This window comes from Bremerella sp. P1 (genome assembly GCF_028748185.1).
GTDB lineage: Bacteria > Planctomycetota > Planctomycetia > Pirellulales > Pirellulaceae > Bremerella.
This window is the reverse complement of record NZ_CP118164.1, coordinates 57672-519044: the sequence shown is the minus strand read 5'-3', so window position 1 is coordinate 519044 and position 461373 is coordinate 57672. Positions and strand designations below refer to the sequence as shown.

The 461373-nt window shown below is 55.5% G+C and carries 379 protein-coding genes and 5 tRNA genes (2 of these 384 running past the window's edge); 203 read left to right on the top strand and 181 right to left on the bottom strand.

The annotated features are described in order from the left end of the window. A protein-coding gene (locus tag PSR63_RS02120; protein ID WP_274330329.1) for a DUF1559 family PulG-like putative transporter crosses the window boundary here: on the top strand, nt 1–761 show its 3' portion. 256 nt of this gene lie to the left of the window's left edge; only the last 761 of its 1017 coding nucleotides appear in the window; the start codon falls outside the window, past its left edge; its stop codon occupies nt 759–761. 87 nt (nt 762–848) lie between these two features. Further along, nucleotides 849–1304: a hypothetical protein gene (locus tag PSR63_RS02115; RefSeq protein WP_274330328.1), complete on the top strand. Its 456-nt coding sequence runs from the start codon at nt 849–851 to the stop codon at nt 1302–1304. Between the two features lie 11 nt (nt 1305–1315). On the opposite strand, the gene PSR63_RS02110 is transcribed toward PSR63_RS02115, so the two are convergent. Next, complete coding sequence (locus tag PSR63_RS02110) at nt 1316–2440, bottom strand: sialidase family protein (RefSeq protein WP_274330326.1); 1125 nt, start codon at nt 2438–2440, stop codon at nt 1316–1318. Nucleotides 2441–2640: 200 nt separating this feature from the next. Here PSR63_RS02110 and PSR63_RS02105 point away from each other — a divergent pair, with 200 nt between their 5' ends. Continuing rightward, a complete protein-coding gene (locus PSR63_RS02105) occupies nt 2641–3153 on the top strand; it encodes a hypothetical protein (protein ID WP_274330324.1) in 513 nt (170 codons plus the stop codon). 57 nt (nt 3154–3210) lie between these two features. Continuing rightward, on the top strand, nt 3211–4080 hold the full coding sequence (sigJ, locus tag PSR63_RS02100) for an RNA polymerase sigma factor SigJ (protein ID WP_274330322.1): 870 nt from the start codon (nt 3211–3213) through the stop codon (nt 4078–4080). Here sigJ and PSR63_RS02095 read toward each other — a convergent pair. The 4 genes from PSR63_RS02095 to PSR63_RS02080 form a co-directional block, all read right to left on the bottom strand. Continuing rightward, nucleotides 4077–4490 carry a hypothetical protein gene (locus tag PSR63_RS02095; RefSeq protein WP_274330321.1) on the bottom strand — a complete coding sequence of 138 codons (414 nt, stop codon included), beginning with the start codon at nt 4488–4490 and terminating at the stop codon, nt 4077–4079. The genes sigJ and PSR63_RS02095 overlap by 4 nt on opposite strands. A 78-nt stretch (nt 4491–4568) precedes the next feature. Beyond that, on the bottom strand, nt 4569–5639 hold the full coding sequence (locus tag PSR63_RS02090; RefSeq protein ID WP_274330320.1) for a DUF1559 domain-containing protein: 1071 nt from the start codon (nt 5637–5639) through the stop codon (nt 4569–4571). Nucleotides 5640–5915: 276 nt separating this feature from the next. Continuing rightward, on the bottom strand, nt 5916–6443 hold the full coding sequence (locus PSR63_RS02085; protein ID WP_274330319.1) for a c-type heme family protein: 528 nt from the start codon (nt 6441–6443) through the stop codon (nt 5916–5918). Nucleotides 6444–6648: 205 nt separating this feature from the next. After that, nucleotides 6649–7944: a 6-phosphofructokinase gene (locus PSR63_RS02080; RefSeq protein ID WP_274330318.1), complete on the bottom strand. Its 1296-nt coding sequence runs from the start codon at nt 7942–7944 to the stop codon at nt 6649–6651. A 666-nt stretch (nt 7945–8610) separates the two neighbouring features. On the opposite strand from PSR63_RS02080, the gene PSR63_RS02075 reads away from it, so the two are divergent. Continuing rightward, complete coding sequence (locus PSR63_RS02075; RefSeq protein ID WP_274330317.1) at nt 8611–9588, top strand: DUF1559 domain-containing protein; 978 nt, start codon at nt 8611–8613, stop codon at nt 9586–9588. Between the two features lie 68 nt (nt 9589–9656). Beyond that, nucleotides 9657–9857, top strand: coding sequence for a hypothetical protein (locus tag PSR63_RS02070; protein WP_274330315.1), 201 nt, complete (start codon nt 9657–9659; stop codon nt 9855–9857). Nucleotides 9858–9887: 30 nt separating this feature from the next. Here PSR63_RS02070 and PSR63_RS02065 read toward each other — a convergent pair whose 3' ends face one another. From PSR63_RS02065 to accB, 4 genes are all read right to left on the bottom strand, one after another. Beyond that, the gene (locus PSR63_RS02065) at nt 9888–10754 is read right to left on the bottom strand and encodes a LamG-like jellyroll fold domain-containing protein (protein WP_274330313.1); all 867 of its coding nucleotides are present in this window, start codon (nt 10752–10754) and stop codon (nt 9888–9890) included. Between the two features lie 86 nt (nt 10755–10840). Then, entirely contained in the window at nt 10841–12415 is a 1575-nt protein-coding gene (locus PSR63_RS02060; RefSeq protein WP_274330311.1) for an arylsulfatase B, read from the bottom strand. A gap of 238 nt (nt 12416–12653) precedes the next feature. Beyond that, nucleotides 12654–13997: an acetyl-CoA carboxylase biotin carboxylase subunit gene (accC, locus tag PSR63_RS02055; RefSeq protein WP_274330309.1), complete on the bottom strand. Its 1344-nt coding sequence runs from the start codon at nt 13995–13997 to the stop codon at nt 12654–12656. 48 nt (nt 13998–14045) lie between these two features. Continuing rightward, the gene (gene accB, locus PSR63_RS02050; protein WP_274330307.1) at nt 14046–14552 is read right to left on the bottom strand and encodes an acetyl-CoA carboxylase biotin carboxyl carrier protein; all 507 of its coding nucleotides are present in this window, start codon (nt 14550–14552) and stop codon (nt 14046–14048) included. A 288-nt stretch (nt 14553–14840) separates the two neighbouring features. Between accB and PSR63_RS02045 the strand changes: the two genes are divergently transcribed. Continuing rightward, nucleotides 14841–15278, top strand: coding sequence for a hypothetical protein (locus PSR63_RS02045; RefSeq protein WP_274330305.1), 438 nt, complete (start codon nt 14841–14843; stop codon nt 15276–15278). A gap of 12 nt (nt 15279–15290) precedes the next feature. Here PSR63_RS02045 and PSR63_RS02040 read toward each other — a convergent pair whose 3' ends face one another. The 4 genes from PSR63_RS02040 to PSR63_RS02025 all read right to left on the bottom strand — a co-directional run bounded on the left by PSR63_RS02040 (nt 15291) and on the right by PSR63_RS02025 (nt 18595). Then, nucleotides 15291–16397: a M24 family metallopeptidase gene (locus PSR63_RS02040; RefSeq protein WP_274330303.1), complete on the bottom strand. Its 1107-nt coding sequence runs from the start codon at nt 16395–16397 to the stop codon at nt 15291–15293. Nucleotides 16398–16522: 125 nt separating this feature from the next. After that, nucleotides 16523–17200 (bottom strand): HAD hydrolase-like protein, encoded by a 678-nt coding sequence (locus tag PSR63_RS02035; RefSeq protein WP_274330302.1) that lies wholly within the window; start codon nt 17198–17200, stop codon nt 16523–16525. A gap of 28 nt (nt 17201–17228) precedes the next feature. Then, nucleotides 17229–18434 (bottom strand): S1C family serine protease, encoded by a 1206-nt coding sequence (locus PSR63_RS02030; protein ID WP_274330300.1) that lies wholly within the window; start codon nt 18432–18434, stop codon nt 17229–17231. A gap of 90 nt (nt 18435–18524) precedes the next feature. Then, nucleotides 18525–18595 (bottom strand) — tRNA-Gln (locus tag PSR63_RS02025). 221 nt (nt 18596–18816) lie between these two features. Between PSR63_RS02025 and PSR63_RS02020 the strand changes: the two genes are divergently transcribed. Then, the gene (locus PSR63_RS02020) at nt 18817–20505 is read left to right on the top strand and encodes a SpoIIE family protein phosphatase (RefSeq protein ID WP_274330299.1); all 1689 of its coding nucleotides are present in this window, start codon (nt 18817–18819) and stop codon (nt 20503–20505) included. A gap of 78 nt (nt 20506–20583) precedes the next feature. On the opposite strand, the gene PSR63_RS02015 is transcribed toward PSR63_RS02020, so the two are convergent. The 3 genes from PSR63_RS02015 to PSR63_RS02005 form a co-directional block, all read right to left on the bottom strand. Further along, nucleotides 20584–22239, bottom strand: a complete 1656-nt coding sequence (locus tag PSR63_RS02015) for a 3-keto-disaccharide hydrolase (protein WP_274330297.1) — start codon at nt 22237–22239, stop codon at nt 20584–20586. Nucleotides 22240–22474: 235 nt separating this feature from the next. Then, on the bottom strand, nt 22475–22726 hold the full coding sequence (locus PSR63_RS02010; protein ID WP_274330295.1) for a hypothetical protein: 252 nt from the start codon (nt 22724–22726) through the stop codon (nt 22475–22477). A 106-nt stretch (nt 22727–22832) separates the two neighbouring features. Beyond that, on the bottom strand, nt 22833–24326 hold the full coding sequence (locus PSR63_RS02005; RefSeq protein WP_274330294.1) for a hypothetical protein: 1494 nt from the start codon (nt 24324–24326) through the stop codon (nt 22833–22835). Nucleotides 24327–24621: 295 nt separating this feature from the next. Between PSR63_RS02005 and PSR63_RS02000 the strand changes: the two genes are divergently transcribed. Further along, entirely contained in the window at nt 24622–25482 is an 861-nt protein-coding gene (locus PSR63_RS02000) for a phosphoribosylaminoimidazolesuccinocarboxamide synthase (RefSeq protein ID WP_274330293.1), read from the top strand. A gap of 13 nt (nt 25483–25495) precedes the next feature. Here the strand turns inward: PSR63_RS02000 and PSR63_RS01995 are convergent, their stop codons facing one another. The 3 genes from PSR63_RS01995 to PSR63_RS01985 all read right to left on the bottom strand — a co-directional run bounded on the left by PSR63_RS01995 (nt 25496) and on the right by PSR63_RS01985 (nt 29294). Continuing rightward, on the bottom strand, nt 25496–27352 hold the full coding sequence (locus tag PSR63_RS01995) for a tetratricopeptide repeat protein (RefSeq protein ID WP_274330291.1): 1857 nt from the start codon (nt 27350–27352) through the stop codon (nt 25496–25498). Nucleotides 27353–27361: 9 nt separating this feature from the next. Continuing rightward, nucleotides 27362–28186, bottom strand: a complete 825-nt coding sequence (gene kdsA, locus PSR63_RS01990; RefSeq protein ID WP_274330289.1) for a 3-deoxy-8-phosphooctulonate synthase — start codon at nt 28184–28186, stop codon at nt 27362–27364. Between the two features lie 178 nt (nt 28187–28364). Beyond that, nucleotides 28365–29294, bottom strand: a complete 930-nt coding sequence (locus PSR63_RS01985) for a diacylglycerol/lipid kinase family protein (RefSeq protein ID WP_274330287.1) — start codon at nt 29292–29294, stop codon at nt 28365–28367. 760 nt (nt 29295–30054) lie between these two features. Between PSR63_RS01985 and PSR63_RS01980 the strand changes: the two genes are divergently transcribed. From PSR63_RS01980 to PSR63_RS01950, 7 genes are all read left to right on the top strand, one after another. Then, nucleotides 30055–30128 (top strand) — tRNA-Thr (locus PSR63_RS01980). Between the two features lie 153 nt (nt 30129–30281). Next, the gene (locus PSR63_RS01975; RefSeq protein ID WP_274330285.1) at nt 30282–31613 is read left to right on the top strand and encodes a DNA-directed RNA polymerase subunit alpha C-terminal domain-containing protein; all 1332 of its coding nucleotides are present in this window, start codon (nt 30282–30284) and stop codon (nt 31611–31613) included. 64 nt (nt 31614–31677) lie between these two features. Then, nucleotides 31678–32844, top strand: a complete 1167-nt coding sequence (gene tgt / locus PSR63_RS01970) for a tRNA guanosine(34) transglycosylase Tgt (protein WP_274330283.1) — start codon at nt 31678–31680, stop codon at nt 32842–32844. Between the two features lie 109 nt (nt 32845–32953). Beyond that, complete coding sequence (locus PSR63_RS01965) at nt 32954–34309, top strand: PQQ-binding-like beta-propeller repeat protein (protein WP_274330282.1); 1356 nt, start codon at nt 32954–32956, stop codon at nt 34307–34309. Between the two features lie 307 nt (nt 34310–34616). Continuing rightward, complete coding sequence (gene yajC / locus PSR63_RS01960) at nt 34617–34991, top strand: preprotein translocase subunit YajC (RefSeq protein WP_274330280.1); 375 nt, start codon at nt 34617–34619, stop codon at nt 34989–34991. Between the two features lie 90 nt (nt 34992–35081). Continuing rightward, on the top strand, nt 35082–38948 hold the full coding sequence (gene secD, locus PSR63_RS01955; protein WP_274330278.1) for a protein translocase subunit SecD: 3867 nt from the start codon (nt 35082–35084) through the stop codon (nt 38946–38948). Nucleotides 38949–39491: 543 nt separating this feature from the next. Beyond that, nucleotides 39492–40379 (top strand): LysM peptidoglycan-binding domain-containing protein, encoded by an 888-nt coding sequence (locus tag PSR63_RS01950; protein WP_274330276.1) that lies wholly within the window; start codon nt 39492–39494, stop codon nt 40377–40379. A gap of 42 nt (nt 40380–40421) precedes the next feature. On the opposite strand, the gene PSR63_RS01945 is transcribed toward PSR63_RS01950, so the two are convergent. From PSR63_RS01945 to PSR63_RS01925, 5 genes are all read right to left on the bottom strand, one after another. Then, nucleotides 40422–41324 (bottom strand): alpha/beta hydrolase, encoded by a 903-nt coding sequence (locus tag PSR63_RS01945; RefSeq protein ID WP_274330274.1) that lies wholly within the window; start codon nt 41322–41324, stop codon nt 40422–40424. 177 nt (nt 41325–41501) lie between these two features. Then, nucleotides 41502–42173 (bottom strand): hypothetical protein, encoded by a 672-nt coding sequence (locus tag PSR63_RS01940; protein ID WP_274330273.1) that lies wholly within the window; start codon nt 42171–42173, stop codon nt 41502–41504. Nucleotides 42174–42232: 59 nt separating this feature from the next. Further along, nucleotides 42233–42667 carry a DUF2752 domain-containing protein gene (locus tag PSR63_RS01935; protein ID WP_274330271.1) on the bottom strand — a complete coding sequence of 145 codons (435 nt, stop codon included), beginning with the start codon at nt 42665–42667 and terminating at the stop codon, nt 42233–42235. A gap of 141 nt (nt 42668–42808) precedes the next feature. Then, the gene (locus tag PSR63_RS01930; RefSeq protein WP_274330269.1) at nt 42809–45871 is read right to left on the bottom strand and encodes a PVC-type heme-binding CxxCH protein; all 3063 of its coding nucleotides are present in this window, start codon (nt 45869–45871) and stop codon (nt 42809–42811) included. A 99-nt stretch (nt 45872–45970) separates the two neighbouring features. Further along, nucleotides 45971–46342, bottom strand: a complete 372-nt coding sequence (locus tag PSR63_RS01925) for a hypothetical protein (RefSeq protein ID WP_274330267.1) — start codon at nt 46340–46342, stop codon at nt 45971–45973. 185 nt (nt 46343–46527) lie between these two features. Here PSR63_RS01925 and PSR63_RS01920 point away from each other — a divergent pair, with 185 nt between their 5' ends. Further along, nucleotides 46528–47409: a hypothetical protein gene (locus PSR63_RS01920; protein ID WP_274330265.1), complete on the top strand. Its 882-nt coding sequence runs from the start codon at nt 46528–46530 to the stop codon at nt 47407–47409. A 13-nt stretch (nt 47410–47422) separates the two neighbouring features. Here the strand turns inward: PSR63_RS01920 and PSR63_RS01915 are convergent, their stop codons facing one another. Both PSR63_RS01915 and rny read right to left on the bottom strand, forming a co-directional pair. Beyond that, nucleotides 47423–48235 (bottom strand): TIGR00282 family metallophosphoesterase, encoded by an 813-nt coding sequence (locus tag PSR63_RS01915; protein ID WP_274330264.1) that lies wholly within the window; start codon nt 48233–48235, stop codon nt 47423–47425. A gap of 27 nt (nt 48236–48262) precedes the next feature. Beyond that, nucleotides 48263–49813: a ribonuclease Y gene (rny, locus tag PSR63_RS01910; protein WP_274330262.1), complete on the bottom strand. Its 1551-nt coding sequence runs from the start codon at nt 49811–49813 to the stop codon at nt 48263–48265. A 709-nt stretch (nt 49814–50522) separates the two neighbouring features. On the opposite strand from rny, the gene tilS reads away from it, so the two are divergent. Next, nucleotides 50523–51548 (top strand): tRNA lysidine(34) synthetase TilS, encoded by a 1026-nt coding sequence (tilS, locus tag PSR63_RS01905; protein WP_274330260.1) that lies wholly within the window; start codon nt 50523–50525, stop codon nt 51546–51548. 89 nt (nt 51549–51637) lie between these two features. Here the strand turns inward: tilS and PSR63_RS01900 are convergent, their stop codons facing one another. Continuing rightward, nucleotides 51638–53236 carry an MFS transporter gene (locus PSR63_RS01900; RefSeq protein WP_274330258.1) on the bottom strand — a complete coding sequence of 533 codons (1599 nt, stop codon included), beginning with the start codon at nt 53234–53236 and terminating at the stop codon, nt 51638–51640. Nucleotides 53237–53568: 332 nt separating this feature from the next. Here PSR63_RS01900 and PSR63_RS01895 point away from each other — a divergent pair, with 332 nt between their 5' ends. The 5 genes from PSR63_RS01895 (at nt 53569) to PSR63_RS01875 (ending at nt 60818) form a co-directional block, all read left to right on the top strand. Further along, entirely contained in the window at nt 53569–54870 is a 1302-nt protein-coding gene (locus tag PSR63_RS01895) for a glycosyltransferase family 39 protein (protein WP_274330256.1), read from the top strand. A 109-nt stretch (nt 54871–54979) separates the two neighbouring features. Then, entirely contained in the window at nt 54980–58213 is a 3234-nt protein-coding gene (locus PSR63_RS01890) for a hypothetical protein (RefSeq protein WP_274330255.1), read from the top strand. A 235-nt stretch (nt 58214–58448) separates the two neighbouring features. Further along, nucleotides 58449–58790, top strand: a complete 342-nt coding sequence (locus tag PSR63_RS01885; RefSeq protein ID WP_274330253.1) for a hypothetical protein — start codon at nt 58449–58451, stop codon at nt 58788–58790. Nucleotides 58791–59053: 263 nt separating this feature from the next. Then, entirely contained in the window at nt 59054–59932 is an 879-nt protein-coding gene (gene dapF / locus PSR63_RS01880) for a diaminopimelate epimerase (protein WP_274330251.1), read from the top strand. Nucleotides 59933–59963: 31 nt separating this feature from the next. Continuing rightward, nucleotides 59964–60818: a lysophospholipid acyltransferase family protein gene (locus tag PSR63_RS01875; RefSeq protein ID WP_274330249.1), complete on the top strand. Its 855-nt coding sequence runs from the start codon at nt 59964–59966 to the stop codon at nt 60816–60818. 10 nt (nt 60819–60828) lie between these two features. Here the strand turns inward: PSR63_RS01875 and PSR63_RS01870 are convergent, their stop codons facing one another. Further along, the gene (locus PSR63_RS01870; RefSeq protein ID WP_274330247.1) at nt 60829–62634 is read right to left on the bottom strand and encodes an NPCBM/NEW2 domain-containing protein; all 1806 of its coding nucleotides are present in this window, start codon (nt 62632–62634) and stop codon (nt 60829–60831) included. A gap of 184 nt (nt 62635–62818) precedes the next feature. Here PSR63_RS01870 and xseA point away from each other — a divergent pair, with 184 nt between their 5' ends. The 6 genes from xseA (at nt 62819) to PSR63_RS01840 (ending at nt 69625) form a co-directional block, all read left to right on the top strand. Further along, on the top strand, nt 62819–64042 hold the full coding sequence (gene xseA, locus PSR63_RS01865; RefSeq protein WP_274330245.1) for an exodeoxyribonuclease VII large subunit: 1224 nt from the start codon (nt 62819–62821) through the stop codon (nt 64040–64042). 20 nt (nt 64043–64062) lie between these two features. Beyond that, complete coding sequence (gene xseB, locus PSR63_RS01860) at nt 64063–64428, top strand: exodeoxyribonuclease VII small subunit (RefSeq protein WP_274330243.1); 366 nt, start codon at nt 64063–64065, stop codon at nt 64426–64428. Nucleotides 64429–64518: 90 nt separating this feature from the next. Continuing rightward, nucleotides 64519–65415, top strand: a complete 897-nt coding sequence (locus PSR63_RS01855) for a polyprenyl synthetase family protein (RefSeq protein ID WP_274330241.1) — start codon at nt 64519–64521, stop codon at nt 65413–65415. 5 nt (nt 65416–65420) lie between these two features. Beyond that, nucleotides 65421–67325, top strand: a complete 1905-nt coding sequence (gene dxs / locus PSR63_RS01850; protein ID WP_274330239.1) for a 1-deoxy-D-xylulose-5-phosphate synthase — start codon at nt 65421–65423, stop codon at nt 67323–67325. Between the two features lie 146 nt (nt 67326–67471). Beyond that, nucleotides 67472–68365 carry an NAD(+)/NADH kinase gene (locus tag PSR63_RS01845; RefSeq protein WP_274330238.1) on the top strand — a complete coding sequence of 298 codons (894 nt, stop codon included), beginning with the start codon at nt 67472–67474 and terminating at the stop codon, nt 68363–68365. Nucleotides 68366–68509: 144 nt separating this feature from the next. After that, nucleotides 68510–69625 carry a hypothetical protein gene (locus PSR63_RS01840; protein ID WP_274330237.1) on the top strand — a complete coding sequence of 372 codons (1116 nt, stop codon included), beginning with the start codon at nt 68510–68512 and terminating at the stop codon, nt 69623–69625. A 3-nt stretch (nt 69626–69628) separates the two neighbouring features. Here PSR63_RS01840 and PSR63_RS01835 read toward each other — a convergent pair whose 3' ends face one another. Continuing rightward, nucleotides 69629–70822 (bottom strand): class I SAM-dependent methyltransferase, encoded by a 1194-nt coding sequence (locus tag PSR63_RS01835; protein ID WP_274330235.1) that lies wholly within the window; start codon nt 70820–70822, stop codon nt 69629–69631. A gap of 125 nt (nt 70823–70947) precedes the next feature. On the opposite strand from PSR63_RS01835, the gene PSR63_RS01830 reads away from it, so the two are divergent. Further along, complete coding sequence (locus tag PSR63_RS01830; protein ID WP_274330234.1) at nt 70948–71697, top strand: DUF6690 family protein; 750 nt, start codon at nt 70948–70950, stop codon at nt 71695–71697. 57 nt (nt 71698–71754) lie between these two features. Here PSR63_RS01830 and PSR63_RS01825 read toward each other — a convergent pair whose 3' ends face one another. Continuing rightward, nucleotides 71755–73164: a DnaA/Hda family protein gene (locus PSR63_RS01825; RefSeq protein WP_274330232.1), complete on the bottom strand. Its 1410-nt coding sequence runs from the start codon at nt 73162–73164 to the stop codon at nt 71755–71757. Nucleotides 73165–73612: 448 nt separating this feature from the next. After that, on the bottom strand, nt 73613–74560 hold the full coding sequence (locus PSR63_RS01820) for a GNAT family N-acetyltransferase (RefSeq protein ID WP_274330230.1): 948 nt from the start codon (nt 74558–74560) through the stop codon (nt 73613–73615). Between the two features lie 165 nt (nt 74561–74725). Here PSR63_RS01820 and PSR63_RS01815 point away from each other — a divergent pair, with 165 nt between their 5' ends. Together PSR63_RS01815 and PSR63_RS01810 are read left to right on the top strand one after the other, a co-directional pair. Continuing rightward, nucleotides 74726–75832, top strand: a complete 1107-nt coding sequence (locus PSR63_RS01815) for a PDZ domain-containing protein (protein WP_274330228.1) — start codon at nt 74726–74728, stop codon at nt 75830–75832. A gap of 186 nt (nt 75833–76018) precedes the next feature. Continuing rightward, a complete protein-coding gene (locus tag PSR63_RS01810) occupies nt 76019–76510 on the top strand; it encodes an MgtC/SapB family protein (protein ID WP_274330226.1) in 492 nt (163 codons plus the stop codon). Here PSR63_RS01810 and PSR63_RS01805 read toward each other — a convergent pair. Together PSR63_RS01805 and PSR63_RS01800 are read right to left on the bottom strand one after the other, a co-directional pair. After that, nucleotides 76507–77403, bottom strand: coding sequence for a LysR family transcriptional regulator (locus PSR63_RS01805; RefSeq protein ID WP_274334276.1), 897 nt, complete (start codon nt 77401–77403; stop codon nt 76507–76509). The two genes, PSR63_RS01810 and PSR63_RS01805, sit on opposite strands and share 4 nt — an antisense overlap. Nucleotides 77404–77513: 110 nt before the next feature. Continuing rightward, nucleotides 77514–77909, bottom strand: a complete 396-nt coding sequence (locus tag PSR63_RS01800; protein ID WP_274330225.1) for a methionine-R-sulfoxide reductase — start codon at nt 77907–77909, stop codon at nt 77514–77516. A 199-nt stretch (nt 77910–78108) separates the two neighbouring features. On the opposite strand from PSR63_RS01800, the gene PSR63_RS01795 reads away from it, so the two are divergent. The 3 genes from PSR63_RS01795 to PSR63_RS01785 all read left to right on the top strand — a co-directional run bounded on the left by PSR63_RS01795 (nt 78109) and on the right by PSR63_RS01785 (nt 82520). Then, nucleotides 78109–79560: a di-heme oxidoredictase family protein gene (locus PSR63_RS01795; RefSeq protein ID WP_274330223.1), complete on the top strand. Its 1452-nt coding sequence runs from the start codon at nt 78109–78111 to the stop codon at nt 79558–79560. 166 nt (nt 79561–79726) lie between these two features. After that, nucleotides 79727–81217: a di-heme oxidoredictase family protein gene (locus PSR63_RS01790; protein WP_274330221.1), complete on the top strand. Its 1491-nt coding sequence runs from the start codon at nt 79727–79729 to the stop codon at nt 81215–81217. Nucleotides 81218–81260: 43 nt separating this feature from the next. After that, nucleotides 81261–82520, top strand: coding sequence for a glycoside hydrolase family 71/99-like protein (locus PSR63_RS01785; RefSeq protein WP_274330219.1), 1260 nt, complete (start codon nt 81261–81263; stop codon nt 82518–82520). A gap of 5 nt (nt 82521–82525) precedes the next feature. Here the strand turns inward: PSR63_RS01785 and PSR63_RS01780 are convergent, their stop codons facing one another. Further along, a complete protein-coding gene (locus tag PSR63_RS01780; RefSeq protein WP_274330217.1) occupies nt 82526–83359 on the bottom strand; it encodes an alpha/beta hydrolase in 834 nt (277 codons plus the stop codon). Nucleotides 83360–83512: 153 nt separating this feature from the next. Between PSR63_RS01780 and PSR63_RS01775 the strand changes: the two genes are divergently transcribed. From PSR63_RS01775 to glsA, 5 genes are all read left to right on the top strand, one after another. After that, nucleotides 83513–83848: a flotillin-like FloA family protein gene (locus PSR63_RS01775; RefSeq protein WP_274330215.1), complete on the top strand. Its 336-nt coding sequence runs from the start codon at nt 83513–83515 to the stop codon at nt 83846–83848. 95 nt (nt 83849–83943) lie between these two features. Next, complete coding sequence (locus tag PSR63_RS01770) at nt 83944–84132, top strand: hypothetical protein (protein WP_274330213.1); 189 nt, start codon at nt 83944–83946, stop codon at nt 84130–84132. A 264-nt stretch (nt 84133–84396) separates the two neighbouring features. Beyond that, nucleotides 84397–84888, top strand: a complete 492-nt coding sequence (locus PSR63_RS01765; RefSeq protein ID WP_274330211.1) for an FHA domain-containing protein — start codon at nt 84397–84399, stop codon at nt 84886–84888. A gap of 73 nt (nt 84889–84961) precedes the next feature. Then, a complete protein-coding gene (locus tag PSR63_RS01760; protein WP_274330209.1) occupies nt 84962–85732 on the top strand; it encodes a MinD/ParA family ATP-binding protein in 771 nt (256 codons plus the stop codon). Between the two features lie 19 nt (nt 85733–85751). Further along, complete coding sequence (gene glsA, locus PSR63_RS01755; RefSeq protein WP_274330207.1) at nt 85752–86792, top strand: glutaminase A; 1041 nt, start codon at nt 85752–85754, stop codon at nt 86790–86792. 12 nt (nt 86793–86804) lie between these two features. Here glsA and PSR63_RS01750 read toward each other — a convergent pair whose 3' ends face one another. The 6 genes from PSR63_RS01750 to PSR63_RS01725 all read right to left on the bottom strand — a co-directional run bounded on the left by PSR63_RS01750 (nt 86805) and on the right by PSR63_RS01725 (nt 93160). Further along, nucleotides 86805–87995, bottom strand: coding sequence for a M14-type cytosolic carboxypeptidase (locus PSR63_RS01750; protein WP_274330205.1), 1191 nt, complete (start codon nt 87993–87995; stop codon nt 86805–86807). A gap of 89 nt (nt 87996–88084) precedes the next feature. Next, nucleotides 88085–89155 carry a dienelactone hydrolase family protein gene (locus PSR63_RS01745; protein WP_274330204.1) on the bottom strand — a complete coding sequence of 357 codons (1071 nt, stop codon included), beginning with the start codon at nt 89153–89155 and terminating at the stop codon, nt 88085–88087. A gap of 33 nt (nt 89156–89188) precedes the next feature. Continuing rightward, nucleotides 89189–90544 (bottom strand): arylsulfatase, encoded by a 1356-nt coding sequence (locus PSR63_RS01740; RefSeq protein WP_274330203.1) that lies wholly within the window; start codon nt 90542–90544, stop codon nt 89189–89191. A 147-nt stretch (nt 90545–90691) separates the two neighbouring features. Then, a complete protein-coding gene (locus tag PSR63_RS01735) occupies nt 90692–91672 on the bottom strand; it encodes an MOSC domain-containing protein (protein ID WP_274330201.1) in 981 nt (326 codons plus the stop codon). 92 nt (nt 91673–91764) lie between these two features. Continuing rightward, nucleotides 91765–92025, bottom strand: coding sequence for a hypothetical protein (locus PSR63_RS01730; RefSeq protein WP_274330199.1), 261 nt, complete (start codon nt 92023–92025; stop codon nt 91765–91767). Between the two features lie 121 nt (nt 92026–92146). Beyond that, nucleotides 92147–93160: a hypothetical protein gene (locus tag PSR63_RS01725; protein WP_274330197.1), complete on the bottom strand. Its 1014-nt coding sequence runs from the start codon at nt 93158–93160 to the stop codon at nt 92147–92149. A 641-nt stretch (nt 93161–93801) separates the two neighbouring features. On the opposite strand from PSR63_RS01725, the gene PSR63_RS01720 reads away from it, so the two are divergent. From PSR63_RS01720 to PSR63_RS01710, 3 genes are all read left to right on the top strand, one after another. Next, nucleotides 93802–94152: a hypothetical protein gene (locus PSR63_RS01720; RefSeq protein WP_274330195.1), complete on the top strand. Its 351-nt coding sequence runs from the start codon at nt 93802–93804 to the stop codon at nt 94150–94152. Nucleotides 94153–94339: 187 nt separating this feature from the next. After that, nucleotides 94340–95113: a toxin-antitoxin system YwqK family antitoxin gene (locus PSR63_RS01715; protein WP_274330193.1), complete on the top strand. Its 774-nt coding sequence runs from the start codon at nt 94340–94342 to the stop codon at nt 95111–95113. Between the two features lie 681 nt (nt 95114–95794). Continuing rightward, nucleotides 95795–96649, top strand: a complete 855-nt coding sequence (locus PSR63_RS01710) for a hypothetical protein (RefSeq protein ID WP_274330192.1) — start codon at nt 95795–95797, stop codon at nt 96647–96649. Nucleotides 96650–96722: 73 nt separating this feature from the next. Here the strand turns inward: PSR63_RS01710 and PSR63_RS01705 are convergent, their stop codons facing one another. Then, nucleotides 96723–98147, bottom strand: coding sequence for an SPFH domain-containing protein (locus tag PSR63_RS01705; protein ID WP_274330190.1), 1425 nt, complete (start codon nt 98145–98147; stop codon nt 96723–96725). 119 nt (nt 98148–98266) lie between these two features. Beyond that, a complete protein-coding gene (locus PSR63_RS01700) occupies nt 98267–98794 on the bottom strand; it encodes a hypothetical protein (RefSeq protein WP_274330189.1) in 528 nt (175 codons plus the stop codon). 381 nt (nt 98795–99175) lie between these two features. Here PSR63_RS01700 and PSR63_RS01695 point away from each other — a divergent pair, with 381 nt between their 5' ends. The 4 genes from PSR63_RS01695 to PSR63_RS01680 all read left to right on the top strand — a co-directional run bounded on the left by PSR63_RS01695 (nt 99176) and on the right by PSR63_RS01680 (nt 103460). Then, nucleotides 99176–99877 carry a HEAT repeat domain-containing protein gene (locus PSR63_RS01695; protein WP_274330188.1) on the top strand — a complete coding sequence of 234 codons (702 nt, stop codon included), beginning with the start codon at nt 99176–99178 and terminating at the stop codon, nt 99875–99877. 373 nt (nt 99878–100250) lie between these two features. Then, complete coding sequence (locus tag PSR63_RS01690; RefSeq protein WP_274330186.1) at nt 100251–101846, top strand: hypothetical protein; 1596 nt, start codon at nt 100251–100253, stop codon at nt 101844–101846. Between the two features lie 147 nt (nt 101847–101993). Continuing rightward, entirely contained in the window at nt 101994–102929 is a 936-nt protein-coding gene (locus PSR63_RS01685) for a DNA integrity scanning protein DisA nucleotide-binding domain protein (protein ID WP_274330185.1), read from the top strand. Nucleotides 102930–102965: 36 nt separating this feature from the next. Continuing rightward, on the top strand, nt 102966–103460 hold the full coding sequence (locus PSR63_RS01680) for a GNAT family N-acetyltransferase (RefSeq protein ID WP_274330184.1): 495 nt from the start codon (nt 102966–102968) through the stop codon (nt 103458–103460). Here the strand turns inward: PSR63_RS01680 and PSR63_RS01675 are convergent. Then, a complete protein-coding gene (locus PSR63_RS01675; RefSeq protein WP_274330183.1) occupies nt 103457–104131 on the bottom strand; it encodes an NAD(P)H-hydrate epimerase in 675 nt (224 codons plus the stop codon). The two genes, PSR63_RS01680 and PSR63_RS01675, sit on opposite strands and share 4 nt — an antisense overlap. Before the next feature lie 80 nt (nt 104132–104211). Between PSR63_RS01675 and PSR63_RS01670 the strand changes: the two genes are divergently transcribed. Then, complete coding sequence (locus PSR63_RS01670) at nt 104212–104451, top strand: FmdB family zinc ribbon protein (protein ID WP_274330182.1); 240 nt, start codon at nt 104212–104214, stop codon at nt 104449–104451. 58 nt (nt 104452–104509) lie between these two features. Beyond that, a complete protein-coding gene (locus PSR63_RS01665; RefSeq protein WP_274330181.1) occupies nt 104510–105838 on the top strand; it encodes a PQQ-like beta-propeller repeat protein in 1329 nt (442 codons plus the stop codon). Nucleotides 105839–106035: 197 nt separating this feature from the next. Here the strand turns inward: PSR63_RS01665 and PSR63_RS01660 are convergent, their stop codons facing one another. The 5 genes from PSR63_RS01660 to arfB form a co-directional block, all read right to left on the bottom strand. Further along, nucleotides 106036–107169: a DUF1570 domain-containing protein gene (locus tag PSR63_RS01660; protein WP_274330180.1), complete on the bottom strand. Its 1134-nt coding sequence runs from the start codon at nt 107167–107169 to the stop codon at nt 106036–106038. 54 nt (nt 107170–107223) lie between these two features. Beyond that, on the bottom strand, nt 107224–108834 hold the full coding sequence (locus tag PSR63_RS01655; protein WP_274330178.1) for an ABC transporter permease: 1611 nt from the start codon (nt 108832–108834) through the stop codon (nt 107224–107226). Between the two features lie 83 nt (nt 108835–108917). Further along, nucleotides 108918–110219 (bottom strand): Gfo/Idh/MocA family oxidoreductase, encoded by a 1302-nt coding sequence (locus PSR63_RS01650; protein WP_274330176.1) that lies wholly within the window; start codon nt 110217–110219, stop codon nt 108918–108920. Between the two features lie 207 nt (nt 110220–110426). Then, on the bottom strand, nt 110427–111179 hold the full coding sequence (locus tag PSR63_RS01645) for a UvrB/UvrC motif-containing protein (RefSeq protein ID WP_274330174.1): 753 nt from the start codon (nt 111177–111179) through the stop codon (nt 110427–110429). Nucleotides 111180–111407: 228 nt separating this feature from the next. Then, nucleotides 111408–111848: an alternative ribosome rescue aminoacyl-tRNA hydrolase ArfB gene (gene arfB / locus PSR63_RS01640; protein WP_274330172.1), complete on the bottom strand. Its 441-nt coding sequence runs from the start codon at nt 111846–111848 to the stop codon at nt 111408–111410. Between the two features lie 139 nt (nt 111849–111987). On the opposite strand from arfB, the gene PSR63_RS01635 reads away from it, so the two are divergent. After that, a complete protein-coding gene (locus PSR63_RS01635) occupies nt 111988–113331 on the top strand; it encodes an outer membrane protein assembly factor BamB family protein (protein ID WP_274330170.1) in 1344 nt (447 codons plus the stop codon). A gap of 9 nt (nt 113332–113340) precedes the next feature. On the opposite strand, the gene PSR63_RS01630 is transcribed toward PSR63_RS01635, so the two are convergent. After that, nucleotides 113341–114150 (bottom strand): sugar phosphate isomerase/epimerase family protein, encoded by an 810-nt coding sequence (locus PSR63_RS01630; protein ID WP_274330168.1) that lies wholly within the window; start codon nt 114148–114150, stop codon nt 113341–113343. A gap of 330 nt (nt 114151–114480) precedes the next feature. After that, entirely contained in the window at nt 114481–115368 is an 888-nt protein-coding gene (locus PSR63_RS01625) for a hypothetical protein (RefSeq protein WP_274330166.1), read from the bottom strand. 291 nt (nt 115369–115659) lie between these two features. Here PSR63_RS01625 and PSR63_RS01620 point away from each other — a divergent pair, with 291 nt between their 5' ends. Next, nucleotides 115660–116505, top strand: coding sequence for a hypothetical protein (locus tag PSR63_RS01620; RefSeq protein ID WP_274330164.1), 846 nt, complete (start codon nt 115660–115662; stop codon nt 116503–116505). Nucleotides 116506–116577: 72 nt separating this feature from the next. On the opposite strand, the gene PSR63_RS01615 is transcribed toward PSR63_RS01620, so the two are convergent. The 3 genes from PSR63_RS01615 to PSR63_RS01605 form a co-directional block, all read right to left on the bottom strand. Then, entirely contained in the window at nt 116578–117600 is a 1023-nt protein-coding gene (locus PSR63_RS01615) for an aldo/keto reductase (protein ID WP_274330162.1), read from the bottom strand. A gap of 101 nt (nt 117601–117701) precedes the next feature. After that, nucleotides 117702–121055, bottom strand: a complete 3354-nt coding sequence (locus tag PSR63_RS01610) for an aminotransferase class I/II-fold pyridoxal phosphate-dependent enzyme (protein WP_274330161.1) — start codon at nt 121053–121055, stop codon at nt 117702–117704. Nucleotides 121056–121247: 192 nt separating this feature from the next. Then, entirely contained in the window at nt 121248–121475 is a 228-nt protein-coding gene (locus PSR63_RS01605; protein ID WP_274330159.1) for a hypothetical protein, read from the bottom strand. 325 nt (nt 121476–121800) lie between these two features. Between PSR63_RS01605 and PSR63_RS01600 the strand changes: the two genes are divergently transcribed. Next, nucleotides 121801–123381, top strand: a complete 1581-nt coding sequence (locus tag PSR63_RS01600; protein WP_274330157.1) for an alkaline phosphatase D family protein — start codon at nt 121801–121803, stop codon at nt 123379–123381. Nucleotides 123382–123607: 226 nt separating this feature from the next. Next, nucleotides 123608–124474, top strand: a complete 867-nt coding sequence (locus PSR63_RS01595) for an endonuclease/exonuclease/phosphatase family protein (protein WP_274330155.1) — start codon at nt 123608–123610, stop codon at nt 124472–124474. On the opposite strand, the gene PSR63_RS01590 is transcribed toward PSR63_RS01595, so the two are convergent. Next, the gene (locus tag PSR63_RS01590; RefSeq protein WP_274330153.1) at nt 124464–125219 is read right to left on the bottom strand and encodes a helix-turn-helix transcriptional regulator; all 756 of its coding nucleotides are present in this window, start codon (nt 125217–125219) and stop codon (nt 124464–124466) included. The two genes, PSR63_RS01595 and PSR63_RS01590, sit on opposite strands and share 11 nt — an antisense overlap. Nucleotides 125220–125364: 145 nt before the next feature. Between PSR63_RS01590 and PSR63_RS01585 the strand changes: the two genes are divergently transcribed. Beyond that, nucleotides 125365–126861, top strand: a complete 1497-nt coding sequence (locus PSR63_RS01585; protein WP_274330151.1) for a sulfatase family protein — start codon at nt 125365–125367, stop codon at nt 126859–126861. A gap of 11 nt (nt 126862–126872) precedes the next feature. On the opposite strand, the gene PSR63_RS01580 is transcribed toward PSR63_RS01585, so the two are convergent. From PSR63_RS01580 to PSR63_RS01570, 3 genes are all read right to left on the bottom strand, one after another. Then, a complete protein-coding gene (locus PSR63_RS01580; RefSeq protein WP_274330150.1) occupies nt 126873–127403 on the bottom strand; it encodes a hypothetical protein in 531 nt (176 codons plus the stop codon). 196 nt (nt 127404–127599) lie between these two features. Next, complete coding sequence (gene rsmA / locus PSR63_RS01575; protein ID WP_274330149.1) at nt 127600–128514, bottom strand: 16S rRNA (adenine(1518)-N(6)/adenine(1519)-N(6))-dimethyltransferase RsmA; 915 nt, start codon at nt 128512–128514, stop codon at nt 127600–127602. A gap of 60 nt (nt 128515–128574) precedes the next feature. Next, nucleotides 128575–129165: a riboflavin synthase gene (locus PSR63_RS01570; RefSeq protein ID WP_274330147.1), complete on the bottom strand. Its 591-nt coding sequence runs from the start codon at nt 129163–129165 to the stop codon at nt 128575–128577. Nucleotides 129166–129426: 261 nt separating this feature from the next. Here PSR63_RS01570 and eno point away from each other — a divergent pair, with 261 nt between their 5' ends. The 4 genes from eno to PSR63_RS01550 all read left to right on the top strand — a co-directional run bounded on the left by eno (nt 129427) and on the right by PSR63_RS01550 (nt 132763). Next, the gene (gene eno, locus PSR63_RS01565; protein ID WP_274330145.1) at nt 129427–130710 is read left to right on the top strand and encodes a phosphopyruvate hydratase; all 1284 of its coding nucleotides are present in this window, start codon (nt 129427–129429) and stop codon (nt 130708–130710) included. Between the two features lie 142 nt (nt 130711–130852). Beyond that, nucleotides 130853–131203 carry a hypothetical protein gene (locus tag PSR63_RS01560; protein WP_274330143.1) on the top strand — a complete coding sequence of 117 codons (351 nt, stop codon included), beginning with the start codon at nt 130853–130855 and terminating at the stop codon, nt 131201–131203. 7 nt (nt 131204–131210) lie between these two features. Beyond that, nucleotides 131211–131795, top strand: coding sequence for a hypothetical protein (locus tag PSR63_RS01555; protein WP_274330141.1), 585 nt, complete (start codon nt 131211–131213; stop codon nt 131793–131795). 599 nt (nt 131796–132394) lie between these two features. Beyond that, complete coding sequence (locus tag PSR63_RS01550) at nt 132395–132763, top strand: carbon storage regulator (RefSeq protein ID WP_274330140.1); 369 nt, start codon at nt 132395–132397, stop codon at nt 132761–132763. A 29-nt stretch (nt 132764–132792) separates the two neighbouring features. Here PSR63_RS01550 and PSR63_RS01545 read toward each other — a convergent pair whose 3' ends face one another. Then, complete coding sequence (locus PSR63_RS01545) at nt 132793–134898, bottom strand: esterase/lipase family protein (RefSeq protein ID WP_274330138.1); 2106 nt, start codon at nt 134896–134898, stop codon at nt 132793–132795. Nucleotides 134899–135066: 168 nt separating this feature from the next. Here PSR63_RS01545 and PSR63_RS01540 point away from each other — a divergent pair, with 168 nt between their 5' ends. Continuing rightward, complete coding sequence (locus tag PSR63_RS01540) at nt 135067–136200, top strand: DegT/DnrJ/EryC1/StrS family aminotransferase (protein WP_338000681.1); 1134 nt, start codon at nt 135067–135069, stop codon at nt 136198–136200. 69 nt (nt 136201–136269) lie between these two features. Here the strand turns inward: PSR63_RS01540 and PSR63_RS01535 are convergent, their stop codons facing one another. Then, entirely contained in the window at nt 136270–136497 is a 228-nt protein-coding gene (locus PSR63_RS01535; protein WP_274330136.1) for a carbon storage regulator, read from the bottom strand. 815 nt (nt 136498–137312) lie between these two features. Here PSR63_RS01535 and PSR63_RS01530 point away from each other — a divergent pair. The 3 genes from PSR63_RS01530 (at nt 137313) to PSR63_RS01520 (ending at nt 139981) form a co-directional block, all read left to right on the top strand. After that, on the top strand, nt 137313–137714 hold the full coding sequence (locus PSR63_RS01530) for a hypothetical protein (RefSeq protein ID WP_274330134.1): 402 nt from the start codon (nt 137313–137315) through the stop codon (nt 137712–137714). Beyond that, nucleotides 137683–138477: a tetratricopeptide repeat protein gene (locus PSR63_RS01525; protein WP_274330132.1), complete on the top strand. Its 795-nt coding sequence runs from the start codon at nt 137683–137685 to the stop codon at nt 138475–138477. The genes PSR63_RS01530 and PSR63_RS01525 overlap by 32 nt, the downstream gene beginning before the upstream one ends. A gap of 85 nt (nt 138478–138562) precedes the next feature. After that, a complete protein-coding gene (locus PSR63_RS01520) occupies nt 138563–139981 on the top strand; it encodes a sulfatase-like hydrolase/transferase (RefSeq protein ID WP_274330130.1) in 1419 nt (472 codons plus the stop codon). A 27-nt stretch (nt 139982–140008) separates the two neighbouring features. Here the strand turns inward: PSR63_RS01520 and PSR63_RS01515 are convergent, their stop codons facing one another. Beyond that, nucleotides 140009–140542, bottom strand: coding sequence for a hypothetical protein (locus PSR63_RS01515; RefSeq protein WP_274330127.1), 534 nt, complete (start codon nt 140540–140542; stop codon nt 140009–140011). A 118-nt stretch (nt 140543–140660) separates the two neighbouring features. Next, the gene (surE, locus tag PSR63_RS01510) at nt 140661–141434 is read right to left on the bottom strand and encodes a 5'/3'-nucleotidase SurE (RefSeq protein WP_274330125.1); all 774 of its coding nucleotides are present in this window, start codon (nt 141432–141434) and stop codon (nt 140661–140663) included. Nucleotides 141435–141866: 432 nt separating this feature from the next. Here surE and PSR63_RS01505 point away from each other — a divergent pair, with 432 nt between their 5' ends. The 6 genes from PSR63_RS01505 to PSR63_RS01480 all read left to right on the top strand — a co-directional run bounded on the left by PSR63_RS01505 (nt 141867) and on the right by PSR63_RS01480 (nt 146931). Further along, the gene (locus tag PSR63_RS01505) at nt 141867–142868 is read left to right on the top strand and encodes a DUF1559 domain-containing protein (RefSeq protein ID WP_274330123.1); all 1002 of its coding nucleotides are present in this window, start codon (nt 141867–141869) and stop codon (nt 142866–142868) included. Between the two features lie 136 nt (nt 142869–143004). Next, nucleotides 143005–143463, top strand: coding sequence for a carboxypeptidase-like regulatory domain-containing protein (locus PSR63_RS01500; protein WP_274330121.1), 459 nt, complete (start codon nt 143005–143007; stop codon nt 143461–143463). Nucleotides 143464–143941: 478 nt separating this feature from the next. Then, on the top strand, nt 143942–144952 hold the full coding sequence (locus PSR63_RS01495) for a DUF1559 domain-containing protein (RefSeq protein WP_274330119.1): 1011 nt from the start codon (nt 143942–143944) through the stop codon (nt 144950–144952). Nucleotides 144953–145006: 54 nt separating this feature from the next. Continuing rightward, nucleotides 145007–145435 (top strand): carboxypeptidase-like regulatory domain-containing protein, encoded by a 429-nt coding sequence (locus PSR63_RS01490; protein ID WP_274330117.1) that lies wholly within the window; start codon nt 145007–145009, stop codon nt 145433–145435. A 278-nt stretch (nt 145436–145713) separates the two neighbouring features. Next, nucleotides 145714–146028 carry a hypothetical protein gene (locus PSR63_RS01485; RefSeq protein ID WP_274330115.1) on the top strand — a complete coding sequence of 105 codons (315 nt, stop codon included), beginning with the start codon at nt 145714–145716 and terminating at the stop codon, nt 146026–146028. Nucleotides 146029–146235: 207 nt separating this feature from the next. Then, complete coding sequence (locus tag PSR63_RS01480) at nt 146236–146931, top strand: SGNH/GDSL hydrolase family protein (RefSeq protein ID WP_274330113.1); 696 nt, start codon at nt 146236–146238, stop codon at nt 146929–146931. Nucleotides 146932–146938: 7 nt separating this feature from the next. Here the strand turns inward: PSR63_RS01480 and PSR63_RS01475 are convergent, their stop codons facing one another. From PSR63_RS01475 to PSR63_RS01465, 3 genes are all read right to left on the bottom strand, one after another. Beyond that, on the bottom strand, nt 146939–148924 hold the full coding sequence (locus PSR63_RS01475) for a hypothetical protein (protein WP_274330111.1): 1986 nt from the start codon (nt 148922–148924) through the stop codon (nt 146939–146941). Nucleotides 148925–149079: 155 nt separating this feature from the next. Next, nucleotides 149080–150042, bottom strand: coding sequence for a DUF1559 domain-containing protein (locus PSR63_RS01470; protein ID WP_274330109.1), 963 nt, complete (start codon nt 150040–150042; stop codon nt 149080–149082). Nucleotides 150043–150131: 89 nt separating this feature from the next. Then, nucleotides 150132–150554, bottom strand: coding sequence for a hypothetical protein (locus PSR63_RS01465; RefSeq protein ID WP_274330107.1), 423 nt, complete (start codon nt 150552–150554; stop codon nt 150132–150134). 441 nt (nt 150555–150995) lie between these two features. On the opposite strand from PSR63_RS01465, the gene PSR63_RS01460 reads away from it, so the two are divergent. Next, nucleotides 150996–151973: a hypothetical protein gene (locus tag PSR63_RS01460; RefSeq protein WP_274330105.1), complete on the top strand. Its 978-nt coding sequence runs from the start codon at nt 150996–150998 to the stop codon at nt 151971–151973. Between the two features lie 41 nt (nt 151974–152014). After that, complete coding sequence (locus tag PSR63_RS01455; RefSeq protein ID WP_274330103.1) at nt 152015–152464, top strand: hypothetical protein; 450 nt, start codon at nt 152015–152017, stop codon at nt 152462–152464. Here the strand turns inward: PSR63_RS01455 and PSR63_RS01450 are convergent. Together PSR63_RS01450 and PSR63_RS01445 are read right to left on the bottom strand one after the other, a co-directional pair. Next, on the bottom strand, nt 152461–153441 hold the full coding sequence (locus tag PSR63_RS01450) for a hypothetical protein (RefSeq protein ID WP_274330101.1): 981 nt from the start codon (nt 153439–153441) through the stop codon (nt 152461–152463). The genes PSR63_RS01455 and PSR63_RS01450 overlap by 4 nt on opposite strands. A 122-nt stretch (nt 153442–153563) precedes the next feature. After that, nucleotides 153564–154088: a hypothetical protein gene (locus PSR63_RS01445; protein WP_274330099.1), complete on the bottom strand. Its 525-nt coding sequence runs from the start codon at nt 154086–154088 to the stop codon at nt 153564–153566. Nucleotides 154089–154291: 203 nt separating this feature from the next. Between PSR63_RS01445 and PSR63_RS01440 the strand changes: the two genes are divergently transcribed. Then, nucleotides 154292–154849 (top strand): GNAT family N-acetyltransferase, encoded by a 558-nt coding sequence (locus tag PSR63_RS01440; protein ID WP_274330098.1) that lies wholly within the window; start codon nt 154292–154294, stop codon nt 154847–154849. A gap of 66 nt (nt 154850–154915) precedes the next feature. Beyond that, nucleotides 154916–155152: a hypothetical protein gene (locus PSR63_RS01435; RefSeq protein WP_274330097.1), complete on the top strand. Its 237-nt coding sequence runs from the start codon at nt 154916–154918 to the stop codon at nt 155150–155152. A gap of 37 nt (nt 155153–155189) precedes the next feature. Here the strand turns inward: PSR63_RS01435 and PSR63_RS01430 are convergent, their stop codons facing one another. Next, nucleotides 155190–155567, bottom strand: coding sequence for a hypothetical protein (locus PSR63_RS01430; protein WP_274330095.1), 378 nt, complete (start codon nt 155565–155567; stop codon nt 155190–155192). A gap of 81 nt (nt 155568–155648) precedes the next feature. After that, nucleotides 155649–156080 (bottom strand): hypothetical protein, encoded by a 432-nt coding sequence (locus PSR63_RS01425; RefSeq protein WP_274330094.1) that lies wholly within the window; start codon nt 156078–156080, stop codon nt 155649–155651. A gap of 377 nt (nt 156081–156457) precedes the next feature. Here PSR63_RS01425 and PSR63_RS01420 point away from each other — a divergent pair, with 377 nt between their 5' ends. The 3 genes from PSR63_RS01420 (at nt 156458) to PSR63_RS01410 (ending at nt 159901) form a co-directional block, all read left to right on the top strand. Next, nucleotides 156458–156988 carry an RNA polymerase sigma factor gene (locus PSR63_RS01420; protein ID WP_274330093.1) on the top strand — a complete coding sequence of 177 codons (531 nt, stop codon included), beginning with the start codon at nt 156458–156460 and terminating at the stop codon, nt 156986–156988. Next, a complete protein-coding gene (locus PSR63_RS01415; protein WP_274330092.1) occupies nt 156985–158292 on the top strand; it encodes a LolA family protein in 1308 nt (435 codons plus the stop codon). The genes PSR63_RS01420 and PSR63_RS01415 overlap by 4 nt, the downstream gene beginning before the upstream one ends. Before the next feature lie 124 nt (nt 158293–158416). Next, complete coding sequence (locus tag PSR63_RS01410) at nt 158417–159901, top strand: caspase family protein (RefSeq protein WP_274330091.1); 1485 nt, start codon at nt 158417–158419, stop codon at nt 159899–159901. Nucleotides 159902–160013: 112 nt separating this feature from the next. Here the strand turns inward: PSR63_RS01410 and PSR63_RS01405 are convergent, their stop codons facing one another. The 3 genes from PSR63_RS01405 to PSR63_RS01395 all read right to left on the bottom strand — a co-directional run bounded on the left by PSR63_RS01405 (nt 160014) and on the right by PSR63_RS01395 (nt 162239). Continuing rightward, nucleotides 160014–160541 (bottom strand): hypothetical protein, encoded by a 528-nt coding sequence (locus PSR63_RS01405; protein ID WP_274330090.1) that lies wholly within the window; start codon nt 160539–160541, stop codon nt 160014–160016. A gap of 489 nt (nt 160542–161030) precedes the next feature. Next, on the bottom strand, nt 161031–161519 hold the full coding sequence (locus tag PSR63_RS01400; protein WP_274330089.1) for a bacteriocin immunity protein: 489 nt from the start codon (nt 161517–161519) through the stop codon (nt 161031–161033). Nucleotides 161520–161657: 138 nt separating this feature from the next. Beyond that, on the bottom strand, nt 161658–162239 hold the full coding sequence (locus PSR63_RS01395) for a HEAT repeat domain-containing protein (RefSeq protein ID WP_274330088.1): 582 nt from the start codon (nt 162237–162239) through the stop codon (nt 161658–161660). Between the two features lie 414 nt (nt 162240–162653). Here PSR63_RS01395 and guaA point away from each other — a divergent pair, with 414 nt between their 5' ends. The 3 genes from guaA to PSR63_RS01380 all read left to right on the top strand — a co-directional run bounded on the left by guaA (nt 162654) and on the right by PSR63_RS01380 (nt 166592). After that, on the top strand, nt 162654–164237 hold the full coding sequence (gene guaA / locus PSR63_RS01390; protein WP_274330087.1) for a glutamine-hydrolyzing GMP synthase: 1584 nt from the start codon (nt 162654–162656) through the stop codon (nt 164235–164237). Between the two features lie 383 nt (nt 164238–164620). Then, on the top strand, nt 164621–166294 hold the full coding sequence (ettA, locus tag PSR63_RS01385) for an energy-dependent translational throttle protein EttA (RefSeq protein WP_274330085.1): 1674 nt from the start codon (nt 164621–164623) through the stop codon (nt 166292–166294). A gap of 103 nt (nt 166295–166397) precedes the next feature. Then, nucleotides 166398–166592, top strand: a complete 195-nt coding sequence (locus tag PSR63_RS01380) for a hypothetical protein (RefSeq protein WP_274330083.1) — start codon at nt 166398–166400, stop codon at nt 166590–166592. Nucleotides 166593–166707: 115 nt separating this feature from the next. Here the strand turns inward: PSR63_RS01380 and PSR63_RS01375 are convergent, their stop codons facing one another. Both PSR63_RS01375 and proC read right to left on the bottom strand, forming a co-directional pair. After that, complete coding sequence (locus tag PSR63_RS01375) at nt 166708–166959, bottom strand: hypothetical protein (protein ID WP_274330082.1); 252 nt, start codon at nt 166957–166959, stop codon at nt 166708–166710. A gap of 72 nt (nt 166960–167031) precedes the next feature. Further along, on the bottom strand, nt 167032–167847 hold the full coding sequence (gene proC / locus PSR63_RS01370; RefSeq protein WP_274330081.1) for a pyrroline-5-carboxylate reductase: 816 nt from the start codon (nt 167845–167847) through the stop codon (nt 167032–167034). A 173-nt stretch (nt 167848–168020) separates the two neighbouring features. Between proC and PSR63_RS01365 the strand changes: the two genes are divergently transcribed. After that, on the top strand, nt 168021–168398 hold the full coding sequence (locus PSR63_RS01365; RefSeq protein WP_274330079.1) for a hypothetical protein: 378 nt from the start codon (nt 168021–168023) through the stop codon (nt 168396–168398). Between the two features lie 252 nt (nt 168399–168650). Here PSR63_RS01365 and PSR63_RS01360 read toward each other — a convergent pair whose 3' ends face one another. Then, on the bottom strand, nt 168651–169322 hold the full coding sequence (locus tag PSR63_RS01360; protein WP_274330078.1) for a hypothetical protein: 672 nt from the start codon (nt 169320–169322) through the stop codon (nt 168651–168653). A 215-nt stretch (nt 169323–169537) separates the two neighbouring features. Further along, entirely contained in the window at nt 169538–170575 is a 1038-nt protein-coding gene (locus tag PSR63_RS01355; RefSeq protein ID WP_274330077.1) for an MBL fold metallo-hydrolase, read from the bottom strand. A gap of 346 nt (nt 170576–170921) precedes the next feature. Here PSR63_RS01355 and PSR63_RS01350 point away from each other — a divergent pair, with 346 nt between their 5' ends. After that, entirely contained in the window at nt 170922–171272 is a 351-nt protein-coding gene (locus PSR63_RS01350; RefSeq protein WP_274330075.1) for a hypothetical protein, read from the top strand. 83 nt (nt 171273–171355) lie between these two features. Here the strand turns inward: PSR63_RS01350 and PSR63_RS01345 are convergent, their stop codons facing one another. The 4 genes from PSR63_RS01345 to PSR63_RS01330 all read right to left on the bottom strand — a co-directional run bounded on the left by PSR63_RS01345 (nt 171356) and on the right by PSR63_RS01330 (nt 174455). Next, nucleotides 171356–171673, bottom strand: a complete 318-nt coding sequence (locus tag PSR63_RS01345) for a hypothetical protein (RefSeq protein WP_274330073.1) — start codon at nt 171671–171673, stop codon at nt 171356–171358. Between the two features lie 49 nt (nt 171674–171722). Beyond that, the gene (locus PSR63_RS01340; RefSeq protein WP_274330071.1) at nt 171723–172142 is read right to left on the bottom strand and encodes a hypothetical protein; all 420 of its coding nucleotides are present in this window, start codon (nt 172140–172142) and stop codon (nt 171723–171725) included. Nucleotides 172143–172264: 122 nt separating this feature from the next. Further along, nucleotides 172265–173302 carry a DUF1559 domain-containing protein gene (locus PSR63_RS01335; protein WP_274330070.1) on the bottom strand — a complete coding sequence of 346 codons (1038 nt, stop codon included), beginning with the start codon at nt 173300–173302 and terminating at the stop codon, nt 172265–172267. 457 nt (nt 173303–173759) lie between these two features. Then, entirely contained in the window at nt 173760–174455 is a 696-nt protein-coding gene (locus PSR63_RS01330) for a trimeric intracellular cation channel family protein (RefSeq protein ID WP_274330069.1), read from the bottom strand. 148 nt (nt 174456–174603) lie between these two features. Here PSR63_RS01330 and PSR63_RS01325 point away from each other — a divergent pair, with 148 nt between their 5' ends. Next, nucleotides 174604–175995: a hypothetical protein gene (locus PSR63_RS01325; protein WP_274330068.1), complete on the top strand. Its 1392-nt coding sequence runs from the start codon at nt 174604–174606 to the stop codon at nt 175993–175995. 152 nt (nt 175996–176147) lie between these two features. Then, complete coding sequence (locus PSR63_RS01320) at nt 176148–176990, top strand: hypothetical protein (protein WP_274330066.1); 843 nt, start codon at nt 176148–176150, stop codon at nt 176988–176990. A 6-nt stretch (nt 176991–176996) separates the two neighbouring features. On the opposite strand, the gene PSR63_RS01315 is transcribed toward PSR63_RS01320, so the two are convergent. Next, nucleotides 176997–179615 carry an EF-hand domain-containing protein gene (locus PSR63_RS01315; protein WP_274330065.1) on the bottom strand — a complete coding sequence of 873 codons (2619 nt, stop codon included), beginning with the start codon at nt 179613–179615 and terminating at the stop codon, nt 176997–176999. Between the two features lie 271 nt (nt 179616–179886). Between PSR63_RS01315 and PSR63_RS01310 the strand changes: the two genes are divergently transcribed. Together PSR63_RS01310 and PSR63_RS01305 are read left to right on the top strand one after the other, a co-directional pair. After that, nucleotides 179887–180858 carry a DUF1559 domain-containing protein gene (locus PSR63_RS01310; RefSeq protein ID WP_274330064.1) on the top strand — a complete coding sequence of 324 codons (972 nt, stop codon included), beginning with the start codon at nt 179887–179889 and terminating at the stop codon, nt 180856–180858. Nucleotides 180859–180922: 64 nt separating this feature from the next. Next, complete coding sequence (locus PSR63_RS01305) at nt 180923–181348, top strand: carboxypeptidase regulatory-like domain-containing protein (RefSeq protein WP_274330062.1); 426 nt, start codon at nt 180923–180925, stop codon at nt 181346–181348. Between the two features lie 3 nt (nt 181349–181351). Here the strand turns inward: PSR63_RS01305 and PSR63_RS01300 are convergent, their stop codons facing one another. After that, the gene (locus tag PSR63_RS01300) at nt 181352–182866 is read right to left on the bottom strand and encodes a sialate O-acetylesterase (protein ID WP_274330061.1); all 1515 of its coding nucleotides are present in this window, start codon (nt 182864–182866) and stop codon (nt 181352–181354) included. A gap of 62 nt (nt 182867–182928) precedes the next feature. After that, the gene (locus PSR63_RS01295) at nt 182929–184347 is read right to left on the bottom strand and encodes a sulfatase-like hydrolase/transferase (RefSeq protein WP_274330059.1); all 1419 of its coding nucleotides are present in this window, start codon (nt 184345–184347) and stop codon (nt 182929–182931) included. Nucleotides 184348–184509: 162 nt separating this feature from the next. Between PSR63_RS01295 and PSR63_RS01290 the strand changes: the two genes are divergently transcribed. Beyond that, nucleotides 184510–185274: a hypothetical protein gene (locus tag PSR63_RS01290; RefSeq protein WP_274330057.1), complete on the top strand. Its 765-nt coding sequence runs from the start codon at nt 184510–184512 to the stop codon at nt 185272–185274. 206 nt (nt 185275–185480) lie between these two features. Here PSR63_RS01290 and PSR63_RS01285 read toward each other — a convergent pair whose 3' ends face one another. Beyond that, nucleotides 185481–186056 carry a hypothetical protein gene (locus tag PSR63_RS01285; protein WP_274330055.1) on the bottom strand — a complete coding sequence of 192 codons (576 nt, stop codon included), beginning with the start codon at nt 186054–186056 and terminating at the stop codon, nt 185481–185483. 13 nt (nt 186057–186069) lie between these two features. Continuing rightward, nucleotides 186070–186591, bottom strand: a complete 522-nt coding sequence (locus PSR63_RS01280; protein ID WP_274330053.1) for a hypothetical protein — start codon at nt 186589–186591, stop codon at nt 186070–186072. A 434-nt stretch (nt 186592–187025) separates the two neighbouring features. Here PSR63_RS01280 and PSR63_RS01275 point away from each other — a divergent pair, with 434 nt between their 5' ends. The 3 genes from PSR63_RS01275 (at nt 187026) to PSR63_RS01265 (ending at nt 190935) form a co-directional block, all read left to right on the top strand. After that, nucleotides 187026–187838, top strand: coding sequence for a DODA-type extradiol aromatic ring-opening family dioxygenase (locus PSR63_RS01275; RefSeq protein ID WP_274330052.1), 813 nt, complete (start codon nt 187026–187028; stop codon nt 187836–187838). A 261-nt stretch (nt 187839–188099) separates the two neighbouring features. Then, the gene (gene guaB / locus PSR63_RS01270) at nt 188100–189572 is read left to right on the top strand and encodes an IMP dehydrogenase (protein WP_338000680.1); all 1473 of its coding nucleotides are present in this window, start codon (nt 188100–188102) and stop codon (nt 189570–189572) included. Nucleotides 189573–189579: 7 nt separating this feature from the next. Continuing rightward, nucleotides 189580–190935: a hypothetical protein gene (locus tag PSR63_RS01265; RefSeq protein WP_274330048.1), complete on the top strand. Its 1356-nt coding sequence runs from the start codon at nt 189580–189582 to the stop codon at nt 190933–190935. An 86-nt stretch (nt 190936–191021) separates the two neighbouring features. On the opposite strand, the gene PSR63_RS01260 is transcribed toward PSR63_RS01265, so the two are convergent. Further along, nucleotides 191022–191420, bottom strand: coding sequence for a carboxypeptidase-like regulatory domain-containing protein (locus PSR63_RS01260; RefSeq protein WP_274330047.1), 399 nt, complete (start codon nt 191418–191420; stop codon nt 191022–191024). 129 nt (nt 191421–191549) lie between these two features. Further along, nucleotides 191550–192521 (bottom strand): DUF1559 domain-containing protein, encoded by a 972-nt coding sequence (locus PSR63_RS01255; RefSeq protein ID WP_274330046.1) that lies wholly within the window; start codon nt 192519–192521, stop codon nt 191550–191552. 442 nt (nt 192522–192963) lie between these two features. On the opposite strand from PSR63_RS01255, the gene PSR63_RS01250 reads away from it, so the two are divergent. The 4 genes from PSR63_RS01250 to PSR63_RS01235 all read left to right on the top strand — a co-directional run bounded on the left by PSR63_RS01250 (nt 192964) and on the right by PSR63_RS01235 (nt 214816). Beyond that, complete coding sequence (locus PSR63_RS01250) at nt 192964–193359, top strand: DUF2784 domain-containing protein (protein ID WP_274330045.1); 396 nt, start codon at nt 192964–192966, stop codon at nt 193357–193359. Nucleotides 193360–193623: 264 nt separating this feature from the next. Continuing rightward, nucleotides 193624–195171 carry a hypothetical protein gene (locus tag PSR63_RS01245; protein ID WP_274330043.1) on the top strand — a complete coding sequence of 516 codons (1548 nt, stop codon included), beginning with the start codon at nt 193624–193626 and terminating at the stop codon, nt 195169–195171. Nucleotides 195172–195652: 481 nt separating this feature from the next. Beyond that, entirely contained in the window at nt 195653–200071 is a 4419-nt protein-coding gene (locus PSR63_RS01240) for a reprolysin-like metallopeptidase (RefSeq protein WP_274330042.1), read from the top strand. A gap of 576 nt (nt 200072–200647) precedes the next feature. After that, the gene (locus tag PSR63_RS01235; protein WP_274330041.1) at nt 200648–214816 is read left to right on the top strand and encodes a GEVED domain-containing protein; all 14169 of its coding nucleotides are present in this window, start codon (nt 200648–200650) and stop codon (nt 214814–214816) included. 345 nt (nt 214817–215161) lie between these two features. Here the strand turns inward: PSR63_RS01235 and PSR63_RS01230 are convergent, their stop codons facing one another. Then, a complete protein-coding gene (locus PSR63_RS01230) occupies nt 215162–217864 on the bottom strand; it encodes a dockerin type I domain-containing protein (RefSeq protein ID WP_274330039.1) in 2703 nt (900 codons plus the stop codon). An 88-nt stretch (nt 217865–217952) separates the two neighbouring features. After that, nucleotides 217953–219896 carry a hypothetical protein gene (locus PSR63_RS01225; RefSeq protein ID WP_274330037.1) on the bottom strand — a complete coding sequence of 648 codons (1944 nt, stop codon included), beginning with the start codon at nt 219894–219896 and terminating at the stop codon, nt 217953–217955. Nucleotides 219897–220409: 513 nt separating this feature from the next. Here PSR63_RS01225 and PSR63_RS01220 point away from each other — a divergent pair. Further along, the gene (locus PSR63_RS01220) at nt 220410–222869 is read left to right on the top strand and encodes an SdrD B-like domain-containing protein (RefSeq protein ID WP_274330035.1); all 2460 of its coding nucleotides are present in this window, start codon (nt 220410–220412) and stop codon (nt 222867–222869) included. 81 nt (nt 222870–222950) lie between these two features. On the opposite strand, the gene PSR63_RS01215 is transcribed toward PSR63_RS01220, so the two are convergent. Further along, nucleotides 222951–224402, bottom strand: a complete 1452-nt coding sequence (locus PSR63_RS01215) for a BBP7 family outer membrane beta-barrel protein (protein WP_274330033.1) — start codon at nt 224400–224402, stop codon at nt 222951–222953. Between the two features lie 540 nt (nt 224403–224942). Here PSR63_RS01215 and PSR63_RS01210 point away from each other — a divergent pair. The 6 genes from PSR63_RS01210 to PSR63_RS01185 all read left to right on the top strand — a co-directional run bounded on the left by PSR63_RS01210 (nt 224943) and on the right by PSR63_RS01185 (nt 236932). Continuing rightward, on the top strand, nt 224943–226964 hold the full coding sequence (locus PSR63_RS01210; RefSeq protein ID WP_274330031.1) for a preprotein translocase subunit SecA: 2022 nt from the start codon (nt 224943–224945) through the stop codon (nt 226962–226964). A gap of 333 nt (nt 226965–227297) precedes the next feature. Next, entirely contained in the window at nt 227298–229346 is a 2049-nt protein-coding gene (locus PSR63_RS01205) for an HlyD family efflux transporter periplasmic adaptor subunit (RefSeq protein WP_274330030.1), read from the top strand. Between the two features lie 87 nt (nt 229347–229433). Next, a complete protein-coding gene (locus tag PSR63_RS01200; RefSeq protein ID WP_274330028.1) occupies nt 229434–230369 on the top strand; it encodes an efflux RND transporter periplasmic adaptor subunit in 936 nt (311 codons plus the stop codon). A gap of 51 nt (nt 230370–230420) precedes the next feature. Next, nucleotides 230421–232667 carry an efflux RND transporter periplasmic adaptor subunit gene (locus tag PSR63_RS01195; protein ID WP_274330027.1) on the top strand — a complete coding sequence of 749 codons (2247 nt, stop codon included), beginning with the start codon at nt 230421–230423 and terminating at the stop codon, nt 232665–232667. 182 nt (nt 232668–232849) lie between these two features. Further along, nucleotides 232850–233185: a DUF3467 domain-containing protein gene (locus PSR63_RS01190; protein WP_274330026.1), complete on the top strand. Its 336-nt coding sequence runs from the start codon at nt 232850–232852 to the stop codon at nt 233183–233185. A 279-nt stretch (nt 233186–233464) separates the two neighbouring features. Continuing rightward, complete coding sequence (locus PSR63_RS01185) at nt 233465–236932, top strand: peptidylprolyl isomerase (protein WP_274330024.1); 3468 nt, start codon at nt 233465–233467, stop codon at nt 236930–236932. Between the two features lie 65 nt (nt 236933–236997). Here PSR63_RS01185 and PSR63_RS01180 read toward each other — a convergent pair whose 3' ends face one another. Together PSR63_RS01180 and PSR63_RS01175 are read right to left on the bottom strand one after the other, a co-directional pair. Further along, nucleotides 236998–238398 carry a porin gene (locus tag PSR63_RS01180; RefSeq protein ID WP_274330023.1) on the bottom strand — a complete coding sequence of 467 codons (1401 nt, stop codon included), beginning with the start codon at nt 238396–238398 and terminating at the stop codon, nt 236998–237000. A gap of 196 nt (nt 238399–238594) precedes the next feature. Further along, nucleotides 238595–239956: an outer membrane beta-barrel protein gene (locus tag PSR63_RS01175; RefSeq protein ID WP_274330021.1), complete on the bottom strand. Its 1362-nt coding sequence runs from the start codon at nt 239954–239956 to the stop codon at nt 238595–238597. An 826-nt stretch (nt 239957–240782) separates the two neighbouring features. Between PSR63_RS01175 and PSR63_RS01170 the strand changes: the two genes are divergently transcribed. The 3 genes from PSR63_RS01170 (at nt 240783) to PSR63_RS01160 (ending at nt 251936) form a co-directional block, all read left to right on the top strand. Continuing rightward, on the top strand, nt 240783–249458 hold the full coding sequence (locus tag PSR63_RS01170) for a cadherin domain-containing protein (RefSeq protein WP_274330019.1): 8676 nt from the start codon (nt 240783–240785) through the stop codon (nt 249456–249458). Nucleotides 249459–249668: 210 nt separating this feature from the next. Next, nucleotides 249669–250772 (top strand): M24 family metallopeptidase, encoded by a 1104-nt coding sequence (locus tag PSR63_RS01165; RefSeq protein ID WP_274330017.1) that lies wholly within the window; start codon nt 249669–249671, stop codon nt 250770–250772. Nucleotides 250773–251258: 486 nt separating this feature from the next. Next, nucleotides 251259–251936: a hypothetical protein gene (locus PSR63_RS01160; RefSeq protein WP_274330015.1), complete on the top strand. Its 678-nt coding sequence runs from the start codon at nt 251259–251261 to the stop codon at nt 251934–251936. Between the two features lie 101 nt (nt 251937–252037). On the opposite strand, the gene PSR63_RS01155 is transcribed toward PSR63_RS01160, so the two are convergent. Then, nucleotides 252038–252592: a YqgE/AlgH family protein gene (locus PSR63_RS01155; protein WP_274330014.1), complete on the bottom strand. Its 555-nt coding sequence runs from the start codon at nt 252590–252592 to the stop codon at nt 252038–252040. Nucleotides 252593–252627: 35 nt separating this feature from the next. Further along, nucleotides 252628–253638, bottom strand: coding sequence for a ketoacyl-ACP synthase III (locus tag PSR63_RS01150; protein ID WP_274330013.1), 1011 nt, complete (start codon nt 253636–253638; stop codon nt 252628–252630). 374 nt (nt 253639–254012) lie between these two features. Here PSR63_RS01150 and PSR63_RS01145 point away from each other — a divergent pair, with 374 nt between their 5' ends. Continuing rightward, nucleotides 254013–254561, top strand: coding sequence for a hypothetical protein (locus PSR63_RS01145; protein ID WP_274330011.1), 549 nt, complete (start codon nt 254013–254015; stop codon nt 254559–254561). A gap of 8 nt (nt 254562–254569) precedes the next feature. On the opposite strand, the gene PSR63_RS01140 is transcribed toward PSR63_RS01145, so the two are convergent. From PSR63_RS01140 to PSR63_RS01125, 4 genes are all read right to left on the bottom strand, one after another. Then, nucleotides 254570–255634, bottom strand: coding sequence for a hypothetical protein (locus PSR63_RS01140; RefSeq protein WP_274330009.1), 1065 nt, complete (start codon nt 255632–255634; stop codon nt 254570–254572). Between the two features lie 71 nt (nt 255635–255705). Continuing rightward, nucleotides 255706–256248, bottom strand: coding sequence for a hypothetical protein (locus tag PSR63_RS01135; protein ID WP_274330007.1), 543 nt, complete (start codon nt 256246–256248; stop codon nt 255706–255708). A gap of 183 nt (nt 256249–256431) precedes the next feature. Beyond that, on the bottom strand, nt 256432–256956 hold the full coding sequence (locus PSR63_RS01130; protein ID WP_274330005.1) for a hypothetical protein: 525 nt from the start codon (nt 256954–256956) through the stop codon (nt 256432–256434). Nucleotides 256957–256971: 15 nt separating this feature from the next. After that, a complete protein-coding gene (locus PSR63_RS01125; protein ID WP_274330003.1) occupies nt 256972–258309 on the bottom strand; it encodes a nucleotide sugar dehydrogenase in 1338 nt (445 codons plus the stop codon). Nucleotides 258310–258584: 275 nt separating this feature from the next. Between PSR63_RS01125 and PSR63_RS01120 the strand changes: the two genes are divergently transcribed. The 4 genes from PSR63_RS01120 to PSR63_RS01105 all read left to right on the top strand — a co-directional run bounded on the left by PSR63_RS01120 (nt 258585) and on the right by PSR63_RS01105 (nt 263701). Beyond that, nucleotides 258585–260288, top strand: a complete 1704-nt coding sequence (locus PSR63_RS01120; protein ID WP_274330002.1) for a serine/threonine protein kinase — start codon at nt 258585–258587, stop codon at nt 260286–260288. A gap of 204 nt (nt 260289–260492) precedes the next feature. Beyond that, nucleotides 260493–261908 (top strand): 3-isopropylmalate dehydratase large subunit, encoded by a 1416-nt coding sequence (gene leuC / locus PSR63_RS01115; protein ID WP_274330001.1) that lies wholly within the window; start codon nt 260493–260495, stop codon nt 261906–261908. Nucleotides 261909–261957: 49 nt separating this feature from the next. Continuing rightward, nucleotides 261958–262554 carry a 3-isopropylmalate dehydratase small subunit gene (gene leuD / locus PSR63_RS01110; protein WP_274330000.1) on the top strand — a complete coding sequence of 199 codons (597 nt, stop codon included), beginning with the start codon at nt 261958–261960 and terminating at the stop codon, nt 262552–262554. Nucleotides 262555–262681: 127 nt separating this feature from the next. Continuing rightward, nucleotides 262682–263701, top strand: a complete 1020-nt coding sequence (locus PSR63_RS01105) for a hypothetical protein (protein WP_274329998.1) — start codon at nt 262682–262684, stop codon at nt 263699–263701. A 229-nt stretch (nt 263702–263930) separates the two neighbouring features. Here PSR63_RS01105 and bioB read toward each other — a convergent pair whose 3' ends face one another. After that, the gene (gene bioB / locus PSR63_RS01100; RefSeq protein WP_274329996.1) at nt 263931–264956 is read right to left on the bottom strand and encodes a biotin synthase BioB; all 1026 of its coding nucleotides are present in this window, start codon (nt 264954–264956) and stop codon (nt 263931–263933) included. 151 nt (nt 264957–265107) lie between these two features. Between bioB and PSR63_RS01095 the strand changes: the two genes are divergently transcribed. Continuing rightward, complete coding sequence (locus PSR63_RS01095) at nt 265108–265668, top strand: PSP1 C-terminal domain-containing protein (protein ID WP_274329995.1); 561 nt, start codon at nt 265108–265110, stop codon at nt 265666–265668. A 251-nt stretch (nt 265669–265919) separates the two neighbouring features. Then, nucleotides 265920–266708, top strand: a complete 789-nt coding sequence (locus tag PSR63_RS01090; protein WP_274329993.1) for a TIGR02594 family protein — start codon at nt 265920–265922, stop codon at nt 266706–266708. A 35-nt stretch (nt 266709–266743) separates the two neighbouring features. On the opposite strand, the gene PSR63_RS01085 is transcribed toward PSR63_RS01090, so the two are convergent. After that, complete coding sequence (locus tag PSR63_RS01085) at nt 266744–267469, bottom strand: MBL fold metallo-hydrolase (protein ID WP_274329991.1); 726 nt, start codon at nt 267467–267469, stop codon at nt 266744–266746. 195 nt (nt 267470–267664) lie between these two features. Here PSR63_RS01085 and PSR63_RS01080 point away from each other — a divergent pair, with 195 nt between their 5' ends. Beyond that, nucleotides 267665–268660: a DUF4261 domain-containing protein gene (locus PSR63_RS01080; RefSeq protein WP_274329989.1), complete on the top strand. Its 996-nt coding sequence runs from the start codon at nt 267665–267667 to the stop codon at nt 268658–268660. Here the strand turns inward: PSR63_RS01080 and PSR63_RS01075 are convergent. Then, nucleotides 268630–269664, bottom strand: a complete 1035-nt coding sequence (locus tag PSR63_RS01075) for a zinc-binding metallopeptidase family protein (RefSeq protein WP_274329988.1) — start codon at nt 269662–269664, stop codon at nt 268630–268632. The two genes, PSR63_RS01080 and PSR63_RS01075, sit on opposite strands and share 31 nt — an antisense overlap. 311 nt (nt 269665–269975) lie before the next feature. Here PSR63_RS01075 and typA point away from each other — a divergent pair, with 311 nt between their 5' ends. Next, nucleotides 269976–271784 carry a translational GTPase TypA gene (gene typA / locus PSR63_RS01070; RefSeq protein WP_274329986.1) on the top strand — a complete coding sequence of 603 codons (1809 nt, stop codon included), beginning with the start codon at nt 269976–269978 and terminating at the stop codon, nt 271782–271784. Nucleotides 271785–271793: 9 nt separating this feature from the next. On the opposite strand, the gene PSR63_RS01065 is transcribed toward typA, so the two are convergent. Then, on the bottom strand, nt 271794–273134 hold the full coding sequence (locus PSR63_RS01065; RefSeq protein WP_443111077.1) for a sulfatase family protein: 1341 nt from the start codon (nt 273132–273134) through the stop codon (nt 271794–271796). Nucleotides 273135–273424: 290 nt separating this feature from the next. On the opposite strand from PSR63_RS01065, the gene PSR63_RS01060 reads away from it, so the two are divergent. The 13 genes from PSR63_RS01060 (at nt 273425) to PSR63_RS01000 (ending at nt 285691) form a co-directional block, all read left to right on the top strand. Continuing rightward, nucleotides 273425–274681, top strand: a complete 1257-nt coding sequence (locus PSR63_RS01060; protein ID WP_274329984.1) for a tyrosine-type recombinase/integrase — start codon at nt 273425–273427, stop codon at nt 274679–274681. Then, a complete protein-coding gene (locus PSR63_RS01055; protein WP_274329982.1) occupies nt 274674–275807 on the top strand; it encodes a tyrosine-type recombinase/integrase in 1134 nt (377 codons plus the stop codon). Before PSR63_RS01060 ends, PSR63_RS01055 begins: the two co-directional genes overlap by 8 nt. A gap of 601 nt (nt 275808–276408) precedes the next feature. Beyond that, nucleotides 276409–277764 (top strand): hypothetical protein, encoded by a 1356-nt coding sequence (locus tag PSR63_RS01050; protein ID WP_274329981.1) that lies wholly within the window; start codon nt 276409–276411, stop codon nt 277762–277764. A 938-nt stretch (nt 277765–278702) separates the two neighbouring features. After that, nucleotides 278703–280679: a recombinase family protein gene (locus PSR63_RS01045; protein ID WP_274329980.1), complete on the top strand. Its 1977-nt coding sequence runs from the start codon at nt 278703–278705 to the stop codon at nt 280677–280679. A gap of 101 nt (nt 280680–280780) precedes the next feature. Then, complete coding sequence (locus PSR63_RS01040; protein ID WP_274329979.1) at nt 280781–280942, top strand: hypothetical protein; 162 nt, start codon at nt 280781–280783, stop codon at nt 280940–280942. A gap of 115 nt (nt 280943–281057) precedes the next feature. Continuing rightward, nucleotides 281058–281420: a DUF1257 domain-containing protein gene (locus PSR63_RS01035; RefSeq protein WP_274329977.1), complete on the top strand. Its 363-nt coding sequence runs from the start codon at nt 281058–281060 to the stop codon at nt 281418–281420. A 4-nt stretch (nt 281421–281424) separates the two neighbouring features. Further along, nucleotides 281425–281619, top strand: a complete 195-nt coding sequence (locus PSR63_RS01030; RefSeq protein WP_274329975.1) for a DUF2997 domain-containing protein — start codon at nt 281425–281427, stop codon at nt 281617–281619. Nucleotides 281620–281625: 6 nt separating this feature from the next. After that, nucleotides 281626–282279 (top strand): ATP-dependent endonuclease, encoded by a 654-nt coding sequence (locus tag PSR63_RS01025; RefSeq protein WP_274329974.1) that lies wholly within the window; start codon nt 281626–281628, stop codon nt 282277–282279. A 53-nt stretch (nt 282280–282332) separates the two neighbouring features. Continuing rightward, nucleotides 282333–283829, top strand: a complete 1497-nt coding sequence (locus PSR63_RS01020) for an AAA family ATPase (RefSeq protein ID WP_274329972.1) — start codon at nt 282333–282335, stop codon at nt 283827–283829. 99 nt (nt 283830–283928) lie between these two features. Continuing rightward, nucleotides 283929–284804 carry a hypothetical protein gene (locus PSR63_RS01015; protein ID WP_274329970.1) on the top strand — a complete coding sequence of 292 codons (876 nt, stop codon included), beginning with the start codon at nt 283929–283931 and terminating at the stop codon, nt 284802–284804. A gap of 8 nt (nt 284805–284812) precedes the next feature. Further along, the gene (locus tag PSR63_RS01010) at nt 284813–285061 is read left to right on the top strand and encodes a hypothetical protein (RefSeq protein ID WP_274329968.1); all 249 of its coding nucleotides are present in this window, start codon (nt 284813–284815) and stop codon (nt 285059–285061) included. A 95-nt stretch (nt 285062–285156) separates the two neighbouring features. Further along, entirely contained in the window at nt 285157–285372 is a 216-nt protein-coding gene (locus tag PSR63_RS01005; RefSeq protein ID WP_274329966.1) for a hypothetical protein, read from the top strand. Nucleotides 285373–285562: 190 nt separating this feature from the next. Further along, complete coding sequence (locus PSR63_RS01000) at nt 285563–285691, top strand: hypothetical protein (RefSeq protein WP_274329964.1); 129 nt, start codon at nt 285563–285565, stop codon at nt 285689–285691. Between the two features lie 222 nt (nt 285692–285913). Here the strand turns inward: PSR63_RS01000 and PSR63_RS00995 are convergent, their stop codons facing one another. From PSR63_RS00995 to PSR63_RS00925, 16 genes are all read right to left on the bottom strand, one after another. Continuing rightward, nucleotides 285914–286654 (bottom strand): tetratricopeptide repeat protein, encoded by a 741-nt coding sequence (locus tag PSR63_RS00995; protein WP_274329962.1) that lies wholly within the window; start codon nt 286652–286654, stop codon nt 285914–285916. Nucleotides 286655–286664: 10 nt separating this feature from the next. Next, nucleotides 286665–287231 carry a hypothetical protein gene (locus PSR63_RS00990; RefSeq protein WP_274329960.1) on the bottom strand — a complete coding sequence of 189 codons (567 nt, stop codon included), beginning with the start codon at nt 287229–287231 and terminating at the stop codon, nt 286665–286667. Nucleotides 287232–287266: 35 nt separating this feature from the next. Continuing rightward, the gene (locus PSR63_RS00985) at nt 287267–289126 is read right to left on the bottom strand and encodes a type II and III secretion system protein family protein (RefSeq protein ID WP_274329959.1); all 1860 of its coding nucleotides are present in this window, start codon (nt 289124–289126) and stop codon (nt 287267–287269) included. 178 nt (nt 289127–289304) lie between these two features. Beyond that, complete coding sequence (locus PSR63_RS28175; RefSeq protein WP_443111076.1) at nt 289305–289709, bottom strand: DUF192 domain-containing protein; 405 nt, start codon at nt 289707–289709, stop codon at nt 289305–289307. Continuing rightward, nucleotides 289709–290629: a type II secretion system F family protein gene (locus tag PSR63_RS00980; RefSeq protein WP_274329957.1), complete on the bottom strand. Its 921-nt coding sequence runs from the start codon at nt 290627–290629 to the stop codon at nt 289709–289711. Before PSR63_RS00980 ends, PSR63_RS28175 begins: the two co-directional genes overlap by 1 nt. A gap of 1 nt (nt 290630) precedes the next feature. Then, nucleotides 290631–291491 carry a type II secretion system F family protein gene (locus PSR63_RS00975; protein ID WP_274329955.1) on the bottom strand — a complete coding sequence of 287 codons (861 nt, stop codon included), beginning with the start codon at nt 291489–291491 and terminating at the stop codon, nt 290631–290633. Further along, on the bottom strand, nt 291491–292888 hold the full coding sequence (locus PSR63_RS00970; protein ID WP_274329953.1) for a CpaF family protein: 1398 nt from the start codon (nt 292886–292888) through the stop codon (nt 291491–291493). Before PSR63_RS00970 ends, PSR63_RS00975 begins: the two co-directional genes overlap by 1 nt. Further along, nucleotides 292885–294141, bottom strand: a complete 1257-nt coding sequence (locus PSR63_RS00965; RefSeq protein WP_274329951.1) for an AAA family ATPase — start codon at nt 294139–294141, stop codon at nt 292885–292887. The genes PSR63_RS00970 and PSR63_RS00965 overlap by 4 nt, the downstream gene beginning before the upstream one ends. A 5-nt stretch (nt 294142–294146) precedes the next feature. Next, the gene (locus tag PSR63_RS00960) at nt 294147–295196 is read right to left on the bottom strand and encodes a TadE/TadG family type IV pilus assembly protein (protein ID WP_274329950.1); all 1050 of its coding nucleotides are present in this window, start codon (nt 295194–295196) and stop codon (nt 294147–294149) included. Continuing rightward, nucleotides 295193–297052 carry a hypothetical protein gene (locus PSR63_RS00955; RefSeq protein WP_274329949.1) on the bottom strand — a complete coding sequence of 620 codons (1860 nt, stop codon included), beginning with the start codon at nt 297050–297052 and terminating at the stop codon, nt 295193–295195. The genes PSR63_RS00960 and PSR63_RS00955 overlap by 4 nt, the downstream gene beginning before the upstream one ends. Nucleotides 297053–297067: 15 nt before the next feature. Continuing rightward, nucleotides 297068–297874 (bottom strand): TadE/TadG family type IV pilus assembly protein, encoded by an 807-nt coding sequence (locus tag PSR63_RS00950; protein ID WP_274329947.1) that lies wholly within the window; start codon nt 297872–297874, stop codon nt 297068–297070. Nucleotides 297875–297925: 51 nt separating this feature from the next. Beyond that, a complete protein-coding gene (locus PSR63_RS00945; RefSeq protein WP_274329946.1) occupies nt 297926–298366 on the bottom strand; it encodes a prepilin peptidase in 441 nt (146 codons plus the stop codon). 101 nt (nt 298367–298467) lie between these two features. Further along, complete coding sequence (locus tag PSR63_RS00940) at nt 298468–298806, bottom strand: Flp family type IVb pilin (RefSeq protein ID WP_274329945.1); 339 nt, start codon at nt 298804–298806, stop codon at nt 298468–298470. Nucleotides 298807–299208: 402 nt separating this feature from the next. Further along, entirely contained in the window at nt 299209–299718 is a 510-nt protein-coding gene (locus tag PSR63_RS00935; RefSeq protein ID WP_274329944.1) for a hypothetical protein, read from the bottom strand. Nucleotides 299719–299843: 125 nt separating this feature from the next. Then, nucleotides 299844–300269, bottom strand: coding sequence for a hypothetical protein (locus PSR63_RS00930; protein WP_274329942.1), 426 nt, complete (start codon nt 300267–300269; stop codon nt 299844–299846). Further along, nucleotides 300266–301318: a DUF1559 domain-containing protein gene (locus tag PSR63_RS00925; RefSeq protein ID WP_274329940.1), complete on the bottom strand. Its 1053-nt coding sequence runs from the start codon at nt 301316–301318 to the stop codon at nt 300266–300268. Before PSR63_RS00925 ends, PSR63_RS00930 begins: the two co-directional genes overlap by 4 nt. A gap of 276 nt (nt 301319–301594) precedes the next feature. Between PSR63_RS00925 and PSR63_RS00920 the strand changes: the two genes are divergently transcribed. The 15 genes from PSR63_RS00920 (at nt 301595) to PSR63_RS00850 (ending at nt 321654) form a co-directional block, all read left to right on the top strand. Next, nucleotides 301595–302083, top strand: a complete 489-nt coding sequence (locus tag PSR63_RS00920) for a hypothetical protein (RefSeq protein WP_274329939.1) — start codon at nt 301595–301597, stop codon at nt 302081–302083. 366 nt (nt 302084–302449) lie between these two features. Beyond that, nucleotides 302450–303019, top strand: a complete 570-nt coding sequence (locus PSR63_RS00915) for a hypothetical protein (protein WP_274329937.1) — start codon at nt 302450–302452, stop codon at nt 303017–303019. Nucleotides 303020–303063: 44 nt separating this feature from the next. Then, a complete protein-coding gene (gene zigA, locus PSR63_RS00910; RefSeq protein ID WP_274329935.1) occupies nt 303064–304320 on the top strand; it encodes a zinc metallochaperone GTPase ZigA in 1257 nt (418 codons plus the stop codon). Beyond that, on the top strand, nt 304310–304963 hold the full coding sequence (locus tag PSR63_RS00905; protein ID WP_274329933.1) for a hypothetical protein: 654 nt from the start codon (nt 304310–304312) through the stop codon (nt 304961–304963). The genes zigA and PSR63_RS00905 overlap by 11 nt, the downstream gene beginning before the upstream one ends. Nucleotides 304964–305362: 399 nt before the next feature. Further along, nucleotides 305363–305527, top strand: a complete 165-nt coding sequence (locus PSR63_RS00900) for a hypothetical protein (RefSeq protein WP_274329932.1) — start codon at nt 305363–305365, stop codon at nt 305525–305527. 494 nt (nt 305528–306021) lie between these two features. Then, nucleotides 306022–307278, top strand: coding sequence for a DUF58 domain-containing protein (locus PSR63_RS00895; RefSeq protein ID WP_274329930.1), 1257 nt, complete (start codon nt 306022–306024; stop codon nt 307276–307278). After that, complete coding sequence (locus tag PSR63_RS00890) at nt 307268–309565, top strand: transglutaminase-like domain-containing protein (RefSeq protein ID WP_274329928.1); 2298 nt, start codon at nt 307268–307270, stop codon at nt 309563–309565. Before PSR63_RS00895 ends, PSR63_RS00890 begins: the two co-directional genes overlap by 11 nt. Nucleotides 309566–309627: 62 nt before the next feature. Continuing rightward, nucleotides 309628–310542: an AAA family ATPase gene (locus PSR63_RS00885; RefSeq protein ID WP_443111110.1), complete on the top strand. Its 915-nt coding sequence runs from the start codon at nt 309628–309630 to the stop codon at nt 310540–310542. A gap of 3 nt (nt 310543–310545) precedes the next feature. Continuing rightward, nucleotides 310546–312120, top strand: a complete 1575-nt coding sequence (locus PSR63_RS00880; RefSeq protein ID WP_274329924.1) for a permease — start codon at nt 310546–310548, stop codon at nt 312118–312120. Further along, complete coding sequence (hflK, locus tag PSR63_RS00875) at nt 312117–313916, top strand: protease modulator HflK (protein WP_274329922.1); 1800 nt, start codon at nt 312117–312119, stop codon at nt 313914–313916. Before PSR63_RS00880 ends, hflK (PSR63_RS00875) begins: the two co-directional genes overlap by 4 nt. Nucleotides 313917–313937: 21 nt before the next feature. Continuing rightward, nucleotides 313938–314966, top strand: coding sequence for a protease modulator HflC (gene hflC, locus PSR63_RS00870; RefSeq protein ID WP_274329920.1), 1029 nt, complete (start codon nt 313938–313940; stop codon nt 314964–314966). Further along, nucleotides 314963–316048, top strand: coding sequence for a protease modulator HflK (gene hflK / locus PSR63_RS00865; RefSeq protein ID WP_274329918.1), 1086 nt, complete (start codon nt 314963–314965; stop codon nt 316046–316048). The genes hflC and hflK (PSR63_RS00865) overlap by 4 nt, the downstream gene beginning before the upstream one ends. Further along, nucleotides 316045–317985: a heavy metal translocating P-type ATPase gene (locus tag PSR63_RS00860; protein ID WP_274329916.1), complete on the top strand. Its 1941-nt coding sequence runs from the start codon at nt 316045–316047 to the stop codon at nt 317983–317985. Before hflK (PSR63_RS00865) ends, PSR63_RS00860 begins: the two co-directional genes overlap by 4 nt. 48 nt (nt 317986–318033) lie before the next feature. Further along, nucleotides 318034–318825, top strand: a complete 792-nt coding sequence (locus PSR63_RS00855; RefSeq protein ID WP_274329914.1) for a HoxN/HupN/NixA family nickel/cobalt transporter — start codon at nt 318034–318036, stop codon at nt 318823–318825. Between the two features lie 324 nt (nt 318826–319149). Further along, the gene (locus PSR63_RS00850) at nt 319150–321654 is read left to right on the top strand and encodes a recombinase family protein (protein ID WP_274329912.1); all 2505 of its coding nucleotides are present in this window, start codon (nt 319150–319152) and stop codon (nt 321652–321654) included. A gap of 719 nt (nt 321655–322373) precedes the next feature. On the opposite strand, the gene PSR63_RS00845 is transcribed toward PSR63_RS00850, so the two are convergent. Beyond that, nucleotides 322374–324965 (bottom strand): AAA family ATPase, encoded by a 2592-nt coding sequence (locus tag PSR63_RS00845; RefSeq protein ID WP_274329910.1) that lies wholly within the window; start codon nt 324963–324965, stop codon nt 322374–322376. Between the two features lie 631 nt (nt 324966–325596). Here PSR63_RS00845 and PSR63_RS00840 point away from each other — a divergent pair. Next, nucleotides 325597–326943, top strand: coding sequence for a hypothetical protein (locus PSR63_RS00840; protein ID WP_274329908.1), 1347 nt, complete (start codon nt 325597–325599; stop codon nt 326941–326943). Between the two features lie 594 nt (nt 326944–327537). On the opposite strand, the gene PSR63_RS00835 is transcribed toward PSR63_RS00840, so the two are convergent. The 14 genes from PSR63_RS00835 to nadC form a co-directional block, all read right to left on the bottom strand. Further along, the gene (locus tag PSR63_RS00835; protein ID WP_274329906.1) at nt 327538–329481 is read right to left on the bottom strand and encodes an acyl-CoA dehydrogenase family protein; all 1944 of its coding nucleotides are present in this window, start codon (nt 329479–329481) and stop codon (nt 327538–327540) included. Nucleotides 329482–330332: 851 nt separating this feature from the next. Further along, nucleotides 330333–331439, bottom strand: coding sequence for a tRNA-queuosine alpha-mannosyltransferase domain-containing protein (locus PSR63_RS00830; RefSeq protein ID WP_274329904.1), 1107 nt, complete (start codon nt 331437–331439; stop codon nt 330333–330335). A gap of 55 nt (nt 331440–331494) precedes the next feature. Beyond that, entirely contained in the window at nt 331495–332016 is a 522-nt protein-coding gene (locus tag PSR63_RS00825) for a tetratricopeptide repeat protein (RefSeq protein WP_274329902.1), read from the bottom strand. A gap of 12 nt (nt 332017–332028) precedes the next feature. Further along, on the bottom strand, nt 332029–334188 hold the full coding sequence (locus tag PSR63_RS00820; RefSeq protein ID WP_274329900.1) for a hypothetical protein: 2160 nt from the start codon (nt 334186–334188) through the stop codon (nt 332029–332031). Nucleotides 334189–334213: 25 nt separating this feature from the next. Further along, nucleotides 334214–334918, bottom strand: a complete 705-nt coding sequence (locus PSR63_RS00815) for a hypothetical protein (RefSeq protein ID WP_274329897.1) — start codon at nt 334916–334918, stop codon at nt 334214–334216. A 37-nt stretch (nt 334919–334955) separates the two neighbouring features. Then, nucleotides 334956–335504, bottom strand: coding sequence for a type 4a pilus biogenesis protein PilO (gene pilO / locus PSR63_RS00810; protein ID WP_274329895.1), 549 nt, complete (start codon nt 335502–335504; stop codon nt 334956–334958). After that, on the bottom strand, nt 335501–336232 hold the full coding sequence (locus tag PSR63_RS00805; RefSeq protein WP_274329893.1) for a hypothetical protein: 732 nt from the start codon (nt 336230–336232) through the stop codon (nt 335501–335503). The genes pilO and PSR63_RS00805 overlap by 4 nt, the downstream gene beginning before the upstream one ends. Further along, nucleotides 336229–337296: a pilus assembly protein PilM gene (gene pilM, locus PSR63_RS00800; protein ID WP_274329891.1), complete on the bottom strand. Its 1068-nt coding sequence runs from the start codon at nt 337294–337296 to the stop codon at nt 336229–336231. The genes PSR63_RS00805 and pilM overlap by 4 nt, the downstream gene beginning before the upstream one ends. A 65-nt stretch (nt 337297–337361) precedes the next feature. Then, a complete protein-coding gene (locus tag PSR63_RS00795; RefSeq protein ID WP_274329889.1) occupies nt 337362–337991 on the bottom strand; it encodes a pilus assembly FimT family protein in 630 nt (209 codons plus the stop codon). 4 nt (nt 337992–337995) lie between these two features. After that, a complete protein-coding gene (locus PSR63_RS00790) occupies nt 337996–338238 on the bottom strand; it encodes a hypothetical protein (RefSeq protein ID WP_274329887.1) in 243 nt (80 codons plus the stop codon). Nucleotides 338239–338258: 20 nt separating this feature from the next. Next, nucleotides 338259–340460 (bottom strand): LamG-like jellyroll fold domain-containing protein, encoded by a 2202-nt coding sequence (locus PSR63_RS00785; RefSeq protein WP_274329885.1) that lies wholly within the window; start codon nt 340458–340460, stop codon nt 338259–338261. Between the two features lie 2 nt (nt 340461–340462). Then, nucleotides 340463–341254 carry a PilW family protein gene (locus tag PSR63_RS00780; RefSeq protein ID WP_274329883.1) on the bottom strand — a complete coding sequence of 264 codons (792 nt, stop codon included), beginning with the start codon at nt 341252–341254 and terminating at the stop codon, nt 340463–340465. Then, nucleotides 341247–341858, bottom strand: a complete 612-nt coding sequence (locus tag PSR63_RS00775) for a type IV pilus modification PilV family protein (RefSeq protein WP_274329882.1) — start codon at nt 341856–341858, stop codon at nt 341247–341249. Before PSR63_RS00775 ends, PSR63_RS00780 begins: the two co-directional genes overlap by 8 nt. Before the next feature lie 185 nt (nt 341859–342043). Continuing rightward, nucleotides 342044–342967: a carboxylating nicotinate-nucleotide diphosphorylase gene (nadC, locus tag PSR63_RS00770; protein ID WP_274329880.1), complete on the bottom strand. Its 924-nt coding sequence runs from the start codon at nt 342965–342967 to the stop codon at nt 342044–342046. 102 nt (nt 342968–343069) lie between these two features. Between nadC and PSR63_RS00765 the strand changes: the two genes are divergently transcribed. Further along, entirely contained in the window at nt 343070–343501 is a 432-nt protein-coding gene (locus tag PSR63_RS00765; RefSeq protein WP_274329879.1) for a ComEA family DNA-binding protein, read from the top strand. Between the two features lie 9 nt (nt 343502–343510). Here the strand turns inward: PSR63_RS00765 and PSR63_RS00760 are convergent, their stop codons facing one another. Continuing rightward, nucleotides 343511–344440, bottom strand: a complete 930-nt coding sequence (locus tag PSR63_RS00760) for a hypothetical protein (RefSeq protein ID WP_274329877.1) — start codon at nt 344438–344440, stop codon at nt 343511–343513. A gap of 131 nt (nt 344441–344571) precedes the next feature. Then, nucleotides 344572–345831, bottom strand: coding sequence for an outer membrane protein assembly factor BamB family protein (locus PSR63_RS00755; RefSeq protein WP_274329876.1), 1260 nt, complete (start codon nt 345829–345831; stop codon nt 344572–344574). A 247-nt stretch (nt 345832–346078) separates the two neighbouring features. On the opposite strand from PSR63_RS00755, the gene PSR63_RS00750 reads away from it, so the two are divergent. Beyond that, entirely contained in the window at nt 346079–347764 is a 1686-nt protein-coding gene (locus PSR63_RS00750; protein WP_274329875.1) for an ABC1 kinase family protein, read from the top strand. A gap of 3 nt (nt 347765–347767) precedes the next feature. On the opposite strand, the gene PSR63_RS00745 is transcribed toward PSR63_RS00750, so the two are convergent. The 7 genes from PSR63_RS00745 to PSR63_RS00715 form a co-directional block, all read right to left on the bottom strand. Further along, nucleotides 347768–347947: a hypothetical protein gene (locus PSR63_RS00745; RefSeq protein ID WP_274329873.1), complete on the bottom strand. Its 180-nt coding sequence runs from the start codon at nt 347945–347947 to the stop codon at nt 347768–347770. A gap of 194 nt (nt 347948–348141) precedes the next feature. Then, a complete protein-coding gene (locus PSR63_RS00740) occupies nt 348142–349338 on the bottom strand; it encodes a type II secretion system F family protein (protein ID WP_274329872.1) in 1197 nt (398 codons plus the stop codon). Nucleotides 349339–349352: 14 nt separating this feature from the next. Further along, nucleotides 349353–351083 carry a GspE/PulE family protein gene (locus PSR63_RS00735; RefSeq protein ID WP_274329870.1) on the bottom strand — a complete coding sequence of 577 codons (1731 nt, stop codon included), beginning with the start codon at nt 351081–351083 and terminating at the stop codon, nt 349353–349355. A gap of 18 nt (nt 351084–351101) precedes the next feature. Then, on the bottom strand, nt 351102–351428 hold the full coding sequence (locus tag PSR63_RS00730) for an STAS domain-containing protein (protein WP_274329869.1): 327 nt from the start codon (nt 351426–351428) through the stop codon (nt 351102–351104). A gap of 16 nt (nt 351429–351444) precedes the next feature. After that, nucleotides 351445–351846 carry a response regulator gene (locus tag PSR63_RS00725; protein WP_274329868.1) on the bottom strand — a complete coding sequence of 134 codons (402 nt, stop codon included), beginning with the start codon at nt 351844–351846 and terminating at the stop codon, nt 351445–351447. A 36-nt stretch (nt 351847–351882) separates the two neighbouring features. Next, complete coding sequence (locus PSR63_RS00720; RefSeq protein ID WP_274329866.1) at nt 351883–353280, bottom strand: PAS domain-containing sensor histidine kinase; 1398 nt, start codon at nt 353278–353280, stop codon at nt 351883–351885. 293 nt (nt 353281–353573) lie between these two features. After that, on the bottom strand, nt 353574–354467 hold the full coding sequence (locus PSR63_RS00715; protein ID WP_274329865.1) for a methyltransferase domain-containing protein: 894 nt from the start codon (nt 354465–354467) through the stop codon (nt 353574–353576). A gap of 351 nt (nt 354468–354818) precedes the next feature. On the opposite strand from PSR63_RS00715, the gene PSR63_RS00710 reads away from it, so the two are divergent. Beyond that, on the top strand, nt 354819–354998 hold the full coding sequence (locus PSR63_RS00710; RefSeq protein ID WP_274329863.1) for a hypothetical protein: 180 nt from the start codon (nt 354819–354821) through the stop codon (nt 354996–354998). Between the two features lie 61 nt (nt 354999–355059). Here the strand turns inward: PSR63_RS00710 and PSR63_RS00705 are convergent, their stop codons facing one another. Then, nucleotides 355060–355254 (bottom strand): hypothetical protein, encoded by a 195-nt coding sequence (locus PSR63_RS00705; RefSeq protein WP_274329862.1) that lies wholly within the window; start codon nt 355252–355254, stop codon nt 355060–355062. Nucleotides 355255–355606: 352 nt separating this feature from the next. Here PSR63_RS00705 and PSR63_RS00700 point away from each other — a divergent pair, with 352 nt between their 5' ends. Further along, nucleotides 355607–356926 (top strand): AAA family ATPase, encoded by a 1320-nt coding sequence (locus PSR63_RS00700; protein WP_274329860.1) that lies wholly within the window; start codon nt 355607–355609, stop codon nt 356924–356926. A 168-nt stretch (nt 356927–357094) separates the two neighbouring features. Here PSR63_RS00700 and PSR63_RS00695 read toward each other — a convergent pair whose 3' ends face one another. Further along, a complete protein-coding gene (locus PSR63_RS00695) occupies nt 357095–358342 on the bottom strand; it encodes a CBS domain-containing protein (protein WP_274329858.1) in 1248 nt (415 codons plus the stop codon). A gap of 363 nt (nt 358343–358705) precedes the next feature. Between PSR63_RS00695 and PSR63_RS00690 the strand changes: the two genes are divergently transcribed. Then, nucleotides 358706–359803 carry an FHA domain-containing protein gene (locus tag PSR63_RS00690; RefSeq protein ID WP_274329856.1) on the top strand — a complete coding sequence of 366 codons (1098 nt, stop codon included), beginning with the start codon at nt 358706–358708 and terminating at the stop codon, nt 359801–359803. 164 nt (nt 359804–359967) lie between these two features. Then, the gene (locus PSR63_RS00685; RefSeq protein WP_274329855.1) at nt 359968–363399 is read left to right on the top strand and encodes a protein kinase domain-containing protein; all 3432 of its coding nucleotides are present in this window, start codon (nt 359968–359970) and stop codon (nt 363397–363399) included. On the opposite strand, the gene PSR63_RS00680 is transcribed toward PSR63_RS00685, so the two are convergent. Both PSR63_RS00680 and cls read right to left on the bottom strand, forming a co-directional pair. Then, nucleotides 363396–365153 carry a hypothetical protein gene (locus tag PSR63_RS00680; protein ID WP_274329853.1) on the bottom strand — a complete coding sequence of 586 codons (1758 nt, stop codon included), beginning with the start codon at nt 365151–365153 and terminating at the stop codon, nt 363396–363398. The genes PSR63_RS00685 and PSR63_RS00680 overlap by 4 nt on opposite strands. Nucleotides 365154–365314: 161 nt before the next feature. Further along, complete coding sequence (cls, locus tag PSR63_RS00675; protein WP_274329851.1) at nt 365315–366748, bottom strand: cardiolipin synthase; 1434 nt, start codon at nt 366746–366748, stop codon at nt 365315–365317. A 100-nt stretch (nt 366749–366848) separates the two neighbouring features. Here cls and PSR63_RS00670 point away from each other — a divergent pair, with 100 nt between their 5' ends. From PSR63_RS00670 to PSR63_RS00660, 3 genes are all read left to right on the top strand, one after another. Continuing rightward, nucleotides 366849–367463 carry a cob(I)yrinic acid a,c-diamide adenosyltransferase gene (locus PSR63_RS00670; protein WP_274329849.1) on the top strand — a complete coding sequence of 205 codons (615 nt, stop codon included), beginning with the start codon at nt 366849–366851 and terminating at the stop codon, nt 367461–367463. Between the two features lie 129 nt (nt 367464–367592). Beyond that, complete coding sequence (locus PSR63_RS00665) at nt 367593–369110, top strand: mechanosensitive ion channel domain-containing protein (protein WP_274329848.1); 1518 nt, start codon at nt 367593–367595, stop codon at nt 369108–369110. Nucleotides 369111–369153: 43 nt separating this feature from the next. After that, the gene (locus PSR63_RS00660; protein WP_274329846.1) at nt 369154–370980 is read left to right on the top strand and encodes an SLC13 family permease; all 1827 of its coding nucleotides are present in this window, start codon (nt 369154–369156) and stop codon (nt 370978–370980) included. 49 nt (nt 370981–371029) lie between these two features. Here the strand turns inward: PSR63_RS00660 and PSR63_RS00655 are convergent, their stop codons facing one another. Then, nucleotides 371030–371416 (bottom strand): VOC family protein, encoded by a 387-nt coding sequence (locus PSR63_RS00655; protein WP_274329844.1) that lies wholly within the window; start codon nt 371414–371416, stop codon nt 371030–371032. Nucleotides 371417–371556: 140 nt separating this feature from the next. Between PSR63_RS00655 and PSR63_RS00650 the strand changes: the two genes are divergently transcribed. Beyond that, nucleotides 371557–371988 (top strand): YciI family protein, encoded by a 432-nt coding sequence (locus tag PSR63_RS00650; protein WP_274329842.1) that lies wholly within the window; start codon nt 371557–371559, stop codon nt 371986–371988. A gap of 22 nt (nt 371989–372010) precedes the next feature. Here the strand turns inward: PSR63_RS00650 and PSR63_RS00645 are convergent, their stop codons facing one another. From PSR63_RS00645 to PSR63_RS00625, 5 genes are all read right to left on the bottom strand, one after another. Further along, nucleotides 372011–372655, bottom strand: a complete 645-nt coding sequence (locus PSR63_RS00645) for a helix-turn-helix transcriptional regulator (RefSeq protein WP_274329840.1) — start codon at nt 372653–372655, stop codon at nt 372011–372013. A gap of 787 nt (nt 372656–373442) precedes the next feature. Then, nucleotides 373443–373515: transfer RNA gene (locus PSR63_RS00640), tRNA-Arg, on the bottom strand. A 211-nt stretch (nt 373516–373726) separates the two neighbouring features. After that, nucleotides 373727–374149, bottom strand: a complete 423-nt coding sequence (locus PSR63_RS00635; RefSeq protein WP_274329838.1) for a hypothetical protein — start codon at nt 374147–374149, stop codon at nt 373727–373729. Nucleotides 374150–374205: 56 nt separating this feature from the next. Next, nucleotides 374206–375201, bottom strand: a complete 996-nt coding sequence (locus PSR63_RS00630; RefSeq protein WP_274329837.1) for a DUF1559 domain-containing protein — start codon at nt 375199–375201, stop codon at nt 374206–374208. A 338-nt stretch (nt 375202–375539) separates the two neighbouring features. Next, a tRNA-Ser gene (locus PSR63_RS00625) sits at nt 375540–375622 on the bottom strand. A gap of 196 nt (nt 375623–375818) precedes the next feature. Between PSR63_RS00625 and PSR63_RS00620 the strand changes: the two genes are divergently transcribed. From PSR63_RS00620 to PSR63_RS00600, 5 genes are all read left to right on the top strand, one after another. Next, a complete protein-coding gene (locus PSR63_RS00620) occupies nt 375819–376364 on the top strand; it encodes a hypothetical protein (RefSeq protein WP_274329836.1) in 546 nt (181 codons plus the stop codon). A gap of 76 nt (nt 376365–376440) precedes the next feature. Beyond that, on the top strand, nt 376441–377094 hold the full coding sequence (locus tag PSR63_RS00615; RefSeq protein WP_274329835.1) for a hypothetical protein: 654 nt from the start codon (nt 376441–376443) through the stop codon (nt 377092–377094). Next, complete coding sequence (locus PSR63_RS00610) at nt 377091–377564, top strand: hypothetical protein (protein WP_274329833.1); 474 nt, start codon at nt 377091–377093, stop codon at nt 377562–377564. The genes PSR63_RS00615 and PSR63_RS00610 overlap by 4 nt, the downstream gene beginning before the upstream one ends. A gap of 70 nt (nt 377565–377634) precedes the next feature. Next, nucleotides 377635–379134: a radical SAM protein gene (locus tag PSR63_RS00605; protein ID WP_274329831.1), complete on the top strand. Its 1500-nt coding sequence runs from the start codon at nt 377635–377637 to the stop codon at nt 379132–379134. Continuing rightward, entirely contained in the window at nt 379134–379874 is a 741-nt protein-coding gene (locus PSR63_RS00600; protein WP_274329830.1) for a prolipoprotein diacylglyceryl transferase, read from the top strand. The genes PSR63_RS00605 and PSR63_RS00600 overlap by 1 nt, the downstream gene beginning before the upstream one ends. Nucleotides 379875–379897: 23 nt before the next feature. On the opposite strand, the gene rho is transcribed toward PSR63_RS00600, so the two are convergent. Next, nucleotides 379898–381223, bottom strand: a complete 1326-nt coding sequence (gene rho / locus PSR63_RS00595) for a transcription termination factor Rho (protein ID WP_443111075.1) — start codon at nt 381221–381223, stop codon at nt 379898–379900. 992 nt (nt 381224–382215) lie between these two features. Here rho and PSR63_RS00590 point away from each other — a divergent pair. Then, on the top strand, nt 382216–383397 hold the full coding sequence (locus PSR63_RS00590) for a thioredoxin family protein (protein ID WP_274329826.1): 1182 nt from the start codon (nt 382216–382218) through the stop codon (nt 383395–383397). 72 nt (nt 383398–383469) lie between these two features. Here PSR63_RS00590 and PSR63_RS00585 read toward each other — a convergent pair whose 3' ends face one another. The 6 genes from PSR63_RS00585 to PSR63_RS00560 all read right to left on the bottom strand — a co-directional run bounded on the left by PSR63_RS00585 (nt 383470) and on the right by PSR63_RS00560 (nt 389390). After that, nucleotides 383470–383850, bottom strand: coding sequence for a hypothetical protein (locus tag PSR63_RS00585; protein ID WP_274329825.1), 381 nt, complete (start codon nt 383848–383850; stop codon nt 383470–383472). Nucleotides 383851–383991: 141 nt separating this feature from the next. After that, the gene (locus PSR63_RS00580) at nt 383992–385320 is read right to left on the bottom strand and encodes a rhomboid family intramembrane serine protease (protein ID WP_274329824.1); all 1329 of its coding nucleotides are present in this window, start codon (nt 385318–385320) and stop codon (nt 383992–383994) included. 46 nt (nt 385321–385366) lie between these two features. Then, on the bottom strand, nt 385367–385564 hold the full coding sequence (locus PSR63_RS00575; protein WP_274329823.1) for a hypothetical protein: 198 nt from the start codon (nt 385562–385564) through the stop codon (nt 385367–385369). 20 nt (nt 385565–385584) lie between these two features. Continuing rightward, complete coding sequence (gene glpK / locus PSR63_RS00570; protein ID WP_274329822.1) at nt 385585–387078, bottom strand: glycerol kinase GlpK; 1494 nt, start codon at nt 387076–387078, stop codon at nt 385585–385587. A 24-nt stretch (nt 387079–387102) separates the two neighbouring features. Beyond that, nucleotides 387103–388680 carry a glycerol-3-phosphate dehydrogenase/oxidase gene (locus PSR63_RS00565; RefSeq protein WP_274329820.1) on the bottom strand — a complete coding sequence of 526 codons (1578 nt, stop codon included), beginning with the start codon at nt 388678–388680 and terminating at the stop codon, nt 387103–387105. A gap of 47 nt (nt 388681–388727) precedes the next feature. Next, the gene (locus PSR63_RS00560; protein WP_274329819.1) at nt 388728–389390 is read right to left on the bottom strand and encodes a tetratricopeptide repeat protein; all 663 of its coding nucleotides are present in this window, start codon (nt 389388–389390) and stop codon (nt 388728–388730) included. Nucleotides 389391–389510: 120 nt separating this feature from the next. Between PSR63_RS00560 and PSR63_RS00555 the strand changes: the two genes are divergently transcribed. Next, a complete protein-coding gene (locus PSR63_RS00555; RefSeq protein WP_274329817.1) occupies nt 389511–390650 on the top strand; it encodes a hypothetical protein in 1140 nt (379 codons plus the stop codon). Nucleotides 390651–390748: 98 nt separating this feature from the next. Here PSR63_RS00555 and PSR63_RS00550 read toward each other — a convergent pair whose 3' ends face one another. Further along, nucleotides 390749–391111, bottom strand: coding sequence for a response regulator (locus tag PSR63_RS00550; protein ID WP_274329815.1), 363 nt, complete (start codon nt 391109–391111; stop codon nt 390749–390751). A 522-nt stretch (nt 391112–391633) separates the two neighbouring features. On the opposite strand from PSR63_RS00550, the gene PSR63_RS00545 reads away from it, so the two are divergent. From PSR63_RS00545 to PSR63_RS00520, 6 genes are all read left to right on the top strand, one after another. Beyond that, the gene (locus PSR63_RS00545; RefSeq protein ID WP_274329813.1) at nt 391634–392158 is read left to right on the top strand and encodes a chemotaxis protein CheW; all 525 of its coding nucleotides are present in this window, start codon (nt 391634–391636) and stop codon (nt 392156–392158) included. A gap of 148 nt (nt 392159–392306) precedes the next feature. After that, on the top strand, nt 392307–394028 hold the full coding sequence (locus PSR63_RS00540; protein ID WP_274329811.1) for a methyl-accepting chemotaxis protein: 1722 nt from the start codon (nt 392307–392309) through the stop codon (nt 394026–394028). Between the two features lie 97 nt (nt 394029–394125). Next, the gene (locus PSR63_RS00535) at nt 394126–394953 is read left to right on the top strand and encodes a CheR family methyltransferase (protein WP_274329809.1); all 828 of its coding nucleotides are present in this window, start codon (nt 394126–394128) and stop codon (nt 394951–394953) included. A 57-nt stretch (nt 394954–395010) separates the two neighbouring features. Continuing rightward, entirely contained in the window at nt 395011–397998 is a 2988-nt protein-coding gene (locus tag PSR63_RS00530; RefSeq protein WP_274329807.1) for a chemotaxis protein CheA, read from the top strand. Nucleotides 397999–398009: 11 nt separating this feature from the next. Continuing rightward, a complete protein-coding gene (locus tag PSR63_RS00525) occupies nt 398010–398618 on the top strand; it encodes a chemotaxis protein CheC (protein WP_274329805.1) in 609 nt (202 codons plus the stop codon). A gap of 129 nt (nt 398619–398747) precedes the next feature. Further along, nucleotides 398748–400280 (top strand): AarF/UbiB family protein, encoded by a 1533-nt coding sequence (locus tag PSR63_RS00520; protein WP_274329804.1) that lies wholly within the window; start codon nt 398748–398750, stop codon nt 400278–400280. On the opposite strand, the gene PSR63_RS00515 is transcribed toward PSR63_RS00520, so the two are convergent. The 3 genes from PSR63_RS00515 to PSR63_RS00505 form a co-directional block, all read right to left on the bottom strand. Next, nucleotides 400281–400595, bottom strand: a complete 315-nt coding sequence (locus PSR63_RS00515) for a polyhydroxyalkanoic acid system family protein (protein WP_274329803.1) — start codon at nt 400593–400595, stop codon at nt 400281–400283. A gap of 106 nt (nt 400596–400701) precedes the next feature. Then, on the bottom strand, nt 400702–400911 hold the full coding sequence (locus PSR63_RS00510; protein ID WP_274329801.1) for a hypothetical protein: 210 nt from the start codon (nt 400909–400911) through the stop codon (nt 400702–400704). A gap of 172 nt (nt 400912–401083) precedes the next feature. Then, nucleotides 401084–401800 carry a (5-formylfuran-3-yl)methyl phosphate synthase gene (locus PSR63_RS00505; protein ID WP_274329800.1) on the bottom strand — a complete coding sequence of 239 codons (717 nt, stop codon included), beginning with the start codon at nt 401798–401800 and terminating at the stop codon, nt 401084–401086. Nucleotides 401801–402088: 288 nt separating this feature from the next. Between PSR63_RS00505 and PSR63_RS00500 the strand changes: the two genes are divergently transcribed. From PSR63_RS00500 to PSR63_RS00490, 3 genes are all read left to right on the top strand, one after another. Beyond that, nucleotides 402089–403738, top strand: a complete 1650-nt coding sequence (locus tag PSR63_RS00500) for a sodium:proton antiporter (RefSeq protein ID WP_274329799.1) — start codon at nt 402089–402091, stop codon at nt 403736–403738. A 145-nt stretch (nt 403739–403883) separates the two neighbouring features. Next, complete coding sequence (locus PSR63_RS00495) at nt 403884–405065, top strand: ribonuclease D (RefSeq protein WP_274329797.1); 1182 nt, start codon at nt 403884–403886, stop codon at nt 405063–405065. Between the two features lie 77 nt (nt 405066–405142). Continuing rightward, entirely contained in the window at nt 405143–406120 is a 978-nt protein-coding gene (locus tag PSR63_RS00490; RefSeq protein ID WP_274329795.1) for an SMP-30/gluconolactonase/LRE family protein, read from the top strand. Nucleotides 406121–406126: 6 nt separating this feature from the next. Here PSR63_RS00490 and PSR63_RS00485 read toward each other — a convergent pair whose 3' ends face one another. Continuing rightward, entirely contained in the window at nt 406127–408388 is a 2262-nt protein-coding gene (locus PSR63_RS00485) for a hypothetical protein (RefSeq protein ID WP_274329793.1), read from the bottom strand. Nucleotides 408389–408554: 166 nt separating this feature from the next. Between PSR63_RS00485 and PSR63_RS00480 the strand changes: the two genes are divergently transcribed. Together PSR63_RS00480 and uvrB are read left to right on the top strand one after the other, a co-directional pair. Next, nucleotides 408555–408881: a tetratricopeptide repeat protein gene (locus PSR63_RS00480; RefSeq protein ID WP_274329792.1), complete on the top strand. Its 327-nt coding sequence runs from the start codon at nt 408555–408557 to the stop codon at nt 408879–408881. A gap of 126 nt (nt 408882–409007) precedes the next feature. Continuing rightward, complete coding sequence (gene uvrB / locus PSR63_RS00475) at nt 409008–411083, top strand: excinuclease ABC subunit UvrB (protein WP_274329790.1); 2076 nt, start codon at nt 409008–409010, stop codon at nt 411081–411083. A gap of 183 nt (nt 411084–411266) precedes the next feature. On the opposite strand, the gene PSR63_RS00470 is transcribed toward uvrB, so the two are convergent. Beyond that, nucleotides 411267–411881: a nitroreductase family protein gene (locus PSR63_RS00470; RefSeq protein WP_274329788.1), complete on the bottom strand. Its 615-nt coding sequence runs from the start codon at nt 411879–411881 to the stop codon at nt 411267–411269. A 138-nt stretch (nt 411882–412019) separates the two neighbouring features. Between PSR63_RS00470 and PSR63_RS00465 the strand changes: the two genes are divergently transcribed. From PSR63_RS00465 to PSR63_RS00455, 3 genes are all read left to right on the top strand, one after another. Beyond that, the gene (locus PSR63_RS00465) at nt 412020–412400 is read left to right on the top strand and encodes a hypothetical protein (RefSeq protein ID WP_274329786.1); all 381 of its coding nucleotides are present in this window, start codon (nt 412020–412022) and stop codon (nt 412398–412400) included. A gap of 33 nt (nt 412401–412433) precedes the next feature. After that, a complete protein-coding gene (locus tag PSR63_RS00460; protein WP_274329784.1) occupies nt 412434–412820 on the top strand; it encodes a hypothetical protein in 387 nt (128 codons plus the stop codon). A 204-nt stretch (nt 412821–413024) separates the two neighbouring features. After that, the gene (locus tag PSR63_RS00455) at nt 413025–413198 is read left to right on the top strand and encodes a hypothetical protein (protein WP_274329783.1); all 174 of its coding nucleotides are present in this window, start codon (nt 413025–413027) and stop codon (nt 413196–413198) included. A 13-nt stretch (nt 413199–413211) separates the two neighbouring features. Here PSR63_RS00455 and PSR63_RS00450 read toward each other — a convergent pair whose 3' ends face one another. Next, nucleotides 413212–413625, bottom strand: coding sequence for a nucleotide pyrophosphohydrolase (locus tag PSR63_RS00450; RefSeq protein WP_274329782.1), 414 nt, complete (start codon nt 413623–413625; stop codon nt 413212–413214). Nucleotides 413626–413727: 102 nt separating this feature from the next. Beyond that, complete coding sequence (locus tag PSR63_RS00445) at nt 413728–414471, bottom strand: hypothetical protein (protein WP_274329781.1); 744 nt, start codon at nt 414469–414471, stop codon at nt 413728–413730. A gap of 205 nt (nt 414472–414676) precedes the next feature. Between PSR63_RS00445 and PSR63_RS00440 the strand changes: the two genes are divergently transcribed. The 4 genes from PSR63_RS00440 (at nt 414677) to PSR63_RS00425 (ending at nt 420431) form a co-directional block, all read left to right on the top strand. Next, nucleotides 414677–415150, top strand: a complete 474-nt coding sequence (locus PSR63_RS00440; RefSeq protein WP_274329779.1) for a MarR family winged helix-turn-helix transcriptional regulator — start codon at nt 414677–414679, stop codon at nt 415148–415150. Next, nucleotides 415147–416427 (top strand): efflux RND transporter periplasmic adaptor subunit, encoded by a 1281-nt coding sequence (locus PSR63_RS00435; RefSeq protein ID WP_274329777.1) that lies wholly within the window; start codon nt 415147–415149, stop codon nt 416425–416427. The genes PSR63_RS00440 and PSR63_RS00435 overlap by 4 nt, the downstream gene beginning before the upstream one ends. Nucleotides 416428–416478: 51 nt before the next feature. After that, nucleotides 416479–420042, top strand: coding sequence for an efflux RND transporter permease subunit (locus tag PSR63_RS00430; RefSeq protein ID WP_274329776.1), 3564 nt, complete (start codon nt 416479–416481; stop codon nt 420040–420042). Nucleotides 420043–420170: 128 nt separating this feature from the next. Beyond that, nucleotides 420171–420431, top strand: coding sequence for a hypothetical protein (locus PSR63_RS00425; protein ID WP_274329774.1), 261 nt, complete (start codon nt 420171–420173; stop codon nt 420429–420431). A gap of 37 nt (nt 420432–420468) precedes the next feature. Here PSR63_RS00425 and PSR63_RS00420 read toward each other — a convergent pair whose 3' ends face one another. Further along, entirely contained in the window at nt 420469–420813 is a 345-nt protein-coding gene (locus PSR63_RS00420) for a hypothetical protein (protein WP_274329773.1), read from the bottom strand. Between the two features lie 137 nt (nt 420814–420950). Beyond that, a complete protein-coding gene (locus PSR63_RS00415) occupies nt 420951–421280 on the bottom strand; it encodes a hypothetical protein (RefSeq protein ID WP_274329771.1) in 330 nt (109 codons plus the stop codon). A gap of 253 nt (nt 421281–421533) precedes the next feature. Here PSR63_RS00415 and PSR63_RS00410 point away from each other — a divergent pair. The 3 genes from PSR63_RS00410 (at nt 421534) to PSR63_RS00400 (ending at nt 424375) form a co-directional block, all read left to right on the top strand. Continuing rightward, nucleotides 421534–421605 (top strand) — tRNA-Cys (locus PSR63_RS00410). Between the two features lie 644 nt (nt 421606–422249). Then, a complete protein-coding gene (locus tag PSR63_RS00405) occupies nt 422250–422882 on the top strand; it encodes a response regulator (RefSeq protein WP_274329769.1) in 633 nt (210 codons plus the stop codon). A 140-nt stretch (nt 422883–423022) separates the two neighbouring features. Next, nucleotides 423023–424375 carry a mandelate racemase/muconate lactonizing enzyme family protein gene (locus PSR63_RS00400; protein ID WP_274329767.1) on the top strand — a complete coding sequence of 451 codons (1353 nt, stop codon included), beginning with the start codon at nt 423023–423025 and terminating at the stop codon, nt 424373–424375. A 231-nt stretch (nt 424376–424606) separates the two neighbouring features. On the opposite strand, the gene PSR63_RS00395 is transcribed toward PSR63_RS00400, so the two are convergent. Together PSR63_RS00395 and mnmA are read right to left on the bottom strand one after the other, a co-directional pair. Further along, on the bottom strand, nt 424607–425026 hold the full coding sequence (locus tag PSR63_RS00395; RefSeq protein ID WP_274329765.1) for a hypothetical protein: 420 nt from the start codon (nt 425024–425026) through the stop codon (nt 424607–424609). A gap of 232 nt (nt 425027–425258) precedes the next feature. Beyond that, nucleotides 425259–426383 (bottom strand): tRNA 2-thiouridine(34) synthase MnmA, encoded by a 1125-nt coding sequence (gene mnmA / locus PSR63_RS00390; RefSeq protein ID WP_274329763.1) that lies wholly within the window; start codon nt 426381–426383, stop codon nt 425259–425261. A 204-nt stretch (nt 426384–426587) separates the two neighbouring features. Between mnmA and PSR63_RS00385 the strand changes: the two genes are divergently transcribed. After that, complete coding sequence (locus tag PSR63_RS00385) at nt 426588–428708, top strand: prolyl oligopeptidase family serine peptidase (protein WP_274329761.1); 2121 nt, start codon at nt 426588–426590, stop codon at nt 428706–428708. 58 nt (nt 428709–428766) lie between these two features. Here the strand turns inward: PSR63_RS00385 and PSR63_RS00380 are convergent, their stop codons facing one another. Then, a complete protein-coding gene (locus PSR63_RS00380) occupies nt 428767–429354 on the bottom strand; it encodes a hypothetical protein (protein ID WP_274329759.1) in 588 nt (195 codons plus the stop codon). Between the two features lie 150 nt (nt 429355–429504). On the opposite strand from PSR63_RS00380, the gene PSR63_RS00375 reads away from it, so the two are divergent. Continuing rightward, entirely contained in the window at nt 429505–430140 is a 636-nt protein-coding gene (locus PSR63_RS00375; RefSeq protein WP_274329757.1) for a hypothetical protein, read from the top strand. Between the two features lie 58 nt (nt 430141–430198). On the opposite strand, the gene PSR63_RS00370 is transcribed toward PSR63_RS00375, so the two are convergent. From PSR63_RS00370 to glyA, 3 genes are all read right to left on the bottom strand, one after another. After that, a complete protein-coding gene (locus PSR63_RS00370; protein WP_274329755.1) occupies nt 430199–430717 on the bottom strand; it encodes a hypothetical protein in 519 nt (172 codons plus the stop codon). A gap of 9 nt (nt 430718–430726) precedes the next feature. Continuing rightward, nucleotides 430727–431260, bottom strand: coding sequence for a hypothetical protein (locus PSR63_RS00365; RefSeq protein ID WP_274329753.1), 534 nt, complete (start codon nt 431258–431260; stop codon nt 430727–430729). Nucleotides 431261–431422: 162 nt separating this feature from the next. Continuing rightward, nucleotides 431423–432676 carry a serine hydroxymethyltransferase gene (gene glyA, locus PSR63_RS00360; RefSeq protein WP_274329751.1) on the bottom strand — a complete coding sequence of 418 codons (1254 nt, stop codon included), beginning with the start codon at nt 432674–432676 and terminating at the stop codon, nt 431423–431425. Between the two features lie 222 nt (nt 432677–432898). Between glyA and PSR63_RS00355 the strand changes: the two genes are divergently transcribed. Then, nucleotides 432899–433255, top strand: coding sequence for a DUF4190 domain-containing protein (locus tag PSR63_RS00355; RefSeq protein WP_274329749.1), 357 nt, complete (start codon nt 432899–432901; stop codon nt 433253–433255). A gap of 8 nt (nt 433256–433263) precedes the next feature. On the opposite strand, the gene PSR63_RS00350 is transcribed toward PSR63_RS00355, so the two are convergent. The 3 genes from PSR63_RS00350 to PSR63_RS00340 form a co-directional block, all read right to left on the bottom strand. Next, nucleotides 433264–434394 carry a hypothetical protein gene (locus PSR63_RS00350; protein ID WP_274329747.1) on the bottom strand — a complete coding sequence of 377 codons (1131 nt, stop codon included), beginning with the start codon at nt 434392–434394 and terminating at the stop codon, nt 433264–433266. 50 nt (nt 434395–434444) lie between these two features. After that, the gene (locus PSR63_RS00345; RefSeq protein ID WP_274329746.1) at nt 434445–434771 is read right to left on the bottom strand and encodes a thioredoxin family protein; all 327 of its coding nucleotides are present in this window, start codon (nt 434769–434771) and stop codon (nt 434445–434447) included. Between the two features lie 90 nt (nt 434772–434861). Next, on the bottom strand, nt 434862–435587 hold the full coding sequence (locus PSR63_RS00340; RefSeq protein ID WP_274329744.1) for an SDR family oxidoreductase: 726 nt from the start codon (nt 435585–435587) through the stop codon (nt 434862–434864). A gap of 205 nt (nt 435588–435792) precedes the next feature. Here PSR63_RS00340 and PSR63_RS00335 point away from each other — a divergent pair, with 205 nt between their 5' ends. Then, nucleotides 435793–436635 carry an enoyl-ACP reductase FabI gene (locus PSR63_RS00335; RefSeq protein WP_274329742.1) on the top strand — a complete coding sequence of 281 codons (843 nt, stop codon included), beginning with the start codon at nt 435793–435795 and terminating at the stop codon, nt 436633–436635. A gap of 74 nt (nt 436636–436709) precedes the next feature. Here PSR63_RS00335 and PSR63_RS00330 read toward each other — a convergent pair whose 3' ends face one another. Next, the gene (locus PSR63_RS00330) at nt 436710–436985 is read right to left on the bottom strand and encodes a hypothetical protein (RefSeq protein ID WP_274329741.1); all 276 of its coding nucleotides are present in this window, start codon (nt 436983–436985) and stop codon (nt 436710–436712) included. A gap of 276 nt (nt 436986–437261) precedes the next feature. On the opposite strand from PSR63_RS00330, the gene PSR63_RS00325 reads away from it, so the two are divergent. The 8 genes from PSR63_RS00325 (at nt 437262) to PSR63_RS00290 (ending at nt 446165) form a co-directional block, all read left to right on the top strand. Continuing rightward, on the top strand, nt 437262–437768 hold the full coding sequence (locus PSR63_RS00325; RefSeq protein WP_274329740.1) for a CBS domain-containing protein: 507 nt from the start codon (nt 437262–437264) through the stop codon (nt 437766–437768). A 392-nt stretch (nt 437769–438160) separates the two neighbouring features. Next, the gene (locus tag PSR63_RS00320) at nt 438161–439465 is read left to right on the top strand and encodes a diphosphate--fructose-6-phosphate 1-phosphotransferase (protein ID WP_274329738.1); all 1305 of its coding nucleotides are present in this window, start codon (nt 438161–438163) and stop codon (nt 439463–439465) included. Nucleotides 439466–439525: 60 nt separating this feature from the next. Beyond that, nucleotides 439526–440395, top strand: a complete 870-nt coding sequence (locus tag PSR63_RS00315) for an HAD family hydrolase (protein ID WP_274329736.1) — start codon at nt 439526–439528, stop codon at nt 440393–440395. A gap of 75 nt (nt 440396–440470) precedes the next feature. After that, nucleotides 440471–441916, top strand: coding sequence for a decarboxylating NADP(+)-dependent phosphogluconate dehydrogenase (gene gnd, locus PSR63_RS00310; protein ID WP_274329734.1), 1446 nt, complete (start codon nt 440471–440473; stop codon nt 441914–441916). A 99-nt stretch (nt 441917–442015) separates the two neighbouring features. Next, the gene (locus tag PSR63_RS00305) at nt 442016–442801 is read left to right on the top strand and encodes an SDR family oxidoreductase (protein ID WP_274329733.1); all 786 of its coding nucleotides are present in this window, start codon (nt 442016–442018) and stop codon (nt 442799–442801) included. Nucleotides 442802–442896: 95 nt separating this feature from the next. Beyond that, on the top strand, nt 442897–443286 hold the full coding sequence (locus tag PSR63_RS00300; protein ID WP_274329732.1) for a hypothetical protein: 390 nt from the start codon (nt 442897–442899) through the stop codon (nt 443284–443286). A 48-nt stretch (nt 443287–443334) separates the two neighbouring features. Next, nucleotides 443335–444780, top strand: coding sequence for a glucose-6-phosphate dehydrogenase (gene zwf, locus PSR63_RS00295; RefSeq protein ID WP_274329730.1), 1446 nt, complete (start codon nt 443335–443337; stop codon nt 444778–444780). 332 nt (nt 444781–445112) lie between these two features. Beyond that, complete coding sequence (locus PSR63_RS00290; protein ID WP_274329729.1) at nt 445113–446165, top strand: tRNA dihydrouridine synthase; 1053 nt, start codon at nt 445113–445115, stop codon at nt 446163–446165. Here the strand turns inward: PSR63_RS00290 and queG are convergent. Continuing rightward, nucleotides 446146–447255 (bottom strand): tRNA epoxyqueuosine(34) reductase QueG, encoded by a 1110-nt coding sequence (queG, locus tag PSR63_RS00285; protein ID WP_274329727.1) that lies wholly within the window; start codon nt 447253–447255, stop codon nt 446146–446148. The genes PSR63_RS00290 and queG overlap by 20 nt on opposite strands. Nucleotides 447256–447401: 146 nt before the next feature. On the opposite strand from queG, the gene PSR63_RS00280 reads away from it, so the two are divergent. From PSR63_RS00280 to dusB, 4 genes are all read left to right on the top strand, one after another. After that, complete coding sequence (locus tag PSR63_RS00280; protein ID WP_274329725.1) at nt 447402–447875, top strand: hypothetical protein; 474 nt, start codon at nt 447402–447404, stop codon at nt 447873–447875. A 42-nt stretch (nt 447876–447917) separates the two neighbouring features. Next, nucleotides 447918–448889 carry a YwqG family protein gene (locus tag PSR63_RS00275; protein WP_274329723.1) on the top strand — a complete coding sequence of 324 codons (972 nt, stop codon included), beginning with the start codon at nt 447918–447920 and terminating at the stop codon, nt 448887–448889. Between the two features lie 205 nt (nt 448890–449094). Continuing rightward, the gene (locus tag PSR63_RS00270; protein WP_274329721.1) at nt 449095–449727 is read left to right on the top strand and encodes a hypothetical protein; all 633 of its coding nucleotides are present in this window, start codon (nt 449095–449097) and stop codon (nt 449725–449727) included. 76 nt (nt 449728–449803) lie between these two features. Then, on the top strand, nt 449804–450877 hold the full coding sequence (dusB, locus tag PSR63_RS00265) for a tRNA dihydrouridine synthase DusB (RefSeq protein ID WP_443111074.1): 1074 nt from the start codon (nt 449804–449806) through the stop codon (nt 450875–450877). 6 nt (nt 450878–450883) lie between these two features. Here dusB and PSR63_RS00260 read toward each other — a convergent pair whose 3' ends face one another. Next, a complete protein-coding gene (locus PSR63_RS00260; RefSeq protein ID WP_274329719.1) occupies nt 450884–451510 on the bottom strand; it encodes a hypothetical protein in 627 nt (208 codons plus the stop codon). A gap of 74 nt (nt 451511–451584) precedes the next feature. Further along, the gene (locus PSR63_RS00255) at nt 451585–453843 is read right to left on the bottom strand and encodes an alanine/glycine:cation symporter family protein (protein WP_274329717.1); all 2259 of its coding nucleotides are present in this window, start codon (nt 453841–453843) and stop codon (nt 451585–451587) included. 291 nt (nt 453844–454134) lie between these two features. Here PSR63_RS00255 and PSR63_RS00250 point away from each other — a divergent pair, with 291 nt between their 5' ends. The 9 genes from PSR63_RS00250 to PSR63_RS00210 all read left to right on the top strand — a co-directional run. Then, on the top strand, nt 454135–454815 hold the full coding sequence (locus tag PSR63_RS00250; protein ID WP_274329715.1) for a helix-turn-helix transcriptional regulator: 681 nt from the start codon (nt 454135–454137) through the stop codon (nt 454813–454815). A gap of 1 nt (nt 454816) precedes the next feature. Then, on the top strand, nt 454817–455416 hold the full coding sequence (locus tag PSR63_RS00245; protein ID WP_274329714.1) for an NADH-quinone oxidoreductase subunit B: 600 nt from the start codon (nt 454817–454819) through the stop codon (nt 455414–455416). A 62-nt stretch (nt 455417–455478) separates the two neighbouring features. After that, nucleotides 455479–456297, top strand: coding sequence for a Fe-S cluster assembly ATPase SufC (gene sufC / locus PSR63_RS00240; RefSeq protein WP_274329713.1), 819 nt, complete (start codon nt 455479–455481; stop codon nt 456295–456297). A gap of 120 nt (nt 456298–456417) precedes the next feature. Further along, on the top strand, nt 456418–457833 hold the full coding sequence (sufB, locus tag PSR63_RS00235) for a Fe-S cluster assembly protein SufB (protein ID WP_274329711.1): 1416 nt from the start codon (nt 456418–456420) through the stop codon (nt 457831–457833). Between the two features lie 104 nt (nt 457834–457937). Then, complete coding sequence (gene sufD, locus PSR63_RS00230) at nt 457938–459263, top strand: Fe-S cluster assembly protein SufD (RefSeq protein WP_443111073.1); 1326 nt, start codon at nt 457938–457940, stop codon at nt 459261–459263. Between the two features lie 70 nt (nt 459264–459333). Then, complete coding sequence (locus PSR63_RS00225) at nt 459334–459648, top strand: non-heme iron oxygenase ferredoxin subunit (protein WP_274329709.1); 315 nt, start codon at nt 459334–459336, stop codon at nt 459646–459648. Between the two features lie 14 nt (nt 459649–459662). Next, on the top strand, nt 459663–459983 hold the full coding sequence (locus PSR63_RS00220; RefSeq protein WP_274329707.1) for a metal-sulfur cluster assembly factor: 321 nt from the start codon (nt 459663–459665) through the stop codon (nt 459981–459983). Between the two features lie 59 nt (nt 459984–460042). Further along, nucleotides 460043–461068 carry an ATP-grasp domain-containing protein gene (locus PSR63_RS00215; RefSeq protein ID WP_274329705.1) on the top strand — a complete coding sequence of 342 codons (1026 nt, stop codon included), beginning with the start codon at nt 460043–460045 and terminating at the stop codon, nt 461066–461068. A 19-nt stretch (nt 461069–461087) separates the two neighbouring features. Then, nucleotides 461088–461373: the 5' portion of a hydantoinase/oxoprolinase family protein gene (locus tag PSR63_RS00210; RefSeq protein WP_274329703.1), read on the top strand. 725 nt of this gene lie beyond the right edge of the window; only the first 286 of its 1011 coding nucleotides appear in the window; the start codon lies at nt 461088–461090; its stop codon lies off the right edge, out of view.

The following is a 461373-nucleotide window of genomic DNA, read 5'->3' as shown; positions in this document are numbered from 1 at the left end:
CGCTCTTGCCGTTTTTGGAACAAAATGCGCTGGCCGAGCAGATCAAGAATCATGGCCTGGCGACGGCACCTTATCCGTGGGATGCGTTCGATCCATGGGATGTCCGCTTGGAAGCTTTGGCCTGCCCTACCGATCCCGGCAGCAGCGATTCGATCATCAGCAACGGCAACGCCCCTTGCAATTACAAGTTTTCGATCGGTGATTCTTACGCCGACGTTTACACGCCGGACAATCCTCATCGTGGGATCTTCGACGACAAGGTGAAAAAGAAGTTTCGCGACATCACCGATGGTACGAGCAACACGTTGATGATGGCCGAACGTTCAACAGGCACCAATGCGAGACTGGTTCTTCAAGGGCAAGCTACGGGGGTGGCTTTCACCTCCGATCCCACCGTGTGTCGCGATCAGGTTTCGACCACGAACCGCAGGGAATACGCAGGCGGTTCGAGCAATCGAGCATCTCAGCGTTGGAACGATCGTCTTCCGCCGTTCTCTTCCATTTCGACCATTCTTCCACCCAATAGTCCGTCTTGCTGGTCAGGCACGAGCGAAAACACAGACGACGCCTTGGTTACCCCGACCAGCTATCATCCTGGCGGCGTGAATGGGTTGTTGGCAGACGCCTCGGTGCGCTTCATTCCGGAAACGATCGACACTGGCGACTTGACCCAGCCGCAAGTCGCATCAGGTCAAAGTCCTTATGGCGTTTGGGGAGCGCTAGGAAGTATCAACGGTGGCGAATCGCGACCACTTGAATAACGCAGGACTGGCTCATTCGTTCCGAAACATTCCACAGCCAGGGTAGACGGGTTTGCCCTGGCTCTTCTTTCCTACAAGGTGTTTGCAATGCGTACCGTGTCGTTTTTGGCATTGGCGTGTCTTTTGTTTGCCTCGGCCATCGGATGTGGCCCGAACGAGGTTAGCCACAACCCTGGTATCGACGTTTGTCCTGCAACCGCGAAGGTGACCCAGGATGGACAGCCGGTTGAAGGGGCACGGGTTTCATTCAGTTCGGTCGACCAGCAGCGAAGTGCCTCAGGTACAACCAATGCCGAAGGTGTCGCTGTGCTAACAACGTTTGACCGTGGAGACGGCGCAGTGCTGGGCGAGCATCGCGTCAAGATCAGCAAGGACGAGATCGAAGTGATCAAAGAAGCCGACCTCAACGATCCCATGTCCCAGGCCGAGATCAAGACGATCCATCATCTGCCACAGAAGTACGGCAACTACAAGTCGTCCGGGCTTTCGGCCTCCGTAACCGCCACTGACAAAGGCAACGCGTTCGAGTTTGAGTTGAACTAACGTCGCCAGCGTTACTCGTAAAACCAAGCGATCGGTAAACGCTGGGTATTGGTGACCGCCAGCCCGTTGTTCTCTCGGCGGTCGCCGGCACAGTAGGCCATTACGGCGTGGCCATCGATGAAATCCAACGCGATGTAGCAGTACCAACCGGTTGGCTTGTCTTCCAGCGTTTTGACATGCGTCCAGGTCTTGCCATCGTCTTTCGAGATCGCGGACTTCAGCGGCGTTCTCTTGCCACGAAGGGATGCATCGATGTCAGAGTGATCATTCCAGATCAGCAGCAGGTCACCGGTTGAAGGAATACGTTCGATCGTCGCCGGCGATAAGGGAGACTGCATGTTCGAGGGCTCGAGTTGCGACCAGGTTGCTCCATTGTCCTCGCTGACGGAAATGAACTGGCTACCGGCATCGGTTCGGCACCACATCATGAGACGCCCATCCTTAAGCTCGACCACTCCCGGTTCCTGAGTCATCACGTCTCGGTCATTGCGTTTGGGGGGACGCGGCGCCGCGGCACTGCGCTTCCAGGACTTTCCGAAGTCATCGGAGTAGTAGACGAGCATTGCCCCAGCATTGTTCCGTTTCGGCATTCCAGGGCCAACATGTTGCGAGACCGGCGCGATGAGTCGGCCGCTGTTGAGCTGAACGACACGATCGTTGTTCAAAATGTAATAGCCGAAATCTTCATCAGAAATCACGCCGACCGCTTCGCCCCAGGTCTTTCCTTCGTCGGCGCTGATTCTCATTTGCGGGCGGCAATCGTCGTGGGCATTCTTGCGTAAGTAAAACAGTGCCAACCGGCCATCGGCGAGTCGCAACAAAGATACCGACATGACGTTGAGACCGCCTTCGTTGGGGACGACGATCTTATCCTCCTTCGACCAGGTCGCTCCGCCATCGTGCGAAATCCGGCTGGCCAAGTGGGCCTTGGCATGATCGCCTGAACCGCCGAAGAAGTGCGTGTAGATCAAAAGCACATCCCCATTTTTAAGCTGAACCACGTCCCCTTCGCTGTTGCGAGGATTTCCAGGAGTGGGTGGCAAGGCGATTTGCGACTTGGGGGGCTCTGCGTTAGTCGTCGACGCGACAAATCCAAGGGTAAGCAGCGCGATGATGGCGATGGTGATTGGTTTCATGAGGCATTCTCTGGCAGGCAGTTGGGGTGGGAGTGAGAACCTATCTTAACGCCTGAGATTTTCCGAGCAAACGATCTAATGGCGATTGAATTCAAGCGTTTTTGTTGATCGCTTGTCACACATTGGGCAGCCAATTCGTCTGGTTAAGTGAATTGAGGAGTCTTGTGCCAACGGGAACTACCAGAAAACCGAGGACGATCATGGATACTTTGGAAGCGCGAACAGCGCTGGAGCAGTTCGCTCAACACTTTGATTACGACAACGGTTACATTATTCAATTGCTCGAGGACTCGCCGGAAGCGTTCCAAACATTCGCGGCGGCGCAGGCCATGCCGAACTTTCATAAGGTGTTGCCGCTCGATGCGTTTTTCGTGGCGAAAATTGCTGTGATGAAAACGGAAGACTGCGGCCCGTGTTTGAACTTGAGTCTTAAAATGGGTGCCGAGCAAGGAATCGATCGAGACGTGCTCAAGGCAGCCGTGAAAGATCCCCATTTGCTAACGCAAGGCCTTCGAGATATCCACGATCATACCGTGGCCGTGATTCGCAATGAAAACGACGACGCCGATCGCATGGAACGCATCCGCAATCACTACGGCATTGAAGCATTTGCGGAACTCGCCGTGGTCATCGTCGGCTGCCGTATTTATCCGACGCTTAAGCGAGCGATGGGGATGGCCGACCAATGTGAACTTGCGAAACTAGACTTCTAGGATTTGTTGTTTGTTGAAGATTGGGCAACGACCTGGGAATCAATAGGAGCCGACGCGATGGTAACCGGCGATCAATTTGAACTCTTGCGGCAGGAACTGATTGGTTTCTGCTATCGGATGCTGGGAAGTCTGCCCGATGCGGAAGACATCGCCCAGGAAGCCTATCTGCGTTGGGAGCAGGCCGGGCGACCAGAACTCGATTCGCCGAGAAGTTGGTACCTACGTGTTTGCGCTAGGCTGTGTCTCGATCGCATGAAGTCTGTCCGATATCAGCGCGAGAAATACGTTGGCCCCTGGCTGCCGGAGCCGATCTTGGATGACCATGCGGATCGCGCAGAGCTGGATGAAACGCTTTCGATCGCTCTCATGTTGACGATCGAACGCTTGAAGCCAGCCGAACGAGCCGCGTTCATTCTGCATGATTTGTTCGGTTACGAGTTCCAGGAGGTCGCCGAGATCTTGGGATTGGAAGCCGCCAATTGTCGTCAGTTGGCCAAGCGTGCCAGGGTTCATCTGCGTGGCGAGAAGCCGCGTGGTGGAGCCGATCCCGCAGGCATCAAGCGAATCTCCGATGCATTCTTTCAGGCCGTCAACGCCGGAGACTTAGATCGCCTGCGTGATGTCTTGTCGGAAGATGTTGTCCTGCATGCCGACGGTGGCGGCAAGGTAAGTGCCGCGCGAGATCTGATTGCTGGGTTCCACTCGGTAACCACCTTTATGGTTCGAGTCTTCCGCAACGCCCAGCACGAGCAAAAGCTTACCTTTCACCCGGCCTGGTTCAATGGAGCACCGAGTGTGGTCAGTTACCTGGGAGAAAAGATCGTTGCCGCCTATCACTTTGAAGTGGTCGACGGCAAGATTGCATCGCTGTTTATCTACCGCAATCCCGACAAGCTGGCGATCTTCGAGCAGGTCACATCGAGTTAGTTGGAAGTGACATCGAAGGAAAACGAGTTGTCATCCGATTCCTTTACGGTTGCGGTGATCTCACTCTCTTCGTTGTACTTCTTAGGGATGACGTTCACATACGACGGCTCTGCGTCGGCTCCATACATCTTGGTATTCCCCTCCTGGGCAACATACGAACGGATTTCAATTTTCCGATCGCCGGCAAGGACTTCTGCCGCGAACTTTCCGTCGGCAACTTTGACCGTGTCGCGAATACCTTCGGCAACCGATACGAAGACGACTTCGCCCGATGGCATGGGCTTGCCGTCGAGCGTGACCTCTCCTTGAACGGGATAGGACTTAGGGACGGGGCGCTGGCCGTTGCAGCCAAGGGAAACGATTCCCATTAGCAAAAGCGCCACGCTGAAAACGATGGACGATTTATTCATGGTCTTTCTGGTGGGTGTTGGATGAGCCGAGGGCAACACGTCGATGCGTGTTGCCCTGTTGGGAGTTGGTTGAGACGACTACGGAAGTTCAACGACCTGGCCGTCGTCGCGTGTGACGAGACGACCTTGAACGTCCATCGACATAGTCTCAGGCAGGAAACGCACCGAGCCATCGGCAAGCAGTGTCATTACGCCGCCTGGGTGGGCCGAGACCAATGGCATGTTGGTGCTGGCATTGTCGCAGATGCCGTCCGCGCCACAGTTGCCTGGCCAGTCTGGCCATCCGGTACCCGGACGCTGCTTTTGATTGATGGGATATCGAATCGTGACCATGTTGAAGGTTCGCAGGTCACCCCCATTGCCGGCGTTGGGTGGGGAAGCGGTCGAACGCCAGCCGATGATCCAGCCGTGCCGAGCACTGTTGCGGTAGTCACGCTTCGAGCCGTCGGCGGTGATCAGGAAGTCGCTGATTTCACCGATGACTGCCGTATTCGATGTTCCGTCCGTGATCGATTCCAGGCCGAGCTTGCCACTGGGAATCATCACACCGCCACCGCTGGCAATACCACCAGAACAACAACCGGTGGATGAACCCGGCGTGTTGATTCGGCTTTCGGTGTAACTGGGAATCAACCCATTCACGGCACCTGAGATGGCTGCGTAGCTGGCTGCCATGATCGGGCCATTCGAGTTGGGGCCGGCGCAATGCTCATCGAGCGGCGACGAAGGACAGAGATAGGCGTCGATCAACACACCCTTGGATGCAGCGGTATTGTTCGCAGCATTCGTTCCCCAGCCAGAACCTCCACCAAGATTGAACTTGTCGTACAGGACATTCTGTTCGATGAACGGAAGCAGGTAGACCATCCAAGAGCTTCCCCAAGCACTTCCCGTGGCATGCGTGCCGAAAGGAATCTGGTCAACAGCTCCGCCCGGAGGAACGAAGCCATAGGTGTCATGGAAATTGTGAATTCCAAGACCCAGCTGCTTCATGTTGTTGCTGCACTGCATTCGCCGGGCAGCCTCGCGGGCTTGCTGAACGGCTGGCAGAAGCAAAGCAATTAATACCCCGATGATTGCGATGACGACCAAAAGTTCTACCAAGGTAAAACCACGTCTTGTGCCTGAATTGCGACCGTGACTCGCCATTTGATGACCTCATTTGAAAGTAGAGATAATGATGAGATAGCTAATCGATTACTGGCTTAAATCGTTTTATCGCCCCAGTAGAGTGGGGTCAATGAATAATTCCTGGATTCCCGGGAATTGTTTGCTGACTGGATTGGGTTGGGGACTTGCGTCTTACCCAAATCGCCATTTGGCTATGTGAGAAGGCATGCCCGATCTGCATGTAAAGCGCAGATATAAAATAAAAGAGGTCGCATAATGCGACCTCTATAAGCGGATCTGATTTCGGGAGCGGATTTAGTCTTCAATCGGCACGGTGTAGCTGATGGCGCCGATGGGTGAGCCGGCTTTGACATCGGCGTAGTGTTCGTGGCACATGGTGCACTTCTGCATGACGACGGGAACCGGTGTGGCAGAGCGAAGGTAACGCTTGCCGTCTTGTTCGATTACTTTCTCGTAGCCTGAGTTGCCGGCCAGCAGGGCTTGAATCGCGTCCTTCTCGAACTGGTCGGCAGGGGCGTTCTCTGGGTTGTACGGCTCATCGGTTGCATCGAGCAAACGTACCTTGTGCCACCCCTTCTCTTCCGCCGAGGCAAAGAGCTTTTTGAAGGCGATACCGGCGGGCAAATCGTCTTCGTCATGGACGTAATTCTCAGTGATGAGAACGATGCCCCCTTTGTAGATATCGTCGATCATTTGCACCATCTTCCGGGCCCTCTCTACCGAGGCGTCCTCTTTCGGTGATTCGCCATGGCTGATCGAACTCGATGACAACAAGAACATTACCGTGAACAGCGTCCATACAACGGCCTGGGACGTACGCATGAGGATCTCCTGGTAAGAGAACAATTTGGGGTTAGTGACTGGTCAGAGTGTGGCGGTGGTTGAAATTGGATAATCTTGTCCTGTTTGTGAGGGTCAGTCTATCCCGGGTGAAATTGGATGTCAATGTCCAATATTCGGTAGGCATAAAAAGAGGCCGCACTTTGGCGGCCTCTTTTCGGTGAAAGATGTTGGCTTGTCGACGAGCTTAGTCGTTGACGTAGGTTTCCAGGAAACGGGCCAGCTTCTGGTAGTCGCAGCCTGGTTCGATGTGACGAACGACCGTCACAAGGTTGGCTTGATCGACCAGCTCGGTGAAGTCGACGTACTGCAACTCGAACTGACCCTTGGCCGAAACCATGACGCCATTAAGCTTCTTCTCGACCAATGCCCGGTAAGCACCAACACCAAGTTGGCTACCAAGGATTACGTCGTAAGCCAGTGGCTTGGTGCAGCGAGATTCGTAACCCAGCTGAATGCCGGTAACCTTGCGGCTGCGGCCGGTCTTTTCTTCGTAGGCTTGGGCAACCCACTTGCTGAACGTACGGCCCAACTGAATGTCGGTAATGGCAATGTGGCCATGATCGTCGCGGGCAACGCCTTCCAGGTAAGAGTCTGGCAGCATTTCGGCCAAGCCTTCGGCGAGCACGATCACGCCAAACTCTTTGCCTTCAGCTTCGCGGGCAAGCATGGTCTTGACGATGCGATCGACCACCTTCGGCACGTTCATCGTCTTCTTGATCTTGCCCCCCTCTTCCCATTCTTTCTCGACGTAATCGCCGGTGATGTCTTCGACACTGATCACCAGCGAAGCTTCGCCGGCGATCGCGGCACCGTATGCCAGCCAGCCAGCACTACGGCCCATGGCTTCGCACAGGAAGTAAGCCTTCGAGGCTTCGCCGTCGTACAGCAGCGTGCGGATTTCAGTCGCCAGGAAGTCGACCGCGGTAAAGAAGCCGAACGTGAAGTCGATGCCGTTGTAGTCGTTGTCAATCGTCTTAGGCAGGTGGACGACCGGCATCTTCTTGCTGCCTTCGGGCAGCGTGTCTTGGAACAACTTGAACTTGTTGGCAGTCTTCAGCGTGTCGTCACCACCGATCGAGATCAGGGCGTCGACACCCAGCGAGCAAAGTGCGTCGTACGTGGTTTGGAAGGCCTTGCAGCGTTCCTTGTCCTTCAGGTGATCGGGGTGCGAGATCGCCTTGCCAGGGTTGGCCCGGGCGGTGCCGATCATGATGCCCTGCTTGGCACGGCTGCGGCTGAGGGCCTTGTGGTTGAGGAGCATGTAGTCGCGGTCCTCTTCCATCGGGCGATCAGGACCGAACTGCATCAAGTTCGAGTAGCCGTTCAAGACCCCTACGACCTCGATGCCAGCTCGCAGAAACGAAACGGCCGCAGTCGAAATCACCGCATTCGCAGCGGGTGCTGGACCGCCGGAAAAGAGGATCGCAACACGCTTAAAGTTATGTGCAGGCTGTTCAGGACGGGAAAGGCTGTTGGCCATGGTCAAAATCCATAGGGGAATCGATTGCAGTAAGTTGTCTGAACCGCTGATTTTATGCGTTATGGGGTGGTTTTCAACCTAACCACAATCCAGATGGGGTGCGGTTTCGAGAGTTCGATTACTTTGTGGATTTCGTGGGCGCTACTGCCATGTTAACGGTGTGATCCTTGGCTTTGGCCGCGTCATGACATGGGATGCGATGGGTGGTCCAAGCGAAAAATTTTTTTCCGTGAACTTCAGCCCGGCAGATCACGACGCGTTTCTAACAGGCGATCGAGTGCTGCAAGAAATTGGATTTGTTCCGCATGGTGATGAGCTGGCATTGTCAGCCTCCTGAGTGCGTTACAGCACATAAATAGGGGGTTTGATAGATCATGATATCCGCTTGATATACCGGCAAGCTTGCATGCAAGTTAAGCAAGTTTTCTTACGCAATTGCCACCTCTAGGGAGTAGCTGCTTGGTGCGACTTCCGCACGGGTGAAACCCTCAATTTTTTCAATTGTCTATAGATTTACTTGGTTTAACGTCGGTTGCTGTGGCTCAGCGGAAAAACCTCGCCTGGAAATGGCACACTCGCTGCTTTCTTCATTTGCGTTTTGATCTGTGTTATTCCCGTGGGCAGGAATTGCTCACACCGCAAGTTGTCATTTCAGGAGATGGACGAATGGGTTTGTTATGGATCAGAAGACGGGCATTCACCCTCGTCGAGCTCTTGGTGGTTATTGCCATTATTGGTGTATTGATTGCTTTGCTTTTGCCGGCGGTCCAACAGGCACGCGAGGCCGCGCGTCGATCGGAGTGCTCGAATAACCTCAAGCAGTTTGGGCTGGCCCTGCACAACTTTGAAAGCGCTCATCAGGAAATCCCGGGCGGCGAATACTCTGCGGTGGCGTACTTCTCGCCCCATGCGATGTTGTTGGGGTTCATGGAGCAAACGGCCATCGCCGATCAGGCTGACCTGACCCTGGGAGTGTTCACCGAACCGAACTTCACGTTGAGTATGAATCAGCCGCCTGGGTTTGCGTGTCCGAGCGATCCATTTCCGGCCGAAGGAGTTGGCCAGGGAGCCACCAGTTATCACTGCAATTGGGGAAGCTGGGTCCACTTCAATGGTTGGGATGGTGTCTTTGGTCCTCAAGCGGACGGCGAAGGTGGGTCCTCGGTAAAGCGGCTTCCACCGTTAACGTTTGGAAAGATCGTCGATGGCTTAAGTAATACGGCAGCCTTTGCAGAGGTAGTGATTGGGGCAAATACGTCAGGTGGGCCGAAGAACCGCTTCGATGCCTTCGAGATCAGCATGCCATCGGCAATGGACTTTGCTGGTGCTCGTGATGAAATGATGCAACTCGATTGGGAACCGCTCAACATTCCATGGTCCGGAGACTGGCGCTATCGTGGAATTCCTTGGATGGAAGGTTCCGTCTGGCGAACTGGCTACAACCATATTTTGCCACCAAATCAGCCAGCGTTCGTACCAGGCGACTTTAACAAGATCGTGTCACCGGCGAGTAGCTATCATCCCGGCGGCGCACTGGCCGTGCTGTGTGACGGAAGTGTGCAGTTCTTTCCGGAAACCATCGACGGAGATGCGTGGAAAGCGTATGGCACTCGTGATGGTAAGGACATCAACACGCAAAACTGATCGGCCAACGAGAACTCGCTGATCGAACCCTCCTGCCTATAATCTTCACTCCAGAAAGTTGTCTCCACATGTTCACCAATCCGCGCTTCGTTGCAGACCGTTTGAAAAAGTCGCTCGTCCCCCTGGGGTTGATTGCCATCATTTCCTGCACGGCTTTGGCCGGCTGCGGTAAGCCGGTGGCGCAGCAGAAGGATATGACGCCCGAGTCGAAAGAGGAACTTCGCGCCCAACTCCAACAGCGCGCTGCCCGCGAGCAAGAAGGTTTGTAACCAACTCTCAACTTGGAAGTCGCCTACAACTTACCGGTTGCCTAGCGTTGCTTCGTGGATCGCTTCCAACTCATCGGCGGACAAGGCTCTCTTGTAGACGGCTAGTCCGCCGAGCTTTCCGCCAAAGCCTTGCTTGCGAATTGGTTTCTCGGCCTCTGGGTAGTGAGGCCAATTCGGTAGGCATTGGCGAGCGACCGTGAAATCGGCTCCGTCTTCACCGCCATCAAAGATGGGCTTGTTCCACGGAAATGGATTGTAGCCTGGGTGTTCGTCCAGCTTGCCGTTGACGTAGACGCGAAGGAACTCGTGATCGTAGGTGTAGGCGATCATAGTCCACTCGCTTTTGGGAAGTTTCAATTTTCCGGAAGCATAGGAAAAGCAAAAGGGCTTGCCGGGCGTCGCACCACCGACATCTGAGGCATAGCCATGCGTTTGGTGCTTGGCGGGAATGCGGTCCATCGTTTCGAAATTGGTTTGGCTGGCAGCGCAAGTGAACAAAGCGTATTGCCGCTTCGCGTCGCGTTCATTCCACATCCCAGCAATGTACTGCCAGTTGGCTTCACTTTCGCGCTGAATCCAAGCGACGATCGTAACTTCGTCTTTGCCGCGAAAGTTTAACGCGGGACAATCTTCCCGCGGCAGTAATAGCCATTGCCCCTGGCGAATCTTCAAGCTCGAGCCAAAGATCCCTTCCTCGGCTTGTTGGATGGGGCCGTTCTGGGGTTTCAATGCATAAGCATTTGGCCCACTGCTGACGTAACCCTTGTCGGTCGGTTTCTGGAAGTCCCAAAAGCAGATCAGTCCTGGCCGCTGCACGACAGAGGAAGAGACCTCCTGGGCATAGGAGACAGAAGCGAAACCAAGTAATGCGACAAGCGCAAAGAGACGATGCAGCATGGAGGAACTCGGGACGAAGTTAGTTTGGGTGAGCAGGCTATCTTGCAATTTGCAGATTGTAACCTGCACGCCGATGGGACTTCCACCTACTTCACAACTTCATCGCGCAGACCATCCATCTTGCTCGCTTCGGCTCCTTGCGGCGCTTTGGGCCAAGGAGTTTCGCCTGGAGCCCACTCTTTCGGCTGTGTCGCGCGGACGGCATCGACCTTCTCGATCAGCCATTGCGGTACATCGTCTTGCTCATTGGCGCCATAAACATAAGGGAGCGGCGGGTCCATCAGCAGCGGTTTGTCGCCAAGCGGTGGGCGTTCCTTGCCGACGACATCCAGTCGTTCGCTAAGCTCTGCCACGAGTCGCGGATGCTTGATGGCAACATTGGTTTGCTCGGAAGGATCGTCGTGAATGTTGAACAGCATTTCTCCCATCAGCTTGAAGTCACCACGTCGAATCGTCGGCAATCGTACGCTGCCAGCGACGTCGTAAATGATCTCGTTACGCGGGCTCTTCTCGCCAGAGAAGAACGCCCCGGTCATGTCCAGTCCGTCGATCGGGCGTTCTTGTTTGTGGTTGCCGCCGGCCAGGGTAATGAAGGTTGGGAAGAAGTCCGCAATAAAAACCAGGCCATCTTTGGCAGTGCCAGGAGCGATATGACCAGGCCACCGAATCACACATGGCTGGCGAACGCCTCCTTCGAAGGTCGTGTTCTTGGTGCCGCGAAACGGCTTGCTCATTTCTTCCAGCACGGGGCCATTGTCGTTGGCGAAAACAAAGAGCGTGTTTTCCTTGAAGCCGTTCTTCTCAATGGCCTGTTCGATGCGTCCCACGGCTTTATCAAGACTTTCGAGCATCGCATCGCGAATCGCCAGGGGATAATTCGGATCGCCTTCAAATCCAGGGGGCGGATTCAGTGGGCCATGCACGGCGTTGAACGCGACGTACATGAAGAATGGTTCGTCGTTACCCTTGCGAGATTCGATCAGTCGAACGGTTTCGTCCGCGATCAAATCTGTGGCGTAGCCCTCTTCGTCGACCGGTTGCTGATTGCGATGCCAGTCGTACACGGCATAGCGGGCCGGTGCGTTATGCACGATCGTCTTGGTGTAGTAGTCGATGCCCCAGGCATAGTGCCCGTACTGATAGTCGAAGCCCTGCCCCATCGGAAGATGCTCCGGTAGCCATTCTCCCAGGTGCCACTTGCCCAGCAGGGCCGTGAAGTAGCCAGCTTCCTGCAAAGCTTCAGCAATGGTGCGTTCGTTGGTGTCGAGGGCATGAATCCGCCGGGTTGGTTCACCACTCTTGGTATGGGCCAGTTCGAGCCCCAGCTTGGCCAGATAGCTTGGCTTGCCGAAGTCTTCGGTGCGCCAGTCGCTCCAGGTCCGAAATGCGTATCGGCCGGTAAGAAACGCCGATCGCGTCGGAGCACACACACTGTGCGTGTAGAACTCGTTGAGTCGCATCCCTTCGGCGGCCAGCTTGTCCATATTGGGCGTTAGCGAGGCCTCTTCAGGATGATTGAAACCAGGCTGATTCCAGCCCATATCGTCGGCCAGCACGAAAATGATATTGGGCCGGCTACCTGGGGCATCGGCCAGTGCGGTGCTCGCAAACGGGAACAGGGAACAAGCGGCGATCAGCACGAAAAGTGGACGAGAGATCATCAGCAGCACCAAATCTTGGCTAGACGGGGTGGGTGGTGGGCGAGCCTACTATTTTCGCAGGTTAGGTACGAAATTGAAGGCAAAACTCGCGGTGTCGTAGAGAATTACCGCTGCCGGAAGCGTTTGTTACAACCAAACGCCATTTTGGTAGAAATGCGACAGCCGTTGTTGCGAAAGCTTTGTCAACGCTGGCCGTCAAATAGCGCGACTTGTCGTTTCAAGCCGCGCTTTGAGGTGATTAAGAGAACCAGGTTCGTTCGACAAACGTGGTGTCGATCTTTCCTTCTGCAAACGCAGAGTGGTTCAGCACCTTCTTGTGGAAGTTTGCCGTAGTGGTGATGCCGTCAGTGCGGATCTCGTCGAGTGCACGCAGCATGCAGCGAATGGCTTCTTCACGCGTGTTGCGATGGACGAGCAGCTTGCCGATCATCGAATCGTAATGCGGTGGAACGGTGTAGCCACTGTAAACATGCGAGTCGAATCGCACGCCAGGACCACCGGGGACGATCAACTGGTTGATCTTACCAGGGCATGGCATGAAGTTCTTATCAGCGTCTTCGGCGTTGATACGACATTCGATCGCCGCGCCTTGCAGCTTGATGTCCTCTTGCTTCCAGGGAAGCGGTTCGCCGGAGGCAACGCGGATTTGAGCTTGGATCAGGTCCACGCCGGTGACCATTTCGGTCACGCAGTGTTCGACCTGAATACGAGCATTCACTTCGATGAAGTAGAAGTTTTCGTCCTTGTCGACGATGAACTCGACGGTACCGGCATTCTGGTAGTCGGCCGCCTTGATCATCCGTACGGCAGCCGCACAGATCTCGTCGCGTGTCTTCTGCGAAAGGTTCGGAGCGGGGCTCTCTTCGATCAGCTTCTGGTGGCGACGCTGCGTACTGCATTCACGCTCGAACAGATGGACCGCATTGCCATGATGGTCGGCGATCACCTGAACTTCGACGTGACGCGGATGTTCGACGTACTTTTCGATGTACACGCCGGCGTTACCGAAAGCCGCGCCCGCTTCGGTTTGAGCCTGATTCAGAGCGTTCTTCAGCACCAGGTCGTTGGCTGCCACACGCATACCGCGGCCACCACCACCGGCGGTTGCTTTGATCAGCACGGGAAAGCCAATCTCGTGAGCAATCTTCAGTGCTTCGTCTTCGTCTTCGATCAAGCCGGCCGAACCGGGAACGACAGGCACATTCGCTTCGCGTGCCATGCTACGGGCCGTGTTCTTATCACCCAGCTTGGCCATCGCTTCCGGCGTGGGGCCGATGAAGTCGATGTTGCAGCTACGGCAGATGTCATTGAACTCGGCATTCTCGGCCAGGAAGCCATAACCGGGATGGATCGCTTCGACGTTGCCCACTTCGGCAGCGCTAATGACGCGATCGATCTTCAGGTAGCTTTGGGCACTCTTGGCGGGACCCACGCAATAGGCTTCGTCGGCCAGTTTTAAATAGGCGGCGTCCCGGTCGGCTTCACTGAAGATAGCGACCGTTTCGATGCCCAGTTCTTTACAGGCACGAATGATACGTAGAGCGATCTCGCCACGGTTGGCGATCAGGATGCGGTTGTACATGACGTCTGCTTCCTCGCTATTTGGGCGCGAGGTTAGATGAGGATGGAATTAGCCCTGCGGATCGACCATGAACAGCGGCTGCCCGAATTCAACTGGTTCTTCGTCCTTGACCAGAACCTTGACGACCTTGCCGGAGACTTCGGCTTTGATTTCGTTAAAGACCTTCATCGCTTCGATGATGCAAACAACGGAGTCTTCCGAAATGTGATCGCCAATTCGGGCAAACGATTCGGCATCCGGTTTGGGCTTGGAGTAATAGGTGCCAACCATGGGGCTCTTGATGGCAATCAAGTTGGCATCGGCAGCTTCGCCACCACCTGAGGCTGCAGGAGCCGCAGCAGGGGCAGCTGGTGCCGCAGCAACGGGCATTGGAGCAGCCTGCATGGGTGCCGGAGCAGCATAGATCGGAGCCTGACCACCTCGCTTGAGCGAGATTTTCTGGTCTCCTTCGCGAAGATCAAGTTCGCTCAGGTCGTGCTGCTTCATCAGTTCGACTAGCGAGCGAACCGTCTCGACGTTGAAAACATTGCTAGAAGTCGATTTGGAATCGGACATTCGTTCTCTCCCACGGGATCATCCGCTAGGGGAATATGGTCAAGTTGTATTTTGGCAAAGCTTTACAGCGTAAGGGATAAGGGTAGGTTTCGTCCAGATGGGTAAACGGGGATAAGATTTGACAGACATCTTCAGCATAAGGGAGAATTACCAGCCCTTTAACGGGGATATTGGGCCGGTTACCCAAACCGAACCGGCGGCTTGGTTGGGTTGTGAGCCGACTTTTTTACGCGAACATTGCCACTGTGAACGCTCGAATCGCCGATTTCGCTGAATTGGTTGCCCGTCATGAATGACTTTCATGGGCCAACAGTTGAGGATCTTCAAGGGGCATGGAATTGCGTTAGCTTCGGAGATGACGGGCACAAGGTTCCTTTTTACGTCCCTTGGTTCCGAAAAATACGCATCGAATTTGAAGGCTACTGCTACCAAGCTTTCGACGGGGAAACCTGCCTGGAGCGAGGGCGTTTCGATATCCGGCGTGGCGTCGAGTACTCACTTCTGGATCAATTAATCGAGTTTGGCGAGCACTACGGTCGAGAGCATCACGGCATCATTCGCTGGGTAGGCGACAAGCTGGAACACTTGCAAGGGCACGTCGGCTACCCCCGCCCGGCCGGATTTCCTTACGGAAAAGGCTATAAGTGCCACTATGCGCTGATGAAACGAGCCCCGGCCGTTCAAACCGATCACACTTCAGCCGCTCCGAAGACGTGGCAGGGTTAATGCACGCTTGGTTTAGATCGAAATCGTCGCTTCCTCAAACGACTTCGGGACGCTCGTCAGGACTTCGTGCCCATCTTTGGTGACCAGGATGTCATCTTCAATCCGAACACCGCCAAAGCCTGGGAAGTAAATGCCGGGCTCGACGGTGACGATCATGCCGGGTTCCAGAGGTCGATCGCTCAGCGAGTTCAGACGTGGTGCTTCATGGATGTCCAGGCCGATACCATGCCCTAGCCCATGTCCGAATTGTTTTCCCCAGCCTGCTTTCGCGATGATGCTGCGAGCCGCTTTATCAACGTCGGACATGATGACGCCAGGTTTAATCTTGTCGATCGCGGCCAGCTGGGCTTTCAGGCAAGTCTCGTACATCTTCTTCATCTTGGCCGGGACCTTGCCATAGAAGAGGACACGGGTGAGGTCGCTCTTGTAGAACCGATAGTCGGCTCCCCAGTCGATCAAAACGAAGCTCTCTTCTTCCATTTTGACCATGCCTGGCGTGCCATGGGGACGAGCAGCCCGCGGGCCGACGCCCACGATCGGCGGGAAGCTGGTGCCGCGGCCGCCGTTTCGCTGGATATCGTAGGTTAGCAGTGCTTCCAGTTCTTTCTCGGTCTGATCACCGCGGAGACCTGCTTTCAGGACGGCAAACGCTTTCTCGGCCAGCGAGACAGCATCGCGGGTAAGAGCGATTTCCCCTTTGTCTTTGATAACGCGCAGCTCTTCCACAAGCCCATCGAGCGGTTTGATCTCGACTCGGGGAAGCTTGGCGACCACTTTCTTAAAGAACTGAACGGTCATCGACGAGCTCTCGATACCCAGCTTGCCGATCTTGGCCTTACTGACTGTCTTGGCGACCGAGTCAAGAATCGAGACGCCTTGCTCGCGAACTTCGAGCTTCACATGCGGACATTCTTCTTCGAGTTGCTCGCTATAACGAGGATCACTGAACAGAATCTCTTCCTTGGCGGTCACCAGCAGATAGCTGTCGTCGCCGGTGAAACCTGTCAGGTAGGTCACGTTTTTGAAGTTAGTGACCAACAGGGCTTCGGCCCCGCTTTGCTTGAGTTGGCGACGGAGCTTGCTAACACGGGGATTCGACTTACTACGCGGGGCGGCCATGGATTCTGCTTCAAACTTGTGGGGCAACGTTGTCAGGCTAAGCCCTAATTCTCGGAAAATGAGACGCCTTCGCAAGCATTGTGGATGTAATCTCGAGCGCAGGCAATTAAGTTTCCGACGATTTCTCAGCCGAAGATAAACTGAGTCACCGCATCGGTATCTGCCAGATTCGTGAGCAGAAGATCAGGCTTGGCGGCCTTAAGCTGCTCTTCTGAAAAGACGCCTGTGGCTACGGCAACGGCCTTTGCGCCGATAGCCCGGGCACACTTCACATCATTCGGCGTGTCACCGATGACGTAGATATCGTCCGGTGAAATGGTTTCACCGTGAAATGCCTCGGCGGCCTCAAGTGCGGCTCGTGCGACGTCGTCGCGGTTGGGGTGATGATCGCCGAATCCGCCGAATGCAAAGTACTCGTGAATTCCGTAGTGACCAAGCTTAAGGGCAGCACCTTTTTCGACGTTCCCCGTCAGGAGCCCCAGCAGAACATCATCCCGCTGAGAGAGCTTCGCCAACAGCACGGCGACCCCTTCCAGCACGAGCCCTTGCCGCTGGGGAAGGTTGGTTGCCAGTCCGCTTAAGTATTCATCGAGGAACGTATGCCAGGCTTCTTCGCTGAGTGTCTTGCCGTGCAGTTCGTAGAGTTCGGCGAAAATGCCTCGGTCTGTCTTGCCGCTAACCTGGAAGATATGTTCCAACTGAGTTAGCTCGGCAACTTTCAGAAACGCCTCGATCATGGCATCTTTGCCGGCCATGCCCGTGGTGATGAGGGTTCCATCGATATCGAAGAGACAGACTTTCATGGTGTTCCTTGGCTAAGCGGATTCGGTTCTAGGTCGATTCGGCCAGATCGACATCCAATTCTATTTCACGCTGCTTGTCGGTCATCAGCCCACGGATAACCTTGACGCGCAAAGTATCGCCGACTTTGTGGTCGAACAACTTCTGGACGATATCGCCGAAATTCTTGATCGGCTTATCATCCATTTGAATGATCAAGTCACCCAGCACCACTTGCTGGTCGGCGGAAATAATCGTGGGCTGGAAGCCCGCTTTTTCGGCGGGACTGCCGGGGACGATCTCGGCAACGAGCGCCCCTTCAATGCCCAGACGAGCATTGATTGTCGGTGGTGCTACGCGAACACCCAGGTAAGGACGTTTGATCTGTCCATGTCGAATCAACTCGGTCACTACCGAGTTAACCGTATCGACTGGAATGGCAAAACCGATTCCGGCGTAGGCTCCGCTGGGGCTGTAGATTGCCGAATTCACCCCAATCAGACGCCCACTGCTGTCCAGCAAAGGCCCCCCGCTGTTACCTGGATTAATGGCCGCATCGGTTTGAATCAGGTCGTCGATCTGTCTGCCATCCTCTGCTTCGATCGATCGTCCCAAGCCGCTGATGACCCCGGTGGTGAGTGTATGGTCGAAACCGAATGGGTTGCCGATCGCAAAAACTTTTTGGCCAACCTGAAGATTGGCAGACTCACCAACCTGGATCGGCTGGAAGGCCTCTCCCTGGAAATTGGTTACCTGGAGGACCGCCAGGTCATGTTCCGGGGACGAGCCAACGATGGTGGCCACATAGGTGGAAGCATCGGCGAAGGTCACACGAGCGGTGCCTGAGCCATTGGCGATCGACTTGACGACGTGGTAATTGGTGACGATATGACCCTGTTCGTCCCAGACGAATCCACTCCCCTGCCCTGTGGCCATTTCGGAAACTTTGGCACTTCCGTACATCCGAACCTGCTGCGAGGTCGTGATGAAAACCACCGAGTTGGCAGAATTCTCAAATAATTCGATCGTCGACTTTTCGTCGGCGGCCAGATCCCCCCGGGGGGTGATCGTCCGAGGTTCGGCGTTGGGATTGAGTGAAGGCTTATCGCTGGGCGTGGTCCAGTAGCTAAGGACCCAGGCACCACAAAATGCGGCAACCAGGCAATAAAGAAACAGACGCAAGAAAGCGACCGGGTTCGGCTGCGATGGGGGAGAATTCGCGGCCTCTGGAGGGCCGTTGTGAGGGGTAGGCTCCATGGAAGCACGCGGGGGCTTAGAGGGATCTCAGATCTGCGGAAATCAATTCCGCGCGAAAAATTAGCTCGCAATTCGTGCGAGCCAACAAAGCTGGGGAACTAGGATTTGAACCTAGACTAACAGAGTCAGAATCTGTCGTGCTACCGTTACACTATTCCCCAGTAATTTTGCAGCGATTAAGGTTATGGCCTAAGTCGTCTGGCGTCAAGGGATTCAGGCAGCGAACTATAGTAGTGGCCTCCCTTAATTGGTAGACTATCGCTGCACCCCTTAGAAATGATTCTTACGTTTTCGGACGATAAGACCGTTTCCCTCAAACTTTTCCGAGATGGTGTCCCAGCAATTGGGACCCGGCAACATTGGCGGGAGATCATCGCAAGGCATGTCCAGCTACCTCGTCGCTCTGAATGGCCCAGATTCCGGCAAAAAAATATTCCTCGCTGGTGAGGAATTTACCCTCGGTCGACATCCCGAGTGCGATATCGTTGTGGAAGTTGGTGCCGTCAGTCGGTACCACGCGAAAATAACGCACAACGATCGTGGATTTATCATCGAGGACCTGAAGAGCCGAAACGGGACCTTCGTTAACGATGAGCAAATCGCCCAGCCTCATAAGCTGGAGCATGGCGACACGATCCGCGTTTGCGATATCTCGTTCGAATTCAAGCAAGAAGGGGTCAAGCCAACTCCGAATGAGACCGTTGGCCTGAAGGCCGACGGACCAGGGGCATTCGGTGCCGTCATGGTGGACGATGACGGGGCAACGTCCACGATCATGTCCAAGTTTGAGGTCTCGTCGCAGACGGGCTCCATTCACCTGACGGCCAGTCCGGAAGTCAAGCTGAACGCGTTGCTCGAGATCACGCGTGGTCTGACCGGGACACTCTCGCTCGATGAGGTTCTGCCGAAAGTTCTCGAAGGCCTGTTTCATATCTTCCTGCAAGCCGATCGCGGCTTCATTATCCTGCAGGACGGCTCTGGAAATATGGTCCCCCGCTGGACCAAGGCCCGCAAAGAGAGTGACGAAGAAGAAATTCGCATCAGCCGAACGATCGTCAAGCATGTTATGCAGACGCGCGAAGCCATCCTTTCGGCTGACGCAGCCGCGGACTCTCGCTTCGAGATGAGCCAGAGTATCACGGACTTCAAAATTCGTTCGATCATGTGTGCTCCCCTGGTCAATGCCGACGACGAAGTGATCGGTGTGATCCAGATCGATACGCTCGATCAACGCAAGCGATTCCAGAAGGAAGACCTGGAAGTCGCTGTCAGTGTCGGGATGCAGGCCGCCGCAGCCATCGAACGAGCTCAACTGCACGACCAGGCTATTCGGCAGATCGCCTTCGAACGCGACCTGCACACGGCCAAGCAGGTGCAGATTGGATTTTTGCCGTCCGAACAACCGTCGGTGCCAGGTTACGACTTTTATCACTATTATCTCGCCGCGAATTCAGTCGGCGGCGACTATTACGACTACATTTCCCTTCCCGATGGAGGTACGGCGATTCTCGTAGGGGATGTTGTGGGGCATGGAATCGCAGCCTCGCTGATGATGGCTAAGTTGTCGGCCGAAGCTCGGTATTGCCTGGCTTCGATGTCCGATCTTCAGCAAGCGGCATTTCACCTCAACAACAACTTCGCCGAATACACCCCGGCCGATAAGTTTGTGACGCTGGCGATTGCGATCCTGCATCCGGAAACGAACCAGGTGACCCTCATCAACGCCGGGCACAATCCGCCGATCCTGCGGAAGTCAGACGGCACGTGCTCGATGATCGCCGAAGAAGAAATCGGCCTGCCGCTGGGCATCATGGAAGATATGGACTACGACATTGCCCGCTTCACACTTGAACCGGGTGAAATGCTCTTCATTTATACCGACGGTATCAACGAAGCCATGAACGCCGACGGTGATCAATACGGCATGGAACGCATGTTACAGTGCGTTTCGCAGAAGACCGACGACGTTGAAGTCTGTAGCAAGGCCATCATCGACGACTGCCACAAGTTCATGGCCGAAAGCCCTCAGTTCGATGACATGTGCATGGTCGCACTGCAGCGCAAAGCGTAGCCAAAGAAAATCCCCCTTAAAAGCGATAACGCTTGAAAGGGGGATGTTGACTTGCAGTGAGGTGAACCGCTCTGGTGGCTAGTTCTTTTCCGGCGTAGCGATCGCTTCTGGCTTGCTGGTTACCGTGGGGCCACCAAGGTACTCGATCCAGACATTGCGGAAGACGACCGGATTACCGTGGTCTTGCAGCTTGATGGGACGTGCCTCGGCACCTTCCGGCTTACCAGCTCCGGTCTTGTTTGGGATTACGTAGTTGTCCTGAACGAGAATGCCGTTGTGCTGGACGGTGATTCGAGCAGGCGAAATCTTCTTCCCTTCGTCATCGAAACGTGCGGCTTTGAAGTAGACATCGTAGGTCTGCCAGGCCAACGGAGGAAAGCACATGTTGATGTCGGGGCTTTTCGTTCGGTAGAGGGCCCCGCATTCGTTGAACTCTCCAGGTAGGCCAAACGAGTCGAGGATCTGGACTTCGTATCTTTCCTGGATGTAAAGTCCGCTATTGGAACGAGCCTGGCCGACGGCATAGGGCATGTACGGCAGGCGGAACTCGAGGTGCAGGCGGAAGTCCTGGACAGGATCTTTCGTGATCGTGCCGATTTGCAATTCCCCTTTTTCGTTGATCTTGGCATCAACAAAACCGTCGGCCGACTTTCCGTCGAACAAAACCGTGGCATTGGAACTTGGCTTGAGCCCCAGCAATTCGCTGCGGCGTTGGACCTTCGTGAGAATACCGAGGGTGCTGCCGGTCGAGTTGATTACCGTGGCCTTGTTGCCGGTAATAACCACCTGGTAATTGCCCTGGCTGAGGACAAGCTTGTCGCCATCTCGCTTACCGCTCAGGTCGATCATGGGATCGTTGCGCCAACCATTTCCAGGCAATCCACCTCGCAGTTGGCGACCGACGAAGTTGCCGTCACCGCGAGCAATGACTTGGATACCGGTCGTTTCGAGGATCCCGCCCGGCAATCGCAGCTTTCCGTAGTATTCGCCCTGGAAGGCAAAGTCTTCATCGACCTTGGCCAGATCCGTCACCGCAAACTTCTGCGGATTGGGCTTCGGTTGAGGTTGGGGAGCCGGCTTGGGCTGCGGCTTGGGGGCTTCTTTCGGAGGAGGAATCTCTTCAGGCTTCTTTTCTGGTTTTGGCTCCAACTTCGATTCCAGTTTTTTGGGTGCTTCCTTTTCCATTTTGGGTTCGGGAGCAGGCTTCTTGGCGGGAGTCGGCTCGTTCTTCTTCGGCTCTTTCTTTTTCGGTTCGGGCTTCAACTCCTTCTTAGGAGCTTCCTTGACCGGTTTATCGCCTGAGTCTTTCTTTTCGACTTTCGCCTTGGCGTCATCCTTCGATGGCTTCGGCTTCTCTTCTTTCTTCGGTTCTTCTTTTTTGGGTGCCGGCTTCATCTCCTTCTTGGGAGCATCTTGCTTGGGCTTGTCCCCCTTCTTTTCCGGTTTCTCTTTCACTTTGTCCTTGGATGAATTCTTCTTGTCGGACGCTTGTGGCTTGGCCTTCTTTTTATCGTGGTGCTCGTGGCCCTTGTGGTCTTTACCACCCTTTTTGTCTGCTTCGTGCTTCTTCTTGTGGTGTTCTTTCGAGTCGTGCTTTGGGGAATCTTTTTTCGCTTCGTCTTTCTTTTCTGCGCGGTCGTCGTCCTTCTTGGCAGACGAATCGAGTCCGACCGCCGGACCGGCGAGCAGCGAGGTGATGATCAGCAGGGAAAACAATGCACGGTAGAACGACATGATGGAAACTCCGACCGACGATACTTGACCTTGGCGTCTGGCGGCGAATCGACGCGGCCAAGGAAGATGATTCAGTAGTTGGTTTGTGGGGGATGGGTAAGAAAGTCTAGTTTGAATACTGGGGCAAAAGGAATCAAGTTTTCAGAGAGTTATTCTCGATTTCCTCGTTCCGCGCATGAAAAAGCACCCAGTACATGCCGGGTGCTTTTGTGTTTTGCGAGTTATGCCGATTGGTTTACTCTTCGGTCTTTTCTTCTTCGGCAGGCTTCTCTTCTTCCGCAGGTGCTGCTTCTTCAGCGGCAGGAGCGGCCTCTTCGGCGGCTGGAGCAGCTTCTTCAGCCGGTGCTTCACCTTCGGCTGGCATGGTGATTTCTGGTTCGGGCGTTTCTTCGACCGGTGGTTCAGCGGTCTTCGTATCACAACCAATCGAGAATACCATCAAGCCCATGACCAAGCTGGCCGAGCACATCCACTTTAAAACTGACATGGCGAAAAACTCCTAAGCGTCAAAAGCAAAATATCGTGGCGGGAACGCCAAGACCCTAATTGTAGGGGCTGCGGGCTTCCGAAAAAACGTACCCCCTTAACCTTTTCTAAATATTTTCAGGGAAGTAGGTGCGGATCAATTCGGTCATCTTGGTCACAGCGGATTTAGGACGTCCGCGTGGATCGAGTAGTCCCGCATGAGGAAATCGGTGAGGTTGCGTGTCGGAGACCTGGCTCCAGAAGACGCCCTGCACCTGTGGATGGGTCAACAGCGCCGGCAGGACATGCTCGACTAATTCTCGTTGGGTGCGTCGACTGATTCGTTCCTGCGGTTCTTCTTCACGATGGGCATCGTAGATGGCTGACTCATCTGGACGCCAGGAACTCGGGGCCGATAGGGTAACGAACAGCGGCACGCCTAACAGGCTCCAGTAGTCGAGCAGGTCGACCACATCGAAGAAACCTCGGAAGTAGGTTGCCGGCGACAACTCACCAAAGTTCAGTTCGAGTCCAATCCCGGTAATGCCAACTCGTGCTCGGACGAGCTCTTCCGCAAAATGAATAGGAGCCAACTCGCGATCGCGGCTAGTCATGTATTCGCCCCATGGCTTGGCGAAGCTGACCAAAAGCGGAGCTCGCAGGCCGGTGGTGCGAATCGTTTGAATGATATGCAGCAGTACTTGAAGCTTCTGCTCTTCTTTCAGATCGAGCGAAGTATGAGCGTTTAGGCCGGCCGCACAGTACCAGAGATCAACGCGATTGCGGTAGTGCTGGATGAGTGCGTTGGTGTACTTCGAGACAGCGCTGAGCACTTCCTCGAAGTCGTTTTCCCAAAGGTAGAGCCAGTCAGGCGTCGCGAATCGATCGAGGCAGAACATCGGCCCGAGAACCGTGGCATGCCCTTGCTCGCGGACCGCATCTAAAGTGGCGTCGACTTCTGCCCAGTCATGATGGCCAACTTCCGGTTCGCACTGTTTCCAATTGGGTTCGACGAGAATCGTATTCAGCGAATCGGTCAGTAGCGGCTTGATCTCGGCCGACAGGGGCTCGGTCAAAGCGATTCCGCGAAGGAACGCTCGCTCGCCAGCTTGGTTCGAGATGGCATGAAACGATGCCGTCGCGTAAACGTGTTCCAGGTGCGTCAGACCCTGTAGCGAGAACGTCAGGCTCTTAATCGCCAAGGCGTCCGACTCGGCGGGATTGTCTTTCGTTACGGCAGCTCTGGCAAAGTAATTGATGGCATCCTGCAGATGTTTCTTAGTCACATCTAGCAGGTCGAGTTCTGCGTCCAGACAGGCGTTGGTAAGCGTGCGAAAGCGGAACAGTGACCCGCGAGCCAGTTCGAGCATCAGGCTGTAGGGTGTTTTGTTGTCGACTCGAAGGGCGCAAGTCGACAGGATCTGAGCGGATCGGCGATCGTTTCGATAAGGAATCTTGACCTTGACCCCGTCTGTTTCCAAGACTTCGAGAACGAGACGGTCGTCCGATCGTTTGACGGACGTAGCGCGAACCAATCGATCGCAACCAACCGCGTGGATCACACGGCAGTCCTCGTCCGAGATGGTTAATTCGTTAGGAAGTCGAAACGTTATCTTGGGCAAAACCCGGCTCGCTCTCATTCATGGGGGTTATCGAGAATGCCAATCATGCTACTTTCCCCGCGTGATAGCACGCTCCTTCAATTCTAATCGTCGGCCATGCTCGGATGAACCACGAAAATGTCCATCTCGTGGGGTATGTCGCCTAGAGCAACTCTGCCGGTAATCGAGCTTGCTAGGTCTGTTTCACACGCACGGGCTATGGCAAAATGCCGGTTGAACGGGCCAATGCGACTGGATCGATCATTTGGCTCCGAATACTCAGTATATCCTTTTAAGCGACTCGAATCGGAAAAACATGGGTCTTAACTATCCCGTTCGACAGGGCAAAGTTCGCGACGTCTATGATCTGGGCGAGCAGGTTTTGTTGGTAGCATCCGACCGAATCAGCGCATTTGATTATATTCTGCCATCCCTCATCCCCGATAAGGGGCGGGTCCTGACGCAGATGAGTCAGTACTGGTTCGAAACACTTGATGTTCCCAACCATCTGATTTCGACCGATGTGCACCAGATGAACCTGGAAGGCGACGTTGATCTTGGTGAGCTGGAAGGTCGTGCGACCTTGGCTCGCAAGACAGAAGTTATTCCGATCGAGTGCGTCGTGCGTGGTTATCTCGCTGGTTCGGGCTGGAAGGAGTATCAGCGGAATCAAACGGTCTGCGATATTCCGTTGCCAGAAGGATTGCAGCAAGCAGCCAAGTTGCCTGAGCCCATTTTCACGCCAGCCACTAAGGCGGAAACGGGGCATGACGAGAATATCTCGTTCGAGCGGATGGTTGAAATCGTTGGTCCCGATATGGCGAACCTGCTGCGTGAGAAGAGCATCGCCGTTTACCAAGCAGGTGCCCGGCGGGCACTTGAGCACGGCATTATCATCGCGGATACCAAGTTTGAATGGGGCGTCGTCGATGGAGAGGTGCTTCTGATCGACGAAGTGCTCACGCCGGATAGTTCTCGCTTCTGGCCGCAAGACGAGTACGCCGTGGGAATGAGTCCACCTTCGTTTGACAAGCAGTTCGTCCGCGACTGGTTAGAGGCAAGCACCTGGGATAAGAACAGCGAGCCTCCCACGCTGCCGCAGGGAGTGGTCGAGAAAACACGAGCCAAGTATATCGAAGCCTACGAGCGAATCACCCAGCGCAAGTTCGCGTGGTAGTGACTTCAGGGAGTTAGCTTTCGGAGGTTGGCTCGGGCTGAGTCGACTCCGGCTTGCTCGCTTCTTCCTCTTTGGTCTCCTCGGGCTTGTCCTTTACTTCAGTATCTTCGGCAGGCTGTTGCTTCTCCTCAGCATCTGCTTTTGATTCCAGAAGTGGCAAACGCTCAGCCCGCAGGGCATTGCCGCGGCGATACGGGGAAAGGACGTCGTCGTCATCGGTATAAAAGTCGAAGGCTTTCTGAGCCATCTCCTTGTTTTCGTCTTGCCGTGCGAGTGCTTCGGCACTGCGACCGATGCCATAGAACGCTGCCGACTTGAATCGTGTCCCAGGGAACTCTTTCAAGGTTCCATCTTCAAAGAAGTAGATTGCCGAATCGTACTGCCCGTCTGCTAGAGCGATCACGCCCAGGTTGAAGCTGGAAAGCTCTCGCCACAACAAGACGTTTTTTCGAACCCGGTCGAGAAAGAACTGCTGAACCTTAGGATCGTCCGGCAAGTCCATGCCGCCAACCGCCAGCATTTCGAGTTGTTCACGAGGATTGGCGATTCGGAATTGACGTTCCATCACACGCGTATCCATGAACATTGTCCGGGCACCCAGTTGCTGCGACTCGTCGCTGAATTTGCACATAAGTTGTAACGTTCGCGCGGTGGCGAAGGGAGTCATCGTATCGTAAATCCACCGTTCAACCTGGAAGAGTTGTCCTAGCACTGGGTCGGATAAACGTTTGGCAATTGCCGTTTCAGCTTCGAATGGGGCGGTCCACAGTTGAATGTCGGTAACTCCCTTGAAGCTCGATAGTCGGTCCTTCAACGAAGATGGTTCTACGTGAACTTTCATCGTGGCGTCGCCTGAGAGGACCCCTTCGAGCAACTGCGTTGCTTGAGTTAGCGAGGTCGATGGGGCTTCGATCAGAAGCGTGACCTTCTCGAGATCTTCGGCGGTTGCCGGATACTTGTAGTTCTTGGACGCCATCGCCTGCAGGTCTTCGGGATTCTCTACCAAATGGGACAGGCGTTGAATTCCCTTGCCATCCTTTTCCGAGATAGGAAGTGCGTAGGCCATGTCAAAGAGGAACAACTCTTGACCGATCGCAACGCCGACTACCTGGGGAGCGTCCTCGTCCTGGCCAAATTTCACAACGACAGCGTCCAGGCCTTGTTGGCGACACAGATGGATGAAGACTCGAGCCCGTTCTAACGCGTCTCCTTCGTTCAACTGCAGGGCATTCCAGGCATCGCGACTCGTTCCCGGGGCGAACTTCCCCTGCTCCAGTTCATTGGTACGAACCGGGTGAATGTGCCGGACCGTCCAGTCAAATAGCAAGTAAGCCAATCCGAGGTCATTCACCTGGCTGTCGTCGAGCGTTTGATTGACTTGAGCGTCCAGAAAGGCCTGGATATCCGCCGGAGGCGTCTGATTCTTGCGGACCCAGTCCGAGATGGTTTTGGCCCAATAAGTACCGACCAGAAAGTCAAACTCACTGCCACGAAAAGTAGCCGAGGCGAACTTTTCTGGCTGATCGAGAAATCCTCGACTTTCTAAGTCCTGTAGCCCTGGCAGGCTCTGAATTGCGTCTGGGAGTTCCGCTACCATCGGATCAGGCTGCCAGTTGGGATCGAGCTTTTGCGACATCAACCAGCGATTCATGCGCTCAAGGACTTCAACCTTTACTTTTCCCGATGGGTATCGATCCAGGTCGCGCAGGTAAGTGATCGCTTGATCGACAAATTGCTTGGAACTGCCGGCGTCAGACGCGACGTTCGCTTTCGTGTCATCGACCTGCGGGCGAATCTTCCGTCCACCGCATCCCAGCACAAAAACGAGAAGCAACAGCAAGATGACAGAGGTTCGATGGGTGCGGATCATGGGGATTGATTAACCTTGGGCCGCTGCGCGGACGGCCAAAATACGCTGAAGTAAGTTTTCCAGGTCTGACAACGGAACCATATTCGGACCGTCGCTGGGTGACTTGTCGGGCTCGGGATGGGTTTCCAAAAACAGTCCGTCGATTCCGACCGCCGCGGCGGCCTTGGCAAGGGGAAGAACCATCGCGCGGTTTCCGCCTGTCTGGCTACCCAGTCCGCCAGGTTCTTGAACGCTGTGGGTGGCATCGAACACGACCGGTACGCCGAGCGATCGCATTTCGATCAAGCCTCGCATGTCATTGACGAGGCGACCATAGCCGAAGAACGTTCCGCGTTCGGTCAAAAAGGTTTCTTTCGCACCGGCTTCTTTGAGCTTCTCAACAACGTGCTTCATATCCCAGGGAGCCATGAACTGCCCCTTCTTCACGTTGACCGACTTTCCGGTCTGTGCCGCAGCAACGAGCAAGTCGGTTTGCCGAGCGAGAAAGGCTGGGATCTGAAGGATATCGCAAACTTGGCCCACGGGAGCGGCCTGATAAGACTCGTGGAGATCAGTCGTGACGGGAACTTGGAACTCGGTTCGAACGGCTTCTAATAGCTTCAAACCTTCCTCGAGCCCTAATCCTCTGTACGAATGAATGCTAGTACGGTTCGCTTTATCAAACGAAGCTTTGAAGACCAACTGAATCGGCAGTCGCTCGGCCAGTTGGCACAAATGCTCCGCGATTGGGAATGCTAATTCGCGCGACTCGAGCACACAGGGGCCTGCGATGAGAAGCAATCGCCCTTCATTATTCAGGGCAAACGTCGATGAATTTGGGGCCGAAGCGTTCAAGGGCTATCTCGTGACTAGTAGGGAATCATCCATCCTATTTTCCCGCCGAAGATTCTCCCAGGGCGTCTCAGGTTAATTATTCGCAAAGACTTAGGGCGAAATCTTGGTTAGCCGTATTTTGCCACGAGTTCACAGAAATTCCCATCCGTCCTCGGTGCCCGACATGGGCGCAAGCGATTTAATCGGAAGATCGCTTCGGCGGCACAATCAGCGGGAGATAGTTCGGAAGCACCGAGAGTCGCGTGTCAGTGAAGCCGGCCGGATCGCCATCGGTTTGCATTGCGACCGGACCCGTTGCACAGCGGATTTCCGCCGATTTCGCTTGGAAACGTTTTACGTCACTGCGGTAGGGCATTCTGCCAGAAAGAAGCGATGTAATGTACGAAGTGGTCGCGCCAAACCCCTTTTGCGTCAGCACGCAGATATCGAGCAGACCGTCATCGGGGACGGCATCGGGCGTCATTTCAAGCCCCAACGCATACCGCGGCACGTTAAAAGCAAATACCCAGTAGCCTTCGGTTTGGGTTCGACTGCCATCGGCAAGTTCGATATCGAGTTCCAACTTGGGGTACGGGTACTTCGCCAGCATCTCAAAAGTCGGTTTTACGTAATGAAACTTGGTGAGATGCCCACTCCGTCGTCCGTGCACATGGTGGACGACTTCCGCTTCAAACCCGACTGAGAGCATCAATAGGAAGGTCCGGTCATCGATCTGCCCGGCATCCAGTCGCTTAACAACACGCTTCGACAACATCTTTGCGAATGCACCGATATCGGTAGGGATTCGCAAATATTTCGCCAGGATGTTCTCGGTTCCCGCTGGGTAGATCGCGATGGGCACCGTCCCGCCGGTTTGGCCTGCGATCATGGCAGCCGTTCCGTCCCCCCCCACAGAGACGATGAATTCTGGCCGTGCAGCCGTGTCGTCTGCCCATTGGCAAGCCAATTGCTCTGGAGAGTTGATCTCGACTGTATTCAGCCCTAAGTCCTGCAGAAGTCGGCGCAGACTCGCATGTCGCTGCGGCTTGTCATAGCCGCCGGCAATGCGATTGATGAATAGCCAAGCGGTATCTGTGGAAGTGGCTTGGCGAGTGTCCGTCGTGGTCACAGCTGCAATGCTCTTGTAGTTAGGTCAGGCAAAGGATGTCTTCATCCTATCGGTCTGTCGGTAAAAAACGAAGGACCACGCCGTGGCATTTCAATTTGAGACGTTTTCACCCTGATGTTGCGGTCAATATCGGGCATGTCTCAAAATGAAAACGCCTCCTGTCGTGCTAAAGCATTTGTATAAAGCATCTTACGAGGATACATCTCGATTTCAGACAAATGGTCAGGAAAATTACTGCCAAAAATAGTCAAAAATAGGGGTGTGTATTATTTCTTTGTGGAATCTTGAGTCACGTCTGCAAAATTCACATTTGTCGCTATTTATGGGTGCCCTAACGCACTTTTTATAAAGTTCTACGTGCAAGCAAGTTCGGATGAATGTTCAGATTTTTCACCAGTTTGGTTCGGCAGTTGCACATTGGGAGATCATCGGCTCCTCGGAGGAGTCGGTAAGCTGGCCCGTGGGGCCGCTGTCGAACTTAAGCTGGATGGTTTGCCTTGCCCCTGACGATTCAGCTTCTCCAACGCGGGTTGGTACGACAGCGGTCCCTCGATTTTTTCTTGGGACTCTCTCTCCCTAAGTGGCATTTCTTCCTTGGTTTAGCTTGGTTTTCTGCGAGCTTTTGAGTCCAAGGTTAAACTGGGTAATTGGCGTGCAGGTCCGACCCTGCCTTTGTTTCTAAAATCAATGGTTAGGGTAAGTTGACGCAATCCATGAGCTTCAGTATCTTGGAGCGTTTTGATTCGCGACTCGCGAATAAGCCAGCGTAGCTTCAATTGGCAGAGCACAGCATTCGTAATGCTGGGGTTACGAGTTCGACTCTCGTCGCTGGCTCTTCTTGTTTCCCAAATGCGGATGGGTATTTGACTCGCTTCCAGTAGGGACCGGTCCTTAACTTGGTTAAGAAAAGCGGGGAAACATAGTGCCCAGTTATCTCCCCCGAGCTTTCGCACTTGGGCCTCGACAAAAACGTTTGGAGCCCCGTTGATGATTCAAGGAATCGATTTCGACCTTAAGAGCGTTGTTCTCACGAACTCTTCCTTCGGTCCGGAGGAAATTCGTCAGATCCTGCGAACCGTAGGACGCGACTACAACGCTTTCTCGACGCTTCGCGACAGCGTTTCCGAATTGGAAGGCCAGTCGGAAGAACGTTCGCCGGCCACCAACGTTCGGTTGGGCGTGTGCCAGTTCATCATGGGTAACTACAGCGGTGCCGTTCAAACGCTTTCGGCCGCCGACGGTGGAGCCCTAGCCCACTACTACCTGGGTCGCAGCTACTTCTGCATGCAAGACTTCGACAAGGCGATCGAAGCCTTCCAGTCCGCTCAGACTGCTGGTTACAACAAAGACGATTGTCAGCTAGGCATCATCGAGTCGCTTCGCAGCAAGGGCGATTCCGAGCAGGCCCTGCAGATGCTGGACAACATGTTCGGCCCGATCGAATCGACCGCTAACTACCTGTATCAGCGTGGTGCTACGATCGCTTCGCTGGGCGGTAACCCGGCGGAAGTGGTTGCTCTTTACGAGCGAGCCGTGGAAGCGGATCCTGGTCACGCTGGGGCTCTCTTCGGTCTGGCTTTGGAAAACGATCGTCGCGGTAACGACGCGATGGCCTTGCAGCTTTACCAGAATGCTGCCGCCGTTTTCCCAACCCACGTCGGTGCTCTTTTGAACCTTGGTTTGCTGCACGAAGATCGTGGTGAATACGATCGTGCGACGCACTGCTACCAGCGCGTTCTCGATTCGTATCCGACCGAGAAGCGAGCTCGTATGTACATGAAGGATGCCCAAGCATCTGGTGACATGTACTACGACGAAGAAGAACAAAAGAAACGCGACCGCATGTCGCAGGTTCTCAGCATTCCGGTTACCGACTTCGAATTGTCGGTCCGCAGCCGGAACTGCCTGCAGAAGATGGGCATCATGACCCTCGGCGACCTGTGCCGCTGCTCGGAGCAAGAGCTTCTGGCAAGTAAGAACTTCGGCGAAACGTCGCTGATTGAAATTCGCGATATGCTGCGTTCCAAGGGCCTGGAATTGGGCCAGATGTCGAACGAAAAGCCATCGACGCCTGAAGTCAGCTACGACACCTCGGGGCTCTCGCCAGACGAACAGGCTCTGCTGGATCGTCCGATTGCCGAGCTCAGCTTGTCGGTTCGTGCCCGCAAGTGCATGGTTCGCTTGGGTATCTCGACCATCGGCGAACTGGTTCGACGCACCGGCGACGAACTTCTCGAATGCAAGAACTTCGGTGTGACCAGCTTGAACGAAGTTCGCGAGAAGCTGACTTCCTACAATCTGAAGCTTCGCGGCGACTAATTATTCGCCGTGCGGCCCGTGGCCTAAAACTCAAACCCATGCGGTTAGCCGCGTGGGTTTTTTCATGGAGCTTCGAGACACTTTGGATCAATATGCGTTTGATCGTCCCCCGGAAGTCGACTGGTTTCAGTACAACCTGAAGCATGAAGACACCACGTCGAAGGCGCGTCGCGGGGAGTTCGTGACGCCACACGGTGTCGTGCAAACGCCGGCGTTCATGCCGGTGGGCACCCAGGGAACGGTTAAAGGTCTCGAGATCGGCATGGTGCGTCAGGCCGGTGCTGAGATGATCTTGGGCAACACATATCATCTCTCGCTGCGGCCAGGCGATGATATCGTTGCCGAGCTAGGCGGCCTGCATAAGTTTATGGACTGGCATGGCCCCATTCTGACAGACAGTGGCGGCTTTCAGATCTTCAGTCTGGCGCAGATGCGAAAGATCACCGAGAAAGAGGCGATCTTTCAGTCGCATATCGACGGTCGCAAGATTCATCTTTCGCCAGAACGCAGTATCGAGATCCAAGAGAACCTCGGCAGTGATATTGCGATGGTCCTTGATCATGTGGTCGAGTTGCCCAACGAAACGAAAGTGATTCGCGAAGCGATGGACCGCTCGATTCGCTGGGCCAAGCGATGTCAGGATGCCGCAACCCGTAAGGATCAGGCTCAATTCGCGATCGTTCAGGGAGGCCTGGATGAAGGTCTTCGCGTCGAATGTGCCGAGCGTTTGGCGGAACTGGAGTTCCCCGGCTATGCCATTGGCGGGTTGAGCGTCGGTGAGCCGCCTCCGGAGATGTATCGAATTCTTGATGCGACCTGCCCTGCTCTGCCGACCAGCAAGCCGCGGTACTTGATGGGAGTCGGTCGACCGGAGGACCTGCTGGAAGGGATTCGCCGCGGGGTCGATCTGTTCGACTGCGTGATGCCGACGCGAAACGGACGCAATGCCCTGGCCTTCACCGACGAAGGAACCGTTCGTCTCCGCAACGCGAAGTATCAGCGAGATCCGACGCCGCTGGATCCTAAGAGCGTGCCTCAGGTGGCCGGGCTCAGCCGGGCTTATTTCCGTCATTTATTCATGGCGAAAGAGATGCTGGGGCCGATCTTGTTGTCCTTGCACAACGTGGCATATTACCAGCGGCTGATGCGTGAGGCTCGCCAGGCGATTGAAGAAGATCGATTCGAGGCCTATTACGAGCAAAAGATGGCAGGCTGGGCGTCCGGCAACTGAGTCTTTCTTGGATTCTTCGCAAAGTTCGTGAATCCTCTCACCGCTCTTCGGCTTCCAAGAGGGTACGTCGACCTCTATGCCTGCGCGCCGAATCCCGAAGGAGCTTCTGATGCATCTCTCTGCCACGACTGGGCGAGTCCTGTTGGCCATTCTGTTTTCCCTCGCCCTGAACTGCTTTGCTGGCCAGGCAGTATTTGCGGATGATTGGCCCCAATGGATGGGACCGCAGCGTGATGATGTTTACCACGAGTCGGGCGTGATCCGTGCCATTCCCGATGATGGATTGAAGGTAAAGTGGCGAGTTCCGATTTCCGGAGGCTATGCCGGCCCAGCGGTGGCCAACGGTCGTGTTTTTGTGACCGACTATCTGTCCGAGTCGAACGAGATCTCAAACAACCCTGGTGCTCGCCAGGATCGCCAAGGCAAAGAGCGCGTACTCGCTTTCGACGCCGAGTCCGGCAAAAAACTGTGGGAATATGCCTACGATCGTCCCTACTCCATTAGTTATGCCGTCGGTCCGCGATGCACTCCGACCGTCGACGGTGAGCTGCTTTACTGGATGGGTGCCGAGGGAGATCTCGTCTGCCTGCAGGTCGAAACGGGCGAGTTGGCGTGGCGTCGGAGTTTGGTCGATGATTTTGGGGCCAAGATCCCAATCTGGGGGTGCGCCGGGCATCCGCTGGTCGATGGCGACTTGCTTTACATCATGGTTGGTGGCGAGGGCCAGGGTGTTGTGGCCCTTGATAAGCGATCTGGCGAAGTGCAGTGGAAGGCACTCGATACGAAGATGGGCTACGCTCCGCCATCGATTATTGAAGCGGCCGGCACGCGGCAGCTGATCATCTATCACCCGGAAGGGGTGGCTTCGCTCAATCCCAAGACAGGTGAGCAGTACTGGCAAGTTCCCATTGAGCCTGGGTATGAGATGTCAGTCGCTCGTCCGATGGTCGATGGAAACCGCATGTATGCCAGCGGAATTGGTAACCAATCGGTCATGATCGAGCTCGATGAGAGCCATCCGGGGGCAAAAGCGCTTTGGCATGGAGAACCCAAGACTTCGGTCTACAGCGGCACCTCGACTCCAGTTTTTGTGGATGGCGTGGTCTACGGGAGTGACTGTAACGTCGGTAGCTTGATTGCCGTGGATGCCGAAAACGGGGATCGTCTGTGGACCACGTTCGAGGCGACCGTGCCCGACGAAACTAGGTTCATCAAGCATGGAACGGCGTTTGTGACGCGACTTGGGGATAGTGACCGGTACCTGCTTTTCAGCGAAGTGGGTGATTTGTTGATTGCTAAAATGACCAAAAGCGGCTTCGAGTCGCTAGGAAGCTTCCATGTTCTCGATCCCACGAGCGAGGCTTTCGGCCGAGAGGTTGTCTGGACGCACCCTGCTTATGCACAGCAAACGGGCTTTTTCCGCAACGACAAAGAACTGGTCGCCGTCGATCTGGAGCAAAAATAGACTCGACAGGGTGGTTTGGGTAATCCCTGTCGCCGACAACCGTAAGGCGGAGGGCAAAAGGTGGTCTATAAGGCCACCTTTTGCTGTTTTTGGGCGTCTTGGCCGCTATTGCCGGTATAGAACGAAACTCTTATCATGAGCGGTTTCAATGTGCTGTCACTTTGTGGACGGTACAGAAGCAAGTCCATTCTCTCGGTGATTCTGACCTTATTCAGGAGTGGCGGCGGCCCTTAGGGGGACGCGGCGACAACTGGGGCAGCGGAATGCTATCAGGGAGCCAGGCAAGTGGTAGGAAGCGTCGGCGGAAATGTTTGATTTGACGGCTATGCCGGTTCACATCTTAGCGCAAGAAGGCGGTTTCACGAATCCTCTGACCTGGTTGCCCATCGTGGCCATTCTGGTGTTGGGTTACTTCATGTTGATCCGGCCGGAGCAGAAAAAAGCCTCCGATGCCCAGAAAATGCTGGAAGGGATCAAGAAGAATGACCGCGTGGAGACGATCGGAGGGATCATCGCCACGGTGGTTAGCGTGAAGAAAGACCAGCAAGAGGTTGTACTTCGCCTGGACGACAAGTCGGGCACAGAGATGCGGGTTCGTTTGCGAGCGATTGCCACTGTTCTCTCGCGAGAGGGAAAAGCGAGCGATAACGCCGAATCCAAGACTCCGCCTGCTTCGGCTTAAATGGACGATTCAAGGACGAATTCCCCTTTCCATATTCCACCATACGACTTGCCTGGGACCGCAGAAGTTCCCACGGCTTGGAGACACGCAATGCAGAAGAGTTGCACGATTTTTGCTGTCATGCTCGTGCTGACGCTGACCGTCACATTGTTGACCGGCGTCGATTTCGGGCTGGACGCCGGCGGAAGTTCGTGGCTGGGCTCAACCGCGATGGCACAAGAAGCGCCTTCGCCTGAAGTACCGGTCCCTACTGTTGATGCCGCACCAGCTGAAACGCCGAGTTCTGGAAGTTCAGAGACATTCAACGTGCTGGGGATTATTCTCCTCACGATTGTGGTGCCGTACATCTTAGGCTTTTGGTTGGCGACTGCGATTCGCTTGCCAGAGCTGAGCCGTAAGCTGGGCATTATCTTTGCCAGCCTGGTGTGCAGTGTCACGATTTGTTTTCTGCTGTGGCCTCCCAAGTTTGGTATCGACCTGCAAGGTGGTGTCATTCTGGTTTACGAAGTCGACGAGCAGGCCAGCTTGGACCTCTTGGCTTCGGACTCCGACAGCCAAGGCTTTGATACGACTCCCGAAAAGCAGCTTGAGCAAGGTACGGCTCAGTTGATCACGCAGCTGCAAAAGCGTATCAATCCGTCCGGTGTTTCCGAGGTGGTTATTCGTCCTTACGGCGAAAACCAGGTGGAAGTCATTGTTCCACAAGCTGAATCGGCGGACCTCGACTCGATCAAGCGGCTCATCACCAAGGCTGGTGTGCTCGACTTCATGATCGTGGCCAACAAGCAAGACCACGATTACCTGATCACGCGTGCGGAAGATGAAGCTCAGATCGGTGTGACCTTTGTCACCGACCGCGAAGGCAACCGTATCGGCCGCTGGGTTCGCGTCGACGACGACGCCCGGGGCGCCGTGGGCGAGCCTAACTTCGCCAACCCAAACTTGACGCCCTACCTCAATAGCCAACGTCACCTGGTGCGTGGCGGTGGGCCAGGCGTGCCGTTTGAAGTGCTGATGCGTGTTGAACGTCCCGAGGCTCGCCTGGGTGGTAAGCACCTTTCATCCTCGGCCGTTACCCGAGATGAATATGGTAAGCCGGCAGTCTCCTTCGAGTTTGGCGTCGATGGTGCCAACCGCATGGGACGGCTTTCGCAAGAGAATCTGAGTGAGCCGAACATCCCGCGTAAGCTGGGGATCGTGATGGATAACTTCCTGATCTCGGCTCCACGTATCAATGCGATGATTACCGATCGCGGTATCATCACCGGTGATTTCACGCAGCAGGAAGTGACTGACCTGGTTCAGGTGCTTCGCAGCGGTAAGCTGCCGGTCGTGCTTCGCAAAGAACCAATCAGCGAACAAAAGATCAGCGCTACGCTGGGTGACGACACGATCCGTAAAGGTCGTATCGCGATCACCATCTCGTTGATCGCTGTCTTGATCTTCATGGCGATTTACTACCAAGTTGCCGGCTTGGTGGCATGTTTTGCCCTGGTCTTCAACCTGATCTTGATCTTGGCCGTCATGATTGCGATCAAGGCCGACCTCACGCTACCAGGTATCGCCGGTTTGGTGTTAACCGTGGGTATGGCGGTCGATGCGAACGTGCTGATCTATGAGCGTATACGTGAAGAATTAAGTGGCGGGGCTTCATTGAAAGTTGCCCTTTCCAATGGTTTCGGCAAAGCCATGTCGACCATTGTGGACGCCAATATTACGACGCTCATCACCGCCGCCGTGCTGTACCGCATTGGTACTGACCAGGTGCGTGGTTTCGCCGTGACTTTGTTTGTCGGTATTTTGATGAGTATGTTTACCGCGATCTATGTTTCGCGTGGCATTTTCGACATTCTCGAAAAGAAGCGTATTCTTTCGACGCTCAAGTTCATGCCGTCGGCCTCCAGCATTGGCTACGACTTCATCGGCAAGCAGAAGATTGCCGGGATGATCTCGCTGGTAGTAATTCTGGTCGGCATGATCGGGGTTGGTGTTCGTGGCAAAGATATCTTCGACATTGACTTCAACGGTGGTTCCTCGGTTCAGGTCTTCCTAGAAGAACCGATGGCGATTTCCGAGGTTCGTAGCAAGTTGACCGGCGTCCTGCCTGACCTCTCGGTCAGTGCCGTGACAATGGAAGGCTACGAAGATCGTATCTACAAGGTAGATACTTCGATGTCGGAGTACGGGCAGCTTGGTAAGGTCGTGATTACCGACCGCACCGGAGCTTCGGCCGAGGTTGACCTGGCCGGCGTAGAAACCCTGACAGGAATCATCGACCGTCTGGCCTCCGCCGAAGTTGGTGTGGCTGTTCTGCAGAACACCGACGGTGACGGAATCGAATTCCAAGACGAGACCGGTGCTGATTCCGGTTCGATGTCGGTTAAGAATGTTGATGATGACACGCAGACCGCGGATCACCTGCGCATGAACTTCAGTACGGATGCTTTGCGGTACAACACCGGCGCTATTCCCGCGGGTGTGGAAGTTGTTCAGGATCGGATCTCGCAAGTGTTCACCGGCCCCAATGGCGAAAGCCAGCTGGTGATGCACAACATGGACTTCGCTCCACCAGCGGCAGCGTCCGGTGCTCAGAGCACGCCGCCAGCTGAGGTCGAAGCTCCAGAGACTTCGCCGACAACGACAGAGCCAGCTGAATCGGCTCCTGAACCAGAAGCGACCGAAGATAAGAAAGAAGAAGCACCTGCGGAAACTCCGGAAGAAAAGCCTGAGACTCCCGAAGGTGATATGCAATCGTTCCTGGCTCCTGTTTCTTCCCGCCTGATCGCCATGCTGCCGTGGCACGTCTCAATGGACATGCTTCTGCAAGACAACGGCGAAGAAGAAGCTCCGGCACCTGAGAAGCCTGCTGAAGACGCTCCTGCTGAGGAAAAGCCGGCAGAAGAGAAACCAGCAGAAACGCCACCGGCAGATGATAAGCCGATGGAAGAGGCTCCGATGGAGGACAAGCCAGCTGAAGAGCCGGCCGCTCCAATGGAAGAAGCTCCGGCTGCCGAAACGCCGATGGCTGATGCACCGATGGAAGAGCCTCCTGCGGAAGGCCCAGCGGTTGATCCACTTGGTCCTTTGGCCCCGGCTGCGGAAGCTCCTCGCTTCAACACGCAGACTGAAATGTCGTTTGACGAAGGTATCAGCGCCGAAACCGTGCGTACTTTGGTCAACGATGCGGCGGATGCCTTGCGAGTCGCTCGTCCGGAGATTGCTCTGTTGGACAATGAAGGCAAACCGCTGCCAGTTGACAGTCGCGTCAGCCAGACGACTTGGACGGTCAAGCTTTCGACCACGCCGGATGAGTCTGCCAAGATTCTGGAGCAGGTCAGCAAGAAGCTCGATTCAACGCCCGTCTGGCCTTCGTCCAGCAAGATCGGTAGTAAGGTTGCCGGCGACATGCAAACCATGGCGATCTTCGCCATCAGTTTCTGTCTGATCGGGATCGTAGGTTACATTTGGTTCCGCTTCCAAAGCGTCGCCTTTGGTGTTGCCGCTGTGGTCGCCTTGGTTCACGACGTGTTGGTTACGCTGGGCTTCATTGCTCTCAGCGTTTGGCTGGCACCTGTGTTTGGCTTCCTTCAGGTGACGGAATTCAAGATCAGCCTGCCGGTCGTTGCAGCCTTCTTGACAATCATCGGGTATTCGCTGAACGATACGATCGTGATCTTCGACCGGATCCGTGAAGTCCGCGGCAAGAGCCCTCAGCTGACCAGCGAGATGGTCAACATTAGCATCAACCAAACCCTGGGGCGTACGTTGCTAACATCGCTCACGACGTTGATCGTGGTGCTGATCCTTTACTTCATTGGTGGTGAAGGAATTCATAGCTTCTCGTTCTCGTTGGTTATTGGTGTGATCGCCGGTACCTACAGTACGGTCTTCATCGCTTGCCCGGTTCTTATCTGGTTGATGAACCGCGATAAGGGTTCCAAGAAGGCGGAAGCCTAAAGGGGAAAGCCCTCAGCTTCGCTAATCGACAAACTTTACGAAGTCGGCATCATGTGATGCCGGCTTCTTTTTTTGCGCGCAAACCGAACGCTTCTGCACGAACTGGCCAGCGCAAGCATCGCGTATGAGATTGTGGTAACAGTGTTCCTCTTCGGTTGGGATAGGTGTCACTGCTGGCTCGTGCTTGGGTTTCCAAGAATGAGCCCTGCGGACTTCGTCGGTTTTCCGGCGAACTTCGGATCGGGTCCTGAAGCAGACCGCATGGCTCAATCTTTCACGAGACGAGCTCGGCAGTGGCACCTTCAATCGACTGTTGCATTCACCACGTTTTTCGTAGCCGGAAAAGTCTTCCAGCGCAAAGTTTGCCTGACACGCGCGTCGCTTACGTTCGCACCCCGGCCAGGAGAAAAACGTGCTGAAGCACAACAGAAATTGAAGAGAGCGACGCTAGCATGCGTCGATGAAACGAAGCATCAGGATGGTCTTCGAAGAGTAATGCAATGGATGGCGTACACGTGACTCCCCAAGACGACGGTACGCAACATGAACGGCGATTCAAAACTTCTTACCTTGGCCGCACTAGGAGTGATTGGCCTTGGTTCCGCCATGCCCTATTGGTCGGCATGGTCGGCTCCCGATCAGGCTCCGCCTGAGATTTCCACCGCCCAACCGGCGGCACCGCAACCAGCGGCTGAACCTCAGTTCACCGCGCAGCAATACTGGGATCAACAAGTATCCCGGCCCGATGTCGTGACGCTAACGCCTCGCGGCGGGCAAAGTATGGGGCTTGATAACCCTGCCCAGATTCCTTCCCTTTCGATGGACATGCAGCAAGCGACTCCGGTCGCAGCCCAGCCAATTTTGGCGAACGTGCCCATCAATCAAGTCGGTAGCGTCTCGTTGGCTTCTCGCGTAGAAGACATGAACGCACCGAAGACTGCCTCACACGCGGTGGTTCCGATCGAGATCCCAGGCTCAGCGAAACCGCTGCCGCCAACGGTGACCTCACCGGTGATTACCACGCGGCAGGTTATGAAGCCGGAACTGCCAGAGACGCAAGTCCAGCAGCAGTTCACTCCCCTACCCCGTATCGCGCCACCTAGTCACGGCGCGAGTAACAGCGGATCAGCGATAACGCGGGAGCACCGCGTACGAGATGGTGATAGCCTGGAGTCGATTGCCGAGAAATACCTCGGCGATCCGCTCCTCGCGGACACGATCTTTCGAGCCAACCGGTCTCAGCTCGATAACCCCGAGCTGTTGCCGATCGGCATAACCCTGGCGATTCCCAGTTCTGCGATTGTGGAAGAAGCCGCTCCCGAGATTGATGGGCGACTCAGACCGATGACCCGTCTGCGTCCGGTTTCCACCGCCGCTGACCCGCGCGGTGGAGATCAACCTTGGACAACACTATCGCCGCCGGGAACCTAGACTGGTTCCTAGCGGCCTTGGCTGGCGTTAGTAGGCCATGCCTTATTGAAGTGGTGTCGTTCGATCGGTCCAAGGATCCGTGGCTTGCAGTTCCGCCAGATGGACCTTCGTAAAGAAGAGAATATCTTTCAAGCAATTCGAGCGAGGGTCGACCAACAGTTCGGTCCCTTCCAAGGCGTTGGGCTTGCCTGCAAAGAAGACCGTTCGGTCTTTGGCATCGCTCATGTTCTTCTGGCGAATCTTGTCAATCGTGCTGAAGATACGCTTCGCATCGCTGAAGCTGGTGCGGTCTCCCTCGCCAGCAATGATCATGAGCGAAATCTGATTCTTAAGCACAGGCGTTTGCAGTGCACGATTGGCGTTGAAGCCCTTGAACGTCTTTGGTGGCGAGATAAGGATCAGCCCCTTCACGTCCTGTCCCTGCTTGATCGACGGCAGGATCGGCCAGCTCCAGTCTTGGGCAGCGAAATTCAACGCGGCCGTAGCACTGAAATCGCAGCCGATGATTGTAAGCATCTCGATGTTCAAGTTGCCCTTGTTGTTCTCTTGCATCAGGAAGCTTTTCACGGCTTCTAGGTCTTGAGCAACGAACGCATCAAAGTCGCTGGCGCGAATGCGGTCCAGGTCAATCTCGACAATCTGGCCGCCTGGCCCTTGGATCGACTTGCTGGCACCATGGCCACGTAGGTCGACCGTCAGCACCGCCAAGCCTTCTTTCTGCATGGCCATCGCCAAGCCTGTCAGGTCTTTCTGGCTTCGTTCCCAGCCTGGCAGCATGATCACAGGGATCGCCTTCTTGCCGAGATTGCTTCCGAAGTATGTTCCGTGAATGATCACGCCATCTTTCGTGGTCACCGTTACGGCTTCCGGTGGCGGAATATCTTTTCGCACGGCAGGCTTAGCCGGAGGCTGAGCTTGGACGATCGAGAGGTCAAGGATCGACATTGCGCACAGCGCGACGAAAAGCGAGAGAATTTGCAAACGCATCTTGGCTGGATGGGTTGAAAGGTCGGATTCGGAAAAGGACGTCTAAGCGACGCAACGTAAGTCCGTATTTGACTTTACTAAATGTTAGACGCAGTTTACCGGCCGGTCAAATTTTCGGGCAACTTGCTTCCCGAGTTAGTTGGCAACAAAGGTCTCATCCAGCATCAAGTCTTCTCGGACGTTGTACTTGTAGAAGTTACGGGCAATTCGGTGCGAGAGCAGGCGTAGAAACGAATCTCGGAACTCTCGTTCGCTTTGCGAGGTTGAGCCTAGGCCGTTTACAGGGAATTCGATCGGCCTTGGTGTGTCCTGGAAGACGAGTTTGCCGTCATGATTGATATCGTAGACAGAGACGACATATTCGGCGGAACCCTTGTAAACGCCAGGATTCGGTTGGATCTCGAAGCGTGACAGGTCGATGGCGACGACCATGTCGGCTTTCAATGCCTTGCCGGCCTCGCGGTAATCCATGTTGTCCCAGCCGCTGCGGTCCTTCCAGTCATCAATTTTTTGCTGAGGAATGACCTTCACTTCGTCGCCGTTGGCCAGAATCAGGGCCTCGACTCGCTCAGCAAGGCGGCGCGAGGTCGAATTCTCGGAGTAGAACGAAGGGCCAGCCACACACAGAACGGCGACCTTTTTCTCGGACAGTCCTTTGAAATTGGCCGGTGCGTAGTCCCCCTTCTGCAGTAAAACGGCCAAGAGGCCGACGCAGCCACTGTTGCCAACAAGTAGCAAGCAGATCAGCCCAAGCGGCAGGATACCGGAAAAAATCTGGGGCGAAAGTCGATACCGTCCTTGGCTCATGACTTGGTTCATCCGTGGTGATCTATCAAATGGCTTGCCTCGTGCAAGCCAGGTATATGTCAAAGGTTGAGTCTTACGATCCAATCTCCCAGAGTGACAGCCACGACCAGGATCGTGATCGTGATCAGTACTGCGTCACTAGGAGCCGCGACGGTGAGCCTGCCCAGGAAGGCCGAACTCAACATCCACGGGGCGAGGAAAAGAGCAATCAGCCCTAGCAGGCAGCCGGCGGTGTTCGCCTTGAGCGAGCCCCACACGTTCCCTTTCATCAGGTGCGACCAGCTTGTGGTCATCCCGCACGAAGGGCATCGCATACCGGTCAACTGCACCAGCGTACAAGGCGGAAGCCCCAGCTGCTGATGCGTTCCCATTCCTCGAACGCTAGGAGTCAGCCAGGCAGCGGTAGCCAGTAGTATGGCTAAAATACCGCCTCCAATTCCCATGAGGATTCGCTGATACCAACGAAGTGGTGAAATGGTGGCCGCTTCAGCCATGACACAATTACTCTTCCATCGGGCGCGAACGATACCGAAAACCAGCAAACCAAACAAGTCAAGATTCGCATTCTCGATGCTATCACGGATTCCGAAAGCTAGAAAGGCGAGTCAATGTTTCATCGACGGCACGATGTGCTATCACTTCTGACTCTGAAGATAGCCAAACAGATCGCGAACCTCGGTAGCCGTCAGGTCTTCTAAAAGGCGGTCAGGCATCAACGATTTGTCGATCGCCAGTGGGCCGGCTTCGATTTCGTCACGTGGAATGACGAGCGCCGGATTGTCCGCGTTTTGGAGGGTGATCGTCTTGTCGTCCTGGTTTTTCAGAAAACCTGACAGCACACGTCCGTCGATCGTCAGGACGCGGTAGTTGGTGTACTCTTCTCGGATCGCAGCACTCGGGTCGACGATCGAAAGAAGCATGAAGTCGAGATTGGTCCGTTCGTAGCCTGTCAGGTCAGGTCCGATGTCCGCTCCTTCACCGTGCAGCTTGTGGCAGGTCCCACATCGCTTGGTGAACAGCTGCTTTCCTTGCGAGGCAGTCCCCTGGCCCGTCTTCAATAAGGTTGCTACTTGTTCAAGCTGTAGGGCCAGTTCTGCCGGGGTTGCCCTGGTCGCTCCCCAAAGCTTGGCGATTCGCTCGTTCAGTTTTTCATCGCCATGTAGTTTCAAATTCTCCAGCAGGTCCACCGATACGGCCTGCTGCGATACTTGTTTGGCTTCGATCGCATCGAGTAGCTGATGGGCAGCCGCTGGGCGTGATGTGACGTTGTCGATGATTGCCGACTGAATCGCTTCTGGCTCGTCGGGGTAACGTGTGAGCAATTGCTGTGCGATGTTGGTATCGTCGAATGATCCTAAGGAGCTGATCGCGGCAATGCGGATGGCCTGAGGTGCCGTCGAGGTTGCCAGCTTCAGGAGTGCGGTTCGTGCTTCCTTTGAGCCGACCTGCCCAAGCAGCTGAATGAATTTCACGCGTTCTTTCTGGGGTGTCTTCTCGTTGGTGATTTTGGCAATCGCCGTTTGTTCCGCCTCGCCCTGCCCTGCTCGAACCAGCAACGCCAATTGGGCCGATGAGCTTCCCGACGCCGAGGCAACAATCGCTTCGCGCAATTCCTCAGGCAGACGCTCAATCTTTCTGCCGGTGAACGCTTCATCGACCGATTCAAGCAGTTTTGTGCGAAGTGCCGCGTCGTCGGTGGCTTGAATAAGCTGAGCCAGTTTGAGCAAACTTCCGGCATCGGCTACCGCGGCCAGACGCTGAGCAAGACGCGGCAAGAGAATCTGGCCGCCGATCTGAGTGGTGGATAGCGAGCTGGCCAGATCGGTCACCGAAAGGGACGAGTCGTCAGCATGCGATTCGATCGCCCACCAGGTTAATAGTGGAATGTGCGGATCGGATGCCAATTCGTCGCGTGAAGCGAGTCGTTGAGCCATTTCCAGGCCCACGGGGCCGGGGATTCGTTTTGCTGTCGATGCGAGCTGGCTACACACTTCCAGATGAGTTTCGCTTGATGCCAAGGTAAACAGCGTATCAGACAAAGCTCGTGCCTGGTCTTCTGAGAGAAGTCGAACGCCCCAGATACGAACATAGGGATCGTCATGTACAAGTGCAGCCTTGGCGACTTCTTTGTCGAAATGTCCCAGGGCATGAATCGCCCAAAGTAGCTCGAGCGCGAGCTGCCCTTGAGCCTCCGGTAGTTCTTTAATCAGCGAAGTGGCTGCCGCAGGGTCTCCCTTTTCACGGAGGACTCGCTGCGTGAGTTGTCGCAGTCGCTTGTTAGGGCTGGCCAGTTTTTCAATCAGCTGCTGGGTCGATAGGTCGCGTAGGTTGAAAGGCTTTTGCCCTGTGTATTGGTTTGGCTCGATTCGCCAGATTCTACCGCGTGCGCGATCCCACGTATCGCGAGGATCGACGTGCGTGAGTCGTGTGTCGCACCAATCGACGACATAGACGCATCCGTCGGGGCCGACTTTGATATCGACGGGCCGAAACCAGATGTCGTCGGTAGCCATGACATGGAACTCATCTTCAGTCTGCCAAGTCGATCCATTGGGCAACATCTTGGAGACCGCAACATAGTTGTGAAGCGGAACCGGGGCGATGAGATGCTCATGGTATCGTTTCGGCAACGTGTCACTCTCATACTTGACTAACGTGTGGCTGAACCGCTCGGCCGGTGCGTGTTTCATAGCCGGGAAATAGCCGTACGCGTGTGGGTTGGTCAATGGGCCGTGCTTACCCCAGCTTTTCTGATAGTAGCCGCCTTGGACGTAGTGAAAGCCTCGCGTGTTGCCTCCGTTGTGTCCCGAGTAGAGCCGACCCTTGGCGTCGAACTCGACCGCAAATGTATTGCCGCCTCCTTCGGCAAAGACTTCGAACTGATGGCTCTCGGGATGGTAACGCCAGATGGCCTGTCCTTTGAAATGAACTGGCAATTGTGAAGGGTTCTTCAGTGCGTTCACCGTCGCCCAGCAGGTGCTTCCCTGAGCTCCGTAGAGCCACCCATCGGGACCCCAGGTCAGACTGTTTGCGACGGCGTGGGTGTCTTCCAATCCGAAGCCAGACAGGTGAACCTCGGGATCCGCATCCGGGACGTCGTCTTGATTCTTGTCGGGATAGAACAACAGGTACGGCGGGTTCATCACCCAAACGCCACCCCGTCCTGGCAGCGCGCTGGTAGCGATGTTCAGTCCGTCGACGAATGTTTTGTGCGTATCAAAGGTGCCGTCCCCGTCGGTGTCTTCGTGGATCGTAATCTTGTCGGCACCGCGATCATGATTCGGTGGTGCTGGCGGAACTTTATCGAACACGGCACGCAGGTGTTCGTCGTATTTCACAATCTTCAGGCCTGCGGGAAAAGGATATTGCAGGTATTGCACTACCCACATACGTCCTTTCTCGTCGAAGTTGATGCACACCGGCTGGCGAACTTCCGGTTCGGTCAGTGCGGCTTTAATCGTGATGTCGTCAGGCGTGACGAATGCCTTTTCCGCTTGCTCGGGAGAAAGGGCCGGCACCGAGAAATCGGCCGTTTGCCCGCGTCCCTCAAAGTTGCGGATGTGTTCGCGAACGGCTTCGTTGTTGGCTGCATCGAGAGACTTCGCTTTGCTGCCGTCCTCTTGGCCCCAGGCCGATGAGGCGACACATAGAAGGAGAATGAATTTGGCAGCGATGATCGAGCGGCTTCGGTGCGTCATGGCGATCAGTGGGTAGGAAGAAGACAGGCAGGCTGGAACGATTTCAGTTCTAGCCTGCCTCCGTCCGGAAGTCCAGTTCTAAGTTGATAATTCGATATATCAATTGCCTGGGGACTCGAATTCAACGCCTGCGACGTTTTCATCTGGAATCCAAACGGTTTCCCCGTCACCCGTATCCACTACGAGATAGCGGGTCGTAACCCTAGCAGGTTTGCCATTAAGATCCACGTTGGGCACATCGGCAACGAGCGTAACGGTTTTCGTAATTCCGCGGTGCAGATCGGTGTCGCGACCGCCGAAAAAGAGGTAATGGCCCAACGGGATGCCGAAGACAAATACGCCGATCATGATGAGAGGGAATAAGAGACCGATAAGGACTTCGAATGCGTCGACAAAGCCGCTGCGTTTGGGCTGATGGTGGCACTTGGCACAGATCCCTCCATACTGTGCGGAAGTGGTTGACAGAATCATGGCCCCGCACTTTTTGCAGGGCGTTTTGTCAGATGGGGACATAGAGAGCCTCCTCGAGGTGAGCGGCCTTGCCCCTGCTGACATCGATTCTAGATCGCCGTAGGAAAATAGGCTCGAATTTGGTTGAAATGCGTGGGGCATGGCGGACTATAATCGAGGCCTGATCTAACTTCTAAGGAGCTTTCATGAAGACCCTGCTTGCCATTGTGATCGTGCTTTCACCTGCCCTCCTGCTTGCCGAAGAGCCCAGTCAGGCTGCGTTCGAGAAGATTAACGCGAAAGTTCAGGTGCGGGATGGGGCTGTCCATTCGTTGTCGGCCAATTGCGATGGCTACACCGACCAGGAGTACCAGCTGATCGGTAAACTGACGACGCTGAAGTCCCTTTCCCTCAGTGGGAAAGACCTGAACGATGAGCAGTTGAAGATGCTCTCGGGATTGAAGAACCTCGAATCGATCATGATCAACGGCACCGTGCTGACTGACGACGGTTACCAGCACTTTACCGCGTTTCCCAAGCTGACGAAGCTTTCGATCTTTCATCCATCGCGCAAGCTGGAAGCATTCAACGGTTCGGGGCTTGCTCATTTGAAAGACTTGCCGGCACTTGAGTCGCTTACGTTCGCCGGGGCAACCGCAGGAGATGAGGCCCTGGAAGCCGTGGGGCAACTGACGCAACTCGAAAGCTTCCGCGAGTGGCACAATACCGAAACGAGTGATGGCCTGAAGCATCTGACCAAGCTGAAGAATCTGAAATCGGTTCGCTTGGGGCAACGACTACCAAACTGGGGAAAAGATACGCCAGCGAGCTTCGACAACGATTCGATCGCAATCCTAGCGAAGATTCCTTCGTTGGAATCGATTGAGTTGACGGAGGCACGATTGAATTACGACGCCGTGGTTCAGCTCAAGGATCTGCCGAATCTAAAGACGATCAAGATCAGCCAAGTGGATATCTCGGAAGCCGATGTCGAGAAACTGAAGTCGGCGATGCCCGGCGTTGAGATCAAATGGGATCCGCTCACCGACGAGCAGGCCGAGATGCTGACCAAGAAGTTGCGGCTGTAGGTAAGCGGCAGTCCTACGGTCGTTCGAGCTTCAACTCTTTGACTTGGTCTTCCCGGACTTGGAGACGCTCGATCGCCGTCGCCTTGCCGGTCTGAGGGTCGACGTCGACGATGGCCCCGTTCAGGCGGACATCGTCCTTGGCGACATCGAACAGCGTTGGTCGAAACGTAACGGTCGTTTCGAGAACGCGATCGATACGTCGTCCGATGATGCTCTCGTGCGGCCCAGTCATGCCGATGTCGCACATGAACGCGGTGCCTCGGGGAAAGATCTGTTCGTCCGCGGTCGCTACGTGCGTATGCGTACCAAGGCAGTAACTGACTCGCCCGTCGAGATGCCGTCCCATCAACTGCTTGTCGCTGGTTGCTTCGGCGTGGAAATCAACGCAGCGGATTTTGATGTCGGATGGAATCTGCGAAAGAACGCGATCGATCGCCGTCCAAGGGCAATCAACCGGACGCATGAAGACTCGTCCCATCACGCTGATGACCGCGACGCGCAAGCCTTCTTTCGACTGGACGATGGCAAAGTCTTTGCCGGGTGCGGCAGTTGGATAGTTGGCCGGTTTGACAATGTTGGGCTGCGACTCAAGGGTCTTGTTCAGTTCCTTGCGCCGATAGATGTGATCTCCCATGGTGATGCAATCGACCCGGGAATCGATCAACTCGCGATGGGCGGCCGGGGTGAGTCCCGAGCCGCCGCATGCGTTTTCTGCATTGGCTACCACCAGGGAAAGGTTGTACTTCTCACGGAGGCCAGGGATGACGTCGCGAGCGATGTCACGACCTACCTTCCCGACGATGTCTCCGATGTGCAGAATCCTCAAGGGAGTCAACCTTTCCGTGATGAGTAATTAGCGAGCGAATTCCGTAAACCGGGACTCGCGGACCATGGTGACCTTGATTTCGCCAGGGTACGTCAGCTGTTCTTCAAACGCCTTGGCGATATCGCGACAAATCTTGGCGGCCATCTCGTCGTTGACTTCCTTGGCCGATGCGATCACGCGAAGCTCGCGACCCGCTTGAATGGCGAAGGCCTGTTCGACACCGTGGAAGCCAGTGGCGATCGACTCGAGCTCTTCCATGCGTTTGATGTATCGCTCGAGCGTCTCGCGGCGAGCACCCGGACGCGAGGCACTACAGGCATCTGCCGTAGCGACCAGCATGGTGTAGGGGTACTCGGTAATGATCTCGTCATGATGACCAAACGCCGCGTGAACCACCTCGGGCGATTCCCCGTGACGCTTCAGCAGGTCAGCACCAATCTTGGGGTGCCCGCCTTCGAGTTCGTGATCCGCCGCTTTACCAATATCATGAAGCAATCCGGCACGCCGTGCAATTTGCGGATCGAGGCCGATCATTTCGGCGAGTAGCCCGGCAATGAAACCGACTTCAATACTGTGACGCAACACGTTCTGGCTGTAGCTGGTTCGGAAGTGGAGTCTTCCCAGCATCTCGATCAGGCGGGGATGCAGCCCCATCACGTTAATTTCGGTGGTCGCTTCTTCCCCCTTTTTCCGAATCGTGGTTTCGATATCGGCCTGGGTTTCTTTGACCACTTCTTCGATACGCGAGGGGTGAATACGGCCGTCGGCGATCAGTTTGTTGAGCGATTGTCGAGCGATCTCGCGGCGGACCGGATCAAAGCCACTGACGATCACCACGCCAGGTGTATCGTCGATGATTACGTCGACGCCGGTTTCCTTCTCGAAGCTGCGAATGTTACGGCCTTCACGACCGATGATTCGCCCCTTCATTTCGTCGCTGGGAATATCGACTGTGCTGGTCGTCGATTCGGCCGTGTGGGCCGCGGCGAAACGCTGCATCGCGGTTAGCAGCATGTCTTGAACGATAGGGCGAACTTCTTCTTCCATCCGTCGCTGGTGCTTCAGCACGATTGCGCCGGTTTCCGATTGAAGTTGTTGGTCGAGAAGCTTCAGCAGTTCGCTCTTGGCTTCTTCGGCGTTGAGGCCGCTCATCCGGTGCAGGCGTTCCTGTTGATCGCGGATGATGCTTTCGAGGTTGGTTGAACGCTTGTCGTTCTCTTCGATTTTTTCCGTTAGTCGCCGCTGTGTAGTCTCGACCATATTCTCTTGCTTGCGCAAGTGAGTTGCTTGTTGTTCGATCGATTCTTCGCGGCGGTCGAGCGACTTTTCGCGTTCGCGGATTTCGTCGCGTTGTTTGGAGAGGTCTTTTTCGGCGTCCGTTTTCTGGCGTAGAGCTTCTTCTTTTGCTTCGAGCAAAGCTTCTTTTTTGAGGTTTTCAGATTCTTGTTTGGCTTTCTCGAGAATCTGTTGGGCCTCGGTCTCCACGTCCTTTTTTCGGAGCCGGTCGAAAAACTTGACGAGCAAAAACGTGCCTATCGCCGCAATTGCCGCTGTCAATGCATAATACAACCCAGTCACGTTCCACTACTCCTGTAGCTGGATGGAATAGCGTTTAACGTGGCAAGTATTTGCAGACGAAAAGATGATGCATCTTCAGTGACGTACCAACGCGATGTCGAGAAGGCCATCGAAGTGCCAGACTTGAAATTCGTTCCCCCGAACGACTAAACCTTGGGCGCAGTATGCCCCATGAAGGTCAGTAGTCAGATCGTTTTCCGGAAGAGTTTCCGGAGCCTGGGCCTGCTCGTTTCGAGGAGCCTTGTCGAGCTCGTTTACAGGCATCATGGGGAAGAAGATGGGCGTCAATTTCCAGCCAACCAATCAGTGGCAAATGAACCACTGCGGTTTCTCGTTGAGAATTTGCGTGTCGCTGGGCCGATTTCGCGCGAACGCGAGCTGGGCTCAAGATTTCAACCTTCCATGGACAAAGCGCCAGAAGGAGCCGTATCAGAAAAAGAAGGAGTAGTTGCACGCTTATCTGCCCTCCGAAAAGCCAATGGGGCTAGAGGATTTACCAATCCGGCACATCGACTGCTTTCCCTAATCGATCGTCTGGCAAACGTGTTTGCCAATCTCGTTAAGCGCTTAGGTAACACAATCGTTGGGCTCTGCGCACAATGGTAGTGCGCCTAACCCGTTCACGTTATATTAACAGAGTTCCCCGTCGGAGGGAAGCATTCATTTTTTTCTTGCGGGAATCGTTCTTAACAATTCAAAATCGGGCTGCTTGCAATTGCTGAATCCGCAAGACACGTCGACATTCCCGCAACGATTTCTCGAAAGCTGGCCACCGGAAGCTTGGCATGGTCGCGTCACGCTCGTCGCCGTGTCTGGCGGGGCTGATAGCATGGCCCTTTTCCGGCTCATGGCCGACTCTCTTGGTTCCGCAGGCCGTGAAAAGCTATGGGTCGTGCATGTGAATCACGGCCTCCGTGGTCAGGCATCGGAGGATGACCAGCGGTTTGTGGTCGAGTCGGCGGAAAGCCTAGGGCTGAACGTTCGCACGCGTTCCCTATCCGCCGATGCCCTTTCGCCTGGGCAAACCGTCGATGGGCTGGAGGCCGCCGCTCGCGCTGCACGCTATGCGTTCTTTGCCGAAGTGGCCCTGGAGGTCGAAGCCCGCTACCTGGTAACAGCGCACCACCAGGACGATCAAATCGAAACGGTCCTGCACCGTATTCTGCGAGGAACAGGTATCGCTGGTCTGCAAGGCATCGCCAAGGCTCGTCAGTGGCTGCCGGGCGTGGGGCTGGTGCGTCCGCTGCTTCCATTTACCCGCAGCGAGATCATCGAGTACCTGGAAGCGATTGGCCAGCCGTGGCGAGAAGATGCCACCAATGCCGGCCAGGATTTTACCCGCAATAAGATTCGCAACGACCTGCTACCGAAGCTTCGCGAAGCGTTCGGCGAGCAGGTCGATCAATCGCTCGCGAGACTTTCGTATCAGGCGGCCGAGTGCCAGGAAGTGATCGATGATCTGGTCGGTGAACTGATGGATGTCGCCGTCACGATTGTCGATCCGAGCGTTGTACGCATCGATCTTCGCAAGTTAAACGGCGTTCGCCCGTACCTCGTGCGCGAACTATTTGTTCGGGTTTGGCGAGAACAGAATTGGCCACGGCAAGAGATGTCGCAGCTTCACTGGCAAAAGCTCAGCGAGCTCGCTTTCGGGCAAGCAGATGCCGTGGCGGACGTCCTGCCAGGGGCAATTCGAGCGGCTCGTGAAGCAGATGTTTTGACTTTGAAACGCTAGACTCTCGCCAGGATAGCCCTAAACGAAAAAGGCGAGCCCCAAATGAGGCTCGCCTTCTGTTTTGAACGCGAGAATCGAAGCTTTTGGAGTTATTCCACAGGACCTTCGACACCACCGGTGTACTGCTCGGTTTCCGATTCTTCGCCGTGCAGCACCACCTGCTTGTAACCACCCTGACTCCAGAAGTAGATCACCAGCAGCAAGTAGCAGAGGCCCATCGTCGCAGGGATGATGGCCGTCCACTTCAATGCCATTCGACCACCGTAGATGTTGGCCGTTTCGATCGTTTCCAGTTCGTGAGTACGTGTTTCTTCGTTCGCTGGTTTGTTGGCTTCCCACCAGGCGTTTAGGGCCTCGGTTTGTTCGGAAACCTTGCCTTCAGCGGTTTCGATTTCCGTACGACGAGCCAGTTCAGCCCCGTCGTCCTTCAGCACACCAACCTTGGCACCGTCCAAAGCGTAAACTTCAGGGAAGAACAGAAACGACTTCTTGCTCTGCGAACGGTATTCTTCAAACAAGGCGTCGTCCAGTTGCTGCATCTTCTGCGTGGCGAAGTAGTCCTGCTTGTAACCGATACCAGGACCACCCAGCAAACCGGCCGAGAGCATCCCGATACCACCCATCACGCCCATGGTGATGGCACCACCGCGTGGGAAGCGTTCGCCGACCACACCAAGCATTGTTGGCCAGAAGAAGGTTTTACCCAAACCGTAAACGGTCGCGGCAGCGATGATCGCCCAGCCAGTGTTGGCGGAACCGAGCCAGTAAAGGCCGCTGCAACCGAAGATCGCACAAACAAACAGCAGACCCAGCGGGTTGATCTGGTGAACGATCGGACCGGCGAAAAATCGCAGGACGAACATGATCGCCGAGGTGTAGATGAACAGGAGGAACGCTTTACCGGAAATCACGTTTTCCATGATGTTCGTGATCCAGCTGTCGGTACCCAGTTCCACGTAACCCACCATCGCGTGAATCACGAACAGGAACAACAACAGTGGCGAAAGGAATTGCAGCAACATTTCCTTGGTGGTCACACCGGCGGCAGCAGCTTCCGATGGTGGGAAGGCTTCCTTCAAGACCATGAAACCGTAGACCAGGGTCGGAATCATGTACATCGCCAGCGGAACTTCCCACGGCAGATGGCTGATCGCAGCATTGTCGCCGCAGAACATGTAGCCAATGATACCGCCGATGATCAGACCAGCCGGCCAGCCAGCGTGCAGGATGTTGAGATAGTGCGTCTTCTCTTTCGGGAAGAGGGTCGCGACCAGCGGGTTGATCACCGCTTCGCAAACACCATTGGCCAGAGCGAAGATGAACACACCGATGTACAAGCACCAGTAAGTGGCGTCTTTACCGGCAATTCCAAACACAGGTGTCGCGGCCAAAGTGATGACCACCGACAAAACGTGCAGCACGAATGCCAGGACCAGCAGCTTCTTGTAGCCCAACAGATTATCCGCCAGGAAGCTGAAGAAGATAATGGTAAAGCCGAAACCAACCAGACCGCCCCCGGTGATCGTTCCGAGTTCCACCTTGGTGAAACCGTAGCGGATGGCCCAGTCGTTCAAAATCCCAGCACGAACACCAAAACCAACCCCCGCGGCGATCAGGGTCATGAAGCTGGCGATGAGAAGTGCCATCCGATGATAAGTCGGGCTGGCAGCGGAAGAATCGTTGGACATGGGAAGAAAATCTCCTACACAAAACTGTGCATAATGGGGGGCAGTATTGACGACCGCTCTTGGTGTGGGCAGTACTAGATCAAGTTTGACCAGTTCATGGGGTGGAACCGGAGAAGACGAGAAAAACGTGAATTAGTGCCTCGCATATAGCGTGGCAGTCCGAGTATACCGACTGATTCATGGAAGTAAACTATTGTCCTGGGGTGATTTCGGGCAAGATTTTCCCTAAGGCGCTAATATTACACAAACGCGTACAGCTTGCCTGGTTTGCCAGTTTTCTCCTCAGGCGATTCGTTGATGTCGCGATCGTCCCAAAGTTGCCGGTCACCTAAATGTCTAGTAACCAACAAGTTGCGGAGCCTCAAAAGCGAGAATTAGTCTGGCTTTTGGTAACGATTGTCGTTTTAGGCGCGCTGGTTCGACTTGGTGCCGCTGTTTGGTGGGAATCGAGGATCCCCGAGGGAGAACGTTTTTTCTTCGGGGATAGTCTCAGCTACGAGGTGTTGGCTCAGCATCTTGCGCGGGGAGAAGACTTCGTCTACGGCGACGCCCAGGTCGCGCGGACGCCTGGTTATCCATTGCTTCTGGCTCCCGTCTATTGGTTTGCCGATCCACCGCCCACCTTTGCGTTGCGATTGGTCGGTATCGTTTGCGGGACGATCACGATTGGGTTGGCGGCGTGGATTGCTCGGATGCTGTTCGATCCGGTCGCCGGCGTACTGGCTGCGATGCTGGTTGCGTTCTATCCCGGAGCCATCGGAATGAGCGTCTTTATCCTGAGTGAGGCCCCGTTTGTTCCGCTGATGCTTTTGAATCTCGGCTGGCTGATTGTTGCGCTGAAAGCAGACGAATCGTCGCGTCGGAAGAAATTCGCAGCCCTATCGGGACTGGCATTCGGGCTGGCCATTTTGATACGGCCGAGTTGGTTGATGTTTCCGCTATTCGCGGCACCGATCGGGCTACTTTTCTACGAAAACCGAAAGCAGCAATTGTTCTCCTACGCAACGGCTGCGGTTGTCGCAGCAATGGTGCTGATGCCGTGGTGGGTGCGGAACTACATGGTGATTGGCAAGTTCGTGCCGACGACCCTTCAGGTGGGGGCAAGTCTGTACGATGGAATCAGCCCCATGGCGACCGGGGCCAGCGATATGAGCTACGTGCCTGGATTCAAACATGATCTGGCTGCTGAAGAAGCGGACCTGGAAGACTCTCTCCCAGGCACGTTTGAATCGCGTCTCGACGAACGAATGAAGCAGGCTGCCATCGATTGGGCCAAGCAAAACCCGGGCAAGGTGATCCAGTTGGCTGGCGTCAAGTTTTGGCGGTACTGGACCCCGGTGGGGAATAATCCAGATGTGATCGGCAAAATGGACATTGTGACCGCTTTGGGCTACCTACCCATCGTTGTGACTGGTTTGCTGGCAACGGTGCTCTATGCCCGACGCATGTGGATCTACTTTCTGCTGGCCTTGCCTCTCTTCTACTTCTGCTTCTTGCACTTGGTATTTGTCAGTTCGATTCGGTATCGCCAGCCGCCAATGCTAGCCCTGGCGATCCTTAGTGCCGGCCTACTGGCTGGCTGGTGGCGAAGTTACTGGAACAAGTCCGCGACGGATTCTCCCAACGAAAACTGAAATCGGGCCGCAGAAAACGGCTGCCAGCATCCAAACCGACGTTTACCCGAAGGCCTGATTCTGCCAAGATTTAGCGACATCTGTCCGTTTGGAAAGGATTCCATCCCGGGTGAGTCAGTTTTTTTCTGCTTCGTATCGCTTCATCAAATGGACCACGTTAATCGTGGCCGTGTTGGCGTGCGCGCTTGGGTTGTACCTCTATCACAACCTGAATAACGAAATTCGTTCGCACGTCGAGAAGAAGTTCGCCAGCCATTACAGCCATCTGTTGGTCTCGGTCCGCTCGGCTCGTTTCATCGAAGGCAAAGGAATCGAGATCCGCGGACTTTCGCTGGCCCAGCGATCGAGTCTCTATCAATCCCAAGAGTTAGTGTCGGTCGACGAGATCATGGTCTACTGCACGACCGATCCTCGTAAGCTCGCATCGGGGGATTTTCAGGTCGACAAGATCGTGGCAAGACGTCCCAGGTTGACGGCAACCATCGATACCGATGGAAGTACCAACTTGAAGCATCTTTTCCCGATGCCCAAATGGGGAGACGACAATCCGGCGATTGAAGTGTTTGATGCGTCCCTATTGCTGGCCGACCGTCGCGGGGGCAACGTCCGACGAATCCTGGACAACGTTGACTTTCAAATCAAAACCGAAGTCGCGCCCGGCATGGGTGAGTACGCCGGACAAACACGTACCCAGAAGCGGATCAAGGCGACCCTCAATTGTCAGAACTGGGAGTCGGCCACGGTAACAGGGTTGATTGACGAAACGGCTAAGACATTCGCCGCCCAGGGCAATATCGCCAACCTCCGGATCGATGATCACCTGTGGGGACTCTGTCCTGGCGAGTGGAAATCGCACATCAAGGACCTCGTGCATCTCGAAGCCACGGCGGATGCTGCGTTTCAGGTTTCTGGCAATTCGTCTGGCCTGACCAACTACCTGGCGACGGTCGATGTGCGTGAAGGAACTTGGAGTGATCCACGAATTCCTGGCACCGTCGAGCGAATCCAGGGCCGTGTCATTGCATCGCCCCCAGGTATTCGCGTGGAGAAGCTGATTGCGTACTACGAGAACGGTTCGGTCAGTGCATCACTCTCGAGAAACGGATGGCAGGCAAACAGCCCGGTCCATGTTTCGGCGACGCTCAAGAATATTACGCTCCATCAAGGCCTGGCCACCATGCTGCCCAGTGGTATGCAGCGAAGTTGGGGCCGCTACCAGCCTTCAGGCACCCTTGATGCTTCTGTGAAGCTTGATTTCAACGGACTGAAATGGGTACCGGAGATTCACGCCAATTGCCGCGGAACGAATTTTGTCTTCGAGGAATTTCCCTATCCGGTAACCGATGCTCGGGGCAAGATCGACTTCAAGGATCGGTTGCTGAACATCGATCTGCTCGCCCACGCCGGCAAGTCGCGGATCGCGATTGTCGGAAGCGTGATGGACCCTGGACCCAACAGCAGCGGACCGGTTCGCGTCCGATCGCTTGATCCGATCCATTGGGATTCGACGTTCGAGCATGCGTTGCATGTGGCTCAAGAAGATGTCTGCAATGTGGCACGTGACTTTCATCTGCAAGGCGCGGCGAACGTTGATTTCACGATCGTCACGCATAGCCAGCCGGAAAGAAAACCGGACAAGTCACTGCGGATGGAAATCATCGATGCCTCGGTCAAATATGAGAAGTTTCCCTACCCCATTTCCAAGATCAACGGCCACATTGTTTGGAAAGATGGCCTTGTCACCATTGAGCAGCTTCAAGGCTACAACGACAGTGGGCACGTCACTTGTCGCGGCACTTGGCAAGAGGTTCCAGGAGACAAGCGTGGTGATCTGAATGTAACGTTTGCTTGTAAAGACGTTCCCCTGGATGACGAACTCAAAGCGGCGATTCCAGGCTCGGCACAGGAAGGTTGGGATCAACTGCGTCCTCGCGGTTCGATCGATCACATGGATGTCCAGTTGCATTGGCCCAACCAGGAAGGTGATTGCGATCTGTGGGTAACTGCTCAGAAGTGGGAACGCAGTCGGAATCTCTCGGGTCGCGCGATCTCGGTCGAGCCGGTCGGGTTTCCTTATGTGCTGGACGAAGTGGTCGGTACTGTCGAGTTTCGTAACGGACAGATCACACTCAATCAGTTGACTGCGCGACACGGTGACGTTCGCGTTTCGACGCAAGGAAGCTGCTACTTTCCCGAAGACCGCCGTTGGCAGGTTCGGTTTGAAGGTCTGCGAATTGAAAACATCGTGGTCGATCGTGACCTACTGTTGGCCGTGCCTGAGAAGCTGGAGAAGTCGCTGCAGCAACTACAGATCGGTCCACTCTTTCACGCCGACGGCGTGGTCGTGCTTTCCAATCCCAACCCAGGCCGCGCGGTTCAGATGAACTGGGATATGACCGTGCACATGGCCGGTGGTCAGATTCGGCGCGGAGCCATCATCAGCAACATTTATGGAGCGATCCGCTTCGAAGGGCAGTCCGATGAGACGGGGGCCCGATCGTTCGGTGAGTTTCATTTAGACAGCGTCACGTCTAACGGCATTCCTCTGTCGAATGTTCGGGGACCATTCTGGATTGATGAAACGCAGTTTCTTACCGGGCGTCATGTGCCACGAACCGAAAGTCAGCCACCTCGGCATGTCACGGCGAATACCTTCGGTGGTGTGATCTCGATTGACAGTCGGATGCAGTTAGCCGGCGCGCAGCCGTTTCAAACAGATATTACGCTGGTCAATGGTACGGTCGGCCAGATGCTCATTGACCTGGGACAGCAAAACCGTGGCCAGACGTCTGGGCGACTTTATGGCAATATCAGCCTGGCAGGTACCTTGGAAGGAACGCATACCTGGGATGGTACCGGGGCGTTGCAGTTGCGCGATGCGAACATGTATCAGCTGCCGCTGGCCGTTGCCATGCTAAACGTTCTCAACGCTCGATTTCCGGATACCAATGCGTTCAACTCCGCGGATATCAAGTACCGCGTCGCTGGCAACTATGTCTATCTGGATGACATGCAGCTTTCTGGCCAGACGTTGGCGCTCAAGGGCAACGGCGAAGCCAATCTGGATGGCCAGATCAGCATGCGGTTCTACACCGAGTTTGGGAATCAGACATTCGACGTGCCGGTTGTCCGCCAGATGATTGGTCAGGCCAGCCGCAATTTAATGGTGATCCATGTGGGTGGTTCGGTCGATAATCCGACGACTGAGCAGGAGATTTTCCCCATGGTCAACGAAACTTTGGAGCAACTTTTTCCTGCGAGAGCCGTACGTCTTCCTATCGGCGCGCCTCCTGCGTCGGACTCGCCGGCGGTCATTCGTCGAGGAAACTCCATTCCTCGCTAGCATGAATGTCCCCTCAGAAGTCTCCTTAAGATGGGGGGAAGACGTGACGATGATATCAGATAGAAGCATTTTTCACGCGGAAATCACCTCGATACGCCTTCATGCATCCGTAGCCGTTTGACTTGATGGTGAGCCTGACCAAGGGTTCACCTTAGAGCACTCCCTTCATCGTCGAAGGCCGTGCCGGCGGGCTATTTCTACCCGCATCGCCTGGGGCACTACGAGGGTCGAAGTTATGAGCGTAGGACCGATGGGGGCTTCGATAGCCAGTTCCGTTGCGGCTACCAATCTAGCCCAGCGCAATTCCTCGGACGTCTCCGGAGCTCAACAGGCAACCAGCAGTCATGCTCGAGTGGTCGAATCGACCGAGAAGGCTGAGAAAGCTGCCGGCATCGGTGACCCGGAAGAAAGCGAAAAAACGTCTGATAGAGACGCCGACGGACGTCGTGCCTGGGAACGCCCCGGCCACGAATCCGATGAACCGGAAGCCGAACTCGAAGGCGACGCTACCTACGATGCGAGCCAGCAAAAAGATCCCACCGGCATCACCGGGCGAGAGATCGACCTGAGCGGCTGAAGCTTCTTCTCTTGTTGCCCCTCAGCGGAAAGCCTTTGGGGGGATGCTATGTGTTTAACAGGTAACGACTTAGCTGCTTGCGATGGTGGGTGGAGAGTATCCTGGCTGCCATCGACTCTTCATGATCCGGTCCCATTCTGGGGCGGAAATAATGCCTTGCGAATTTGCCACCAAGGGCGAACGGTCTTAACGTTTCAGGCCTCTTCACGGTAGGATAAGGACTTCACTGCATCGATCACTTTGCACTGCTGCCTGGGAACCTGATGTCGCAACTGCGTTTTACCAAGATGCACGGAGCCGGAAACGACTACGTGTATGTCAATTTGTTTGAAGAACAGCTTCCGGCCCCGCCCGAAAAGCTGGCTCCTTTGGTTTCGGATCGTCATTTCGGAATTGGGGGCGATGGCCTGATCTTGATCACGCCGTCCGAAGTCGCTGATGCCCGGATGCGGATGTTCAATGCAGACGGCTCGGAAGCCGAAATGTGTGGCAACGGGCTTCGCTGCGTCGCTAAGTACGTCTACGACCATGGCATCGCGAAAAAGGACCAGCTATCGCTGGAAACGGGGGCTGGTGTGCTTTCGGTGCAGTTGGAAACCGACGGCGATTTGGCCAAGCGTGTCACCGTGAACATGGGCGAGCCAATCCTCGACGCCTCGAAGATTCCCACAACCTTCGGTGAAAGCCCGGTCGTCAATCAACGTCTGGAAGCCGGCGGACGCGAATTTGAAGTAACGTGCGTTTCGATGGGCAATCCGCACTGCGTCATCTTCGTTGATAAAGCCGATGACGACTTGGTCTTGAAGATCGGTCCGCAGATCGAGAAAGCGGCCCAGTTCCCTGCTCGGGTCAACGTCGAGTTCATCGAGATCATCAGTCCCACCGAAGTGCGTCAGCGTACTTGGGAACGTGGCAGTGGTGAAACGCTGGCCTGTGGCACCGGCGCTAGTGCCGTATGTGTCGCTGGCGTACTGACCGGCAAGTTAGAGCGACGGATCCTGAATCATCTCCTGGGTGGTGATTTGGAACTGCACTGGAACGAGTCCGACAATCACGTTTATATGACGGGTCCAGCCGAAGAAGTATTCAGTGGGATCTGGCCAATCCCTGACGGCGTGCCGCTTTATTCGCAACTCGCCTAAAGTTGAACCCACTGCAAAAGGCAAGGAAGCCATGCGAAAAACTCATCCTCCCTGGATTGCCCGTACCGGTGGCGCGGCCCTGGTGACGATGGTTAAATCGATGATGAGTTCGCTCGATGTGCGAGCGATGTACGTTCAGGCCCAGAACGATCCGGCGAATCCCTTCTGTCCGCGGCGAGGGATCTACATCTTCTGGCACGAGTACATCATCATTCCCTTTGCCTTGCGTGGGCACTGCAACCTGTCGATGCTTTTAAGCCGACATCGTGACGCCGAGTGGCTGGCCCATGCGGCTTCAATCATGGGATTTGGTACGGTACGTGGTTCTTCCAACTGGGGAAGTATCGCCGCGCTGAAGGAACTGATCAAGGTTTCGCGTACCCAGCACTTGGCGATCACGCCAGATGGACCTCGAGGCCCACGCCGTGAAATGGCTCAAGGTCCGATCTATCTCGCCTCCAAATTGCAGATGCCGATCATACCGATGGGCTTTGGGATGGACCGACCCTATCGACTCGGAACGTGGGATAAGTTTGCTATCCCCCGCCCTTTCAGCCGAGCCCGCATGATCATGGGACAGGCCATCGAAATCCCTCGTAGGGTTTCCAAGGAAGACGTCGAGTTTCATCGCGTCGAAGTGCAGCGTGTTCTCAATCACCTGACGGTCGCCGCGGAAAAGTGGGCTGAGTCACACCTGCCCGGCGAGAACGAAGTCTCCTTCTTTGCAACGGCCACCCCGCTTGAAAAGCAAAAGGAAACTTCCGCCAAAGGTCGCTTTTGGCTCCAAGCCGCGCAGCGCGACTATCTCGTAGCCAAGCCGACGGTCGAAGTACCTAGCGCAGAACAAGCCGAGCCCACGATCTTGCCGTTTCGCTCGGCTTCGTAGCAAATGCTAATTAGCGGCTGAGCTTGGGCGAACCCCAGACCGACCAGCATCCGCGAATGTTGTTTTCGCCCGTCTCGGTGATCAATTCCAACTTTTTGATGCCGCTGACGTCGATGTCTACGTTCTCGACATTGGTCGTTCGCAACTTGTCGGAACGGTACAGTTCTTTGCCGTCGCCTTTGACGATAAAGATCGCCGATGCCCCTCGCTGGGTACCTGCTTGCATGCCGGCTACCGCCGTGAATCGCTTCCACTCGCCGTTAAGGTCAAAGGTGAACTCGGACGGTGCGTGAGCGTAAAATCCCTTGGCATGAAACTGACCACCAGGTCGGAGAAAGAAACCACCGTCCTGGCGACTCCGAAGTGGCAAATAGCTATTACGTGTTGGACGGCCGTAGCCCACCTTGGCGCTCATGGCTTCGACATCGGAGAGAAACGCGTCGCCTTCGGAGATCTCGCTCAGTTCGACTGGCTTCGCGCTGGCGTCGAATGCCAGAACGTATTCGAGCATCGGTTGCAGTTGCGATTTTGGATTCGCTTTCAGGTACTCCTGGGCGAACTGACGGGCCTGCGAAATGTTGCCGGCGAGCATCTCCTTTTCGAGCGAGGCAATCGCCAGGCCATCTTTCAGCGGCAGGACATCCGGTTCGCCTTGCTTGTTGGCTGTAAACGGATAGCTCACGTCGTTGGTCGCTCCGTTAGCATGGCAGAAGCTTAGCCGCAGAGCGTTGTTGCCCGGCTTGTGCACATCGAGCGTGACCTCGAATGTTCCATCCGGGGCGACTTCGGAAGTCCATTGGTAAGCGTCGTAGTTATTGCCCCCTTCCGCGTCGCTGTAGGCGATGACGGCGAAGGGTTCGACATTCGATTTAACTTTCCCGCGGACGGTCATTGCTTTGCCGTTTCCGCTGAACTCGATGTCGGTGACTTCAAGGCTGGTCCGCTCGAATCGCTGCTTGTTGCTTTGCGTCAGTAGCGGGTGACACATCATCCGTGTCGCACTGGCCAAGGTCATGAAGCTTCCCTTCTTACCGACCAGTTCGGCTCGATAGGTGTAGTTGCCTGAGCCCATCAGCGCGGTTCCCTTCGACCGCTCGGAAGGTAGCTCGCGGTTATGTGGCAGGCTCAAGCCATGCCCCAGTTCGTGGGCCATGCCCCCGATGAAGACCGTATTGAAGTCTGCCAGCGAACGTTGTTGATCGCGGTTGTGTTCGTTGTAGCGAAAGACTTCATCTTTCTTGGTCAGATTCAGCGTGTCGAGCATTTCGCAGTCGGCCGCAAAGCAGATCCCGCGAACCTGGTTCGCCCCACCCAAACCGTAATAGGGCGAGTAGATTTTGTAGCGGCCATCTTCCTGCTTGTCGCACAAAGCACACAGAATCAGGAGGAACTCGCGATCGGGATCGACCTTGCCTCGCAGTTGGTGGCCGATCTCGCGAAGGATTTTTCGCCCGTAGGAACCGTCGTAGCCGTACCCGTCGTGGTTCTCGGCCCCTTGGACCATGTGGATCTTTACCTCGTCTCCATCCATCTCGACCGGGAGTGGAGAGTTGGTCAGGCCGATTCTGGCGAACTCGGTGTCGTAAAAGTCCTTGATATCGAGAACCATCCGATTCACGCGCGCGCGGTAGTTGGCCTGCGGATGGCGGTCGGCGGGATAGAAGTAGACGACTCGCAGCTTGAGGTCTTCCTTCGGTGCATCTTGGTGGAACGCTCGCACACGTGCCTGAAGCGATTTAGCTACCGACGACTGATCGGCCTGACAGACTCCGCCAGCGGTCAGAATCAAACAAAATGCGAGAACGTATTTCAGCATGGGGAAGGAATCCTGGGGAGGTTGGTAGGAAGGCAGGCTGCGCACATTTATATATTAGCCTGCGGGGCTGATTCTGTCGTCCCTCACTTGGTGCCGGACCTTCCGATTTCCCAAAAACTGTTCTATCATCGAGACCTCGCACGCTGCGTAAGAAACCGATTTTTTTCAAAGTTTTACGATCGACATGGACGCCGAAGACGCACAATGGGATGGTCCCGGCGAGAAGCCGCCGGTGTTATCTGTTTCGCAGCTGACGGCCCTGATTCAGGGAACGCTGGAAATGGCCATACCGCCGGTGTGGGTTTCCGGCGAAATCTCGAATCTATCGCAGCCGCGCTCGGGGCACGTTTATCTGACGCTCAAGGATGACGATGCCCAGATCCGGGCCGTCATCTGGCGCAACACAGCCGCCAAGCTTCCCTTTGAATTGGAAGATGGCCAGGAAGTCTTGTGCCATGGCCAGTTGGATGTCTATCCGCCGCGCGGAAGTTATCAACTGGTTATCCGCGAGATCGAACCGCGCGGTGTCGGTTCGTTGCAGCTCAAGTTGCGACAGCTCCAGCAAAAGCTGGCCGCGGAAGGACTCTTCGAGGCAGAACGTAAGCGGCCCATTCCCAAGTTTCCCAAACGCATCGCCTTCGTAACCAGCCCAACAGGTGCCGCCGTTCGTGACTTTCTGGAAGTGATGAATCGGCGGTGGCGTAATGTCGAGGTGTTGATCATCCCGGCCCGCGTTCAAGGGGAAGGAGCCGCCGCGGAAATCGCTGCCGGTATCAAGCGAGCCAATCAATTGGCGATCAAACCGGACGTGCTAGTGGTGGGACGTGGCGGCGGAAGCATGGAAGACTTGTGGTGTTTCAACGAAGAAATCGTCGTGCGGGCCATCGCCGAATCAGGGATTCCGACCATCTCGGCCGTGGGGCACGAAATCGACGTCACCTTGGCGGACTTCGCGGCTGATAAACGTGCGTTAACACCCAGCGAAGCAGCCGAATTGGCCGTGCCGTCGATGCCGGAAATTCAAGATCGCTTGAGTGGGATGCAGTCGCGTTTGGCAACTGGTCTGAGGGCAACCTACGACCGTGCGGCAGCGAAGGTAGAACTACTTTCCCGCAGCCGAGTGTTTACCCATCCGTTCGAGATGATACACGACCACCAGCGCACGCTCGACGAACTGGATACCGCGGCGACCCGGGCTATGCATCAGCGATTGCAGCAGGCCCAGGAAGCGTTGGCGCGACGGGCCGCTCAACTCGAGGCCATGTCGCCTCTGGCGGTGCTTTCGCGAGGGTACTCGGTGACGCTCAGTGCGGACGAGGAGGTTCTGCGCGATCCGTCTCAAGTGCAGCCGGGGGACGAAATTGAAACCATACTGGAAAAAGGCCGCATCCGAAGCCGCGTCCAGTGACATCCAACAAGGAACGACCATTGGCTAAGAAGAAGCAAAGCGAAGAACAAGCGCCCCCGAATTTTGAAGAAGGGCTGGCGGAACTGCAGCAAATAGTCCAGCAGCTAGAAGCAGGACAGTTGGGCCTGGACGCGGCGCTGGAAAAATATCAGCGTGGAATCGAGGTCCTCAAGCAGTGTCATGGCGTTCTGAAAACGACCGAACGAAAGATCGAACTTCTTTCCGGCGTCGATGCGGAAGGAAACCCCGTTACCCAGCCGTTTGAGGACGAGGAAATGTCGCTCGACGAGAAGGCCCAATCGCGGGCTAAACGCCGGGGAAGTTCCAAGAAATCTGAGGGTAAATCAAGCTCGGATATCGTGGACGACGAACGCAAGTTGTTCTAAAATCGTATGTTGCAGCGGGATGCGGCTCGGAGGCCGCGATAGTACCATGCCGCGATTGCCCAAATTCCCCACGACAATCCAGGATTGAGAATGGCCGAAGTGTCGACCGAGACCTTTCGGGAAGTTTCCGACCGACTCCGCCCCGAAATCGACGCGGCTCTGACCCGACTGACGGAGTTCGACCAAGATTGCCCCGAACGCCTGCGCGAAGCGATTCGCTACAGTCTGCTCGCGCCGGGTAAGCGGTTACGACCCGTCTTGGCGTTGCTGGCCGCCGAAGCATGCGGTTCTCAAAGCAGTACAGCGATTGTCCCGGCATGTGCAGTCGAGATGATCCATGCGTATTCATTGATCCATGATGACCTGCCGGCCATGGATGACGATGACCTGCGACGCGGGCGTCCGACTTGCCATCGCCAGTTCGACGAAGCGACGGCCATCTTGGCTGGCGATGCCCTCCTGACGCGGGCCTTCGACATATTAGCGACCGAAATCGCCGATGCGGAGCAATCTCGGCGATGTCTTCGCGAATTAACTCATGCCGCCGGTGCCAGCCAATTGGTCGGTGGGCAGGTGGACGATCTCCGTTTCGAGAAACTCGAAGGAACGGCCGATGACCTGGCAGCCATCCATCGGCGAAAAACGGGAGCGATGATCACCGTTTCGCTTCGCCTGGGCGGGATCGCTGCGGGAGCGGACGAGGCCCTGTTAACACTTTTGACCAAGTATGGCGATTGCCTGGGCTTGGCTTTTCAAATCACGGACGACCTTTTAGACGTTCAAGGAGATGAGAAGTCGATGGGCAAACGCGTGGGTAAGGATGCCGACAAAGGCAAAATGACCTTCCCAGGGGTTTGGGGGATTGAAGAGAGCCGTCGAAAAGCGGAACAATTAATCCATCAGGCATGTGAAGCAGCCGCCCAACTCCCCAGTGGAGGCGACCCCCTCATTTCCCTGGCTCACTACGTGCTGGAAAGGAATCACTGATCGCCATGCCGGAACTACTCCCCACGATAAAATCGCCAGAGGACCTGAAAGGTTTCAATGCCGCGCAATTGGATCAGTTGGCGGCCGAGATTCGGGAAGTCCTCTGCAATCTGGTAGCGACTCGAACGGCACACTTCGCCTCGAACCTGGGCGTGGTCGAGCTTTGCATTGCTCTGCACCGGACATTCGACTTCACCCAAGATCGACTGATTTGGGATACTGGTCACCAGGTCTATCCGCACAAGTTGGTCACCGGTCGATATGACCAGTTCAACACCATGCGGACCAAGGGTGGCCTGATGGGCTATCCCAACCCGCATGAAAGTGAGTACGACCTCTTCATGACTGGCCACGCCGGGGCAAGCGTCTCGACGGTTATGGGGCTGGCCAGCGGCGATTTTTTGAACAGCAATCCCGATCGTCACTCGGTGGCGGTTATCGGCGACGGGGCGTTCCCCAGCGGGATGGTCTTCGAGGCCCTCAACAACGCCAAGGCCCTTAACGGCAATCTGCTGATCATCTTGAACGATAACAAGATGTCGATCTGTCCTCGGGTCGGCGGCGTGGCCGATTACTTCGATCGACTGCGGATGAATCCGTTCTACACCGGTTTCAAGAATGAAGTCGTCAAAGCCCTGAATATGGTTCCGGTCTTCGGCGATCCGACCGAACGCTTCCTGGCTCAGCTTAAAGAGGGAGTCAAAGCGGGGCTGCACGGCGGAATGCTGTTCGAGGAATTGGGCATCAACTACATCGGCCCAATCGACGGTCATAACATTCAGCTTCTGCGGAAGTACCTGGAAATGGTTAAAACGCAGAAGGGCCCAACGCTTCTGCATGTGGTCACAGAAAAGGGGCATGGATACGATCCGGCTGCCGAGGATCCGGTCTACTATCACACTCCACCGGTCCTGAAAAAGAACGAAGACAGCTGCGAAGCTCCGAAGACAAGCGGCGGCTCGAAGGCGTATACCAACTACGCTCGCGATGCGATTGCCGAGGTGATGCGGAAGAACGAGAGCGTGACCGTCATGACCGCGGCGATGTGCCAAGGGACGAAGATGGAGCCGCTGCGTGACGAGTTCGGCGACCGCTTCTTCGATACCGGCATTTGCGAATCGCACACGGTTGCATTCGCGGCTGGTCAGGCAAAAGCGGGTCTGCGTCCGATCGTGAACATCTACAGCACGTTCCTGCAACGAAGCTTCGACCAGGTCTTTCAGGAAGTCGCTTTGCAGGACTTGCCGGTCGTCTTCACCATGGATCGAGCTGGCATTACGGCGGCTGATGGTCCAACGCATCACGGCATGTACGACATCGGTTACATGCGTCTGTTCCCCAATATGATCGTGATGGCCCCCGGCGATGCGGACGAACTGACCGAGATGGTCAACTTTGCCGTTTCGGTCGATCACCCGACGGCTATCCGATACCCCAAGACCAACGCCGAGAATATCAGCCGAGATCGCCAGCCGATCGAACTTGGCAAGGCCGAGGTGCTGCAGCAGGGATCCGACGGCGCGGTCATCTGTTACGGGACACAATTACCCGAAGCGAAGAAAGCAGCCGAACTGCTGGCCAAAGATGGAATCAACGTCACGCTGGTGAACGCTCGTTTTGCCAAGCCAATCGATAGCGAGACGATCCTACCGATTCTGAAAGAGTCTCCCTTCGTCGTGACCGTTGAAGAAGCGGCTTTGATGACTGGCTTCGGTAGTGCCCTGCTCGAAGCGGCCAATGAAGCGGGAGTTGACGCCAGTCATGTAAAACGGCTTGGAATTCCCGATGTCTTCGTACAACATGGAGATAGAGCGGAAATCCTGGCCGAACTGCAACTCGACTCCTTGGGCATTGCCAAGGTCTGTCGAGAGCTTGCAGCCGCCCACGATCAGATTTCCTCGCAGCATTAAAATGCCTCTCCGTTCCCCAATTTCCATTGGGGACAGGGTTGAGGATTGAAAGCTGACGGCGGCGTCTCCTGCTCTCAGCTTTCTGTAGACACATCAATATTCCTCACCCCCTGCCCTCTTCGTTCACAGGAGAGGGAACATGAACGATGACCACCGTCGATCCTGCTTCCCCGAAGAAACCACCCTGGACTGGGAAAGAAAAGCCGCGTGTCATGCTGCTGGGGGCCGGTAATCGTCCTCATGTCGAGGAAGAAGCCGAACGACTTTCTCACCTGCTTCCGCAATTTGCAGAGGTCGTGCATACCGATCTTGAGTGGGAAGCGGATCTGTCTGAAATCGAAGCTGATTTTGCGATTGTGCTCGGTGGCGATGGTTCGATCCTCGGGGCTGCCCGTAGTATGGGAAACAAGCAGATTCCCATTATCGGCGTAAATATGGGTAAGCTCGGGTTTCTGGCGGCCTTCACACCGGACCATGTGGTCGAACAGCTCGCGGCGTTATGCGCGGGCGATTGTCAGATCATCGAGCATATGATGCTGCGATGCCGCGTTTTCAAGGATGACGAGGTGATCGCAGAGCGGATCGGTCTGAACGAAATGGCACTTCTGGGCGGACCACCCTTCCAAATCCGCACGATTGATCTTTACGTAGACAACCAATTAGCGACATCATATAGCTGCGATGGCTTAATCATCAGCACTCCGGTCGGGTCGACGGCCCATAACCTGTCGGCAGGCGGTCCTATTTTACGGGCCGACTTGCGGGCCTTTGTCGTCAGTCCCATCAGCCCCCACACGTTGACCATGCGGAGCGTGGTCGACACCGGCGATCGATGTTTCGAGATGCACTTGCGCGGATCGGACCGAACGATGTCGGTAGTGGTCGACGGTCGAGTGCTCAGCCCGGTCACCAGCGATCACCGCGTTCGCGTCGATCAGGCACAGCCGCGATTCAAGCTCGTCGCAACCCATGACCATAACTATTACCGCACGCTCCGCGAAAAGCTGGGCTGGGGCGGTCAAATCGATCACGGTAGATAGACTAGTTTGAAGTGTTCAGTTTTCAGTTTTCAGCAAGAGAGGAATGCCAAGTGATGGCTTCACTTTTCGATCTCCCGCTGAAACCTGAACACTGAAAACTGAAAACTTGCACCAAACGACCCAAAACTGCAAGGATGCAAAATCATGAGAATGCTCGCGACTCTCGCGCTGCTGGTTGCCACTTCCACCGTGGCGATGGCCGAAGATGCCAAGGTCAAACTCGAATACAAGTTCGCCGTCGGTGACGTGATTCGCTCGAAGGTCGTGCATCTCTCCACGGTCGAAACCAAGATCAAGGGAACGACGCAGACGGCTCAGTCTCGTAGTATCTCGACCAAGAATTGGAAGATTCAAGAAGTAAACGCAGATGGTGACGCGACCTTCATCCACTCGGTCGAAAATATCGACATGTGGCAGAAGGTTACCGACCGACCCGAACAACGCTACAACAGCGAGAAGGACGAGATTCCTCCAGCGATCTATAGCGAAGCTGCTAAGAGTGTTGGTATTCCACTAGCCAAGATCACCGTCGATTCGATGGGTCGCCTGGTCGATCGCGAACAGCTTGGTGGTACGCCCAGCAGTGAGTCGCAGATCTTGCCGATCCTGCCTGCCGAGCCAATCGCTGTCGGTGCTGCTTGGTATTCGCCAGACGACATTACCGTGCGTACCGGTAGCGGTGCTCAAAAGCACATCAAGACGCGTCAGGTCTTCCGCCTGAAGAGCGTGTCCGGTGGTATCGCGACCATCTCGACGGAAACTCAAATTCTGACTCCGATCGACGATCCAATGCTAAAGGTCGAGCTTATCCAGAAGCTGACTCGTGGAACGATCAAGTTCGACATCGAAGCAGGTCGTGTCGCCTCGCAGCAACTTGATCTCGATGAGACGATCATCGGATTCCAGGGCGAGACCAGTGTGATGAATTACCTCGGCCGCATGACCGAAGAGCTGATTCAAGAAGCTCCTGCCAAGGTCGCTGCCGTACCGATGGCACCCAAGAAGCTGAAGGAAGTACCTGCCCTGCCGAAGACTGCTTCGAAGCCAGTGCAAGAAGAGGTTGCCGAAGGGAAGTCGTGGGACAAGTTGATCGAAGGTTCCGCGGAGCCGGAAACGTTTGAATCGAACGAGCCTGCCGCCAAGGTGGCGACCAAGCCCGAGCGACCGCGAATCGAAGGTGTGCCTACCCTGGCCGATCCAGCTACCAAGCCGGTTGAGGAAGAAGAAGAGCTTAAGCTCGACGCACCGGAACAAGAGTAAACATCAGCAAGCGGCGCGGCGGCAGAGAATCGCTCGATTCCCTGCCACGGTCGGGGTGAAAACAATCGTCCCCTCCCCTTTGCCGCGCGGCTTTAGTTGCTTTCGCATGGCCTCGAGTTTCAACTCGAGGCCTCTTTGTTTGAGCTCTAGCGTACCCCACTCGACCTGCGCAACGGCTTTCTTCAGCCGCTTGGCATCTACCTTCTCCTGCGTGAGCACTTCGAACGTCTGAAGTAATGGGTGTGCGAGTGTATCGCTACCCGTCAGATAGTGCGAATCTGGCGACACGCGTGTCAACTGAAGACTCGCGGCCAAGGTATCGACCAATCCGGAAGCGACCAGCGCAGGGTCGGGGTCGAAGAGATAGAGACCAACTTCCGTCGACGATACTGGCGATCGGACCATGCCCTCGAAAAAGTCGACCTGTCCCGCAGGGTCGATCCGCGCAGCCCTGCGTGTGCCTGGCTTCTGGGCAAGTTCACCCAACCACACGACCAATTGTTTGCATTCGCGGTGGTGCGAGATCCATTCGCACTGGCCTTCCTCTTCCCAGGCTTCCGGCAGACGACTCGCTGGGGCCAGCTTCATGGCCGCGTTGCGGTTGCGCCGCAGCATGGCCTCCAGTTGGTCGAGGCTTGGGCTGAAGCTGTCCAGGCGAATCGTACGGCGATCTTCGTGTCGCCGATCGGGATCGATATGCCAGGCCGCGAACTGTTCGAGCGGTGTGTCTTCGGCCAAGCCGCAACGCGTATCGGCAAGCTTTGCGCCATGTGCAGAAACGTTCGCATCGGCAAAGCAAAGATGATCGGCCGAGGCATCCACTGCGGTCGTCGGACCGCGCTGAGCCAGCGCAATCAGATCACCGCCGATGCCGCAGCATAAATCGGCTAGTGGCTGGTCGGTCGGGAAACGCTGAGCTTTATACGCGGCGATCTCTTGATCAGTGGACTGCTGCAGACCGATGTCGGTGAAGAACATTGCCTCGGCATGAGCGAACTTCCGCTTGGCTCGTTTGCGGAGTTCAGCTTGGCTCAACAGTGCCGCGGACTGTTCGCCACTAAGTTCCTGGCGAAGCCGGGTGAGGGTTCCGATCGCGTTGACATTGACCTCGCCGAGCCAATCAAACCACGACTTGGCTTCGTCCGAGACGAGCCACTGCGAGGTGGTAAGAGATTCCGATTGGTCGGGAGATGGCATTTCTTTGGTCTGCGAAAAATGTGGCGACGGCTCGGATCTTACGAGGTGCTGGCATCACCTTCATGCGAGGTGTGCCTGGGACTCGATGATGACTATGGATGAATCATCAATGGAAGGAGTCAGTTGTGTTTCGTCGAACGGTCATGTTCTGGGTTGCCGCAGCCGCCAGTTTTGGCGTGCCGTATAGCTATTACAACCCCACCGTGCGCGAAACAGCCAGTTCCTATTGGAACAAGGCCAGCGAATTAATGCCATCGGGGGAAGCTGCTCCTGCGGCCTCGATTGCCGGTGAAGATAACGCCGGCCAACAAAACCTGGTGAGTGCCCCGAGTACGCCTGCCGCTGCCGCGAAGCCAATGGGACCTCCTTCTGCTGCTCCCGTGTTTCAGCAGTTCGATCACTTCATCAACTTCAATGCCAACCCACGCTGGATCATGGAAACATGGCCCCGGGTGAGTACGACCCTTTCGGACGTTCGGCTCGAAGGTCTGCGCGTCCCGCTGGTCAGTGGATCGCGAATCGACGACATCGCTGGCTCGCTGACTTACTACTTCGACAAAGACAAAGTCTTGCAGCGAATCACCTTTCATGGAACCACCGGTGACGAGCGTCGCCTGGTCGCCATGCTCACGCAGCACTACAAGTTCGAATCGGAACCGAGCGTTGCCGGTTCGCTGTATATGGTGAAGTGGAACGGAGAGCCTGTCAGCGTCTTACGCGTCGAACCGGCCGCCGTGATCAATCAGAACCTACCCCATACGCGGTTGAAGATCGATTTGGAGATCAACCGCCCATCACGCTATTACTCGCTCAGCCCTGAGATGGCCAATATAGTCGACCGCGACAAGCACGCTGGTCGTTGGGGCTTCAAATAACAAAATCCTGTCCCTCGCCCCCGGTTTGCAGGGGCGAGGGGACAGGATTTTCTATGATTATCGGCTCGAGCGAAGCTCGGCCTCGGCCAATTCGATGGCCTCTTGAGCTTTCAGAGAACGATCGGCAATCTGCACGATCGAATCGTCGGCCAGCCACTTGTTCACCTTCTTCTCCGCCGAGATCACCGTGCTGTGACTACGACGTTGAAAGTGCAAGCAGATGTCCGAGAGAGCAGCACCCGTGTGTTTGCGGGCCAACCACATCGCCAACATGCGAGGGTTGCTGGCTCGGCGTGATTTGGATTGCGAACGCAGCAGTTTGGTATCGACACCAAACACGCGGCAGACGGCTTGCTCGACGTCATCCAGTCGCATCATGCTGCTGCGCTGCGGGATGAGATCGGCAAGCAGGTTTTCCAGTATAGGAATCGAAAGCGTGTTGCCTTCGACCGCACAGTAGGCCCACAACCGGTTGATTGCACCCGAGACGAGTCGGCCTTCGCCTGGAAGTTGACGCGTTAGCCAGTGAGCGATTGATTCGGTTAGTTGGACGCCCCGTTTCTCGGCCAATCGCTGGATCATGGCCGTTTTGCACGTTTCGTCCAGAGGATCGACCTTGCAGATCAAACCGCTGGAGAAGCGAGCAACCAATTCGGTACCCAGGGCCGATAGTTCGGTGGGACGCTGATTGCCGGCCAGAACGACCTGCCCACCACGACGCGTGATCGCATCGAGCGTATGCAGCAGTTCCGTCTTGGTGGCTCGTTTGCCGGCAAAGAACTGCACGTCGTCAATGATCAACACGCCGACGTCGCGATACTTGCGGCGGAAACTGGCTACGCCAGAAGACTGCAAAGCTTCCAGGAAGTAAGTCGTGAACTGCTCAGCCGAGAGATACACGACACGCCCCAGTTCCTTCTTCTGCTGAGCCAGGCCGTAGATACCTTCCAGCAAGTGGGTTTTCCCGCTGCCGGAGGGACCATGAATATATAGTGGCGAGATCTGTCCCGGCTGCTGCAAGACCATCGTCGCTGCCGTTTTAGCCATCGAGTTGCAATCGCTGACGACAAAGTCTTTCAGCGAGGCGAACCGGCGGCGCTGGATAATCGTCGAACTGCTCGACGAAGCGCGAGTCGGTTGCGTACTCGTAGCCGCAGGAGGCATCTTCTTTTCCGCTTTAACGGCGGATGGTGATGGAGCTTTAGAAGCAGGGGCGGATCCTTCGCGGTAGATCACTTGATGCCCTGGCAATTGCACGTCGGAAAGAGCCTGACGAATGGCCTCATGGAAATTCTTGCGGAGGAAGTCGAGATTCACTCGGCTGGTCGATTCAATCAGCAAACAGCCTTCGCTCAAACGAAGCTGAGTGTTGTTGGTACCGAACCAAAGCTCGAAGCGATCTTGTCCTACCCTCTCGATCATTGCGAGACGCAACGCAGGTAGAATTTCGATGTCTTCCGTGACCACAGGCTGACTCTTTCAGCGAGTTGAATTTCCGATTTCCAATCCGAAAATCGTCCTTCAACCCCAGACGGGAGAGAGGCAAAAACAGGCGGCATCATTAACCGCGTGGAGGATGATTGTAGGCAAGCTAGCACCCCTGTCAAACCTCTCGGAAGCACCCTGGAAGAAAAAAAGAGAAGGGGACATATCGGACCTGCCGAATGCCCGCGATTTCCCGGAGATTTGCTGCGAGCTGCGGCTTTCCATTTTCTAACACGATCTGAACACGACCGTGGATAAATTGTCGAAACCTGACAAATCTGATTCAAGACATCACCGATATGTCATCCCAATCTCTTATTTCGCAACACTTTATAGCTGATGGAAGTCCCAATTAGGGTGGGGACACGGTTGGTCACGCATTATGAAGATCGTTGGAAGAGACGGTAAGCACGGCTTCTGGCATGCTTACTTAAGCAACGGCAATGTTCGGCAAACGGAGAGGGAGTAGGAACAGTTCTTTCACGCTGGCTTGCTCGAACCCGAAGCGGCGATACAGGGCGATCGCGGGGGTATTTCGTTGGTCGACCCCCGTAATGGTGGAACGGCAGCCTAGGAATTGGGCGAGCTGCAGAACGAAGCGAAGGATCTCTTTGCCCAGCCCCAACTGTCGATAACGCGGGGTCAGGCCAAAGTAGATCAGTTCCAACTGCTGTGGCTCGGCATGATGAGCAGTGATGACGACACCGATCATCTCGCCATCGTTCTCAAGCGTGTACCAGTTGTAAGTCGACTTATTACTGGTCGCGTGGTAACCCTCCAGGACATCCGCGACATCCCGCATGCCGTCCAGTTCTGGGCAGTCGAGACTGTTCTCGTAAGTCTGGGCGACCAGATTTCGAAAAGCTTCCGACTGAAAGTCATCGCAGCGACGAAACTGCAAGTCGCTATGGGGAGGCTCTGCCGGAACGTCTTCCGTTAGCGCTTCGAGGTGGCTTAGAAGCGTAATCGATTGAAAGCCACACCCTGCGAGTAAGTTGCCGGCGGGCCGGTTTTCGGGCCCGACCAGGCTTTGTAATAGATGGCAATCATGATGTTTGGCAAATTGCACGGCTTGTTGAATGAGCAAATCAGCCGTCGAGTCCGATTCTTCGGACAGGATGCCTGGACCCCATACGGTGCCTATCTTTCCTGGCTGACTCAAACACCAGATTGAAGAAACGACCCGATTGCCACGTGTCGCGGTCATGAGCCCGTCGAAACTAATTTTGCCCTGCTTTTCTGCCGCCAACAGTGCGGTGACCCGGCCTCGGTGAGCGTGTCGCGAGCGTCCTCCGGTAGCCATCCACAAAGCTGCACCGTAGTGTTCCGGCGAGGCGGCTCCGATTTCAGGATGATCTGGGGCGTCGTTAGGGTTCATAGTCCTTAGATTAACAGCGAGGCCCGCTCGTGTCTTCATGGATTTTGCCGCACCAACAGCGAGGATTCGCTTTCCTTCTTGGGGTGGATGCGCGACAATAAGGGCGGCAAGGTAAATTGGTCAGACGCGGGGACGTTCTGACAAAACCCAGAGAAGGAGGATCATATGCGGACACGATACTTACTCGGACTGTCCATCGTTTTGGGAGGGATTCTTCTCCTCGCTCCAAAAGCGGTCATGGCTCAAGGAGCCCTGGATAAGCTGGGAGACATTCTTAATCAAGTACAACAAAACCGCCCTGATCGGCCCGACCGACCGGCACCTCAGACCATGACCGTCGCGAGACCCTATCTGGGGGCTATGCTCGATACGGTGGACGGTGACATTCAAGCGGGGCAGCCTCGCGGGGTGCTCGTCACGAAAGTGAACCCAGGCGGTCCCGCCGAAAAAGCGGGTTTGAAAGATGGGGATCGCATCATCTCGTTCAACGATAAGTCGTTCGATACGGTCGACGGTGTTGGTAATTGGATGGAAACCATGAAGCCGGGTGATCGCGTGATTATCAAGGCCATCCGCAACAATGATCACACGGTCGGCATGACGCTGACTTTAGGTAGCCGTGAAGTCGAGGTTCCTGTCCGCCCAGCACAACCTATCCCACCTCGACCATACGATCCGCTGGACGTCGAAGGAGACATGCCGCGACCATCGGAGCCGCTTCCACCGCCGCCGGTTGATGACTCGCCGCGCGTGCTAGGGGTTCGCGTCGTGCCGCTTTCTGATCAAATCCGTGCCCAGACAGGCATCTCGGTTCGCCGTGGGGCCTACGTCGAAAGTGTGAGTCGCGGTAGCGTAGCCGACCGTGGCAATATTCCTGTCGGTGCCGTGATCGTGTCGTACGATGGTCGACGTGTTGACGATGCGGTAGGGCTTATTCAGTTGGTTCGTAGTTCCCCGGCCGATCGCATGATTCCGGTCAACTATTACTACGGGAACCGCATGGAGTCGACGCAGCTCTTCTTTGGCGATCCGCGGGCATTGCCGCCGCAGCCTGGGATTGGACCGGGTGGTGATCCTGCATATGACGACGACCGTCCTGCCCTGCGAATGTTGCAGAAGGCCATTGGCGCTATCGAAGGGGGTGAAATGCCGGCAGGAATTGCGACCCAGGAACAAGTCGATTCGCTGAGTCGCCGGGTGCGAGATCTCGAACAAGAGGTCCGTCAGCTACGCGAAGAACTCCGCGCTCTCAAATCCTCGACCGATCTCTAGTGATTCCTCTCGAGGGTTCATCATGCTCAAAACGAAAAGGGTTTCGCGAGAAACCCTTTTTTCGTGCGCCGATGTCGTGCTTGAAGCCATTGTGGAAGGATACGGTTTTGTGATGACTTGGCATCGTTTCTGCAGGACAATGGATAGAGAATCGAAATTGCCGTTACGAAACGTTAGGTGAAAGTGATGGAAGAAATCTTGGTCCTATCGACCGGTTCGGTGTGGGACATTGAATCTTTACTGCGACTGGTATTGGCCACCATCTGTGGCGCGGCCCTGGGATGGGAACGAGAACGTAAGGCGAAACCTGCCGGTCTGCGAACGCATATGATGGTTTCGCTGGGGGCGGCGACATTCCTGCTGGCAGGACTGCACTATTCCGAGACGCTTGGTCAGGCCGAGCCTTCGTGGGTGCAGGCCGATCTGTTTCGCATCGTTTCTGGGATCATTGGAGGTGTCGGCTTCTTGGGGGCTGGTTCCATCATCGAATCACGCGGAGATGTCCGAGGGCTGACCACGGCAGCTTCCATCTGGGTTGCTGCGGCCACGGGCGTTGCCTGTGGCATGGGATACTATGGCCTGAGCATCATGGCGATTGCTCTGGCAATATTAACGCTGGTCGTGGTTGGAGCTTTCGAGCGGTTTTATTTTCCCGCCAAGGACGAGCCTGAGTCTTAGACGGTCTTCGAGGGAAACTCGTGTGCGAACTGTCGAACGTGTTCTTTGAAGCGATCCAGCAGTTTGCACTGGAAGCGATACGGATTCCAGATCATCGCGATCGTGCGGGTCGGCTTGGTGCCAGACAGCGATCGGTAGACGCGACGTTTGCTCGCGTCGAGTTGTTTCGCCATTTCGGGAATCATCGAAACGCCATGCCGTAGTGACACAAGTTCCTGCACGGTCGCCAATTGGCTGGTTCTTTCGACCGACACCGGATTGAACGATCGATGGCGGCAGAAGGTTACGATGTTATCCGACAGGCAATGAGCTTCGTCCAGCAAGATGAACGGATAGGGTTCGACGTCCGCTAGTTTGATCTGCTTCTTCGAGCACAGTGGGTGATCGACCGGCAGCACCAGCAGCAGTTCTTCATCGAAGAGCGGCTCCACTTCCAGATGCTTGGCTGAAATCGGAAGTGCCAGGATCGCCAGGTCAATCTCGCCTTGCTGACATCGCCGCAACAAATTGTCCGTCGTGTCCTCTTGAACGGTCAGATGCGCTTTGGGGAAGGACTCGGCAAAAGGGCTGAGCATCTCCGGCAAGAAGAATGGAGCGATCGTCGGAATTGCACCGAGTCGAATTCTTCCACTTTCCCCATCATCCGAAATCTCGGCCTTGGTATCTTCGACCAACGCCACAATGCGATGCGCTCTGGGAAGCAGCAGTTGTCCGGCATCGGTCAGGGTGACCTTCCGCGATTGTCGCTCGAACAGAGGTTGCCCCAGGGCTTCTTCCAGGCGGGCTATCGAACGGCTGAGGGCCGGCTGCGAGATCGCCAGACATTCGGCGGCTCGGGTGAAGTTGCCCAGTTCGGCGACTTTAAGAAATTGCTGGAGCTGCTCGATTTCCATTGGCGTGGCCTGCGATTCTGATCGATGCAAGAAATACATGATGCAGGACATGATTATGCATGATATGCATCTTGTGTGCCATGCCAACGCGGGCCAGGTTGCGAGTTGTTTTAATGCGGACGAATGACTTCCGGCAACGGTTCGCCTTCGGGAATGAATCGCATCGAAATCGAGTTCACGCAGTGACGCGTGTCTTTGATGGTAAACCCTTCTCCTTCAAAGACGTGCCCCAGGTGCCCTCCGCAGTTGGCACATACGATTTCCGTGCGGCGTCCGTCGATATCCGGGACACGTTGCACGGCGTTGGGAAGATGCTCGTCGAAGCTGGGCCAGCCGCAGCCGCTGTGGAACTTATCTTCCGAGTGATAGATCGGCATGTTGCACTGACGGCAAATGAACGTGCCATCGTCCTCGTGATCGGTGTATTCGCCCGTGTGTGGGTACTCGGTTCCCTTATTATGAATCACGTGACGTTCGGCGTCGTTCAGTGGGTTGTATTGAGGCATGTTGCGGCCCAATCGAGTGAACGTGTTCGGTCTCAGGACTATCCCTCTATTTTACGCAGCATGACAGTCTCGGCTATGAGGTTCGTTGGGTCTACGGGATTTCCCGTACAATTTCGTTGCTTCCTTTGCAAAGTTGGCCTAAACAAGTGGTGGATTTATTGCCTGCGTTCGTGCTAGCCAGCTGACAAAGGACACTCGTGTGAGTCGCATCAGCCCCCTACTATTCGTCGCGATTCTCTTCTTTTCGGTCGACTCTCTCCTCGCTCAAACCGTGGCGGCGGACGACCCAGTTGCCCGTGGAAGAGAACTCTTTCTGCACCAATGGACGCAGGGGGACAAGCTGAGCCCTCAGGGCGACGGCTTAGGCCCTATGTTCAACGGAAGGAGCTGTGTCGAGTGCCATTCGCTGGGGGGCGTTGGTGGTAGTGGCGATAACAAGCGAAACGCCCAGTTTCTTTCCTTCCTGCCAGAGTCCGGCAAATTCACAGATGATGCGATCAAGAGCTTTCTCGGTCGCTTGAGAGGCATGCATCCTGATTTTGTCGACGAGAAAGATCAGTTCTCGTTCGGCGTTCTGCTGCATCGGCAAAGTACAACGCCTGAATACGCTGAGATTCATGACGAAGTGACGGCGCCGCTGCCATCGAATTACGACTCGCGACTGCGCATTCGGCGGATGCTCAGCAAACGGAACATTCGCCCGGTCGATGCCTTGCCGCTCAAGCTGGTGACCTATCAAGATGAACTGCAATATGCGTTGGCCGAACGCAACCCACCGCAACTGTTTGGCCTGAACGAGATCGACCAAGGAATCACTGAGGGTGACCTGAAGAACCTCGTCGCAGCTCAAGAGAAAAGCCGCACTGGAGTCTCTGGCCGCATGGCCGGTAAGTTTGGCTGGCGAGGTCAAATGCGAAGTCTCGATCTGTTCATCAAGGGAGCCTGTGCGACGGAGATCGGTCTTCAGGTTCATGAATTTGAACAAACCAAAGATCCTCTTCGCCAAGACTACGTCTTGAAAGGAAACGACCTGAGCCAAGAGCAGGTAGGCGATCTGATTCGTTACGTCCGTTCGCTGGGCGTGCCTCGCCAGGCGATTCCCGCCGATCCCAAGCAGCGTGAGATGGTCGCCGAAGGGAAGAAGTTGTTTACCGGGATCGGCTGTGCTGAATGCCATGTGGAAAAGGTTGGGACGCTCTCCGGCGTCTACTCGGACTTCTTGCTACATCACATGGGCCAACAGTTCGAAGACCCCATTCCTGCCGAGCCGGTTGCGAAATTCACCGAACACCAGCGAATGGACGTGATTACTACTTATCACGGCATGAGACGTCGCGCGATCACTACCGAATTGGTCAAGACGATGGAAGTTGGGCCCGAGCAGCACACCGAATACAAAACGCCGCCGCTTTGGGGCGTCGCGGACTCGGCCCCTTACATGCATGACGGTCGCGCGACAACGCTGCGGGCCGCCATCGAATGGCACGGAGGCGAGGCCTACTCGTCCTACCGACGTTTTTCGCTGATGAGTGAAGAGAAGCAGTTCAGCTTGCTTAAATTCCTGGAGTCGCTCAAAGGCCCCAACAACGCCGAGGAAGTGCCTGCGGATCTGATCGACAATGTGGCGAGTATCGCCGCACCGTCATTTTAGTTCCCATCGCGGATTCTTGATGCGTTTGGGACGAATCTCTCGCAGCAGACTGTCGGGTTCATCTCTGCAAATTGTTTGCCAGCATCGTAGCGATGGCATAAACAGTGATGGGAGGCACACCCTCTTATCAGGCTGCCAAACCGCTTTGTTGGAAAAGGGAATCAAGATGACCCGACTTAAGTTACTCCTCGCGCTCGGCGCTGTTCTCGTGACCAGTTCTCCCCTCTTCGCTCAATTTGTCGTCGATGACGAAACAGTGGCTCGCGGCCGCGAACTGTTCGTTCACCAGTGGGAACCAGGCGATAAGTTAAGCCCCAACGGTGACGGCCTCGGGCCTTTGTACAACGCGACCAGTTGTGCCGCGTGTCATTCCCAAGGCGGCGTGGGAGGAAGTGGTTCCGAAGATCACAACGCCCAGATGTTGGCGATTGTTCCCGAGCCAGGGCAACTCAATAAGCGTACGATCAAATCGTTTCTTAATCGTCTGAAAACGATGCATCCCGAGTTCGTCGATTCCGAGGGACGCTATTACACCGGTATTCTGCTGCACCGCTACAGCACCACGCCTGAGTACGCTGAGGTGCACGAGAAAGTAACGACACCGCTGGATGAGACCATCGCGTCACGTACGCGAATTCGTCGCATGCTGAATCGTCGGGGTATTTCCGAAGTTTCGCTCTTGCCGCTCAAGCTGGTGATCCATGACCACGACATGCAATACGCGCTGGCCGAACGCAACCCACCGCAGCTCTTCGGCACGCATTTGATTGCTACGATGATTAGTGATGCTGAGATCGAAGCCATCGCACGGCAGCAAATGCAAAGCAACAACGGCGTTTCAGGACGCTTCACGGGACGGTTTGGATGGCGCGGGCAGCTTGAGGATCTCGATCTCTTCGTCAAAGGTGCCTGTGCCGCGGAAGTTGGCTTGCAGGTTCAAGAGATGAACCAATCGAAAGACCCGTTAAAGCCAGACTACCAGCTTAAGGGGACGGATCTCACGGCGGAGCAAACCAACCAACTTGTGGCCTTCGTCCGGTCTCTACCCCGTCCTGAGCAAGTCATGCCAGAAGATCCCAATGAACGCAGCTACGTCAATCAAGGTGCGGTTCTGTTCGATGCGATTGGCTGTGCCGAATGTCATGTGAGGGATGTCGGGCAAGTAGAAGGCGTCTTCTCGGACTTCTTGTTGCATGACATGGGATCGGAGTTCGAGGATCCCATCCCGGCCAAGAAGGTCAAAGCGACGGAAGTTACCGCAGGCATGACGATGCCTACCTACTATGGTTCTGAGCCGATTCGCTATACCGAGACCTTCTATACGGTAGAAGAGCAAAATCACTACAAAGAATACCGCACGCCGCCGCTGTGGGGCGTTGCCGATTCGGCTCCTTACCTGCACGACGGTCGGGCAACCACGCTGCGAGCGGCGATTGAATGGCACGGGGGCGAGGCGTTAGCATCGACGTCAAACTTCGCTCGGCTCAGCGAACGAGAGCAAGTCGCGATTCTAAAATTCCTCGAAACGCTGAAGGCGCCTCAGGTAACCGAAGAGGCTACGAACCCGATTGCCGGCAATGAGTCTTCCGAGCCCGGTGACCAGAAGATTTCCGGCATCCCCAGTGGTACAATCAAGGCCGTGGCCGTGCGAAAGTAGGGCCGCGATAGGACGCTTTGGTTGGAACTCCTAAGGATTCGCTATGCAAATCTGGGCATCCCTTTTCCTGCCCCGCGTGTTGGGTAAGTGGCTGATCGTTGTATGCTTCGCGGCGATCAGCATGACGACGAGCCTTCTATTCGCCCAACAGTCGCAGCCGGTCGATGCGACCACGCTCGATGGCAAGGTGATGTGCGGCTATCAGGCTTGGTTTCGTTGCCCCGACGACGGAACGAACTCCGCTTGGCAGCATTGGAGCCGTCGGCCGACGATCACATCGCAGTCGCTTACCTTTCAGATGTGGCCTGACCTGTCGGAGTTCACGCCCTCGGAAAAGTATGCGGTCCCCGGCATGACTTATCCTGACGGAACGCCTGCGTACCTTTACAGCAGCGTGCACCAGAAGACGATCGAGCGTCACTTCCAGTGGATGCAGCAGTACGGTATCGACGGCGTGTTTGTGCAGCGGTTTCTGGTCAACCTACGGCAGCCGTCATTCGATACCATCCTGGAACACGTTCGCACTTCGGCCAAGGATACCGGGCGAACGTTTGGCATCTGCTACGATTTGTCAGGCTATCCGGCCGATCGCATCGTCGATCGATTGACCGACGATTGGAAGCAGCTTTGTGACGAGCGCAAGGTGACCCGCGACGAGCGTTACCTCGATCACAATGGCTTGCCGGTCGTTTTTATCTGGGGGCTCTACCCGGATCGATTCTCGGCCGACATTGCCCATCAACTGATCGACTTTTTCCACGAAGAAGGCCCTTACCACGCGACGGTCATTGGGGGTGTCCCGCCAGATTGGCGGAGTGAGAATAACGCACGCTGGGCATCGGCGTTTCGTAAGCTTGATGTGATCAGCCCCTGGAACGTGGGTAACATCGAGGTGCGCAATGGAGAAAAGGTCGCCCACACGCACGTGTGGCAAGAAGATTTGACCGAAGCCAAACAATCCGGCGCCAGGTTTCTGCCGGTCATCTATCCCGGCTTCAATTGGATGAATCTAAAAGGTCCGCTGGCTCAAAAAGATACCATCTCACGCCGCGACGGTGAGTTCATGTGGGAACAGTTTGTGGCGGCGAAGAAGTTAGGCAGCGGGATGGCGTATGTCGCGATGTTTGACGAAGTCGACGAGGCCACGGCAATCTACAAGGTGACCAACGACCCGCCGTTGGAAGCCAACTGTGCGACCTACGAGGGACTGCCGTCCGATTGGTACCTGCGGCTAACCGGCGAAGGCACCAAGATGATCCGCGGGGATACGCCCTTGAGCGAGCGAATCCCCATCCGACCTTAATACGGCTATTTGCTGTCTGCAGAAATCCATCCGAGAGAGGTGAGGAACTTGTCCATCTCGGCCACGGTTTCGTTGTACCAGCGGTTTTTGTCCTTGCCGTGATTGAAGAAGCCGTGCCCTTGCCCTTCGTACACGCGAAGTTCGCTGTCGACGCCAGCCTTTTTCATCGCTTCCTGAAATCGCTCGGCCGTCGCAACCGGGATCAGATTGTCTTTGGAGCCGAGAAACACGATTGCAGGAGGATCATCGGCGCTGATGTTATGGGCTGGAGAGAATTCCTTGTAGCGGTCTTTTACACGCGAGGTTCCCCAGCCGCCGGGACCGTTGTCGTAAACCGGATTGAACAGCACCATCGCGTTGGGCTTGGTCGAAACGTCTTGTTTCCCTTGGTCGACCGTACCGAGGTAAGCGGCCAAGTGCCCACCCGCCGAGCCGCCACCGGTCGCGATACGATCCGGGTCGATACCTAACTCCTTGGCGTGCGAGCGAACCCACTTCATCGCGTCCAAAGCATCCTCGGTGCAGGTAACCGGTGGGTCGTCGCTTTTGCGATCCAACAAACGATACTCGACCTGAACACAAACCATACCGTGCTCGGCCAGGTGTTTACTGTGCTCGGTGAATTGACCCGGGGCACCCCCAACCCAGCCGCCGCCATGAAAGAAGACAATCGCCGGTCGGCTGTCAGTCTTCTTCCAGTCAGCGGGCTTCGTGATGTAGAGTGTTAGTTCGCGGTCGCCGACCGTTTTGTAGACGGTTGGTTTGCCTTCTGGCTTGGCGGCGAGAACGGACGTGGCGAGTACCAGGAAGATTGCAGAGGAAAGGAGGACTTTGTGCATGGTGATTCTCGTGGATGAGTAAGGGTGGGAGCGACTCTTGCGTATCGTAGTCGATAACCGAGCGACATGCGAATTCTAGGGTTTGATTTCGTCTCCGGAGTTTCTACGGTATCATCAATGTTGCTGTAATTCTCTTCTGGTCAGGGCGGCTCCATGGATCCCAAAAGCTTCGTCTACGGAATCTTCGCAGGTCTAATCCTGGCGGTCATTCTTTACGGGCTGTCGTCCTTCTTCAGTATCTTTCGCCCCTGGTTACAGGTCATGTTGTCTGGCGGTAAAGCGTCCGTCTTTCAAATTCTGGGGATGCGACTGCGTGGCTCGAATGTGAAGTTGGTTACCGAGGCCTACATCATGTTGGTGCAGCGAGGGCAGAAGGTATCGTTGAGTCAGGTCGAATCGCAGTACATTGCCCGCAAACAGACGATCATGTCTAGTCACGACCTGATGCAACTGGTGGAGCAAAACCAGGGGATGTCTACGCCTGGCTAGAAATCGCCGCAGGAAACGATGACGTACGTGACGAATTCCGTTACATTACGGCACATCATTGAACCACTAAACTCCGGGGCAAAAAGGAAAGCACCATGAAGTTGACCGATTTCTACAACGAAGTATCCCGCCACGTCGACACGGACAAAACGGAAATCACCGTCGCGGAAACCAAACGCGTATTGAGCGAGGCCTTCTTGCTGCTGGCCAAAATGGACGCGGCCGAAGCTTTCGATACGGTGAGCAAAGGGATCACTACCGCCAAGAAGAAGCTTTCCAAGTAAGCACACTTGCCGCCGCACTCAGGCCTTCGCCTCATACCTTCGAGGCGAAGGCGATCTCTCGCATTCTCAAACCTCTCAGCATTTCGGACATGATAGATGCCGCAATATTGGGCACTGCCGTCCGAGCCCAAATCCTAACGCTAGTTCGTAACTCCTTTCTTTACAGAAAGTTGTGGAAACAGCTTGGCGCGATTCGCAAGAGAGGTACGTAACTTGCATGCATGAAGGCTCTGACCTAGGTAATCCTTTCGAACGAGGCGGTTCATGGGAAACAATACCAACGAGGTAGTACTTCCGTTTACGCTCAAATTGCTCGACTCCTCAAGCGGACATGCTATTCAGACATGGAACTTCAGTGACTGTCAGCGTGTCACGATCGGACGGGCAGCCGAGAACGATATCAGTCTGGCCGATCCGCAGGTCTCACGAGTGCATGTCGAACTCTTGGCACGCGATGGCGCATGGGCGCTCGTTTCGTTAGGACGCAATGGGACCGTCTTGGACGGGGCGTTAATCAATGACGAGCCGTTGAATGATCACGCGATCTTTCAGCTAGGACCGACTGGGCCGTCATTTCAGTTTTCGACAACCAGTGAATCGGTTTCCAGTCTACAGACACTGAATGAAATCGATCCGATCGCACTCGACTTTCTCATGGTTGACGAAGGCCAATTGGAAGAAGAAGTCAAGAACATCGCCGATACCGAAGTATTTCGAGAGCTGCAGGAACGAGCCCGAAAGATGAAGGACAAGTAGTCTTTCAGGCAACAGTCTTCCGCTTGGCTTCCGTGAAATTGCAACAAGTGTTACCCCCCTGGGAAAATCCAGCGTGTCGAAAATCGTATCTATTCACTCCTTTCGCGGGGGCACCGGAAAGTCGAACGTGACTGCCAATCTCGCGGTCACCATTGCCCGAGCTGGGTATCGCGTCGGAATCGTCGATACCGATATTCAGTCGCCCGGCATTCATGTCGTGTTTCACCTGCACGAAGATCGCGTCACCCATTGTCTGAATGACTTTCTGTGGGGCGACTGTCCGATTGAAGAGGCTGCCTACGATGTGACCGAGGCGGCGATCGGCAATGTGGCCGACGAAGACGAACGGCCTCGTGTGTTCCTTGTGCCGGCCAGCATCAAGACTAGCGAGATCGGCCGCGTGCTGAAAGAAGGTTACGACGTTGGTCTGCTCAACGATGGTTTCAAGCGATTGATTCAGAAGTTGAATCTCGACTTCCTGCTCATCGATACGCATCCCGGCGTGAATGAAGAAACGCTGCTGTCGATCGTGATTTCCGATCGCCTGTTGCTCGTGCTGCGGCCCGATCAGCAAGACTTCCAGGGAAGCTCGGTCACCCTGGAATTGGCCCGTCGTCTCGATGTGAGCGAGGTCTCGTTGATCGTCAATAAGATTCCGCCGGGAATGGATCGTGCTCAACTCAAGTCGAAGGTCGAATCGATCTACAACGCAGAGGTTCTGGCCCTGTTGCCGTTGAATTTCGAGTTAGTTCGCATGGCCAGTAGTGGGTTGTTCGTCAATCGTTATCCACAGCATCCTTTCACGCGCGAGTTGCAACTAGTCGCAAACGCGCTGACTACGTAATCGAGGTGGGGAAAGCTCTATGAACTCGTCTCAAAACGGCACCGGTGAGTCCCCCTCGCACTTGGATGCTTTGCTCACGCGGATGAAGTCTGCTGCATCTCCTTTGCGGGAAGTACTGCGTGAGATCCATTCCAAATACGCGTCGGTCGACGATGGTGAGGTTGCCAGCTACATTCCGGAACTGGCCAAGGCCAACCCGGCGTGGTTTGGAATTTCGGCGGTCTCTGTCGAAGGTCAGGCCATTGATGTTGGCGACAGCGATCAGCAGTTCACGATTCAGTCCGCCTCGAAACCGTTCATGTTTGGACTCGCCCTGGAAGATCATGGTCGAGAACACGTGCTTTCCAAGATTGGCGTGCAGCCGATTGGCGAGGCCTTCAATTCCATCACGCTCGATCAAGTCGCTAATCGACCGTTCAACCCGATGATCAACGCCGGAGCAATCGCGGCCGCCGACCTGGTCAAAGGGAAGGACTATCCCGAGCGGGTCACGCGGACGATCGATATGTTCAGCCGCTACTGTGGACGCACCGTTTACGTCGACAACTCGGTCTTTACGTCCGAGCGGATGACCGGTCACCGGAATCGTGCGATCGGGCACTTGATGCTCAACTTTGACATGGTGAGCGATCAACTCGATGAAACGCTCGAGCTTTACTTTCAGCAGTGCAGCTTGCTGGTAACCTGCCATGATCTGGCGGTGATGGGAGCGACCTTAGCTAACGGCGGCGTGAACCCGATCACAGGCGTGCGAGCGATTGATGCCGAGTACGTCAAAGACCTGCTCAGTGTGATGCATACCTGCGGTATGTACGACTACGCTGGCGAATGGGCTTATCGAATCGGCATCCCGGCCAAGAGCGGCGTCGGCGGTGGTATCGTGGCCGTGATTCCTGGTCAGGGAGGCATCGGCACCTTCTCGCCGAAGCTCGACGTCAAAGGCAACAGCGTTCGCGGAATCAAAGTCTTCGAGGATCTCGCCCAGCGCTACGGGCTGCATGTCTTCGAGGCGGACGACAAAAAGCAATCGCTCGTCAGTCAGTTCTCGCCACCGAAGTAGTTCGCTGAAAACTTATGGCATCGTGCGAAAGTAACGTTCGATGGCCATGCCCAGTTGGCGACCGACCGTCATGTAGCCCCCTTGGTGGCTATTGGGCGTATTCCAAGAAGTCTCGAGCGTTACGGCAACGACGCGGTCGGCCGTGTGCTTGGTCACCCAGTTCTTACTGATCTTGGTCCAATTTTTGTCATAGCTGGGGCCTGACTCGCGCGTTTCCCCTTTGAAAGCTAAGGGACCGGTGATCTCCAGTTGCGAGGTCGCCAGGAAGTGTTCCAGGTTGCTCTTTCCCTCGTCGGTAAGTTGATCGGTTGTTGTGGTGTAGAAGTATGGCTTTTTATCATTGGCACCGGGATTGTGAAGATCGACAAACAGGTCGAACGTTCCGGCCTTGTCCTGTTCGAGGATCTGCTGCTGAGCGACTTTCACACTGTTCCAGTGAGGCTGGTCGCTCCAGTCCCGGTTGTGATCTTGTGGGATCTGGTTCTTCCCCCCTGCCCCGATCGCCACGTTGTCGATGTCCATCACCGGTACGATCGTGATCCGCGACTTTTGCCGCAGGACGCTGGCACGTGGATCGTCACTGAGCAGCCAATGTACCAGGCCTTGGCAAACCCAACTCGAGCCAGACTCCCAGGCATGTTGTCGAGCTTGAATCCAGATCCCTTTGCGCTGTTTGTTGGGGACGCCTTCTTCTTGGACTCGCAGAGCAGGAACCGGCCGACCGGCACGTGTTTGGCATAGCTCGAAGGCGGTTGCATGCGGACTGCTCTGGGCTGACTCTTTGACCAAGCGCTGAGCATCTTCCACACGAAACGGCGGCCCCCACGCGAACCAGCAAGTCTCGCCGTCGGCCTTGTGCCGGTAGACGATCCGCTTGCCGTCTCGTTTGCCTGGGGCTGTTTGCTGCCAGGTGATGTTGTCAGTGCTTACCGCCGCTTGATCAGGCGTCGCCCACGGGGCGTTGCCCACATCGAGCGTGATCGTTTCACCTGGCTCGATACCGCTGACCTGAAAGTACCACCAGCACTCCCAGCCCCGCTGCGGATTCGCCTCAGGCTCGATCCGAACAAGACGCTTCTCTTGGTCAATCTCGATCACCTTCGCCGACCCGCCAGAGAAGTCGCTATCGATGCGAAGTTCCCCAGCCAAAAGCACGTTGGCGTAACCAAATAGAAACAGGACGAGAATCGCAAGGCAGCGCATTAGGAAGGCTCCCTGGGTGGCAGGCGTGAATCGATGGCAGAGCGACTATCGTAGCACGCATTTTGGCTGTTATGAAACCAAAACCGTGACTACTCCCCTGGGCGACCTGCCACGTAAGCTACTAGCCACTGGATTACCTTTTCACCGGCATCCCATGGCAGTGCGTGACCTTGTCCATGATTTAGCAATCCGATGCGTACCGGTTCTGGATAAAAGGCCTGCCACACCTTTTGCCCGGCGCAGAGTGCCGGCCAGCTACGCTCGCCATCGGCGCAGCCGCGGCCTGTTTCGCCGCCCAACACCAGAAACGGTCGCCCGGCGATCAGCGAGACGAGTTCTTCGTGTTTGCGCGTGAAGCCTTCCTTATTAACATCGCTTCCCAGGTACCACACGGCATCCCAGTTACTGAAGCCAATCTCGATACCGCCTTCACTGGCAACCGCCGCGCAGATGCGATCGTCCATAGCTGCCAGGTACAATGCTTCCTTCGCCCCGAGCGAGTGTCCGTAGGCTCCGATCTTCTTGGGATCGACGTTATCCAGCGAGAGCAGCACATCGACGGCTCGCATGCCATCGGCCAGCATCACGGCCATTCCTTTGCTGCCGGGATGGGGCTTCAGGGCCGCCGCGGTCGAGGCCTTGTACGAGTCCTGTTCCCACAAAAAGTTCTCCGGACAGATCACCACGAAACCTTGCTTCGCCAGCCGCAGCCCCATGTGACGTTCTGGCTCGGCATCGAGGCCAACCAGTTTGTCAAACGTACGTGGGTTCGTTCCATGAAACGCGACGACCGCCGGTAGCTTGGCGTCTGCATGGTCGTGAGGAAACAGCAGATAGGCCCGTACGGTTCGTCCTGGTTCCGCTTGATAGCGAACCAATCGCCGGGTGCAATGTTCCAGGCGTTCTTCTTCGAGGGTTTCCAACTTCAAAGGAAGTTCGGGAAACGAGTACGCACCAAGAAACGTCTTCCACTGATCGCGGAGTTTGTTTCGCTGACTTTCCCATGCCTGCGATCCGTTGTTGGGAGTTTGCTCGGCTTGGTCTTTGGTCGCGATGTCTTCCGGTGGCGTTGTGACTTCGGCCAGCCAAGGGACGTCTTGTGCGGCAAGCGTTGAAAGGGAAAGCGCGCATAGGAACAGCGAGACGAAGCAGCGAATCATGGCAGGCTTTCTGGGGGAAGGAGTAGCGGCAGGTTACCGCTTCATTTTCCCTTTTTTGTTGCCGGAGTCCAGCGGCCAGAATTCGCTGGGGACATGCGACTGGGCCATGATCGTTTCGATTTGCTGCACGATCTGGGGGTGCTTACTGGCCAGGTTGTTCGTCTCGGCAGGATCGCTGGTCAGGTCAAACAACTCAAGCGGCGACTTGGTGCCTTCGCGGTAGCCCTTCCACTTGCCCATTCGCACGGCCTGTTGCGAGCGGACCGGGAATTCCCAGTACAGATGCGGATGTCCTGCTTGCGATTCTCCTTTCAGAGTCGGCAGTACCGAGATCCCATCAAGGTGCCCAGGAGCATCGACCCCGGCCAGATCGCACGCAGTTGGAAAAACGTCGCGCATGTCCCACACGAAGTCGCTTGTTTCGCCAGCCGGGACAACGCCGGGCCAACGAACGGTCATCGCCGCGCGAATGCCCCCTTCCTTCAAGCTGCGTTTGATGCCGCTGAAAGGAGCGTTCGACTTGAGGTCTTTCAAGAACGGCGGGTTGGGGCCGTTGTCTGAGGTGTAGAACACAATCGTGTTGTCGTCGATATCGAGTTCTTTCAGCAGGTCCAGGATCTTGGCCACGGTCATGTCGGCGCGGGTGATCATCGCCGCGTAGTTCTTGACCTGCTGTGGCCACTTCTTGTCTTTGTAGATTTGACAGGCCGGATCATCGGCCGGGATTTCGTATTTGCCGTGCGGCAAGGTGTACGGCAGATAAAGGAAGAACGGCTTGCTTTGGTTTTCGCGGATGAAACGCAGGGTGTCTTCTTCGAAGAAATAGTGCGAGTAACGCTTGCCGGTCTCCATCCGCTTGCCATCGTTCCACAGCCAGTCGGTGTAATACGAATGGGCGTGAACCTGATCGAGGTAGCCCAGGAAGTGATCGAAGCCCTGCTTGTCAGGCGAACCATCAAAGCCCGGGTTGCCGAGCCCCCACTTGCCGATCCCACCGGTTACGTAGCCCGCCTTCTGCATGACTTCCGCCACCGTAACGTCTTCGTCCTGCAAGAAGACCAAGCCGTTGTCATCCGTCTTGTCGCGATTGGCTTTGGCCTGGTTGTCGCGTCGGCGGCAATGCCCGGTGTGCAGGCCAGTCATCAGCACGCAACGCGTCGGGGCGCAGACGGCCGAGCCGCTGTAATGATCGGTGAAACGCATCCCTTCAGCAGCCATCTGGTCGAAGGCCGGCGTTTGCACATGCTTCGAGCCCATTGCGCCGAAGTCGTTGTACCCGGCGTCGTCCAGCATGATGTAAATGATGTTGGGCTGCTTGGTATCGGCAGCGAAGGTGTTTGCAGCGAAGCAGGAAAGTAGAGCGACTATCAGCAAGGTGCGTTGAATCATGGCGACCGAAGATGAGGTGGGGGGAAGGTTAGGTACCGAAGTGGCTGTACCTATTTCTTGTCGTTGCCCCTGATATCTTACGGGAAAATCAGGCAAACTTGCCCAAGAAACTCGTTTTCCTGCAGCGTTCCCGCTTTGATACCCCGCTTAAGTGGCTGATAACTTCCGAATACGATCGCCCACACGCACGATGCCCGACTTCACCACCCGGGCATAGATGCCGCGCAGATGCAGTTGTTTGCCTACGGCAGAGTTGACGAACTTCAGGGCATCGCTTCCGAAACGGTCTGAAAACTTCTTGCAGCCGTTGTGCGGGATCTCAGTGATTTCCAGCACGACGTCCCCGATCGCCAGTTGCTGGCCGGCCGAGAGGTTGTCTTCCGACAAATCGAAGTCGACGTAAAGATTGTCTCCGGCCAGTGCCCATCGCCCTGTGTCTCCTGCGATCAGGTCGATCGCTCGCGAGTTCGTGATGGCGATTTGGACGTCGGGATGAGGCGAACCGTCCGGCAGCGATTTCCAACAGCCCAGCGCCCAGTTGTCGCCATGCACGCCACCTTCGAGGCTTAGTTCGCAGAAGGCCAACTGGCTTCGCTCGTCGGTTTTGGGGCGTATGACGATCGCATCCAGCTTGCCATCGTCGGTCGGCGACTCTTGGATATGGGGAAGACCGTCGTGGAGCTGCTCTAACGTCAGATGCTCAGGCATCGTTTCGCCTATCAAATTGGGAAGGGGTTGAATATCAGGCGGGACGAACCGCTGCTTCGCGTCCCATGTTAAGATTCGCTCGCGCGAATAGTAACGCAGGATGGCCTTCTTCTCGAGCAGTTCCGGATGCCGATCCATGAATGCGGCCGCATTGGTGAAACTGCCATCCTTCTGGCAAGCCGTGTAGATCAGCCGCATGAATGCCAGGGTCAGCGTTTCGTGATAGCCTCGCTCAAGCTCCTCTGGCGTATTGGTCGCCGCGTTATAGGCCTGAATCCGCGAACGCATCAAGCGGACCGCTTCAGGCCACGTATTTTGCGAGGCAATCAGCACCGCCGCGCGAACGTGCGCCAAATGCGTCCACTCTTCTTGAGGAAGCGTGCAAGATTCAAATGCTGTCAGGAACTGCTGATCGTTCATGCACTACTCGGAACAGGAAGTGGGCGAAGCCAATTCCGATGACAAGCATCAGGTCTGCCAGGTTCGCGGGCGGGGGCACGGCGAAGTGAGCTCTACTTGCCCTTCACCAGTTCAATCGAACCATCCGATTTTAGCACGACGACCTTCCCTGACTTCTTGGCCTTGGTCAGAAACTCGATCGTTTCGTCGGTAATCTCATACTTCTGAGGTCCACCAATCACCTTGCTGGGGATCGGCTTCATTTTCAACTCTTGTAGAACTGGGGCGACCGTTGCCTGGCTTTCGGTGATAGCCAAAACAACGCCTGCCGACAGCAAAACGAACGCAACACTAATCGCAGCAAGTTTCTTCATGAGAGGGTCCTTGGAAGGGAATCGACACGTGGCGAGTCAGTCGCAGCGAATCAATTATTGCATAAAAAAAGCCGCTTGATGACTCAAGCGGCTTTGGCGGCGGAATTGGAGTGTTCGCGTTTTAGTATCGCAGGATCATATCGACCGTCAGGCGGCTATCGGTGATGTCTTTGAACCCGGTCAATGGGAATTCATAGGCGATACCCGTTTCTACGTTGCCAGTCGGCTTGAATCGCATACCGACGTTCTGCGTCACCAGGTTGTTACCAGCAACGTCGTCCACGCTCAGGTTGAACAGGTCGGCACCAGCCACGCCCAGCGAGGCCCCGTTGGAAGCATCATCGGTCCAGTGCCACCAGGCAAGCTCGGTGAACAGGTAAACCTTCTCGGTCAGTCGCACGTCAAAGTGGTTCGACCAGTGAATCGCCGAGGTCGACACGCTCGAGTCGACTGGCAAACGATAGCCGATGCTCGACAGCACGTGAGCATCACCGTCCCACAAACGTTGACCACCGGTCAAAAACAGGTGGAACTCGCCGTCCCCTTGGGCTTGCAAAGCGTCGCTGCTGCCAACAGGAAGTTCGTACGTGAAACCAGTCGACAGAAGCGTTCCGCAGCAAGGGTCCCGCAGCAGGTTGTACTTCAGACCCGCCGAGACATCAGCCCAACCATCGTCCAGGATCGCGTCGAGCGTGCCATTGGTGTTATCGACAATGAAACCGTCTTTGGTCGCGATGACGCTCAAGCGGTCCGTCAATGCAACACGGAACTGGGCCGCATACAACTGAACGTTACCGCCAGCAGCAATGCCGTTACCGATCGTGTTCGGTACCCAGTGATTCACGAAGATAGGACGAAGTTCGGTCACCGTCCGCGGATCTTCGAAGAACACGAAGTTGATCATCGGACTGATGAAGTCGTCGAAGCAGTGATCGCTCGGATGCAGACAATCGAGCAGGCTTGCGTCGCAACCGCAGCAAGACGAACAGCCGCCGCAACCGTCGGTCGCACAGCAAGAGGCACAGGACAGATCACACGGTTCGTACAATTCTCCGGCGTCCACCGAAGCAGCTGCGCCGCTCAAAGAAATGGCCGTGAATAAGATGGCCGCTGTAATTCCACCAGTGAGTCTCATGACTGCCCGCCTTAATTTCCATAAGTTTTATGCGAAATGCCAGCATCTTTCGCGTCTGGCTTCGTATTACTCTTATCGGAAAAACAGCCGCGAAAACGGGTTTCAACGTAAGGGCGTCGTTATAGATTACCTGACTTGATCATCTGTCAGTTCTATCGCGGCAAGTAAGCCACCCAGGCGAACTGGTTATGTTAAGTTGTCCTATCCCGGGGAGCGTTTCTTTAAAGCGGAATTTCCGCTGATAAGCCAGTTAACGACAAACGCCGAGAGGGAGAGCTCTGGGCGTTTTATCGTTTCTTGCTGCTCCGCCTAACCCATGTCTGACCCTGAGCGAGCGCAAGTCTTCTGGTTAACCTCAACCCACTGCCTGTGAATCGTAGCCGGTTTCCGATTAGAGTATCGGTACCTAATTCGCACTGGCCAGAGGCCAGTGGCACACAAAGATTTGACTATCTGCCAGTGCCACCCAGCCCGATTCTGGACAACTTTAACGATATCTTGAACCCTCAGTTTGTTTCACCAGCCCAATGAGATTGCAAGTTTTTCGATATCACTGTGGAGCATGCGGTCAATCGTACGAGGCTCCGGTAATTAGTGGACTAGCTTACGGCGAATTCTTAATGCGTTCGGAGTCAGGAGAGATGCGCTATTTGAATGCGAATCTCGACCCGACATTCACGGAAGTCGATCGATTGATCGGGAATGATCCTCGTGCTGAATCGCTCGATCAGTTCAAACGTGCCGATGTGCTAAATAATGTGTTTGGTGTTGCATGCGATAAGGATTCAAAAGGACACGATTTTCACATTGGCCTCAAAGCACGCTGTACGCATTGCAAGCAAAGAAAAATCATCGTCTGGGAATCAATTGAACCTCCGAAGTATGTCGAAAAAGAGGTACCTCATGTCACTCATGAAACATGGTCGGCGTTGAAAGAAAGTGAAAAGCAGTCACTTATTTCCACAGCATTGGACAAATCATCGCTTGCATGAAGCTGCTGAAGAATTGGCGACGGAGCAATACTGTTCAGCACAAAGAGAAGAAAAGGGGACGGGGGTCTTTTCTGTTTTCACTGGCCAGAGGCCAGTGGCACACAAAGATTTGACTATCTGCCAGTGCCACCCAGCCGATTGCGGTGCGTGGGCTCTCGTTAGAAGCGTACTTAGGAGGATGAGTGTAATGAATGTGATTCGTCTTGTGGTAGTGTGTGTTGCATGCAACAGCATACTGGTGGGGCCAGTGTTATGTGTATTGGGCGACAATGAGGGAGCAATGAAATGGGAGTACGCATCAAGTCCTGATGAAGTATCGATCGCGAAAATTGGTGCAGAAACTTTTGCATTTCCAGGGACTTTAAAATTCCTCGGAGTGCGGTGGAGGCTAGTTGATCGCCCACCTGAGCGCTTAATATCTGCTGGCGGGGTGCAATGTCGCTATGAAAGTGATGATAGCAAAGATGACCTTTTGTACTTTCAAGGCAATGCGAATTCAGAGTCCCAGTGGTATGTTGCTATACGTCCAAGGCAAAGTGGCAATTCGGATGAACGTATTCGTGACAAAGTATTGATGATTAGGGGGAAGAAAGGGGAGGTGTTGTTTGTTACGTTGGTAGATGGGATGTTCGATGGAGTGATGGAACGCTATTACCCAAATGGAGTTATGAAGTTTGCAGGGATGACTCGACATGGTGCTATTCATGGTAACGCAAGGGCCTATAGGCCAGACGGTACGCTTTGGTGGACGGGAATCTTTAACAACGATAAGCTTGACCACAGCACCGTCAGGGTATTTGGCCAAAACGGTAATCATGAGATCAAGCTATCCGATGAGCAAATACGTGAAGTGTTTTCAAAGTGGAGAAAAGAGTCAACGAAGAATGAGGGCATCGCAGTAGAGCAGTTTCTCAAGCAGTTGCCGCAAGAGTCCAAGGCTATTTCGGGACGCACAGATTGATTCTAGCCCTCCTAATTCTATCGCAGTGGTTTCAAAGTTCTTCATTTGTGCTATTTCTTCTAGAAGCAATGGCGCGAAGTTCGGGCGGTGGTGTTGCGGGCTAACTGGTACTCGGTCAGGCGGATTGCCAACTGTTTCCGATAGCTGTCGGGTGACACGCAACGCTGGTAACGATTTCACCTCGCGGCTGGGTGGCACTGGCGAGCGATTAATCTTCCGTGTGCCACTGGACTCTGGCCAGTGCGGATTTGGTGCACGCAAACACACAGGCTCTTGGCCTCCGTTGAGTTCGATACCGTGTCCGGTTCGCTCATGGGACAATTGAAAAGGACTCGGGATCGCTAAGTCCTTTCTTAGGGATCAGATAGCTCGAAATCCAAAAACGAGAACATTCACGAAGAGGGGTCTGCACGGTGAAGTTGTGCGGTGCGTTATCATTTCGCTTCTCTTGCCGTAGCAGCAAAATTCCGCGCGCACTATCTTTCCGCACCGACAGGCTGGTATACCTAAAGCATGTCCTCGACTTCGTGGGCATGCTTTGTAGTCCCCATCGCAATCTCCGCAAGCCTCTGGCCTCTCGCCAGTGCTCTAAAGGTCAATTGGGGATGGATAAACTTCTGCTAACTTCACACTGCCGAGGGCGGCAGTGGCACACGATTTAACCGACGGAGAGTTTTCACGATGTCCCATCACCACGCAGCACAACCTGAAACACACGGAGCTGGCTCACCAGGCCACGCCCCGCAGGTTGCCGTGCGCGATGGGAACCGGCTATTGTGCCCCTGCTGCGGCGAAGTATTGCTGGTGCTGCCGAATGAACCGTTGGCAGAGCCTGTTCGCGAGAAGTCAGCGCGGCCGGCAAACGCAGCGAGTCAATCGATGCCGCATCCGAAGTCCTTTACCTTGGATGAAATTGTTCGTCGACAAGAGGCCCAGGAAGAAGCGGCGTTTCAGGCGGCCATGGCCGAGGATGTTTCTCCCGAAGAACCTTCCTCGCAAGAGGCCATGACGCACTGGCCCCACTACGGAGCCAACAGCAAGATCGCTTGGATTGATCCTAAGGTGGCTGCCTATGAATTTCCTGAGGGCGATCCTCCGCCGATCTCCACCAGTCGCAGGCCGATACGTTCGCGGTCGTTGTCCGACGATAGCCGAGAACCCCGCGAACGCGATTCAGATACGCGGTTTCGCGAATGGGAACTCCGCCGTGCCAAGCGTCCACTACGGGAGCCCCAGACGTATGCGTCTGCCCGGTTGTTCGCGTGGACGTACTATCGCTTGAAGACACTGAACATTCAACTGATCGGCGAAGTAACTGCGAAGCAGGATGAGATCGATGCGTTGAAACGCGAACTCAATGTTTCGAAGCAAGAGCCGTCGCAAGAGGAACAACCTCGACCCGAAACGCCGACGAACAAGAAGGTCATTAAACCCAAACGACGCGAACGCGTTTGTTGTGCAATCGAAAACCACCCCCAAGAAGCCTTGGGCGTGGGATCTGGAGCGGATAGCGAACATGAACGCGGACCGCCATGACAACGTGCCCCCTGCGGGCCAAGAGAATTGATTTGGGTTCGTGCTGCCGATTTGATGTCCGGCGATTCAAGGATTAGTAGTTATCCGTGCCCAACAACTTCTCTTCCACCTTATCAGCCTGCCAGGCGATGGCGGTGATGGTCTTGGTGACTTCCAATTGGTCGACGGCGTCGGCCAGTTGGTTGGCGCGGACGGTGATGACTTCGCCGGCGTCTCCCTTTTCGACAGCGAACGCTCCGTGGATCATCTTCGTGTTGTAGCGAAGCAGGGCCATCGCGTTACGTTCATTCGCCGGGCCGCACAAGCTGTGGTAGACAACCAGTTCGTTGCCGTCGTCATCTTTCTGGCCGAAGGTGACATGCACGTTTTGCTTGCGGAGCGAGCTGACCGGGACGTTGATGGTCCAGTCGCTTTCGCTATTTTCCGTCAGTGGCCAACTGCTGGTTTGAGCGACCGCTTTAACGATGTCCTTCGCGGTCAGCTTCTGAGCTGCGGCGGCACCGGGGCTGCCTTGCAGGTCGTCGAAGCTCATTGCTCCACCCATCGCGGCGGCGGCAGGTGCTGGGCCGGGGTTCGGGCCGGTCGGAGCACCCATCGGCTGCGTGCCGGGTCCGCCTTGCGGCGGCATGCCTGGTTGCTGGTACCCTTGCATCGCGGCGTGCATCATGCCGGGCATCATCATGCCGAAGCCGGCACCCATACCCATTTGCATGGCACCGGGGCCAGCACCACCCCCTTCCCCGCTGTTCTCGGCCATCTTGCTCATGCTGTTGGCCGCCTGGTACATGGTGAACGCGCGAAGATCGCCGATCGCTCCCATGCTGCTGCGAGCGTCGATTGCCTTTTGCACTTCTTCCGGCGGAGTGATGGCGTTGATGAAGAAGTCGACCAGTTCGAGCCCGTACTTGGCGAAGTCGTCGGCAACTTTGATGCGCGTACCGGCGGCGATCTCGTCGAACTTGCTGGGCAGGTCCAACATGCTGATCTGCGACGTGCCGAGCAGGTCGGTCAGTCGCGAGACGATCAGGTCCTTCAAGTAGCTGCTGACTTCGTCGGTAGTGTATTTGCCTTGGCTACCGACGATCGTATTGAGCATCAGCGGAGCATCGACCACGCGGAACGAGAACTTCCCGAAGCTACGCAGGCGGATCATGCCGAAATCGCGGTCGCGGATGGTGATCGGCTGCCGCGTGCCCCATTTCTGATCGAGGAAGGTCTGCTTACCGAAGTAGTAGACCGACGCCTGAAACGGAGACTTCTCCCACGGAATGGTGAGGATCTTCGTGATCAGCGGGATGTTCTGCGTCTGCAGCGTGTAGCGGCCCGGACCGAACGAGTCCATTGCCTTGCCGTCCATAAAGAAGACGGCTTCCTGATTCTGCTGCACGATCAGCTGGGCACCATACTTAATGGCGGCTGAGCCCTCAGGTGGCATGCGATGCACGATGGAGCGATTCGAGTTATCGAAAAACTGAATGACTTCCAATTGCAGGCTCATCAGGTTTCTCTCTTTCTATGACGGATTCTTGCGATGAGATGGTTGTTTTCAAGTTTGGTTCCCTCTCCCCATAGGGGCGAGGGGACTGGAGAAGAGAACGGTCCCCGTTCATCATTTGGCTACGGAGTATCCCCGCCGGCGGCGACGCCTTTGAGCATGTTCTCGCGGTGATCGATCTTGCCTAACAGGCCGTCGATCTTTGAGGTGATCTCGGGCACGACTTGGGCCGGAGTCAGCTGCGAGGTGCCCAGGTTTTGAATCTCGGTGGCCAAGCCTTCGACTTGTTGGACGAGGGCCAGGTCGTGTTCGTAGATGTCGGTCAGCAGCTCTTCGTCGACTTGAACGAAGTCAAAGAAGCCACTGTAGCCCGGCATCTGCGACTTCAGCCGATTGATGGCCAGGTCTAAGCGGCTGCGAAGACGCTCGAGCATCGGCAGTTGATCGATTGCACCGAGCCCGACCAATGTATTGCCATACTCGTCGAGCCCCTTCTTCGACTTCTGAAGTTTGTCGGCCAGAAAGTTCCGGGTCATGCTGTCGCTTTCGCGGCGATACTCGCGAGCGAGGTAGCCGGAAAAACCAGGGATGTACTGGAGTATCGACTCGACGAGCCCTCGATTCTTGGCATGTTGTTGAGGATCGATCACCGGAGGCCTCCCTTCGGGGGTAAAGAGCAAGAGACGATCAAACGAGGGTCTCTGTTTACTGTGCGATGAGTTGTCATGTTTTGGGTGCGAAGTCCGCGGGAATGGAACTGAATTCTCCGCCAGTGTTTCGCCGCAAACCGCGGAATCTTGGGGGCGACAGACCAGCAACGATAGCTACGGAGGCCCGCAAGATCACGCTAAGCCGTTACCATATCAGGTTTTTGGTCGTGTGGGAAACAATCTCTAGAACTTTTTAAGGGGCCGATCGTAGGCATAAAAATTGAGTGAGAATTCGCCTGGAACGAGGCCGATCATTTTGGTAGCGTCTGCCCGCTTACGTCGCAAAAAGTCTTTATTCCTACGCCAGTTGGACAAATATTCATGGACCAGCAGTCCCCGCTTTGCGGAATTCTGGTAGCCCTGCTCCTGGGGCTGACCGGATGTGCCTCGAACGGTGCGATCGTCGACCCAATCATTTGGTGGGACAAAGATGATCCAGCCGATCTCGCCAAGTATGGCCCTACGCCCGTTCAGCGGATCGAAGCGTTGGACGATTTAGCGTCCAGTGCCGGAGGCATGTCGGCCGAGCGGCGCGCGGAAGAAGCGGCCACGATCGCCAAAGCACTTCCCGAAGAGCAGAACGAAGTGATCCGCGTTCATATGCTGCGCAGCTTAGCTAAACTGAACACGCCGGACGCGTTCGCCGCGATCAAGTCGTCACTCTTTGACAGCGACGCGGACGTTCGTCGAGCGGCTGTCGTGGCGTTAGGTGAATCTAAGAATCCCGAGGCAGTCGATGCTTTGGCCGACGTGCTGATCCGCGATCGGGACTACGACGTCCGGGTCACTGCGGCGACAGCGCTCGGGGAATTCAAAACACCCAAAGCGAAGGAGGCTCTTGTGCCGGCACTCGACGCACGTGATCCTGCCATGCGTTTTGCCGCAATCGAATCATTACGCAAAACCAGCAACGTCGACTATCAAGGCGATACCGCTAAGTGGCGGGAGTTTGCGATGGGAGGTAATCCGGAACCTCCGCCCTATTCGATTGCTGATCAGCTCGTGCCCAGCTTTTTCCGGTAGATCTCCGTTGCGATACGCATAATCGACAAGCACTAACTTTAGAAAAAGTGGTGCAGTTACGGATTCCCATCTTGCGCCAATTGACCAGCGTTTATGGGTGCGCAAAAACTTGGAATGGCATTGGTTTCATTTCAGTTCAACCGCCAGGGATGCCGTTTGCTATTAGCGTGGTGTGCCGTATAACTGATGCCAGAAACGAAGATGCATGAGTCTCGCAATGACAACGCGGTGTTTTATCTTGCTCGGCCGCTTGTGCGAGAATCCACCCTACACCCTGCATTTTGCCCCACGTTTCGGTTTGAACTGTTTGATGACTCTCTCGCAGCCTAAACGCCCATCCACCAGGCTGCCTAAGAACTAAAGACGAAGACGCATGCTAAGACGGAATGCAAACCTCCTCGGCGCCATCGCGTTCTGGGGTACGACAACGCTCACGATGACGACGACCCTCGCTCAAGAAGTGGTTGTGGCTCCGATATTGAATCGTGCGGACGGCTCCCCAGTCGAGGTTGCGGCCGATAAGCCGATGATTCGCATTGCGGCCGTCCCACAAGAGAAGAACGATCCGTTCAAGCCAGCACCTCCCGCAGAAGAACCAAAAGAGGAAGCGGTTCCAGCGGTAGAGCAAGAAGAGAAGTCTGGCGAGACTGCTGAAGGTGCCGCTCCTGCAGAAGATGCACCGGCCGAGAAGAGTGAGCAAGAAGGTCAAAGTGCTGAGCCAAAGTCGGACGCATCCAAGACCATGGATATTCCGGCCGATTCCCTTGATCCGGAAACGAAAGAAGAAGAACCCAACAAGCCTGCTGAGCCTGCGAAGCCAGCAGAGTCTGTGGAAGCAGAGACGAAGCAGCCTGCTCCGCTAATGCAAGACAAAGATGCCAAGCCGATCAAAGAAGGCGACGCCGATGCTGAAAAGAAACCCGCCGATTCCGAGAAATCGGTAACCGAAGAAGAGCCCAAAGTTGAAAAGCCGCTGCCGCCGGAAGTTCGTGCCCTGAAGCCACGCATTGCCCGGGTGCTCAACTACTACTACAAAGCCCAACCATCCGACGCCACTAAGGACGACGTGTGGGAAACCATGCACGGGTTCCTGCCGTGGGGCGTGGATGCACAGATCCGTACGTCCCAGTTCCGCCAGCCGGTCAACACCATCGGTTGGATCTGCTGGAACAAGCCTTGCCGCGGTCACAGCCTGTTCGAGGTGAAGAACGGCAAGCTGGAAGCCAAGCAAGGGCCACGCGTCCAAGGGCATCACGGTCAATTCCTGGCCATGCTCGCCCAGAGCTTCGTGCCTCCTTCGTACGAGATTCAAGTCGACGGTCAGTCGTTCACGGTAGCCGACCTGATCGAGTTCGAGAAGGAAACTTGCAAGCCGAAGTCGGAACTGACCTTCAAACTGATCTCGCTTTCTTACTATCTGCCAGCCGATGCGACCTGGACCTCTCGTGATGGACAAGAGTGGAGCCTCGAGCGTCTACTCAAGGAAGAAATCACCCAGAAGGTCGTGGGTGCTGCTTGTGGTGGAACGCACCGCCTGACAGGCATCGCGTTTGCCGTCGCCAGCCGTAAAAAGGCCGGCTTGCCGATGGACGGTGCTTGGGCCAAGGCCGAAGAGTACCTGAACGCCTACCACCAGCATTCGTTTCAAATTCAGAACCGCGATGGCAGTTTCAGCACGAACTGGTTCGAGGGACGCGGCATGGATCGCGACATCGACCGTCGCCTGCAGACTTCCGGCCATATCCTCGAGTTCCTGATTTACTCGCTCCCGGAGGAAGAGCTGACTTCGCCGGAAATCGTGCGAGCCGTGAACTACATTACGACGATTCTGGAGCAGAATTCGAAGCGGGATTGGAGCATTGGCCCCAAGGGTCACGCACTTCACGCATTGGTGTTGTACGACCAGCTTGTATTCGGAACCAAGCCGGGCAGTCGCACCGAAGAGATTCTACAAACGTCGCACGACTAATCGCACAGACGGTTTCTCCAAAAATTGGCTGTCCCAGGTGCTGAAATCACGGGGCAGCGCTTGTCAGTGGAGCGGATCTGGCCTACGATTGTCGGCACATGCGCGTTAATAGCCGGCTTCACTTCTGGGAATGAAACTCCGCCGAGGATGAAATATCAAAAGCTCTCGAGTCAGTTCACCGAGTTTCTTAAGCTCGCGATTCGAATGCTCGAAATCGCTGAGGCGGACGCGGTACTCATCTTCGTGGATGGCCAGCCAGATTGGGATAAGCTCAAAGAGGTAGCCGATAACCACAAGGTCATCGTTGCTGCCGATCGCGAAGAGTTCTTAGAGGGCGTCGAAGAGACCGACCTGCACGGCGTGGTGGTTGAACTGGAAGAGAGCCCGATCCTCGAAAAGTTAATGCACGCACTGGTCGAGGCCGTCGCCAACGATCAATTGTCGACCGGGGCCAAGGTGGTTGCCCTCTACAGCGGCTTCGACGAAGAGCGCATCGACACGATCAGCTTCATTCGCCTGGACGAACGCCTGGGACGCTTGACCTCGCGAGACCTTCGTAAGCTTGAAACAAGTGTCCCCCTGGAAACGCTCAAGTTCGTCGTCGACCTGGCGGTCGAGATTGGTCGCGAAGGCCGCGAAGGGAAACCGGTGGGTACCTGCTTCGTGGTGGGTGATCATCGCAAGGTGCTGGCCAATAGCGCCCCCAGTGGTTTCGATCCACTGAAAGGTTACGCCAAGAAGGATCGCAACATCGCCGATCGCAGCGTTCGCGAGAACCTCAAGGAGATCGCCCAGCTTGACGGAGCTTTTGTGGTGGCCGCCGATGGCACGGTCGAAGCGGCTGGTCGGATGCTGGACGTTACCTCCGCCAGTGTGACCTTAAGCAAAGGTCTCGGTGCTCGTCACTGGGCCGCGGCCGCGATTAGCAAGAAGACCAAGGGCATCTCGATTGCCGTGAGCGAGTCGAACGGAACGGTTCGCTTGTTTCAGGAAGGGGAAGTCGTCCTCCGCATCGAGCCTTCGCGGCGCGCGATGAAGTGGAAGGACCTCGACTTCGACAATATTCAAAGCGCGAACGACTAAGCTTCGCCAAATTGCTGTTCTGGGCGAGGTTCACGTATGCCTGCTTTTTCTGGCGAGATCATTCGCATCGATCTGAACGATCCGCAGCACGCCGATGCGTTGATGCATCTGTTGGATCAATACTCGCAAGATCCCATGGGAAGCGACGCCCCGTTGCCGCCTGAGGTGCATGAGAATCTGATTCCGCGCCTGCGAGAAGTCGAGCAGTTCCGCGGGCTGTTGGCCCATGCGGACGGACAGTTTGTCGGGCTGGCGAATTGTTTCCTTGGTTTCTCAACGTTCAAAGCTCAGCCGCTGATCAATATTCATGACCTGGCGGTGGCCCCACAAGCACGCGGCCAAGGTGTTGGCAGCGCACTGCTTCAAGCCGTCGAAGATCTCGCGAAGGAAGAGGCCTGTGCGTTTGTCACACTGGAAGTCCGGGCCGATAACCGGGCCCGGCAGTTGTATCTGCGACATGGCTTCGTCGAAGGTGACCCGGCCACCGATGCGATGAGTTTTTTCAAGAAGCCGATCAAAGCATCGCTCTAGCGAAGCACTTCATGGAGAAGTGCCTGTGGCGTGCCGATGTCGACGATGTGTATTTCACCCACATACGGCTGAGCTGACGGCTTCGCGTAGCCTGGCTTCGAGGTTACAAACGTCGCCGTGAAAACGGCTTCGATCGTTGGATCGTTCGGTTGACCCGTATCGCAGTCGAGACCGCTGGGAATGTCGATCGCCATGACCTGGGTATCGGAGGCGTTAATCTGACGAATGGCAGACGCGATCGGCTCGCGCGGTGGCGAGGTGACGCCAGTGCCTAGCAGCGCATCGATCACCCAGTCGGCCTCTTGAAGCCGCGGCGAAAACCACTGGCAAAGAGGCTCATCGGCGAAATCGATAATCTCAATGCCAGCGGCCTCGATGATTGTAAAATTAATGAGTGCGTCCCCGTGGATTCGATCCCGCGGACAGAACAACGCGACTTTCACCGGCACGCCTAAAAGGTCCAAGTGCCGAGCAATGACATATCCATCGCCGCCGTTGTTTCCTGGGCCGCAACAGATCAGGACACTGGCCGGACTTCGCGAAAGCAGCAGTTCGGCACTTCCCCGACCAGCGTTTTCCATGAGGATTACGCCGGGGATGTGGTATTTTTCAGCGGCCAGCACGTCGACGGCTCGCGACTGCTGCCGGGTAAGCATGGGGCGATCAGACATGGATGGAGTTTCCTGGGTTATGATTTACAATGGGGTGGTCTCTCTTTTGACTCTAACCGATTTTCGTCTCAGGTGAAGCGATGCCGCTGTTTGAATACACTTGCCAGGCCTGCCAGAGCCAGTTTGAGTTGCTGGTGCGTGGCAGCGATAAACCGAAATGCCCCGAATGTGGCAGCGTCAAATTGGAAAAGGCCTGGAGCGTGCCAGCAGCCCACACAGGCGGTAAATCGAACGAGCTTCCCGTATGCGGGCCGATGCCCAGCAGTGGCGGCGGATGCGGTCTGCCTCAATGCGGCACCGGCGGCTGCCAGTTTGGCTAAAGCGACTTTGCCTCCCCTTCCCTCCTTAATTCCTTCCCACCAAATCAGGTTCTCGCCCATGACCATCTTTCGTCTGCTTACGCTTGCTCTTGTGACGGGACTCTTGGCCAGTACGGCCTCAGCCGAAAGCTGGCCACAATTCCGCGGACCAAGCGGTGACGGTATCGCCACGGCCAAGAATGTGCCGTTGAACTGGTCCTCCGACGAGAACATCGTGTGGAAGACGCCCATTCCTGGTAAAGGCTGGTCGTCGCCCGTGTTGGTGGGAGACAAGATCTGGCTGACCACGGCCATCGTGACCCTTCTATCGGAAGAAGAGAAGAACGAACGCCTGAAAGATGCCAAGCCGTTTGCCCGTAATCAATCGAACCTCGCTTCGGACGTCCAACTGAAGGCCATCGAAGTCGACTACAAGACGGGCGAACTGCTCAGAACGGTCGACCTTTTTCATGTCGACGACCCGCTGACCGTGCACCTGACCAACTCGTACGCCTCACCAACCCCAGTCGCCGAAGGCAAATACGTCTACTGCTACTTCGGAACGTACGGCGCGTGCTGTATCGATACCGAGACGGCCAAGATTGTCTGGAAGAACAACGACAATGCCCTTGAGTACAACGTCGGTCCTGGCAGTTCGCCGGTTGTCGTTGGCGACCTGGTCATCCTGACCTGCGATGGGGTCAACGAGCAGTACATCACCGCGGTTGATAAGAAGACCGGCAAGACCGTTTGGAAGACCGAGCGTCCTCCGTTCCGCACCGACGACGGCGACCGTAAGAAAGCGTATGCCACGCCGCTGGTCGTCGAGATCAATGGGCAAACCCAGGTCATCATCCCCGGGGCTCAGTGGGTTTGTGCCTACGATCCGAAGACGGGCAAGGAACTGTGGCGTGCCGATCACGGCAGCGGATTCTCGAATGTGCCGGCCCCTGTGTTTGAGAATGGCACCGTCTACATTTGCTCTGGCTTTATGCGTCCTCAATTGTTCGCCATTCGCACCGATGGCGAGGGAGACGTGACCGACTCGCACATCGAATGGACCTTTAGCCGTCAGGTGCCTACCACGCCTTCACCGATAATCATTGACGGAAGAATCTACATGGTCAGCGATCGCGGTGTGGCGACCTGTGTAGATGCTGCGACGGGCCAAGAGGTGTGGACCAGCCGCATGGGCGGCAACTACAGTGCCTCGCCCACGTACGCCAATGGCCGTATCTACTTCTGCAGCGAGTCCGGCATGACCACCGTGATCAAGCCAGGCGACGAGTATGACGTGATCGCCGAAAACGACCTGGGCGAACGCATCATGGCCAACCCGATCTTCCTGGACGGCAACCTGGTCATCCGCACCGCCGATAATCTCTATCGCATTCGTGAAGAGAAGTAAGAAAGATTCTTGCCACAGAGGGCACAGAGATCACGGAGAGAAACAGGAATGGCCCAGAGACTAATCTCTGGGCCATTTAATTTTTCGACTCTGCTTGTCTTCGCATCCGCGTTTATCTGCGACATCCGCGGTTGCCTTTATTCTCTTCCCTTGCTGTTCTCTGTGCCCTCTGTGGCTTGTCCTTCCTATCTCCGAGCCTAAGGCCGCAAGCCAAGCATCATCTGGCGGACCTCGTTTTCGAGCTCTGTCAGGTCTGCTCCGAAATGTTTTTGGAATAGGCGAACGCGTTCGGTTTGCGAGGGATCGTGCAGGGGCTGGATCTCGGAAAGCTCTTTGAGGTAGGCGTCGTATTCTTCTGGCTTTCGCTTCTGAAGGTAATACGTCACAGCCCAGGCCTGGGAGTAGCGATCCATGGCGGTGGCCGCTTTGCGCAGCGAGTCGTCGTTGATCAGCATGTCCGGCAGAAAGGGTTGCGAGCTCGTGCGGGCTGCTTGCTGGAACTGCTTCAGCCGTGGGGCACTAACTTGGCCGATGCCTCGCCAACCGCGACTGCTAGAGACGTCCGGTGTCTCGAAGTAGATTGCCAAACCTTCCGAGAACCACAGCGGCACATCCGCGTAACGCTTCTGCAATCCGGCGTTGAAGGCCAACTGGTGGGTTGCCTCGTGGACGACCGTGGCCAGGCTCCATTGAAAGTCGGGGCGTGACATGAGCCGCTGAATGTCACGTGTGCTCAGCGTGCGACGCGACGAGTCCCCTGCTCCGCCGGTCAGGTCGAACATGACGACGTAGTTCGTGTGCATGCTGTAGAAGCCAATGACACTCTTCGCCGCGTCTCCCAATTCGGCCTGACCGTACTGAGCAAAGCTATCTTGATTGTCGAACACGAGGGCCACCATCGGCTGTTTCGGTTCTTCCAGCTTCAAGCCACGCTGCGTCCAGTAGCTGGTAAAGCCCCGGTGCAGTCGCTCAAGCATGCCGGCAACCCACTGAGCGTAGGCCCTGGAAGTGTTGTAGGCGACCACGTAGTGCGAGGTTTCGATCACCTGCGAGCCCGGCGGCATTTCGGCCAGGACGGTCTCGATCAGTTGCTCTTTGGTTTGAAGCTCGAAGGGAGCGGTCGTCTTCTCTCGTTGGACGATCTCAGCGTTTTGAATTGGCCACATCTTCCCGTCTGGCGTGTGCAGGATGAGGCCAGCCTCGTGCGTGGCGATGACCTGTCCCTTGAGGTCGATTCGCTGGCCGTCGCGCTCAAACGAGATGTCGTCGGCGCGAAGATTGACCGCGGCAAGCAAGATGAGCAGTAGCGACAGTGAATTCCATAAACGCATGGGGACTCCTTCGGCAGATAATCGGACACTGGCAGTATAGTACGCCATTACGATTTACGGCACGGAATCGCCAAAATCGTTGCGACCGCGCCAACTGGCCAGGCGGCGAATCACGACCGAAAGCACGGCCACCGCCGCAAGGTTCATCAGCAAAATGCCGGCGACGTTGTCTTCTCCACCAAAATGAAGTAGCCCGAAGATACGCCGTGAGATCGTATCGATACCGGCCGGCAGCACCATCACCGAGGCGGAGACGTCGTTGGCTGCCAGCACCAGGGCAATCAGCGAGCCAGCGACGATCACGGGAATATTCGCCGGAAGGACAACCCGCGTCCACGTCCGCCACCACGAGCTGCCGTCGATGCGGGCCATCTCGTAAAGCTGCCGTGAGGTATGCATCGCGTGCCAGTAGAAGAACGTCACCAGCGGCACGGATACTGTCAGGATTGCCAGGGCCGGGGCAAAGATGCTGCGATCGATCAAGGGTGCCAAAGGGGAAAGCCAAGGTCGGTTCGAGCCCCAGGCAATACCGATCCCCACGATCGTTCCGGGGACCGCAAACAGCACCGCACAAAGTAGCGAAACCAGGCGACCTCCCCAGAGACTACGCGTGGCGAGATCGCTCAGCAGCAGACTGACGAGCGTGGTCACGATAGCTACCGTCATGCTGAGGGCCAGGGTCCAGAGCAGTTCTTCGCGATAGATGCTCGCACTGCTCAGCGTTAACGTGAAGACCTTGGTCAAGGACCAGCCGCGAATGAACTGGCCGTCGACCTGGTCGATGGTGATCCCCACTTTGTAAACCAGTCCCACAATCGGCGGAGCGAACGCGATCAGAAACAACGCCCAGACTGCCAGCGACGCCATGGTGCGGCGGCGACCCAGGGGCAATAGCTTGGGATGCCTAACTTCGACATCGGTGGCCATCGGACGCAGTCCATTGGCCAACCAGGCCGTCAGCATGATCAAGCCGACGATCAAGACGGTGCCGGGGGCAATGGTCATGGCGGATTCGCTTGTCGATTGCCCCAGTGGGATGCCGGTAAAAACGACTTCGGCATACGTTCGCACATTGCAGACACTGGCAATACTCATTTCGCCAAAGACGGTTACGATGATCCATGCGGCCGCGACGAGGACCGCGTCCCAGTTTTGCCGTAGGGTGACCTTGGCCAGTACGGCTAGCGGCGTGACATCCAGGCGGGCATCGTCTTCCAGGCCTGCCGGACTTCGCGTGAAGGCCATCCCGGTGATCAGAACCACCCACGGAAACGCGGCCAGACTGTGTAGCCAAAGCAGTCCGGTCCAGCCGTCGATCAGGTTACTGCCGGGATCGAAAGGACTGGGAATCTCAAACCAGCCTTGCGGTCCGAACAGATCACGCCAGCCGGCGATATGTACGTAGATCGGAACGAACAGCCAGATCACCAGCAGCGAAAGCAGTACGCCGCGGCCGGCAAGGTTCGTACGAAAAAGAAGCAGGCTCGTCGCCGTTGCTGGAGGCAAGGTGATCGCGATGACCGCGAGCGCGTAGAGCGAAGTCGCCAAGGTCAAGCGAACCGACAGAGGATCGCCCCAGGTCACCAGCGCGATAGCCAACGCAGCGGCGGCCAAGATAAACGAGGCTACCGAAAGCAGAGGACGTCGGGCTGGGGATGGATTCAAAGTCACAAGCGGAAAAGAAAAGAGGCCAGGGAAATTCCTGGCCTCTAGTGTAATCCGATTGGATCGCTCGCACGATCAGTGGCTTAGACCAACTTGGTCTGACCAGGAACGGCGATCGGGGTTGGGATCGTGACAGGACCCCATTCGTACGACTTAGGAGTCAGGTCTTCTTGGCTGTTCCAAGCTTCGTCCCAGCTCACCTTCTTACCGGTGTAAGTCGCCATACGGCCCATGATCGCACACATGGTGCTCTTGGTCATGTACTCACCGTTGTTGATGATGTTGCCCGAACGCATGCCGGCATAGAGGGCCTTGTGTTCCAGGTCGTACATGTTGCCGCTTGGGCCGTCGTACTTCCAGTTGTTCTGGCCTTCGATGGTACCAGCCAGAATCTTGGCGTTACCCTTGGTACCCATGATGAAGTCTTCGGTCTGGTTGAAGCAGCCCTTCATCTGACGGGTGTAATGGAACATCTTCTGACCGCCAGCGTATTCAAACATGACGGCGTGGTGATCGAAGATATTGCCATACTCTTCACCGGTACGAACTTCGCGACCACCCAGGCCAAAGCAGCTGACCGGGGCCTGGTCGTCCATGATCCACTGTGCCTTGTCGATGCTGTGGATAGCTTGTTCCGCGATATGATCGCCGGACAGCCAAGTGAAGTACAGCCAGTTGCGGATCTGGTATTCCATCTCCGACCATTCTTCCTTGTTGCCACGATGCCACAGGGTACCGGCCAGGTAGTTTTCCTGCATCGAGACCACGTCACCGATCAAGCCTTCCTTGATCTTCTCGACGGTGGCGATCACCGACGGATGGTAACGCCAGCACAGACCGCTGACAATGCTCAGGTTCTTTTGCTTGGCCTTCTCGACGGTTTCCATCACCTTGCGGCAACCAGGAGCATCGATCGCGACAGGCTTTTCACAGAAGACGTGCTTGCCGGCAGCAATCGCGGCTTCCAGGTGCGCTGGACGGAAGTGAGGCGTGGTGCACAGCAGCACAACGTCGACGTCGGTTTCCATCACTTGCTTGTAAGCATCGAAACCGCTGAAGCAGTTTTCGTCGGTCACGGCCAGGCGATCGCCCAACTGACGGGACAGGATTCGCTTCGAAGCTTCCACTTTGTCTGGGAAGATGTCGGCCAGAACGGTGACCTTCAGGTTTTCGTCACCCTTGGTTGCATTGACGGCGGCTCCGTTGCCACGGCCACCACAACCGATCAAAGCCACTTTCAATTCATCATTGCCAGCGGCGTGGGCCGAACGGGCCATACTCAAGCTGCCAACCGCGGCGGCGGTACCAAGTGCGGCGGAACCTTTGAGGAATGTACGACGCTGGACATTTTTCTGTGGCGAAGGTTTGGTCGTCTTCTCGGACATGGATGTTCCTTAGGTGGCTAGGAGGTGGGATATACCGGGATATGTGCTTGTAAAACAGAGGAGGTGTGAGATCGAATTTTAGCCAGATCGACCCATGAATGCAACAAAGTTTATCCATCCGAAGGGGTGCACCCCCCGGCAGGTCTGCTGCGAATTCGTCGTAAAGATAGCTAGGTAAGTAGCTTACAGCAGAAAAATGCCCCCCGATTAGCGAGGATCTTCCCGCTTGTGAATGCGATCACGCAGCTTCGCGGCCTGTTCGTAACGCTCGTTGGCGACCGCATCGGCCAATTGTTCGTTGAGCGTCTGTCCGACGTCGAACTGCTCGCGAAGCGTCTCACGCAGCTCGATCAGGCGAACGTGCAGCTCTTCCGACTCGAATTCTTCGCCGTCTTCCATCCCTTCGGACTCGTAGAATTCGCGAAGCTGCTCGACCCCTTCGGTCAGCTGCTCGATCGCGTGCTCTGGCGTGTGTTTTTCCAGCTCGATCAGGGCTTTGGCCTGAATGCGATGGAACATCACAAATGGGCGAAAATGCTCATGGCTGTCGATCCACTCTTCGTCGTCTGAGTGATCGCGGCAGACATCCATCAAGGCCAGCGTGTGATCGGCATCGCGGACAGCTTTCTCGTATTCACGCAGTGCCAGCCAGCAAATTCGACGGTGATATAGCTGGACGAATTCGCGATCGATCTCGACGCAATCATCCTCGGTGAGCGGAACTGTTGGATCGGTCAGGTACTGAGACTGCAGGTATTCGAGATAGGAATCAAAGTCGTAAGGCCTTTCACCATCAGGCCTTCCATTGATTTCCATTTGCAACAGACCCATCTCGATCCGCATCTGCAGCACGTCACGTCCATCCGAGGCGGTAGTGATCCGGGCCGTTAGCCGGCCAGGCTCAAAATTCCACGTATTGAGGATGTGGTCGATGTTTTCGGAGTGATCGGAGGAGTCCATTAGGTCCCTAGTCACGATAGCAATACTTCAAGGTCCAAAGAGATTATAGGCCATCCCGGAAATCGGGAAAGGACGCGCTAAAATGCGGTCTCTAGCGATGCTCTTCTGTTTCCAGTCCCCTCTCCCTTCCCAAGGGAGAGGGCTAGGGTGAGGGTTGGTGCAGCGGGTACCAGATTCGCCCCTCACCCTAACCCGTTCCCCAAGGGGGCGAAGTGAGGTGAATGGAGTCTAGTCTTTGCGGTACGAGATGTTCTTCGATTGCCGTCGCTGACTCTTGCGATCGCTATGCTGGCGTTTCTTTTCCTGGGTACGTTTGACCGAACTGCGTGAAGGTTTGGTCGGAATGCGCGTCTTGGGACGCTTGGCCGAAAGCATCACCATGTGCTTCAGCTTTTCCAGGCAGGCCTCCATGTTGCTCCGCTGCTCGCGGCTTTCCTCGCTGGTGATCACCAGGAAGCCTTCCTTGTTGATGCGAGCGCCCCAGTGCTTCTCGAAACGCTGTTTGACCGTTGGTGGCAAGGCTTCGGTCTGCTGCACATTCCACTTGAGCGTGGCTTTGGTGTTGGTCTTGTTGACGTGCTGCCCCCCTGGCCCGCTCGAGCGCGCATACGAAAAGTGCAATTCGCTCCAGGGGATGCGGATAGACGGACTGATATCAAAGGTCGACATGCGACTCACGCAACGAAATACAAGACAGGCGAAAAACAACATAGCCAACTGATTTGGGACAAACTGCCCACTTGGCTATACTGCCAGGATAAGTTGATTCCTCATCGAGAACTACCCTCGTTCGCTGAAGGACTGCAGCATGCCGATACGGGTTCGCTCCCTTTCTTGTTCACTCTGGTTATTACTGGCGTTCGTCTCCCCTGCCTTGCTGATCGCCGAAGACTGGCCAACCTTCCTGGGGCCGCGTCACAACAGCACTTCCCTCGAAACAGGACTTCAGGTTCCCTGGCCCAAGGGAGGCCCTGAAATCGTTTGGCAACGCAAACTGGGGACGGGCTACGGTACCGGCAGCATCGCCGACGGCAAGTTCTTTCAGTTCGATCGCCATGGTGACCAAAATCGATTGGAAGTCTTGGAAGTCACCACCGGCCACAAGCTATGGCAGTATGAATATGGGACCGAGTACGAAGACGCACTTGGCTATAACAACGGTCCGCGTTGTAGCCCGGTGATCGATGACGGTCTGGTTTACATTTATGGTGCCGAAGGGGAATTGCACTGCGTCAGCATCCAAACGCATGAGGCGGTCTGGAAGCGAAACTTGTCCGAAGAGTTCAACGTCGTGCCCAACTTCTTCGGTGTCGGCAGCACGCCGGTGATCTTCGAAGACAAGCTGCTGGTGATGGTTGGCGGCAGTCCCGAAGAGTTCAAAGGCCTGGGTCCCTATCAGATCGATCGTGTAACTGGCAACGGCAGCGCGATCGTGGCGATCGACAAGAAGACCGGTAAGACGATCTACAAGATCTCCGACGAACTGGCCAGCTATGCGAGTCTCACGCTGGCCGAGATCGACGGTCGTCCCTGGTGCTTTGCTTTCTTGCGGGGCGGACTGCTCGGGTTTGATCCGCGTGATGGTGCGATCGACTTCCATTATCCATGGCGCGCGAAGAAGCTGGAAAGCGTCAACGCCAGCACGCCGGTGGTGGTGGGAAACGAAGTCTTCATCTCGGAATGCTATGCCCTGGGCAGCACGCTGTTGAAAGTGAAGCCGGGTGGATACGAAGTGATTTGGAAGGATGAAGAACGCAGTCGCGATCACGCAATGGAAACGCACTGGAATACGGCCGTCTATAAGGATGGCTATCTGTATGCCAGCAGTGGGCGCCACTCGCACCAGGCCGAACTACGATGTATCGAGTGGAAGACCGGCAAGGTGTCATGGGCCGAGCCCAGCCTGACGCGAAGCTCGCTGCTGTTGGTCGAAGACTACCTGATTTGCCTGAGCGAGTACGGAACGCTGCGTCTGTTGAAAGTGAACCCGGAAAAGTTCGATGTCATCTCCGAGGTTTTCCTGGAAGATGAAGACGGCAACGCGCTGCTCAAGCCCCCGGCCTGGTCCGCCCCAATTCTTTCGAACGGGCGTTTGTTTGTACGAGGAGATGACCGGCTGATCTGCTTGCAGGTGATTCCACCCGGCAAATAAAAGCTGGCGTTACGTCGTGCTATTCATCGTTTGCAGGTAACCCATGCTGTGGGCCAGCAGGTGTTCGTATTCGAGCTGTTGGACATCGCGCCCCATCAATTCGATATCGAAGGGGCCGTCGTAGCCGAGTTGGATCAGCTTCGCGATCGTCGCGTTGAGTGACAGCTGTCCGTCGCCCAGCAAACAGCGGTTGGGTTCTTCCAGCGGTTCGCAGCCGCGGTCGCCAACTTGCACCAGGGCCAGGTACGGCACCAGAAGATGCAGGTTGTCGAGTACCTCGGCTTGATCGCCGAACTCGTACAAGTCGAGCACCAACTTGAATCTTGGCGAGTCGATGATGTCGATCAATTGCAGCGCGTCGGTCATGCGGCGGACAAGAGTCCAGTCGCAGCCGTACTTGTGCCGGATCGGTTTGATGGCGAGCGTCACTCCATGGGCTTCGGCGTAAGGAATGAGTTCTTCGAGTGCGCCCGAGAATAATCGCTGGGCGTGCTTACTGATGTGCCCGCCACGTGCTCCGCTGTAAACGATCAGGCAGCCAGCGTTCAGTTCCTGAGCAAGGTCGACCGCATGCTTAGCGTCGCTGACGGCATCTTTGAAGTTCCGTCCGTCGCTACCGGTGAAACCGCCAGCCCAGCTGAGTGCCGAAACTTCCAGGCCTAGCTCTTCCAGGAGGATAGCGCCTTTGGCTTCACCGAAGTCGTGCAGCTTGTCCCGCCAGACATGAATAGCCGAGAGGCCTGCCTCGCGGTATCGGAAGCAATCTTGTTCAAACGACCAGCGTAACGTGGTCATCTGGTTCATGGAGAACTTGGCCATCCGTGCGACACTTTTATGAGAAAAGAGATCTGCCCAGAGCCGCGCCGTTTCCATCACGCGCGGCTGCGAAGTGAAGCCAAGTATAGGAATCGAAGTTAATTTGTAAACGGCTTGACGAACGAGTTTTCCGTGTTCACTTTTCGGTTTTCGCCGAACGATGAGAGGACGCTTCGGTAAGCCGTGATAGCATGTGCTTCCGCAGAGGGAGACGCTGGGAATAGCTGGCTGAGACTGGCAGGATGGGGAATCACAATCTGCGCAAAAGGCTAACGACGTCGTCGCGTCACCGCTACCAGATTCATCGCCGAAAACTGAACACGGAAAGCTTGCTTATTCGAGTTTCCAAGCGTCCAGATATTCGACCGACTGCAGTTGCATGTCGAAGTCTTTCTTCAGGCGATCGTGCATGTCTTCCAGGTGACCGGCACCGTAGAAGACGGCGATGTTCTTTTTGCCGTCCTTGATGCTCTTGCCCATGACCTCGAAGGCCTTGGCGTTACGCTGCGAGATAATGGTCGAGCCATTCTTGCCTTCGATGGCCTTCATCGAGCTCTCCATGTCCGACATCTGCGAGGCAAATACGCGACGGAGTTTCATGGCACGATCTTTGGAGAAAAACGCCATCATGATGGCAGCATCGCTGTTGCCCCCTTTGGACTGTTGAACCAGTCCCTGCCCCATGGCTCGGGCAAACATGTGTAGTAAGCCGTCGCCACGTTCTTCCATATCTTTGGCGAACTCTTCCGGCGACATATCGGCGTGGACGAAATTCTCAGGCGAGTAATCGACCTTCTCGAGCTGAAACTCGAGTTCCAGCATGTCTTTCATGCCATTTTGAATACCGCTGACCGGACTGCCAGTTCCCTTGTGTCCTTTCGGGACGCGGGTTCCTTCGGGGGCAACCAGTTCGTACATGACGGCATCGTACGACTTGAATCGCTTGTTCAGCTCTTGGTAGTACGAGTCTTCCCCAATGTGCACGGCCCCGACCAGGTCGATCTTCAGGCCGCCGTCGTCTGATTGGTAGTGGGCGATCGCCGTTTGCAGAGCCACCGGACGCTCGCTGGCGTTCTTTTTGACACGAACGAACTCGGGGGCGTCGCTTTCAGTTTTGGTTTCAGCCTGGGCACTCGATGCTAGCAAGATCGAGAGGACCAGCGTCCACAGGCGACGGTCGAAGAGCGGGCGTACGGCACCGAGGAGGGGGAAATGTGACATGGGCAATCCTTGAGTATCGCTAGCAAAACGGTCTCTTATATCTTACCCGCAATATACGCAGTTCGTTTCCAGAAGGGAAAAAGAAAACGAGGAGGCAAAAAATAAGGGCCTACAAGGGCAATATCTGGGGGGATTTGCGGATTAGCCCGAATTTTCGGCAGAGTTTACCAAACTGGTTCAATTCCCAATCGCGGACGTACCGATACAAACGGCAACGCAGGAACTTTCGTCATCGCAACCGGTGACGTCGTCCATACCATTACCGTGGAAGTCACAAGGTAGAAGTGGACCATGTTGAGCTATCGTAAAGCACTGTGGAGCCTGGTAATTGCAGCCAACTTGGCTGTCGCGTCCAGTGTGCAAGCACAGTATCAAACCGAATTCCCCGGCGCGATGCAGCCGTTTAGCGACGTCAATCTGGAAAACTACGATTTCCAGTGGTTCGCTCCCCCGATCACTGAACAGTACGGGCAAGACACAATCGATCCGAACACCGGGATATTCTTCGAGTATCACCGCTTGTTCCTGAATGTCAGCCGTGCGGAATCCGCCCCAGGTCCCTGGGATGGTGATGCCACGTACGGTAACCGAGTCGACTTCGGCTACATGACCGACGACAACTACGGCTGGCTCTGCAGCGGTTGGCGTCTGGACGGTCCGTCGTACGACCTGGTCAACCGAGCTGACTTCAACAGCTTTGAAGTCAACCGAACCTGGCGTCTGGATCAGTTCCACCAAGGGTTCTGGATCGAACCGATGATCGGTATGCGATTCGCCCAGTTCAACGACAAGACCACCGTCGTCCCAGCACCGATCTTCGTGCAGAATAACATGCTGCTTGGTCAGTTGGGCGGACGTATCTTCTCACAGCGTGGCCAGTGGACACTTTACTCGACCGTCCGTGGTTTCGGCGGTCAGAACTGGATCTTCCGCGGCGACATCGAAGATTACTCCAACGGCGTTGTTGGTGGTGAATTCAGCCTGGGTTGTGCTTACCACATCACCCGTGAGATCACCCTCGACGTGGCTTGGCAGCACATGTACTTCGGTACCGGCATCGGCCGCGACCCGAACTTCCAAGACAGCGACGACATGACGTTCTCGGGTGTGGCCTTCGGCTTCACGCTGAATCGTTAATCCCTGCGACTTCCACGACAAAACAAAAAGCCTCGCAATGATTCGCGAGGCTTTTTTCGTTTCTTGTTCCCTCTACTCCGGCAGCTTGCCGACCTGAACGGCGGCGCCCATATTGGCGATGCCTGGCCCTTGATAGTTCTTGCCCAGTGGCAAGATCATCGGTTCTTCGTAGGGGCGATACGGCAGCATGGCTGCGATCTCATCAAGACGCAAGCGAACATCGGCCGGTAGCGGCCCCTTCTCGACAGCCGTGACGCACGTTTCCAACTGCTCGATCGTCTTGCAGCCAATCGGGATCGTGTGGATACGCTCGTCCGCGATAGCAAATCGCAGGCAAAGCTCAACGGCCGACATGCCAGACTCTTCGAGCAAGCTGGCATACTGCTCGAGTTGATGCCGGCGGGCCTCGGAGATCCACACGCGATTGCTGGCAGCCGAAACGCTGGCTGGTCGGGTCAGAAAACCCTGCCCCATGACCGAGCCGAGCACGATTCCCATATCCTGAGCGGTCGCCGCCGGAATGACGGTCGACTCGGCTTCCCGAAACAGAGCGTTGTAGTTGAACGCCGTCAGGACGACATCGAACTTGTTCTGCCGCACCAGGTAGGTCATCTCGTTGACGGTGGTGCCAGCCAGCCCGGTGAAGCGTATGGTCCCGGCTTGCTTGAGCGAGTCGAGTACCTCCAACACAGGTCCGTCCAGTGGATCGTAGCTGGTCCACCATGGATACTGCTGCGGCCGGTCCGGCTCGTGGATCATGAGAATGTCGATGTGCTCCCGGCCGAGCAAACGTAAGCTCTCCTGGACCGAAGCCCGCAGGCCATCGGCATCTTGAGGATTGAACGGCGTTGGCCGGCCCCCAAGCTTGGTCGTGACGATCAAGGGAGATGTCAGGTCCGTAATTGCATTGCCGAGCGTCAATTCGCTGTCGGCATACGCTGGAGCCGTATCGACCGCATTGATCCCGAGGTCGACGGCCTTCTGCATGATCCGCTTCGTCTCACTCACGCCGCCGGCAAGGGACGAAGTATACAAGCCGCCGATAGAGAGCAGACTGATATCGAGACCAGTCCGGCCAAGTTTTCGCGTATTCATGAGGTGCACTTTCCAGTAGAGCCGGAACGAGTCGAATCACGAAAAGCAAAGGCGGACCAACGATCGCGGTCTCTAAGTCAGGTGGTTGGGGGCACCGTGACTTATCCCGCGCTGGCGTGGTTCTCTCGTTGTAGCTTCGACCAGAGGGCCGCCAGTTTGTTGATCGTCTGGCGGATTTGATCTTTGGTGTGGTGGGCGTTAACAAACAGACGCAGACGAGCGGCCGATTCTTCCACGGCCGGGTAGGTCAACGGGCGAGCGTTCACGCCGTCGGCCAGCAACTTCTGAGCGAGGATCATCGTCATCATCGAATCGCCAACAATGATCGGCACGATCGGTGACTTGCCGCTGCCGCCGATGTTCAGACCTGCCTTCTTGGCCAAGTCGCGAACGAGGTCGGCGTTTTGCTGCAGCTTGGTGACCCAGCCAGGGTTTTGTTCGAGCTCGCGAAGGCCAGCCAGCGCCCCGGCGGTTGCCGGAGGGGAAAGGCCTGCACTGTAAACAAAGCCGGAAGCGGTGTGCTTCAGATAGTCGATCAATTCATGGCTGCCGGCGACGTATCCACCCGAGGAACCGAACGCCTTGCTCAGCGTACCGATCCAGATGTCGATTTGGTTGGGGTCGATGCCAAAGTGTTCGCATACGCCGCGGCCTGTCTTGCCGAGCGTACCCAGCGAATGGGCCTCGTTGACCATCAGCCAGGTCTTGTGACGGTTACGGATCTCGACCAGTTGCGGAAGCGGACAGACGTCCCCTTCCATGCCGTAGATCCCTTCGGCGACGATCAACACGCGGCGATAGTCTTTGCGGATGTCGTGCAGGATCTCGTCGAGTTCACGCCAGTCGTTGTGTGGATAAGGACGACGGCGGGCACCGCTGAGGTTGGCCCCGGTGATGATGCTGCTGTGGGCCATCGAGTCGTGCAGGATCAGGTCGCCTGTTCGCAGCAGATGGCCGATCGTCGTTTCGTTGGCCGCATGTCCACCCGACATGAGCATCGAACTTGGCACGCCGATGAACTTGGCCAGTTCGCTTTCCAGGTCACGATGCAAGGCCCGTTCGCCAGAGATCAGCCGGCTTCCGCTAGTCGAAACGCCAAGCGACTCGATTGCCTGGATGGCAGCCTTTTTCACTTCGGCATGTTCGGCCAGTCCCAGGTAGTTGTAGCCTGCGAAGTTGATTACCTCTTTGCCATCGACGATTGCTGTAGCGGAGGTCGCACTGTCGAGGACCTGGAAGTAGGGGTTGGGCAAGCCCAGGTCGCCCAGTTGTTCGGAAATCTGACGGACCTGGCGATACTCTGGCAGTGCCGAGAAACCATACATTTCCTGCGGGATCTCACCGGACGTCGCGGGAAGCATGTCGTCGCCGGCCAGGTAGATCTCGATGCAGTCGGCAACCTGGGCGACGGTTCGCATCGACGGCAGGATATCGTCCGGGAAGCGAGCCCCGTAGTGGTCTTCGATCGAAGCGATGATCTCCATACGTTCGAGCGAATCGAGATCGAGTTCCAGAATGTCGGTCTCAGGTTCGATCTGGCGGCCGCGATCTTTGGCGATCTCCCGAATCTTGTCGATCACCATCTGAACGGTGCGTTGACGGACCAGCGGATCGGAAACGGCCAAGCCTTCGGCATCGGCTCGGGCTGCTTCCAGTTGAGCACGACGCAGCTTAACGCGTTGGATTTCTTCGGAGACCTGAACCTCGTCCCAGGCAACCCAACGTTCCAATACCGGCAGGGTGTGCGTAAGGAAGTGCTCGCGGCACGCGTGACGCTGGATCTTACCGCTGGAGGTCTTGGGAATCGAACCGCGACGAATCAATGCGACGCCGTCGACCGAGACTTCGTGCTCGATGGCCACTTCACGGCGAATGGCCGCGATGATGTCGGTCAGGTCTTTGCGTTTGGCTCGGGGCGCTTCGGCGACCACGATCAGGCGTTCTTTGTCGGCCACTTCGGCCATCACGGCGGCGGCCGTCATGCCGTCGAGCAAGTCGTGGCACCGAGTGACCGTTTGTTCGATGTCTTGCGGATAGCGATTCACCCCGCGGACAATGATCATGTCTTTCAGGCGGCCGGTGATGAACAACTCGCCGTTGGCCTGCATGAAACCGAGGTCGCCGGTTCGTAGGAATGGGCCTTCTTTGGTGTCGCTGGTATAGGCGTTGAAGATCGCCTCGGTCGATTCTTCGTTTCGCCAATAGCCTTTGGCGATACTGGGACCTTGCACCCAGACTTCCCCGACTTCATCGGATTGTCGCTTGGTGAATGTTTCGGGATCGACGATCATAATCCGCTGGTCAGGCAGCGTGTTACCGCAGCCGACAATCAGGCGGGCACCATCGTCATCGGGATCGGCGTCGACAACCTGGTGCTGATCGAGCGAGTAGCCATCGACTGCCTGAATGACCGGCGGGCTCTTCTTCATACCGCCAGAAATAATGAGCGTGGCTTCGGCCATGCCGTAGCAGGGATAGAAAGCTTCGCGACGGAAACCGCACGGCTCGAATGTCTTGGCGAAGCGATCGAGGGTTTCGGGCTTGACCGGCTCGGCCCCGTTAAACGCCAGTTCCCAACTGCTCAGGTCGAGCTTCTCGCGTTGTTCCGGCGTAATCTTCTGCACGCATAGCTCGTATGCGAAGTTCGGTCCGCCGCTGACATTGCACTGGTACTTCGAGATAGCCCGCAGCCAGCGATACGGCTGTTGCAGGAACGCCATCGGCGACATCAGCACGTTCGGCTGGCCGATTTGCATAGGCTGAAGCACACCGCCGATCAGTCCCATGTCGTGGTACATGGGCAGCCAGAAGCAAGCCCGGACGCTACGAGTCGTCTCGAACGCGTACGAGATGAGCGCCGAGTTGTGCATCATGTTGCCGTGGTTCAGCATCACCCCCTTGGGCGTTCCGGTCGAACCCGACGTGTATTGCAAGAATGCGAGCGTTTCAGCCGTGATGCCGGGCTGATTCCACTTGGCGGCCAGCTTTTCTTCGACCTTGTCGGTGCTGATCCACTCGATTGTATTCAGCTTGGGGGTTTCCTCGAACATCGGGACCATACGGTCGTAGACGTCCGAGAGGGTCAGGGCGACCTTGGCCTGGGCGTCTTCGGCAATCGCCTGAATACGCACCATGTTGCGGTTGCGGCGAGGTGGATATGCCGGAACCGCGACCACACCGGCATACAAGCAGCCAAAGAAGGCCGCGATGAAGTCCAGTCCCGGAGGGAACAGAAGCAGGGCTCGCTCCCCTTCCATGCCGCGTGCTTGAAGTTCGGCGGCGATTGCCTGGCAGCGACGGTCGAGCTGCTCGTAGGTGAGCTTGATCTCTTCGTCTTCTCCGTCGACCAGGAACGTGAAAGCTACCTGCGATCCCAGATGTTCGGCCCGATGGCGCAAACGATCAACGATGCTGGTGGAAGGAGGAGTAAACGAATTGAGCATCTCTGGAGTCACGAGCTTTTCAGTCTCCGCTGGAACAAATCGCAAAGGGCCATGGAAGTTCGAGGGCGCCAACTTCTTCGCTGGTCACGCTCGAGATGGCAGCCGGCACCATCGCGCCGGGCAGTGAGGAGTTGGACGAGGATAGGGTTCAAAATCATGCATCAAATGAGCGAGCCGCATTCCGTTCTCACATGGGTGTTGTCATCAAGCCCAGGTACGACCGCTGCACTTCGTGATGCGGCCTTCATACTCGCCGAGCAAGCCACCGACGACATCCCAGCAGTCAGGACGACGAACTTCGATGTCTCCTTGGCGATTGATGCGAACGATGGAAGTCTCGGTAATATGGGACTTTTTCAAATCTTCGGCGGTCAATTCGTCATCGGTTAAGGCATCCATTAACTCTTTGCCTGTCATTTCGATGAACTGCATGGCTTGCAAACTTTCGACTATGAACGAGCTTAAGACATTTTCGGCCCTTCGAAGGGCAATCGTCCATGATAACGTAAACCAAACGCAGGGGGAGTATCACGTTAGGAGAATTGCCATCGAAAAACCGGCACAATGGGGGATGTGGTTCCGTGGTTGTCTTAGTTTATCTGGGGGACAAGGTGTAGGGGGACACCGCAATTCATGTGAAGATCGTGTTGAGATCTAACGCGGAACAAGTCATCCTGGTTGCCAGGGTGATAGATCGCGATACCCTACTGCCATGCCTGCCCACCCTTGGCAACAATCTTTCCTCGGAGTCCCGCCTGTGTCGCTTCCATCGTTTCAATCGGCTGCTCGTACGTTTCTATCGGACCGTCGCGAATTCGTGCTGGGGGCTGGTTCGCTCGCCTTGTTGCCGTGGTTGGGCCAGTGTGTTCAAGGGGCTGCGAAGGCCAACGCTTCGTTTGCCAAAGATCCTTTCACGCTCGGTGTCGCGTCAGGCGATCCTCAACCCGATGGTTTCGTGCTGTGGACACGGTTGGCGCCGGAACCACTGGGTGGCGGTGGCATGCCCAATGAAAGCTTCGAGGTCACCTGGGAACTATCGGAAGACGAATCGTTTAAGAGGATCGCTCACAGCGGCAAGACCTATGCTACGCCACAACTGGGGCACAGCGTTCATGTGGAAGTGCAAGGACTGCCGGCCGATCGCTGGTATTTCTATCGCTTTCAATGCGGTGACGCAGTTAGCGCTGTGGGGCGTGCCCGCACGACGCCTGGCTACGATGTGATGTCCGACCAGCTGCGGTTTGCGTTTGCTTCGTGTCAACACTACGAGCACGGACTGTTCACCGCGTACGAGCACATGGCCCAGGAAGACTTGGACCTGGTGCTGCACTTGGGAGATTACATCTACGAGTATCGCGGCAACAGCAAGGCCATTCGTCAGCATATTGGCGAAGAGATCCAATCGCTGAACGACTACCGCAATCGATACGCTTTGTACCGAACCGACGAGCACCTGCAAGCCGCGCACGCGCGCTGCCCATGGCTGCTGGTGTGGGACGATCACGAGTTTGACAACAACTGTGCCGGGGATATCTCGGAAGAGCATGACGTCAATCCAGAAGACTACCTGCTGCGTCGTGCCAGCGCCTATCAGGCCTATTACGAAATGATGCCGTTACGCAGCCGCAGCATGCCACGTGGCCCACACATGCAGCTGTATCGCCGGATTCCCTACGGCCGGTTGGCGAACTTCGAGATGCTCGACACGCGGCAGTACCGTACCGATCAGCCCAATGGCGACGGTCTGAAGCCGATGAACGATGCCGCTCGAGACCACAAAAACACGCTGCTGGGCGACAAACAAGAGCATTGGCTGATGCGCGACCTGATCGCATCGCAAAGCAACTGGAATGTCCTGGGGCAGCAAGTCATGATGGCCCCGGCCGATCGCCTGGAAGGCGAAAAGAAGGCCTACAGCATGGACCAATGGCCGGGCTACACGCACTCGCGTGACCGCCTGTTGGGCTTCATGCGAGATCGCAAGGTTCCAAACCCAGTAGTTTTGACCGGCGACATCCACAACAATTGGGTCAACGACCTGAAGGTGAACTTCGAGGACGAAAAGGATCCGGTCATGGGTACCGAATTCGTCTGCACGTCGATTACCTCGGGTGGCAATGGACAAAAGGCCGAAGACCGGGCCAAGGTGCTCACCAGTGAGAACCCATTCGTCAAGTTCTTCAATGCCGAACGTGGATACGTCAGCTGTACGGTGACGCCAGACCAGTGGCGAAGTGACTATCAGGTGGTCGAGTACGTCGACAAGCCTGGGGCTCCACTGATCACGCGTGCATCGTACGTGGTCGAATCAGGCGAGCCTGGTGCCAAGCCTTTGTAGTAATTAAGTAAGTACGAGGTTGGCCCAGAGAGATTGCTCTCTGGGTCGGCGTCGCCGACAAGCGGCTCATGAATGGAGCTTGTTGAAGATGGAAACGTTCTATCTTGGGCAGGCTCGATGCATTAGCCGCTTGTGACCTTCGGCCACCCAGAGAGAAATCTCTCTAGGCCACCCCAAACGTTTCCCCCTTCCCTTCCCCGTGATTGATCGAGACCGGCGCTTACCAATGCGTACTTTTCTGATGCTTACCGTGGCCTTGTTGGCCGGCATGACTGTTTCGACGCTGTTCGGTGCCGAGCCCAAGAGGGACGCCGTTGACGTGATGTCCTTCAATATTCGCTATGGGACCGCCAAAGATGGCGAGAACCACTGGGACAAGCGAAAAGAGTTTGTGGCCGAGACGATTCAACAGGTGAACCCTGATTTGCTGGGCACCCAGGAATGTCTGGGCTTTCAACGTGACTTCCTGGCCAAGCACCTGCCTGGCTATCAGACGCACGCCGCTGCTCGTGAAGATGGCAAGGAAAAGGGAGAGATGTGTGCGATCTTCTTTCGCACCGATCGCTTCGAGAAACTCGATGCCGGTCACTTCTGGTTGAGCGAAACGCCGGAGGTCCCTGGCAGCAAGAGCTGGGACAGCAGCCTACCGCGGATGGTCAGTTGGGTGAAGCTGAAGGATAAGAAGTCGACCAATAGCAAGCCCATCGTCTTCATCAACACCCACTTCGATCATCGCGGTCCCGAGGCCCGCTTCGAGTCGGCCGAGATGATTCGCGAAAAGATCGGTCAGTTTGCCGATGCCGATGTCATTCTGACGGGCGACTTCAATGCCGATGAAGGATCGAAGCCGTATGTGGCGATGTTTGCCAACGACTCGCCGGTCGTCGATACCTATCGAACGGCTCACCCAGAGAAACAAGCAAACGAAGGGACGTTCTCAGGCTTCGACGTGAAAAACACCAGTGGTGCACGCATCGACTGGATTGGTGCCGGACACGGCTGGAATGTCGTCGAGGCGAAGATTCTAACCATCCACCGCGATAGCAGCACTCCATCGGATCACTTGCCGATTACCGCGAAGCTTACTCGCTAGACGTGAGTGAAAGTCGCGACCGGAACTGCGACGGCGTGACGCCCATAATGCGACGAAATTGGCGAGCGAAGTAGTTCTGGTCCTCGAAGCCGCAGTTGGCTGCGACGTCGGCAACGGAGTCTTTCGTTTTCTCCAGTTGCAGACATGCCAGTTGAATCCGGCAGCGAAGAATGAACTGGAGTGGCGAGATTCGAAACACGTTCTTGAACTCGCGTCGGAAATTCAATTCCGTCAAACCACAAGCCTCCGCTAGGGTACTGATGCGAATGGGGGCTTGGCGGTTGTTCTGAATGAACTGGATCGCTGGCAATAGAACTGCCAGTTCGCTTGGTACGTGGTCGGCGTCATCGATCGGCCGGCTGATGCCGATCAGGCCTTGGATTTGCCCTCGGCGATCTCTGGCCGGCACTTTGGTTGTGCAAAACCAGCGAATCGCCCCCGTGCCAGAGATGTTCAGTTCAATCCGTTCGTAGATCGATTCCCCCTTCTCGATGACCGCCTTGTCGTCTTCGGTGAATGTCTCAGCTAACACGTTGGGAAAGAACTGGGTGTTGTCTTTTCCGTAGACTTCATCCGCTTCGCTGAACCGAAGAATCCCGCGTCGATGCGTCTCGTTGCAGTAGATTAACTTGCGATCTCGATCTTTGATAAAGAAGTGGAGATCGGGGATGTGCTCGAACATCTGGCATATCCCTTCGCCGAGCACAATATCCAAAGATCGCAAGGCATCGCGTATTTCAGGCATCGAAGGTCTTTTGATCAGAATGTGCTAAATGCGGGACGCAGGATGCTAACGGTATTTTGCTGAAGAAGGTAGCATTGAATTCGAATTGTTCGGCGTAAACGTCAGCGGTATCGCTTATTCTAAGTGCTCCGAGGTGAAACCTGAAATGAATAGTCTGTGCTATCGACAAGTCGGCGATCTAAGGCCATCGGTCGTCACGTTACTTCGTGCAGTAATGGTTGTTGCTGTCGGTGCCCTGGCTGCGGCGAACGTCAACGCGGAAGCACCGCGTCCCAATATCCTGCTGATCTTGGGCGATAACTGGGCCTATCCGCATGCTTCGATTTGCGGTGATCCGGTCGTCGCGACACCGACGTTCGATCGCCTGGCACACGAAGGGGCGTTAGGGAATAACGTGTTCTGCCAGGTGCCGTCGTGTTCGCCAGCCCGGGCGGTGCTATTGAGTGGACAAGCGACCCATCGCTTGGGAGAAGCGGCTAACCTATGGGGCAACTGGGCGAGTGGACTGGAAACCTATCCCGATCTATTGGCTTCGGCCGGGTACGTTGTCGGCTTCGAAGGCAAAGGGTGGGCACCTGGTGTTTATCAAGCCAGTTCAACCAACGCTGCCTTGGACAACCCGGCTGGCATGAAGTTCAAGACGTTTGGAAGCTTCCTGGATTCGGTTCCAGACGGCAAGCCATTCTGCTTTTGGTTCGGCTCGCGTGATCCACACCAGCCGTGGGGTGCGAAGCAGGAGTTCCGCGCGGGGCTCGATGCGTCGAAGGTCAAAGTCCCTGAGTATTTGCCGGATGTCCCTGAGGTTCGAGAAACCATCTTGGACTACTACGCCGAAGTCCAAAGTTTAGATCACGATGCGAGCCAGTTGCTTAAAGAATTGGATGAACGAGGGCTCGGCGAGAACACGCTGGTCGTCATGATGGGGGACAATGGTTGGCAGACGCCACGTGGCTTGGCGAATGTTTATGACGCCGGCACGCGCACACCGATGGCCATTCGCTGGCCCAAGGTCATCAAACCAGGCCTGGTACTCGACCAATTCATTTCCTTTGAAGACTTCGCACCGACCTTCCTGGAAGTCGCCGGTGTTTCCGTTCCTTCCGATATGACGGGCAAGTCGCTTGTTCCTTTACTGAAAGGAAACGAGGTCAACGACTGGCGCGACGCGATCTTCCTCGAGCGTGAACGGCACGCGAACGTGCGAGCCGAGGACGAAAGCTATCCGTGCCGCGCGATTCGTACGAAGGACTACCTCTACGTCTGGAATATTGAACCGGAGCTTTGGCCTGCCGGCGATCCGAAGATGCACTTTGCCGTTGGACCTTATGGCGATATCGACAATACGCCTTACAAAGCGTTTCTGCTGGAGCATCAAGAGACACCCGAGTATCGCCCCTTCTTCGAGTTGGCGATGGGCAAGCGTCCTGCCGAAGAGTTGTACGATCTTCGTACTGATCCCGACCAGGTCCGCAATATCGCCGCCGAGCCTGCCAACGCAGGAGTCGTCAGCAAGCTGCGTCAGCGCGTCCAGAAGTGGATGGAAGCGACTGATGACCCGCGGGCAAAGAATACGCGAGATCGACGATTCACTAAGTACCCGTATTTCGGCGGACCTCCCCGAAATCGCCCTGGTCCAAAGTAGCCGGCGCCGCGTTAGTAGTACCTCTCAGAGACCATGACGATTGCTGTGTAGGCAACCAGCATCGCTAAGATGCCTCCTCCTACCCAGAGAATCGCCGGCCATGTTTGTCGCGGTCGGACGAAAGAAAGCAAGATGCCAAGCGGAATCACGATGACGAAGAGCAACTTCTCGAATACGTGATAGAACGCATCGCTAGAATAGAAAGCTTCACCCCAACGTCTGTATGGCGTGGCCATGGCCGCCAGGGAATTCAAGAACTTTCCAGGAAGCGGATGGTCTTTGAAGTCAAAATTTCCCACGGCCGTGAACGACCCGATGATAAAAAAGGCGATGCCGGCACAGGCAACCGAGGCAGCGGCCATGACAGCTTGATCCATCGGGTTGAATTGTGTCGCAATAAAGATGGCAAAGAGCAATAAGGCTCCTGCGATGACGACCGCATACCAATACCAGGCTGCCGTAGGTTTTGACTCTTGGTCATTCTGCTCGGGCGAGTCCCCATCGTTGCGGTATCGTCGACGACGGCGTTTCTTTCCGGACACGACTAACTCTAGCTAAGCTGCGACAAGTTCGACGGATAGCTCTAGCACTTTGACGAGCTTCCAGGCTTTCGCATCGTAGCATGATGAAGAATCGATGCCACGTGTAATTTCGTGGCGTTACCGGATCGACGACGATGTGCTATGAGATCGCTTGGCAATCGTTTCCGTCGCGAAGCGTTGTCGCCGATCGGCTGAGCTACGCCTCTTTCTCGGCCAGCTTCTGACGAAACAGTTCGCACATTGCGAGGATTTCGTCGACGGTGAAATTCTCGGCTCGGGCACTGGGGTTTAAGCCCCCCTGCTCCATCACTTGGTCGACTTCTGCTTTCTCGAGCTTTCCCTTGAACGAACTATGCAGCACGCTTCTCAGGAACTTGCGGCGATGGAAAAAGAGCGAGCGGTTAAACTCGTGGAAGAACTCAAGATCAGGAATCGCTGCCCGCCGTTCTGGTTCCACTTCAATATGGAGAATGGCGGAGTTCACCTTGGGTGCCGGCCAGAAGACACTCGGAGGCAGAATGCGGACCAGTTCGCAGCGGCATTGGGCCTGAATCCAGACCGACAAGGCGCTGTAGTCCTTGGTGCCTGGCGAGGCGATGATCCGTTCGGCGAGTTCCTTCTGGATCGTGACCGTCATGCTCTTGGGCGTGATGTCGGTTCGTAGCAGGTTCGAGATGATCGGTGTCGCCACGTTGTACGGCAAGTTGGCGGCCAACTTGAAATGATCGGTACCGATTTCGGCCATCTTCTCTTTGATGGTTTCGATCATCTCGGGGCGGAAGTTGTTTTTGTTGCGCAGCGCATCGTAGTTCAGCAGCGTGACGTTTTCGAACTCGTCGAGTTCCTCCGTGGCGAATGTGGCCATGTGCGGGTCGATTTCCACCGTCACCAGGTAGCCGGCCTGGTCGGCCATGCGCGTGGAAAGCGTACCGGTGCCGGTACCGATTTCGAGAATGACGTCATCCTTCTGGATGTCTGCCGAGCGGACCAGTAGGTCCAGCAGGTTCATGTCGATCAAGAAGTTCTGCCCGTGCTTTGAGACGGGGCGGATTCCGATTTCGCGGAATTTGCTCGTGAGGTACGAGATCGTTTGATTGCGAAATTCAGGCATTAGCGAAATCGGTTTCTCTAGGATTTGGATGGAACGGGTGATTTTGGGGTGTGAATCGACTTACTTCGTTTCGAGTTGTCGCTGCACGTACTTGGCCAGCAGGTCGGTCTCGATGTTGACAGTGTCGCCCTGCTTTCGTCCGCCCAGCGTCGTGGCATCGAGCGTATGCGGAATCAGGGCCACGCTGAATCGTGTGTCGGTCACATCGACCAGGGTTAAGCTGATGCCGTCGATCGCCACGCTTCCCTTGCTGGCCATTTGTCGGGCGTACTCTTTGGGGACTTCAAACCACATCGTACACCACTCTCCATCGTCGTTGCGCTCGACGAGCGTGGCCGTGGTATCGATGTGCCCGGTGACCAAATGGCCGCCGAGTCGATCACCCAGTTGAAGGGAGCGTTCCAGGTTCACGACGCTTCCATTTTCAAGCTGGCCAAGATTGGTTCTCTTTAACGTCTCTTCGCCGGCTTCAAAATCGACAACATTTTCTGCGATGCTGACGACGGTCAAACAGCATCCGTTAACGGCAATACTGTCCCCAAGTGCGGCGCTGCCTGCAATCAACTCGCTCTCTAATGACACACGTACCCCCGGTCCCTCGGGTTTAAGGGCGACGACTTTTCCTTGCGTTTCAACCAGGCCAGTAAACATGGTGATCCTTGGGCAGTCCCATTTGGGGTTTCTCATGCGTGTTAATAACTACTCACGAATTTAACGGTAGGGAAATTTCCCCACAACGACCCGTCCCATCCTTGGCAAACAGCACTATGATGGGTCAAAATAGCGGCGAATTTTGAAAAACCGCTTGAATCCCTAAGGTGTTTCGAGCTTTGCCGCATTCCGGCGGTTAGTCGCGGAATTCGGAAATACGCACTCACTAATTTTCAACTTTGCAGAAGACGAGCCAAAACCATGAGCATGATTGTCGACGTTCGCGGACTTCAGATCCTGGACAGCCGCGGTAACCCCACGGTGGAAGTCGAAGTGATTTTGGACAGTGGCGTGGTTGGCCGCGCTGCCGTTCCTAGCGGTGCCTCGACCGGCGTGCACGAAGCTTTGGAGCTTCGCGACGGTGACAAGAGCGTTTACCTGGGCAAAGGCGTGACCAAAGCAGTCGAGAACGTCAACGACGTGATCGCCGACGCTTTGATCGGCGAAGATGCTACCAGCCAGACGCACATCGACGAATTGATGATCGAACTGGACGGTACCCCAAACAAGGCCAAGCTGGGTGCCAACGCGATCCTCGGTGTTTCGCTGGCTGTTGCCAAGGCCGCCGCGGCTGCTTCGGGTCTGCCGCTGTACCGTTACCTGGGTGGTGTCGGTGCTCGCACGCTGCCAGCTCCAATGATGAACATCGTCAATGGTGGTTCGCACGCCGACAACAACGTCGACGTTCAAGAGTTCATGGTCTTCCCATTGGGCTTCGACAAGTTTGGCGACGCCCTTCGCTGTGGCGTGGAAGTGTTCCACAGCCTGAAGAAGGTGCTCAAGGGTAAGGGCCTCAACACGGCCGTCGGTGACGAAGGTGGTTTTGCTCCGAACCTGGGTAGCAACATCGAAGCACTCGACCTGATCATGGAATCGATCGACGCTGCTGGTTACAAGGCCGGCGAACAGGTCTACATCGCTTTGGACGTTGCTTCCAGCGAACTGTACAACAAGGACAAGAAGACCTACACGATCGACGGCAAGGAAATTGATTCCGCCGGCATGGTCGACTTCCTGGCTGCTTGGGCCGACAAGTACCCGATCGTTTCGATCGAAGACGGCTGTGACGAAGACGACTGGGAAGGTTGGAAGATGCTGACCGACAAGATCGGCGACAAGGTCCAACTGGTCGGCGACGACTTGTTCGTTACCAACACCGAACGTCTGCAACGCGGTATCGACGAAGACATCGCCAACAGCATCCTGATCAAGGTCAACCAGATTGGTTCGCTGACCGAAACGATCAACGCGATCCAACTGGCCCACGCCAACGATTACACCAGCATCGCCAGCCACCGCAGCGGTGAAACGGAAGACTCGTTCATCTCCGATCTGGCCGTTGCTCTGGGTACCGGTCAGATCAAGACGGGCTCCGCTTCGCGTAGCGATCGTATGGCCAAGTACAACCAGTTGCTGCGAATCGAAGCCGAACTGGGCGACCTGGCCCTGTACGGCGGTCCAGCTCTGCTGAAGCGTCGCGGCTAAAGCCAGCAATGATTTTCGGGTACCGGGAACCACTCCTAGTGCCCGGAAGCTTGCATCAATGACGAAAACCATTGTAGGGGGCCCATTGTGGCCCCCTGCTTTTTCTTTCGCCCAAATTGTAGGCGTGGGTTAGACTAGTTGCATGAGCGAACACTCGACCCCACAGCAAGAGCCGATAACCGATTCCCCTTGGTTTTGGCTGTATCTGTTCGCCACATTTGCCTTGATCCTACTGATTGCCTTTCAGTGGAAGCTTGATGTCCGGCAAGCCAACATCGAACGGCAGCACCAGGCACGTCAGCTTGCCAATCAGCCGGATGAGATTGCCACGGAAGAGCCGGTGACCGTATCAAGCCCCGGCAACACGCTGATCGGATGGAACTACCTGGTCGCCGTGTTGGCTGTCCTCGTCGCGGTCGGTTGGATCCGACTGTGGTACGTGCGGTTCCGCTTTTGGGGAAAAGAGGCACCCGAGACTTCAACCTCACGGTGATTTGCGTATGTGGATCTTCGAACAATCATTGCCGATCATCATCATGGCCGTCATCGGCGGGGCCGTTCTTGCCGGCACGATGCTGCAAACCGGCAAGCAGCTCTTCCTGTACCTGCTGATAGGGTGGATCGCCGTCTGTGCGTTGTTGTTGGCCTTAGAGTATTCGATCGTGACCGATGGCGAACGCATTGAAGCGGTCATCTATCGAATTGCAGAAGCGCTCGAAGCCAATGATGCCGAAGGGGTCAAAGAGCACATCTCGCAAGACTCGCCCCAACTCAAAGCCGAGGCCGAACGACAGATGGCCTACGTGCAGATCGAGAGTGTCAAGCTGAAGCGTAACCTCGAGGTCACCATCAACCCCGGCAGTACACCGATCATCGGCGTGGCCAAGCTGAACGTGAAAATGACGGGGCATCTCAAGAACAACGAGGGATGGAACGGTGACTTCGCCACGTTCATGGTTCTCACTTTCCAGCAAGATCCTGATGGCGAATGGCGTGTGATCGGCTACCAGTTCTTCGACCCACGCGGAGAACAAGCCGGTGAGATCACCCCACCCATCTCTGCTGTAATCGTCTCGGGATTTTGAAGATTTTTCCCCAGAACGGCAAATACGGTAATTAACGTAGGTAAAGAGAAGGTAGAATCCGGGTTGCAATTCGGGGCTGATGACGTCGCTTGGCGGCGCAAGAATCAAGAATCGCTCAATACCAAGCCCCAGCCCGGCCATATGACCTGAGTCGCTGAAAAAGCGGCACGCTGCCCTTGGTCATGTGGCTGGGCATTTTTTTTGCCTTGCCGAGCAGGTCAAACCCTCGATCAGAGAGGCCAGATCGCGGCAACTCTTCTGTTATTCGCGGGGCGCTTCTCTTCCCTCAAGTCACTCATCCCCCAAAAGCTGTGTTGTCGGTGGTTTCCATCGACGGTCACTATTCTGAATCGGGTGACTTTGGCAATTCTTCCTCTGCCAAATTGTCATTTCGACAAATCCAGTTGCCAAACCATTGGAAATTTGTACACTACCTGGCAGTCCAGTAAATGAACGTATTTACACTAAAACCAATGGAATGAACCATTTAAGACAAAATCGCGTCATTCGGACATTGTTTGGCACGGTCTGTGCAATTGCTCAGAGACACCAAAACAACCACCCTGGGATTTTTTCTTTTTGCAACGGAGTGTAAAACCATGTTAGTTCTGACTCGCAAGCAGCAGCAGCAAATTCAAATCGGCGAAGGCGTCACCATCACCATCTTGAAGGTGAAGGGAAACACCGTTCGCATCGGGATCGAAGCACCTAACGATGTGAAGATCGTCCGTGCTGAACTCGAACCGGAAGAAGAAGCTGCTCCGGCTGAGGAATCGGAGCCTCAGACAGCCGTGTCGCGTATCGATCAGATCGAGTCGGCAACTGCAAGTAACCAGGCCAAGGAAGATTACCGCGTCGTCTCGTTTCGCGTGAAGCAAGAGTCGACTGATAGCCAGCGAAATGATTCTCCCCGAGCCAAGAGCATGCGAGACTTCCTAGCTGCTAGGGCTGCCAATTCGGTAAGCTAATCGAACGAAAGCGACTCCCCTAGTTGCGCTCAATTGGGCGATGGGGGAGTCGTATAGATGCTGGGCCGAAGCGGATTGGTTTGCTGAGGAGCAAGCCGCTCGACTGGGGCCAGATGACTTGCCGGCATCACTGGATCTTGCAGAATAGGTTCAATCGCCGGCTGTTGAAGCGAGCTGTAGTATTCCTGCCGCAACTGTTGGACGTGCTCTCGCAAGATACGTCGAACTTCAATCACGCTTTGCGGATTACGATGCACCGTATTGTGATCTGCTGTCACGACCTTCTCGGATACCGCCTCGTCCAGGTGGGCGCTCTCGTACTTCACGACACCATCGCTGCGCCCTGAGAAGTAACCGAACCAGGTATCCTGATCGACCACACCAATCACCGTATGGTATTTGACCCACGGTGCTTTCGGGGCGTCGAGGATCTCTGGCAGAACTGGCGAATCCGGGGCCAACGAGTCGACGCTCGTACTGATCTCTAATAGGTCTCGATTGCGGAAGAACCCTGGGTTCTCGGCAATGAGTCGATTGCTACTACCGGTTACAAAACTTGGCAGGGCAATCAAGTTCTTGCCAAGCCAGCGTGTCGTGGAATTGGCAAAGTCACTTCCGCGGTGTGGCGTGCCCATCGTGATCACGCGTCGAACCGATGTGTTGGGCTCGAAGAACAGAACATTCTTGAGCGCTTCGGTGTCTTCCGGACTGCCTTTAAGTAGGTTCGGTGGTTGATCAGAAATCAGGTTCCAGAAGTCGTTCTGGCTTTCAATGGTCTGCATGCGTGAAACAAGCCCGCCCATGCTGTGCCCCACCAGCACCATTTGATCGAGTGCTATCGCTGAATGCTGCGGGTCAAGGTCTGCGCGCATGGCGTTCAAGTCGGATCGGAACTGCGCAGCTGAGATCCAGAATGGTTGCCCGGTCGGGTAAAGATAGAACCAGAACTGGTAGTTCTCGCGGATCTCTGGCTGGGCACGCAGGTCGTTGAACATTTCCAGCCAGGTCATCGGGCTGGACCACAGACCATGCACCATCATCACCGGGATCTTCTTGGGATCGTACGGTTCAAGCATGTAAATACCGCGTTGTTCCTGCTGTTCGCCTGGGGTCAGCATGCCGAGAGTTGCCAGGTAGGTTTGCGATACCTTACCCGAATCCAGCAGGTAAGCCAGCGGCGTGCTGATATCGGCTTCTAGCGGAATCGTTCGGCTATGGATCGCGATCTCCGGCTGTTCCAGTGGATCGTACAGCAGGATCTTACAGTAATGGATTTTCTTGTTCGTTTCGGGGTCAACCTGCGGTGTGTGTTCGACCTGCAAAAATGCCGTGAGTGCGAACGTCAGGTTGGGCGGAAAGTAATCGGCGCCGGGGGCTTCCGGCGGATGGTCTTTGCACTCGGCAATCAGTGGAACGCCAAGACCGTACTGTCGATGCTGGTTCTTGAGCCCTTCGACCTGGTAGTCGGAGGTGAACTTGAAGTCTTGGAATTCGGTGTCTTTCCAGCGGCCAACCGTATCGAGCGACACATGGAAGACGTGATTGGGCGTCTTGATTCGATAGGTTTCGCCTTGCTTCAGGCGGCCTTGAGCCTTGACCAGCCGTAGCGACCCTTCGAGCGATTTATTGTAGATGTCGCAGGCCTGGCGGAAACGTGGGTCGTAGCCGTCGGCCGCAACCCCTTCTTTGCATTCGAACAGAAAGTAATACGCGTGCGACACGCTGCCGGCGTACAGTTCAAGTGCCGTTGCGTTCTTGCCCATCGCATCGGCCCGGGTGGCGGCGATGTACGAGAGTTCGGCAAACGTGTACAGGTTTTCCGCAGTTGGTTCGGTTTCGATGATCTCGGCCAGTTCCGCGAGCCCCTTTTCGTAGCTTCCGTCGGCATACTTCTCCATGCCGAGCACCCGCAGCGATTGTCGGGTTCGATCGGTGACCTTGGGGCCACTATGCGACATCAACTGCAAGGGACCTTCCAGCGGATTGCTGGGTGACTTGCGAACGCTGGCCCACTTTTGTGTGGCACAGCCGGAAGTCATCGCGACTCCCAGAATAAGGACGACGATCCATTTGGATTCCCCACGCGAACCGCGCCAGATGCTGGCGGGCATGAACCAGTGTTTTGGATGGATCATGGTACGCGATCTCGAATCGAGTATTTGGGAACTCCAGGGACACAATTGCCTAATAGCCAAGTCCTACGCTGGACATAGCAAGAGGCCGGAAGACAATACAAAGATCCAGAAAAGTACGTCAATGTGAGATCAGCAAGAAATCCTTGATCCCAGCCGAGGAGTTTTACGATCAGCGATCGCGACGATCTTCCCCCGTTTGATACCCGTTGGAACGAGTGGCCCCGCCCTGATGACGAGGCTATTCGCGAGGCCTTACTCCGCGCGCATGAAGACGGTAGCTGGGGCCGCTATCACGGACCGAACGTCGAGCAGCTCGAAGCGAAGCTGGCCGCGTTTCACGACGTGCCAGCATCGCTGTCGTGTGCGTCAGGAACGATCGCTGTGCAGATTGCCCTGCGTGGCCTGAACTTGCCTGATGGGTCGGAGGTGATCCTCGCGGCGTACGACTTCCCTGGGAACTTCCGGGCGATTCAAGATAGTGGGCTGTTCCCGGTGCTGGTCGATATCAATCCACGCACCTGGTGCCTGGATGCGGAAACGGTCGAAGCGGCCATTACCGAGAAGACATCCGCCGTGATCGTTTCCCACCTGCATGGCGGCATCGCCGATATGCCAGCGATCCGCGAAATGGCCGATCGCCGCGGCATTGCCGTGGTGGAAGATGCCTGTCAGGCCCCGGGTGCCAAGCTGCACGGTAAGCGACTGGGAACGTTTGGTGATGTCGGTGTACTCAGCTTCGGGGGAAGCAAGCTACTGACCGCCGGGCGAGGCGGTGCGATCATGAGCGAACGGACCGATGTGATGCAGCGGGCCAAGATTTTCTGCGAACGGGGAAATCACGCGTTTCCGCTAAGCGAGCTACAAGCTGCCGTGTTAATACCTCAGCTGGAGCGTCTCGATGAAACCAATCACACGAGACATTCTCGCGTGCAGCATCTCAGAAAGCTGCTTGTATCCTGGGAAGAATATCTGAGCCCTATCGAATTGCGGGCAGACAGTACACCAGCATTCTATAAGCACGCATGGCTTGCCAAGAATCAGCAAGTAGCCAAGTCGCTGGTGGGAAGATCGGAAGCGATCGATTTACCGTTGGATAGTGGGTTTCGTGGATTTACGAAACGTCCCGATAGCCAAGCTCGAAAGGTGGGAACACTCAGTTCCGCAAGAAACGCGGCGTCCCAAACGGTCATCCTTCACCATCCCATCCTTTTGCACGAGATTGAGGCAATAGAGTGGATTGCCCAATGGATCTCACGAGAGCTGGATGCCATGGTTGCAGGTGGGTTTGATGCCAACAGTTAGAGCATCTGACTCCCAACGCCGTGATTTACGAAAGTGGCTGCTTGAACCAACGGCGTTGGGGCACGTGCACTAGCTTGCCGAGTGGCTATAGCTTGCTGCGTTCGCGTTCATCAGGCCGGTCAGGGCCAGAACGGCATCATCGTCGAGTTCCAACTCGACTTCGCCACGCAGGATACGGACATCCTTCGGAGCATCGACACCAATGGTGACTCGATTGCCAGAGATGCGATTCACGACGATTTCGATGTTGTCGCCAATCTTGATGGAATCGCCAACTTTTCGACTCAGAACTAACATGACCTCACTCCTCCGTGGCTAATTAAATTGGATCGTCTTGACCGGGTACTTTGCCCTTGGTGAGGTCTCGACACCCTGCGTGCCGAACACCCTCGCCTCGCTGTCCCCCAAGTGCAACTCAAGGGCCAGAAACCAACAAAACTGTCTGGGATGACCTTGAGTTTCTCGTAAGTTATTCTGCTTCAACACTTTCCGCTTGGAAAAATTTGTTCAATTTGGCTCAAGTATTTGGGCCTTGTGGTCGACACGCTGTCTTAATTTGAGAAGCCTCGGTCAAACTGAGATCAAAAGCGGTCGATTTCGCACTCTTTCAGGCCGACCGCTTCGGTTCGTCACACACCTCTCTTGGCCAGATCAAGCAAAGTCTACGCGTAAGAATGGGCGAAAATGGTCAAATCCTAACCACAGGGGCACGAATATTAGTTATATATAGGGGTATCGGGTCTTTTGAGCTAAGATCGACAAACCTTAGCGAATACCAAGCAACATGTAGGCGGTTCGCCGGCCTTGCCAGGGTTGGACGCTTAACAATCAGGTCGGTTAGTAAAAAACCAACGAAGAAACCCGGAGATAACGGACATTTGGGCTGAGCGTTTGAAGAACGGCCAAAAGCACCAGGATGTCGATGGTCTGCACCCTCGCTCAGGTGGCAATTTCTAGAAAATTCCTGTTTTGTATTCTGAATCGTTGCCGATACGCTTAGTGTGCAGTACCATCGTAGAGGGACCCGCTAATGGGCTGCATGGTTTATTTCTCTGCTACTGGACTTTTTCTTAGTATCACCTCGAATGCCCCAGGGAAAATGGATCTGTGCTGTGGTCGTTCGTCGAACGTCACTGGGAATGGAGTTCTGGCTCAAGTCAGACCAAGAGCGTGCACGATGGTCGTTTCCCGACTTCTGTTTGCCCGATCATTCTGATCATCACAAGATCGTCCATCATATCCAAGACCGTTGGCATCTTAAGGTTCGTTCGCTAGCATCTAACCCTGTCGCCACGCTGCGTCGCTCGCGAAACGAAGAGCCCGGGGTCATCAAAGCCCATGTATTTGAATATATGGGTAAGCATTCCGATGCGACCGGCCCGGTCGACTTTCGCTATCGCTGGTGCCTGTTAGAAGAAGCCCAGCGACGTATCCGCCGAAAGCCCATGCAACGGATCGTTCAAGATGTGCAAAGAGAATACGGTGACTTGGTCCCGCTGTTTGATTGTCCTTAGTCTTCTGCTTCTCTGCCCGGCTTTTGGGTTCGCTCAAGAGCAGACATTCGACCAGCTGAACACGAAGCTCCGCGAGGCACTGGACAAAGACGATCACAAGCAGGCGATTTCGCTGCTTAACCAGATGATCGAGATGAAGCCTGACCTTCCGAATCTCTATTATTATCGCGCCACTGAGAACTACATGGCCGAGAACTTTCGCCAGTCGGTAAAAGACTTCGACCAACTCATCAAGCTTCAGCCTGGCCGTAGCGACAGCTTGTGGGAACGGGGCATCTCTTGCTACTACGCTGGCGACTACGCCGACGGAGCCAAGCAGTTTCTCGACTATCAAAACTACCACGATCAGGACGTCGAGAACTCGGTCTGGCGATACCTCTGCCTGGCCAAGTCCAAGGGGCTCGCCAAAGCACGCGAAACGCTGATCCCAATAGAACGCGACCCACGGCCAGGCCTGCAGGAAGCATTAGAGATGTACCGCGGCAACGTCACGCCGGAGAAACTACTTGAGCAGATGGAAGCGACCAAGCTTACCGGGGAAGCCGCCGCTGGTTATCGTTTCTACACGCTGCTTTACGTCGGGCTGTACTATGTCGCCGAAGGCAAAGATGACCTGGCTGCCAAATACCTGAAGATGGCGGCGGATCCGAAGCTGCTCGAGGCCGGGCCTTCGCGGATCAGTACCTACATGTGGGCGACGGCCGGCATTGGGTATCGCGATGTCATTAATCGCCAAAACAAGCCGGCCGGCGGCCAAAAGTAGCTTTTCGGCCCGCGCCGCGTTATCCTGGGACTTGCACTCCACACATGTCCCTCTCTTCTTCCTCCCACCGATCGAGATGCATCTCATGAAGCGAATCTCCCTTTTCCTTGCGCTGCTTCTATTGGTTGTTGTCCAGCAAACGGCAGGCGCCCAGCAGCGTCCGAATTTCCTGGTCATTCAGTGCGACGATCTCGGCTATGGCGACCTGGAGTGCTACGGCCATCCATCGATCAAAACGCCAAGCCTCAACAAGCTGGCTTCCCAGGGCGTACGTTTCACGTCTTGCTACAGTGCCGCCCCGGTTTGTTCCCCCTCGCGAGCCGGCCTGGTTACTGGGCAAACGCCGACCCAGGTTGGCATCTACGATTGGATCCCTGGTGGCTCGCCGATGCACGTCCAGGCCAACGAGATCACCGTCGCCAAGCTGTTGAAAGAAGCTGGCTACCAAACCGGACTGTTCGGCAAGTGGCACTGCAACGGAATGTTCAATTCCCCCAATCAGCCGCAACCAAATGACCTGGGATTCGACTATTGGTTCGCCACGCAGAACAACGCGTCCCCTTCGCATGAGAAGCCAGTCAACTTTGTCCGCAACGGCGAGAAGGTCGGCCCGACCGACGACTTTTCCTGCCAAGTGGTGGTCAACGAGGCCAGCCACTGGCTGGAAGACATCAAAGAGGACGGTAAGCCGTTCTTCGCCCTGGTTACGTTCCATGAACCGCACGAGCCAATCGCTTCGCCGGACGACCTGGTGAAGACCTACCCCGACGCCGACAAGCGGGGCGAAGCACTGTATTACGCGAACGTCACGAACATGGACCAGGCTGTTGGCCGCTTGATGGAGACGATCGACAAGCTGGGCGTGGCCGACAACACGCTTGTGCTGTTCACCAGCGACAATGGGCCTGAGACGCTCGACCGTTACCGAAATGCGTGGCGATCGCATGGTTCGCCGGGACCACTGCGGGGGATGAAACTGCACATCTACGAAGGCGGGATTCGTGTGCCCGGCATTGCCCGCTTCCCCGGGAAGCTAGAAGCCGGGACCGAGTCAGACGTGCCGGTTTGCTCGCTCGATATCCTGCCGACCTTCTGCGAACTAGGCGGAGCCAACATCCCGGCCGGCGCCAAGCTCGATGGAACCAGCCTGGTTGGCCTGATGCGTGGCGAGACGGTCGAGCGAACCAAGCCGCTGTTCTGGCATTACTATCGAGCCTACAACGATGCGAAGGTAGCTGTGCGAGATGGCGACTGGAAGCTGGTCGCCCTGTGGGACCAAGGCGAAGTCAAACCGGGAGCCGCCTACCAGAAAGGTGACTACTCGATGATTCGCAACGCGAAATTCAAGACATTCGAGCTCTACAACCTGACCGAGGACATCGCCGAAACCAAAGACGTTGCGGCCGATCATCCTGAGATCGTCAGCAAGCTGAAGAAGGCCTTGCTCGATAAGTATGACGAAGCAACGGCCAACGCTCCCGACTGGTACGCGGAAGCGAAGTAGTCTCTATTGGCTGGCTGGAAGCCACATCTAGATCGAGTGGTTGCCCCCGTAGCCGCCGTGTTGGCCGCCACCCTGGCCACCGTTATGTCCACCACCATGTCCTGGTCCACCTGGACCGGGACCGCCGGGACCACCAGGGCCTGGCAGTGGTGTCGGGAATGGATACTGATAGGGGAAGTTCTGGTAGATCGGACCTAAACCACCGTAAGGCGGCCCCCACAGTTGATAAGGAACCGAGTAGGGACGGAACGGGCGTTCCCATTCGCCATACGGACGTACCGGGCGGCCCCATTCTTCGACCACGTGCAATTGATCCAGGCTTCCGTCACCGGTTCGGATGGTCGAGCGGCGGTGGTGATAGCCAGACTTCAGATAGGTCGGGTTCTCGTACACGTACGCTGGCTGCGGACGAGAATACTGCGCGGCACGCTCTCCGGTTTGCGGGTCGTGGCTGTAGTAGCTAGGGGCGAGCAGCCAATCGTTGGCGGTAGCTACATTAGCGAATACGGCGATGGCAGCCACGGACAGAAGTCCGAGCAGAGTCACTTTTCGTACAAACATGGCAATGTCGATCAAACACGCGCAGCGACGCGGAATCCATCCACGCACGGGGTGCGCACTTCGACGCCGGCTTCAGTTGCCGGTAAAAAAATGAAAAGTGAATCGGGGTACTTCTACCCTAATCAAGGACTTCCAGATTCCAAGGCTTCATTTCATCGATTTGCGCACGTTCGGTCATGTCGAAGTGCAGCGGCGTGAGGGTCAGATACCCTTTTTCAAGTGCCGAGAGATCGGTTTCTTCCTCGCCGTGTTCGGGCGGCGGATCGCCAGTAGCCCAGTAATAGTCCCGGTTTCGGGGGTCTTTCCGTTTGATGAAGTGCTCGCCGTACCGAGCCACGCCCATCGGCACGATCTTTAGCTCCGCCTCACCAGGCGGTAACTTCGTGGCGGGGGTGGGAATGTTCAGGTTATACAGCCTGGGAGAGCTCGACTTGTGCTCGAGAATCTGGCTGATGATCTGCCGAGCCATCTCAGCTGCCCGGTCGAACCGAGCGTGTTCGTCCCATTCCAGGGAAACCGCGATGCTGGTGATCCCAAAGAACGCCCCTTCGATCGCCGCGCCGACCGTACCGGAGTACAGCACGTTGATCCCAGCGTTCAGTCCGCCATTGATCCCGCTGACAATCAGGTCCGGTCGCTCGTCCATCAGTTCGACAACGCCCAGTTTCACGCAGTCGGCCGGGCTCCCTTCCACGGCGTACCCTCTTCGCCGGTCGCCATCGTAGATCTCTTTGCAGACCAGGGGTGATAGAAAAGTAATCGAGTGCCCTACTCCGCTTTGCTCGGTAGCGGGAGCAATCACGGTAACATCGCCAATGGCTTGCAGGGCCTTTTCCATGGCCGCCAAGCCAGGAGCGTAAATGCCGTCGTCGTTCGCTAGAAGTATTTTCATCGTGGTTCCACCTCGGGTTTTTCTTTCATCTTACGGCAATTTGAACGTCGGTACATGTGCCTCACCAAGGCTTAACGATTCGCGCCAGCCGTCGCGTGGTGCCAGGGAGGAGAGCTTTTACGACAGCCTGCCGCGTGAATTTACAGGTGAAACTGTGTGGCATCGTTGTGCAATGTTTCATGGGTTACGAGGGAAAGAAAAACTAAAATAAACAAATCACTTGACGAATGAAGTCGCGGTTAACTGCCAGGTCGGCATCCTTGCTGATCAAATAACCAAGGCCATCTCAACGCTAGGCGAAGCAGCAACAGTTTGCTGCGAGTTTTTTCTTACTTACATCTGTCGAGGGTTTATTAGAAACCCTGATGGAATCGCCTCGCTGATTTTGGCGGTCGTCGCGATCATCGAACTCTGAAGCAAAGGTTCCTGCCAATGTCTCTAGCTACCGCTCCAGTCGTATCTCGCCCATCGCGGCGTGGTTTTACCCTGGTCGAACTGCTGGTGGTGATCGCCATCATTGGGGTGCTGATCGCCCTACTGTTGCCGGCTGTGCAACAGGCCCGCGAAGCCGCTCGCCGTATGCAGTGCTCGAACAACATGAAGCAAATGGGGCTGGCGGTTCACAACTTCCATGACACCTACAACGGCATGCCACCTTCGGTTGCGTTCCAGTGGGGTCACACGACCTGGTCGTTCCTGTTGCCATACATCGAGCAAGGTTCGCTCTACGATCAGATGGACATCCGCGTCTGGCCAGAAGCAGACGACTCGGCCAGTGGCGCGACCAACAACCGAGCTGTCTTCTCGCAGGAAGGTGCCAAGAACATCAGCGTCTACATGTGCCCATCGCGTCCTCAGCGTGAATCGGGCCTGGAAGTCGCCGGGCACAAGTTCGGAGCGTACGACTACACCATCCTGTCCTACTCACGTAACAGCGACCAATGGAACGAATTCTCGTTCTGGCAAAACCTGGACGAACAAGATCAAGCGTTGCGTATGGCCAAGACGACTCCCGGTGCGTGGCCGCTTGCCATCAGCAGCTGGAAGCCTCGCGATCAGTTCAGCCGCGTTACCGACGGCTTGAGCAACACGGCTCTGTTTGGCGAAAAGCACGTTCCAGTCGAAAAGCTTGGCAAGTGCTGCAACGCTGGCAATGGCGAAACGGACGGTTTCTTCTTCTTCAACGGCCCTTGGGGTGATCGTGAAGTGATGGCTGCCGGTCCCGTTAAGAATCGTCCGCTGGCTCGTGGTCCGAACCATGTTGTGACCGACGTCGTCTCGGCTGGCTCGCCAACCGTCGGAAGCTGGCACCCAGGCGTGGTTCACTTCCTGATCGCCGACGGTTCCGTCCGCACCATTCCAGTGACCGTGGACCAGGATACGCTCCACAACCTGGTGCGTTGCAACGACGGCCAAGTCCTGACCCTCCCGTAAGGGAAGAAAGTAGAGGCCCTATGCGGTCTCGCACAGTTACCAAGTGAAAGTGCAGCAGCGGAAGCCCCCGGCATACGCCTGCACTTTCAACCAACGGTCTTTCTTCACTTACCCATCATTTAGGACAAGACATATCATGAACTGGATCGGCACATTCGCGGTGGGTGCCTTGCTCGTCGCAGCGACCGGTTGCGGAGCCGGCGGAAGCTCGGTTACCGGAACGGTCACTTTGGAAGACGGAACGCCGGTTACCAACGGGCGAATCATCTTCACCTCGAAAGAACTGAACCTCAGTGCCAACGGATCGATCAACGCCGACGGCACATACGAGCTTTCCACCTACGAAATGAACGATGGCGCCCCGGAAGGAAACTACCAGGTCACCATCACGGCCATGCAGCGGGACCAACGCGCAGTCGAAATTACCGAAACTTCGACCAAAGATCGTGGTCGACAGGCCAATTCCCGCCGGGTAGGAACGATGCCCAAGCCGCTCATTCACCCAAAGTATGGCAACTCGGCCTCGTCCGGGCTCACTGCAGAAGTGAAGCTTGGTCGCAACGAGATTAACTTCCAGGTCGAAGGCCCGAAGTAAAACGCTTACGTACGACCCTTACGCTTCGTGTACGACAGGTGGCGGGTCCGAGCAGTCTTCCTTGTTTGGCAGAGACAAAGAAGGATTCGCTCGGCCCGCTTTCTGTATTTAATGCCAGAGCTGCCTGCGGGTAGCCGTAGCGCTGATCCGCCCTGTCATGTTTTTTGTAGTGTTTGTTGCAAATTCTTTAAAAGTGAAAGTGTGTGGGGTGGCTGTGCAATGTTTCATTTTCAGTCTGAACCCGCAAATCTAAACTAAATAAATCGCTTGACGCACTCAGCGAGGATTAACTGCCAGGTTGACTGTCTTGTTTGCCACCTAATCCCGCGCAACTCTCCGTAAGGCGTCTTAGTGATCGATTGCTTCGGCTTTTTCCTGACTCTTACCAGTCGGGCTTAGTAAGAAAATGTGATGAATGAGACGCTTGCGTAGGGTGGCCGTCGCATTCATCAACCACCTAAATCAAAGGTTCCTGCCAATGTCTTGTGTCACTAGTGCTTTCAGCGGTCGCGCGATGCGACGTGGTTTTACCCTGGTCGAACTGTTGGTGGTGATTGCCATCATCGGTGTGTTGATCGCCCTGCTCTTGCCGGCCGTGCAGCAAGCTCGTGAAGCAGCTCGCCGTATGCAGTGCACCAGCAACATGAAGCAGCTCGGTCTGGCCGTACACAATTTTCACGACACGTATGACAAGATGGTCCCTCTGGCCATCGCTAAGGAAGGCCACTCAGCGTTTTCGCTGTTGCTGCCGTACCTGGAGCAAGACAACCTGTACAACCAGCTCGATACCATGGGCCAGCCTGACCAAGGCGTCAGCCTGACCGCGTTGACCTCCGATGGTGCCAAGGGACTGAGCGTCTTCATGTGCCCTTCCCGCTCGGCTCGTGAAATGAACGGCGACGGCGGTGGTCACTACCAAGGCACCGGGTTCGCAGCGTACGACTACGGGATTCTGACCTACCACGGCGGCAACACCGGTTGGGACGAATGGAACCTGCACAACGACACCAGCCAGTCGAATCAGCGTCAGGCGTTGCGGATGGCCAAGACGAATTTCAGCTACATTCCGAACCTCGACTCCGATACGGTCACCACCTGGAGCGGTCGCGACTCGTTCGCTCGTGTCACCGATGGTCTGAGCAACACGGCTCTGTTCGCCGAAAAGCATGTTCCGGCTGAAAAGCTGGGTGCTTGCTGCACGCCTGAAAATGGCGAACGTGACGGCGTGATCTTCAACTTCGGTAGCTGGGGACGTGCTCACGGCGTGCTGCTGCCGGTGCGTGGTCGTGGTTTTGCCAAGGGTCCGCAAGACGTGATCTACAACCTGCATAATGCAGGCGAACCGCAATTGGGCAGCTGGCACTCGGGCAACGTGGTCAACATGTTGATGGCCGACGGTGCCGTGCAGACGATCGCCCCGACGCTCAGCCAGGTTGTTCTGGAACGCCTGGTCATGTGCAACGACGGCGAAGTCAACTCGCTTCCGTAACGCTCGTTTGAAATGACGAATTCCTGCCAGCAATCCATTCAAATGAGTATGACCATGAAACGTTTTAGCATTCTTCTTTTTGCTTTGGTGGCGATCGTGCCGCTGGTCGGCTGCGGCTCGTCGGATAACTCGACCGTAACCGGCGTCATCACGACCACCGATGGCCAGGTTGTTTCCGGCGGTCGGATCACCTTCACGTCGGTCAGTCCGCCGATCAGTGCTTCGTCCCGCATCGCCCCGGATGGCTCGTACGAGCTTTCCTCGGTCGAGCCTGGCGACGGTGCCCCGGTCGGTCATTACCAGGTCGCGATCGTCTCGAAGATCAGCACCGCCGGCGGCGACGGTCGCAATGGCCGCTCGGTGGCCACCTCAAAGTCGCTGGTACACGACAAGTACGCTGACATTCGTACCTCGGAGCTCACCGCCGAGGTCACCCCTGGAAGCAATAAGATCGACTTCACCGTCGAACCGCCGAAGAAGTAATTCGTCGTACGACCCCTACGACTCGCGTACGACAGGTGGCGGGCTCGAGCAAATTTCCCTCGTTTGGCAGAACGAAGGAAGCCATTGCTCGGCCCGCTTTCCGCTTTCGAATCTGAGCCGTTTCTCTGGCATGCTCTGCTTAACTCACATGTGTGTGCCAGTGCCGCCCTCGGCAGTGCGAATTCGGGGAAGTTCTTACTATCGCTTGAATCGTGCTGCCGACCGTGAGATTATGTGGGCTCTTCTCCAAGCCATAATCATCGATCGACGTGAAACGAATGACCAGCGACCAACCTGCCGACCCGCTAGAATTACTCATTGTTGAATGCGATGATCCAGAAAAGATCATCCGTGCCGTCAACAATCTCATGCCAAAGATGCCTAGTGACTTGAGAGTGCCGATCAGTGTGCTGATGCTCGATATCGTCGGCATGCATGGCAAGCAAGGGCTCTATGATCGCTTCAACAACCGTAGTATTGCCTCCTTGATCTCGGAATATCGCGATCAATTCGATATTCGTCCGATTGTCGAAGGGGAGAGAGACGGCGTGAAGTTCCAGCTCTTCGAAGATCCGAATAAACGCGACCAGTGAGGTTTTGGAAAGGTAGCTAGTGAATCTGTTCAATACAACTCTCCGCTTCACACTGCCGGGGGCGGCAGGGGCACACCGAGGGAGATTGAACCAGATGGAATCCTTTAACGCTTGGACCATCGCTTGATCCTCCGATCCAGGCGGTTAGACTTGGCCTAGCGAGATTCTCTTCCTCGAAGCAAGTCCCACCGATCGGAAACTAACCTCATGCGAACCTGGCTTCTAGCTCTACTGCTGTGCAGTCTCTGTGTCTCCCCGGTTCTGGCTCAAGAGAAAGCCAAGCCTGATCCGTTTTACGATGCGTTTGCCAATCCGTCTGATCAGGAAGGGCTACCCCGCGTGTTGATTGTGGGGGACTCGATCTCCATCGGTTACACGCCGCGAGTACGGAAGCTATTGGACGGCAAAGCCAACGTTCATCGGCCCAATACCAACTGCCGCTGGTCCGCGTTCGGGGCCGAGCATATCGACGAGTGGATCGGTGATTCGAAGTGGGATATCGTGCACTTCAACTTCGGTCTGTGGGATTGGTACGGTTGGAGTCAGCCGGTGAAAGCCACGCCAGAGTCGTACGCGAAGAGCCTGGACACGATCGTCACCAAGCTGAAGGCCAAGACCGACGCGGCGCTCATCTTCGGCGTCACAACGCCTCCCTGTATTGGGCCTGAGAAGAAGGTGAAGTTCGTCGTGAGTGAAGACCGGGCCAAGGAGTTCAACGATGCGGCCATCGCCGTGATGAACAAGCACGGCGTGACGATCAATAACCTGTACGAGGTCATCGGCGACGACCGAGCCAAGTACCAGAAAGGGGAAGACGACGTCCACTACAACGACGCCGGTCGCGACCGCCTGGCCCAGGCCGTGGCCAAGCAGATTCTGGCGGCGGTCAAGGCCGAGCAGTAGCGGCCAATCACTTCGGCATCCGCGTCTGCAAGAGCGACAGAACGCGTCGCGACTGCACTTCCGCTGGTTGGGCGACGCTTCCATTTTTCGTCACCAGCACAAACTTCTCGACGCCAGGGGAAGCGTCCCAGTAGCCGTCTGGCGTATAGGCGATCCAGCCGAAGCCTTTTTCCAAACGAATCACGTGGACCCAGGCAAAAGGGGCGAAGGTCTGTGCATCGAGCAGTTCGATTTCGCTCGTGCCGGTCGACCTCGCAATCACTCTTCCGCCGAAAGCGACGCTCGCCTCGCGGCCTTGCCATGTTTGGGGGACTTGCCCATTTAGCGTTACCACGCCCCCTTGCTGATAGTCGTTTGCCACCAGGAAGGTCGTGACTGGCGTATCGGGAATGGGTTCGGCTGAATCAATCTGATCGAAAGGGAGTTTCGTCTCGGCGTAGTTCTGGTCGACGTACAGCGAGTAACCATACGAGCCAAGCATCCAGCCGCTGCCAGCATTGACGGGGCCGTCGAGATACTCCTTTTCGCCAAGCACACGTTCGTATTTGATTTGGCCGCTGGAAAGATCGTAGAGCCGTAGGGATCTTTGTGTCGAGCCTCGGCGATTGAGGTAATGCTGAACCAGAAGCTCGCTTCCATCGCGATTGAAAGCAACGGACGAAATGTACTCGTGTGCGTCTTTTTCCGAGGTACGCATGATTCGCTGAATCACTTTTCCATCGCTTGCCGAAAAGATGGTGACCAGTTCTTCTGTATCACGTACGGCCGCCGTGAAGCGACTTGCATCTGGCGAGAAGGTTACCGTGGGGCGATCAAAACCTTCGGGGGCTTCTCGCTGCCAGACGGGGGCGCTCTTCTCTGGCGCGTAGTAGCTCAACTGATCGCGATCTCGAACCAGCCAGCCAGGCCCGACGAAGAGCGTCCACTGATTCTTTTCTTTCGGGTTGTACTTGAACTGGGGCAGCGTCAGGACTTCCTGGCCTGTCTCCAAGTCGGTGACGTGACCAGCCGATTCGTGCAGAAGTCGACCACGACAGACGTCCACGCTCGAAGGAACCTTGCCATCACGTACGCTGAGATTTCCGGTGGAGGGAATGGTCAACAAGCTTCGCTGTGCGTCGCCATGATCCATCACTGAAGCGATGCGTTGGTCGTCGGCTACCAAGGCCCACACGCCTCCGGGGAAACCGACTCGATGAGCCGAATACTGCGAACGGCCTTCTTGAGTACGAGGCATCGCAGCCGCAATTTCCGTCTTCCATCGCTCGATGGATGGGGGAAATTTATATTCAGGATCTGCCTGTGGAGGGTTCATGCGATCGTCATATCGATCGGGCCCGAATCCCTGCCGGATCTTTCCGGTGCTGAGGTTTAGCTGCGCATGACAGTCATACCCTTGTGCTTTTCGGCTGCGGATATTGCCACCGGTGCCTGCCGCGATGACCTCATCGCCGTCAAATGCCACCACGAAGTTTGTCCTTACCGGCGTGTCGATCTGGGCGATCCACTGACCAAGCTTCAGGTCAAAGACGCCCAACTTTGCCACGTCACCGCCGAATGAACGAGTCGCCGGAAGTGGTACCTTAAGATTGCCCAGCACGGCGAGTTTCTCGTCGGCTGGATCGATGGCCAAAGCCCCCGTCACCCCTTCCAGTAGCCGTCGAGGCGAGCCATCGTTCAAGTCAATGCGATAGATGTGCTCGGTGGTGGAAACCACGAACCAATCACCGCTGCCAGCAATCGCGACGGCTTGGATGTCCCGCGGCATGTGGACGGTCAGCAAGACCTGCGACGACTCTTGATTAACCACATGAAAGAGGTGCTTGGCCCACTTTCCCCGGCCAGCAGCTAATGTACCGTCTGCAGAAACGGCCAGCGGCAGCAGGGCAACATCCTGAACGGTGACTCGCCAGTGATCGTTTTCCTGCGCGAGCGAATGCCCCGAGCCGGCAAGCACCAAGAGCATTGTGCCGATGAGAATGCGGCCGAGCATGCGGGTTCTCCCGAGAGCGATACGACGTGATGACTAGCTTGGGCTAGGATACCACGATTCACTCGCAAGGCGGTGAGAATTGCAAACGGAGGTTTCCCAGGTCCATGGCCCCGGCTTCTTGTCCGGGGCCATGCCAGCCGATATCTACAGGCGATTTAGAATTCGCCTATGACGTTGCCATCGCGGATGGAAAGCAGGAACTCAAACGTCGAGTTCACGTTGGCGTTGGTGTTGTGCTCGATCGTTTCCGGGATAAAGCGGACCGAGCCATCCCCCAAGCAAAACTGCGCGCCGCCGGGGTGCATGCTGGTGTAGGAGCGGCGGCATTGGTTATTCTCGGGACAATTGATCTTACGATGGCCGCCTGCGGACACAGAGCCGAGCCCCTTGCCATCGGCATCGAAATACCCACTCGTTCCCCAGAACATCGCCCCTTGCGGTTCATTGTTCCCGGCAAGTGGATGGAGGTAACTGCGTTCGCCGATGATGATCGTGTTCGTAGTGCCATCGACGAAATCGCGGAACGAGGTATCGCTATTACGATAGAAGACGCCATCGGCATCGCTGTTGGGGGTGCCGCGAAAGTTGCGAATCTGTCCGCTGCTATTGTTCACCACGTAGTTGGAAACGATTCCGTGGCGATTCACATCGGCGATCGTGTCGCGATACTTGCGAGCGGCAATCGAGCCGTTGTGCTTCTCAGGGCCAGCGTCCGATGGGCAGCGTACCGCGGAAAGCGGGGTTTGAATCACCTTCCGCTTGGCGTTCTTGTTGACTGCGTCCACGGCCGTATTGCTGCTGACTTGTAAGCGATCGTAGGCCGAATTCTGTTCGATGTAAGGGGCAATCATGGCTCCCCAAGCCCACAGCGCGATTCGATCGTGCGACGTGTCGCCGGTAAACACATACGCAGACGGCATGCTGCCGATCACGTCATGGTAGTTATGCATCGCCAGCCCCAACTGCTTGAGGTTGTTGGTGCATTGCATCCGCCGTGCTGCTTCACGGGCTTGCTGGACCGCCGGCAATAGCAGCGCGATCAGCACGCCGATAATGGCAATCACGACCAGTAGTTCCACGAGCGTGAACGCATGCCTTCGAGACGAAGTATGAGACATGACAACTCCTTGTGAATTCACGATAAGAAAAGAGAAGAGAACAGTCTGCCCGCTGAGAAATTGGCAGCAGGCCACCAAATGAAAAGGACTTACTTATTGCGACGAGCCTTCTTGGGTTCGAGATCAAAGTCCCACGTGTTATCTCCCTCGGTGGCGGTGACGGTTAAACCGGAACGATCAAAGTCGCCGTACTTCTTGGCGAGAGGATTAGCTCCGACGATCACATTGCCTTGGGCATCTTCCGTTTCTGTCGGTTCGTAATAGATGGCAACCTGGTAGTCGCCGGGAGCCAGCCCAATGGTTTGGGCGTCGGTCTCGACGCTGTAGGTTCCGTCGGAATTGATGCGTCCGAATGCAGACGAGCCTCGGCCGACTGGCGAAAAGGCAATCGTCCCGCTGTCCAGCGGGACGCCTTCGATGGTCACGACGCCGGAAGCCGTGGAACCGGCCGTTGTCCGACCACTGCCGCAGCCAGTGAGCGTCAAGCAAAGAAGACTGACTGACAACACCATGGGTAAAACCAGGTGATTCTTGGCTCCATGCCAAGAGAAAAGTCTGCAATTCAGAGTCATGGCAACCTCATGTGACAAGACGTTGGTTGGCTCAATTTGGCGATTTGAAAAGGAAAATGCGCAAAGCTGACCATCAAGAAGAGGGGTAGTGTCACTGGATAATATCAGGAAAAAGAGAAAATTCAAATGAACTTGTGCCTCATTGGCTTACGAAATATTGTCACCCGCAGATTGGGCAATTTGGCGAAATTCGGCCCCCTTCAGGCCATTTCAGGGCTTGTTCGCCGGGGGCATTGCGTATCGGGAGATTCTTTGCCTACCCCCTGAAGGTTGAGGCCATGCCACGTCGACGGCGACCGCAAAACCGTCTCCCTGACTGGTTCGTCTCACTAACGAGTCTGCAACACGAGTCGCCAGTTGGATGCATCGCACGGGAGAACCATGATGAAACCGATTCAAGCCGCCTTCTTGGCTGTTCTCACCCTGGGCCTGGGCATCGCATCGATGGAGGGGGCGGAACCTGCCGATGGAACGATTTCGCTGCGTATTGTGGCCGATGTCGACGGAAGTGACCGTTTGATCATCAGCGAGCAGGAGACGTTATGGGTCCACCGTCACTGGGCGTGGCCGACCCGCGTGACCATCAACGATGCCGGGTGGAATCCGCAAGGCTCCCCTACCCTGGCCGAGAAAGTGCATCGGTCGCTGCTGAACGAGCCAGTCGACTTTGCCTCGGCCCGCATGACGGTGCATCAAGGTCGCGATACGGCCGCGTTGGAAACGTTCGACGACCATATCGTGATCCACCTGGTCGACAGTCCCAATGGTCGTTCCACCTATGACGTGACCGTGACGTTCGATCTTCGTGATGCCCCACCCCAGTCTTCAAGCGATTTGCCCGGCGATAACTCACAGGCATCGCCAGGTCTGATTGGCATGGCTACGATCGAGAATAAGGCCACCGGCGTGGCGTTCCACTACAACAACGGAAAGGTCCTGGCACCATCGCTGCTCGACCATGCGGACCTGCCGTCAGATGGCATCCAGATCGACTTCCGTGGCGAACTGCGTCTGCCGAAGGAACTTACCGTACGCGTGCGACACGCAGGCGGATCGAGTAACCGGGGCTACGCAACGCTGTCGCTCGATGGCAAGGTGATCGAAACCTTGGGGGACGATCGCAAGAAGGTCAGCGAGCACGTCCTGGAACTGGCCGGCGGTAGCCATGCGATCCGGTGGCAAATTGAAGGAGGCGATATTGGGCACTGCCTGCTGGAGTTTGCCGACGCCGCCAATGGCAACCGCCTGCCGCTGGTTCACGACCCAGGCATGTTCCAAGAGTTGGGCGGCAACGCGCAGACACGCATGGTCGAGGTTGATTCCCAAAAGATCGGCTGGCCGATTCCGCACGGCTGGTAGTCAGCGAATCCTCAGAGTTTGAGCCCATCGGAACCAAGGTCTTGCCCCCCAATAATCAACCCAGTTCAGGTCCGTGGCCTTATCTTAGTTTCGCGGTCGCTGCGGTCCGCGTGATCGCGCCGCTGGGGCTTTGGTACGCGTTCCTGTTTTTACCGATCGACTCCGATGGTAACGCAGGCTGGGTGATTTTAGTCACCCTGATCCATCCATTTCTTTGGTTCTTCGGACTGGCGATGTTGATCGCAGAAGGGCTGTTTTGGGTATCCTTTTTCTGCCTGGCTTTGCGCCAGTGGGGCGGCGCGCTGGTGGCCGCTGGGATCGCTACGGGCATGCTTGTCGCCATCACGATGTTCCCGAATATTCACCTGGAACCACGTTTCGCAGGCGTCGCTTGCCTGTGGGCATCGCACGTCTTGGTCATCGTGTGGGCGACGATCGGGGTGGCGTGCCGCGTATTGGGGTTGGATGCGGAGGGGCAGCAGATTCCTTAGTCTAACTCGTACGATGCCCGGCTGAACGAGTCCTCGTAACTTGTGCTTCGCGGTGAAGAACGCGTGTGACCATCTTCAATCGTGAGTCGAAGCGTTTGCCCACGCTCGATACCCAGCATGTCCAGCGGCAACGCGACTTCGATCCCATCGTCGTCGTAGCCGATCATCGCGTTGTCATCACCGGTGTACCATTCGCCCAGCGAACCCCGGAGATGCGTGTGTGACTCGCCGTCAGGGATGCGGCCAAGCCGGAGGACCAGGCCGCGGGATTGAGGGCGATCTTCGGTGGCAAACCTGGTACGCGTCATCACGTCGAGCCTCAGGTCGTAACCTTCCCGCAGCCCATCTTTGTCGACCGAACCGGTGGCGGGGTCGTTATCGGTATCGATGAACAAAGCGAACGACTTGAAGCCGCTCCCTTGCACGATCTCTGGCGGCGTATCACGCACGCGGAAGAAGAAATGCAACCGCTCGTCAGTGTTCGTCGCGTAAACCTGTTTCACGTCCAAGCTCTTGGGACGCGGATGATCGGGCACTTTGCCAGCCTCCTGCCAAAGTGGTCGAACGTCTTGCCACGAAACCTTCGACTCTCCCAAGCGAATGCCGACTGGGGCGCGGTTCAGGACATGATCGACTCGGCACTCAGGCAGGGTTTGTTGGAACTGTTGGACCGCGGAATCACTGACGTTGGTCCCCACCACGCTGATAATCTTCAGGTGACCAACGTCCGAAAGCGCCAGTAGCCCCTGGTCGGATAGCTCAGTCCCGTCAAACCAGAGCCACTCGAGTTCGGGAAGCTGGTCCTGGTTGGCGGCGATCAGTTCGGCAGCCTGATCGATCGGTATTTCTCGTTGACGATCCGGACGATCAAAGACCATCCCAACGGTAGGGCGTGGCGGACTATCACCTCGTGAGATAACCGTTTGCGCGTCGACCTGTTTCGTCAGCAGCCACTCTTTGGGTTTGTTCAATTCCACCGCGGGGTCGGGGCGGCAGGAAACGAGCCCTGCCGTGCAGACCAAAAGGCAAACGCACTGACTGAGCCAATGCGATCGCCGATTGTTGAGAGTGAACGATGGATTATCCATGGGATGTGCCGTTAATATTTCTGCATCGATTCGATGATCTTCGATGCCTCGCTTAAGCAATCTTTAACGACTTGATCTCCCTTGTGCTTTTTGTCCATTTCGGCGGACATGATTACTAGGGAATCTCCGAAGGCAATTTGCCAGAATTTCATCTCGTAGTCGCGACCGCCTTCGCTATGCGTTCCGCCTTCGGAGAACGTCGTCTTGTCGCCGATGGGCGTCAACTTCAACCCCTTCTCTTCGGCTTGCGACTTCAGGAATTCCTCGGCGAGATCGCCTGGGAGAACGTGCAAGTTGAAACGCAACGTGATGTTCGCATCCTCCCCAGGCGTGATGACCACGGTGTCATCCGGCTCGGAACTTTCGGAATACGATTCAGGTACCGAAAATTGCACAGGCCCATTGGGGAACGTAACGGTCTTATAGCCGGCCGGACTTGGTTTCGGCGGTCCTGATGGTGACCCACAGCCATTGACGGCCAGCAGCAACAGGGAGATCGCAAGGGGAATCGTGTTCAATCGGCAGAGTTGGTTCATGTATTTCTCTTAGCGAACACCTTAACGAAAGGAAGTGTCTGCCTATCACCTATAAGTAGACGGTTATTGCTGGCCACATGATAACAGCTGATAGACTGATATGTTGCCAATGGTAAGACATCCGTAAGAAACGTTTGCGACCATGTCCCTTGTCCGGTGTGGCCATTACCAGGCACACCCTGATTTCAGTAAAGCATGCATCCATGTTCGCCTATCACCTCGAACCCAATCTTCGTCTCGAACTTCTCGCACCACGGCACGCTCAAGAGTTGTTTGCCGCAGTCGATGCCAACCGCGAGCACCTCAGCCCTTGGATGCCGTGGGTCCCGTCGACGAAATCGGTCGCCGATGTCGAGGCCTTCATCGCCACCACGCTGCAGCAGCTCGGCGAAGACAACGGATTTCAGACAGCCATTCGCGCCGGGCAGAACATTGTCGGTGTCATCGGTATGCACAAGATCGACTGGCGAAACAAGTCGACTTCCCTGGGCTATTGGCTTTCCCAACAGGCCCAAGGACAAGGCATCATGACCAAAGCCTGTGCGGCCTATATTTCCCACGCGTTCACGCAGCTTGGACTGCACCGCGTCGAAATCCGCTGCGCGACCGAAAACGCCAAGAGCCGAGCCATTCCCGAGCGGCTAGGCTTCACCGCCGAAGGCACCGTCCGCGAAGTAGAGTCGATCAACGGGCGCTACTTGAGCCATGTTGTTTACGGCTTGCTGTCGACCGAATGGAACCATACGTTGGTGTCGTCGTAGGAGTTTTCCGGAGCGATGGTACCCGAATTCCGCTTGCGGACGGTGCCTCGCAGCTAAAGGGCAGTCATGCTAGAGCAATGGGCGATTCGATGGTTCACGCGGGCAATCGAACCTGGGAAGTGGTGGGCCACGCTGTTGGGTGCGATCCTGGGGTTCGGCGGAAGTATAGCGACCGGCCTTTGGGTGAGATCGATGTTCGGTCCGAGTGAGTGGGTTTTTCTGTTGGTGATGCCCGGCCCGTTTGTCTTGGCACTGTGTGGTGCGGCGATCGGGGCGCGGCTGTTTCCAAAGACTCGCAGCTGATGACGCCTATCCGGTGAGCCGCTGGCCTATCCGCGTTTTAGAGAACCAGTGACAGGCGGCGGTTTTCGAAGTCGAGCTCGGCGAACTGTTTTGGATCGAGGTCTAAGGCGTCACATACGGCGAGGATCGTAGCGTAAACAACCATCATCACCGAGGTGTCGACCGCCGTAGTCTTGATCTGCCGTACGTCTACCTTGAAATGTGGCAGTTCGTCTGTTCCCGTGAGCGAGCAGGCCCATACATGCTCGATGCCAACCTGCACGGCCGGTAAGTAGAATTCGCCTTCGGTCAACTTGGCCTCAGGCGAAACGGTCAAAGCAACGGGCTTTTCGGTTCGTTCGACATGCAGGGAAACAACCGCGAACGCCCCACTGCCTGCCATTTGTCGTTTCAGTTCTCCAGTACCCAGCGGCATCAGGAGGCCTCGCTTGATTCAAAGAAGTGGTTGTGCATCACGCGTCGGCTGCAAGCGTGCCACGATGTCAATCGACCAGAACTAGGTCGCTGCTTCGACCTCGCTGTCCGCTTGGTCCAACAGTTCACGCAGGGCCAGGAAGAGCACGATTTTGAAGCCCAGGCAGGGGTGAACTTCGTCGGGATCAACTCCCAGATCTTCGACGATCTCATTGAAGTCGGCAACGAACTGCTCGGTTTCGGTTTCATCCAGATCGAGCACATTTTCGGCGAATCGTGTCACCCACTCTTCAATGTCACTCGCAACCGAGGTCTCTTCTTCTTCCAGGTCTTCTTCAACGACCTCTTCCTCTACTTCCTCGTCCTCAAGGCATGACCGGAAAAGGTTTACCGACGAAGGGAGGAAGGGAGATAGCCAGAAACGCGATCCGCGGCTCGCTGAATCATGAGCCGCCACGGGCAGCGCGAGCGAAAAAAGAAGGACGACAGAAAGTAGATAGCTAGCGTAGCGCATCGAATAGACCTCTAGATTAAGTATCTAAACTCGATTCGCGCACTCAATCGACTGTCAGATTTCCGAATTTATACCACTGCGAGGGTCGTTGCCTATGTTGTTTTCCGCGGAAAGCACCAGTTTCTTACCAAAGCGACACGCCATGCACTGGCCAGAGGGCCAGTGGCCCCCAGACATTAGGTTGGTCGTCAGAGCACCCAGATAATGTCGATCTGTTTAGGCGGTCTCGCAATAGCGGACTGGGATATAGCAATGTGACCGGGTCAGGCAGGCCGCGAAGCGACTCGGGGGCGGGAATTTCCCAAAAAAGGCTGTAACACATCCGCTGCGGCCTGCGACATAGCTTGTAACCGACGATTAAGAATCAGGAGACATCTATGGACTCGATCGACTGGCCAGGCATCATACGGCTTCAAGGCCCCCTGGTCTGGAAGACGGCCTATCGCTTGGTCGGCAACGCCGAAGACGCCAATGACTGCTTCCAGGAAACCTTTGCCGATGCCGTTCGCCAAAGCCAACGACAAGTCGTTGAGAACTGGCCGAGGTTCCTGGTGCAAATCGCAACTCGACGTGCGATCGATCTACTACGCCAGCGTGAAAGCCGCCAACGCCGGCAGGATGCCTGGGCGGAACAAGCCATCCGCGATCAGGCAGGCCATGACCCATCCACCCAGGCTGCCGATCGCGATTTGGTCGAACACTTGCGAGAGCAACTCGCCGATTTGCCTGAGCAGCATGCGTTGATCTTTTCTTTGCGTTACTTCCAAGAGTGGTCGGACAACGAGATCGCCGAGCACTTAGGCCTCAAATCGGGCAACGTACGTGTTCTCCTGCATCGGATCCGTGAACGGCTGCGTCAGCGCCTCACTGAAGACGACAGCAATTCAAAGTTGAGGACCAATCCATGAACGAAACCCCGAACCAAAATCACGAGCCAGCCCACGACCCGGTCGACTTGGCCGTGCAAGCGTTGCTTCGCGAAGAAGTGCCCGCCGGTCCTTCGCCCGAGGTCGTATCGCAACTGTTAAGCCGCATCAGCGGAGAAGTTGAACTTACCAGCCAAGACAAGTTGTCCCCCACCCACTCCAGGAGATTTACTGGTATGAAGATTACCGCTTCGATTGCTCTGTTCGTCATGGTTGGCTTGATCGTCTTCAGCGCGATTAACCCCTCGAAGGCCGTGGCATTCGAGCAAGTTGCCCGAGAGATCCTCAAGATCGAGACTCTCAGCTTCGAGATCAGTACGCTCTTTGATCACGGCGATGGCAAGCCGCGTGAAAGCGGCAGCGGCAAGTGCATCACCAAGCTGCCTGGCCTGGTGCGGATGGAAATGCCCAACGACGTCTACTCGATCCTTGACTTCCAAGCCGACAAGATGCTGATGGTCATCCCGGAGACAAAGACCGCGATGCTCATGGAGGATTATTCGAACTACGGGAAGTACGAAAACCCGGCGCAGTTCATCCTTCGAATGCAGGACCATCTGCGACGAGCCGAACAGAACAACAACTTCAACGATATCACGTACGAAAAACTGGGTGAGAAAGAGATCGCCAAGCAGCGCGTGGTCGGATTCCGCGTTCTCAACCCGGTCGGCCCCGACGGCGAACTGTGGTCGCTGGACGGCAAGCAGGTCATCTTCCAGACGATCGACATCTGGGCCGACATCGAGACAGGCCATCCGATCGAAATCGTCTACAACGTACGTCTCGACGAACATAACCAGGTAACCAGTACCTACAAGAACCTGAAATACAATCAGCCGCTCGATCCTCAGCTCTTTTCGCAGGAAGTTCCCGAGGGTTACACGGTCATTGGCCCGGATCTCCCCAAGCCGAACCTAGACGAGGTCCGGAATATTACGGACGAATATCCCAGCAAGGCCAACATGCCAGCCGAGGATGAGAACCGTGTGGTCACGGCAGAAGATGGCCGCAAACTGGACAAGGCATACGACATCGGAGCCCTGATCCGAAAAGAGCACGGCATCGTGTGCCATCCCTACATCAGCATCGCCGACGGTACGGCCCGAATTGAGCTGGACGTAACCGATCGCCAGGCAGACTACGAGTCGCTCGTACCGGAGATCATCAAGCTCGAATCGATTCAGTCATTCCCTGGCAAACTCGTACTCAAGTTCGTAGCCCACCGCGACGACCTCCTCGAGACCCTCGCGAAGTACGACGCCAAGACCGGGCAGCGAATTGATTGATGAAAGAGGTGTCGAAAGTTAGGTTGCCGTCCCCACCTGATGGGACACGATCACTTGGACGCCCTGCTTCTCGGGGTTACAATGCGGAGCTTTTTCCGTCGCATTTCTGCCAATTTGTGCCATCGTGAAGTTTGCCCTTATCATCGCGGTTGAAGAGTACGCGGACTCGCGGATGCAACGTGTTCGTTTTGCGGAGTCGGATGCCGGCGCGTTTTCAGCCGTTTTGGAAAAGCATGGGTTTGACGCGGCAGACCGTGTCACCCTGATCAACGATCAGGCCACGCACCAGTCGATCCAGTCGCGTCTGCAACGCACTGTCAAGAGCTTGCTGGAAGACGATCAGCTTTATGTCTATTTCTCCGGGTACGGATTCTCGAAAAAAGGTGCGAACTACCTCACGTGTTACGACACCGATCCGGATGATCTTGCCAATACCAGTATCAAGCTCAGTTGGATGTTCGAGCAATTCGAGGAATCGGACTGTCGAAAGATCGTTCTGCTGCTCGACTCGAGTGAAAGCGGCATGCTGGACACGCAAGATCTGCGATACAACTATGCGGCATTCAAAGATGCGAAGCTCAAGGCGTTTTTTAATTCGAGCTCGCACTGTGTTTGTTTTGCCGCATGCAAGTCCGGTCAGACATCTCACACCAGCCCGGCGCTACGCCACGGCATCTGGGCACATCACCTGGTGGAAGCACTTGGCGGCAAGGCTCCCGCGGCGCTGGTCAATAACACGCAGCTGACATCAGCGTCGCTGCAGAAGTACTTGAAACGCTGCGTACCGCAAACGCTGAGTACCCTCTTCACGACGAAGAAAGACCAAACGCCCTGGTTTGCCGGAAACGGAGAGCTTCCCCTGGTCGATATGACGGAACTCTTCGACCAACGAAGCGAAGCCGCCAGTCAATCCAATGGCCAGGTCAAAAACGTCACGCTCCTGGCGCGGCGTACCATGCGCGTGCAAGATCTTGCTGGTTTTCAGCGTGGCAAACACTCCAAGCCTGCCCGTGCCGACAGCCTGGCCGAGAAGTTCATCGCCAAGATCGCGCAGGAAGAGATCGACGCCGATATCAACCACGTATTCCAGTCCCTCCGCCAGCAGTTCAAGTTTAAGCGGGCCGACATGAACGTCTCTAACCAGGGGGACGGAACGGCCACGATCATTACGCCGTACTTCAACTACTCCATAACCGTTCATCTCGCCGCTGAGGATCCGTCGAAGGTCATTTGGTTGCGGATGGTCGACGCGATCAAAGAGCCTGAAAAGCTATTCAGCGACCGGTTCGCCGCCATCTTCGCCGACGTGTTCGACACCGTGACCTTCGAGCCCGCCGAGCCGATCGATTTGCCGCAATTGATCGACCGGTTAGAAGACCTTGAGGACGACCGCCTGATCGTCGACTACGATCCCGGCGTGACCTTCTGTAGCCTGAGCATCGACGGTATCGACGGCCAGATCACCGTGACTTCCGACCTGTGGTCGATTGTCCACGAAAAAGCAAACACCCCCAAGTCACTACTGGCGGCCCTTTTCACTATCGAGGAAAAGTTCGTCGATCAACACGACGTGCGGCTGATCTCGTTTCTCGACACGCCAGCTGGATGAGATTGACACCTGCGTAGGGTATCCGCATGAAGCCAAAACTATCCGCCGTGTGCCACTGCCGCCCTCGGCAGTGTGAGGTGGTCAGTTGCTCCCGATCCACGATTGAGCGGACTCAGTCGGGCGACTCCTCATCAGGCCCGTACCAACCGTTGATTGAATCGGTAATGGCGTTTGCGGTTCGAGGGTCCGCTTGCCAGCGTTTCAACCATTGGATGGACTCACGCTTCTCGAGCAGATGCTCCAGAAATCCCGTTTCAATACAGAGCCGTGTGTTGTCGTCGCCGCGTAGGTAGACCTCGCGCAGATTTTCAAGCGTTTCTTGGACTAAGCCTGGTCGTTCACGTTCGCCCCGTTCCATGGAGTGAACCAAGGGCAACAGCTCACGCGCCGCTTCGTAATTGGAGCACACAAAATCGTCCGGCGTTGGATTTTGCTCAATGCACTTTAGTAGGTAGCGTGCGATCGACCGGTTGCAGTCAACAAGATCGACTGCGGGGGCGATGCGATCCCAGTGTGAGGAAACCATCTGCCAAAGTACCCCCAGCACCACCAAATCATCGGAACGAAGTGCTTCTTCAACTTCCCCGCCGGGAATGGTTCCATCGGTAACCAGATAGTTGGTGAAGGTCTCAACGTTCAAAATCATTGTCGCTAGTTTGACCGCTGAACTAGGAATAGTGCGAGAAGTCGCGGATTATCACCCGTCGCATAACCAACCACTGAACCGTCAGTAGTGCGATCGAGCATGACGTAGGTTACGTTCACGCTTTCAACCGTGGCATCGCGAAGACAAGTTAACGACTCGGTAAGCCCCACAGACACAACTCCCCTCATTTCAAGAATCTCTAGTCTTGCTGTGAGGTTGTGGACGAGTAATTTGCGATCAACGCAATGGGACGAGTAATTCACCCGCTCACCGCGATAACGAGAACAAGAACCGAGAATCTGCGTTGCCGTGTCACACCAGTATGCGTCGGAAACACTCGCCTCCACAGGTTGAACGGCATGCTCTAAGTCGCACGTCTTGATCCATGCATCACTCGGGGAGAATCCATCTGACTCCGGCATTTGTAAATATCCCGTCCAGTTTCATAGCCTGGGTCACGACCCAGCCTACGTTACTGGTTAATTATTGGGGCGGCGCAAGTTCCATGCCGACCGGTTGCCCCGTCCGACCTAATATCACACCAGCACTGAAGGCTTGATCAACGAAGACATGCTGGACGGTAGACCCATCGGGTAAGCGAACACCGGAAAGTGCGACGGCACAGTTTTCCCTTGGTTTCAGTGTAAGTGAACTCACGACCTGCGTTTGGATGTGTCCTTCAATTTCGACGCCGTAACAGATCAGGTCGTCTCGATTGGGATGGGGACGTGCATAAGAAACCTTCATCGATACGACCCTCGGCGCCCAGGACATTGCTTCGTTCGCAATATCTTCCGCTGATGCGCAAGAGTTAAGCCCCCAGTTCTCTGGATAGTAGATGAGATCGGAACCGCCTGGGTGCTTAATTGAGCTGATGAATTCCTCGAGTAGGCGATCAATGTCCTCGGAAGACGTATTTTCGTCTGGGTCAAGGATTTGATTAATCATCGCAATCAAGTCTTGTCGATTCATCACTTGCCTCGGCTGAGTTACATTGGTCCATAAATAAACTTCCGTGTGCCACTGGCGTTTCGCCAGTGAGAAAACAGTACCCGTTTGCCTAGTGAAGTAGGCTAGGTCACGACTCTGCCTACGTTACTTCGTTACTGCTCACCTTTTCCCAATGCTCTTCAAGCACTTGCTGGAAGCTTCGCGTACGATCTTGCTACCGTCGTTGGTGGCCTCGCGGATCAGGTCGATAACTTGTGGGTCGGCGGCATTCATTTTGGCGAGGGCTTTGACGGCGTCCCTTCGAACCTTGGCATCGGGGTTTGAGAGCAGTGGTTTCACTTTATCCAGTGCGCCGGCCGCAGCTTCGCCAATGTATTTCAGGATGCGCAGGGCATCTCGGCAGCACTCGGGATCGCTCAGGGTTGCCGCGACAGGACCGACGCAAACCTCCGGCAATTCATAGGCGATCTGGCCGATCGCAAGTACGGCCAGACGCTTGGTCATCGGCACGTTGCTACAGGTCAATTCTGCGACTTGGTTGGCGGCTGGGGCGGCGGGTGTCCCAATGCGAAAGAGTGCTCGGAGCGACTCTTGCTGGATCTCGGGATCCTTGCTTTTCAGCAGTTCCAGCAATTGCGGGACGACCTGATCGGCATCCTCCGGCGACCAACGGCAGCGATAAAGCATTGCCCAGTTGTCGGCGTTGAAACGATCAATCGTTGCTTGCTCTTCTTGGGTCATACTTGGACTTTCTATCGAGCTGCCATGCCGACGTCTGCTCGGGCATAACCGCAGATTCGATTCGCTGAGTAAGCAGATTCCGCGCGTACTATCTTCAGGCACCAGCAGGCTGGTATACCTAATGATCCGATCGGCGATCGATGCCTGATTAAACAGCATACCACTAACCCCACCCGAACGGGCGGAATATGGCCAGCAGGTTACCTTTGCCGCTTCCTGCTGAAAACCGAACACTGCAAACTTCCAACTAATGCAAAAGGTTTCCCGCGACTTCACCCCAAACGGACTACGAGACGGTTGGACGGTTGCGAAAGTCGCGATATAATCGCCCGTTTCCATGTCCCGCCCCATAGTTCGGCGGGATTTTTCATTTCCCGGTCAGGCCCATTTGCCTGACGTTCACGGACGGAAACCATGCCTGATACCGCCTCCGTCAGTTCCTCGCCGGCCAACGACATCTACTCGGAACGCGTGCTCGTTCTCGACTTCGGGTCGCAGTATGCCCAGTTGATTGCTCGCCGCGTGCGGGAACAGCACGTCTACTGCGAAATCGTGCGGCACGATATTACCGCCGAGCGGATCAAAGAGTTGGCTCCCAAGGGAATCATCCTCTCAGGCGGGCCTTCCAGCGTGTACGAGCCAGACGCTCCGAAGTGCGACCCAGGCATCTTTGACCTCGACATTCCGATCCTGGGCATCTGCTACGGCATGCAGCTGATGTGCGATCGGTTTGGCGGCAAGGTGCGAAACGCCTCGGCCCGCGAATATGGCCACGCCCACATCAAAATCAACGACGCCAAAGACCTGCTGGCCGGCCTGCCCGACGAAACCGACGTGTGGATGAGCCACGGTGACCAGGTCGAGCAGATCAGCGGCCTGTTCCGCCCGTTGGCTTCGACCCGCACGTGCCCCGTGGCCGCGATGCGTCACGTCGAGCACGCCCAATACGGCATCCAGTTCCACCCGGAAGTCACCCACACGCCGCTGGGCAGCCAGATCCTGCGAAACTTCGTCATCACCATCTGTGGCTGCGAAGGGACCTGGAAGCTGGGTGACTTCGCCCGCGAAACGATTGCCCGGATTCGCGAAGAAGTGGGCGATGCTCGCGTCATTTGCGGCTTGTCTGGCGGGGTCGACTCGTCGGTGGTAGCCGCCCTGCTCTACCGAGCAATCGGCGATCAACTGTCCTGTATTTTGGTAGACAACGGCCTTTTGCGGAAAGACGAAGAAGGTGCCGTTATTTCCGAGTTTTCCTCGCATTTCAAGACCGACCTGCACGTCGTGAATGCGAAGGAACGCTTCCTGACGAAGCTGGCCGGCGTGACCGATCCGCAGGAAAAACGGAAGATTATCGGCTACGAATTCATCGAGTGTTTCAAGGAAGAAGCGACCAAGATCAAGGACGCCAAGTTCCTCGCTCAAGGGACGCTTTATCCCGACGTGATCGAGAGTGGCGCGGCTCAGGACGGCCCGGCCGCGGTGATCAAGCTGCACCACAACGTGGGCGGGCTGCCCAAGGAACTGGGCTTCGATCTAGTCGAGCCACTGCGTGACTTGTTCAAGGACGAAGTTCGCAAGCTGGGTATCGAACTGGGCCTGCCGGAAGACATCGTCTGGCGGCATCCTTTCCCGGGTCCTGGCCTGGCCGTGCGTTGCCTGGGCGAGGTGAACGAGGAAAAATTGGCCGTTCTGCGTGAAGCAGACGCGATTGTAGTGAACGAGATCAAGTCGGCGAACCTGTACCGGTCGACCTCGCAGTGCTTTGCGGTGCTGCTGCCGGTGCAAAGCGTGGGCGTGATGGGCGATGCCCGGACCTACGACAACGCCGTATGCGTCCGCTGCGTGGATACGGACGACTTCATGACCGCGACCTGGAGCGACCTCCCCTATGAGGTGCTAGCAAGGATCTCGACGCGAATCATCAACGAGGTCAAAGGGGTGAATCGCGTGTGCTACGACATCAGCACGAAGCCCCCAGCAACGATCGAGTGGGAATAAGCATTCCTGGTCGGAGCTGAGACACGAAAGACAAGAAACGAAAAAGCGTGGCTAGGGGGACTAGCCACGCTGTTGATCGGGTTGGTGCGAAACAAATTCAGTTTTTGGCGGGGCGAGGATAGGGGATGGAATTCCTCGAAACTGAACTTAGCTCGTACCGACAAGATATGAGATTAGTGAGCGTTGGAGTGTGCTTCCAACACTTCGGATAGTACCAGAGAATCGTTAGCTTGCAAGCAGTAAAAACCAGCTGACGGCAGATAATTTTCCGAAGGAAAATGGTTTGCGGTGGCTTGTTTTACATAAGGCCTCGCAGGAACTTAATAGTACGGTAAAGCGCAACGACTAGAACTTTTCCCCTAAAACGGGATTTGACGATTTCAATGAGCAAGAAATACATCTTCCAGATGGAGCAGTTGACCAAGAAGATTGGTCCGCGCGAGATATTAAAGGAAGTCTGGCTAGCATTCTATCCAGGCGCAAAAATTGGAGTTCTTGGCCGAAATGGTGCCGGAAAATCAACTCTGTTGAAGATCATGGCCGGCATCGACAAAGAATTTGACGGAGAAGCCCGTCTTAGCGATGGGTTTACGGTAGGCTATCTTCCGCAAGAACCGCAGCTCGACGAGAGTAAGAATGTCCTGGAGAACGTCGAGGAAGCCGTCGCCGAACGACGTGGCTTGCTCACGCGATTCAACGAAATTACCGGCAAATTAGGCGAAGATTTGCCGGAAGACGAGATGAACGCCCTCTACGAAGAGATGGGCGTTTTGCAGGATAAGATCGAAGCGACCAACAGCTGGGAGCTCGATCGCGAAATCGAAATCGCGATGAACGCGATGAACCTGCCGGATCCCGAGTCTGGCGTCACGAACCTGTCTGGTGGTGAACGCCGCCGTGTGGCTTTGTGCCAGTTACTGCTTCGCAAGCCTGACCTGCTGCTGCTGGACGAACCAACGAACCACTTGGACGCCGAATCGATTCTGTGGCTCGAGCATCACCTGGCCGCGTACCCCGGCACGATCGTCGCCGTGACCCACGATCGTTACTTCCTGGACAACGTAGCCGGCTGGATTCTGGAACTCGACCGCGGCAAGGGCATTCCATTCGAAGGCAATTACTCTTCGTGGCTGGAACAGAAGCAAAAGCGTCTGGCCGTCGAAGAGAAGCAAAGCGAAGCCCGCCAGAAGACCTTGGAGAAGGAACTGGAGTGGATCCGCTCTTCCGCCAAGGCAAAGCAGTCCAAGGGTAAGGCCCGTATCAACGCCTACGAGAAGTTGGTCGCCGAGCAGTACGAAGATCAGCCGGACGAATTTGAAATCCAGATCCCCTCGGGCAAGCGTCTGGGCGATCAGGTCATCGACGTGAAGAACGTCAACAAAGGCTTCGGCGATCGGCTGCTGGTCGAAGACCTCAACTTCCGCCTGCCGCCGGGCGGGATCGTCGGCATCATCGGTCCCAACGGTGCCGGTAAGACCACGCTGTTCCGTATGCTGACCGGCCAAGATACGCCTGACTCGGGCGAAATCGTCATCGGTGATACGGTTGAGCTCGGCTACGTCGATCAGTCGCGTGACGCGCTCGACGCGGAGAAGACCGTCTTCCAGGAGATCAGCGGCGGTCACGATACGATCGAGCTTGGTAAACGTAAGATCAACGCCCGGGCATACGTCTCCCGCTTCAATTTCAAAGGCCCGGACCAGGAAAAGAAGGTCGGCGTGCTTTCTGGTGGTGAACGCAACCGCGTGCACCTGGCGACGCTTCTGCGACGCGGCTCGAACGTCCTGCTGTTGGACGAACCGACGAACGACTTGGACGTCGACACGCTGCGTGCTTTGGAAGAAGCCATTTTGAACTATGCGGGCTGCGTGGTCGTCACGAGCCACGATCGCTGGTTCTTGGATCGAATTGCAACGCATATCCTGGCCTTCGAAGGCGATGGCTACGTCCACTGGTGCGAAGGAAACTTCGATACCTACGAACGTCAGCGGAAAGAACGATTGGGAGTCAGCGCTGACGAGCCCCATCGATTCAAGTACAAGAAGTTGCAGCGCTAACGATTGGTCCTTGACCTGCCGGCGAAAAACGTTTTTAACTAACACAATGATTCACGAACCTGACATCCGCTCAGGGCATATCAGTTTCTAGGAGGTTTTTACCGTGTCTATCATTCGCGTGGGTTCCACCGAAAAGTACGCTACCGGTTGGGAGTCGGCTTTCGGCAAGGCCCCTGCCAAAAAGAAGTCCACCACCAAAAAGTCGACGAGCAAAGCTTCCGCCAAATCGAGCGGAAAGAAAGCGAGCACCGCTGCTCCCAAGAAAAAGGCCGCTAAGAAGAAGACTGCCAAAAAGTAGTCCGGTTTGCTGCCTGGTGGAATGATCCGGGAAAACTCAGATCTCCAAAAAACAAGGACCTGGTCGATATCGGCCAGGTCCTTTTTATATGGTGTATGAGCTTAGTTTTTCCGTTTTACGACCAGTTCTCGGAATCAGATCCCCCGGCGTCCAGGTCGTCCCCGGTGTGCCACTTTTCGAGAACCTTCAGGACTTCGTCGCGTTCCTCGCGATTGGTCCACAGTGACTCGCCTTGTTCCAGGCGAACTTCGTAGCGGCCTTCGCACTGGCAATCGTCTTCACCACAGAAGTGTGGTACGTCCGAGATCCATAAGATGCGATAGATCGGTACATGCTTGTCGTCGATGATGCAAAAGAGCGAACTCATGGGCGACTCCTTATCATGCAGGCAGTCTCTTTAACCATTTCATTATATTACTGGCATCGGCGGTTTGCGTTGTCAATCCTGCCCTAATTCTCGAGAACGCTCGGCGGCGGCCGAAATCGCGTCGATAATTGCTCCGCGGAAGCCCTTTTTGTCGAGCTCATGCACGCCGGCAATCGTCGTCCCGCCGGGGCTGGTTACGTTGTCTTTCAGTGCCGCCGGATGCTGCCCAGTCGCCAAAACCATTTCAGCGGCACCCTTTACGGTTTGTGCTGCCAACTGCAACGCGATGGCCCGCGGCAAGCCTTGCCGGACGCCAGCATCGCTCATCGCTTCGATCATCATGTAGACAAACGCCGGGCCGCTGCCTGACAGGCCCGTGACCGCGTCCAACTGCTTTTCCGGGACCTGAAAGGCGATCCCGGTCGACTCGAGCAAGGTTTGAGTCAGCTCGAAGTCTTCAGGGGCGAAGCCTTCATTTGCGGAGAAAGCGCAAGCCGACAGCCCCACCAGGCACGGCGTGTTGGGCATGACGCGAATGACTCGCTCGGTGGAAAATAGCGAATTTAGCCGCTTTAGGGTGACTCCCGCCGCAATCGAGATCAGCAGGCACTTGCTGGGGACCTTGCTCAGCGACTTGGCCGCATCGGCCATCATCTGCGGTTTGACCGCAAGAATGACGACATCGCTCTGGTCGATGACCTCTTGGTTGTTGTCGGTCGTCTTGGCTCCGGAAATCTCTTTCTCGAAACGAGTTCGGGCTTGCTCAAACGGATCGGCGGCCAGGATGTTCGCCCCGGGGATACCGCCGCGAGCGACAAAGCCATGCGCCATGGCCAAGGCCATCTGGCCGGCACCGAGAAAACCCACGCGGGGTGAATTCGTTGACATCAATGCTTCCTCATAGCTGCTAAAGGTGCAGACACTCTACGTAATATCGGTTGGGGGAACAATCGGCTTGCATGCTGGCACCCCGTCAGAAAATATTCAAATTGATCTAGACACGCTCTGGCCAAGTTGCAACTATCCGCCCCTGCCATATTTCTACAGAGGGAGTCGGAGAAATGATTCGTAACAAACAATTGGTCATCTGGACACTCGTTTGCGTATGTGTGGTTTCCGTACCGACGATTGCTTCCGCCGAGTGGTACAACCCGATGAGCTGGATGAGTTCGTCGAAAAAGAAGTCGAGCGGCCCCAGCACGCTTTCTAAAATCAACAACAACACGAAGAACTTCTTCTACAAGACGGCGGACTACATGAATCCGTTCAACGACGCCGACGACCATAAGAAGAAGCAGCGATACAGCTATAACGGCGGTTATCGCAATAAACAGAAACAAGAAGAGCCAGGTTGGTTCGATTGGATGTATTCCGAGCCCGAACCAGGCCCGCCACAAACGGTCAGCGACTTCTTAGACATGGAACGTGCCAAGTTCTAAGCGAAGTGTCGGACAAGCCAATTCCTAGAAACCGCCCTGGCTCCCCACAGGGCGGTTTTTTCGTGCGCGCATCTCTGGTCCCCTCGCCCCTAGGGGGAGAGGGTTAGGGTGAGGGGCATCTCGCCGCGTTGGCAGCGCATGCGTGAACGGTGTCCCGATCGGTACGGAACTTCTTGCGTTCGATGCGAGGCAACGCTCGCTTAGCAAACCCTCACCCTAGCCCTCTCCCTGCGAGGAAGAGGGGACAGGATTTTATGGCGGTCCGCGTCGCTTCGGCGGGCCACGTTCGCTCTGGTGATCCATAGCGGGTGCCGCGACCAAGTCTGCATGGGCGTGGCTTGGGCTGACACTGCTGCCGTGATCAATTGGGGCTTCCCGAGAGACCTCTGCCACACGCCCAAGCGGACTTGGTTTTGGCACCGGACCGGTTGCTTGCTTCTTCAAGAGCTTCTGCAGCCGCTTGATTTCGCTGCCTTGCCGGTCGAGCACTTTCAGGTGAAACGAAACCCACGCCAGGGCGCGATCCAGTTCATGGCTCGAAGGAACGCGTAGCCCGTCGATCGTCTCGCCAGCGAAACCGTTCGGCTTCGGTGCTTGCGGGCGTTTTGGACGCGGCGGCCGATGCTTTGGCGCAGTAGCAACTCGCGCTGCGCCGTTGGCCAAAACCGGTTGGGTCGGTGATGAAGCCGCTAACGCAGCTTCGTCTTGGGAAGGCGCTGCATCAACAGGCTCTTCCGCGACAGGCGGTTCCTGGGACGAAGGACCGACTGCCACGACCAACTGCCCCACGACATCCTCTGGGATCTCGATCAGCACTCCACAACTCGAGCACACAAAGGTCTTCCCCGCGCGCACGACAACCTGTGGAGCGTGTTCGCTTAAGAACGCTCCGTGCTGTTCAGGTTGTGGGCTTGGTGAAGACATAGGGATACTCGTTACGGTTAAGGGCGACTGCTCACGTTTGCGCGGGCAGGCCACTGAGACTTGAGAGGATAAAACACCGCGAGAAGGCGATGACTGTTCGGGAAGAGTTCCCGTGCAAGGTTTAGGTATACCAGCCTGAGGGTACCTGAAGATAGTGCGCGCGAAATTTTGTTGGTTGTGCTTAGAAATTCACAAGCTAGAAGTGCTTTCGATCGTCATCGCTCATCTTCTGACGACAACGCAAAACGCTCTGCCCATCGCTTGGGGAATTGGGCCTTGGGGAAGTGTTGCCGGACTTCGTGTAATTGGCCTTGCCACTGCGGCTGGGTGTAGCGATCGGAAAGGTGAAAGAGAATGAGTTGTTCTGGTTGGATTTCAGCGGCGAGTTGCCCCACATCGGACGAGGTCATGTGGAAGTTCTTGACGGCCAGATCCCGATCGGCATCGGCGTAGTTGTTTTCGCAAACAAGCACTCGACAATTCTTGAGCTGGGTGATTAATCGCTCTTTTGTTGATGGATTGTCTAAATAGAAATCGGTCAGGTAAGCGATGCTGTCGCCGGCTTGGGTGACCAGAATCGCTTCACGCAATTCTCCAAGGGTCTTCATTCCGTCTTGGGTCTCGATGGTTTCAGCATCAGGGCGATGGGCATCCTTGACGGCCTGGAGCCACGGGCCCGGCTTCATGCCCTTGGCTTCCAGGGCGTGCATGTCGACATTTTTTTTGTCGAACTCGCGGACAATGTATCCAAGGCTTGTCGTTCCATGAGGCAGCGGGACGGCAACCACCTCGAAGGCATCGGAACGATAGATTACTCCGGTGAAGGGTTCGCTTCTTCGCTTACGTGGTTGCTGAAAACCATCCTGGACGTGGTAGGTTGCGGTGTGGACCTCGTCGCCATCGAGACTAGCCACGTGGATCTCGCCAGAAAGTCCTTCCACCAGATTCCAGGTGACTCCTTGAAGCCGATGAGGAATGACCCTTTGCGTTTCGGCGGGGCCGAGAATGTTTACTGGATTTTCGTGACGATACCAGTTCAGCCGAAAGAAGAAATCGAAGCCGGCGATGTGATCGAAGTGAAAGTGAGAAAAGAAGAGGGCTTCGACATGCTGAATATCCGAAAGCGAGACCAAGTCCAGCACGCCATCGCCGCAATCGAATAAGAGGCGATGAACCGATTGTCCCGTGTCGATGGTGACATACAGCGCGTTATCGCGGCCTGGTTCGCCAAGCACTTCAAAGTGAATTGTCATGGCCTCTCTTTTGGGATTGGGGCGAAATCAGCGGTGTTTCAATGAGGTAAATCGCCCTACTCATTATCTTCCTTTTACCGCCGCGGACATGCAACCAACTTGGGTCAAGCATCGACAACATCGGTAGCAACGGCCACCTGCTTCGAGGCCTTTCCATGGGATAATGAAGGGATCTTGGTGGAGCCTGTATGTCGCGGGGGAATACGTTATTAGACGTGCAGCTGCTACATTGGTTCATCCGTATTCAAGATTCACACTGCCGAGGGCCGCAGTGGCGTACTGTAGGAAGCTTGGTGAATCACTGCGCTGCGCGTGCCATGCGTTCTTCTCTGAGGTTCAGGCTTTTATGGAACGTCGTCCGTATGTATGCCCGGAAGAAGTAGTGCAGCCGGCTTCTGCCTGGATTGTTGCTCCGTTTCTTCTGCTGGTTTCGCTGGGTGTCTTTCTGGAAGTGTATCTACACATTCCGTACGCAGGCATCATCACGGGCGCCGTCGTAATCGTGTTTGCCTTGGCCCTAGGCTACGTTTACAAGCGTAGAAAGCTTGCCTCGTTTGCTTGTCCCAATTGTGGTGCCACATCGATGGAGCAAGCGGAGGACGATGAAAACGTTTTGTTGATTTGTCATGCCTGCCAGATCACTTGGGTGACGAACTTGACGATCACCGAGCAGGAGAGCGAATACACCGATCGTTAAGCGAGTCATCGTTCACAGAACGTGAGATGGCCGGCGAAGAACACCCTAAGAGACTTGGCGGAGTGGTAGCGTCGTTGAGGACGCTATGGCAATGGACTGTCGACGATCGCCTGAACTTCTCGATAGGTTGGATTCTCAGGCCACCCCGCGACGATGGCCACGACTTTCTCCATGGCTAAGGACTCCCAGCCGCGTTTGATCGCTTGCAGCTGTTCGTTCTTGGCTTCGGAAGTGAATGGATGAATGCGAGACTGTTCCTTCTTCGCGACGGCGTAGATCGCCTCGAGTAGTTTGATGACGCGTTTTTGGATCATCTCTTGGTCCGCGTCGTGCTCGATCGAATGCAGCAGTTCGACACGACGCTTTTCCAGTACCCGCTTTTTGTCGGAATCTTTCGCCATGGATCACTAGTAGCCTCGTTAGGCAGACCGAGGCTCGCCGACCCAAGTTCTACTTCGAGTCGATATTAATATCGAACGTGTTCGAGCCGTTTTCGACAGCGAAGGTCAATGTCGAGTCCTCGTTGTACTCTTTGGGGATTTTAACCCCTTTGAGTTGCGGAGGAATCGCTGGGATGCCATCGGAGTTCATTTTGCGGGGAACGTAAACCTGGACTTTGCTCACGCCCAGCATGACGCCTGGTTTGGAGGGCGTGAACTTCATCTCGTAGTGCCCCGCTTCATCCGTGTATCCCGTCGAAGAGGAAGAGTTGGGGACGTCAGGTTGAAAATCGATTTGCAGCCCTGGAGGAGCTGGCTGACCGTCGATGGTGACCATGCCGGTGACACTGGGCATGCCGCCACCGCAGCCGGAGATAGTCAGAAGGATAAAAAGGGAGGTCGTAAGAACCGATGTTACGCGGATGACCATATCAGTAGCCTCACTGATTTTCGCGAATGGATGAGTGAATGTTCGAGTCACCAGGGACGCTTAAGACGCAGTCCCTGGTTTGGGTTTGATAGAACGGCAGACGGCCGCGGGGCAAGTCGCGATTAGAAATCGCCCAGCACGCCAGCATCGTCGCGGATGCTGAGCATTTGATAGATGCCCAAGCGATTGGAAAAACTCGATGCGTTCACGCCGTCTCGGACTGCCTGTTCGACTTGGGCGACGCGAGCGCTGTCGTCATGGCTGTATCCCCAGTTCTGTCCGACGTTATTCGAGTTGATCGTTTCCGGCAGGAATCGAACCGAACCGTCGCAGAGGGCGAAGTTGGCACCGCCTGGGTGATAGCTGCCAAACGCGGTCGTTTCGCCGGAGTTCAGCTTCTTGAAGGTATGTCGAACCAGTTCCGGCTGGGCGTTGCGATCGTTGGTGGTTCCACCCCACAAGCCAGGCATGCGGTCATCGTCAGCAGGATCGGCCGCTTTGCCTCCCCCTTCACCCAGCAGGATTGTGTTGGACAGGCCATCGGTGATCGAGGCGAAATTGAGCCCTTGCTTCGAGCATTTGACCCACGGTCCCATATAGGCGCGTTTGCCGTTGGCGGACGAACCCCAGGTACTGCAGAGGCCGCCGTTGGCCAGGTAGTTCGACTTGCTGAATTGCATGGTGTCCCACGACGCCGTGACATACAGGCCGTTGGGTGCATTCGGATCGACCGGGCACGATGGGCACATGAAAGCTTCGAGCGGGGTCGTGTAAGCGGCGACCCGGTTCGCATCGCTCATACCCCAGGCAGCCGACTTCTGCTGTTGGCACAGTTCGTAGAGAGCCGTCTGCTCGATGAATGGCAGAATCAGCGATCCCCAGCCCCAGCGATAACGTCCGCCAGGAGCGAAGTCGGTGTTCTGGCTCGAAACCGGCATGCTGTTGAAGGTGTCGTGATGGTTGTGAGTCGCCAGAGCCAGTTGCTTCAAGTTGTTGGTGCATTGCATGCGTCGTGCTGCCTCGCGTGCCTGCTGAACGGCCGGCAACAAGAGAGCAACCAAGACGCCGATGATGGCAATCACCACCAAAAGTTCCACGAGCGTGAAACCAGCCTTCTTCTGTTTCGAAACGATGTCAGTGTCTTTGATCGAGTAGTGCATGAGTCGATTTACCGCTTGAGAAGAGAAACGATATAAGTGGTATGACTTATATGATTTACGCAAGAACCACTTCTGCGTTACCACGGCTTGAATGCTACTGCGAGTGCGAATTGTGTCTAGCTGTTTTTGTCGGGATTGTGAGAAACTGCGCAGACAGAATTTTTGTGCTTTGTAACTTTCGGCCATGGGGCTCTCAGCGGCGTTTCGCAGCTCTTTCTAACTTCAGAGCTTTTCCGCTTGATGCAATTCTTCGGCACGCGATAGGACGCGACGCGTCTATGAAGAGAGTGAGCTGACTCTCGGTAGGCACAAACAGAGAACGCCCGCTTTTGTAAGAAAACGTCTTCTAGACTTTTTTGGCATTTTTTTGCGGCGAATTGCGTTTTGGTTTTTGCCGTGTCGCAAATGCACCAAAAAATCTCTGGCGGATAGTCAATCACGGCGTGCGCTGACGGCTTCAGTCGCTTGTCTTTTCGCTGGTTTCACCCGGATTGGATGCCTGAGCCTTGTTTCCAAACCGAACGAACTCACCAGGCGGTCCCGTGCGGATGTCGAAGACAATCGCACAAGCTCTCAAAGCAAACGCTGCCCCGCAGGCCACGGTCTCGGAGGGGATCTCGGGGACTTCCAAGTAACGCAGTGTTGCATAGCAAAGCGAGCCTAACAAAGCGACCGTCGCGTAGGGTTGGCCTGACGAAATAATGATCGGGACGTTATTGGTTAACACGTCGCGGATGACGCCTCCACCGGTGGCGGTGATCATGCCCATGAAGACGGCGATGACGAAGGGAGCTCCAAACGCGAGGGCAATGTGGCAGCCGACCACGCCGAATACCGACAGCCCCAACGCATCGGCCCAGATCATGCCGCGGCGGTGCGAGATGTCATGCCGGATGAAGAAGTAAGTGACCAGCGAGGCTGTCACGCAGAGGAGTAGCTCGGTCGGGTCTTCGGTCCACCAAACGGTTCGCCCCAGTAGCAGATCGCGGACGGTCCCTCCGCCGATCCCAGTCACGGTACCGACCATCGTGTAACCGACGATGTCCATGCGATAGCGAGCTGCGGTGAGCGCACCACTGACGGCGAACACCACTTCGCCAAAATACATCATGACCAGAATGCTGGTACTGAGTGATTCGTCAGGCGTAATCATGGGCGGATTGTCTCGTCGGTACGCATGTGTGCTCGTCCTTCCATCGGTCAGGTGCTGCCAAGAAAAATTCTACCTCCCCTACCGTTTTAGATCAGGGTACTTAGCAGGCATAATAGGGACATGCTTCGTTACTAGTGGAGAGTGCCCCATGTCGGATTCACCTGTTAATCGTATTCCTTCCATTTCTCAGCTCATGGAACTGCGTCCGCTGAAGGACCTGGCCCATAAGGTTTCCAGCAGTACGGTCGCCGAAGGCGTGAAAGCGTATCTGCAGCCGTACCAGAAGATGGCCATGGAGGCCGCTCCGACGCTGCCGTATGCGTCGCTGCAGAGCCTGGCCAGTGAGATCTCGGATTGGATTCTTGGCCAACGCGGGCTGAGCCGGCCTGAGGTGATCAATGCGACCGGACAGGTACTGGGGGCCGATTTTCCCGCAGGGCCGATCGCCGAAGAGATTCTCGTCCAGGCCCATGCTCGCCGTCATGATTACCGCCAGGCAACCGCCCAGGAAAACTATCGTCAGGCAATCGAACAGTTGCTGTGCGAGATGACCGGTGCCGAGGCCGCGTTGATCGTCAGCGACCGTCAGGCAGCTTTCTACCTAATCTCCCAGGCACTCAGCGGGCAGAAGACGTTTGTGTCGCGTTCGCAGATGTCGTCGACCTTCGACCAAATTGCCATGCCCAAGCTGCTGGTGGAAGCCGGCGTGCAGGAAGTCGGTTCGAGTAACCAGATCGACCTGGCCGCGCTGGCGGGCGAGATCGAAGCAGACGCCGAGCACCTGTTGTGGTTGGACAAGACAAACTTTGTGGCCAGTGGCTCGGATGTCTTTCCGCCGACGCTCGAAGCGATCAAAACGCTGAAAGCTTCCGGCGCGTCGCTGTGGGTGGCACTGGGGGTGGCGGGTCTGCTGCCTGAGGCGATCCATGAAGAGCTGGGCCTCTGCAGCGCGAAGCAGGCCTTGAGTGCTGGAGCCGACGCGGTGCTTGTGGGTGGTGGCTTCCTGCTGGGAGGCCCTGGCTGCGCGATTGTGCTGGGCAAAGCCGATTGTGTTTCTAAGTTGTCGGAAGTTCCGATTGCCCGGTACTTGCAGACGCCACCGGCGAGCCTGGCCGAGTTGGAAGTCGCCTTGCGGATTCATCAGTCGGGCGAACGTGTCGACGACCGCATCCCGGTGATGTCGCTTCTGTCGACATCGGAAGAGAACTTAGATCTGCGGGCAACGCGGCTGGTCGAACAGCTCTCGGTTTCTCCTTGGATTGCGGAAGCCGAGGCGAGCTCGGCCGAAGCGTTCGTCCTGCCGGGCGGCATCAAATTGCCGACGCGGCACGTGACGCTCAAGCCGTCGCCTGAGGGGGCCGAAACGCTGCAGGCTCACCTGGCCGGATTCCCCTCGGTAGCGTGTTGGAGCCAGAATGGCGAGGAGATCGTCCTCGATTTGCGGACATTATTCCCCCGTAATGACGCGCAGCTGGTGAGCAAGTTAGTGCCAGAAAATAATACGTATGAGGGGGATGGTATGGGAAATACCGAAAAATAGTGCGAGTTGAAGGGCTAAATCAGCCCTCTTGGATGCAAGCAAACCCAGGATAAGGTAGCTTAGGCAAGATAAGCTTTAAGCAGCGTCCGTTTCCTGCGTACGCTGCTTTGCGTATATAGGTCCCACTTACTACCACTGTTGCGAGATCTTTGATGCTTCGAGCAGTCGCCATAATGTTCGTGCTGATTTTGCCCCTCTTGGGGCAAGCGCAGGAACTGCTCGTCCCGCACGAACATCACGAGTGGGCCAGCTTTCCCGAAGGCTCGTGGAAGCAAGTCCGACAGGTTACCGAAACGTTCAAAGACGGCGAACTGGTTTCGTCGATGACGACCACGCTGACCGTCCGTTTGAAGGAAGTTGGCAAGGACTACATCGTCCTGGAACGCGAAGCCAAGTCAGAAGTGAGCGGCCAGGTCTTCGAGAAGCCGATCCGTGAGTTCCGCAGTGGACTGAACGGGCAAACCGGAGGCCAACGCGTTCGCATCACCCCGGCGGGTGAAAAGAAGATCTCGATTCTCGGCAAGCCTTATACCTGCGAAGTGCGTCAGATGGAGGTTCTGGGCGACCCGACCAAGATCACCGGCAAGGTCTACTACAACGCGAACACGCCACCATTCATTCTTCGCCGCGAACACGCTTTTACTCCCGAAGGAGCCGAGGCACCGCAGAAGGAAATGGTTTCGGAAGTGGTCGCATTGAACAAGCCGTACCCGGTGCTGACCGAGATTAAGACGGTCGCGTTCATCGTGCAGAAGACGACCTCTGCTGAAGAGACGACCGAAACGGTCGAGGCCCAATGCACCGAGGTGCCTGGGTTTGTGGTGGGTACCTGGATGACCGCCTACGATGCCAATGGCAAAATCAAATCAAAGACGACCGTTCAGCTTTTGAACTACGAAGTCGCCGCCGAGACCACCAATCCGACGGCAGCCAAGACAGGCCTCTTCCGAAACAAGCGTCAACAGCGACGCCTGTTCGACGACGGTAGCAAATAACCAAAGCTACAGTAGATCTTCTGCGGCCGACAACAGAACGTCTGTCTCTTCCAGGCCGTCTTCTTCCACGGTCCAGTCTCCCAGGAGCATCTCGCTTTCCTCGTCTTCTAGCAGCATGGCATCGATCGCTTGGGCGTCGAAGCTGGAGAGAACGGGCTCTGCGGACTCGGATGGTTCAGCCAACGGACTTTGCTCGGCAGGCTGGGAATCGCTTTCCTGTGAGGTCGCCAGCGACGAATCGAAGCCGAGTTCCAACGGCACGACTGGAGAGCTTTCCGGTTCTCCTTCCAAGCGGATCGCAGGCGCAGTGACCACGAGCGGCTCCGCTTCTACCGGAGGTAGTGTCGGTGTACTAAAGGTCCGGGCAGGCTCGACGGGCTGGGTGCCGAGGTCTTTCTTCTGGCCGAACTCGCTGATGAACAACGCGAAGTCGGCCAGGTTTACTTTGCCATCCTGGTTGTAGTCGTACAGGTAGGCTTCGGGATCGTCGATGCCAACGATCTGGCCGAATTGGGAAATGAAGTTGGCGAAGTCGGTCAGGCCAACCTTGCCATCGTCGTCGGAGTCGTAAATCATCGGCAGGAAACTGCTGGAGATCTGGCGTTGTCGATCCAGCAGTTGATTGCCGTCGCCGATCTTGGCTTGATACAACTGGAAGCCATCTTGGTTGAAAGGTTCAAAATACGCCCCACCATCACCGATCGGCATACCAACCGCATCGCTGCTAGTAACCGGGAAGATGATCGTCCCGATCAGAATACGATTGCCCTCGACATAGGTACTCAGGTCAATGTTCTCGACGGTGATCAACAGATAGGGCATGTCCCCGTCCACTTCAACGATCATCGGGTTCTCGCCCAAGTTCGACAGCCAGACGGGATCAGTCAGCCAGTCGGCCGAGGCCTGCATGGCGAAGGTCAGGTCGAAATTCTCGGTCGGTACGTCCGCGTTCAGAGTCAGCCAGATTTCGGCGTTCACGTTGTCCCATTCCGTGAACTCAGGGGCATCGGCCGTGGTGCTGCTAACGGTACCAGGATCTTGTGTCTGGTCGTCGTGAACCAATTGGATATCGACCGCCCACTTCGGCGAGACGGCCACCTCTAGCGTCTCGGTCCCTACCAGGTTGTTCTCGCTGTCGTAGATGGTGACCGTCGGCATATAGATGCCAGGCAGGTCGTAAGTAACGTTTTCCACGGCCGAACCAATTTCGGTCACGATTTCATCGGTGTTCCCGTCGCCGTCGTAGTCGAAGTGGAACTCGTACTCGTTCGCGTTGAAGCCGGTGGTCGCAATCACGGTGGTGAATAACTCGAACTCTCCTTGCAGGCCATGTATGTCGGTGTCGTTGGCGTCTTCGACGGTTAGCAGAAGCATGCCGAGTTTGCCTTCGTCGGCATAAAGCCCGCCCAGCAGGCCATCGAAGTAAACCGGCGTTCCGACCAGGTCCGACACCGCCACCGTATCGCCATCGGACATACGGACAAGCATCGAATCGCCGGACACATTAACGGCGGCAATGACCTGCCCATCGACTACGGCAAAGTCACTAAAGCCTGCGAACTGCGAGGCGGCGTCGAAAAGATTGCCGACCACGTAGTCTCCGACCAGGTTGCCGTCCTGATCCCAGAACGCGACATGGATTGCTCCATCGTCGGCGTAGCCTTGGCCGGCGAAATAAGTATTGCCAGCGTCGTCGGTCTCGGCGCTGAGAATCCAAGAGAGGCCGGCGGAAACATCGATCGGATCGAAGTGGGAATGGTTGAAGTAGTCGAAGCCAAGGACCTCGTCATACATGAGAATGGCTTGGGAATCGGTGGTCGCATTGTCGGCATCAATCGCGAACTTGCCGTCTCGGGAAACATTGAGAATGCCGAGCCCGAGATTCCGCTGAACGCCGTTGGTGGCCGGTACCCGTTCCCACTGTGGGTCATCCACGGAACCAAAGTAAGGCGAATTCAGGCCATCGAATTCGTTGCCGACAATCGTTCCGGTTTCCGAGATGTCGTTGATGCGGCCCAGGCCACTGGTCGAGCTATCGAACTGCACGGTTTGTGGTGAAGCAGGATCGTACCAATACGTTGGCTCATAGAAGTATTGAGACGTATCTTCCGGATTCCAATTGGCTTCGCTCTCTCCGACAAAGACCAGCGAGCCATCGGGCAGCACGGCTGCCGAATAGATACTTCCCCACCGACGATCCGTGACGCCATCGGCCACCAGCAGCGAGTCCAGCAAGGTGATGGTTTCATCGGCCTGATACGCGGCCACGAGTTCTTGGGGGATCACCAACGGGTCTTCTTCCCAGAGTTCCCACTGGGTGTTGTGGCTACCATAGATATAGTGCTTTCCGTCGACGAAGATGCCGCCCAGGGGACTGGTCAGTTGGACCATTTCCTGATCGACGAGAATATCTCCGAAATGATCGGCCAACGGAGTTGCGGAATCGGGTAGTACCCGGGCTACCAACTCGACAGAGTCGCCTGTTTGCACCTGGGTCGTCAGCGAAAACAAAACCGGATCAGCGGCCAGAAGATTGCGGGCTTCAAGCGTTTCCAAGCGACGCCAGGCACGCGAGGGACGTTGTGATTTGGGGGCATGACCAGGGTGAGCAAAACGCCACTTCATTTTCGATCGTCATTTCGTAAGAAGAGTGGAGGCGAAATGCCTCGTTCACCGGGATATCGGGCTGGCCCCGGAAGCTTAGATGGTAACGGTCATCATGAAGTGGATCAACTTGAATCAGTGCGGATCTTCGGGTGCTTAAAGCCATACGTCTGCCAAGCTTGCGCAAATACATGTTGAGTTATTGATGGGTGTCGTTTACTTTAGTAGATAACTTCCAGTTATTTCTTACTCTTCTTTGCCCCCCACTTTCATCCCCTCCTGGAGCCCCGTTATGCGAGCCTTTCCTACGGCGACATCACGCCGCGCGTTCACTCTGGTTGAACTCCTTGTTGTGATTGCCATTATTGGCGTGCTGATTGCCCTGTTGTTGCCGGCCGTGCAGCAGGCCCGCGAGGCAGCTCGGCGGATGCAGTGCAGCAATAACTTGAAGCAGATCGGTCTCGCCGTGCACAACTACCACGATACCTACGGTAGTTTTCCGCCAGGGATCATTGTGAACTACAGCCGTTCGGCCACGTGGGACGTACTGACTTCGCCAAGTGCCTGGAACTGGTCGGCATTGATTCTGCCATTTATCGAACAGCAAGCCATGCACGACCGGTTGGGCATTACGCAGGGTGTGTACGCGGACGAAGCGTATCAGGACGCCACGCGGTTGGCGCTCATGCAAACACCCATTGCCGGTTACCGTTGTCCTTCGGATACGACGGACGATTTGAACGGCAATCTCGGCTGGTCGATGTCGCGTGGGGCGAATGACATTGCCACGATGAACTACGTAGCCATGGCCCACTTCAAGCGAGATGGCGATAGCTCGACGTTCGCGAACAACGATACGCAAACAGGTTCGTTTCTCGTTAACCGCGGACTGAAGTTTTCGGACCTGACCGATGGTACCAGCAACATCCTGGGCGTCGGCGAACGCTGCAATCGGCTGGGAAGCCAGCACTATCGAGCTGGCGTATGGGCTTGTTCGGCCGCCACGACGCATCCTTGCGATCATCGCTACGACGCGATGGCCTCGACGGCCCTGTCGCCCAACTCGAATCACCCCGACAACTGGCGATTGAACGGCAATCTGTCCAGCAATCATCCTGGCGGCGTGATGGCGATGCTGATGGACGCCTCGGTGAGTTTCATTCCCGAAACGATCGACCACGACCCGCTGCAAGATAATAATATCGATTCGGTGTACGAGAAACTCGGTGCCCGCAGCGACGGTCAGCCGGTCGGCGAGTTTTAAGTTGCCTGGAGTCGAAAGGCCGCACCTTCCTTATTCCATTTGATTCTTACAGGAACGAGTCTTCATGTTTTCCTTGTTGATCAAGCATCGTCTGATGGTGATGCTGTTGGGTGCCGCGCTGATGACCACGGTTGGTTGTGGCGGTGGCGAGTACGACAACCTGGGCGAAGTGAGCGGTAAGATCACCCTTGATGGCGAACCGCTCAAGCACGCCGTTATTACGTTCCAGCCCCAAGGTGGCCGGCCTGCCTACGGCAAGACAGGCGAAGATGGCAAGTACCGAATGATGTACACCGGCAGCCAGGCCGGCGCGACGGTCGGCATGAACACCGTCACGATCACCAACGGCGGCGAGAAACGCGACGAAGAAACCGGCAAAATCTGGTTCCAAAAGGAACAAGTCCCGCCAAAGTACAACTCGAAGACGGAGTTGACCTACGACGTCCAAGCCGGATCGCAGACGCACGACTTTGAGTTGAAGACGAAGTAGTAGCTACTTCGGCAACTGCGGATCGTACTTCAGCAGTTCTGGCTTGCTGCAGAACGGCGATGCCGGCAAGCCTTCTCGGTTGTACAGCGGGACGTGCTGTGGCGAGACTATGTAGGCATACCGCACGGCGATTGGGGCGGTTACTTTCGGGCTGGTCACGACAACCGTTTGGCCGTCGATAGTGGCCTCGGCCGCGTGCCACTGGCCATCGGTATCCGCGACTTCAAAGTAGGTTAGCTTTCCGTCCGGCGTTTCCTGGGGAGCTTCGAGACCCTGCTTCGAGGCGACCATTAGGCCGCTTTCGGCGTGCTGAAAGTGGACGGTGATATGGTCGCCGTCGATCTCTTGCCGGTCGAACAACGGGCCGCTGTAGGTAACTTGCTGGCCGTAATCTTTGGCCAAGGCCCAGCGGGCCAGTCGATCACCGACGTCGATTTTGTTCGGTGGATGAATGTTGCCCCCGACCAAGTCGAGCGTCACGGCCATGCCGGTATGCGGCACGTCGGTCGCGAGTCGCTGCTGCTCACGCAAGTACGACCAGCCTGGGCCGGCACCACTGCCGGGCAGCTGCACGAAATAGAACGGCAGGGCCTCGTTGTTCGTTGCGTCCCGCCAACCGCGGATGAGGGCTCGCATCTTGTGGGCGTACTCGTGAGGATCTTCCTGGGTGCCGCTATTGGACTCGCCTTGGTACCAGATCGCTCCCCGCACCGGCAGTCGCATGATGGGGGCCAGGCGAGAGTTGAACAGCCGGCCTGGAAGCCAATTCGCATCGCGAGCATACACTCCGCCAGGCAAGCGGCGGAGGGCTTCCAGGTCCTCGCGGTCCCCGAGTTCGCCTTCTTTTTCAAGCGTGGGATGCGAGGTGAATGCGGCCCGCGGGATGAACGGTTCGATCGGTGTTCCGCCGCGTGACGTATTGATGATGCCGATCGGGACGCCTAGTTTCTCTTGAAGCTTCCGAGCGAAATAGAAACTAACGCCTGAGAATTTAGTCACGTTTTTCGGTGAGCAAACGGCCCAGCCGGGTGACAGTTCCAACTCCTTGAGCGGCTCCGGCTGTGGACCGGCGTGAATGCGGCAGAAGCGAATCAACGGCAGGTTGGCGTTGGCGATATCGGCTTTGACCTCCGGTAGTTCATGGGCCATCCACTCGACCGTCATGGCCATGTTCGACTGGCCGCACGCGTGCCACAGTTCACCGACAAGCACATTGCGGATCTCCAGCGCCTCAGTCTGGCTGGCGACATTCAGCGCCTGCCCTTCGCTGCTTGCTGGCAGAGGCGGCAGCGTCACCGACCAGTCCCCGTTTGCGTCGGCTGTCGTTTCAATCTTTTCACTGGCAAAGCGAACGGTCAGCTTCTCGCCACTGCCTGCCCTGCCCCAGACAGTTACCGGCACGCCGCGCTGCAGGACCATGTTGCTCCCGAAGATGCTGGCAAAGTGAAGCTCGGCTTGCGACGGCGCGGCGACAAACAGCAAGAGCACGCAGGCAGCGATCAGACGGAGCGTATTCATCGAGACCCTCAGGCAGGTTGGGCATCTGGCAGGAAAGATTCAGGCGGGGTGAGTGAAGCAAACTACTTCGATTTCACAAAGCCGCGCTCGGTGGCGACGGGATCGGCGTCGTCCCACTTGGTTAGCCAGGCTTGCAGCTCTTGCTTGAGCCGCTGGGCATCCTTGGCATGTTTTGGATCGTCGATCAGGTTGGTCAGTTCTTCCGGATCGACCGTGCGATCGTAGAGAGCCCACTCCGGCCGGTGATGCAGGCGATGGACAATCGCGTCGTCCTTCTCGGTCTTGGTTCGCTTCGCCTTACGGACCCAGGTCGCGGCGGTGCTGGCCTTGCCGTCTTTTGGTTCGGACTCGAGCCACGCGAGTGCTTCGGTCAGGGTGACGTTCGAGGTGATCTCTTCGTCGTGCCGAGGCGACCAGATGAGCGTGAAGCGGTCGTCGCGGATCGTGCGGATCGGATAGATGCGATCACGATTGTCGATGATGTTGCAGTTGGTGAACGCACCGTACGCGTACTTGTGGACTTGTTCGTTGCCGCCAGTCCAGTTCTTCCATTGGCTCTTGCCGTCGAACGCATCGGCAGCCGCCTTACCGCCGACGACATCGACGAGCGTCGGGGTGATGTCGGCGATCCAGGTGAGCTGTGAATTGCTTGTCCCGGCGGGAATCTTCCCAGGCATCGCGACCACCAGGCCGCTGGTCAGGCCGTCGTTAAAGCACGTCCACTTGGCAAACGGGAACGCGTTGCCTTGTTCCGAGCAGAAAATCACGAGCGTGTTGTCGGCCAGCTTTTCCTCGGCCAGCACACCGCGAAGTTCGCCCAGTAAGGCATCCAAGTTGGTCACCTCGGCCAGGTGCAGTTGAAGTTCGCTACGATAGGCAGGCGTGTCGATCTTGTCGGCTTCCAACTCGAAGGCATCTTTGTCGTACTGCGAAGGATCGCCGGTGGTGTACGGGCCGTGCCCATCATGCGAAGCGACCACCAGGCAAAACGGATCGCCAGCGGCCTTGGCCTCCTTGATATAGGCCGTCGCGCGCTTGACCAGTTCGGGGTTGCCATCTTTCTGTTTGCTGACGTCGCCGAGGTAATCGAACGGATAGGCATCCTTCGGTCCGATATGCGTCTTGCCCAGCAGCCCTACCCGGTAGCCCAGCGGCTGAAGGTAATGCGGCAAGCTCTTGGTGCCGGCGACCGACTTGCTGTGATTAGGCATGGCCCGCGTTCGCCAAGCAGTGCGGCCGCTATAAAGCTCTTGCCGAAAAGGAGCACACATGGCGACGTTCGCATACACACCATCCAGCCGCATGCCGTCTTGGGCCAACTGATCAAGGTTCGGCGTGTGAGCCTGACCACCCCACGGGCCGAGCGAGTCGCGGTCGATGTCATCGCCGATCAAAATCAGGATGTTGGGGCGAGTGGTTTCCGCAGCCAAATAGGAAGAGGCCAGCAAAGCGAGCACGAAGCTCAAGAGAAGCGTTCGCATGGTGGTGCTTTAATTCGAAAGGAGAATGAAGCGAGGATGGGTAGGAGGCTTTAGTATAGAAGGGGGCGTGGCGACTTCCAAATGTTGTGTTGGCGGTTGGATCGTGCCGTTGCACTCCTTCAGGTTATTCAAACTCAAAGATTCCGAGCCAGGAAAAATGAGATGATTTGCTCAATAGATCAAGCATTGAAGTTATCAAGAATCTCCGAGCTTCCGAGTACTGCGGAACGAATGAAGTGTCCAGAGCAGTTAATTGACACGGTCGTTCTGCGTAATCTTTCGTTCATAACCAAGCATCTCTTTGGAAAGCCGTCGAAGTTCCTCTTTCACAGCACGGAATACTGGGGGCCCTTTGATATCGGATGTGTTTTGAAGGATGGAACCTTCCTCTGCTTCGAAAACAAAGGGGACTCAGTACAACGAACTGGTTTTGATAAGTTCATTAAGGATATTGAAACGGTCGGCTCAGATATCAAAGCACATTGTATGGAGCGATTCGACCATGTTCTCAAGAATCATGCCGGATACATTGAAACCTCTAAACGCATGTTCGCAAGTTTCTTTCTAAGGCTACGCTGTGATACGCAAAAGTGGTCACGAGACTTACCCTCAGACGCCGCAGAGCTCTTGCGTATCACCAACGAAGAATTCCTTGAACAGTTTAGAACTGGGGCTGAGTGGTTATATCGACTTAATGGCGTAGACAACCTGGATGAGTATCTCGACGGTTTTATTGGGAGTCGAGAATTGAGCAGCTTTCGATCCTTTTTTCTCATCACGGAAAAGACGGAGAATCGATTTACGCAGTGGTTGAAAAGTTATGAGAAGCTGCCGGACTCCAGTTCTTACGGAACCTATGAGTTTTTTGCCGATGAAAAAACGTACCCGCAGTACTTGGTAATAGGGAAACCGAGCGCGATTAGTTGAGATGTTGCGCGAGTGGCAACCACCTATCAGGCGAATCCTCCGCGGCAGACGTTTCAAACTTCGATACACCCGGCGGGCAGCATTTGGGGATCAGCCGTTTGGACTTCGCCAAGAATGGGGCGATGCGTTTGGGGGTAGATGATGTTAAACGGCCGAAGGCCAGCGGCATATCGAATTTCGGTAAAATGACAGAGCTACTTTGCCGTTCACTTGTTGAACTGTGAAGAAGTGAGTTCACTTCCCGACACGGTTCGGGGAATAGCAACCGGTCGTGGCGTCTGGTGAGATGATAGTTTCGGGGTGTCCCCGGGACCAAAGATGGTTAACTCATACCATCGATTCGCGGAAACGTGGAGATTCTTGGGCTTGCCTGATTGCAAGATCGTGCGTGCAGAAAGCTTCTCCTGAACGAAAAACTCGGTATCAGGATCTTCCTTCGGTTGAGTTTGCCCGCCGCGGAACCACTCGAGCTGTAGTTCGTATTTCTTGCTATCCAGTTTCTTGATGTGGGCAACGAACTTCAGGCCGACTTCATGCTGCGACTGGTCGAACTTCGACTCGACGGTGCTCCCGACGTCCAGCCAGAGGGGGCGATCGATCAGCGACATCATCATCGGCTGACTGCGGATCCGTGGAGCTTCCTGTCCAGGGATCTGTTCCAGGACCCGGATCTTCAGGGTGACCATTTCGATGTCCGTGGACTTGTCCTGTGCGTGGACGATCGTCCCGCTAATGAATACCACGAAAACAATCACTAGAATGAGTGACCGGGTGAATATCATGAAGGCTCCTGAATCAGCGATTCTTGGTTTCCGAATCGGGGGTAGAAGCTAGGTTGGCCGTCGGCTTCTCAATCGTGATCTCACACCAGCGGCTGGGGGAGACGGGGATCTTCTTCGTTTTTCCTGCCAAGACGATCGTTCTGGCGGTTAGCTTTTGCTGGGTGAACAACTCAGTTTCTGGCTCCCCGTCTGGCAGTTTCAGATTGCCGAGCGTAACACTGAGCTTGACTGTGTAGGTGTCGCTTTTGTCCGGCTCGATGGTCGCGGTGATCTGCGTGCCTAGCTCGTGCTTGGTGTCGTCGAACTTCGATTTCATTTCACCGCCGCTCACAAATCGGATCTCGCGACAAGTCAGGGTCATGATGGTGGGTTCGGCCAGGGTTTTGGACGCATTTTCAGGCATGGCCTCCAATACACGAATCTTGAGCGCCACCATTTCGGCCTGGGGAGTCGGCCGTTGTTCGTCCGCCGTAGCCAAACTGGTCGTGGAAAGAAGGACCAGGGTCGCAAACATACGGCTAAGGATGGTCTTCATGCTAAGCCTCCGAGGCTTGAGGGGGTTTTGCCAAACGTTGTGTGGGGCACCTTACATAGGATGGGGGATGACGTCGATGGCGATTTCTCGCGGCGTTTTCCTTACATGGCCAATGTTCTCGTTCAGCGCAAGTTCTTCGCTGCCCCTAGATCGCTTGCCGTTGGGACCTGTTGATTCTCTCCGAACGTGTTTCATTGCAGAAAAGAGGGGTTGTCTACCGATAGATAGTTGATATATAAATTAAATGGGTGGGCTGAGCCGTTACCTGCCGAGTCGCAAGCTTTGCCCTGCGGCTGGATGCTGGCCAAGGGAATTTCCAAACGGGCAAGATCACAGGGATGGAGATGATGAAAGAGCCTGGTAATAAGAGGCCGTCGCAGATCAGTCGGCGCGTCTTTACTTCAGAAGTGATAGCGGGAGGAGTCGCGATGGCGATGTCGAGTCAGTCAGCCGTACAGGCCGATGATGCCAGCGGGGGCCGGATGCCGGTGATCTTCATCGCGCATGGTTCTCCTGAACTGGCCGTCGACCCGGTGCGTGGTGCTCCCTTCACGCGGTGGGGACAGGAACTTGCTCGCCCCAAGGCGATCTTGGTGGTCTCGGCTCACTGGGAGAAAACGCGACCGGTGATGCTTAGCTCAACCGATCCTTCCGGCTTGGTTTACGATTTCAGCGGTTTTCCCCGGCCTTTGTACGAAGTGCGATACGATGCCCCGGGCGCGAAGCAGCTGGCAACTCGAGTCGAATCGATCTTGCCGAAGTCGTCGGTGGCTCGCTCGGATCGTGGGTTAGACCATGGGGCGTGGACGCCACTGGTTCACTTGTATCCTCAGGCGGATGTGCCGGTGCTGCAGATCTCGATGCCGAGTCGTGAGGGACCCCAGGGCCTGTTCGACTTTGGCAGGGCGCTGGCACCGCTGCGAGACGAAGGAGTGCTGATCGTCGGTAGCGGCAACATCACCCATCCGATGCTGGAACTGCGGCGCGGTCTACCTGGACAAACGCCTACGTTCGCCAAAGACTTCGACGATTGGACCAAGGCAGCCATTGAAGGCCGCGATTACGACACCTTGATGGACTACGCCGCGAAAGGCCCCGAGGTGCGGCGTAATCATCCGACGCCTGATCACTTCCTGCCGCTGCTGGTGACCGCTGGCGTAGCGAGCGTTGCGAACGCGAAACCAAAGTTCGTGCTGGAAGAATTCGAGTACAACCTCTTCAGCCGGCGATCGGTCGAGTTTTCGTAGTCACCAGGCGGAAGCGGAACGTTCTGCACGTCACGCCTTGAAGAGATACCGCCGGGCTGGGCAGAGTTGGCCTGCCCGGTGCTTGGGCTTGGTTTGTCGCCGGAAATTGCCAGGGGAATAATCATGCCCATAAAGTCCCCTCAGTTGTGGATTTTCTCTAAAGTTCCACGCGTTGCCTAGAGTGCATGCTTTGGTGCATAATACAGGGTTTCTCTACCCTGACTTGCTCGTATCCATAAGCCGACTGGAGTTTGAATGTCCATGGAAGATCGCTTTGCCAAGGTCGCGATTACGTTTGATGACGTGCTGCTTGCCCCGCGCTATAGCGACTTTGTGCCAGCGGACGTAACAACCAAGACGCAGCTGACGGCGAACATCGCCTTGAACATTCCGCTGCTCAGCTCGCCCATGGATACGGTCACTGAGTCGGAGATGGCGATCGCCCTGGCCAAGGAAGGCGGCCTGGGGATCATCCATAAGAATCTGTCGACCGAGGTCCAGACCGAAGAAGTCACCAAGGTGAAGCGTTCGGCCAACGGGATTATCGTCGACCCAGTCACGCTACCACCGACAGCACCGGTCAACGAAGCGAAGCGTGTGATGGATCAGCATCACGTTTCCGGCGTGCCGATCATCGGAAGTGATGGCAAGCTAGCTGGTATCATCACTCGCCGCGATTTACGCTTCCTCGAGTCGAATGACCTGTCTATCAATGAGGTTATGACAAAAGGCAACCTCGTGACAGCAACGGGGACCGTAACGCTTACGGAAGCTGAGCAAATTTTAACGGCTAAAAAGGTGGAGAAACTTTTACTGGTTGACGAAGATTACAAACTGACGGGTCTCATCACGATCAAAGACATTGACATGATGAACCGGTTCCCCCAAGCGTCCAAAGACTCGATGGGACGTTTGAGGGCTGGAGCCGCCGTTGGTGTGATGGATTTCGACCGGGTTCAAAGTCTCATCAATGCCGACGTCGACGTGTTGGTAGTGGATAGTGCTCACGGGCACTCCAAGAATGTCATCGAGACCGTTCGCGAGATCAAAAAGAACTGGAACATCGACGTGATCGCCGGCAACGTGGCGACTGCGGAAGGATGCGAAGACTTGATCAAAGCGGGCGCGGACGCGGTAAAGGTTGGCATCGGGCCTGGCTCGATCTGCACGACCCGAGTCGTCTCCGGGGTAGGTGTTCCACAGATCACGGCGATTCACGACACCAGTCAGGTCGCTTTGAAATATGGGATTCCGATCATCGCAGACGGCGGCGTTCGATTTTCCGGTGACATTACCAAGGCGATCGCGGCAGGTGCTAGCGTAGTCATGGTCGGCGGTTTATTCGCTGGCGTGGCCGAAAGCCCTGGCGAGGTGATCCTGTACCAAGGTCGAACCTTCAAGGTTTACCGCGGGATGGGCAGCCTCGGAGCGATGGTGAAAGGCTCCAAAGAGCGGTACCGACAAGGCAGCGTCACCGATGGTGGCAAGCTGGTTCCCGAAGGGGTTGAAGGTCGTGTGCCGTTCAAGGGTAATTTAAACGCGTTCGTGTATCAGTTGGTCGGCGGACTACGAGCCGGCATGGGATACTGCGGAACGCGAACCATCGAGGAGTTGCGCAAGGACGCCACCTTTATCCGAGTTACCTCGGCTAGTGTTAGGGAAAGCCATCCTCATGACATCGCGATCACTCAAGAGTCTCCTAACTACAGCCCGGAGACACACGACAACGAATAGCTTCAAGTTGCTTGCCACCTTGATGGTTCAAGGTGGCGTGATCCTGGGCGGTATCGCTGCCGAGGCCGAAGCTCAAGCACCGCGAGCCCTTCCCCGTTCGGTTTTGGAAGCGGCACCGGTCGAACAGACAACCACGGCGCAAAGCCACCTCAAGTGGCGACCTTCTTCCAAAGTCAGCGCCCCCGCCAAGCGGCCTGCCAGCAAGGTGCAGCCTGCTTCGCACGTACAGTTGACCGCTGCTGACGGTCACTCGGTCGTTCAAAACGTTTCGACGCTCCCCCCGGCTGACCCGTTCAACGATCCCTTCGGCGACCAAATCCCCCACTACACCGCTCAACAGGTTCAGCCGCCGAGCCGCTTTTCGGCTCCACCAAGCCGTCCGGCCGAAGAACCAATGCCAGAGCCGATGCCGGAACCCATGACCGAGTCGCCAATGCTGGAAGAACCTTCCACGCCGACTCCGATGCAGCCTACGCCCATGCAGCCGGCTCCAACCCAGCCGATGCCGATGGAAGAGGCTCCGATGGAAAAGCCGATGCCGGAAGTCACGCCGATGCAGCCGATGACGCCGCCTCGTTCGCGTAACGACCTGCCACCGCCGCTGTTCCGCACGCAGCCCGAAATCGCCAACAATGCCGACGCCGATTGCGAGCAGGTCTATCTGGACCGTAACTGCTGCGAAGAGTCGGATAGCTGCCGCGAAATTCGCACGGAGCTAGGTCGTTTCGACATTCGCAACATCTCGCTCGACATCTCTTCGCCGTTTGCTCCGGATGAAGATGATCCGGCCGTTGCCGAGTCGATGCAGGCTCAGGCCATGCAGGGTGCTCCATCCCGCGAGTGGCGTAACATTCAAGGTGAAGTCATTGCCGATGGCCGCATGCTCGACATCCGCGATCGCCGCGTGCTGATCGACGATGGCAACGAAATCAAGCGAATTCGTATTCAAGACCTGGGCAGCGACGAGAAGTGCTTCCTGACTGCTCACTGGAACTTGCCATACGAATGCGGTTGGACCGACCAGCCGTTCATGGGCCGCCACTGGGCTCCGCTGGAAGTCAACTGGACCGCTTCGGCATTGTGCCACAAGCCGCTGTACTTTGAAGATCGAGCCCTGGAACGTTACGGTCACATGACCGGACCGATCTCGCAGGTTGCCCTGTCAGGGGCTCACTTCTTCGGAAGTGCGGTACTGCTGCCCTACCAGATGGGCATGTATCCACCGACCGAGTGCCGTTACGCGTTGGGTTACTACCGACCAGGCAACTGTGCTCCGCACCTGATTCCACCGGTACCACTGAGTGCCCGCGGTGCTGCCTTCCAGGCTGCTGCCGTCGTGGGGGCCGTTTACTGGATCCCCTAAAGACCGCTACCTTCCCTACTGGGAGCGATTGGACCGGAAGGGCAGCCTGTATGCCAGGCTTGCCCTTCCATTGTTTCTTGAGCGAGTTATTCCGACTCGAGATCGAAGTCAAATTGATTGCTCGCGCCTTCCTGCACCTCAACGATTAGTTGGCTTTGCTCGTTGTACTTGGCAGGCACGGACTCTGGCGTCATGACGTCGCGTCCATCTTCGCCCGTTTCCGTGCGTGCCGCACGAATGCGAACGACGTATTCTCCCGGAGGCGCACCGGTCTGATCGATGGTGTAGACCAAGTCGTACTTACCGCTGGCATCGGTCATTGCCGTCGCTGGTCGGCCCCCTTCTGTTGGTGTGAAAACCACTTCAGCTTTCGGTAGAGGTTGTCCGTCTAAGGTGACCGTGCCTGTCACTCCCTCTTGGTTTCCGTTACAGCCCAGAAGTGACGTTGAGAGGATCAGCGCGAAACAGTAGAGAAGTCGCTTCATAATTGTGCCAACTAGTTCCAGAGAATCTACATATGCTTGCTTGCCAACCGTGGCCCGTTATTGGCAAAAAAAAATGCGTGGAGACCAAGCTAGCGTTGCCCGTGATCTCCACGCTATACGATCTGAAGATTAGAAATCGCTGACCGGAGCTCCGTCGTCTCGAGCACCGAGCCGTTGATACGTACCCAGGTTGTTCGAGTTGAAGCTTGGCGGGGCGTCGTTGCCATTCTGAGCATTACCATCGACGCCAGCATTGTTGTAATCGATGGTGTCTGCAATGAAGTGAACCGAACCATCGACAAAGGCAAACAGCGAGCCACCGGGATGCTGGCTGGCGAACCCTTCGGTGCATTGATGAGCCGAGTTATTGGTGTGGTTAACCGGCTTGGTCACGCGACCCATTGTATAGTCAGCCCCTTGGTCACCACCACCGGTGACGTTGCGGTTTCCTACCCAAGCACCTTGGGCACATCGCAGATTGCGTTCGCCCAGGAGGAAGGTATTGGAGGTACCGTCGGTGATGTCAGCGAATCGCATTTCGCTGCCACGGAACAAAGCACCGTTGTTGCGGCGGTGGTCGACATCAAACATGCCGCAAACACCGATGTAATTCGATTTGGCAACGCGGAAGTTTGCCGAGAAGCTCGATTGGCCGTTGAAACGGCGACCTTTACCACCATTCATCTTACCGCCATCCATCAAATGTCCGCCTGGATCGGAAGGACAAATGAAGATGTCGAGCTTGGTCTGGGTTAGCGGGCGAAGCGTGGTGTTATCGAGCGTTACTTTCAGGTCCTGCTGAGAGACACGCAGTTGGTCGTAGAGAGACGTTTGTTCGACAAATGGCAGGATATGAGCACCCCAGCCCCACATTTGTCGATCACCGGTGCCTGAGTGGTCGCCGCCAGCGGGCAGCTCACCGAAGACATCGTGGTGATTATGCAGGCCGAGGGCCAGGTTTTTGAGGTTATTGTTGCAGCTCATTCGACGAGCGGCTTCACGGGCTTGTTGAACAGCCGGCAGCAGTAAGGCGATTAACACACCAATGATTGCGATAACAACTAGCAGTTCGACAAGCGTGAATCCATTTTTCGCGCGCATAGATTACTCCGTAATTTGAGAAGACAAGGACGAGATGAGAACCGTATTATAGCAATATTTCACAACAAGTTCAAATTAATTACATGTCCGGTGGTCGTTTTGCGGTCCCTAGCTGCTTTTGAACGCGTGATTAAAGGGGGTTAGTACGTTATTGCTGGTTTGACCCCCTGCCGGATGTGGTATAAACGAGTCCATTGAGCCACTCGGTAGAGGTAGTGGTGACGCTGTTTTGTGGTTTTCCGCAACAGGAGTGTCAAATAAAAAAAAGGGGAAGCCTAAAGCGGTTGGGGGGAAGTGCTCGCATCGGAAAATTGCCCTGCTTTGGAGGTCAAATAAATGGCTTCAAGGGCATTCGCCCAAATCGATGGAGGGGCCAGCGTCGTCTACTCAGTGCCTCCATTGCGATTTGCGTGGAAACTCTTGTGCCTAGGGAAACTTGGCAATGCTGATCTTTCTGGACTACTTCCTGCTGATCTTTCACCTCGCTCTGACCGCATTTAATGCCCTGGGTTGGGCGTTTGAGAGAACGCGCCTGGCACATTTAATCCTGATCTTGTTGACGCTAGCGTCGTGGACCGTCCTTAGTCCCTTTTATGGATGGGGGTACTGTCCGTTTACGGACTGGCATTGGCAGGTCAAGCGAGCACTGGGCGAGAGTCCCCTGCCCGGTTCCTTTATTAAGTACTGTCTCGACGGCTGCACTAGCTGGGACTCGGATCCTACGGTGGTGACTTATGCGACGGCGGCTGTGGGGGTCGTGGCCCTGGTCATGTCGATCGCCGTCAACGTTCTTGCCTGGCAAAACAGCCGGAAGGCCCAGCGGGCAGAAACCGCGTGATTTAGGGCCAATGCTCTCTACGCAAGCCCAATCAGACACGCTAGCTGGGGCCGCATCGTGTTAATTTGCAAAATATCTGCGGCTCGTACCGAAAGTGTTGGTTCTTCCTGCGTTTCCGTGCCGATTGGTTGTGTTGAAGGTATCGAAGATTCAACCTGAGATGCACTCGAGGTCTGCCCTTGGGCGACCAACAGATTGCCAATTCACCAACCGTTGTCGACCACTGGGCCATCCAGTTGCCTTTCGATTGCGAAAGAGGAACCCATGAGAGCCACTACCTTGTGGACCGCCTTAACGTTGTCCACAGTGTTATTTGCCGCACAGGCGAACGCTGAAAAGACAACTTATGCCAACCAAACCGGTCAGAAGACGATCGGCCAAGACTCATCTGCCGTGGTAAGTTTTGCCAACGGCGATTGGCATGAGAAGCCACAGGACGAGGGACAGCCTGGGCCGCAGATGCAACCGCAGATGCCGCCAGGGATGAATCCTTACGTCGCTATGGATCCTTACGGCCAGATGATGATGCCAGGCATGGCCGGTGCTTATGCTCCGGGTGCTGTGATGCAGGCCGGCTACGGGATGCCCATGGGTCCTGGATACGGCATGGCTGCACCAGGCGGTCCCATGATGGACCCCAACGTGATGCCTGCAAGCCACTGGGGCGGCTACGGCTGCCAAGCCTGTGGCGGTGCTGGTTGTCAGCAGTGCATGGGTGGCGGCCACGGTGGTCACTTGGGCAAACATGCTGGTAACGACTGCTGCAATGCTTGCGGCGGTGCAGGTTGCGGAAACTGCTGCGGCTTGACCGGCGGTCACGTCTACTGTGGCTTCAGCCGCGGGATTGGCAATGCCTGGGACATGACTCCTTACGGCGGACCTTGTGCTCCTCGCTGGTGCGACGTGGTCGTCGATGCGACGTTCTTCATGTTCGAGCCAGGAAACAGTTCGACTGTCCTGACTTCGCAAGGTGCTGCCAACAACCCTGTGTTTGGAACCGACAACTACGACTTCACCAATCAAGGTGGCGTTCGGATGTCGCTCAATCGCACGTTCACTCCCGGCACTTACCTCGAATTCAGCTACCTGGGTATGGGTAACTGGGCTTCGTCGCAAACGGTCCAGGGTGTGGGTGACTTGTTCTCGCCATTCTCCGACTTCGGTGTTGATCCAGCCGGTGGTTACGCTGAAACCGATCAAGGCAGCCTACAGATCTTCTCGACCTCGAATCGCTTCGATTCGTTCGAGTTGAACATGCGACGCTTCTTCACCTCGGCCAACTGCTGGTGGCAAAGCTCGTGGTGGGTTGGTATGCGATATGTCCGCGTGGATGACGACGCTGTCTACAACACGATGGGTGCTTCGGGCGACCTGGCCTACTCGATCGACGCTGACAATGACCTGTTCGGTGCCCAAGTCGGTTTGGATTCGGCCCTGCGGCTGACCACCCGCTGGACCTTGTCGGTGTTCGGTGAAGTGGGTGTGTACGGTAACCGTGCTACCCAGGACTCGACGATTGCCCTGAACAATGCCGCGACGGTTCTGCAGGAAACGACTGCTTCGCGACGAGGCTCGATGGTGCTGGAAGCAGGCTTCCTGAGTACCTTCAAGATCGTTCCGCGAGGCACCTTGCGAGCTGGTTACCAGATCGTCTACATCGACGGTATCGCCCTGGGAAGTGACTCGTTCAACTTCGAGACTGGGGGCGTCGCACCGCTGAACACCGCTCTGGCCGGCCGTCAGGCGTTCATCAACGACAACGGGAACGCTCTTTATCACGGTCCAACGGTCGGTTTCGAGTACACCTGGTAAGGGTGGCCTGACTCGAGACTTAGAAGAATTGCTGATAGGGTCGACGAACACGTCGACCCTATTTTTTTGCGCTCTATGGACACTTAAAACGATTTCTCCGGCAGATACCAGCCTGTCGGGGGGAATCGTTTTTCTCAATTTCTGGGGAAATGGGTAGAAAATCGGAACATTCGTAACTATCGTCAGTCTAAGTATATTCCGTCAAACTACCTAAATGGCGGGGCAAGGCCATCCTATGGAGTTTCCGCGCGGCTCGCTGCTGAGCCTAGTTGCGATCTCTTTTTGATCTGGCGCAGATGCTCATCATTACTGCTCGTTCAATTTGCATTTTGCCTTGTCCGCCCATTTCATCAAAAACAACCTGAGATTCATCCTGCGTAAGGGGAGTGATTCCATGAAGCGCCGCGGCAACCGTAAATCCTCTAAGCGTCGCCACAATGACGTGCATCGAAGTGAGTTAGAACAGTTAGAAATTCGGTCGATGCTCTCCGCCGATTTGTGGGAATCGCTGGAAATGATCCCAGCGAGCGAATCGGGGGCTTATGCCAAGGTGACTGCGACGACGTATAAAGGGTTGTCCCTCGATGTCGACGCGATGCGTAGCCTGCTCGAAACGGCCCCTGGCGAATTCTCGGGCGAAGACGGTGTCGTCGTCGAGCTACCGACCCCAGATGGTACGTTCGAGAGCTTTGCGGTCTACTCGACCAGCGTCATGCATCCCGATCTAGCCGCCAAGTACACCGACATCATGACGTTTGTCGGTTACTCGCTGGATAACGACTATGGCAATCTCCGCATGGATATCACTCCGCACGGTTTCCATGCCCAGGTGCTCAATCAGGACGGATCGTACCTGATCGATCCTTATTATCACCTGGAAGATGACTTCTACACTTCGTACTTCCGCAGCGATGCGGTCAGTCCAGGTATTGAGACATCGGTTAACGATATTATCGATGCTCACATTCATGAAGATGAAGGTAGCAGTAGCCTCGATTTGACGAGCCGCGGTACCACTGCTGATTCGTTCTCTCGCAGCAGCGGTGATGAACTACGCGTTTACGCCACGGCCATTTCCGCGACGGGTGAATACACGGCACAGTTTGGTGGAACGGTTGCTGACGGTCTGGCTGCTGTGACCACGGCGATCAACCGAATCACCGGTATCTACGAGTCGGAAGTGGGTATCCGATTTGAATTGGTCGCCAACAACGATCAGATCATCTATACCAACGCTGGAACCGACCCGTTCACCACCGCGAACACGTTCAACGATGTGATCACGATGGCGACGGAAAACCAAACCGCCGTCGATAACGCCATTGGTGCGGCCAACTATGACATCGGTCATGTGTTTGGATACAGCCCTGCCGGCCTGGGTGGTTATGGCCCGGGGCCTGTCGGTTTGAATGGCCAGAAAGCCATGGGGGCGACCGTTCTCGATGTGCTTGATGCCGATGTCTTCTATGTCGACTACGTTTCGCACGAAATCGGACACCAGTTCAGTGCCAACCATACCTGGTCATACTGTGGCGGTCCGAACTCAGAAGGTACGGGAGCCGCGGTCGAGCCAGGTAGCGGTTCGACGATCATGGGTTACGCCGGTATCTGCGGTGTCGACGATGTGGCCGCCAACTCGGTGCCGTACTTCAGTGCGTTTAGCTTCGAGCAAATCATCAGCTACGTCGACGACACGATTCCAACCGTCGGTACGCGAATCACCACGGGTAATGCGATCCCGACCGTGGACGCTGGTGCCGACTACGTCATTCCAGCCAACACTCCGTTTGTGCTGACGGCAACCGGTTCCGATCCCGAAGGCAACGCGTTGACCTACTCTTGGGAGCAGATGGACGCCGGTACCGGAGCTCCTCTCGCATCGGGTGATACCGGAGCGAACGCGATTTTCAAGTTCGTCGAACCAACCTCCGATCCATCGCGATACTTCCCCGCCTACGATGACGTGCTGAACAACACGCTCTCGGTTGGTGAAACTTATCCCACGACGGATCGTGATCTGAACTTCCGTGTTACCGTTCGCGATAACAACGGGACTTACACGGCAATCAATAACGACGATATGCTCGTGACGGTCGTCGATACCGGTGCCCCGTTCCAGTTCACCATGCCAGCTGGGGGTGAAAACCTTGTTGGCGGAGACTTGTTTACCTTCACCTGGGATGTCGCCGGTACGGATGCTGCTCCGATCGATACCCAGAACGTCCGTATTACGATGTCCGTCGACGGCGGTTTGACCTTCACCGAAACGGTCGTCGACAGCACGGCCAACGATGGCAGTGAAGAGTTGGCCATTCCGAATGTCGCTTCCAGCCTGGTTCGTTTCCGCATTGAAGCCATCGGCAATGTCTTCTACGACATTACCGACGCCAATGTGACCGTCGCGTTGGGTGCTGGTATCGGTGTGAGCGGCGTCGATGTTTGCGGTGTCGCATTGCCGGAAGGAACCACTTCCTTCGCCGGTGCTATTGGCGGTAACTTCTTCGCATCGAACAATGCCATCCTCGACGGTGCCAACCCAGGACAGCTGGGCTACGACGAGGCCATCCTCGACTTCCTGCGTGGAAGCGGAACGGCAACCGAGATTCCGAAGTCGGAATACTCGATTGCGGTTGTGGGTAACGGCAATGTTGCCTGGTCGTTCACCAACGGTACCCAGGAAGCAACCGGTTACGAACGTACCGACTTCTATAACATCAACTTCATTGATCCGACCGTCTTCAATGAATTGATCTCGCACGACCTGATCATTATTCTTTCTGGTGAAGATGCCGTGACCGATGGCCTCACGGACACGGAAATGGCCTTGTGGGCGACGGTTGAAAATAACATCGCCGATGCCGTTAATGATCGTGGGCTTGACCTGTGGGTGGGTGCCTCCGGTGGTGATACCGCCTACCACGACTTCCTGCCAACGGGCGCTTTGACCGCGATCGCCCAGACTGGACTCGATCCTCTTGACGGCTTTGAAGTGACCGTCGAAGGGCAGTTGCTGGGAATCACCGATACGATGGTCGATGTCGGTGACGCGACATACTACTACAGCGTCGTCGATAGTGATCTTTCCACGCTGGAACAGCGTTACGTCGGTGAGCCAATTTCCGTCGCTGGCGCAAACATCGCGTTCTACAATGACGAACTGATGCCGGCCGCTGATGTCCCTGGTGGAACCACTCAAGGCCTGGTCGGTCTGGCCTTTGAAGACTTGAACATGGACGGCTTCCACGATCCGATCGAAATGGGTGTCGGTGGTGCGAAGTTCTTCATCGACTACAACGGTGACGGCCTGATTGGTCTTTGCGAACCAACCGCGACCGCCAATGCCGCTGGTCAGTTTGTCCTGCGTTCGGCCTATTCCGGAACGTTTGAAATTCTGCCGGTTCCAAGCCCAGGTGCTGTCGTAACGACGACGACCCCGATTTTCGTGACCATCGAAGATGACGGTTCGGCTACGCTGAGTGCTCCGCTTGAGTTCGGCGTGATTGCCGGTTCCGATACTGGTGACAGTGGACTTGGCGGAACCACGCCGGTCGCTCAGGGTGCTTACCTGGGTGCCAGCCCCATCGCTGACGACGGTGTGTTCTTCGGAAACGGCATTCAGAAGGGAACCAACACGGTTTCCATCACTTCGAGTGTCGTTCACAACAATGTCGTCATGAACGCGTGGCTCGACTTCAACAAAGACAATGTGTTCACGGACAATGAACGCATCTTTACCAACGTCAAGCTGACTCCGGGACAGGCTGACTACACGTTCAGCATCCCATCCACGGTCTTTGACGACTCGGTTCTGCCGGATGCCGCTCGCCTGGCAGCCAACATGCGGTTCCGCGTTGGTCCAACGCTGAACATCGGCGCAACGGCAGACGATTCCTTCGGTGAAATCGAAGACTACAAAGTTTTCATCAGCCAGGATCCTGACAACGGCCTGGTCGCTCTGGACGATGTCTTCACTTACGAAGAAGACACCGACGGACAGGTCTTCAATGTCTTGGCCAACGACAGCAGCTTCTTCAATCGCTCGCTGACGATCGTCCCAGGCAGTGTGGCCAACATCAGCCCGGTTGAAGTTCCACCGCTGGACATTTATGTCTCGGCCGACGGGACGCGAATCATCTTTGATGCGGCCGGCGTCATGGATCTGACCGAAGACATTACCTTCGAGTACACAGTTCAAGATTCCGCTGGTGTCATGGAAACCGCCACGGTGACCTTGGTTGCTCCGGTTGATCCACTGGCTGCACCCGCTTCGGCCAGCCTGTTGGCCTTCAACAACAAGACCCAGGCCGCGGACGTCAACAATGACGGCAGCATTACCAGCTTGGACTACGTTACGATTCTGAAGGAACTGCGTACCGCTGGTTCGCGTTCTCTACCAAACTTCGGAAGTGGTTCGACGAACTTCAACATGTTCATCGATATCAATGCCGACGGACGCTTCTCAGCACTCGACTTGCTGAAGATGTCGGATATCCTGGCGACCTACAATTCGCACGGCGAATCGCTGGAGCAAGAACCGGTCGTTAGTGAATCGGTCGAGACGCTTGCCGCTATGCCTGTGATCGAAGTTGCGGCTCCGATCGTGGAAGAAGAGCAAGCGATTGTCAGTCCGACGGCACCTGTCTCGCAAACTTATGGCAAGTTCCAGGTCGTTGCTTCAGATCTGGTGATTGCCTCGGAGACGGGCGATTCGGAAACGGTTGAGACTCAGGTCGTTCCAGATGAAATAACGACCGAACTGGCCTTCAGCTCGCTGGAAAGCGACCAGAGTGACCTGCTCTGGAGCGACAGCGACGACCTTGAGCTCGCATCCTCCGAAGGTGAAGCAGAAGATGACGTCTTCGCTGACCCAGAGTGGGATAAGGAACTGCTGAGCTATTAATTCTCGGCCCAATTTTCAATTCGAGAAAGCCTCCCTTATTAGGGGGGCTTTTTTTATGGGTTTGCGCAAAAATACGTGCTGTGGATTGACCAATCGGCCGGAACGCCCTGTCGGCATGTTCCCCCTCTAAGATTTAGTTCGATTGGCAAGATTCTAGGGGAAATGCGGGAACTAGCACGCAGGTCAGGGCGTCAAAACGTCGACAAGCCCTGTTTTCTCGCCGCTACCGCGGCAAAGAATGCGGCGGAAGTTGATTCCTAAGTACAACAACAGCAATGGTTTAGCGGTGGTTTCTGGCTGGTTGGGCATTTCTCTCAATAGCCAGGGCCGATTGAGCAAGTAATTTGAGTTAAATGGGCGAAATGGAAGGTTGCCCCCCCGTTAGAATTTGCTGTGTTAATTTGGGTAATTATAATCCGACTTGGGTTTACCAAATGTCTCCCTTTTTCGCCTGTTGGCATTTGCCTTCCCTGAAATTGTGAGCCTCAGGACTTGTCTCCCGATCCGCGACAGGATGTTGCTGTCCAACCTAACTACTCGAGCCTCCAGCTTTAACGAAGATAAAAGGTTTGCCAAATGACCATTCGTCATGCGAGTAAGCTTACCCGTGCCCAACGTCGTGATCTCAACAAGAAGAACCGTCTTCTTCGTCAGACCAAACAGCGCTCTATGAAGCATGAGCCGCTGGAGAAGCGCGAATTGTTGGCTTCGGACGTGGTTCCGCAACTTGTGGGTATTCAACCCAACAGTGGTGAACTACTGCAAGAGAACGATGTTCGGGGTATTTCGCCGCGATCGCTGACGTTCAACTTTGCGGAAGTCACCGACGCTGGCGACCTGATCGATCCGACGACTCTCGCGGACGGCATCGAGATTTTCCGCGCTGGTTTGGACGGTCAACTGGGCACGGCTGACGACGTTCAGATCACCGGTCCCAACTCGAATTTCGAGGGTTTCATCGGTATTGGCGATCAGCCAAACCAGGTGGTTGTCCGATTTGGCGAGGCTCTTCCGGACGACCTCTACCGCATTCAAATCACCAGCGCGCTGCAGGACTTGGAAGGTCAGTCCGCAGAGGCCTTTACGCGCAACTTCGAGCTGAACCTGGCTCCTCAAGTGATGTCGGTTGTGCCGCAGCCCGTCACTCGAAACCAGACCACCGGCGAACTCGAAATCGCACGGGACATGATCTACGTCTACTTCAACGACGACGATCTCGACCCGACTCTGGCGACCAATCCCGACTATTACCAACTGACGTTCCAGCGGGCCGACAGCAGCAGCACGGCTACTAATAACGATTTGGGACTGGGGAACGATTCGCAGGCATTCTATCCGACGAGTGTCATCTACGACGCCGACCTCGACCTGGCAATGCTGCAGTTTGCTGATCCCATTGAAGAACTCATCAGCACGGCCGATTCCAACGCCGGCTACGCAACGGTCTTCCGTCTGCAAGTCGGCGTGCGCGGTATCGCCAGCAAGGGATCGCAGATCCTTGACCTGGTCACCGAAGCACCTGAGCAGAACTCGAGCTTCGACACAGCGACCAACCTGTCGAGCTTCATCGGTACATTGCAGAACGAATCTGGTTTCGAGGATTACGGTACCACCGCCAATCCTACGAACTTGTTTTCTGGCAACCACGAATTTCGAGTCACGCGTGGTGCCACCATTGACGTCGACGGTGACCTAGAGGCCGACGTCAATCATACTACCTTCACCATTGATGATGGACGTGGCAATCTACGGACGTTCGAGTTGACCGATGACATCTTGGACTTCACACCTGGGAACATTCCGATCGATATCAGCGGTCTGGGGTCTTCCACGAACGACTTGGCCATCGCCATTCGTGCCGCGATCAATGCCGAGGCTTCCGGAACATTCCTGGTTAGCGCCGATACGGTTGTTGGCTTTAGTCCAGATCGTTCTCAGCTTCGTGGTACCGACGGCAACCGTGTGAGCATGGTGCTGGGAAGCAAGTCGACTGGCCTGATCGTCGATCGTACCCAAGCGCTGGTGATCCGTGGTGAAATTAGCAACGTTAATCCGTACAATATCAATCTGCCCGGTGGTAATGACGAACCGGGGCATCGCGATATCGAACTGGGCGGCGAACTCCATCTTGGAGGTGGTGATGCCAACGGTTTGGGTGTCACGGTTCTCACCTACAACTTCCCAGACGAATACGGTACGGATCCGGCCAGCCCAACCGGCGAGCCGTTTCAGAACCAGATTACCGAAGAGCAGAAGAAGCGAGCCCGCGAGGTCTTCGAGATCTACGGTTTCTATGCTGGTATCGAGTTCGTCGAAGTGCCCAGCGATATTGTTGCCGCATTGGGTGTTGTTACCGGTGACCTCCGTGGCTTGAGCCCTGGCATTGATACCGGTCCGAATGGCCCAATCGGGTTGGCTGGGTCTGGCCTCGCCATCATGGAGACTGCCGACCATGATCAACCGGGAGACGATGAAGTCGGTGCCTTGTGGCAACAGACGGCCTTCCATGAAATCGGTCACTTGCTGGGCTTGGATCACACCTACGATCTGCCACCGGGCACAATCATGGGTGACGATGGCAATCTGAATTTCGGGATCGCCGCGGAATCACTCTTGCCGGGTGATTTCGACATCACCCACCTGCAGCATCTCTATCGTCCGGACGTGATCGATATCGATATGTACCGCTTCGACTTGACCGAATCAGGCAAGTTGTCGGCGGAAATCGTTGCCGAACGCCTGGCCGATTCAAGCCGACTCGATGCGACGCTGACGCTGTATCGACTCAACGGTGACGGTTCCTACACCGCGCTGGCACGTAACAACGACTACTACAGCGAAGACTCCTTCCTGGAAATCACGCTACAACCAGGAACGTACTTCATCGGTGTCTCGGCTAGTGGCAACGATGTTTACGATCCAAACATCGAAGACTCCGGGTTCGGTGGTACCTCGCAAGGCGAATACCAACTGCAAATTCGGTTCGCTCCAACTTTGAACGACTCGATTCGTGACACCGGGGCAACGGTTTCGCAGCTCAACACGATGGTTGTTCGTACGGGCGGAGCAGGCTTCAGTGATGGTCAAACGATCATCCTGCGTGACGGCCAAATCACCCGTACCTTCGAAATTGACTTCGATAGCAATCTCAACAACTCGAACAATGAGCGGGTTGCACTGACGACTGGAATGCTGCAAAGCGAAGTGGTTTCGGCGTTGGTCAGTGCGATCAACAATGCCAGCTTCAACGTGGTGGCTTCGTCGACCGGTAATCGTATCGAACTGCGAAACCTGGCCACCAACAATCCGATCACCCTGGATCCAGGTATCATTCTGGCACAGTCGATCGTCGTGACCAGCGGTGCCGCCGCAGGTGCTGCGATTGATGGCGATCTCGACGGTACCGCCGGTGGTGCGTTCAACTTCTGGTTCCGTGCCGAGCCTTCGACCTACACGGGCCTCTCGAACACCGCACCACGTACGTTATTTGTCGACGCAACCTACACCGGAACGACCCAGACCGGTTCGATCACCCAGCCGTTTTCCACCATTGGTGCCGCCATTACGGCTGCTGAAAACGCCGACCGTGGCGACGTGATTCGCGTGATCGGCCTCGGAGCCGTTGGCGACGATCAGGATACGCTGGCAGACAATATTGCCTACCTGATCGGTCGTAATCCGCTGAACAACGCTCCGCTTAAAGATGGTGTCGATATCGTGTTGCCCAAAGGGGTGACCATGATGATCGACGAAGGAGCAATTCTTAAGTTTGCCAACTCCAGTATTCAAGTTGGTAGTACTTCGGTCGTCGATGATCGCAGCTTTGCTGCACTGCAAATCCTGGGTATTCCAGAACGCTACGATCCCAATACTCAAACCGGAGGTACGGTTACTCAGGATGACGCACGCACGAATCGTCGCGTGACTTTGACTTCGTACCGTGAAACGACCTTGCTCAACGATCCGACCGCAGAGTTGGTCGGTCATGCAAGCTACACCTCGGCTGACGCTGGTCCGGGCAATTGGGGCGGTATTCTCTTCAATCAAGAAGTCGATCGCGAGCAGTCGCGAGGTACGTTTGAGGATGCTGGTATCTTCCTGAACTCGGTGATCGGTGCCGAATTCCGCTATGCGGGCGGTATCGCCGAAGTCGATGGTGCCGACGTTTCGCTGGCTCCGATCTACATGGAAGAAGCTCGGCCGACGATCAACTACAACATTATCCGTCTGAGCTCGGGTGCTGCGTTGTCGGCTGATCCGAACAGCTTCGAGGAATCAAATTACACCGTCTTCAATGGTGCTCCGGCGTCGTTTACTCCAGATGTCACCCGTGTCGGTCCTGATATCTTCGGTAACCGTGTCGTTCAGAATTCGGTCAACGGTATGTTGGTGCGGATTGTCTCGGCACCTGGTGCTCCACTGGAAGAGTTGACGGTTGCGGCTCGCTTCGATGATACCGATATCGTCTACGTGATCCAGGAAGCCTTGCACATCAACTCGACACCAGGCGGTGCCTCAACAACCGCTGAAGTCGAAGTTAAGGTTCCGCACCTTTCGGGAGTCACCGCAGGTTCGACGTTGAGCTTCGACGCGGTATCGGATGAGGGAGACACACGTACTCTGGTTATCGAGTTTGTCAATTCGACGAATCCTACGGTGGCAACCGGAGATACCGTATATCTGATCGATCTCGATGATATGAAGATGTACACCGACTTAGGTGTTGAGATTGTTCCGACAGGTGGAGTTTCTACCGGGATCTTCACGGAAGCCGCCTTGGCAGAGCAGATCGCTTTTCTGATTACGCGTTTCCGTCTAGAGCAGGCGTTTGTCGCGCCTGCATTCGGTGGTCCATTCTTCCTGGATATCGATCCCGTCGCGACCAATGGCAACATTCGCATCAGCGGTAACTACACGGCATCCTACGCGGGTGGTAACGGCGGCATTGTCGTCGATGTCATCTACGATGCCCGCTACGATTCGAGCCTGGTCGTCGATCCCAACGTTGTCGTTAAGCTCAACGCTGGTCGAATCGAAGTCGAGATGGGAGCCAGCTTCATTGCCGAAGGTACGGCTGGACGACCAGTCGTCTTCACGTCGCTGCGTGACGATCGCTATGGCTTTGGTGGTACGTTCGATACCAATAATGATGGCGACCTAACGGTGCCAGCGGCTGGCGATTGGAGCGGTATCTACTTCGCCCACGTATCGAGTGGTAGTATCGACAATGCCGTGCTGGCCTACGGCGGTGGCGAATCGAATATCGACGGCGGCCAGGCCCACTTCAACGTAGTTGAAATTCACCAGGCCAAGGTCCGTGTCACGAACTCGATCTTTGAGTACAACGAAGATGGTCAGGGCGCGGGTGTCGGCGGTTCAACTCGTAATGGCCACATGAGCAACGGCGACGCGGTTATCTTTGTCCGTGATTCGCAGCCGATCATTGTCGCCAATAACTTCCGCTTCAACGATGCCAACGTCTTGAACGTTGATACCAGCTCGTTGAGCTACGACCTGATCGTCGACTGGGGCCGTTCGACCGGTAACCTCGACCGACAACGTGGTCTGGGTGACAACCAGGGTGCACTCATTCGCCGCAACCTGCTCACCGACAACGATCTGAATGCCATGGTCGTTCGCGGTGGCACGCTGACCACGCAAAGCGTGTGGGACGATACCGACATCGTCCATGCTTTGTTCAGCACGATTTACTCGACCGACTTCCACACCTACGGTGGTATCCGCCTGGAAAGCTCGGCTACCGAAAGCTTGGTGGTGAAGTTGCAGGGTGCGAATGCCGGCTTTGTGGCGACCGGCCGCCAATTGGATATCGATGATCGTATCGGTGGTATGCTGCACGTGGTTGGCCAGCCTGGGTTCCCCGTGGTCTTCACCGACGTGCGTGACGATTCCGTCGGTGCAGGCTTCACGCAAAACGGAACGGCTCAGAACGACACCAACAACGACGGTATTGCCGGCGTTGACGCAGGTGCTGCGATTCCGCTGCCTGGTTCGTGGGAAGGCCTGACCATCGATCAGTTCGCCAATGATCGCAATGTAAAGGTGATTGTTGAAGCGGAAGCCAATAACCTGACCGGTCAGGGCGTGAACGGCTCTCCGCAGACCGCCCAGTCGCTGGGACGCTTGGCTCCTGATGAGTATGGTGGCGATGATAATCGTCGTTTGGGCTTTGAGGTCAACGGTTATCTCAGCAACAAATCAGACGTCGACGTCTACAGCTTCGTTGCCGAACCGGGTACCGAAGTATGGTTCGACCTCGATCGAACGAGCTACTACCTGGATGCGGTTGTCGAACTGGTAGACGGTAACGGTAACGTGCTGGCTGCCTCGACCAATTCCTACGATCAGTCTGGCAATAGCTTCTATGGCCAGAACTCGCTGTTGAAGGTCACCAATCCACTGCAGAAGTCGGGCTTCTACGAAGAAGACTTCTGGTCGACCAACCCGCGCGACGCCGGTATGCGAGTCGTGCTGCCAGGTCAGACGGGAACGGCTCGTACCTACCACATTCGCGTTCGTGCCAATACCGATGACTTGACTTCGGTCAACGGAAACGTGCAAGCCGGTAACACCAATGGTGTGTATCAGCTCAACGTCCGGTTGCGTGAAGTGGATGAGCTTGCTGGTTCGTCGATTCAGTTTGCCGACATTCGCTACGCCGAGAACGGTATCGCGATTTACGGTCAGCCAGGCCATTCGCCAGTGCTGGGTGAGTCGTCCGAAATCAGTGGCGCCAATGGGACGCTCGGTGGCGCTCAAGGTTTGGGGAATGTCCTCAACTCGGACCGCGCTGCGATCAGCGTTGCCGGTAATCTAGATACAGGCGGTTCCGATGTCGACTGGTATCAAGTTGGATTCGACTTCGATGCGATTCAAAGCATTGGTGGTACGAGTGCTACCAGTGAATGGGGATCGCTCGTCATCGATCTCGATTACGCCAACTCTCTTGGCAACGCGAATACGATTGTTTCGGTTTATAGCTCCACCGGTCAGTTGATCTTCATCAGCGACAGTGGTGCGGTGAACGATGATCTGATTCACCCACAGACCCCGGATGCCGATGAACTGGCTGACCTAAGTCGAGGTTCCGATAGCAATGGTGACCCGTACCTGGGCACGATCATGCTGCCAGCGGGTACGCCTGATAACCCGATTACTTACTATGTCGCCGTTAGCTCGCAGGAACGAACTTCGATTCAGATGAATCAGTTCTTCCAGTCGAACGCGACCAATACGCTGGTTCGTTTGGAACCGATCAACTCGGTGCATCGAATCGTGGAAGATCACATCAGCAGTGGCTTCTATTCTACGCCGGCTGCGCCTGATTCGACGAGCATCGTCGACAACTCCAACGCCAACCCGTACGTCCTGGGCGACTTTACGCTGTTCCTGACGCAGGCCGTCAACAACACCACAACACGCCTGTTCGCGGTTGATCCGTTTACCGGTGCTCAAGAGGCCAATATTGGTACGTTCGGCTTCGGTGTTGGCGACGTCATCATGGCGCCCAACGGTTTGCTTCATGCTTACTCTGTCGACAGGACTGGCCGTATTACCGATGCCGAATCGGGTAACTTCCTGACCATCGACACGGGCGATGCGTCGATTGTTGATCAATATGACGACGGTCTGGCGACCTATTATCAGGCCGCGGATGGCAAGTTGTATCTCGATCAGAAGACCGATCCGAACAACGTCGCTAGTGGTGTCGGTTTTGGGTATCAGTTCCTGGGCACGACCTTCCAAAATCCTCCGGGACCGAATCAGAGTGCCGCTAACTTGCAGCTTTGGGCGATCGGTAATCGTGGCAATAGCAGCAGTCCTACCGCCCCGACCTCGAATATGTTGTTCGAGATGGATGCCAGTGAATTCGATGACGGCATTCAACTCGGTACGCCGGAGAACCTGTTGACTGGAGGCGCGTTCAATGTCGGGAATGTTCTTACGAACAATCCCAGTCAGTCGAATGCGACGCCGACTGGACGGGTTGATACGTCGTTCGATGCTCAGGGTGCCAGCAACGCGATTCAAGTCGCGGGGGCAACGACTGGGGCTCCGCTGACTCCGATCGCGACATTGACCGACGGGATGAACTTTGCCGTGACTGATGTCAACGGTACGGTCGTGTACGAGTTGGATTTCGGGAACGAGTTCGTCTTTGACCTCAATCCGCTCGGTGGCCAGTTTGTCTACGATGGCCTGAGCTTTGAATTGGTCGGATCGGACACGGAAGATATCGTCTTCCAGACCGGTAAAGTCATTGACGTGTCGGGCTTTGACGTGAGTCAAATCACCGAAGGCAAGACTTTCCAGATCACCAGCACGGGTGGTCAAATCCGAACGTTCATCTTTGACGAAGTGCCGACGGGCGATGCGAGTGAGCTTCTGCCGCTGGGAACGAACCAGGTACGCGTTTCGTACAATTCCAGCTACGATGCCGCGGCCATTCAAGCCCAGATTGTCAGTGCTATCAACACTGCGGCTTTCAATGTGGCTGCCGACGGTACGATCCCCAATCGGATTACCTTGACGGGCGACTCGGCCGTGAGCGGTCTGGGCGGGGTGGGCGTTGGTAATATCACGACCTCCGGCGACTACACCAATTTCTCGAACGCATCGCAGATTGTCGTCAACGTTGAAGAAAACTTTACCGACCTTGAGGTCACCGAAGCGATTCGCGACGCGGTCGATCAGGCAAATACAGCCGGCTTCACCAACCTCCTGGTTAGCGTCAACCTGGATGCCAATGGTGAAGCAAACAGTACCCGGTTTAACTTCATTGATGACACCGGTGTGCCGGTTACGTTCAACTCGAACGTTGACATTTCGCCGCTGTTGGATGCAAACTTCAGCGCAGTGTCCGGAGCGGATAAAACGGGCGGAACCGTTGTGCCGATTGGAGCCGGTTTCTCCGACATCGACGTAGCGACCGCGATCGCTAGTGTCAGTGGCATTCAGAACGGCTCGAACGTGGTGAACGGTCTGGATACCGCCGTCGTTGCATTCAATGACACGAATGCTTCGATCAATATTACTCGCAACGACCCCAGTGCAGCCTTCAATCCACCGTTCACGGTCGGTGGCCAGGCAACCGGTGGTTTGGTTACAGGTTTGGGTTGGATTGGAAATGAACTGTACGGCGTGACCAACAACGGTGGCGTCTTCCAGTTGACCAACGGCAGTGGTGGTTTCAGCTACAATGCCAACGGTGACATCAACGCCAATTTCCTTAACTTTGGCATCAGCGAAGATGGGCTCAGCTTCTCGGGCCTGGCCGTTGGACCTTCGCGAGCTGGAGGTAATACCGGTTTCAGCGACGTCCTATTCGGTATCACCACCGGTGGTCAAATCGTTGCGTTCACACCAGATGGTGCGGGCGACTCGGCGGATGAGCAGTTCGTCTTCCACGGTGGTCAGTCGAGCATTAATACCGGAATCACAGGTATCAATGGGTTGGACTTTGGAACGCTGAACGAAAACCTCTGGAACATCAATGGTATTGGTGGCACCGAAGCAGGACACGGAATCACGGTTCCGGTCGACAACTCGCGCGACTTCTCCACGGGTGGGTCGAGCCTGTACTTCGGTAACACGGATGCCGTGTTCGGGAATAATGCACAGTACGGGAACGCGACCACTGCTAACTACGACTTCCCGGGCGATGCCCACGGTACGGTTATTACGGATTCGTTTAGCCTCTATGGCTATAACGCGGCCGATTTGCCAACGTTGTATTTCAACTACGACCTGCAAACCGATGGGGTCGAAGGCGGTGCCGCTCGAGATACTCTGCGTGTCTACATTGCCGGTGACGAAGGGGATTGGCAATTGTTGGCAACCAACAACAACTTCCGAAGTGGCATTGCCCTAGATGAATTCGAGTTGGGCCAGGCTTCCGTTTCAGAAGGCACTCGGGCCGATGGCTCTGCGGGAACCGAAGGCGTTCAGCCACTGTTCGATAACACTGGCTGGCGACAAGCTCGCGTCAACCTGGCTGCCTTTGCTGGACAAGACAACCTGCGATTGCGGTTTGACTACTCGACCGGTGGCTCGATCAACTTAGGTGGTGTCCACCAGCCAACAAATACTACTCTGCAAACCGAAGAACTTCGCGTGTTGCAAGGTTCTCAGATCGCGGACGGAGAAACGTTTACCGTTACCGACGCGATCAACGGCGGAACGACGACGTTCGAGTACAACAAGGGTCAGTCGTTCACGTTTGACAGTGGTGCTCGAATTGCTGATGCGTTCAATCCGTTGGCACCTGCCGGTAGCAATACCTTCACGCTCCAGGCAACCGCTGGTGGTGCTGCGGTAACATATGAATACGTTCTCGATGCCGCGGACGTGACGCTTGGTAACGTTCCGATCGTCTTCTCCAGCACTGACTCGGCAAGCGAGATTCGCCAATTGACGCGAGCCGCAATCCTGGGGCAGTTCATGCCTGGTGTCCAGATCTTTGCCGAGTCGGACGATACCTTCAACATTCAAGGTATCGACGACCTTAGTCCGGTAAATGCCGCCTGGGGTATGACGGTCGTTGGTAGCTCTGCCCTTACCAATGGCACCAATGTTGAAATTTTCTACAACAGTTCCACGGGTGCCAGCCAGTTGGCATCGTTGACACAGGATGAAATGAACCTGGCCATGGCACCGGATTCGGTTGCCCAGGGATATATCGTCTTTAACCGTTTCCAAGAGTTTATTTTCGGTAACGGTTACGAGTTCAATGTGAATAACAGCAGCTTGGGCTACGACGACTTCCTGATGGGTGACAGCTTCAGCGCTCGGGGCAGTGCACGAGGTCAGGACAACCAGAATCGTGGTGCCTTGATCGACGACCTTATCATTGGTTTCGCCGAGCGTGGTGAAATGGTGACGGCAGCGTCGACCAACTCCGCCTTCATCCATAACCAGCAGCTGCGTAACTTTGAAGTTCTCACCGGTGACTACCAGTTGGAAATTCGCCGTGGTACGGACTACGGAATTCCAGATCCATTCTCGCCTGGGAATCTGCTGCTGCTGGGTGGCTTCACCTTTGATACGAATGACCGTCTGAACAGTAGCTATACGGTGCTGACGGCTTCCGGTGAAGTGATTGGTAATACGGACCGCATCCGGGTCGGTGACGGGACAGACTGGGTCACGTTCGAGTTCTTCGATCTGGCCTCGATTACGGAACGTCAGGAACGCGGATCGGCAGGGACAAATTCGCGAACCGCCTACGACGCCGACAACAATATCTACAGTATCGGGTTCTACAACACGGACACCGAGGCAGATATTGCAGTCAAGTTGATGAATGCGATCAACGATCACGCTGGGCAAATCGCCCGCTCGTTGATCAGCTCGACGAATGGTGGTTTAGGTGTCTACGCTCAAGTGAATTCCCGCAGTGGCATCACGACGAGCAACCGTGTCGACCTTTCCGCGAAGACCACTTCCGACAAGGTTCGCCTGGAATACGACGTTCAATCGAATGATTCCTTCCGCGAAGCGTTCGATACCGGACTGGTTGGGGATCAGATCCTCGCAGGCCAAAGTCACTTCGTTTCCATCGACGGCGAGATCGGCGACAACGATCCTGTCGAGAAAATGGATGGCTTCGCCGATATCGATGTCTTCCAATTCACCATGGAAGTCGGACAAGAGGTGCAAATGGACTTACAGACCGACTTTGGCGACCTGGTAAGTCTGAATGGTATTCTGAAGTTGTTCCTGGATAACCTCGACGGAACCTTCACCGAGATGGTGACCTCGATTGTTAATAACGTCGGCATGGATACCTACAGCTTTACCGCTGCCACTGCCGGTACCTACTTCGTTGCGGTTTCGGGCAACACGCTTCCACTGCCATCCAACGGCAACCAGGCTTCTGCACCAGTCGGATACGATCTGACCAAGGTGCCGAAGAATGATTCTGGTCGCCAGGTTAGGACGTACGAAGGTGGTTATACCCTGGATATCACGCTGGGTGACGACCTGGGTAATATTACCTCCACAAACTCCTTGGATGTTGCAACTGGAGCGAACGCTGAATCGGCTAGTCGAACGCCTGCCCTAGACATCCTGCGTCATGACCAACTGGCAGGCTTCGAATTGGTCGGCGACTCGAATCGTCACCGTGACCAGGGACAGATCATTATTCACTCGAATATGATCTCGAACTCGGCCAACTACGGCGTGTTGATCGACGCTGGTAGCCGAACCACGGTTACCGATGCCGGTGCAGGCAATAATCGTCCGCATCAGGGTGCTCCGATCACCATTCCGGGTGCTGAGAACACGCGGCGTTTGGCCACTGGTGTGACTGTCGTGAACAATGTGATCTACGACAGTGCTCAGGGTGCTATCCTTTACAGTGGCGATCCGATCAACAATCCCGCTGGTGCCGTTCCGTTTGGACGCATCATCAACAACACGCTTTATGGAACCGGTGTCGGTGACACGGGCGTGACGATTGAAGAATCGGTCGGTCCAACGCTGCTGAATAATATTGTCGCGAACTTCTCGACCGGTATCTCGGTGGATGGAAGTTCTGTCGCCAACACGGTCATTTCTCGAACGTTGTATCAAGACAACGGAACGAACGTGACTGGTTTCGGTGGCAACGGTAACCTGGCCATTACGCTGAACACCGGCGACCCATTGTTTGTCGATGCGGCCAATAAGAACTTCTACCTGGAAGCAGGTAGCGAAGCGATCGACTCGGCCGTGACTGCTATCCAGGAACGATCTGAGATCAGCTCGTCGGTTAACCCGCTTGGAATCGACAGCACTCCGCTGTTGGCTCCAGAACGCGATATTACCGGCCAGCTTCGCGTCGATGATCCGAACGTGGTCGGCGGTTCCGGTGAACCGGGTGTTGGTGAAACGCCATTCCGCGACATCGGTGCTTACGATCGAGCTGACTTCACCGGTCCGACCGGTTACCTGATCGACCCGCAGGACAACGACGCCGCAGATCGCGACCTGGACGAAACGCCAGACGTGGTTCAATGGATTGACGGTCCGCTGACCAACATCTCGGTCCAACTGCTGGATCAAGGAGAAATCTCGGATCAGATCCAAGGTACCGGTATCGACGACTCGACCGTGACCGCTGATTCGGTGACCCTCGAGATCCTGGCTGGTGACACTCCACGTGTCCTTGTCTTGGGTGTCGATTACACCTTCGACTACGACGCCACCAATAACATCATCCGACTCATTCCGATCTCGGGTGTGTTCCAGGAAGGCGTACTGTATAAGGTCACGCTCGAAAGTGATCCAACCTCGCCATACGTTATCCGCGACATCGCTGACAACCCGATCGAATTCAACAACCAGTTTGACGACGGCACGGGGACGCTTGTCGGCGAAACTCGCTTCCTGATTCAAGTTGGCGGTCTGGTCGACTTTGGTGACGCCCCCGATAGCTACGGCACGCTGTTGGCTTCGGACGGTGCTCGTCACAACCTGATCGAGAACTTCTACCTGGGCCAAGGCGTTGATGCGGAAATCGAAGGTCAGCCTTCGGCGGATGCCAACGGTGATGGTTCGACCGACGATGGTATTTACATCCGTACGGAAGATCCGAACAACCTGGGCAGCTTCCTCGACTTCACGTTGCGTAGTGGTATCAACAACGAGATCTACGTCACCTCCAAGGCACCTACCGGAGCTACCTCGTTTGGCTTCCTGGATGCCTGGGTCGACTTCAACCAAGACGGCGACTTTGAAGACGCTGGTGAACAGATCATCGTGAGTGTGGCCTTGAGTAAGGATGCGGTTGATCCACTTGGGTCGTCGAGTGGGCTTGGCCAGTTGATTACCGTGGCCAACGTGCCAAGTACGGCCTTGCTGGGTGATACCTATGCTCGCTTCCGCTTGAGTGGTACCGGTGGTTTAACGCCTACTGGACTTGCCGAGGATGGGGAAGTCGAAGACTACTTGATCACCGTTGGTGAGGAAGGTGTGAACCCATGGCATAACAACCTCAACCCTGCCGCCATCTCGATTGGTGACAATAGCATCACCAGCTTGGACTATGTGCTGCTGCTGGAAGAATTGCGTAACCGCAATTACACCTACAGCGCGACCGAAGCGGGTATGACGCCGGGCGCCTCGGAAGGTGACTTCAAGCCTGGCTTTGAGCCAGATGTCATCGATCCGCTGACTGTTCCGGCCAAGTTGGACGTGAATAACGATCGCCGTATTACGACTGCCGACTTGCTACTGTTCCGGGATCTTCAGGCCTTCCAGTCCAGCAATCCAGAACCGATCTCGCAGTCGATGATCTCGGGCGAAGCGGTTTCGGGTAACGAGGCACCGGTTGAAGTAAGCTCGTACGAGTTTGTCGAAACCAGCCAAGCGACTGTTCCGACCGTGGCCGCCAAGACGGCACCGGTAGTAAGCGAATCGCTCGTGTCGAATACCAGCTTCGATGCTATCGCCCCGAGCTACTCAGATCTCCAGATGCGATCCGCACTTGAGTTGATGGGTTACGCTCAGACCGAGGAAGTCGAAACGAGCGTCATCGATGCTTCGTTCAGCGAAGAAGCGATCATCTTGGAATCGGCCAGCTACGACGATCAATTCGATCAGCTGATCGGTGACATGGCTGGTGATCTCAGTTCGAGCTGGGATGGCAAGCAGTTCAGCGAAGAATCGGAAGACGATACCGACTCGGACGATCTGGATGAATTGCTCTCCTTGATCAGCGATCCGGGTAGCGACAGTTAGTTGCCTGAAACCGTTAGAACTTAAACGATGAATGCCCGTGGGTTGATTCCCGCGGGCATTCTTTTTGCGCCGATGCCCTGCCCTGCTACCTTCGAGCCACCGGGTATCACGAATCTTGGCAAGACTCCGGTGATTGGCTTGTCGGCCATGGGTTACGACGGCGATCCTCCACATTGGCCTGCGGTGACGAATGCTGAAGAACGCTGCACATTCGCTCCCAGCAGATTCTGCCTCGCCGGTGCTGTGCCACTACTTCTGACTGAGTGCCAAAGCAAGCGTCGTGTCTGTCGTTATCTCAGTGGAGAAGCTGGCCGCGTACGCTCCGCGAGGAAATTGGTTGAGCGACTAAAGCAAGTCGAGAGAGTCGTCCAAGTCCGAGAGGATGGCATCGACTGCTTCATCGTCGAGAAGCTTGAATGAAGTTGAGAGATCGCACGCGTTCTCAATCGAGTCAATCACGGCAGAATCTTGCGATGGTAGAACGAGATCATGGGACTCGACAACCCATAACGGGGCTTCTCCGGTAGCGTCTGAACGGGCCTCGGGGGTCTTGTCGTTCTCGCTGGTTGTTGGCAGCGGGAGGATCGACTCGCCTTCCAAGGAGACTGCTGCCGAGCTGTTTGTCGTCAGCATAGCCGGTTTGTCTGCGGTCTCGTTGCTGACGCTGGAAGCGTTGCTTGACGGGAGATACACAAAGGGCTCGACTGATTCCGGATCGAACGCCTCCTGGGAAGCCGCCTGGAATGCGATGGCGTCCAGTATCGACAATAGATCAAGCTTGGTGAATCGGCCGTCTGCATTGACGTCAAAATAAGGATCGCCGGGAGTATGCGTCGTATTGAGCGCGTAGCCCTGCGATGATGAAACGGAAGTGACTTCTGGATTGATTATCTCGCCCAACACCAAATCAGAATCGATTTGGTTGATCTCTCCATCGTGATTCACGTCGGCTTGAATGAGCGGGTTATGCCACGAGTCATCGGCGATCGATACCGACCAGGCAATTCGGCTCATGCCGGCCTGAGGCATCAACGAAACGTTGGTTTCGGACAGCGAGCTGAAGTATGCTTCTTTGCCGTCAGGGGCCGTGGCCTTCAGGCGATAGTTTCCGTCGATATCGAACGGAAGCGTGAATGCTCCGAGCTGGCTCGTCACTGCCGTATGAGGTCGCCCAACTTGTAGGTTGTCGAGGCCGACATAGTGTAGACTTCGCTGCAGGTCCTTCGTTTTGGTCAGGTGCCCGCGGGCAATCGCGTAGGTCGCTTCGGCCGCGTCTAGTTCCACGACCATGGTTTCCGACGTGCCGCCATCCAGCGGACTGGTCGTATAGCGTCCCAGTAAGTTGTCTTGCGCGTCGTATAGCTCCAGGATTCCCACGTCGCCGTCGACTTCTGCGATGGCATCAATCGCTACGCGACTAACCGGCGAGTCAAAGGTGATCTTTAGCTGGCGCTTCTCCGACCAGACATTACTCCAGCTTCCGCTTGAGTAGTTGTAGAAGCCGCGACTACCCGTACTGGAAAGCGAACTGTTGCGGACCGAAACGTCAGCGAAGCCCTCGGCAATCTCTGAACCCTCGGCGGTTAACGTCACTCCCCCGATGGGGTCGTAAAAGATTTCGCCATGAGAGAAATCATCGGGCTCGATAATCGTCTGGGTTACTTTGGGATTGCCTGCCAAGTTAACGACTTCAACGGTCCAGCCTGCCAAGCCCTGTTCGCCGGCGTTGAAGATGCCGTCGTCGTTCTGGTCATGGGTGATGTAACCGGTGAAGCCATGGACTGCCGTCGAATCGATATGTTCTGTCGAGGCAAGCAGCGACTGCGAATGAATCAATCCGGTCTCATCAACAATCCGAACTTCGATATCGTGTTGGTTCGAGTCGGGAAGTTGAATCAGGAAATCGAACTCGCTTGTGTAGTCATCAATGCCCGGACCGCTTGTCCACTCGCCGCCATCCAAACGAAATTCAATATGGCTCAAGCGATTGATGGTGACGGAGTTCTGCAGGCCCCAGGAGTTCTGATTGGGAAGCACCCCGATCGAAGCGTCGCCACTGATCCGCATCTGGTTGGTGCTGGGATCGAACTGGCTACTTGCCGAAAACGAGATCGGCACGTCAAAGACATCGAAAATCCCGTCCCCGTCTGAATCCTTCCAGCCGATCGTCTCAAAAGACTCGATGCTGCTGGTATGGGTATCGTAGGCATTCATCAGAGGCGTGGAGTGCCCTAGCAGGCTCGTTTCGATGTCTCCCTGCGATGGGTTGCCGTCGTAGGCATTCGTATTCTGTGTGTTGTAATAGCCGCGGGTATCATCGTAGTGCCCAGAACCCGCGTATTCGTCCATCGCCCAGAATTGATGGGAAACCTCGTGGGCGATCGTGCTGGCGGGACGTTCGGATGGAACGGCAAGGAACGAGCCGCCTGCGATCGAGAAACCGCCTTGCACGCTGCCGGCAGGAAACAGGCCATCGCCCACCTCGTCATCGTGCTTGGCATTGATGACAAAGATGGTGAACGCCCAGTTTGTGTCGTTGGCTACCCGCTGGCTGTGGTTGAACAGTCGCACGTCGTTGTCGATGCGTTCGGTACGTTCAGCACCAACGTAGTCGAGGAACTCACCGACCCAGATGTCGAGGTCGGTCGCGACGTGTGTGATTGGTTCGATCCCGATGGGAATCGGGTTGTCGGCGTAGGTGTAGTCGATCTCGAAGTTCAATTCATGGACGCTCGATTGAAGTGCGAGCGTATCGACCCACCACTGCAGGCCTTCTTCAATGCGCTGCTTAACTTCATTGGTGTGCGCCGTGTCCCAGTCTTCGGTACTGGGATCGATCGTGCCGTCAGACTCGAAGAAGACGACCGTCACCGAGACGTCCCCCAGCATGAATTCACCGGTATCCAACGGTTGGGCGTTCAGGGGAACGGCAGAGAGAGCCAAGCGTGATTCGAGGTGCTCGATCCTCTGCAATCGACGCGCTGCACTACCAGCCCGTTTGTTCGCTCCGCGAAAAGCGGAGCGTCGATGAGAGGAGGATCGAAACATGGATTAATCCAGCGGATTTCGCTAGGAACAGGACAGGAGTTGCCAAAACGGCCGAGTCACAGATTTCGTTGGTTGCCCTTTAGGCCAACTACAAGGCGTTCTCGTCCTCCCAGATCGCCAGCACTTCGTCGGCATGTTCGGCAAATTCAGGATCATCCTCGTCCGATGTGAGTGGCGACTCCGATTCTTCGCTCGACATGACGATCAAATCGGTTTGATCATCAAGCGTCGAAATCACGACGTCCGTATTTTCCGCCACTGGTGAAGCGATCGCATTGTCCTGGGACTCATCATCGGATGAGTTGTCGGTCGGCAAAGTCTGGGTCAACGGCAGTGTGGTGCCAATGGACTGGCTTGAGATGCTCGCCGTATCGTCTTCTGGAATATCGGTTGTTGGCGTCGTGGTCGACGTTGTCGTTTGCGGCACTGTGCGGACATCGACCGCTTCCCCTTCCAGCACAAAGCGGCTCGCCATGAGTGGAGCACCACCCAGGTCGCCTGGGTAACCAGGCAAATAGGTTCGGGTGGTTGGAGATGCGTCCGACTCGCCAAAGTTTTGGATGAACAAGCTGAAGTCGTCCAGGTCCACGCGACCGCTGTTATTGAAGTCGAATTTGCGGATCAGCGGATCGTTGTTGACGAACTTGCCGAATTGGCCGATGAAACCTGAGAAGTCAGGAATACCAACTTTGCGATCCTCCCCGTTGGCTCCGACATCGTAAATTACCGGCCACACTTCAAAGCTGTGGCTGGCCGTCGCGGACCCGTCGATGATTGCCGATACGCTGGTGGTCGTATTGATAATCGTGGCATTGGTATCGGTCAGAGTGATCTGCGACGACGGCGTGAAGGTCAGTTCTCCACTGGTGTAGTCCACCGGAAGTTCCATGTCCGATCGCATCTGAATGCGGCCGATCAGTGCGTAGCGATCGTCGCCAAGGTTGGTCGAAAGCGTGCTGAAACCGACGCGGATGGTGCCGTTCTGTTCGTCGACATCCGTCGAGGTAATCGAGTACCTCAGGCTGGTTGGATCTTGGCTACGGCCAATGGCACGGATGAATTTGAAGTCGTCCGGATTGTAGTTCAATTCCACGAAGCCAGCCTGAATGGCGTTGCCTGCAGGGGCCTGAGCATAGATCTCGACGTAGAAGTGATTCCACTCGTCAATGGTCACCACACTGCTTGGCAGGCTATTCACCTCGCCGCCAATGGTTGTCGTTTGGGTAGTGACAAAACGCAACTCGTAGTCGGCATCGGTGGACGAGATTACTTCCAGATCGATTCCCTCGAAGTAGACCTCGCTGTCGTCGGTAAGAGGTTTCGTTGCATATTGATACAGAGCGAAATGGTCATCTTCCGTCGCCGCGGTAAATTCTGAACCCGTCAGGCGTTCCAGTTGAGGAACACCATCGACGTAAATGGGTTCCCAATCCTCTTCGAGCTCATTTGGGTCTTCGAAGATATCCGCAACGTCAAAATGGAAGTGCGGGATGAACGCTTCCGCCATGTCGTAAACGTTGGGCGTCTGGGCGATCATCCTAAAAGAGAGGATTTCAATTTCGCCGGGGACACCGATATTCAGGTTTTCCACGCCTAGTCGTTCGATGTAGCCATCGAATTCGACGTTTGGCGTAGGGGGAGTTAAGTAGACGGGGTTAATTGACGGCCCGTACATAACACCGCCCTGACCATAGGTTGGATCGAAGTCAAAGCCAGCGGAATCGAAGGTGACGTTGAAATAGGCGCTGAAGAATCCGACCGCGTCTGAGGAAATACTGCCTGGTACAGGAGTAACATCCACCTCGGGTTCGTCGCGGCGGTCATCAATGTAGGCCTTGATTAGGAACTTTTCACCTTGTTCGATCTGCGTGATCGGATTTCCATGCAGGTCCGTGGCGGCCAGACGCAGCGAAACGAGCTCCGTCGTCGCATTGAGCATTTCGCGTCCTTCGAGCTGTTCGAGGCGCGAAACATGATTCCAGTGGCGACGAATCGAATTCTTAGATGCCGAGCGGGAACGTGCTTTTTTCATGGCGATTGCGCGTTAACTTCATGTCCCAGAGAATTCCAAGACATGTAGGGTAAATAGGGTGACTTGCGACGAAGGGCTTGCCGCGAGCAGGAATGCCTAGGTATCAGCGTAATTGCGAGTCTGGCCAACGCAATCGCGTAAACTCCTGGTAGTTCTGACTTTAGGGGTTATACCGGTTGTAACCCCAGAGATCTCACGACAAGCCATTGCTTTGGACGATTTCAGGCCCCATTAGTTCCGGCAGAGAACGCAAATCCGGGAAATTTGGAATCTTTTCTTCAAGTCGCGAGGAACTTCTGCCCGGCAAGCTGCGACCAAGTGGCTAGGTAACTGGAAAATTTTGCGGATCGTGGGGGATTTGCCCCCATTTAGGGATCTGACGAGGGTAAGAAAAAGTTTGCAAAGGCAAATTTACCCAATTAGTCTGGATGACGCCGATTAAATAGCCTGAATTTCCTAAGTTGCTTATTTTGCTACTTGCCTAATCGAAAATATAGGTTGCCGTAGGTTGCCATGAAAAAGAACAAGAGCCGCCAGCACCGCGTTCCCTCCAAAGTAAACAAGCGAGCCAAACGTCAGCGAGCGATTCGCCGCATGGAACCGTTGGAGTCTCGATCTATGCTGGCGGGGGATGTGCTTTCCGCCGTCCATAACGACTACATGCCGCACGATGTCAACGCCGACGGCGTGTTCGACCAAATGGACGTCGATACGCTGCTCTCGAATTTGCAGACGAAACAGACGGTTGCCCGCAGCCTGCTGGAAGGGGAACAAACCCTTTATCTCGACGTCGACAATGACGGTCGCTTGACCAACCGCGACCTGCTTTCCGCGATGGACGCTTTGTCGCTGGAAGGGGAACTTGCCGATGACACGTTCAGTGCCGACGTGAATCTCCGCCTGATCACCACCGGTGGCAATGTCGATGAAACGCAGACCGGCCAAGCGGATTTGAATGAGAGCTTCGAGCTCCAGGTGTGGGTTAAAGATACCTCCACCACCCCATCCGGCATCGACGCGGTCTATGTCGACATCAGTTTCGATGCATCGCTCCTGACGCTAGACCCGGCTACAGGCATCGTTTTGGGGACAGGGTTTACCGAAAATACGGGCGACACCCCCAATAATGTTACGCCCTATGGTGCGTTAAACGGTGCACAGGACTTCATCGACTATGCCGAGCCGAACACACTGCGGTTCATCGGCGGTCAATCACAAGCCAGTGGGGTGACTGATGTAGCACTAGGTCGATTGGTTGCGACGCTTACATTTACGACCGTTGCCGAAGGGACTGTCGATTTCAGCGTCGTGGTCGCCGACAATCCGCAAAGTGCCGATCCAGACGACCTGGTGAGCTCGTTCAATAATACGGCTCGAAACGGTGAAGTCTTCAACGATGCAAACGTGAACGCCACCTTCTTCGAAGGTTCGTCAACAGCTGAAATCTCGCGTTGGACTGGCGGTACCGTCTCGCTCGATATCATGGCTGACCCAGTTGCTGGGGCGAACTTCGACTCCTACGAAGTCGTGGAAGACTACCTCGAGACCGAAGCTGGTGGGGATAATGATCCTCCAGTCGTGACTATCGGTGGTATTCAGTATTATGCTCTGGATGTCCTCGTAAATGACTTGGATGGTAATCTCGATCCAGTCGCAGCGCCGCGTTCTCGCTTCGAGATCATCGATGTCTCCACGCCGGCCGAAGGCACCGTAATGGTTCTAGATAATGCCCAAAGCGTGCAGGCAATCACTGATGAAGGAATCATGTCGCACCAGGTCCTGCTTTACCAGGTGCCTACCGGCGTTGGTGGCATTTCCGATATCTTTACTTACACGGTTAACGACACCGATTTGGTGAATAATCCAACCGGTGAAACCGAAGCTACCGTCTTTATCTCAATCACGGAAGTCGACCAGGAAGTCGTTATTGATCCGGATCCACTTGAAGTTGACGTGGAAGCAGGCGTTCCTACGGACCCGATTAATGTGATGGATAATGTTACACCGGGTGAGCCTTCTGACGTTCCAACCTTCATCACTTTTTGCGATGAAAATGGTGACGAACTGACCCCGTCGGACCTACAGGGTACCTTCACGGCTTTCCTGGACGAGAACGACAATCCAACCGGTGAGTTCACCTACGAATCGGATATTCCGGGCCTGGTGGAAACGATTACGTATAAGGTCAGTGACGGCGGAGATCAGATCACTACCGGCACGATTGTCTTCAAGACGCTGTTTGACAGCCTGCTTACCGGTGTCGTCTACTTCGATGTCGACAACGACGGTGTCGTTGACGAAAATGCCGATACCAACGCCAGCCCAGAGAAGCGAATTGGCGGCGTGACGATCGAACTGCTGGATGATGGCGGATCGGTTGTCGCAACCTCGGTTACTGATGCATCCGGTTTTTATAGCTTTGCCGGTTTCGACGAAGGAACTTATTCGGTCCGCATCACTGATCCGGCCTTTACCCGCAAGGGATTGACCACGACCGGTGGATTCACTCTGTCGGGTAGCACGATCGAAGATATCCAGGTTGGCGGTGGCGAACCAGGAACGTATACCGGATTGAACTTCGGTTACATCGGTCGCGATTACCAGTACATCGGTTTGGGTGATGCCATCGCCTCGAATACCGAAGACAGCATCACGCTGGCCTTCTCAAATACGGGCGGTTTGGATTCGCTGGAATGGTATGCCGTCGACATGGGTTGGGAAAACCTGGTTCAAGTTCGGTCCGATCTTTCGTACTTCGACGCTGAAACGGGGGCAAGTCAGATTGCCTTTGAGATAAGCGTCGACGGACTCGACGACCCCGTCCTTGTTGTTCAGGCTTTTTCGACCTCGACGCCTGGCTACATGGTCGTTGCCAATGGACCTGACGGCATGATCGTTCGTATTAACGGGGCCGGTGAGGAGATCATGACGAACATGACTGCCGCAATCGACGCTGCGTTCGCCGCCTTGTAATCTTCTGCCAGGCAAGAAACAATAAAAGAGCCGATCCTGATGGACCGGCTCTTTTTGTTTCTTGGACGACTTGGCTTCGGTTTAGTAGTGGTATTCCATACCGAAGGTCATGCCCAAAACCCAGAAGTCCTGTTCAATGAAGTTGAACTGAGGATCGGTTGGGTTGAGCACACTTGGGTCGATGTTCGGATTGATCAAGGTCGCTCCGGTTGCCACGTCGCTGAAGTAAACGAAGGTGGCACCCAGCTTGAAGTCGAGGTTGCAGTTGTAAGCGTAGATCATGTCGACGTTCGCTTCAGGGATGTAAGCGAATTGATCGCGGCTGTAACTACCTGAGTTCGTGCTGCGAGCGTAGATACCGTTGTTGCTGGAGAAGGCACCGTTGACGGTCGTCAAGCCAGAGATCGTTGCCTCTTGCTTCATACCACCGAGGCTGATCTTACCCATCGCACGCCAGCTGAATGGGCCGTCTTGGAATTCTGCAATCAGACCGAGCTGGCCGCCGTGGAATTCGTTGATAGCCGCGAAGCTGTCGGTGTAGGCAACCACGTCGCCGACGGCTACCGAACCACCCGTATCTTGGTTGGTGTACTGAGCACTGATCGAGAAACTGTCTTCGAGCTTAGCGTAGCTGTAACCGGTAACGAAGTCCCAGCGATTACCGTGATTGGTATGAATGTGCTTGGTAACGAAGATGTCGCCCATGTACAGCGAGTTTTCGTTGTTCAGATTGACGGTCGTGTTGTCGGCAGCATTCGTACCGGAACCAGGCAAGGCCACAACAACCGAGTCCTGCATACCGGTGTTCGTGTTATAGAACGGGAAGGCCAGCGTTGAGAACGCATCGGAAGTCGTGCTGTAGGTAGCCCCTTCTTCTTCCAGTGCCAGGATGCGACCGCCAGCACTCCAGTTTTGATAGTCGTCCAGCCACAGGCCGATGGTGATACGGCCGCCGATGCCGGCGTCGCCTGATTCGTAGCCATCGCCGAACAGGACACTCGTGGTAGGAGCACCGAGAACGCCTTCGTCAGCCGGATCGCTGGTAGTCAGGATAGCAGGGTAGTTACCGCCGTGACGCCAAACGAGCAAACTGTCGAAGCTTCCGTAAGCACGAGGCGGAAGAGCACAGCCGTCGCCGCAATCGTTGCAGGCACCGCCGGCAACGTTTTCGTATTGAACGTAATTGCCAGCTGGTTCGTACATCGAACCATCAATCGGTCCGCCATACTCCATGCCGGGCGCCGGTTGACCGTTGGCATTTGCCGCAGCCATATAAGCGTAAGGAGCTGGGCCACCCATCATTGGGCCTGGGGCAGCCATTGGTCCCATGGGACCTGGAGCACCCATCATCGCTTGTGGTGCGTACCCTGGTGGCATCCCGGCTGGTGGCATTCCGGTAGGATCATAGGGAGCAGGAGCACCGGCAGGATATGGGGATCCCATCGGAGCGTAACCCTCTTGGGCAAAGGATCGACCGCCGCCGAGTAATACGGCCGCGATCGAGAAAGCTAGGGTGGAGTAGTTAAGCTTCATGTTGTGTGCTCGCAAACTAATGCTGTCGCTCCCAAGGCCCTGCCTCGTTCCGAATAACGGAAGGAGTTACAAGAGCTACCGCTTGCGTCTGATGGACATCCAAAATCGAATAGCCAACGACAAACTTGGATACTTAAGGGGCCAAGTTGATCGGGCGGAATGGTTTCTGTTGTCAGGACCTTAGTGTCCTGCGCTCGAACGGTCCGCGTACGATTATTCCGGACGTATTAGGAATGTCGGCCGTCAGGCGTGTGCCGGTTAAGCAAAAAGCAACGTGCAACCCGTATAAACGGAATTCTCTAACTAGAAACGAGTCAGATTGAGAAGATGGGTGGTCTGCGGAGAGTTTAACGGATGAGGCCGGTGAAACGGGTTGTAATGGAAGTCGAACTGATCAAGCTCTGCAAATCTTAGGAATCACCTTACCTAATATTGGGAACGGAAAGCCTTGTCTTTCATACTAAAATCTAACGAGGGCAACGATTAGAATGTCGCCCCCATCGACCGTAGTGGCAGCACACCTCCGGGAATCATATTAGTTTGGATACGAATCAACAGACCTTGGAAGCACCCCAGGCGGAAGAGACGAACAAGCCGGAAGCTCCGAAACGGGGCGCTCCTCGCAAGTTTCGTGTGAATCCATTGGGCTCGGCCTATTCGCAGGTAACACGCTCGGGCCTCGCACGCTTTGTGGCGAAGTTGCCGTTGATCGATCGCTTCGAAGAACAACTGAAAGACCTCTCGGATCGCGACCTGCGTAAATACAGTCTGGGCCTGCGACACCGGGCCAAGAGTGGCGAAACGCTGCACAAGCTGCTGCCTGAGGCATTTGCGTTGGTCCGCATCGCTGGCGCTCGCACTTTGAATATGCGCCATTACGAGGTGCAGCTGATCGGCGGGATGATCATGTTCAATGGTTCCATCGCCGAGATGGAGACCGGTGAAGGGAAAACGCTTACCGCGACCCTGCCAACCTATCTTTACGCGCTTCCTGGCAAGGGAGTGCATGTGGCCACGGTGAACGACTACCTGGCCGCTCGTGATGCCGAGCTGATGATGCCCATCTATAAGATGTTGGGGATGAGTGTCGGCGTGATCGAATCCCAGATGTCCTCGCCAGACCGGCGAAAAGCTTATGCGTGTGACATTACTTATGGGACTTCCAAGGAATTTGGGTTCGACTTCCTGCGAGATCGGCTGCTGATCCGTCAAACACGGGAACAAGGCCTTGGCGTGCTGGGGCCGCTGCTAGCGGGCAAATCCGAGAAAAGTGAAGAGCCTGTTCAACGAGAGCACTTCTTTGCTCTCGTGGACGAAGCGGACAGTGTTTTGATCGACGACGCCCGAACGCCGTTGGTGATCAGCGCAATCCCTGGCGAGGCGGAAAAAGTCGCGGTGGCTTGCCATCAATGGGCAGCCAAGAGCGAAGCGGAATTCGAGGAAGATCACCATTACGAATACGACCATGACAAGAAGTCGGTCGAGCTGACCGTTACGGGGCGATTGCTGGTCCGGCAGATCCCCAAGCCAAAGCTGTTGGATACGGTCGGACTGGTTGATCTGTACGACTATGTCGAACGCGCCATCAAGGTGAAACGCGACTTCCACAGCGGACAGCACTATGTCATCCGAGATGGGGAAGTCGTGATCGTCGACGAGTCGACAGGCCGTATCGCGGAAGGCCGCAAGTGGAGCTACGGCATCCATCAGGCGATTGAAGCCAAAGAAGGTGTTGAGGTGACGGTCGCCACGGGGCAAGCCGCCCGAATCACGGTTCAGGACCTCTTCTTACGCTACCGGCACCTGGGCGGAATGACCGGTACGGCCTCGAGTTCCAAAGGGGAATTCAAGAAGATTTATAAGCTAAATGTGATTAAGTGTCCGACCAACCGCATCCCGCAGCGAAAACTTTGGCCCGATCGTGTGTTCGGAAATGGCGATGCGAAGTGGGCAGCGATTGTGGATGAGATTCGCGAGATCCATTCGCAAGGACGACCTGTGCTGGTTGGTACGCGTACGATCGAAAAGAGTGAGCATCTTTCTAAGCTGTTAGAAGAGCAAGGCATCGAACACGAAGTCCTCAATGCTCACCAGGTTGCCGTCGAAGCCGACATCGTTTCTCGTGCCGGGCAGCCAGGAAAAGTAACCGTCGCGACGAACATGGCCGGTCGCGGTACCGACATCAAGTTGGGAGATGGTGTCCACGAATTAGGTGGGCTTCACGTCATTTGTACGGAGCTGCACGACTCGGCTCGAATCGACCGCCAGTTGGTTGGGCGTTGTGGTCGTCAGGGAGACCCCGGCAGTACGCGGCAGTTCATGGCCTTGGATGACGATTGTTTGCTGGTTGGCCTGGGGCCGTCACGCTACAAGAAGCTGGTCGCCTATGGAGAAGAGCGGCTGGGCGAGTTGCCAGGCTATTCGAAGCTCTTCCGTCGAGCCCAGCGCAAGATCGAGAAGAAGCACTTCAGCGACCGCAAGGTTCTGCTCTATCACGAGAAACAGCGCAAGAAGATGCATCGCGAAATGGGCCAGGACCCTTATCTGGATTCGCCAGATTAACCAGAATGATGCAGTTTCGAGACAGATGGAACGAAGTCACCCACTGGTCCGTCGAACGTTGCGTTTTATTATCTAAATGGCAGCACTGCTTGTAAGGTTTCTTACCGTAACTTCTTGTCAGATAGTGAACAAACGACCGGCGGGTCGTGTAGAGTTCTTCGACGATACGACCCGTGCAACCCTTACATCCCGCCACCAGGCTTCCCTCGTTGACACCTTTTCAGCTTTCAAGATTTTCGATTTTCACCTCCCTTGTTATGGTGAGACGTAGGATTTTGCGATCGCGAATCGATCGGCCTCTAACCTTAAATTCCCATTATGAATAGTCCCGGCATGTCCACAGAGCCCTCGTCCGTGAATCCCGAGACCCTCGAAAGCACTAAAAAGCAGATTCGAGGTCTGATTCAGGAGATTGCCCAGCTTTCCAAACGGGATGTCCCTCCAGAGGATTATTTCAAGGAAGTCTTGCCCAAAGTGGTTTCCGCTTTGGCTGCCGTTGGTGGTGCTGCCTGGATCTACGACGAGCAACGCCGGCCACAGCTCATTTACCAAATCAATCTTGCCCGCGGCCTGGTCGATCCCAAGAGCGACGAAGGTATTCGACACCTGCGTTTGATCGAATCGATGTTCAAGGGTTCCGAAGCCCAGTTACTGGCACCGCAGTCGGGCGGCGCCGAAGAGAACTCGGCTGGTAACCCGACCAACCAATTGTTGGTCGTCGCCCCCATTCAGGTTGAAGACAAGGTCGAAGGGGTCATCGAGATCTTCCAGCGACCGAACTCGGCCCCCAATAGCCAACGCGGCTATCTCCGATTTCTGGAGCAGATGTGCGGGCTGGCAACCGACTGGTTTAAGACACGAAAACTACGCGACTTCTCCGATCGCCAGTCGCTTTGGTCGAAGATCGAACAGTTCAGCCGCGCGGTTCACGAAAACCTGGACCTGCGTCAAACGGCCTATACGATCGCCAACGAAGGTCGGCGTTTGATCGGCTGCGACCGCGTTTCGGTTGTCTTGCGTCGCGGCCGCTGGAAGGTCGAAGCCGTCAGCGGACAAGATGTGTTCGACTCGCGGTCGACCCAGGTGCAACTGCTGGGCAAGCTGGCCTCGCGCGTCATTGAAACAGGCGAACCATTCTGGTTCAGCGGACAGACCGAAGACCTGTCCCCACAACTCGAAGCGGCGGTCCACGACTATGTCGATGAATCGCACACCAAGACTATTGCCGTCATTCCGCTGCGTCGTCCGGAACATGCGACCGACAACATGAAGCGGGAAGAGGGTGAAGAAGAACGCCAATACCAAGGCGAGATCCTCGGTGCCCTGGTTGTCGAGCAGATTGAAGACAGCTCGCAGCAGGAGGAGTTCTCTAAAGGGGTCGAACTGATCTCCGAGCACAGCAGCCGTGCGTTGGCCAATGCGATCGACTACAACTCGATTCCGCTGACGCCAGTTTGGCGCTTGCTGGGTAAGTCGAAGGTCTTGGTCACCGCTCGTAATTTGCCCAAAACCGTTTTAGCGGTTGCCGCGGCTGCGGCGATTATTGCCGCTCTGTTTTTGATTCCGGCTCCATTCAAAGTCGCCGGTGCCGCAACGCTCGCGCCGGTTGTCCAGCGCGAAGTGTTTGTCAGTGTCGAAGGCGAAGTAATTGAAGTCCCTGTCGACCATGGCGATCCGGTCCAGCAAGGCCAGATGGTTGCCCGTCTGCGAAACACCGAGCTCGAGCGGCAGTACAAGCAGTACACCGGCGATCGTGAAAAGATCTTGTCGACCATTCAGGCACTCGAGTTCCGTAAGCGTCGTCCGGAAGTGATGCGAAATGCGGCGGAAGCAACGCAGTTGACCATCGACCTCGGCCAGGCTCGTCAGAAGTACGAACACCTGGACGAACAGGTCGCACTCATTGAAGAGAAGATGGCTCGCCTCGATGTCACCAGCCCGATTAATGGCGAGATTGTGACTTGGGACGTGCGGGACAATCTGATGCAGCGTCCCGTTCAGCCGGGCCAGGTGCTGATGACTATCATCGATCCGACGCAGGACTGGATCCTGGAAATCCGCATGCCGGAAAAACGCATTCAGCACATCCAGTACGCTTTGGAGCACCAGCAAGACTCAGAAGCCCTGGAGGTGACCTATATCATGGCCAGTGACCCTGGTCGGCAGCTCACCGGCACCGTCACCGAGATTCAACGCCTCGCTCAACCGGACGAGGAAGAAGGTCAGATCGTCAAACTGAAAGTGGCGATCGACAAGCAAGATATTCAGCATCTACGAGCGGGTGCCACGGCAACCGCTAAGGTCCACTGCGGAACGGCTCCGCTGGGCTACACCTGGTTCCACGAGCTGTTTGAATTCGTCGAATCGCGAGTTTTGTTTTAACACGGCATCGATTCGATGCGTTCATTCCATGCTTTATCGGCCTGCAATGAGAGTGCAGGATCCATCATCGCACGAGGTAAGAAACCCATGTCCAAGTCTGTGATTCTATCGGTTGCCACTTTGCTACTGATTGCCGGACACGTTTCCGCTCAAACGTCCGCGACGCCTGGCCAGGTTGTCGTCGAACGCTGCCTGGTGTCGTTGATCGACGAAGTCAATGTTCCCGCTCAGGAAACCGGCGTGCTGATGAAGATTCCCGTCGAGCGAGGCGACTACGTGACGGTCGGAACTCAGATCGCTCAAATCGATGATTCCCTGCCGATCAAACAACGCGAGATCGCCAAGCTGAAATGGGACAAGGCCACCGAGCAAGCCACCAATAAGGTCGACATCAAATACGCCGCCAAGGCAGCCGAAGTCTCCAAGGCCGAGTTCGACCAACTGGAAGCCGCCAACAAAGGCGTCAAAGGTGCGATCGCCGAGATCACCATTCGCAAAGCCCAGCTGCAATGGGAAAAAGCCTTGCTGCAAGCCGAACAGGCTGACATGAACTTCAAGGTCGCCGGTATGACTGCCGGAGAAGCACGAGCCGAAATGGAAGCGGCCGAAATGATCATCGACAAGTGCAAGATTACGTCCCCGATCGAAGGGATTGTGGTTCAGAAGTACCGTCACGAAGGTGAATGGGTCCGTCCAGGTGATCCTTTGATGCGTGTGATTGGCCTGAAACGCCTGAAGGTCGATGGTTCGCTAAACGCGGACCAGTACACGCCAAGTATGGTGATTGGCAAGCCGGTCACTGTCACGGCTGAAACGCCTGGCGGACCGACCGAACTTCAAGGGACGATCGTTTTCGCCAGCCCTGAAATCGATGCTACCGGGAATTTCGATTTCACCGCCGAAGTGAAGAACGAACCAGCGGCCAATTCGAAGATGCTCTTCCCTGGGGATGTGGCCGATGTGACCCTTCACCTGGATCGTCCATCGACACTCAGCGCTAACGTTGAGGGCAATCGCAAATAAGCGTTGCCACGATAAGCTTACGAACCCCCTTCCCCGCCCCGAGATTTCGCATTGGTCAGTCTTCAAGACAGTTTGGTTGCCAGTAGCAGTCGTCCACTGCCACTGCGTGCACGTCCAGACCTCACCGCCCGGCAGCATACCTACCAGGGCCGTGGTTACTGGGTTGTGAAGGAACCAATTGGGCTGAACTACTTCCGCTTCCAGGAAGAGGAATACGCCATCCTGAACATGTTGGATGGCAAGACTTCTCTACAGGAGATCAAAGAGAAGTTCGAGAAAGAGTTCGCCCCACAGAAGATCAGCTTCACCGACCTGCAGCAGTTCATCGGAACCTTGCATCGCAGCGGGCTTGTGATCACCACGGCGATGGATCAAGGTCGGCAGCTGAAAGTCCGACGTGACGAGCGGAAGTGGAAAGAGACTGTCCAGTTGATGTCCAACATCCTGGCCGTCCGCTTCAAAGGGTTTGATCCCGATCGTCTTCTAACGGCGCTTAATCCGTATACACGCTGGTTCTTTACGTTTCCGGCGATGATCATGGTGCTGCTGTTTTGTGCGGCGGCCGTCACACTGGTGACCGTGCAGAACGATGTGTTCCGCAGTCGTTTGCCGTCGTTTCAAGAGTTCTTTGGTCCCTCGAACTGGTTGCTGTTGGGTGCGGTGTTGGCCGTAACCAAGGTGCTGCACGAATTTGGCCACGGACTTGCTTGTAAACGGTATGGCGGCGAATGCCATGAAATGGGTGTCATGTTCCTGGTGATGACACCGTGTCTGTACTGTAATGTCTCCGACTCGTGGATGCTGCCTAACAAGTGGCATCGCGCGGCGATCGGTGCGGCGGGGATGTACGTTGAAGTCTTCCTGGCCTGCATTGCGACGTTTATCTGGTGGTTTAGCGAACCGGGTTTGCTGAATCACTTGGCGCTACAGGTGATGTTCGTCAGTTCGGTGAGTACGGTGATCTTCAATGGTAACCCCCTGCTCCGTTACGACGGTTACTACATCCTGTCGGACATCATGGAAGTTCCGAACATGCGTCAAAAAGCGAGCAGCGTTCTGCATCGCTACATGTCGAAGTATTGTCTGGGGATGGAGCTTCCTGACGACCCATTTCTGCCAGAACGTAACCAGTTCTTTTTTGGCCTCTACACCGTCGCGTCGAACGTTTATCGGCTCTTCGTGACCGCCTCGATCATGCTCTTTTTGAACCAGGTCTTTAAGCCGTACGGCTTGCAGGTCATTGGGCAGATGATCGCGCTTGCTGGTATCTACGGTTTGGTGGTCATGCCTATTTTTCAATTGTGCAAGTTCCTGTATGTCCCTGGGAGAATGTCACAGGTGAAGCGGAAGAATGTTTTGATCACCGCCTCGGTCGTGGCAGCGGTGATCGCGGGAATCGTGTACATTCCCGTCCCCCAATGGGTAAAGTGCCCGGTAGAAGTGCAACCGAGAAACGCCGAAAGCGTCTTCGTGGTCGTGCCAGGTCAATTGGAAAGCATGTTGGTGACGCCTGGTCAGCAGGTCACTCGCGGTACCAAGCTGGCTCGAGTCACGAACCTCGACTTGCTTCTGGAGCTTTCCGAACTGGAAAACGAAGAAGAGCGTCTGCAGCTGCTTTCCGATGCCCTCAACAATCAACGACTTCGCGCCGAAGAAGGTGGTGAAGTCGAACAGACTTATCTGGAAGTCATTCAGCAGCTCAAGTCGGTTCAGCAACAGCTCGAAAAGAAGCGTCAGCAGGTTGCATTGATCGACGTGCCTGCTCCGATTGATGGGACCGTGTTCCCGGTTCCCGATAAGAAAGAGCGTAGTGCTGATAACGGCATGCTACCGGAATGGTCTGGTTCGATCTTTGATGAGAAGAACCAAGGAGCCAACCTGTCCACGAGCGACGTCGTTTGCCAAATTGGAAACGCCGATGACATGGAAGCCGTGCTCTACATCGACCAGGATCAGATTGAATTGGTGAATCCTGATCAGGAAGTCGCCATCAAGCTCGATGCGTTTCCCGGGCGAACGTTCAAGGGACGCATCGCTGTGATGGGTAGCAAAGAGGTCGAGTTCATTCCGCCGGCTCTCAGCACCCAGCAAGGCGGCGAACTGCCGGCCATTACCGATCAGGAGTCAGGACGGCTTCGTCCCCAGAGTGCCACCTTCCCGGCTCAAGTTCCTTTGGACGGTGTCGAGGAAGAATTGAAGCTGGGGATGCGAGGCCGGGCGAAAGTCTGGGTTCAGTGGGAACCGATGGGAAGTCGCTTGTGGCGATACATTTCCCGAACGTTCCATTTCTACCTGTAGTCGCCAACTTGCGCAAAGCCTCGATCTTTCTTCCAGTTGTTTCGGTTTTGATGGTTAGGTCCGGTTGTCGCCACTTATTCATGTGACAAACTAAGCATTGGCCATCTCGAACAGTCGATGGCCCTGACTAAACTAGCCCAATACCTTCACGGTAAACATTAAATCCTAAGGAGATAATCTACATGTCGGACGCCCCTGAAAACCCAGGTCAAGCTGCCCCAGCACCTAAGCAAGTCGAATTGGACGAAACCGGCGCGATCGCTTGTTACGCTAACTTCTGCCGCGTGACCGGCACGCCAGAAGAGCTGATCATTGACTTCGGTTTGAATACTCAACCGATGGTTCAGTCGCAGGAAAAGATCAAGGTCCAGCAGCGAATCATCCTCAACTATTACACCGCTAAGCGGATGTTGGGTGCTCTGCACATGGCCGTCCAGCGTCATGAAGCTGCCTTCGGTACGCTCGAAACGGACATCCAGAAGCGAGTGATTCCATCCGCCCAACGTCCGGCCGAATAGTCTCGATTAAGTACGTAAACCTAAACGCGGAACGGCCTTGGCGGTTCCGCGTTTTTTTATGCGCAAAACGGGAACGCAAGCGGGCGGTCGAGCGTCCAAGGCACTAAGGGAATGTCTACTTAGAGGGTTTATAAGCGGAACTTCACTGGAAAGTATCCCTGCCCCAACTACCATAGAAGTTCGACTCCGCGCTTGCGTAAATTGACTAGATTAACTGTCTTGGCGCCTGTCGGACTAAGTGCTTCCCCTGCTCAAAATCCCACTGGTGACCCGTCATCTATGTCCGTCGCTGATCCTACTATCTTCATTGCCACCTTCGTTGTGATCGGATTGTTGCTGGCCGTTTCGGTTCTAGCTGCCATCCTGTTGCGGGCGAATCGGCTCCGCCCTGCGCCCTGCTCAGCCGGCAAGCGACGTCGAAGCCAGTGGAAGGTTCAAGGCCAACAGCTGGAATCGCGACAGCTTCTCGACGCGGCCATGGGCAGCGAGGCATTGGCACTCGAGGGCGAGTCCGTAACGGTTGACGGTGTCACCTATGACAACGTCGACATGAAGGCCCTGGCCAAAGCGATTGCGGATAGTGGAGCGATCTTTTTCGGAGCGGATTGGTGTCCGCACTGTACCCGTCAGAAAGGCCTCTTTGGCGAAGGGTACAACGATCTACCGTTCGTCGAGGTGACCAATCCGAATCACACGCTGAATCAAATCGGGATCGATAACAATATCACCCAATTACCCACCTGGGTATTCGCGGACGGTACGCGAGTTGTTGGTGTGCTCGAAATCGAAGAGCTTCTCGATTACACCGGCGTCACCATCCCCCAGGGCGAGCCCTTGTACTTTGAAGAGATCCCTGATCAAACCGGGCTGATCTCGGGGCAGTCGTATCATATCGCCTTGGATGGCTACTCTCCGTCCGGCGAGCCGTTGACGTACACCGTGACGTCTTCGTCAGGAGACGTTATCGCTACGGTGATGCAGGGCAACAAAAGCCTGCGGATCTACACGAGCCGATACGGGACGATGGAGTTTTACCTGTTCGAGAAGGAAGCCGGACGGGCAACTTCACGAATCATCGAACTGGCCGAAAGTGGCTTCTACGATGGTATCACGTTTCACCGAGTTTACGAAAGCTTTGTGATACAAGGTGGTGATCCGAATGGAAACGGAACGGGCGGATCGTCTCTCCCGAACTTCGACGATCAATACAATCCCAACCTGCGGCATAACGGCACCGGCATCTTGTCGTATGCCAAGTCGGTGGACGATAGCAACAACTCGCAGTTCTTCATCATGGAAGGGATTGCCCCGCACTTAGATTTCCAGCACAGCGTCTTTGGATTTCTGACCGAAGGGGAAGTCGTCCGCGAATCGATCAGCGGTACCTACACCGGTTCGGGCACGACGCCTCAGTGGAATGTCGTCATGGACGAGGTGACAACCTTTATCGACATGGAGAATGGTGTCCTGCGATTGAAGATTCCTGATGGGGCATCGGGGACGGAGTCCATTACCGTTACGGTATCCGATGGGCAAGGCAACACACTAAGTCGGTCGTTTGACGTTACGTACGCACCCAACGCCAACTACAGCTCGAATCCTTTTCTGTCGTTCATTCCTGATGTCACCATGACTCCCGGTGGTAGCTATTCGTTTCAGATGAATGCTACCAATCTGGATGGGGATGATCTGATTTTCTACGACGAGTCCGACTTCGATCCGCAACAGCACTACATCCCTGCCACCGCTCCTAACGGGCTCGTTTATTCGGTCGATAGCTCCACGGGTTTGCTTCAAATCAACGCGAGTGCTGGACTGACGCCGGGCGTCTACAACATTGTCGTGGCTGTATCGAATGACCTGGGTGGCGAAATCATCACAGGCTCGCTTGACTACCAGGTGATTCAAGTCACCGTGGCAAATCGTCCGGTATTGAACCAGGATTCTGTCGGCTTGAATGAAGACGAATCGGTGACCTTCAATCCGTTGGCAAATGATACCGATTCCGGAACTTCGCTCGATCCCGGAACGCTGAACTTCTTGTCTCAGCCAGCGGTGGGTGAACTGACCGTCGATCATGCGACAGGCGACGTCACGTTTACGCCCCCTGCAGATTTCAACGGGACCGTTTCGTTTCAGTACAACGTGGCGAACAATTTCGGGCTCTTCGGTACGCCTGCCACGGTGGTCCTGACCGTGGCTCCGGTCAATGACGAACCCGAAGCATTCGACGATGTATTCCTGGCCGATCGAGATACGGCCACGCTCCTGCCGGTTCTTAAGAACGATGATAAGGGAGCCCCTGGCGAAGAGAACTCTTCGGTATTGATTACCCTGGCATCCAACGCCACGGCAGCCGGCGGAACGGTTGTGGTGGCTGGTGACAACGTGCAGTATACGCCGGCGGCGAACTTTACTGGTACCGATACGTTTACTTACACGATCGATGACGATGGCATGGAGTCGACTGCCACGGTCACGGTCGACGTGCGTGATGTTTCCAACTTCACGATCTCGGCGGTGCAGGATGCGACGGATACCGGCGGCGACAGTATCGTCGATAGCCGACCGCAAAGTGATGAAGTAATTGGCGAATGGGATTCGTTCTGGGTGGAAGTCTGGGTCACGCCTGATGGTACCGGCGGCGATACCATCACGGCCGCTTCGACGACTTTGAACTTTGATCCATCCATGTATCAAGCAAGCTCGATTGTTTTTGATACTGGTTTCACATCCGAGTCGGGTTCCGGCGTAAACAATGGTTCGGGTACTGCGACGATCAGCGTATCATCCACAGGCGTAAGTTTGAACTCAGGGGAGCGTATCCGCCTGGGAAGGATTCTGTTCACGCCGGTTGCCAATGGACTGGATGCTCCTGTGGTTGGTGGAACACTGGGGATCGATTTCAGTAGCTTCCTCACGTCGATGACAGGCGCGTCGTTGACCGTCGATGGCGTTGGTGTGATTGGTAGCCCCACAACAGACGTGGACCTTCCGGTGCATTTGCTGCCGATGGTTTACGACTTGAATGACGATGGCCGTGTTGGCATCGCCGATTTCAGCGTATTTATCAGCACCGTCGGAAATAGCAATTCCAATTCGTTCATTGACTTCGATTTGACAGGCGATGTTTTGGGGAGCGGGTTCTCGTTTTTCCAGACGGCCTTTGGTGATACCTATGACGGCGTGAGTAACGGGTTCGTTTGGTCTCCGGCATTGCTCCAGGCGGCGATGAGCAACTCGATTCTCGTATCGAATGTCAACGCTGCTGGCGGTGCAGATTCTCTCTTGGCCGAAGACGTTGACGTAATCACCACTGCCCTGCCGCCTGTGGTGATTAACTCCAGTATCACCAGCGACACGAACGCCGTGACCATTCAAATCGTCGACTTGCCAGGTAGTCAGTTAGCGTCGACGATCGGAAACACGATCTATCTCGATCATGACGCAGCCGGTTGGGGCTGGTTCGTCGATTCGACTCCGCTTGATTCGTCTGAATTCAGCTTGGATAGCCAGAGCGGCCGTTTGCTCGCATCGAGCACTTCCGCGGCTTCCGGCAAGGTCGACCTTCTGTCGGTCCTCTTGCACGAGTTGGGACACGTTGCTGGTCTAGAGCATTCGGCCGAGGGCCTGATGAGCGCGACCATCCTGCCAGGCGAGCGACTGATCGATTGGGATCAGGACACGTTTGAAGAGAGCTTCTACGTTTCGGCTGTCGATCAATTTTTCGGCAGCGAAGAAGACTAAGCCAGTTCAAGCATGACGCCGCCAGGCTCTTACCTCGGCGGCACCGTCACTCGTGGTGAGCTTGATTAGAAGATCGTGATCACGTCGAAGCCGATCGTGAACTGGTTCTTGGACGTGCCGTTGTCATAAGCACCGTTGATGCCTGGAGCGGACAAGTCGCTATAGTCCCAACGGGCTTCCGGTCGCAGGATGAACCAGGAGTTCGGATGATAGTTGGCACCCAGCGTGACCTCGTAGTAATCGCCGCCGCTGGTGATGTTGTCATTCGGCAGACCGAAGACTCGGGCGTTGTCGCGATCGTCGAACCACTCGAAGCGAATGCCCAAGTCCAGGCATGGATCGACGGTGTAGTACAAGTAGTTCGAGATGCCAAACCAGGTTGCCTGGGCTAGATCGTTCGAGGTGTTCAGGCGAGCGTTTTCTTCGACGCCCAAGTTGTGCTCCAGCACATAGGTCCAGCAATCGTTGATCCGTTGCTGGAAGACCAGGCTGTAGGTGGTGCGATTGTTCTGGCCGGTTGGGTCTTCACTTCCGGTATGCAGCGTGAAGCTCAACTTGGTCGCCTCGTGGGGGCTCACCCAGCGGAAACCACCCAGGAAGCCGACTTGGCCGTTGGGTTGCTCGAATGTGTTCCAGCCACGGGTAATACCACCGTACCAGGTCATGCAGGAAGAGGTTGGGTAGCTCGCCAGGATACCGGTGTGCGTGAATGGTTCTCCGTACTGCATCATGTAAGAATGCGTGTAGAAGAAGTTCTCAGGAGCCATCACCGACTCGTAACCCATGATGGTATAGAAGTGACCTGCTTTCAGATTCAGGCCATTTCCCCACGGCACGTTGGCTTCCAGGTAGAACTGTGGCAGAGCGATACCGTACAAGCCGGCGTTGCCAGCGTTACGTGGACCGGTGCTACTATTCCACTTTTGAGAGTTGTCGTCGTACGTTTCCAGGCCGGTTGCCTGAATGAAGTAGTAGTCGGTTCCATAGAGCACATCGACGCGGCCGCCGAGGTCCCATGAACAGGCATCCTGACGAACTTCTCGTCCGAACGACAGGTAAAGCTGATTCATCATGTACTCGTTGGCCTGATCATTGAAAATCAGGGGGCCGTTGGTACCGGCGGGGCCAATAAGGCCGCCATCAGCATTGGGATTACCTGTGAAGCCTTGTTCTAACCAGCCATTGAAGAACCACTGATCGCACAGGTTCCAGCATGGCGCCGCGCAGACGCCAGCACATTCAACACAGCCGGAGCCCCCGCAGCAAGAACTAGAAGGCTCTACCATCATCTCGCCCGCTTCTAACGAGACCAGGGATGCTGGCATGAGAGCCGACGCTTGCTCGACTTGGCTGCCGGCGCGCAGAACTGGTTCCGTAGTGCTTGTTTGGGCAAACACGGGGGAAGCCAGGACAGCTCCGATCAGGCAAGTGCAGGCGACGATCTTGTTAATATAAGTGCTTTTCATGGCTGCTAATGCCGGCCAGGGGGCCGCGCAAACCTTTCAGGGGCGATTCTACAAATCGTATCAGTCGTATCGGAATTCCCGACCCGCCCAGTTGATACGAATTGAATCGATTTGCGCGATTATTGTGCCAGCAGTAGCAGCGTCGCTGCTGGCATCCATGGCGAATGCCCTGTTTGCCTGAGGCTTGGCCTCAGGTTTAGAAGAACAAGATGACATCCACTGAGAAGGTGTACATGTCGTCTTTCATGAAGTCGTTGAAGACACCGTCCGTGCCAAGCGGGTTGAGATCAGACCAGTCGTACCGTGCTTCCGGACGAATGAGGACGTGGTCGCAAGGCTTCCAGTTGGCTCCCAAGGTGATGTCATAGTAGTTGCGGCCAGAAAACAACACTTCGACAGGAACCTGTTGAATACGCCAGTTGTCTTCGTCACAAAACCATTCGAAACGACCACCAAACGAGAGCTGATCGCTCCAGCGATAGTAGAGGTAGTTTGTAAAGCTGTAGAACTGGGCTTCCTCTGCGGCAAACGAACTGTTCAGGAACGCATCGTTCTGAACGCCATAGTCGTGTACCAAGGCGTAATCCCAATTGCAGCCGAGCTTACGAGTGTAAGCAATCGTGTGCGTGTAACGGTTCTGGTTGCCGGTTGGATCTTCGCTGCCGGTATGCATGGCGTACGATATTCCGGAAACGCCATTGGACCAGCTCGTACCCAGCAGAAAACCATAAGCCCCGTTGATATTCTCAAAGTTGTCCCAACCGTTGGTTATACCCGCTTGGATGGAAAGGCGGTCGGTCGGGCTATACGAAGTTACAAAGCCCGTGTGAGTCTTGGGGTTACCGTAAACGTAGCTATAGCTGTGCGAGTAGAAGAAGTTCTCAGGAGCAGGCACCGTTTCGTAGCCCAGCAGCGAGTAAAAGTGCCCGAACTTGGCCTTCAAGCCGGAACCAACCGGGATGAAGGTCTCGGCGTAGAACTGGGGAAGTGCCAAGCCGTTGAGGGCTCGCGTATCGCCATCTCGCGGCCCTTGGCCGTTCCATTTGCGGGAGCCATCACGCTCTCGTTCCAGGCCGTTCGATTCCACCCAGAAGTAGTCCGTTCCGTAAAGCACGTCGACTCGGCCGCCGAAGTCCCAGCTGCAGCAATCCTCGTTGACGTTCTTTCCGAAGGTTAGGTAGATCTGGTTGAGTTGATAGTCGTCAGCACGATCGTTGAAGCCCAAAGGGCCATTGAAGTTACTGCCAGGATGGTCGGTGTTTGCGGTGTATCCCTGCTCGAGCCAGCCATCAACGAACCAGTCTCCCGAGCAGCATTGGTCCCAGCATGTTCCGCAAAAGCCCTTCTCGCAGCTATCGCAGTTGGTTAGTTGCATTTCGATCGCTTGGGTAGCAGCCGCTTCATTCGCGGTCGACTCCGCATACAGAACGGGAACAACTTCTAGCTCAGTGTTCTGGACCTCGGATTGGAAGAAGTCCTGAGCAGGGAGCTGAGTTGTGTTGAGGCCTACGATCAGGCCGCCGATTGCCAGGGTGGCAGTCGTCAGGCGACGGAGCATGTTTCCCATTCCTTGTACTCAATTCCCGACGCAAAGCGTTTGGGAAGCGGGTGAAGTACAACGTGTCGTGAATTCCGTTGGCAACGATCTTTCGCGATGTTGGCAATATCCGTGTGAAATTGAACGGATGCGTTGTCCGTATTGGATTCGGTTTCCTGGCCATCAAAAGTTTGACGGAAGTACCGGATATCACTAGGTTTACTTCTTATTGGCTGGAAAAGTTGACGCAGACTGCCCATCTTGAAGTCGCCTCTTTGGGGAAGCCAGGACGCCGTTGCGGCTGGTTAGGCAACTCGCGGTATTGCTGATGACCTGCACAACCTTGCTGATCGTGTGGCTTGGCGAGTGTGGGTATCCCCGTCCAACGGCATAAGCGCAACAACTTGGCAGTAAAGTCGCTATAACTGACAAAGGCTCTATCTGTCCTGTGTATCCTATTTTGCCGTCACGGCTGGCTGAGAGAGCCGGCAATGCGATGTAAACCCAGAAATAATAAGTCGTTGCAGAGAGTATTGGGTGGATCTGGAGGCCCTCTTTTAGCCACAGAGCGTAACGCTTAGCTCGGAATTGACGCGTTGCATGGGCAAAATGGCGAGAATGGGCAATTAGAATGCTGGTAATTCATTGAATTTGATACAACCCCTGATTTTAATGGAACTACCTGATCCGAGCATTCCTCTCTAATCCAGGTGGACTGTCTGTTCAGAACACGGAGTCTCAAGGCTAGGCTCACCCCCTTCTCCCTAGTCTTCGTAAACCCCACTCTCCACTTAAGACTGCAAACCGACCATTCCCCGGGAACTTTGATTGGCCGTTGGTGCAAAGTATGAAAAACACTACTCTCGTTCGTAAACACTCTCTCGCTTCCAATAAGCCGCGCAAAGCTATTCGCGGTAATCGCAGCATGCGATTGGAAAGCCTCGAGATTCGCGATCTGCTCGCCGCGAATACGCTCGACTTCGTCGACAATCTCGAAATCGCATCGCCCGGCGACACGCGGGACCTTCAACTGGAAGTTGACGCTTCGTCCGGCACGGCCATCGTCGCCCTTCGCATTCAGGGCACCAGCGGTGACCTGGATCCCGCGGTACCGCTCGTATTCATTCAGGATACGGACCGCAATAATCCGGCCAATCACGTACCACTGATGCAGTCCATGGCCGACTCCAATGGCACCACTGATAGCGTGGTGCTTTTTGAGGTTTCGGCAGGATCAAATTTCACGATCGAAGTTGGGGGAACTTCGGGATCGGGTGGGTTCCTGGCAGAGGTCATGCTATTCGGTTCGACCGACGCGGACGGCTCCGTTTCGGAAACGGAGTACATGCAAGCGGTCGCCGCCGAACTGCAAGCACGCGGTGCTGGCAATCACAACACGGCTGCCTACTTCCAATCGGTTTACGGTATCGACTTCAACACGTCGCAGTACAACGCTGCCTTCGACGCCAACCTGAATGGCCAGATCGATGGCTTCGAAGTTGGCTACGTTGAATCGAACATGGGGGGCGCGCCGGTCATTCTCGATCTGATCGGTGACAACGAAGCACCGGCGGTTGAAGCTGCCGTCGTCGACGATACCGGCTTGTCGCCGACCGACAACATCACCAACGACACGACTGGTATCAGCGGCACGATCACCGACTTCAGCAAGATTGTCTCGGCACAAGTTTCCATCGTAGGTGGCAGCGGCAGCATCGACCTGGCCAATCCGGCGACGGTTGGGACCATTGAGGACCTGAACCAAACCGACAATGAAATCACGTTCACGCTAAGCATTGTCGACCTGGATTCCCTGCTCGCTTCTGGCACGGTCCTTAACAACGGTCCCTTCACGCTGGAAGTCACGACAGAAGACGAACTGGGTAACACCAGCATTACGCCATTCCAGTTGGCATTCGAGTTTGACACGATCGCTCCTCTTGCCCCAGCCACACCCGATCTAGTCGCCGGTAGCGACACGGGCGACAGTGACTCGGACGATCTGACCAACGATACCACGCCAACGTTTACGGTGATCGCGGAGCCTGGTTCTAGCGTCACCTTCTCTTCCAATATCCAGACCTTCACTGATGGAAGTACGGTCATTGCTGATGGTAGCGGTCTGGCGACGTTCACTCCGACGGTGAATGATGGATTGGCCGAAGGTACACATCAAATCACAGCCACTGCGACCGACACCGCTGGCAACGAAGGTCCCTCATCATCCATTCTGACGATCGAGATCGATACGCTCGCGCCGGCTGACGTCGCCGGAATTGTGTTGGATAACAAGAGCCTCAACCCCAACCTCACCGGAGACGACTACGCTGAGTTCAGCGGAACGACCGAACCGAATGCGAAGGTTGAAATCCTCGACAGCAAATCGGCGGTCGTCGCCACGACCACGGCCAACGGCTCGGGTGACTTCAGCTTCGTGATGGGCGACGGTATCACGTTGGCACTGGGAGAAAACAACTTCACCTTCGTGGCTACGGATGCGGCTGGTAACAGTTCGGGCGCAACGCCATTCACCGTTTTCAGCAATAATTCACCGACGATCGACGCCAGCACGCTCTTTGTCGACGAAAACTCGGTTTTGGGGACGTCCGTTGGCTCAGTAACGGCGGATTCTGAAGACGGATCGGGCGATGTATTGACCTATGCCATCACCGGTATCGATGCAGGCTACGAAGGCTACTTCAACATCGACCCGAGCACCGGCGAAATCCAGGTAAGCAAGACAGCCAATTTAGATTTCGAGGACAAGAGTACCTTCACGGTCGAGATTCAGGTCACCGACAGCAGCGGCGATGGTTTGGGTGGCGCGGGCTTGACGACCAAGCAGAACATCACGATTGAGGTGAACGACGTCAACGAAGCTCCCGTCTTCGATCAAACTCCGTTCATGCTGAGCGTTCGAGAAGACGCCACCGTCGGAACGACGGTGGATGGCGGTCCAATTTCTGCCACGGACGAGGATGCCGACGACGATGCCCCTGGCGACCTGACTTACACCATCGTGGGTGGAACGGGTCAGTCGTTGTTTGAAATCGACGGCAGTTCTGGCGATGTCACCGTGAAGACGGGCGCTAGTTTTGACTTCGAAACGACCAACTCGTACACGTTGGAAATCCAGGTAGAAGACAACCTGACCGGCGAAGTCGGCTCGGTGAATAAGGTGACTCAGACGGTCACCGTGGACGTGATCGATGTTAACGAAGCTCCTGTGATTACCAGTGGAGCTTCAGTGGATGTCGAAGAAAATAGTGCGAACGGTAAGGTCGTCACCACGATCTTCGCCACCGACGTTGACGCCGACGACCCTCCCTTCCTGTTTGAAATCACCGGCGGAAGCGGTCAAGGCATCTTTGATATCGATAGCGCGACCGGCATAATCACCGTTATCGACAAGAGTTCGCTCGACTTCGAAGGTGGCACCACGTCCTTCGAGCTGTACATCAAAGTTTCCGACAACCTCAACGGCCTAAACCTGGGTGAAGTCGGAATGGTGCTCGACGATGAGTTCACGCTGACCATCAACGTGACCGACGTCAACGACGCCCCGGTTGCTGTCGCTCCGGGCGGACCGCTGCAGATCAATGAAAATGCAGCAGCAAGCACTGAAGTGACGGTCGACGGCATGGTCGTCGCCAATCTGCAGGACTACTTCACCGATGAAGACGCGTTGGACACGCTCACCTTCTCGATCATCGGTGGAAACAATGGTGCTTTTGCTATCAGCGGTGACAATATCATCGTAGCCGATTCGTCGAAGCTCGACTTCGAAACGCCTGGGCTGGATGGCTACACGCTGACCATCCTTGCTCTCGATGACGGCGCCGTGATGCTGGGGGCTCTGCAAGATATTGATATCAATGTCATCAACCTGAACGAACTGCCGATCATTCCTAACGACAAGATCGAATTCCCGAATATTTCTCTGCTCGATGTGGACGACGCGGGGGATGTTTCGTCGTTTAGTCTCGATCTTGGCTTGATGGATCCAGAAGGTGACACCCTCACTTACTCCATTGCCAAGGATAAAGATGGTTTCTTCCAACTGAACTCCGATGGGACGATCTCGCTGCTTAAGGCATTGACGCAGGGTGATCTCGGGATGGATGGTGAGGAAACGTTCACCATCGAGTTCACGTTTGACGACGACAACACGCTGCTCACAGATACCCCCGGCATCAATATGGGGCCGTTTGACATTGAAATAACTGTCACGGATAACGATGCCCCGGTCTTTACCACGCCGATAGGAGACACCTTCCAGATCGATGAGAACGTCGATGGCCTTATTTCGGTCCCGAATGGATCGAGCCTGACTCCTTCGCTCGTTCTTTCGGCAACCGATACCGAAAACGACCTGTTTACGTTCACCTTGGAAGCCAACGCTTCGTTCCCCAATACTGGCTTGGTTGGCCTGTTCGAGTTGGTCCTGTTGGACGACATGGGCAACGGTGACCCGAACGATGACACATACGAACTGGTTGTTGCCAATGCCGCCGGCCTGACGTTTGACAACGTCAACTCGCTGGGTGGGATTGGCGGTGAGTTTGATATCGACCTGGTCGTGACCGATGCCGTGGGCCGATCGAGCACTAAGACGATCACCATCCAGGTCAACGACAAGAACGACCGCCCAACCTTCATGGCCCCGGCTGGACTGAACGTCGATGAATTCGTCGAAACGAAGACCGGTTCGCTGGGTGCCGAACAAGACGATGTCGTCTACACGTTGAGCGGTGCCTTCGCCGATATCGACGCTGCTGCGAGCCTCAGCTACAACATCGATGCTGCTGTGATCACTGGAACTTCGACCGATGTCTCCGGTGCATTTAAAATTGTCGGCGGCGAAATTCAGGTCGACATGGCCGAACTGCTCGACTTCGAGGGGCTGACTCCTGCAAGCATTACGTTGACGATCACCGCTGACGACAACCAAGGCGAAGCCAACAGCACGGTGACCGGCGATATCACCATCGCCATCAATCCACGCAATGAGCTCCCGATCTACACGTCGCCAACCAGCGCGTTTGAGGTCCCGTTTGTCGATGTCGATGACGAGTTCATTGCCACGCCGGTTAGTCTGGGGAACATCTCCAGCATTCTGACCGCGACCGATCCTGAAGGCGACAATATTGAATTCGCCCAGGTCGCGATGACCGGTACTGGCTTCGAGTACTTCTCGCTCGGCACCGACGGAACGATCTCGCTGATCAAGAATGTCCCGGACGAAATGTTCGTGAATCAGGAACGTTTCTTCACGCTGACGTTTAACTACAGCGACGACAATGGTGCCAGCCTGAGTTCGGATGGCGATCTTGGGCTCGATCCAATCGAGCTGACGATTCGCGTCTTCCAGAACCCTCCTGCGACCTTCGACAATCCAGGTACCTACGACTTCTCGGTCAACGAAAACACCGGTACCGGCAGTACGGGCTTGCCGGCCGTTTCGGCAACCGACCCTGAAGGGGAAACGGTTACCTACTCCATCGACGATCCAACCGGAACGTTCGACATCGATCCGATCACCGGCCAGATCTCGATCATCGACAACACGGACTTGAACTACGAGGCCAATACCGAGATCACCTTCACGGTCTTCGCGATCGACGCCGTGAATAACATGACGCCCGAGTCGATCACGGCGACGATCAACAACGTTAACGAAGCGGTGACGATCACCAACAACCCTGGTCCATTCAGTATCGTCGAGGACGACATTAATGGCACGGCTGTGGGGACGGTGGCATTCAGCGATCTCGACACGACGATCGTCGATACATTCACCTTTGAAATCGTCAGTGGCGATCCGGACGGTGTGTTTGCCATCGATAGCAGTGGCAATATCACGATCGCGGATAACTCCACGATCGACTTCGAGAGCACCCCGTCGTACACGCTCGAAATCAAGGTGACCGACAACGGTGGCCCAACGCCAGGCTCGAACCTGATGTCCGATTCGCAGAAGTTCACCGTAGACGTGGGTGACGTCAACGAAGCTCCGGTATTCACCGGTGCAGACTTCGACCTGCCGATCGTCGATGAAAGTGTTCTCACAAGCACCGAAATCGGCACCATTGGAGATGCCTTCTATACGAAGTTTTTCTCCAACAAGGCCTTTGGTTTCCTCAGCCAGTATACCGATCCGGAAGGGGATGCACTTGAACTGACGATTGCCAACCAGGCCGCCATCGAGGCTTTGGACTATGTGCAGTCGATCAGCTACGACAGCGATCCGACCACGGGCGGTTTGACGATTACCTTCCTTCACTACGGGGTTGCCCAGGATCGCACGCCGTTTGAAGTGCAGTTCAACGCCGCTGAGGCCGCCGGCGATATGCTGGCCGCAGCGACTCCGCTGAATGTTGGTGTGGAAGTCACGAACCAGAGTGCTGTTGATTTCAAACTGATCCCGGTCAGCATGCCTTCGGATCCGGCCAATGCGTTTGTTGGTCTGTCGGAAGGGCAACTGCCAACCGGACTCACCCGCGTGGCGGACGGCCAGACCTTCACCATTGAAATCTGGGGTACCACGCTCGTCGGCGAGGATGACGTGACCCCGGGCAATGCCTGGATCGAAGGTTTCCGTAACGTCACCTTCAACATGAATTTCGATAACACGCTGCTGTCGACGACCAACGGCGATGTGGTCACTCCGATTCGTGTCGCTGGTTCGAGCGTCGTTGACAATGGTGCGGGAACCATCGAAGAATTCAACGCCTTCTTCGGCTTCGATCAACTTCCACTGGGAGTTGACTCCGAAGGCTACGACGGCGAATACGTCCGCTTGGGCTATATCAACTTCACCGTCAATGAAGGTGTCGATACCTCGGGGATGTCGGTGGACGATCTGTTGACCATCGACCTGAACGATGTCGGCACGGTGATTCAGCTCAATGGTGCCGACGACGAAGACTTGGATCCAGGTGCCGACGCCAACACCGATGCGGACTTCATTCCGCAAACCGAAGCGATTCAGGAAGATGTCGCCATTGCCCAGACGGTGATCGCCTATCCAAGCATCGAGGTGGTGGATGCCGTCACGTTTACCGTTTCCACGAACGACAGCAATGCGACGATTCTGATTGGTCCAACCGGCAGCACCATTGGTGGTGCCGAAGTGAACGGACAAGGTGGTGCCGGGATAGGCAATATCACGAGCCTTACCGGTTCGGTCTACGTGGTATTCAATGGTCCAGCCAACGCCCCGACCTCGATGGATATCATCGGTAGTGAATTCATCCTGTCGGATATTTCCGGGCAGAACTTCACACCGGGTATCCCGCCGACTCCGACCGGCGACCCGATCATTGGTGGAAGTGATCCAGCCAACTTCGGTTTGGTCGCTGACGTTCCTGTCGGCGGCGGAGCGACTTCAAACGTCAACGTCGCGGTTCGCGATACGGTGATCCGAATCGGTGGCTCGCCCTCGATCAGTCTGACCGGTAACGCATCCTCAGGAGGCGCGTCGTTTGACTCCAGCCTTACCGGCTTCGAGATCATGGAAGGCTTTGCCGATATTTCCTCGGTGATCGCGTCGCCCCTCTCTCTGACATCCGAACGTAACGATCTGGCCGGCAGCGATCTTCAGTCCACCGGTGCCGAGACTTCGACACTGGTATCCAATGTTGCCGGTACGGCCTACACGCTGACCTTCGATATCAGCCGACTGATCGATGGCGTATTCACCGTCGACGGAACGGCCATCAACGCCAGCATCCTGTATGATTCGACCATCGTGTTGGAAGCAGGCGGCGGTGTACCGCTGCAAGGTACGATCTTCGCCAAGGACGGTCAGCCGCTGGAAGATGGCTCAGGCGTCTTCGTGACGGTCAACAAGGACCGCACGTCGACCGATGCCAATGGTCAGGTTGCCGAACTGCCAGACAATGCCGACTGGGTTTCGGAATGGGACTCGGTGTGGGTTGAAGTCTGGGGTAACACGGCCGACGCTGCCGGCGTCTACGGTGGCTCGCTCGACCTGGCTTACAACACTGACTTGTTCACGGCGACCGAAATTGAATACGCTTCGTCGATGAACGTGAACCGCACCGGAATCATCGATGATTCCGCCGGCACGATCACCGGTTTGGGAAGCCAAACCGAGATGGGTGACCTGGGTAATGGCTCGTTTGTCTTGCTCGGTCGCGTCAAGCTCGAATCGCTGCCGAATGATGGGATCGATGTCTCGGTTGGCGGTGACCTGGACGCTGAATCGCTCGGCCTGGTGGCCTCCAACACCAAGGTGATGCTCACCAGCATCGGCATGGTGTCCCCAGACTTGATTGATACGGCTGACGTCGACGTTTGGGCAGTCGCTTACGACGCCAACGACGACGGTAAGATTGGCATCGCGGACTTCAACGCGTTCATCAGTGCTTATGGCAAGTCGACGCTGACGGCCGACAGTGCCATGAAGGCTGCGTTGGACTTCGATAACAACGGTCAGGTTGGCCTATCCGACTTCTCGGCGTTCATCGCCAACTATGGCAAGTCGAAGCAGAATGCCGGCAGCATTGTGTACCCAGAAACCTTCACTCAGATGTGGGTTGGTAAGGGGGTTGAGCTCAGCGGTCCTGACAGCCTGCAGGTCGTCTTTGACAAAGCCGTTGCCGACTGGCAAGAAGCTCTGGGTTGGGAAGAACCAATCGACGTCAAGCTGGTTGTCCAAGACTTTGGCGATGCCCAACTGGGTGAAGCCGAACTTTTGGGGCTCGACGAAAACGGACTGCCACAGTTCGGTATCTTGACGCTGGATGACGACGGTGCCGGTCTGGGTTGGAGTTCCGACTTGGAAGGTGGCCCTGCCGAAGGCCAGTACGACTTGTACACCGTGATCCTGCACGAACTGGGTCACTTGTACGGCTTCATGTCGAACTACGCCGGATTCGATGACAACGTCGTCATCGACCATGAAGGCAACCGCCTCTTCATCGGTGCTGACTTTGTCGCGGTTCTGGATGACTACGCCCATCACCTCGACTCGACCGAGCACATGGGCGATGTGATGAACGCCACGCTCGACCCAGGTCAACGTAAGCTGATTTCGGCTCTGGATGTCCAGATCCTCGAAACGGCCTACGCTTCGGCCACCGCGGGCCAGACCGTGTCCGGCGGATCGGCTGCTCTGCACGCTGAAGTGACCACCGAGTCGTTCGTTGAAGAAACGATCGTTCCGGTCGAGACCCAAAGCCCGGTATCGTTCGTGTTCGATAACGTGGTGGATGTCGAAAGCGTCAGTGGCCGTACCGGCTACGAAGCGGCGATCGCTCCGACCGTCTACAACGAACTGATTCGCAACGGTGTGCGTGTGACGACCTCGTCCTCCTCCGAAGTTCAACAGCAAATCGAAGAAGTCGACTCGGCCGTTGCCACCCTGGTGGTCGACGACTCGTCGCTGCTGCTGGCGGACTCGGTCGAAGACGGTGAATACTTCGCCACCGAAGATGACTCGACCAACGTCGACGATCTGTTCGCCGACTGGGATTTCAACTCGGATCTGGAAGGTTAATCGCTCGACGGAAGCGAATAGCCATCAAGATCGCAAGCAAGGGCCGCGCCTTCCCGGGGGCGGCTCTTGTTTTGCGCGCTGCAAACCTTTTCTGAACTTAGAGATGGGGAAAATCAAAGCCTCTCCATACTTTTCAGCTTGGCGCCTGGCTGTTAGGTTGTCCTCCGCATCCATCCCACCTCACTGATATCATCGTAGCGGAGCACAATCATGCTTGGAATCGACATCGACGCTTGCCGTAGTCGCCAGAAACGCTTGTTAAACGCATTGGAAAGCCAATCGCTGGACGCCATCGTCGTCACGCAGAACGAGCACGTCCAATGGCTGGCAGGCCCTCGCTACGATTTTAAGTTCTCCCCGGCGGCTGTACTGTTTGCCGATGGCCGCCTGGCGATGGTGGCCCCGAACGAAGCCCCCGAATCGGTCGCCGCGGATGACATTCGCACCTACGAAGCCCAGTGGCTATGCACGCTGCGAAACGATCAACGAGCCGCCTCGAGCGAGAAAGTCCTCGACATCCTCAAAGAGGCAGGCTCGATCAAGCGTCTCGGCGTTGAGTACTCCAGCTACCCCGTTCACGTGGCGAGCCAGTTCAGTGCCGAGCTGGTCGATGTCGAGCCGGAGATCTATCGTCAGCGCCGCAAGAAGGACGCCGACGAGTTGGCCAAGATCCGCATGGCCATCAGCGGCACCGAGAAGATGTACGAGAAGGCTCGCGAGATCATCTGCCCTGGTATTAACGAACTGGAAGTCTTCAACCAACTACAGGCCGCGGCAGTCATGCAGTTCGGCGAAGCGTTGACTGGTACCGGCAACGACTATGCCAGCGGCGAGATGGGAGGCCCTGCTCGCGATCGCCAGGTAGAAGATGGCGAGCTGTACATTCTCGACCTGGGGCCAGCCTTCCGGGGTTATTTCGCCGACAACAGCCGTGCGATCGCCGTGAATGGCAAGCCAACCGACGAGCAGCAGGAAGCCTGGACCTACATCATGAAGGTCTTCGCCCATCTGGAATCGGTTGTGAAGCCCGGTAAGAGCTGCAAGGAGCTGTTCCTGGAAGTTCAGGACATCCTGAAGGAAGCCCCGATCGGCGAGTTCCCCCATCACCTGGGACACGGAATCGGGCTCTACCCTCACGAAGCCCCGCACCTGAATTCCAGCTGGGACGATACGTTCGCCGTGGGTGACGTCTTTACCTGCGAGCCCGGCCTGTACGATGCTCGACTGAAGTTCGGCATGCGTCTGGAAAACGACTACCTGGTTACCGAGAACGGCATCGAGAACCTCTCGCCGTTCAAAATGGAACTGGCCTAGAAACGCCAACCTCCTGTCCCCTCGCCCCTTCGGGGAGAGGGTTAGGGTGAGGGGCGAAGCTGGTACTCGCTCTCGAATTCTCAAAGAGAAGAACCACCGCGGATCACGCAGATAATCGCGGATAAGAAGTAGGGCCCGCGTGTCGCGGGTCGGCTCCCTGGTACCCGCTTCGCGACCCGCAACACGCGGGCCCTACAAAAACATCCAGGCGCACTATCTCAGTGCAGCGCTCTGCCTGTAAACTACACGTACATCCATCGAAGCACTCTCGCTTCCCGGTGCCACGCCCAAGTCTTCTTGGGCGTGCTAAGAGGTAGCCATCCTAAACGGGCAACCTCCTTCACACGTGCCAATCCCAACCTCGGTGTGCCACTGGCCAGTGCTCTTGCAGCCAATTGGGATGGGCAAACCTTTCACACGTCACACTGCCGAGGGCGGCAGTGGCACACGATTTATCAACACAACTTCACCACACAAGCGAACATCATGTCCCATCACCACGCACCACAACCGGAAACACACGGAGCTGGCCATTCTGGCCACGCTCCGCAGGTTGCCGTGCGCGATGGGAACCGGTTGCTATGCCCCTGCTGCGGGGAAGTGTTGCTGGTCCTGCCGGAGAAGCCGTCTTGCTACGGAGCTGACCGCCAGGCTGTTTCCATCGATCCCGAGATTGCCGCGCACGAGTTCCCTGCAGATCCGCCTCCGCCGATTCCTACCCGGCGAACAACCAGGCTTCGGCTTGCTTCCCTCGATCAGCGAGAGCCGCGCGAGCGCGACGAAGCCACGCGGGCTCGTGAACGCGAGCTCTATCGGCTCAAGCGGCCCCTGCGAGAACCGCTCACTTATGAAGCGGCCCGACTGTTCTCGTACACGTTCTATCGATTGCAGGCCCTCGACCGGCAACTGCATCGAGAGATTTGCGAGAAGCAGGAAGTAATCGATCGTTTAGAACGTGAACTGCATGGCCTGAAGGAAACGTCTTCGCGCGAAGAACGTCCACAACGCACGAAGCAGGTGAAGGTTCGTCTTTATGGCGAGCCCAAGAAGTTGATCACGCCGGCGCGACGAGCTCGCGTTCGCCAAACGCTTCAAAGAAACGCCCAAGCAGACTTGGGCGTGGCACCCGGAAGCGATTGTGCACACGAACGCGGACCGCCATAACAATGCCGTCGGCCACAAGAATCCGGTCCCCTCTCCCCATAGGGGCGAGGGGACCGGAGTTGGCTGCGCGGTTGCCTTTCGGAGATCTGCTTGCCCGCGTGTTAGTTCATGTTCGGGTCTTGCGGCATGCGCTTCAGATTCAAGGAATCGCGCATGATATTCGAGCCGACCTCGCCGGAGACGCTTTTCCAGAGGATGTCGTTGTCGGTCTCGAAGACCTGTTCTTTCTTGGCCGGCAGGGTGAGCCAACCGCCGACTTCCATCTCCGCTTCCAGTTGCTGGGCTCCCCAGCCTGAGTAGCCAAGGAACAAGCGGAAGTCGTTGCGGCTTTCGCGAATCAGCGGCTCGATGTTTTCGCGCTGGCTCGAGAAGTAGACGCCAGGAATGACTTCCAGCTCGGCGAGATTCTCTTCCTGATGGATCGCCATCAAGGGACCTTCGACGGGGCCTCCTTGCAGCACGCTTTCCGGGGCGTCGATGTTCTCGCCAGAGACGTTCTTCCAGACTTCCTGGACGGTGAGATTGATCGGGCGGGTAAGAACCAGGCCCAGGGCCCCTTCGTCGTCATGCTGGACCATCAGCACGACGGTCCGCAGAAAATTGGGATCGGGCAGGTAAGGAGACGCAATCAGGAATTGTCCGGCCAAAGATTGCATCGCTGGCGTAGCTCCTCGAGGTCAGTACAAACGGGTCAATCGCCGTTGCCGTATTGATCATGCCAGATGCATCCGCCCCAGGACCAACCGACCCCAAAGCCTACCAGAAGGTGCTTGGCTCCTTTGGTCAGTCGATTCTGCTGTCGCAAGTCGTGAATCAAAAGGGGAATCGTCGCCGAGACCGTGTTGCCAACGGTCTCTAATGCGATCGGCATGCGATCGCGTTCGATCTCCAGGGCTTCCTGCAACTGCTCCAGCATTTTACGGGTCGCCTGATGAAATAGATAGAGTTCCACGTCCGATTTCGGAATCCCGGCGGCGGAGAAGATGTTCTGCACCAGCTGAGGAATGGCCCCCACGGTGAAGTTGATCAAGGCCGGACCATCCATGTACAAGCGGCTGTTCCAGCGCTTCCGGTGGCGTGGCTTGTGGGCGTCTTCGGGCAGACGGGCTCCCCCGTCGGTGACCATCAGCGTATCGGCTCCGCTTCCGTCGGTGCCGAAATGAAAGCCATCGAGCGTTGGCTCATCGCTGGCTTCCAGCAGCGTGGCAGCGGCCGCGTCGCCGAAAATCGTCCGCAGACTGCGGTCGTCGTGATCAATGTATTTCGAGTACGTCTCGGCCGTGATAAACAGGACTCGGCGAGCAATGCCAGCACGGATGAGCCCCTCGGCCAGTGACAGGCCGTAAATGAACCCGGAACAGCCCAGGTTGAAATCCAACGCTCCGCACGAGATTCGCAGGCCCAGCCGCTGCTGCATCAAGCAGGCCGACGTAGGCAGCGGATAGTCGGGCGTTTGCGTACAGAAGAGCAGGAAATCGATCGATTGCGGATCGATCTGATACTCTTCAAATAGCTTCTCAGCCGCTTTCACGCCCAAATCGGCAGCGGTTTCGCCGGGCTCGGCGATATGACGCGATGCAATCCCGGTCTTCGTATAGATGAGATCCATATCCCAGCTGGGAAATTCGTCCTGGAGTTGCTGGTTGGTCTCAATCTTTTGGGGAAGGTAGGTAGAGATGGGACCTATGGATGCGTATTTCACAAACGACACTCTTCACTTCAAATTGACAGCTGGAGTCGGCCGACAAGCTGCTTCCAGTCAGAGCGGCCTTCCTGGAGCGCCGAAGCGCACCCGATGGATCATCGAAGCTTATCAATTCCGGGAAACGTGCGATACCCAGGCGGAAGAATTACCTACTTTGGACGGTTTGTAGCAAGGTCTCAATTCGACTTGCTCTTGCTGGCTTACGGAGACCGGAGGAGGTGGGTTTAGGTAATCTGTTAAAGCTTTAGGGGGAGCTGAATAGCCCTTTCCAGGTAGCCACGGAAAAACTGCGGTTAGGGCGTGTGTTCTGCCGAAAAAACGTTCGTGTCTTTCCACTAAAAGTATGGGCGTCGTTTTGAAGGGAATCAAAATTGGCTGCCGGGCGTGTTATTCGTTATTTGCTGAAGTCGTGGTTGTCCAAGCCGGTTCATCAGCGCGAAATCTACTCTTGGATCCGTCAGCAAGCTCCGGTCGTCAAGATCGCGGAGGTTGGCTTGGGGAAGATTGAGCGTGCTCAAGAGTTGATTGAGTTCGCCCAGCTTTACGCCGACGATCACCCGATTCAGTTTCTCGGCATCGACATGTTCGAAGGTCGCCCTGGTGGCGATGGCATGCCGCTGAAGACCGCCCATAAGAAGCTCAACAGCCTGGGAGCGAAAGTTCAACTCGTTCCCGGCGACGCCGCTAGTGCCCTGCCCCGCGTGGCGAATGCGTTTCGCAATGTTCAGCTGCTGATCATCTCGGCCGACCAGGATGTCGAAAGCATCCGTCAGTCGATCTCGTGGATCCCTCGGATGCTCAACGAGAAGAGTCTCGTTCTGTGGGAAGTGAAAGACGACAAGGGTGAGCTGAGCTTCGCTCGGTACAGCATGAGCCAGATCGAAGCGATGACCGTCAGCCCGGTACGTCGCGCGGCTTAAGCTTACCGCTACTGCGAAGCAGCTCGCTCCATCGAGATGGCGTAGGTGACGTCGCGTTCGGGGTTCGAGGCGAAGTCGCCGTCGTCGTCGTTGACCTGCAGAATGATCTTCTCGTAGGAACGATCAGCCGTCCAACTGAAGGGGTTGTTGACGGTCTCGCCAGGCACAAGCGTCAGCTTTTGCAGGTCGCCGTTGGACTCGACCGAGCAGATGCCCATGCGGCACTTGTCGCCCCCAGGCGGGATTACGTCATCCGGCGATGCCGTGGCCAGGCCGCCCCAGGTCTTCCATTTGCCGGAAACGTAGCGCAGGCGAAGGATGTCCCCTTTGTCCATTGGGCCAACTTCGTAGCCGATTGGTTTCTTCGCGGTGATCTTCACGTTCTTGTAGTCGAACGAGCCCTGGTTGCTTGAGGTTGTATCGTCCGAGGAGTCATCCGTCGGATCGGCTGTCATCGGCTGTTCTTCCCCTTGCGGGCGAATCTCGACTGCCGGAATCCAAGCTGACTTCGGCCGGCCATTCATGCTGTAGGAAACGAAGTAGGCATTGTCGGAAGGACGCCGGGCAAAGACCTTGCCAGGAAACCATGTGCCATCGACCAATACGTCGATCGCGGTACCAGGCGAGTAAATCTTTTCAGGATCGCCCATGCCTGGGTCGGCCGGCTTGGTATCCATTGGCGTCGAGCTGCCATCGTCGGTGGAGGTGCCGGACGAACCGTTGCTGGGGGTATTGGTCATCGTGCCGCCGGGCGAAGTCCCCATCGGCGACGCAGCGATACTCGACGGCTCGGGGCCTTCTCCACTGAGATACTTCAGATAGGCGAGGCTCTCACTGCTCAAGTATTTCATCGGCAGCCAGATCTCTTTTCGATCGGTGGTCCGAAACGAAACGTACTCCCCTTCCCGCTTGATCGCCTTGCCCATGATCTGAAAATAGCCGTGCTTGCTTTTGAAGGTGTAGGTGTTCTGGCTTTGGTTGTAGGTGGTGGTCTGAGCGACGACCGGACTACAGATCAGCGCGAGAAGCACCAGGCCGAAAACAGGCAAAATCTGGCAACGATTGTTTGACATAGGAACAGTCCGTTTCTATTTTCGACGGCAGGGGAGTAGTTGCCAGTATAAACCAATTGGGCAGGTAAAGCTCAAGCCATATCGGGTCGCATTGGCATGACGGCATACCATGGCCGGTCTTTCATAATCTCGTTGTAGCGTTTTCGCCAATCGGTGCCGAATTGTTGCACGAAAGCCCCTTCGATTGGTTTAGCATCCAAGTAAAGAACTAGGTGGGCCAAGTGGACGAACATGTCATCATGACTCGAAGCCCGCTCCAGGTAATACTCGAGCATGAACGCTTGGCTGCATTCCTGGGCGATTAGGTTCAACGAAATATTCGCGAAGGTGTTCTTCACAGTCCAGTAAGGAGACAGGTCATCCGATCGGCGCACATCTCGTAGCGTCTGGGGCGCATTGCTACCGTCGTTGTCTCCGATCAGAAAGAAGCAGTCGCCGACCCAATGGCTGAGGTGATAGCCCAGTTCGTGATCGAGCGACAAAAGATAGGCCAACGCATGGCCGCTGTCGCCCCGTAAAATCGAACGCCACGTGGTGCCTTCGCTTCCTCCGACGACACCAGAATCGAAGTATTGTCGCTTGGTCGCATTGGCAACCAGGTAGTCGATGCTCATGGATTCATTCCGGGAGGTCACCGCCGAGTGCGTTTCGGCATAGCAGTGCGGTAATAAGCGAACGATGCTTAAGGTAAGCAGCCATAGATAAGTCCGGGGGATATGACCAAGGCATTTGAGATCTAACGCCTAGTATACACGGCTGTCCGAACGTTACGAGAACGATCCACCAAGCGTCTACGCTTAGATATTGTCGGCCACTTCTGCTGGCGGTTCGCTCGTGCGAACTGCCAGCAACGTTGCGACTATTGCTCCAGCCATCGTTCCAAAACACATCATGGGCGAGCCAATGACGAAGCCGACAGTGAAATAGGAAATCACTTTCAGCCGTCGATTACCGAGACGCCATGCGGCGAAGGTTCCCAAAGAAAAGTTGACGCCCACATATAGAGGACCGCCCCAGGGATAAAATATAGCGATGTGCATCGCGAGCCAAGCAATAGGGATGATGATTAAAAATATGAGGACAGCTTGGACTACTCGGCTGTTGGTAGTCACGAGCCCCAAACCAACCCACAAGGAAGCCACGCTGGGTAGAAGTACCAAGAGCATCGAGATCGGATCGGATGGCGTAATTGCAATGGATCCAACAACCGTGATGCCCAGCCAAATCCATAAAGGAATGAGCTCGCGATAGCGATCTATCTGCGGCTTTTTCGCCTGTGGGGTTATTGGCGAAGTAAACGGGTTCTGTGATGAATCTTCCATAGAGTGCTTTTTCGATCACGCCTTGCGAATATTATCCCGCTTGGCCACGCCACTCATCGCGTTGCGGGTATCAATCACCAGCTTGGCGTGCTTGGCGATGAACTCCCAGTCGTAATCCTTGTGGTTGGTCACAATCAGTACGGCGTCTGCTTCGGCCAATGCTTCGGCGGTCAGTGCGATGCTTTCCTTTTTGAAGACCTCATAGTTTCGCATCGACGGGAGCTGGGGAATGTACGGGTCGTTGTATTGGATCTCGGCCCCTAGCGGTTCCAAAAGTTCCATGATGGCAAACGCCGGACTTTCGCGTGGGTCGTCGACGTTGGGCTTGTAGGCGACGCCCAGCATCAAGATCTTGCTTCCGTTGATCGGCTTCTGGTGGTCGTTCAGGGCCAGCATCAACTTCTGGACGACGTACTCCGGCATGCTGGTATTGATTTCGCCGGCCAGTTCGATGAAACGTGTCGGCATGCCCCACTTGCGGGCCAGCCAGCTCAGGTAGAACGGATCAATCGGGATGCAGTGCCCGCCCAGGCCTGGGCCCGGGTAAAAGGCCTGAAAGCCGAATGGCTTGGTCTTCGCCGCTTCGATCACTTCCCACAGGTCGATATCCATGCGATCGAACAGCACCTTCAGTTCGTTCACCAGGGCGATGTTCACCGCTCGGTAGGTGTTCTCCAGGATCTTACAGGCCTCGGCCACTTCCAGGCTACTGACCGGGATGATCTCGACGATCGCCTTTTCGTACAACTCGCAGGCCAGCATGCGGCTGTGGTATTCGAGCCCTCCAACCACCTTGGGGATGTTGGCCGCGGAAAACTGAGGGTTGCCTGGGTCTTCACGCTCGGGGCTGTAGGCGACGAAGAAGTCGATGCCGGCTTGCAGGCCGCTCTTTTGCAGAATCGGAACCACCACTTCCCGCGTCGTACCAGGGTAAGTCGTGCTTTCGAGAACCACGAGCTGTCCCTTGCGTAGTGACTTACTGATGGCCTTTGCGGTTAGCTCGACATACTTCAGATCGGGGTCGCGCGAGCCGTCCAGCGGGGTCGGCACGCAAATCAGCAGGACGTCGGCCTCGGCCATGCGATCGGTATCGCACGTCGCAGAGAAACGCCCCATTTTAACATTTGAGGCAATCCACTCGCTGGCAATGTGCTTTATGTAGCTTTCACCACGGTGAAGTTTTTCGACTTTGCTAGGATCAGTATCGAAGCCAAGGCAACGGAAACCACAGTCGGCAAACGTTTTTACCAGCGGTAGGCCGACATACCCCATTCCGATGACACCCACCACGGCAGACTGATCGGAGAGCTTCTGGCGGAGAGATTTGTACGAATCCAGAACATTTTCAGCCATCGGCGTGTCTTTTCGAGTAAGCGTTACTAAAAGGAATAGGATCAGGAACCAACTGGGTAGCCGTTGCTCTTCGATGGAGGATTCGGTTCCGTTAGCATTGGGTCAAGGGTTGTGTTTTGTGATTTCCGCAGGTTGATGTTCCATTGTCGGTTGCGGCAATCAGAAAACCGAGATCGCGAGTTAGATTAAGATTCGCCTATTGATATCGAACACGTTAATATAAATCGACGGACGGATGCTCCGCTAGAATTGCGAGAGGCTTTCTAAATTAGTGTATGACTAACTCGACTCCCCCAAACTCGATGGATCGGCATTTTGAGGAGACCGTCGTTGCGCCCAGCGATTCTGGCGTAGAGAAGACGACTTCTTCCTCCTCGCCGCACATTGCGTTGGTCGAAGGATCGTCCAGTCCCCACTTCTCGCGTGTCACCCAGTCGCTGCTTCGGCTGCGTTTGAGGGTTGCCACATTTGTCATGTTCGGCATTTTTGCCGTCTATTTCGTATGGCATGCCTACGAGTTTTTCTGGGGCACCAATGTCGCCGAGAAGAGCCCTATTTTGCTGAGCGTTCACGCCGGGCTTCTCTTCCTGCTGGGCACAACCGGCTATTTGCTGTGCCCTAGCTGTGACGTCCGGAAGGGCCTGCTCCGCTCGCAGGAGATCGTCACCTTCGGGATGCCGGCGCTGTTTTTGCTGATGACCCAACATCACTCGATGCAGCTCTGTGCCCGTGAGTACGGGATGTTTCAGAATCCTGCACCAGGGTGGCTGCTGTTGATCTTCATTTATGCCCTGTTCATTCCCAACACCTGGCAAAGGGCGGCCGTGGTCATCTCAATGTTGATGGTCGCGCCACTCGCGCTGATGGGGTACGAATACGCAACCGACCAGATGTGCTACGACATCATCTACAGCAATCCGGAAATGCTCGCGGAAATCGGCCTGAAGATGATCATCTGCGGGGCCGTTGCCGTGTTCGGCGTGTACACGATCAATGTGCTGCGAACCGAAGCGTTTCAAGCGCAGCAGTTGGGCCAGTACCGTCTGAGCCGTAGTCTGGGTGCTGGCGGCATGGGCGAGGTCTACTTGGCTCATCACTACCTGATGAAACGCCCCTGTGCGATCAAGATCATTCGTCCCGAGAAGGCCGGTGACTCGAACGTGCTGGCTCGCTTCGAGCGTGAGGTGCACGCTTCGTCGAAGCTCTCGCACTGGAACAATATCGACATTTACGACTATGGTCGAACCGAAGACGGCACGTTCTATTACGTGATGGAATACCTGCCCGGCTTGAATGTTTCGGATCTGGTCAATCGATTTGGTCATTTGCCGCCAGGACGCGTGATTCATTTATTACGTCAAGTGTGTGACGCGCTCAACGAAGCCCACTCGCAGGGGATGATCCACCGCGACATCAAGCCGGCCAACGTGTTCGCGGCCAAACGTGGCGGATTCTATGACGTGGCGAAACTGTTGGACTTTGGTTTGGCCAAGCCGATCGCCTCGACCGAAGATTCCAATTTGACGCAGGAAGGAATGATCACCGGTTCGCCGCTGTTCATGTCGCCTGAGCAAGCCGCTGGCGAAGGAGAGCCAGATGCCCGTAGCGATATTTATTCGGTTGGGATCTTGGCCTACTTCATGCTGACTGGCCATGCTCCGTTCGAGTACGATCGGCCGATCAAAGTGATCATCGCGCACGCCCACGAAGCCGTCGTGCCGCCGTCTGAGCATGTCCCATCGATCCCGCACGACCTGGAGGCGATCGTCATGCGATGTTTGGCGAAAGATCCAGACGATCGGTATCAGTCGATCCTGGATATGGCCGACGCTCTCGACAAGTGCGAGTCTGCCGGTACCTGGCAGCAGGCTGATGCGCTGCAGTGGTGGACCGAGAACGAAACGATCGCCGAGTGCCCACAGCCGGGGGAAGAGGCTCAGCCGACCGACGAAACCCGGATCGCAAAGATCACCGGGTAACGCGTCGATCTCCCAGACCAAGACCCCCTCTTGGGGACTTGGTTCCCTGCCCCTCCCGTTTTCACAATTTCCAGATATAATGCTGGACTATCCTTATGCCTTGCCCCCCATATAGTCCGTAGGGGGCTGCGGCAAATCGAGCGGGCCTGATCCCGCTTGTGAATCTCTCAGTGGACCTAGCCAAAGCCGTTAGGGGAAAGACGAATGATCGCGGAAAACGCCCCCCGTACTATGTTCCAGAAAATCTGGGACAACCACGTAGTCGACGCCGAACCTCATAAGCAGGCCCTGCTTTATATCGACCTGCACCTGGTTCACGAAGTGACCAGCCCTCAAGCATTTGAAGGCCTGCGTCTGGCCGGTCGCAAGGTTCGTCGCCCCGAACTAACCAAGGCCACGCCTGACCATAACGTCCCCACCACCGACCGTTCGCTGCCGATCGTCGACGAGATCTCGAAGCAGCAGATCGACACCCTGCGTCAGAACTGCCAGGACTTCGGTGTTCAGCTGTTCGACCTGCATGACGTCAAGCAAGGGGTTGTTCACGTTATCGGCCCGGAACTGGGGCTGACGCAGCCCGGCATGACGATCGTCTGCGGCGACAGCCACACCGCCACGCATGGTGCGTTTGGTGCCCTCGCTTTTGGTATCGGGACGAGCGAAGTCGAGCACGTTCTCGCTACGCAGACGCTGCTGCAAACCGCGCCCAAGACGATGGAGCTCCGCGTCAACGGCACGTTGGCCCGCGGTGTGACGGCGAAGGACCTGGTGCTGTATTTGATCGGTCATCTGACCACCGCCGGCGGTACCGGTTACGTCCTGGAATACACAGGCGAAGCCGTTCGCAACCTGACCATGGAACAGCGGATGACCGTCTGTAACATGTCGATCGAAGCTGGTGCCCGTGCCGGTATGATCGCTCCTGACGAAACGACCTTCGAGTACATCCGCGGCCGCGAGTTCGCCCCCAAGGATATCGAAGCAGCGATCGAGCGTTGGAAGAATCTTCCTTCGGACCCTGGTGCGAAGTACGACAAGGTACTTGAATTCGCCGCCAAGGATATCGCTCCGCAAGTGACATGGGGAACCAACCCAGGTCAGGTTTGTGCCGTCGACAAGCCGATTCCGGCCCCCGGTGATTTCGCCGACGCAACCGAACGCCGCTCGACCGAGTTGGCTTTGGAATACATGGACCTCAAAGCAGGCCAGCCCATGTCGGAAGTCGACATCAATCGCGTCTTCATCGGTTCGTGCACCAACGGCCGTATCGAAGACCTGCGTGCCGCTGCGAGTGTCGTCAAGGGACATAAGAAGGCCGATCACGTGCACGCGATGGTGGTGCCGGGTAGTGGTCAGGTTCGCCTGCAGGCCCAGGAAGAAGGTCTCGACAAGATCTTTATCGAAGCTGGATTTGAATGGCGGGAAGCTGGTTGCAGCATGTGCCTGGCGATGAACCCCGACAAGCTGGAACCAGGCGAGCGTTGTGCTTCGACCAGTAACCGCAACTTTGAAGGACGTCAGGGACGTGGTGGCCGCACCCACCTGGTGAGCCCCGAAATGGCTGCCGCGGCCGGTGTCGCCGGGCATTTCGTCGACGTTCGTACGTGGGACTTCAAGTAAGCCCTCGATCCTTCAGCTAACGATCAACCCTCTTTTTGAATACAAGACCATGCAACCATTCGTTAAAGAGACCGGCGTTGTTGCCGTCATGGATCGGGCCAACGTGGATACCGATCAGATCATTCCCAAGCAGTTCTTGAAGCGTATCGAGCGAACCGGCTTCGGTCAGTTTCTGTTCTTCGATTGGCGTTTCATGGACGATGGCCAACTCCATCCGGAGTTCGAGTTGAATCACCCCAGCGTTGCCGGGGCTTCAATTCTCGTCACGCGCCGTAACTTCGGTAGCGGTTCCAGCCGCGAACACGCCGTCTGGGCGATCGACGACTACGGCATTCGCGCGGTGATCGCACCAAGCTTCGCCGACATCTTCTACAACAACTGCTTCAAGAACGGCGTGCTGCCGATCGCTCTGAGCGAAGAACAAGTCGAAGAGTTCTTCCAGCGATTTGCTAAGCACCCCGGTTACAAGCTGACCGTCGACCTGGAAGCAAAGACGATCTCCGATGCCCACGGGCTTGAGGTTTCGTTCGATGTCGACGAGCATCGCCGTCACAAGCTGCTCAAAGGCCTGGACGACATCGCCAGCACGCTGGAGCTGGAAGACAAGATCGCGGCTTACGAGCAAGCCAATGGTATTGGTGCGTAAGTGACCGATAGCATTCTGAAGGCGAACTACGGTTCGCCTTTTTTATGCGCCACCGGTTGGAAATAGACGGTTAGTCAGCCAAACTATACGGCTAAGTCGCTTCCTGAACACGAGATCGAGGACTGTCATGCTTCACCGAGTTGCCCTGCCGTGTGCTTTGGTTCTTTTCCTGGTTGCTTCCGCGCAAGCACAGATCAAGCCTGAGGTGATTCTCGATGGGCTGAAATGTCCCAGTGGTGTCGCCATCCAGCCAGAAACGGGTACGGTCTTCATTGCCGAAACTGCCGCTTCGCAGATCATTCGTGTCGTCGATGGCAAAGCAGAAGTCGTCGTGAAAGATTTTCCGGCGGATGAATACGGCAAAGGACCTGTCTATCAGATTGGTCCGCTAGGGCTCGCGTTTCTCGACAAGAGTCGCTTGGTCGTTGGCGATGGTAGTCTGAAAGATGGCGAAGAAGTCGTTCGCGTCTATGATGTGCCCGAGACCGGAAAGGACGCTCTTTCGGCCGATGCCGGTAAGAAGACCAATCCACTTGCCGCTGAAGGGGATGTGCCTGGCGAAGGAAACTTCTACGCCGTGGCCGTCGATGCCAGCGATATCTACACCACGGCCAACGGCGACGATAAGAAGGGCTGGGTTGCTCGCGTGACCCTGGAGAAAGACGAGCTTGGTAAGCTCGAGCGTTTTATTGCCACTAAAGAGAGTGTTGATGTCGATGCCCCGGCCGCGATTACCATCAGCCCGCGACGAGAGGTTGTGGTAGGTCAGATGGGGGAAATCAACGATCAGAAAGACAGCCTGTTGACCTTCTACGATCAGAAGTCAAAGAGCCTGCTGCTGAGCTTGCCGGCTGAGATGTTCGACCTGGTGGGCCTGGCTTACAGCCCCAAGACGGGACGACTGTACGGGGTCGATTACAGCTGGGCCGATCCGAAGCAAGGCGGTCTCTATCGCCTGGACGCCGTTCGCCGCGATGGCAAGCAGGTCGTGAAAGCAACGAAGCTGATCGAACTCGACCAGCCGACCGCGTTGGCCTTCAACGATGACGGCGAACTGTTCATCACTGTTTTTGGTAACGGCGATGGCAAAGACGAAAGCAAGACGCCAGCGACTGGCAAGCTGCTGAAGATCGGCGAAGGGTTGTAATCAAAGCCCCGGAGGGGCGATCGAATGTAGCCAGGGGCGTCAGCCCCTGGAAACGTTCGCGTAGAAATAACAAAGCCCCGGAAGGGCGACCGAAACTTACCAAGTCAATTTCGGTCGCCCTTCCAGGGCTTTCGGTTTTAGGAACCGCCTACCAGGGGCTGACGCCCCTGGCTACATTCGGCTGCCCTTTCAGGGCGTAAGAGGTCGGGCGACGCTTTCGAGCCGCAATCTATTTGGCCGAGCCCACCGAGACTTCTTCGGTCTTGGTGACCGTGAAGCCGAGGTCTTCGAGCATCTTGTAGTCGTCTTCGGCGGTCTGCCCTGGCGTGGTGAGGTAGTCGCCCAGGAAGAGCGAGTTCGCCGCGTATAGCCCCAGCGGTTGTAGGCTCCGCAGGTGAATCTCGCGTCCGCCAGCGATGCGTAGTTCGGCACTTGGGTTGGCGAAACGATAGACGGCCAGAATTCGCAGACACTGACGTGGGCTCAGGTCTTTGCCCAGGCCCTGCAGCGGTGTGCCGTCGATTGGGTTCAGGAAGTTGACCGGGATCGAGTGGACACCCAGGTCACGTAGCTCGAGGGCCATCTTCACAACGTCTTCGTCCGACTCGCCCATGCCGACGATACCGCCGCTGCACATTTCCAGACCAGCGTTCTTCACCGCGTTGAGCGTATCGATGCGGTCTTCGTAGGTGTGCGTCGAGCAAATCTTCTGGTAATACTCGGCACTGGTGTTCACGTTGTGATTCACGCGATCAACACCGCAGGCCTTCAGACGATCGGCCTGTTCAGGGCTCAACAGGCCCAGGCAAGCGCAGATCTTCAGGTCGTACTTTTCCTTGATCTCGGGCACGATCGTCTCGACGGCCTTCATCTCGCGTTCGTTAGGACCGCGAGCAGAAATCACGATACAGTAGGTCTTCACGTCGCGCTCGGCAGCGACCTTGGCCCCTTCCATCAGCTTGTCGCGGCTGAGGAAGTTGTACTTGGGGATTTCCGCGTCGGAGACTTTCGACTGGGAACAGTAGCCGCAATCTTCCGGGCAAAGACCGCTCTTGGCGTTCATCAGCTGGTACAGCTGGACCGTTTTGCCGAAGTGTTGGCGGCGTATCTTGAACGCGGCGGACATCACGTCCAGCAGCTCGTCGTCGGACGAATGGAGGATCGAAAGACCTTCTTCCACGGTCAATTGATGACCACGCAAGACTTCTTCGGCCAAGGCGGACCACGATAGCGTCGACATTGACATCGGCGGCATTCTCTTCTTTAACGGTCGAGTGGGAAAGCTGATTGGGCCGTTTAGGCCAGCTGCCCATTCTAAATCGGTTGGCGGTCAATTGTAAGGTCAGTGGCTGTCGACACTTGGCAACTGTGCGGCGATCGGTGAAAATGGGGGTAAGGAGACCATTTTGGTACAAGAAACCGCCATTGGGCGTCATCATTTCGTTCGCGTCAGCGTGCTGGGGCATGTCGGAAGGTTCACATCGGTCGATGCGATCGCCTATGGTCGCGGTATGCGCGTCATTTGTCGCACCTCACGCGGGCTGGAAGTGGGAGAAATCCTCGGTCCGGCCGGCGAGTCGGAGGAAAACGACTCGGACGGCTCCATCGTCCGCGGTGTGACCGTGGAAGACGACCTGATCCTCGCTCGCTTGGAACGCAATCGTCAGGAAGCTTTCGCGGCCTGCGAGAAAGAACTGACCGAGCGCGGCATCCATATTCCCCTGCTTGAGGTCGAACAGCTTTTCGACGGGGGCTCGCTCTATTTCTACTTTCTGGGCGATGTCCCGGAGGAAGTCGCCGAGCTGACCCATCGCCTGGCCGAGACCTACAATGCGGCCGCTGGGATCAGCCAGTTCTCCGATCTGCTCGAGACCGGCTGCGGCCCTGGCTGCGGTACCGAGGAAAAAGCAGGCGGCTGCGGCGACTCTTGCACGAGCTGCGCAATCGCTGGGGCGTGCAAGAAGTAGCCTTGCCTATCTTTCCAGGTCTGCTCATTCGAATTTCTTGTGGTCGCAAAATGGCCCAGCTTGACCATGTTTTGGACAGCGATCTGCATGAAATCGGATTTCTTCGTCTGATTTGATTTTTGTGGGCAACGGTTCGGGTGATTCCGGGATAACGGGCACGTATCTGGCACCCTCACTGAAACATGCTGCGAGATCAGGCTGCCCAATTGTCCGTTCGTAGCGCCCCCCCCATAAACGAACCGGAGAGATCCATGACCAAGCGCTACGTGCCCACCATTTACGCCAAGCAATTCCGCAGACTTCCGAAGTCGACCAAAGACTCGATCAATCAGGAAGCCAACCAACGCTTCTTCAATGAAACGAACGTGCGACGCAAACTAGATCCCCGACGCGACCAGGTGTTGTGCTGGCGTTGGCTGGAGATCCGCGACGAGGTGATGAAGGAGCGAGCCAACCCACGAGCGAAGTCGCCGCATGTTGTTGCTCAAGCGGCTTCACGCGTTGGTAAAGCCGTGAGTGCCGGGGCTGCGATGTACGCGGACTTTGCCCGGTCCTTTTCGCAAACGGCGGAAGCTCCGTGGATGGAAGTTGCTCGCCAGGAACTTCGCCTTGGCATTGCCGAAACGCCTGGCAAGGGCGCGACACGCAAGATCATGACGTACTCCCTTACGTGCCCGCATCTTTACAGTACTGCGAATAAAACGAAGTACATGGAAAGCAACGGTGACGAAGGCTTCAAATGGTGCTCGGCCTTCGTTAATTGGTGCATGGCCCAGGTTGGGATTCAGGGAACGCAGAACGCTCTGGCGATGAGCTGGAAGAACTGGGGCGTCCCGGTCGATGGCCCCTGCTACGGCGCAATCATCGTCTTGAAGACGAGCAGTTGGAACCACGTTGCATTTGTCGACGAGGTAGACGGTCAATTCAAGATGTTGGGCGGCAATCAAAAGCCGGAGCACGGCAAGGGACCCGACTGCGTTTCGTACCAACGCATCAATCCCAGTTCCGTCGTAGCCTACCGTATGCCGCGCACGAACTAGTCGTTCGTGGCCAGCCAACGGGAAATGAACGCGGCTCAAGGTTGGTCGAAGGTCGCCTTGATGACACCGGCCAAGTCATGCAGCAACTGGTCCCCTGCTCCTTGATACGAAGAACCGTGCATCACGGCTAAGGTTTCAGGCTTTAGGTCGGCCAGTTTCCGCAGGACACCCTCGGTCTGCGAAGTGTACGGCATGTACCCGGCCAGTGGGCCTTGCTGAAGCAATTGCATTCCTTGCTGCGTTGGCTCGATCAGGGAGTCGGTGGTCAGCGGCTGAGTATCACCAAAGTGGTGAAACAGATCGGAGCAGAAGAGCGTCTTGGTCGTCTCTTCAAACAGCACGCCGGCGTCCCATCCATGCGGGATGTGGGGCGATGGATAGAACCGGTAATGATACTTGCCCGTTGTCAGTACATCGTCCGGTGTCATTCCCTTGGCCGGACGATCGGAAAAGTCGTCGACGCTCACGAGTTTGCCAACCAACGTGCAGACAGGCTCGGCGTGGGGGGCGACCTTCAGCCACTCGTTGAGCGCCCCGCACTCGTCCGACTCGAAATGGCTCCAGGCGATGTAACGCAGCGACTTCGGGTCGATGATCTTTGAAACGGCCTCGTGAAGTGCCGGAAACATGCCCTTCAACCCAGTGTGAAACAGCAAGGGCTGGTCGTCTCGCACAAGAAAGTGGTTGAACTGCATGTTCAACTCGGGAACGAACACCGATAGTCGAAACAGGTCTGGGGCGATTTCGGTGATGTTGACCATGGGGGCTCTCGTCGTTCTGTGAGTGAATGGGTGTGCCAGGCTTGTTATCCCACATGCCTAAATCCGTGGGAAGCTTGTTTCTCTGGCTTCTTGACATTGGGCGACACTCGCTACGGTTTGACGATCTTGCGCTATAGGCGTATGCTTGGCGTCGCAGCGCATTTTCGCGATTTAAGCACCACTGAGGCACCTGCCATGGCCAAGGGAATCTTCACGCAAGGGGTTTGCGTGCTGCTCGAACGACCGATCTCGATTGAAGAGGTCACGTTGGCTTTGAGCGACTTCGAGGTGCTGGGGACTCGTGAAGAAAGCGAAGAGTGGGCCATGGGAGGCCCTAGTGCCTTGGTCATGTTCGACGAAGAAACGGGCGGAACGGTCACCGTCGATACGGTTGATCATGAGTGGCCCGATGATATGGGAGACCCCCAGAAAGAGTTCATGGTCTTCGGAGCATGGTCGATGGGGCACTTCGGCCCCTTTGCGTATCCTGGTGGACTCGAGCGTGCGGCGCAGCAGTGTTGGGCCTGGAAGGAAGGCCCCGAGGTGATCGACCGCCATAAAGCATTTCTGCGGCTACGCACCAGCTACGTCATTGGCAAAGGGGAAGATGCCAAGTGCATGCCGGAAGAATACGACCCGATCGCTGAACTGCAATTCAGTATGAAGATCGTCCAGGCTCTGCTCAGCCTGGATGGGGCGCTATGCTACTTCAATCCCAACGGCGAGGTCTTGTTGGACGAAGACGGCTTCCGTTCCAGCTTGAACTATGGCTGGGCCAATGAACTGTTGCCGCTGGATGTCTGGTCCAATGTTCGCCTGTTCAACATTGACGAGACCTGGGCGTTGATGGATACAGTGGGCAACTGGCAGTTGGAGATTCCCGATATCGAAGCCTGCTTCGTTGTGGATGACTACGAGGTGAACGAGGTCGCCAACTTCCTGCGGAACGCCTCGAATTACCTCATCCAAAGTGGGGCGATCATCAACGATGGCGAAACGATGGATGGCCCAGGCGATCTCCGCTGGGCGGCCATCCAATTCGAGAACGGCATCTGCGATCCCCCGCGCGAAACGCTTCGTTTCGTTCCGATGGACGATCATGACGTGCCGAAGATTGTGCAGACTTCCGGTCGAGCCGAAGAAGATCCATCCGCAGAGGATCAAGCCGACGAAGACCCTTCCGGCGACTGAACGCGGATATCCTTCAAGTCGTGCATGAATCGTAGCTTCTCGATCACCGGCTTATTGAAGACTTCCGGCACAAGATCTAACAGGCCGATGTCGCGGTTGAACTCATTGGCCATCACACCGATCTCGCGATAGACTTTCAGCCAAGCGTCGAAATCATCCGGCGGAACATTGGCGTTGATCCGCGGAAACGACTGGGCCGTGCTGACAATCGAGGTCATGTCCAGGTACGACGCAAAGCTCTCGGCGAAGTCCTCCCATGGATGCATACTGGCGTACGCCGAAATGTACTGCGATTGCCAATTGGGCTTGGGGCCGTTTGCATAGTATGCGGTCTGTGCGTCGGCATAGGTTGGGTCTTGTTCATTACCAAATAGTTGGCGAAACGCCTCCAACTTGGCAGGCTCGACCAGCATGTCCCAGTAGTAGTGCCCCAGTTCGTGCCGGAAATGGCCGACGAGCGTACGTTGGGGTTCGCCGAACTCGACTCGCGTTTGTTCTCGCTTGACGCTATCGGCTTCTTTCAGATTGATCGTGATCAGGCCAGACGCGTGCCCAGTCGAAACGGGATGCGGGTCATCTTCTTTGAACTCAAACTTGAGGGGCAAGAAGTCATTGCGGCTCGGATCGCCGATCGGTAAGCCATTCGATTCGACGCCATACAGTGCACGTCGTTTGGCGGCTTCCAGGCGACGCCACTTCACCAGGTTGCCGTCGATCGACAGATCGGGGATGACCTGGTTCAAGCGACAATAGGTGCAGAGCACCTGGTCATTCTCTTCGATGGCGACGGTACAGTTGCAGGCCTTGTGGTCGACGCGATTTCGGCAGAGTTTCACCTGCTGTCCGCACGTCTGGTTGGTGCACTGCCAGGTGTCATCACCCAGCGACTTTAACGCGGTCACCTGGCGGCAAGTGGGGCACATGCCGACGGTCTCGTGACAAGAAACACAGAAAGAGCTTCCAAAGAACAACTTATGTCCGCATTGGCAGCGAAAGGTTTGCATTGGAGGATGGCCTGAGTGTTGATATGGGTAAATGGTCGGAAAGTTGAACCGATCATAGTGCAATTGCCGGGCCGATATTCGGCCGGGGCATGCTATTTCTGCCCTGCCATGGATCGTGCGGACCTCCCCGGATGGGGTCCCTCCTGGCGAAATGCGGGGTTCAGGGGATTATCGATTTGAGAATTCCCTGCCCCTTTCCTGCGGATTTGTGAATGTAAGGGCGGGTCCCCTACCCCAAAATCAGGTGAATCTGATAGGATTTCCGGTTCTTGGACGGGAAGATTAGGCCTGCCTTATAAGTACGAATCAGTATGCGACGCGACGACCTACGAAACATTGTCATTATTGCCCACGTTGACCACGGTAAAACGACCTTGGTGGACTGCCTGCTGCACCAGAGCGGCCAGTTTCGGGCGAGCCAGCTTTCGAGCGAGCGAATTCTCGACTCGAACGACTTGGAAAAAGAACGCGGTATCACGATCTTGGCGAAGAATATCGCCCTGCCCTACGAAGGGGTGAAGATCAATATCGTTGATACGCCTGGGCACGCGGACTTCGGTGGCGAAGTCGAACGCGTGTTGAGCATGGCCGACGGCGCTGTCGTGCTGGTCGATGCGGCCGAAGGCCCGATGCCGCAAACTCGGTTCGTGCTTTCCAAGGCTCTGGAAGTCGGTCTGAAGCCGATCGTGCTGATCAACAAGATCGATAAGCCAGATGCCCGGCCGCATGAAGTGGTCGATGAAGTGCTGGACTTGTTCCTTTCTCTCGGGGCCGACGACGAGATCGCCGAGTTCCCCTATCTGTTCGCCAGTGCGAAAGCCGGTTTCGCTTCGCCTGACCCGGACGTTCGTGAAGGGGACATGCGTCCGCTGTTGGACCTCGTGCTGAAACACATTCCCGGTCCCGACGTGAATCCTGACGATCCGCTGCAGATGCGTGTCACGACGCTTGACTGGTCGGAGTACACTGGTCGAATTGCGATCGGTCGTATCAAGTCCGGCAAGATCAAGAAGGGCCAGTCGGTGATGATCTCGAAGCCCGACGACAAATTCCAGCGCGGAAGAATCGTCGCCTTGCACGAGTTTCAGAACCTGGGCCGCGTCGAAGTCGAAGAAGCAGGTGCCGGTGATATCATTGCCGTGACTGGTCTGGAAGACATCGACATCGGCGACACGATTTGTGCTGTCGAAAACCCGACGCCACTTCCGCGTGTGGCCGTCGACGCACCAACGCTGGAGATGATGTTCACCATCAATACCTCGCCCCTGTTGGGCAAGGATGGCAAGTACGTCACCTCGCGTAACCTGCGCGATCGCTTGGAGAAGGAACTGGAACGCAACGTCGCCCTGCGAGTTCGCCCAGGCGAGTCAGGCGATAGTTTCCTGGTCAGCGGACGTGGCGTGCTGCACCTGGCCGTGCTCATCGAAACGATGCGTCGCGAAGGCTATGAACTGGCGGTTGGCAAGCCGCAAGTGATCATGCGTTACAACAACGGCGTGAAGGAAGAGCCGTACGAAAAGCTCGTGATTGAAGTTCCTTCGGAAAAGATGGGACCGGTCATGGAACTAGTCGGCGAGCGTCGCGGCGAATTGATCGAGATGCAGCCACGCGGCGATTATAGCCAGGTGGTTTTCTCGATTCCTTCCCGTGGATTGATCGGCCTGAGAACCAAGCTGCTCAACTCGACGCAGGGTGAGGCGATCGTCAATCACCGCTTCGAATCGTACCAGCCGGTTTCTGGCGAAGTGCCGCGCCGTGCCAACGGAGCGATGATCTCGATGGTTTCCGGCAAGGCAGTCGGCTTTGCTTTGTTTGCCTTGCAGGAACGCTCGGACATGTTCGTACGCCACGGCGACGAAGTGTACGAAGGGATGATCGTCGGTGAGAACTCGCGTAGCGACGACTTGACCGTGAACCCCACCAAAGAAAAGAAACTGACCAACATGCGTGCCTCAGGCTCGGACGAAAACATCGTGCTTCGTCCGCCGAGAGACATGAGCCTGGAAGTCGCCCTCGAGTACATCGAGGACGACGAGTTGGTGGAAGTTACACCGAACCACATCCGGCTGCGAAAGATGCTGTTGAAAGAAACAGATCGTCGTCGCCAGAGCCGGAAGTAAGGTCTTGGCTTAAACGCGACCTGGGGGACGGTTCTCTTTCCCTTTGACCTTTTGGTGCGAGTCCCCCAGCTTTTCGCGAATGCCGTCGGCCAGCTTTTCGAGTCGTTTCACAACGTCGGGATGTTGATCCACGACGTTGTTCTGTTCGCCGACGTCCGATTCCAGGTCAAACAGGGCCAGGGGCGTCGTCGCTTGGGAGTAAGCGGCCGGGATACCACCGGTGCCGCCTGGCTTGCCGGCCATGGTGCGGTACTGGTGCGGGAAGACAAGCTTCCACTTACCGCTACGGACTGCTTTCAGACCGCTGCCATAATAGAAGTAGTATGCTTCGTGCGGCGACTTGGCTCCTTCGGTTCCGGCGATCAGCGGCCAGATGTTCTTGCCGTCGATCGGCTTCTCTGGCAGATCGGCTCCAATCAGTTTGGCGACCGTGGGGAAGATGTCGATCGTCATCGCAGGCGTGCTGCAGTAGGTGCCTTCTGGGATTTTGCCAGGCCAACGCATGATAGTCGGTTCGCGGCAACCACCTTCCCACATGGTGCCCTTCCCTTCTCGCAGCGGGCCAGCACTGCCGGCGTGGTCGCCATACGAGAGCCAAGGGCCATTATCGGAGGTGAAGATCACCAGCGTGTTGTCGTCGATCTTGTTACGTTTGAGAGCTTCCAGAATCTGACCCACCGACCAGTCGACTTCCATCACGACGTCGCCGAAGAGGCCGGCTCCGGACTTGCCTTTGAACTTGTCCGAGACATACAGCGGCACGTGCACCATGCTATGCGGCACGTATAGGAAGAACGGTTTGTCCTTGTTTTTGTCGATGAACGCGACGGCGTGCTCGGTATACTGCGTGGTCAGTTGTTCCTGGGCTTTGCCGTCCACCTTCGCGTTGACGACTTCGTTGCCATCATACAGCGGAAGATGCGGCCAACGCTTCAGACGTTCTTCTTCCGAGAGGTGCCGCACGCCAGGATGGTAAGGCCACATGTCGTTCGAGTACGGCAGTCCGAAGTATTCGTCGAAACCATTTTGCAGCGGCAGGAAGGGCTTCTTGTCGCCCAGGTGCCACTTGCCAAAACAACCGGTCGCGTAACCCTTCTGCTTGCAAAGCTCGGCCAGAGTCATCTCTTCCGGGTTGATCCCAATCTTCGAGTTCGGTCCTAGCGCCCCCTGGATGCCCACGCGAACGTTGTAGCACCCGGTCATCAGCCCTGCCCGCGACGCGGAGCAAACGGCCTGGGTCACGTAGAAGTCGGTAAACGTCCGCCCCTCGGCCGCCATCTTGTCGAGATTCGGCGTCTTGTAAGCCACCGCCCCAAACGGACCGATGTCGGCATAGCCCATATCGTCCATGAAGATGAGGACGATGTTGGGTACACGGTCTTTTTCGGCTGATTTTGCTTGATTTAATGGGTATAATGCAGCTAATGAAAAAGTCAGGATAAAGATAAGTGTAGTAAATTTATGTAGTAAATTCGGGCTGAGGTTTTCCCTGGTCGGTTTGATCAAGCCATGCATAGTCTTAGCGGCTCCATGAGATTTCGTGTTCGGTGGGATGGGTGATAGGCAGAACTAGTATCGTCGGCGGCGAGGACAGGGTCAACGATTGTGCGGTTACACCGTCGTGTAGAGGGATATGATTTATGGCCAGAAAAACGAAGCAGCGACGTCAGTCTCACGGATCGGCCTGGCACTGGAAGCAAACGGATTGCTGGTATTACACGCTTCCCGGGACGAAGAAGCGTATCGCCCTATTTGATGAACAAGGCAAGAGGATTCGGGGAAAGGATAGCAAGGAGGCCGCCGAGATTTCGTTGGCTCGGGAGAAGCTGGCCTGGGATGGTGAATCGAATGAAGGCCCTGCCCTGGGACAGCCCTGGTTGGTCGCCCGCGTTTGTTCGGATTACTTGGTGTACACGGAACGAAGCCAGAACGATGGTTCCGTCAGCGAGGGATATCATCGGAATGCGACTCAGTGGCTCAACGATCTTTGCAGCTACTGCGGTGCATTGGCTGTTAGTCAACTCAAACGGGGCCATATTCTGGAATGGGTTGATCAGCACGAGTCATGGAAGAGTCCCGCAACGCGTCGCTGCATCATTGCTGTCGTCATGGCAGCCTTCAATCGCGTTGAGGAGATGCACGGTATCGGTAACCCGATCAAGGGAATCAAGCTTCCCAAGGCAGAACCTCGGCTTACATCATTCTCTCCGGAAGATGAGAAGGCAATTTACAAGGCCACGGAACCTTGCTTTGGCAATTTCCTCTTTGCCGCAATTCACACAGGGCTCCGTCCCTTTAGCGAGCTTGCACAGCTTAAAGCGGAAGATGTCGAAGAGACGCCACGAGGAATGATGTGGCGCGTCTATGCGAGCAAAACCAAAAAGACTCGCAAGATTCCTGTACGCCCCGAAGTGGCTGAGCTGACTCGCCAACTCATGAAGTCAGTTCCGCGCGAGTCAGGCTTACCAATCTTTCGGAATACACTGGGAAAGCCTTGGAAACGAACGACCGGAGTCGTTCGTTTTATCGACTTGAGGGAAAAGCTCGGCTGGAATGACGATCCGCTCAGGAAGAAGTATTCGTGTTATACGTCGCGCCATACTTTTGCCCATCGGATGTTATCCGGCTTTTGGAATAACGGTGCCGGATGCACGATTGAAACCTTAGCGGAGTTGATGGGAGACACGCCCAAGGTGGCTTACGATCATTACGGCAAGGAGTGGGGAAAGCATTATCAGGATCCTCTTTGGAAGGCCATCGGAGAATCGACGCTACCGGCCAGTACACAGGCAAAGTCTCCTCCTACGAAGCGAAAGAAGAGTACCGCGTCGTCCGCCACAAAGACAAAAACGAAACGAACTAAGGCATCCGCCAGCAGGAACAAGCGTCATGGCTAAGGCAAACACAGGGCGCAAGCGTCGTTCTCGCGGACGTGCCTGGTATTGGCGTCAGACCGACACGTGGTACTTTACGCCACCGGGAACGAAGCGACGGGTCCGGCTCTTGGATGAGAGGGGCAATCCGGTTCGCGGCCAGGCTAGCATTGATCAAGCGGAACTGGCCTTGGCACGTGTTAAGGCCGCTGGAGACTGGCGTCCCGAAGTGAAACCGGCTGAGGAAAGCGACTGGATCGTAGCAAAAGTGTGCTCCATCTACATTGAGAACTGTGAGAAGCGATCGAGAGCCGGAGAGATTAGCTTCGAGTATGAGAAGGAAGTGCGACGTTTCTTGCAGGACCTCTGCGGGTATTGCGGTGCCATGCCACTTTGTAACCTACGCAAGACCCATGTTCTGCATTGGGTGGAAACGCATTCTACGTGGAAGTCTTCGGCAACCCGTCGATTCGCCATCGAAGCAGTCATGGCAGCGTTCAATCACGCTCAAAATTCTTATGCTGTTCCCAATCCCCTTCGCGGCCTCACCAAGCCTGCTCAGTGTCCTCGGCTGCATTCCTTTAATGCCGAGGATGAACTGGCACTTTACGACGCTACTGACGAACCTTTTCGCGAGTTTCTGTTCGCTGCAATTCATACTGGCCTGCGGCCATTCTCGGAACTGGCTCAGATGACAGGCAACGATGTCATCGAGAGCGACCGCGGCATGATGTGGCGGGTTTATGCTTCTAAAACAAAGAAGACACGCGTGATACCGATCCGAAAAGAGGTTGCCGAATTAACTCGGAGCATCCTTTCGAGGGACCCTTCAGGACCGGGCTGTGTGATTTTTCGGAACCCGCAAGGTAATCCGTGGAAGAAGGTCACTGGTGTCTCTCGATTTCGGAATCTCCGACAGAAGCTCGGGTGGATTGAGGAGTCGAATCGGAAAAACTACTCGTGTTATACGTGCAGGCACACATTCGCACACCGAATGCTGGCTGGCTATTGGACGGACGGTGTGGGCTGTTCGATCGAGATCCTTGCAGAATTGATGGGAGACACGCCCAAAGTTGCCTTCGACCACTACGGAAAGGAGTGGGGCCAACATTTTCAGGATCCCTTCTGGGCGGCGATCGGAGTGGATTAATCGATCGCGGGCAAAAGTATTAGTATTATCCAAGCAACTCCAGCAAAATGAGCAGAAGGCGTTAATCTGAGAGTTACGACTGGATGGCTCGAAACCAAACGCTCACTTAGCAGTCCCAACAATCTGCATCTCGGGGAATACATGGCTCGATAGCCACAAAATCGAACGCTCAAGCGTTATCAGGTTTTCCCAAGGGAACCGTGATGCCGGGAAAATGCATCGGTTGAATGGTCTGTCGACGTTTCGGGATCGCTTTGGGCCGGACTCGCATAGCCTCTTTAATACGTTCGATTTCGGAAGCTTCGATCTGAATTCGACCCTGGCCGCGTGATCCCCCCTGATAGTAATTGATGGTAACAGGGGTTCCACGTAGGATAAATTCTCCGCTGTCCGAACGCGCAAGCCATTCGTAGAGACTGGCTACAGACAGTCCCAGTCTCTTGGCGGCTTCGTGGCTTGTTAGCAGTTCGTCTGACATCGTGGATGCGGTAGTGCTCGTATTTTCGAGGTGTCCGCTCCAACATATCGAGCTACTGTCGCACAATTGTCGCTTGAGGCGACAAATGAATTGCCCCCGGAAGACTCTTCATAAGACCCGATCATGAATCGACTTAGATTGGCACTCCAAGGATTCGAGAGACGATCCGTGCTGCTCCATGCGACGCTTAACGAGGCGGTTTCGGATGACGCCGAGGCGTGGTTACGAGACGAAGTGTGTCCTGTCGTGGAGGAGCTTTGCCGCAACCGTAGTTTTCAATTGATGACGCGTTGGTCGCTGGATCACTTTTGCACTGAGGAGGTTATTACACCAGAGCACCGACAGTTAGAGGATGCCGATCAGGCGATCGTGCAATATGCTCAGTCGCTTGCAAAAGGCCTGGAATTCATAGACCAGTCCATGTCGAATCCGTCAGAGTGTCAAATATCGGAAGAGGATCGATTGGCCCTAAACGGGATCGCGTCTCGACCTTGGATTCAACTCGCCTACGCCTTTGACTTTTTTCACCCTGAGGATCAGCTGTTGCTCAGAGATCCTAACCGTGCCCTTACGGCGGATTTCCGGGCGGAGGAACGAAGAATTCCTTTGGGTGATTATATTTCTCGTTACTTACTCGCCAGAGTTAAGTTCTGGAAGAACTTGGTAGTGCGTTTGGGCGAGCGAATTAATCATTACGTTCCAAGCAGCGACGATGAAGGGCACAGAATCTCCTCCCGGATCTTCGATACGAGAATTCAGTTAGATCAAGCTGTCGAGGCGTTAGATCAGGCTTGCCATGGCGAGAATTGTCGCAGACGCAATGCCTGTACTACTCTGGTCCAGGTCTACGCGGCCTATGCCCATAACCCCGACTTAGAATGGCTGGGCTTCTCGCGAGACGCATGGCACACTGCCAGCCCTCAAATACGGATGTGTGTACGAAGGCGTAGCGATGTCCCAGTCGTTGAAAGACTTCCCGAAGGAGCTTATCAAACCTTAGGCACAGAAAGACTCTCGCTCTGCGATCCGGCTATCCTGCGTCAGATCGCGGCATCTCTACAAGAAGTGGCCAAGTTCTACGAAATCCCGGAAGACCCCGACGACCTGATCGTGTGGGCCGCTGATCAAGCACGCCTTGTCCTGGTGGATAGAGCACCTCGGCAAGTCTTTTGGGAAGGTCAATTGATTGCGGGAGGCGAATGGGATAATCACCACGCAGCCTGGGACTTTTTATGGAACCTTGGGCAATCGTCAAGTCGAGTCGTCGACAAAGGGGATCTAGGAGGCAGTCTCTCTCGTTCAAGAAGAAGCCGACTCTCAACGCTTTTGCTGAAATGCCCAGAACTCGAAAAGCGAGTCGAGACTATCCGAGGTCAGGGGTATCGACTTGAACTACCGCCAGACGAAGTGACGTTACTGCGGGACGATGGTTTCGGGCGCCTGCAATTCGTTGATGCGCGGAAGAATCCATTGATTTAACTTCCGAAAGCCCGAGCGAGTTCCTGCCTAGCTAAATTGAAGGTGATTTCGCGTCAAGTATTCATGAGAGGTTTGTTATCTCTTATCGAAGGCTATCGCGACCGTTGCTCTTAGCGAATTGGCGATCGAATTGAAGTCAGTTTATTGGTTGCTCAATGCTCTTCAGTCAGCCAAAAATGATTGAGACGTCGATGAACGGGCAAGTGAGAGCCCATGCACCATGGTTTACCTAAATTTCAGGTGTTTTCGCGTCATAATATGTAGGGGGATCGCTTAGCAACTAGATCAGTTGACAACGCGAGGCTATCGTCCGAAGTCGCCAAACGCAATGGTCACCACGACCTAAATTCTCGCCGTTTTCGTGTCATAAAACTTGTGAATAGCTGAACCGCTTTTTAGCTGAGCTGCTGATGCGCCACCAATTTGGTCTAGGGCAGGAATGTTGGCCGGAAAATCGGATAGTTCCGAACTCACGTCGCTCGCTGAAGCCTAAGAATCACTGCCGCGTTTCCAAGCTGCATGTGATACTGCCTAACACTCACGCAATTGTGGAAAAAGGGCGGTTCAAAATCCGCGTCGAGCTACGGTAATCTAAATTTTCAGCGAAAACGTGTCATAAACTATGAGGCAAATCCTAGCTCTTAGGCTCACACCTCAGTGAAAACCATGCTTCTTCGCTCCGTATCTGCGGAGCGTTTTCTTTTGGCGTATCTCCTTTCGATACGCATTCTGCTGAGTTCTACAGGCCCGAACTACGCACGAAGTAATCTCTAGCAAATAAGAGTCATTCAACGGGCTATCACAAACACTTGAGCAACTAGCCCGAGTTATTCTAAATCATCAGTTTCAATAGAGGCACGACAATGAATCAGGAAATCTCTAGTGTGGGTGCCGCAAACGACAAACTCACCTCCGAAGTTGTCAAATGGTGGTCCGAGATGTCCGCTTTTTGTAACTCTGTCCTTACCGGATTCGATCAGGAAGCGTCCCTAGAAAAGCGACTTGAGTGGGCGATTGCTCGCGGCTATGAAATTGGGACTATCTATTCCCGATTTAGCACCAAACTCCAGCATTCGACCGATGACCAGGTCCGCGAATGTATTCAGTGGGCGGCTAAGAATCGCATCTACGTTCCACCGGAATTCATCTCGGTGGATGAAGGCGTCAAGGGAAAACGGACCCAGCGAGCCGGTCTCGATCGTGCGAAAGCAATCCTTCGCAGACGACATGCCAAGGTCCTCTTGGTCTACAAAGCAAGCCGATTGTTTCGCCAGGCCGGTAAAGGATTCCAATTCATTAATGAAGAGGTCGTGGAAGAAGGTCTCCGCGCGGTCAGTGTCTCACAGGGGATCGATACGAATGATCGCAAGACTTGGAAACTTCAACTCCAGGTTCATGGCCTCATGGACGATATGCTGCTCGATACGATCGCCGATCATGTTCGCTCGGGGCTCACCGGCTTGTTTCTCAACGGTTGGACGACGGGGGCTATCGGAATAGGCTACCGCCGCAAGGAGATCCCAAACGCCCCACCCACCAATCGCGGTCTCCCTCGCACCATGCCTGAGATCGATTCAGACGCTGCGAAACTGATTCAAGAGCATGCTCAGCTCTTGCTGGATGGAATGTCCGTTCGGGAGGGCGTGAGACGTTGGAACGCGTTCAATGGTCCCGTCGATCCCCGGGCGTCCACGGGCAAGCTGCGATACGAGTGTTATCGGCGATTGTTCACCAATACGCGTCTCACCGGAAGGTGGGAATTCGGTCGTCGCCGCAATCAGTTCTCGACCAAGTTGGACAATGTTAAACAAGTTGAACAGCCTGATGATGAAGTCACAGTCGTCCAGTGCGAAGAACTGAGGATTCTCGATGACACTACGTTCGAGGCATTGCAGACAATGTTTGCTGCCCGCAAGACAGGTCCCCGTGGCCCTCGACGGACCCAATTGCTGAAACTATGGGCTTTGACCACAGAATACTTCTTCTGTGAACGCTGTAGCACCACTGAAAGACCCGTTCGGTTCTACCAGACTGGCGCACAAGGCAAATCGATGCAGTGTAAGAATGGCGACCAGTGTCCGTGCAAGTCGGCCGTTCGCCGCCAAGAGGCGGTCGAGGCGATCTGTATTAGGATCAGTCAGTTGATCCTGCGCGATGCGGAGCTGATCGAGTCGATTGTGCTGCAAAGCCAGCAGTTGGATGCTCTAGCGGACCAGGGCTTGGAACAACAACTGGTCCAAGCTCGTAAGCAGTTGGCTTTGCTCAACAACCGGGTTAACGATCTGTTCGAGATTTCGGGCGAAGGTACGGAGGACGATCGCAAGGAGATCAAGGCGCGTCTGCGGGCCGCCCAGTTGCAGCGCAACACTTCCCTGAGCGAGGTCAATCGCTTACAGCGGGCGGTCGACGGGACGACTAGCACGATGACGGTCGAACAGATCCGCGAGCGGCTGGCCGAGATGTCCGATCTGTTGAGCGCCGCGGCGAAGGGCGACCTCGGTGACGATGCCGTTTACAAGACGCTCGCCATATTCCGTGCTTTGACAGGCGGACAGATCTGGGTCCAGGTCGAGCAGCGCGCGAACCGAAAACGCACGAATGTCCGCGGAATCTTTCGTCCTCAACTGTTGCAGGCGTTCTCCGAACCGCTCCCAGGGGCCAATGCCCCTACTGCGGAACTGGTGACGGTCTGGCTGCGCAAACCGCCGCGCCTGGATCTGATTGCCGAACGCGTCCATAAATTGATCGATATCGAGGGAATGAGCCATCGCGAGACGGCTAAGCAGCTGCAGCGCGAAGGGCACAACGTCAATTCAGGAAACGTTTGGTATAGTTACCGTCGGTGGTACGAGATGCATGGGCTTGAGCCGCCGAACATCCCCTATAACAACGGCAAGAAGCGGCGCCCTCGCTAATCTGACCGTGATCGATTGTAAATCAACGCCTCGTCCTCGTGACGAGGCGTTTTTCGTGCGCCTAGCGATTTTTGAAAGTCAAGTAAATGAAAGGAGGACAAATGCCACCCATTTCCGATTCGAATCATGCTCAAGTTTCAGAGACCGATTCGCAGCGAGCACAACTGGCGGCTAACCTCGCCTACCTCGTCGTGCAAGCAAATCGACGCGATCAACAAGACGTCGACTCTTCATCGAATAACGTCGAGACTCCCGAAAACTAAATTTCTGCCCAAACCGGGGCATAAATAGATGAGGGAGGTCTTATCCCTTCCATGGTCACCACCATCTCCAGCGGTGAGGTGATCGCAATCTACTTTATCCAATACAGGAGGTCTTATGTCACATATCGTCAGCATCAAAACCGAAGTACGTGATGTTACGGCGATCCGCCAGGCAACACGGCGACTTCAACTTCCCGAACCCACGTACGGTGAGGTTCGCTTGTTCAACGATCGCAAGCGGGGCTGGGCGATCCAGCTTCGAGATTGGCGTTACCCGGTCGTCGCCGACGTGACGACCGGTCGGCTCGATTACGACAACTACAACGGCCATTGGGGCAGCCAGAACGAACTCGATCAGTTTCTGCAGCGGTATGCCGTCGAACGGGCGACGATCGAAGCACGCAAGCAAGGCCACACCGCCGTCGAACAGTCGCTTCCGGACGGAAGCATCAAACTCGTCATTCAAGTTGGAGGGTAAGCTCTTGAAAACTATTGAGATTCTCGTCAGCCCCACTGGCGAGTCACGCCTAGAAACGCGGGGCTTTCAGGGCTCAGAGTGTCGCGAGGCAAGCCGCTTTCTGGAAACCGCCTTGGGACAACAAACGTCTGAGACGCTCACGGCGGAGTTCCACGCCTCGGAAATCACGCAGCAAAATCAAATCGAACAGAAGGAATAACTGCCTATGGATCCCATACCCAAAAACCCATCCCGCGGAACAGTCGACCTGGCACGTGTTTTAGTAATTGTCGAAGGCACCAACGACATTGAGTTCCTCCGCCGGATTTCGTTAACGCTCAATGCTCACGATCGTGACCTACCCAACCTGGCGGAAATGGAACAACAAGGGCACTTGGTGTTCGTACCCTTTGGGGGCAGCAACTTGCCCAGCTGGACCTATCGGTTCGCTTCGCTGGGCAAGCCGGAGTTCTTCTTGCTCGACCATGAAGTGCCGCCCGAAACGGAACAGCGTCAGGAATTAGCCGAGGTCATCAACCAGCGTCCACAATGTCGTGCGGTGCTTACACTCAAGCGTAGCCTGGAAAATTATCTTCATCCCGCGGCGATCTGTGAAGTCGCACCAATCGAGATTGCGTTTGGCGACTTTGATTCGGTGGCCATCCTCGTCGCCAAGCAGCTCTATGAGAACGGTCTCCACGACAGGCCTTGGGAGCTCTTATCGCGACGTTCGCAGAATCGCCTGTCCAGCCGCGCCAAACGCTGGCTCAACACGCAGGTCGCGGCCCATATGACCATTGACCACCTTCGGGAGCGAGATCCCGAAAGTGAGATCGCCAGTTGGCTGACCACAATCGGGCAACTCGCCCACTCTGTCTAAAGCTCGCTCTCGCGAGCTTTTTCATTTCAAGACTTCATTTACAAGGAATCGGTATGCGCTTAGCAGAAGAAATACAGGAACTAGTGCGAGCTGGCTTTAGCGGCATCTGGGTTCGCAGTTGCGAACAGGATGATGCCATTGCCGAACTGGCTCAGCTTTGCCGGGACGAAGACTGGCGGATGAATACCTGGGATATCGACGTCGGTCTCAGAGGTGCCCCGACGGATCCGGTGGAATCGCCAGCGGTGTCGGTCACCGATCCCTTAGGGGCTGTGCGGTATCTCGAATCGGTTCCCAGCAACGGACAGCCTTCGCTCCTGGTCCTGTCCAATCTCCACCGCTTCCTCGGTTCGGCGGAAGTGGTGCAGGCGATCTTTCATCAGGTATCCCAGGGGAAAGCTCATCAACGTTTTCTCGTGATTTTGGCACCGGTGGTTCAGCTACCAGTGGAACTGGAGCGTGTGTTCACTGTGGTAGAGCATGAACTTCCCTCTCGGGAACAACTCACCGAAATTGCGACGGACATTGCTACCGAAGGGGATGAGTTCCCCACAGGTGTTGAACGAGAACGGATTCTCGATGCGGCCTGTGGCTTGAGTCGCTATGAGGCGGAGAACGCGTTTGCGTTGTCCCTAGTGCGTCATGGGCGACTGGAGCCCTCGGCCATCTGGCAGCTCAAGTCGCAGATGCTCATCAAGAGTGGTCTGCTATCGCTCCATCGCGGCGGCGAGTCGTTTGCGGAACTGGGAGGATTGCAATCGCTTAAGCAGTTTTGCTGTCAGGCACTGCGATCGGATGAATCTCGCTCCGTCCAAGCGAAGGGCGTTTTACTGCTGGGCGTGCCTGGTACGGGCAAGTCGGCCTTCGCCAAGGCGCTTGGCCGCGAAATTGGCAGGCCGACTCTGACGCTCGACGTCGGCGCACTTATGGGTGGTATCGTCGGCCAAACCGAAGAGCGAACTCGCAGAGCATTGAAAATCATCGATGCGATGCAACCTGCGGTGCTCTTCATCGACGAACTGGAAAAGGCCCTCGGCGGCACCACCAATTCCGGCCAGACCGATAGCGGTGTCGGCTCAAGGATGCTCGGGACGCTACTCACCTGGCTGGCCGATCACGAATCGGATGTGTTCGTGATTGCTACGAGCAACGACGTCTCCAAGCTGCCGCCGGAGCTCACCCGAGCGGAGCGATTTGATGCGATTTTCTTTCTCGACTTACCTGGGAAGTCGCAGAAGGAAGCGATCTGGCAGATGTACCTGGAACGTTTTGGGTTAGAGCCGCCCCAGGATCTGCCCGACGACGGTACGTGGACAGGGGCGGAGATCCGTGCTTGCTGTCGGTTGGCCGCTCTCTTGAATATTCCCCTGGTGCAGGCGGCGCAGAATGTGGTGCCGGTAGCCGTCACATCCGCCGAGTCGGTGGAGCGGCTCCGAAGCTGGGCGAGCGGTCGCTGTCTGTCTGCTGAGTCGGGGGGCGTGTTCACCACAACGACTCAGGCGACGCGCAAGCCGCGGCGACGACTAACCCAGAATCCTGAATCCAATTAGCCCAAAACTAACCCATCTTCATGTGAGGTATTTATGACGGCAACAACTTTAGAACAGCCGACCGATCGTAGTAGCCCCTCAGGGAGGCTGCGATCCACGATGTGTGCGACCCGCGTCAACTTTACCTGGCTAGGAACGCAGAAGACGTTAACCCGAGCTCAACGGGCACAGGCAGCCCTCTCCTTCGACGCTCAGGGCGAATTCTTGAGTGCAGGCAAGAAACTGCTCGACACAAAGAACCCCCGTTTCAAGGCCGTGACGTCGGAACGGAATCGCATCCGCTCGTTTTGGACGTCCATCAGCCTGCCTTATCCCGAACCAGCGGTGCGATTGATTCGGCAGGACAGGGTCGACACCTTTCAAGACTGGATGAGCGAGCATCGTCAGGACCTGATCAAGGCAGTCGAAGTACTCGACGAAGACTATCTCTCGCTGAAAGAGGCGGCAAGGCAGCGACTTGGGCGTCTGTACAACGAGGCGGACTACCCCATGTCGTTGATCGGGCTCTTTGACGTTACCTGGGATTTTCCCAATGTGGAAGCGCCGTCCTATCTGCGGCAACTCGATCCTCAGCTTTACCAGGACGAGTGTCGTCGTGTGCAGGCTCGTTTTGACGAGGCAGTTCAGCTGGCTGAGTCGGCCTTCGTGGAAGAGCTTTCTGGCTTGGTAACACATCTGACGGAACGACTCTCGGGCCAGCAGGATGGTCGCGCCAAAGTCTTTCGGGACTCGGCCATTGGCAATTTGAATGCATTCTTTGAACGATTTCGTTCCTTGAATGTTCGATCGAACGACCAACTCGACTCGCTCGTATCGCAGTGCCAGGACATTGTCCAGGGCGTGCAACCTCAGACGCTACGAGACGACGCTCAAGTGCGACAGACGGTCAGTCGCGAACTGTCGAGCGTTCAGGCCACGCTGGACGAATTGTTGGTCGATCGGCCACGTCGGCGGATTATCCGCTCTCCGAAATGAGGTGCCCTATGCAACTTGTCATCTCATCCACTGGAACCATTCGCTGTCTCTATGACGAATCACTCGACCTCCATAAGCTCGGCAAACTGTCGATCTCGCGAGGTTCCCATGTCGAGCCGAACGAGGCTGGCCTGTGGTATACGGATCTCGCACCTGTCGGTGGGCCACAACTCGGACCTTTCGGTAGTCGTAGTGCAGCGCTGACTGCAGAGGTCCGTTGGCTGGAAGAACATTGGCTCTCTTTAAGCGACGACTAACGCAACCTGTTTATCACACACCTTCCCAAGCCCTTGCTGGATTGCGATCCGGTAAGGGCTTTTTTCTGTTTCTTGACAAAAGGAGAAATGAATCGATGCAAGCTTCAGATTTTTATCGAGCCGTTGCCCAGGCAACTGGTGAAAGCGTTTCTACAATCCGCCAACTGGGATTTTCGCTAGTAGACGCACCTTCAGAAGAATTGGACGACGAAGTCTGTTTCGGTCCGAACGTCATCGACTGGGACGAAGTCGAGTTTTTGAGAGCATGGGAGCCTTCGGGGAGCGAGTCTTATGAACCGAAAGCAGCCTGACTCCCATACTTCGGAAAGAGCACCCCTGTCACGAACAACGCATCCTCGGAATGCAGTGGATCAAGTCGATCTGCGTTTGATCCGAGGTGGTCAGCAGCGAGGGCGGCGTCAGCACCGATATCATCCTCGTTGTGTGAATTTTCGACGCTCGGACAGGTAGTGTTTGTTACTTCGAGAATTGGGAGGATCTATGGAGACCATCGTGCAGGCGGCATTCTGGGCCGTCGTTGCCTGGGCTTGTTACAAGACGGGCAAGCAATTGGGAAGCCGGAAGGGATTTCACGCCGGTCGCCGCCGCGGTCGTTCATCGCGACGATAAGCCTTAGCGTAACTGGCAAGTCAGTAGGGCCGCCCTCTGGGCGGCCCTACGTATTTTTCTTTTATCTATTGGACGCAGTATGTCGTTATGACTGCGGAACTGTGCCTGAAGCAGTGCTGCCCTGGGGGAGCGTTAATTGCCGAGTCATGTCCCTCGGGCAAGCTTGTACCGAGTCGCAATTTATTTACGACAAATCACAAAGAAAGCTGAGATGTTGGCAAATTATCTCAGTTGATTGCCCCCGCTCGATCTCGTTCGTTGCCGATTCGCGATCTCCGGTAGATTATCGAGGCTGGCCAGGAACTCTCGCGACATGTCGAGTTTCGGATCTGCCGCAATTGCCTCTTGGAAGGCCATGCGGGCCTCGTGGTCTCGGCCAGCCTGAGAAAAGAGGACACCCATGTTGTGGTGGGCATTTGCTGCCCCAACAGCTTGCTCATAGGTGGCGTAGGCTTCTTCCAGACGGTTCTGCTTGAAGAGTGACCGAGCTAGATTGGATTTCGCTCGTTGGTGTTCAGGAGCGATTTGTAGTGCCTTGCGGAACTGTTGTTCGGCTCGGACGTGGTCGCTTCGTTGCAAGTAGAAGAACCCGAAGTCGTTATGCAGGTCAGCATCGTTTGGGGTTTTGGCAAGCGCTAAGATAAACTCGTGTTCCGCCTTATCCGAAATGCCGAGTTCATCGTATAGCACGGCAAGTTGTCGCGAGTAGTCGTGGGCATTGGGTGCCTCAGCACGTGCCCGTTCAAGAAGCAACGCCGATTCTCGGTAGTGCCCTTCCTGGTGGAGGGTCTGTGCTGTTACCAGGCAGGCCTTCACTTTGGGGCTGACCTCATTTTTAGCAACTGAAACTGCAAGTGGTGCTTCCTGTGAGCCTGAAGTCGCTGTTGGATTCCATGTCTTGCAACCAACCATGGGTAGGATGGTCGCGAATAGGACGAACAAAGTTTGCCAGCGTCCGATCATGCTTTGCCCCTTAATAGCCAAACTGAATGGAATTGCCGACCCCAGCATTTCCTGAGAATCCTTGGGCAGCACCGGTTCTGATCTGGGATCCACCCAAGTAAGAGCTTGATGCGCTGGGGGCTTCAATGCCGTACATCGGCTCTGCTTTGGCGTAGCCAAGCACGACCCACTGCTGAGGCTCAGGGAAATTGGTTTTGGCAAGGACATCCTGAATGTAGGTCATGCGAAGCTGATCGAGTTCCTGATTTTCTGAAACTTCAATCACGATCGGCGACCCGAGACGCAACGCCAGATCAGGCAGGTCAGCCAGGTGACGTTTACCAAAAGGACCAAGTTCGGCCGATGCTCCAACCCATTCAGCACGGTAAATGGTGAGCTTGTCGATGTCAGCCGCATTGGTATGTACCTGTTGCCAACCGCACGCATACGTTCCTAAGGGTTGAGGGATGGCTCCAGGCGGAATGTCAGCACAACGATCCCAGCAAAAGGGGCTGCCGCATTTGGAACAGCAGCCGGTCTGCCAAAAGCAGATTGCCAGCACCAGCAAGTACCAGACTTTGTTTTGATGTTGGGTCATGGCGGAATTTCTCGGGCTTCCGTTTCAGCGTGACGTTACTTGTACAGGATCGGTTGGTCACAGCAGTTGAATGCACGCCCAGTGGGACCGATTAGAAACTGGCATTCATCACAGTGATTGCCGACATGTTGACGGTGATGATCGGTTCGGACTGGACTGCGATAGCCTTTAGTGTGTCGACCTTCGAGTCGGTTCAACAGGAAGAACTCAATGTCATTGGGTTCGTGCATGTCATCGCCAGGAAGTGCCGGACCGGTGCAGGCATCGATTGGGTGAACAAGTTGGGGTGTAATCAAGACAACCAGTTCTTGTTCGTCTGCTGAGGTCTGGTTCAGGCCGCCAGTGTTTCCAATAATTGGCAAATCGCCCCAGAAAGGAATTCGCTGAGCGTTACTGCCGAAGTTATGTTGAATCAAACCGGCGACCGCAAGTGTTTGTCCTTCACGCAACTCGACCGTCGTGCTGAAGTCATTTGATTGAAGGCCTGAAACGCTGGTACCGCCTGCGGAACTGCTGCCACCGACACTCGTTCCAAGGTTTTCATCTCGGCTGCTAACCGTGGCATTGACCACAAGCCGAATTCGGTCGCGATCGACAATGTTGGGTGTAAAGTTAAGCTGCACTCCAAAGGGGATGAACTGCACCCCTTGGGCAGATCCGCCGTTGGTGATGATCGCTGAAGGAACCGGGAATTGACCACCAGCACTGAAGCTTGCGGTTTGCCCATTAAGCGTGGTGAGCGTTGGCTCGGCTAGAGATTTGGCAAGATCCAATTGACGAAGTGCTCGGATCGCAATGTCAACTTGGCCACCATCCAGCGAAGCCATGATATTTCCAGCGTTCGAGGAAGAAGTTAACCCGCCAGAGAGAATTCCGGCGGTCGTTTGCTGGAAGACCGTGCCTGCATTGTTGGCGACTGAGAAATCCATGCCGATGCTGCGTGCAGCACTACGATTCACTTCGGCGACGGTCACTTTGAGCATCACCTGCTGGTCGCCCGGGATTTGTAAGAGGTTGACGATATTTGCATCGCGTAGTTGCTGTGAAATCTTATCGATCTGCTGCTGAATGACATTGTCTGTCACCGTCGCGACTGTCTGATTTCGAAGGACAATTTCGCCATCCTGAAGTTGGGGTTGCGACGATGTGCCAGGTGCGTTGGCAGCAACCACTTGCAAGATCTGCACGGCCTCAATGGAATCTTTTGCCTGTCCTCGAACGATCAGTTGGTTACCCACAAACTGAAGTTCGACATAACTGTCTGGGAACGCCTGGTTGATCTCGTTGCTAAGATTGGTGTAGGTGGCGGACAACTGCTGGGCTGTTTCCACATCTGGCAGAACACGAATCAAATAGCTAAGTATCCGTTGACCGCTGGGTTGCGTTGGATCAGCGACCCAAATGTTGAGGACGGTTGTGCCTCGTCGAACACCGACCAATGAGATCTCTCGATCAGAGATCACCTGGTAGGTTGCAATGCGATCATCCGGCAGGTAGATCCGGATGGGAGTTTCTTTGAAGACCAGAATCCGGGGACGGCCCTCAATGATGGTGAGGGTATTCTCTGGATCGATAGTTCCCTGGACGAACTCGTTGTAAGTCTTCTGAACGGCTTCCGATGGCTGAGGAACCCGCAGCCCAGGTGGAAGATTCTCGAGGCGTTCCAGGCGATCAACTTGCGGGGTGACGGACGGTTGATTCAGCAGAATCGGAGGTTGGCCGACTTCGATCGGGCGATCAGGAGCCTGAGCCAGTCGTAGCGCGGGTGTCTCGCTGGTAGAGCGAAAGTCATGAACCAGCGGCTGCCTCGAAGTCTGAGCAGTAGCCGAGGTAACCGTTCCAGAGAGGACGATCAACCAAGCTAAAGTTGTTGGAAACAAGAACGCACGCAACATCGAGCCATACCTGGTTCGAGGAAATACCATGCCCAACGAACGCGAAAGCGCCGGCACGGTCTGAATGAATACTAAGTACCTTTGCGTGCTACCAAACAGTAACACTCCTTGATATCGACTTGATCGCCATATTCGATTCAGGCCAATTACTCGTTTCAATCGGGATTCCGGCAGAGGCCTAAGATCTTGTGACGCTAGCAAGCTGTCGGTGCCCCGCGATGCTATGGGGCTCATCGCCGGTAAGCAGAATATTTTGCCCAACTTCCAGCAATGGGAATTCACGAGTGGAAGTTTCAATCGCGAAGCTTGCGCTGCGATCAGCGGCCACGCTCACCCAAGGCCGGGCATTGAGCTTGCGTGACAGCACCTCTCCAGACGCCGAAAAGAAGTAGATGTCGATTGCAAATCGCATAAACTGCGTATGTACCGATCGGCAAGGGACAAGCAGAAGTCCTTCGTCAACTGGAAGTGGCGGCGAGAGTTGTAGTCCGCGAAAGCGTCTCCAGAAACTCGTGGCCAAATGGAGCCGATCAAGCAAAACAGCGTCCGATTGTGCGTCGAGTAATTGGACAACCTGGGGCATTAGAAATTCCGCACTTGAGTGAACGTATCCGCCATTTGGATCAACTGGATAAATACAGGTCCGAGCGTCCAGACGAATAGCCCTGGTAAGAAGCAAATCACCAGAGGAAACATGCGCTTCGTAGCCAAGCCCATCGCAAACATGTTTGCCCTTTCACGGCGACGAGAACGCAGGTCATCGGCTTGCCTTCTGAGAACATCCGAGATCCCCATCCCCACCTGGTCCGCTTGCACTAGCGCTGATGTGAGTATGGACAGTCCCGGTACGTCCGCTCTCCATGCCAGACGCCGCAGACATTCCGAGCGTGCTCGGCCGGACATCACGTCCGCCTGATAGCTTCGCAATTCCTTGCCCAATGGGCGGATCGCCAAGCGAGTTTCCATCACCCGCGAAAGTGCTGCATCAAATCCCAGGCCTGCCTGGCTGAGCGTTGCAAGCAATTCCATCGCCAGCGGTAAGTCTTGTTCAATCTTCTGGACGCGATCGCGTCGTCGCTGCCGGACAATCAGCCAAGGAGTCAGGCCAAGCGTAATTGCCAAGAACCACGGAGCCAAATAAGCCAGAGGGAGAAAGACTTCGCCTGTTCCGCCTGGGACGAGCGTAATTGTGCGAACCATCAAAGTTTGCACGCCGCTAAGCACCAATAGTATTGCAACTACGGCACCGATCGCCACAAACATGATCGTCGCGACCAGCCACCATGTCCAAGCGTCATCGCTTCGATAGCCAGCACGGTAAAGCCATCTTCGCAGCCAATGCATGTCGCGAAGATCTGTTTCGCTTGTTGTGGTGACCTCTTCGCTTGCCTCCCAACGCAACTGCGTCAATTGCCACGCGCGCAGCGAACGCCACAACAAGGCGATTCCAATTAGGGAAACGCCCCAGAAGGTAACAGCAATGAGAATCCAAAACGCGTTCATATCAAAACTTGGGACGGCTCATCCAGTGCATCCAGACGATACCGACCGCTTGCAGTAACATTGATCCGGCAACGAAAAACTCGCCCGTCGGTGAGGTAACGAAAGCTTCCATCTGATCTGGACTGTTTCTCCACATCACCAAGGCAATGAAGTAAGTCAAACCGAGGATCGCAACGGTCGAAATATCGGACTGTGTAGCGTTGGATCGAATACGCCGGGCAATCTCGAGACGGTCTCGAATCGTTTGCCCGACGGCCGAAAGTGTGGGTGTCAGGTTCCCCCCGACTTCCCAGTGAACCGATAGAGCGGAGGCGAACAATAGATAGGTATCTAAAGGAATACGAGCAGCGAGTTGTGCGAACACGAGTCGCGCATCATCCCCGAAGTTGATCCTTCCCAGTAGTTCCTTGAATTGGCCACGAAGCGGATCGCGAAGTTCTTCGATCACAACTGACATCGATGTACTGAGGCCTGCTCCGGCGCCCAGCGTACCAATCATCAGATCGATCGCTTCGGCTAATTGCTCTTCCAGCTTGGCAGCCTGCCGTTGGGCGTTCCAGACTTCGACGATCACCAATAGCAATGCTACGATTAAGCCCATCGTCAGCGAGATCACCGCACTAAGGCCGACCAGCCAGAACACGATGACCGATGCGATTGCTCCACAAATCCACGGAATCAACAAATATCGACGAATGACTTGCCGCTGCGGTTTTGTCTCAGTCGGCTGCTCAGCGATCGGTTCGACGTATTCAATCGTCTGAAAACGATCGAGGGCCAGTGCACGAAGTTGCACCTGGTGCATTCGATAGGCAACCAGTCCCAGGATTCCGATCGTTCCCAGAAAGATAACCGTACCCACTACGCTTCTCCCTTCTGAAAGAGCGACATGGGCAGGTCCGTTCCCAGGGCACGCAGTTGATCGACCACGCGTGGGACAATGCCGGTGCTTTGATGTTGGCCCTGGATGCGTTTGCCTTCGCGGCCTTGATGACGAAAGCGGTAAATCTCTTGGAGTTGAGGAGTATTCCCTTCCAGCCCGGCGATCTCGGCGATCGACTCTACGCGACGGACACCATCCTCATAGCGACGCACATGAACGATAACCTGGATAGCAGAAACGATCTGTTCGCGAATCGCCCGAGAAGGAAGGTCGAGCCCGGCCATCAAGACCATCGTCTCCAGGCGGCTCAATGCGTCTCGTGGGCTATTGGCGTGAATGGTCGTCAGGCTGCCATCGTGCCCTGTGTTCATGGCTTGCAGCATGTCTAGCGCCTCGCCGCTACGAACTTCCCCCATGATGATCCGGTCTGGACGCATACGCAGCGAGTTCACCATCAAGTCGCGCGACGTAATCACACCTCGCCCTTCCACATTGGGCGGCCGCGTCTCCATTCGGACGACGTGCACTTGATCAAGCATCAACTCTGCCGCATCTTCGATCGTGACGATTCGCTCGCGACCAGGTATCGATTCGGCAACCGCCCCGAGCAAGGTCGACTTCCCGGAGCCGGTACCGCCAGAGACAAGGATGTTTCGTCGTCCAATCACCATGTACTGCAGAAACTGGTGCATCGTTTCCGAAAACATACCGAGTTGCATCAAGTCATCCGCACGCAGACGACGCTTACCAAAACGACGAATCGAAAGCGTAGGCCCATCGATCGTCGCAGGCGGGAGCGTGGCGTTCACACGGCTTCCATCCGCTAGGCGAGCATCGACCATAGGAGAACCTTCGTCGATACGTCGTCCTACCCGAGAAGCGATCCGCTGGATAATACGAATGAGATGATCGACGTCGCGGAACTGGATTTTCGTTAGTTCCAATTGGCCGAATCGTTCCACATAAACTTGATGAGGGCCGTTGACCAAAATATCGGTAACCGCCGGATCGGCCATCAGGCTTGCGAGCGGACCAACGCCAAGCGTTTCCTCAAGCAGGTCATCGACAAGGCGAGTTCGCTCTTGGTCGTTCAAGGGTACGACGGTCTCTTCGAGCGCCTGGTCGACGAAATCACGTACGAAACGATTCAGGTCGGCTTCGCTGGCACCAATCAGGTTGCGGCGGTCGAGATCATCAAGCAGCGTTCGATGAAGGTCGGCTTTTACATTCAGATAGTTGATGCTTCCGGCATCATTCCCCAAAGGCGTCGATGGCGGAAGGGTCTGGCTTCGCTTCTTCTCTTCCCGCTTCATCCTCTGAAGTGGAACTGAAGCCGTGTTATTGCCGAACAGGTCGCGGAGTGAGTCGTCGCTCATCGATTTTCCTCCACGATCGCTTCCGCAAAGTCATGGCTGTTTCGGTTCGTTGAACTCTTGTTGCCGTTGACAGGGTAGGAAACACCATTGGCACGCAAGTCGCCCCGAGTGTTCGCTACTTCGCTGATAAATCGCTTTAGTTCACGACCAAAGCCAAAATAGCCGCGGGCCGTAGTGGCAATTGGGATGCCGGTGTTCGCCGCACCAATCACGTTGCGATCGTAGGGGAAGATCCAATCGATCGGTCTTCCCAGCCGTATAGCGATATCGTTTGGACTCAAGCTGCCAGCCACTCGTTGCTGACGATTCAGTATCACTTCGGTTTGATCTGATGGATACGAAAACTTATCGAGCAACTCAATCAGCTTGGCGGTTCCTAAGAGTGTAGGAACAACGTTCTCGGTAACGACAAAGGCTCTCGAAGTCAGGTCTAAAATCGCCAATGAGATCGCATCAAAGACCGGAAACGTATCGACCACGACGTAGTCGTAGGATCGCCGCGCAAGCGAAAGTACTTGCGTCATGACTTCATCGTCGACCTTTGCCGCTTCAACTGCATCACGCGGGGCCGCCAGCAAATGCAAGCCCGATGAGTGGGCCACGGCCATTTCCTGGATGAGGGTCGTATCGAGCCGGCTCTGCTCTTTCGCGGCTTCGGTCAACGTGGCGGCTGGACGTAGATCCAGCATTGAGGCTGCAACCCCCAGTTGCAACGACGCATCGACCAGCAGCACACGCCCCGGATATTTCTGAGCCAAACCAACTGCCGTATTGATCGCCAACGTCGATTTGCCCACGCCCCCCTTGTTGCTCACGAATGCAACCACAGCGCCGAGCTTCGCCGGAGCCTTTTGAGCACTCTTCTCGACACGTCGGACGAGTTCGTCCAATTCCCCAAGGGAGAACGGATAATGCAAAAAGTCCTTCACCCCACTCCGCAGCAAGTCGATAACAATCTGGCTTTCGGACGTATTGCCCGAGAACGCCCCGTCACGAATGACCCCCACTACCGTCGTGCTTGGAGAGATTGCCGCCATTTCACGGGCGAACGTTTGAATCGGCAAACTGCTCTCACGCATCTCGACCAGCGCAATTTCAGGCTGGCGAGTTCGGGCCACTTCCACTGCCTGACGATTGTCCTGAGCCGAGACCACTACGAACGAACGATCCTCGAAAGAGGAGAGTAGTTCCTGTAATTCGTTCCGCAGCTTCGGATCGCGGGTAACGGTGAGTACTTGAGGTTTCGTGGACACAGGTGTTAGTCTTCTTGAAATTCATTAACGGGAGTCGGAGACAAGCAAACCGTCTGGACGAAATTATCTCCGTTTATGCTGAACAACTGTTGGTATTCGGCGAGACTAGGAGGGGACGAAGCATTGATCGCGGGGAACATAGTGCTGGTCGCATTTTCCGGCGCAATGTGGCCGAGTTCCCGAGATCCACTCACGATGAAGCCAAAGCCAGCGATCCGATTCGCCTCAGTTGTCGACGGATCGTAGATTGCGACGTAGCCGGTGGGCGACGATGCAGCGGGCATCATACCGTTCGGTGCGACATCACCGACGCTATATCGGGTTAGCTCTTCGCCCGGTTGAATGTCATGGACAATCGAGTTGTCCCATTCACTGAGTGTCGCAACAAATTCAACGCCGGCGATCGTATCTCCCATCGGAGTAACGACCGTGGGCCCCATCGATAGAGCTCGCGTTGTCGAGGCCAATGATGCCGACTTGATGGTCATACCACGATAAATTGCGTCACTTGGCCTTTTGGGTGTTCGCACGGTCGCGCGACCAAAAAGATAGGGTAGCGGAGGCGAGTCGCCTCGCACTCCCACTACGGGAGCGATCGTCGAGTGGCGTAGGCGAGCATAGAATTCGTTCGAGCCCGGCAAATACTCCAAGTCCCCCTTGGAAACGTTATCGGTGTTGGGCTCCAGATTCGGCGCCCATCGCCGTCCACGAGGGTCTTCCAAGACACCGCCTGCAGGTGGGGAGTCATCAACTATGCTCAGTTCCGTTTGTTGGGTGGCGTAGGTTTCAAAGTCCTGATTGATGTCAGGATGAAACGTTTGCGCTGCCAGCCATCGCGATTCGATACGATCGTCCGGACCGGTCAGCTCGCCTTGCAGTCCGGCGAGTGCCGCAGTATCCGTGGCAGATTGCATCTGGCGAAGCTTAACGCGGGACAAACCCAAATCGATCACCAGCGCAGCCATTCCCAGTAACACCCAGAACAGCATCGCAAACAGCACCAGCACGTAGCCGCGTCTCGGTTGTCGTCGAGTTCTAAAGCTCAGTTGAATCATTGCACCGCCTTATCGTTGGCAGGCTTGGCTTCTGCTGGTGGCAACAAGTCCTGAAGATTCAGCGGTTTGGCTGGCGTGCTGTTGCGATCACCCAGGAATACGATCGGTTGGCGATCGCTTCCAATAATCGAATCGAGGACCTGCACCGACTGGGTTGGATCGACCGAATCGGGAATCGGTGTCGCATCCACGTCCCCCATACCTCGTAAGATGGCCGTCAACTGGGTATCGGTCGCGATAACCTCACTCAGCTTCGTGATCTCTTCCGGAGAAACGGCAATCACCATCGGCGACTGGATGTCCTGCTTCTTGCTGGTCGTGACGGTCCCATGCATTCGCATTGCTGTTGACCCTGGCGGGGCAATCACGGTGGCTCCATGCAAAACGACTTGTGTATGCGCACCCGCATCCAGTCGCAACGCGCCTTGGCGAATCGCAGAGGAGACAACTAAATCCTTCGCGCCAATCCGCTGGGCCATTTTCTGGAAATCAACAGGCCGCGTGGCGATCAGGTCGAAGCGATCACCGAGACCGAGACCCGCGATCCCGTTCAACTTGGAAGCATCGATCGTGTAAGCGACCTGCCCGGACGGCACGGCAGCCGCTAGACCTGCTGGGGTGCCGATGGGAAAGAAGTCATCCTCAGTGAAAAACGTCCCCGGCGACTTGGCTCGGCGAACGACTCGCCCCACGACCTGGTCCGTTGTGGAGAGGATTTTCAAGTCGTTGACCTGCTCTTCGGCCAACAGAATCGTTCGCGGCTGACGGGCTCCACCGGGAACCAACTGCGAAAGATGCAACTGCGTGTAAGGAACCGTTTCTCGAGGCGTTACCACCACCTTCACCATACCTGCGGGAATCTCATCTTCTTGGTTGGCTTCCGGCTGTCCCGAGTGCGCGACTACCGCGATAGGCACGTTCATACCCAGCACTTCGGTCACCGCAGGGATATCACGTTCGTGGACCGCCAGCACCACCTCTTCTACCGGCATGTTTTTGGTCGAAGTACCACCGATCAATGAACTGGACGTGGATGTCTTCGCGCGACGATAAACGGGCGAAATTACCTGAACGTCGCTGGCAATCAAATGAGGTTCGGACCGCTCCTCATCACGTGATCGAGACGAATTCGAATCAACGATCAGCGAAGAAGAAAGCAGCCCATTGGCGGAAAGACCCCCGCCGCTGCTCACCTTATCGACTGGGACACTTGCCAGTAAATCGACCTTATCGCCCAAGTTCAAACCATGAATGCCGACCAGTTTGCCGGCCTCCAGTGTGTACGCTTTCATGCCGCTCGGAACACCACCGACGGTACCGGAACGTGTACCTTCTGGCAGGAAATTTCCCTCGGTGAACCCGAAGTTGGCGGACTTCTCACGATCGAGTACCCGGCCGATGATATTCCCCAGGCGCAAGTAGGCGCCACCCACTTCATCGACATTGGGCAGCGGTACTTCCTCGCCTGATGCCAGCAGAAATACCGGGTAGGTTCCTCCCTGGATTTCTTTCGTAGCAACCGATTGCACGACCCCTTCGGCCATTTCACCACTAAGGGTCGTTCCCTTAAGCTCTGAGCCCACGGCCGATTGTGGGGGCATCTTCATGTAGCGAATCTGCCCCGTCTCGAAGTCGACAAGGTCGTCTCGACCGACACGATGGTAGGCAGCCAATGGTCGGGGATTGGCAGGGATCCGCAGCGCCGGCGGTTCGGGGCTCTTCAAGAAGGGGATTTCGATCCCCAGCGTCATCAGCGTTCCCAGCGTGCCGGCGAACAGCACCATAGGCAAGACCAACACCAATAGCAGTGGCAGTAGAATCGAAGGGCGTCGGGATGAGGTATTTCGTTTGGCCATATCGTAATTCGCTCGTTAAGGCGTAAAGACTTCTCTGCGATAGATCGCTTGGCCAGATACGATCCTTCGGTATGGCCTTACTTGGGTGCCCCAGGCATATTGGCGACCTAGTCCTCGGTCGCCACCGTAGAGTTCTGTGCGAGGATCGAAGCGAGTTGGTGTCTCCACGTCGAACTCGGAAGCGGGATCTGGCACTTCGATGAAATTGGCATTCGGGTCCGCGAACTGAGATCCTGCTGGAAGCGGCTCCATGGCCGTAAAAAACGCTGAATGCACCGGGTAGTTGATCCGTAGGGCAACGACACCGCCAGCATCACCCCCGGGGGGATATAGACTACCATCGGTATCACTGGTTAATTCCTCGACCACGTCGACCCAGTCAGCGTCATTCGAGAAGTCTGCGTCGAGCGTTCTGGCGATCTGAATCCGCTGCTCCCCGGCAACTGTTCGCTCTCGGGCACCCGGAATTCGGAACGTATTGCCATCGTCAATCATGACGACGGAAAGCTGTCGATTGACGATGGGCCAAGACTGAATCGTCTCGGCCAGGTTCTCACCGTCAACATAATCGTAGATGAGGAGCGACTCGTCGAAGGTTGTACTGGTAATCGACACATCGCTGAGAGCGCTTCGCAGAGTGGGTGTCGAAACGCTACAAGGCGTGCGCGACACCTCGCGGGCCAGAAGATCGGCCGACATCTGAACTTGCTGTGCGACGTAGAGAGCATGGCCGAACGTAAATATGGCCCCCAGCAGCAGGTACAGCACCAGCGCGACCAGGGCAAATTCGACCAGGGATTGACCTTTCCTTTGCGTATTCATGTCAATTTCCGTGGTTATATCGTGGTATGTCGTACGTTAGCAGTCCTATTGCTATACGAGGTCAATCGTGTAAACCCATTCACATAATCCACAGGCAATCATGCCTGCCAAAATAGCCGGAACGTAGGCATAGTCTTTCTGCCCCCGCAGTGCGGCAATCAGTGCCAGCACGCCCCCGGTCAGGGCCATCGCCAAGAGGGTGATCAACAGCCCAACCGGGCCGATTACCCACCCCAAAGCGGTAATCAATTTGACGTCTCCCCCACCCAGGCCGCCGAGCCAGAAGAAGGGTAGCGTCGCGATAAAACCCAAGCCCAAGCCCATTGCCAGAGCGATCCAGGGAAGTTCGATCCAGCCGGCAAGCTTCGCCACCAGGCCCCACACCAGCAGGGCAATCGACAGCCAATCGGGGATCTCCCGCGTCCGCAGATCGCAAACGGTCGCGATCGCCAGCACGCTGAGGGGAACCAGGATTGTCCAATCAACGGTCACGAAATGCCTAACGAGTTCTCGGTTTGAAAATGAGAACCCCCGCGGGCCACACAAGGTGAACCCGCGGAGGTCCTACGCAAAGGTACGCTTGGTATGCGTAATTAGTTGGCTTCGAGAATTAGGCCACCGAAGTCAGTTGGGGTGTCTAGCCCAACATTGTTGCCAAGTCGGTCGCCGCCGGCAGCGATGGTCGTCGCATCAAGTTCAATCGCGCCGGTCGTGCCATCAGGGACAGTTTCAATCAGTTTGCCACTCGTCATTGGAGCGTTGTCATCGGCATGAGCACCTGGCAGAACGGTTGCCACAGCGGAAATCAAATCGCTGGTCTTGTGACCGAAGACGGAAACAGCAGCGGCACAGATCAGGGCGACACCGGCGATGATCAGACCGTATTCGACCAGACCTTGACCCTTACGGTTGCGAAAAAGCTTCATAATCATGGGGAGAAAACCTTGTAACAAAAAACTCAAACATTGAAACACATTCCCGCTGTAAATGCAGGATACAATTACCTTTGCGTCCGCACGTTGGTTATGGCGCCGATTGGTCGTGGGCTACCAATCTTGATTTGCGTGTGCCTGCGAGCATGGATGGCGGAGCACCTAGTGGCTCGCGCGAAGCTGCCCTGCTATGCAGATGGTTTGGGTTAGATCGCATCGGTCGTATGCTCACGCGAATAGCGGAGAGCTATCGAGCGGTAACGCAGTCCGATGCCAAGTGGTGGCGAGGAAACTTGCTGAAGCGTGGGCACGACTTGGTTTGTGCTGCCGGAACAAGGGGCGCCTGGATTAGATCATCCGGAATGCCATGTTCCATGCGTGCCAACGCAGGCAGATCGCCACTTAGAGAGAAACTGGCGGTGCTCGACCCTGATAGGCGAGAGCGATGCTCGACTCGGGACGTTGTACTTGAGAATTGAGTTGGGCAACCGAAAGAGATTGCCACTGATGCATGGCCACGCTAGGTGGCGTAACCTGCTTCAAACTAGCCAAGAACTTACAGAGGCCACATTCGTGCTGTTCGCCTGCGTCACCCGAAGCATTGTCGGACGTATCGGCAAGGGAACCTGGAAGCTCTTCGCACTTCGCGACCACCGGCTTTGCAGGCCCATGCGAATGACCACAGCACGATTTCGATGACGCGGGCGCGTGACCGTGATGATGTCCGTCGTGGCTGTGGGCGTGATCGTCATGGGTATGGCCGTGACTGCTACCCGCGTGGCAAGCCAAGCCGTGGCAATGACCAGCGTGTCCCATACCCGGCAGCATGTGCAAGGCATCCCCCAACCCTGTTATGAAAAGCAGGGCAGCGGAAAGCATCAGTGCGGTGCTGCGGTGAAGTAGGGAGTTCATGGGACGACAGTCGATTGCTTTTGAAACGAAACTCTAGGCATTCTCGTTAGGATGCAAAATAAAGTCAACGGGAACAAAAGAGAATACGCATTGATTTAACATATTAAATATGGAAATGCCAAGTCTTACTTATGGCGTGCCTTTAATACGGTTAGTACGCAGGTGTTGCCTTGTTGTTCGTTCACCTTCATCGAAAGCCCTGATTGGGTGTAGTCTGCGAACCGCGTGGCGACCGCCTCTCCGTGGTCATGTTCGATCTGTGATGTCTTTTCACTTCCCAGGAACTGAATCACAACGACGTCGTGCATACCAGGGACGGCACCATCCGCTTCTCGAAATGTTGTCAGCTCAAAGCTTCCGTCCCGTTGAATTTGTCCTCGCGAGTTAATTCGGTGCTCGCGCGAGAGCGTTTCAACATATCCGCTTCGCACCGGCGCACCATCCTCGAATTGGACCTTGCCTTGTACGGGATACGTTGACAGCCCAGGTGTCTCGCAACCGGAAATCATTGGTAAGGTGGCCAACAAAGCAGCAACGGTCAGGCTCCTCATGGATTGGCTCGATTCGTGAACTGACCCAGCGTTACCGTGTCGATCTGGTTCGATAACGATTTGGTCGATCCATCAGCGAACGTGAAATGGCAGACGCCTGGGTGCCAACTTCCAAATCCCCGAATGGCGATGGTCGTATCTCTCGGATCACGTGCCAAAGGGATGCCGGGCCCGCCGATCCGGGCAAACGCGACCAGGTCCTCGCCGTTGTACATGGCACCATTCTCGGGAGCCTGAGAGAGACGCCCCATGGGGATGTGCATTTCCCCGGCCAAGGCGGTGTTGCTCAAGCCATCTATAACATCTTTGGGTCGGATCTTATCAATCCAACCGTGCAGTTCTCCGAGTTTGCATAGACCGCGGCTAGAAATCAGAATCCCTGTGCCATTGCCCCCTTGCCAGTAGTCTTGAGGGCTGCCGGTCGATCCTCCGGTGAAATCACCGTGGTTGCCAGCGTAATCACCCACCGCACCGCCGCGTACTTGGATAATGCCGCCACTGCAGCCACATGGAAGGGTAAGCACCTCCTCGGTGTCAGGCACTCTAGCGTTGGAAGCATCTCGTCGCGATGGGCATAAAAATGTGGAGACAACGTTGTAGGCCGCATCGGAAGTCTGCTCCGAGTAGGGCTTGAGCAGGTCCCACTGCCGCGCGGCTTCACGCTGCTCAATGAACGGAAGGATTCGGGCAAACCAGGATGGCTGATCGCCACCACAGGTCAGATCGACAGGATCCCCTTGCCTGGGAAAGATACGGGCCGGTGGATAAAGACCATGGGTGTCTTCGAATAGGATCGTTGCCAGGCCAATTTGACGCAGATTATTTTGGCATTGGATCTTGCGAGCGGCCTCTCGAGACTGCATCACGGCTGGCAGAAGCAGGCCGATCAGCACCCCGATGATCGCAATGGCGACCAGCAATTCGACAAGCGTAAATCCGAACCGCTTGAGACAAGCCAATGACGAACGCCCGCCGTAAGGCTCACGGTGGACGATAGATCGAAGATCGAGAAACGAGATGTTTCTTGGTTTTGAAGTTGAGATACGCAAAGTCTTGTTCCAAAGACAAGTCCTTGGCCAATAGGTATAGCATCACCCGGCCGAATACGACTAGTCGAAACAGCAACACGCTCATGAGAAAGCGTTTAACGAAAAAAATGACCTTTGCGTGACTTCAGTCTAGCTATCGCTACAATCCGTTGCAAGCAAAGGTAATCCGTATGTTGTCGGTGTATCGAGTGTCGTTTTCCGTAAGGCACAACGAAATTTCTCGCGTCGCAACAGTCTGTACAGTTTTTCATTACTTTCCGTAAAGGGTTTCCTGTCATGACATTACGTATTGCTCTGGCATTGCTGTTCATCGGTTGTCTGCTTTCTCCCGCGACGGTGCTGGCCGACGAGAAAGGGCCTGTCGATGACGAGCATGCGGCCATGGAAAAAGAGCACGCCCAGGCAGACGCCGACCACAAAAAGTGGCTTGCCGAGATCAATAAAATGCAGATCGAACATCGCAAGGCTCTTGCTGCCTTGTCCAAACTGCAGGCCGAAATCTTCGAGCATGAAGCGATGCTCGCCGAGCAAGCCGAAGAGATCCGGCTTCATGCTGAGCACATCGCTGAGCACGAACACGAAATCGCCGACCACGATGATGCTGACCACAAAAAGCTGGCCAAGCAGCATGAAGAGATCCAGGCGACCCACGAAAAGTTCGCCAAGCAATTTGCCGAGATCAAGCACGATCATGATGACCTGATCAAGTCGTTGCTCGGGCTCGTGGATAAGCATCTGAAGAAGTTCCACGCTGCACACGACTAAGAACGGTTGGCGACAAATTGAAGGGAACGTCGGCTTGGCGTTCCCTTTTTTTATGTCGCTCCAGCAGGTGTGTTTTACGAAATATATCGAAATTCCCCAGCAAAGTACCGGCGGTCTGGCTCTTAGAAAGCGAGCCACATTCTTGACGAACTGATCGACACTCCCTGTGTTGTCAGGCCTCTTGCGCTAATTTTTCGAGGGCTTTCTAGGCTCTCTCGTATTTTGAAGCAGCCGATGGAACTGCCATCTAGCGGATGTCTTCTGGGCACGACAGTAACGCTGCCGGGAGCCACTTGCAACTGATTTGCAAAACGGTAGAATCTGCTGCAGTGCGAAACATGCAATGGAGTTGCATGTGCGTTGTGCTTGGATAAACAGGGAAGTTGCATAGCTCTTTGCAGGGAGAATGTGATGGTCCGTTCGTCGGCAGCCTGGTTGTTCGCGGTGGTTGTGACGTGCCTATGCAACTCTTTTGCGCTGGCACAAGAAGATGTTTCAGAGGCAATTCAGATTGGCACCATTCAGCCGCAATTGGCCGAATGCATTGCCATGCTTGTTGATGGAGAGGTTCGTACGGCAACTCTTCTGGAAGGGCAGGATTATGCCGCCTGGCTTCGAACGGGGGAGTTGCCGTCCTATCAGGCAATCAATCGGAAGGCGTTTCAGCTGCGATCGTGCTCCGCCTATTTTTCACAGGCGGGTAGTTCAGTGCCCTGCGATGTAATCTGGCGAGAACGCCTAGGCGCTCGTGGGGTGCAGATTGTCGAAATTCCCTGGGGAATGCCGGAAGGTGGTTTGATCTTCCTGGCAAAGGAACTTGCGGTACTGCTGCCAGAAAAGCGCGAGGTCATCCAAGCAAGGTTGGCTCAGCTGCTTGAGAAGCAGCGCCGAACTCGTGCCAGAGGTGAATTGGCTGTGAATTCGACCACCGAGTAGTTCCCCACGTGTATCACGACCAACGAAAATCAGAAAGGTGAATCATGATTTCCAATACGTCTTCGTCTCGTCTTCCAGTTACCGTTCTGTCAGGCTTTCTTGGAGCGGGAAAAACAACCGTTCTCAATCATATCCTCGCCAATCGCGAAGGCCTGCGGGTAGCGGTCATCGTCAACGACATGAGCGAAGTCAATATCGACGCGGCGATCGTCCGCGATGGAAATGCAGCTCTGAGCCGCACGGAAGAACAATTGGTTGAAATGACCAACGGCTGCATTTGCTGCACGCTGCGAGAAGATCTGCTGGTGGAAGTAAGCCGGCTGGCTCAGGAAGGACGTTTCGACTATCTGCTAATTGAAAGCACTGGAATCAGCGAGCCACTTCCTGTCGCCGAGACGTTTACGTTTGTCGATGAAGAAGGCCAGAGTCTCTCGGACTTTGCTGATTTAGACACGATGGTGACTGTCATTGATGCCCAGAACTTCTTGATCGATTTTGGATCGTGGGACGACCTGGTTGATCGAGAGATTGGGCTGAGCGAAGAAGATACTAGGAACGTGGTTGATTTGCTGGTCGATCAAGTCGAGTTCGCCAATGTCATCGTGGTCAACAAGTCAGACCTGGTCGACGAAGATCAAGTGAACTTGTTGAAGTCGATCCTCAAGAGGCTCAATCCGACGGCTCAGGTTCTCACGACCGAACAGGGAATTGTCCCTCTTTCACGTATCCTGGGAACGGGTCTCTTTAGTTTGCAGGAAGCGGAGCAGCATCCAGAATGGCTGACAATCCCCCGCGGAGAGGAATCGAAAGAAACGGAAGAATACAACATCGGAAACTTCGTTTTCCGTTCTCGGCGACCGTTTCATCCGGAACGACTTTGGGACATGCTCAACAGCGAGGAGAGCGTTCTGGCCGGCGTGCTGAGAAGTAAAGGTTTTGCCTGGTTCGCGACTCGTCACGATTACGCCTACCAATGGTCTCAGGCAGGCGTCTCGATTCAACTCAATCCAGCAGGGATTTGGTGGGACGCTTCAAGCGATGAGTACTGGCCCGACGAACCCCAGGAACGTACTCAGCTACTAAGTCAGTTTGACGGTAAGTATGGCGATCGCCGACAGGAACTTGTTTTCATCGGTATTGATCTTGATCGAGAATTGATCGAAGAGCGACTTCAGCGGTGCTTGCTAACCGATTTAGAATTTGCATCTGGGCCGGAACTTTGGGTACAGCTGCCTGATCCTTTGCCGGCCATCAAGGTCGAGGAGGACGACTCCGAGGAGATTACGTCGAATGATTTCTAAGAAGGAGTGGCAGTTGATCCCAAACCCCGCTGATACCGGCGTAGCAATTAGCGACAGCGGTACTGCGAAGGCGATGCATCTGGCACGCGTGTGTCGAAGTGCAACCGACCTGTTCAATCAACAGTGCTGGTGCTGGGGACGGGACATATTGAGGCCGGAAGGGAATTGGCTATTGGACATCGGTTTCCAGAGGATTCCTCCCCCGCCAGAACGGAAGGACTGTTCGAGTAGCGTATACCAGTTGTTACTTTCCGGTGGACGTTGTGTCGTACTGCGTGGCTTTGGAGCGTTCTATGGGGATCCTTGTTTCGGAGGAGTCTTTTTGTCGCGTAACAAGTTTGAACCAAGTTACTTGTCACGCCCGGCTCTTGATTGTCCCCCGTGGTCGGATAGCGATCTTCCAAAGATGGAGCAGTTCTCGCCGGGGAATCTTGGTCGGTGTCTGGATCTCATCGGCGGGTTCTTTCAGTGGGTGCATGAATACGAAGCTAACGTGTTGAAGCGTCTGGGATTAGAGTATCGTCGGGCCACACTTTCGAGTTGGCCCCGCGGCAAGCGAACGCTCATTCCTGCCGAGGAGTTTGCGGCCGCATGGCAAAGGCTTTCCTCGCAATTCTCGACTGCATTGGTTTCCCACCAATAAAAGCGGAGCAGCGATTATCATCCGCAAATCCTGCCGGGAATGTTTTGCATGCAATGCTGCTGGCTACAAAGAATTTCCTGATTTGCAAATAAATTGCAGGAGCGAGTTTATTGCCTTTAGAGGATTTGGGGGACTATACTTCAAGAGAATGTCGTGGATATGGCTCAACGATGAATGCTGGTCTATGGCGTTGTGAGGAGTGTGTGAATTTTGCCAACTCCACCACAACAACGATTGACGACTGGCCACAACCTGAAGCAAAATGCCACGAGATTCGGTCAGATTAGCTGCGACCTGTATGGACAGAATTTGTGAAGCGAGTTCTCTCAATCCGAAGTTTTGCCGCATGGCTTTGCCTTGCTGTGATCCTGTTTGGGTCCGGCGGAGCACAGCTGCTGCATGCAATTCCTGGGCTGGGGCACCACGATCACCATTGCTGTCATTCCCACAGCCATGCCTCAGAACTTGCCCACAAGCATTCTCATTGCAGCCATGGTCACGATCATGGCCATCATAGCCACAGATCCGTGGCGGCTACGCCTGTTGAATCCGAAGCGGATTTAACCAGCAAGCAATGGAGCGTTGAGCATCACTGCGTGCTGTGCGAAATCATCGCGGTGCTGCACCATGGGACGCTGTTGATCGATTCGCCGGAAACTTCGACAGAGGTTTTCAGCGGACAATTCTATCTTTGCGAGGCGTCCCAGCAGAATTGGCGTCTTTTGGGCGTGCCGGCCCCCCGCGGACCGCCTATCTCTTAGCCTCTGTAGCAGATGATCCTTCAACTGGGATGAAATATGCGCGCGATGCGTTTCCCGGCCAGGCATCTGATCTTTTCATGTGGATTGAACGGCGAACTCCCTAGCGATCCGTCCCAGCGGGATGCGTCTGTTGCTAGTGGAATCCTAGTTCGATCTCTCTGAACAAAAGCAAATTCCAGACAACCTCTTCGCATAGACAGGCGAAGCGGTTGCGCCTCGTTCTTCGTCGATATCGGAGACACCTGAGTCTGCGCTGGTCCGCAAGCTCTGTACGCCAACTCCTTAGGAATTTCCAGGATGAGTACCACTCAAACGTCTGCCAGCCGTTGGGCCTGGCTGACCAGTGACTATACGCCGTGGGCGAACAAGTACGTCTATTGGCTGAAGACGCCGATCGGCATTTTGCTGGCCTTGGCTGCTGTGGCACTGGCCATGGGGACCTTCGTAACACCGCAGGGATACGTGCTACTACTGACGATCCTGGCCGTTGTTGGGCTGGGCGTGGTGTGGCCGTGGGTTGGGCTGCGAGGCGTTTCGTGCGAATTGAAGTTCCGCACGCGTCGTTGCCGCGAAGGGGAGAAGGCGGAAGTCATAGTCGAAATTGTCAATCGTTGGCCGATCCCGGTGTGGGGATTAGCGATCGAAAATGGCTTCTTTGTTGAGGACACGGCGAGCGACGCCGCGGTGGCACTAGCCCGCATTCCCGGTTGGTCGCGATGCGAGTTCGTCTGGCGGTTTCAACCACTCCAGCGTGGCGTCTACCCGCAGGCTCCTCCTCGGATTGTTACCGAATTCCCGTTTGGACTATGGAAAGCCAAGCGACCCGTGAAGGTCCAGCAGGAGCTGACGGTCTGGCCGAAGACGTATCGCCTGTCGAATTTTCCACTACCACAAGGCAACCATCGCAGCGTAACGTCCCCCAGCGATCAGCGGACCGGCCAGGAAGGAGAACGCACCGGCGTTCGACCGTTTCGTCAGGGAGATTCGCTCCGCACCATTCACTGGTCGTTGACTGCCCGGCATGGTCGGTTCATCGTTTCGGAGCGACAAGGTTCCGCTCAAACTCGGGCACGCATCTACGTCGATCTTGATCGCAATTCTCATCAAGGGTTTGGGCCCGATAGCACCTTCGAATGGGCTATCCGCATTGCGGCGAGTATCGCTACCGAGCTCGTTCAACAGCACAACGTCGTCGTTCTGGACTTTGGGACACACGAAGAACAGATGACCGGCGCCCAGGCCAGCATGCATCGGACCATGGATCGACTGGCCTGTCTCAAGCCAACCAAAGAGCCGGCAGTCATGCGAAGGAGTAGCAATGGTTGCGACTGGTCGGTTTCCGTTGCTACCGATCTCAGCCAATCCGAGAAGCCAACCAAACGGACGATCGTGCTGCGAAGCAATGGTTTTCGAGCGGCGCCAGAAGCTTCTGAGAAGCAGGCCGTGTTAGCACATGTCAAACCTTGGATTTGTGTCGAAGACCATGACAACGCTGCTCGCCAGTTGCTTTCGCAGTGGGCCACGAAAGGACGGGAGGCTTGGTGTGGTAACTGACAAGTTCACCCAAAGAATTCATTTCGCGATGGTGATAACCGCTGCCTTGGGAGTGCAGTTGGCAATTAGTCACGGTGAACTGGGTTTCTGGTGGCAGTGGTTGGAAGTCGCGATGGTAGCCGCGGTCGCCTGGCTGTGTGCCTGTTACCTGTCGCCAACTGAGCCGCTACGCGACACACGTGTGATGGGGCTACTGATTGCCGTAGTTGCCGGTCACTTCGTGCTGGAACAAGTTCTCTACCAGGTGTTTCCCCGATCAGGTCAGCTGTTTGAAGGACAGGTGTCCCTCGCGCTACGCAACCTCATGATTGCGTCTCTGCCGTTTCGATCGGAGAGGCGGATCGCCAACATGACTACGCTGACAAGCCTGGCCTTGATGGCAGTTAGCGTCTTCATGAGTGTTTATTGGTCGGTGACGATCTGTGGAATTGTTTACGCAGTGCTCGGCGTGGGTTGGCTAGTGACCTCGTACTGGGATCGTATCGCGGGAAGGTTTCCGGAGGGGACGAAGTCGGAAATTCCTCGCGGTGCCGTAGGGCTCGCGTTCTGTCTGGCCGTTTTGCTCGCGGCAACTGCAATTGGCATCGCAGGTACGAACCACGCGACACGAGCACTGGCCGGATTCATGCCTAGTTCCGGAGGAAATCGCGTTTCCGATGTGCGATCCCAAGGTGGTGTCGGTGATGGGGATGACCTGGTTCAAGGTACCAAAGATGCGATGAGCTTCGGGCCGACCGAGAGCGAAGTCTTTCTCGAGTCGAAGATGCCGAGCCTATTCGACGTGTTCGATGACACCTATGACGCTCCGGTGATCAAGAAGAAAACACTCCAGAAGGCAATCAGCCTTCCCCCATCAAAGATGGAGCATCGCCACTCACGCGTCGCGACGACCAAATCGAAGGGAAACGACTTTAGCCTGCTGCGCAAGAATGAGGCTCGTCGGCAGAAGTCCCTCGACGATAAGAAGTCGCCGGCATTGTTCTATGTGAAAGGACGCGTGCCACTGCATTTGCGGACGACCATCTATGATCAATTTGATGGCGTCAACCTACAAGCAGCTGACAGTCACGATGAACCTCCTCTGAAGTTGATCAAGGAGGAGGGAGTGCCATGGTTCAACATTTCGTGTCCCTTGTCGGAGGAACACATCCATTCCACCGAAGAGCATCTCCTGAAGTTCATCAATCTAAAGACAGATCGCATTCCGTCCCCTCCGCGCCTGGCACGCTTTCAGATCAAAGACGTCGATCGAGAGGATATGTTTGGCTTGGCAGTCGATGGGCATCCTCGGATAACCGTGGACTTCATTCCGCAGCTTACGGTCATGCGGGTACAGTCGTTCCTGGTTAGTTCGCCAACTCTGCTCAGCGACTATGCGACCAGCAAGCTTCAGCAAAGCATTTCGCTTCCAGACCAGGAGGCTTCGGCTCCACGAATTCGTGAGCTTGCTCACCAGTTAACCGCCGGCTTGCAGCCTGGATGGCAGCAGGTCGCGGCGGTGCGAGATCATCTACGAAGCGAATACGTACACGCGTCCGATAGCCAACTGACTGAGGATATCGAGTTCCCTGTTGAGACGTTTCTTTTCGATACGAAGCAGGGACCTGATTATCTCTTTGCTACGGCCACCTCGCTTCTCCTGCGGGAATTGGGGTACACGTCACGCGTGGTGAGCGGATTCTACGCGGATCCACAGCACTTTGATACCGGTACCTGGCAAACTCCAGTCGCGAAGGAAGACGTTCACTTCTGGGTGGAAGTCTCTTGGGATGGCAAAGTATGGCATCCCCTCGAACCCACTCCCGGTTACGAACTCTTAACACCGAGGCTGACTCCTTGGCAGCGACTTCAGGCTGCCTGCATGGCTGCATTCAAGTGGTGCGTCAGCAATTGGATACCACTTACCGTTGCTGCCATCGTGATTGTCGTCGTCTTTGTGCTATTCGCCCGCTTGGCAGACATCGCTCTTCGTCTGGCCAATCGGTATGCCTGGTTTGGCAGCGATCGTAATCGAATCCTTTGGACGGCACGTTTAATGCAGTGGCGAGCGAGGATTCAAGGACACCGACGTCCGGAAGGAAAGACGTTTGCCCGTTGGATTCAAGAGTGCTGCCAACCCATCTCGCAGGATTTTGTCGCTGCCACGAATTGGGCGCTTTATTCACCGACGTTAAGTTGCCCATTCTCCCATAGCGAAATCGATCGTGTTTGCAACGAAGCATTCACCACGTTTGTTCATTCGCCTCCCCCGAAAAGTTCAGCATCCGCTTCTAAGGAGCTATCGTGAAAACTGTGTCCGATAATGATCTGCAAGTTCTTGTCCCTGAAGGGGAGTGCGAATTTCAGCCGATGATCGACGGCATTCGCCAGGCGTTAAATCAGACCCTGAAGGGCAAGCAAGACGTTGTGGAGAAGGTAATTGCCTGCGTGTTGGCTCGGGGGCACATCCTGCTGGAAGACCTTCCGGGGCTGGGAAAGACCACCCTGGCCAAGGCACTTTCGACAGCGATCGGAGGTGACTTTGCCCGCGTGCAGTGTACGCCAGACTTGATGCCCAGCGATGTGACTGGCTTCAACATGTTTAATCAAAAGACGCGTGAGTTCGAGTTCGTTCCGGGGCCGGTCTTTTCCGACGTGCTGCTGGCCGACGAAATCAATCGTGCCACGCCGCGTACGCAATCCTCCCTGTTTGAAGCGATGGCAGAGCGGCAGGTAACCATCGACAAGCATTGCCACCGCCTGTCGGAATCGTTCTTCGTGATTGCCACCCAAAACCCGGTCGACAGTCACGGCGCCTATCCCTTGCCGGAAGCCCAACTCGACCGGTTCGCCATGCGGCTGAGTATTGGCTACCCCGGCAAGGACAACGAGATCGAGATGTTGGCCTCCAACATCCATCGTGGCGATCGAGAGCAAGCAGATGTCGAGACCGTGCTAACTCCGCGGCAACTGCAACAGCTTCAAAACCATGTTTCCCAGGTGCATATCGAAACGAACTTGCTCCGATACATGGTCGAGTTGGCCGAATTCACCCGCAACCGTAGCGAAGTCACGCTGGGCGTCAGTCCCCGTGGATTATTGACGTTGCAGCGTGTGGCCCAGGCCTGGGCTCATTTGAATGGTCGCGACTTCGTCACGCCGGACGACATTCAAGAGATGGCGCACCCAGTACTGAATGTCCGCTTGTCGGGCGAATTCGACGATTCAGCGGAGCTCATTGAAGAGATGCTGCGTACCGTTCCTGTTCCCGTGACGCGGGGTTGATCCATGACATTTGGTGATTTCTGGCACACATTCTCGGTCGAACAGTCGGTGGTTACACTACTGATGACGATGGTCCGCATTTTCGTGGAGTCGTCCGCCACGATACTTATCGGAATCCTTGGCGCAGCGGCTATTCGCGTCAGCGGTGGCTACAGCATATTGCAGAAGTGGCTGGGACCGGCAGGCAGCTTCGAGCGAACGTTTCGTTTGCTGGCAGCTTGTTTATGCGTTCCGGTGTGTGCTCTTGGCGTCATTCCGCTTGCGAAGGAACTTTCCGACGGGGGCATGCCACGTCGTGACTTGGCCGTGCTGTGGCTTGTTGCTCCACTGCTCAACCCCTTGTCGATTCTCTACGCGATCAGCGTATTGCCAATCTGGCAATGTGGTGTATTTCTGCTGGTTGCTTGCGCCTACGCCGTCGTCGTTGCCGAGGTTGCCGGGCGGTTTTTCGAAGAGCCCCAGAACAGGAAGCCAAGTTCCATTCCCGAGGTAACCAACGGCACAACGAGACTCTGGAACGCCGCCGTCGCGGCTGGGCAAATCGTGACGGGTTGGTCGATCGTCTACATCGTGCTTGGCATGATTATCTCAGGCGTGGTCGTCGGTCTGGTTCCATCGGGGGCGTTCGAAAGAATATTCTCGTATCAAAATACGACGGGGCCTTTGGAAACGATGGTGTTGACGGGGCCGCAGATGGTGACCCCGATCACGTTCACCATGGCGGTGTCAGCCATTCATTCCACACACCTTGCGTTTGCGTGTGCCATTGTTCTGCAACTGCTCGGTGTTGCGTGGTGTGGGGGTACCGTGCTGGCGATGCGTTCGGTTTGGGGAATCCAGCGTACGCTGGCACTCCTGTTAGTGACACTAGTTCTGGCGACTACCGTCAGCTATGGAACTTACTCCGTGTTCCCACCGGCCCCTGGTGACGAAGAGGAAACTCACGGCCTCGATACACTGGCCCGCCCCTACCATGCGAACGTTGGCCAGTTCTCTCTGGCGTTGAGTCAACAACTGAACCATACCGACCTGATCATGCAGGCCGGCACGACGCTACTCGGTATCCTTGCGTTGTGGGGCATCGTGGTTCGGTTCCGGGGGCTTCGCTTTCGTGAAGATCCTATCTCTTCAACCGATGCGAAACCGTCCGCTGGTCGCTGGAATGTCGAGTTGACGCCGGGACAAGTTGGCATGTCGCTTATTGGCGTGGCCGCGTTCGGAATCATCATGCTGATGTATTCCATCTTCCCTAGCGTGGAGGAATCGTTCGAGCAAATGAAAAAGGTATCCGCCGACGCGGTGATCGCGGTGAAGACCAACAAGACGCATGTTGCCCAACAGAAACTTGCCGAGTGGGATACGGTGGCTGCTCGGATGCCGGTGGGTTGGGTTCTGAGGATGGGCGTTCCCAATACTCAACAGGCGTCAGAAATCCGAGCCCTTCGAGAGTTGCTTTGGAAGACGCGTCAACAGTTCGCTCAGGCCGAATTGACCGATGCGGAGGTAAGAGAACGAGGAGCCGAATTGATCGATCAATTTCAATCGTGCCGAGTCGTCTGTTTGGGAGACAAGACATGAGTAATGTTTCTGAGCAAGACGCACACGCTTTACCTTCCCCTGAACTTCGTGCCTGGATCGGGCAGCTTTTGTGGATGGTTGGTGTTAGTGCCGCGTTGACCTTTGGCTATGCATTCTATAGTGAGTCGGCCCTGTTTCGCGGTCTGGGGATTCAACTGCTGTTGACGGTCGTTCTGCTGTGGTCGACTCGTCGGTCGATCGAGATTCAAGCATCGACTTTATCGGGCCAAGCGAAATCGATCGAAGCCTGGTCGCTGCATACAATATTCACGGCAGGCCCCATGTTCGTGCTACTGATTGGCGTGATCATGTCACTGCTGGTCGGTCGTGTTGAAGTCGCTCGTCCACTGTCTCCGCAAGAAATCGCGACCTCGGCGATTCTCGCTGTGCTTATGGCAAGCCTGTGGACTGCGTTGGGGAAGATGACTCAGGGGATTTCCGAAGAACCTTCCGGCGATCTAGCGACCATTAGACTAACGCTCCACGAAGCTCGCGTGGGGTGGTTCCTCGCTGCGGCGGCTCAGCTGGCATCGTCCGTGCTGGCGAGTATTCCCCAGTGGCTTGCCGTCATTGTTCATGTCTATTTGGCCATCGTAATCGGCGAGAGCGTACTGCGATTGTTGATTGCCTGGTTCCAGTTGGAACGCATTAGCGGTACTGATCGGGGAGAGTTGCCTGACCCCCTCGACTCGCTCTTTCGTGAAGTCCTGCTGTCCTCGCTAAATCCTCTCGACACGTTGTTTAAGATTGCTGAGCGACGTTTCGGATTGAGTCTTCGCTCTTCCTGGTCGATCCGATTCTTCCGCCGGGCAACGCCGGTAGCTTTGCTGGTATCCATACTTGTATTCTGGTTGTCGACTTCGCTTGTGATCGTACAGCCTGACCAGTTGGCACTCTCGGAAGTATTGGGACAGGTCCAATTGGAACCGCTCCAGCCTGGTTTGCACACCAAGTATCCTTGGCCATTTGGGAGTGTGCGACGTGTATCGGTTGGCGAGATCCGCACACTTCAAATAGGGTTCTCGCAGCCGGTGGATGAAAAGGCTGTCGTCGCTGTCGAGCCGCGCTCGATGCTCTGGACTGAACCGCACGCCAATGAGTTCGCCCTGGTGTTGGGGACCCAGTCGGAGTTGGTCGCTGTCAACGCTCAGATCTATTACCAGGTTGGCAAGAACGTCGAGCAACTTAAAAACTATCTCGTGCGACACGCGGACCCAGCCAAGACGCTCGAGGCGGTCGCTTACCAGGTACTTCGTGAAGAAACGGAAAATGCGACTCTCGACCAGGTACTGACCGAAGATCGCCAGGCATTTGCCCAGCGAATCGCCAGCAAAGTGACCGAGAAGTCTCGGGACATGCAACTGGGGATCGAGATAGTGGATATCAGCTTGCTGAGTTTGCATCCGCCTGTCGAGGCAGCCGATGCCTATTTGGATGTCAGCAATGCCGAGAGCGATGCTGCGCGACGGGTGATTCAAGCACGCGGCGACGCTCAAGCCAAGCTCCTGGGTGCGGAAAAGGAATCCGCCGCACTGGTCGCGTCCGCGAAGCAGGCTGCTGCCAAGCGGGTTGGGCTGGCAGGCCAAGAAGCATCCCACTTTGCCGAGGCCAGCAAAGCCTATCGGGCGGCCCCGGAAACCTATCGAACGCGGCTTTGGTTCGATACCTACGAAAAAGCTCTCCCTGGCCGGCAAGTCTACGTGATTGACTCGCAGCTTCAGGATGTACTCGTCACGGAGCCCAATGCCTCGTTAACTCCTACCGTCATTCCACCACTCGCATCACCGTCCCCCTAGTTGGCCGGTACAAGACATCTCATGGAAAACGCAATCGAACATCAATCCAATCAGACAGCACCACTCTGGACGAAATTCGTACGGATTGGTCTGGGAATTTCGATCTTCATTCTGCTGGTGGCCTATCCCTGCTACGTTCAGGTATCGGAAGGGACATCCGTGGTTGTCACTCGCTTCGGCAAGCCAACTCGGCAGTTGATGGAACCCGGGGCGTATTTCAAGCTTCCGTGGCCCGTCGAAGATGCCCGCGTTGTCGACTTGCGGCAACATGTCTTCAACACGCCCTACACGGCAACGCTAACGCACGATCGCCGCAACGTGGTTCTCTCTACATTTGTAGTCTGGAATGTGGCCGACCCGCTGCTATTTCTTCAATCCTCCGGAAGTGTCGAAGCCGTGTCCGCGAAGATCGATGGCATGGTAACCGCCGCCAAGAATACGCGGATGGGCGGCTACGATCTGTCCGCGTTGGTTTCAACCGACTCGGCTCAACTGCAGACCCAACGCATCGAACAGCAACTTCTGCAAGACGTGCAGCAAGATGCACTCGAGAAGTTTGGAATTCAGATCCTTCAGATCGGGATCAATCGAATTGCCTACGAGTCTTCCAATGTCTCGGCCGTCCTGGCCCAGATGAAAGCCGAACGGGAAGCCGCAGCGAAGCAGCTGCGAGCCCTGGGCGAGAAAGATGCCAACGCGATTCGCGACGATGCAGTCGTGCGGAGCGAAGAGATTTTGCGAGACGGCCGTTTGGAAGCAGGCCGCATTCGGGCCGACGCCGAGCAAAAGGTTTCGGAGATTTACGCACAAGCTCATTTGCGAGATCCCGAGTTCTACCGGTATTGGCGTTCGCTGGAAGCCCTCAAGCGAAGTCTCGGAAGTGATTCGACGATTATCCTGCGAACGAATGAAGGATTCATGGATCTGCTGACCGATCCGCCTCAGGTTCCCCAAACGGGCTCTCCGTCCTCGCTGCCAACGACGTCCGAGGACCGTACGGCGAAGTTTCCTTCCGGCAATACCCAGGCAACCGCGGAGAGGCAGCCATGAGTGATCAGCGTACCTTCTCACCACCCCCTCCGCCGAGAGAGAATCGGGCCCGACGTTCCGAGCAGATCGGTGTTGGCGTCGGTGCCGGCATGCGGATCATTGGGTTACTCGCCGCACTGCTAATGATTCTGTTTTGGTGCTCAGGCATTACCATGGTTCAGCCCAACGAAGTTGCTTTGTTGACTCGCTTTGGCAAGCTGGTCGGAAACACGCCCGGAGAGCAAGTTCAGCCACCGGGCATCTTGTTGGCGTTGCCCTATCCGATCGATGAAGTCATTCGCGTTCCTGTCAAAGAAGAACGGGAAGTCTCAATCGATCGACTCAAACTAAGTGCTGCCGGTAGCAATACAACCGCACTCGATCCCATTCGGGATGGTTACGTGCTTTGTGGCGACCAGCACATTCTGCAGACCAATGTTCGCGTGAAGTATCGTATTAGCGATCCGGTCGCGTTTCATTTCCAAGCCGATCAACCGGAGCGAGTTCTCAAGGAAGCGGCTGCAGCTTCGATCGTCCAGACGATCGCCGGCTGGAATGCGATGGATACCCTGCGTCTGCAACGTTCTTCCAACACGGAAGAAGTCGAGCGTCTGCCGATATCGGTTCGCGAGAGTCTTCAGAGGCGACTCGATCAACTTGGACTCGGCATCGAAGTCAGTGCGGTTGAGTTCCGTGAAATCATTCCCACGCCACAACTGGCCGAAGCATTCGAGAATGTACAGAGCGAGCAAATTCATATCGAAACCCGAAAACGCGAAGCGGAAGGCTTTGCCGCTCGAACAATTCCCAAAGCCGAGGCCGATCGTTACACGCTAGTCAACGAGGCAACACGCTTCCAAACGGATGTAACAACGAAAGCAGACGAAGAAGTAACCCTTTTCGACAAAGTCTATGCCCAGTACCTGGCCAATCCCGACTTGGTCTGGTCGCGTCTCTACCTAGAGTCGATGGAGCAGATCATGCAGTCGGTGGGGCGCCTCAAGTTCGTGGCCCCCGGGACGCGGATTGTCATCTCTCCGAAAAGTTCTGCGGAGAAGTCTCCTCCTGTTGTAATTGACCCAGTTAAGGAGGAGACCCAATGAGTTCCGTATCGGTAGCCAAACGAATCCAGACCGACCTGGACGCTGGTTTAACGGCCTACGAAAAGTGGCGAATGAGTATCCGTTTCAGTACGGCCTTAGTCGCTGCGTCGCTGCTTGTGGTTGGAATTCTAATTGAACGCTGGATGCCTGCCGAGCAGCTTTCCCTGGGGGCCGCATTTCAGGCAGCGGCAGCACTCCTGGTGCTTGCTCCGATCCTATGGGAAGCGTTGTGGGGACTGTTTCGCGAATCCCCGGAATACTATAGCGGGCAGTTGGTAAGCATTGCCGCGCTGGCGGCATTCGCGATTGGCGATTTTACTACGGCGGTCATTGTCCCGGTGATATTGAGCGTGGCGTTCTTCCTGGAAGAACGCAGTATTCTCGGTGCTAATTCCGCCATCGCTGGCCTTCAGGCGTTGCAGTCGAACCTTGCCCGCAGGCTGACCGAAGACGGCACAGAACGATCAATCGCGGCATCGGAGCTGAGAGTCGGCGATACGATTGTCATTGCTCCCGGTGAAAGCATTCCGGCCGATGCGGTCGTTTTGCATGGACATGCGGCGATTGACCAGTCTTCGATCACAGGCGAATCGACTCCGGAAGAAGTCAGCCCTGGCTCGAAAGTATTCGCAGGTTCTATGAACTTGAACGGATTGATCCGAGCACGAGTCACCTCAGCCGGCGACGACACGACGCTCGCGAAGGTTCTGGATCTGTTCCAGGAAGCCGAGCGGTCCAAAACACGTGTTCTTCGCTTGGTAGAGCAGTACGCCAAGTACTTTGTTTTGGCGGTCCTGATGATCGCCGGGATCACCCTCTTTCTGATGCACGATGTGACACGTGCGATTACCGTCCTGGTGGTGGGTTGTCCTGGGCCGTTTCTCATCGCAGGTCCCGCGGCGATGGTCGCTTCCCTGGCAGTTGCCTCGCGGCATGGCATTCTCGTGAAGAATGCTCGCTTCCTCGAGGCCCTGAGCGAGGTTAATAGTGTCGTTTTCGATAAGACGGGGACCGTGACCACCGGGCAGTTGGATGTATGTCGCGTGGTCCCATGTTCCGGAGAAGAGATAGCGATAATCCAAGCCGTTCTGCCAGGCGTCTCCGTCAACCAACATCCGGTGTCCAAGGCCATTGCCCGGTATGGTAAGCAGCAGGATCTGTCGTTCGTTGAAGCCGAGGAGGTTGAAGAAGTTCCAGGGCTTGGTATTCGAATCCACTACCCCGACGGGCGAGTTGTCCTCTTGGGGCGTGAAAGCTGGCTCAACCAGGAAGGAATCGAGACGCAGCCGATTGACCACTCCGGCCCCATGGTCTGGGCCGCCGAGATCTCTGGCGAAACGCAACGATCTCTTGGATGCATTTGCCTTTCCGATCATGCCCGTGCCGACTCGTCGCAGGTAATCCAATTGCTGCGAGACCTGCGGGTCGAACGTACTGTTCTTCTGACAGGCGATCGTTCGGCGGTTGCCCAGCATATCGGGCAAGAGGTCGGTGTCGACGAGATTGTCTCCGAGGTGCTCCCATCCGAAAAACTACAAGTAGTCGAGTTGGAAAAAAAGGCTGGCTACAACGTCATGGTCGTAGGAGACGGAATCAATGATGCCCCGGCACTCGCGGCCGGCAATGTTGGTGTGGCGATGGGTGTCGGCGGTGCAGACATCACGATGCGCAGCGCCGATATCGTCCTGATGACCCATCAACTTGATCGACTCCCCATGGCCATGGTTCTGGCCGCCAAGACGAAAGCAACGATTCACCGAAACGTTCTCATCGGCGCCGGACTCACCCTGGTGATGCTGGGGATGGCCTCGGCGGGAACGATTACGCCGATCGCCGGTGCGGTCCTTCAGAACATTGGAGAAGCATTTGTGATCATTAACAGTGCCGCGATCCTACGCTGGAAATGGCAGCCTGTCAGTCAATCAACTTCGTCCTGAACTTGTCCGTAGCCTATCGCCCCGAGCGTACCCGACCAGGATAAAACGATGCATAACCACACGCACGAACTAACTCTCGGATTTGCTTTTCTGTTGGGAGCGATCCACGCCCTGGAACCTGGCCACGGAAAGACGGCCATGCTTGTATATCTGGCCGGAGAAAAACGGAGTCTCTGGCACCCGGTCGTCATGGGATTGAGTACGGCACTTTCCCATTCGATTTCCCTGTTTGCGATTGCCTTTGCAGTTCACTTAACCCACCACGTTGTAGCTGGTGACCACCATCACGAGCATTTCGTGTCCGACTTGCTCCAGTGGATCAGTGCTGGCCTGGTTCTTTGTGTAGGTGCTTGGATGCTGTGGAAGGCAATGTCGGGAAAGAAAACGGCTTGCTGCCATCACCATTCGCATGACTCTGGCTGCAAGCACCACGACTTAGTCCAACTTGGGGCCCTCGTCAGTTCCGAATCAGACGATTCAATGAAGAAGTCTTCCAGCAAAAGTAGCTTCTCGACAACCGCTTTGCTGGGTATCGCGGTCGGATTGTTGCCTTGTCCATCGGCGTTGGTCGCATACTTCACAGGCCTTTCCACCGGCCAGCCGTGGGTGGCGTATGGAATCATTGCCCTCTTTGCCGCAGGAATCGCCACGTCCCTTTCCGGCGTAGGACTCTGCCTTCAGCTATTTGGAGAGCGATTAACAAACGTCTCCCAGAGGGCCAAGCACTTGCCCTGGCCCCACATCCGAGCCGCCCTGATACTTGCGATCGGTCTGTTCTATGTGGTTCGCTTAACTAGCGATTCATGGCTTGGATACCCTCTGTCTGCTCTGATCCAGTAGCTCCTCAATGCGAGAACGAAGCGACGCCTCCCCATCGACATACTCCCACGTCGCATGCTTGATGGTTTAAAGCGTTGTCCTCAACGGCTAAGGGCTGGCCAAAGTCGTTTCGATTGTAAGGGCAGGTCAATGCGCAGCACGACACCTCGCGTTCAATTTAGTTATTAAGGAAGTTTTCGGATTGGAGAATTGTCGCGTCAGGCGACCGTCACGCGACAATTCGTTTCTAGACTTCGGCTACGGCTTGCGAAGCCGCGGCCCGGTAGTCGCCTGCTAGCATTCTGTGGCAAGCCGTGCATCTCCATGATTCACGGGAAGTTAGACATGCAGTCCAATTTGGTGGCGGCCAAGCTTGAGCAACGGTTTCATGATTTCAGCGAAAAGGCCGTTGCAACGACCGTCAAGGGCACGACGGCTCCGACAAAGCGGAAGAAAGTGAAGCGCACAAAGGAGGAGATTCGTCGTCAACAGGAGCAATTCTATGCAAAGACGGTCAAAGAGATCGACGCCCTGCTGGATGACTACAACACGAAAATCTCGCGAGAAGGTGCCGATAGTATCGGCGCAGCCTACGCTCGCTTCTCGTCAAGGTTCCAGGATTCAATTGCAGATCAACTCCGATCGATCCTCCAGGATGCCGTGCGGTTGAACATCTATATCCCGCGCGAGAACGTTTTCTTCGACCTTGCAGTACGTGGGTTTCAAGAACGGCGTCCTGGCCTCTTGGCGCTCAGGGAGATGATAGAAGTTGGAAACATTCAAACGCTGATGATCTTCACCACGGCTCGACTCTACCGACGAGCCTACAAGTGCTTGCAGTTTGTTGAAGAGGAATTGGTCGAGCGAGGCATTCGTGGAATCTTCGTCAAATCGCATATCGACACCGCCGACGGGGATAACTGGCGAACGACCTTACAGGCGTTGGCCAACGTTGATGAGGCGCAGGTCCGCGTCTATGGGGCGCATATTAATGCATCGCACGAAGGGCTGTTCGACAGGCAGATGGTCCATACGACCCTTTCCCTCGGCTACGCCGGTGAAATCGTTGAAGGTGAGGTGACGAGGCGGCAGCGTCCGCGACGAAGGATCGTTATTGACCCTAAATCCGCTCAATGGATAGTTCAGATCTTTTACTGGTATGTGGTCGATCGGATCAGCATTGCGGAGATTGCAAGGACGCTCAACGCGGACGAGAACGCCCCTGCCCCGGAGAATTCAATCACCGGCCTTTGGACTCATGCTTTGGTGCGAAAACACCTATCCAATCCAATATATCGCGGCTGGTGGGCCTATGGGGCGACGGAGACCAAGTGGAAGAGTAAGAAGGACTATGCTGCTCAAATTCCCCGACAAGCCCCATTGAGGGAAGCCCATTTCGACGATCTACAAATCATACCGGACGAGTGCTGGCATGCTGCTCAAACGCTGCTTGCTGCCGAAACAAGCAATTCGGGGCGAAAACCTACGACACGGGACCATGATAAAGGACCTCGCCTCTTGCAAGGTCTGTTTGAGTGTCCAGAGCACGGTCGCCGACTTGCCGCCGGGGGGGCAAATGGTCGCGTGTTGCTGTGTCCTTGTTGCCGCTGGATCGAAGCAAATAGTCGACCGATCTTTACTCACTTGAATCGGAAACTGGCTCTGCAACGGACGTGCGATCATCTTCTAAAGTGGATCCGACCTTCAGAAGAACTTATTGATTCGGTAATCGAGGAATGCGTCCGTCGTTCCGCAGAATTGCAGAAAGAGGACCCTTATATTCTGCAGGCCCTAAAAAAACAGGCGGCCGAGCTCAAAGCCACCATCGACTTCAATCGTCGTAACCCTGGGGTTTCCGAGGATGAACAGCGTCAAACCATGCTGATCCTCAAGGATCTTCGCCGACAACAAAATGACGTGCTCGCCCGTCTAAACTCCGTCGAGGCCGCACAGCAGTCACCACCTCCGACGCCGAGCCGTGAACAGGTTGCCGAGTTCCTGGACGCAACAAGAGAATTGATACAACAGGGGCTAACATCCAAGGACGAATCCTTGCTTCGTAAGATTCGCCTATCGATGGAAGGCATTATTCAGGGCAAAATCGAAGTGCAGCAGATGGGGGAACGTAGTAAAGCGAAGGGTTGGCTGCAGGGACAATTGCGGATTGATGTCGCCGGTTTTGTTGTCAAGGAATTGACCGGAGTTTGTTGTACGGACTCTAACACCGTTCAGGAAGTGACGATCGACTTCAAAAAGGTTGACCCGCTCGACGAGCAATCGGAAACGGCTAAACGACTCTGGGATGATGGCCTTCTTCATAAGGCGATCGCCAAGCAAATGGACTGCTCTCCATCCTACGTTACCAAGCTAATCCAACATTGGCACGATAAACGCGGATTGCCGCGTCCCAATAACAAGCGACGCCGAAGACAGCTGGAATCCAAGCAAATTAAAGTCCCCTCGTACATGGAAATCGCCAACCAGGTGCATGAACTCATGATCGCAGGGCATTCCAATTTGGAAATTGGTAAGGAATTAGGGGTATCAGGCACCACGGTCGCGAAAGCGATTAAATGGTGGCATGAGAAGCGAGTCTTGCCCGTTCCGACCGCTGCGGATCGACGACAATTGAAACTTTTGCGTGCAAAAAAGATGCTCGCCGAAGGTATGTTGGTTACAGATGTCGCGGCAAAACTCGACTACTCGCCTCGCGGCCTGAAGTTGGCACTCTCCAAGTTCGCTGTGGATAACGGCGAGGCAGTACTGGACTTCCGTTCGCGCCGTGGGAATGCCAAAGCAGGTTCGGCGGCAAACGGCAAAATACCCACTTCCGACGAGCGGGCTGCCTAACGATAACGTCCGAGGCATATATCGCTTATTTATCACTAGGCTCAATCAATCGTTGAGCCTGGCTTCTATTTCGTCAGTCGGCCCATGCCGATCCTCCAAGGCTCTTCACCGAGTTGGAGGAAATTCTTATGTATTTATGCAGATTTCTTATTGGCGAACTCAAGAACAGAACTCTTTGCCGTTTCCTTCGAAATTGCCATTCTGCTTCTGATTGCCGGCGTCAAGGCGATATCATTTTAGCGGTGCAGCAGACGGACCCATTGGATAGATTTTACTCGATGCATCGACGGGCGTTTTCCGATCTTCGCCAGGATCTGAGTTACCAATAGAGCGAAGAACCTGCCTCCCAGTTCTGCCTTTGCCCAAAGAGATGAACAGGAGTTCGTGTTTTTCGTTTATAGGTCACAAATCGTCGCTACATACGGCTCAATGCATTGTTCTGGGGCATTTACCATATTTGCGTACCGGAATAGATTCGTGTAACCCGAGCAAGTGTAATGAGTTGCGAAATTTACTATGAAAGTGAAATTCAACTTGGTTGTGTCCACGACTAAGCAAATTACAACTGTGAATAATTTCCGATGAACACCGAGGCACTTAATTCCAAAAGCCTCGTCTTGCTGGCTATCTATCCCGGAGTCACATTACATCGATAGCAACAGTTGAGCACGGCCATCGGGATTGCATTATTGTAGTTCTCGAAATCGTGAATCGCTTTCTTACGTTCTTGCCCTAAAGCCATCGACCAGTGCCTTCAACTCCTTGATATGTTTTTCAAACTCCGATGGATCAGGTGGAGGACGATTGGCACCGGTAGCGGGATCATGTGCATTCGTAACGTCACAAGCCACTTTGAATAGGCGATCTAACTCAGCGATTTCAGATGGGGTAAGGGCGACAATCTTCTTCATGTTGGCGATTGGTATATAGTTATCAAATCGACGAACAATTCCATGTAGGAAGATGCTTTCGATCGATCGCTCAATGGTAGCACGATAGTGGCTATAAGCATTTCTCATTCTGTCACATAATTGACTGTTGGGCACAGGCGTCCACTCTTTCTGTAGCCGCTTTTGCTCTTGCTCCAATTTGTCGATGCGATCGTTGAATCCCTGGTGATGCCACGGCAATCCCTCGATGCAATATCCCGAGTGTTCCGCGGTAGTCCATTCTAAGTGATAAAACTTTGCAGGTAGACTCTGACGTTCTGCAATCCCTCGCAACTCAGCTAAAAAGACCGTATCGTGAGTAAAGATAACGACCTGACGTTTTGTCGACTCTTCGACTAGACGACTGGCTACCCTCGCTCGTCGGAAATGATCAAGTGAAGAAACTGGATCGTCGAAGATTATGCCGCCCGAGTGCTCTGCAAGAGATAACTCGGCAAGGAATGAGGCAATAGCCAAGACACGTAGTTCACCCTCACTAAGAATTTCTGACAATTTGTAGGCCGTCGGAACGTCAAGAACAATCTTGTGATACGTTTTTCCGTCCTTCGCCCGGCTCTTAAGCTTCGTTTTCAAATTTCCGAGTCCGAGAGACTCAAACTCTTTGTTCAGAGCGTTGCTCAAGGCATCCGTTACCGTGTCGTTTGCAAATTCCTTACTTTTCTTGGTGAAAGGAAGTGGGCGAATGGTTTTGCGACAAGACTCCAAAGCAGCCGCCAATTGGAGTTTCTTGATCGCTTCAAGAATCTGATGCTTCTTCCTCTGGCACTTCTCTCGCGATTCCAACTCAGCGAGTTCTAATTCTAGCGCCTTTCGAGTATCTTCATTGGAAGCAAGTTCATGCGAGGCGGCTTCGGCTTTAAGTGCGTCGACAAATGCGACAAGATGGCCACGCGGATCTTCGGATGTAGTTACCTCATTCGTCCACTCTGCATCAACTACACTATCAAGCATCCACTTTCGCCGACTCGCAAGTGATCTCTCAAACTCTTGAAGAATTCGGCAAAGTGTGGAATCAAGTTGCTCGATTTCTTCGACTAATGACGGCTCCGGATAGAAAGTCACGTTTGAGTTCTCGATGGAAGTTATCAGTGTCCTCAAACTAGCTCTCCTCGAACTCGCCACCATTGCCGTATTGTTTCTAACGAAGTTGTCGAATCGTTGGAGTCGCATCGCTCCATCGGTCAGCTCTTGTTGGCAGAGAAGGCAACGAGAGTCAGTATTCATATTCGGAAAGTCAGAATCCGCATAGGCTATTGTGGCGAACGTTCGTGCCGCCTCGAAGAGGATCTGCCACTCCTCACCACCTGTTCCTGGAAGGAGGCTTTCATTGGCATGAAATATTTCGACTGCCCGCCTCTCTGCTGCGATCGCAGAATCTGTCGAAGCGACCAATGCTTTCAATCTTTCCAAAGCCAGTGAGTCGACGACCTTAATCGCAATATTGATGCTGTCTCGGATTCGATTGATTCGTTCCACAAGACGGAGAAGCTGTAGTGCCTTCTGTTTCGGATTCTGTTCGCCGAGGGAAACGCGTAGTTCTGCTAGCCGCGCCATCTCGCTTTCATTGATTGTTGCAAGTGCCTCGACTTTCGATGTGTCTGTCTTAGCCGACAATCTGGAAACAATCTCGCCAATCTCTGTCTTGCCTTTCAGTTCGTCAAATTGTGTGTGGTCAACAACACATTTCGCCAAATCCTCTCTAAGTCGATCATTAAGCTGTGGCAGCACTGTGTTCGCAAGGTTTTCAACAATGTCGAGTCCATATGGCAGGTATGCTACATCCTGCTCGGCATCGAGATATGCCCGCGCACAATGTGAATCAAAGACGGACAGCGTTGATAGTTCGGGATGATCATGCGTTGATTCCGTCCACTTGACCTTCGTAGTTGTTCCGCCCATCTCGTAGACTATCTCAGCTTCTGGAACTGCTTTTGTCGCTTTTGGGAGGTGTGCATTAGGCAAAACGATCGCCTTCTCCCCTCTCGCCCGACAGGCCACTTTAAGCACGCGCGAGTATCCGGATTTGCCTGTTCCATTATCCCCATAAACAACGGTCAATCCCGTAGGCTCGAATGTAACCTTCTGGTTTGCGGCAATTCGATTGACATTCTTTAGGTTCTGGAGTGACAGCAGACGGGCTGAATTTCCTTGTACGACCGTCGACGGCAGGTGTTTCTTCTCGAGCGGCTCGGATTTACGGCCCTTAGGATCTGCGATGCCAGCTTCTAGTTTGAGTAGAGCAAATAGATCGTCATAGTCGTCATCGGACAAATCAGTTGAGTTGAGCAAACGCCGGATCGCATCTCGCAAACATGGTGGCAGCGTGACTGACCATTCGTAAATCTTCTGTAATAGAGTCATGCGATCAGTTCCTCTTGCTAGTCTTATAAATCACAGCTTGTCCGGGACTCGACGGGAAAAAGTGTTTGCGCGATTGAATTCGTGGTGAACAAGATAATTCGACAAAAGATTAGCCGGCAAGAATTGGCAGATCAAGCCTTGCGTCACGTGTATAAACTAAGCACCGCTCATTTCCGCCATTTAAGTTAGAAAAGACTTGTGGTAGTACAAAGTGTATACTGCTCCAAGCCGACACGAATCCTCACGTAATGATCCCTAAGGAGTAAAAAACAAACTGAAATGTTAACGAATGCTTGATGGATGTAGCACTGGACGAACCAGAATTCACCATCAAACACATGATCGTTTCTCTGTTCGGTCGATTTGTTCGAAGCAGCCACCATGTCTCCATCTTGGATAGTATTTGCCCATTCACAGGCTACTTATTGGTGCACGTTATACACGTGCGTGAAAAAGAGCGAGTTGTGGCATTGGATGCAAAGATCCGAATGCCTGAAAGATCTGTATATCTCGATTGCAAGTGTTTCCGTCCGGACACCGCACTTGGCATTCCCGCATCGGTGGCTCTTCGAAGATGCTATTATGTCGAACTAGGAGATTAGGAACATTTGATCAACGAAAGGAGCCGGTATTGGCTATTAAGCTGGCGAATCTGCAAACCCTATGGGGTATGGCAGGGGCACGCGAGAAATTCGAGGACATGGTCAGCCAACTGATTCATGTGGAGAAACCGAATTCCCAGCGCATCCGAATCGTCAAAGGCGATGGTGGCTTGGATTCCTTCGAGGGGGAACTTAGCGACTCCGATGGGATCGAAGTGTTTCAGGTCAAGTATTTCCCCGGCAAGATCGATGATGCCCAGAAGGGGCAGATTCGTAATTCGTTTGCCACGGTGCGCGACAGCAACAAGGTTAAAGCCAAAAGCTGGACGCTTTGCCTTCCAGTCGATATGAGTATCGAGGAAACTGAATGGTTCGAAGGCTGGAAGGCGAAACAGGCGGACACTGCCATCGAGATTCGACAACCGTGGGGTGCGCTACATATTGAAACACTGCTCCTACAAGAGAGGAACAGGACGATCAGGGAGGCATTCTTCCGAGAGGAAAACACGATACTGCTTCGCGAACAGGTGGATATCTTAAACGAGCTGAAGCATCAGGGCAGTCGTAATCTGAAAGTGTGCGTTAATCCGGTATGGAACCGGCGAAAGCTTCAGGCGCAGATACAGTTGTTCAACAATGGAAAGGGAGCGATCTACATCACGAGTTGGTGGATACAGTGGGGTCCAGATGGCAGGAGGGGCGCACACCAGTCTTGCGATACGATCCGTGGAACGCTACCTGTCCGGTTAGAGGAGCATGAGGCGGCAGATTTACTGATTCACGTCAACTCCAACGTCGAGGACTTAAGCGGTATCGGGGTTTGCGACGGCGACCAGCATCTTTGGCTCGCGACTGATGAGAACATCGCCATCTTCAAACATGATGCGATTTCGTATCGACTGCCGGAAGCAGATGTGCCGGTGGAGGAGCCCTCGGCCGAGGGACTAAAGATAGATGTCAAAGCCCATGCGATAAGACCAATTGGCCTCGATCACGAACTTCTTGAATTCGTTATCAAGAATGAATCTGACAGGCAGGTATCGGTGCACAATGTCCGGCTTGGTTGGACATATACTCCACCCCGGCAAAAGCCAAAGTTTCCTGGAAAGCCATCTGTTTCAGAGGCCGGTGGTAATGTTGGATTGTTGCAGCAATCGACAACAAATCAGCTTGCCCCAGGCGAACAGGTCGTGTTCGTGCTGGAAAAAGAAATGTCGATGTTCCTCGTCGAAGTCGCACGTGGGGATGTGCTGGATGAGGATATTGTCCTGGAGTTTGTCACCGATAGAACATGGTCATGGAAAGCGACGATGGACGAGATTCCGTCCGTTGTACGCGTCGTGGCGAATTCGGTGTTGGAATCAATGAGACTCTAGCCATTTGGCAAATTCACTAGCCGCCTTAACCCAAGTCTGAGCAAGGAATGGCAAAGAGTTGTCGATAAACTTGGAATCGGTTAGCGCCGCTCCACTCTTACCGCCCAGTTTTTTGTCTTTTCGACGTTTGTGCAGCTACATCCGAGCAACTCGTTGCTGCAGGCCTTGCTTCTCACGCCATCCGAGGTAGGTAGCGGGTAGCGGCCAAACCGTCAGAATAACGGCCTTTGAATTTCACGTGACATAGGAGGAACCGACCAGTGTCACCAACACCAGCCGTTATGAAGGGAAACCGCTGCGATTGCGCTTCGTTCCAATTTGCAGGGGTTGGACAAGCCGCTGTCCCCGAGTCCGTCTGGCTACTACTTCTGCAAGTCCGATAGCGTGCCCAAATCAAATCAATCGAAGATGATTCTTCTCGTCTGACAGCATGGACAACCGCGGATCGGATATCTAGATCAGTTTTCGCAAGAGAAATTCAATCACCAAATGTCCAGAATTGATCCACCAGATCATCGACTCGGTGCCAACCGCGTGCACCTACAGACTCGTGAAATCATTTATTCGAGTGTCTGGTTTTCTTCTTCATCGCGATCAATCTCCACCGTCTTCGATAGCCATTTGCCAGAGATCGTGACCGAAGGCATCTCGGACGACTGTCATCCGCATGACGTCGGTTGTTCCATCAGCAATTCGTAGCCCCATCAGGTCGCGGACTCGATCGCCCAGGTCTACCTCTCGGCTGTAGCCGAGGGCACCGTGTGCACGCATCGCAGCATCGCAAGCTTCCAGTGCGAATTCGACACCCTCTGCTTTGATTCCATTAACCAATGGCTCCGCGGCGTCATAGTTTCCCTGGTCAAAGTAGCGTGCAGCCTCGCGAGACAAAGCCAATGCCATGCGGAGCTTGGTGAGTTGCTCGCCGATAGGTTGCTGAAGATGAGTAAACCGTCCGATCGGACCACCAAAGGCTTCGCGTTCTCGAATCCGCTCAGCCATGACCTCCAACGCTCGTTCACCACATCCGATCGCCGCTGCCGACTGCATCAATCGCCAGTAGAGGAAATGCTCCTCAAAAAGATCACCACCGTCGCCGTCCTCACCGATTAAGTGCTCCGGGCCAACATACATCTGATCGAAATTGAGTCCGCCAAATGAATTTCCTGTAAGCCCATGTGCATACCGATCGACAATCTCCAAACCCGGGTGATTGATCGGCAATAGAAACGCGGTCTGTTTGCCCGGCCTGCCGTTGGCAGCCTGCACGTATAGAACCACGTGCGTTGCTTGTCGCAGCCGGGCGTTCCAAAGCTTTGATCCTGTGAGCCTGAAGCCATCGCCGTCTCTGATTGCTCGACTTTGAATATTCTTTGTGTGAGTGCCTGCTCCTTCTTCCGTGATAGCTACCGCAAAGTAAGCGCGACCGCCAATCAGATCGTGTATGGCCTCTTTGGCAAACTCAGATTCAAGCTTGATAGCCGGTCTACCGTGAGCGCCACCAACAACATCGCGTAGGTTTAGGTTGTAACGCCCGGCGTGACGAAAGATCTCAAGCATTTGTTCGGCGGACCAGTCGCTGCCGCCTACCGTTGTGGGCAGGTCCAATCCTGGCAATCCGAATCTAGCACCGCGTCTTCGCCACTCTTTCGGCGAGGTAAGCTTGTTTTCGGCTTGAAGCTCTTTCGCGAGCAGGTCGATTTCGGTCTTAATCTGGTCGACTGAGGCCGACGACGAATTGTTCATATGGTCCCACGCACCAGCGACCTTGATCGTAAAGACGGTATTCAATTCATAGATCGGCTCGTTCTCATCATTGCGCGATAGGTTGTCCAAAATAACGTTTGCCTTCGGAGCGGCATCGTCGCCATGGAATCGAATTCCGTATTGGTAATCTTTGAAGGGACGAGTAGGATCAAGGACACGCACCTGTTCACCTTCCATACTCTTCAGCAGAACAAAATGGCGGCCAAGCCAAACGCCATTCGCCGTGGTGACCGTGTACGAGAGAACCTTTAGCTCACCTGGATTAAGCGACAAATCTGGTCCGTCGGTTTGAGACCAATAAGGTCCGGTGTCCGTGTGCTTGCTATTCGTGGCGGAAACCGTCTCAACGTCGACGTCAAGCTTTTCTCCTGCCGCCGAAACTTTCTTCAAGAGATTGACAAAACGGTCATTTGGAATTCGCCCTTCCTTCAACTCAGGTTGTTCCTGGAACAATTGAAGTGCGTAGCGGTGTGGATGGGGATGCAACGCCGCTCCCGCCATCGACTTCACGGTCTGCATCGCAATCAGAGCGGCCGAGATCGGGCACGCACCTCCGCCGTCTTCGTCGATTAACCTGTCAAGTTCGCTTTGAACAACAATCACAGGCTTGGCGTCTGTGTGTGCATCACGGATCGTTGTAATGGAATAGCTCGGGTTCGAGTGCTTTGCCGCACCTGCGCGAACAATCCGATCTTGCCCAGTTGCATTGGATTGCACCTGTAGCCCGAGAAGAAAACAAAACGCGATAACAATGAAAGGTCGCTGTCGAATCATGGCGTATTCTCTGTTCTAAATTCAAAGATGCAGATTCACCCGATCGACGCAGTTTGCCACCTAATGAGTGGATTCGGAGACTGCCTAATTTGCTCGGTCTTTCAATCGGATTTTTTAAGCCGCCTAAGGACGACTCCAAAGTATCAACCGTCTCATGTCTATGCGAAGCAGACTAGTGTAAACCCCGATTCATTCTATTTGAATGTTATTGCCTTGGACCAGCCCTCCATGTCGGTTTTGAAACAACGCCGCGGCATGCTTGTGAAGGAGCAGATGCTGCCAATCTGATAGGGCTCAGCGATTTGCACTCGCCTTCGTTCGTGCATAATGACGAACCATCCTGACACAGAATCTCTCCGCGCCAATTACAGATATTTTTCACCGGTGAGGAGAGAAGCAGCGGACATCTGACACGTTGATGACTTGAGTGTTAGCTCGCCGTGCGAGACATTAATTTGCAAGAGGGAGATCAAAAGGCCTGCATCTAATCCACATGAAGGCTATGAGGAGATGGACTTGGTGTAGCAAAGTGTAGTTAATCTGCACCATTCGACCTGAATTCGACGAAGTTTGCCACAGTTTGAACGTACCGCAATTTCACCAAGAAACCGCCAGTTTCGCCGAGGTTTTCGGCCAATCTCATCAACAGGCTTCTACTTATCGTCCATGAAGATGAGGACGATATTCGGCGGTGTATCGGCGGCATAGGTCGACGATGGCAAGGCAGCATAGCTGGACAATGCCACAGCAAGAATCAGAAGAAATCGAAGCATGAGAAGGTCGCTCTTCGGGTGGGAAGTGGGTTAAGGGAGAGTATTGAAATGATAACTTGCGTATTTGCGGGCTGCAAACTATCGAGCCTTCTCTACGAGAGACTGCAGACGTTGGTCATAGTTGGTAGCGAGTTGCGTCCACCGCAATCGATCGAGCTTTCTTGCAGCCATGGCCTGCTGTTTTCGTGCGGCCTGTTGAAAGGCCTGGTCTTCTGTTAGTCTCCGAAGGTGAGCAATCAAGTCGGCAGTCGTGCCGTCATAGAGAAGGTTCGGCTGGTTATCGACGAGTTCTGGGTAGGCAAGTCGGTGCGGCAGCACAGGCAAGTTACCGGCCAGGATGGCTTCGGCGGCTGAGATGCCGAAGAACTCGTGCTTGGCGGTGGATACGAAGATGTCGCTGCTGCTGAGCAGACGCAGGTAATCATTGTGACTTGTTAGAAAGCCCCACTGCTCGATGTGATCGGCCAGATCTTTGCGAGCCTGATCGAAGATGGGGGGCGAATCACGGAACGACTCGCCGACGACGCTTAAGCGGAAGGGGAAACCATCGGCTTTCAGTTGGAACATGGCGTCGAAGAAGCCTTCGGGATTCTTATCCTTTTCCCAGCGAGCGGCCCAAACGATGTGCGGGCACTCGAAGTTGGGTTCTCGAGCGCCGGTGGGGATCTCGGGCAGGCCTGGCTGTGCGACGATGGTCTTCTCCATCGCTTCATCGAGGCGATTCTCGAGGGTGTAGTCGGGGAACTTTTTGAGGAACGCCCTGCTCTGCTCGAAGAATTCGGTGCGATGGTAGGCCGAGTTGAACCAGGCCTGGTCCGCGGCCAGCAGAGTTTGAAAGTTGTCGAACGCGTAATGGAAGTCTCGCTGCGTCCGGAATTCGTCGGGATAGGTCAGCTGGTTCTCGTGGAAGTAGACGACCACGGGCAGTCGTGCAATAGGCTGCGGGGCGAGACCGCGAAAGGCAGCCAGGTTGAGCATGTCGCTGCAAACAATCCCGTCGAAGTTTTTCTCTTTGATGGCGGCGAGCTGCTCGGAGAAGGTGATCGCCGCGTGACGCATGCGCCATTTCCAGTGGTGAGCTGGCAGCGTCAGGCAGGTCCATGTGTGCCTGCTCTTCGCAATCCAGCCATCCAGGAAGGCACGGTGGCTGCCGCCATAGTAGGGCTCGAGTGCGAGGATCTTCATGACGCACGGCTGGAACGATAAGGTGGACGAATCGGGATCGTCCGTAGCTTAGAGGTCAGCGAGTGGTCGTGCCAGGGGCATCCGTGCGAATCTGGCTGAGTTGGATGAGCGAACTATCCGGCGAAAGTTCCGCTGCTCGTTGGAAGGCAATCATCGCCGCAACCGAATCGCCGGAGAATTCAAGTGCCATCGCATGCAAGTGATGCAGGTTCGCATCGGCCGGATGCGTCTTGAGGACTTTCTCGTAAAGCAGGGCCGCTTCGGCAAACTTGTTCTGGCTCATCAGGGCCTCGCCGCGGATCAATTGCATCTCTTTGCAGCCGGGGTCGATCTTTTCGATCTCTGCCAGAACACGCTCACAATCGGCAAAGCGGCCTGCGTCAAGCATGGCCGATGCCGCTTGAAGTCGGGTTTGAATATGCCGCTGGTCGACCAGGCGATGGATCTCTTCTTTCCGCTCTCGCTGCTCTTTACCGGGATCCATGAACGCCTCGCGCATGGTCGGCGGAATAGCACAGCCGATGCATTGAGCAGCCAAGGTAACCAGAAGTAGCAAGGCGACCGAACGTGTGGACATAGAGAGCACTTACTATTGATGGGGGACGACCCGCGGATTGGGAATCAATTCCGGCGGTTGGTAGCCTGGCGTGATCGGAGGGCCGGTTTCGATTTGGTCGAGGTGCCACGGCGAAACTTGCACGCCGTGGGGGTGATTCCACGGAGCGAGCCCTTCTTTCAAGTGGGAATGAACCGTGCGATCACCAAGGCCGGTCTGGCTAATGATTTCCTCACGCAGCGCGACCGCTTCCAACTGGGTGTTGTCGTAGTGAATGGCCAGGTTGACGTAACGTAGTGCGGAATAGGCATCACCGGTGGCCCAGGCCGAGGTGGCCAGGCGATAGTAATTACGGCCAATATGTCGCTTGCTCAACGGGCTCATCTTGTCGGCACTGTATTCGTGCTGAATCTCGAACAAGTCGCGAGCCTTCTCGCCGTCTTCGGAAATATGGTTCGGATCAACAATGCGTGGCGTGATCAGAACAATCAACTCCTGGCGTTCCAACTCTTCCGATTTCTGGCGGAACAGGAGCCCTGCCCCAGGCAAGCTGCCTAAGTAAGGGATCTGTAAGGCACTTTTAGTCTGGCTGCTTTTGATCAGACCACCAATCACGACCGTGCGGCCATCTGGGCACATGATGTTGGTCGTGACCTGGGTGACTTCCTTGTCGGGAATGGTAAGGCCCGACTCGACGCGAACTTCACCGGTCGAGATTTCAGGATGCACATCCAGACGAACCATGCCGTCGTTGGTGATGAAGGGGCGAATACGCAACTGGGTACCGACTTCCAGGAACTCGACCGATTGAGTCGAGGCCGTTTCGGTGACGGTCGTGCTGATGTAGCCCTTCTGTTCACCAATCAGGATTTCGGCTTTTTGTTTGTTGAGAACCAACAGCTGGGGGGCCGCAATCACGTTGGTTTCGCCAACCCCTTCCAGAGCTTCGACGAATAGAGACAAGTTGGCATCCAGGTAGCCAAGTTTGAGTCCCCCTTCGTCGAGATCCAACGAGGCCAGGCTCTGCGGTGGAAAGCCTGAGATCAGTCGGATATGGTCGTTTTGGCGAAGAGCTTCGAAGCTGACGCCCATGTCGAGCGAGTCATCGAGTTGAACGCTGAGGATCATCGCCTCGATCGCAACCTGAAGCGGCCGACAGTCGATCTCAAGAATGGCTCGATCAATCTTGGCAAGGTTTTGTTCGTAGTCGCGGATGATCACCGTTTCGACGCCGGCGTAATCGTCAGAGCCAGGGTTGTTCGAGTCGGGAGAGATGCCGATTTTGGCTTCGGTGGAAATACTAATCGTGCCAGCTCCTTCGGTGAGCATAGGCGTGATCAGCGTTTGCACCTCGGTTGCCCGGATGTACTTCAGGCGATAGATGCGCGTACCGATCTGATCGTGCAGACGCTGCATGCTCTCCATGTCTTCCGGCGTGCCGACGTAAATGAAGTCCCCTTCCTGCTGCATGACGTATCCGGTCGATCGCAAGATGGCGGCAAGCGCGGTGCGAATATCCACTTTGGTCAGCGATGCGGAGACAGTCCCTTGGACGTTTTGGCTCGGCAGAATATTGAGTTGCCCTTGCTCGCTGAGCAGTTCCAAGACTTCGCGAATGTCGCTGTCTTGAATCACAATCGTCAGCTTGTCGTCCCCTTCATCGGGAATGATCCGAGGCTGCGAGGGGCGTGGCAGGACATTGGGAGTCGCACCATCAGCAGGGATTACTTCGCTTGGTAGGGGAGCCTGCGTGGTAGTCGTTTGCGTTTGCGGTACCGGTGCGATCTCCGGCTGTGGCTTGCTGGCATCTACCTTGGAAGTGGCGACTTCCTTCATGGAATCGATCGCCTTGTTGAGCACTTCCCACGATCGGTTTTGGGAGTCGGCCATCTTCTGCTGGGTGGCCTGCGAGTCTTGCAAGGTCTTCTTGATCGCTTCGAGATCGAACTGCTGCGTAACGCGGGGTTCGAGTTCGATCTGAGTGGCTGGTCGCACTGCTGGATCGATATGAACACTTGGCTTATTGGCGGCAACTTCGGCCTTGGGTTCGACTGGCGTATCGACCTGAGATGGTTGGGCCAGGAACTCGGGCAGCTCAAACTGAGATAAATCGCACGACTCCAGGAAGATTGCCAAGGCAATCCCGCCAGAGGTACTGACCAGCAGCAGCGATAGGATAAGGAATTTTTTCATTCGACTTCCATGTCGATTGAGGATCTCAGTTTTCGGGGGAAATCAAATTTCCGTTGCGGAGGACCAATCTTTGATTCGTCGTCAGCGGCGATTCGTCGATGGGCAGTTGGTGGAGTTGCTGAGTTCCCTTCAGCGTGACTCCCCACGAATGCACGTCGACTAGCGTGTAGCGGATGTTGGCGTCGGTGGCACGAATGGTGTCACCCACGCGATAGTTCTGATGATTGATTCGGGCAATTGGGACTCGACCACCGACGATCACCGAAGTGACGGCCAAACCAGCCGTTTCAGGCGGAACGTCCAAGTCGGGAGTCGAATCTGTCTCGACGCTTGTTGCGGTCAGGACTGTCTCTGGTTGTTCTTCCGGGAAGAACGGATCAAAGTTTTCGTTGGGCAACGTTCCCTCTTTCATCCAGGGATCGTCGCTGATCTGCTGGGCGACTGCCCGCCAGTCTGTCTTTCCTTTAGGAACTTGCTTGGAGACCGAAGGCTCTTCCAGGGTGGGAAGCGGTGCTGCCTGAGGGATTACCAAGTCATTTTCCGCTGAATTCGCAGCCACGGAACTGGAGCTACTCCCCATCCATTTTTGGACGAGGGGATACCAGAACCAGATGGCGACCAAAAGCAAACCACCCAGAACCGCTGCCTTGGCAGGATTCCGTTTGATCTCTTTGGTCAGTTGATTGGTTGTTTTCTGTATGTTCACGGTTTGGATGAGACACCGGGGCATCTCTTCTTTCGTGTTATCGGAATACGGAATAGTCTTCCTAATGCGAATTCTTTACCGAGACGATAAAAGCCTCAAATTCCATCTCACAGGTAAGGTCGCGCTGTTGGTCGCTCTTGGGTGCTAGCTCGACTCGGCGGAGCCAGATCTTATACGGGAGGTTCTCGATCCGGCCGATCAGGTCATGAATCTCTTGAAACGTGCCAGTGCAACCGAGCCGCACCGGGATGCGCTGCACTGCTTGCATCTCGGTTGCCTGGCCTGGCTCCAGGCGTAGTGCATCGGTACCGGCTTGCTTGGCATGCTGTGATATCTCTCCCAGCATCTGGCTGAGATAGAAGTTGGCATTGGGAACTTCCTCCCAGGACTGGGTGTAGTTTTTTACGTCTTCCAACTCTTGGGCATGCCGTTCGATTTGTGCTAGCAAAGAGCCTTCCTGGCTGACGAGCGACTGCTTGAGTTCAAGCGAGTCATGCGCGGCAGCGATGCTTCGGCTGAGTGGTAGGTAAACCAGCATCACGAAGGTTACCAGCAGGCCAAGGCATACCAGCAGGATTGGCGTCGAGCTTTTGGGTAGTTGAAGCTTCATCGGATGCCCTCCTGACTCGGTGCGATTTCGACGGTTCGTCCTACCAATGTCTCGAAGTCCGTCAGGTAGCCGCGTTTCACTTTCACATGGGCCGTGAAATTGGAGAACTCGCTTCCGTCGGTCTTTTGATGAGGATCAATCGACTCGATCTTGGCCGATTCGATAATCTCGGCTTGGTGCAGCGAGGCGAGAAATGTGTACAAGCAAGAGGTATCGTCGGTGGTCCCTTCCACTTCTACGGTACAACGATGCGACTTCGCTTCGTCAATCAACTGTTTGAGATCCAACTCCATGGGATGACCCTTGGCAGCTGTCTTCCCCTTTTCCGAAGGTGGCTTGGTACCCACATTGGCAACCTGTTCAACCGAGACTTGAAGCCGAGTGATCGTGATCTCGGTGGGAAGCGGATTGGCTATGGCCGCGATTACCTGCGACTTCGGATAGGAATGATCCAGGAAGGTGAGCAGTTTGGCGTGGTGACGTTTCTCGACGACTTCGACTCGCCGACGTTCCACTTCCTGCATCAACTGCATGACCTTGTTGTGTTGCTCGTCGAGGGTAGCTACCTGGCGGTTCACGGCGTGTAGCGAAGCGAGTTGATATAGAAGTACGACCGACATACTCGCAACGATGGCAACGATCAGAAACAGACGCGAGATCTGAAAGTTGTGGCTCTTGCGTTTTTCGCGATACTTCTTGGGCAAGAATTCGATTTCGTCGGAAGTCATTTCGATCCTCCCAACTGCCGGGTAGCCAAGCCTGCGGCAACGTCCCATTGCGAACGTCGACCGAAGTTCTGAGGCGATTCGTAGATTCTTAGCGGGTCGCCCAGTTCGGTTTCGATACCGGTGACGCGTTGAAGCTCTGTGCGAAGAGATTCGGTGGCCTCGCCACCTGAGAGCACCATGCGTACCAGAGGCTTGCCGCGGAACGTGACGCTATGGTAGCGGATGCACATGGCAAGTTCGGTTTGCAATCGTTCGAGTTCGTCTCGCATCGCGTTGATGACACTACGCTCGACTTCTGGAGTCTGCTGCGAGCGGCGACGGTCGGAATTGTGTTTGCGGAGGTTGACGGCGTCGGACAAGCTCATATCGAGTTGTCGTGCGACCGCTTCGTCAAAGTGGCGTCCACCGACGTCGATGTATTTCACAAACAGGGCTTGTTTGCCTTGGGCGATAATCACCAACGTGTTGGTGTAGCCGACGTGGATGTAAATAACGCGATCGTCTTCGTCGGCTTCACGTCGGTGCTGCGTTGTAAAGGAACGTAAGATGGCCATCGGTTCGACGTCGACGGAAACGGGACGGTAACCGCTTTTTTCGCACGTCGCGAGAATCGCTTCGAGTTTGGGCCGAAAACAGGCCATGATGATGACTTCGCGGAGAGTCTGTTCGCCCTGGCGAATATCTTCTGACTCGACAAAGCGGATTTCCGCGTCGAGCATCGAATAAGGGATGCGGTCCGCCGCTTCCTGGTGAACGATGTTGGATAACGCGTTCGGGTCGCTCTTGCCCACGCGAATGTTGTGCAGAAACAAGTCACGTTGGTGAATGCAGATGACGGCGTCGTGCCCCCGGAAGTTGCGGCCAACTCGAGCTTTCTGAAGGGTCTGGCTCAAACTTTCCAGGTAGGCGTCGAAGTCCTTGTCGGCCGAGACGCCTTCAGGAAGCTCGATCGACGTCGCTTCCTGGATCGATCCATAGTCCTTCGTGAACTGGATCATCTTGATCGATTTCGAGCCGATATCGATTCCGATCGGATTGTAGCGAGCAAAGGGAAGCCGAATCATGGGAGCCGTATGGAAACCGAAAGCCTTGCCACGGACGCGGCCGATTCGCTTCGGTTCACGCCGGATCAGGTCGAGGCTTTTGCGCTCGAAGTGTTTGGGGCTACGGTGGTGAACTCACCAATGGTTGTCAGTCCGGTGACCGGATTGATCTCAATCGGCAAGTAGATATCCTCCGCCCCAGCCCTGGAGGAAAGCCAAATAAGTGTAGGTTGCTTTCGCGATGTCTGACCGAGCGTGTCGAACTCAATCGAAGTGACCTCTTGGGGAGAGGGTTCGTCTGTAACGACTGCAGCGATCGTAACGCTCGAACCGACATGGGGAAAATCGGAGAGCATCACGATCAGCGACTTGGAATCATCCGATGGCTTCCGAAACGGATTGTCGGGCAGCGTATCCAGCGAAGTATTCGTGCCTGAATGCGTCAACATATAACCGTTGCGGGTCTTGCTGAACGTGATCAGATACGTCGAATTATTGGAGATCGCCAGCGAACGGGCATAGTCCATATCGGCCGCGATGATTTGAGCCGCACCGCGAACCTGGTCCGGCGCGGTCGCACCGAACTGGGGGATGATCGCCGCCGCCAAGATCCCCAGGATGGCAACGGTGATTAAGATCTCGATCAGCGTCAGCCCTCGACGCAGCCGTGCGGGCCTCGCGATCTTAATCGAGCGATTTATCGTGGTGCGAAGCATGGACCTACCGGGATTCCGTGATCTGTACCTTCAGTTTGCCCGACTTGAGCAATTGGTTTTGTTCACGCAACAGTTGATTCGATTCCTGCAAGAGCCGAATCATGGATTCACGTTGTTGTACTGCGTTGGCAAACGGCTGTTTGGTTTCTGGTGGCGCTGCATGACCTTGCGAATACCACCATCCACCTGCCAGGCATACGACATTGAAGATCACCAGCAGTTGCCAGCGCGATTTAGCTTCGTTCATGATTCAATTCCTTCACTTGATCAGGTGCCACCCTCGTCCTTCCAACGGACGAGTTCCCATACGAGGCCTGTGTCATCGTCTCCCTTTTGATAAATCGGCTGGCTGAGGTCCAGCCATTGGTAAGTGGGAGCCGTCTCAGGCAGGTCGATTGTAACGTTATTCTCAAATTTCGCGGAACTTGTATCGTTGAGCCAGCTTGCGAAGTTGGCTGAAGTATTCGCATGCCCCACGTAATTCACGAAGTTGGTCAGATAGTAAGACGAATAGTAGGCGACCGTAGCCCAGTTGGACCGGGCGTTCAGCTTGAACTCGTCAACGAATGCCTGGCCCGAAAGTTGGAATACGGAGTCGGAGTACAAGTCTTCGATTTCAAGATCGCCGATTGCCGCGATGGCTCCTTCAATGTTCGCGTTGACGCCGTAGCTGGCTTCAATATCATCCGCGGCGATGAGGGTCGGCAATTGGTACACGGTCGAGTCGCCATCGAGCGCCGGCAAGTTGACGCCTGTGATGTTGATCTGACTCCCCCTCATTCGGATGTCGCTTCCAGAACTCTGGGTAATCAACGTTCCCGTTAGTTTGGTCTGGGTTTCGAGGGAGACCGTGCCTGAGGCGCGAAAGATCCCCAGCGGATTGGTGTCGATATCGGGTTCAAGTGTCTGGTAGTGAACGGTCGAACTGACGGTGGGAATGGTGTACTCGGTACCGCCTGGATATAGGCGATACGTCGAACCTGCCAGCGTGGAGCTGCTGATCGAACTAGCCGAAGTCGACCGATAGGAGAGTTCGCACCCAAGCTGGCGATTAAGGGTTAACGCCGTACTCAACTCGTTGCGATCACTCGAAAGGGTGACGTCCCCGGCGAGTGGTCGATAGTCACCCAGGTCGGCGTCGGCCAGGCTCTTGGTGGCCTCCAGGTAGCGAGATCGGGCTGAGCCTGGCGGGTTGTCGCCGATCCAGGCCAGGATGTCGTTGGAGGACTTAGGGACGCCATACGCGGTCCACGAATCACGTTGAGTCCCATTGACATATAACCTTGCCTGATCGGTGGTCGAGTTGAACGTGATCGCCAGGTGAATCCAGGAATTCGTCGAAAGCGATCCGCTGCTGGGGACCTCTTCGTAGAAGTGCGTATACGTCTTCAGGCGAACTCTGGGGTATGAGTTTCCGCCGCTCCTGGTCGTGCTGAGCATCCATTCATGCGCGCTGGAGTCAGTATGTGTTGCTTTGGATATGATCCGCCCATCGACGTTATCTCCGGTCAATGTTATTGGCATGACCCAGGCCATGATCGTGAAGTTGTACGGGTTGGGAAGCGATAGATTACCTAAATCAACGCGGCCCGAGACGCCGTCGAGATAGACGGCTTTGTTGCCACCGCCAACGTTGACTCCGGGGTAAACGCCTCCCATATAGGTCCCGTGTCTTCCACCAGCAGAGTCAGTCGCGACGGTTGATGTCGAGTCAGATTCGTTGAATCGCCACCAATGTCGAACGCCGGTCGTCGAAAACGCACCGGAGACTGACGAATTGGTAAGATTGCCAACCAGACCAATCATCATGAGTTCCGCATGGCTCATGTCGCGGTCATAAATGGCAATCTCGTCGATCAAGCCGTGAAACGGGCGATTGGTCTTTTGCCAGTCTTCGCACAGATCGAGCTTGCCATTGATAAACGTTTTTCCGCGGACCTGGTTCGGGGCTTCCAGCCGATTGGTGCCGGTGCCATAGCTGTACATGGAATGGCCCGCCGCCGCGGCATAGCTGCTGGGATTGGACTGCAGCTTTCGACGTACGAGCTGCACGACCGCACGGATCTTGTATTCAGACCGCACCGTCGGATTGGCCGGATCAAACGCGTATCCCGTGGAGACGACGGTTACTCGAAAAGGTTTCTCTGAGTAGTCTGGATCGTCGGCTTCAAGCCAAGGATCGCCCGACTGGTAGCTAACCAGGTACGAGCGATTGTCACTCAGGTTCATTTGCAGCGTCGAATCGATTCCGCCCCAGTCGGCTTCGTACATTTCACGCACCCCGGCGGAAACGCCGGAGATCGCCGCTTGCCGGGCATCGGCCTGGCGACTCATGTTCTGTTGGATCTGGCTGGTGGTCGACTGCACGCGCATCATCGAATACGACAATGCCAGGGTCACTGACAGCAGTGCCAGGACAATCACAACAGCAAAGCCTTTGCGGCGATAGCGAATGGAATGACTGGCCATGGCTATTTCGTCACCTGATAGTAAATGGCCGAGGAACCGAAGAACGGGACCGCTTGTTCTTGCAGGCGACTATGTTCGTCCATGTTAGAACTGGGGACCAGTTGCCACTCAAAGTGACACCAAACCTGCCGGATGCCGGCCTTGGACGAATAGATGCTGGTGGCCCAATTCAAATCCTCCCAATCGACTGAGCCGGACCGCGCGGCGGCGATGTCGGCGTCGCTGGGGACGACTCGGGTTTGAAAGCGAAGCGTGCTGTAATAATTCGATCCGGCCTTGCCAGCACGGATCAGATCGCTGATCTCCACAACTTCGCTATCGGAACTGTCGATCAGGTTGGCAACGAGCGTTCGCCAGCCGGCTTCATCGGTAAGACCAGGGGCTGAACTTGTATCACTCGCGTTGCGAATTTCCACGAACCGATTGGGATTCTCGGGATCGGCCGCAAAGATGGCGAGTTCGTTGACCTGAGGGTAGTTTCCAAGCGGACTGCCATCTGGATCCCAAACGGCTATTGCCTGAGGGAAATCGTAACTGGCGTAGTAATAGGTGATTGGCAAGATTCCGGGGAAGCTTTCACTCGCGTGAGCCCCTTGCATCGTGCGTTCGACACGCTGCAGGATGACACGAGCATGTTGCCCTACGAGATTCTTTTCCTGCGAATACTCATTGGCCATCTGCACGGACATAGCCAACGTGCCGAAGGAGAGGCAAATGATCCCCATCACCGCGCTGGCAACCAGCAACTCGGCTAACGAGAGTCCTCGTTTCGGATTGAAGGGACCGTTAGTCATGAGCAGGGATATAGGAAATGACTCGTTCTCGAGAAACGACTTCTCGCCAGGTGTTATCTCGGTTGCGGCGGTACACGCGGCAAATCAGGGCTCGATAATTGGTCGGTTGATAGTCGGCCATTTGAACCGAGTGATCGCTTTCGCTCAGGTAGGCGACCTCGACTGTCAGTCGCCAATTGGACAAGAAATCACTTCGCGGCCGGAATGCTTCTGGCAAGGTATCGCCGGTCGAGTCGGTCGCTCCAAGTGCTTCGCCGCCGATATGAACCGGAGGCGTAGATTGGTAGTTGTTGTAGTCGTCCGTGTCGTCGAACTGCGACCTGCCGGGGCCAAGTCGTTCGTCTGCCGATGCTGAGAGCGAAGTTTGATAAGGATAAGCCCGCAATACGGGATCAACCCAGCTTTGCCCTTGAATCTCGTCGAGCATTTGTCGGGCAAGCCCATCGGCAATCGTGATCTCTTCCTGCTCTTCGACCGACTCCAAGGTCGCCTCGACGCCCAGAAGCAGCACACTGCTGGCGAACGCCACGATCGACATCGCGACGACGGCTTCCATCAGCGAGAAGCCAAAGTGGGAGCGGCTTGGGGTTATGGTTGCAGGCATCTTCACGAGTTTCAGGGACGCTGGAAGCGAGAAAATCAGGCAATAACGTGTGCCTGATGGTCCGTCTGAAACTTAGGTTTGCCCGCGCATTCGTCAATTTCCGCGAGAAGAGTTGCGGCAGATAATCGAAAAGTCCTTGGTCCGAATTGGGGGAATGTTGCGAAAACGCAACATCTAATTGTCGATCAGCCCCAATCGTAGCCCAGATCGACGTTTACGGCGGAATGGGTCAGTGCCCCGACGCTGATCCGCTCGACGCCTGTTTCGGCGATTCCGCGGATGGTCTGCAGATTGACTCCACCAGAGGCTTCCAGTTGTACGCTCGGAGCTAATTCATCACGCAGCTTGACCGCGGCGGTGAGAGTGTCGCAGTCCATGTTGTCGAGCAGGACGATATCCGGCTGGCTGGGTAGAACTTGTTTTAGTTGCTCAATCCGGTCGACTTCGATCTCGATGATCCGCTGCGAACCGTTGGCTTCTCCCAGTTGATCGATGAGAAACTGTCGAACGATACCAACCAGGTCCCCAAGCTGAGCCGACTTGCCGGTGAACTGGGTGTACCAGGCCAGGTGATTGTCTTTGAGCATCACGGCTTCATAAAGTCCCGTGCGGTGATTGGTTCCGCCACCACACCCAACGGCGTACTTCTCCAGTCGCCGCCAGCCAGGGGTGGTCTTTCGGGTGTCGTATACCTTGGCGGAGGTGCCCTCGACCTGCTGAACGTACGTGCGAGTGAGTGTGGCGATACCAACCAGGCGGCCCAGGAAGTTCAAGACAATACGCTCGGTGGTGAGTAGATCGCGAACGCTACCGCTGAGCGTGATCAGCTTGTCGCCAGGCACCATCGCCGAGCGGTCGCTCAGGTGATAAGCAACTTCAATATCGAGTTCCAATTCGTCGATCATCAAGTCGATGATCTGGCTGCCGGCAAGAACGCCTTCCTGGCGAGCCACGATGCTGACTTCACCCATCGCCGACTCGGGAATCAGGCTAAGCGTGGACCAGTCGTGTTCTCGACCTAAGTCTTCACGCACGGCCAGATCGAGAAGTTGGCGGCAATCATCCTGAAGAAGGTCATCCCAGGTGACTTGATGGAACTGCTTGGCCATGATTTTCGCTGTATTTTGTGGGCGATTCGACGGACGAGACGGAAAAACTCGCCTTGCTGGCCTTCATTGTTGATAATGGGGGCTTCGTGACCAAGGGGTGACATGGGCAAGCGGCGTCAAAAACCAGAAGAGCGAATCGTGATGCGGTGGTTTCTGCGCCGCGGCGATCAGCTTGTGATCGCATCGATCTTGGTGATGGCAGTGCTTTCGGGGGCGGCCTACTTCGGCATCCAGAAGATGCGGTCGATCGACTATATCGACATCGACCAGGCACCTGCCGTCGAATATCGGTTTTTAGTCGACGTGAACCAGGCCGAGTGGGCGGAACTCGCTCAACTGCCTGGAATTGGTGAGACGCTTGCCAAGCGGATTGTGCAATCGCGAGAAATGCAGGGACCGTTTCTCGATCACTCAGACTTGCAGCGTGTTAAGGGGATTGGTCCTCGAACGGTGGAAACGCTGCGAAGCTATCTGTTGCCGATGCCTAAGGCGGAAGCCATCGCGTCGGATGCTTCCGCTGTGCCGGCAAGCTAGAGCAACGGTTTAACGACGGCCCACGTAGAAAGCGGGATCATCGATCACCCATGGGGTCGACCAGCTCTTGCCGTTGTCGAGATTGAAGACGTTGAAGAACATCCCGCTGACCGTCTCGATCTTGTAGTTATACGGCAGGTACGAAGCGACCAGGTCTTTGGAGGTCAGGTCGTCGGCACCTTGCGAGATGAAGTAATGGCAGCGGCCATCTGGAGTGAACGACATGCCAATCGTCCACCAGCCGAGTTGATCGACGCTGATCTTCGGACCTCGGACGTCACCATAAGGGGCTCCGCGGATGATCCATTGGGCGGCCGATTCCTGTTCGGTACCAGGCTTGGCCGGTTGAAACTCAATGAAGATACCTGGCCAGTTCTCTTCGGTCTCGTTCGAGGTATAGCTGAAGATACCAGCACCCTTCTTCTTCGAGCGGCTACCGACGCAGGTGGTACGGAAACCGAAGGTAGCGGCTCCCTTGTATTGTTCCCACTTCTCGAACGGCGGCAGGTAAACTCGGGTCACGGCACTCGGGTATTGGCGTACCGAGTATCGCCCTGGAACGCGGCAGATGAAGTCGTCCTGCCCCAGTTCGTTGCTTGCGCGGAACGGGATGTTGGACTGCAGCGTCATCATCAGCAGCGCGCCTTCGCTACCAGGGATGCCCCCTTCGGGTGTTTCCACTCGGCGAACGTAGTCGGGATGGCCACGCTTGCTGCTTTCGCCCCACAGCTTGTTCTTCGACATGCCGCCAGGCAGGCGGATGTTGTTGTCCTGTTCGTGGCTCGACTTGGGATGGTTGTCGATGTACTCCCAGTTTTCGTCTTCCAGGTCATCGAACCAAACACGTTGGCCTTGGCCTGGTACGACTGGGTTCTGAGCCCAGACAACCGTCGAGGAGAAACAGGAGAACGCAAGGATCAGAGCAAAGCAAATACGCATGGCACTATCGGTTTTGCTAGCTGGTGGCATTGGTGGTAGTCCGTACGAATCGGGCAACCTCTTAGGGCTGTTATCGGCTCAAGAGTAGCGATTATTCAGGAAATACCGACGCGACTGGCCAGGGGAAGAAACTACTCGCTTCCGATCGCCCAGAGGGCATCGAACGTCCGCAGGTAGATTCGACCATTGCTGATGACTGGCGAAGCGGCAATCGCTTCCCCCACTTCGTTTTGAGCCAGGATCTTAAATTCTGGGCCTGCTTGCACTACCGTCACCATGCCATCACGTCCGGTGAGATAGATCTTGCCGTCCGCATAAACGGGGGATGCCCGATGGCGAATGCGGTTGGTGCGTTCCTCGTACAGCTGCTTGCCGGATTCTTTCTCCAGGGCAATCAGGTTGCCGTTTTCGCGACAGAGATAGACCAGGTCATCGACGATCAGTGGCGACGGAACGTCAGGCGTGATCTCGAACGTCCAGTAGTAGAGGTCCTTCTTGTCGGTGATGTTTCCCTTGCCAGTGGTCTTCACCGCGGCCGTGATGCCTCGCTTGGCGGAAGGGACAACGACCATCCCATCCTTCGCGACTGGGGAGGAAACAAACCGCAGGGTGACGTCATAACGTCCCGGAGGATGCAAGCCGCCGACGCGCCAGATCTCTTTGCCTGTTTCCAGATCGTAGGCGATTGAGTAGTCCGCACCATGAGTCAGCAGGAACTTTGCTTCCTTGCCGTCGTACACGATCGGCGAGGCATAGCTATGTTCGCACTCCTGGCGGGCGTCGCTCGTTCGGTCGGTGACCCAGGCTTCTTTGCCGGTGGCTTTGTCAATTGCCACGACCTTAGCTCCACCGCTGTGGATCAGTTGCAGGTAGATCTTGTCGTTGTGCAGGACCGGGGTGCTGGTCAAACCGAACTGGATATCGAACTTGCCGTACTTTTCCTGGACGTCGATCTGCCAGACTTCTTTGCCTTCAAAATCGAAGCAAGCGAGCGAGCCATTGGAGAAGAATGCCCAGACATGTTTTCCGTCGGTCGAAGGAGACGGAGCGGCCGAGTTGCCTTCGTCGCCGCGGACGTCGCGATTTCCGCTGCCCAGCTTGCGTCGCCACTTTTCGACGCCATCGGTACCGACGCACATCAAAACCAGGTCGTCATCGGCAACCGAAGTCAGAAAGATGTGATCGTCCCAGATGACCGGAGTCGAACCAGCTGCCCCTGGCATCGGCAAACGCCAAGCGATATTCTTGTCGGCACTCCACTGGGTGGGCAGATTCTTTTCGTAACTGATTCCTTGATTCTCAGGACCGCGCCAAGATGGCCAATTATCCGCGGCTGCGGACGAAACAATGGTAGTGACGAGAAGAAGAACGGCGGGAATAATGCTTTTCATGAGTAGGTTTCCGTCGGAGGACAACGGGTCAGGCTTTCGAGGATTGCCGCATTATAAGGGGTAATCGACCGAAAAATCGGACGAAACGGCCCTGCTTTGCCCCGGACTGCCTATTTTTGGCCCGAGAAGTGCGGACATGGAAAGTTTGCGGCATTATGCTGAGGCGGTCAAGACTTGCTACGCCATAGCTTGGTCGTAGATGCTTGAAATAATATGAAAGGGGTGTCTACCTCCTTTGAGAAGATTCATGAGACTTACCAACATTCCCCAGCTTTATCGCAACGTAAACCGCTGGACCGAGATTTTATCGGTGCTTAGTCGGTACGGCCTGGCGGACTGGATCCAACGCTTCCAATTCGACTTCGCCAAAGGATTCCTCAAAGATCGAGATGGCGAGGTGCTGGCCAAGTACACGCGCGAAGCACGCGTTCGAATGGCCCTGGAAGACTTGGGTCCCACATTCATCAAGCTGGGACAGATCCTGAGCACACGGCCCGATATTGTTGGTGTCGATCAGGCGGAAGAACTGAAAAAGCTTCAGGCCAACGTACCGGCCGATCCGCCGGAGCAGGTTCGCAAGCTGATTGAAGAAGAGCTCGGTCAGCCGATCGATCAGCTTTTCTCGACGTTCGAAGACAAAGCTTTCGCCTCGGCATCGATTGGCCAGGTCCATCTTGCTCGGCTGTTTACTGGCGAGAAGGTCGTCGTCAAGGTGCAGCATCATGGCATCGAAAAGAAGGTCTATGAAGACCTCGACATCCTGACCGGCCTGGCTGCATTAGCAGAGAACGTGCCTGAGTTTCGCGACTATCACCCCAAGGCAACCGTTGCCGAGTTCCAGCGCGCACTTCGCCGCGAACTCGATTTCGGACGCGAGGAACGCAACATCCTGCAGTTCGAAGCGGCCTTCGAGCACAACGAAACGGTTCAGATCCCGAAGGTCTATCCCGACCTATGCACGCCGCGTGTGCTGACGATGGAGTACATCGACGGGATTAAGCTGAACGAACAAGAACGATTGGTGGCCGAGGGGATTGACTTGAGTGAAGTGGCCCGGCGTGGTGCCGAGCTGTACATGCATATGATCTTCGATACTGGCTTCTACCATGCCGATCCTCACCCAGGCAACTTAGTGCTGCTGCCTGGGGACGTGATTGGCCTGCTCGATTTCGGGATGGTCGGTCGGATTGACGATCGTTTGCGAGAAGACATCGAAGACTTGCTGATGGGGATCACCGGCCGTGATGCCGATCTGCTGACCGCCACGATCATTCGGATTGGCTCGACTCCACCCGATCTGGACGAACGCGCGCTTCGCCGCGACGCGAATGACTATGTTTCGGACTTTGCGAACCAACAGCTTGAAGGCCTGAATTTCGCCGATGCCGTGAACGAGATGTTCAAGATCGTGCGGAATTATCGCATTCAACTGCCTCCCCAGGTCGTCATGCTGCTGAAGACCATGATGATGCTGGACGGTACCGGGCGAATGCTCAATCCGCAGTTCAGCTTAAGTGAACTGCTGCACAAGCATCGTCGCCGCATCATCTTGAAGCGATTTTCGCCCCAGCGTCGCCTGCGGAAACTGTGGCGGATGTACAACGAGCTGGAACGCCTGGCCGAGGTGATGCCGCGACGGATTAGCGAGATTCTGGAACTGGTGCGGGTTGGCAAGTTCGACATCCACCTTGATCATCGCCGGTTGGAACCATCGGTCAACCGAATGGTGATGGGGATCATCACGGCGGCGTTGTTCATGGGATCGTCGCAAATGCTCAGCTCGGATGTTCCTCCCCTGCTCTTCAAGGACGAGGTTTGGCTGCAGATGAAAGACATCTCGATCCCAGGAGCAATTGGTCTGGTGATCAGCTTTGCGATCGGCTTTCGCCTGGTACTGGCGATTAATCGTTCCGGGAAACTGGACCGAGAGTAACCGCTAGGCGGCTTTGCGATCGGATTGAACCGTCACAGGAATCGTGGCCGGTTCGGGCTTTGGAGCCAGCGATTTCAGCACTTGCTCGATTTGCTGGTCGAGGCTGTCCAGCTCTTTCAGAACTTGATCCTGGCGTCGGCAAAGTTCGTCGACAATATTAGCAATTCGAGCGGAAGTACTCATATAAGTGTCCTGAGCCAGGAAAGAGATTCGACCGTAGAAGAATCGGAAGTGCTCAGGATGATCTGAACGAGGAAATGTCCCCTCCAGTGCTGGCAGGTAGGCCAAAATGTTAATCTGTACCGGTCGCGTGATCTCTTCGTTCGCTTGCCAGCAGTTGAGCCCCCTCAAACGGATTGTATCGAGGGCTCGTTTCCCTAGACGTTGCGGCTCAGCGAGAAGATCGGCATCAGCAGCGCCAGGGCGATCCCCCCGACGACGACCCCCATCACGGCAATCATGATTGGCTCGATCAGGCTGGTGGTCGTTTTGATCGACAGATCGACGTCATGTTCGTAGTGAGTACTCACTTTCTCGAGAACGTCGTCCAGGCGGCCGGTCTCTTCGCCGGCGGCAATCATCTGCACGATCGTTGCTGGGAATAGCTTGCTCTTTCGGAGGCTCTCGTGAATCTGGCTACCGGAAGTAACGGCATCGATCACGTTACGCCAAAGCTGCGAGTAGTTGGCGTTGTTGCAAACCTGCGAAGTAAGTTCCAAGGACTGCAGCATGGGAACATCGCTACGCACCAGGGTTCCAAGCGTATTGAGACTTCGGGCAATGGTCACCTTGCGAATCATCGGACCGATGATCGGGACGTTGAGCTTGACGGTGTCGATGACCTTTCGTCCCGGCTCGCTCTTTCGGAAGAAGTAAAAGGCCACGCCGGTGGCGATCAATGCCGGACCCCAATACATCCAATAGTTCAGCAGGAAGTCCGAAGCCGTCATCATAAAGACCGTTGGCCCAGGCAGCTTTACCCCTTTGCGGTTGAACAGCGGCTCAAACTTCGGCAGCACAAACGTCAGCAGGAAGATAGTCACACCGCATGCCAGCAGAATCATGACTGCTGGGTAAGCGAGTGCCGCACGGATCTTTCCTTTGGTCTCGGATTCCTTGCGAAGGTATAGTGCCACCTTCTCGAGCATCTCGCCCATGAGGCCCGTTTGTTCACTCGCACGAATCAGGGCGATGTAGGTTTGGTCGAAGTACTTCGGATGCTTCGAAAGCACTGCAGAGAAGTCTTCACCTCCTTCGACTTCTCGCTTGATGTCGAGCATCAGCTTCTTCAGAGCTTCGTTCTTTTCCTGCGATGCAATACCATCCAGGGCCGTCGAGAGGTTGATGCCAGTTTCAATCATCACCGACAGCTGACTGGTCATGTAGATGATGTCGTGCTTGGTGATGCGGTTGCCGCCCAGCGAAAACCCGCCGGAAGCTTCTTCTTCGATCGAGATCAACTGCAGACCATCGCTGGCGAGCACGCTACGGGCTTCATCGAGGCTGTCGGCATCGATGGAACTATCGTGAATATTCCCGAGCTTGTCTTTGGCTTGATAGGCGAAGGTTTGCATGGCTTATTGCTTACTTAATAGACGATGTCCCCGGTCGCGTGAATGACTTCTTCGACGGTCGTGATTCCTTCTTTCACCTTGCGGTATCCGTCTAGCTGCATCCCGATCAACGAGTTGTTGTTCTGAGCGATCTTCCGCATCTCGGCCAGCGAAGCACCATTGACGATGGCATCTCGCAGTTCGTCCGAAATGGTCAATAGTTCGTGAACGCCGATACGTCCGCTGTAGCCGGTGTTGCGACATGCCCGGCAGCCAACACCGCGACGGAAGGAATCGATCTCGTAGCCCATCCGGTCGAGGGCCTTACGAAGGTTGCGGTCCGGTTCATACGCTTCGCTGCACTTCGGACAAATTCGTCGAACAAGTCGCTGTGCGAGAACCATGTTGAGTGCGGCACCAATCAAGTAGGGCTCGACGCCCATGTTGACCAGTCGCGTGACTGCGGAAAGAGCGTTGTTGGTGTGCAGCGTGCTGAGCACCAAGTGACCGGTCAAAGCCGCTTGAATGGCAGTTCGCCCTGTTTCCTCGTCACGAATTTCACCCACCATGATCACGTCGGGATCTTGTCGCAACAGCGTACGCAAAGCGACCGAGAACGTCAGGCCGACGCGTTCTTGGACTTGGAATTGATTGATCAGCGGCAAGTGGTATTCGATGGGATCTTCCACCGTGCAGATGTTGTTCTCCATGGTGGCGATCTCATTGAGCGCCGCATAGAGTGTCGTCGACTTACCACTACCGGTCGGGCCGGTAACCAGGACGATGCCGTTGGGAGCATGCACGTTGGCGGAGAGCCGTGTGAGAATGTCTTCGGCGAAGCCCAGGTTCTTAAGGACGAGCGTGACCTTCTTGGTATCGAGAACACGAATTACCGTCTTCTCGCCTCGGTTGCCTGGGAAGGTGCTCACACGAAGGTCGATCTTGCGCGAGTCGAGCATCACGTTCACGCGGCCATCCTGCGGTAACCGGCGTTCGCTGATGTCGAGCCCGGCCATAATCTTGATACGACTGCTGACCGCGTTGAGCAAGTGGATCGGAACTTCGAGCGATTTGTGCAGCTTGCCGTCGATCCGGTAGCGAACTCGCATGCAGCGTTCGGCGGGCTCGATATGAATATCGCTTGCCCCTTCTTTTACTGCGTTGTAGACGACGTAGTTCACCAGTCGGATCACTGGGGACTGACCGGCGATTTCTTCGACGTCACCAATGTCTTCAATCGCATCCTCGATCAGCGTGACTTCGGTCTCGTTGTTGTCTTCGATGATGTCATCGATCACGAAGACCCGCGAGTCAGGCAGTTGCGAGATCATGCGGCGGATGTCTTTGGACGACGCCGCAACAATTTGAACCTGAAGACCTGTTTGGGTTTTGATCTCGTCGATCAGAAACAGGTTCGAGAGTTCCGATAGGGCAACACTCAGCACCCCTCGGATTTTGAACAGCGGAAAAATGCCGTGCTTTTCGATGTATTCGCGAGGAAGCAGGTCGACCACTTTCGGGTCGTACAGACGGGCTTCCAACCGCGCATGAGGTACACCGTACTCGGTCGCCAAACACTCGATGACGTGGTCCTCGGAGCAGAATTCAAGCTCGACAAGGATTTCACCCAGAAGCTTGCCCTGGCCTTTCATTTTCTGATAGGCGAGTGCTTGTTCCAGTTGCTCGACGGTCACGTACCCGCGGCGGATCAAAAGATTACCAAGCCGAGGTGGGGCGCTGGTCATCGGGTTCATCATCGATTCCATGGCATCCTTCCTTTCCGCTTAGGCGAAGCTCTTGACGGCATCGATGACGCTGTCGAAAACTTCCAGCATTGAATCGAGTCGCGTGACTTCGAGGATCTTACGATTGGCGTAGTTCGTCGTGGCGATTCGCAGATCTCCACCCTTTTCACGCAGCGTGTCCTGCACGTCGAGCAGTGTTTCCAGTCCGACGCTATCAATTGTTTCTGTCCCGTCGAGATCGACGATCAGATTCTGACGCTCGCGTGATTCGAGAAACGCGCGTACGTTGTCGGCCTGATCCTCTCCCAATTCTTCAGGAGTATGGACCACCATGACGGCACCAAAGATTTCAGTCGACAGATTCATGCGTTAGGTGTTGTTGCTAGAAGGTAGCGACTTTGGGTACGTACTTGCCGGTTTCCAGGATCTCTTGGATGCACTGCACCAGGCCACGAGGGCTGAACGGCTTCGCCAAGACTGCTGCGATGTCGAGTTCGGACGTGCCATCATCGCCGGAAAGGTCATAGCCTTTGGCGGTCAGCATGATGATAGGTAAGTCGGCCGTCTCGCCATGGGAACGAATCGTGCGGCAAAGTGCTAAGCCATCCATTCGCGGCATGTGAAAGTCGGTAATCAGGATGTCGGGTCGTTCTTGCTGGATGGCCTCCCATGCTTCCTGGCCATCTTCCACGCACGTAACTTCAAAGCCGCTTCGTTTCAATTTGAATTCAGCTGCACGCAAAATGTGCATCTCGTCGTCGGCAATGAGAACTTTGACGGGCATCAGTGCCCTCCTTCCTACGTATATGGTGTTTCGCGACTAGGTCGCGTGTTCGATCACTTGAACAGTGGGCAAGGCAATCATGAACGTGCTGCCTTTGCCTAATTCGCTTTTGACGGTAAGCGTGCCACTGTGGACGTCTTCGACAATGTGTTTGGCCAAAGGAAGGCCGAGACCGGTGCCGGAGGCCATCTTCTGGTCTTTCTTCACGCGATAGAACTTCTCGAAGACCATTTCGCAGTCTTCCGGGCTCAGGCCGACGCCGGTGTCTTCCACCTCGAAGTGAACTTCGCGATCAGACATCCGGCTACGTAGCGTCACGCTGCCACCATCCGGTGTGTATTTGATTGCGTTGGACAGCAGGTTGATCGCTGCTTGCAGGATCATGTCGCGATCGGCCAGCACACCCAAGTACATCGGGCTGAGCTCGACTTTGAGGGTGATTTGCTTCTGTTCCGCAGTTGGCTGAACGATCGCAGCGGCCTCGTCGAGCAAGTCGTTCAACGAGCGAGGCTTCTTGCTGACGCTCACCACGCCAGCTTCGATTCGGGCCAAGTTCAACAGGTTGTCGATCAGTCGCTGCAAGCGATCGGCTTGGCCGCTGATCACGCCCAGGAATTCGTCGCGGGTTTCTTCGTCTTCCGCTTCTCCGTCGGCGAGAAGCTCGGTGTACGCCTTGATGCCGGCCAGCGGCGTTTTCATTTCGTGGCTAACCGCCGAAACAAATTCGGCGTTGCGGCGCTGGATCGCCTTGTAGCCGCTAATGTCTCGCATAACGGCGACGGCACCGAATCCACAGTCCGCAGCACCTTCGTGCTCTCCTTCCGAAACGGTATTCACCGTGACGCGGTACCAGTGCTTTTCGCTATCGGTGTCTTCCAGTTCAATCTCGGCCAAGCGAGTTGATTTCAGCTTACGGCGACGGGTTTCGTGTAGCAGTTGGACGAGCGAGTCACAGCTCAAGCCCTTATCTAGTGGAGTCCCTACGGCCACATCCTCGAGTCCCAGCAATTTGACTGCGGCAGGATTCATCAAGGTGATTTCACCATATTGATTTACCATCAAGACCGGCTCGGTCAGGCCTTCGATGACCCAATTGATTTGTGCGGCTCGGGTTTCGGCCAGGTGCGACTTGACTTCACTGCTGGCAGATTTCTGCTGGAAGTCGAAGATCTTTTCGCGGTCTCGATCAATCGACTGACAGATTTCCATCAGTACTCTTTGGCCACGCTCCGAGAGATTGGCCTGGGCGAGCTGCTGCTGAAAACGCTCAGGATCCAAGTCATCTGACGACATGGCCACCAGATTATCGAGCTGGTCGTACAGTTTTTGAGAACTCTGGCCATCAGAGAGCTTCTGAACGATGCTCAGTCCCAGCGAAACAGCTAAGCCGGCGATGGCCAGAACGACCGGAAGCGATACTCCGGACGGATCCATAGCGATTGCTGCTGATATTGCTACCAGAGTCAGGCCCAACACGGTGGGGCATAACCAGGCAAAGAGGGCGAATGTCCCCGGTCGATTCGCGGTCATTGTTTACGTCGATCTGAAAGGGTTGCGGCTCTAATCCGTCGCTTCTCGGCCTCTGTTGCGCAATTCAGAGCGGGCCGCGGAGCGGAAAAGCTACCCAAACCTAGGTCAGATCAGCACAATGTCCATCGACGCATCGCGACATGAGCGATGCGTATCCCTTTCATAATCGACATAATCGATACCAGACGAGAATGGGACTAGGCTGAGACGCGTCGGACCATCGTATGAGGAACGATGTGCTGAGAGATACCGTCCCAGAGATCCGAGAGTTCTGTGCAGTAGGCATACTCGATTTGCACTTCCACGCGGTCGCCAGGTGCGACCTCCAGTGGTTTGTGCAACGGAATCACGAGGTATTGATTGTGCCAGCAGATTTCCGATTGTTTCTCGATCAATACCGATAGCACATTCTTGGTGACTAGCCGCCAGGCGTTAAGGGTTCCGCCCTGCTGCATCGTCAAAAGCCCCTTCCAGGAGACCTGGTGCGCGTAGGCTTCGTCGTAAACGACCGTTTGGTAGACAGCCGGCAAACCAAGTTCCTGGGTGCCAGCGACCTCTGCCGACGGCGGCTGAAAGAGCGGGACCGGAGCATGGAAGCCTGCAAATTGGTAACTCTGCATCACCGGCTGGATGGCCAGGATGGTGGCTTCCGGAATGAAGCGAGGAAGCTTTGGGCCGTGTTTTTGCGAGTAATTGCGTTTGAAGGCCTCGATCACTTCAGTCTGTTTTTCTCGCACTAAACCGACGTGTAGCATCTCGCACGTGACTACGTCGACCGGCTCAGGCGGGACGAACGTGGCGGCGTCTTGGTGGATGATCGTGACTCGATCTTCGACTTTGTTCATGCGAAGGAAGCGTCGGGCGACCTCGACTAACTCGGGATTCCGCTCGACGTAGTAGACGTTGGCGCCTTCCATGGCCGCAAAATAGGAGAGAACGCCTGTCCCGCCCCCCAGGTCGACGACGGTCATGCCCGGGCGAACGGTTTCCGCAATGGCCTGCTGGAACGAGGTCATGCGGTAATTGTCGCGGAGCATGTCATAGTGGTAGTGCAGCGGAATAAACTGGCCGAGGACTTCAGGAGCACTCACTTCGTCAGAATCCTTTCAGAACGGAGAGAACAAGCGGGGGGCAATGGTAGTCCCCTGCCCGAGCTGCCGCAAGGCGGAAATGTTAGGGTTGGAATGGTTAATTCAACGATGCAGGACAAACCGCAAAAGTGGTAAAGAGCGAATGCAAGGGGCAAAGAATGCTCCAACGCCTTGCAGGCGTGCTATCAGGAAGCACAGGTTTTACCGATCAGTCCGATAAGTGGTCATCAACCCTTGAGAATCTGATGTTTCAATGCGGAAGCGGGCATCCCGGCACTAACCACCGAGCAGTTTCGTTCCGATACATCTCGTTAGTTGCCGCTAAGATTTGGATACGGATCGGATACTTTCATGCTTTCAAGAGTCGAGATCGAAAACCTGCCTGCCCATGAACTCGAGATTCTCATGGAGTACGGGCAAGATCTGCTATCGCCGAGTGAACTGCTTGGAGTTCAATTGTTCATTCAGCGGATTGGCGGGATGCAGAATGCTCGACAAGCAATCGAGATGCTGAAGAAGCTAGAGCAGTAGAAAGCGAAGCACTTCGCAGAAGGTATTTCTCTGAGGGCCGTTTCTCACAGCCCCCCGGCGGCTAGATTCCTGGAGTGCTCGCCGAACCGGCAGCTGCCATCTCGCACTTCTCAGCACGAAGCAGTCGCAGCCAATCGAGGTAGTCTTCAATCTCCTCCATCGGCATCCCCAATTGCAGGGCGGCCTGGACAGCGGAAATTCGCTCGAAGTAATCGTTCGAATTCTCTAGCAGCAGTTTGGCTTTTTCGTTGGCCATGACTTTGACTCGCGTGAGTTTGTGATTTGCAGAACCCTACCATGAAAGGGCTCGGCAAGAAATATGAAACTTCGCGTCCGTTGTACCTATTATTATCGTCACAGGAGAAAGTCTAGGTCATAAGACACCACATGTTGATTGCTAGCGCGAAGTTTTACTTGGGATGTTGTTATCAGGCGGGAAATTGCCAGGGCGCTAGCTGGTGTTTGGGTATTTTCAAGATTTTGGAAAATCGCCCAAAAACCTTACTTAATCGGAGCCAATTCGCCTTCACGTCCTAGACTTTTCAAGTGTCGTGCGCCTTGCTCGGGCGAGTCATTCTTCGCTTACATATATTGCAGAAGTCATAACTATGTCCGGTACCGAACTTAAGTCAGGTCTTCTCGCGGCATTGCTAGCGGATGATGGTTTTCGCCCTGAAGAACCCAAGACACTTGAGGACACTCAGTTGTCGCCGACCTTGGTCGAATCGATCATCCTCAAGCTCTATCTGAACATAGGATCGCTGAGCGGACGTAAGACGGCCGAGCATATTTGTCTTCCGTTTGGCGTGGTCGAGGGGCTGCTCACGTCGCTGCGTACGCGTCAATTGATCACCCACTGCGGTTCTGCACCGCTGAATGACTACACCTACACCCTGACCGACCAGGGACGCAGCCGAGCACAGACCTACATGAACTCGTGTGCCTACTTCGGTGCGGCACCTGTATCGCTCGACGATTACATCACCTCGGTCGAGGCCCAGTCGGTACGCAACGAAACGCCGAAAGAAGAAGACCTGCGTCGTGCGTTCGAGGGACTTTCCGTCGAGCCAGGCATGTTTGACCGCTTGGGACCAGCCGTGAATTCCGGGGCTGGGCTCTTTCTTTATGGTGCTCCAGGTAACGGCAAGACGACCCTGGCCAAGCGAATTACGGCCTGTTATGGACAGGAAATCTGGATTCCACGGACCGTTGTCGAAGATGGCCAGTACATCAAGCTGTTCGATGCGGCTTTCCATGAGAAGGTCGATCAAGAAGAAAACAGCATTATCAAGAATGACAACTTCGACCATCGCTGGGTCAAAATCCAGCGTCCTACGGTCGTTGTTGGTGGCGAACTTACGATGGATAGTCTCGAGATTCGATTCGATCCAATCAACAACATCTGCGAGGCACCACTGCAGATGAAGAGCAACTGTGGCAGTCTGCTGATCGACGACTTTGGTCGTCAACGCATGCAGCCTCAAGAGCTTTTGAATCGCTGGATTGTCCCGCTGGAAAACCGAGTCGACTACCTGGCATTGCCCAACGGAAAGAAGATTCAGGTGCCGTTCGAGCAGCTGATCATCTTCTCCACCAACCTAGAGCCCTCGGATCTGACCGACGATGCGTTCCTGCGTCGTATCCCGTACAAGATCGAGGTGGAAGATGCTTCGCACGAAGAGTTCCACAAGCTGTTTCAGATCTTCACGAAGCAGTTTGGTTGCCGTTACGACGAAGAGTCCGTAACGCATCTAATCGACAAGCATTACACGCCCAATCAACGTCCGCTGCGACGCTGCCAACCGCGTGACTTACTGACGCAAATCCGAAACTACTGCGTCTACAAAGGCTTTCCGATGGAGATGCGGCCAGAGTACTTTGACCTGGTCGTGGGAAGCTACTTCACTGTGGTGGCCGGGAACGATTAAGTATCCCTCATTCTTTCAGCCGCAAATTTGCCACACTTGCATATCGCTTTGCGCGGTATCGGTCTAGAAGGGGAAGAACTGGAGCGTTTCAAGCGAAACGCCCAATGCCCTGAGCGTGACGACCAAGATGCATTTCATCACGCGTTATGATCCGAAGGTATCGTTGGCTTACGGCAGGGAAACCATCACAGGCGAATTCATCGAGGTCAAGTCGTCGCAGTGAATGACACCAACCGGCGTGTCCTCTCGCAGGACTTGCAGCCAGGAGGAATCGTTCGAGGAGAATAACGCGACGAACTCGTTGAATGTCGAATCACAGCGAACCTGGGGAATATTCGGCAAACAGTAGCGTCCAATGGCCTGCTGTTTGTCTTCAATCTCGACAAGATCATCCGTGCGGATAAGACCACAGGGGGTACCGTCGGCTTGGAAAACCGGCGCAATGTCCGCATTCCACAGTCGCATCGCCTCCAGCGCATTTTCGACGTTGTCCGAAGCATTCAGACGGACCGTCGTGGGCTGCATGATATCCTCGGCGGTCATGCCATCGAAGATACTGCCCGTGGGTTGCTGTGCCAGCCACTCGTTTTCCAACGAATCATCGACCAGAAGGCCTTCGCCCAGACTCAAAGCCAGGTTCAAACGATCGGTCAGCAGCAGCGACACTTGCTCGCTGGTGGAAGCTTCGTTACGCGTGCTCACGAAGCTTCCTGAAACACTAAGCGGCGAAACATCGGCCTGCGAGGTATCGCGGACTGAGGCCTGCGCCATCTGATCGGCCGCCCAGTGGGTCACCTGATCGGGCGAAGACGCTGGGGTAACCACCGCAACGCGATTGCCGGATAACTCGAAGATGCGTGAATCAGGAAGTCCGGTCGCCTCGAGGCCGGTCAGCCATTCCCGATAACGATCGGAAGTCGAGTTAGAAACATTGAACAGCGTTGCGCAAACGCAGTGACCGTGAACGGATATCTGTTCGATCGTGTTTTGCAGGGTTCCCAGAAAAGCGCCTTCGCCAGGATAGCGATTGCGCTGATTGCGCCCGAATTGCTGGGAAACGGCTACTCTTGCTTCGAGTATCGCCGCGGCGGCTCTCACTCGAACAAGTAGCTTAGCGGGGGTGACCGGCTTCAAAACAACATCGTCGGCGGCCTCAGAAATGACTTTCTCAACCAGGTCGGTCTTATCTGCCGGAACGACGGCAATCTTGAATAGGTTGTTGTGACTGATGGTCGACTGGCTGCCATCGTAGTCGTAGATCAAAACATCCTTTTTCTGGGGCGAATCGGACTCGCGGTAAACCGAGTCGCAGCGCGTTTCAACCTCATATCCACAAGCGACAAAGAAGTCGAAGCAATCGCGAAGGTGCTGACGGTCCTCAGAGACGACGACGATTCGCAGAGCGCGTGAAACCATAGAACTACCTGCTACCCAGAAAAGAGAATATGGAAGCCGGCGGCGCATGGCGGTATCCGCGCGGCTATTGAAAAGATAGTTCATAACCGTCAGGGATGAGGTCAAATCAAGTCTAGAAGTTGTTTTTTGCGTGGCCCCCTCTCCAGCAAGGTCGTTATTTTTTGGAGGCCAACCGAAGAGAATTCCGGTCACGCAGAGCATTCATGACCTATGTTTGATTTGGGAGTGACTATTCCACCAATCTCCGCGGAGTGCAGCAAATAGCGCAACGTGGCAGCTTTTCACAAGACTTTTCCTGATCGACGCGGGTACTTCCAGTCCGGTGTCGGTTTTCGAGTAGACGCCAGCATTAGGGTAGGACGAATGCAGACGCAGCTGCTTCCACAAATCGGAAACGACTCGATTTACCTTGAGTATCTTGATCCAGCCGCGGGACGGTCGACCAAGACGGTACTCGACGAGTTTCCGTTCATCATCGGACGCAACGCGACCTGTAATTTAACGGTCGAGTCGGGGCGTGTTTCGCGAGAGCATGCTGAAGTTATCCGGCACGGAAGCGGCTACCTGATACGCGATTTGCGCAGCACGAACGGCGTTTACATCAACGGCGAGAAGATCGACGAACACATTTTGGTGGATGGCGACACGGTTTCGATCGCCGACTTTGAATTCGACTTCCACTGTCCTTCGGACGCGACCACTCGCCAGACCGTCACCCTGGCGATGGAAGATCGCGCCCAAGCTGCCCGGCCGGTAGGAGATCCCCATCTATTGATTCAGGCCCTAAGGACTGTCAATCAATGGTCAGGGCTCAAGCGTATCGATCCTGGCTTGGCAACCATTCAATCCATCAGCGAACAGAAGACCGTTGGGCACTGGTGCCCGCTGTTTCGTAAGGCTTACCAAAGTCACGAAGAAACTCGCCTGCTGAAAGGTTCCCTTGTCTTAGAGAACCCGCTCCGATTGCTACAGCAGACTTCGGCCATGTTTGCCCTTCAGGAACGCCAGGAAACAGGTGGGTTCCTGCTGTTGGAACTCGATCAAACGGATTTTGTGCGGCCAGACCTGCTGGAAACTGTCGGCTGGATACGAACCAAGTTTGGCTCATCGCTCAAAGTCGTTCTGGGAACGAAGGTCGACGTTTGGGAAGCCAACTTGATTGATAACCCAATTGTCGAAGATCTGCGTGGCATGGGCATTCATCTGGCCGTCGTGGGAATTGATCAATTCAAACCGCCGATTGTCTCGGATGTGCTTGAGCACTGCACGATGATCGGGGTTGCCGCCAGTGCCTTGTCGGCGACTTCACGCAGCCCAGCGGTTGCCAATAGCATTCACGAATTCATTCAGGAGATTTCGTCCACCGGTTGCCAGGCACTCGCCCAATCAGGTGCCAGTGGACCGGACAATCAGGCTTTGGAGCAGATGGGATTCCATGCGGTAGTTCGCTTTCCCGCCTGAAGCAATGCTTGATGGTTCGGGGGACAAGGACGTCCATTAACAAGCCTCGCTTCCTTGGGAGCGAGGTTCCTTGTGAAAGCTAAACGCATTAGTGCGTGCCAATATACAACTGGGTATTCCCTTGCGACGATCGCACTCCCAGAGCCGAGATAAGGTCCCTAATCGTGTCGATTGAGACAAGTACAAACGTACGAGAAGTTGACGGATATCGTCTCGTACAACGAATTGGAGCTGGTGGCTACGGCGAAGTCTGGCGAGCCGATGCGCCCGGCGGTCTTTCCAAGGCCGTCAAGTTGGTGTTCGGTTTCCATGACGAAGCCCGAGCCTCGCGTGAGCTGAAGGCGCTCAACCGAATCAAAGACCTTCGCCACCCATTTCTCCTTTCTTTGGAACGGATCGATGTGATCGATTCCCAGTTGGTGGTCGTCACCGAACTGGCCGACTGCTGCTTGAAGGATCGTTTCGACGAGTGTCGCAAGGAGGGGCTTCCTGGCATTCCTCGTGATGAACTGCTGCGATACATGACTGACGCAGCTGAAGCGTTGGACTACATGTCTTATGTTCATTCGCTTCAGCATTTGGACGTGAAGCCCGAGAACTTGCTCATTATCGGCAATCATGCCAAGGTTGCCGACTTTGGCCTGGTCAAATCCATCCAGGATGTGACGGCCTCGATGATGGCCGGCCTGACACCACTCTACGCTTCGCCTGAAGTGTTCAACGATCAGCCGACGCGGCAGAGCGATCAGTACAGCTTGGCTATTGTTTACCAGGAGATGCTGACCGGCACCCTTCCCTTCCCTGGTCGCAACCTGGCCCAGTTGACCGCCCAGCATCTTAATAGTCCACCGCGGCTAAACACGCTTCCTCCGCGTGATCGAGACATCCTGTCCAAGGCGCTTGCGAAAAGTCCAACGGAACGCTATCGCAATTGCGCAGAAATGATCAGGGCGTTGATCGACGCCGATAGTATTGCCCACCTTCCCCAGGTACGTAGTGGTGCGTATGAACCGGTCGAGTCCTCCAAGACCGACACAAAGACGATCAGCTGCAACGACACCGAGTCGAGTGACTCCAAACAATCTTCAGGAGACATCGATCCTCAAACGATCCGCTTGAGCCAGGATAGCCGACCACGGCAAACACGGTCAGGCGATATTTGGGAGGAGATAACGCCTCGCAAGCAAAGCGTTCTTCCTCCGTTTGCCGATAATCGCGACCAACGCGAGCTACGTCCCAGCGTGGTTCTAGGTATCGGTGGCTTAGGAAGTCGCATTATTCGTCACTTTGTGGATCGCCGTCTGGAGCTTGTTGGCACGCATACAGAACAGCATTGGTGCCGTTGTGTGGCAATTGATACGGATACGACCGACCTGGTGCAGAGCACCGGGCAACTCGGGGCCGCAGCCGGAACCCCTTCCCTTTCGACCGTGGAAATGCCGCTGCGCCGCCCTCAGGCATATCGCAACCTCTCGCGTCATTTGACCAAGTCGATGAGCCGGCGTTGGCTTTACAACATTCCATTGTCCCTGAAAACGGAAGGCATGCGTCCGCTGGGCCGACTTGCGTTTGCTGATCACGCGGGGCGTCTGCGAGAGCAGATCCGCGATGCCTTGGCCGATGCGATTGATCTCGCTCGGGGCAACATGGATCCTCGCAACGAACACTTCGCGTGGCAAGAGAAGCCGCGTATCGTGCTTGTCATGAGCAGTAGCGGTGGAACCGGCAGTGGTATGGTTTGGGACGCATTCGCACTGGCGCAAGAGGTCATCGAAGAGTTCGGCGGCAGCGTCGACGACGTTTCGCTCTGGCTGATTCATGCAACGCCCAACGGAACCGAACAGCAAGACCTCGCACGCTGCAACACCTATGCGTGTCTGCGTGAGCTATATCACTTCCAAGTCACCGGTGAGTATCCTGGCGACGCCGTCACGAAAATACCGCCGCAGCGCTGGACCGAAAAGATCTCGAAACAGATCACGATGTTTGAGACAGGCGGTTCTGAAGCAAGGAATGTGCCGGTCGATCTTCACGACCTTGCCGACCTGCTGTACATGAACGTGTACGAAGGCCGCGAAGTTGCTCAGCGTTCTCGAGATTCGGAAGAATCGAGTGAAGGCACTGGTCCATCTGTTTCGGCCTGGGCTTTCGCTGGTAAGGCGTTATGCTCGAGCGGGCATCTCGATCTGGCAGCAGCTCGCTACACGATGGAGTTGCTGCATCGCTGGCACGGAACGGGACATGGCGAGAAAGAGCAACGAAAACTCGCACACTTAAACGATACCGATCCAAAGGATTCGTCCCGAGCAGATCATTATCAAAGGCTCCTTGATCTTCGCTCGGCCAAGATCTTCCAGGATTGCGAGTTCGGTCTCGAGAGCGTGATCGACATGGTCACTCAGGTAGTGGAAGACGAAATTGGTGGTCGACCAGAAGACTATTTCAGCGAAACGGTCGGTCGCTTTGCCAATGAGATTAGTTCCTCTCGTATCCCGCCTTCATCTGCCGAGATGACCATTCACGTCCTCGATTCGCTCGATCAGTTGATCGGCCTCTCGAACATGGAAGCCGAACCAGGCAAGCTGATCGCCGTTTCGTTGCACTCGGAAATCGCTCCGCATATCCGTCAGATTGCGGCGCACTATCAGAAGAAGGTGCTCGAACAGATTCATTTGATTCTCAATGAGTCTTCGTTCCGCGTGAGAGGCGTGAGACAGCTTTCCGTCGTCGTCGATCAGCGATTGAGTGAACTGGAAGAAAAAGTCCGTGCGATGGGCGATCGAACCGAACAGGAAGTCGAAAAAGTAAGAACTGCCCTATTCCCGGTAATTCACCAAACGTCGAAACGCGGAATAGATCGACGGATCGGCATGTCAGAGCTCCGAGCATTATGGCTCAATTACGCTTTGCTGCGGACCCACAGTGTCATTGTGCTGGCGACCTGTCAGGTGTTTCAGCATCTGCGTACCGCCATCATGCGTGACAACATGTGGATCAAAAACACAATCGTCAGCTTAGAGATGGCCGAGATGAAGGCCCGCGAGCGGATGGCATTGGATGATACTTCTCTGATGGAGGACCCGAAGTTTCTAGAGAAGCTTTTGGTCCTGGAGAACCAGATTGACAACATCCTGAATTCCGAGCATGGCGGGCTTTGCAACTTGCTGCACGAAGAACGGAACGGCGTCAACAAGCTTATTGCTGTCATGATGGAGTGTGGCAAGGACCTGGCACGCCGCAATGCTTCAGAAGAAGGAAGCGAGAGTCAGTTCCTCAGTTCTTTGGAAGACGGACCAGACTGGAAGCAACGCGTCGCTTCGTCCAGCTGTCGCCTTACTCAGCTAGGCCCAGCCGTCTCGCGACTGATGTTTATGCCCGAGTCGGTGGCTGACAATAGCACGGTGACGACTTCAGCTCCTCACCTGGCCGGTAGTTCTCCGCTGGGAACCAAACTGCCTAAGGTTATCTGGATGGAGTCGGGCGGAAACATCCCCTTGCGAGATGCCGCAAGACTGTTGATCGACAACCGTCCCGATTACATTCCTGTCGCAGACCGACTGCTCACACGCGCCGATGTGCATTGGGCTGAGCTCTAGTTGACAATGTAAGTCTTCGAGCCGCCCTTGCTTGGTAAGGGCTTCTGGTAGTCACTGGCTCGTATGACAGGAGCAAGAGTCGGCAGTTGCTTGGGAGCTTGTGGCGATACTTGTTGCTGGTTGCCGGCTTGGTTCTCCACAACCAGCGGCTGGGGCGTAGCTGCCCGAATCAAGCCACCGCGAGCCGGTGTGGCTCGTGCTGGTTCCGCGATAATGAACGGCTTGATCACCTGAGGTTCTTCTTTCGGTTCCGCCTGAGCGACCGATGGGTTAATGGTCGTCTTGGGCTCGGCTGGGACAGGTTCGGCAGTTGGCTGTTCCGTTTCCTTGGTGGCAACCAGAGGAAGCTCGGGTTCAGGAGCGGCGTCCTTTTCCACAATCTGCGGCATGACATTTTCTGGCTTCTTAGCCACTTCAGCCGTGGGCACTGTTTCTTGCGGTGTGGTCTCGAAATCCCATTTGGCCTGACGGTTTGCCGCTTGCAGCTTGCTTAAAAGCGACGACTGAAAGTGAATGTCATCGGTTGTACTCGGTGTCTCTTCTGCGGTCTTGGCGGCTGCCGTTGAGTTGTCGACCAGTTGTGGGCCTGGATTCGGTGTTGCCGCGATTGCTTCTGCTGGAGTCTTCGCATACGGGTTAACCGTAAGTTGAGGTTCCACCGCAGGCTCTTCCTGTTTAGCAACGGCTTCCGCTGCCGGCTGACTTTGTTCCTGCTTAGGCGACCATTTTGAGTCGGTCTTCGGATACGTAGCGAGTTTGTCGTTCACGATGGTTTGCGGCTGGCTATTGCGAAGTGAACTGCCTGACCAATCGGTTTTCGTACTGGAAGTGCGAAGTGGGTTGGCGGCGACCTTCATCGATGGCGGTGCGGACTTTGTCTGAGCCGGAACGGAAGGCGTTTCTTCGATTTCGACATGGGCGGTCATTTCTGGTTTCGGAGTTGCCGGTTGAGTCGTTGGGGCTGGCCCTTCACCAAGTCGCTCTCGCCGCACGGTTTCCAACGCCAATTCCAAGGAGTGCTCAAGCGTTGTGCTGTTGGTTGAACTATTGGCCATGGCCTTCTCAAGCAGCTTTTTCTCGCCCCATGGTGCTCGGGCATGAGCATCCAGAGCCTCGTCGCCTAGTTTTACGGGCGTCGTTTTGGCAACCTGCGGGGCAGGAACTGCTTGTGGTGCGGGTTGCGGCTGGGGCTGCGATTGTGGTGTAACTGTTGGTTGGACAACGACCTCGGGTCGCGGAGACTCGATCATCTGCGTTGCCTTTTGGGTGAACTTGGAAACGACATCTGGCTTGTCTGCCATAGGATTCGTTTCCGGAGTTACCACAACCGGCATTTGGTTGTTCGGTGGATTGAAGATTGGCGTCTGGGGCTTTGCTTCTACCAATTCTTGAGCGGGCAGAACGGTGCTCGGCTCTGGAGCTGTCGACTTGACTGGGACGGCTGCGACACGCTGGGTTGGTTCCGCAGCAGTTGTGGTGATCGGATCCGGTTCCGGTTCCGGTTCAGATTGCGGGGTGCTTTCACCACCGAACATTCCACCTAGGAAACGCGCAAACGGGGGCATCTTCTTTTCCCCTTGCGGCTTGGGCGCGGCGGCAACTTCCTTTTCGGCTTGTGGTTGTGCGTCTTCTGCGACAATCTCTGCCAGCTTGGTATCATTTGACCGGGTGAACGGGAAAATACATCCGGTCATGCTAACGGTCGTCGCGAGGGTGAGAGTCGCGAGCAAGTTGGGGCGAAGCGATGCTGGCATGATATCCGTCCGCAAAATCTAAGTGGCAGTTCCACAAGGTACGATTGGCGTGCCCTGCCCTCTGCTGATGAAGACAAAGCCACCTTCTCGTTTTCGGACGTCAGACAGGTTCCGGTTAAGTAAACTTTGCCGATGTTACGGTTAATGCTGCTGCTAGCAGGCTATTGGATCGGCGACATCAACCGAGAACCACTCACGGCAAGCTGAAACCAGAACGAACGTTTTTGAATCTCTTGCGGATCGACTTCCCGACAATGTTTGAAGTCTTCCAAGAGCATTGCTTCGACAGCATGAGCGAATTCTCCGCCCACGACCGCCACCATGATTTCGAAATTGAGGCGAAACGAGCGGTTATCAAGATTCGCAGTACCGACTGCGGCCATCTCGTCGTCGATCAAGATGACCTTCTGGTGAAGAAAGCCAGGTTGATAGCGATAGAACGTAATGCGATCCGCGATCGCCGTTTCCGAGATGAAGTGAAAGCTGGAGAGATAAACTAACAAGTGGTCGGGACGCTCTGGGAGCATGATTCGCACGTCGCACCCGCGAAGGGCTGCTAGCTGCAGTGCGCAGATCACTTGCTTGTCTGGAACAAAATAGGGAGAGGCAATCCAGATCCGCTTCTCGGCCGAATTGATCGCGTGAACGAAAAACAGACCGCACGTTTCGATCGTGTCGGCTGGCCCCATCGGAATAACTAACGCCACCTCGTTGCCATCTTCAGCCGGTTCTTCTTCCCAGTTAACGTTCAAGCTGCTGCCGGAAGCCCAATACCAGTCCTCCATGAACGACCACTGCACTGCTTGAACGGCCGGACCCTGAATACGCATATGCGTGTCACGCCATGGGCCGAATCGCTTCGACAAACCGAGATACTCGTCACCAAAGTTATGTCCGCCGACCGCGGCAACTTTGCCGTCGACGACGATAATCTTGCGATGATTGCGGAAGTTCAGCTGAAACCGATTGCCTTTGCCACGGGTGGTGTGGAAAGGTCGAACGTTAATGCTTGCCTCGCGTAGTTCATGCAGGAACTTGCGAGTCAATTGATAGCTGCCGATTTCATCGTAAAGGAAATAGATGGCGACCCCTTCTTTCGCTTTGCGTTTCAGCAACTCGGTAAATCGCCTACCGACGCCATCTTCGCGAAAGATATAGGTCTGAAACAAAACATACTCGGAGGCAGCCGAGATCATCTCGTAGATTGCATCGAAGGTTGCCTCCCCGTCGACCAGCAGTCGAATTGCGTTCGAGTGCGTGTAGGGGAAGTCGGCCAAGCGTTCCAGGACGAGCTTTTCAGGCTGCTCATGAAAGTCGGCAACTACGGCGGGGTCGACTGCCCGAAACGTTTGCGTGTTTTCCTTAATGTCCTTGGCCCGAATTCGCCGCGTATTGACGTACCCCTGAAACTTACTGCGGCCGAAGATCCAATAGAAGGGAAACGCGACATACGGGACCAGGATCAGCAGAATCATCCAGGCAATCGCACCCTGGGAAGTCCGTGACTTCATGATCGCATCGATCGCGGCGAAAATGCCCAGAATGTGGATCGAAGTCAGTATCAGACTGACTATCGTAACGGATTGCAGGTCCATCTAGCTGACCGTTCCTCGGTGGCCGCCATTTTCTTAGACGGGCCCATTTGCGATGATGGGGAAAAGGATAGGTTCTCAGTTTTACCCGTGGAGCAGCTCCATGTCGATTCACATCCATCGAATCTATACACGAGCCGGTGACGGAGGCTCAACTGCCTTGGCTGGCGGAGTTGAGGTTTCCAAGTCGTCGTTAGAGGTCGAGTCGTACGGCGAATCGGATGAGTTGATCAGCTTCTTGGGGGTGGTTCGGGCTTATGCCACTGATCCCCGTACACGCCCCAACTCAAAAATTGCTGCGGAGACGGATGAGATATTTCGGAAGATTCAAAATACTCTCTACGAGGCCGGAGCCGTACTGGCGAGTGCTAAGCCTCCTGCGTCTGATGCCCAGAGCTATGACGCGACGAGCGATCCCCGAGTGACGTTTCTGGAAGATCGCATTGACCGGTATCGAGAGACGTTCGATGCGATCGATGGCTTCACCATCCCTGGCGATTGCATGTTGGGCGCGCATGCTCATGTCGCGCGAACTGTTTGCCGTCGATGGGAACGTGTCCTGGTTCGCCGGCACGAACTTTCACCGATTGAGCCATGGGTGTTGGCATTTGCAAATCGCCTGAGCGACTACCTCTTCGCCTATACACGATGGATAACGGCTCATTTATCAACGCAAGAAGAACTTTGGAAAGGACCCGAGGCCGAGACCAAGAGTTGAAGCCCTGAGCAAGGGTTGCATCGGTAGGCGAAGACTCACAAGATGGAGGCAAGCCTCGCAAATATCTTGGTTCTGAAAATTCGCTGACGGGGCTATCTTTGAAAACCGCGTTGATTGGGGGAGTGCGAAATGCCGTTTCGATGCTTGGCAATTGGTCTGCTATTAGCAACTGCCATAGCGATGCCACTCTGGGCACAAGATGAAAATCCTGCTGAAGAGAAATATGTCCCGATAACGACGGTCGATCTTGAGATCCCGCTTGATCAGCTCAAGATCATGGTCAAGCCACTGACCAAGCAAGAGCTTGAAGGGGAAGCGGAAACTTGGTTCAAGCTGCTGGTCACCAAAGGCAAGCAGATCTCGGCTGTGCAGCGGGGAGTCAAGAAAACCAACGAGGCGATGGCGGCCGGGGATGAAAGTGCGGCAAAGCACCTGCTCGAACAGGCCAAGGAAGTGAAGGACAAAGCCGAGGCACTCGTCGAAGAGGAAGCTAAGGAGATCACGGATGCCGCCCAGGAAAAATTGGGCATTGAAGACGAACCCGATGTGAATGTCGAGCCCAACCCAGACGAGGCGGAGGCCGAAGAAGACCCCATGAACGTCGATCTTGCGGCCAACACAAAGGATCGATTGTTAGATGATATCAATTCGCTCCAGGATCAAAGGGCTGCGCTTGTCGACCGACTGGAAGTCGTTTTGTATTCGCTCGAAAAGAAGGGAGGCGACGTCGAAGAATACCGCAAGTACATCCTTGCAGTATCGGGTATTGATGTAGATACGTCCGACGCGAAGGCTACCTGGGCAGCAATAACCGGCTGGCTTCTTTCCAAAGAGGGTGGTCAACGGCTGTTCTGGAATGTTGCCAAGTTTCTCTTGATCCTTCTGATCAGTTGGGTGGTTGCGAAAATCGTTCAATGGGTCACAAATTGGCTTCTTGAGAAAAAGCTGAAGCTCAGCCAGCTCGCTGAGCAACTGATTGCTCGGATGATTAAGGATATTGTGCTGGTCATCGGTTTCGCGATTGCCTTGACGGCGTTAGAGATCGATATTACTCCCGTGATTGCCGCGATCGGGGCGACTGGTCTGGTCGTTGGTTTGGCGCTCCAAGGGACACTCAGCAACTTTGCCAGTGGCTTAATGATCCTCGTGAATCGGCCGTTCGATGTCGGGGATGTCGTCACCGCCGGCGGGATCACAGGCGTCATCGATCAAATGAACCTGGTTTCAACGCGGTTCAAAACGTTCGATAACCAGACGATCTATGTTCCCAACAACGAAATCTGGAACAACGTGATCACCAACATTACCGCCAACCACACGCGCCGTGTTGATATGGAATTTGGCATTGGGTACGACGACGACTTCGAGAAGGCGGAACAGATCATCCTGGATGTCGTCAACGGTCACGAGAAAGTCTTGAAGAAGCCAGAGCCACAGGTCGTCACGCACGACCTGGGCGAATCATCGGTGAATATTGTTTGCCGGCCTTGGGCGAAGACCTCGGACTGGTGGCAGGTGAAGACGGAAGTTACACGAGAAGTAAAACGGCGCTTTGATGAAGCTGGCATCTCGATTCCGTACCCGCAACAAGACGTGCACTTTTATTCCATCAACAAGGAAGGACACCCGGTCGAAAAGGAAGGTTAATTCCGATTGCTTCGACCGTTGGTGATGGGAAAGGTAAAAAGCGATGCCATGGGATTTGGCGGTCGTACTTGGACTGCTTCTGGTATGCATCGTGCTGTTCATTCTCGACTGGCCGCGCATGGATATTGTGGCTTTGTCGGCCATGGTTGCGCTGCCCGTCTTTGGCATTATTAGCGTACCCGAAGCGTTCGCAGGCTTTTCTGATCCGAACGTCGTACTGATCGCGGCGTTGTTCGTCATCGGCGAAGGGATCACGCGGACTGGAATCGCGCTGCAGGTCGGCCAATGGCTTGCCCGAAAAGCCGGTAGCAGCGAAGCGAAGCTAGTCGTTCTGCTCATGCTGAGTGTTGGATTGCTAGGAAGCGTGATGAGTTCGACAGGGATCGTTGCGATCTTCATCCCTGTCGTGCTGAACGTGACGTCGCGCCTGAATATTCATCCTGGACGCATGATGATGCCGCTTAGTGTCGCAGGATTGATCAGCGGGATGATGACACTGGTGGCGACGCCGCCCAATATGATTGTTGATAGTGCTCTTAAAAGTGAAGGACGCGAGGGCTTCAACTTTTTCTCGTTTACGCCGATGGGGCTGTCGATCCTGGTAGTGAGCGTCGGTTATATGCTGTTGGCAAGGCATTGGTTGACGGCCAAAAGCTTAACGACGATGTCGAATTCTCGTCGGCGAACCCTCAAGTCGTTCATCGATGAGTATCAGCTGCAAAACCGTGCCTTTCGTTTGCAGGTTCCCTACTCTTCCGAGCTCGTAGGACGAACGCTGGGCGAACTCGATCTGCGGCAGCGCAACGGCGTGAACTTGATTGGCATCGAGCGTCAAGGTCGCGGGAAGACCTATTTGCTCAATCCGATCTCGCAGACCGAGATTCGTCCGGGTGACGTACTGCTGGCCGATTTGGTCTATCCCGAGAACGATTTGGAGAAGTTTGTCGACGAACTCGGACTCGTCGTCTTGCCAATCGAGGGGACCTACTTCAGTCAACAATCTCGAAATGTCGGGATGGCGGAAGTGGCTGTGGTGCCTGAGTCAGGCTTGATTGGGCGCACGATTGTAGAAGAGCAGTTCCGCACCATTCACGGGCTTAGCGTCATTGGGTTACGGCGAGGCGGAGAAGCAATTACGGGTGCCATCGCTGACGAAAAACTACGTCCTGGTGATATCCTGTTGGTGATCGGTCCTTGGAAACAGATCCATTATCTGAGGACGCAAAAGCGAAACTTCTTAGTTCTCTCGATGCCGGTGGAAAGTGATGACATCGCGCCTGCCCACTCGCAAGCACCATGGGCACTTGCATCTCTAGCCGTCATGATTGTGCTGATGGTTTCAGGCATCGTGCCCAATGCGATTGCCGCTTTGATCGCTTGCCTACTTCTAGGACTGTTCCGCTGCTTGGATGTCGAAACAGCTTACAAGTCGATCCGTTGGCAAAGTATCTTCCTGATCGTCGGAATGATGCCATTCGCAATCGCGCTTGAGAAAACTCATGGCATCGAGATGGCCGTCAGCTTCTTGATGCGCACGTTGGACGGGGCAGGAACGCATGTGTTGATCGCAGTCCTGTTTGTGCTGACGACTGGCTTTAGCCTGGTCATCTCGAACACGGCAACCGCCATTCTTATGGCCCCAATTGCCATGAGTATTGCCAAGCAGTTGGATGTTTCACCGTATCCTTTTGTAATGACGGTCGCGATTGCAGCCTCGGCCGCGTTCATGACTCCAGTGGCCTCCCCGGTGAACACGTTGGTGATGGGGCCAGGTGAGTATAAGTTTGGCGACTATCTGAAAATCGGAACGCCGTTCACGTTCTTGGTGCTGGTCATGTGCGTGATTCTCATTCCGTGGTGGTACGGCTAAAGCTTGTGACGCTTACGAAAGCACCAATGGAATCATCGAGCCTGGATGACTAACCAGGCTGGGTGGCAATCCACCAACTGATGCCGTTGGGGTCGACCACCCCGCCCCGCTTGTCATCTTCTTCGCTTCTTTGCATCGGCTCCATGATGGAGGTTCCGCCTGCGGCGAGTGCCTTCTGGTAGGTTGCGTCGACGTCCGGTACGTAAACGTGCACATGCGAATTGACCGCAGGCCAATGTTCAGCTGCTTCCCCCATCATGATCACCGAATCGTCAATGCGTACTTCGGCATGCATAACGCCTCCATCTTCTCGGGGAATACGTCGGAGTGGCTTTCCGTCGAAAACTTGCTTGAGGAATTCGATGGTGGCATCGGCACTTTTGACAATCAGATAGGGAGATGCAGAGTTATAGCTTTCCGGTTTGAAGGCGGTCACGATGAGATTCCTTGAAGTGAGAGGAGATCAATCGCAAAGAATTCTGTACCCTTTGTCGATTATCGAGCGTGTCGAACGACTATCGGGTGAGTTTAGAGTTTCCCACGAAGGTTTTCATCCAAAAAAAAAAGGAAGTTCCTATGCGAGTTATGGTCATCGTGAAAGCGTCGAAACATTCGGAAGCTGGTGCTATGCCCAGTGCCGAACTGCTACAGGCAATGGGCAAATTCAACGAGGAGTTAGTTGCCGCTGGGGTGATGCAAGCCGGAGAAGGTCTGAAGCCTAGTTCTCAGGGAGTTCGCGTGCGTTTCTCCGGAGACCAGCGGACGGTGATCGACGGCCCGTTCACGGAAACCAAAGAATTGATTGCCGGATATTGGATCTGGAAAGTCGACTCGATGCAGGAAGCGATCGACTGGCTAAAACGCTGTCCATGCCCGACCGAAGGAGAAGAGTCAGACGTCGAGATACGTCCCATCTTTGAGACAGAAGACTTTGCAGAGCAAGATCCGACCGGTGAGATCCGCGAAGCAGAACACCGACTGAGAGACGAGTTGGAACGAGGGCAATAATCCCCTCACAAGCCAATCCGGATTACCCCTTCGAGGAGCCGTTCAAGCGAGCAGCCCCGGCCGCCGTGTCGTAGCAGTCATCGAGCAACACTAATTTTCCCCGCCGAAACACGAGCAAGTTGGAAACGCGAATCGGCTGATCCATCGGTTGCCCGATGGGGTGTATCCAAGATTCGCCCCAGATGATCGCGTTGGGACCTTGTCCCATCACTTGATAATGCTGGTTGTAGTCGTGATCTTTGGGAACCTCGAGGACCGTAAAAAAGATGTCGAAAAACTTACGGACGCCATCGATCCCAGAATGCTCACCCGCAAACGGGATTTGAGCAGGATCGCCTGCAATTCGAAAGACAACATCCTGGTCGAGGAAGTCGAGAAGATGGTCGACCGAATCCTTCTGGTAAAAATGAATCGTGTCGAGATAGCGCTGCGCGAGCTGGATCGGATCGCTGGCAAGGTCTTCCCAGTAGATCGGCTCTTCATTGATCTCGCTGAACGCATCGGCGAGATCGACAATGGTGTCTCGCGCAATAGGAACACCAGCCTCGGCTTTGCTGATCAATCGCTCGCTGTAGCCTGCTCGTTTGGCCAAATCGGCCTGCGTCCACCCGTTTTGCAATCGGAGATGCCGCAAGAAATCTCGATTACACGCGTAAGCTCGATTCATTGTTCCTCGTAAGCTTTCCTGTCCCGGCGGTCGATCGAGCGAAGGTGATTCACTTCACACGCGTTCGATGCCTGTGTCACTGTATTCACGGTTGCCAATGGTGACAACCTGCCAAGTGGGGGCCGGTATTGGCCATGTGTAGGGTAGCTATTGCGCCCTTGTTAAGATTTGCGAAGTTCCGGTGAGCAACCAATTTCAAGAGACTTTATTGGCGTTTCCCCTAACAAACCACAAGGTGAAAACCCCAACCGCTGAAACTCAAATTACTCAACACATCACAACTCAATTAAGCATTCACGATCGATGAACTGGATGATGTGCTGTCGTCGTGCCTCTAAGTAGATAAGCGAAAAAGACGTGAATAATGTGACACCAAAATTGTCGTTTCGTAGAAATAGGACAGAAAATTGGATTTGAGCAAGCAAAGAGGTAGGTGTCTCCGAGCGTGCCGGTTGCGTTCCTGTTGAACCGGGAAAATGTCAGTAAGTTAGAAATCAGGGAAACGAGTGGGCAAGGGCAGCCGTTCAGCAGTCAAACTTTATGCTGTAACGGGCCAACTCCAAGGGTGCCTCCGGTGCACGGATTTAATGCCGTGTGCCGGGGGCATTTTTTTTAGTTCGGCTCGAAAAGCCGGACTCTACCCTCATCGACAAAGGCTTCTCGTTCACCGCCGCTTTGATGAAGGACGTGCGGTGTCGGTAATAGAATTGGCTTGGTCAGGCCAAAAAGTGTCCCAGGCGGATAAGCTACACATGGTCTGGGAAGAACGCGCCGGTAGACGACTAAGTGCCCCCGGGAGGAATCGAACCTCCGACCTGCGGTTTAGGAAACCGTCGCTCTATCCCCTGAGCTACGAGGGCAAATCGTTTCAGAGACCTGTTTTACGTGATTCGACTGGCCAGCGGAAGTGCCGGCTGCCGGGATATGGGTTCGATACCGACTTCCGGCAAAAGGTTCATTGTATTCTTTGCCTGTACCAGCGAATCGGTCCGCTGTCTAAACAAAAAAAGCAGGTCCCACGGGTTCATGGGAGCTGCTTATGGTGATGAACAGTTTGGCCAGGCAGCAGAATTACTTCTGCTTAGGTACCTCGAGATCCTGTTGCGAATCCTCCTTAGGAAGATCGACAGTCATTCGATACGACTCGAAGAGCACTTTTCCGTTCGGATCCATGCCCCCTTCGCCGCTGGCGACGGGCACGCCATCATACCCGTTGATAACAAGGACGTAGGGTCCACCGCTGATGCCCTTGCCCGGCATCATTTCGTACTTGCCATCTTTGATTTCCGCGGATGCACCTGGGCCTTGATTGTTTTGCGAGGCGTCAGGCGCGAAGGAGATATTGCCTTTAGGGATTGGCTTTCCGTCGTACGTGATATTGCCCGAAACCGAGAAGACGTCAGATGCCTTCTCGGCTCCGCACCCGGCCAACAGCAACGCTGCCAGGGCAAGCACGCCGCCGGAATAGATTCGGAGTGAAGAAAGAGATCGCATGGCATTCCTGTGGTAACAGAGCCGAAGTTAGGAACAAAGTAGACGCGGCCTAAGACCTAATTCGTGACTGACACGACATTGCCGTCGTCGCGAATTGCCAGGTTTCTGTAGACCGTCAAATCCATTGTTTCACTCAGGAAGTGCACCGAAGCATCACCCAGCAGGAAGAGGCATCCGCCGGGATGATAACTGCCGAATGTTCGTTGGTGCAGACCTTGGCCCAAGCCGCCAGGAACCGTGTAACTACCACCTGCACTGTCGAAGGTGGTGTCGTACCGATCACCGTTACAGTTACCAGCACAGCTGTTGATTTGAATCTGCGCAGCTGCCAGATTGCCGGTTGTCGCCGAACCACCACCACGATTGGTCGATGCCCAGCCCAACCAGTGCGAGTCGCCGCGTCCGCCATCCAATAGTTGATAGCGTGATTCGCCGACCAGGAAGGTATTGGAGCTACCGTCGACAATGCTTGCGAAGTTTGTCCGCGAGTTCTGGAACAAGATACCGTTGATATAGAATCGTCGTCCGGCATTGCTGGATTGGCAGTTGCCAAGCGACGTATCGCCACCACCCATCACGCCGTAGTAGTTGGTGTGATTCTTATCAACAGCCTCCGCTGGAAACGATGGGCAATGAAACGCCTCAACCGATGTCTTCCATACGTTTCGGTTCGCACCACTGGTCGGTGATTCGGCATTCGAGGAAACGAACTCGGCCGTCATGTCGACCTGATCGTATAGGTTCGTCAATTCCAAGAAAGGAAGAATGGCGACGGTCCAAGGAATGCCACGTCCTGAGGTCGTACAACTCACCGTCTTACCATCGCCCATTTGAGCGCCGGCAGGGAACTTTTGATAGGTGTCGTGGTAGTTGTGCAGTGCCAAGCCTAACTGCTTCATCTTGTTGTTGCACTGGATCCGCCGAGCCGCTTCGCGCGCCTGCTGAACGGCTGGCAAGAGCAAGGCGATCAAAACTCCAATGATGGCAATCACCACCAGAAGTTCGACCAGCGTAAAACCTGAGCGTCGAGATGGACTTACAGATAAGGACATTCTTAGCCTCGCAAAAAAGTTGCTTTAAGAAGTAGAAGATGAAAAGCGTCTCAACATCCGTGCGGACAATAGAAACAGAAAGCAATACGTGAAACGAGATAAGGAAAAAGCTGGCCGAAGTAAGGAGGGCTTGAGATGAGTACGAGGCCCTCGCTGCAAAATCTCTTCGGCATCCTGTGAATTATATCCGGGGCTTTCAGAAATAAAAAGATTTATTCCGGCTTACTTCTAACGGATTTTCGCCTTTGAGGTGCCATCAGGGCCTTTAAGAGGAGGATTGCGATGAAGAATATTGCGCAAGAGAAAAGCCGTGAGGGATTATCCATCACGGCTTGAAGCGGAGGGCACGAGACTCGAACTCGCAACCCCACAAGGGGGCATCACATTTCCAATGTGACCGCTAACCATTCGCTTACCCTCCAGGTAGATGCACCGTAAAGCTTCCCTAAGGGAGGCCTGACGGGGGCTCGTGGTTCACGGTGCATCTTAACTGATCGTGCGATCCTAGAGAATAGCGGCGATGGATTTTGACCGCAATGGGGGCCGTTATCGCGTATCATGGGCGAGGGTTAATCCTGCCCCTGGTCACGTTTCCGAAGAAAAAGTCAGGCTTGGTGATGTCAGAGTCGGAAAAAGAGCCGAACCCCTTCGAGTCGCCCGAGTCCGAAAGTGCCGCGGCCGAGACGAAGGCCGATGTTCCAGAGGGAGCCTATCATGGCACGCTCGCTGCGGCAGGGTTCTCCGTCTTGCTGATTATCGGCCTTTTCATTCTTTCGCCTGGCATAGGCGTGCTGGCGGCAATGATCCTGGTGCCGGCTAACTTACGAGCCATTCTTGCGATGCGTCGAGAGTTTCAAGCCACGGGGAACTGGCCGGCAGGATGGGACCAGGCAAGTGCTCTTTTCATATCCGCACTAATCATGATCCCCATCTGGATCGCGACCGGCATTGCTTTTTATGCCGTTTGCTGGGCAGGGGCGATGATCGCGTACAGTGTTTTCCCTAAGGCGGATGAATATGGCCTTGCCAATATGCTCTACGGAGGTGTGCCGATCGGGCTAATCGCTGGTTTGATTTCCTTCGTGCTTTGCTTCCGCCTCACGTTGCGAGGCATTTCCACTCAGCCTGAAGTGAAAGAAGACGAGTCGCAGGCGGGTACTTAGTGCTTATGTTTCCCAAAGCTCGTTATATTGAGTTGCGCATGTCCTGATACGAATTCGCACTTTGAAAAACTCTTGTATGAACGTTGCTTCTCAACACGACTCACCAGTGGCGGATCGCCAATGGTTTATTGTTCGACGCTGGCAAACTTATGCGAGCGAATTGCGAGTGCTCCTGTTACGAGTGATCGCCGTCATTGTCCTTTACGGTTGCCAGGTCGCTCACTTTCTTTCGCTGAGTGAAGAAGGCCAGGATGCGAACCTTCTATTTCAGCGTGTCGCGACCGGAGCCGCGGTGCTGTTGATCGTGGTTTCCCTACTCGTTTTGCTTCTCGTCTTGAAGCGAGTCTTGCCGGTGTGGTTGCCCTTTGTAACCACGATTGTTGACTTGCTTGCGATTGCGTTGCTTGTCAGTGTCGCGGGCGGTCCGATGGCAACTTCGTTGACCGGGGCATTTTACCTGGTGATTGCCATGGCCGGGTTGCGATTTGACTTGCGACTCGTCTGGCTGGCAACACTCGGAGCGATGGCTGCTTACGTGGGAACGGTCGGCGCCGTGGATGATACATGGTTCGATGCCAATCATGTCGTTCCGCTTGTACAACAAGGCGTTTCCTTGGCATGTCTGGGAGGGACTGGGATCGTCGTCGGTCAGATCGTTCGTCTGGCCAGACCGCTCGCCCAGCAGTTTCACGACCGACTCGAGCACGCTCAGGCAAAGGAGGCGAAATGACTCGTACTGATTTGCCTCACATTAACTGCCCTGAGTGCGGTGCTGAGAACAACACGTTCGCCAACGCCTGCTGGATCTGCCGTCGTCCCCTTTACGAAGGAGACGAATTAATCGAGGCTGAAATCGTTTCTCCGATCGATCGTCCCCGGCAAGATCGCGTGGGCCGCATATTCGGGATTTGGGCTTTCATCTTCTTGGGCCTTGGGGCGATGGTCGTCGGGCTAGGTGTGTATGCGGAAGAGCCTGGGGTTTTGCTGCCGTACTTAATCGTCGTTGCGCCGCTTTGCATTGGCGTTGGCGTGATGATTCTCAAGGGGAATCAAAGTGAGAACCCTTGGTTGCGTGGCATTGCCATGTGTTTTTCGGCGTTGATCGTTTCCGCAGGTGCCATGGTGCTGTTAGGTATTGCAGCCATTATCGCCTTGTTGGCATTTTGCTTTATGGTGATCGCGGCGTCAGGAGGGTTTTAGACATGGAATACGTTCTATCGATCAGCGGGCCCACCGCTATTTTGATCTGAGTCCGAGAGAGTAACTCCCTATGAATCATGCTTTTCGTGACTATACCGTACTCGGCGTGACGCAAAGTCTTTGCCCCGAATGTCATGCTGTAGTCCCGGCGAAGATTATTACCCGTGGCAACAGGGTTTATTTCCGCAAGCGATGTGAAGTGCACGGGAGTCGCGACGACTACGTTTGCTCCGACGTTGCGTGGTACGACCAGACGCAGTTCAATGTGCCTGGTAAGATTCCGCGTGAGTTTGGTGTCGAGCCAAACAAGGGTTGCCCACTCGATTGCGGACTATGTACCGAGCACGAACAACACACTTGCATTGGGTTATTGGAAATCACCTCGAGCTGCAATCTCGCCTGCCCGATGTGTTACGCTTCGAGCGGCCCTGGCGGAAAGCATCTGACGATCCAGCAGTGCCAGCAAACGATCGATCGCTACGTCGAGGTCGAAGGGAACCCGGAAGTGCTGCAAATCTCCGGGGGCGAGCCGACTATTCATCCGGACTTCCGCGAAATTGTTGATTACGCCCTGTCGCAGCCAATCGATTACGTGATGATTAACACCAACGGCATTCGGCTGGCGCACGACCGCGAAACGCTTGATTTCTTGGCCCAGCGGTGTGATCGGGTGGAAGTCTATTTGCAGTTTGATGGTTTCCGCGACCAGACTTCACTTCAGCTAAGGGGCGAGGCACTGGTCGAGACCAAGCTCAAGGCCGTCGAACGCTGTGGCGAAGCGGGGCTGCATGTGAACTTGGTTTCGACCCTACAGCCTGGCGTGAATGATGACGAACTCGGCGATCTCGTGCGTTACTGCGCGACACGGCCATGGATCACCGGGCTCAGCTTGCAACCGGCTACCTATTCGGGCCGACATGTTCTGCCAGAAGAATTGGAGAACCGGATTACCTTTCCCGATGTCATTCGCGGGATCGTCGATCAAACATCTGGCATGTACACTGAAGCCGACTTCATGCCGCTTCCGTGTGCTCATCCCAACTGCCATCAGATGGCGTACGCCTATCGCCGCAACGGGGAGTTGGTTCCACTGATGCGTTTCATCAAGGCGGCGGAGCATTTGGACCTGCTTTCCGGGGGAATCTCTTTCCAGCGGGGCGCTGTCAAAGAACTATTGGAGCGTTACCTGGTTCGCGAGGCATGCTGTCCTGGCGGAAGTTGTGCTCCCCCGCCCTCCTCTAGCGGTTCGGCTCTGCCGGTGTTGAGCAGCAACAGTCCGATTGACGAACTGATCGGCGCGTTGAACACCTCGGACCCACGCCATGCCGAGGCCGCCGTCGACTTCTTTGCCCGGGCGATGCAGGAAGAGCTTGGAGCGGAAGATGTCTTTCGCATCATGATCACCTCCTTCTTAGATGTATACAACTTTGACGTCCGACGAGTAATGAAATGCTGCGTGCATCACTTGCTGCCGAGCGGGCATGTCGTACCGTTCTGTGCTTATAACGTTTTGTATCGCGACGGCCACGTGGAGTTGCCTCCGCTGAAGACGGCAGTGGAGAGTTCGTGATGACCCAATTGGCTTACATGGCGATCATGCTGGTGGCGATTGTCGTCGGCTTTATCCTGTTGCGGCTATTTCAAGAGAAGCTGGAACTTGCCTGGTGGGAAAAGGCAGGCATTGCACTGGGTGGTTTTTGCGGAGCGATGATTGGCGCGAAACTTCCCTTCGCGATGTACGACTGGGAAGGAATGCTTGACGGGACGGCTTGGTTTGCCCATGGCAAGACGATCATTGCCGGACTGCTGGGCGGGTACTTTGGTGTGGAACTGGCCAAGTGGATTCTTGATGTCCGCACTAAGACAGGCGACAGCTTTGTCGTTCCGGTGGCTGTTTCTATCGGTATCGGACGATGGGCCTGTTTTGTCGCCGGCTGTTGTTTCGGCCAGGCTTGCAGCTTGCCATGGGGCGTTGCCTTTCCTGGTGCTCCGGATGGGGGGCAGTTGCTGCGGCACCCGGCCCAGATCTATGAGTCGATCTTTCACCTGACGTGCGCCGCGGTTTTTTTTGTGCTCTGGCGAAAGAAGATGTTTCCTGGACAGTTGTTCAAGATCTACCTAATTACTTACATGACGTATCGCTTCTTCACCGAGTGGCTTCGCCCGGAACCGGTCATCGCATTGGGCTTAACCGCCTATCAATTGGCGGCACTTGCCGCAGTGCCGCTCTTTGTGTTCTTGATCTGGCGAGACCAAAAACAGCTTGGCGCAACAAAAACGGAGCCGTCGATATCGAGCGGCTCCGAATGAGTTAGCTGGATTGGGCTCAGTCGTTACTGATAACGATCGCGACTGTTGGCAATCAGGCTGATGAACTGATCGTTGTTCTCGTACTTGCCCAACTGCTTGGTCAACTGTTCCATCGCATCGATATGATGCATTGAGGTCAGCGTACGTCGCAAGGCGACAACAGCATTAAGAGCTTCCTCGGTCAGCAGCAGTTCTTCGCGACGGGTACCCGACTGCGAAATATCGATTGCCGGCCAGACGCGGCGGTCGGCCAACTTGCGATCGAGGACCAGTTCCATGTTGCCGGTACCCTTGAACTCTTGGAAGATCACTTCGTCCATCTTGCTGCCGGTGTCGACCAGAGCGGTACCGACGATGGTGAGCGAACCACCTTCTTCAAAGGAACGAGCGGTGGCAAACAACTTCTTAGGAATGTCCATCGCTTTGACGTTGATACCGCCGGACATGATAGCGCTGTTGCCACGGTTGTCGCCGACCCATTTATTGAACGCACGAGCCAAACGGGTAATCGAGTCCAACAGCAGGAAAACATCCTGGCCTGATTCGGCCAGACGCTTGCAGCGTTCGATCACGAGTTGCGAAAGACGCACATGACTTTCGATGTCGCGATCCAAGCTACTGGCGATCACTTCACCCTTCACGCTACGCTGCATTTCGGTCACTTCTTCCGGACGTTCGTCGATCAGAAGGACCACCAGCTTGACGTCTTGGTGGTTGGCGGAAATACCACGGCTGATGTTCTGCAGCAGCATGGTCTTACCGGTTCGCGGTGGAGCGACAATCAACGCACGTTGGCCTTTGCCCAGTGGCGTAAGAAGGTCAACGACGCGGTTCGTCAGAGGACCCCCATCGTATTCCAGCTTGAGATGCTCGGAAGGATTGACCGGAGTCAATTCTTCGAACGATTTGACGTTCAGGTAATCATCCGGCAGCATGCCGTCGACGTCGAAGACATCTCGCAGGCGAGGACCTTGTCCACGGCGGAAACGTTGAATCATGCCGCGAATCATCACCCCTTCGCGAAGTCCGTAACGTTCGATCATCGTGCCGGGCACGAAAGGATCGGTACGTTCGCGAGCGAAGTTATTGGCAGGGCTGCGTAAGAAGCCGTAGCCGTTGGGATGCATCTCGAGAAGGCCGTAGCCAGGTTCCAGTGGAATGGGTTCCCCTGGTTCAAATTCTTCATTTTCAAGATTGTTACGTGGCACGTTAGAGCTTGGCGGAGAAGAGCGGCGTCGACCTCCCCCGGAACGACCACGCCCTTTTGGGCCTGGTCCGTTTTGGGAACCACCGCTGTTACCACGTCGTCGCCCGCCAGATTTTGAGCGGGTCTGCCGTTTGTTTGACATTGAAAAACTACCTAATCACAGAAGTCAGGTTCGAACCGGTGTCTTCAGAAAGAACACTGGATCGTATTAACAGATTCCTGAGGTTGCTCTCCCTTAGTGGGAGTTCTACCTGATACGGGGGTTAAAGATTCCTAAGTATTTTGGGAGCGGATAACTCGCACAAAGGCATGCCAAAAGCTGGCGAAGCGATTGTGCCGAATCTAGCTCAACCTCACGCACGTAAGGGACGAGGCATCCCACGAGAATGCCTGATGTGTGAGAGGTTTCCAAGTTGCCATTCGCCTAAAGCGAGGATGCCTTGAAAATGGCAGCAGTGGCCGAACAGGATGCCGAGGGCGAACTGCTCGGTGTTTTATGAAGGCCGTAAGGTAATTCCGTTACCTAACGAGTCACAAATGAAAAACGGTGGCTACCAAAGTCCCTTGCCGCGGCCCCAAAAAGTGCTGCCTGGCAAGACTAGTTACCCTAGTGAAGTCTCGTGGTAACCGAAACAGTTCCCTGAAGAACTGAAAGCTTCCTTGGTTCTCAAACTGGTCACACTACTTATTGTGACGTCTCAAAGAAAACCATTACTGCCCGAAGAACTTGACGTTTGCTGAAGATCTCAGTCCGACGCCTTTGAGCAGAAAGGATGGCCAACATAGTCTGCAAAACGCGAGGTTTTAACCACAGATCGTTGGCGATCAAACTACTGGCATCATAAGGATTTACCCGGTTGTGTCAAGCTATCATTCCCATTCAATCGACAGAGTTTCCCATTTTCTACATGGGAAAAGGCTTATGAGAAGCAAGTTGTTGTCAGTAAGTAACTTAGCCCCCATATCATTTACCTAATCGGAACGATTGATACGACCCATTCTGTAGTTTCGTCCAGGAAATTCTGCAAATCCGTTACTTTTGATGCACTCGGACAAGTGGCTGTCCCGATACGAACCAATGGAAAACCGAACCAAGCTGATTTTTGGAACTCGCTTACCGGGGCTCGTTCATTCATGTCGCCAATTACTCGTACAACTGCTATCGCCCTGTTGCTGGCGTTCCAGACGATGATTCTCGCTGAGGATGCCGTTCGCTGGGCACCAGATCTGGAAACCGCCAAGCGCGTTGCGGCTATGAAGAATCAGTTAGTTCTGATTCACTTCTATGCTGATAACTGCCCGCCTTGCCGTCGGCTGGAAGCGAATGTCTTTTCGCAAGCCACCTTCGCCCAGGCTGTCGAGCAGAACTACATTCCAATCAAGATTAACGCGAGTGACGAGCCTGCGATTGCCAAAGAGTTTGGCGTCGATCGCTGGCCGCAAGACGTTGTCATTGCCCCGAGTGGTCAGGTTGTGTACCGCATGATCAGCCCTCAGGACCAAGATCGTTACACCGGTATCTTGGCTCAGGTTTCCGCTAAGCTGAATCCAAGTGCCAGCCCGGCCGCACCTGCAGCCGGCATGATTGCCCAGGCCGCTAACACGACACCAGTCGCTCCGCAGGCACCTCAACAGGTTGCCCCAAGCCAACCGCAAGGCTCGCGTTACTCGAGCTTCACCTCGAACCCTGCTCCAGCTCAGGCTGCTCCATCGCAACCGACTCAGCAAGTTGCTCCACAGCAGCCTGCGACGTCGCGATTTGCCTCGATGCCAAGCCCTGACCAGGTAAAGCCAACCCAAGCCCCGAATCAAAGCCGGTTCTCTTCGAATGCTCCGCCACAGAACGTAGCTCCTTCGCAGCCTCCGGCACAGCAGTTTGCTCAGCAGCAACCGCCTGCAGCCCCCTCCGCTCCGGCACCTTCGGCTCCAGCACCAAAGCCTGAGCCACAGCAGCCTAAGTTCGCGATGGACGGCTACTGCCCAGTGACGCTGGTCGAGCAGATGAAGTGGCAGAAGGGTGATCCTCGCTGGGGTGCTCAACACCAAGGTCAGATCTACTTGTTCTCGTCGCAGAGTGAACAGCAGAAATTTTTGGCCAACCCCAATCAGTACAGCCCTGTGATGTCGGGTATTGACCCGGTCGCTTACCTGGGTAACGGACAGGTCGTGCCTGGTGATCGTCGATACGGTCTGACTTACCGCGGCACGCTGTACCTATTCAGCAGCGAAGAAAGCCTGCAAACGTTCTGGAACGATCCACAGCGTTACTCGTCGATGGTTCAACAGGCCATGGCTTCGCAGAACATGCGTCGCTAAGCGAAAAACGCGAACTCGAAAGCACAGCAAAGACGACCGTTGCATCCAACGGTCGTCTTTTTACTTCTTGGTCTACTTCTTCTTTGTAGCTTTCTTCCTCGCCGTCGGTTTGGGGTTCAGGCTGCCGACATAAGCGACGCTGAGATCAAAGTACGTCTTGAGCTCCTTCGTCTTTTTCAACAGCCGATCAGGCACCTCGACATACTCCCGCATCACTCGGCCGTGCTGCTCGCACAATTTGGTTTTATACTTCTTGAGAAACGCATCGCGGTCTTCTTCTGGCAGTCGTAACGCCAGTGTGCCTTCCTTGGTCAAGAAGCTGGACATGTGACCGTTGAGTGACGTGTAGGGCATGGCAGCGCCTTTTCGCTCGAGGTCGGGATGGGTGGACACTAGTTTCTCGTACTGCTCGAGTTTATCCGCAGGAATGTCCGTGCTCGTCTTTTTGGCCATGATGCTGATTCCGAGCGTCAGCAGTCGGTTGTACCGATATGCCTATGAGATAAGAGAGGAAGAGGTGTACCGTTTTATACGCGACCGGTAAGTGAGTAATCAATGTTTTCACAGCGGGGCCGAGGCTGGAGGTTTGCTCGGTTACCAATCGTCAAGAGAATCGTGAACGCCTGCATTCTTAGCTTGCGTTGCATCTTCCTCCAGGTTTCGATAGATCGCTCTCTCCCGTTCGTTCAGATGGTCTGCTGATACGCTCGCTAATACGCGAAGCGATTGATTGGGCTTGTCCATTCGCTCCAAGAGTAGGGACGCAAGTTTCAAACGTACCTGATTCAGCTTAGGGCGATTGGCTTTCAGGTACTCCTCCATCGCAAGTACAGCGTCGTTGTCCCTCTGCTGGTCGGATAGCTGCTTGATAATCGTCAAGAATTCGCGTTCCGGCAGATGCCACGAGTCGTACTTCTCTGCCATGCTGACATGGGCTCGGTAAGCCATTTGCGGGTTCTTACCTCCGTCGAGGATCTGGCGAATCTGCTCAAGCCCTTGCTGGACAAGCGTTGCTTCACTCTTGGCGCCCGATTGCTGATTGAGTTCGTCGCGAGACTTTTCGTGTCGACCCGCCCAGACTGAGAAGATGTCGTAGTTCTCGCAGTCGACCCAATTGAATTTGACCATCGCAATGCCGATCGCTGCTCCCATCATGGCTCCTGACGTATGCAGCACAGGCGTGAATGGCGCAAAAGTGCCGTGGCTTCGGACAATCGCGTACGAGATGAATAGATCAATCACGATAAAGACACCTGCCATGGCGTAGACCGGGACGTCCACCTCTTCCACTTCATGCGTGGTGCGATATCTCCAGCCAACGTGAGTCACTTCGATATTGTTCATGGGCGCCCAGATGAGGGCAATCGCCATGATCGCAAAGATCACTCCGGACGCGCCAATCGAAGCCGCATGAAAGCCTGGATTGAAAACCATGACCGTAGCCTGTAGGAAGATTCCCCGGATCAGGGCAACTCCGAAATAGATCGGCAAGAACTTCCACCAGCCGATTTTTCCTTCGACGATAATTCCAAACAGCAAGAGAAACACCATGTTGCCCACCAAGTGCATCGCATGGGCATGCAGAAACGAAGCGGTGATCCCTTGCCAAGGCTTAATTCCTTCGCCGTATTGCAGCTTGTAATCCTCTGGTCCGTCGTAGCCTCCTCCTTCGACTATCCAAGTCAGAACCGGCAAGCGATTGCGGCTGTCGCTGGGCTCGGGATTCTGAAAGTGCTCGACGAGCGGTGGAGCGAAGAAGATGCCACTGTTGAGAATGATGACCGTAATGGTGACGGCTGGAACGTGATAGATGGGGGCATCGGTTCCGTGAGGGACGAACATGTAGGCGATAACGAAGTGAAGAATAAGGGATTGGTCGAACGGTTGTTCGTTGACCGGTCCAGAATATTGGGCGTATTTCAAAAGAAAACTACCTTGCCAATATTTCCGAGCGTCGCGTGCGTTGTCCCTACCCTGGTGGAAAGACGATGAAGCTAATCGCCAAAAGGATTAACAGGAAGCCGCCAAGCCCTACGAAGAGACGCGTATTTACGTGCCCGATGCGATGTTCGAGAAAGGCTATCTTGCGAGATTGAAAAACGGACGAGCTATCGGAGACCGCGGCCCAGATTCCGCCTACACCCAACAGCCCGGTAAAGATCGTCATGATCCAGACTCCTAGCTCCATCAGTCCCCTGCTCTTTCCCAATTTCGGCTTCGCTCGACGGCATCTTTCCAGCGAGCGTACATCTGATCCATCTTAGTACGATCGGCAATCGGGTCGAACTCTCTGTCGAGCTTCCAAAGCCCCCGAAGTTCATCTTGCGACTCCCAAAACCCTACGGCGAGGCCTGCTAAGAATGCAGCACCCAGGGCGGTTGTCTCGCTGACCTTCGGGCGACGGACTGGCGTTCCCAGGAGATCCGTTTGAAATTGCATCAAAGCGTTGTTGACGCTGGCCCCGCCATCGACCTGAAGGACTTGCAGCGGAACACCTGCATCACGCTGCATGGCTTCGATCATGTCGCGGGTTTGATAGGCCATCGACTCGAGGGCAGCCCTGGCCAGGTGGCCACCGGTTGTTCCGCGCGTCAGGCCCACAATCGTTCCTCGAGCATTCGGGTCCCAGTAAGGTGCCCCAAGTCCTACAAACGCCGGCACGAAATAAACGCCGCCGTTGTCCTCGACGGTGTCGGCTAACGGTTCGACTTCGGACGAACACTCAATAATGCCCAGGCCATCGCGCAGCCACTGGACGACAGCCCCGGCGACGAAAATAGACCCTTCCAGTGCGTAGCTGACTTGGTCACCGATCTTCCATCCGACGGTGGTCAGCAAGTTGTTTTGGGAAAGGACAGGCTTGTCGCCGATGTTCATCAAAGCGAACGCTCCCGTGCCATACGTGTTCTTGACCATGCCTTGATCGAAGCAAGTCTGGCCGAATGAGGCGGCCTGCTGATCGCCGGCCATGCCCGCAATTGGAATCGAAGCCCCAAAGATGGCCGGATCAGTTTCCGCGAACTTACCGCTGCAATCAACGATCTCAGGCAACATTTGCCGCGGGATGTTATATGCGGCGAGTAATTCGTCATCCCAGTCAAGCGTTTCGTAGTTCAGCATCATGGTACGCGATGCGTTGCTCACGTCGGTGACATGCCGCTTCCCGCCGGTCAGCTTCCAAACCATGTAGCAGTCGACCGTGCCAAATAGTAAGTGCCCATCTTCAGCCGCTTGGCGAGCACCGTCCACCGTTTCTAAAAGGTGCATGAGCTTGGTTGCGGAGAAGTAAGCATCCAGGACCAGGCCCGTTTTTTGCCGGATTGTCTCTTCCAGCCCTTCCTTTTGAAGTCGATCGCAGAGGTAGCTTGAGACGCGGCTTTGCCAAACGATCGCGTTATGAATCGGTTTGCCGGTACGTTTGTCCCACACGAAAGTGGTTTCACGCTGGTTGGTAATGCCAATCGCGGCAACTTCTTCCAGTGCGACTTTGCCCAAGGCCCCGTGGACCGTGTTCAGTTGGCTGTTCCAGATGTCTTCGGGGTCATGTTCGACATGGCCCGGGGTGGGCAAGATCTGGCGGAATTCTTCCTGGGCAACCGAGACAATCCGGGCATCGTGATCGAACAGGATCGAACGGCTGGATGTCGTGCCTTGATCGATAGCGAGTATGTACTGAGGCATGGTGACGAGTCCTGCGAGGGGCGTTTAGTCAGGAAGAACCTGCTTTCCGAATCGCGATTGTAGTCTCTGGATGTAAGCTTCCAGTGTTTCCTGTTTGACGTCAACGGAAAGCTTGCCATCGGTAATCAAAGCGTCGGCGATCGCACTCAAGTGGGATCGCGAGAGTCCTGGGTGGAAGACCAGCATCAAGCGGCGTTCGACGACGTCGGCAAGAGTCTTCGCGTGAAGCTGTGAGATCGCCGCCTCTGCCAGTGTTTGAGTGTCTGACACGGCATCGACGCCTGTGAGGTGCTGCATGATGAACCGGGCACGTTGCCCCGATTCGATCTTCGGCGGATCTCCTTCGTAAGTTTTTCGTGTCTTGGAATCGCCGACGACCTCTTGGCCAAGTTGCTTAAGGATCGTCTTGGCGGAGTGCTCGGCCAGAGAGCGACACGTCGTCAGCTTACCGCCCACGATCGTATAGCATGGCCATGGTGTCGAAGTATGCTCGTGGAGCCAGTGCCCACGCGGGATGGAAGCCGTTGAGCCTGCCGGCACGTACGGGAGCGGTCGGACGCCGCTATAGTGCTGGACGATGTCCTCGTGTTGCAGTTCGACGCCGGGCAATACGGAATTTACGCACTTCAGCAGATAATCAATTTCTTCCTGGCTTGCCGTTGCGACCTCGGGATCGCCTTCGTGCCGGATATCGGTCGTGCCGATCAAGACGCCTCCATTCCAAGGCAAGATGAAGACGGGACGTCCGTCGAATGCTTCGGCATAAATGCCACGCGGTCCGAGGGCTTCTTTCAATATCGGCTTGTGCGAGATTAAATGCGAACCACGCGTGCCGCCAAAGAGACGGTCCGAGCGAATGCCCAGTTCCTGAAGCGTTTCGTCACCGGATGGGCCCGACGCGTTGACCAGTGCCGACGGCTCCAGTGCTTCGACTGCTGCATCAAAGTCCAGAAGGTTCTCGAACTCGAAATGCTTACCGTTAAGCTTCGGTCGACGATAAGTGCGAAGCGTGAACCGGATGCCGTGCTGCTGGGCGATCTCCTCACAGTCGTGAATGAGTGTTGAAACGTAAAGTTCAGGGAATTCGATTTGCCCATCGTAGTAGCTGAACACATCGACAAAGCTGGCATCGAAGCCGATCGGCTTCCACTGCTTCTGGGACATGCGTTTGTGCGAGCCCAGGTTCTGGCTTCCGGCCAGAAAGTCGTACATGGTCAATCCACTACGAATGGCCCAGGCACCACGCGACGGATTCTTGGATTTGAAAATGGGAAGGTTGAAGAATCCGGCAGCGGATGAAATCAGTCCAGCGAACTGAGATTTGACCGGAATCATCAGTTCGAGCGGCGAAACATGTTCTGGTGAGTTGCTCAAGAAGCGTTCACGCTCGGCCAGCGATTCGTAAACGAGCGAGGCTTCACCGTGTTCAAGATACCGGAGTCCCCCATGAATCAGACGCGACGACCAACTGGTTGTGCCCGAGGCAATGTCGGCGTGGTCAATCAGAACGACCGGTACGCGATTGAGCAACAGTTCCCGAGCCAGGGCGGCACCATTGATGCCTGCTCCCAGGATGAGGACGGGGTTGAGATCTTGTGCCATGTCCGCAATCCGTGCTGGGGCGAAAGGAAAAGGCCAACCCCTGTAGCTTACATCTCTTCGAGTTGTCGCTCCAGGTAGGAGATCTGCGTGCGAATCGATTCCAGATTAGGATTCAGACGCAAGGCACGACGAAAGCTGTCGAGCGCCATGACGTTTTCACCCTGGCGAAGGTAACACTGCCCCATCGAGATTGCCGCTGGAAAATGATAGGGATTTATTTCGAGAGCTTGATGACTGTCACGCAGGGATCGCTCGAAGTTCTGCTGCTTGTAGTAAACTTGGCCACGCTGATTGTATGCTTCGGAATACCAAGGGGCATCAACGATCAGGGAATCGGCTTCCTGCAGGGCAGAATCTAAGGAGTTCCCTTGGATTTGCGTCATGACTTTGCGCAAACGATGACGCTGGCTTTGCGTGCCTGCACGAATCCAGAGAGAGCGAATGCCGTTCTCGGCAATCAGGCGAACGCCTCGGTCGGCATCGTTGAGTGCCATGCCAACGGTGTGATTCGACGAATAGTCACTGACAAAACAAAGAGCCATTACCGCAGCACGGCGAACTTCAGCCGTACCGTGCTGGGAAAGACGCTCCAATGTTCCACATGTATAAACCGCTGCAACGCGATGAATAAACGCGGCAGTATTCTCTTCCGAAAGATATTTCTGGAAGATAGAAAGCAGTACGGGATGACGCTCGGGGGAGTCGTTCACAAGTTGGCCTTACGGCAATCAAAGTGCATTTCTCTCGTCCTGAGAACGAAAATCCATTATGGTCAATCCATTGAACAAAGTCCGAGTGTAATCACGCGGTAACCCCGGAGCAAATAATCGATGCGATCGTACTTGCGCAATCTTACCCAGCTTCTCATCGGAGTATTGACAGCCCAGATTTTGCTATTAGGAAGCCAGGCTCAAGCACAAGAGAACATCGACTGGCGGACCGAGGCAGATCTAGAGAAGCAGCTTCAATCGTCTTTCGACTTAACGTGGGAGGAAGTTCCCCTGCGCGACGGGCTGATGCGGCTTGCGCAGACGCAACGAGTGGCCATCTTTTTGGACCGACGGGTCGATCCCGATCAGACGATGAAAATGAAATTCACGAACGAGCGGTTGGAACTGGGGCTCCAGCGAATCGCCGCTCAACTTGGCATCGGCATGGCACGTGTCGGGGACGTGATCTATCTGGGGCCGCAAGATACGGCTAGTCGTTTACCGACCGTCGCGGAACTGCAAACGCAATTTGCCAAGTCGAGTGGGTACCCGGAAGCGGTTAAGTTGCTCGATCGAAAAAAGTATGGCTGGCCGAAGCTATCGACCCCGGAAGAGATTCTGACGGAAGTCGCCACCAGTCATGGCATGCGATGGAACAATCTGGATGTGGTGATCAAACACGATCTATGGCCGGCGGTGGACTTTCCGCCAATGAAGTCGACCGAGTACCTTTCGCTGGTGTTGGCTGGCTATCACGCGTCGTATCGGTTCAACAAGACCGACGATGGCGTTGAGCTTCAACTGGTTGCTATTCCGGATGAACTCTCTCTCACACGCGTCTATCCCTACGCAGGCAATCACGACGAAGCGATTGCGAAGATTCAGGAACTGTTTCCCGATGCTAAAGTTCAGTCCGACGGCAAGCGGAAACTAGCGGTTACTGGGCCGCAACAAGTACAAGAGCAAGTTGCGAAACTGTTGCGTGGTGGAACGGCACGCAATACGGTCGTGATGCCTGGCGAGAAGCGCTACACGCTCAACGTCGAACAGCTTCCCCTGGGGCCGGTGCTCAAGGCGCTTGAGCAACAGCTGGGTATGGATTTTGAAGTGCCAGATGGAATGGAAGAAGCACTGATGCAACGGATTTCCTTCAGCGTGAAGACCGTCGACGTGACTGGCCTGCTGGATGCGGTCTTCAAGGATACCGACTTCACTTACGAGATTCAGGAAAAGAAGATCCTAGTCACGAAGAAGCCGTAAGGCGATCAGTTCATCGCGGCAATAAAAAAAGACGACATCGCCCTGCTTGGGCTTTGTCGTCTCATTGTTTTGTTGGGTTGTTGTGCGAGTGGCGGAAATTAGCAGCCGTGCTTTTCCAGCTTTTCGCGAAGCGTGTCGGCGGTGAATGGCTTGACCAGGTAGTCGGAAACACCGGCCTGGATGGCTTCCATGACGCGCGACTTTTCGGCTTCGGTCGTGACCATCATGATCTTCACGTCTGCGTCGACCTTGCGAATTTCTTGAATCACTTCCAGGCCGCTCTTGCCTGGCATGTTCCAATCGGTCAGCACGAGATCGAACTCGCCTGGCTTGAACATCTTGACAGCTTCTTCCCCGTCGGCAGCTTCAACTGCGTTCGGAACACCGACCGCTTGAAGGGAACGGAGAATGATCTTTCGCATGGTGCTGGAGTCGTCGGCTACGAGTACGCGTGTAGACATGTTCTGTAATGCTCCTGTGATTTGCCCTGCCCGCTCAGCCTGAGTCGGCCGGTGGAGAATGGTCCTTTGGGGAAATTAAAAATTTCTACCGAACGATAGGTCGCGCTCTCAGACGGTCAAATACCAAGTGAGAAAATTCACCTTTTCGCGCTCAACCGCAGTTGGGCCGGCATCCGTGATATTCGCTTCGATTCTGGTCGGAATTTCCAACGACAACTGAAGCGGGCCGCTGCGCTTTGCGCTTCACTACCCAATATTGGTGGGGTTGTTCCGTTTGTTTCGGCTAGGTCAGAGGGGAAGACTCAAACAGGGGGAGAAAATTTGCGACCTGACCAAACTTTTTCGTTTTTACTAACCGACCTTTATACGAGAACGCCACAGGCATGCGTGGGCTGGATGCACCTGACTCACGGCGTTTATCCGAATGTAAAGGAGAACAAGTCGCGGACATGGCCGTCCCGCCCGAGGATCTCGGGGCAGCGGATCGATAATTCGTTCCAGCACTGATCGGGAGACAGAGTTTTGTCCGTAACAACTGAAGATCTAAAGACGGAAGAGCGTTCGAGCCACGAGTCTCAGCGTCGCGAAGGGCTCAATTCCATGCAACTGGTCAGTTTTCAATTGGCCAAGGAGGAATATGGAATCGAGATCACCCGTGTTCAGGAAATCATCCTGATGGGTGAGATCACCCGTGTGCCTCAGACGCCTGACTATATCAAGGGCCTGATCAATCTCCGCAATACCGTGATTCCGATTGTGGATTTGCGACTGCGATTCGGGCTTCAAGAACAAGAGTCCACTGACGAGACCCGCATCATGGTCATGAACGTCGGTGGCAAGACGGTCGGCATCATTGTCGACGCCGTCAGCGAGGTCCTGCGAATCTCGAAGGATCAGATTTCCTCTCCGCCTCCGACCGTTGCTGGTCTGGGTCGTGAATATCTCACGGGTTTGGTGAAACTCGACAAGCGGCTTTTGATCTTGCTGGATATCGACAAGATCCTGGGCAAAGCCGAAGTCGAGCAAATCGAAGCTCGCATCGGCTAAGCCGCCTCCGAGCAGCGTCTCGGAACCATGTTAACAGGTCAATCCGGCTTCCCGAGCGAAGCGGATCGCCAAACTAGCAGGAGCGCGCGAAGTTCACCGGAGGGGGCAGTTCACTTACATGACTATTAAATCACCGAGTTATAAAACCATGACCGCAAATAAAACGTCTCAGGCCAACGAAAACGTACAAGACCTTCGCAACGAGCTTTCGGTAGCGAAAGCCATGAGCGAAAACTCGCCCATCAATATCATGATGGCCGACAAGAACCTGACCATCACGTACGTCAATCCAGCCAGCTTGGATACGCTGCGAGAACTCGCTTCTCACCTGCCTTGCAAGCCAGAAGCTGTCATTGGCCAGTCGATCGACATCTTCCACAAGGATCCGGCTTACCAACGCCGAATTCTCAGCAACCCACAAAACCTTCCGGTTCGGACCAACATCGAACTCGGTGATCAAACCGCCGACCTGTTGGTTTCGGCCACCTACGACGAAGCCGGCGAATACCTCGGCCCAATGGTTACCTGGGAAGTCGTTACCGAAAAGCGTCGCCTGGAAGCTTCGGCTGCCGAAAAGACGGCCATCGTCGAAAACGCACCGATCAATATTCTCCTGGCTGATCTGAACGGCACGATCACCTACATGAACCCAGCTTCGGAAAAGACGCTACGTAGCATCGAGCACATCTTGCCGGTTCCTGTCGCCAAGATCGTCGGTGCTTCGTACGACATCTTCCATAAGAACCCGGCGCACCAGCGTCGCCTGTTGGGCGACCCAAGCAATCTGCCGGTTAACACCCAGATTGAACTGGAAGGGGAATACCTCGATCTGCAGGCCAGTGCCATCTACGACAAGGACGGTAATTACACCGGCCCGATGGTTGCCTGGTCGCTGGTTACCGATCAGGTCAAGGCAAAGCAGGCCGAAGAAGAACGTGCCGAGCGTGAACGTGCCGAACAGGCCGAACTTCGTGCCAACGTCGATCAGATTCTGGCTGTCGTTCAAGCTGCCGCTGAAGGTGACTTGACCCAGCGTGTTGATCTGAACCGCGACGACGCGATTGGCAAGTTGGCCGAAGGGATCGATCGCATGATCTCCGATCTGCGTGACATCATCAGCCAGGTTGTCGACAGCGGCATGCAGTTCGCTGAGGGTGCTTCGGTGATCGCTGAAAACTCGCAGAACCTGGCCACGGGTGCTCAAACTCAGAGTGCTTCGGTCGAAGAAATGAGTGCTTCGATTGAAGAACTGACCCGCAGCATCGACTCGGTCAAGGACAACGCCGGTGAAGCCAACCGGATGGCTGGCGACACCAGCACGATGGCTGAAGAAGGTGGCAACGCCGTTCAGAAGTCGATCGAAGCCATGGAACTGATCAAGACTTCCTCGGAACAGATCAGCGAAATCATTCAGGTGATTTCGGAAATCGCCAGCCAGACCAACCTGTTGGCACTCAACGCAGCGATCGAAGCTGCCCGTGCCGGCGAGCATGGCTTAGGCTTTGCGGTTGTGGCCGACGAAGTTCGTAAGCTGGCCGAACGTTCCAGCGAAGCAGCTAAGGAGATTTCCTCGCTGATTAAGGAATCGACCCAACGCGTCCAAGATGGTTCCACCCTGAGTGCCCAAACCGGTGCTGCTCTGGAAAAGATCATCGCTGGCGTCAGCTCGACGGCCGACAAGATCTCGGAAATCGCTACCGCGACCGTCGAACAGGCTCAGAACGCCAACGAAGTTGCTGGTGCCATCCAGCAGGTTTCGGGCGTCACCGAGCAGTCGGCAGCCGCCTCGGAAGAAATGGCTTCCAGCAGCGAAGAATTGGGTGCTCAGGCTACCATGCTTCGCGAATTGGTCAGCCGCTTCCGTATCTAAGCGAGCAGGCAAACACGGTCACTCATCTCGCGGCCTGGTGCCGCGAGATGAGCTGACACCGTTTTGGGCAGAAACGATTGACTAAGGAATACAACGCATGACCTCACTAGCCGCTACCGCACAAGTCACCGACGACCAGATGCGGCGTTATGCCAAGATGATCTACGACGTGGCTGGCATCGAGATTTCACCCTCTAAGAAACAACTGCTTTCCAATCGAATTCGCCGTCGATTGAAAGAGTCGGGAATTGCCGACTTCGAGCAGTACTACAACTTTCTGAAGAAGCTTCCGATCTCGCACGCCGAGTGGGACGGGTTTCTGCAGGAAGTGACCACCCACGAAACGTACCTGTTTCGTGATGATTCGAACTGGAAGTGGCTTCGAGGAACCTACCTGCCGGAGCTTCAGAAGGCCGGTAAGAACTCGCTGCGAGTCTGGTCGGCCGCATGTAGCACAGGCGACGAAGCGTATTCGATCGCGACGTGCGTATCGGACGCGATTCGTAATCCTTCCGCTTGGCGCGTCCAGATCCTGGGAACCGACATTGGTGTTGGTGCCGTGAAAGACGCCCAGGAAGCAAAATTCAATGAACGGGCAATGCGTTTGGTCCCCGACGACTTGAAACGTCGCTACTTCAGCCAACTGGGCGGAGCTGCCATCTGGGAACCCAACGCAAAGCTTCGTGCGATGACGAAGTTTCGCCAGCACAACCTGTTGGATCGACTCTCCGAGTCGCCATTTGATCTCGTGTTTTTGAAGAACGTATTGATCTACTTCAATGCCGACTCCAAGAAGCGAGTGATGCAGAATGTAGAACAAGTCATGAAGCCAGGTAGCTACTTAGTTGCCGGCGCAGCTGAAGGAATCAGCGACCTGATGGGTGGTTTCGAACGAATTCATCCTTGGCTCTATCTGCGTAAATAGCAGCTAAAAGAGTAATGGACGTCGCAAAACCTGGTTTTGCAAGTTTGGGGCAGGAATATGAACAACAGCACAGAGATGCGAGACGATTGCTCGGACGATTTGTTGGCTGATTTCCTTGATGAATCGACCCAACTGATCGAACGAATCAACGAACGCCTGATGGAGTTAGAGCAGTGGGTGCAGGAAGAAGCCGGCTCTGGCGTTGCCATCGACGAGGCTTTGTTGAACGACATGTTTCGTTCGGCACATAGCATCAAGGGACTTTCCGCGATGCTTGGCCTGCCCCGTATCAACGGATTGACCCATAACATCGAGAATGTTTTCGACGCTGCCCGACGAGGTCAATTGTCGATCGAAAATCATGTCGTCGGCGTTGTGTATGCATCCGTGGATCGCTTGAGTGAACTGATCGACCACCTTCGTGACACGCAGTCCGATGATCTGGACTGCGATCCGCAAATTGCGGCGATCACCGAGGTGTTAATCGCAGGCGGAGCCCTGAAGGAGCAAGGTGCCCAAGGAGACGTCGACGATGCGTTTGGCGATCCTGGTCCCTCTGCGGAAGCCGAGCCAACACCATTGACTGAGGAAGAATCCATCGTGGAACCAGCCAAGGAATCGCCAGTAGCCGATCCGTTTGACTGCACGGAAATGTTTGCCGAGGTTCAGGACGAGGCGGAAGTCCCGGCCAAGTACCTGGCGATCTTCCTCGATGAAACCGAGTTGTCACTCGACGAGATGGCCGACCTGTTGCTCGACTCAGATCTTTCGACGCAGCAGGAATCGGTTCGTACGCTCATGTGCACGTCGCATCGAATCAAGGGTTCCGCGGCTTCGATCGGGCTGAATCGACCAGCTAAGCTGGCTCACATGATGGAAGACGTTTTGCAGCGTCACCGCGATGCGGGAAAGAATCTGGATCCGTTTCTGGTTGATGCCCTGCTGGGGTGTGCCGATGCCCTGCGAGTGTACTTGAAGGGGCTACGGGATGGTGAGACGGTTGAAGTCGATTTTGCTTCGTGTGCCAGCGAACTTTTGGCCGTCGAGGCGGAATGTCTTTCCGGTGTCGACTCCGTCGAGGAAGCAGTCGTCGAAGAAGAAGCACCAAGTGATCAACCGCGAACGCTGGATCAGCAAGAACTACAGCAGTTGGCAGCCGACCACTTAGACGACGATGCTACGCGTCTGCTGTTAATCCATGTGGAACTGGCGAGCAATGTCCCCCTTGTCGGTCTCAAGGCCCAACTGCTTTGCGAAAAACTGGCCCGACAAGGCACCGTCCTGCTGACGAATCCACCGCGTAACGAACTCGATAACATTAGCGAGCTTTCCGATATCGTTATCGGCCTGGTCACGAAGCTGGACGATCATGCGGTCCACAGCATTGTGAATGTCTCTGGTGTCGAAAAAGTCAGTCTTTCCCAGCTTGAACGCGATCTGGCCATCGTCCCCAAGGCTGCTAAAGAGACCAAGGAAGAACCGCCGGCGGAATCACCAAACGTGGAAGCACCAAAGGTGGAAACGAAAACGGAAAGCGTCGCTCCCCCGGTTGTGAAACAGGAAGCGGCTCCTGCCAAGGTTGCGGAAGCGAAGAAGCCTGAAGCCAAGCCCGCAGCGGCCAAGTCTGCGGATGCAAATCATGCCAAACCAGCCGAAACGCTGCGTGTTGATATCGAGCGTCTCGACCAATTGATGAACCTGGCGGGGCAGTTGGTGATTAGCAAAGCCCGCTTCAATCAATTGGGTGAAAACCTGCGAGATGCCGTTCCGCACAAACAATGTCAGCAGTGGCTCGATTCCACCGATATGATGTGCCAAAAGCTGCTGGGCGGCAACGACGGCGATAAAGGCAAGAAAGAATCGAAGGAACTGGCTGAGGTTCACGCTCAGGTTCGCAAGATTCAACAGAACCTTGCCGCCATCACGAAAGAGATGCGGCGAATGGACTCCATTCGCACCGGTATGACCAGCTTCTTTGATGCTGTTCACCAGTTGGATCGTGTGACCGATGGCATCCAGAAGACGATCATGGATACCCGCATGGTTCCGATCGGTCCTCTGTTTGGACGTTTCCGCCGCGTGGTACGAGACATCTCGCGAACCAACGGCAAAGAGATCACGCTGGAAATCAACGGTGAGAAGACCGAACTCGATAAACGCATGATCGATGAGTTGGGGGATCCGCTGATCCACATGGTCCGCAACTCGGCTGACCACGGCGTTGAATCACCTGAGGATCGCGTTGCTGCTGGGAAACCTCAGTGCGGTACCATCACGCTCAACGCGTTCCATCGTGGCAACAGCATCGTGATTCAGGTCATCGATGATGGCCGCGGACTTAGCCGTGAAAAGATCGCCAAGAAGGCCATTGAAAAAGGCTTGGTGACGCAGATCGATCTCGATCGGATGACCGACCAGCAGATCTACCAATTAATCTGGGTACCTGGTTTCAGCACGGCCGAGGCTATCACCGAAATCTCTGGTCGTGGCATGGGCATGGATATCGTCCGCGCCAAGATCGAATCGATCAACGGTGTTGTCGAAGTCGACAGCACGTATGGCGAAGGAACGGTCTTTACCATCAAGTTGCCGTTGACCATGGCCATTCTGCCGAGCCTCATGGCCCGGATCGATGGCGACCTGTTCTCGATTCCGGTCGAGTCGATCGTCGAGATCGTTTGCTTCCGACGGGATGAACTGCGAACGGTTCATGGCAAGGAAACGGCCATGGTTCGTGGACGTCCTGTTTCGGTGGTCGAACTACACAATACGTTCCGCTGGAATCAGCCAACACATCGGACTGATTCGCAAGGGGACGTCACCATGATCATCATTCGCAACGACAGCCGCGAGATGGGGCTGGTCGTGGATGGGATCCTGGGCGAAGAGGATGTCGTCGTGAAGTCGCTTGCCGAGAATTATCACAATATCGAAGGCATCGCCGGCGCTTGCGTGCTGGGCAACGGACGTGTTGCTCTCATCCTCGACCCCGCTGCCGTGATTGATCTGGCTGTCCGTAGCCAGGCGGAAACAACTCTTTGTTAGGACCCTGCCCCATGGATATGATCACTACCCCTAATGACAATCAACAGCTTAAAGTGCTTCAGAAAGTACTGGGGGCCGCGACTGACGAAGCATCGCAGGCGATGAGTGTCTGGACCGGTGGGAAGATCTCGTTGACGCTGGATTGCATTCGCGAAATCCCACTGGAAGAGGTGACCCAGGAATTTGATCTGGGGATGGATCTGCTGACGATGGTCGTCCTGACGATCGAGGGAGAGATCGGAGGAACGATGATCCTCACGTTCGACGAAGAAAACGGTCGACGGCTGGCGGCTACGTTGTTCAAACAGGAAGTTTCAATCGATCCTGAGTGGTCGGAACTAGAACGCTCGGCCTTGAATGAAACCGGCAACATCCTCGGTTGTGCCTATTTCAACGCGATTGCTCGCCTGGTGGATTGCGAGTTTGTTCCTTCGCCACCAACATTCCTGCAAGACTACGGCGTCTGTGTCCTCGAGCAGGCTTTGATGCAACAGGCACAAGAGACGATGGACGTATTGATCTGCCAAACCACATTCCTACAAGGCAGTGAAAAGCTGAACTGGAACATCTTGTTCGTTCCAGATCCCAAGATGCGAGCAACGCTGAACGCAGCCACATAGTTGTCGGCAATACCCACATAATCGGAATAGTCCTCTGCCAGTTCACGAGGGTGAGAGGCCTGGTCGATGAAGTTGATGGGGCCTCGTTGGAAGGCTCCTGCTTCTCGAGGATGAATGTGGGGCCCTGCTATGCCAGTCGAGTCGATTCGCCGTACCTGGAACTACGCTCAAATTGCCAAAGACTCGGTTAAAGCTCGTTGGACGAACGACGAGAAGGCCAAGCAGGCGGCTCAAAAGCTAGTTGCCCAGCGTTTGGGCAAGATGCGAGGGCTACCTCAGAAGGTCGGCCAGATGATGGCCTTCTCTGCTGATCCATCCAAGCAAGATGCTTTCGGAGATCTTTACGAGTCAGCCGACCCCCTTCCCTGGTCGACCATGCGGCCCATCTTGCAAGCTGCCTGGGAGGTCGATCCGGAGACGCTGTTTCAAGAGATTGATCCCAACGGTAAGGCTGCATCGCTCGGGCAAGTGCATGCCGCCACGATGCAGGATAGCCGAAAGCTGGCGATCAAGATTCAATACCCAGGCATTCACGATGCGGTGATGGCCGACCTGTCAGCGATTGGTTGGCTGTCCAAGCCGTTTGGTGATCTGGCAGGCGGGTTCGACCGAGAAGGATATCGCCACACGATCCTCGAAGGACTGAAGACCGAACTCGATTACCGCCAGGAAGCAGACGCTCAACTGGCTTTTGCCAATGGGCCTGGTCAAAGTCCATGGGTCATGGTCCCACAGGTAGATCGAGAACTGTCCAGCGAGAATGTTCTCGTCTCAGAGTGGATCGACGGTGATACCTGGCAAGAAGTTCAGTCGCATTGGCCTCAGGAAGCAAAGTCGGAACTGGGGCGTCGCTTGCTGTTCTGGTTTCTTGAAAGCCTCTTTGACCATGGGCAATTGCATGCGGACTTGCATCCGGGCAACGTGCGATTCTTGAGAACGCCCGACGGACCCAAGATCGTTCTGTATGACTTTGGTTCCGTGTACCAGATGAGTTCGGATGAGCGGCTGACGCTATTGCGATTCATTCAAGCAACGAGCGATCAAAGCGAAGCTCCCCTTCCCTTCTTGGTCGCATTGGGGTTTCGTCACGACTTGCTCGAACCGTTGGCTGCTCGCTTGCCTGCATTGAGTCGCGTGCTGCTGGAACCGTTTTGTGTCGAGCATCCTTATGACACGAAGCAGTGGCGATTGAGCGAGCGTTTAAATGACTTGCTCGGGAACGAGCGAATGAACTTCCGCATCGCTGGGGCACCCAAGCTGGTTTACTTGCTGCGGTCATTCCACGCGATGATCACCTATCTCGGGGGACTCGATGCCAAGATACTTTGGTGCCGAGCGCAGCAAATTCATGTTTGGAAGCACCGTCAGGCGATGGAACAATTGGTGCTGCCGTCGTTGCCCACGCAAGACTACCAGACGTTGGCAAAGCATTTGAAAGTACAAGTGCTGCGAGACGGTCAGTTGAAGGCCAGTGTCACGCTGGCAGCCGCTGCGATCGATCGCCTGGAGAAGTTTCTCGACGACGAGACGTTGCGGCGAATCGACGAAGAACGAATCGATCTGGTAGAAATCGTGAGGGACGTCCGCCGAAAAGGGTACGTCCCAGGGAATGTCTTTGAGTTGACTGACCCTCAACGCGAGGTAAAGGTCTGGCTTGAGTAACTAGGCCGGATGGCTCAAGCACTTTTCAAGCTCTTCTCGGATCGAGCTTTCGATACGGCCTTTGAAGAGCATCGCGGCAAATGGGAGGTCGCCGTGTACGAGAACCGTGTTCGGGTTCACGTCCATCTCGCCCTTGATAACCAGGCCGGCCGTCTTGAATGAGAACTGCATCACGTCGTCTTCGGTCCAGGTTTGTTCCATGTCTTTGATCTGTCCCTCGAAACGACCTCGCAGGTGTTCCAGCAGAGTCTTGACGCGATTAGCGGCCTCTTCTTGACTAAGGGGATGGGGTACTTCAACCTTGAAGCCAGGCATGATGTATCTCTTCGTTAAAGAAGTCCGGATGCGATATTACTAGTCCAATCTTCGTTAAATGGACCAGGAATGCAAGCCGTGGAAAAAGAGACCCCCAGGTACCCGCTTACTCTTCGGCCTTAACAGTGTCGTCGTAAGAGCGACGATCTTCGGGGTGCCACAAGGGGAGTCCATCAGCAAGACGACGAGCCAAGATATCTAACTTTTCATTCGATCCGGGAAGAGCGCCAGTTGGATCAAATCGGTTCGACTCCACTTTCTCCGGTTCGTAATCCCAAATACCTAGGCGAATCGCGTCGAGAACGGAACTTGGCACGGTCGATTTCTCCTTGCAAGGCAAGCGAAGCGCGAAATATGAATCTTCGATCTGCTTTACGCTAATTTTGAAGCACAGATCGACCCGCCAGTATCGAAACCAAAAATGCAAAAGTCAAGCAACTTGTCGGGACTTTTGAGGTAACTGCTCCGCCAGTGGGGGCTAGGAATGTTTACCTGCGAGAAAGAACTTCTCCAGTGTCGACTTTAAGGGCGTCGTCCAATTGCCTTCGAAAAGATTGCAGTAAATCCGCAGCGACTTTGGCCGTTCGATCACGATGACAAACGGCGCCCCTTACTGCCACGATGTCTGGTTGAATTTGTGCCACTGACAACAAGTGGTGGGATCGGAGCGAGCCAGCGAGCGCAAAATGAAGGCCTGCTTGATGCAGCCGCAGTTGTAAATTCTTTAAGGACATTGTGGACATGTGGTTGAAAACCGACCCTGCCGCTTTGTCGAAAGTATCGACCAAGAAAGTTTGGCAATTCAGTTGAAGGGCCATGTCCAGTACGTCCTCCCAAGGTGGCGATTCCGCCAGGTGCGCGTCGGCATAGTGCACTGCCACGCGCTGAACACCGCGAGGAAGCTGCTCGAATAGAGCGGATAGATCGTCTCGCCAAGAAGCATTGTGGCGACACCCGGCAAGGCCGACCTTCACACTGTCAGTCTCTTGAGGCACCAGCTCGACCGAACCGGCCGTCGGCAGTTCTCCCAGGGCCAGGCTAACCCGAGTTCGCGTATGCCACTGGCCCACTACCGATCGCCAAATGGCCGGCGATGTGGCTCCCAGAGAGCCCAGGTGAGGTTCCTTGAGGTCAATGAGATCGACACCCATTTGGCCTGCAAGATTGGCTTCTTCAACACTGCGAACGCTGACCAGTAAATGCATGCAATTAGTGGTTTCTTGAGGAATTAAAGATTTGGTCGACAAAAGACGTAAATCGGCAAATCGGGCTGTTTAACGGAATGAACCGCATATCCGCGATAATCCGTATCGGGTACCCGCCAGCGGGCCACCTTGGCACGAAAACCTCGCTCTGATAGCCTAAATCGCTTCAGCATAACCTAACGTTTGGCACACATACTATGCCTGCAAATCGGCTTTGTTTAGTCCGATTGCTTCCGTGGGCGATGGTAAATCGTGAAACACCTTCCCTGGGCAAAAAGGTGACCAAAGATGGGTCAAGCTGGAATCACATCGACGGACATTAACGGGATTCTCGGAGGACACCAGACGGTGGGCGATCATCACTCAGGCGGCTCAGGTTCGGACAAACCTTTGCTGATCGGCATCGTTGTTATTCTCGTTGCATACGCTGTGGCATCGGTTGCCGGTTGGACGGTTTCGCCGAAAGCTGCCGCCGATTCGCACGCTGCTGCTGAGGCCCATCACGACGCGGCCCATGCTCAGGATCATGCTGATGAACACGCGGACCCCCACGCAGCCGCAGGGCATGGTGGTGGGCATGGTGGTGGGCATGGCAGTCATCCATTGCCTCATACCTGGGCTGTTGCCCCTTTCGTGCTACTGCTGGGTGCGATCGCCGTGCTTCCCCTATTGAAGTTCACCGAACACTGGTGGGAAAGCAATACGAATCGATTGATCGTCGCAGCAGGCCTGGCACTGGTTACCTTGGCTTACTACATGACGATCTACGAGGGCGCAAGTTTAAGTGCCGCCTGGCATCGCATCGATCACGCCATTCTCGGCGAATACATTCCGTTTATCGTGCTGCTGTTTTCGCTCTACGTGATCTCTGGCGGTATCCGAATTTCCGGCGACTTGAAGGCCCACCCCACAACCAATGCCACGTTTATGCTGGTTGGCGGTCTATTGGCCAGCTTCATCGGTACCACTGGTGCGGCCATGCTTTTGATTCGCCCGCTGCTAGAAACCAATAAAGAACGTCGCTACCGTCAACATACGGTTGTCTTCTTTATCTTCGTGGTCTGCAACTGTGGTGGCTGCTTGCTGCCGATCGGCGATCCGCCGTTGTTCCTGGGGTACCTGCAAGGGGTGAACTTCCTTTGGACGATGACCGCCTTGTGGCAACCATGGCTGCTGACCAATGCCTTGCTGTTGATTCTGTACGTGTTGGTCGACAAGTTCTACTACTACCCGAAAGAAGGTGCCGAAGACGTTCTGCGTGACGAAGTGCGTACCACTCCACTCCAGATTCGTGGTCTTTGGCCAAATGCCTTGCTCCTGTTGGGCGTGATCTTCTCGGTGGCTCTGCTCGACCCAACCAAGCCGCTGCCAGGCATCGGTTGGTATCCGTTTGTCTACCTCCGCGAGATCGTTCAGTTGGCTTTGGTCGGCTTGAGCTTGTGGCTGGGAAGCAAACAGGTTCGCGAAGAGAATCGCTTCAACTACCACGCGATCGTCGAAGTGGCCGCCCTGTTTGTCGGTATCTTTATCTGCATGCAGCCTGCATTGGAGATCTTGAACGAACAAGGTCCCAGCCTGGGAATTGACACGCCGATGAAGTTCTACTGGATTACCGGTGGACTCTCCTCGATCTTGGATAATGCCCCAACGTATCTGGTCTTCTTCAAGACCGCGTTCCCGAACATGGATGCGGACATGCTGCATGCCGCCTTGGCCGATACGACGGGCAAGTCCCACTTCGAGCTGGTCGCGATCAGCTTGGGGGCGGTCTTCATGGGAGCGATGACCTACATCGGCAACGGTCCGAACTTCATGGTCCGTGCCATCGCGGAAGAGAGCGGAGTCAAGATGCCAAGCTTCTTCGGCTACGTCATCTTCTTCAGCATTCCGATCTTGTTGCCTATTTTGGCGATCGTCTCGCTGGTCTTCCTCCTCTAGAGGCCAGCCTCACGGACAGTTTTCGCCGCATCGGGCAGTTTCACCCTTTGCGGCCCGGGAAAGTTTATCCGATACTAGTTAGCGGTAACTGCGGGGACTGGACCGCGTAGTCTCGAACTTCCCACGGATGATAAGCGATACGACGGTGGACTACTCCTACGTCCGTCACGACCGTGACTTACAATCTCTTTGCCAACAACTGGCTGCCGACAAGCACATCTTCTTCGATACCGAGTTTATTTCGGAGGATGTGTACCTGCCCGACTTGTGTCTGATTCAAGTGGCAAGCAAGTCGGGGCTGGCTGTTATCGACCCTAAGGGGATGATCGATCTGAGCCCCTTTTGGGATCTGATCACCAGTGATGATGTCACCGTGGTGGCGCATGCGGCTCGGGAAGAGTTCCTGTTCTGTTTTCGTGCGACCGGCAAATGGCCGACTCGGTTGTTTGATACTCAGGTTGCCGCTGGACTGATTGGGATGGAGTTTCCGATCTCGCTGGGGAACCTCATCACCCGCCAACTGGGCGAACGGCTTCCCAAGGGAGAGACGCGTACCAATTGGCGTGGTCGTCCTCTTTCCAAGCAGCAGATCGAATACGCCCTGAACGACGTCATCTATCTCGACCAGATCTTTCAGCAACTGGCCGAAGAGCTCGAGAATCTGGGCCGCACCAGTTGGATGGAAGCCGAGATGAACCGCTTTCAGACCATCTGGGAAGAGTATTCGACGCGGCCGGGATGGCGAAGTGTGTCCGGGATTGGCAACTTGAATCGTCGGTCGCTGGCCATCGTTCGCGAGATCTGGACTTGGCGAGATCATCATGCGAAGGCGCAGAATGTACCGCCCCGTCGAATCTTGCGTGATGACTTGATGGTCGAGCTTTCCAAACGCAAGTCTGCCAAGGTCTCGCAGATCAAAGCATTGCGGGGAATGAACCGCCGCGACCTCGATCCGTACATCGATGACCTTGCCGATTGTGTTCGCCGAGCGATCGACCTGCCCGATGCCGACTGCCCCACCAATCATCGGGGTACGGCCAATTCGCAGTACACCGTGCTGGGGCAATTTCTCAGTGCAGCCCTGGGAAGCATCTGCCGCGAGGCCCGCATCGCCCCCAGTTTAGCCTGCACAATTCAAGACGTTCGTGATTTAGTGGCCTATCATTTAGATAAGTCCGGAGAGCTTCCGCCGCTGGCTAAAGGGTGGCGGGCTGAAGTGATCGGTCGAACGATTGAAGACCTGTTGGATGGATCGTTGGTCGTCAAAATTGGTGACCCACGTGCCGACGAGCCTCTGGCATTCGAGCGGCATTCTGATCAGGCTTAAGGTAGCGGAAGACTTCAACGGACGAAGCATGTGGGACAAGGATGGTCTTACCAGTTCTCCTCCAGCTTCTCCTCGATATGATCTCCCATACGGTATCACGAACGATTCCCTTGCTAACGCTGGCTGGCTGCCTGGTATGGGGCGGAGTTGCCCACGCCGAGGAAGTGACCGCACCAACGGCATCGCCCTGCGAGCTTTTCGCAACTGGCTTTGCTGGCCTGACCGCGATGTGCTGTGACGGTCAAGGAAACGTCCTGGCAACCAACTATCGGCACCTTGGTTCGGTAGGCAAGATCAGTGAAGTCGACGGCGCTGCCCTGCTCTTCGATGCTCCGATGCCTGCCGCTGAGCAAGTAGAACCCACTTCCCTCGTTGGTATCGCGCTCGATGATGATCAGCGGATCCTCGTGCTTGACTCCCAGTTGGGACGCGTCCTGCGTTACATGCCGGAGTCCAAGGTCGTGACCACAATTGCTGATCGAATCCAGGGACGTCGATTCGACTCGTTATTCGCCATCGATATTGGTCCGGGTGGGAACATCTATTTCTCAGAACCGGAACAAGCCGCCGGTGAAGATGCGACAGGCTCACTCTACCGGTTCGATGTTCTGACGAATCGCCCAGTGCTGCTGGTCGATGGCCTCCATCAACCTACCGGCATCTGCCTGAGCTCGAACGGGAAGTCGCTGTTCGTAGCCGAGTCGGGACGCGGTCAAATTTCCGTCTATGGAATCAATCAGCAAGACGGCTCGGTCGAGAAGGTCGCTGCCTACTTTTTAAACTTGCTGTTGGATGTCGACGATGCGAAAGAGATCGGTCGTCTAGGCCACATCGCAATCGATCGCCGGAACTGGCTGTACGTCAGCCTATGGGATCGAGGAGAAGTCGTCGTGATCGATACCAGCAGCGGCAAGCTCGTCGAGGTGATCTCATGCCATAGCGACAGTGTCTTTGGTCTGACGTTGTGGCAAGATGCTTTGCTGATGTCGATTCCCGAAAAGGAGGCGATCTATCGATATGATCTTCGCCCCCTTATCGGTCGTCATGCCCCTTAGGGCCGCTTACTGATAGCGGCTGAATGGGGTTGGGCTCAGCGGTGCTGGCGTGCTACCGGCTGGGGCCTGAGCAGCTGGCGTCTGCGGCTGATACCGGGGAGCCGGCATCTGAGGCGAAGCCGTTTGGATGGTCGCCCCGTAGAAGTGGGTCGACTCTTCAATCGCCAGTCGTGTGGTTGGGTCGTCGCAGCGAACTTCGGCTCGGAAGGTATGGTTGCCTTCGCTACGTCCGCGGGCCTTCACCTTGACGGTGATCTCTTGGCCAGCGTTGACGGCTGGAATCGTGTTCAGCTGAACCACGTCGCCTTGGAGCGTTCCCTTGCCACCTTCGACCGAAACCGGCTCGATGCCGCTACCGAAGCTGACGGTGACCTTAACGCCACGAGCTTCCTTCGTACCGCGATTGTTTAAGGTGAACTCGTATTCGACTTCCTGACCAACCGGGATCGGGCCGGTCGGATCGTTCACAAGCAATTTCAAGTCAGCAACCGATTCGACGCGAGTGATCATTTCGTGACGGCTGGATAGCCCCTGATCGGCGTTGGCACTGACTTGCAGGATGTTGTTTCCTTCGACCATCAAGGTGCTTACCACTTGAAGTGGCTGCTGAGTGCCGGCTTCCAGTTTGGGCAAGTTCCAGGTCACGCGGCCTGATGCTTCGTCGAGCTTACCACCGTGCGAAGCCGAGACGAACTTCGCTCCGGTTGGAAGCTGGGCTTCAACCTGGATGCTGCTGGCCGGAGCGTTACCGGCATTGGCAACAACAACAACGTAATTTGCAGTCGTGGAGGCGTACTTGATGCCAGGGCCTTGAGCGCTGACAGCCAGCTCAGCACGACGTACCAGAACGTCGTGAGCGGCGGCGGCTCGCAGGCCATTGTCCGCAGCGGTTTCGGCTCGCAGCGCGAGCGTACCAGCCTGCTTGGCAGTCAGTTCCAGTTCGATGACTTTTTGATCGCCAGGGGCAATGGTTCCGATCGAATCGATGACGGTCGGGTTTTGCCCCTTCTTGATAGGCATGATCGTAATCGAGACGTTTTCGGCTGGGCCGGTACCGGTATTCTTAGCAATGACTTTGAAGATCTGCGAATCGCCAAACAGGATGTCCTGCGGGCCATCGATCACCATGTCGAGCTTTGGCTCGAGCACCGAGATCGGTGATTTAGCACTCAGCGGAGCGTAGGCGACTTCCAGGCCCAGTTCAAATGGACGCGTTTGCGTTGCCACCAATCCGAGGTCCAGCGAGCCTTCGCTGTGGGCAGGCAAAACAGGAATGTCCCATTGAATGGCCATCATGCCCGTCTGCGTTTGCACCTGGCGAGGCGAACCCAGGGTTCCTCGCAAGTCTTGCAATTGAATACCTTGCGGGAGCACCATTTGAATGGTGACCTGGCGAGCACTGGCATCGCCCATGTTTCGAGCATGAATCCGATAAGTCGATGGCTTACCGATGACTAGCGATTTCGGCCCGGTGGTATCCACGATCACAGCTGGGCTGTTAACCGCGAACAGTGTGGCATTGGTGTTGGTCGGTTGGGGACGCGGAGCAGGCGTTTCCACGGCGGAAAGCGTTTGACGTGGAATGGACGTTGGCTGCGGCGTAACTGCCTGCGGTTCCGGTTCGAGCGTGATCTGCTGCTTAGGCTCTTCTTTCGCAGCTGGTGGCGCGGAACCGATCGAGGCGGCTCCGTTGGCGGCCGGGGCTTCCGCTTCCGATGGCGTGGGCTGGTAGCGGTAAGGATTTACTTTCGGGGCCGCAGGCTTAGGCATCGGCGCTGCTTCCTGCTTGGCGGGCTCTTTCGGTGCCGGAGCTTCTAATTCAGGGGCTTCTTCAGGCTGCTCAGGCTGTTCGGGGTCATTGCCCAGCGAGACAGGGTTATCTCGGAAACGGCTCAGTGCTTCATCAAGCGAAGACGGCAGCCCTGCTGGTGGCGTGGTTGGAGCTTCGGTTTCTGCTTCGGCTGGTTCTTCCAGTTCGGTCGTGGCAACACGACGGCGGCTGGAAGGTTTCCCCGAATCTTCACCTGCCGTGAGACGCATGCCGGTATCGACCGGTGCGTTGATCCGGGCAGGCATAGGCTGCAGCGGCACGGAGCTTTCCGGCGCGGTAAATCGGCTGGGCGCAGGCGGAGAGAACTCGTGAACAACAGATTTCTTCGTCTCAGCAGAGACTTCCTGCTGAGGCATGAGACCTGAAATGACAACGTGGCCGAGGGCAGCGAGTACGATAAGTCCCGCGGTTCCCAGTATTGCGCTACGATGCATCATTGAATTTCCTGTCACCCATCAAAACAATATTTGGATTCCTATCTGGGTATCGGTCATTCCAAGATTAGTGGTTTAAAGAATTGTCCGGATTTCGGAGAATGGATGGTTTGGGTATCCTGTCCGGAATGTTCCAGTTCGACGTAATCCTTGTGAGAGCAATAACTTCGTGACAAATTCACGCAAACAGCAGATCCTCAACTTGTTGGAAAACGACCCCGACGACACCTTCCTGCGTTACGGCCTGGCAATGGAGCTGCGGAAGGAAGGCAGCCACGCTGAGGCCCGAACCGAATTCGAGAAGCTAATGCACGGCAAGCCCCCCTATGTGGCTGCTTGGTTCATGTGTGGCCAGATGCTGGCCGAGATGGGTGAAATCGAAGATTCGCGGACGGTTCTACGCGAAGGGATCGAAATTGCCCGCCAGCAAGGCGATGGGCATGCTGCCGGAGAAATGGGCGAGTTGCTGGCATCTTTGGGTAGCCTGGGTGAGTAATCCCCCAAGTCCGCCGCAGAATCGTTAGAATAGACGGATTCGGGGGAGATCATTTCCGCCAGCATGCTTACTTCGTAGGCAGCCAGCGGTCGCCGAGGCCAGTCGAGCAGAGAAAAGGAAGACGGAGTGGAATTCCAGCTAGCGTCCGAGTTTAAGCCCGCCGGAGATCAGCCTGCCGCGATCGAGGCCCTGACCGAGGGCATCAAGTCCGGCAAGAAGCACCAGTGTCTGCTCGGGGTGACCGGTTCCGGTAAGACGTTCACCATGGCGAACGTCATCCAGAACCTGCAGCGCCCGACGCTGGTGATCTCACACAACAAGACCCTGGCGGCGCAGCTCTACTCCGAATTCAAAGACTTCTTCCCCAACAACGCGGTCCACTATTTCGTCAGCTACTACGACTACTACCAGCCGGAAGCCTACATTCCTCAGCGGGACATCTATATCGAGAAAGACGCTTCGATCAACGACGAGATCGATCGCTTGCGTCTCGCTTCGACCAGTGCGTTGGTCAGCCGCCGCGACGTGATCATCGTGGCCAGTGTGTCCAGCATCTACGGCTTGGGCTCGCCGGACGACTACAAAAAGATGATGGTCAGCGTGCGCAAGGGACAGATCGTCGATCGCGACGAAATCCTTTCCCGCCTGGTCGATATCTTGTACGAGCGGAACGATGTCGGCTTTGAACGCTCGAAGTTCCGGGTCCGCGGCGATTGCCTGGAGATCTGGCCTTCCTACGAAGAGTTCGCCTACCGCATTGAACTGTGGGGAGACGAAGTCGAGCAGCTGGCGATCATCAATCCCACCACCGGCGAAATCATCAGCCAGCAAGATCAACTCTTCATCTACCCGGCCAAGCACTTTGTGATGCCCGAAGAACGGATTGAAAAGGCGGTGAAGAACATTCGCGCCGAGCTGAACGGTCGGCTGGAAGAATTGAAGCAGGCCGGCAAGTTGCTCGAAGCCCAGCGGCTCAATGCACGCACGCGGTTCGACCTCGAGATGATGCAGGAAGTCGGCTTCTGCCCGGGGATCGAAAACTACAGCCAGCCGCTGTCAGGCCGTCCCAAGGGAGCTCCGCCGAGCACGCTGTACGACTTCTTTCCCGATGACTTCCTGTTGTTCGTGGACGAATCGCATGTGACCGTTTCGCAGATCTCGGCCATGTATCACGGTGACCGCAGCCGCAAGATGAACCTGGTCGAGCACGGTTTTCGCCTGCCCAGCGCACTCGATAACCGGCCGATGAAGTTTGAGGAATGGGAAAACGTCCTGAACCAGACCGTCTTCGTTTCGGCGACCCCTTCCGATTACGAATTGCAGAAGACCACTGGCGAAGTGGTTGAGCAAATCATTCGACCCACCGGGCTGTTGGATCCAGTAGTGGAAGTCTGTCCCGCACGTGGTCAGGTACCGCATCTGTTGGAAGAGATCCGGGCTCGCGTCGCCGCCGGCGATCGAACGCTGGTAACGACGCTCACCAAGCGATTGGCCGAAGACCTCTCGCATTACTTCAACGAGCAAGGGGTCGCGTGTAAGTGGCTGCACAGCGAACTTGACGCGTTTGAGCGGGTGGAACTGCTGCGTGACCTGCGTGAAGGGAAGTTTGATGTCCTGGTCGGGGTGAACCTGCTTCGTGAAGGTCTCGACTTGCCAGAAGTCTCGCTGGTGGCCATTCTCGATGCCGACAAGGAAGGTTTTCTGCGTAGCGAAACGTCGCTCATACAAACCATCGGGCGATCGGCTCGTAACGTGAACGCCAAGGTGATCATGTACGCGGACAAGGTCACCGCGGCGATGCAAAGTGCCATCGACGAGACGGCTCGACGTCGTGAGATTCAGCAGGCCTACAACAAAGAGCACAACATCACGCCGGAGACGATCAAGAAGAACATCCGCCGTGGTATCGAATCGGAAGCGGACGCCCATCGCAAGGCGAACGAGGCGGTCGGCCGCAAGGATGACTCCGAGATCATCACGCAGGAATACATCAACGAACTGCAGACCGAAATGCTGGAAGCGGCCGAGAACCTTGAGTTCGAGCGGGCCGCTGCCATTCGCGATCGCATTACGAAGATGGAAGATTCGATCGGCAAAAAGAAGAGCGAAGTCGACGTCAAGGAAGGTGGCAAAGGTCGCAAGCGAGGCCGCCGCACTCGTGGCGGCGGCAAGATTCCTCGTCCCAAGAAGGGTGCTTCGTAGTCTGCAAGTTGTCTCAAGGGATGGGGTGGTCCAGAGAGTTATCTCTGGATCGGCGTAGCCGACAAGCGGCTAATGAATGGGCTTCGTCGCAGATAGAAACGTTCTATCTTGCTTACGCCTGATGGATGAGCCGCTTGTGCCTGCGGCACCCAGAGATTGCTCTCTGGGCCACCCAGCTTCTGCTTAACCTTCTTCTGAGAACTTGTCGTGGACGACCACATCGTCCAGTGACAACTGCCCTGGCTTACCCCAGGCGCCTTGCGTGGCCTGGCCGACGACGATCATCATGCCCAGCACGTGGTCTTCGGGCAGGTTGATGATCTCGGCGACCTTGTTCGGGTCGTAGCCCACCAACGCTCCGGTATCGTAACCCATGCTCTTGGCGGCCAGCATGATCGTCTGGGCGGCGATGCCCATCGATCGCATTGCTTCGTCACGCTGCAGTTGCGGTTGGTTGTCGTACAAGCCGACCAGCATCCCCACGAGCTTCTTGCCAACTTCCGGTGGCGAGTCCTTCCAGTACCGTTCCGGTTCCTTTTTGTAGGCATGCATGTCGGCGGTCAGCACGATCAAGAGGGATGCGTCGGCAACCTGAGCCTGGTTGTAGGCGGCCGCCTTCAGCTGTTCGCGTGTTTCCTTATCGCGAACCAGCACGAACCGCCAGTGCTGAATGTTGAACGAGGTGGGCGACTGAATCGCCGCTTCCATCAGCTTGGTGACTTCCTCGTCGGTTAGTTCGTGTTCGGGATGATAATGCTTGATCGACCGGCGGCCGTAAATGGCGTCGAAGGTATCCATGCCAGGGGTTCCGTGGGTCTATTTCAGGGTTCGAGTAGTGATTGTTCCCTCTCATTTTGGCCGGAATATGCCCATTCGACTACCCGGGCCGCGGATTCTCGCATGGGAAGTGGCCTCACGATCTGGTAGAAATTGCCCATGGAAAGAACCGATCAAGACAACCCGTTCCAGTCCCCCACCGAGGCCAGCGATCCGAGTATGTCGCTGGAAAGCGTCGTGCATCTTGCTCGGCTGGGGTGGTTACTGCCGCTAATCGGAAATGGGTTGTTCTTGGTGTTGCTGCTGACATCGATGTTGGCTATTCCGACCTCGATCAACTTCTTGGTGCTGATCGTTATCTTCTTGTCCCTAGCCGGTGGGATCATGTTCACCATCTATGGGATGTTCTGGTCACAAAGCTATCGTGCCCTGTGGCCGCATGTCTGGGGAGGGCTCGCGGTAAACTTTGTGTTAATGGCAATCATCGTCGGTGTGATACTCTTGATATTCCTTGCGGCTAGTACGCCGTACCCTGGATAGACCTGACGAGTTGGAATCGAAGGAATCGCGGGCATGTCGTCTGCCGAGGATCAAAACCCGTTCGAGTCGCCGACCAGCGTTAACGAGCAGGATGATCCTGTAGAATCGATTGTCCACTTGGTCCGACTGGCTTGGCTGTTACCGGTCGTCGGCTTTCAGCTGTTCCTAGGGGTGTTTCTGATGGCGATGTTCGGGCTTTCGACGTCGCTTAACTTTTTGATGCCCATTGGTGTCTTGCTTTGCCTGGTGGGCGGCGTCGTATTTACGATCTACGGCATGTATTGGGCGCGAAAGTATCACTCGATCCTGTGGCACGTGGCCGGCGGACTGGTGGCCAACGCGTCGTTGGTGATCGCGTTGGGCGGTGTCCTCTATGCCGCTTGGCTATTGATTGGCATGAACGTTCCCGAACCCGTTTGATGGCCGCTCGCGAGACTTTCAGTTGTGATGCATGAGGAAGATGCCAATCCGTTCGCGTCGCCTAGCGAGGTGTCAGCACCGAATCTGTCGAAGAAGCAATTTGACGTGATACTTTGGAGAGTCCGCCTAGCCTGGATCTTTCCTTCGGTTGCGGTCGTACTCATTGGGATAGGTATCGTTATTCATGCGTTGAGGAACGAACCGATGCATATCGCGCTGATGATTGCGATTCTCAGTTGCATGGCGTGTGGTGTCGCATATTCCGCTTATTCCACGGTCATGGCCTGGTCAATTCCCGAGATTCAAGGACATGCCGCCATTGGAATGATCGTCAACATTCTGTTGGTCATCGCGGTATGCGGAGGGGTATTTTCCTGAAGGAAGACCCCTCCTACTGCTTCGGCGGGTCCTCTTTCCCATACCGCCCCTTGAACTCATCGGCCGGGTACTTGGCCACATTCTTCTTCATCTTCTCGCGCATCAGCGTGGCCACGTCAAAGTCCATCTCGTTGCACAGGGCCATTGCGTAGCACAGGACGTCGGCGATCTCTTCGCCGATGGCGGCACGCTTGTCGGCTTCCATGTCGGCACGCGAAGCTTCCACGGTGATCCACTGGAAGTGTTCCATCAGTTCGGCCGCTTCGATGGCCAGGGCCATGCTGATGTTTTTGGGGGCGTGGAACTGATGCCAGTCGCGTTCGGCGACGAAGTGCGAGACCATGTCGCGTAGCTGAGCGACCGGAGTTGCGGCATCATCAGAGATAGCGTTGATGCGTGCTTGCAGAGATTGCGGCTGATCGGTCACGAGCGAAGTCCTCTTCTCATCCTGGGTCATGCCGAGGAGGAACGACCCTCGGCTGCGTGACTCATGATTGAACAGTTCTCGTCCGCTTTCAACCGGGCGGGACTAGCGAGTCGTGGTCTCGTCGGTCTTGGTCGCTCGCAAACCGAGCAGACGACAGGCAAAGATCGGGGACAGGCTCGGATCGATCGTAGCGACTTCCGGCTGCGAGATTCCCGGCGAATCGGTTTCTTCGTCAAACACGCGAGCAAAGACTGGTTCAACCGGTTTGCGGGCCTCTGGGGCGACCTCTTCCTTTTCTTTCTCGGGGGTTTCCGAGACCGATGGAGCCGCCTGGGTGAATCGCGATTGGCCCTTCGGAGCCGCTGCCGTTTGCGCTAACTCAGGGGCACTCGAGTAACGGGATGGCTTGCTTTGTGGTGTGGGAACCGTAACCACTTCTTCGTGACTAACCGTTCGCGACGACATTTCAGGGCCGATTACGACGTTCGGGCTCGACCAATTGACCGGATCGGCTTTTTCGGCTTCCGAGGCCGAAGGTTGCGGTTGAGCCGCAATTTGTGGCTTGTCGGCTGGCTTCTCACTAGCGGTAACAGAAGATGGTTTGGGCTCTGCGGTTACCTCTTGATCGATCGGGGGCAGGCGACGAAGGCCGTTATCTTCCGGCTTTTGCTGCGTTTGTACCATGGCAGGCGTTGGTGGATTCGAGGTCGACCAGCGAGACTCGCTCGCGTCTTGCCCCCAAGTGGTTTGCACTCCCCCAAACAGCAACGTGGCAGCAACTAAGTGCGCGGAAAGTCGCGATAAGCAAACTCGAGATTTCGATTGTTGGCTTTGGATGAGCGTCATGGTCGCCCCCTACTCTGCGTTACATCCTTACTTTCAGCGCACGGCGCAAGTCACCGCGTCACGGGTTTCATCGTCAATTGATCCTCGAGAGTTTAACGATTGTAGGAATCGCACCGCGTGATAGCAGTTTTTGCTTGACCAGCGGATGCATCGGTCACCATAATTCCTTAGGCAGCCTAACTAAGTACCGTAATTGACTTGTCTTATGACGTACGACTTCCATGCCAGCACCGGCTATTGGGTAACGCTCGCGGCACATCACTATCAACAACACGTTGATGCCGAGCTGCGTCCCTTCGGGATTACCTTCCGCCAGTTTCAGGTCATTGCCTGGCTGAAATATGAAGGCCCGCTCACGCAAAGCGAGCTTGCTCGGCGGATGACGATCGAGCCCCCTACCCTCGCCGGCATCATGACGCGCATGGAGTCCATGAATTGGATCGTGCGTGCGAGCTGCGATACCGATCGCCGCAAAAAGTTCCTGGATGTAGGACCTGCGGCGGAGCCGGTTTGGGAAAAAATCGTCGCCGTGCTGAACAAGGTGCGCGAGCAGGCCACCTGCGGCATGTCCCCAGACGAAGTCGAAAAGTTACATGGCCTACTCAGCAAAGTCCTCCTCAATCTGGGCGAGACCGCCCAGCCTGCCCGTCACGAAGAAACCTCGGCAAGTTCAACATGAAAAAGACCAGCCCCATTGCCGCTCTTGTTTGCGGACTCATCATCACCTGCTCCCTTTCCACCGCTTGGGCCCAGGGACCGAGTCGAGATGCTCCGGTTCGAGCCGTACCGATCGAGCAGCGCGAGATCGCTTCGTACAAAACATTCGTCGGCACAGTGCATCCCTCGAAGCATGCGATCCTGGGCAGCGCGGTCGATGGACGTGTGGTTGAGTTCAACTTCGAAGAAGGCGATTTCGTCAAAGCGAACGAGCCGGTTGCTCAGCTTCTGATCAACACAATTTCGCTGCAGCGCGATGCGGCCAAGGCGGAACTGGACGTTCGCCAGGCGGAACTCGAAGAACTTGAGAATGGTACCAGGCCGCTGGAAGTCCAGCAGATGGAAGCCCGGATGTTGGCTGCCCAATCGCGCAAGGACTATATGAAATTACGGCGTGATCGAGCTGTGGAATTGTATGAAAAACGGGGCGTGACCTCGAAGGAAGTCTACGACGAAGCTGTTTCTGCCGCCGATGCCGCAGAGCAGGAATACATGGACGCGCAGAAGGCGTACGAGCTGGCTGCCGAAGGGCCTCGAAAAGAACAAATCAAGCAGGCCAAAGCACGTGTTGCCGTGCAAGAGGCGATCGTTCAAGAGCTGAACGATCGGATCAACAAGTATACCATCCGGTCGCTGTTTGACGGTTACCTCGTGAAGAAGTCAACCGAGATCGGGGCGTGGGCTAACAGCGGTGGAGCGATTGCCGAAGTGGCCAAATTGGACGAAGTCGATGTCGTCGCCAATGTGCCCGAACAAGACATCCCGTATGTTCGCGTAGGCCGCGAGGTGCAAGTCGAAGTCTTTGCTTACCCAGGTCGTAAGTTCCCCGGCAAGGTCGTCGCGGTCATTCCCCAGGCCGACATTCGCGCTCGTACGTTTCCCGTCAAGGTGCGTGTTCCGAACCAGTTCGACGACAACCAGCCGGTGCTTAAGGCCGGCATGATGGGGGACGTTATGCTGCAAACGAGTGAAACGAAACTCGCCTTGCTGGTACCTAAAGATGCCGTCGTGCTCAATCGCGGGTCGAAAGTCATTTACGTGGTAGCTCCGACCGAACAAGGTCAGATCGCCAAAATGGTGCCGGTGAAACTTGGCATTCAAGATGGAAGTGATATCGAAGTCATCGGCGAGATCGAGCCAGGCATGAATGTGGTGACGCACGGCAACGAACGCCTGCGTCCTGGTCAACCGATCACCGTATTGCCCGCGGCTGCCACCGCAAGTGCCGGCGGTCGTTAAGCACCCTGCCCTCCTCGTTTTCCCCTGCTCTCCTCAGATGAAGCCAATTCGATGATCCAGTTTTTCCTGAACAATCCGGTAAAAGTCTCCGTGGGAGTGCTTCTGGTGGCCCTGTTCGGAATCGTCGCGCTTTGGCGAATGCCGATGGCTTTGACCCCGGAGGTCGAGACCCCCACGATCTCGATTGAAACGAAGTGGCCGGGAGCGAGCCCGCAGGAAATCGAACAAGAGATCGTCGTCGAGCAGGAAGAACAACTCAAGAGCGTCGAAGGCATCCGCAAGATGACCTCCGAAAGCAGCGACTCGCAGGCCAAGATTACCCTTGAGTTCCTCGTGGGAACCAACATGGACGAGGCCCTGCTCAAGGTGAACAGCCGACTCGCCCAAGTACCGGATTATCCCGAAGATGCCGATCAGCCGGTGATCTCGACGGCTAACTCTTCGGACCGCCCGATCGCCTGGTTTGTGCTCAGTGCCCGGCGTCCTTCGGAAGAACAATACGCGGAGATGCGGAAGAGCTATCCGGAACTTAGCGAGGTGATCGACGAGGTCCAGTACGCGCCTAACATCGGCGTTCAAATGCTGAAGCTCCGCCGTGCGGCAGAAAAGCACGCCGAGTTTCAAGAGCTGATGCCGCCGGAATCGCTCGACATTCAAACCCTCAAACGATTTGCCGAAGACGAAATTGAAGCCCGCTTCGAACGCGTCAAAGGCGTATCGCAGTCGAACGTGATCGGTGGCCTGGAAGACGAGATCCAGGTGATCGTCCACCCTGAACGACTGGCCGCGCGTAGCTTGACGGTCTCGGACGTTCGACGCGTGCTGTCCGGTCAGAACGAAGACACCTCGGCTGGTGACTTCTGGGAAGGCAAGCGGCGCTGGGTGGTTCGGACCTTGGGCCAATTTCGTACGCCGCAGCAGGTCGAGAATCAGCTCTTGGCCGTTCGCGACGGGGTGCCTGTGTATGTGCGGGATATTGGTGAAGTGCAGCACGGCTACAAGAAGCCTACCGGCATCATGCGACGTTTTGGTGAATCGGCCATTGGTATCAACTGCGTGCGTGAAACCAATGCCAACGTGCTGGACGTGATGGATGGCTTGCGGCAAGTTCGTGCGGAACTGGACGAAGGCTTGCTCAAGTCACGCGGCCTGCAACTGGTTCAGGTTTACGACGAAACCGACTACATCTACTCGTCGGTCGACTTGGTTCGGCAGAACATCTTCATCGGTGGTGCGTTGACGATTTGCGTGCTAATGCTGTTCTTGCATCTGGGTGCTCGTACGCTGCTGCTGATTCCTCCAGCGATGGCGTTGGCGATTGCTTCCGCGACGGTCAGCGGCTGGTTGTTTGTTCCGTGCTTGATTCTGCTGATCACAGCCGGCTTCTGGTTTGCCCGTGGTGCCCTGGTGGTAGCGCTGGCGATTCCGACCAGTATCGTCGGCACGTTTTTGATTCTCGGCATCTTGGGGCGATCGCTCAACGTAATTAGCTTGGCCGGACTTGCGTTTGCCGTCGGGATGCTGGTCGATAACGCGGTCGTGGTGCTCGAGAATATTTATCGTCACTACCAGATGGGTGATCCCCCGTTGAAAGCGGCCTTAAAAGGGACGCAGGAAGTGTGGGGCGCCGTGTTTGCTTCTACGGCGACAACCGTGGCTGTGTTTTTGCCAATCGTATTCATTCAAGAAGAAGCGGGGCAGTTGTTCCGAGACATTGCCTTGGCTATCAGTGCGGCCGTCGCGCTTTCGTTGGTCGTATCGATGTCGGTGATTCCGACAGCTGCCTCGCGACTCTTCCATCGCACCCCGAAAGGAAAACGGGGCGTCAACGATCAACCAGGCAACAAGGCCTCGCAATCGGCTTCGGGAATCGAAGCAGGTATCGGCACCGCAGGCAGTAAAACGATCGAGACCATTGTGAGTCTCAATCGCTGGTTGATGGGGAGCGTGACCAGGCGAATTGCCATCATCACGTTGATTCTGGCCTGGACGGTAGGTGTCAGTTGGGCCCTGTGGCCGAAGGTCGAATACCTTCCGACCGGCAACCGAAACCTGGTCTTTGGGATTCTCCTGCCTCCGCCTGGTTACAACATCGATCAGCTGATGAGCTTGGGCGAAACGGTGGAAGAAGAACTGCGTCCCTACTGGGATGTCGACCCGAACGATCCGGCTGTGCAGAATGCCAAGTACCCCGCGATCAGCGACTTCTTCTTCGTCGCGCGAGGCCGGCAGGTCTTTATGGGGCTAAGAACGTACGACGACCAACGCTGCGGCGAACTGGTTCCCCTGGTTTCCAGTGTGGGAGCCAAGCTGCCGGGAACCTTCGCGGTCGCCAAGCAGTCGAGTCTCTTCGAACGTGGTCTCACCGCAGGCCGTACGATCGAAATTGAAATCACCGGGCCAGAACTCGAAAAGCTTGTCGAGTTGGGTGGTGAGATGTTGATGCGAGTCAAAGGTGCCGGACCGTTTGCCGGCAAGGGGCTGATCCCCGAAGCCCAGGTTCGGCCTGTGCCAAGTTTGGACCTTTCCAGCCCGGAACTGCATATCGAGCCCAAGCTCGTTCAGGCTGCGGAAATGGGGATCAGCAGCGCTGACTTAGGCTATACGGCCAATGCACTGATCGACGGTGCCTACTCCGGCGACTATTTCCTCGAAGGCAAGAAGATCGATCTGACCATCATGGGCGAGACCGACTTTGCCGACAGCACGCAAAAGATTGGTGCGTTGCCGATCGCGACCCCGGGCGGAGAGCTCGTGCCGTTGGCGGCACTGGCCGACGTCAACATCAGCAGCGGTCCGGAACAGATCAATCACCGAGAGCGTCTCCGCTCGATCACGATTGAAGTCTCCCCTCCCGAGGCGATGCCGCTGGAAAACGCGATGCTGATGATCTCCAATCAGTTGGTCGCCCCAATGGCTGACGAAGGAAAAATCCCGGATGGGTATCGTGTTGGGCTTTCAGGTACGGCCGACAAGTTGACCGACACCTGGCAAGCTCTGTGGGTGAATGTTGTCCTGGCGCTGGTGATCACGTACCTGTTGATGGCGGCCCTGTTTGAATCGTGGGTTTATCCCTTCGTGATCATCCTGTCCGTTCCACTGGGGGCAGTCGGCGGCGTGATGGCCCTAGCACTCTTGAACCTGTTTTACTTTCAGGCATTGGACGTGCTGACGATGCTCGGGTTTGTCATTTTGATTGGGACGGTGGTCAACAATCCGATTCTGATTGTGCACCAGGCGCTCAATCATATGCGGGAAGATGGGATGGACTTGAACGAGTCGGTCTTGGCCAGCGTCCGTTCGCGTGTTCGCCCTATTTTTATGACCACCATGACCACCGTTTTGGGCCTGATGCCGCTGGTGTTATTCCCAGGATCGGGAAGCGAGCTGTATCGCGGGCTGGGTAGCGTGGTATTGGGGGGGCTCTTGGTATCGACGTTCTTAACGCTGATTCTGGTGCCGAGCCTCTTTAGCCTGACGGTGGAAACCTATGAATCGCTGGTTTCCCCCTGGCGGCGTGATGAAGAGGACGACGAGCCGTCCGATGGCCTTTCAGGCGATGGTTTCGAGTCGGAGCCCCAGCCGGAATATGCAGCCGCCCCGGGCCATCAATGATCGGTCCCGTAGCCCAGCGGGGCTTGCCAAAGCAGGTAAAATGTTCCGACGTCTGGTTTTGCGGCCCTGTCGGTTCTGGTTAAACTAAAGATCTCGTTGACCGCTCAATTCGCTTGCAGGAATTCTCCATGCCAAAGCTTCGCCTGATCCTCGTACTTCTCACGCTGATGTCTCTCGACGTGATTGCGAACCCTGTCTTCGCGCAAGCTGCTGAAGAAGAGGAAGGCAAGAGCTGGGTGCTGAACTATATCGTTGTCGTTCTCAGCGTGGTCCTGGGGATTATCGTGGTTGGCTATGGTACCAACCGCGAAACCGAGGAAGAACGCCGACGTGAACGCCAAGAGGCGAAAGAGAAAGAAGAGCGGCTGAAGAAGCTCGAACAGGGCTAGGCCGGTTCTCTCTCAAGCTCAGGCAAGCCACTAGGCGTTACGTCGCCATCGTTGCCTGAGCGTCTTCCGAAGTGCGTCCGAACGCACCGATCAATCGCACGACTTTGCGTCCGACGACCTCAGTCGATTCACATGCGGCCGCGGCTTCGCACACTTCTCCGGCTTTCACCGCCAGTTCGTCGTAGCCGTACACATCGCAGCAGCGATGGATGAAATGGCTGGTGCGGCCGACTTCGGCCATGTTGCCTTCGCTGATGGCCAGCAGAAGTTGATCCAGCCGAGGTGTCAGTCCGTCGAGAAACGCTTGAACGCGAACCCCATTGAGGGCCAGGCGTTGGTTGATCTTTCGCAGGTCGGGAAGCGAATTTTGGGTAGGATTCATCGGTCGCCTCGCATGGCATGAGTGGTGAGCGATCTCTCTAGTGGAGACCTTTGCGAAATCGGCAACGGGGAAGAGGTTCGATTGGCGAGACCTGCCTGATCTATGAAAAAAGATGCGATCTGCGTGAAGGCTAACGATTATGCCGCTTTTCGGGGCAGTATTTGAGGCACGGCCGTTGGTTCGCGCTGAATGAGATCCTGGGCAATAAGCCGCTCTAAAATCGTGTCGAGCAGTTGTTGGCGTCGGGCGGAAGAAACCTCTCGGCCTGCCTCGTCGAGATTGTCGAGGTACTGACGCACCGTTTGCCGTAAACGGGCACGTTGATACCCTTCGGCCAGTGCATGCTGCGAAGTGCCAGCAGACGAATTGACTCTTTCTCGGGCAATTTCGGTCAACTGACGAACCGCTTGGTTGACGATTCGGTCATTCCTAGTGAAACTGCTGACCCAAGCTAATAGATGTCGCACGGGAAGAATCCTTTCTTCGATCCAACTTCAACGATGGAAGAGATGTCCATCCACGAAATAAAAGATCGAATGCCTGATAGCGATCACGGCAGTTATTTGTCGAGGGTTTGGTTCTTACTAGCTGGTGAAAGCTTGCCAGATATTAAGAAATTCGGTGAAGAGGAAGGGCTGAAGCTTCCGATACCATTGTCAAAGTCAGCGAATTTGGAATAATCAGACCAATCGCTAATGATCGCCCAGTTGCGATTTTTAAGGCGCCGTGGCCAAGTGGCTAAGGCAGCGGATTGCAAATCCGCCATCGCCGGTTCGAATCCGGCCGGCGCCTCTTTCTTTTATTCTGCGTAGACTGCCTGGCTTGCCGATGGCAGTTTCTTCTTTAGCGCAGCGCGACGTACACCGTCGCCCAGTCTTTTGCCCATTGGGAAGATATCCGGTTTGGCATACATCAACTGAATTTGATTTTCCAACGCGAAGTAAATTCCGGTTTTTTGGTTGACACCCCTTTGCGGTATCTACGCAGAGACCGATAGATATCTCAAGATAGATCGAGCAATACTCATTAGTTGGATGGAGTGTCCAGTGCGGCGATTCCGCAAGCGGTTTGCCGTAAGTGGTTAGAGCTTCCTGGTTTTTTAACAGTACCTCGTGAGATCATCCTTCACATGTGGGTCCAAGCCCTAGCAATTTTTGTGGGTTAAGTTAATCTATCTCTAGCGGGTGGTGTGGTTAACAGCGCATGGCACTTGTGGGGTATCAGAGGTGAGCGCAAGGTTTTTTTCGTAAAACGCGCACCGATGACTGCCCAGATACAGGGCAAACCTAGATGAAACCGTATCGCGAACTGCTTTCGGCCAGGAAGTAGTTCCGGCACTACGAGGATGAAATGGGCAGCATATTCATCTCGTGTGTTGATGTTCGATTCTTCATCAGAATCCATGGTGCGGCATACTAAGAGACTTGGAGTAATCGATGGCAATTCGAGTATTAGTTGCGGACGACCATGAAGTGGTACGTTGCGGACTGAAGACACTGGTAGCAGACAGTGACATTGAAATTGTCGGCGAAGCATCGACGGGCGATGCGGCGATCGCATTGGTCGACGAAATCAAGCCAGACGTGGTGCTTCTCGACATTCGTATGCCAGAAGGGGATGGCTTGACGACGTTGGGGCGTCTCAAGCTCGATCATCCAAATCTGGCGATTCTCGTTCTTTCCACCTACGATAACCCGACGTATGTCGCCCGTGCTGTTGCTTTGGGTGCCAGCGGTTATGTTCTCAAGGGTGATCCGCGAGATCGTCTGCTGGACGCGATTCGCACGGCTAATCGTGGCGAAAATGCCTGGACTCGCGACGAGCTTCGCCGCGTTACCGGTGCCTTGGCAACGCCCCGTCTTAATGCCGATGTGGAAGTTCCGCTGACGCAGCGCGAAAGCGAAGTGCTTCGCCAGTTGGCCCTGGGATTGACCAACAAAGAAATCGCCCAGGCACTGCACATCAGCTACGAAACGGTCAAGGAACACGTCCAGCATATCCTGCGCAAGGTGGGTGTGTCGGATCGTACGCAAGCTGCGGTTTGGGCAGTTCGCAAAGGGCTCGTGTAGCGGCACATTCGTTTTTCGTGCCCTCTTGGGTATCGCGAGATACCATCTGCGAAACGTTTCAGGTGACGTGGCCCGTTTTCACGTCACCTGTCAGCGTTTAGGATGGGTGGCTCCTTCCTCCTTTTGCCAGGAAAGCCACCATGACTAAGCCCACCGATATTGTCGTTCGCGACGTTAAGCCGTCGACGGAAACCATTCAGTACCGTACCCCGATGAAGTTTGGGGGACGTGTCGTTACCGACGTTACTCTCTTTAACGTCGAGATCACCGTCGAAACCAAAAGTGGCAAGATCGGCCAAGGCTTTGGCTCGATGCCCATGGGTAACGTTTGGGGATGGCCTTCTCAACAGGTGGAAGGTAGCCAGACGCTGGCCGCGATGATCGAAGTTGCCGAACGGTTCTCGGCCGAGGCCGGTAAGCTGAACGAGGCCGCGCACCCGCTGCAACATGCCCGCTCGCTGCACGAGCCGCTGATGGGAATCGGCAAGCAACTGGAAACCGAGTTTTCTTTGCCTGAGGCGATCCCGCCGTTGGCCTTGCTGGTCGCCGGAAGCCCGATCGACGCAGCCATTCATGATGCCTACGGCAAAGCGTTGGGACTCAACAGCTACAACACCCTGGGCAAAGAGTTCATCGAGGAAGATCTTTCCGGCTTCTTGAACGAGGACTTCGCCGGTGAGTACCTCGATCAGTACACAACCCGCGAGCCGCAGCCCACGATGCCGCTGTACCACCTGGTCGGTGCGCTCGATCCGCTGGACCATGACGAACTCACCCAGCCGGTCGGCGATGGCCTGCCAGAAACGCTGGCCCAGTGGATTGTGGCCGATGGTCTGACTCATCTGAAGATCAAGCTCAATGGAGATGACATCGACTGGGACGTTGCCCGGGTCGCCAAGATCGACAAGGTCGCGACCGCTGCCCAGTCGCAGCGCGGCGTGACGTCGTGGTTCTACTCCCTGGACTTCAACGAGAAGTGTGCCAGTGTGCAGTACGTGCTCGACTTCCTGGCCAAGCTGGCGGAGGTCAGCCCTTCGGCCATGGACCGCGTGCAGTACATCGAACAACCGACCCATCGTGATTTGCGGAAGCATCCAGAAAACAAGATGCACGCGGCCGCCAAGATCAAGCCGGTAGTCATCGACGAATCGCTGATCGATCTCGACACGCTCTTCCTTTCGCGCGAGCAAGGCTACAGCGGTGTGGCTTTGAAAGCATGCAAAGGCCACTCCGAGGCTTTGCTGATGGGAGCCGCGGCCCAAAAGTACAAGCTGTTTCTGTGCGTGCAGGATCTGACCTGCCCAGGGGCATCGTTCCTGCACTCCGCCAGCATCGCGGCTCGCCTGCCCACGATCGCCGCCATCGAAGGAAACGGTCGCCAGTACTGCCCTGCCGGCAACGACGGCTGGCGAGATCGCTTCCCTGCCATGTTTAACATCACCGACGGCACCGTCGGCACCGGCGTCCTCACCGGCCCTGGCCTGGGCTTCTAAATAAGGTCTAGTGATAGAGGTCAGAAGAAGAGAAGGAGTAACCACGGATGACACGGATAAATACAGATAGGATCAGTCAACGAAGTCGACTCGGAAAAATCCATCCGTGACTATCCGTGTCATCCGTGGTTAGATTTCTCTCTGCTCAGTGGCTAGGTCCTCTTCGAAACAAAAACAGGACGAACATTTCTGCTCGTCCTGTTTCGTGTGATTCGATTATCGCTGGTCAGCTTAGAACTGGCGAGGACCACCGGTCGTTGGAGCGGCCGACGTGTTGTAGTAGGTGTGCTGGGTAGCGTCCCACGAGACGTTCGACTGGTGAGCTGAGTAGCGGTACATCATCGGGACGGCGTTGGCCGATGGACGCAGGTTGTTGATGCCGTACCACTGCTGCGAGAACATGCGAGCGCGGCGAGCCGAAGCGGTCAGTTCCGCACGACGACGGCGTGCAGCGGATGGATCTTCATAGCGTCGCAGCTCTTGCAGGTAGAACCACATTTCTGGGGTCGCATTGCCCAGCGAAGGAACGTCTTCGACGCTCAGTGGCTTCTTTTCTTCGTTTGCGTCGACCACCTTCAGCTCTTGAGCATTGACCTGCGAGGTCAGGGCAACGATGGCCAAAACGAACGTGAAGGGAATGAGCTTGGTCATTGGGTATCTACTCCAGAATATGGTTGTCGTCGCAACGTTACCGCAGGCAGCGCTCACACCAAAGCGGCAACTGAGCACGCGTACGTCTTCTAGAGTCGGCCAGAAAGGGCCTGAATCATCGGCAAAATCGAGATTTCCCTCGCCCGTTTCACATCCAGCTCGTTAAGCTCGAACCAGCTTTCCTGCTTTGCCAGATGCTTTGATAGCATTGCATCTGGTGTGGCCGGGGTCCTTACTCGATCCAGCCGCCGCCCAGGACGGTGTCGCCATCGTAACAGACAACCGCCTGACCCGGGGCAACGCCGTTGCGTGGCTCGTCGAAGGTCACCGCAATGCGTCCCTCCGGAAGCATCTTCACGGTGGCCGGCAGCGCCGGGCTGTTGTAGCGGATCATCGCGTCGCAGCGGAACTCGTCCGACTTCGGCTCGACGAGCCAGTTGCAGTTATTGGCCGTCAGCTCGGCACAGCCAAGTTCTTCGATCTTCCCCAGCACGACGCGGTTTTCGACCGGGTCGATCTTCACGACGTAATGTGGCTCGCCCAAAGCGATGCCGAGGCCTTTTCGCTGACCGATAGTGAACCGCTCGATGCCGTCGTGCTGCCCGACAATGCTTCCATCGGTCAGCACAAAGTCGCCAGCCGTTTCGGCATTAGGGCGTCGCTGCTTCACAAACTGATCGTGCTTGCCGCTGGTTACGAAACAGATTTCCTGGCTGTCCTTCTTATCGGCCACACGCAGACCGGTCTCGCCGGCCATCGCGCGGATTTCATCTTTCTGGAAATCACCCACCGGCAGCAGCATCCGCTTGAGGTAGTCCCGTTGAATGCCAAACAGCACGTACGTTTGATCCTTGCCAGGATCGACGCCGCGAACCATCCGCGGAATGCCGTCCGGCTCATCGGAAGGAACCAGCTTAGCGTAGTGTCCCGTCGCGACGTACTCGGCCCCGACACTGTTAGCGTAGTCGAACAGCTTGCCGAATTTGATCCAGTTGTTGCACATCACGCACGGGTTTGGGGTACGACCGCGGATGTACTCGTCGGCGAAGTACTCCATGATCTGGCCGAACTCTTGCTGCAGATTCAGCGCGTAGAATGGAATGTCCATTCGATCGGCTACCCGGCGGGCATCGGCTGCGTCGGAAGCACTGCAGCAGCCTTGCTTGTGATCGGCTCGCTGGTTGAGAATCTGCAGCGCGGTCCCGCCACCAGGAGCATCGAGCTTGCACTCCGCCACCGGGCTCTCTTCGCCATGGCGCATGAAGACCCCAATGACTTCGTGACCGTCACGCTTGAGCAAATGGGCGGCGACACTACTGTCGACACCCCCGGACATAGCTAAAACTACGCGAGCCAATGCTTCTCCACCTATTCAATTACCATCAATTCCCATCATTTTAGAAAATGCCCCCTTCTTCGAGACACCCCCAACGGCGGCGGGGATCCGCGAAATGATCAAATTTCGGCCAATTCGCCCAGGTTGCCACAAGGGTAGTCGCACGCGTACGATGGAACGCAGTACAAGATCCCCCAGGATATCCACGGAACATGGAGCTAGTTGATGCGTGCGATCCCCCTGCTTCTCGTTGGTTTGATCTCACTTCTTTTGCCTCACGGAGGAAACCTCGCTATGGCGCAAACGGCCGCGGAAACCACGTCTGATGACCCGAATCTATGGCTGGAAGACGTCACCGGCGAAAAGGCCCTCGATTGGGTCAAAGAGCAAAACAAAGAAAGCACCGCGAAGCTGACCGAGTCGGAAGGCTTTCAGCAGTTGGAAGACAAGATTCTCAAGATCCTCAACTCGAACGAGCGGATCCCCTTCGTCGTCAAGCGCGGCCCTTACTACTACAACTTCTGGCAAGATGGCGAGCACCCGCGTGGCTTGTGGCGCCGCACCACGCCGGAAGAATATGTGAAGGAAAATCCCGAGTGGGACGTCATCATCGATGTCGATGCCCTCGGAAAAGAAGAAGGCGAAAACTGGGTCTGGCACGGCGTCTCGATGCTGCGGCCTGACTATCGCCACGCAATGGTCAAGCTCTCGCGTGGCGGCGCCGATGCCGACATCAAACGCGAGTTCGACATGGAAACGCGTGAGTTCGTCGAAGACGGCTTCTACCTTCCAGAAGCCAAGAGCCGCGTCTCGTGGAAAGATAAAGACACCCTCATCGTCGGTACCAACTTCGGAGAAGGCTCGCTGACCGATTCGGGCTACCCCCGCATCGTCAAAGAGTGGAAGCGTGGCACCGAACTGTCCGAAGCCAAGACGATCTTCGAAGGCGAAAAGACCGACGTCAGTGTGACTGGCATCTACGATAAGACCCCTGGCTTCGAGCGTGAGTTCGTCAGTCGGGCGATCACCTTCTGGACCAGCAAGCTGTGGGAAGTGGTCGACGGCGAACTGGTCGAGATCGAAAAGCCGGACGACGCCGAAGTGAACGTCCACCGCGAGTGGATCTTCGTCCAGCCGCGCAGTTCCTGGGAAGTGGGCGGCAAGTCTTACGAGCCAGGTGCGTTGCTGGTCGGCAACTACGACGACTACATGCAGGGCAAACGCGAGTTCACCGTGCTGTTCGAGCCGACCGATCGCAAGTCGCTGGCGGGCTACAGCCCGACCAAGAATCACTTGATCGTCAACGAACTGGACAACGTTCGCAACAAGATCTACCTCTGGACGCCTGGCGAAGATGGCAAGTGGAAGAGCGAACCCCTGCCCGGCGTGCCGCAGTTCGGCTCGATCTCGGTAGGTGCGGTCGACGAAGAAGAGTCGGACGAGTTCTTCCTCACTATCACCGACTACACTCTGCCCACGACGTTGTATCTGGGTACCTGTGGCGATGCCAAGCTGCAGAAGCTGAAGTCGCTGCCGGCGTTCTACGATGCAACCGGGATGGTAGTCGAGCAGTTCGAAGCGACCTCGCAGGATGGCACCAAGATTCCTTACTTCCAGGTTTCGCACCAAGACCTGAAGCTCGACGGCAAGAACGCTACCCTGCTCTACGGTTATGGCGGCTTTGAAGTTCCGCTGACGCCCAACTACTCGGCGACCACCGGCACTGCATGGCTGACCGAAGGAGGCGTCTTTGTCGTGGCCAACATCCGCGGCGGCGGCGAGTTCGGCCCCAAGTGGCACCAAGCCGCGCTGAAAGAAAACCGCCACAAAGCGTACGAAGATTTTATCGCCGTGGCCGAAGATCTCATCGCTCGCAAGGTGACCACGCCGGAGCATCTCGGCGTGATGGGTGGTTCGAACGGTGGCCTTTTGACCGGCAACATGCTCGTGCTGCGGCCCGACCTGTGGGGCGCCGTCGTCAGCCAGGTTCCGCTGTTGGATATGAAGCGGTTTCATCTGCTGTTGGCCGGTGCCAGCTGGATGGGCGAGTACGGCAACCCGGATGAACCAGAAGAGTGGGAATTCATCCAAACGTTCTCGCCGTATCACCTGGTCAAGAAGGACGTGACGTACCCCAACACCCTCTTCACCACCAGCACCCGCGACGACCGCGTTCATCCCGGCCATGCCCGGAAGATGGTTGCCCGGATGAAGAAGATGGGTCACCCGGTTCTGTACTACGAGAACATCGAAGGGGGCCACGCCGGCGCCGCCGACAACAAGCAACGCGCCTTCATGACGGCCCTGACCTATGAGTTCCTCAAGCAGCAGCTGATGGGTAAATAAGCATCCGTCAAAACGGCCTGCCACCACATCCGGTCCCCTCTCCCCGCCGGGGAGAGGGCTAGGGTGAGGGGCTGTAAACCGGATCACCTTCTTGCTTCGCTCGCTCTGCTACGACCGAATAGGGATCCGATTCTTTCAGTCCGTGGAACAGGACATTGTCGAATTCGTCGATGATTCGGATTTCAACTCTGATCTTGGCGTCCTTTAAATCGACTCTCTTCGAGATGAAATTGTCACCAATAGCAATCCCACCACTGGCGGAGATGATCTCGTCTTCAATTAACTGTCCTTGAACCACTCTTCGTTTTTCGATCGACTCGACCGGTCCGTAGGACATGATCGGATATTTCCCTTTGCTGGATCGAATCGTGGCAATCGTGACATATCGGTGATCGGGGTGTGGTGGGAAATCGACTTCCCAAAAAATGAAAATCTCTTTGTCATTCTCCGGTACCCAGCGAACCTCGAACGCGTCCATCATGGCCGGGACGTAATCAGGGGCTGACTGTCGTTGATGGTAGTATTTGGCTTCGTCGTGCCGTGATTGGTACGCGATGAATGCGGCGATCATCGCGACGAATGTTAGTCCGATGATCATCGTTCGAAGTGAGAAACTAAGTCGGCTCTTCTTGGGTTGTTCGGGCATTGTCCCTGCGGCATTTCTATTCAAAAAAATTCGGCGCGCACTATCTTACGGAAGCGCTTCGCATCTATATTGCTCGTATCGTCCTCGGACCACTTCTCGGTCCGGGGCGACCATCAAATTCTTTCACTCACAATCGTAACGAGTAAAACCATGTCTTTCAGCAGCGGCGCACAATCCGATCCCCCTGGGTCGTTCTCGCAAGGGAACGCTCCGGGGGTCGTTGTGCGCGCTGGGAAGACCTACCTGTGCTCGGCTTGCGGGACACTGGTCGAGGTGCCGGCGGATGTGGTGGGGCAACTGGTGATTGCCGTGAATCATTCCCCGCCGGATGAGCCGCCGACGCCAGAACCCTCTCCGCCAGAACCACCGGCCGCCAGCGCTTTGACGAACGATACCGAAGGCTCGGCGGTTCCTGCTTCTACCATCACGCAGGCCGCACGATCCAAGGCCCCAAGTCCTTCGGCGGTTGTCAGGCCCAAGACGCCCTGCCCTGCTCGGCCCCGACGCCCCAAGCAGCCCAGACGGAACGCGTTCGCCGGCCAGACGATCGACGGCCTCCAGGTGCCGACCGCGAAAGAACTGGACCGCGCGCTGGCGTGGGTCTCGTTTCACCTGAAGGTGCTCGACCGGCAACACGCCGAACTCAAGCGGCTGAAGAAACTGCTCCAAGAACGTTCGCCGCAGAAACGATGTGCTCCGCGCAGGGCTGTCCCAGGGACGCATGCTTGCGCGAACGTGAGCACTACGCTTGTCGCCAGCCGAGCAAACGACCGCGGTCCACCGTGACCGATCGTCGGACATCACAAGTGATCCGGGTGCCACGCTTGGGCAGGATCAACCGTTACTACTGCTTCGCAGGAGCGTTTTGCTGCTGCGCTTTTGCGCGAGCCTCGCCGTACGTTTCCGACTCCTTCACGTCGTGAAATAGGACATTGCCGAACTCGTCTTCAATACGGATCTCGGCCCAGATCGTGGCGTTTCGTAAGACTTCCTCTGGGAGATCACTTTTGAAACCGCCTGCAAAGTCACGGCCGATGGTATTTCGCTTGCCTGGGGCAAAGTTGGTGTGCGGCCTGCCTGCCGTAAGCAGCCGTTTTCCGCGGTCGGACTTCACCGACATGATGAGAATATACTCGTGATCCGGATGCGGTGGGTAATTGATTTCGCACGACGCGACAAGCTCGGGCGGAGAATCCAACTCCCAATACACGTCGGTTGCATCCATCATGTCCAAGACATAGGACGGTGCGCGGTGCCGGCTAATGTCGCGGGGTTGGATATAGACCAGAAAAGCCGCCAACATCGAAACCAACGTGATGGCGATCACCAGCGTGAGCAGCGAATACTTGAAGCGAAAGGTCATGGGGGCGACTTAGGAAGGAGGAATGCCGGTTGAGCCTGAGTAGTTCTGTTTATTCAGTCTCGCCGAGGCCTCCTGATACGTTTCCGACTCCTTCACGCCATGATAGAGAACGCTGCCGGAGGAGTTCTCGATCCGGATCTCGGCCCAGACGGTAGCACCATCGAGGTCGATATCGGGGTAGTTGCGCGGGAAGACGTAGAAGCCTGACCGGCCAATTGGCTGTGACGCAGGGCCTACGGAGTTGATAATAAACCCACCGGCCGAACCAAAGAGCTTTTGCTGTTTGGTTTTGATCGACATGATGCAGTAGTACGTGTGGCCAGGCTGACGTGGGTAGTCGACCGTGCAAGTTCCCCCTAGCTCGCCGGGGAGCGAAACATCCCACTCGACGTCGGTCGCGTCCATCATGTCCACGGCATACGCGGGAGCCTGATGGCGGTCGAACGAACGCGGCGTTTGATAGACCAAGTATCCCGCCAAGGCTGAGATCAACGTGATAACGATGATCATCGTGCGAAGCGAGAATTTGAATGGGCTGGGCATGAGCGGATCGAGGGAGGAGTTGCTGTAGGGCCCGCGTGTCGCGGGTCGCGAAGCTTTAGTCAGGCATCCGACCCGCGACACGCGGGCCCTGCAAAAAATGCGTAGCCCCATGTCGGAGCTACGCACAGTGTAACACGCGTTGCTTAGCGATGCCTGTCGACTTTAGTGCAGTTCAACTGGTTGCCCTGGCACAGGGAACTGCTCGCACATCTTGGCGACTTCGCTGCGGATGCGGCCGTGGATGGCGGCGTCTTCAGGAGCTTTCAGCGCTTCCAGGATCCAGCCGCCGATGGTCTTCATCTCGTCGGTCTTCATGCCGCGAGTCGTCAGGGCTGGCGTTCCGATTCGTACGCCGCTGGGGTCCATTGGCTTGCGCTCGTCGAACGGGATCATGTTCTTGTTGACGGTGATGCCGCACGCACCCAGGGCGTTTTCAGCAGCCGTGCCGGTGGTGCCCACGGCGGTGACGTCGACCAGCATGAGATGGTTTTCGGTGCCGCCGGAGACGAGCTTCAGGCCGCCGGCCATCAGCGCGTCGGCCAGGGTCTTAGCATTGTCGACCACTTGCTGGGCGTACTGCTTGAACTCTGGCTGCAAGGCTTCCTGGAAGCAGAGGGCCTTGCCGGCGATGACGTGCATCAGCGGGCCGCCTTGCGTGCCGGGGAAGACATTGCGGTTGATCATTTTCTGGTGCTCTTCCTTGCACAGGATCAGACCAGAACGGGGGCCACGCAGCGTCTTGTGGCAGGTCGTCGTGACGAAGTCGGCGTACGGCACCGGGCTGTTGTGGATGCCGCCAGCGACCAGGCCGGCATAGTGAGCCATGTCGACAAACAGCTTCGCCCCGACATCTTCGGCGATCTCGGCGAACTTTTCGTGCGGGATCTCACGCGGGTAGGCGGAAGCACCGGCGACGATCAGCTTCGGCTTGTGTTCTTTGGCCAGCTTGGCGATCGTGTCGAAGTCCAAGCGGTGCGTTTCGCGATCGACGCCGTAGCTGATGAAGTTGTACAGAATGCCGCTGACGTTCAGCTTCATGCCGTGCGTCAGGTGGCCACCGTGGGCCAGGTCCAAGCCCAGGATCGTATCGCCTGGCTGAACGGCGGTCAGGTAGACGGCAAAGTTGGCCTGGCTGCCGGCGTGCGGCTGCACGTTGGCGTGCTCGGCACCGAACAGCTGCTTGGCTCGGTCGATGGCCAGTTGCTCGACCACGTCGACATGTTCGCAGCCGCCGTAATAGCGACGTCCAGGGTAACCTTCGGCGTACTTGTTGGTCAGCACGCTACCGACAGCCTGTTGGATGGCGGCGCTGGTGTAGTTTTCCGAGGCAATCATTTCGAGGCCGTCGGCCTGACGGACCTGTTCGGCTTCGATTGCTGCCCAAACTTCGGGATCGTTCTGCTTGATTAAGTTCATGCCAACGTCGTGGTTGAGACCTAGTGAGACCCCCAGAGCATACCCAAGCCCCGGAAAGAATATTGAATTGTCGGAAAGCGCCTCCACTTCGTCAACGGGCACAGATCCTGACGAAATCCATCAATACAGATATCGCAATCAGCACGCCAATCAGGCAAAATTAGGCTTGTCGGAGCGAAGTAGGTCTCCGATTGCCAGCTCATCTATGACAAAGGCCCAGCGATGAATGAATCGAATCCGTACAATTCGCCTGAACCAAACTTGGAATCGTCCGAAGGCGTCAAGCCGCTGGATACCTCCGGAGACGGCACGGGCGGTCTGATCCCCTATAAGAACCCGGCTGCTCTGGCCGCCTATTATCTGGCGATTGTCGGGCTTTTCCCCGTGATCGGCATCTTCGCCTCGATCCCGGCCTTCATCCTGGGGATCATGGGGCTCCGCAAGAAGGCCCAGAATCCAGCGGTCAAAGGATCGGTTCACGCCTGGATCGGGATCATCCTGGGGGGCTTGGCCACGCTGATGAATCTGTCGTGCATTGGGATGATCGTGTTTGGAGTGGTGAGCGACGCGACGCGGTAGCTGTCGGATTATTCGTCCGACATGCCTTTCCAGAAGATTTCGCAGTTGGGCAGTTCGGCTTGAAGTTTGTCCACACCTTCCTGAGTGACGCCGGTCCCTTGGAGGCCAAGTTCCTCGAGGGACTTGATCGAAGCCAGATGAACCAGGCCGGCATCGGTGATATTTCGGTTTTCGGACAGAACCAAGTGGATCAGATTGGGCATCGTGCTCAGCTCTGCCAGATCGTCATCCTTCACGTCATAGAAGTCGAAGCTTAGCCCTTCCAGGGTTTGGCACTTTGCAATTTCACGCAGCAAGAGCTTCATCTCGGCCTTGCTGTCTAATTCTCCATCGGGTTCAGCGAAGTAAAGTTCGATGGCTTTCAGCCGATGGTAGCCCTCGAACGAAGGCGGGTCATCGAAATCGATTTTCCTGGGACGCATGACGACAACGGTCGACTTTCCAGGGAAGGACTCGATGTCCTCCGAGTGAAGCGGTTCAATGGCCATCAGCCGATCGCCCCATTCCCAAAACTTTTCCCCGGTGAGCGAACGCAGCCAGTAGGGGCCAAACGGCTCCCACTCCAAATATAAAGTTTCGGTGGCGATGCCTGGGGGAACGATCACGCGAAGTTGATCCTGTTGAAGCCGATAGCGATAGGTGCCATATCCCAGCACACAGCTGATGGCTAGAAGAAATAAGGCGACGTTTCCCAGCGTGAAGCGATAGCCATATTTCTTAATGTGGCGATTGACGAGCCAGCCCAGTAGGAGCGATCCCAGAACGATCGCCACCATGTTCGCGGTGAGCTTCCACCAGGTGACTTCGGGATCACCTCCAATGCCCCAGGGACTCAATGGTTCTCCCCAATGGCTTTTGGACACAGGCTGCCCCAGGTGTTGTAGAAAACGAAGTGGCCAGCCGTGGACAACATTTTGTTCGTAAAAGAAGTAGTGCGGGGCTCCCAGCCCACCATCGAGAATTTGAGGGACGAGGACCGGTTCGCCGGGTACGTTGAGGAAGCTGCCAAACGCGAAGGCCAGCAGCGTGGACATGATCGCGCCCGCATGCCATCGGCGGCGCGGGGCAGTTGTTGGGGCGGCGGAGTCAGGCGAAACGCTGGTCACGTTAGAGTGAGTGGTTCGATCAGTGTGGGGCATCGGGCATCGCTCGAAGTGTAACGCAGCCTGACGTAGCGGTCACGCGTTTTTCACGGCTCCAGGAAGGCAGCCAGTTCCCTCGTGGCGGTATCGGCGGATGGGCGCACCAGTTGAGCGACCGGTTTTCCATCCTTCAGAAGGACCAGCGTCGGCCACAGTTTGACGCGGTACGATCGCCCCAGGGGTTTGCCTTTGCCGTCGGCGACGCGGATGTGCTGGACGTTGTCGGCCTCGCTTAGCAGTGAGTGCAGTGCCGGGGATACTTCCTGGCAGTAGGGGCACCAGTTGGCACCGAAGTCGAGTACGACCTTCCCTGTGGTTTGCCCGATGTCTTCCTTGGTGGGGGCGTCTTCGTGATATTCAGGATCGAACGACATGACGAGTCTCCATTGAGCGAGCAGTGATTCGCTCTCTCTGAGATTCACTGCTCGCGATTTGGTTACGGCGTCGCTAGGAAGAGTAAGCGTTTAAGTATATTCCTGTTTCGTCGGTTTGATAATCAGTTCTGCCACGTGAGCTCTAGCTGGCAGGTGGCATATCGACAGGACGACCTCACTAAAATCTTCCGGCTGAAGCATCCGGGCACGGTGCTCGGCCGTGGGCGCGGCGGGACGTTGTTCGAGGATCGGCGTTTCGACTTCGCCGGGGTAGATGTTGGTGATGCGGACCCCATCGGCGGCGACTTCGTTTCCGGCCGCAGTTCCCAGGGCGGTCATGGCAAATTTGGAAGCACAGTAGGCGATGCCCCCCAGGGCGTAGGCTCGTTTACCGGAGATCGACGAGATGTTGATGATCAGCCCATCCTTGCGTTGGCGCATCGGAGGCAGGGCCTCGTACATCAGGTTGTAGCCGCCGGTCGCGTTGATTTGCATGACCTGGTCCCACTGCTCTGGGGTCATTTCGGCCATGCTGCGGGTTTTGATGTTGATGCCGGCGGCGTTGACCAGGATATCGAGCGAGCCGAGGGTCTTCGAAACGAACTCGAACAGCCCCTTCACGCTGGCACGGTCCGAGACATCGACGCTGTGGCAGTGAATTTCGGCATCACTTTCGGCAGCGACCTGCTCGAGGACTTCAAATCGACGGCCAGCGATGGCGACCTTCGCTCCATCGGCGGCCAGCGACAGGGCAATTGCCTTGCCAATACCGGTACCACCACCAACAACCAGAGCGACTTTTCCTTCAAGCGACATGGGCCAGCGCCTTCCTTATCAATAGTTTGGATTGCAATTTTGGGGTATTTCGGCTGCTATAGACCTTGGCGTAAACGAGTGCCGATTGGGTCGCCTTTTGCGGCAGGCCGAATGTCGTTATCCTAAACGCTGCGCGATTTTGAGAAAATCGGTCGCGTGACATTCATCAATTCCGCGAAGACATGTTTCCCCAGGGTAGAGAACGATGGGACTATTCACTGGTAAAAAAGGCCTGATCGTTGGCGTAGCGAACGGAAATTCGATTGCCTGGGGGATCGCCCAGAAAATTATGGAAGAAGGGGGCGAGTGCGGTTTCACTCACCTGCCAGACCGTGAAGACGATGCACGAAAGAAGAATCGTCGCCGCGTTTCGCAGCTGACCGACAACTACGAGCAGGCCAAGTTCCTGGTTCCGTTGGACGTTCAGTCGGACGAAAACATCGCCGAAGTGATCAAGACGACCGAAAGCGAGCTGGGCAAGATCGACTTCCTGCTGCACTCGGTGGCGTTCGCTTCGCTGGATGACCTGCGTGTGCCGACCGTTGAGTGCAGCCGCGAAGGCTTCAAGATGGCCATGGACATCAGTGCTTACAGCCTGATCGCCCTGACCAATGCAGCTCGGCCGATCTTGAACGAAGGGGCTTCGGTCTGTGCGATGACCTACTTTGGCGGCGAAAAAGCGGTGCCTGGCTACAACATGATGGGCGTCTGCAAGGCGGCTCTGGATAGCATCGTGAAGTACCTTTCGTTCGACATGGGCGAGTACAACGTCCGCGTCAACGCGATCAGTGCCGGCCCGCTGAAGACCTTGGCCAGCAGTGCCGTGGGGGCGAAGGAAATGCTCGACCTGTACGCGGCCGTTTCGCCACTGAACCGCAATATCACGATGGAAGAAGTCTCGAACGCCGGGGCCTTCCTGCTGTCGAACCTGGCTGGCGGTATCACCGGCGAGATCATGCATGTCGACGCCGGTTACAACATCATGGGCAGCCCTGGTCGCATGGCGACCCAGTTCAAGGCGATGCAGGATCAGTTGGAAGGCAAATAACGCCAATCCAGTTGCGATAGACCCAATAAAAAACGCCGCGATCATTCGCGGCGTTTTCTGTTGGCGTGTGCACGTTAGGCTGGCGAGGGGAACTTGCTTCGCAGAAAGATCTTCTCCCAGAAGTTCGCCGGTCGCAGACGCGGATCGTCCGGGGCGATACGGTGGCTCTTCCCACGTCGGGTGCGGCAAGTAATGCCATCGGCCTCTACGCTTTCAACAATCCAATACTTGTCTACCGCGTAGGTGTAGTATTCCCCGCGAGACTCCGGCTCGATGTCGTGAGCCCTGGGACCAGGACTCGTGGTGTGTTTAGTCTTCGTATAGACGACCACATCGCCGGGGCGAATCATCGAAATAGTCTCCGAGTTAAGGCCACGAATAGGGAGCATCTTCCTGAAAAACTCCCTATTTCAAGGGTATCGCGTGTTTTATAAGCCGTCAATCTGAACCTTTTTTCACAAAGTATTTCCCAGAAAAGGCATGGGAGTTGCGACCTTCTTAACCACTCGTTTTTGTCAGGCGTAACAAAAAAGGGTGGAAAATTTAGCTTTCTGTCCGGTAGAATGAAGGTCTCGTCTGACATTGCTGCGTGGTCTTAACCCCACTTCTCGCAGGAGGAACTTTGCATGTCGATTCCGACTTCGACACATGCGCCTACCGCACCGACGCTAACGGCGCGCGACTTCATGGCTACCAAGTTGATTACCCTCAGCCCGGATGAGGACGCCTTGGCCGCCATCAGAAAACTGTTGCACTATCGGATTTCCGGCGCTCCGGTGGTGGACAGTGAAGGAAACTTTTTGGGGATCTTTTCCGAAAAGACTTCGATGCGTTTTCTGTTAGACGCCGCCTATTCGCAGCTTCCCTCGAACCGTGTCGGGGCATTCATGAACACCGACATCGCTCGGTTGATCACTGCCGATACCGATTGGCTTAGCTGCGCCCAGATCTTTCTATCCACTCCTTATCGTCGACTGCCGGTTCTGGAAGGGACCAAGCTGATCGGTCAGGTAAGCCGTCGCGATTTGCTCAACGCCGCGATGCAAATGATCGATAAACGCGATAAGCGGAGCGGGAAGTTCGTCATGTACTTCAGTGCATTGATGGAACAAAACGACGCTCCGGTCGATTAGTTCTCGCCAAGCTTGAGCGAACACGAAGGCCCGCAAGCCGTCGAACTTGCTATGGTTCGACGGCCGGGTTCGCTTCTCACGATGACGGTCCTCTGCACCCTATATCTCGGGTTGGTGGCGACCGATTTCCCGTTAGCCTCATCATTGGGCAGAGTGGCTCGTTACCCATCGCCCCATTACCGGTTCTTATAGTGTTGGCTACCGCTGTTCAGGCATGCATCTTGGGGCCTGAAATGCCAAACCAAAAGTGGCAAAGGAGCTTAGTTTGCCGCGGTGGCACCTCATTGCCGGTTGCTGTCATGTCTAGTAAAATTCGCGGTTTACCCTATCTTGCCGACCTGATCTGGAAGTAGGAAGGCGCAGACGGTCCCCATTGCGTATCGGTGGAAAGCATGAGCACCAAGAAGAACTTGATTGTTGCCCAAAGTGGTGGTCCTAGTCCGGTAATTAACAACACCCTTCGCGGTCTCGTGGAAGCGGCTTTGCAAACGGACAACATTGGGACCGTCTATGGTGCCCACCACGGGATCGAAGGCGTTCTCAAAGAAGAACTGATCAACCTGACCGATCAGCCAGCCGAAGAGATCTCGCTGCTTCGCTACACGCCGGCTGCCGGTTCCATCGGTACGTGCCGTTACAAGCTGAAGGATTGGCAGAACGAAGACTTCGATCGCTGCATGGAAGTTTTCAAGGCTCACAACATCGGTTACTTCGTCTACATCGGCGGTAACGACTCGATGGACACCGCCAACAAGATCGCCAAGATGGCCCAAGATCGTGGCCTTGATATGGTGGGTATCGGTGGTCCTAAGACGATCGATAACGACGTCGGCGATAGCGAGTTCAAGCTGATCGACCACACGCCTGGCTACGCATCGACGGCCAAGTACTGGATGCACATGATTCAGTATGCCAACGAAGAAAACCGCGGTAGCTCGCCAGCCGACCCGGTGCTGGTCATGCAGGCCATGGGCCGCAAGATCGGTTACATCCCAGCCGCTGCACGTTTGGCCGACCCCAAACGCGAAATGCCGCTGCAGATCTACATGGCCGAATCGCCGTGCTCGCTGGAAGAACTGCACGAGAACGTCAATAAGCAACTCAAGCAAGATGGCCGCTGCATCGTGGTCCTCAGCGAAGGCTTCGACGTCGGTGACATCGGTGCCCGTAAGGACTCGTTCGGTCATACCAGCTTCAGCGCCAGTAACATCACGGTCGCTCAGATCGTCACCAACTACCTCAACGACAACGGCCTTGCCGTTAAGGGTGCGGCTCGCTGCAATGTGAGCGGTACCGACCAGCGTCACGCGATGGCTTATGCCTCGTCGGTCGACCTGGACGAAGCCTATCACGCTGGTGAAATGGCCGCCGTTCTGGCCTCGACCGGTCAGTCTGGCTACATGTCGACCATCCTGCGAAACGAAGGCGACGTCTACAGCGTTCGCTACGACAAGGCACCTCTGTCGGAAGTCGCTAACAGCGAACGTACCTTCCCCAAGGATTGGATCGCACCAAGCGGTTACGATGTCACCGACGAGTTCGTCAAATATGCCAAGCCGCTGTTGGGCGAAGGCATGGTCAGTCTGCCGATGATCGATGGTCGTCAGCGTATGACCCGCCTGCAGAACTTGTATGCTGAACAAAAGCTGCCAGCGTACGTGCCACAGGCCGATCGCCAGGAAGCTCCGAAGAAGTAAATACGCGTCGAATCGCACCCCATCATCCACCATCTAACCCGATAGCGAGAACGAACAACCATGGTCTACCAGATTGAACCGAAGCAAGAGTTTCTTGTCGGCATTGACTCGGATGGTTGCGTCTTCGACACGATGGAACTGAAGCATAAAGAATGCTTTATTCCCAACATCATCAACTACTACGAACTGCAAGGCGTCAGCAAGTACGCTCGCGAAGCCGCCGAGTTCGTGAATCTCTACTCCAAGAGCCGCGGCATCAACCGTTTTCCTGCTTTGGTCGAAGCAATGGAATGGTTGCAGAAGCGTCCGGAAGTGATCGAACGCGGCGCGAAGATCACCATTCCCCAGTCGCTTAAGAAGTGGATCGCCGAAGAAACCAAGCTCGGTAACCCAGCTCTGGAAGCCAAGGTTGCCGAATCGAACGACCCGGACCTGGCTCACTGCTTGAAGTGGTCCAAGGCCGTTAACGAAACGGTCGCCGGTATGGTTCGCGGCGTGGCCCCCTTCCCTTCGGTTCGCAAGTGCCTGGAAAAGCTGACTGGCAAAGCCGACATGCTGGTTGTTTCGGCCACGCCAAACGATGCTCTGAACGATGAATGGACCGAGCACGATCTGCGTCAGTACGTGACCGAAATCTGCGGCCAGGAAGCTGGTAACAAGAAGGAAACGCTGACCAATGCCACTAAGTACAAGCCGAACCAAACGCTGATGATTGGCGATGCCCCTGGCGACTACAAAGCCGCCGTTGCCAACGATTGCTTGTTCTACCCGATCAACCCAGGCGACGAAGAAAACAGCTGGAAGCGATTCTACGACGAAGGAATCGACAAGTTCCTGAAGCTCGAGTTTGCCGGTGATTACCAAAAGGCGCTGCTCGAAGAATTCGACCGCTACCTGCCAGAAAAGCCAAGCTGGCCAGTCGTCGACTAAGCAAAACAAGGCGGCCCACTACACCGCACTATGAATACAACTGAATCCCGTTAATTCTCAGAGGAAAGAAACATCATGTCCGATGCTTCCTGCGATTTTGGTTTGATTGGTCTCGCCGTGATGGGCGAAAACCTGGCCCTGAACGTCGAAAGCCGCGGTTACAAAGTAGCCGTCTACAATCGAACTACCGAGAAGACGGATGAATTCATTGCAGGTCGTGCCGCCGGCAAGCAATTTATCGGTTGCCATGACCTGAAGCAGATGGTTGCTTCGCTGAAGCGTCCTCGCAAGATCATGATGCTGATCAAAGCCGGCCCAGCTGTCGACGCGGTGATCGAAGAACTGCTTCCTTTGATGGAACCAGGCGACATCATCATCGATGGTGGTAACACGCACTACGCCGACACCGAACGTCGTACCAAGTACGTCGAAGAAAAGGGCCTGCTGTTTGTCGGTTCCGGTGTTTCCGGTGGTGAAGAAGGTGCCTTGAAAGGCCCGAGCCTGATGCCTGGTGGTAGCGAAGCTGCCTGGCCGCACATCAAGGAAATCTTCCAGGCTATCTCGGCCAAGGTTGGTCCCAGCGAAGACATTCCTTGCTGCGAATGGGTTGGTCCTCGCGGTGCCGGTCACTACGTGAAGATGGTGCACAACGGCATCGAGTACGGCGATATGCAGCTGATCTGCGAAGCCTACTTCCTGCTCAAGCACGGTCTGGGTCTGACCAACGACGAACTGTACGAAGTGTTCGATCAATGGAACAGCGGCGACCTGCAAAGCTACCTGATCGAAATCACTCGCGACATCTTCAGCGTGAAGGATGACGACGGCGAAGGTTACCTGGTCGACAAGATCCTCGATGTCGCTGGTGCCAAGGGTACCGGTAAGTGGATGAGCCAGTTGGCTCTGGACCTGGGCGTGCCAAGCACCCTGGTCACGACCGCCGTGTACGCTCGCGGTTTGTCGGCTGCCAAGGAAGCCCGCGTCCGTGCCAGCAAGGTGCTGACCGGCCCTAGCGGCAAGACTTCCGAAGACCGCACCAAGTTCATCGAGCAGGTTCGCGAAGCATTGTACGCTTCCAAGCTGTGCAGCTATGCTCAAGGTTTCGTGCAACTGCAAGCCGCATCGGCCGAGCACGACTGGGACCTGAACTATGGCGACTGTGCCCTGTTGTGGCGTGGTGGCTGTATCATTCGTGCCCAGTTCCTCGATCGTATCAAGGAAGCTTTTGACAAAGACGCCAACCTCGAAAACCTGCTCTTGGATCCGTACTTCACCGAAGCGGTCACCAAGGGACAAGATGGCTGGCGAGCTGTGGTTAAGACGGCCGTTGAACTGGGTGTTCCGACCCCAGCATTCGCCGGAGCATTGGCCTACTACGATGGCTACCGCAACGACCGGTTGCCAGCCAACCTGTTGCAGGCCCAACGCGATTACTTTGGTGCTCACACGTTCCAGCGGACGGACAAGGAAGGTACCTTCCACGCCGAGTGGATTCAGCGTCGTCGCGAGCCAAAGTCCTAATTGCTCCCGCTAAGCGATTCGAATTTCTAACTCTCCTGCCATAAACTCCCAGGCCACCTTGGGTGCCTGGGAGTTCTAGAAAAAAGATCGATAGCCAGCATGGCAACTGATTTTCTAACCAAAATGTTCGGACTCGACGGGCAAGTCGCCGTCGTCATCGGGGCATCCGGTGTCCTGGGTGGGGCGATTGCGGAAGGTCTGGCCGCAGCCGGAGCAACCGTGGTCGTCAGTGGCCTGAATCCCCAGCGAGGACAAAGCCGCGCCGATCGGATCATTGCAGCCGGCGGTAAGGCGGAGTTCATCGCCGCCGACACGCTCTCGCGAGACTCGCTGGCCGAGCTTCGCGACAAGTGCCTGGAAAAGTTCGGTCGGGTCGACATGCTGGTCAACTGTGCCGGCGTGAACTCTTCGGTTCCCTACGAAGAGATCACCGACGCAGACTGGCAGCGCGTCCTCGATACCAACCTCACCGGTACGCACCTCGCCTGCCAGGCTTTCGCTCCGACGATGGCCAAGCAGGAGCAAGGCGGCGCCGTGCTGAACATCGGTAGCGTGACGGCTCACTTGCCGCTCTCGCGGGTGTTTGCCTACTCGGCCTCGAAAGCGGCCGTCGAGAACCTGACCAAGAACCTGGCCCGCGAGTATGCCACCCAGAACGTGCGATTCAACACGCTCTGCCCTGGCTTCTTCCCGGCCGAGCAAAACCGCAAGATCCTCGACAAAGAACGCGTCGATAACATCATCGGCCAAACGCCCATGGCCCGCTTCGGCGAACCCGAAGAACTGGTCGGCACCTCGATCCTGCTGTTGTCGCAAGCAGCCGGCAGCTTCGTCACCGGTGCCACGGTGTACGTCGACGGCGGTTTCACGGCGATGCGGTTTTAGTTGACAAAACATCGAGACTCGCCCCACGAACGTCTCACTAGCACTGTGTGCATTCCATCCGTCAGAATCATTGACCATGTGGAGACGATATCAGCGTGGATAAGCCCCGCCAAAAGTGGCAGCTTTCACTAAGAGTCATACTTATTCTCGTGGGCGTTATCGCAATCGCTTTTGCGATTTGGATACCTCGCGAGAAGCCGCCCCAACGGTTTACGCTCGATACACTGTTAATCAGTCCTGATATTCGTAACCGGGTTATTGTGGGAGATTCGATAACAGGTGAATTTCAGATCGTTGGGTTTCTCAAAGTCTCCACACTTCACCCCGATGATTCTTTGAACCCTGAGAAATCTACCCTCGTTTATGACCAGCAACGTTATGAGCCAGCAGATTTAAATTTGCCACCAGGCCATGTTTATTTGCTTTACTTGGTTGTCGAACGAGGGGAAGAATCACCACAATGGGTTGCAGTTGAGCTGGACTAAGGGAAAACTCACCAGGAAGTACGGACCAGGAGCGGAACAGGAATAGCCATGTCTCATACGATTGTCATCTTTGGTGCTTCTGGGGATCTCACCAGCCGGAAACTGATTCCGGCTCTGTACCTGCTGTCGAAAAAGAAGCGTCTGCCTGAGGGGACGCGGATTGTGGGCATGTCGCGAACCGAGTTTTCGCACGATGCCTGGCGTGACGAGTTGAAGAAGAGCACGCAGAAGTTCACCAACTCGAAGTTTGAAGAAGAGTCGTGGAACGAGTTTGCCGCGAACATCTACTATCACCCCGGTGATCTGACGCAACTGGACGACCTTAAAGGGCTGAAGTCGCTGCTGGAAGAACTGGAAGCCGGACCGGCCGAACGCGTCTATTACCTGTCGACGGCACCTCGGCTGTATATCGCCGCGATCGATCAACTCGGCGAGTCCGGCCTGGCTAACCAGGACGAAGGCCCGCGTCGCATCGTGCTGGAAAAGCCATTCGGTTACGACCTGGGCACGGCCAAAAAGCTGAACTCGGACGTTAACCGCGTCTTCCCCGAAGAGCAGGTATACCGCATCGATCACTACCTGGGGAAAGAAACGGTTCAGAACCTGATGGTGATGCGGTTTGCGAACTCGATCTTCGAGCCGCTCTGGAATCGTAATTACATCGACCACGTGCAGATCACCGTGGCTGAAGAAGTGGTAGTGGGACGCCGCGGTGGCTACTACGATCAAGCCGGCGTCCTGCGAGACATGTTCCAGAATCATCTCTTGCAGCTGCTGATGGTCACGGCGATGGAAGCCCCCGTTCGTTTCGACGCCGACATGGTACGAGATGAAAAGGTGAAGGTGCTGCAGGCCATCCGCCCGATGTCGTCAGAGGAGATCGCCGAGGAAACGCTGCGTGGCCAATACGCTGGCTACCGCCAGGAAGAAGGCGTGCCCAAAGATAGCCAGACCGAAACGTTCGCAGCACTACGGTTGTGGGTCGATAACTGGCGCTGGAACGGCGTGCCGTTCTACTTGCGTAGCGGCAAAGGCATGTCGTGCCGCACCACCCAGATCGTCATCCAATATCGTCATCCGCCGCATGCACTCTTCGGTCAGAGGTCCTATGTCGACGCGTGCCGCCTGGTGATGCAGATTCAGCCTGCCGAAGGCCTTCAGCTGCAGATTCAGACGAAGGTGCCGGACTCGGGCATGATGACTCGGACCAGCCCGTTGGACTTCCGCTTCTGCAAAGAGTTCCAAGGCGAAATGCCCGACGCGTACCAGCGTCTGCTGCTGGATGCCATCCAAGGAGATGCCAGCCTGTTTGCTCGTAGCGACGAAGTGGAACTGGCCTGGGGAATCATCGACCCGATCATCCAGACCTGGCGTTCGGCCGAGGCCCCCACGCTGCACCTTTACGAAACCGGCTACTGGGGACCAAACGAATCGAACGACTGGATGGAAGAGCACAAACGTCAGTGGTTCGACGTCTGCCCGATCCTGCATTAAGATCGGTCAAGAAATAAAAACGGGGCCGAACGGTTGGGGCAGGTAACCATTCGACCCCTTCGCGTCGCTGGTGATCTCAGAAACCAGCGACATGTGCTCACGAATGTTTCTGGCTGGGGTAAGTCAACGAAAGAAACACTTCTGTGTGACCATTTATCGACCACCCATTGGGCGGTCTTTACTGAAGTTGAAAATTTCCTCGGTGAGCGAAAACTATCTCTTGATACAAAACCGGCAGTTGGCGGAAAGTCGCACTACTCGCCTGCGGGTCAGTTGATATCCTGTTGATAAAGTAAACCGATTAGACTGATTTTCGAGGTTATAACGGCCCAATGGCCCTTCGACTTGGCAATTTAGAACTTGATTTCCCGCTCGTACAAGCAGCCCTGTCGGGGTACAGCGATATGTCGATGCGTGTCATCGCGCGTCGTTTGGGTGCCCCTTACACCATCTGCGAAGTGATGCTCGACAAGTTTTTGGTCGAGCTGAACGACCGAAAAAAGAATCGACATTTTTTGGCGATCGCTGAGGAAGAACACCCAGTCGGGGGGCAATTGATGGGGGCCGAGCCACAGCAGTTCGCCGCCGGGGCTGCCAAACTGGTCGAAGCTGGCTTCGACGTGATCGACATCAACTTCGGCTGCCCGGTGAAGAAGGTCCTGGGGCGTTGCCGTGGCGGGTTTCATCTCAGCCAGCCGGACGTGGCCTTGGATATCGTTCGCCGCACGCGCGATGTCGTGCCCAATGATATGCCGCTGACCGTGAAAATGCGTCGCGGAATCGACGATACCCAGGAGAGCCGCGATAAGTTTTTCGAGATCCTCGACGGCGCGTTCGAGATCGGCGTCGACGCCATCACGGTGCATGGCCGTACGGTCGAGCAGCGGTACATCGGTCCCAGTCGCTGGGAGTTCCTGGCCGAAGTGAAGCGGCATGTGGGGGATCGCACGATCCTGGGCAGCGGCGACTTGTTCTCGGCTCAGGACTGCTTCGACATGATGAACGAAACCGGCGTCAACGGCGTGACGGTGGCCCGGGGTGCGATCGGCAATCCATGGATCTTCCAGCAAGCCCGAGCCCTGGCAGCCGGCGAGCCGCTGCCGCCTCCGCCGACCACCTTCGAGCAGCTAGAGATCATCCAAGAGCATCTCCGCCTGGTGGTCGAGTTGTACGGCGAAAACAAAGCAATGACCAACTTCCGCAAGTTCGGCGTGAAGTATTCGTTCCTGCATCCGCAAGTGGAAGACGTACGAGCCAAGTTCGTGCGGATCCGCGAGATGTCGGACTGGGAAGCGATTCGCGACGAGTTCTACGCGGTCGATCAGCCAGGGCAGTACCTGTCCGGCGAGATCCACAACAAGCAGGTCAACTGCTCGGCCGGTTAGCCAGTGCCGTCTCGATTTCGCGGCGGACGTGCTCGTCCTCTTCGACCGTTAGCCGCTGTGCCAGTAGCTGCAAAGCTTCCTGCTGAGGATGCTTTCCCAGCGCCCAGGCCGACGCGCCGCGGATGAGCCACTCTTCATCCGCCAGCCCGCGTGATAGGGGTGGCACATTGTCCTCATGCGGCTGGTTGCCCAGCACGATTGCCGCATTGCGAAGAATGCCCCGCCGCTTGGTTCGCCATAGCGGCGTCTTGCGAAAGCGATCCCGAAAGTCGTCGTCAGTCATCGTGAACAAGCTTCGAAGTTCGAACGGTGCGCGGTCGCTGGCCGGGTAGAAGGCCTCGTGCGACGAGACCGGCGACTTGTTGTTCCACGGGCAGACGTCCTGGCAAACATCGCAGCCAAACACCCAGTCGTGCATCCCGGTTCGAAGCTCGGTAGGAATCTCGTCGCGAAGTTCGATCGTCAGGTACGAGATGCACCGCGTGGCATCGAGCACTCCAGGGCTGGGGAACGCGTCGGTCGGGCAAGCGGTCAGGCAGGCCGTGCATGTGCCGCAATGGCTGGCGTTGTGAGGGTCGTCGTACACCAGTTCCCGGTCGATCAGGATCGCGGCCAAGAAGAACAAGCTACCCAGTTGTTTGTTGAGCAGCATCGTGTTCTTGCCGATCCAGCCGAGGCCGGCCAGCTGAGCGAACTCGCGTTCTAAGAGGGGCGCGGTGTCGACCACGCCGCGAACGTTTGCTTCCGGCTCTCTCTGGGCGATCGCCTTCTTGAGTTGCTTGAGCCGGGCATGAATCCAGTCGTGGTAGTCGAGCTCGCCGAACGCATAGCGTGACACCCTCCCCTGCCCGCTTGCAAGCGGCGGGATGGGCTCGCTTTTGTAATTGAGGGCCAGCATCACGATGCTTTGTACGCCGTCGAGCACATGCTTGGGATGGGCGTACGCATCGCGGCGGTCTTCTAAATACTGCATCTGGCCTGCGTAGCCGGCGTCCAGCCAGTCGTGAAAACGGCTCAGGCCCGTCGGGGTTACGGCCGGACAAATGCCCACCGCCGAAAAGCCCAGCTGGTGGGCCTCGTGACGGATCAAAGATGTCAGATCTATATGGGGATCGGGCACGTGTTCAAAACCGGCAAATGAATTTGCGTTCGTTTGGGGGCGTAATTAGGGTGGATTTATATGGATTGAATTGCCAGGGAGGGGTTCATCGGGTTGATCACGCAAGGTGTTCTGAGATGCGCAAGGTACTGCTCGTGCTGCTGGCTGCGGCCATGACCGCAGGTTTAATTTCGACTCGCGAAGCGATGGCCGATGGTAACATCATCGTCCATAGTACTTCATCGGTCGGCTTCGGAAACAACTGTGGCTTAGGGTACGGCAACCGTTGGTCGTGGGGCCCCTACTCCCTCAATCGCTCGCTGGGCTATCTGCCGATGCCCCCATATTATGCGATGCATCCGCCCGTCTACTACTCGCACAACGTGGCCGTCCCTTACGGCATGAGTCCGTACCCGATTTCGTCGTACTCGCCGAGCGTTTCATACGTGGCCGAACGGTCGATTCCGGAACCGCAGGTTGTCGTGAATCCTTACGTCGATCAAGATACTCCGATCGACGAAGGCTCGACCGAGCCAGCGATGAAGGTCGTTGACGCCGAGGGGGAATCGGTTGCCGTTCAATCTCCGAAGGTCGTTAATAATTCATACTAACGCCTGATTTCGTGGCTCACCTGGATTTGCTAGGTTTGGGCTATGGAATATTCATTTGAGTCGCTTCAGGCGAAGTTAGATCAGCTGCTGGCCGAAGAGCCGGCACTTGATGCGGACAAGATCAAGCGAATCGCACGTCCGTCGATTCGCTTGCTTGAGGGGGAGAGAATTCCTACCTCGTATTCTTTGGGTGCCTCGCGTATGGCAGGCGTGCCGGATGTGCCTGCCCATTTTCAGTGGCCCTATTTCGAGCCGCAAGAAGGTGACACCGATTGCTGCGGTCATGATCTTCCACTCGGCAAGCCGCTTCCGCTGGACTTTATCGCCCAGCTTGATCTCGCCAAGCTACCACGCATCGATCCGGCAATTCCAACGACCGGTTGGCTCTACTTCTTCTACGATGTGAAGGGGCAACCGTGGGGGATGGAGCCCAAAGAGAAAGATCGCTTCCGGGTGATGTACTTCGACTGCCCGCGGGATGATCTACATCCGGCCACGGTGCCTGATGGCTTCGATCCGGATTATGTCCTCAGCGAGCATTGGTCGCTGGAGGCGGAGGTCGAGCTGACGTTGCCTGCCGAGTACGTCGGCTACGATGAATTCGACTCGCCGCGTTTCGCCGCCTACGAGCGTCTCAAAGAGAAGTTGGTTCCAGCTGGTTTCCCTTGCAACCGCTTTCTGGGGCATGCCGATGTGATTCAAAGCCCAATGGACGACCTTCACGATCCGTTCGGCGAGGAAGATGATGACGAGGAGGTTTCGATCGAAGAGGCAAATGCTTTCCTTGATAGCTTGATGAAGGGTGAGGCGGAAATCGAGAACCCTTACCCCAAGCGTAGTAAGGCCCTCGAAGAAGATACGCTGCCTTGGCGACTCCTATTACAGGTTGACTCAGACCCCAATGACGGCAATTTCACGTGGGGTAGCGAAGGAAGGATCTATTTCCTCATCCAGAAAGAGGATCTGATAGCACGCCGGTTTGATCGCATCTGGTTGGAACTGCAGACGACATGATCGCTCGGACTGGCTGCATGGAAACTTGAGAGATTTCTCTCAGGTTTCCGCAATTCGTCTTGCTGCTGGCTAGCAGTCTTTGGTAACCTCCCCCCGCCGTCAGCCAGTTCGTTGTGCGCTGACGCCATGGTTTGATTTCGGGAGGATGGCAATTTCCCTGGCAGGATGCCGGAAAATGGATGCCGTATCCGGAAAAGGATTTCCTATGAGAAGCCTCGTATCTGCAAGCTTTCTATTGCTCTTGATGGCCGGCTGCCAAAACCAGCAGTCGCAGATGAATCCTTTTGCCGTCTACGGACCGCAGCGTCTTCCCCCTCCTGGTACGCAAACCTATGGGCAGCCTGCCCAGACGGCTCCTTATTATCAAGGGCCAGCCGCTACTCAGGCTCCGACCATTCAAGGTGGCTATCAGACCAATCCGCCTGCTCAGTTTACGCCGCCGCCCAATACGGCTCCGACGACTCAGCCTCCTTCAAGCTACGGTCAGCAGCAGTGGCGTAGTGTGAGCGAGTCTGCGCCAAGTAATAGCAGCAGCGGCGGCGTCGTACCGGCCAGCTATACCGAAGAGGTGAACATGTCGACCTCTTCCAGTACGCCAGCGACGACTCCTTCCGCAACGACCGCGTCAGGTACGACGGCGTCCAGTAGCAGCACGAACCCTTACATGCGCGGTATGCACGTCAACGAGGTGACCGAAGTGGTCCCGGTTCAGTCCGCCCCAGCCACCACGTTGGCTCCTCCGGCCACGTCGACGATGCCTAATACCAGCTGGTCGACACCTCCGCAGGCCTACAGCAGCCCCTCGAGCGGTTCGATCAGCCCAAGCCGCATTCCGTAGGCGGGCGTTCTAAGTCCTTTGCGGCTTTCCAGTTTGCCACTTGACGATTTCGGCTGAGTGGGAAACGATAAAGCCCATGGATACTCCGCATCAATTCGACCTGACCGGCATCGAGCCGACCACTGAAGACCTGAAAGTGCCGCCGCTGAAAATCGGCGATATGGTCATCGATCCGCCGATTCTGCAGGCCCCCATGGCGGGCTTCACCAACTATGCATTCCGGCAGATCGTGCGCGGATACGGCGGTGTGGGGCTCTTGGCGACTGAAATGGTCAATGCCCGCGGGTTTCATTGGTTGGATGAAAACGAAGCCGAGTTCCCTGAGCGCTTGTGGGGTGTCGAAGACGAGGCCCGTCCACTGGCCGTTCAGATCTGGGATAACCAGCCGGACGTGATGGCCAAGGTGGGGCGCCGCCTGGTTGAAGAGTTCAAAGTGAGCGTCGTCGACATCAACTTCGGTTGCCCTGTGAAGCAGGTCACCGAAAAGGCTCACAGCGGATCGTATCTATTGCGAGTCCCAGAGCGGATGGGGCAGATCATCTCGAAGCTGGTCGAGGCGTGTGCTCCGACGCCGGTCACGGCGAAGATTCGCCTGGGCTGCTCGATGGATTCGATCAATGCCAACGACATCGCCCACGTGGTGGAAGAGAGTGGTGCCGCGGCCTTGACCGTGCACGGCCGGGTTGCGTCGCAGTTCTTCAAAGGGGAAGCCGACTGGGAGCGTATCTCTGAGATCAAATCGCACCTGAAGAAGATCCCGCTGATCGGCAACGGCGACCTCGATTCGGCCGAGAAGGTTTACCGAGCGTTTCGTAACTTTGACGTCGACGGCGTGATGATCGCTCGAGCGTGCCTGGGGCGCCCTTGGCTGTTCGCTCAAGCGGCCGCGGCGATCGCCGGCAAACCAATCCCGCCAGAGCCAACCCTGGTCGAGCAGCGGGACTGCATGCTCAAGCATTACGACCTGGTGGTGCGGCGATTTGGCGAAAGCAAGGGAACGCTGCTGATGCGGAAGTTCGCCTGCTGTTACGCCCAGGGCAAGTCCGGGGCACGCCACTTCCGCAAGCATGTGGCCAACGTTGCCAGCCCTGGCGAGTTCTACGAAGTGGTCGAGAAGCACTTCCCGATCGAGGCTCCAGCCACGGCTTAATGCCGTTTACCAACCGCAGTGGTTGTGTTGCTCGTGGCCGTGCCAGTGGTGGCTGCGGAAGTGCGTTTGGTGCGAGGCAATCGGCTCGTTCAGGCCACGCTCGGTGTTAAGCATCCGCTGGTCGTCGCTGGTGTCGAACTTGCCATCGAGGCCGGCACTGCGAATGGCGAATCTGCCATCTTCTTCCGGTTCGTAGCGAACCGCGTTGCCATAGCCGTCTTCAAACTTGAGGACCAGCTTGTTCCCTTCGATCCCTTCGGGCAGCTTGTTGTTCTCTTGGCGGTACGACTCGATCTCGACACAGGCCGTGTTGAGCACTTCGCGCGTCTGCTCGATTTTGGGGACTTCGTACTGATAGTGATGCACGGCGGAAGCGGCCATGGCGATTGAGCCGACACCGACTGCGACGATGGTCGTGCCGATCCCGCCAATGATCGTCCCGGCGATGGCGATCCCACGCTTCTTAGAAAACAAACCGAAGAAGCTCAGCAGGAGACCCAGCGGGCACAACAGGCCGAAGGTCATCAGCAGACCAAACAGCGAAATCCCGAAGCCCCAGGCCCCCAGGACATTCGAGGGGGACGACTTCTTATGGTGACACTGGTTCGATTCGTGGCACGGGCGCGAACACATCGGACAACTTCCTTTTTCCGGGGGGGAACGTGGGAAAGCAAAACGCATTTCCCACTCAGGAAGTCATTCGCGGCTTACTTGAATTTCTTGAACTCGCCGGCCTGATATTTTTGCCAGTACACTTTCAGTGCCGCGCGGACCTTAGGAGCTAAGAGCAACGCACCTAAGATGTTAGGAAAGGCCATCGAGAGGATCATGAAGTCGGAAAAATCGAGCACGCTGCCCAGTTCAAAGATCGTGCCGATGAACACCGCGAACACGAAGATCACCTTGTAGACGTAAATGCTGCGGGCACCGAACAGGCGTTCCCAGCAGCGTTCGCCGTAGTAGCTCCAGGAAACGATCGTCGAGAAGGCAAACAAAACCACAGCCACCATCAGGATGTACGGGAACCAGGAGATCTCGGCCTCGAACGCTTCCGCGGTGAGCTGTACCCCTTCCAAACCCTGATCCAAGATCCAGCCTCGGTTGTCCCAGGCACCGGTGATCAGAATTACCAAGGCCGTCATCGAACAGACGACGATCGTATCGATGAATGGCCCCAAGAGGGCGACAAAGCCTTCGCGGACAGGCTCGTCCGTCTTCGCGGCACTGTGGGCGATTGCCGCACTACCGACGCCCGCTTCGTTACTGAACGCGGCACGCTGAACGCCGATGACGATCACGCCCAAAATCCCGCCACGCACGGCTTCAGGGTTGAACGCTTCGGTAAAGATCTGGGCGATCAGTTCGGGAAGCTGTGTGATGTGAGCTCCAATAATCCATAAGCAGGCCACGATGTACATCAAGCACATCGCCGGCACGATCTTACTGGCCGTTGCTCCGATACGCTTGATGCCACCGATGATGACCAGACCCACGAAGAAGGCCAGAGCGATACCAAAGATCGGGTTGAACATGCTCTCAAATGAATCGACCTTGGTCTGGAGTTCCGTGGCACGCTTTTCAAGTTCGCGAACCTTGACCAGGTCTCCTTCGGCAGCGGCGGCGCCGAGTTCTCGTTTGACTTGGCTCAGTTCGTGGAGTTCATCGTCTTGAACGACCGTTAGCACCATCGAAGCTGCCTGGTTGGCTTGGAACATGTTCCCACCGCCGAAGCTGGCCATGATGCACATGATGGCGAAAATAATCGCGATCACCTGGCCGATCGGCTTCAGGCCAAACTGTGAAAACGCGTGCGTCAGATACTGCATCGGACCGCCGAGGATCGTACCGTCCGGCTTTACCTCGCGGTACATCTGACCGAGGGTACACTCGACGAACTTACTGGTCATGCCAAAGAAGCCGCACAGCAGCATCCAGAAGAACGCCCCAGGTCCACCGGCCGACATGGCAATGGTCACACCGGCGATATTACCCAGGCCCACCGTCGCGGAAAGGGCCGACGCAAGCGCTTGAAAGTGAGTAACTTCGCCCGGCTCGTCCGGGTTGTCGTACGTTCCGCGGACGATGCTGACCGCGTGGCCAAATCCCCAGAAGTTGACGAACGCGAAGAAGAGGGTGAAGAAGACCGCACCACCGGAAAGCCATAGCACCACGATCGGAGCCCCGCCGACGTACTCGGTAAACAGGTAAGGAGTATCTTCCGGATTGCCACCGCTGAGAGCCAACTTCCCTTCGTGGGCGCGCTGTTGGATCTGCTCAGGGGTCAGCCAGGTCGATTCGTCTTCATTGAGCGAGTTGCGCAGCTTGGTGACCGGCTGGAAGGTGATCTTGTCCCCTTCCTTGATCCGCACGTACTTGGTTGAGTTGTTGATGATGTACAGAACGTAATCGACCGGCTGTTCTTTCTCTTTGCCGGCGGCGTCGGTGCGATTCAGAACGCCGATGCGATAGATTCGGTCGGAGCTTGGCGAGGTGGCGATCTTGCCCAGGTCGGCCCACTCTTGGATCTTTTCTTGGTTGATCTCGTCCGGCAGATCGGCTGGCTTGCGGACCTTGCTGTTCTCGGCGATGACGAAGGGGCCGTCGGTGCCGCGATCGCGAACGTAGTAGACGACGTCGTCCATCTGAGCGTACTGCCGCTCGGTCGAGAAGACGCGGTAGAAAAGCGTTTGAGCCATCTTACCGACCATCCACTCAAACGGCTTATCGAAGTACTGAAACGCCGTCCAGGGTTCGGTGTCGGTCAGGTTCACCGCCGCTGGGTAGCTATCGTCTGAGGAGGCTTTCGGCGCTTCTGCCGGCTGATCCTGATCCTTTGGAGCGGCTTCTTCCGCGACCGGCTCTTCCGGCGGATTATCCTGGCCGTAAGTTGCCACAGGAAAGAGCGAAAGAGCGACGAGCGTGAGCAGCGCCACATGCCAAGGCGTGGAGAGTCGACTTGCGATCATGCAATATTCCCAAACTGCCAACCTTCCTGATTCGACATGGGGCCCGCCGGATGAATGAAGGTTGTTCTAGTAGTCGTTCCGAATTGGATGAGCTGGGGCGATTAGGGGGCAGTAGTTGCCGTAATTTCTAACCTGTATCGTGGCAAGGGTTTACGTCAACGGTTGTCAGGGGGTCGCGATTTAACGAATATATACTTGTCAAAAATGCGATAATCCCTAACATTAGGGTACTGACACAACTTAGCGATACGGCTAGCAGATTGCCAGTCGTCCGAGAGCGATTTTAAGCGAATGAGCATCAATTCCGCGCAAAATGACACACGCTGGGCCAACGAGGTCTTCCCGACCGACTTGGTCGTGCTTGATCTATTGCGGAAGACTCCGTCGCTGACCACCGCCGAAATGGCCGTCGCGATGGAAGTCACGGCGACTGCTGTTCGTCAACGCTTAAATCGTTTGATGGGACAAGGTTACGTCGAACGAATTGCTGCCAAAGCAGGCCGCGGCCGACCGACCCACAAGTATCGCCTGACCACCAAAGGTGAGCGGAAAACGGGTGCCAACTACGCCGACCTGGCGATGGCCCTCTGGGACGAGATTCGTTCCATCGAAGATCCCGACGTGAAGCAAGGGCTCATTTCGCGACTCGCCAAGCGACTGGTCGGGATGTACGCCAGCCAGATTCACGGCGAAGACGCCCACGAGCGGATTCACGACCTGATGGCTTTGTTCATCGGTCGCCAGATTCCGCTGGAATACGACGAAGACACCGAGGGCAAGTCGGTCCTTAACGTACTGGCCTGTCCTTACCCCGATTTGGCCGAGCAGGATCGAGCGGTGTGTGCCCTCGAGAAAGCGATGTTCGCCGAGTTGGTGGGACAGAACATGAAGCTGAGCCATTGCCGGCTCGATGGCGAAGGTTGTTGCACCTACGAGTTGACGCAAATCAACTCGGAAACTGAAAGCGTGTAGCATGACCAAGCCATGGATTGAAGGTCGCTTCGAAGAGAACGTCATCACGACGACCATCGAACAGGCCATCAATTGGGGACAACAGGCAAGCATTTGGCCCATGACGTTTGGGTTGGCTTGTTGTGCGATCGAAATGATGGCCGTTGGGGCGAGTCGTTACGACATTGACCGCTTCGGTGCCGGAGCGTTTCGAGCTTCCCCGCGCCAAGCAGACTTGATGATTGTGGCGGGTACCGTCACGTACAAAATGGCCAGCCGAGTTCGGCGGCTATACAACATGATGCCCGATCCGAAGTACGTCATTGCCATGGGCGCTTGCACCGTGGGTGGTGGTCCTTACTTCAAGTATGGGTATCACGTGGTCAAAGGAGTTGACCTGGTTGTGCCCGTGGACGTTTACGTTCCCGGATGTCCTCCACGGCCGGAGGCACTGTTGGAAGGGTTGATGCGAATTCAGGATAAGATCCGCGGACATCGCATTAATAAGAAGGACGGGGTTCGCGTCGATGACGAGTTGCCCGTGCCACACCATTCCGGTTATGTCGAAGCGGCAGGATCGGAAAACCCGCTGACCCAACATCAAAAACATACTGGTAAATAACTTCCATGACGCCTCCCCCGGCGTTACCTCCGTTGAGACTCGAAAAGAGCGAATAGTCACGAATGACCGACGTATTGAAGATTGAGAATTTACACGTTTCGGTAGAAGAGAAACCGATCCTCAATGGCGTGAACCTGGAACTGAAGCGTGGTGAAACGCATGCTCTGATGGGCCCGAACGGTTCCGGTAAGAGCACGCTCGGTTTCGCCATTATGGGGCATCCCAAGTACGAAGTGACCGAAGGTCGCATTCTGCTGAACGATGTCGACGTCACTGAATTGGAAGCCGACGAACGTGCCCGACTTGGCTTGTTCATGGCCTTCCAGCGTCCGATCGCCATCCCTGGCGTTCGCCTGGCGGACTTCCTGCGTCATGCGACGACCAACGTCCGGAATCCAGAGCGTAAGGAAGGGGAAGACCTCATCCCGATGCGTGAGTTCCGTCGCGAAATCAAAGAGAAGATGAACCAGCTTCAGATGGACACCGAGTTCGCTCGTCGTTACGTCAACGATGGCTTCTCGGGCGGTGAAATGAAGCGGGCTGAAATCCTTCAGCTGGCCATGCTGCAGCCGAAGTTCGCCATCCTGGACGAGACCGATAGTGGTCTGGACGCCGACGCCGTGCGTTTGGCCAGCCAGAGTATCGCTCAGATCGGTGGCGAAGAGATGGGCCTGTTGATCATCACTCACCATGACAAGTTGCTCGAACACAACCCACCCTCGCATGCCCACGTGATGCTCGGTGGACGTATCGTCGAAAGTGGCGGCGTCGAACTGGCTCACGAACTGCATTCCAGCGGTTACGATCGCGTTCGCAAGGCATATCCGGAAGCGGCTGCCATGGAACGTGCGATGCAAGAAGAGGAAGAGCAAGCGGTTTAATCACGGATCATTTAGTCACTGGGCGAACGACTCGCCTTCGCCGCCTGAACTGCGACCAGGCACAACACGCGAAGCACCCCATCAATCGCCTTCGACGATATTCAATAGTTTGGAGAGACTATGGCCACCGATATTACTGACACCGGCGTAGAAAGCCCGATCGGTGAAATCAACAAGTACGATTTCCGCACGACCAGCAAGGGTGTCTTCAAGGCCAAGAAGGGATTGAATGCCGAGATCGTTAACCAGATCTCGGACATCAAGGAAGAACCGGATTGGATGCGGAAGTTCCGTTTGGACTCGCTGGAGATCTTCAACTCCAAGCCGATGCCCAAATGGGGCGGCGACATCAATCTCGACTTCCAGGACATCTACTACTACCTCAAGCCGACCGAGAAGCAAGGCAAGACGTGGGACGATGTGCCGGCCGAGATCAAGGAAACGTTTGAAAAGCTGGGCATTCCCGAAGCCGAACGTCAATACCTGGCTGGCGTGAAAGCTCAGTTCGAGAGCGAAGTGGTGTATGGCTCGCTGCAGGAAGACCTCGCCCAGAAGGGTGTTATCTTCACCGATACCGACACGGCCCTGCGGGAACACCCAGAGCTGCTGAAGGAGTACTTCGGTACGGTCATTCCGCCGCACGACAACAAGTTCGCTGCCCTTAACTCGGCCGTTTGGTCCGGTGGTTCGTTCATCTACGTTCCTCCTGGCGTCGAAATCGAATTCCCTCTGCAAACCTACTTCCGTATCAACGAAGAGAGCATGGGGCAGTTCGAGCGTACGCTGATCATCGTCGATGAAGGGGCGAAGATTCACTACGTCGAAGGTTGCACCGCTCCGATGTACTCGTCGGAAAGTCTGCACTCGGCCGTGGTGGAAGTGATTGCCAAGAAGGGTTCGCGTTGCCGTTACAGCACGATCCAGAACTGGGCGAACAATATCTACAACCTGGTGACCAAGCGAGCATTGGCATACGCCGACGCGACCATGGAATGGGTTGACGGTAACCTGGGTAGTCACCTGACGATGAAGTACCCGGCTGTTTACCTGATGGAACCAGGTGCTCGTGGCGAGATCCTTTCGATCGCATTCGCCGGTAAGCACCAGCACCAGGATACCGGTGCGAAGCTGGTTCACTGTGCTCCAAACACGTCCGGACAGATCATCTCTAAGAGTATCTCGAAGGATGGCGGTCGCGGTAGCTATCGCGGACTGGTTCGCGTCGAGGAAGGTGCTCATAACACCAAGTGCAGCGTTGTGTGCGATGCATTAATCCTCGATCCCGAAAGCCAGACCGACACCTATCCGTACATCGAAATCATGGAACCCGATGTCGCCATCGGTCACGAAGCGAGCGTCTCGCGCATTGGTGAAGAGCAACTCTTCTACCTGATGAGCCGCGGCCTGACCGAAGCGGAAGCGAGCACGATGATCGTCAATGGTTTCATCGAGCCGCTGGTGAAGGAACTGCCGATGGAATACGCGGTCGAACTGAACCGCTTGATCGAGCTGCAAATGGAAGGTTCGGTCGGTTAGTCGACTGAACTTTTCGTCTCCAAATTTGGGCCAAGCAGCGTCGATCGAGCTGGCGTGCTTGGCCATTTTTCTTTGACAGATAAGACCCGAACATTAGCGATATCATGAGCGTGGCAGCTGCAACCTCCGTCGAAAACTGGAATGCCGAAGCATTCAACGATTACGTCAATCAGCTGAACGAGCCACAGTGGCTTGTCGATCTTCGCCAGGACGCCTTCGAGAGCTTCGAGCAGAAGGACTGGCCAACCCGCAAGGAAGAAGAGTGGATGCGAACCGACATCCGCGGCTTCAACCTGAAGAAGTTCAATCCGCCTTGCTTCACCACCGAAGTCGATCCGGCGACCCTTCCTAGTGGCCTGTTGGCCGAAGGAGTCGACATCGGCGGGCAGGTGATTTCGTTGAATGGCAAGACGGCCGTCAGCACCATCAGCGAAGAACTCAAAGCAAAGGGTGTCATCTTCGGTGACTTCCGCACCGTGCTGGCCGAGCATGGCGACCTGGTGAAGAAATATCTCTTCCAAGGTGAGTTCGATCCGAACTTCGACAAGTTTAGTGCACTGCATGCCGCTTACTTTAGTGGCGGTGCGTTTCTGTTCGTCCCGCGCAACGTGCAGGTCGAGCAGCCGCTGCACGTTTTGAACCTGATCGGCGACAACGGGGTCGACCTGGCCCACACGTTGATCGTGCTGGAAGAAGGTGCCCAGGCTACCGTGCTGACCGAGTCGGCCAGCCTGGACGACGACCAGCCTGGCTTCCACTGTGGTGCGATTGAAGTGATCGTGGGCGATCGAGCCAACCTCCGCTTCGTGAACCTGCAGAACTGGGGCGAGAAGGTCTGGCACTTCGCTCAGCAGAAAGGTTGCGTCGGCCAAGACGGCAATTTGTTCTGGACGCTGGGTGCCCTGGGTAGCCGCCTGTCGAAAGTGAATCAGCATGTTGCCCTCGACAAGCCGGGTGCTCACTGCGAAGTGAACGGGGTGCTCTTCACCGAAGGGAAGCAGCATCTTTCCTACCACACGCAGCAGTATCACCGTGCCCCGAGTTGCACGAGCAACTTCCTCTACAAAGCGGCCTTGCAAGATCACTCGCGCACCGTGTGGCGAGGCATGATCAAGGTCGCTCCGGGTGCTCAGAAGACTGACGGCTACCAGCGTATCGACAATCTGCTGCTGACCGAGCACAGCCGTGCTGACTCGATCCCTGGTTTGGAAATCGAAGCGGACGACGTTCGCTGCACCCACGGTGCCACGACCGGCAAGGTAGACGAAGAGCAAATTTTCTACGCCATGGCTCGCGGTTATACCCGCAAAGAAGCGATGCGAATGATCGTGACCGGCTTCTTTCAGCAGGTCTTCGACCGCATCACGCTCGAATCGGTTCGTGAAGCCCTGGGCCACGCGATCGCCACCCGTGTTCGCGAATACGAATAAAGAACGGCCTGCTCCAGCCGATCACTCGAAAACAACCAACCACACCCTGCTCTGCAAGTAAGTAACCCGAATGTCCGACTTTGTGCGTGTCGCGGCCCTCAGTGAGATTCCTGATCCTGGAAAAGAAGTCTTTGAAGTCGACGATCGTTTTGTGATCGTCATTCATGCCGGAGGTCAGGTATACTGCTTGGATGACGTTTGCACCCACGACGACGGACCGCTGGGCGAAGGGGACTTGGAAGGTTACGAAATCGAGTGCCCTCGTCACGGAGCCAAGTTTGACATTCGGACCGGTAAGGCAACGCTGATGCCAGCGACTCAGCCAACCCAGGTTCACGAAGCGAAGATTGAAGCGGGCGATATCTACGTTCGCCTTGTTGATTAAGAAGGAGCCCACCGATGGCACTAACGGAAGACACTGTCCGCGAACAACTCAAGAACGTGATCGACCCGGAATTGTTTGTGAACATCGTCGATCTGGGCCTGGTTTACGAGGTCAACTTCGAGGATATCGAAGACTCGGAAGACAAGAAAGTCTTGATTAACATGACCATGACCAGCCCTGCGTGTCCGGCCGGCCCGCAGCTGATTGGTGGTGCGAAGCAGTTCGTTTCGCAGATGGAAGGAGTTGGCGACGTCGACGTGAAGATCGTCATGGACCCGCCATGGTCGCCTGATCGCATGACCGAGGACGCCCGCGATCAACTGGGTATCTTCTAAACGGCTTCACCGGTTGAAGTCGATTCGCACAACTTAGATGGGGGCAAGAAGCGTTAGTGATGGCGTCGCAAGACCCCTATCCTCGCAGTGTCTTTGTTTATGAATTGATTACCGGGGGTGGTCTCTATTCAGTCCCCGGTTCGCCCGCCCCGAGTGGGTCTCTGCTGAAAGAAGGCACGGCCATGCTGGCCGCTGTCGTCGAAGACTTCGCCGCCATCGAAGGCATGTCGGTAACCGTGCTGCGTGACTCTCGTCTGCCGACGTTATCGGTCGCCGCCGCTGAGCAAATCGCGGTCGAAGGAATTGAGGGAGAGCGAGCGGCGTTTCGCGATGCCGTTAAATCGACCCAGGCCACGCTGGTGATCGCACCTGAATTCGATGGCCTACACCTCGCACGGACCCAGTGGGCAGAAGATGACGGTGCTTTCCTGATCAGCCCCGAAGCGAACTTCGTTGAGCAGGCCGCTTGCAAATGGACGTGCTTCCAGCGGTGGCGGGACGCATCGGTTCGCACGATCGACACGTTTCAAGTCAGCGAGCGTTCAAGCTGGGAGCATTTATTAGACCTGCCGGTGGTCACGAAGCCCTCGGACGGGGCAGGCTCGGAGGGAGTACTTTCTTGGAATGCCGGATTCGAAATAAATGGGGCCTTAATCAACAGCGAAAAATATCTCATACAGCCAAAGGCTGTTGGCCGAGCCGTCAGTTGCTCTGCGCTGGGCGATGGTACGGAATTCTTTCTTTTGCCGGCTGCGTATCAGTCACTTGATAAAGATTTGAAATATCATGGAGGTAGCTTGCCCATCCGGACCGAGCTGAACGTACGAGCGCATCGCCTTGCGGCGCAAGCAATTAGGGCGATGCCCCCTTTTCGGGGCTATGTGGGGCTTGATATGATCTTGGGGCCTTGTCCCGAGGGAACGGACGACGTCGCGGTCGACTTGAATCCGCGGCTCACCAGTTCGTACGTAGGCTTAAGGCTGTTGCTGAAGAATAACCTGGCCCAAGCCATGTTGGACGTGGCTTCCGGTCAGCCGTTCGAGCTCCGGTTAGGCTGTGGCAAAGTCGATTTTGAGATCCTTTAAGTGAGGAAGTAGAGAGCGTATGACAGTCCTGGGCGTTGACGTTGGAGGAGCCAACATCAAAATTGCGACGGGCGATGGTTTCGCTTACTCCTTTCCATTCGCGATCTGGAAGAAGAAACACGAACTGGTCGTCAATCTGAAGCACGTGCTGGGGATGACCCCGGTCTTTGATCGTGTCGCTGTGACCATGACTGCCGAGCTAGCCGACTGCTTCGGGTCGAAAGCGGAAGGCGTTCGATTCGTTCTGTCCGCGATCCGCGAAGTCTTTACTGATTACCCCGTGAAGGTCTACACCGTTACCGGCA

Bases quoted from the DNA above. Each gene is read 5' to 3' on its own strand.
- PSR63_RS00930 (WP_274329942.1), bottom strand. From the start codon at position 300,269: ATGAGGAGCCTGACCGTTGCTGCTTTGTTGGCCACCTTACCAATGATT.
- PSR63_RS01000 (WP_274329964.1), top strand. From the start codon at position 285,563: ATGGAGACCATCGTGCAGGCGGCATTCTGGGCCGTCGTTGCCTGGGCT.
- PSR63_RS02000 (WP_274330293.1), top strand. From the start codon at position 24,622: ATGGGTCTTAACTATCCCGTTCGACAGGGCAAAGTTCGCGACGTCTAT.
- PSR63_RS01950 (WP_274330276.1), top strand. From the start codon at position 39,492: ATGAACGGCGATTCAAAACTTCTTACCTTGGCCGCACTAGGAGTGATT.
- PSR63_RS01340 (WP_274330071.1), bottom strand. From the start codon at position 172,142: ATGGTCATCCGCGTAACATCGGTTCTTACGACCTCCCTTTTTATCCTT.
- PSR63_RS01125 (WP_274330003.1), bottom strand. From the start codon at position 258,309: ATGGCTGAAAATGTTCTGGATTCGTACAAATCTCTCCGCCAGAAGCTC.
- PSR63_RS01165 (WP_274330017.1), top strand. From the start codon at position 249,669: ATGCTTGGAATCGACATCGACGCTTGCCGTAGTCGCCAGAAACGCTTG.
- PSR63_RS00725 (WP_274329868.1), bottom strand. From the start codon at position 351,846: ATGCCCGTCAAAGTTCTCATTGCCGACGACGAGATGCACATTTTGCGT.
- PSR63_RS02040 (WP_274330303.1), bottom strand. From the start codon at position 16,397: ATGGCCGCCCCGCGTAGTAAGTCGAATCCCCGTGTTAGCAAGCTCCGT.
- PSR63_RS01770 (WP_274330213.1), top strand. From the start codon at position 83,944: ATGAAGTTGACCGATTTCTACAACGAAGTATCCCGCCACGTCGACACG.
- PSR63_RS02010 (WP_274330295.1), bottom strand. From the start codon at position 22,726: ATGTCAGTTTTAAAGTGGATGTGCTCGGCCAGCTTGGTCATGGGCTTG.
- PSR63_RS00530 (WP_274329807.1), top strand. From the start codon at position 395,011: ATGAACAACAGCACAGAGATGCGAGACGATTGCTCGGACGATTTGTTG.
- PSR63_RS01205 (WP_274330030.1), top strand. From the start codon at position 227,298: ATGTCCACAGAGCCCTCGTCCGTGAATCCCGAGACCCTCGAAAGCACT.
- PSR63_RS00465 (WP_274329786.1), top strand. From the start codon at position 412,020: ATGGAAAGAACCGATCAAGACAACCCGTTCCAGTCCCCCACCGAGGCC.
- PSR63_RS01560 (WP_274330143.1), top strand. From the start codon at position 130,853: ATGAGCGAACACTCGACCCCACAGCAAGAGCCGATAACCGATTCCCCT.
- glpK (WP_274329822.1), bottom strand. From the start codon at position 387,078: ATGCCTCAGTACATACTCGCTATCGATCAAGGCACGACATCCAGCCGT.
- PSR63_RS02015 (WP_274330297.1), bottom strand. From the start codon at position 22,239: ATGTCGTTCTACCGTGCATTGTTTTCCCTGCTGATCATCACCTCGCTG.
- PSR63_RS01785 (WP_274330219.1), top strand. From the start codon at position 81,261: ATGCAAATCTGGGCATCCCTTTTCCTGCCCCGCGTGTTGGGTAAGTGG.
- rho (WP_443111075.1), bottom strand. From the start codon at position 381,223: ATGTCAAACAAACGGCAGACCCGCTCAAAATCTGGCGGGCGACGACGT.
- glsA (WP_274330207.1), top strand. From the start codon at position 85,752: ATGAACTCGTCTCAAAACGGCACCGGTGAGTCCCCCTCGCACTTGGAT.
- PSR63_RS01775 (WP_274330215.1), top strand. From the start codon at position 83,513: ATGGATCCCAAAAGCTTCGTCTACGGAATCTTCGCAGGTCTAATCCTG.
- PSR63_RS00680 (WP_274329853.1), bottom strand. From the start codon at position 365,153: ATGCCAGCATCGCTTCGCCCCAACTTGCTCGCGACTCTCACCCTCGCG.
- hflC (WP_274329920.1), top strand. From the start codon at position 313,938: ATGGAAAACGCAATCGAACATCAATCCAATCAGACAGCACCACTCTGG.
- eno (WP_274330145.1), top strand. From the start codon at position 129,427: ATGAGCATGATTGTCGACGTTCGCGGACTTCAGATCCTGGACAGCCGC.
- PSR63_RS01670 (WP_274330182.1), top strand. From the start codon at position 104,212: ATGCCGCTGTTTGAATACACTTGCCAGGCCTGCCAGAGCCAGTTTGAG.
- PSR63_RS00565 (WP_274329820.1), bottom strand. From the start codon at position 388,680: ATGGCACAAGATCTCAACCCCGTCCTCATCCTGGGAGCAGGCATCAAT.
- sufC (WP_274329713.1), top strand. From the start codon at position 455,479: ATGACCGACGTATTGAAGATTGAGAATTTACACGTTTCGGTAGAAGAG.
- PSR63_RS01245 (WP_274330043.1), top strand. From the start codon at position 193,624: ATGAGAGCCACTACCTTGTGGACCGCCTTAACGTTGTCCACAGTGTTA.
- PSR63_RS00860 (WP_274329916.1), top strand. From the start codon at position 316,045: ATGAGTTCCGTATCGGTAGCCAAACGAATCCAGACCGACCTGGACGCT.
- PSR63_RS01665 (WP_274330181.1), top strand. From the start codon at position 104,510: ATGACCATCTTTCGTCTGCTTACGCTTGCTCTTGTGACGGGACTCTTG.
- PSR63_RS01470 (WP_274330109.1), bottom strand. From the start codon at position 150,042: ATGTCTCATACTTCGTCTCGAAGGCATGCGTTCACGCTCGTGGAACTA.
- PSR63_RS01570 (WP_274330147.1), bottom strand. From the start codon at position 129,165: ATGTTTACTGGCCTGGTTGAAACGCAAGGAAAAGTCGTCGCCCTTAAA.
- PSR63_RS02090 (WP_274330320.1), bottom strand. From the start codon at position 5,639: ATGGCGAGTCACGGTCGCAATTCAGGCACAAGACGTGGTTTTACCTTG.
- PSR63_RS01805 (WP_274334276.1), bottom strand. From the start codon at position 77,403: ATGGAAATCGAGCAGCTCCAGCAATTTCTTAAAGTCGCCGAACTGGGC.
- PSR63_RS00740 (WP_274329872.1), bottom strand. From the start codon at position 349,338: ATGCAAACCTTCGCCTATCAAGCCAAAGACAAGCTCGGGAATATTCAC.
- PSR63_RS00880 (WP_274329924.1), top strand. From the start codon at position 310,546: ATGACATTTGGTGATTTCTGGCACACATTCTCGGTCGAACAGTCGGTG.
- PSR63_RS00505 (WP_274329800.1), bottom strand. From the start codon at position 401,800: ATGCATTTACTGGTCAGCGTTCGCAGTGTTGAAGAAGCCAATCTTGCA.
- PSR63_RS01845 (WP_274330238.1), top strand. From the start codon at position 67,472: ATGACCACCGTCGATCCTGCTTCCCCGAAGAAACCACCCTGGACTGGG.
- PSR63_RS00955 (WP_274329949.1), bottom strand. From the start codon at position 297,052: ATGGCCAAACGAAATACCTCATCCCGACGCCCTTCGATTCTACTGCCA.
- PSR63_RS01345 (WP_274330073.1), bottom strand. From the start codon at position 171,673: ATGGCGAAAGATTCCGACAAAAAGCGGGTACTGGAAAAGCGTCGTGTC.
- PSR63_RS00730 (WP_274329869.1), bottom strand. From the start codon at position 351,428: ATGAATCTGTCGACTGAAATCTTTGGTGCCGTCATGGTGGTCCATACT.
- dusB (WP_443111074.1), top strand. From the start codon at position 449,804: ATGGATACTCCGCATCAATTCGACCTGACCGGCATCGAGCCGACCACT.
- PSR63_RS01590 (WP_274330153.1), bottom strand. From the start codon at position 125,219: ATGCCTGAAATACGCGATGCCTTGCGATCTTTGGATATTGTGCTCGGC.
- ettA (WP_274330085.1), top strand. From the start codon at position 164,621: ATGAGCAAGAAATACATCTTCCAGATGGAGCAGTTGACCAAGAAGATT.
- PSR63_RS02035 (WP_274330302.1), bottom strand. From the start codon at position 17,200: ATGAAAGTCTGTCTCTTCGATATCGATGGAACCCTCATCACCACGGGC.
- PSR63_RS00350 (WP_274329747.1), bottom strand. From the start codon at position 434,394: ATGCCCCACACTGATCGAACCACTCACTCTAACGTGACCAGCGTTTCG.
- PSR63_RS01130 (WP_274330005.1), bottom strand. From the start codon at position 256,956: ATGGAAGATTCATCACAGAACCCGTTTACTTCGCCAATAACCCCACAG.
- PSR63_RS01305 (WP_274330062.1), top strand. From the start codon at position 180,923: ATGTTTTCCTTGTTGATCAAGCATCGTCTGATGGTGATGCTGTTGGGT.
- PSR63_RS01545 (WP_274330138.1), bottom strand. From the start codon at position 134,898: ATGATCCATCCAAAACACTGGTTCATGCCCGCCAGCATCTGGCGCGGT.
- PSR63_RS01645 (WP_274330174.1), bottom strand. From the start codon at position 111,179: ATGGACTCCTCCGATCACTCCGAAAACATCGACCACATCCTCAATACG.
- PSR63_RS00855 (WP_274329914.1), top strand. From the start codon at position 318,034: ATGCATAACCACACGCACGAACTAACTCTCGGATTTGCTTTTCTGTTG.
- PSR63_RS01055 (WP_274329982.1), top strand. From the start codon at position 274,674: ATGGCTAAGGCAAACACAGGGCGCAAGCGTCGTTCTCGCGGACGTGCC.
- PSR63_RS28175 (WP_443111076.1), bottom strand. From the start codon at position 289,709: ATGCCCCAGGTTGTCCAATTACTCGACGCACAATCGGACGCTGTTTTG.
- PSR63_RS01680 (WP_274330184.1), top strand. From the start codon at position 102,966: ATGCCTGCTTTTTCTGGCGAGATCATTCGCATCGATCTGAACGATCCG.
- PSR63_RS01735 (WP_274330201.1), bottom strand. From the start codon at position 91,672: ATGAACGATCAGCAGTTCCTGACAGCATTTGAATCTTGCACGCTTCCT.
- PSR63_RS01275 (WP_274330052.1), top strand. From the start codon at position 187,026: ATGTCGAGTCAGTCAGCCGTACAGGCCGATGATGCCAGCGGGGGCCGG.
- dapF (WP_274330251.1), top strand. From the start codon at position 59,054: ATGTCGCAACTGCGTTTTACCAAGATGCACGGAGCCGGAAACGACTAC.
- PSR63_RS01160 (WP_274330015.1), top strand. From the start codon at position 251,259: ATGTCCCATCACCACGCACCACAACCGGAAACACACGGAGCTGGCCAT.
- PSR63_RS02075 (WP_274330317.1), top strand. From the start codon at position 8,611: ATGGGTTTGTTATGGATCAGAAGACGGGCATTCACCCTCGTCGAGCTC.
- PSR63_RS00785 (WP_274329885.1), bottom strand. From the start codon at position 340,460: ATGGCCAGTCATTCCATTCGCTATCGCCGCAAAGGCTTTGCTGTTGTG.
- PSR63_RS01515 (WP_274330127.1), bottom strand. From the start codon at position 140,542: ATGTTTGTACGAAAAGTGACTCTGCTCGGACTTCTGTCCGTGGCTGCC.
- PSR63_RS01615 (WP_274330162.1), bottom strand. From the start codon at position 117,600: ATGAATACGCGAAAACTTGGCCGGACTGGTCTCGATATCAGTCTGCTC.
- PSR63_RS01840 (WP_274330237.1), top strand. From the start codon at position 68,510: ATGAGAATGCTCGCGACTCTCGCGCTGCTGGTTGCCACTTCCACCGTG.
- PSR63_RS01475 (WP_274330111.1), bottom strand. From the start codon at position 148,924: ATGCTCGGCCGCATTCTCATCGGCACAATGCTCTTGGTGCTTGCCGGC.
- PSR63_RS01290 (WP_274330057.1), top strand. From the start codon at position 184,510: ATGATTTGCTCAATAGATCAAGCATTGAAGTTATCAAGAATCTCCGAG.
- PSR63_RS00795 (WP_274329889.1), bottom strand. From the start codon at position 337,991: ATGCTTCGCACCACGATAAATCGCTCGATTAAGATCGCGAGGCCCGCA.
- PSR63_RS00440 (WP_274329779.1), top strand. From the start codon at position 414,677: ATGACGTACGACTTCCATGCCAGCACCGGCTATTGGGTAACGCTCGCG.
- PSR63_RS00280 (WP_274329725.1), top strand. From the start codon at position 447,402: ATGCGCAAGGTACTGCTCGTGCTGCTGGCTGCGGCCATGACCGCAGGT.
- PSR63_RS00775 (WP_274329882.1), bottom strand. From the start codon at position 341,858: ATGCCTGCAACCATAACCCCAAGCCGCTCCCACTTTGGCTTCTCGCTG.
- PSR63_RS00815 (WP_274329897.1), bottom strand. From the start codon at position 334,918: ATGCCCCGGTGTCTCATCCAAACCGTGAACATACAGAAAACAACCAAT.
- PSR63_RS01120 (WP_274330002.1), top strand. From the start codon at position 258,585: ATGACTAACTCGACTCCCCCAAACTCGATGGATCGGCATTTTGAGGAG.
- PSR63_RS01930 (WP_274330269.1), bottom strand. From the start codon at position 45,871: ATGACGCACCGAAGCCGCTCGATCATCGCTGCCAAATTCATTCTCCTT.
- PSR63_RS01800 (WP_274330225.1), bottom strand. From the start codon at position 77,909: ATGCCTCAATACAACCCACTGAACGACGCCGAACGTCACGTGATTCAT.
- PSR63_RS00935 (WP_274329944.1), bottom strand. From the start codon at position 299,718: ATGAACTCCCTACTTCACCGCAGCACCGCACTGATGCTTTCCGCTGCC.
- PSR63_RS00995 (WP_274329962.1), bottom strand. From the start codon at position 286,654: ATGATCGGACGCTGGCAAACTTTGTTCGTCCTATTCGCGACCATCCTA.
- guaA (WP_274330087.1), top strand. From the start codon at position 162,654: ATGCCTGATACCGCCTCCGTCAGTTCCTCGCCGGCCAACGACATCTAC.
- PSR63_RS00520 (WP_274329804.1), top strand. From the start codon at position 398,748: ATGCCAGTCGAGTCGATTCGCCGTACCTGGAACTACGCTCAAATTGCC.
- sufD (WP_443111073.1), top strand. From the start codon at position 457,938: ATGAGCGTGGCAGCTGCAACCTCCGTCGAAAACTGGAATGCCGAAGCA.
- PSR63_RS00710 (WP_274329863.1), top strand. From the start codon at position 354,819: ATGCTTTCAAGAGTCGAGATCGAAAACCTGCCTGCCCATGAACTCGAG.
- PSR63_RS00820 (WP_274329900.1), bottom strand. From the start codon at position 334,188: ATGAAAAAATTCCTTATCCTATCGCTGCTGCTGGTCAGTACCTCTGGC.
- PSR63_RS01975 (WP_274330285.1), top strand. From the start codon at position 30,282: ATGATTCAAGGAATCGATTTCGACCTTAAGAGCGTTGTTCTCACGAAC.
- PSR63_RS01465 (WP_274330107.1), bottom strand. From the start codon at position 150,554: ATGGTGTTGTCAGTCAGTCTTCTTTGCTTGACGCTCACTGGCTGCGGC.
- PSR63_RS00555 (WP_274329817.1), top strand. From the start codon at position 389,511: ATGCGATCGTACTTGCGCAATCTTACCCAGCTTCTCATCGGAGTATTG.
- PSR63_RS01620 (WP_274330164.1), top strand. From the start codon at position 115,660: ATGTTGAGCTATCGTAAAGCACTGTGGAGCCTGGTAATTGCAGCCAAC.
- PSR63_RS01870 (WP_274330247.1), bottom strand. From the start codon at position 62,634: ATGCTGAAATACGTTCTCGCATTTTGTTTGATTCTGACCGCTGGCGGA.
- PSR63_RS01585 (WP_274330151.1), top strand. From the start codon at position 125,365: ATGAATAGTCTGTGCTATCGACAAGTCGGCGATCTAAGGCCATCGGTC.
- PSR63_RS01025 (WP_274329974.1), top strand. From the start codon at position 281,626: ATGGATCCCATACCCAAAAACCCATCCCGCGGAACAGTCGACCTGGCA.
- PSR63_RS01280 (WP_274330053.1), bottom strand. From the start codon at position 186,591: ATGAAGACCATCCTTAGCCGTATGTTTGCGACCCTGGTCCTTCTTTCC.
- PSR63_RS00940 (WP_274329945.1), bottom strand. From the start codon at position 298,806: ATGATTATGAAGCTTTTTCGCAACCGTAAGGGTCAAGGTCTGGTCGAA.
- PSR63_RS01555 (WP_274330141.1), top strand. From the start codon at position 131,211: ATGTGGATCTTCGAACAATCATTGCCGATCATCATCATGGCCGTCATC.
- PSR63_RS01535 (WP_274330136.1), bottom strand. From the start codon at position 136,497: ATGTTAGTTCTGAGTCGAAAAGTTGGCGATTCCATCAAGATTGGCGAC.
- accB (WP_274330307.1), bottom strand. From the start codon at position 14,552: ATGTCCGATTCCAAATCGACTTCTAGCAATGTTTTCAACGTCGAGACG.
- PSR63_RS01695 (WP_274330188.1), top strand. From the start codon at position 99,176: ATGGACCAGCAGTCCCCGCTTTGCGGAATTCTGGTAGCCCTGCTCCTG.
- PSR63_RS01040 (WP_274329979.1), top strand. From the start codon at position 280,781: ATGCCACCCATTTCCGATTCGAATCATGCTCAAGTTTCAGAGACCGAT.
- PSR63_RS02115 (WP_274330328.1), top strand. From the start codon at position 849: ATGCGTACCGTGTCGTTTTTGGCATTGGCGTGTCTTTTGTTTGCCTCG.
- PSR63_RS01675 (WP_274330183.1), bottom strand. From the start codon at position 104,131: ATGTCTGATCGCCCCATGCTTACCCGGCAGCAGTCGCGAGCCGTCGAC.
- PSR63_RS01435 (WP_274330097.1), top strand. From the start codon at position 154,916: ATGCTAGAGCAATGGGCGATTCGATGGTTCACGCGGGCAATCGAACCT.
- PSR63_RS00660 (WP_274329846.1), top strand. From the start codon at position 369,154: ATGCCATGGGATTTGGCGGTCGTACTTGGACTGCTTCTGGTATGCATC.
- PSR63_RS00215 (WP_274329705.1), top strand. From the start codon at position 460,043: ATGGCGTCGCAAGACCCCTATCCTCGCAGTGTCTTTGTTTATGAATTG.
- tgt (WP_274330283.1), top strand. From the start codon at position 31,678: ATGGAGCTTCGAGACACTTTGGATCAATATGCGTTTGATCGTCCCCCG.
- PSR63_RS00340 (WP_274329744.1), bottom strand. From the start codon at position 435,587: ATGTCGCTTGAAGGAAAAGTCGCTCTGGTTGTTGGTGGTGGTACCGGT.
- PSR63_RS01135 (WP_274330007.1), bottom strand. From the start codon at position 256,248: ATGAGCATCGACTACCTGGTTGCCAATGCGACCAAGCGACAATACTTC.
- PSR63_RS01885 (WP_274330253.1), top strand. From the start codon at position 58,449: ATGAGCGTAGGACCGATGGGGGCTTCGATAGCCAGTTCCGTTGCGGCT.
- PSR63_RS01820 (WP_274330230.1), bottom strand. From the start codon at position 74,560: ATGAACCCTAACGACGCCCCAGATCATCCTGAAATCGGAGCCGCCTCG.
- PSR63_RS00490 (WP_274329795.1), top strand. From the start codon at position 405,143: ATGATCTCCCATACGGTATCACGAACGATTCCCTTGCTAACGCTGGCT.
- PSR63_RS01360 (WP_274330078.1), bottom strand. From the start codon at position 169,322: ATGTCTTCACCAAGCCCACAACCTGAACAGCACGGAGCGTTCTTAAGC.
- accC (WP_274330309.1), bottom strand. From the start codon at position 13,997: ATGTACAACCGCATCCTGATCGCCAACCGTGGCGAGATCGCTCTACGT.
- PSR63_RS00790 (WP_274329887.1), bottom strand. From the start codon at position 338,238: ATGAACGAAGCTAAATCGCGCTGGCAACTGCTGGTGATCTTCAATGTC.
- hflK (WP_274329918.1), top strand. From the start codon at position 314,963: ATGAGTGATCAGCGTACCTTCTCACCACCCCCTCCGCCGAGAGAGAAT.
- PSR63_RS00825 (WP_274329902.1), bottom strand. From the start codon at position 332,016: ATGTCCACACGTTCGGTCGCCTTGCTACTTCTGGTTACCTTGGCTGCT.
- PSR63_RS01810 (WP_274330226.1), top strand. From the start codon at position 76,019: ATGGAAGAAATCTTGGTCCTATCGACCGGTTCGGTGTGGGACATTGAA.
- PSR63_RS00275 (WP_274329723.1), top strand. From the start codon at position 447,918: ATGGAATATTCATTTGAGTCGCTTCAGGCGAAGTTAGATCAGCTGCTG.
- PSR63_RS01220 (WP_274330035.1), top strand. From the start codon at position 220,410: ATGAAAAAGAACAAGAGCCGCCAGCACCGCGTTCCCTCCAAAGTAAAC.
- PSR63_RS01725 (WP_274330197.1), bottom strand. From the start codon at position 93,160: ATGAGACTCACTGGTGGAATTACAGCGGCCATCTTATTCACGGCCATT.
- rsmA (WP_274330149.1), bottom strand. From the start codon at position 128,514: ATGCCTGAATTTCGCAATCAAACGATCTCGTACCTCACGAGCAAATTC.
- PSR63_RS00270 (WP_274329721.1), top strand. From the start codon at position 449,095: ATGAGAAGCCTCGTATCTGCAAGCTTTCTATTGCTCTTGATGGCCGGC.
- PSR63_RS01085 (WP_274329991.1), bottom strand. From the start codon at position 267,469: ATGGTCAACATCACCGAAATCGCCCCAGACCTGTTTCGACTATCGGTG.
- PSR63_RS00835 (WP_274329906.1), bottom strand. From the start codon at position 329,481: ATGATTCGACAGCGACCTTTCATTGTTATCGCGTTTTGTTTTCTTCTC.
- PSR63_RS00455 (WP_274329783.1), top strand. From the start codon at position 413,025: ATGCATATCGCGCTGATGATTGCGATTCTCAGTTGCATGGCGTGTGGT.
- PSR63_RS01180 (WP_274330023.1), bottom strand. From the start codon at position 238,398: ATGAAAAGCACTTATATTAACAAGATCGTCGCCTGCACTTGCCTGATC.
- typA (WP_274329986.1), top strand. From the start codon at position 269,976: ATGCGACGCGACGACCTACGAAACATTGTCATTATTGCCCACGTTGAC.
- PSR63_RS00615 (WP_274329835.1), top strand. From the start codon at position 376,441: ATGAACGTTGCTTCTCAACACGACTCACCAGTGGCGGATCGCCAATGG.
- nadC (WP_274329880.1), bottom strand. From the start codon at position 342,967: ATGGCCAAGCAGTTCCATCAAGTCACCTGGGATGACCTTCTTCAGGAT.
- PSR63_RS01935 (WP_274330271.1), bottom strand. From the start codon at position 42,667: ATGGCTGAAGCGGCCACCATTTCACCACTTCGTTGGTATCAGCGAATC.
- PSR63_RS00670 (WP_274329849.1), top strand. From the start codon at position 366,849: ATGTCGATTCACATCCATCGAATCTATACACGAGCCGGTGACGGAGGC.
- PSR63_RS00960 (WP_274329950.1), bottom strand. From the start codon at position 295,196: ATGATTCAACTGAGCTTTAGAACTCGACGACAACCGAGACGCGGCTAC.
- PSR63_RS00985 (WP_274329959.1), bottom strand. From the start codon at position 289,126: ATGTTGCGTGCGTTCTTGTTTCCAACAACTTTAGCTTGGTTGATCGTC.
- PSR63_RS01920 (WP_274330265.1), top strand. From the start codon at position 46,528: ATGAAGACCCTGCTTGCCATTGTGATCGTGCTTTCACCTGCCCTCCTG.
- PSR63_RS01185 (WP_274330024.1), top strand. From the start codon at position 233,465: ATGTCCGTCGCTGATCCTACTATCTTCATTGCCACCTTCGTTGTGATC.
- PSR63_RS01240 (WP_274330042.1), top strand. From the start codon at position 195,653: ATGCTCTCCGCCGATTTGTGGGAATCGCTGGAAATGATCCCAGCGAGC.
- PSR63_RS01170 (WP_274330019.1), top strand. From the start codon at position 240,783: ATGAAAAACACTACTCTCGTTCGTAAACACTCTCTCGCTTCCAATAAG.
- PSR63_RS00315 (WP_274329736.1), top strand. From the start codon at position 439,526: ATGGTCTACCAGATTGAACCGAAGCAAGAGTTTCTTGTCGGCATTGAC.
- PSR63_RS01255 (WP_274330046.1), bottom strand. From the start codon at position 192,521: ATGCGCGCGAAAAATGGATTCACGCTTGTCGAACTGCTAGTTGTTATC.
- PSR63_RS01050 (WP_274329981.1), top strand. From the start codon at position 276,409: ATGAATCGACTTAGATTGGCACTCCAAGGATTCGAGAGACGATCCGTG.
- PSR63_RS00900 (WP_274329932.1), top strand. From the start codon at position 305,363: ATGCAATTCCTGGGCTGGGGCACCACGATCACCATTGCTGTCATTCCC.
- PSR63_RS01080 (WP_274329989.1), top strand. From the start codon at position 267,665: ATGGCCAAGGGAATCTTCACGCAAGGGGTTTGCGTGCTGCTCGAACGA.
- PSR63_RS00695 (WP_274329858.1), bottom strand. From the start codon at position 358,342: ATGGTTTCACGCGCTCTGCGAATCGTCGTCGTCTCTGAGGACCGTCAG.
- PSR63_RS01730 (WP_274330199.1), bottom strand. From the start codon at position 92,025: ATGAAGAAACTTGCTGCGATTAGTGTTGCGTTCGTTTTGCTGTCGGCA.
- PSR63_RS00920 (WP_274329939.1), top strand. From the start codon at position 301,595: ATGACATTACGTATTGCTCTGGCATTGCTGTTCATCGGTTGTCTGCTT.
- leuC (WP_274330001.1), top strand. From the start codon at position 260,493: ATGATCGCGGAAAACGCCCCCCGTACTATGTTCCAGAAAATCTGGGAC.
- PSR63_RS02065 (WP_274330313.1), bottom strand. From the start codon at position 10,754: ATGCTGCATCGTCTCTTTGCGCTTGTCGCATTACTTGGTTTCGCTTCT.
- PSR63_RS00485 (WP_274329793.1), bottom strand. From the start codon at position 408,388: ATGATGCATCGTAGCGCAATACTGGGAACCGCGGGACTTATCGTACTC.
- PSR63_RS00500 (WP_274329799.1), top strand. From the start codon at position 402,089: ATGGGTCAAGCTGGAATCACATCGACGGACATTAACGGGATTCTCGGA.
- PSR63_RS01415 (WP_274330092.1), top strand. From the start codon at position 156,985: ATGAACGAAACCCCGAACCAAAATCACGAGCCAGCCCACGACCCGGTC.
- pilM (WP_274329891.1), bottom strand. From the start codon at position 337,296: ATGATTCGGCTTCCCTTTGCTCGCTACAATCCGATCGGAATCGATATC.
- PSR63_RS00700 (WP_274329860.1), top strand. From the start codon at position 355,607: ATGTCCGGTACCGAACTTAAGTCAGGTCTTCTCGCGGCATTGCTAGCG.
- PSR63_RS00430 (WP_274329776.1), top strand. From the start codon at position 416,479: ATGATCCAGTTTTTCCTGAACAATCCGGTAAAAGTCTCCGTGGGAGTG.
- PSR63_RS00370 (WP_274329755.1), bottom strand. From the start codon at position 430,717: ATGACCTTTCGCTTCAAGTATTCGCTGCTCACGCTGGTGATCGCCATC.
- PSR63_RS01375 (WP_274330082.1), bottom strand. From the start codon at position 166,959: ATGAGTTCGCTCTTTTGCATCATCGACGACAAGCATGTACCGATCTAT.
- PSR63_RS00290 (WP_274329729.1), top strand. From the start codon at position 445,113: ATGGCCCTTCGACTTGGCAATTTAGAACTTGATTTCCCGCTCGTACAA.
- PSR63_RS01815 (WP_274330228.1), top strand. From the start codon at position 74,726: ATGCGGACACGATACTTACTCGGACTGTCCATCGTTTTGGGAGGGATT.
- PSR63_RS01520 (WP_274330130.1), top strand. From the start codon at position 138,563: ATGAAGCGAATCTCCCTTTTCCTTGCGCTGCTTCTATTGGTTGTTGTC.
- PSR63_RS01420 (WP_274330093.1), top strand. From the start codon at position 156,458: ATGGACTCGATCGACTGGCCAGGCATCATACGGCTTCAAGGCCCCCTG.
- guaB (WP_338000680.1), top strand. From the start codon at position 188,100: ATGGAAGATCGCTTTGCCAAGGTCGCGATTACGTTTGATGACGTGCTG.
- PSR63_RS00220 (WP_274329707.1), top strand. From the start codon at position 459,663: ATGGCACTAACGGAAGACACTGTCCGCGAACAACTCAAGAACGTGATC.
- PSR63_RS00400 (WP_274329767.1), top strand. From the start codon at position 423,023: ATGACTAAGCCCACCGATATTGTCGTTCGCGACGTTAAGCCGTCGACG.
- PSR63_RS00905 (WP_274329933.1), top strand. From the start codon at position 304,310: ATGATTTCTAAGAAGGAGTGGCAGTTGATCCCAAACCCCGCTGATACC.
- surE (WP_274330125.1), bottom strand. From the start codon at position 141,434: ATGAAAATACTTCTAGCGAACGACGACGGCATTTACGCTCCTGGCTTG.
- PSR63_RS00780 (WP_274329883.1), bottom strand. From the start codon at position 341,254: ATGACTAACGGTCCCTTCAATCCGAAACGAGGACTCTCGTTAGCCGAG.
- PSR63_RS01900 (WP_274330258.1), bottom strand. From the start codon at position 53,236: ATGTCCAACGATTCTTCCGCTGCCAGCCCGACTTATCATCGGATGGCA.
- PSR63_RS02060 (WP_274330311.1), bottom strand. From the start codon at position 12,415: ATGATCTCTCGTCCACTTTTCGTGCTGATCGCCGCTTGTTCCCTGTTC.
- leuD (WP_274330000.1), top strand. From the start codon at position 261,958: ATGCAACCATTCGTTAAAGAGACCGGCGTTGTTGCCGTCATGGATCGG.
- PSR63_RS00435 (WP_274329777.1), top strand. From the start codon at position 415,147: ATGAAAAAGACCAGCCCCATTGCCGCTCTTGTTTGCGGACTCATCATC.
- PSR63_RS00535 (WP_274329809.1), top strand. From the start codon at position 394,126: ATGACCTCACTAGCCGCTACCGCACAAGTCACCGACGACCAGATGCGG.
- PSR63_RS00330 (WP_274329741.1), bottom strand. From the start codon at position 436,985: ATGATTCGCCCCGGCGATGTGGTCGTCTATACGAAGACTAAACACACC.
- PSR63_RS00885 (WP_443111110.1), top strand. From the start codon at position 309,628: ATGATCGACGGCATTCGCCAGGCGTTAAATCAGACCCTGAAGGGCAAG.
- PSR63_RS00250 (WP_274329715.1), top strand. From the start codon at position 454,135: ATGAGCATCAATTCCGCGCAAAATGACACACGCTGGGCCAACGAGGTC.
- PSR63_RS00395 (WP_274329765.1), bottom strand. From the start codon at position 425,026: ATGACCAAGCTCATTCCCTTCACGTTCGTTTTGGCCATCGTTGCCCTG.
- PSR63_RS01045 (WP_274329980.1), top strand. From the start codon at position 278,703: ATGTCCGCTTTTTGTAACTCTGTCCTTACCGGATTCGATCAGGAAGCG.
- PSR63_RS00895 (WP_274329930.1), top strand. From the start codon at position 306,022: ATGAGTACCACTCAAACGTCTGCCAGCCGTTGGGCCTGGCTGACCAGT.
- PSR63_RS01445 (WP_274330099.1), bottom strand. From the start codon at position 154,088: ATGAACCAACTCTGCCGATTGAACACGATTCCCCTTGCGATCTCCCTG.
- PSR63_RS00690 (WP_274329856.1), top strand. From the start codon at position 358,706: ATGCAGACGCAGCTGCTTCCACAAATCGGAAACGACTCGATTTACCTT.
- PSR63_RS01015 (WP_274329970.1), top strand. From the start codon at position 283,929: ATGTGTGCGACCCGCGTCAACTTTACCTGGCTAGGAACGCAGAAGACG.
- PSR63_RS01295 (WP_274330059.1), bottom strand. From the start codon at position 184,347: ATGCGAACGCTTCTCTTGAGCTTCGTGCTCGCTTTGCTGGCCTCTTCC.
- PSR63_RS00650 (WP_274329842.1), top strand. From the start codon at position 371,557: ATGCGAGTTATGGTCATCGTGAAAGCGTCGAAACATTCGGAAGCTGGT.
- PSR63_RS00720 (WP_274329866.1), bottom strand. From the start codon at position 353,280: ATGGATCCGTCCGGAGTATCGCTTCCGGTCGTTCTGGCCATCGCCGGC.
- PSR63_RS01480 (WP_274330113.1), top strand. From the start codon at position 146,236: ATGCGAACCTGGCTTCTAGCTCTACTGCTGTGCAGTCTCTGTGTCTCC.
- yajC (WP_274330280.1), top strand. From the start codon at position 34,617: ATGTTTGATTTGACGGCTATGCCGGTTCACATCTTAGCGCAAGAAGGC.
- PSR63_RS00335 (WP_274329742.1), top strand. From the start codon at position 435,793: ATGGGACTATTCACTGGTAAAAAAGGCCTGATCGTTGGCGTAGCGAAC.
- PSR63_RS00225 (WP_274329709.1), top strand. From the start codon at position 459,334: ATGTCCGACTTTGTGCGTGTCGCGGCCCTCAGTGAGATTCCTGATCCT.
- PSR63_RS00345 (WP_274329746.1), bottom strand. From the start codon at position 434,771: ATGTCGTTCGATCCTGAATATCACGAAGACGCCCCCACCAAGGAAGAC.
- PSR63_RS01090 (WP_274329993.1), top strand. From the start codon at position 265,920: ATGACCAAGCGCTACGTGCCCACCATTTACGCCAAGCAATTCCGCAGA.
- PSR63_RS02045 (WP_274330305.1), top strand. From the start codon at position 14,841: ATGAATGACTTTCATGGGCCAACAGTTGAGGATCTTCAAGGGGCATGG.
- PSR63_RS00610 (WP_274329833.1), top strand. From the start codon at position 377,091: ATGACTCGTACTGATTTGCCTCACATTAACTGCCCTGAGTGCGGTGCT.
- PSR63_RS01075 (WP_274329988.1), bottom strand. From the start codon at position 269,664: ATGCAAACCTTTCGCTGCCAATGCGGACATAAGTTGTTCTTTGGAAGC.
- PSR63_RS00245 (WP_274329714.1), top strand. From the start codon at position 454,817: ATGACCAAGCCATGGATTGAAGGTCGCTTCGAAGAGAACGTCATCACG.
- PSR63_RS01035 (WP_274329977.1), top strand. From the start codon at position 281,058: ATGTCACATATCGTCAGCATCAAAACCGAAGTACGTGATGTTACGGCG.
- PSR63_RS00380 (WP_274329759.1), bottom strand. From the start codon at position 429,354: ATGCCCGAACAACCCAAGAAGAGCCGACTTAGTTTCTCACTTCGAACG.
- PSR63_RS02080 (WP_274330318.1), bottom strand. From the start codon at position 7,944: ATGGCCAACAGCCTTTCCCGTCCTGAACAGCCTGCACATAACTTTAAG.
- bioB (WP_274329996.1), bottom strand. From the start codon at position 264,956: ATGCCGCCGATGTCAATGTCGACGCTATCGTGGTCCGCCTTGGCCGAA.
- PSR63_RS01285 (WP_274330055.1), bottom strand. From the start codon at position 186,056: ATGATATTCACCCGGTCACTCATTCTAGTGATTGTTTTCGTGGTATTC.
- PSR63_RS00600 (WP_274329830.1), top strand. From the start codon at position 379,134: ATGACCCAATTGGCTTACATGGCGATCATGCTGGTGGCGATTGTCGTC.
- PSR63_RS00645 (WP_274329840.1), bottom strand. From the start codon at position 372,655: ATGAATCGAGCTTACGCGTGTAATCGAGATTTCTTGCGGCATCTCCGA.
- PSR63_RS01425 (WP_274330094.1), bottom strand. From the start codon at position 156,080: ATGCGCTACGCTAGCTATCTACTTTCTGTCGTCCTTCTTTTTTCGCTC.
- PSR63_RS01155 (WP_274330014.1), bottom strand. From the start codon at position 252,592: ATGCAATCTTTGGCCGGACAATTCCTGATTGCGTCTCCTTACCTGCCC.
- PSR63_RS01705 (WP_274330190.1), bottom strand. From the start codon at position 98,147: ATGAGCCTGCAATTGGAAGTCATTCAGTTTTTCGATAACTCGAATCGC.
- PSR63_RS01250 (WP_274330045.1), top strand. From the start codon at position 192,964: ATGCTGATCTTTCTGGACTACTTCCTGCTGATCTTTCACCTCGCTCTG.
- PSR63_RS01750 (WP_274330205.1), bottom strand. From the start codon at position 87,995: ATGCGCTGCCTTGCGATTCTCGTCCTGTTTCTATTTGGTTACGCCAAC.
- PSR63_RS00705 (WP_274329862.1), bottom strand. From the start codon at position 355,254: ATGGCCAACGAAAAAGCCAAACTGCTGCTAGAGAATTCGAACGATTAC.
- PSR63_RS01260 (WP_274330047.1), bottom strand. From the start codon at position 191,420: ATGAAGCGACTTCTCTACTGTTTCGCGCTGATCCTCTCAACGTCACTT.
- PSR63_RS01335 (WP_274330070.1), bottom strand. From the start codon at position 173,302: ATGCACTACTCGATCAAAGACACTGACATCGTTTCGAAACAGAAGAAG.
- PSR63_RS01625 (WP_274330166.1), bottom strand. From the start codon at position 115,368: ATGTCACATTTCCCCCTCCTCGGTGCCGTACGCCCGCTCTTCGACCGT.
- PSR63_RS02070 (WP_274330315.1), top strand. From the start codon at position 9,657: ATGTTCACCAATCCGCGCTTCGTTGCAGACCGTTTGAAAAAGTCGCTC.
- PSR63_RS00845 (WP_274329910.1), bottom strand. From the start codon at position 324,965: ATGACTCTATTACAGAAGATTTACGAATGGTCAGTCACGCTGCCACCA.
- zigA (WP_274329935.1), top strand. From the start codon at position 303,064: ATGATTTCCAATACGTCTTCGTCTCGTCTTCCAGTTACCGTTCTGTCA.
- PSR63_RS00460 (WP_274329784.1), top strand. From the start codon at position 412,434: ATGTCGTCTGCCGAGGATCAAAACCCGTTCGAGTCGCCGACCAGCGTT.
- PSR63_RS00445 (WP_274329781.1), bottom strand. From the start codon at position 414,471: ATGACGCTCATCCAAAGCCAACAATCGAAATCTCGAGTTTGCTTATCG.
- PSR63_RS01780 (WP_274330217.1), bottom strand. From the start codon at position 83,359: ATGCACAAAGTCCTCCTTTCCTCTGCAATCTTCCTGGTACTCGCCACG.
- PSR63_RS00980 (WP_274329957.1), bottom strand. From the start codon at position 290,629: ATGAACGCGTTTTGGATTCTCATTGCTGTTACCTTCTGGGGCGTTTCC.
- PSR63_RS00355 (WP_274329749.1), top strand. From the start codon at position 432,899: ATGAATGAATCGAATCCGTACAATTCGCCTGAACCAAACTTGGAATCG.
- PSR63_RS00760 (WP_274329877.1), bottom strand. From the start codon at position 344,440: ATGCGTATTTGCTTTGCTCTGATCCTTGCGTTCTCCTGTTTCTCCTCG.
- PSR63_RS01065 (WP_443111077.1), bottom strand. From the start codon at position 273,134: ATGGACGATATGGGCTATGCCGACATCGGTCCGTTTGGGGCGGTGGCT.
- PSR63_RS00365 (WP_274329753.1), bottom strand. From the start codon at position 431,260: ATGCCCAGCCCATTCAAATTCTCGCTTCGCACGATGATCATCGTTATC.
- PSR63_RS00620 (WP_274329836.1), top strand. From the start codon at position 375,819: ATGTCAGAGTCGGAAAAAGAGCCGAACCCCTTCGAGTCGCCCGAGTCC.
- secD (WP_274330278.1), top strand. From the start codon at position 35,082: ATGCAGAAGAGTTGCACGATTTTTGCTGTCATGCTCGTGCTGACGCTG.
- PSR63_RS01790 (WP_274330221.1), top strand. From the start codon at position 79,727: ATGACCCGACTTAAGTTACTCCTCGCGCTCGGCGCTGTTCTCGTGACC.
- PSR63_RS00635 (WP_274329838.1), bottom strand. From the start codon at position 374,149: ATGCGATCTCTTTCTTCACTCCGAATCTATTCCGGCGGCGTGCTTGCC.
- PSR63_RS01330 (WP_274330069.1), bottom strand. From the start codon at position 174,455: ATGATTACGCCTGACGAATCACTCAGTACCAGCATTCTGGTCATGATG.
- PSR63_RS02110 (WP_274330326.1), bottom strand. From the start codon at position 2,440: ATGAAACCAATCACCATCGCCATCATCGCGCTGCTTACCCTTGGATTT.
- PSR63_RS01365 (WP_274330079.1), top strand. From the start codon at position 168,021: ATGATTCGTAACAAACAATTGGTCATCTGGACACTCGTTTGCGTATGT.
- PSR63_RS01740 (WP_274330203.1), bottom strand. From the start codon at position 90,544: ATGATTCAACGCACCTTGCTGATAGTCGCTCTACTTTCCTGCTTCGCT.
- PSR63_RS01430 (WP_274330095.1), bottom strand. From the start codon at position 155,567: ATGCCGCTGGGTACTGGAGAACTGAAACGACAAATGGCAGGCAGTGGG.
- PSR63_RS00970 (WP_274329953.1), bottom strand. From the start codon at position 292,888: ATGAGCGACGACTCACTCCGCGACCTGTTCGGCAATAACACGGCTTCA.
- PSR63_RS01355 (WP_274330077.1), bottom strand. From the start codon at position 170,575: ATGACAATTCACTTTGAAGTGCTTGGCGAACCAGGCCGCGATAACGCG.
- hflK (WP_274329922.1), top strand. From the start codon at position 312,117: ATGAGTAATGTTTCTGAGCAAGACGCACACGCTTTACCTTCCCCTGAA.
- PSR63_RS01720 (WP_274330195.1), top strand. From the start codon at position 93,802: ATGCGCTATTTGAATGCGAATCTCGACCCGACATTCACGGAAGTCGAT.
- PSR63_RS00375 (WP_274329757.1), top strand. From the start codon at position 429,505: ATGTCTTTCAGCAGCGGCGCACAATCCGATCCCCCTGGGTCGTTCTCG.
- proC (WP_274330081.1), bottom strand. From the start codon at position 167,847: ATGTCAACGAATTCACCCCGCGTGGGTTTTCTCGGTGCCGGCCAGATG.
- PSR63_RS01715 (WP_274330193.1), top strand. From the start codon at position 94,340: ATGAATGTGATTCGTCTTGTGGTAGTGTGTGTTGCATGCAACAGCATA.
- PSR63_RS00735 (WP_274329870.1), bottom strand. From the start codon at position 351,083: ATGGAATCGATGATGAACCCGATGACCAGCGCCCCACCTCGGCTTGGT.
- PSR63_RS01595 (WP_274330155.1), top strand. From the start codon at position 123,608: ATGCGTACTTTTCTGATGCTTACCGTGGCCTTGTTGGCCGGCATGACT.
- PSR63_RS01320 (WP_274330066.1), top strand. From the start codon at position 176,148: ATGCTTCGAGCAGTCGCCATAATGTTCGTGCTGATTTTGCCCCTCTTG.
- PSR63_RS01310 (WP_274330064.1), top strand. From the start codon at position 179,887: ATGCGAGCCTTTCCTACGGCGACATCACGCCGCGCGTTCACTCTGGTT.
- PSR63_RS01690 (WP_274330186.1), top strand. From the start codon at position 100,251: ATGCTAAGACGGAATGCAAACCTCCTCGGCGCCATCGCGTTCTGGGGT.
- PSR63_RS01945 (WP_274330274.1), bottom strand. From the start codon at position 41,324: ATGTCGATCCTTGACCTCTCGATCGTCCAAGCTCAGCCTCCGGCTAAG.
- PSR63_RS01835 (WP_274330235.1), bottom strand. From the start codon at position 70,822: ATGCCATCTCCCGACCAATCGGAATCTCTTACCACCTCGCAGTGGCTC.
- PSR63_RS01225 (WP_274330037.1), bottom strand. From the start codon at position 219,896: ATGAAAAAAGCACGTTCCCGCTCGGCATCTAAGAATTCGATTCGTCGC.
- PSR63_RS00585 (WP_274329825.1), bottom strand. From the start codon at position 383,850: ATGGCCAAAAAGACGAGCACGGACATTCCTGCGGATAAACTCGAGCAG.
- PSR63_RS01215 (WP_274330033.1), bottom strand. From the start codon at position 224,402: ATGAAGCTTAACTACTCCACCCTAGCTTTCTCGATCGCGGCCGTATTA.
- PSR63_RS00830 (WP_274329904.1), bottom strand. From the start codon at position 331,439: ATGAAGATCCTCGCACTCGAGCCCTACTATGGCGGCAGCCACCGTGCC.
- PSR63_RS00590 (WP_274329826.1), top strand. From the start codon at position 382,216: ATGTCGCCAATTACTCGTACAACTGCTATCGCCCTGTTGCTGGCGTTC.
- PSR63_RS01060 (WP_274329984.1), top strand. From the start codon at position 273,425: ATGGCCAGAAAAACGAAGCAGCGACGTCAGTCTCACGGATCGGCCTGG.
- xseA (WP_274330245.1), top strand. From the start codon at position 62,819: ATGGACGCCGAAGACGCACAATGGGATGGTCCCGGCGAGAAGCCGCCG.
- PSR63_RS00255 (WP_274329717.1), bottom strand. From the start codon at position 453,843: ATGATCGCAAGTCGACTCTCCACGCCTTGGCATGTGGCGCTGCTCACG.
- PSR63_RS01855 (WP_274330241.1), top strand. From the start codon at position 64,519: ATGGCCGAAGTGTCGACCGAGACCTTTCGGGAAGTTTCCGACCGACTC.
- PSR63_RS01685 (WP_274330185.1), top strand. From the start codon at position 101,994: ATGAAATATCAAAAGCTCTCGAGTCAGTTCACCGAGTTTCTTAAGCTC.
- PSR63_RS00755 (WP_274329876.1), bottom strand. From the start codon at position 345,831: ATGAAAAGCATTATTCCCGCCGTTCTTCTTCTCGTCACTACCATTGTT.
- PSR63_RS01350 (WP_274330075.1), top strand. From the start codon at position 170,922: ATGGAACGTCGTCCGTATGTATGCCCGGAAGAAGTAGTGCAGCCGGCT.
- PSR63_RS02105 (WP_274330324.1), top strand. From the start codon at position 2,641: ATGGATACTTTGGAAGCGCGAACAGCGCTGGAGCAGTTCGCTCAACAC.
- PSR63_RS01190 (WP_274330026.1), top strand. From the start codon at position 232,850: ATGTCGGACGCCCCTGAAAACCCAGGTCAAGCTGCCCCAGCACCTAAG.
- PSR63_RS01710 (WP_274330192.1), top strand. From the start codon at position 95,795: ATGTCCCATCACCACGCAGCACAACCTGAAACACACGGAGCTGGCTCA.
- PSR63_RS00665 (WP_274329848.1), top strand. From the start codon at position 367,593: ATGCCGTTTCGATGCTTGGCAATTGGTCTGCTATTAGCAACTGCCATA.
- cls (WP_274329851.1), bottom strand. From the start codon at position 366,748: ATGGACCTGCAATCCGTTACGATAGTCAGTCTGATACTGACTTCGATC.
- PSR63_RS01995 (WP_274330291.1), bottom strand. From the start codon at position 27,352: ATGATCCGCACCCATCGAACCTCTGTCATCTTGCTGTTGCTTCTCGTT.
- PSR63_RS01635 (WP_274330170.1), top strand. From the start codon at position 111,988: ATGCCGATACGGGTTCGCTCCCTTTCTTGTTCACTCTGGTTATTACTG.
- PSR63_RS02085 (WP_274330319.1), bottom strand. From the start codon at position 6,443: ATGCGTACGTCCCAGGCCGTTGTATGGACGCTGTTCACGGTAATGTTC.
- PSR63_RS01010 (WP_274329968.1), top strand. From the start codon at position 284,813: ATGCAACTTGTCATCTCATCCACTGGAACCATTCGCTGTCTCTATGAC.
- PSR63_RS01550 (WP_274330140.1), top strand. From the start codon at position 132,395: ATGTTAGTTCTGACTCGCAAGCAGCAGCAGCAAATTCAAATCGGCGAA.
- PSR63_RS01925 (WP_274330267.1), bottom strand. From the start codon at position 46,342: ATGATTCTGTCAACCACTTCCGCACAGTATGGAGGGATCTGTGCCAAG.
- PSR63_RS00630 (WP_274329837.1), bottom strand. From the start codon at position 375,201: ATGTCCTTATCTGTAAGTCCATCTCGACGCTCAGGTTTTACGCTGGTC.
- PSR63_RS00425 (WP_274329774.1), top strand. From the start codon at position 420,171: ATGCCAAAGCTTCGCCTGATCCTCGTACTTCTCACGCTGATGTCTCTC.
- dxs (WP_274330239.1), top strand. From the start codon at position 65,421: ATGCCGGAACTACTCCCCACGATAAAATCGCCAGAGGACCTGAAAGGT.
- PSR63_RS01745 (WP_274330204.1), bottom strand. From the start codon at position 89,155: ATGATTCGCTGCTTCGTCTCGCTGTTCCTATGCGCGCTTTCCCTTTCA.
- PSR63_RS01895 (WP_274330256.1), top strand. From the start codon at position 53,569: ATGTCTAGTAACCAACAAGTTGCGGAGCCTCAAAAGCGAGAATTAGTC.
- PSR63_RS00305 (WP_274329733.1), top strand. From the start codon at position 442,016: ATGGCAACTGATTTTCTAACCAAAATGTTCGGACTCGACGGGCAAGTC.
- PSR63_RS00745 (WP_274329873.1), bottom strand. From the start codon at position 347,947: ATGAGTACTTCCGCTCGAATTGCTAATATTGTCGACGAACTTTGCCGA.
- PSR63_RS00525 (WP_274329805.1), top strand. From the start codon at position 398,010: ATGGATATGATCACTACCCCTAATGACAATCAACAGCTTAAAGTGCTT.
- PSR63_RS01495 (WP_274330119.1), top strand. From the start codon at position 143,942: ATGTCTTGTGTCACTAGTGCTTTCAGCGGTCGCGCGATGCGACGTGGT.
- PSR63_RS01315 (WP_274330065.1), bottom strand. From the start codon at position 179,615: ATGAAGTGGCGTTTTGCTCACCCTGGTCATGCCCCCAAATCACAACGT.
- PSR63_RS01200 (WP_274330028.1), top strand. From the start codon at position 229,434: ATGTCCAAGTCTGTGATTCTATCGGTTGCCACTTTGCTACTGATTGCC.
- PSR63_RS01765 (WP_274330211.1), top strand. From the start codon at position 84,397: ATGGGAAACAATACCAACGAGGTAGTACTTCCGTTTACGCTCAAATTG.
- PSR63_RS01140 (WP_274330009.1), bottom strand. From the start codon at position 255,634: ATGTCAAACAATCGTTGCCAGATTTTGCCTGTTTTCGGCCTGGTGCTT.
- PSR63_RS00260 (WP_274329719.1), bottom strand. From the start codon at position 451,510: ATGTGTTCGCGCCCGTGCCACGAATCGAACCAGTGTCACCATAAGAAG.
- PSR63_RS00990 (WP_274329960.1), bottom strand. From the start codon at position 287,231: ATGACCCAACATCAAAACAAAGTCTGGTACTTGCTGGTGCTGGCAATC.
- PSR63_RS01875 (WP_274330249.1), top strand. From the start codon at position 59,964: ATGCGAAAAACTCATCCTCCCTGGATTGCCCGTACCGGTGGCGCGGCC.
- PSR63_RS01940 (WP_274330273.1), bottom strand. From the start codon at position 42,173: ATGAGCCAAGGACGGTATCGACTTTCGCCCCAGATTTTTTCCGGTATC.
- PSR63_RS01460 (WP_274330105.1), top strand. From the start codon at position 150,996: ATGATGAAACCGATTCAAGCCGCCTTCTTGGCTGTTCTCACCCTGGGC.
- PSR63_RS00405 (WP_274329769.1), top strand. From the start codon at position 422,250: ATGGCAATTCGAGTATTAGTTGCGGACGACCATGAAGTGGTACGTTGC.
- PSR63_RS01005 (WP_274329966.1), top strand. From the start codon at position 285,157: ATGCAAGCTTCAGATTTTTATCGAGCCGTTGCCCAGGCAACTGGTGAA.
- PSR63_RS02030 (WP_274330300.1), bottom strand. From the start codon at position 18,434: ATGGAGCCTACCCCTCACAACGGCCCTCCAGAGGCCGCGAATTCTCCC.
- gnd (WP_274329734.1), top strand. From the start codon at position 440,471: ATGTCCGATGCTTCCTGCGATTTTGGTTTGATTGGTCTCGCCGTGATG.
- PSR63_RS00385 (WP_274329761.1), top strand. From the start codon at position 426,588: ATGCGTGCGATCCCCCTGCTTCTCGTTGGTTTGATCTCACTTCTTTTG.
- PSR63_RS00850 (WP_274329912.1), top strand. From the start codon at position 319,150: ATGCAGTCCAATTTGGTGGCGGCCAAGCTTGAGCAACGGTTTCATGAT.
- PSR63_RS01440 (WP_274330098.1), top strand. From the start codon at position 154,292: ATGTTCGCCTATCACCTCGAACCCAATCTTCGTCTCGAACTTCTCGCA.
- PSR63_RS00805 (WP_274329893.1), bottom strand. From the start codon at position 336,232: ATGACTTCCGACGAAATCGAATTCTTGCCCAAGAAGTATCGCGAAAAA.
- PSR63_RS01325 (WP_274330068.1), top strand. From the start codon at position 174,604: ATGTCGGATTCACCTGTTAATCGTATTCCTTCCATTTCTCAGCTCATG.
- PSR63_RS00420 (WP_274329773.1), bottom strand. From the start codon at position 420,813: ATGAATCCTACCCAAAATTCGCTTCCCGACCTGCGAAAGATCAACCAA.
- PSR63_RS01660 (WP_274330180.1), bottom strand. From the start codon at position 107,169: ATGCGTTTATGGAATTCACTGTCGCTACTGCTCATCTTGCTTGCCGCG.
- PSR63_RS01230 (WP_274330039.1), bottom strand. From the start codon at position 217,864: ATGTTTCGATCCTCCTCTCATCGACGCTCCGCTTTTCGCGGAGCGAAC.
- PSR63_RS00320 (WP_274329738.1), top strand. From the start codon at position 438,161: ATGAGCACCAAGAAGAACTTGATTGTTGCCCAAAGTGGTGGTCCTAGT.
- PSR63_RS00750 (WP_274329875.1), top strand. From the start codon at position 346,079: ATGAGACTTACCAACATTCCCCAGCTTTATCGCAACGTAAACCGCTGG.
- glyA (WP_274329751.1), bottom strand. From the start codon at position 432,676: ATGAACTTAATCAAGCAGAACGATCCCGAAGTTTGGGCAGCAATCGAA.
- PSR63_RS01500 (WP_274330121.1), top strand. From the start codon at position 143,005: ATGAACTGGATCGGCACATTCGCGGTGGGTGCCTTGCTCGTCGCAGCG.
- sigJ (WP_274330322.1), top strand. From the start codon at position 3,211: ATGGTAACCGGCGATCAATTTGAACTCTTGCGGCAGGAACTGATTGGT.
- arfB (WP_274330172.1), bottom strand. From the start codon at position 111,848: ATGTCGACCTTTGATATCAGTCCGTCTATCCGCATCCCCTGGAGCGAA.
- PSR63_RS01395 (WP_274330088.1), bottom strand. From the start codon at position 162,239: ATGACCCAAGAAGAGCAAGCAACGATTGATCGTTTCAACGCCGACAAC.
- PSR63_RS01020 (WP_274329972.1), top strand. From the start codon at position 282,333: ATGCGCTTAGCAGAAGAAATACAGGAACTAGTGCGAGCTGGCTTTAGC.
- pilO (WP_274329895.1), bottom strand. From the start codon at position 335,504: ATGAAGCTTCAACTACCCAAAAGCTCGACGCCAATCCTGCTGGTATGC.
- PSR63_RS01605 (WP_274330159.1), bottom strand. From the start codon at position 121,475: ATGCAGTTCATCGAAATGACAGGCAAAGAGTTAATGGATGCCTTAACC.
- sufB (WP_274329711.1), top strand. From the start codon at position 456,418: ATGGCCACCGATATTACTGACACCGGCGTAGAAAGCCCGATCGGTGAA.
- PSR63_RS00950 (WP_274329947.1), bottom strand. From the start codon at position 297,874: ATGAATACGCAAAGGAAAGGTCAATCCCTGGTCGAATTTGCCCTGGTC.
- PSR63_RS01485 (WP_274330115.1), top strand. From the start codon at position 145,714: ATGACCAGCGACCAACCTGCCGACCCGCTAGAATTACTCATTGTTGAA.
- PSR63_RS01650 (WP_274330176.1), bottom strand. From the start codon at position 110,219: ATGTCCGAGAAGACGACCAAACCTTCGCCACAGAAAAATGTCCAGCGT.
- PSR63_RS02020 (WP_274330299.1), top strand. From the start codon at position 18,817: ATGTCCAGCTACCTCGTCGCTCTGAATGGCCCAGATTCCGGCAAAAAA.
- PSR63_RS00575 (WP_274329823.1), bottom strand. From the start codon at position 385,564: ATGACGATCTTTACCGGGCTGTTGGGTGTAGGCGGAATCTGGGCCGCG.
- PSR63_RS01630 (WP_274330168.1), bottom strand. From the start codon at position 114,150: ATGGCCAAGTTCTCCATGAACCAGATGACCACGTTACGCTGGTCGTTT.
- zwf (WP_274329730.1), top strand. From the start codon at position 443,335: ATGTCTCATACGATTGTCATCTTTGGTGCTTCTGGGGATCTCACCAGC.
- PSR63_RS00540 (WP_274329811.1), top strand. From the start codon at position 392,307: ATGACCGCAAATAAAACGTCTCAGGCCAACGAAAACGTACAAGACCTT.
- PSR63_RS01300 (WP_274330061.1), bottom strand. From the start codon at position 182,866: ATGAATACGCTCCGTCTGATCGCTGCCTGCGTGCTCTTGCTGTTTGTC.
- PSR63_RS00325 (WP_274329740.1), top strand. From the start codon at position 437,262: ATGTCGATTCCGACTTCGACACATGCGCCTACCGCACCGACGCTAACG.
- PSR63_RS01235 (WP_274330041.1), top strand. From the start codon at position 200,648: ATGACCATTCGTCATGCGAGTAAGCTTACCCGTGCCCAACGTCGTGAT.
- PSR63_RS00470 (WP_274329788.1), bottom strand. From the start codon at position 411,881: ATGGATACCTTCGACGCCATTTACGGCCGCCGGTCGATCAAGCATTAT.
- PSR63_RS00605 (WP_274329831.1), top strand. From the start codon at position 377,635: ATGAATCATGCTTTTCGTGACTATACCGTACTCGGCGTGACGCAAAGT.
- PSR63_RS01105 (WP_274329998.1), top strand. From the start codon at position 262,682: ATGCTTCACCGAGTTGCCCTGCCGTGTGCTTTGGTTCTTTTCCTGGTT.
- PSR63_RS02095 (WP_274330321.1), bottom strand. From the start codon at position 4,490: ATGAATAAATCGTCCATCGTTTTCAGCGTGGCGCTTTTGCTAATGGGA.
- PSR63_RS00550 (WP_274329815.1), bottom strand. From the start codon at position 391,111: ATGTCTACACGCGTACTCGTAGCCGACGACTCCAGCACCATGCGAAAG.
- PSR63_RS01505 (WP_274330123.1), top strand. From the start codon at position 141,867: ATGTCTCTAGCTACCGCTCCAGTCGTATCTCGCCCATCGCGGCGTGGT.
- PSR63_RS00515 (WP_274329803.1), bottom strand. From the start codon at position 400,595: ATGCCTGGCTTCAAGGTTGAAGTACCCCATCCCCTTAGTCAAGAAGAG.
- PSR63_RS01175 (WP_274330021.1), bottom strand. From the start codon at position 239,956: ATGCTCCGTCGCCTGACGACTGCCACCCTGGCAATCGGCGGCCTGATC.
- PSR63_RS01965 (WP_274330282.1), top strand. From the start codon at position 32,954: ATGCATCTCTCTGCCACGACTGGGCGAGTCCTGTTGGCCATTCTGTTT.
- PSR63_RS01400 (WP_274330089.1), bottom strand. From the start codon at position 161,519: ATGAATCGACAAGACTTGATTGCGATGATTAATCAAATCCTTGACCCA.
- PSR63_RS00765 (WP_274329879.1), top strand. From the start codon at position 343,070: ATGGGCAAGCGGCGTCAAAAACCAGAAGAGCGAATCGTGATGCGGTGG.
- PSR63_RS01490 (WP_274330117.1), top strand. From the start codon at position 145,007: ATGAAACGTTTTAGCATTCTTCTTTTTGCTTTGGTGGCGATCGTGCCG.